Genomic DNA, 325,120 nt, shown 5'->3' on the forward strand with positions numbered 1-325,120 from the left:
GAAGACCTCTTTCCCGGTGTGATGGCCTATCTCGGCCTCAACCCGGATTCGAAGAAGACGGAGGATCTGAACAAGGCGGGCGATGCTCTTTTCAAGGTGCGCGGCAACATTCAGAAGTACCACTCCTCCGAATACATCAACGCGCTCGCCAACGGCGATATCTGCGTGGCGGTAGGCTATTCGGGCGACATGATCCAGGCGAAGAAGCGCGCGGAAGAAGCCAAGAACGGCGTCGAAGTGGCCTACATCATCCCGCGCGAAGGCGCGCTGATGTGGTTCGACAGCTTCGCCATTCCGGCTGATGCCAAGAATGCTGCCGAGGCCCATGAATTCATCAATTTCATGATGCGCCCCGAAATTGCCGCGATGAACACGAATTTTGTCTCCTATGCCTCCGGCAATCTCGCCGCGAAGCAATTCGTGAAGCCGGAAATCCTCAACGATCCCGGCATCTATCCGGATGAGGCGACCTTCAAGCGTCTCTTTACCAACACGGCCTATGATGACCGCGCCCAGCGCACGGTCACCCGGTTGTGGACCAAGGTGAAAACCGGACGATAAGCTTCCTGCTCCCATTGGAGCTGCTTTCGGGCATGGCTGCATGAAGCGGCCATGCCCTTTTTTGTAAACCGCATGGCCGGACAAGCCGGCTCGTGCCTCAACGGATGGAACACACATGCGCATGGCCATGGCGGCAACGCTCGCCGCACTGACCCTCACCTCTCCCGCCCTCACTTCTCCCGCTCTCAGCCAGAACGACCGGACGCCTCCGGCGACCATCAGCGTCATGGGCTCGGGCGAGGCGGAGCTGAAGCCGAACTTCGCCCGATTGAATGTCGCCGTCTCCACCCAGGCCGACACGGTCGCGCAAGCCGCCGAGGCGAATCGGGCGGCCTCCGAGAAGGTGCTCGCTCGCCTGCAGGCGATCGGGGTGAAGAAAGACGACATCCGCACCCTGAATTTCCAGGTTTTCCAATCCTCTCCGCGAATCGGTCCGGATGGGAAGGAAATCAAGACGCCCAAATTCTCGGCGAATCATGAGTTGCGAATCACGACCCGCGACCTCGAGGGCGTCGGTAAGCTGGCGGGCGAAATTCTTGCCAGCGGCGACATGCTCTTCGAATCGGTCTCGTTCGGCCTCGACCGGCAGGAAGAGGGTGAGGATCAGGCTCGCCAGGCCGCCGTGCGCGACGCGAGGCGGCAGGCCGAGGTCTTCGCCACCGCTGCAGGCGTCGGGATCGGCCGGTTGTTGGAAATCAGAGATGGTTCGGCGCAGCCCTATGGCGGCCCTCAGGCCGATATGCGCATGAGTCTCTCGGCTGGGAAGGCCGGCTCGGAAGCAATCCCCATCGTTCCGCCGGCGACCCTTCGTTACAACGCGAATGTCCAGCTGGTCTGGGAAATCGCGCCGAAGTCGTAAGGTATACGGTCATCCCGGGGCCGCGAAAGCGGAACCCGGGATCGCCTGACGAGAGTAGGGTTTTAATCCGGCTTGCGATCCCGGATCGCCTGGGCATCCGGGATGACGTTTCTTGCCTACGCGGCGCGTGGGGCGGAAATTTCGGTGAGAACCGAATAGAGGGCTTCCCGGTCGCGGGTGGCGCGCACGCGCTCGACGACGCCTGGCTCGCGCAGGACGCGGGCAACACGGGCGAGCGCTTTCAGATGGTCGGCACCAGCACCTTCCGGTGCCAGGAGCAAGAACAGGATATCCACCGGCTGGCCATCCAAAGCCTCGAAATCGATGGGCTTTTCCAGCCGTGCGGCCAAGCCGAAAATGCGGGTGAGGCCCGCCAGCTTGCCGTGAGGAATAGCGATTCCCTCGCCGATTCCGGTCGAGCCAAGGCGCTCCCGCTGCAGAAGCGCCTCGAAAATAACGCCTTCATCCAGGCCCGAGAGCCGCGCCGCGTGGGCGGAGAGCTCCTGCAAAGCCTGTTTCTTACCGGTTGCCCTCAAGGCGGGAAGAACCGCCTGGGGATCTAGAAAGTCGAGCAAAGGCATCGATAAAGCCGCATTGGTGGTGAAGCCGTTTCGGCCCCGCGCTTTGTTCAAGCAAATCTCGGGCCAAAGTCGAGGTCTCGTCCATGAGCTCTCAACCCTGTCCCGGCGGTGGATCGACCCAACCGATCGCCCCATCACCCCGGCGGTATACGACGTTCACGCGGCCGGTGCCAGCGTGGATAAAGACAAGGGCCACAGCCCCCGTCATATCGAGTTCGAGAACGGCGTCACTGACCGAGAACCGGTGCAGGGTCTTCGTCGTTTCGGCAATGATCGCAGGATGATAGGCCTCCGCTTCGGCCGATTCGTCCGTCGGTGCCTCAAAGACGGAATAGGCGATCTCGGCGCTTTGAGTCCGGTTATTGGTCGGGGGTCGCTCCTTGAGGCGCCGCTTGTAGCGCCGCAGGCGCTTCTCGATGCGCTCCGCCGTCTGATCGAAGCTTGCATAAGCCCCTTGAGCCGCGCCGGAGGCTTCGATTGTAGCCCCAGACGCGAGATGGAGAACGCAATCGGTGCGAAAACCGATGCCGTCCTTGGTGACGGTCACATGCCCCGAATAACTTCCATCGAAATATTTCTGGAGGGCGCCGGCCAATCGCTCTGAAATCTGACTCCGAAGGGCTTCACCGATATCGAGATTCTTCCCGGATACCCTCAACGCCATCACGTCCTCCCCGGCCACCGACGCACGCCGCCGACTTGTGACTCTTGCTAGATGATGCGTCTTCCGCAGTTCAAAACAAGTCTTGACGCGACAATTTAGACGAAAGAGCGGGGAGCACCATCAACCCTGGACGGACCTTCGCTGTGGGCTTCTACCCTTGCGGATCACAGTCAGGACAACTTCACTTCTGAAATCATTCTTTCGCCACCGCGCCAGTGCGAGGTCGGTTACGGCGGAAAAGTGTCAGCTCTTTTTCAGGCGCCGTCGGTCGGCGGAGGATGGGATCCGCAGCGATTCTCTGTATTTCGCAACAGTGCGGCGCGCGATATCGATGCCGTCGCCCTTCAATTTTTGGGCAATTGCATCATCGGAAAGCACATCGTTCGCAGCCTCAGCCTCGATCATCTGTCGGATGTGATGGCGAACGGCTTCCGCCGAATGCGCCTCGGCCCCCGGCGCCCCGCCGATCGCCGCCGTAAAAAAGTATTTCATGTCGAACAGGCCGCGGCCGGTGCCGATGGCCTTGTTGGCGGTGACCCGCGAGATAGTGGATTCGTGCATGCCGATCTCGTCCGCGATGACTTTGAGCGTCAAAGGCCGCAGATGAGTGACTCCATGGCGAAAGAAACCCTCCTGTTGGCGTACGATCTCGGTCGCCACGCGCAAAATGGTCTTGGCCCGCTGGTCGAGGCTGCGCTTGAGCCAGTTGGCGCTTTGCAGGCATTCGTTGAGAAAGGTCTTCTCTTTGTCGTTGCGCGCGGCTCGCGATACAAGGGCGTGGTAGGTTTGATCGACTAGCACCCGGGGCAGCGTGTCCGGGTTCAACTCGATGAGCCAGGCACCGTCCGGCCCCTCCTTGACGAGCACATCGGGTACGCTGAATTCCGACAGGGACGGTGCAAAAGCGTGACCGGGCTTGGGCTCCAGGAGCCGGATCTCGGCCAGCATTTCGGCCAGATCCTCGTCATCGACGCCGCACAGCCGTTTCAACGCCGAAAAATCGCGCTTCGCCACCAGATCGAGGCGCGTGAGCAGAGCCTCCATGGCCGGATCGTGGCGATTGAGTTCCTTGAGTTGAAGCGCCAGACACTCGCTGAGATCCCGCGCGCCGACACCCGGCGGATCGAAGGTCTGGATCAGGGCGATCAGCGCCTCCACCTGATCGCGGGGTGCGCCGAGCCGCACCGCAATGACCGCGGCACTGTCCCTGAGATACCCGGCCTCGTCGAGGGAATGGATCAGATAATGGCCGATGGCGCGCTCGTGCAGATCGCTCGTAGCGAGTTCGAACTGGCGTTCGAGGTGATCGGCAAGTGTCGTCTGGGCTGCAAGCGTCGCCGCGAAATCCAGGCCATTCTCGCCCGCTTGCGAACGTTCGCTCCTCGAACGCGATATTGGCGCACTCTCATGCGTGGGAAATGAGGCCTTGAGCGCTTCCGACACCTCGGCGGCCCTGTCCGATCCGAATGCAGCCTCTTCCGAAACGGGTTCACCCTGCGCTTCCGACGCATCGCCTTCGGCGTCCTGATTGAGCAAGGGATTTCGCTCGAGTTCAGCCTCGACGTAAGCCTGCAGTTCCTGGTGCGAGAGCTGAAGTAGCTTTATCGCCTGCAGAAGCTGCGGCGTCATGACCAGGCTTTGCGCCTGGCGAAGCTCCAATCTTTGCATCGTGGCCATTACGGCGTCCCGCCAGCCAACCGGCATGCTTTTTGCATCAACCCGATCTTACATGGGCTGTGGTCGTCGTCAAAACGGGCGAGGAGCGACTCAAGGTCGTCATCGTCCATTGCGTCATCCCGGACGCCAAAGGCGATCCGGGATCGTATGACGAGAAGGGAGCCTCGTCCGAAAGACGATCCCGGGCTCCGCTGACGTGGCCCCGGGATAACGATGCCTTGAAGAGGATGCCCGTTACAGGCGGAAATCTTCGCCGAGATAGAGCCGGCGCACTTCCTCGTTCGCCACGATGGCGTCGGGATGGCCCTCGGTCAGGACGCGACCCGAATGGATGATGTACGCGCGGTCGATGAGGCCAAGGGTCTCGCGCACGTTGTGATCGGTGATCAAGACGCCGATACCGCGCCGGGTCAGGTGGCGCACCAGATTCTGAATGTCGCCGACCGCAATTGGATCGATGCCCGCGAAGGGCTCGTCGAGGAGCATGAAGGTCGGCTCGCCTGCGAGCGCGCGAGCGATTTCACAGCGCCGACGCTCGCCACCGGACAAGGCGATGGAGGGAGCCTTGCGCAGGCGCGTGATGTTGAACTCATCGAGCAGCGCGTCGAGCTTGCGGTCGCGCTCCTTGCGGCTCGGCTCCACCACTTCGAGCACCGCGCGGATATTGTCTTCCACGTTGAGACCCCGAAAGATCGAGGCCTCTTGCGGCAGGTAGCCGATGCCCAGACGCGCACGCCGGTACATGGGCAGCGTCGTGACCTCGTGGCCATCGAGGCTGATCACCCCGCGATCCGCCGAGACGAGGCCGGTAATCATGTAGAAGATGGTGGTCTTGCCCGCGCCGTTGGGGCCGAGGAGGCCGACCGCCTCGCCTGCACGCACGTTCAGCGCCGCCTCATGCACGACCGTGCGGCCGCGATAGCTTTTCTGCAATCCCTTGACTGCGAGAATGCCGGGGCCCCCGAAGGTCGCCCGCTCACCGCCCGAGCGCAAGGATGTCTGCCGGGCCAGCGCATCGGCGGCGCTTTCCAGTGCGGAGGTCTTGGGCACGGCCACGGCCGGAGCAGCGACTTGGGAATTGCGGTTGAAGAACGGTTTCACGAGGAGATCCTGAAAGCGGGAAGCGGCTTCGCCTCAGCGGGCGGCCGGCTTCGCCTTGTCCTTGGCGTCCTTGCCCTTATCGGCTTCCGAATTGCTGCCGGGCACGAACAGGGCTTTCACGCGACCGCCCGGTTTCGTCTCCACATTGGCGACGCCGCTGTTGAGATCGTACACGACCCGCTCGCCGCGGGTGATGTTCGGGCCGTCGCTCAGGGCGGCGTTGCCGACGAGATAGATCTTGTTGTTCTCGCGGTCGAAGATCGCATCGTTGCCGGTCGCGACCTGAGTCTTGGAGACGATGGTCACGGGGCCCTTGCAATCGATCTTCTTGATCGAGCTGTCATCGCCGCCGCTGCTCGGCAGAGCCTGCTTCTTGCCGGCTTCGTCCTTCTTCTGCTCGTAGAGGACCGTCATGAGGGAGCAGTTCATGGTGCTGTCGCCCTGAACGGCAACGACATTTCCGGAGAAGACCGCGCGGCCTTCCTTGTCGTAGACGTCGAGCTTGTCCGCGTCGATCTTGATCGGCTCCTTGCTGGAACCGAAATTGCCGAAACCGGCGGCGCGCTCCTTCTGGGCGGCCGGCGCCTGGGCGAGAGCCGGAAGGGCGAGAAGAAGGGCACCTGCGATGAGGCTTGCCTGTTTGAACATGATCATGGACGCGCTTTAGAGGGTTGAGGCGAAGGAGTGGCGCCGGCGGCCGACGCACCGGAATCCGGTTTCGCCGTGTTCGGGTTCTCGAAGACGGAACGAACCCGACCCGTGAACTGGATGACCTTGCCGTTATCGGTCACGTTGATGCCTTCTGCCTCGATGGTGCCGTTGCCGAGAGAAACCTTTACCGGCTCGTTGGATACCACGCTGCCGGCCTTGAAGTCGATAAAAGCCGAACGCAGTTGCATCTCCTGTCCCGCATCGGTGCGGACGCGGACATCGGTGTTGAGCTGCATCTGCTCTTTTTGGGTGTCGAGCATGCCCGTCGTGGCTTCGAGCCGGGCGGTGTTGCCCTTGTCGTCCGTGGCGAGGCGGGCGCGCATGTTTTTCAACTCGACGAGATGCGGCTTGCGGACATCCTGCGTCGCGGCGGTCGCCGTGACCTCGTAGGGGCGCGTATCGTTCCGATAACCCGTGAGGCGCGGGCTTTCCATCGTCACCTGCGTCCCTGAAACCGAGACCGCGTCCAGGGTGAGACCCTTGATGTTGCGGAACGGATCGTAGATCACGATGAGAATCACCACCGACAGGCCGAACAGAGCCCCGAATGGAATCGCCCATTTGGCGAGACGGACCCACCGCGAGTGGCGGCGCGCTTTCAAGAAGGCGCGCGAGCGCGAGGCCGGGATCGACACCCGACCGCTCTCAACCGCCATGTCTTGCAAGCCTGTCACCGAGACAACATCCTTCTTCACGCGCAGGGGCCATGGCGGGTCGCCGTGGCGAAGTTGTGACCGCTATAGCGTTTACGTTGAAAAGCTTAAGACAACTTATCAGCTATGGGAAAAAATATCCGTCTCCGGCCACCCCATCAGGTCGAGCTGTGCGCGGGTCGGGAGAAAATCGAAACAATGCTGCGCGATTCCGGTGCGGTTCTCGCGCGCGAGGACGCGGTCGAGCTTCTCTCTCAAGGCGTGAAGATAGAGCACATCGGAAGCGGCGTAATCGAGTTGCGCCTGGGTCAGCGTCTCCGCGCCCCAGTCGGAGGATTGTTGCTGCTTGGAAATTTCGACCCCGAGCAATTCGCGCACCAGATCCTTGAGCCCGTGCCGGTCCGTGTAGGTGCGGGTGAGGCGCGAGGCGATCTTGGTGCAATAGACCGGGCGGGGCATCACGCCGAAGGCGTGAAACAGGGCTGCGAGATCGAACCGGGCGAAATGGAAGATCTTGAGCACGCCTTCGTCGCCCAGGACACGCACGAGATTGTGCGGGATCGGGCCGTCCTTCAGGATCTGCACCACATCCGCCGACCCGTCGCCCTTGGAAATCTGCACGACGCAGAGCCTATCCCGGTGCGGGTTGAGGCCGAGCGTCTCGGTATCGATCGCGATCGCCGGACCGGGTTGATAATCCGCAGGCAGATCGCCGCGATGGAAGCGCGTTGTCATGAAAAATCCAAGCTTTGCCGAACAGGGGCCTCTACCCTGTCCGCTCGCTAGCATCAACAGCTAGAGCGCAAGTGGCGAAAGTGGAAGGGTGTAAAGGTGTCGCTTCGTGCGCACTCACACACCGAATTTCCGAAGCGGCGTGTGAGCGGCTGGACCTCGCATGGGCGTTTTCTGGTTTAACGGCAAACGCGAACCCTGCGAAATACGACGTGGTGATGTGCGTTCACGACCCGCACGCGATGCCAGTAGCATCCGGCATAGGCGCCATAATACGGGTACCCGGCGGTGACCACTGTGTCCCCGTAGTAATCCGGATAGCCCCAGCCATAAGCAGGGTATCCCCACCCGTAAGGATAGCCCCAACCCCAGTCGAAGAATGGCCCGCCAACGAAGACGGGGAAGGTGTTGAAGTTATTGAAGCGCCTGAATCCAGGGTGAAAGCCCGGATGAAAGCCGGGGTGGAAACCGGGACGGAAGCCGAGGCTCCCTGTGGCAAACGGTGCGCGATTGAAGCCACCGCCGTGGAAACCACCGCCCCGGAAGCCGCCAAAGCCGCCGCCGTGAAAGCCACCGAAACCACCGCCATGGAAACCGCCGCCGTGGAAGCCTCCAAATCCACCACCACCATGGAACCCGCCGCCCATGCCACCCATGCGGAAAAAGCCGCGAGCTTCGGCCCCGCTCGTCGGCATCATCATGCCAGCCGCGAGCATCGCAAGACCAAGGGCCGGAATTCGAATCGAAAAGGCCATAACGTCCTCCTGGGACAGATCTTGGCCCTAAAACAAACAGAGAACATGCGAAGTTCCGCGCCACGCTTGCGCCGCTTCGACGCAACACGAAGACAGAGCGCGGTCACCCGCGACCGCGCATACGCTGCCTGGCCTTGCGCCCCCGCCTAAAAACCGGTTCCCGAGAGAAATTCGGATCGCGCGGTTTTGATGATGATTTTAATGTCGAGCGCCACCGACCAGCGCTCGACATAAATGAGATCCTCGCTGATGCGGGCGCGCGCAGCCACGGGATCTTCCGTGCTGCCGCGCAGACCGTTGACCTGGGCCAACCCGGTCACGCCGGGCAACACACGCAGACGCTCGAAATATTCAGGCACCAGCTCTTCATAGAGCATGCCGCCTGCCAGCATTCCTGGAACATGCGGGCGCGGCCCGACGAGAGACATGTCGCCCCGCAACACGTTGACGAGCTGAGGCAGCTCATCGAGGCTCGATTTGCGTAGGAAGCGACCAACCGGCGTGACCCGCATGTCGTCACGGCTCACCTGCTTCACTCCGCTCGGATCGCATGCGTGCACGCTCATCGTCCGGAACTTCAGGATCTCGAACCGCCTCCTGTCGAGACCATACCGCTGCTGTCGAAACAAGACCGGACCCGGTGACGTCAACTTGATCGCCGCTGCGATGAGCAGCAACCCGGGCGTCAGCAAAACCAGGAGGACGAGAGTGACCCCGATATCAAACCCGCGTTTCAACGCAAGCTCGAGACGCCGGTCGGTTCCGGAGCGGCTGGTGGAATAGTTCGGGGAACGGCTTGGCTCCGACACGTCGATGCCGGCGGGCAACCCGGATGAAAAACCGCGGCTCTCCGAATGCCGAGCCTTGAGAGGGATCGGCCGCAGCTTCAACGATACATCGGGGTAGACTGTTCGACGCGAAGCTCGTTCGGGTTCCATGGCGGTTCCTCGAGATTCATTGTGCAACTATGGAGCAATCCATCGCAAGAAAGCGCAACTAAGCTTGTGCCTAGCGAGAAATCGCGGGGTCACAGCAACAACCAATAGTGTAGGGGACTCGGTTCGTCGGCCCAGCCAACTATTTAGGATTAACTCCATGCTCTTAGACGGATATTTGCTGCGCACGATAGTGCAATCGCCGACCTAAGGTTCGGAGAAATCGAAGTTATTTTCGCTTGAGATTATTGTCTTGCGGGTCACCCCACGAGGGGTTACGCACGCCGTTTCGAAACCTCCGATACGCCACACCAAGCGGTGCGTCGATGGGCCTACCCAAGGCCGGATTATTCCGGCTGGACGAGTTTTCCCCCAGGCGATACTCCCTATCGAGGACCGCGCGTCACTCCATTTTTCCGGACCGAGATCCAGTCGAACGTTTGCGAAGGGAAAACAGGCGTCCCTACCGATGGAAAATTCAAAACAGGTCGCCGAAGTTTTTCGCGTCGGCTCACTTCTCTCGAAATCGTATTGGCGGCGCGGCAGGAATCCCCGCGCTATCGCCGATTTGTTCTCGCGAAGAGTTCTGCTGCTCGCCTTTGTTCTGTTCAACATTCTTGTTTGGACGCTCATCGTCATCGCTCTCAGCTGAACATTTTTCCGCTCAGCTTCGCGTGCCCTAACCTCCCTCAGATCCCATTGTTGCAAAGCCTATCGGATCCCGTCGATCGCGGCCGCGCATATAGCCTTGGCATTATCGAGGGTTGCATCGATAGAGGTACGTCGCAATTGCAAACAGAGCGCGATCCAATCTGAAGTAATGTCGCGGTTCGGTGTCAGTTCAAAGAGCATGGCATGGATCCGCACGACGCGTTGACAAATCGAGGCTCGCATTCGGCGTCCGTCGCCACGCGAGATATTCATCTCGACCGGTTGGATGCCTTGGAGGACGTCGCGGGAGAGCTGCGTGAGCAGACCGAGCGGCTGATCGCTCTCGCGAAGCGAGGGCTGCCGCAAATGTATGCCAGTGGCGGCTTCGTCCATACGGTCCGCCTCGCTCAAACCGGCACCGGTTCGTCCGTCCGACCGGAGGGCGAAAACTTGCGCTACGCAGCCATGGTGGCGCTGGGATCGGCTTTCGTCGACGATGCCGACCAGCGCAAAATTCTGGGCGGCCGGACCGCAGCGGAATTTGCGCGAAGCATCCTGAAGCGCGCCGACGAGAGCAGCGACACGGGAGCAATCGCGCTCACCGCTTGGGCTGCCGCGGAAGTTGCCGATTTTCATGCGGCCGATCTTTTCGAACGGCTTCATGTGTTGCTCGCAACGGACGGACCGATCTCCACCGTGGAATGCGCGTGGGTCGTGAGCGCAGCTCTTGCGGCCGCGCATCTCGCCGACACGGACGAACTGAGCGTGATGGCCGCGAACCGGCTGAGAAAAGCGCAAAGCAGCTCCGGGCTTTTCCCACACATGATTCCCGCGCAGGCGAGCGGCCTGTTTCGCGCTCATGTGGGTTGTTTTGCCGATCAGGTCTATCCGATACAGGCGCTCGCCCGCTTTTCGGTGGCATTCGACGATGCCGGTGCGTTGGCGGCAGCGGATGCGTGTGCCGCCCGGATCTGCGCGCTTCAAGGACCCGCGGGTCAGTGGTGGTGGCATTACGACACGCGCAACGGCGGTATCGTCGAAGGCTACCCCGTCTATAGCGTCCATCAGCATGCCATGGCGCCCATGGCGCTTCTCGATCTCAGGGAAGCGGGCGGAGGCGATTATCGAGATGCTATCGCTCAAGGTCTGCGCTGGCTCGTCGAACACCCCGAAGTCGCCGATGATCTCGTCTGCGAGGAACACAGCGTCGTCTGGCGCAAGGCGGCGCGCCGGGAACCGCCGAAGGCGGCGCGGTCGATCTCCGCCGTCACGACGAGCTTGAACCCAGGCCTGCATATGCCCGGTCTCGATGCGATCTTTCCGCCGAACCGGATCGACTATGAGTGCCGGCCCTACGAATTCGGGTGGCTTCTCTATGCCTGGCTCGCCGGTGGCGTGGTGGAAAAATTGCGCGAGAACCGGAGGGTGGCGACACCCGCAACCGAACCCCGTCCGGAAGCGCAAAAGCACCGGCAGTTGCTTTTCGGGCTCTACATCGATCCCTTGAGTATGGAGGACGTCGTCCAAAGCTGTCGCGATGCGCTCGCCAGACGCAAAACGCTTTTGCTCGGCGTTCTCAACGCGGCCAAGGTCGTCAAGCTGCGCAAGGATCCGGTGCTGTGCGCCTCGCTCCTCGAATGCGACATGCTTCTGGCCGATGGACAATCCGTCGTGTGGGCCAGCAAGCTCTTCCGCCGCCCCTTGCCCGAACGCGTGGCGGGCATCGATATCTTCGAACGGCTGCTCGGCCTCGCGCATCGGGAGGGATGGTCCGTCTACCTTCTCGGCGCCCGGCCGGATGTGCTCCGGGCGCTCGAAGAAAAATTGCACGATCGCTTTCCGGGACTGAAGATCGTCGGACGCAATGACGGTTATTTCGCCGACAGCGACAGCGCGAGGGTCGCCGCGGACATCCGCACTTCAGGCGCTGACATGCTGTTTCTCGGCATGACGTCCCCCAAGAAGGAGATCTTCCTGGGTTCGTTCAAGGACAGCCTGGATGTACCGATCATGCATGGTGTCGGCGGATCGTTCGACATTCTCGCCGGCATCACGAAACGGGCGCCTTTGGGCTGGCAGCGCATCGGCATGGAATGGGCGTTCCGCCTGGTGCAGGAGCCGCGCCGGATGGCGTGGCGTTATCTCACGACGAATACACAATTCCTGATGCTGACCGTTCGCGAATTGTTCGACCCGTCACCTCCGCTTCGACCGAACAACGGTGTGATGCATCTCCACCACCGCGATGAGCGGGCTGTCGGAAAAAATATTATCACCGAATAACAGGGAGTCGCTGCAATGACCGATCTTTTCTCTGGCCGGCTGGCTATTCTCGGCCTGGGTTATATCGGCCTGCCCACCGCGGCGGCGTTGGCAACGCGCGGCATCGAGGTCATCGGCGTCGACATCAACCCCGACATCGTCGCGGCCGTCTCTCAGGGTAAGGTTCCTTTCATCGAGCCGGACCTCGCGGTCGCCGTCAGCGGCGCGGTGGCGATGGGAAGGCTGAGCGCGTCGTCCGAAACCCCGGAAGCGGATGCCTACATCATCGCCGTGCCGACACCGTTCAATGGCGATCACACCGCAAATTTGTCGTATGTGCAGGCAGCGGCCGAGCAACTCGCCCCACGCCTGAAACCCGGCTCCATCGTCATCCTCGAATCGACATCGCCTCCCGGCACCACGGAACAGGTGAGCCGGTGGATCGGAGCGTTGCGCCCCGACCTGAAGATGCCGCACGATACGGACGGAATCGCCGAAATCTATGTCGCCCACTGCCCCGAGCGCGTGCTTCCGGGCCGCATCATGATCGAGATCATCACCAACGACCGCGTCGTCGGAGGCGTCACGCCCCGATGCGCACAGCGTGCCGCATCGATCTACCGGGTGTTCGCACAAGGCGAGATTCTTCTCACCGACGCCGCCAGCGCCGAGATGGCGAAGCTGGTGGAAAACGCCTATCGTGACGTGAACATCGCATTCGCCAATGAATTGTCGATGATCAGCGAGTCGCTTCATCTCGATGTGTGGGAGGTCATTCGGCTGGCGAACCGGCATCCTCGGGTGGAGATCCTGAAACCCGGCCCCGGTGTCGGCGGGCATTGCATCCCGGTGGATCCGTGGTTCATCATTGCGGCCGCGCCCACTCAATCGCGGTTGCTCCGCATCGCGCGCGAGGTCAATGACGACAAGCCGCATCACGTCGCAAAGCAGGTGATCGCAAAAGCCAGCCGGTTCCATTCCCCGACGGTTGCCTGTCTCGGCCTGACCTTCAAAGCCAATGTGGACGATATCAGGGAGAGCCCCGCGATCGAGGTCGTCGAACTGATCGCCAAGGGCCTGCCTGACACCGAAATCCTTGTGGTCGATCCCTACGCGGACCGCGTACCGCAAGCGTTGGCAGCCTATTCGAATCTGCGCATGGAGAGAACGGTCGAAGCCGTCGAGCGCGCGGATATCGTCGTTCTGTTGGTCGAGCACGATCAGTTCAAGGCCCTGGGGCGGACCCGGCTCGGCGGCAAGGTGGTCTACGACACCCGCGGAGCGTGGAACTGACTAACTTTCGAGCGGGCACGCTGCCCTGCCAGGGGATCGAATTCGGCGGGGCGCTCCGCAAGGCCGAAGAAATGCTCGATGGCATTCTTGCATCGATCCGCTGCGTGGCCATCGCCGTAGGGATTGACCGCATGCGCCATCGCTTGATGAGCACTCATATCGGTCAACAAGGTCGAGACTTCGTCGACGATCACGTCCTCACTCGTGCCGACCAGTTTGACGGTCCCGGCGGCGACAGCCTCAGGTCTTTCCGTCGTCTCCCGCATTACCAAAACCGGCTTGCCGAGGCTCGGGGCTTCTTCCTGCACGCCGCCGCTGTCGGTGAGCACGATGGTCGCCTCGTTCATCGCCCGCGCGAAATCGCAATAAGCAAGCGGCGACGTGACCACTACGTTGTCGAGACCCTGAAGCGGCGGAAGAAGCACCTCCCGAACCACCGGATTGAGGTGAGCCGGCAGGAGAAAGACGACCTCGGGAAAGGCCTTGGCGATGCGAACGATGGCCCGTGCAGTCCGCGCCATCGGGTCGCCCCATGACTCGCGCCGGTGAGCGGTGATCAGAACGGTACGCCGCCCTTTGATCTTCGTCAGATCGAGGTTCTCGATGGGCAGATTCCGCGACACCACATCGAGCAGCGCATCGATGACGGTGTTGCCGGTGACGAAGATCCTGTCCTCGGGCACGCCATCCGTCAAAAGGTTCTCTCGTGATGTCGGCGTCGGCGCGAGATGCACCGTCGTCAGTTGCGTCGTGAGACAGCGGTTGGTTTCCTCCGGAAACGGATTGCTGGCATCACGCGTGCGCAATCCGGCCTCGAGATGGATGACCGGAACTCTTTGATAGAATGCGGCAAGGGCGGCCGCGAGGCAAGTCGTCGTGTCGCCCTGAACGAGAACCGCGTCAGGCTTCTCGACGGCGATCACGTCCGAGACGCCGTTGAGCGCGCGTGTCGTGATGTCCTGCAATCGCTGTCGTTCGGTGATGATGTCGAGATCGTGGAGCGGCTTGATGCCGAACAGATCATTGACCTGATCGAGCATGGCCCTGTGCTGACCGGTGACGGCAACGACCGGTTTGATGTGCGCTGATCGTCCCAGCGCCTGGACGAGCGGGGCGACTTTGATGGCTTCCGGACGAGTGCCGTACACAAAAAGGATCTTGCGCATTTCGCGAGAAGAACTCCCCGATGCTGACACGTCTGGCATCTAGGTTGGGCCTGACCCCGATCAATCGTCCACACGGCCGCCTTGTCGGTGCAAGAGAGGTACACCATCGGAGATCACTGGCCTTCTGCCTGGGTGAAGACAGATAATCGGTGACGCGATAGGACCGGCGATGCCGCAAGAGAGGGTGGGCCTCACCGCACGACAGGACACTGCAGCTCCTCCGACTGCGGTGGGTATTCTGTCGCGAATCGCGGCCGAGGAGGCTATGCGAGCGGGCCTCAGAATTTCACCCTTACTCAGAAAAGCTGGTTTGCCTCCGACCCTCGTGAAAGACGAACGCGTTCGCGTCGACGTTCGTGAACAAATCGTTTTCCTCAATCTCGTCGCGCATGCATTGGACGACCCGTTGCTCGGGTTTCACCTGGCGCGGGATGCGGATCTGCGTGAACTCGGACCGCTCTATTACGTGATGGCCTCATCCCAGAAGCTTGGCGACGCGTTCGACATCGCAGCGCGATACAGCGCAGTCGTGAACGAAGGTATCCGGACCATCACGAGCCGTAGAGCGAATGCATTTTCGGTTGAGTTCGATTATGTCGGCGTGGAACGACATCTCGATCGGCACCAGATGATGTTCTGGATCACTTATACTCTAAAGGCGGCACGGTTCTTGACCAAGCGCGAGCTTACACCGCTCGATGTGAGTTTCGTTCATCAGAACGATGCCGATCCTGCCGAAATGGAGCGCTATTTCGAATGCGTCATCAGGTTCGGTGCTCCGAGAGATCGGATCTCCTTTGATGCGCGAGCGGTCGACTTGCCCCTTGTGACGGAGGACGAATATCTCAACAGATTCATGGTGAGATATTGCCAAGAGGCGGCGGGGCGATTGGCGTGGTCGGAGAACCCGCTGCGAACCCGCGTCGAGAACGCAATCGTCCCGCGTCTCCAGGACGGAAGCGCGAGCTTGGGCACGATTGCAAACGATCTCGGCTTAAGCCCCCGAACCTTATCCCGTAAGCTCGCCACGGACGACCTGAGCTTCAGCACGATCCTCGATGAACTCCGTTCGGACCTCTCATATCGATATTTGCAGAATTATGATCTTTCGATATCCCAGATAGCCTGGCTTCTCGGATACACTGAGGTCAGCTCTTTCGTACATGCTTTCCAGCGATGGGCCGGAAGATCGCCGACTGACGCACGACGCGCGATCAAGGGAGTCATGGATCGCTCGGCAAGTGGCACTTCCTAATCTTCACGGTACCGAAAGCGCATTCGCCTGATGTATTTTCCTACCCTGCCCTCAATACTATCCCGGATGCTCCACAACGTACTCCCTTTGAGTGTCTTGAAGACACCGGTTCGAAGCGCAAAATGAAACAGCACGACAAGACTCGTCTACGAACCTTGAACTTAAGCTTCTCCCATGTTGGAGGCTCGGCATGTTCACTTCGACAAAGATTCTTTTCGCAGCACTCGCGTTTTCAGCCTTGACGGCTGCCGCGACCGTCGCGGGACATTCATCTAGCGGCGGCTTCTCCTCCTGGTGGGGGAATTGGGGACGAGGCGGTTGGGGACACGGCGGCCCCAATGGCGGAGGACAAGGAGGCGGCAACCACCATGGCGGTGGGACGGGCGGTGGGACGGGCGGAGGTTCCGTCGGCGCACCGGGTCCCGTAGCGGGGGCAGGACTTCCCTTCATCCTGCTCGCTGGCGGATATGTTCTGGTTCGCCGTTATCGCAACCGTCAGAAGATCGAAAAACTCGACTGAGATGCAGGCCGATCATCGACTGTCCCATTCTTCCGTCTCGGGGGCTGCTGTCGCCCGAGACGTGGGTAGGGATGCGTGTGCCGCCATAACGGGGGTACCGCGCAACGAACTCTTTGCCGGTCTCGTCGTGATCGGATTCATCAACGGAATCCTCGAGCGCATCATGGTGAGCGTTTCGGGCGATGGTATCGTGGGCGCGCTTCTCAACACATTCGATATCAGTGTCATCGTCTGGAGTGCGTGCCTCATCGGACTGTCATTTTTGCTACGTGAACCGGCGCAGCCCACTGGGCGCTCCGACTGGGTCGTAGCGACCGTCGTTCTTGCCGCTTTTCTCGTGCCTGTGGCGCCGCTGAGCTGGTTGGCCATCTCTGGGCTTGCGATCCACATCCTGAGAACATCACCGCGCGGCAGTTTCCTCAATCGTGGAGGCTGGATTCTGCTTGCGATGACGGTGCCGATGTTCTGGGGGCGCCTTCTCTTTGCAGTGTTCAGCGATGCCATATTGCAGGGCGATGCCACGCTCGTCGGCTGGCTGGTGGGAACGCATCGCCTCGGCAATGCGATCGAGTTCGCCGACGGGTCAGGCTATGTCTGGATCGCGCCAGCCTGTTCCTCGCTGGCGAATGTCTCCCTGGCGATCCTGTGCTGGGTGACGATGACTGAAGTTTTGAAACGCCCGCGCGCGTGGCGAGATGGGGGATGGGTCTTGCTCGCATGCATCGCGGTGATTGCCATCAACGTCACCCGCATCAGCCTGATCGGTCTCTATCGTGACCATTTCGATCTGATCCATGGCCCCATTGGCGCGGCCGTCGCGAGCTGGCTCATTTTGGGAGTCACGGTCGGGATTTGCCTGCTGGGAGTCCGACGTGACCTTCCGGCTCGGACTTAGCGCGGTTTTCGGACTGGCGCTGGCAGCGAGCGTTGCTCTCAAGGTGCCGGGCGTCGCGGACATTGCCGCGGTGACGGAAAGCACGATCCCGGACAAAATCGCGACCGTTCTCCGGCAGGATGGTTTTCAGGTGCGGCAGGACGTTCCCGACTACGATCTGAGCTGGGTCTCAGGTGTTTCAGGCTCCTGCAACGTTCTCGTCGCCCCGGTCGCGCCGCAAGGTTGGCATCGATCCTTGATCACGCAAGTCGCCAAGGGCAACCCGATCCTTTACATCGTCAATGGACAAACCTATGCCGAGCAGCCGATCCTGAGAACGCGGGCCCAATATTATTGGAGCAAACTGAATCGCTATCTCGGTCTGAGCGCTCCGGGCCGCCCTGTCATCGCCGTCATCGCTCCAACGGCCTGTGAGCGCTTGCCTCTCGACGGGCTTGCAGCATTGTCGATGCAATGAGCGGACGAGCGGCGAGGATCCCATTTCAAGTGTCCGACATGACCGTCAGAGTGTTTTTTCGCTGGGTCGCGTGGCTGCTCGTCGCGGCTGTCGCGGCCTTCACGCTTTTGCCGATCGGATTTAGGCCCGTCACTGCGGCTCCTGCCGATCTGGAGCGGTTCGTAGCCTTCGCGGCAATCGGCGGGGCATTCTACTTCGGCTATCCCAACCACCATGTCGGCTACGCCCTGCTGGTTCTCGGAATAGCCGGTCTGTTCGAACTTATGCAGGACATCATTCCAGGCCGCCACGGCCAAGTCCACGATTATGCCGTAAAGGCCGCAGGCGCGGTGGTAGGCACATTGCTGGCAAGATTGGTGGAACGGATCGTCGCCCTGCGGGCAATCCCAAAATGAAACGGCCCCGACTCGCGCCGGGGCCGCTCCTGTTCACGAATCGACGTTAGACGATGAAGAAATCGGCCTTCGTGAGCTTCGCGAGATTGCTGATGGTGGCGAACTGCACCGCAGCGCCGGAACCATTGCCGTCGGCATCGTAATAAACCGCGCCGGTCTTATTGTTGTAGATGATGTGATCATCGGCATCGAGCGCCTTGTCGCCGATCCTGAACTCGCTCGAAGCAAGCGTACCTGCCTTGAGATTCGTGAAGATCGCCTTCGAAAGCTGGATCGTGTCGTACGTCGGGTTGAAGTCCGTGATCTTGTCGACGTTCGTGCTCTTGTTCAGCTTCGTATCGAAGATGAACGTATCTTTGCCAACGCCACCGGAAAGGATGTCGTTGCCACCCTTGCCGTTCAGCTTGTCGTTGCCGTTATAGCCGAAGATCTTGTCGACCGTCGAGCTGCTACCCGTCAGGACGTCGTTGCCCCAACCACCCTTAATGACCTTCTCGGTCGAAGTCGGAGGGGTCGTGGGATCCGTCGGCGCCGGGTCGGGAGTGGGGGTGGGTGTCGGCGTCGGGTTCGGGGACCCGCCGGGGGGCACGTCGCCGGGCATACCTTCGGTGTTACCCGACATGTAAGGGGTGTTCTTGTTGAACGAGGCGTAGCCCCACTGACCCTTGCCGAGGAAGTTGTTGGTGAACGACACACCGGTGATCGCGCCGCCGGAGAACTGGCCATCCGAATAGATCGTATAGCCACCGCCGGCGAGGTAGTTGTTGTCGACCGCAATGTTCGAAATCGGCCCGAAATAGTTGTCGATCATCACCGCCGAGGTGTTGGTGTGGTCGTTGATGATCGTGTTGTGGGTGATCTTGACATTCGAGACGTTACCGTCGATCGCGACGCCATCGTAGTGCGGGCCGGACCAGTTGGACTGCAAGTCGTGAATGTAGTTGTCCTGGATGATCGTTCCCGAGCCGGTTACGTAGATACCGTCCTCGACATTGTGGATGTTGTTGCCGATGAAGGTACCGGCGCCGCTGATGCCGCGGACGCCCTCGGCGGCCTGACCGTCGATGTCACAATTCTTGATCGTCGCACCGCCAGCGCGGATGTCGATGACGGCCCAGCTGTTGGCCGAAATCTTGCAGTTCTCCAACGTCACGTTCGCGGCGTTGATGGTCACGGTACCCTTGATGTCGAGGTTACGGATGACCGTTCCTGGTGTGTTGATGACCAAACTTCCCGAGGAAGTCAGAGTCACGCCAGCCGGAACACCAGTATTCGACGCGTTTGGAAAGCCCGAAAGGGCAGCAGAAGACACAGTAGCCATAATAATCCCTTACCTTACGGTAGGTTACCGAAAATGGATTTGAGTCGAACGGGCTGTTATGACGTGGTGCCAACTGATAAGCGGCACCGGTCAATTATTTTTGTTCACCGATCGACCGATGAGTGCCCCCAAGAGACTAAATCTCTAAAGTGGTAATTCCGAATACACGTGACTGTGAAGATTGGTCTTGTGATTATTAGACAGTTCTTTGTTATTTGCGGCCAGCTTGGCCGGAACGAGCGATAATTTGAAGCGCGGCTATAATAATGGCGATATCATGACAAATATTCATCATTTCATTGACGGCATTCCCTAGATGTTCGTGTAGGATGGGAATGGATTACTGCTGGAAACGGAAGTTACATTGAATAATGACCGTCTGAGATGGCTCCGGTCCCCCACGTCACGCCACTCCGTTATGGGAAAAAACGGGGATCGAACGGCTACCTCTTTCGAGAGGCTTGCCGGTGCTTCCGCCAGCCACAGTTCCTTGAACTGAGAATTTCCAAATTCCTCGAGGCTTGTTCGCGCACGCGGCTGGTGACGTGGCCTTGGGTGAACCGACCCAACGAGTGGATTGCATGACAGATCATCGGGTTTCACTACGTTTCGTAGAACAGGCGCAAGGCGGAGAGATGCCTGAAAAGAAGCTGCCTTATGACAACAAGAGGTCCATTCCCTCGATCATGCGGAGACGGCGGTTCCGCGTGGTCAATCGGTTGATCGAGGATATCATCGAGAAAAGGGGTTCATGCCGTATTCTCGATCTCGGCGGAACGCACTTCTACTGGGCCTTGAATGAGGAATATCTCAAAACGCGGCGGCGCCAGATAACGATCATCGTCGCGAATGTCGACGCGCTGCCCGAGCAGCAGAACGACGATCTATACGAGTACGTCATCGGCGACGCGACCGCCCCGGACCTCTACGCCGCGCACGACTACGATCTGATTCATTCGAATTCGGTCATCGAGCATGTGGGTGGATGGCCCAAAGTCAAAGCGATGGCAGACCACATTCGGGCCTCGCAGCGCAATTACTACATTCAGACACCGAATTACTGGTTCCCGATCGAACCTCATTTCCGCTCTGTGGGCTTTCAATGGCTGCCGGAATCGACACGTGCGGAAATGCTCATGAAGCGCCGACGCGGCTTTCGCGGTCCCGCCAAGGATTGGGAAGCGGCGATGGAGCTGGTCGAGACAGTAAAACTCCTGACAGCCTCCCAGCTCCGTGGGCTCTTTCCGGACGCCGAACTGTTGCGGGAACGGATCGGCCCTCTTACAAAGTCTTTCATGGTGGTTCGCGGTTGACCGCGCCGCCGTCCGTGCAACGCGCTTAGCGCAAAAAAAAAGGCGTACGGCTGCGCCCTGCGGGCTTAGACCCCCTGTCGCGCGACAGTAGCACCTTGCAGAGCGCTGGAGAGAAATCAGTAGCCGTATTTCTCGGGTCCATACTCACATTTGTTCAGCACGACCCCGAGAACATTGGTCTCCTGCGATAGGGTGCGCTCGCAAACATCGACTTCGCTGAGCGTGCTCGCTTCGGCCGCCACCACGAGGATCACGCAGTCGACATTGGGCAGAAAGGCCAGGACATCGTCGTTGACGAGCATGGGCGGCAAGTCGAAAAGCAGGATGTTCGGCTGCAGCTTGTCTTTCAGCCCCGTGAGGATCGACGGCGTCTTCGGACTTTGCAGCAATTCAGCGGTGTAGGAAACGGGATAGGAATTTGCGCCGACGGCGATGTTCTCGCCGCAGCGCACGAACGTATCCTCCAAGGCGCTTTCCCCTTTCAGGAAGCGCTCCATGGAATAGACTTTCTCCAATCCAAGAACGCTGCCCACCCGGGGACGCCGAAGGTCGAGATCGACGAGAACCGTCCGGCAATCTTTCAGATTGGCCAGGCTGAAAGCCAGATTGAGGCTGACGACGGTCTTGCCGCAACCCGGCGTCGGAGAGGTGATGGCGACGGAAGTCCAGTTGTTCTGGCGCATCGTCTTCAGAATTTTCGTGCGCAGAATGTCGAAGGTGAAATTGGCCTTGTCCGTCCGGTCGATGGTGACGACGCGCCCATGGGCCACCCGTTTGCGATCCAGATTCACATGAGACAGCTTCGTCCAGGACGCGTCGTTCGCGGGTGGCGGTGGGCCGACTTCTGGAAATGCGACCAGGGCGATTTCCTTTTCCGTTTTCTCGATTGCGGCTTGAATGCGATCCATGGTGTACGCCTAGATCCCCAATGTACGACGGAATGTCGCCGGAATATGCACGAGTCGTCTCTGCTGCATTTCCCCTCTCGTGGGAATGTAGGGAATGATCGCGAGAGGCTCGATTTCCAGCATGTCGATGAGTTCGCTCGGTCGCCGGATGCTCTTGTTCAGAAGTTCCAGGAGGACGATGAATCCGAGCCCTAGCATCAATCCTCCGATCAAGCTGCCGCCGGCGATCGCAAAACGCTTGGGACCGATGGGCCGCTGCGGCGGGGTCGCCAAATCCAGAACCGTCAACCGCTCGCCTTTGGAACGCTGCTCGATCCGCTCGCCGATCGAAGCATCCGCCAGCCGTGCATTGGCCACGTTGTATTGGGCCAGAACATTCTGATGCTGCCGTTCGAGCGCATTCAACGCCGTTTCATTACCGGGTGTCGCCATAATTGACTGGGCCAGCTCCGGAAGGCTCTTTCCGATGGTGACCTTCTCCTCGGAGATTGTCGTCAATCGGCGATCGATATCGGCCAATTGTATGTCCAACTCCGACGGCTCGCTCTTGATGGCCGAGGCATCGGATCCGCTCGCTCGCTCCGACTGCACGGCTTTCTCGAGCGCCGCGATCTGGGACTGAAGGGCGACGATGCCGGGGCTCGTATCCGAAAAGATCGTTCGTTGTTCGATCAGCGTGCGACGCAATTGCGCGAGCGTCTGTTGCTCCGGCGTCATCGCGGCATTGGTCACGCGGCCTGTGCTGGTGAACAGCTGCACGAGCCTGGAGCGTCCATCGCGCAGAGAGGCTTCCTCTCGGGCGAGCTGCATCAGTCTTTCCTGCTGGCTGATCTGCTGGCTGCGCCGGAAACTCAAGCTCTCCGGCAAGGAATCCTTGTTGCGGTTCTTGAAGTCCAGGATCTCGCCTTCGAGCTGCTTGAGCCTCCCGCCCAGACGTTCCGTCTCCTGCTGGAAGAACTGCAGGGTGTCACCGGCCTGCTCGGTGCGCAGGCGAACATTCTTTTGCAGAATGAGATTGACGAACTCATTGACGACATCGGCGGCAAGGACAGGATCCTGCGCCTTGAACGAGACAGAAAAAGCTGTCGCCGCATCGCTGGCGCGCGGCGTGTCGAATCGGAGCTGATCGACGGCGGTTCGCGAGCGCATATCGTCCACGATATCGTTCTCGGAAGCCCCTGGCCGGTCGCTATAAAGGCCGAAGCGATTGGCGAGCGCCAGTAGATTGGCGCGCGTCATCATCTGCAATTCGATAAGCTGAAGCTGCTTGACGATCTCGGCGGGAACAGTCGAACGCACGAGATCCGCCGAGATCATCGGAGACTCGACCATGATCCGCGCCTCCGCTCGATAAACGGGAGGCAGAGAATAGGCGAAGGCTAATCCGAGCGTTGAAACGACGGCCGCGATGGCTGCAAAATAGGGAAACCGCCGAATGAAGATCGAACGGTAGAAGCGAATGTCGATATTGCCCATTGCACGTTCACTCGCCCACGTGAAAATCAAGTCACTCGAAAACCAAGTCACCCGTTCATAACTTGCAGATACTTTTCCCGTTCCCCGGTCACGCTGCCGCGAGCCGCGTGAGATGAAGCGCCATCGGATTCACTCTGCGAGGCCACGATGTCTTCGGCCGCCCTTAGCTTTGACGAATAAAGTTATACCCGCGAAGATCTGCAAGTCTAGCTAAGCAATTGGCGCGAAAGTATTACGTCTTCCTTTCGAAATCGACGCCCTTGGTGCAGTTGCCAAAAGAATCTCTCGACCGATAATGCATCTGCGAACCTAGTATTGGCAGATGACGATCGATATGTCGAAAGCACATGGAACGAGGTGGAAGCACGCGAGTGCGTTGCTGTCGGCGTGCGCTGCCTTTACGCTTGCTCTAGCACTCCCGGTCACCGCCCACGCCGACCGTTATCCACTCGCGCCGCAGACCAAGCTGCGCGTGACCGTGGTGCAATGGATTCCATCGAAGGGCGAATACCAGCGATGGGACGCGGTCGGCGGCGAATTCACCGTTTCCGCCACAGGCACAATCGCGCTTCCGCTGGTCGGATCGATGGCCGTTGCGGATCTGGACGGCACCGAACTTGCCGCCAAGATCGCCGAGCAACTGAAGAATAAAACCGGCCTGATCAATATTCCCGACGCAACGGTGGAAATTCTGGAGTACCCACCAATCTACGTTGTAGGAAGCGTGGCCTCGCCCGGCGAACACAAGTTTCGCCCGGGATTGACGGTGCTTCAGGCTGTGGCGCTGAGCGGTGGCAGATACCGTCCGAACATTGAAAACGGCACGAAAGGCCAGCTCGGCATGCTCGGCGAGTGGCAGAGCCTGCGCGAGGATATCCTGCGGGCCACAGGCCGGATCGCACGCTTGCAAGCCGAAATCGCAGGCAAGAAGGAGATCAGCTTTCCCACCGAGTTGACCGGGGGTCCGAACAAGAAAACCGGAGCGGAGATCATCTCTCAGGAGCGCGTCATTTTTGAAGCGCGTACCAACGCCCTGCAACGCCAACTCGATAATCTCACCGAACTGCGCAATCTGTTCACGGCGGAAATCGATGTGCTCGGAAAGAAGACCGAGGCGCTCGACAACCGCATCAAGGTGGTGGGCGATGAACTGACCGGCGTCAAATCCCTCGTCGAGCGCGGCATCGCGACGGTCTCGCGAAGGTCGGAACTGGAATTTGCCGTCGCCAATCTTCAATCGAACCGCCTCGATGAAGTAACCGCCGTCATGAGGGCGCGCCAGAACCTGAGCGAGGCAACGCGAAGTGCTCTATCCCTTCGGGACAAGCATCAGACGGATGTCTCCACCGAGTTGCAGGACGCGCAGGCCAATCTCGAACGGGCGCGGATCAAGGAAGACGTGCTCAAGAAGACCCTGATTCTGAGCGACGCTTCTCCCGCTTCCAATGAGCGCCGGAACGAGAATTCACCAGACCCGGACCTTTCATTTTCAATCGTCAGACAGACGCCGGAAAAAGCCGAGGAAATCGCCGCATCGGAATCGACGGTTCTCTTGCCGGGAGATGTGGTGAAGGTTGCCATCAGCGAGCCGACGAGGCGGCAGGCGGCAGGCGCTTCGACAGAGGCCGTGCAATGATCGCGTGGGATCTTCCATTCGTGAATTCGGCGCGCTCTGATGGCTGAGGGTCCAATGCCGCCTTATCCCCGCGTGAGCGTCATCATCCCCCATCTCAACGAACCCGATGAATTGCGCCGATGCCTCGACGCGTTGAACGCGCAGAAGGTCGACGGGATTCCCTTCGAGATCATCGTGGTCGACAACGGCTCTCGCCACCTGCCCAAGGCGGTCTGCACCGATGTCACGTTGGAGCTGGAGCCGACGCCTGGCCCCGGTCCCGCACGGAGCCACGGAGCCCGTGTCGCGCGAGGCGCGATTCTGGCTTTCGTCGATGCCGATTGCGTGGCGGATGACGGCTGGATCCGCGGCATCGTCGAGTTTCTGGATCGAAATCCGGACGTGGATTGCCTTGCCGGCGATGTCCGCATCGCCCACGCCGATCCTGCTCGCCCAACCGCTATCGAAGCCTTCGAGAGCATATTCAGTTATCGTGTGAAGCTCTACGTGGAACGCGATCACTACGCGGCAACCGGCAACATGGCGGTCCGCAGGGATACGTTTCATGCCGTGGGCCCTTTTGGCGGTATCGCCACCATGGAAGACCGGGATTGGGGGCAGCGGGCGACGGCACAGGGGGTCCGCATCGCCTACGTGCCCGAGGTCCGTGTGTTTACACCATCCTGCAAGAGTTTTCCGGAACTCACGCGACGCTGGGATCGGCACATCGCTCATGAATTCGACGAGGTCGGCGATCATCCGCTCGACATCGCCAAGTGGATTGCGCGCAGTGCAGTGATGGCCGCGTCGCCCCTGGCTGAAACCATCACGATCATACGCTCGGACAAGGTCTCCAACCTGCGGGAACGCTGGCTTGCTTTCACATGCGTCAGCCGCGTTCGTCTCTACCGCGCCCGAAAGATGCTGGGGCTGTGTTTGAGACGAGATGCGACTCGCATGGTCGGGAGTTGGAATCGGGATTAGAGCCGGAACACAACACCGCTGAGGCACGCCGATCACGAGACAGGCGCTAGCCCGGAATGGTTCTGGACTTCTAAGACCGCCCATTGATACGATTTTTCTACTGTCCCATCGGCTTTGGCAAAAGGGGGGTCGTCGTGTCGACGAAGCGTCAGGCCTTTTCGTCGCCTCGGGAGCCACGTGAACGCTCCCCGGTTTCGGTTGTCATCGTCACCTACAACAGCGATTCCGTCCTTCCAGGGCTTCTGGATTCATTGTCGGCGGGGCTCGAAGGCATCGGCGATTTCGAGATCGTCGTGGTGGACAACGATTCCCGCGACCAATGCGTGGCCATTGCGAACGCTCATCCTATCCGCCCAAGGGTCATCGAGACGGGCCGCAATGCCGGTTATGCGGCCGGGATCAACGCCGCCACGGATACCATCGATCCGGATCGCACCGTGCTGATCCTGAACCCGGATATCCGCCTTCGGCCCGGAGCGGTGCGCGTGCTGGTCGACGAGCTTGCCGGTCCGACGATGGGCATCGCCGTGCCGCGCATCGTGAACGAGGACGGCACCATTGCTCTCTCGCTGCGGCGGGAACCCTCGATCATGACGGGCTGGTCCGAGGCTCTTCTGGGAAAGCTCGCGATCCGCATGGGCCTCAGCGAGGTCATCGACGATCCTCCGCTCTATCGGCGGGGCGGGAAAGTCGAATGGGCCACAGGCGCGGCCCTGGCGGTTTCAGCGCGGGCACGCCGCCTTGCCGGCGATTGGGACGAATCGTTCTTCCTCTATAGCGAGGAGGTCGATTATCTTCGCAGAGTGCGCGAAAACGGGCTCTCCGTCGTCTGCGTTCCCCAGGCCGAGATGGTCCATATCGGTGGCGATTATCTGGAGAATCCTCGGCTCTCCGCTCTGCTGGCGCGCAATCGGATCCGCTATTTTCGCCGTCATCACGGGCCCATCGCGACGGCCCTGTTTCAGCTCAGCATCGTGGTGGGCGCCGCCATGCGCTCGATGCTGGGACCGAGCCACCGCGCCGTGTTGCACGCGGCCTTGACGCCGTCGCGACCGCCCATCGAGATTGCGTCCAACACCGGAGGGGCGCCGGTTTGAGGGTTCGCGACATCGAAAAGGCGATACGCTCCTCGACGCCCCCGGAAGGCGGAGTTTCCGGTCGGCAGACTTACGTCCAGATCCTGAAATCGACAGCACAGATCGGCGGATCGTCCGTCGTGAACATCGCCTTCGGCATCATTCGGAACAAAGCCATCGCGGTGTTGCTCGGTCCGGCCGGGGTCGGCCTGATGAGTCTCTACAGCTCCATCGCCGACCTCACGCAAAACCTGAGCGGTTTGGGAATTCAGAGCAGCGGCGTGCGGCAGATCGCGGTGGCGGCGGGTTCCGGCGATGAAAATAAAATCGCCTTGACCGTCACAGTGCTTCGGCGAATGTCGATCCTCCTCGGCCTTCTCGGCGCCCTCCTTCTCGCCGGATTGGCCGGGCCGATTTCTGAATTCACATTCGGGAACCGTCAGCAGAGTGCCGGTGTGGCGCTCCTCGCCATCGCGGTCTTCTTCAGGTCGGTCTCGGCTGGCCAGGCGGCACTGATTCAAGGGATGCGCCGCATTTCGGATCTCGCCCGCATGGGCATGCTGGCGGCTTTCTTCAGCACCGTGATCAGCATTCCGCTGGTCTATCTGTTTCAGGAACGGGGCATCGTGCCCTCCCTCGTCGCGATGGCCGTCGCCTCTGTTCTCACCTCGTGGTGGTACAGCCGGAAAGTTCAGATCAGCGCCTCGCCGATGACGGTCGCACAGATGTGGCCGGAAACGGCGATGCTGTTGAAGTTGGGCGTCGCCTTCATGGCGAGCGGCTTCCTGACCGTAGGTGCAACCTATGCGGTCCGTATCATCGTGATGCGGCAGGCCGGCATGGAAGCGGCGGGCATGTATCAGGCGGCCTGGGCGCTGGCGGGTCTTTATACGGGCGTGATCCTGCAGGCGCTGGGCGCGGATTTTTACCCGCGCCTGACGGCGGTGGCCCAGGACAACCCGGAATGCAACCGGCTCGTCAACGAGCAGGCCGAGATCAGCATGTTGCTGGCCGGCCCCGGCGTGATCGCCACGCTCACCCTCGCACCGCTCGTCATGACGATTTTCTACTCGGCGGAATTCAACGCCGCTGCGAACCTTTTACGCTGGCTGTGTCTGGGCATGATGCTCCGCGTCGTGGCTTGGCCGATGGGTTTCGTCGTTCTCGCAAAAGGCGCTCAGCAGATTTTCTTCTGGACGGAGGTCGCTGCCGCTATCGTCCATGTGGGCCTTGCGTGGCTTCTCGTTCCCGTGCTTGGGCTCAACGGTTCCGGAGCCGCCTTTTTCGTCCTGTACGTCTGGCACAGCGTCCTCACTTACGTGATCGTCCGGCGCATCAGCGGTTTTCGGTGGTCGGCGACGAATCTCAGGCTCGGCATTGTGTTCCTGCCAATGGTGGGAGCCGTGTTCTGCGCCTTTTCGTTCCTTTCATTCTGGCCGGCGACGAGCATCGGCTTGGCGGCCGTCGTCCTCAGTGGCCTCTATTCTCTCAGGAGTCTTCTCAAGTTCTGTCCGCCGCATCTTTTGCCCGCTCCGATTCGGCGGTGGGTCGCATGATGGATTTGCGGAACGCGATGTCGCGAGCGCTGACTACCCCTAATTTTCTGGAACGTCCGGATGGGCGCGGGTCGACGTCAACCTATTTATGGCGAATGAAATCGGCACCTTTCCTCGCGAGTTCATGAGATCGACCATGGTTCGGACGGCCACTGAACGTTTTACCCGCGCCCTTTCGGCGGCAGCGTTGCTGGCGCAGCGCAATGGCTACCGTATTCCTCCGTTTCTTCGCGGCGGCGCAAAGCATCTTCAGTTCCTGGTCCACGAACGGGTTCCCGTCGATGACTGGAGCAAGACGCTTATCGGGAACGTCTCGCTGGGCTCGCCCCCCGCCGCCGACGAGCAAGCCGTAACCGTCGAGAGCCCGCACCATGTGGCGCAGCCGCAAAGCGGGCCGAGATTGAAATGCCTCGTCGCGACGGGCGTCCTCGACGTCGGAGGAAGTGACGAGGTCGTTGCGTTTTTGGGCAGGCGTCTTCCCGAACACGGCATCGACACGATCGTCGTCCATACGGGAAGCGTCATCTCGAAAGAACACGCCGGCGGTCGCCTTCCAACCATGCTTCGGCGCGAGGGCGTCCAGGTGGAGGAGGTCACGGAGAGATCGGCGAATGATTTGATCGCTCGCTATCGACCCGACATCATCAGCGCCCACGGCGCGCCGGATTGGTGGCTGCGCCTCGCTGCCGCGCATAAAGTACCTTATGTGGAAACCCTCCACGGCATGCACTCGTTCTTCGATACCGACTGGGCGAAAGAGGCTGAGCGCAGCTCTTCGGCGACAGCGATCATTGCCGTCAGCGAGTTGGTGCGGCGGCAATATATCAACGGAAACCGGGTCATCGATCCGCAACGGGTCATCACCGTACCCAACAGCGTCGATCCCGGCCGCCTGCCGCGGATCGATCGCGACAAGGCCCGCGAATGGTTGAACCTCGGCAACGAATTCTTGTTCCTGTCCCTCGCTCGGCATTCCTTTCAGAAAAACAATTATGGGCTTCTGACAGCATTCGAGGTCGTTGCGGAAATTCATCCGGAAGCGCATCTGCTCATCGCGGGCCGCCCCGACAATCACCTCTACGCCCAACAGCTGCTGCGGCTGCGGGATCGCATGTCGTGCCGCGATCGCGTTCATCTTCGCGACCATGCTCCCTGGCCGTCAGCGCTGTTGGCGGCGGCGGACGGTTTTGTTCAGAACTCCTATTTCGAGGGGTGGTCGCTTGCTTCCATGGAAGCCCTCTATGCCGGATTGCCCGTCATCCTGAGCGATGTGGGCGGCGCCCGGGAGCAGGTCGGCGCAACCGGCCAACGCGGCTATCTCGTCGACAATCCCATCGGAGATGCTCTCGCGGTGAACTGGGACACCATCCGCAATTCGCTTTATTCGCCTCAACTGAACCGCGACACGCTCGTGAGCGCAATGTCCCGCATGATCGAGGAGCGGGATCTTTGGACTGAGCGGCGAAGCGTCTTGCAGACAGAATCCGCCGAGCGGTTCCACCCGGACCATGCCTTGAGCGGACACGCCAACGTGTTGCGTGCGGCCGCCGCAAAGTACGCCCGGTCCGGGAAGACGTGCCCATGATCAATCGCGCTGCCTCGCAAATCGGACGCCGTCTGCGGCAAGTCCGGCGTGTGTGGCTCGCCGAAGGCCCGGAGGGCATCAGTCGTCGAGCGCGCACGGTTCTCGCCGAACAGATCAGGCCCAAGACGGCCCTATCGCCCGTTCTCCCTGCCGATGTCATCGCCGCGGATCTGACGCGTCCGTTCCAACCGCCGATGCCGAGCGCAAAGCAAGGGGAACCCATCGCCGTCAATTGGGTGATGCTTCCACCCAGTCCCGGATCGGGGGGGCATACCACCATCTTCCGTATCATCAACTACCTGCAAAGCCACGGATACAGGAATCGCGTCTACTTCTATGATCCTTATCTCGGCGATCATCAGTATTATGAATCCGTCCTCCGCACCTATTACGGCTTCGCCGGCCCGGTCGGTAATGTCGGCGAGACAATGGCGGACGGCAACGCTGTGGTCGCCACCAGTTGGCCGACGGCTTATCCGGTTTTCAATGCACGATGCGCAGGCAAGCGCTTTTATTTCGTTCAGGATTTCGAGCCGTACTTCCATCCGGTGAGCACGGCCAGCATTCTCGCGGAAAATACATATCGAATGGGTTTTCACGCCATCACCGCCGGCCGATGGCTGTCGGAAAAGCTTCGCGCCGAATTCGGAATGGACGCCGACCCTTTCGACTTCGGCTGCGACACATCCCGCTATGAGCGCCGCTCGGGATTCGAACGGGGCGGGATCGCGTATTACGCGCGCCCCGGTGCCGCACGCCGGGGTTTCGAGCTCGGCGTCATGGCGCTCGAAATCTTTGCCCGAAGACAACCCGACATCGACATTCACATTTACGGCGACAAAATCGGCACGCTCCCGTTCAAAACCGTGGAACATGGGGTCGTGAACCCGGATCGGCTCAACGAAATATACAACAAATGCTTTGCCGGATTGAGCCTTTCGCTCACGAATGTCTCCCTCGTGCCCCACGAAATGCTCGCCGCTGGATGCATTCCGGTCGTCAACGACGCGGAGCACAACCGCATCGTTCTCGACAATCCGTTTGTCCGGTATGCACAACCGACTCCTGAGGCCCTGGCGGCGGAACTGGACGCGTTGGTGAGTGAACCTGCGTTCGATTCTTTATCGCGTGCCGCGGCGGCAAGCGTAAATTCCGCGACATGGGATGATGCCGGGGCCCGTGTGGATGAAGTTTTTAGGCGAGTCACACGGACCTAGAGAGCCGAATCCGATCTTCGTCAAAGAGGCGCGCCGATACCAACATCTTGGCTTTCCAGTAACACCTTAGAGTTAACTGCTTCGCTGGACCGCCGGGACTTTGCCGATATAAACTTATCAACTGCGCAATAGGCCGATCACGAATGATTACCGCTCATGTCGAATAATCGGAGTCTTCCGTAACGACGTTGAAAGCTCGAATGCCGCGTCCTCGATACATGTCGTCCTTTGAAGGGAGCGTCCGTGCGATGAGTTCTGTCGATGTGATCATTCCTTGCTACAATTACGGACATTTCCTGCAAGAGTGCGTCCAAAGCGTTCTGTCCCAAGCGTCGGTAGAGGTTCGCGTTCTGATTCTTGATGATGCTTCCAAAGACGACACCGCTGAAGTCGCGGCCGACCTCGCGCGCGCGAACGGGAATGTCACATTCGTGCGCCACGCCACGAACAAGGGGCATATAGCGACCTTCAACGAAGGGATCGAATGGACAAGCGCAGACTACTCGCTTTTGCTTTCGGCGGACGATTATCTCCTACCCGACGCTTTAGGGAGTTCTGCGAGGCTGATGGACCGGCACCCGGAGATTGGATTGACCTTCGGCAAGGTCATCCAACTGCAGGAAGACAACTCTTCCGCTGAAATCGATCCTTTCAAGAAAGGGCCGCCGCAGGCCGGTGACCGCGTCATGAGCGGCGTGGAATTCATCGAATATAGCGGCGGGTCGAACATCGTTCCGGCACCGACGGCGATCGTTCGGACGGAGCTGCAAAAGCGTCTGGGCGGCTACCGACCGGACATGCCTCATACCGGAGACATGGAGATGTGGTTGCGCTTGGCAGCACATGCCTCGGTCGGGTTTGTCGACGCGTGTCAGGCGGTCTACAGGCGTCACGACGAGAATATGTCCCTCATGTACAGCGTGGATGGCATGTTGCCGGACATTCAGCAACGAAAGGCCACTTTCGATTACTTTTTCCAAACGAGCGGCGCGAATTTACCAAATGCGGATCGACTGAAGCGTAAAATCTACAGGGCGCTTGGATCCATCGCCGTGGGCAAGGCGAGTTTTGCGTTCAACGAAGGCAATCTGGAACTCTCGGAGAAGCTTTCTCAGTTTTCGCTTGCCGTCTGTCCCGACATAAAGCGCTCGGTGCCCTGGGCAAAGTTCGCTTGCAAACGCATGCTGGGCTTCGAGAGATGGCAAGCCGTGCGTTCCGCGCGCGATGCTGTGGTCAAGCTTCGATAACGATCGTCTTGAAAGCGATTCGGTAAGAGGCATCTCGAACGCGCGGCGTCACGCGATTTCTAAAACCAGTGTTAATAGCAGACGCTCGCCTTACTACCTAAGGGTGAGATTTCCAGGGCGTCATCGCCCCCAAAGTGAGTAAGCCGCATGAATGCTTTCTCCGGCGCGTCGGCGAACTAGCTTTAACCGCAGCAAGATGTCCTGGGGTGAACCGAATGCCCGTAGTCAACGTCACGCTCAGCGATGGTGTCGTCATCACACACCCGGATCTCGTCAATCTCTACGGTTGCTCCATCGGTTCCGAAACGCGAATCGGTCCGTTCGTCGAAATCCAGAAGAACAGCAGCATCGGCAAGAGCTGCAAAATCTCGTCTCATTCCTTCATCTGCGAGGGTGTGACCATCGAGGACGAGGTCATGATAGCGCATGGGGTCATGTTCACGAACGACCTCTACCCACGCGCCGCGAGCGAATCCGGTGCGATGCTGACGGACCAGGACTGGGAATTGGTGCCGACCATCGTACGGCGCCGCGCTTCCATCGGCTCGAACGCCACGATCCTCTGCGGCGTGGTGATCGGTGAAGGAGCGATCATCGGATGCGGAGCCGTCGTTACACGCGACGTTCCCGACCACGCCATCGTGGCCGGGGTTCCCGCTCGCGTCATCGGCGACGCTCGTGACCGGGCCAAGCCGCATACGGACAATTCGCGCGCAAGCGCTGTCGGAAACGGCTGAGGGAGTGGCGGGAATGATCGGTGTGGGGATTATCGGTTACGGATACTGGGGCCCGAACCTTGCCCGCTGCGCGGCGGAGGCGGATGGCTGTCACCTCGCCTCGGTCGCGGACCTCTCTCCGGCGGCCCGCCGGCGCGCTTCGCAGCGCTACCCTTCGGCGGACATCGAAGAGGATTGGCGCAGTCTCATCGCCAATCCGAAGGTCGATGCGGTCATCGTCGCGACCCCGACCCGCTGGCATTTCGAGCTCGCTCTCGCGGCACTTCACGCGGGTAAGCATGTGCTCGTCGAGAAACCCATAGCCTCCTCCTCGCGAGAAGCCCGCATCCTGATCGAAGAGGCGGAGAGGCGCGGCCTTGTCCTGATGGTTGACCACACCTTCGTCTACACAGGCGCCGTGCAAAAAATTCGGGACCTCATCACGAGCGGCGCCGTCGGCGATATCTATTACTACGATTCCACACGCATCAATCTCGGTCTCTTCCAAGCCGATGTGAATGTCGTCTGGGATCTCGCCGTGCACGATCTCGCCATTCTCGATTTCGTCATGGATGCCAGCCCGCTCGCCGTTTCAGCCACTGGAGCAGGGCATATCACGGGCAGCCCGGAGAACATGGCTCATCTCACCTTCTACCTGGAAGGCGGGGCGACAGCACATCTCAATGTGAACTGGCTCGCGCCGGTCAAGGTCCGCCGAACTCTCATCGGTGGAAGTCGTCGCATGATCGTCTACGACGACGTCGAGCCGAGCGAAAAGGTGAAGGTCTATGATCGTGGCGTCTCCGTCGACGGAGAGGCGGACCTTCCGCGAGCCGAGGAGGAACTCAACCGGCTGCGGCTCAATTATCGCATGGGCGACATCTGGACTCCGCAGCTCTCCGTGAAGGAAGCGCTGCTCACCGAGATGGAGCACTTCGCGCAATGCATCGAGAACGGCACAAAACCGATGACGGGCGGTTCGAGCGGACTGCGCGTCGTGACGCTTCTTGAAGGGGCAACGCAATCCCTTGGAAGGCGTGGCCAACCCGTGGAACTTGCTGGCATGAGGGCCGCATCATGATCCCATTCCTCGATCTCAAGGCCCAATATCGCGCCATTCAGGATCCGCTTGAGCGAGCCGTGCTCGACGCCTTGCGGAGTTGCGATTACGTGCTCGGCGATCCCGTGAGACAATTCGAGGCGGCCTTCGCCACGTTCTGCGGTGCCCAGGAAGCGATAGCGCTCAACAGCGGAACGTCAGCCCTCCACCTTGCGCTTCTGGCAGCTGGGATCGGCCCCGGCGACGAGGTCGTAACCGTGCCGATGACGTTCGTCGCGACCGTCGCCGCTATCCTCTATGCGGGTGCGACGCCTGTCCTCGTCGATGTCGACCCCGATACTTTCACCATGGATCCGAAGGCCTTCGAGGCTGCCATCACGCCGCGCACCCGCGCCGTGATGCCCGTTCACCTCCATGGGCGCCTCGCAGACATGAAGACTATCTGCGAGATCGCGCGCAGGCACGACATTCTCGTCATCGAGGATGCGGCGCAGGCTCATGGCGCCGAGTTGGACGGACGGAAAGCGGGCACCTTCGGGGCGATGGGCTGCTTCAGTTTCTACCCCGGCAAGAATCTGGGTGCGTGCGGTGAGGGCGGCGCCATCGTGACCGACGATCCGGACCTCGCCGCGACGCTCCGTTGTCTGCGTGATTGGGGACAGGAGGGAAAATACAACCACGTGCGCCACGGGTTCAATTACCGGATGGATACGCTGCAGGCGGCGGCGCTCGACGTGAAGCTCCGGTTTCTTCCTGCATGGACCGAGGCCCGGCAACGGGTCGCGACGCTCTATGACGGTCTTTTGGCGCAAACAACGGTGCGCGCGCCGCAACCCGCTGGTCTTGATCACGTCTATCACGTCTATGCGGTGTGTGTTGAACGGCGGGACCAGGTGCGGGCCGAGCTCGCGGAAGCCGGCATCGCGACAGGCATTCACTACCCGCGCCCGGTCCATTTGCAGCCGGCCTATTCGGCGCTCGTCTCCGGTCCGCCCCGGTTTCCGGTTTCCGAATGGCTTGCCGAGCATTTCGTGTCGCTTCCGATTTTCCCCGAGATGACAGAGCGGCAGGCCGACTTCGTGGTCGACGGGCTGATTCGTGCGGTCGAGGAGCGTCGTGTGGAGACGGTCTGACACGAGCGTTTGAATTCAACTGCTTTGCTGCTCTCACCGGAGGTCGTCATGACGTCGTTTCACACTTCGCTGACCGGAAAGCGCGCTCTCGTGACAGGCGGAGCGGGATTCGTCGGATCGCATATCGTCGATCTTCTGGTCGAGGCCGGGTGCAGCGAAATCGTCGTGATCGACAACATGATCCGAGGCCGGCCGGAAAATCTGGAGGATTCGCTCGCAAGCGGCCGCGTGAAGCTCATCGTCGGTGATATTCGTGACAAGGACCTGGTGCGCAACGCCGTCAAAGGCATCGACACGGTTTTCCACCAGGCGGCTTTGCGCATCACCCATTGCGCGACAGAACCTCGCACCGCCATGGAAGTCATGGTCGACGCCACGTTCGATCTCTTCGAGCTTTGCGTGGAAGAGAGTGTGCGCAAGGTCGTCATGGCCTCTTCGGCTTCCGTCTACGGAATGGCCACGGAGTTCCCCACGACGGAACGTCAGAACCCTTATGGCAACCGCACGCTGTACGGAGCGGCCAAAACCTTCGGGGAGGGTCTTCTTCGTTCGTTCAACGACATGTATGGCCTCAACTATGTGGCGCTGCGCTACTTCAATGTGTTCGGCCCGCGCATGGATATCCACGGCCGATATACGGAAGTGATGATCCGCTGGATGGAGCGGCTCAATGCGGGCCTGCCGCCCGTCATCTTCGGTGACGGCTTGCAGACCATGGACCTCGTGCATGTGCGGGACGTGGCGCGGGCCAACATTCTTGCCGCCACATCGCCCGCGACGGATGTGACCCTCAATATCGGAAGCGGAACGGAGACGTCCCTTCTGGATCTCGCGCGCAGTCTCGCGAAAGCGATGGACTGTCCGGGTCTCGCGCCGATCCACGAGGCGGAGCGCGCCGTGAACCCGGTTCCCCGCCGTCTTTGCGATCCCGACGCCGCCGAGCGCCTGATCGGCTTCAAGACGGGTCTCGATGCCGATGCGGGCCTCACTGAGCTCGTCGAATGGTGGCGCAGCCGCTCGGTTCAACAGGAAGAGAGGGGGGTCGCGTGATGATCCCGATCATCGCTCCCTTCATCGGTGAGAGCGAAGCCGAGGCGGCTTCCGCCGTCGTGCTCTCCGGCTGGCTCTCTCAAGGCCCCGAAGTCGCCGCTTTCGAAAAGGAATTCGCGGAGGCGGTCGGCGCCGATTACGCTTGCGCTGTCTCGAATTGCACGGTCGCCCTGCATCTGGCCCTCCTCGCGGTCGGCGTCGGGCCGGGTGACGAAGTCGTTCTGGCGAGCCACACCTTCATCGCCTGCGCGAACGCGGTGCGTCAGTGCGGAGCGGTTCCGGTTTTCGTCGACATCGACCCCACGACTTTCAATATGGATCCGGAGCTGGTCGAGGCAGCGATCACCGAGCGCACCAAGGCGCTCATGTGTATCCACCAGATGGGCATGCCCTGCAACATGGAGGCTCTGCTGCCGTTGGCGCGCGCCCACGGGCTCGCCGTCGTCGAGGATGCGGCCTGCGCCGTCGGCTCCGAGATCTTCATTGGAGGCGAATGGCAACCGATCGGATCGCCGCTCGGGGATGTCGCCTGTTTCTCGTTGCACCCGCGTAAGCTCCTCACGGTGGGCGACGGTGGCATGCTGACCACCGCGAACGCCGAATTCGATCAGCGTTTCCGTTTGTGGCGGCAGCACGGCATGAGCGTGCCGGACACGGTCCGCCACAAAAGCCAGACCGTGATCGTCGAGGAATATCCGGTACCGGGCTTCAATTACCGTCTCACCGACGTGCAGGGCGCCATCGGGCGCGCGCAACTCAAGCGGCTCGACGACATCGTCTCTCGCAGGCGCGAACTTGCAGGCGCATACCGGGAGATGCTGAACGCCATCCCCGGCGTATCGGCTCCCGACGAACCGGAATGGGCCAAAACCAATTGGCAAAGTTATTGCGTCCGTCTGCCCGAGGGCGCACCTCAGATCGAGATCATGCAGAAGATGCTGGACCGGGGCGTCGCTACCCGGCGCGGCATCATGTGCGTGCATCTCGAACCAGCCTACGCGGATACGAAACCGCGCTTCCCTCTGCCTGAATCCGAGCGCGCGCAGAAGGGCAGCCTTCTCCTGCCCCTCTTCCACCAAATGACGGAGGACATGCAGAACCAGGTCGTCTCCGCGCTCAAGGACGCCCTGGCATAATGCGAACTCGGATCGAACGGAGAGGCAAAGGCTCCCCGCTGATCCGTAATCCACCGGAGCAGGCGCCGAAGACGAGCCGTCGCATCGGCGCTTCGAGAAACGACAACGTCCCCGCCGATCCCCGACTTGAGCGATCCCGCCGAAAGAGATTGCCCTGGCCGGTGGCGTTGTTTCTGCTTGCGCTGGTCATCCCCTGGATCATCCAGATCGGCCCGACACGCATGTCCGTCTACCGCATCGTGTTGCTCGCCACTCTCCTGCCGACGTTGTTCATGTGGGCGAGCGGGAAGGCGGGGAAGATCAGGACTGCCGACATCGCCCTCCTGCTGTATTCCCTCTGGGGGGCGCTCAGTCTTGCGGTGAACCACGGCTTCAGTCTCGCGCTTCAGCCCAGCGGCATTCTGTTCATCGAGACGGCCGGGCCTTATTTTCTCGCGCGATGCTATGTTCGCGACGCGGACGATTATTACAATGTCATTTCCCTGCTTTTCAAAATCGTCGTCGTGACCCTGCCGTTCGCGATCGTCGAATCCATCTCGAACCGCAACGTCCTGCTGGAGCTGTTCAGCCAGGTTCTCCCGACTCCGCGCGACACCAACTACGATCCCCGTTGGGGCCTGCGGCGCGTGCAGGGCTATTTCGAACATCCGATCCTTTTCGGTGTCGTCATGTCCAGCATTCTCGCCCCCGTGTATCTGGTTCTCGGCTACCGGCAATCTCTCCTGAAAAGGTCGGTGAAGACGGGAATTGTGGCAGCCGCCACTTTTCTTTCCATGTCGGCGGGCCCCGTGACATCGATCACCGCACAGGCGCTCCTCCTCACCTGGAATCGCGTTCTCGGAAACTACAAGGAACGCTGGAAACTCCTTTGGGGCATGGTGCTGGCGCTCTACGTGTTCGTCGAACTCGCATCGAACCAATCGGTCCCGGAATTCTTCATGACGCATTTCTCGTTCGACGAGGGATCCGCGTATTATCGCGTGCTGATCTGGCGCTATGGCTCGACGACCGTCGTCAACCATCCGCTTTTCGGCGTCGGGATGAACGAATGGGAGCGTCCCGATTGGATGCCGGCGAGCATCGACATGTATTGGCTGATCCATGCCATCATGTACGGCCTGCCAGCCGGGCTCATGATGATGCTCGCATTCTCGTCGATTTTCACGAGCGTCAGTTTCAAGAAGGGCCTGAACGCGAAGCTCGTCGACTACAGATACGCGTTTCTCTTTTCCATGACCGGATTCTTCCTCGTGGGCTGGACGGTTCATTTCTGGAACGCCACTTATGTGCTGTTCCTGTTTCTTCTGGGGAGCGGAGTCTGGCTCCTGGATGCAAAGCCCGAGGGTGACGCCGCAGAGCAGAATCGTCCGCGACATCGCCGAGCGGCCACACGCGGCCACGCGATGGTTGTCGAGGAGGCGTCGGCCTGACGTTCGATCGTTCTTTTGGTGAGGTGCGAATACATGCCGTCCATTACCGCCCAACGACGGTTCGAGGAAACAGCGGGCCGCCTGCAATCGGCGGCGCACAAATTGCGCTGGGGCATGCGCGCCGTCGGCGTCGCGGAGACGATCCGGGGCGCGGCCCGGTTGATGACGCTTCGTCTGCGGCGGCCGCCGCGCAGCATGGTCGCGCTGCGCTCAGGTCCCGTCCTGGAATTCGACTATCCGAGCCAGTTCCCGCCGGTGCTGGTGATGTTCGGCGATCTGATTGATCCCGAATATGCGTTTCTACGCGAAGTCTCCCGGCCCGACTGGGTGATTGCCGATGTGGGTGCGGCCATCGGTCAATTCACGGTCTTTGCGGCAAGATTACCCGCGGCAACCGTACATGCCTTCGAGCCGAGCGGCGCCAATGTGGCGACGCTGCAGCGCAACCTCGCGCGCAATGGCGTTCTCGAGCGCGTGACGATCCATCAACTGGCTTTGTCGAATGCGGACGGCCAGTCGATCTTCGAGACGACCGGACACACATGGATGAGCCGTCTGAGCGACGCACCGGCGGAAAACGGCGAGGTCGTCACCGTCCGTACGCTCCCTGATCAGCTTCAACGATCCGGCATCGCCCATCTCTCGGTGCTCAAGGTCAACGTCGCCGGATTCGAGCCACAGGTGCTGGAGGGAGCGGAACCTTTCCTGGCGGAGGGCAAGGCCGACATCCTGATCCTCCTCCTGGGGCTGCCGTCGCTTCCCTGGTACGAAAAGATCTCCCGGCATGGCTACCGGTTTTTCTATTACCATCCGCTGGAAAGATCGCTCTACGAGGTGAAAGCGTTCGACGAGAGATCCGTTCTCGACCACAGGCCATGGCCTGCCCGCCACATCATCGCGATCCACGATTCGGCTATCGCCAGAACGCTGTCGTCGGTCAAGATCCGCACGCAATGAAGTCGTCAGCGCTTTGAGGGAGCGCCCTCGACGTTGCCTGCCATGTGGGGCGTATTCTTGTTGATCGAGAAAGATCCCCAGCGACCCTTGCCGACGTAGTTGTTGGTGAAGGAGACGCCGGTGACCGCGCCACCGGTGAACTGCCCGTCGGAATAGATCGTGTAGCCACCGCCTGAGAGATAGTTGTTGTCGACCGTGATATTCGTGATCGGTCCGAAATAATTATCGATCATGATCGCGGACGTATTGTCGTGATCGTTGATGACCGTGTTGTGCCGGATCGTGACGTTCGAAACATTGCCGTCGATCTGGATGCCGTCATAGTGCGGGCCCGACCAGTCGGACTTCAGGTCGTGGATGTAGTTGTCCTGGATCAACGTTTGCGATCCCGCAACGTAGATGCCATCCTCGACATTGTGGATGTTGTTTCGCAGGAAGGTTCCCGCGCCGCTGATGCCGCGCACGCCCTCGGCAGCCAGACCGTCGATCTCGCAGTTCTGGATCGTCGCGCCCGAGCCTCGGATATCGATCACGGTCCAGTTGGCGGCCGCAATCCTGCTGTTCTGCAACGTGACGTTCGAAGCATTAATGGTCACGACACCCTTGATGTCGAGCCCATCGATGACCGCTCCCGGCGTGCTGATGGTCAACGCTCCGGACGGCGTCAGTTTGGTTCCGGCGGGAACGCCGGTATTTGTCGCATCGGGAAAGCCCGAAGGGGGAGAAGGAGAGCCGCTCTGCGCAGCCGTCTGCGCGAAAGCAGGCCCCACGATGAGAATACCGACGGCCAAGGCCAACCCATTCTTTTGCAGGAGTGAAAATCGGCCAGATCGACGGCGGAACTGCCAAAGCCAGATTTCGAGCATGCCGTACATCCTCATAACCGTCGGTGAGTTTCTTCAGCGCGTGCAACGGAAACTCATCGTATTTGCAGAGGGTTCCGAAATTTGCGGCAAGACGACGAGGGCGCACCGGCAGTGCGCGAGAGCTACGGCTCTTCGGGTTCCACATCGCCCATGACGCGCGCGGGGCATCCCCAAACCTTTTTGCCTGCCGGTACATCGCTGTTCACGAAGGACATGGCGCCGATGACGGCGGAATCGCCGATGGAGACCCCCCTCGCGATAACCGTATTGGGGCCGATATAGACGCCGTTGCCGATCACGGTCGGTGAACGCGCGATGGGCTCCCGACCAAGAGTGACATTGCGCCGAACGGTATCGTGGGAATAGATCTGAACACCCGATGAGATCGCGCAGTGATCGCCGATCCGGAGCCCGCCCATGCCATCGAGAACCACATTCGGACCGATCCAGGTGTTTTGCCCCACCGCGACGTCTCCCAGGATCAGGACGTTGTCGTAACAGGACGATCCCTTTCCGAAGCCGTATTCACGCGCATTCTCCCAACGGTCGGTGAGCAGATCCCCAAAGGACACGCGTCGTTGGAATTTTCCGAGTTTTTCCAACTGGAGCAGGCGCTGCAGACGCTTCAGTCTTTCAAACATCCTCCGACTCCGCAAAGCACCAGAGTTTGATGCCGCATGATCCGGGCGAACAACCGGATTCCACTTGTTCTGATCATGCTCTAGGGAAAGATTCTATATCTGTTTTTCGCTGAGCCAAGACCGTGTGAGATAGCATTAAGTGGCTAAGTTCACGACTGCGTTTGCGCCACCCCGCGTCCGGAACTACAAAGCAAGATGAGACTTACTGTGAAACCTCGTTTTCAGCCTCGGTAACGCGGCGGCTCGGGTAATAGAGATGATAGCCTGAAAATGGTGGACACCAATCGGCGAGCACATGGATGAGACGGCCGTCGGCAATATCATCCCCGCGCCTCATCAGCCGCGCGGCGCCTCAAATTCCGATCCGAAGGAGAAGAACGATGGAGATCAAGCGAAGCGGTTCTCAGGCCTCCGGCAAGGGGCCGGCGGATTGGTTTACCGGGACCGTGCGCATCGATCCGCTGTTCCAGGCAACCGCTCCGGCGCGCGCAGCCGGCAACGCGGTCACGTTCGAGCCCGGCGCTCGCACCGCATGGCATACCCACCCTCTCGGCCAAATCCTGATCGTCACGGCAGGCTGCGGCCGGGCTCAGCGCGAGGGCGGACCGGTCGAGGACATTCGACCGGGTGACGTAGTATGGTTCGCGCCTGGCGAGAAGCATTGGCACGGCGCGGCGCCGACCACGGCGATGACGCACATTGCCATTCAGGAGGCATTGGACGGCAAAGCCGTCGACTGGATGGAGCATGTCACCGACCAGCAATACGAAGTTGGTTCAAAGACCGGGTGACGGTTGGCCGCGCCCCACGCCGCATCACTTTCCCAACACATGTCCGTGCTCGTCGCTACCCAGAAAAACTGGAGCAGTTGACCGGTCTCTGAGCGAATGGCCTATTTTCTTTCGACATGCCGATCCAATGAACGGAACAAACAATATGGCGAGCTTTCGCTACAAAACTTTTGGTTACGCAGCTCCGACGACCGACATATCGAGCGGCGGCTGCCGCTCTTGAGCGGGCTCCACAGCATCGAGACGGCGTTGTCGTAAATACATTCGCCACGACACGCCTGGCGACGCCCGGGAGTGCGCGCGCCACGCACTCCCGGTAGGGGATTTCGGTTACTGACCTTCGCGGGACTGGACCATCTCTTTGACCTTCTCTTTCACCGCATCGAGATTGAACGAGGCGGGTTTCTGCATCGGCGGATACTCGATTGCCGTCTGCGCCAGTTGCTCGACGTATTGCTGCACCATGACGAAGCGCCAGAACTCCCGAGCGAAGAAATCGTTCATGTAGCCGGGCGCGCCAGTGTTCGTCGACTGACCGCGATTTTGGGGCGTGCGCTCGAAAGGATCCCAGCGAAGATTGACGAGCGTTGGCATGTCGGTCGTGACTTTTTCCCCCGGCCATCCCCAAGGCTGCTCGAAGAATGTGAACTTCATGTCATCGAGACGAACCGCACCGAGGGCCGGGCCTCCGAAGTAGAACAACTCGTGGCGCTTAGATGGGCCCTTGCCGGTGAGCAGATCCATCTGGTTGTAACCATCGAGATGGTTCTTGTAAGTCCGGTCGCCGAGCTTGACGCCCTTCAGCAGTTTATCGGCAATGGTGGGATCGCCTGCCGCCGCTACCAGCGTGGGGAACCAATCGAGGCCGGAGAATATTCCGTTCTCAATGGTGCCCGGCTTGATCTGGCCTGGCCAGCGGATGATGCTAGGCACCCGGAAACCACCCTCGCCGACGGTCCCCTTGGTGCTCTTGAAGGGTGTCATGCCACCGTCCGGCCACGTGAAGACCTCCGCACCGTTGTCCGTGGTGAAGATGACGATGGTGTTATTGGCTTCGCCAATGTCATCGAGATGCTTGAGCAACGCGCCGACGCTGTCATCGAGCTGCGCCATGCCGGCTTCCTCGAGACCGTAACCCGTCTGGCTATTCTGCTGCGACGCGTACTTCTTCGACAGGAACGTCCAGACGTGCATACGCGTCGTGTTGTGCCAGATGAAGAACGGCTTGCTGTCCCTCTTGGCTTTGTCCATGAAGTCGCTGGAGGCCTTGACCAACACCTCGTCGAAGGTCGTCATGTCGTACTTCGCCTTCAGGAACGGCAAGTCGTGCATGTTCGGCACGTTCGACATGTCCGGAAACGGCGGCAGCGGGCCTTCGTCGACGATCCTCTGCTTGCCGATCTTGCCCCAGCGCGGCATCTCCGTGGAATCATCCGTGTCTGTCGCGTAGCTGTGGATCAGGCTGCGCGGCCCGTATTTGTTGTAGAAGTCCTGGTCGGATGGAAACGAGAACCAGTACGGATCGGACATGGCGTCGAGGTGGTACAGATATCCGAAAAACTCGTCGAAGCCGTGTACGGTCGGGAGATACTTGTTCAGGTCGCCAAGGTGGTTCTTGCCGAACTGCCCGGTGGCATAGCCTTGTTCCTTCAAGGCGGTTGCTATCGTTACGGCCTGATCCGGGATGCCGACGTCGGCCCCAGCCTGCCCCACGGTGGTCAATCCAGTGCGGATCGGCAGCTCGCCGGTGATGAAGTTGGCGCGGCCCGCGGTGCAACTTGCTTCCGCGTAATAATCGGTGAACCGCATACCTTCGGACGCCAGCTTGTCGAGGTTTGGCGTCTTTCCTGCCATGATACCTTGATGATAGGCACCGATGTTGAACCAGCCGACATCGTCGCCCATGATCACAACAATGTTGGGCTTCTTCGGTTGCTGCGCTATCGCTTGCGGGCTCGCCGCCATCAACGCAACGGACAGTGCGAGTACGCTGAACGCGATACTTCTTGCAATACACATGATCCGTATCCTCCGAGTTTGGCACGCGAAAGCTTGCAATGCCGGCGCTTGTCGGAAATCACCGCGTGCGCGAACGCATCCGTGCGTCTTCCGGCTGTTGCTCTTTCAGCTTAAGTGAAAGTCGCTCGAACGATTTTTGTTCGGTAGAATGCTCCAGATCATAGGATTGATCGGAATCGAGCCGACCCAGCCATCCCGCGCGGCGGGCGAAGGCCCGGGCTTGCCAAGCGAGCGGTGTGACGGCAATCTTAAGCTCAGCAAAACGTTCAGCGGGTGTATGCCGGAGTATTTTCTCGTCGGGCAATAGGACATGGGAAACCGCCAAATCATGATCATGGACCGTGAGAATGCCAATACTGGAGGGACAGACGAGGCCGCTTTGCTAGGGCTTCGGTCTGGGCTTCTCACCCGCCGGTCGTTTCTGGTCGGCTCGGCTGTCGGTATCGGCGCGCTGGGGCTGGCCGGCTGCGCATCTGACGGCATGAGCCTTGCCGAAGCGGCGAGGGTCTACGGGCCGGTGCCCGAGGAAAAATTCCCGATCCCGGCGGTCGATGTCAGCAAGGTCGATCCGAAATATTATCGCCGGACCGTTCGCTACGACACCAAAGAGGCGCCCGGTACGATTATCGTCGATCCCGGCAATTACTACGTTTACCGCATCGAGGACGACGGCACCGCCACCCGCTATGGCGCCAATGTCGGCCGCGACGGGTTCCGGTGGAACGGTGAGGCTTATATCGGGCGCAAGGCCGAATGGGCGACCTGGACCCCGCCCAAGGAGATGATCAAACGCCAGCCCGAGGCGGCCAAATACGCCGGCGGCATGCCGGGTGGCCTCGACAATCCGCTCGGCGCCCGCACGCTTTATCTCTATCAGAACGGCGCTTACACGCTCTACACGATCTACGCCAGCAGCGACGCCGAATCGATCGGCACAGGCATCACAAGCGGCTGCGTCGGTCTGCTTAGTCAGGACATGATGCATCTGTACGAACGGACGCCGGTCAAGACGAAGGTGATCGTGTTGCCGGCATAGCAATAGCGCAGCCCCGGTCGGACGCTGCCGGTGCGGGCAGAAAACGCCTCACCTGCCAGGCCCATCCACGTGGCCCGCCGACCATCCCTGCAAAGACGTTCAATCGAGCGGGTTACGGGGGGAGGTCTTGAGGCTGAGTTTGATCTCGCGCTTGCCGATGATGGATCGGAGGTCGTCCGGGACGCCTTTGCGAAGCAATAAATTCCGGTCTTGGGATGCTTCCAGGGACGCGACATCGAAAGGGCCATGTGTACTACCCGTGTGTACCACTCGGGCAGCTCGAAGCCTTTGATTTACCTGGATTATTTTGCGGATCAACACCTTAGGGTGTTGTTGGTGCCCAGGAGAGGACTCGAACCTCCACGGTGTTACCCGCTGCTACCTGAAAGCAGTGCGTCTACCAATTCCGCCACCTGGGCATGCCTTACGGCGGGATCCGTTTACGGTGCGCCGGGCTTTCCGTCAATCGTTGAAAATGGACCTTCTTGCATTCAGGACCGCTTGACCTCTTCACAGGGCTCGAACGTTTGACTAGAGACGTTCAAAATTCGGTGTTTGTCCGAAACTCGACATTTGAGCAGGCCCAGGAGGCTTTTCATGATCGGCGCTATCCGCACGCCCGCCCAGCAACTGGTCACGGTTTTCGGCGGCTCGGGCTTTCTCGGCCGCCACGTGGTGCAGGCGCTTGCCAAGCGCGGCTATCGCATCAGAGTGGCGGTGCGCCGGCCGGATCTCGCCAATTTCCTCCAGCCTTTGGGCACGGTCGGCCAGATTCAGGCCGTCCAGGCGAATTTGCGCGATCCGGCTTCCGTCGCCGCCGCCGTGAAGAATGCTGATGTGGTGATCAACCTCGTCGGGATCTTGCAGGAGAGCGGTCGTCAGGCTTTCGACGCTCTGCAAGCGCAGGGCCCCGCGCGGATCGCCCAGGCGGCCGCGCCGACGACGCGAATCATCCACATTTCAGCCATCGGCGCCGACGCGCAGTCCGAATCGGCTTATGCCCGCTCGAAGGCCGAAGGCGAAAAGGGCCTGCACGCCTTGCGGCCCGACGCGATCATCGTGCGGCCCTCGCTCATGTTCGGGCCGGGCGACAGCTTTTTCAACCGCTTCGCGTCGTTGGCGCGAATGCTGCCGGTTTTGCCCCTCGCGGGAGCCGATACCCGGTTGCAGCCGGTCTATGTGGGCGATGTGGCCGAGGCTATCGCGAAGGCCGTGGACGGCACCGTGCCGGGCGGAAAGATTTACGAATTCGGCGGCCCCGAGAAGCGGACGTTCCGCCAGCTCGTGCAATATGTTCTCGACGTGACCGAGCGCACCCGCCTGATCCTGCCTCTGCCGAACGCCGTTGCGCGGCTTCAGGGCAGTGTCCTGGGCTTCCTCGACAAGCTCACCATCGGCCTTCTGCCGGACGAACTCGTGATGACCCGCGACCAGGCGATTTTGCTGGAACGCGACAACGCGGTCTCCGAGGCGGCGATCCGCGAAGGGCGCACGCTCGAAGGCCTCGGCATCACGCCGACGGCCATCGAGGCCATCGTCCCCGCCTATCTGATACGCTTCCGCAAGACCGGCCAGTTCGACCTCAAGCGCAACACGGCGGCCTGAGGGTTTTCATCCGAGATGACGTGGATGGCCGAGAACGGTTAGCCGTTCCCGGCTTCGATCCGCGAAGCGGCCGGGCGCACGTTCAGGCGCGCCTGCGCCGCCAGGCGCTTGTGCACGTGAACCATCATGGCGACGCCGAAAAGCGGCGTCAGCAGGTTCAAGATCGGCACCATCACGAGACCCGCAATCAGCGCGCCCGCCGGGAAAACCGTGCCGCGATTCTCAACGCGCATCCGCGCGGCCTCGGGAAGCGAATGGAAGCGGCCCGCCGCGAGTTCGAAATATTCCCGACCGAGCAGATAGGCGTTGACGATGAAGAACACCGCGATGTTCACGCCGGGGATGAAGAACAGAAGAAGCGCTGCGAGATTCACCAGAAGCGAGAGCCCGGCAAAACGCAGGCCGTAGAGAAGCGCCCGGCCGAGCGGCAGGGCCTGCCCCGGCGGATCGGCCGGAAAATCGCTACCTTCGACCACCTCCGCCACATCGTCGAGGAAATAGCCCGCGACAATGGCCGAGACCGAGGGGAGCAGATAAGCGAGCGCAATAAAAAGCCCGGCCCCGGCGAGGAAGAACGCGAGGCCGTCGAGGATCGGATAGGTGGCGCTCAGGGAATGCTGGTCGAGAAACACGCTGAACAGGCGCGTGAGGCCAAACCACACCAGCGCCAGGAGCGCTGCGGTCAGTGCCAGCGATTTCCACAAGATGCGCCGCAAGCCGGGCGACAACACCTGTCGCCACGCCGCATAGGCCGCCTGAATCAGCAATCGCTCCTCCATCCTCAAAACGAAAGGCCGTGGCGGAATGCGCGGCCACGGCCTTTTTGAGATCACGCAGACTTTACATATGAACGGTTCCCCCGCAAGGCGAGGGGGAGGTTTCGCCATGCTGCCAGTTTTCGCACCTACCCTTACGCCCCTGCCGAACGACCCGGACGTGGTGATCGTCGGCGCGGGCACCGCCGGCATCGCCGCCGCGCGCCACCTGATCGCACAAGGCGCGCGGGTCGCGGTGCTGGAGGCGCGCTCCCGCGTCGGCGGGCGAGCGGTAACGAGCGCGATCAAGGGCCATCCCCTCGATCTCGGCGCGCATTGGCTCCATAACGGACCGATCAATCCACTGGTGCGGCTTGCCCGGGAGAGGCGCGAACGCCTGCGCCTCGCGCCGCAGGAGCGAAACCTGTTCATCGACGGGCGACCGGGAGGCAGCCTGCCCGGCGCCCTGATCGGCCGTGCCTTCGCCATCGCCGACAGAGCCCTGAGGAACGCGGCGCGCCAAGGCCCCGATCTGCCCGCCGCCAAGGCGCTTCCGTCCCTGGGGCTTTATGGCCGGCAGGTCACCAAGATCCACGGCCTCATCTCCGGCCGTCCCTTCGATCAGGTGAGTCTGCATGACGTGCCCGACATGGATTACGGGGACAATTTCTTCATCGCGGGCGGGCTCGGCGCCTACATCGCCCGCCTCGCGAGCGGATTGCCGGTCGCGCTGAACACCCCGGTCGAAGACATTGCCTGGTCGAAAGAGGGCGTGCGCATCACAACCTCCGCCGGAACGCTGAAAGCCAGGGCGGTTGTCGTGACCACGCCGATGGCTGTGCTGCAACAGGGTGTCATTCGCTTTTCGACCCGTCTGCCCGAAGCGCTCCAGAACGCGATTCATTGCTTCACGCAGGGCGTCTATGAGCACGTGGTGCTGCACTGGCCAGGCTCCCCCTTTCAAGGCGCGGATCGGCTGAGCCAGTTGATCGGCGGCCACACCGAGCCGCCGGGATTATTGAGCCGCATCGACGGCACGCCCTTCCATTTCTTCGAGCTCGACCAGCCGCACGCGGCCCATCTCGACGGCCGCGACGCAGATGCCCCAGCGCGGTTCGTTCGCAGGGTCTTGAGCGACCACTTCGGCCACCGGGCCATCCGGGATCTCAGTGTCTGCGCCGCCACCACATGGCGGCACGATCCATGGTCACGCGCCTCCTGGGCCGTCGTGCCGCCGGGTCTCGTCAGCATTCGCGATGCGCTGAAGGCTCCCGTCGATGACAGGCTCTGGTTTGCGAGCGAGGCCCTCTCCCGCGCCCAATGGGGCACGGTCGGCGGCGCGTGGGAGGAAGGGACGCGGGTGGCCGGGGAGGTTGCGGAGCGGCTTAAGATCGACGCCTGACCTCTTGATCCGGTTTCTGCTCGCAGAAAATCTCGCCGCGGCACGCACCATGGATGAAAGCCGGTGCACGCCGGAACCGGGCGTCGCTTGGGTCGTTGCATCGAGCAAGCATGAAAAATCCGTCGCGGGGAGCTTCACCATCGGCTTGGGAGGAGCGAATCATGAACGACATGAGCCTCACGAATCTGCAATCGGGAAAAACCACGATCGACGCCATGGCCATCACGGCGCTGGCGAAACAACAGCGTGGCAGCGTGCTGGATGCGAGCCATGCGTCCTACGACGAAGTGCGCGTCATCTGGAACGCGATGATCGACCGCAAGCCGGCACTGATCATGCGATGCGCGGAGGCCGCAGATGTCGTCAATGCGGTGCGATTTGCCCGCGACAACGCGCTGCTCGTCGCGGTGCGTGGCGGAGGCCACAACATTGCCGGCAACGCGGTCTGCGATGGCGGTCTCATGATCGACCTGTCGCCCATGAAATCGGTGCGAGTGGACGCGAAGGCGAAACGGGCATGGGTCGAGCCGGGGGCGACGCTCGCCGATGTCGATAGGGAGACGCAAACTTTCGGGCTTGCACTGCCGACGGGCATCAACTCCACGACCGGCATTGCCGGGCTCACGCTCGGCGGCGGGTTTGGCTGGATCACGCGCAAGTTCGGCCTGACCATCGACAGCCTTCTTTCCGCGGACATCGTGACGGCGAATGGCGAACTGGTGCGCGCAAGCCTGACGGAAAACCCCGACCTGTTCTGGGCGCTGCGTGGCGGCGGTGGGAACTTCGGCATCGTCACGTCTTTCGAGTTCGAGCTTCACGAACTTGGCCCAGAAGTTCTCTCGGGACTGGTGGTGCATCCCTTCGCCGATGCCCCGATGGTTCTCGAGCAATATCGACAGGCCCTCGAGACGGCACCGGACGAGCTGACCTGCTGGACGGTGATGCGACAGGCCCCGCCGCTGCCGTTCATCCCGCAGGAATGGCATGGCAAGCCGGTGCTGATTCTCGCCATGTGCTATAGCGGTGATATGGCGGCCGGCGAGAAGGCGACAGCCAAGCTGCGCTCGATCGGCAAGCCCATCGTCGACGTTGTCGGCCCCCATCCTTTCGCCGGCTGGCAGCAGGCCTTCGATCCTCTGCTCACCCCCGGCGCCCGCAACTATTGGAAGAGCCTCGATTTCACGGATCTTTCCGACGCGGCGATCGGAATCCTGATCGATGCGGTTCGCCAATTGCCCGGACCCGAATGCGAGATATTCCTCGCTCATGTCGGCGGCGCCGCCGGCCGTATCGCGACGGACGCAACCGCGTTCCCGCAGCGAAATTCGCATTTCGTCATGAACGTTCATGCGCGCTGGCGCGAACCGGCGATGGACAAGGCGTGCATCGGCTGGGCACGCAAAATCTTCGAAGCCGCCAAGCCCTATGCCGCCGGCACCGCCTACATCAACTTCATGCCGGAAGACGAGCCCGACCGCGTCGAGGCCGCCTATGGCGACAACTACCGGCGGCTCGTCGAGATCAAGCGACGCTACGATCCGCAGAACCTCTTCCGCATGAACCAGAACGTGAGGCCGGATGGAGCTGGGGGCTGACTCAAATGACTTCTTTCCCGTCGAGCAAAATGGATCGATGGGAAAGAATCAGCCTCACAACATGCTCGGCAGCACCCGGTCCGGTGTTTTGTGGCCGTCGATGAAGGCCTTGATGTTCACGATGACCTTTTCGCCCATATCGATACGGCCCTCGTAAGTGGCCGAGCCCATATGGGGCAGCAGGACCACTTTGTTCTGCTTGGCGAGTTTCACGAGGCGCGGATTGACGGCGGGCTCTTCCTCGAACACGTCGAGGCCCGCGCCAGCGATGGCTCCGCTCTCCAGGAGACGCGTCAGCGCGGCCTCGTCGATGATCTCGCCGCGCGCGGTGTTCACGATGATCGCGGTCGGTTTCATGAGCTTGAGGCGGCGGGCCGAGAGCAGGTGATAGGTTGCGGGCGTGTGCGGGCAGTTCACGGACACGATATCCATGCGCGCCAGCATCTGGTCGAGGGATTCCCAATAGGTCGCTTCCAGTTCCGCCTCGATCCTGGGCGGCACGTGGCGGCGGTTGTGGTAGTGGATCTGGAGCCCGAAGGCCTTGGCGCGGCGGGCCAGCGCCTGACCGATGCGGCCCATGCCGACGATGCCGAGGCGTTTTCCGGTGATGCGGCGGCCGAGCATCCAGGTCGGCGACCAGCCGGCCCATTCGCCCGCCGGAATCACCTGCGCGCCTTCAGGAATACGGCGGGCGACCGCCATGATGAGGGCCATGGTCATATCCGCCGTGTCCTCTGTGAGGACGCCGGGCGTGTTGGTGACGGTGATGCCCCGGGCGTGGGCGGTCGCCACGTCCACGTGGTCGATGCCGTTGCCGAAATTGGCGATGAGCTTCAGGTTCGGACCGGCTTCGGCGATGATGCCGGCATCGATCTCGTCGGTGACGGTCGGTACCAGCACATCGGCCGTCTTCACCGCTTCCACCAGCGCTTCCCGCGTGAGGGCCTTGTCTTCGAGGTTGAGCCGGGTGTCGAACAATTCGCGCAGACGCGTCTCGATGGCGTCCGGCAAGCGACGGGTGACGACGACGACAGGTCTTTTCTTCATCACAAGGCCCCCGATGTCGAAAAGCCGAGAGAGGTTTGCGCATCTTCACGCGCCTTTAACCACAATTCGGCAACTAGGACCCGATCGCGCTTCTCTCAAGAGCTTGGCCGGATCCTGGAATGTTGATTCTGCATGATCGCTCCGGAAAACCGGATTTCCTTTTTCCGGATCATGCCCAGGCGGCGAGCCGTCGCCTAGCGCGGCCCGTCAAGCTTCTCTACCAGAGGCGCGACGTTAGACAAACCCGGTGCAAGAGCCCAATGCGCAAGACCGCCTTTACAATTTTCCTCCCCATTCTGCTTCTCGCGTTCATGAGCGTCGCGCCCGTGACGGCACAGGAAGCGCCGGGCGGTCGAAAGGGCACGGGGCTACCGGTTCCGCGTTACGTCAGCCTCAAGACGGACCGGGTGAACCTGCGCGAGGGCCCCTCCAAGGACCACCGCACGGCCTGGGTGTTCCAGCGCGCGGGCCTGCCCGTCGAAATCATCGCCGAATACGAAACCTGGCGGCGCATCCGCGATTCGGAAGGCACGGAGGGCTGGGTGCTGCACTCGCTTCTTTCCGGACGCCGCACCGGGCTCGTCATGCCCTGGGCCAAGGACCGCACCCCGATTCCGCTGTTGAGCAAGCCCGACGACAAGGGCGATGTCGTCGCTCAGCTCCAGCCCGGCGTGATTGCCAACATCAAGGATTGCAACGGTACCTGGTGCCGTATCCTGATTGCTCTGGAACGCTCCCGCGACGTGGACGGCTATCTCCGCCAGGACAAACTCTGGGGCGTTTATCCGAACGAGAAGGTGGAATAGCGGACCCGCAACGCTCTTCTCTCATTGCCTTTTTCCAACGAAAGACCGACTGAAATGACGCTTTCCTTGAGTTTCACAAAGCTTCTGCCAATCCTGGCCCTGATCCTCGGCATCGGCTCGCTCATCGCGCCGCGCTTTCTCAACATCTTCGTGGCGATCTTCCTGATTGTCTACGCGCTCGTGGGCTTCGGCCTACTGCGCTGACGGCAGGAATCTCTCGGCCCGCATCCGCGCGTCACGCGCTCGTACAGGCACGACAGGCTTGAACGGCCCGATGGCCCCGATGGCTTCCTGGTGAATGCGGTTCAGGCGGGCTGCAAACGCCGCAGAATACGCAGACCGAAGACGTTGAGCAAAAGCCCCAGCACGATGATCGCACCGCCGACAGCCTCGATGGGTTGCAGGGCCTCGCCCAGAATCAGGGTGGAACCTAAAATCCCCGCCACAGGCACGAGCAGGGCAAAGGGCGTTACGGTCGCCGCCGGGTGACGAGAGAGCAAATAGGCCCAGATTCCGAAGGCGAAGACCGTGCTCGGATAGGCGAGATAAGCCACCGCGGCCATGGCGCCACCGTCCATCTCCGCCAAGGCAGTAGCGACCCGGGCCGGGCCGTCGAGCCAAAGCGAGAGCCCCAGAAGGGGAAGCGGCGCGACAAGGCTCGCCCAGATGATGAAGCCCAACATATCTACGCGGCCCGCGCGCTTGGATATGATGTTCGCCACCCCCCAGGACGCAGCGGCCGCGACCGTCATGAGGAAGGGAATGGCGCCTCCGCCGGTCAGGCGCGGCCAGGCTATCAAAGCGAGCCCGAAGCAGGCGATGAGACCTCCCACCGCTTGGTGGAGTCCAGGTCTCTCACCCATGATCATCATGGCGAAGAGGATCGTGAAGAAGACCTGCGCCTGCATGACCACGGAGGCAAGGCTCGCCGGCATTCCGAGCGCAAGGGCGGCAAACAGCAACCCGAACTGGGCAACGCCGAGGAAAAAGCCGTATCCAACAACGTTGCGCCAATCGGTCTTTGGACGTGGGATGAAGAAAACCGCTGGTAGTGCTGCGAAGACGAATCGGAGCGCCGCTAACAGGAGTGGCGGCGTACTGCCTACACCGAGCTTGATGACGACGAAGCTCAGGCCCCAGATCATCGTGACGACGATGGCGAAGAGGCTGTGGCCGAGCGGCATGAAGGAGCCAGTCAGTGATTATGTGGACTTGCGGCGCAGCCGGACGATCACCTCGACGCCCGCGACCTCCATGCCTTCAGGCGCCGCCGGAAGGTCGGCGACCGTGATGCCGGTGGAGGGCATGTCCACCAGTTCCCCCTCTTCTTCGAGGAAGAAGTGATGGTGCTCGGTCGGGTTGGTATCGAAATAGGCCTTGGTGCCGTCCACGGCGAGCTGCCGCAGGAGGCCGACCTCGGTGAACTGGTGCAGTGTGTTGTAGACCGTGGCCAAGGACACAGGAACGCGGGCCTTCGAGGCCTCATCGAACAAGACCTCGGCCGTGATGTGCCGGTCACCCTTGCCGAACAGCAGCCAGCCGAGGGAAACACGCTGCCTCGTCGGGCGCAAACCCACGCGGCGCAGTTTGTCGCGCAGCTCCGAAAGGGGGCAGCCGCGACGATAATGCGGGGCGGACTTGAGGTCGATGAGGGAAGACAGGGTGTCGGTCATCTCGGGCACTGAAGGATGAAACGCGGCTTTTATCACCATAATCATAGGAAGGCGAGAGGGTTGCCGCAAGGCGGCCTTGCGCCGGGCCTTGCACTTTGGCGAAAATTGGGCTTCGGATGCGCCTCTTTGAGGGATGGCGCGCCTGTGCTACGAGGGCGCACCCAGGAGCCTTGGCGGTGACGCCGCGGCGCTCCCGCCCTATGGACGTATATGATTGAAAGGATCGGCATCCGGCATGGCCCGCAAGTCGAGCTATAATTACGAAGAACTTCTCGCCTGTGGGCGCGGAGAGCTGTTCGGATCCGGCAATGCGCAGTTGCCTCTTCCCCCCATGCTGATGTTCGACCGCATCAGTTCCATTGGCGAGGATGGCGGTGCATACGGCAAGGGCCACGTGGTCGCCGAACTCGATGTGCGGCCGGATCTCTGGTTTTTCCCCTGCCATTTCAAAGGCGATCCGGTGATGCCGGGCTGCCTGGGGCTCGATGCGCTCTGGCAGATGGTGGGCTTCCATCTCGGCTGGCTCGGGTCGGCAGGCCGCGGCCGCGCGCTCGGCGTCGGGGAGGTGAAATTCTCCGATCAAGTGCTGCCGAATGTCAAAAAGGTGGTCTACGGCGTCGACCTGAAGCGGGTTTTCCGCTCCAAGCTGGTGCTCGGCATCGCCGATGGCTGGCTGGAGGCCGATGGCCGCCGCATCTATGAAGCGAAGGACCTGCGGGTCGGTTTGTTCCAGGCGGAAACACCGGCTGGCGGCTAAACACGCCGCCGAAGGTTGAGAATACGGGATGCCGATCTTACGTCAGGGGTCGGCATCGAAGTCCTATGAAGAGGTAGGTTATGAGGCGCGTCGTCGTCACCGGGATGGGTATCGTCTCGTCCATCGGCAACAACACGCAGGAGGTTCTGGCCTCTTTGCGGGAAGCCAAGTCGGGCATCGTCCAGGCGACGGATTACGAGAAACTCGGGTTCCGCTGCCAGGTTCATGGCGCGCCGAACATCAATGTCGAAGAGATGGTCGACCGCCGCGCCATGCGCTTCCATGGCGGCGGCACCGCCTGGAACCACGTGGCCATGGATCAGGCGATCCGCGACGCAGGTCTCGAGGAAGGCGACGTTTCCAACGAGCGCACGGGCATCATCATGGGCTCGGGCGGCCCCTCGACCCGCGCGATCGTCGAATCGGCGGATATCACTCGGACCAAGGGTCCCAAGCGCGTCGGCCCCTTCGCGGTGCCCAAGGCCATGTGCTCGACCGCCTCGGCGACGCTTGCGACCTGGTTCAAGATCAAGGGCGTGAATTATTCGATCTCGTCGGCCTGCGCGACCTCGAACCATTGCATCGGCAATGCCTATGAGATGATCCAGTACGGCAAGCAGGACGTAATGTTCGCGGGCGGTTGCGAAGATCTCGACTGGACGCTCTCCGTCCTCTTCGACGCCATGGGCGCCATGTCCTCGAAATACAACGAGAACCCGGCCGTCGCCTCCCGCGCCTATGACGTGAACCGCGACGGCTTCGTGATCGCCGGCGGCGCGGGCGTGCTGGTTCTCGAGGAGCTGGAACACGCCAAGGCGCGCGGCGCGCGCATCTACGGCGAAATCGTCGGCTACGGCATGAGCTCGGACGGCTACGACATGGTCGCGCCGTCGGGCGAGGGCGCGGTGCGCTGCATGCGCATGGCATTGCAGAACGTCAATGCGCCGATCGACTACATCAATCCGCACGCCACTTCGACGCCGGTCGGCGATCAGAAGGAAATCGAGGCGATCCGTGAAGTGTTCGGCGCGGGCGAAAAGTGCCCGCCGATTTCGGCCACGAAATCGCTCACCGGTCACTCGCTCGGCGCGACCGGCGTGCAGGAGGCGATCTATTCGCTTCTGATGATGAACAACCGCTTCATCTGCGAGAGCGCGCATATCGACGAAATCGATCCCGAATTCGCCGACATGAACATCGTGCGCAAACGTATCGACGACGCCAAGATCGACACGGTTCTCTCGAATTCGTTCGGTTTCGGCGGCACCAACGCTACGCTCGTCTTCAGCCGTTACGCGGCATAAAAACATGATCCGGAAAGGTGGATACCGGCTTTCCGATAAGATCATGCGTGTAACGGAACCATCGAGGACTTTTTTCGATCTTTGGATTGGAAAAGTCCTCGATAAACGAACGTCACATCACTGAACATCTTCATGCGAACCCCAAGCCAATCTTGGGGACCTTCACATGGACATGCTTACCGACATTGCCAAAACGGCACCACACGCCGCGAACTGCCACGCGAATGAGCAGTGGCGAAACGAGCCGGCGCACAGGGGGACTCGAGTGAACGGTCTGATGCAAGGAAAGCGCGGCCTCATCATGGGCGTCGCGAACGATCATTCCATCGCGTGGGGCATCGCCAAGGCCCTGGCGGAACATGGCGCGGAGCTGGCCTTCACCTATCAGGGCGACGCGCTCGGCAAGCGCGTGACGCCGCTCGCGCAATCGCTCGGCTCCAGCCTCGTCGTGCCCTGCGACGTGGAAGACATCGCTTCCGTCGATGCCGCGTTTGAGGCGCTCGACAAGCATTGGAATTCCATCGATTTCGTGGTGCATGCCATCGGCTTCTCCGACAAGTCGCAGCTCAAGGGTTCCTATGTGGACGTCACCACCCGCGAGAATTTCTCGCGCACCATGGTGATCTCGTGCTTCTCCTTCACGGAAATCGCGCAGCGCGCGGCCAAGCGCATGAAGGACGGCGGCTCGCTGCTCACCCTGACCTATGGCGGCTCGGTACGCGTGATGCCGAACTACAACGTGATGGGCGTGGCGAAGGCCGCCTTGGAAGCGAGCATGCGCTACATCGCTTCCGATCTCGGACCGAAGGGCATCCGCTGCAACGCGATTTCCGCAGGCCCCGTGCGCACGCTCGCCGGCGCGGGCATCTCGGATGCGCGCGTAATGTTCAACTATCAGAAAGAGCATGCTCCTCTGCGCCGTTCGATCACCATCGAGGACGTCGGCGGCTCCGCGCTTTATCTGCTCTCCGATCTGTCGCGAGGCGTGACCGGTGAAATCCACTACGTGGATTCCGGCTACAACATCATTTCCATGCCGCGCCCCGACGTGTTGAAGGCGCAGGATGCGGCGGGCGTGACGGGCGACGAGGGTTGAGCCCCGACGCCTTCACGAGGGCGTGAAAGCGCAGGTTCCGCACTTGAAAAGGTCTCGGTCGAGGCGCAGCAATAAAGCCTCGATTCGAAAGCTTGTCATGATCCTCTCCCGCCGCACGTTCCTCGCCGGTTGCGCCGCTTCGCAACTCACCGTGCCAGCCTTCGCGCAAAACGCACCGGAGCCGCAAAAAGTACCGGTCGAGCTTGTCGAGGACACGCTCAATCTGGCGTCCATCGTGAAACTCGGTCACGCCCATGGGGACGTGATCATGGTCGAATATTTCGATTACAACTGCCCCTGGTGCAAGCGCTCGGCGCAGGACCTGCCCGAGCTCCTGACAGCGGAGCCCGATCTTTCCTACATGCTCGTGAATTTCGCGGTGCTCGGCGCACCGTCTGTCGAGACGACGCGGGTGGCGCTCGGCTTCCTGCAGCTTTACGGGCCGGAAAAGTATCTACCGCTGCATCTCGTCCTGTTCGGCCTGCGTGGCCCGGTCACCGGTCAGCGCGCGCTGGCGGAAGCCGAACGGCTCGGAGCCAATCCGAAAAAACTCATCGAAATCGCCGATGCGCCGAAAACGACCGAATGGATGAAGAAGGCCTTTCGCCTCGGCAACTCTCTCGGTCTGATCGCAACACCGTCCTTCCTGGTCGGCACGGAATCCTATGTCGGAGGCATGACGCTCGCGCAAAAACGCGAGGCGATTGCGCGGGCGAGGGGGTGAGACCGAGTACGAGCCGGAAAAGCTTTCCCGTGTCATCCCCGGCGAGCCAAAGGCGAGGGAAGGGGATCCACGGCCGGGCACAGCGCTATGGATTCCCTTCCCCTCCGCTTCGCTCCGGCCGGGAATGACACTCGGGGGGTATCGTTCCGTCCTCGCGGGAAACGCGGCCGCTTAGACAAAACCCTCCGCCCCCGCTAAAGCTGCCACATCGTTTCTCGAACGCGGCTGTCCGAATAGTTCGCCATGTCGCTTGTCCGCTCATCCCTTCTCGTCGGCCTCGGCGCGAGTGCGTCACGCATCCTGGGCTTCGCGCGGGATATTCTGTTCGCGCAGGCGCTCGGCGCGGGGCCGGTGGCGGATGCTTTTTTGGCCGCCTTCCGGCTGCCGAACCTGGTCCGCCGCGTGGTCGGCGAGGGCGGTCTCAATCCCGCGCTGATTCCCGCCCTCGGGCGAATGGATCCCAAAGAAGCCGCACCCTTCGCGGGCGATGTGATGAGCGTTTTCGCGCTGGCGATCACGGCGTTGACGGGGCTTGTCCTGCTCGGAGCCGGACTCTTCGCTCTCGTCCTCGCACCCGGTCTCGAGAATCAGGATACGCTCGATCTCGTGGCGCTCTACACACGCCTCAGCTTTCCCTCGGTCATCGGCGTGACACTCGCCTCCATCGGCGCGGCTTTGCTCAATTGGCAGCGCCGTTTCACCGCCGCGACCATGGCGCCGCTTGTGGTGAACGGAGCGCTGATCGCGGTGCTTCTCGCACTGTCGCTGACCAACGATATGCCGTTGCAAACAAAGGCCGCATGGCTCGCCCTTGCCGCCAGCATCGTCGGGTTCGTGCAACTCGCCATCGTCGCGCTTGCCCTATGCCGAGGCGATCCGCGCCCGATCCGGTTTCGCAAACCGCGCTGGACGCCCGTCCTGAAGGGTATTCTGCTCGCGGTCTTTCCGGCGCTGATCGCCAGTGGCGCGGTGCAGCTTTTCATTCTCGCGGCGACGCAGATCGCTTCCTTCTGGCCGTCGGGCGTGTCCTGGCTCTATTACGCCGAGCGCGTCATGCAATTGCCCCTCGGCCTCATGGGCGCGCTTGGTGCCTCCGTGCTGTTGCCGGAACTCGCCTTGCGCCACCGCGCGGGAGAAACCCCTGCCATCGTCGCCGCGCAAAACAAGGCGATGGAACTCGCCCTGCTTCTGGCGCTGCCCGCCGCCGTGGCGCTCGCCATCCTCGCCCATCCCATCGCCACCGTCCTGTTTGAACGCGGCGCATTCGGCCCGCAGGACGCGGCAGGCACCGGAGAGGTTCTCGCGAGCCTGAGCGCCGGACTTCCCTTCGCGGCTCTGGGCAAGGTACTCTCGCAAACGCTTTTCGCGAGCGGTTCGCTCCGGAGCACCCTCATCGCCACGCTGGTCGGCCTTGCCGCGACCTTTCTTGCCGGATGGGGACTCGGCGAAGTCTTCGGCGTCGCCGGAATCGCCCTCGGGGTCGCCGTCGGATGTGCGGCGCATGTGACGGCGCTCGCTACGCTCTTGAGGCTGGCGGGGTTGTGGAGCTTTGATCGGGCCTTCGGTCTCAGTGTCCTGAGGATCGCTGTCGCAAGCCTGATCATGGCCCTTGGCCTTTGGGTCGTCGCACAAGCGATTCCCGCGCCGGGAATTCCAGCCCTTGCCCTCTTCTGCGTGGGCGGACTTAGCCTCTACAGCTTGGCAGCCTGGATGTGTGGCGCGGTGACGCGGGCTGAGATCGCGCAGCTGATCCGCAAATCTTGAGACTTTCACCGGCTGAAGGCTTGCATCGCCGCGCCGCCCTGTCATAACGCGGCCCGGTAAAGCTTTGGAGTTCAACAGATCATGGCGCAGTTCAAGGAGCTCATATTCTCGGGGATGCAACCCACCGGGAATCTGCATCTCGGCAACTATCTCGGCGCGATGATCCGATGGATTGAACTCCAGAAGACCAAGGATTGCATCTATTGCGTCGTGGATCTCCACGCCATCACCGTAGCGCAGGAGCCGGCCCTGCTGAAGAAGGCCATCCGCGAGGTCACGGCCGCCTATATCGCCGCCGGTCTCGATCCGAAAAAGAGCATCATCTTCAACCAGAGCCAGGTTTCCGGCCACGCTGAACTCGCCTGGGTCGTGAACTGCGTCGCCCGTCTCGGCTGGCTCAACCGCATGACCCAGTTCAAGGAGAAGGCCGGCAAGGACCGGGAGAACGCCTCGGTCGGCCTCTACGCCTATCCGGATCTGATGGCCGCCGACATTCTCCTCTACCGCGCCACACATGTGCCGGTGGGTGAGGATCAGAAGCAGCACCTGGAACTGACCCGCGACGTCGCCCAGAAGTTCAACAACGACTTTGCCGCCTCGATTGCCGAGAACGGCTTCGGAGACGCGTTCTTCCCGCTGCCGGAACCGCTGATCCAGGGGCCGGCGACCCGCGTCATGTCGCTGCGTGACGGCTCGAAGAAGATGTCGAAATCGGACCCGTCCGATTACTCGCGCATCAATCTGACCGACGACGCCGACACCATCGCCCAGAAAGTCCGCAAGGCGAAGACCGATCCCGAGCCGCTGCCGAGCGAGGTCGAGGGCCTAAAGACCCGTCCCGAGGCCGAAAATCTGGTGGCGATCTATGCGGCGCTGACCGACGCGACGGCCGAGAACGTGCTGCGCGACCATGGCGGCTCGCAGTTCTCGGGCTTCAAGACGGCGCTCGTGGACGTGGCGGTGGCAAAGCTTGCGCCGATTGCGGACGAGATGCGCCGTCTGATGGCCGATCCGGCCCATATCGACGCCGTTCTCGCGGACGGTTCTGCCCGTGCCCGGGTTCTCGCCCAACCGACCATCGACGCCGTGAAGGACATCGTCGGCTTCGTCCGTTCGTAATCCGGGAAGGTCTTTGGATCCGCTTGTGCCTCAGCGGCATGAGCGGGTGCGCCAAGCGACCGGCTTGCGAAATACGCACGACCGGGTCAGCATCCAAGGCTCGCGCGGAGGTAAAACGCGGAGGTAAAAGCCTTGAGCGGAAAGCGTCGATCCTACGAGGCCGGGCATCGGCCGAAATTCATGGTGGTGGTCGACGAGACCTCCGAATGTGCTCGCGCGATCCATTTCGCCTCGCGCCGCACCGCCCGTACCGGAGCGAGCATGATCATGCTCGCTATCGTGGATCCGCCTGCCAATTTCGAATGGATCGGGGTCGGCGAGGCCATGATCGAGGACGCCCAGCACGACGCCGAGAAACGCCTCGATGAAGCCGCCCGCGAGGCTCGCACCTCGGCAGGCGTCGAGCCCGAGCGGGTGATTCGGATCGGCGACAAGGCGGACGCCATCATCGAATTGATCGACGAGGACGAAGACATTTCCTTCCTCGTTCTGGCCGCCGGAACAGGCAAGGACGGCCCGGGACCTCTCGTCTCGAGCCTCGCCGGCAAGGTCGCCTCCACCTTCCCCATACCCATCGTGGTGGTGCCCGGCACCTTGAGCGACGAGGAAATCGACGCCCTCGCGGGGTGATTCTCGTATCCCCCCAACCGTCATTCCGGGGCGAGCGCAGCGAGAGCCGGAACCCATAAACGCTGGTTTATCCGCATAAGAAACGGCGGCCATCGTTGCGCCCTCTCCACTACCCTCGGAGGCTCTAGGTTCCGGGCTCCGCTGTGCGGCCCCGGAATGACGGGGGGGAGAGTCCCGGAATGACGGGAGAGGTGTTGGCGTGCCATTGACCCTTTCCCCCCTTCACGTGTTATCTCGTAGCCGGAGCCGGCCGCAGCCGGTTTTGGGGCTTGATAACCCCTCCCATAGCGGCCGGCATCGGCCGCTAACGATGCCTCCCTCGCCTTATGGCCGGGAGGTGTTGGCGCATGTCCAGGGCGAAAGCCTAAAGGTCAATGCGGCCGTCTATGGGCGGTTTATCAACTCCCGGCCGCCAGCCCATCGCTGGTGGCCTTCACCGCCAAGGGGGAGTTTTTATGAGCAGATCGTCCGACCGCGCCAGAGCGCCAAGCGCCGTCCAACCAAACGCCGCCAAATCGCCCAACGCTGCCGACCAGCGTATCGGTCAGCGCGTCCGCTTGAGGCGTCTTGCCATCGGATTGAGCCAGGAAAAACTGGCCCAGGCGCTCGGGATCACCTTCCAACAGGTCCAGAAATATGAGCGGGGCACCAACCGCATCGGCGCGAGCCGCCTGCAGGAGATCGCGCGGGTCCTGAGCGTTCCGGTCGCGTCTTTCTACGACGCGGACGATCAGGCCGATGGGTCGCTGACGACCATGTTGGACACGCCGGAAAGCCTCCCCCTGCTCCAGGCCTTCACGGCCATCGCCCCCGACCTGCGGCGCCAGGCGCTGGAGCTGGTGCGGGCCATTGCCAAAGTGAAGATGTGATCGCCACCTCCGTCATTCCGGGGCGCGCCATCGGCGCGAACCCGGAACCTATAAACGCTTGGATAGCCGCATAAGAAACGACGGCCATCGTTGTGCTCTCTCCATCATCCTCGGCGGCTATAGGTCCGGGCTCCGCTGTGCGGCCCCGGTATGACGGCTAAGGCGAGAACAGGTCGCACTCTTGGATTCCACTCAAACCCGTTCCACATCTGATACGGAACCTGTTAGAACCATTCCATCGACCACTCGGCCGGCCTTGAACCGGCGCTGAGGACAAAAAAGATGTTCATTCAAACTGAAGCGACTCCCAATCCCGCCACTCTCAAGTTTTTGCCCGGCCGCATCGTCATGCCGGAAGGCACCTTTGAGGCCCGCGATGCGCAGAGCGCCACGGCCTCACCTTTGGCCGAGCGGCTCTTTACCGTGCCCGGCGTCACGAGCGTCTTCTTCGGCTACGATTTCATTTCCGTCACCAAGAACGACGGCGAATGGCAGCACCTGAAGCCCGCGATTCTCGGCGGCATCATGGAGCATTTCATGGCGGGCGCGCCGGTTCTGAATACCGGCACCGCCTCTTCCGACGAGGACGGTGAGGAATTCTTCGACGATGCGGATGCCGCCACCGTCGAGACCATCAAGGAGCTGCTCGAAACCCGCATCCGTCCCGCTGTCGCGGGCGATGGCGGCGACATCACTTTCCGTGGCTTCAAGGATGGTGTCGTCTACCTCGTCATGAAGGGCGCCTGCTCGGGCTGTCCGTCCTCCACAGCCACCTTGCGTCACGGCATTCAGAACCTCCTGCGCCACTTCCTGCCGGATGTGCGCGAGGTGCAGGCTGTTTAAGCTTGACGAGAAAGCTCTAGAATCAGGCGCGGTTCTCGAACTTTCGAGCGCCGCGCTTTTTCTTTTCAGGAGTCATCCTTGGACAAGCTCGACGACGCCTCCCTCGATCAACTCTTTCGCAACGCGCGCACCTTGCGCCACTGGCAGGACAAGCCTATCGGCGCGGATCTCCTACGCGACATCGCGGAGATGGCGAAGCTCGGCCCGACGAGCGGTAATTGCTGCCCGGCCCGTTTCGTCTTCGTGGTCTCGCCGGAGGCCAAGGAGCGCCTGAAGCCCCATCTCGACGAGGGCAATGTGCGCCAGACCATGAGCGCGCCCGCCACCGTCATCGTCGGCTACGACATGGAATTCTACGAAAAGTTTCCCGTTCTCTCCCCCCGGACGAATGTGGATTTCTGGCGCAATGCCCCGCGCGAACTCGTGGAGGAAACAGCCCTTCGCAACTCGTCCCTGCAAGGGGCTTATCTGATGCTTGCCGCCCGCGCCCACGGGCTCGATTGCGGGCCGATGTCCGGCTTCGACAATGCGGGCGCCGCAAAAGCCTTTTTTCCGAGCGGTACGATCAAGGCGAATTTTTTGATCAATCTCGGCTATGGCGACCGGGAAGGGTTGCGCCCGCGCGCGGCGCGTCTGGCATTCGAGGAATTTTGCCAGATCGCTTGAAAATAAGCGCCGTCCCGTCACCCTGGGGCCGCGAAGCGGAACCCGGGATCGCGCGCCGCGAAAAGCGCCAATCTCGTCATGCAATCCTGGATCGCCTTGGGCGTCCGGGATGACGGTGCTCGAAAACCGGTTCCCTCTTGTCCGGATCATGCTCTAAAGAGAGCGCAAGAGTGATGGAGATCTAACGTTGCGCGTTCTTGCCATCGATACGGCGCTCGGCGCCTGCTCGGCTTGCGTTCTCGATATCGACAAGGTCGAGCCGCTCGTTCGCGAGATGATTCCGATGGATCGCGGCCATGCGGAGGCGCTGCTGCCGTTGATCGACCGGCTGATCTCCCATGTGGAGGGCGGCTTCAAGAGCCTCGACCGGGTCGCCGTCACCGTCGGACCGGGCAGCTACACGGGTTTGCGCGTCGGTATCGCCGCCGCGCGCGCCATCGGGCTCGCGGCTGGAATTCCGGTGGTCGGCGTCGCGACCCTCTCGGCCTTTCTCGCCCCGATGCTGGCCGGCGAGGCGCGTGGCCTTTTCACCGCCGCCGTCGATGCGAAACACGGCCACGTCTATATTCAAGCCATCGCGGCGGGCGGGCGCACCATCATTCCCTCGAGCCTGATGGGCTTACGCGACGCATTGCGTCTGCTCGGCTCCGGCCCGCTTCTGCTCACCGGCTCGGCCGCGCCGATCCTCGCAGCGGAAGCCTGGGCGCAGGGCATCGACGCCACCATCACGGAAACACCGCTCGCACCCGAAATCACCTGGGTCGCTCGGCTCGGGGCTCTCGCCGATCCCGCCCAGGCCCTGCCGAAGCCGCTTTACTTACGCGGACCGGATGCCAAGCCGCAGGACGGGGCGCGAATCGCCAGACGGTGAGCCTTGGCGATGAGCTTTCTCGATCGCTTTCGCACACCGCCTTCCGCACGCTTCGACGCAGTGGGCATGGGCCACTCCCCGCGTCTCGCGGCTCTCCATGCAAGTGCCTTCGCGCGGCCCTGGGACGTGCATGAATTCGAACGGCTGCTCGGCGAGCAGAACACCTCGGCCAACGGGCTCTTTCTCGGCACGGCCCATGCACCGTCCGGCTTCGTGCTCTCGCGAATCGTCCTCGACGAAGCGGAGATCCTGACCGTGGCCATGGGGCCGGAGGCGCGCGGCAAGGGCTATGGACGCCCGCTTCTCGCTCACCATTTCGAGGATCTGGAGCGCCGGGGCGTGCGGACGGTCCATCTGGAGGTCGAGGACGGCAATCTCGCCGCCCTTGCGCTCTACCGGCGTCTCGGCTTTCAGGAGATCGGACGGCGCGAGGGCTATTATCGTAAATCGGATGGCGGCCGCGCCACGGCTCTGACCATGAGCCTCGCCTTGTAACCATGCGAGGTCTTGTTTCGACGAAACAGGATCGTGCTCTATAAGCAGGGTTAAGGAGACGATCTTGGCAGTACGGTCCAGAACGAGCACCACCCAAAAGCGGTCCGACGCCATCGAGCGCGCCTGCCGCGAGAAAGGCCTGCGCATGACGGGGCAGCGCCGTGTCATCGCGCGGATTCTCGATGCGGCGGACGACCATCCGGACGTGGTGGAACTGCATCGCCGTGCGGTGGTGGTGGATGACCGGATTTCGCTCTCGACCGTCTACCGGACGGTGAAACTGCTGGAGATCCAGGGAATCATCGAACGGCTCGATTTCCGCGACGGACGCTCCCGCTACGAGCAGGCCGCGCGCGAGCATCACGACCATCTCATCAATCTCGAAACCGGCGACGTGATCGAATTCCGTTCGGAGGAAATCGAAAAGCTGCAAACCGAGATCGCCAGAAAGCTCGGCTACCGGCTCGTGTATCATCGCCTCGAACTCTACGCGGTGCCTATCGATAAGGACGAGACGTGACCCGGATCCTGCTCGCGGCGAGGCTTGCGCTCCTGGCGCTTTTCGCCGCTATCGCCATTCCGTTGCAGATGCTGGCCTTGCGCTTCGGGTGGCGCCTCATGCATCACGCGCCGACGATGTTTCATCGGGTTTTCCTGAGCCTCTTCGGCATCCGCGTGATCGAACACGGCTCACCACCCGACAAACGGAAGGCGACGCTCGTTCTCGCGAATCACGTCTCCTGGCTCGACATCTCGGTGATCGGCTCGCTGCGCCCGCTCTCCTTTATCGCCAAGTCGGAAGTGGCGACCTGGCCGGTGGTCGGTCTGTTCGCGAGGCTTCAGCGCTCCGTGTTTCTCGACCGCCAGCGCCGCAAGGCAACAGTGGAGGTGAACGGCGCGGTGGCGCAACGCCTCGCCAAGGGCGACGTGATGGTCCTGTTTCCGGAAGGCACCACCGGCGACGGCACAAGACTTCTGCCCTTCCGCTCCTCCATCGTCGGTGCAGCGCAAGCGGCGTTGAGCGATCCGAACGTCGACACCCTCGACCTGCAACCGCTCGCCATCGCCTATACGCGCCGCAACGGCCTGCCCATCACCCGGCGCGACCGGCCTTTCATCGCCTGGTACGGCGACATGGAACTCGCCCCGCACCTCGTGGAAATCTTGACCGGCGGCCCGCTCGACGTGGTGGTGACATGGGGCCCCTCCATCGCCATCGACGGCCACCGCAAGCAAGCCACCACCGCCGCGGAGATCGCGGTGAGGCGCGCGATTCATCGCGCGGGGTGAGATTGCTTGCGATCAAGCGCAACGGAGCCCTCCTCCCCCTTATGGGGAGGAGTTGGAGGTGGCGGTGTTGGCGCGACGGTTTCAAAGGTTGGCGCTCACACCCCCACCCTAACCCTCCCCACAAGGGGGAGGGGAAGAGCGTGCATCGACAAAGCCGATGACTCGGTGGGGTCCCGAACAAGACGCAAGCCCGCCTCTTCCTCAGGGAGAGGGAGCGCGCCGCGCAAGCTGCAATAGCGTTCGCAATAAATTTTTTCACCCATGCTATAAGACGACATGGATTACTTCAGCATTCCTATATCACTTGTATCGCTGACGGTTTCACTCGGTACATTCTGGCTGGCGTTCGTGGATCGCGGACGGTTGCGTATGACAAAGCCGACCATAGTGTTCTTCGGATTCGATACGGTCCCCAAACCCACGCCCAAAGTGTTTTTGCGGACCTTGTTGTACAGCACGGCGACACGCGGACAGATCATTGAGGGTATGTACGCAACGGTTCGCCATTGCGGCCGGGAACGGGTGTTCCGCTTTTGGGGCTACGGCGAGAACAACAAGCTCTCTCCCGGCAGCGGATTGCAGATCAGCCGAACAGGGTTGGCAGCCAATCATCACTTCGTGTTGTCCGTCCATGAAGATGCGTACGTTTTCGAGCCCGGTGCCTATGAGATCGGCGTGAACTCCGATGTCGTGGGCCGTCGCAAACCGATGAAACTCGGGACAATCAAACTCGTATTGTCCGACGAGCATGCTGCGGCGTTAGCGCGGCAAGAAGGCGTATTGTTCGAGCGTAAAATCGACGGCGAATACGAAGGACATTCAAGAGGAAAGAATGACGCTCAACACCGTAATTCCGGGGCGCCGCAGGCGAACCCGGAACCCATAAACACTGATGATACCGGAAGAAGTACAGCGGCCTCGGCCGGGCTCCGCTGTCGGACCCCGGAATGACGCTGGAGCTTCGCCCCAGCGCCTCCCTCCTCCCCCTTGTGGGGAGGAGTTGGAGGTGGGGGTGTGAGCGCGACACTGATTCAACCCAGCGCCAACACCCCCGCCCTAACCCTCCCCACAAGGGGGAGGGGATGAGCGCGGTGCATTGGGATGAAACTCAGCCCATCACAGGCAGCGCATAAGACGCGCTCGTCACGGCCAGGCATGCCGCTGCGGCTTCGCGCCCCTTCACGTCGAAATGCGCCGTGAAGAAATCGCGATGCACATCGTGCTCGTGAAAATGCTGCGGCGTCAGCACCGCTGAGAGAACCGGAACGTCCGTTTCGAGCTGCACCTGCATGAGACCGGAAATCACCGCGTCGGCCACGAATTCGTGCCGATAGATTCCACCATCGACCACGAGGCCCGATGCGACGATGGCGCAATAGCGGCCGCTCTTCGCGAGCCTTTTGGCGAGGAGCGGAATCTCGAAGGCTCCCGGAACTTCATAGAGGTCGATGCTCACGCGGTTCACACCGCTCTCTCCCATCGCGGCGACAAAAGCATCGCGACAACGGTCGACGATCTCCTTGTGCCAGGACGATTGAATGAAGGCGATTTTCTGCTGTTGATTTGTAAACTGATCCACGTTGGCTTCCTTTAAATTGGCCAGACCATGAATCAGGGCATGCGGAAGCAGCGACACGCGCGCAAAAATGCGCGGCATCGCGACAACCGATCTCTTTCATCCGGACTGTAACCGTCGGCTTCGGAATCACACCGAATCTGCTGACCCCTCCATCGGAGAGCGCTCGCGGGCTTGAGGGCCGAGACCCTTTCACCGCCGGTGGGGACTTTCACCCCGCCCTGAGATCATCACTCACCCGACGGGTGAGCCTTCCTAATTAAGGTCGCAGCGGAAGCTTTGGCAATGACGTAGGCTCGACCGAGCACTCCTCTCCACGAATCGCGGGCCTGCCCGAGTTTCGCTTCAATAAGCGCAACGGAACCCTCCTTCCCCTTGTGGGGAGGAGTTGGAGAGGGGTGCGGCGCGACACTGATTCAGTTAGCGCCAAACCCCCCACCCTAACCCTCCCCACAAGGGGGGGAGGGGACCGGTAGCGCGTCGTTGATCCGCAGTACTATTCTCTTGCGGCCTCAAAAGGCTTAAAAGGACGTTTAATCGCCCCTCCAAACCACCGAACAGGCCCGCCCTCGTGAAAAAAGTCTTCGTCAAATCCTACGGCTGCCAGATGAATGTCTACGATGCCGAGCGCATGGCGGACGTGCTGGCGACCGAAGGCTATAGCGAAACCAAGGCCATGGAGGAGGCGGATCTTGTCATCCTCAACACCTGCCACATCCGCGAGAAGGCCGCCGACAAGGTCTATTCCGAACTCGGCCGCGTGCGCGAATTGAAAGAAGAGCGAGAGGCGCAAGGGTACGAGACCAAGATCGTGGTGGCGGGCTGCGTCGCGCAGGCCGAAGGTAAGGAGATTTTGCGCCGCCAATCCGCTGTCGACGTGGTTGTCGGCCCGCAGAACTATCATCGCCTGCCGGATCTTCTGAAGCGCGCGCGCTTAGCGCCCCTCGTCGACACGGAATTCCCCATCGAGGACAAGTTCGACCACCTGCCCATACCCTCGAAGGCCAAGATCCTGAGCCGGGGCGTGTCGGCGTTTCTCACCATTCAGGAAGGCTGCGACAAGTTCTGCACCTTCTGCGTCGTGCCCTATACGCGCGGCGCGGAAGTGTCGCGCACCGTCAGCCGCATCGTGGACGAAGCCCTGCGCCTTGCCGATGCGGGCGTGCGCGAACTGACCCTGATCGGCCAGAACGTGAACGCCTATCATGGGGAAGGTCCGGACGGCTCCGTCTGGTCCCTGGGACGGCTGCTGCACCGGTTAGCCGAAATTCCTGGCATCGTACGCCTGCGCTATTCCACCAGTCATCCGCGCGACATGGACGAGGAGTTGATCGCGGCCCATCGCGACCTACCGGCCCTGATGCCTTATCTTCACCTGCCGGTGCAGTCCGGGTCCGACCGTATTCTCGACCTCATGAACCGCAAGCACACGGGCGACGAGTACCGTCGCATTATCGAGCGCATGCGCCAGGCGCGACCCGATATCGCGCTGTCCTCCGACTTCATCGTGGGCTTCCCCGGCGAGACGGACCGGGATTTCGAGGACACCATGCGGCTTATCGCCGATATCGGCTTCGTCAGCGCGTTTTCCTTCAAATACAGCCCCCGCCCCGGCACGCCCGCGGCGGATCATGAGGAGCAGGTGCCCGAGCCTGTGAAGGCCGAGCGTCTCGCCCGGCTGCAAAACCTGTTGGAAACCCAACGACAGGCTTTCAATCTCGGAACCGTTGGCCAGACTCTGGACGTTCTTCTGGAGAAACCGGGCCGCCATCCGGGTCAGATCAACGGCAAAACTCCCTATCTGCAACCGGTGCAGATCGAGAGCGATGCCGCGGGGATCGGCGAGGTGGTGACGGTCCGAATCACCGGGAAGAGCACGAATAGCCTGTTTGGAGAATTGACCGGGACCCGCGGCCGCGAAGCCGCCTGAAAGGGAGACGTCATTTGAGGCCAGCGGACAGCGTGACCGCACGAGCGCAAAAGGGTCGGAACACCACGAGCTTCCACCCCGGCGTAGACGAAGAGGCCGAAATCATCCTGACCTTCGAAGACAACCGCCTTGCGGGGCTTGTTTTCGGCCAATACGACCAGAACCTCGCCCATCTCGAACGCCGTCTCGGGGTCGTGGCGGTCGCCACCGGCAACCGGGTCGGCCTGAAAGGATCGCCCGAATCGACCGAACAGGCGCGGCGGGTTTTGGAAAGCCTTTATGAACGGGCGCGCCAGAGCGCCATGTTGTCTCCCGGCGACGTGGACGGGGCCATTCAGGAGAGCACGCTCCAGGGCAATCTCTTCCCGACCGACGAGCCCAATATTCCCGGTCTCACCACTTTCGACCACATCGCCACCCGCAAGCGCGGGCCGGTGCGCGCCCGCAACGCCGCGCAGAACACCTATATCAAGGCGCTCAAGCAGCATGAGCTGGTCTTCGCCGAAGGCCCGGCGGGGACAGGCAAGACGTGGCTCGCGGTCGGCTACGCCGTCTCGCTTCTCGAACAGGGCAAGGCCGAGCGGCTGATTCTCTCCCGCCCCGCCGTCGAGGCGGGCGAACGGCTCGGCTTCCTGCCCGGCGATATGCGCGAGAAGGTCGATCCTTACTTACGCCCGATCTACGACGCCCTCTACGACTTCATGGAAGCGCGCTTCGTCGACCGGGGCCTGCAGACCGGCATGATCGAAATCGCTCCGCTCGCCTTCATGCGCGGGCGCACGCTCACCAACGCGGTCGTCTTGCTCGACGAGGCACAGAACACCACTTCCATGCAGATGAAGATGTTTCTGACCCGCCTCGGCGAAGGCTCGCGCATGATCATCAACGGCGACCCGACCCAGATCGATCTTCCGCCCGGCCAGAAATCGGGCCTGATCGAGGCCGTCCGCATTCTGGACGGCGTCGAGGGAATCGGCCGGGTCACGTTCAAGGAGCAGGATGTGGTGCGCCACGATCTGGTGCGCCGCATCGTGACGGCTTATGACGCAGCGCAACGCACAAACCAGGACGTTCAGGACCGCAGGCGTGATTGAGTTCGACATCATGACGGAAGGGGGGGAATGGTCCCGCCTTCCCGACGCGGAGGCCTTGGCGGCCCGGGCCGGTGAGGCCGCGGCCGCCGTGGCCGACGAGGAGGCTGAGGATTTCGAGATCAGCCTTCTTCTGACGGATGATGCGCGAATCCAGGAGCTGAACCGCGATTTTCGCGGCAAGGACAAGCCCACCAACGTTCTGTCGTTTCCCGCTCCTGAGCCGCCTCAGCATTTTGGCCCTCGCCATCTCGGCGATATTGCCTTAGCTTATGAAACGTTGGTGCGGGAGGCCGAGGCGGAAGCCAAACCTCTTGCCCATCATTATGCCCATTTGATCGTCCATGGTGTCCTGCATCTTCTCGGCTATGACCATGAGGTCGAGGAGGACGCGGAGATTATGGAAGCCCTGGAGGTAAAGGCGTTGGCCACACTCGGCATCGACGATCCTTACCGTGATATGGCAGCTTGAACGCGAACCGTTCGGCTGAAATTCAAACACAATGAATGACGATCGAAGTCGCAACGAACGCCCCCTCCGGTCCACGCCGGAGACGGAGGGTGTTCGCGACCATTGGTATGACCGTTTCCTCACCCTGCTCGGCCTGAAACAACGCGAATCCATCCGGCACGATCTGGAAGACGTGCTGTCGGAGGTGGTCGAGGACACGGATTTCTCGCCCCAGGAACGGGCGATGCTCAAAAACGTGCTCGGCTTCCACCGCCTGCGCGTCGACGACGTGATGGTGCCGCGCGCGGACATCGTGGCCGTGGCTGCCGAGACGAATCTCGGCGAGTTGCTCAACCTGTTCCGCACGGCGGGCCATTCCCGCCTGCCGGTCTATGGGGAAACCCTCGACGACCCCAGGGGCATGATCCACATTCGGGATTTTCTGGATTATCTCGCCGCGCGCTCCGATGCCCGGCCGAGCCGCCGTCGCCCTAAGACCGGCGACGAAAATGTGGCCGCGGCCCCGAGCCTGATCCGGGTCGATCTGTCCATGACGCTCTCGGCGGCGCAGATCCTGCGCCCGGTCCTGTTCGTGCCGCGCTCCATGCCGGCCCTCGACCTTCTGGTGCGGATGCAGGCGACGCGCACGCACATGGCGCTCGTGATCGACGAATATGGCGGCACCGACGGCCTGGTTTCCATCGAGGATCTCGTGGAGATGGTGGTCGGCGATATCGAGGACGAGCACGACGACGCCACGACGCTCACCATCATGGCGAGTGCGGACGGCACCTTCATCGCCGATGCCCGCGCGAGCCTCGACGAAGTCAAGGAAGCGCTCGGCATCGATCTGACCGACGAAGAAGATGCCGAGGATATCGACACCATCGGCGGCTTCATTGCGACCCTGGCGGGACGCGTGCCCTTGCGCGGCGAATTGATCGCGGGTCCGGGCCACCTCGAATTCGAGGTGCTGGACGCCGATCCGCGCCGCCTGAAGCGGGTGCGAATCCATCGCCGGGACGCGGAAACGCCCAACGGCAACGGGAATGACACGCCCCCTCTTCTGCCGCCTCCGGCGAATGGGTCTCCTCCGGAAAGCAAAGCGGCCGAATGACGAACCTTGTCGACCACGTCGTCCGTTTGAACGGATGGCGTCGATGGCTCTCGGCCTTCGCTGCGGGCGCCATCGGCGCCCTCGCCATGCCGCCCTTCGGGTTTTTGCCCGCCCTTTTTCTTTCTCTGACCCCAGCCATCTGGTTGCTCGACGGCTGCGGGGACGTCAAAACAGCCTTTGATCGGAAGGCCCTCCGGGCGGCCGCCGTAACCGGCTGGTTCTGGGGATTCGGCTATTTCGTGGCTGGGCTCTGGTGGCTCGGGGCCGCCTTTCTGGTTGAAGCGGACCAATTCGCCTGGGCCATGCCCTTCGGTGTGCTCGGCTTGCCTGCCCTTCTCGCTTTCTTCACCGCCTTCGGTTTTGCTCTCGCGCGCCTGATCTGGACCAAGGACGGCACCCGTATCCTCGCTTTCGCCTTCGGGCTGACAGTGTGCGAATGGCTGCGCGGCCATCTCTTCACGGGCTTTCCCTGGAACAACCTCGGCATGGCGCTCGGCCAGAATCTCTGGCTCATGCAAAGCGCCTCCCTCGTCGGATTGTATGGTCTGACGATCCTCGCAACGCTCATCGGCGCAGCTCCCGCGACCCTCTGGACCGGCCGGACGCCGCGCGCCCGCTGGCTTTCCCCGATCCTGGCAGCAATCGTTCTTGGGACCATGGCCGTTTTCGGAGCGCTACGGGTTCCCGCCGCCCCCCTGCCGACGGTCCCGAACGTCAATCTCCGCATCATGCAGCCGAATCTGCCTCAGGATGCGAAGTTCAACCCGCGCAATCGCGAGGCGATCATGCGGCGTTATCTCGCCTTTAGCGCCGGGCGGGGAAGCGATGGACAGAGCCTGGCGGACGCGACCCATCTGATCTGGCCCGAATCGGCGTTCCCTTTCCTGCTCCATCGGGATCCCGAATCGCTGATGCAAATTGCCGCACTCCTGAGGCCGGGCTCCGTCCTCATCACAGGCGCGGCGCGGATGGACGATCCTTTGCCGGGGGAAGCCGTTGGGAAGTTTTTCAACAGCATTCAGGTGATCGGGAGTCAGGGCACGATCCTTGGCGTTTACGACAAAGTACACCTTGTTCCGTTCGGAGAATATGTTCCTCAATTTCTGGACCGACTGATCCAGATGGTGGGTCTCCGGCAATTCGTTCACGTCCCGGGCGGCTTCGAATCGAGCACGCAACGAGGCGTTTTAAACGTTCCGGGCCTTCCTGCCGTCGCGGCCACGATTTGTTACGAAGCAATCTTTCCTGGCGAGATTCTGCCCGACGGGCCGCGTCCGGATGTGATTTTGAACGTCACTAATGACGCGTGGTTCGGCATAACGCCAGGTCCTCATCAGCATTTCGCGCAGGCACGGCTACGTGCCGTAGAGGAAGGTATTCCTCTTGTTCGTGCAGCGAACACTGGGATCTCAGCCGTAGTAGATCCTTATGGTCGGGTCGTAAAAAGTTTACCTTTGGGCGCTGAAGGGATACTTGACGCGCAATTGCCTCTTGCAATTACCCCACCTGTTTATAGAGGGTACAACCTGCTGATTTTAACTGCTACGCTTGTGATCTGCTGCATCGTTCCGGTCTTACGGCGTCGGCGGCGGAATTTCTGACAACTTTCGGGTATCAACCCGGACACCGAATGGTGCCGGGTCTGGGGGAGAAGCTTAGACCATGAAGAAATCGACCAGCACGATCGACAAGGAAATCGGCAGCCGCGTTCGCATGCGCCGTATGTCAATCGGCATGAGCCAGGAAAAGCTCGGCGAAATGTTGGGTTTAACGTTTCAGCAGGTCCAAAAATACGAAAAAGGCACCAATCGGATCAGCGTCGGTCGCCTCGTCGACATCGCCATGATCCTCGGGGTGGAAATTCCCTTTTTCTTTGACGGCGTGCGCAGTGGCCGCGGCAATCCCGGTTTCGCGGAGGACGCCTCCCCGTCCTACGCCTCCGAGGTCATGTCGACCCCTGAAGGTCTGCATCTGATCCGGACCTTCGCCTCCATCAAGAACGCCAAGGTTCGCAAGAGCATCGTACAACTCGTCACGGTGCTGGCCGATTCCCCCGAGGCGTCGGAAGCCTAAAGAGCGTTCGGCATAACGAACGCGTTCGTCGATTTCCTTGACCTTTTCCGGTATCTGCGGCATGAGCGAAGCTCCCGTTGCGCCCAGAGGCGTGCCCTTATTCCATTCAAGGACTTTCATCGTGCGTCGTTCGAGCTATCTTTTCACGAGCGAATCCGTCTCCGAGGGACACCCGGATAAGGTTTGCGACCGTATTTCCGATACCGTCGTCGACGCTTATCTGGCGGCGCTTCCCGAGGCCCGCGTGGCCTGCGAAACCCTGGCGACCACGAATCGCGTGGTCATCGCGGGCGAGGTTCGCGGCCCTTCCTCGATCACACACGACAAGATCGTCGAACTGACCCGCGAAGCCATCAAGGACATCGGCTACGAGCAGGACGGCTTCCACTGGAAGACCGCCGACGTGGCGGTGCACCTGCATGCGCAATCCGCCGACATCGCCCAGGGCGTTGATGCGGCCGGCAACAAGGACGAAGGCGCCGGCGACCAGGGCATCATGTTCGGCTATGCCTGCAACGAGACGCCGGAGCTGATGCCCGCGCCGATCTATTACGCCCACAAGATCCTCCAGAACCTCACCACCGCCCGCAAGGCCAAGGAAAACGGCGCCGCCCTTCTGGGCCCGGACGCCAAGAGCCAGGTCACGGTGCGCTACGAGAACGGCAAGCCCGTCGCGGCAACCCAGATCGTGCTCTCGACGCAGCACCTCGACGAGAACCTCTCGTCCGAGGACGTGCGCACCATCGTCGAACCCTATATTCGCAAGACGCTTCCCGCCGGCTGGGTCACCGGCGAGACGGTCTGGCACGTGAATCCGACCGGCAAGTTCGTGATCGGCGGCCCCGATGGCGATTGCGGCCTCACCGGCCGTAAGATCATCGTGGACACCTACGGCGGCGCGGCTCCGCACGGCGGCGGCGCGTTCTCCGGCAAGGACCCGACCAAGGTCGACCGTTCGGCCGCTTACGCCGCCCGTTATCTTGCCAAGAACGTGGTCGCGGCCGGTCTCGCCGACCGTTGCACCCTGCAGCTTTCCTACGCCATCGGCGTGGCAAAGCCCTTGTCGATCTATGCCGATCTGCACGGCACCGGCAATGTCGACGAGGGCAAGCTCGAAGCGTTTCTCAGGGATGCGATGGACTTGTCGCCGCGCGGCATTCGCACGCATCTGTCGCTCAACAAGCCGATTTACGCCCGCACCTCGGCTTATGGCCATTTCGGCCGCGCCCCCGAGGCCGATGGCGGCTTCTCGTGGGAGCGTACCGACCTCGTCGACACCTTGAAGTCGGCTCTGGCCTAAATCGCAATGAACGCAGCCTCCGAACAGACCGGCGCCTTCTTCGGGCGCCGGAAGGGCAAGAAGCTGCGCTCCGGTCAGGACGACCTGATCCAGAACCTGCTTCCGGCGTTACGCGTGACACCGGAAGCACCTCTCTCCAGCCTGTTTCCCGATTCGAAACGCGAAACCTGGCTCGAGATCGGCTTCGGCGGCGGAGAGCACCTCGCCGCACAGGCGCACGCGCATCCCGACGTCAACATCATCGGCTGCGAGCCTTTCGTGAACGGCATGGCGAAGCTTCTCGCCACCGTCGAGCGGGAAGGCCTGAAGAATGTCCGCGTCTGGGACGACGACGTGACCGATCTTCTGCCGCACTTCCCCGATGCCTCGTTCGACCGGGTCTACATTCTCTATCCCGATCCGTGGCCGAAACGCCGACAACGCAAGCGCCGTCTCGTCTCGGATGAGACCCTGACCATGCTGGCGCGCGTCATGAAAAAAGGCGCCGAACTGCGCTTTGCCAGTGATATCGATGATTATATCGGCTGGGTTCTCGCCCGGGCGATGCGGTCCCCCGATTTCCGCTGGACCGCCGAACGCGCCGACGACTGGCGCACGCCCTATCCGGGCTGGCCCGGCACCCGCTACGAGGCCAAGGCCAAGCGCGAAGGGCGTATTCCTTCCTATTTAACTCTTTTGCGTCTCTGACTTTCTGTGAACCTTACGTAAGGTAATCGCGTTGATGCAAGCTCCACGCAATCCGCCCCGGGTAGGGTCGTGCGTGGATGCCTGTGATCGAGGACGCATGGCAATTGCCACCACGAGTAAACTGTCGGGAAACCTGAGCATCGACGCGCTCCTTTCCGGCTACACGTGGAGCGGCACGGTCAGTTTCGGTTTTTCGACAAGCGCTGCCGCCTACGGGCCGAATTACGGTTCGGAGCCCGCCAACAATTTCAGTCCCGTCTCGTTCGCCATGCAGCAGGCGTTTCGATCGATCATTCTCGGCTCCAGCCCCTATGCCGGCGGCGCGAAGATGACGCTCACGCCGCTCGTGGGCTTCACGAAACTCTCTTTTGTCGAAACCTCCATGACCAATGGAGTCTGGGCCGACATCGCCATCGGCTCGACCTCGGAGGCCGGCACTGCCCAGGCTTACTATCCCGTCCCGAATGCAGGCACGATCGCCGGCGATGTCTGGTTCGGCAAGAGCCCGAGCTTCAACGCCGCCGCGGTCGGCACCTGGGGTTTCCAGACCGCGATTCATGAGCTCGGCCACGCACTCGGCCTCAAGCACCCGCACGAATCCGGCGCGGACGGTGACCTCGCGACGCTCCCGGTCTGGCAGGACAGTCTCGAATACAGCGTGATGAGCTACCATTCCTACGTGGGAAGCACCGATTTCGGCTATACCAACGAGCAATACGGTCTGCCGCAGACCTACATGATCGGCGATATCGCCTCCCTGCAATATCTGTACGGCGCGAATTTCGACTTCCGTCGGTCCAATACCACCTACCAGTGGAATCCGCTCACGGGCGAAGCTTTCGTGGACGGGCAGGGCCAAGGCCATCCGGGCAACCCCGCGACCGTCGGCGAACAGGCCGACCGCATTTTCGAGACGATCTGGGACGGCGGCGGTATCGATATCTACGATCTGTCCAATTATCGGTCCAATCTGCGCATCGACCTGAAACCCGGCGCGTCCTCGACCTTCAGCTTCGACCAGCTGGCGCGGCTCGACTACAACGTGAGTGCCAAAGGCAACGTCTATAACGCCCTGCAATATCAGGCTGATTCCCGCTCCCTGATCGAGAACGCCAAGGGCGGCTCGGGCAATGACGTATTGTCGGGAAACGCGGCCGCCAATCATCTCTACGGCAACGCCGGAAACGACACGCTTTTCGGGGGAGCTGGCGCCGATACCCTCGAAGGCGGCTCGGGCAGCGACACCTATATCGTGGACGACACGCTCGATACGATCGTCGACCTGTCCGGCATCGACCGGGTCATCACGTCGGTGAACTGCACCCTCGGCAGGGGGCTGGAGAAACTGATCGGCTCGGGCACGACCGGATTGGTCCTGAAAGGCAACAGCGGGGCCAACACCATCAAGGGCACGCTGGGCAGCGACACTCTGACCGGCGGCAAGGGTCGGGATATCTTTTATTTCGCCACGAAGATCGACAAGACCCGCGCCAATGTCGATTTCATCACCGATTTCAACGCCAAGGACGACGCGATCAAGCTCGCCCAATCGGTCTTCAAAGCATTGCCGACAGGCGCGCTGTCGTTGGACGCCTTCTGGACCGGATCGAAAGCGCACGACCCTTCGGACCGTGTGATCTACAATCAGAAGAGCGGCGCGCTCTATTACGATCCCGACGGCTCCGGCAAAGGTGCCGCGATTCTGTTCGCCATGCTCACCAACAAGGCCAAGGTGACGGAAAAAGACTTCCACATCGTCTGACCTTCCGCTCACGCCAACAGGTGATAATTCAGTTTGGTCCGCGCTCTTCCCTCCCCCTTGCGGGGAGGGGTAGGGGTGGGGGTTGAAAAGTCAGAGCGTTGCCTGTGATCCGATAAGCAGGAAGGCTACTACAGCGCCAGACGTCTGAAAGTTTCACCCGGTCGGACCACCCTCACCCTTCATCCCTCCCAGCAAGGGGAAGGAATGCCTGTACCTCTATCCTCATCAAACTGAGTGACGACCCGCCAGCAGCAATGCTTGCATTTCGCGGGCCGTGCCGCTATCTTGTGTCTGTCAGTTCTGGTTGCAGCGTCATGCTGCTGGTCAGAGTGGGCCCCGCCGGGTCCGCTCTTTTTTATTGCCCGAACGCCAAGTGAATACCTAGTGGTGAATACCGAGTGATGGCCCGAAACGGGCGCGTGGAGAGCGATGTCGAACGAGCATGAAAAGCGATTGATCGTCGAATCCGGCGTGGCGGCGCGGGTCGCAGCCATTATCGAGCCGGTGATCGAGGACCTCGGCTTTCGGCTTGTGCGCATCAAGATCTCGTCGACCAACGGCTGCACGGTCCAGATCATGGCCGAGCGCTCGGATGGCACCATGTCGGTGGACGATTGCGAAACGGTCAGCAAGGCCGTCTCCCCGATCCTCGACCTGGAAGATCCTATCTCCCAAGCCTATTATCTTGAAGTCTCCTCGCCGGGGATCGACCGCCCGCTCGTGCGCGCCGGCGATTTCGTGCGGTGGAGCGGCCACGATGCGAAGATCGAGATGGCCGTACCGCTGGAAGGCCGTAAGCGCTTTCGTGGCTTCATCCGCGGCGTCGAAGACGAAAACGCCATCGTCGAATTGCCGGATGTCAAAGAGGGTCTGGAGCGCATAGTGCGCATTCCCCTCTCGGGCATCGGTGAAGCCCGGCTCGTTCTGACGGATGAGCTGGTGCGTGAATCGCTTCGTCGCGGCACCGCGCCTGTCGCGGCCGATGACGACACCGAAAGTGAAGCGGAGCCGGCGCAAAAGCCGCGCGGCCCGCAGAACACGAAACTTAAAGAGGAGTAACGTCGATGGCTATCAGCGCCAACAGGCTTGAACTCTTGCAGATCGCCGACGCGGTCGCGCGTGAGAAGGTGATCGACAAGCAGATCGTGCTCGACGCCATGTCGGATGCAATCGCAAAGGCGGCACGCTCGCGCTACGGCACGGAAACGGACATCCATGCCGAGATCAACCCGAAGACCGGTGAGCTGCGTCTCTCGCGCCACCTGCTCGTGGTCGAGGATGCCGCGTTCGAGAACGACTCGCGCGAAATCACCATCTCGGAAGCGCGCAAGCGCAATCCCGCAGCGCAGGTCGGCGACGCCATCTCCGAAACCCTGCCGCCGTTCGATTTCGGCCGCATCGCCGCGCAATCGGCCAAGCAGGTGATCGTGCAGAAGGTGCGCGATGCCGAGCGCGACCGTCAGTACCAGGAATACAAGGACCGCATCGGCGAGGTCGTGAACGGCACCGTGAAGCGCGTCGAATACGGCAACGTGATCGCCGATCTCGGCCGTGGCGAAGCGATCATCCGCCGCGACGAACTGATCCCGCGCGAAACCTTCCGCCCCGGCGATCGCATCCGCGCCTATCTCTTCGACGTGCGTCGGGAGACGCGCGGCCCGCAGATTTTCCTGTCCCGCACGCATCCGCAATTCATGGCGAAGCTGTTCGCGCAGGAAGTGCCGGAAATCTATGACGGCATCGTCTCGATCCAGGCTGTCGCCCGCGATCCGGGCTCGCGCGCCAAGATCGCCGTGACCTCGCGCGATTCGTCCATCGATCCGGTCGGCGCCTGCGTCGGTATGCGCGGTTCGCGCGTCCAGGCGGTCGTCGGCGAATTGCAGGGCGAGAAGATCGACATCATTCCGTGGTCCCCCGATCAGGCGACCTTCATCGTCAACGCACTCCAGCCCGCCGAAGTGGTGAAGGTGGTGCTCGATGAGGAAGCCGACCGCATCGAAGTGGTGGTGCCGGACGATCAACTCTCGCTCGCCATCGGCCGTCGCGGTCAGAACGTGCGCCTCGCCTCGCAGCTCACCGGCTGGGATATCGACATCCTGACCGAGGCCGAGGAATCTGAGCGCCGTCAGAAGGAATTCGCTGAACGTTCCGAACTCTTCATGAACGCGCTGGACGTGGACGAGGTGGTGGGCCAGCTCCTCGCGGCGGAAGGTTTCCGCTCAGTCGAGGAAATCGCCTATGTGGACCTGCCCGAATTGTCCTCCATCGAAGGCTTCGACGAAGACACCGCGAACGAGATCCAGAGCCGCGCTCAGGAATATCTCGCCCGCATCGAGGCGGAGCACGAGGCGCGCCGCGCCGAACTCGGCGTCTCCGACGAATTGAAGGAGATCGACGGCGTCACCTCCGCGATGCTCGTCGCCTTCGGCGAGAACGACATCAAGACCATCGAGGATCTGGCCGGCTGCGCCACCGACGATCTCGTCGGCTGGACGGAAGGTCGCGGCGCCGAGGCGGTCCGCTACAAGGGCGCGCTCGACGGCTTCGACATCTCCCGCGCCGAAGCGGAGGCCATGATCATGGACGCCCGCGTGAAGGCGGGCTGGATAGAGGCGCCGGTAGAAACCGAGGAATCGGCTGAGGAAGCCGAGACCGAGGCGCAGCCCTCGTAACGCGAAACGGAACCGGTCCAACGATCATGACCATACATGCAACCAGCTCTGGAACGGGTGTGCCGGCAATCGCCGGCAACGCTCCGCTCTGACGGCGATGACGAGGCGAGGATATCACCCGTGCCGCGGCATGAACCGGAGCGCACCTGCATCGTTACCCGCGAGGTCCGGCATTCGTCGGACCTGATCCGGTTCGTCCTCGGACCGGAGGGCCAGGTCGTGGCCGATCTGCGGCATAAACTGCCGGGACGCGGCGTCTGGGTGAGCGCGCACGCCGAACAGGTGCAGGAGGCGGTCAAGCGCCGCCTTTTCGCGCGCGCCTTCAAAACCGAGGCCACGACTTCGCCGACGCTCGCCGAAGATATCGATCAAGTGTTGCGGCAGGATTTGCGTCAGAGCTTGTCGTTGGCCAATAAGGCCGGTAATGTGATCACCGGCTTCACGAAGATCGAATCAGCTATCGTCGAAAAGCCGCTCGTTGCCCTTATTCATGCCGCAGAAGCGGCGGAAGACGGGCGGCGCAAGCTGGCAAACCAGTTGCGAAAGCGCCTCGGCGAGGCAATATCAAGCTTTCCGGTCGTCCAAGAGCTGTCTAATGATGAATTGGATTTGGCATTAGGCCGGTCAGGTGTGATACATGCTGCCCTCGTCGCGGGTGCTGGGAGCGACGGCTTTCTGAACCGCTGGCTTCGTTACCGCTCTTATCGCGGCACCGAAGCTACTCAAGCCGACCCCTCCGAGGGGCCCGGCGCACACACGATATTGGAAGCCTCAGGATCTGAGCTGAATGAGTGATACGAAGAATCCAGGCGACAAGACGCTGCACGTGGCGCCCAAAACGCTGTCGTTGAAGCGACCTGTCGAACAGGGCACGGTGCGACAGAGCTTCTCTCATGGCCGCTCGAAGGCGGTGGTGGTCGAGACTGTGAAGCGCCGCCCTGTGACTGCGGGAGCGCCGGTGCGGGACGAGAAGCCTGCACCTCAGGCGCAGCAACCTGCTGCGTCGGCCCCCAGTCCGAAGCCTGCGCCGCAAGGTCAACGCCCGCAACGGTCCGGTTCGTCCTCGAACGCGCCTCGCTCGGGTGTGGTTCTGCGGACTCTGTCCGATCAGGAACGGGATGCCCGCGCCCTCGCGCTGGCGGATGCCCGTCGTCGCGAAGAGGAAGACCGTCATCGTCAGGCGGACGAGGCTCAGCGTCGTGTCGAACGGGAAGCTTCGGAAGCCCGCGAACGCGAGGCCGCCGAGACCCGCAAGCGCGAGGAAGACGATCGCCGCCGCCACGAAGAAGAACACAAGCGCCGCGCCGAAGATGAAGCCCGCCGCCGTCTCGGCGAACAGGCCGCTCCACAGGCCGCGCGCCCCGCAAGCGATGCCGCCCCGGCTCCCCGCCAGGGCGAGCGCGAGCGTCCTCATGGAGACCGTCCTCATGGGGATCGCTCTCATGGCGACCGTCCGCGCGGCGAGCGTTCCTTCGGGGATCGTCCGCAAGGCGAACGCTCTTACGGCGACCGTCCCCGTGGTCCGCGTCCCGCCGGCGCCGCTGGACCGGGCCAAGGCCCGCGCAGCAGCAGCGGCAGCGGTTTCGGTGGCCCGCGCCCGACGACCGATGGCCGTCGTCCGCCGAGCCTGAACCATATGGCGCGTCCGGCTCCGATTCCGGCCGCTCCTGATCCGACCACAGCCAAGCCCAACACCCGCACTGCACCGCCCGTCGCCACACGCTCCGTCGTGATCGATGACGAGGACGGTCCGCGCACAATTCGCCGTCCCGGCTCTCCCGCGAAGCCCGTCATTCCGGCGAAGACCCCCAAGGCGGCTCCCGGCGAAGAGAAGCGTCGCGGTCGCCTGACATTGTCCACGGCAACCTCCGGCGAAGACGAGCGCACGCGCTCCGTGGCTTCGTTCCGCCGCCGCATGCAGCGTCTCACCGGCCACCGCCAGGTGGAGCAGAAGGAAAAGATCGCCCGCGAGGTGATCATTCCGGAGACGATCACGATCCAGGAACTTGCCAACCGCATGTCGGAACGCGGCGTGGACGTGATCAAGCTGCTCATGAAGCAGGGCCAGATGCACAAGATCACCGACGTGATCGATGCGGATACCGCCCAGCTGATCGCGGAAGAACTCGGCCACACCGTCAAGCGCGTCGCGGAATCCGACGTCGAAGAGGGTCTGTTCGACACTCCCGACGTGGATGAGAACCTCACATCCCGCCCGCCCGTCGTGACTATCATGGGTCACGTCGACCACGGCAAGACCTCGCTGCTCGACGCCATTCGCAAGACCAACGTGGTCTCCGGCGAAGCAGGCGGCATCACACAGCATATCGGCGCCTATCAGGTGACTTCGCCGCTCGGCGGCAAAATCACCTTCATCGACACGCCGGGCCACGCGGCCTTCACCGCCATGCGCGCCCGCGGTGCCAAGGTGACGGATATCGTCGTGCTGGTCGTGGCCGCCGATGACGGCGTCATGCCGCAGACGATCGAGGCGATCACCCACGCTCAGGCGGCCGGTGTTCCCCTGATCGTCGCGATCAACAAGGTCGACAAGCCCGACGCCAACCCGCAGCGCGTACGCACCGAATTGCTGCAGCACTCCATCGTCGTGGAGTCGCTGGGCGGCGAAACCCTCGAATTCGAGGTGTCGGCCAAGACCGGCCAGGGTCTCGACATCCTGCTCGAAGGCCTCACGCTGCAATCGGAAATTCTTGATCTCAAGGTCAATCCGGAGCGTTCAGCCGAAGGTACTGTCATCGAGGCGAAGCTCGATCGCGGTCGCGGTCCGGTGGCCACGGTTCTCGTTCAGCGCGGCACGCTCCACACGGGCGACATTGTCGTCGCCGGTGCCGAATGGGGCCGCGTGCGTGCGCTCATCAACGATCTCGGCGGCAACGTGAAGGAGGCTGGTCCCTCCGTCCCGGTCGAGGTTCTGGGCTTCAACGGCACACCGGAGGCGGGCGACCGCGTCGCGGTGGTGGAATCGGAAGCCCGCGCCCGCGAGGTCACCGAGTACCGCACCCGCCAGAAGCGCGAACGTCAGGCGGCTCGCATGGGCTCGGCCGGACGTACGCTCGCCGACATGATGCGCGATCTCAAGGCCGGAGCCGGCCGCAAGGAATTCCCGCTCGTGGTTCGTGCGGACGTGCAAGGCTCGGCGGAAGCCATCGTCGGCGCGCTCGAGAAGGTCGGTAACGACGAAGTCGCGGCCCGTATCATCCAGGCCGGTGTCGGCGGTATCTCCGAATCCGACATCACGTTGGCTGAGGCTTCAGGCGCGATCGTCCTCGGCTTCAACGTGCGCGCCCACAAGGAAGCGCGCGAAGCAGCCGAACGGGCCGGCATCGAGATCCGCTACTACAACATCATCTACGATCTCGTGGATGACGTGAAAGCAGCCATGTCGGGCCTTCTCGCTCCGACGCTCCGCGAGGAGCGGCTCGGCGAGGCGCAGATCCTCGAAGTGTTCAACGTGTCCAAGGTCGGCAAGATCGCCGGTTGCCGCGTCCTCGACGGCGTCGTGCAGCGTGGCGCTCATGTCCGCCTCATCCGCGACAACGTGGTCATCCACGAAGGCAAGCTGTCTCAGCTCAAGCGCTTCAAGGACGATGCACGCGAAGTCACGGCGGGTCAGGAATGCGGTATGTCCTTCGAGAACTACCAGGACATGCGCGTCGGCGACCTCATCGAGTGCTATCGCGTGGAAGAGGTGAAGCGGACGCTCTAAGCCCCGCTTCCCAGACGCGAACCAAGATCATCGTGAAGAGGCTTCATGCCCGGGCTCAGGCTCGGGCATGAAGTCGTTTTTCCCCGGTCCAATCCCGGAGGCTGAAAAATGGCTAAACGTTTCGAACAAAATACCGGCCCCTCGCAGCGCCAGCAGCGCGTGGCCGAGCTTGTGCGTCACGCACTCGCCGAAATTCTCGCACGCGGGGATTTGCAGGATGAGGTGCTGGGCAAACACGTCATCACGATTCCGGAAGTGCGCATGTCGCCGGATCTCAAGCTCGCGACAGCCTACGTCATGCCGCTCGGCGGCAAGGACGAGGCGGCGGTGGTCAAGGCGCTCGAGCAGAACAAGAAGCTTCTGCGCCAGGAAGTCGCGCGCCGGGTGAATCTGAAGTTCGCCCCCGAACTGCGTTTCCGTCGTGACGAGACGTTTGACGAGGCCTCGCGCATCGATGCGCTGCTACGCACGGAAAAGGTCGTGCGCGATACGGCGAAGCCCGCCGCCTCCGACGACGATAACGACGAGTAAGATCCATGAGCGAAGACAAGCCGCAGCGGCGTCAGCAGAGCGACCGCCCGAAGAAGCGCGACATCAACGGCTGGATCGTTCTCGACAAGGGCGTCGGTATGACCTCGACCCACGCGGTCGCGGCGGTCAAGCGCGCGCTCTGCGCCAAGAAGGCGGGCCATGCGGGCACGCTCGATCCGCTGGCATCAGGCATTCTGCCCATCGCGCTCGGCGAGGCGACGAAGACCGTGCCCTTCATCATGGACGGGCGTAAATCCTACGTGTTTACCGTTGCCTGGGGGGCGGAGACCAACACCGACGATTCTGAAGGCGAGATTGTCGAACGCACGGATAAGCTGCCGGAGGCCTCGGACGTCGAGGCCCTGCTGCCGCGCTTCATCGGTTCCATCCAGCAAGTCCCGCCACGCTTTTCCGCCATCAAGATCCAGGGCGAGCGCGCCTATGATCTCGCCCGTGACGGCGAGGTCGTGGAATTGCAGGCGCGCACCGTCGAAATCGACCGCCTCGCTCTCATTCACCACGACGGCAACCGCAGCATTCTCGAAGCCGATTGCGGCAAGGGCACCTATGTGCGCGCCATCGCGCGCGATCTCGGCCGCGCCATCGGTTGCCTCGGCCACATCGCCGCTCTCCGGCGCACCCGCGTCGGGCCGTTCACGGAAGAGGATGCTTTTCTCGTCGACGAGGTCGCCACCGAACCGGCGGCGCTTCGCCCCGTCGAGACCGCTCTCAGCGACCTGCCCTCCGTCGCGGTGAGCCGCGACATGGCCGCCCGTCTCATGCGCGGCCAGTCGATCATTTTGCGCGGCCGCGACGCACCGATTTCCGGCAAGATCTACGCCACATGCAACGGCATCCTCGTCGCCGTGGGCGACGTGGAGCAGGGCGAACTGGTGCCGCACCGGGTGTTCAACCTCGGGGCGTGAGGTCAGGCACGACCTCTTTTCCGTCCCCCTTGTGGGGAGGAGAGCAGGGTGGGGCCAACTGGCTCACCTGCGCATCCTCCTGCTTTGCTTCGGAAAAACGAATTCTCTAGCGCTCGCAGTGTTTTCGTGTATGGTGCGCGCACTTTCGGCGGGCTTTTGCCTGCCGGATGCGTCATGAGACCCGACCGCGCTGGACGACATCCCGGCCCGGCCGCCTCTGACGGCAACGGCCCGAACCTTGAAAAGCGGGTCATCTCTTAAAATATCAACCTGAAAGGACATGCGATGTCGATTACGGCTGAGCGCAAGACCGCGCTTGTGAAGGAATTTGCTCAGAAGGCTGGCGACACCGGTTCTCCGGAAGTCCAGATCGCCATTCTGACCGAGCGGATCAACAACCTGACCGGCCACTTCAAGACCCACACGAAGGACAACCATTCCCGTCGCGGTCTTCTGAAGCTCGTCTCGCAGCGCCGCTCGCTCCTCGACTACGTGAAGAGGAAAGAAGAGAGCCGCTACAAGACCATCATCGAGAAGCTCGGCATCCGCCGCTAACTTCTGGATAAAGACTTCCGTCCGGAGCACGCCTCCGGACGGCTTCTAGAGTTTGATCGTTTCAGATTGAAAAAATCAAACTCTCGATTCTTTTGATGCCGCATGATCCGGGCGAACAACCGGATTCCACTTGTTCTGATCATGCCCTAGAGCATGATGAGACAAAGCGGATGCTGTCGTCGAAGGATCATGCGACGCATCGGGCCTGAGCCGGTATCACGGTCATGCCTGAAACAAAGGATGGAGCGAGTGCGAGGACACGGTCCGATCGTTTTCGCTCCGACGCCGAAGAGACGAAGTCCCGGCGTTTCAATGGAGGCGGACGACGCGATGACCATGGCAGGATCGCAAGCAGCTTCAAGGGTCGGGGTTCTTCGCCCCACCCAGGAGCTGCTTGCCGTCTTGCTCATGGCATCGAGGCCCCGCCCTGTCATGAAAGACAAAACCACATGTTCGATATTCAACGTGAAGAACTGATCTGGGGTGGGCGCAAGCTCACGCTCGAGACGGGCAAGATGGCCCGTCAGGCCGACGGCGCCGTCGTCGCTACCTACGGTGAGACCACCGTTCTCGCCACCGTCGTTTCGGCCAAGGAGCCGAAGGCCGGCATCGATTTCTTCCCGCTCACGGTGAACTACCAGGAGCGCACCTACGCCGCCGGACGCATTCCGGGTGGCTATTTCAAGCGCGAAGGTCGCCCGACCGAGAAGGAGACCTTGGTCTCCCGCCTCATCGACCGCCCGATCCGCCCGCTCTTCCTCGAAGGCTATAAGAACGACACCCAGGTCGTCGTGACCGTGCTCTCGCACGATCTCGAAAACGATCCGGACATCGTCGGCATGGTCGCGGCCTCTGCTGCGCTCACGATCTCCGGCGTGCCCTTCATGGGCCCCGTGGGCGCCGCCCGCGTCGCCTATATCGGCGGTCAGTACAAGCTGAACCCGCCGCTCCAGGAGATGGAAGAAACGTCGCTGGATCTCGTCGTCGCCGGCACGGCCGACGCGGTTCTGATGGTCGAGTCGGAAGCCAAGGAACTCGGCGAAGACGTGATGCTCGGCGCCGTGATGTTCGGCCACAAGCACTTCCAGCCGGTCATCGAGGCCATCATTCGGCTTGCCGAAAAGGCCGCCAAGGAGCCGCGCGACTACCAGCCGGCCGATGTCTCCGACGTGGAGAAGGCCGTTCTCGCCATCGCCGAGAAGCCCTTACGCGAAGCCTACAAGCTCACCAAGAAGCAGGACCGCTACATCGCCATCGACGCCGTCAAGGCGAAGGTGTTCGAAGCGCTCTGCCCGGCTGAAGGGGAAGCCAAGTTCGAGCCGGAGAAGGTCAAGGCTGTTTTCAAGGACGCTCAGGCCAAGGTCGTGCGCTGGAACATTCTGGACACCGGCTCCCGCATCGACGGCCGCGATCTCAAGACCGTGCGCTCGATCGTCTCGGAAGTCGGCGTTCTGCCCCGCACTCACGGTTCGGCCGTGTTCACCCGCGGTGAGACGCAGGCTCTCGTGGTTGCGACGCTCGGCACCGGCGAAGACGAGCAGTTCATCGACCAGCTCGAAGGCACCCGCAAGGAAACCTTCCTGCTGCACTACAACTTCCCGCCCTACTCGGTGGGTGAGACGGGCCGCATGGGTTCGCCCGGCCGCCGCGAAATCGGCCACGGCAAGCTCGCCTGGCGCGCCATCCACCCGATGCTGCCCCCGAGCCACGAGTTCCCCTACACGATCCGCGTCGTGTCGGAGATCACCGAGTCGAACGGCTCGTCCTCCATGGCTTCCGTCTGCGGCGGCTCGCTGGCGCTGATGGATGCGGGTGTTCCGCTCCGTCGTCCGGTGGCGGGCATCGCCATGGGCCTCATCCTCGAAGGTGAGCGCTTCGCGGTTCTCTCCGACATTCTCGGCGACGAGGATCACCTCGGCGACATGGACTTCAAGGTGGCCGGCACGGACCAGGGCATCACCTCGCTCCAGATGGACATCAAGATCGCCGGCATCACCGAGGAGATCATGAAGGTCGCTCTCGATCAGGCCAAGGACGGCCGCGCGCACATCTTGAACGAGATGAACAAGGCGCTCACCGCTCCGCGCGCCGAACTCGGCGAGCATGCTCCGCGCATCGAGACCATGCAGATCCCGGTCGACAAGATCCGCGAAGTCATCGGTTCGGGCGGCAAGGTCATCCGCGAGATCGTAGAGAAGACCGGCGCGAAGATCGACATCAACGACGACGGCCTCATCAAGATCGCATCCGCCGATGGCAAGTCGATCAAGGCGGCCTATAACTGGATCCGCTCCATCGTCGCCGAGCCCGAGATCAACACGATCTACGAGGGCACGGTCGTGAAGGTGATGGAATTCGGCGCGTTCGTGAACTTCTTCGGTTCGCGCGACGGCCTCGTCCACATCTCCGAGCTCGCCAAGAACCGCGTCAACAAGGTCACCGACGTGGTCAAGGAAGGCGAGAAGGTGAAGGTCAAGTTCCTCGGCATGGACGAGCGCGGCAAGGTCCGCCTCTCCATGAAGGTCGTCGACCAGGAAACCGGCGAAGACATCACCGAGAAGCTGAAGGCCGAACGCGAGGCCGAAAAGGCCAAGCAGGCCGCCGGCGAGTAAGGCGCGAGTCTCTACTCTTCACATCCATGAGAAGGCGCGGCGCGAGCCGCGCCTTTTTCGTATGAAAGCTCTGGCGGCAGTTTGGGACCCCGTTCCCCCATTTCTGAGGCGCGCCATCATAGCGGCATTCTATGGTGATCGAGCGGACGTGGATGGCCGCGCCGGTCGCGGCCATGACGGCGAAGACGCACGCGTTCAGATCACCAGGAAGTCACCGGCGTCGAAACCCTTGAGATTCTTCTTGAGAGTGGCGATGAGGATGGGCGCTTTTGCGCCGTTACCATCGGCATCGTAGAAGAGTTTGCCGGCTTTGCTGTCGTAGATCACGTAGTCGTTCTTGTCCTTCGCCGAGCCCTGTCCGTCGGTGCTGATGGTGAAGAACCCCTTGTTCAGCTTGCCCACCTTGCCAAGCTTCTTGAACACGGTGTGGTCCAGGGCAATCTTGTCGTTGCGGGGATCGAAATCCAAGATCTGGTCCACGTTGGTCTTCGCGTTGGGTTTCGTGTCGAAGACGAACACATCCTTGCCCGCCTCGCCCTTGAGGACATCTTTGCCGAGGCCTCCATTGAGCGTGTCGTCGCCGGCGCCGCCGTAAAGCTTGTCGTTGCCGCCGTTGCCGAACAGGTGGTCATCGCCACCGTTGCCCCACAGGACGTCGTTACCGAGCTTTCCGATCAGGACCTCGTCCGCCACGTCGCCGATGAGGGTGTCCGGTCCATCGGTCCCATCGTCCAACGGATCGTTGGCGACGTTGATCGTGATGGCACGCGACGCGCCGACACCGTCCTCGGAGTCTGTCGCCTTGATATGGACGGTGACAAATTTCTGCCCGGGGGCGAGCGCCTCGTAGTCGAGGCTGCGCCCCGGTGCGAGCTTGAGCCGGTTGCCTTCGATCACGAACAACCCGCCCGCGTTCCCGCCACCTGCAGCCGACGCGTCGAAGGAGAAGGTCAGGCTCGAAGCGGGCGTCAAGTCGTCGGTCGCGGATAAAAGACTGGAGAAGGCGGTCTTCTCCATGACAGTGAGGCTTGCCGCAGAATCCAGTGTCACCGGACCCGGCGCCTCGTTGTTGCTCCTGATCACGGTCACGTTCGAGGCGGACTCGCGACCGCCGGGATCCGACACCGTGATTTTGACCTGCAATGTCTCATCCAATCTCTCGAACAAATTGTAGTAGGTCAGCCCCCGGAGAAGGGTCTGCACCAGCTCCGGCGTGGCGGCGGTGTTCAGAGAGATGTACAATTGACCATTGCCTGCTGCTGCGTCGAGGCTTCCGATCTTCGTCCCGTCGATGGAGATCAGGCTTCCGGCCCACAGGTCGTTGGAAAGGGTGATGGAACCGCCCGAGGTGTCGATGCCGATCGCATCACCGAAGACTTGCCGGCTTGTGACCTTAACGATGATCCGCGTTAAGCGCGTATCGTCGTCGGTCAGCCTCGCGGCTGCGCCGGTGTCGAGCCGAACAAAGATGGCCCCTAAGGGATAAATGACCCGGTCCCCGTCGAGATTGGCGACGACCGGCTCTGTGTTTGTTGTCGTCACTCCTCCGGCCGTGATCGTGTCGACGCCCCTGGCGTGGATCTGTGCGCGCTGCGTATCGGTCAGGCTTCCCCCGACCAGGATCAGGTGGTCCCCGCGGGAGTTAGAACCGTCCACCGCAAGTGCGGTATTCACATTATCGACGGTGATGGTCGCTCCATTGGTTAGGAGAGAGATTCTGCTGAAGCCCGAGACGGTCTTGCCGGCCAGGTTGATAGCCGTCCCGTAGATGAGGAGATCTTCATACACTCCCCCGTTGCCGTCGATGACCCGAACATTCTGAAGCTGGCTCGCATCGATGCTGATATAATCGAAAGCTGAGGATCCCTTAATGGTTTGGATCCCATTGAGCGTGACGTCCCTCAGATTGAAGTTTCCCCCGCCATTCAGTTGCAGGGTATCGTTCCCTTCGCCGCCGGTGAGGATGTCGCCCAGGTTCAAATCCGCTTCGGTGGCGGTGAAAATGTCGTCTCCCGCCGTTCCTGTGAGGACGTCGTCGCCCGCGGTCAGAGTCAGTGTGCTCGTTACGCCGACATTTTGCGGCAGGACGTTCGTCACGATGGGTCTGGTCATGTAAGGCCTTCGGGAAAACGGGAATCACTCAACGGGAATTTTCAAAAGATTATTATGTTATATTGATTCATCAAGTGAAAGCTACGCTTCGAATCCTTCCACCCCAATCGATTGATCGCACCATCGAACTAGTGTGAAATGCGCCGCCATGCATACGATCTCCACATTCTCCGATCTCGAAGCGCTCTACGGCGAGGTGGGCGAAGCCTCGATTGCCAAGGAAACCGACCGGGTCGTGCCGGTCTATCGCGCCTTCATCGAGGCTTCGCCTTTCGCAGCGCTCGCAACGCGCGGGCCGGAGGGACTGGATTGTTCGCCGCGGGGCGATGGGCCGGGCTTCATTCGCGTGCAAGACGAGAAGACGCTGCTTTTGCCCGACCGACGCGGCAACAACCGCATCGATTCATTGCGCAACATCGTGCGCGATCCGCAGGTCGGATTGCTGTTTCTCATTCCCGGTATCGGCGAGACGTTGCGTGTCAACGGACGGGCCGTGATTTCCGTCGAGCCAAGCCTGCTCGCGAGCTTTGCCATCGACGACAAGCCGCCCAAAACGATTCTCGTAATCACGGTTGATTCCGTGTTCTTCCAATGCTCGCGCGCCATCGTGCGCTCCGATTTGTGGAATCCGGACAAGCATGTGTCCCGCAACGCTGTGCCGAGCGCCGGGCAGATGCTGGCGGCGTTGAGCGAAAACCGGGTCGGCGGCGAGGCCTACGACAAGGCGTTGCCAGAGCGGGTGAAAACAACCCTCTACTGACGCCTTGACCTGAGACGAAAGCGAACCGACAAAGCAGGCCTCGTTTCTTAGTGAAGGATATTCCCATGACGATCCAGCGCATCAAGCCCGGCCCCCGCATGAGCGGCGCGGTCGTTCACGGCGACACGGTCTATCTCGCCGGCCAGGTTGCGGCCGACACCGCCGGCAAGAGCGTCGGCGAGCAGACGAAAGAGATCCTCTCGATCATCGACGGCCTTCTCGCCCAAGCCGGCACGGACAAGACCAAGATCCTGATGACCAACATCTGGCTGACCGATATGGCGACGTTCCAGGAGATGAATGCGGTGTGGGATGCTTGGGTCCCGCAAGGCCACACGCCTGCCCGCGCCACCGTCGAGGCGAAGCTCGCCGCGCCGCAGTTCAAGGTGGAAATCGCCGTCATCGCGGCAAAGTAAGACTCCCGAGAATTCCAAGATTCCCGAGAATTCCTGCGAGTCGCCGGGGTCGTTTGGCCTCGGCCCTCTCATAACGGGTCGATGCCGCAGAACACCCCATGTGCCGGTCACCTACCGAAGAAAGGGGCGCTGCGCATCGCATTTGGCTCGTTCGGCAAGCTTGCTGTAGCGCAAAGGCTCGATTCATGCATAACTACGCCTAGATAATGTAACGATATATACTATCCAAATATGGAGGTTTGCGATGGGTGGGCTTAACAACGGGAGCATGACCTCGCGGTTGATACCGCTTTCGAACGACCCATCGATCGACGGCCTTCTCTCAGGCGTGGCTTGGGGCGGGAACACCTTGATCTTCAGCTTCCCGACCAGCGCAAGCGTCTATGATTCCGATGGCAATATCGCCAACGGGATCACCTATGGAAACGAAACAAATAGCTTCCAAGAAGCCAATATCGATCAGAAAAATACCTTGAGCTACGCTCTCGGGCTCATTGAGACCTATACGAATCTTAGCTTCTTGGCTCCGAACGAAACCACCACGTTCAGCGGGGCGATCCGATTCGCCCTCACGACCTCCTGGAGTACGGCCGCAGGATATTATCCAGAGGGATTTTTTGCCAGCGGCGACATCTGGATGAATTCGGGTCAGATCAACCCCACTTACCAGACCCCGGCTCCGGGGAACTGGGGGTTCGCGACCATCCTGCACGAGGTCGGGCATACAATGGGGCTGAAGCATGGGCACGACCAGCGTGCCTACGGCAGTTCTCCTCTCAACCCAGGACCTCTCCCCGCCGGGCAGAACAACTGGAACTACTCCCTCATGACGTACAGCAGCTATGAGGGGGCGGCAACAAATCCGGTCCAGGGCAATACGGGAAGCGACAACCCACAGACCTACATGCAGGACGATATCGCGGCTCTGCAACATATGTACGGCGCCAATTTCGATTACATGAACGGTCCCACGCTCTACCAATGGGACACGGACGGGAATGTCTTCGTCAACGGGAACCAGTGGCTTATCACGGGCGTGAACGCCAAAGTCTTCATGACGCTTTGGGACGGCGGCGGAGAGGACACCATCGACCTGTTCAACTTCCAGACAGACGTGACCCTCGATCTCAGGCCAGGAGCATTCTCGACCTTCAACACGGCTCAGCGGGCCGATCTCGACAAGTCTGTGACCAGCAATATCCCCGCGTTGGGCAATTTCGCGCTCGCGCGCCTCTACCAAAACGATCCCCGGTCGCTGATCGAAAACGGCTACGGTGGCAAAGGAAACGACAAGATAACGGGCAACGCCGCGGCCAACATCCTGGTCGGCTACACCGGCAACGACACCCTGGAGGGTGGCGCCAACAATGATCTTCTCGACGGCATGGAGGGAACAGACATAGCGGTCTTCTCGGGCGCCTTCGGGAACTACCGCATTGTCACGAACGCGGACGGCACCGTCACGGTGACGGATGGGCGACAGAACGCCGATGGCCAGGATATCCTGAAGGACATCCAGCTTCTGCAATTCAGCGACCGAACCGTGAGCCTGCCGCTCACGACAACTCCGACGACACCCACGACACCGGTACCGACCTCTCCCATTCTGCGAGGGACGGCCGGTGCCGACAGCTTTTCCGGAACCGACATCGACGAGCAGATATTCGGCTACAACGGCAAGGACACGCTGTCGGGCGGCCTCGGCAACGACTCTCTCTTCGGCGGTGCCGGTAATGACCTGCTGACCGGTGGAGGGGGGCGCGATGGCTTTATCTTCGATACGCGGCTTGCAAAAACGAATGTCGACAGGATTGTCGATTTCAAGGCCAAGGAAGATCGCATCCTGATCGATGACAAATTCTTCAAGGGAGTGGGCAAGGGATCGCTGTCGAAACCGGTCAAGCTCTCCAAGGATAAATTCTATGTCGGTTCGGAGGCCAAGGATGCAAACGATCGCATCGTCTACAACAAGGCCAAAGGCTTCCTGTCCTACGATCCCGACGGAAATGGCGACCAGGCCGCTATCAAGTTCGCCGTCGTGAAAGCCAAGATGTCACTGAGCGCCGCGGACATCTGGATCATTTAAGCAATGAGGCGGTAGTGGCGTCCATAACAAACTTACGCATGGGGAAACTCCTCCAATTGGAGGGCGTGAGTCCTTCCGGAGTGTATGGGCGACGAGCGTAGCCGAAAGACAAGACGGGCTTTTTAAGCCCGTCTCACCCTCCTGAAGAAAAAGATTGTCACGGGCAGGGATGCTGCCGGCCGTCATAACCGGTATAGGTTCCGGTCGCGGGATTGTAGGATCTGAAGCGCTGCGCGCAGTAATTCGAGCCTGCGGGCACCACGCTTCCGGTCACGACGGGTTGCGACGCGATCGCGCCCGCGGCAAGGCCCGCCGCCGCCGCTCCGCCATAGCCGTAGTACCCCCCGTAACGAGGATAGTACCCCCCATAGTATCTACCGTAAGGCCGGTAATAGGCGCCGCGATAATAGGGGCGGCCATAGGCATAGCGTCCGCCATAGACACCCCGGCGATAGGCGACGTGGCGATAGCCTCCGCCATAGCCAACCCTGCGATAGGCGTGGCGATAACCACCATAACCACCCCGTACGCCGCCCACCCGCCTATAGGCGGTGTAGCGCGTGACCAGTTGATCCTGCTGGATGAGTTGCTGAAGGTTCGTCGATGGAGCCGCCCCAAGAGGGGTGGTTTGAGCCGAAGCTGGACTGGCGACGAGCCAGGCCGTTGCGAGCACGGCGGTGGCCAGAACAGCGAAAATGCGTTTACGCATGGGACCGATCCTTCCTGATGTCGCTTCATGGCGAACGGCCCGCCGGAACGAGCGTTCCCGTAGAGCATGATCAGAACAACTGGAAACCGGTTGTTCGCCCCGATCATGCGGCAATAAGAAATCGAGAGCGTGGTCGTTTCAAAGAGACACGATCACGCTCTCGCCTAGAAAGGCCGATGGGCCCCGAAGGGCCCATCGCTCATGTGGTCTTGGTCAGAAGCAGAGATGTTGCTGACCGTCCGGACCCCAGAAGGTGTCCGAGGTTGAATCGTAGGTGGGGAACCTGCGCGAGCAATAGGAAATCCAGGTCTGGCCCGACCATTGCGGGAAGCCGCCACCGCCGCCGCTAAAGAAGCCCGGCGAGAGCCCGATGCTGCCCGTCGACGTGGGCTCGATCCCGGTGTTCAGATAGCCCAAACCCCGAGGATATCCGTATTCATAGCCGACCTGGTTCATCGGGCTGTAGTATTGCCTCCAGCTCTGCTGCGCTGGCCCGCGGACGATGCTGCCCGTCGACGTCACGTCATACCCGGGGGACCGATACCGCGACGCATAATAGGCTGGATACCGGTAGCGCCAGGAGCTCGCGCCGGCGACCCGCCGGATGGGCGCTACGGCGTAATATCTCCGCGTGCTCACCACGTAGGTTCGCCCGTGGCGCATCGCCACGCGCCTGTGAGTGACCACGTGAGTCGGACGCATCGCGACGCGATGCACGGTGCGATGGGTGCGTACGTGCCGAACCGTGTATTGCGTGTAGGTGGCGTTTTTCGCGTTTTGCAGGATCGCCGTCAGATCATCCGACGACAAAGGTTTCGCCTCAAGTGAGGCAGATGCAGCTAGTAAAGATACGCTACCGATCGCCGCTGCCGCCAAGGTTGTAAGGATGGCTTTGCGCATGAGAATTCTCCTAGACTGTACGGGAGAGGTAATTCTCCTAGGCTGTACTCGATAGGTAATGTCTCCACGGGAGCGCAGTTCCGTTTAATGACTTTGCCAATTATCATATCTTCGTCATCGAGCGCGCAATTTGACCGACGAGAACCGTAGCATTAAGTCATATCTGTCCCAGAATCTTCAATGCTTTCATTTTTGTGCTGTTATTCTCAGACGAAGACTGAGTTCTTACAACGCACTGCGTCCTTATGACCTGAAGATTAGCTTAGAGAATAAATCGGCTAAGGTCTGTATTCTTAGCTAAGCTTTCCACTTGGTCGCGCACATAAGCCGCATCGATCGTCACGCTGTCGCCCGAGCGGTCGGGTGCGGTGAAGGAGATATCGTCGAGCACGCGCTCGAGCACCGTCTGCAGGCGGCGCGCGCCGATATTCTCGACGGAATCGTTCACCTCGACGGCGACCTTCGCCAAAGCGTCGATGGAATCGTCGGTGAAAACCAGTTCGACGCCTTCCGTGCGCATGAGCGCGACAGATTGCTTGACGAGGCTCGCCTCGGTCTCGGTGAGGATGCGTTTGAAGTCCTCGACCGTGAGCGGCGACAGTTCCACGCGGATCGGCAGCCGGCCCTGCAATTCGGGCAGGAGATCCGACGGCTTCGAGACGTGAAACGCGCCCGAGGCGATGAACAGAATGTGATCGGTCTTCACCGAACCATGCTTGGTGGAAACGGTCGTGCCCTCGATGAGGGGTAGAAGATCGCGCTGCACGCCTTCGCGAGAGACATCCGCACCGGAACGGCCCTCGCGGGCGCAAATCTTGTCGATTTCGTCGAGGAAAACGATGCCGTTGTTCTCCACCTGCCGGATCGCCTCCTGCACGATGGCGTCCTGATCCAGGAGCTTGTCGGATTCCTCCGTCACGAGCGGCTCGTAGGCTTCCTTCACGGTCGTGCGCCGCGCCTTCGCGCGCCCGCCGAAGGCCTTGCCGAACATGTCGTTCAGGTTGATCGCACCGACGGATGCGCCCGGCATGCCGGGGATCTCGAACATCGGCATCCCTTGCGGGCCGCTCGACTGCACCTCGATCTCGATTTCCTTGTCGTCGAGTTCGTTGTCGCGCAGCTTGCGGCGGAAGCTTTCACGCGTCGGAGCACTCGCGGTGGTGCCGACCAGCGCATCGAGCACGCGCTCTTCCGCCGCGAGATGCGCCTTCGCCTGCACCTGTTTACGACGCTCGTCGCGTACGAGGCCGATGCCGATCTCCACGAGATCGCGCACGATCTGCTCCACGTCGCGGCCGACGTAACCCACTTCCGTGAACTTCGTCGCTTCGATCTTGATGAAGGGCGCATTGGCGAGCCGCGCGAGACGGCGCGAAATCTCCGTCTTGCCGCAACCCGTCGGCCCGATCATCAGGATGTTCTTCGGCGCCACTTCCTCCCGCAACGATCCATCGAGCTGCTGGCGCCGCCAGCGATTGCGCAAGGCAATCGCGACGGCCCGCTTCGCATCGTGCTGACCGACGATGTAGCGGTCGAGTTCGGAGACGATTTCGCGGGGGGAGAATGTGGTCATGAGCTCGTCAGAGGATGAGGAAGATTGCGGGCGATTTGAGGCGGAAGGAGCTTGAGAAACGCTGCGCGCACAGGACGCCACCCGGCCGAGAGCAGGAGTACGAAGGTGCCGAGGACGAGAAGGGTCAGCGGTATCGTCGAGCCCTCCGATCCGACATTCCTGATGAGCGTGGAGAACGCGAAGCCAGCGTAAAAAAGTCCCGACACCAGAATCGCGCGGCGATCGATGACAACGGCGGCGACGCCGATCAGAATGAAGAGCGTGAGGATCGCAACGGCGCTCACGATCGACGAATGACCACTTGCCGCGATGCCGCCGATCAGCGCGTGAACGATGAGCGGAGCCGCCAGCATATGAAGCCAGAAGGCGATGTCCGTGCGTCGGGTTTCCCGCTGCGGATCGGAAAGATCAAACCGCATTGCCAGAGCGAAGGTGACGAGTCCCAGTCCGCCGATGACGATCCTCAGATAGATCGCGGGAATTTCCGGAAACAGCGTGAAGACAAGACCGACCAGGGCCGCCACCAACGCCGCCGTACCGGCGGCAATCGTAATCGGGACCCGGAATCGCAGATAGTGAAGCCCGACCATCGCCACGGTGATCGCGAAGGCGAGCGTCACAAGACCCGATGAATGGGAGGCGACACCGAAAAGGTCGAGGAAGCCCGCCCTCTGAGGCTCGCTCTCCGTCAAAGCGAGAAGGCGATCCGCCGTCCTGAACACCGCGAAAGCATAGGTGCATAGGAGCACGATGCTGGGGAGCGCCATGCGGCGGCGGCGCGTGAAGAATTCAGCGAGCAGCCACGCCGCAATCGCGACCACGGCCCACATTCCCGCCGGACCGGCTGTTTGGCTCGCCAGATAGCTGAGCGCGCCCAGAAAAAGGCCGAGCCCGAGCGTCACGAAAATATCGCTGAAGCCGGTGATGAACCGCAGCTTTTCGTCATCCTCCGATTCCGGAATGACCGTCGCGGCGATCTCCCGCGCCAGGGCCCGCAGATCTCCGGCCTGCTGGTCTGAGAGGATTCCCCTGGAGATTCCTGCTTCCAGGACGTCTTCGCTAATCATGTGTCGAGGCTTTCTATAACAATATTGCTATTGGTATAGACGCAGATCTCGGCCGCGATGGAAAGGGAGCGACGCACGATGGCTTCCGCATCCTTGTCGCTGTCGGCGAGAGCGCGGGCGGCGGCGAGTGCGTAGTTGCCGCCCGAGCCGATGGCCATGATGCCACCTTCGGGCTCAAGCACGTCGCCCGAACCTGAGAGAAGCAGGCCGACCTCCTTGTCGGCGACGAGCATCATCGCTTCGAGCCGGCGTAAATAGCGATCCGTGCGCCAATCCTTCGTCAGCTCCACGCAGGCGCGGGTGAGCTGACCGGGATATTGTTCGAGCTTCGCCTCGAGCCGTTCGAACAAGGTGAACGCATCCGCCGTCGCGCCGGCAAAGCCGCCGATCACACCGCCCTTGGCGAGGCGGCGCACTTTGCGCGCATTGCCCTTCACGATGGTCTGGCCGAGGCTCACCTGCCCGTCGCCGCCGATGACGACCCGGTCACCTTTTCGCACCATCAGGATCGTCGTCGCGTGCATGAGGGGCGATGCATTGTCTGACACGGGGGAGCTCCGGCGGAGGGGGGAGGGCAAGGGAAAGGGATGGCGGGGAGATTCGAGCCTCTTTAACCCCGTCACTTAATCATCGGCCGCTCAAAAGCAACGCGGGTAGCGTTTCTTCGCGCGCCGTTATAGAACGCCCTCGTCTCACCCCGCTACGCAAGGATGAAAGTATGCGCGCCGCGAGCGTCAGCCGTCGCACCGCCGAGACCGATGTCGCCGTGTCGATTGCCCTTGATGGCACCGGCAAGGCCGAGATCGCGACCGGGGTCGGTTTCCTGGACCACATGCTCGAATTGTTCGCGAGACATGGTCTGTTCGACCTGACCGTGAAGGTGACGGGCGATTTGCACGTGGACCAGCACCATACGACGGAAGACGCCGGCATTGCGCTCGGACAGGCGATCCTGAAGGCGCTTGGCGATAAAAAAGGCATTCTGCGCTACGCCGACATCCACATGCCCATGGACGAGACCCTGACCCGGATCGCCGTCGACATCTCGGGCCGCCCGTTCCTCGTGTTCCGTACGACCTTCCCGACGGAGAAGATCGGCATGTTCGACACGGAGCTGGTGCGCGAGTTCTTCCAGGCCTTCGCCATGAATTCCGGCCTCACGCTCCATGTGGAAACCCTCTACGGCGACAACAGCCATCATATCGCGGAGAGCTGTTTCAAGGGTCTGGCACGGGCCTTGCGTCAGGCCGTGTCGGTGGACCCAAGAGAGGGGGGACGCGTTCCCTCCACGAAGGGCACGCTCTAGATTCCCGATTCCGGTTCTTTCAATGCCGGACCAGGATCTTGAGTTCTTGTCATGGTGCGTGATCTTCCGGCGAACCGGTAATCGCCAGGATCATGCTTCTGGGAGCGGGACGACCATGAAAACCTACACCTTGCACCTGCCGCGCGATGCGCGGCCAGGTGATGCAACCGATTTGGACAAAGCCCAGGTCGTGAAAGACGGCTTCTCCTGGGCAGCCTTCTTCTTCATGTTCCTCTGGTTTTTCTATCATCGGCTCTGGCTCGCGGGCATCGGCGTGTTTCTCGCCGTCGGCGCGCTCGACCTCGCCATGAATGCGCTGAACGTCCATCCGGTTTCCGTGACCCTCACGCACGTTCTTGTCGCCACCCTGATCGGGTTGGAGGCGAACAGCCTGAGACGCTGGACGCTCGCGCGGCGCGGCCTGCCCGTCGTCGACGTCGTGAGCGCCGGCAATCGGGACGAGGCGGAGACCAAGTTTTTCGTGCGTTGGCTGCAACGGACGGCGACGGACCAGCGGCCAGCACCTGCCGTTCCCCCGACGACAACGCCGAACCGCAGGATCGACCCTGTGATCGGCCTTTTTCCTGATGCGGAGCGTCCCCTGTGAGCGTCGCCATCGTCGATTACGGTTCCGGAAATCTGCACTCCGCCGCGAAAGCCTTTGAACGCGCGGCGCGGGAGGCGGGACTTTCCGACACCATCACCGTGACCTCGGACCCGGACGTGGTCGCCAAGGCCGACCGCATCGTGCTGCCGGGCGTCGGCGCGTTCGCCGATTGCCGTCGCGGCCTCCATGCGGTTCCCGGCATGGTCGACGCGCTCAATCGCACCGTGCGCGAACGGGGTCACCCGTTCCTCGGCATCTGCGTCGGCATGCAGCTCATGGCGACGCGAGGCCTCGAGCACGTGACTTCTCAAGGTCTCGACTGGATTCCGGGCGACGTCAAAGCCATCGTGCCGGATGATTCCGCGTTGAAGATTCCGCATATGGGCTGGAACACCCTCGAGGTGCGCCACGCGCATCCTCTGCTCGACGGTATCGAGACCGGCCCTACCGGTCTGCATGCCTATTTCGTGCATTCCTATGCCCTGCAGGCCACCGACTCGCGCGATATCGTCGCCACCACGTCCTATGGCGGAGCGGTGACGGCGATGGTCGGGCGCGACAACATCGTCGGCACGCAATTTCACCCCGAAAAAAGCCAGACCCTCGGTCTCAAGCTCATTGCCAATTTCCTGAGGTGGCGTCCGTGATTCTCTTTCCCGCCATCGATCTCAAAGAGGGCCGTTGCGTCCGCCTGATTCAGGGCGACATGGATCAGGCCACGATCTTCAACGACGATCCGTCGGCGCAAGCCGCCGCGTTCGAGGCACAAGGCTTCGAATGGCTGCATGTGGTCGATCTCGACGGCGCTTTCGCGGGCAAGCCCATGAACGCCGCCGCCGTCGAAGGCATTTTGAAACGCATCAAGATCCCGGTGCAGCTCGGGGGCGGCATCCGCGACATGAAGACCGTGGAAGGATGGCTCGCCAAGGGTGTCGCGCGCGTCATCATCGGCACGGCCGCCGTGCGCGATCCCGCCTTCGTGCGGGAGGCTGCGCGGCTCCATCCCGGCAAGATTGCGGTGGGCATCGACGCCAAGGACGGGCTTGTCGCCGTCGAAGGCTGGGCGCAGACCTCGACCCTGACGGCGGAAGAACTCGGCCGCCGTTTCGAGGATGCGGGCGTTGCCGCGATCATCTACACCGACATCGCCCGCGACGGCATTCTCAAGGGCCTCAACATCCCAATGACTCTGGCGCTGGCGAATTCGGTCTCGATTCCCGTGATCGCCTCGGGCGGCTTGGGCTCCATGGCCGACATCGAACGTCTCACGCAACCCGATTGCGCCATTCTCGGCGGCGCGATCTCGGGGCGCGCGCTCTATGACGGCCGCATCGATCCCGATCAGGCGTTGGCGCTGCTGAAAACCGTGCGGCGGGAGGCGGTCTGATGCTGAAAGTCCGTCTCATCCCCTGCCTCGACGTGAAGGACGGGCGCGTCGTCAAAGGCGTGCAATTCGTCGATCTCGTCGATGCGGGCGATCCGGTCGAAGCCGCGAAAGCCTATGATGCCGCAGGCGCGGACGAACTCTGCTTCCTCGACATCACCGCAAGCCATGAAGCGCGCGGCATCCTGCTCGATGCGGTGCGTCGCACGGCGGAAGCCTGCTTCATGCCGCTCACCGTCGGCGGAGGCGTGCGCACGGTCGAGGACATCCGCAAGCTTCTGCTCGCAGGCGCGGACAAAGTGTCGATCAATACCGCCGCCGTGAACAACCCCGATTTCGTACGCGAAGCCTCCGAAAAGTTCGGCGCGCAATGCATCGTCGTCGCCATCGACGCGAAGAAGGTGTCCAGCGAGGGTGAACAACCGCGCTGGGAAATTTTTATCCATGGCGGACGCACATCCACCGGCATCGATGCCATTGAATTTGCAAAGAAGGTGGCGGATCTCGGCGCGGGCGAATTGTTGGTCACGTCCATGGATCGCGACGGCACCAAGGGCGGCTATGATCTCGCGCTCGTGCGCGCCATCGCGGACGCGGTTTCAGTCCCCGTCATCGCTTCCGGCGGCGTCGGCAATCTCGACCATCTGGTCGAAGGCATCCGCGACGGCCACGCCAGCGCCGTGCTTGCCGCCTCGATCTTCCACTTCGGCACGTACACGATTGCCGAGGCGAAGGATTACATGGCGAAGGCGGGCTTGAAGATGCGGTTGGATAGCCCGCAACCTTAAGCCACGGTGTCGTTCCGGGCGAAACCGAGAGACAGAGCCTCACCCTGAGGAGGCCGTAGGCCGTCTCGAAGGGCGAGGCGTTTCCAGTGCGCACTGGAGCCTCCTTCGAGACGCGGCTTCGCCGCTCCTCAGGATGAGGGTGAGTGAATGGCCCTCTTTCGGAAAAGCTGGCTTTTCAAAGCTAAATTGCGCTATTGAGCCCCCAAACAAAGACAGAGCCATGACCTCTTTCACCCTTGCCGACCTCGCTGCCATCGTCGCCGAGCGCGCGAAAGCGCCCGTGACGGAATCCTACACGGCGAAACTTCTCGCGGATGGGCCTGCCAAGGCCGCGAAAAAGCTTGGCGAGGAGGCGGTGGAGGCCGTCATTGCGGCGGTGGCGCAGGATCGCGCCAATCTCACCGCCGAGGCGGCGGACGTGCTCTATCATCTCTTGGTCGTGTTGCAGGGCGCAAAAATTCCCTTAAGTGATGTGATGGCCGAACTGGAGCGCCGCACAGCGCAATCCGGATTGGCCGAAAAGGCCGCTCGCGGTCATTGAACGACGAGCGTCGCCAAGAGACGACGCAAAAGAGGAAACGCCAGAGCGAGACAGCGTCCCACCCTTCGGGAAGTCCTCGTTCGAACCAGAACAAGAAAGGCGTCTTCGATGGATCAGCGCGTCATGCCGCTATCGTCGTCCGATGAGGATAACCTCTCGCCCTATCGCATCTTCTCGCGAGACGAATGGGCGCAATTGCGCGCCGATGCACCGCTGACCCTCACTGCGGAAGAGGTGTTGCGCCTGCAATCCCTCAACGATCCGATCTCGCTCGACGAGGTCGCCGCGATCTACCTGCCGCTCTCGCGCCTCCTGTCGCTTTATGTCGCGGCAACGCAGGGGCTGTTCAAGGCAACGCAGCGCTTCCTCATGGCCGAGAACGACGTGAAAGTGCCCTACATCATCGGCGTCGCGGGTTCGGTGGCTGTCGGAAAATCCACCACCGCGCGCGTCCTGCAGGCGCTTCTCACCCGCTGGCCCAACACGCCGAAGGTCGATCTCGTCACCACCGACGGCTTTCTCCTGCCGAACGCGGAATTGTCCCGCCTCGGTTTGATGGAGCGCAAGGGCTTCCCCGAGAGCTACGATACCGGCGCGCTGCTGCGGTTTCTGGCGGACATCAAGGCGGGCAAGCGCAACGTGCGCGCGCCACTCTACTCGCATCTCGTCTACGACGTGGTGCCGGGCGAGGAAGTCGTCGTCGACCGTCCCGACATTCTCATCGTCGAAGGCCTCAACGTGCTCCAGCCCGCGCGCATGCCGCGCGACGGAACTGCGATCCCGTTCGTATCCGATTTCTTCGATTTTTCGGTCTATATCGACGCGGAGGAAGCCGATCTTCACCGCTGGTATGTGAACCGCTTCCTGCGCCTGCGCCACACGGCCTTCCGCAACCCACTCTCCTATTTCCGTCGCTATGCGGAAATCTCTGAGGATGAGGCGATCACCATCGCCGAGGGCCTGTGGAACCGGATCAACCTGTTGAACCTGCGCGAAAACATTATTCCCACACGCCAGCGCGCCAGCCTGATTTTGAAGAAGGGCGCGAGCCACCGAATCGAGACTGTGGCGTTGCGACGGCTTTGAAGCACGCGACGCTCACCTCTTCCAGGGCGAATACCGCCACCTCATCCTGAGGAGCGGCGAAGCCGCGTCTCGAAGGAGAGTCCAGTGCATGCTGGAGACGCCTCGCCCTTCGAGACGGGCCTTACGGCCCTCCTCAGGGTGAGGCTGTGTCGAGGCGATTATGTCAGCAGCCCTTCCTGACGCGCCAGATCGCGCAGGCTCGTCTGCGGGCGCGCGCCGAGGTGGCTGATGACTTCGGCGGCGGCGAGACCGCCGAGGCGGGCACAATCCACGAGATCGAGATTCTGCGTCAGGCCCGCGAGGAAGCCGGAAGCGAAGAGATCACCCGCGCCGGTCGTGTCGACCACCTGCTCCACCGGGAACGCCTTGACAGCGCGGGTCTCCCCACGGCTCACCACGAGCGCGCCATCCGCGGAGCGTGTGACGACGCCGAGCAGGTTTTCTTCGCGCAAGGCGGCAAGCGCGCTCTCGGGGTCGGAGGTGCCGTAGAGGCTCTGCAATTCGTGAATATTGGCGAAAAGGATGTCGAGGCTACCGTCGCGCATGAGGCCGAAGAACTCTTCGCGGTAACGATCGACGCAGAAAGCGTCGGACAAGGTGAGCGCCACCTGGTTGCCGGCCGCGTGCGCGATCTTCACCGCCTTGCGGAACGCTTCCTTCGCCGCCGGCGGGTCCCAGAGATAGCCTTCCAGGTAAACGATGGCGGCGGAGCGGACGGTCTCTTCCTTGACGTCGTCCGGCGTGAGGTTCTGGCATGCGCCGAGATAGGTGTTCATGGTGCGCTCGCCGTCGGGCGTCACCAGAATGAAGCTGCGCGCGGTCGCCGGGCCGTCCTTCGCGAAGGCCACGTCGTAATGCACGTCGCTGGCCTTGAGATCGTGCGCGAAGAGAGCGCCCGTCTCGTCGTTCTTCACCTTGCCGATGAAGCCCGCCTTGACGCCGAGCGAGGCTGCACCCACCGCCGTGTTCGCGCCCGAGCCGCCAGAAATGATCGTCGCCGGTCCCATCACCGAATAGAGGTGCTCGGCACGCGCCTCGTCGATGAGCTGCATGGCGCCCTTGTGGACGTTCTGGGCCACGAGAAAGGCTTCGTCCGTATGGGCGAGCACGTCAACGATGGCATTGCCGAGGGTGAGAACGTCGATGCGATGGGAAGACATGGATAACCGGAATGAAAATGAAATGTCGGCGCGCTTTCGCATTCAAGGGCGAAGCGGTCAAGTTTCTTAAGCCAGCTCCCGGTCGGGTCCCGAAGAAATCGCGCGGCCCTTGCTCGTGCCGGCCGCTTTCGCTTTTCGTTTTCCAGCCGCATCGAGGATCGTCAGAATCCGCCGGATCTCTTCAGGCGACAGGGTGCCGATTTCGCGGGCAAGGCGATTGGCGAGCAGCGTCGCCTCAGGCAGCGTGGCGGCGGTGTCGATCTTGATCTTGGGATCGGACAGGTCGGCGAGGCGCGCCAGTTCATCGGCCTCGTCCCAGATGATATTGAAATATTGCAGCGTGCCCTGAACCAGCGCCCAGGTCGGCTTGCCGCGCTCTCCGCGCTCCAATGCCGAGAGATACGCGCTGGAGACGCCCAGATGGGCAGCCATGTCCTTCAGGAGCAGACCCCGTTCGCGGCGAAGCCGCCGTACTTTTTCGCCAAAGGGAGTCATGCGCTCATCCTACTCCGCGTCTGCGACGAAGCCGGACATAGAGTGCCCCGGACCCGCCGTGATGGGGAGTGGCCTCATCGAAGCCGATCACGAGCGAGCGCAATTCCGGCAGGCCCAGCCAGTGCGGCACCATGCGCCTCAAGATGCCGCGCTCCTCGAACAGAGCGGCGGAGGGGCCACCCTTGCCGGTGATGACCAGAACGAGACCGTGGTCGCGATCCTGCGCGCGTCTCAGAAACCCCATCAGCGCCATATGCGCCTCGGCCTGGCGCATGCCATGCAGATCGATGGTCGCGTCCACCGAGCGGGTTCCTCGGCGCAGAGCCTGCAAGGTCTTGCGTTCCACCGGAGCAAGCGGAGGCGGTGCGGGCTTCGGCGAAGGCGGCCGTGAGGCGAGGGGCAAGGGCTTGGGGGCGAGCGGGGCCGGAAGTGGCTTTGCCTCCTCAGACGGCTCCGGTTCCACCGACAATTCCTTGCCCGCCATGGGCTTCACGCCACGCGTGACATGGACCCAGAGGCGTCGTTCGTCAGGATTGAGGGGTCGGCGACGGCGGGTCATGGCACCGGATGGGGCCGCAGGACGACGAATCGTGTCGTGTGGCGCAGGAGCCCGGCCCGCGTGCCTGCCTCATGACCGCTGCCGAAAAAGAAATCGCCCCGCGCCGGGCCAAGGATGGCAGAGCCCGTATCCTGCGCGATCATCAGCCGTGCCAGCGGCTCGGCCTGGTCGAGCGAGAACGGCAATTGGCCCTCGAGCCAGAAGGGCAGGCCATAGCTCCAGAGATTGCGGTCCACCGCCAGGCTTCGCCCCGGCGTGAGCGGAATGCCCGCTCCACCGATGGGACCCTGTTCCGGCGCAAGCTCGGCCGCTTCTCTGAAGAAAATATAGGATTGGTTCCGGCGCATGAGAGCACGCGCCTCGGTCGGATGATCGCGCAGCCACCCCATGAGCTTTTCCAGCGTCATTTCCTCAAGCGTCATCTCGCCGCGCCGGACGAGAAGCTTGCCGATGGATGTATAGGGCCTGCCATTGCGCCCCGCATAGGCGACGCGGATTATGGTACCATCCTCAAGGCGGATACGGGCCGAGCCCTGGACATGGATGATAAAAGCCTCACCCGGCTCGCGCACATAGACGACGGGCTTCGCTTTTTTGCCCAGTGCGCCTTCCTCGATGGCGGCCCGGTCGGGATAGGGTTCATAACCCTTCGCGGTTTTGCGGGCGGCCTGCAGCTCGGGATCGAGACCGGGCAGGGTTTCGCCCTTGGCCAGCGTGACGAGATCGTCAGGCCGGTCGAGGAGGGGAATCTTGTATTGCGCGCTCGGCTCGCGGGAACCCTTGAATTCCGGCTCGTAGTAGCCGGTCAGAAAACCCTCGCCGGTTTTGGGGATGATTTCAAAGGGCCGGAAATGCGTCTCGAAAAAACGCCGCGCCTTTGCCCCTGACAAGGCGGACTCCGCCAAAGCTTTGCGGCAGATAGCGATGAGATTGCCCGACAGCGATTGCGCGGGCCGCAATTCCGGCTGTTTGGCGAGAAGCGCCTCGCATGAGCGGCGAAAAGCTTGGAACGCGGCGCCGTGATCGTCCGCGGCCCAGTCGGCGAGATCGTGGAAGGCGAGGGGCTTGAGGTGAGCCTTCTCGGCGAGCGCAGGCGACAGACCGGCCGTACTCACGGCGATCGTCATCGCGAACGCTCCCGCAAGAGAGCGTCGAACAGCCCGCCCGCCATGGATCATTGCCCCGCTTCGGTCGCAACGAGCTGCCAGTTGGGGTCGCGGCTGCCTAACGTCCGCGCAAAGGTCCAGGCATCGGTCACATCGACCACCGTGTCAGGGCTGCCATCGATGACGGCGCCGCTGGCGTCGCGGGTCGCGGTAATCAGCTTGGAGAGGAAATGCACCACAATCTGGGCATTGTTTCCCTGGACCTCGACGTTTTTGATCTCGGCCTTGTCGATGGAAACGAAGGTGGTTTCGACCTTCTCACCCTTGCGATCGCGTTCAGTGATGGCCTTGTCGAAGCCCTCATAGACGTCCTTCGAGAGCAAATCCGTCAGGGATTTGCGATCGCCTCGGGCAAAGGACAACACGATCATCTCATAAGCGGCGCTGGCGCCCTCAAGAAAGACCCTGGCGTCGAAGGAGGGCTCGCTCCGCGCGATCTGGTCCAACCCGAGCGCGATGGGCGTTCCGGGCTCGGCGATGCCCTTCCAGCGCTCGGTGGGCGGCACCACGGCGGCGGCGGTCTTCTCGTCGGCCGTGTTGGGTAAGCGCACCACGTTGTCGCGGTCGGCCGCCGCGGTCTCGGGCTGCCCGCGCCGCGCCAGCGGATCGAAAGGGGGTGTCTCGCTGCCGGTTTTCTGCCCGAGCACCGATCTCAGGCGCCAAGCCACGAAAATCGCGAGAACGATGAATATGAGGGTCGTGATGTCGAAGGAGTCTTGCATCGTCGATCCGGTCTAGCCTATCCGCCCAAATCCCTCGATCGGCGACGATCAAGGCGAAGATTGATCCTTCGCATATGGGGCCTTTGGCTCGTAACATCCACCTTTCACTGCGACAAGCGAAGGACGGGCGCGTTAAGTCTAAGAATAGGCCGAAACTTGTTCGTTGAAAGGAAGCGTGGTAGGCGCGGAACCATAGTCCGTTGCCGATATGGCGTTTCATTCGGGCTCGACCGATCACCCTCCTCGGAGAAACAATCATGGCCGATACGACGGCAAACAATGGTGGAGCGCAGGAGAACGCCGTTCCCGCGCTGAACGCACTTGCTCAGTACTGCAAGGATTTCTCGTTCGAAAACCCGAATGCACCGCGCTCCTTGCAGCCGCAGAACGCAGGCCCGCAGATCAGCCTGCAGGTCAACGTGAACGCCAAGCAGCTCGACGAAGCCGATTTCGAGGTCGACCTGACCCTCGAAGGCAACGCCACGATCGGCGAAAAGGAAGTGCTCTTCGCTTTCGAACTCACCTATTCCGGCGTTTTCCGCGTTCAGAACGTGCCGCAGGAGCAACTGCACCCGATCGTCATGATCGAGTGCCCGCGCCTGCTCTTCCCGTTCGCCCGTCAGATCGTGGCCGATGCGGTTCGCAACGGCGGCTTCCCGCCTCTCTATATCGATCCCATCGATTTCGTGGCGCTCTATCGCCAGCGCGCCACCGAGATGGCTCAGCAGCAAGCCGCCGGTCAGACGCTTTCCTAGAGTTTGATCCTGTTTCAGATTGAAACAGAATCAAACTCCAGATCCTTTTGATGCCGCATGATCCGGGCGAACAACCGGTTTCCACTTGTTCTGATCATGCTAAGAAGGCGTCTTTTCCTCGCCGAGATAGGTGAGCCACAAGGCGTTCGGGCCGAGGCCTTGGACGAACGCCTGATGGGCCTCCCGCTCGGCATCCGTGAGACGCGACAACATCGGACGCGTCCGCACCTCCCGAGGTGCGGACGCTCCCGTTTTGACGGTAATGGAGCTTTTCGCGAAGCTTTGGACGGACAGATCGAGGCCCGTCTGCTTGCCGCCGATCAGCTCGATATAAACTTCAGCCAGAATTTCCGAATCGAGTAGCGCCCCGTGCTTGGTGCGCCGCGAATTGTCGATCCCATAACGCGTGCACAACGCATCGAGGCTGTTCGACGCGCCGGGATGCTTTCGCCTCGCGAGCGCGAGCGTATCGACCACATCGTTCAGGACAATCGGCTGATGCCCGGTGCGTGCGAATTCGGCATTGAGAAAATTCACGTCGAAGGCTGCATTGTGAATGACAAGCCGCGCATCCGCGATGAATTCGAGAAACCTCGCCGCGACATCGGCGAAGACCGGCTTGTCGGCCAGAAATTCGTTGCTCAGGCCGTGGACGGCGAAAGCACCCGGATGCACCGGATATTCCGGATTGACATAAGCGTGATAAGTTTTGCCGGTCGGAATATGATTCAGCAATTCCACGCAGCCGATTTCGATGATCCGGTCGCCCTTGAGATGCTCGGTGCCGGTGGTTTCGGTGTCGAGAACGATTTCGCGCATCGGCCCGTGGATCTTCCCCTTGCGAGCACAATCACGCCAAGGCGCTATCGTCCTCTAAGTCCTTGTTATATCGCTTGATCTTTCGGAGAACCGATGGCCGTCTCGCCTGATCATGCGTTGTAGCACCCGCCCCGGCCTCGCGGCGAGACAAGTGAGGATGGAGCGCACCTGGGCTTCGGCGGAAGCGAAACCGTTTCCGGTATCGACTCGGAAATGAGCGCGCCTTCTCTTTTCCGCATCCGGCATCTGCTTCGCAAGGAGGGATTGAAACTTTTTTTCCGTCATCCCGGGACGCAAGAGAACGCGCTCGCGCTGAATTTCCGGGGATGTGGTGACGACCAGCACCGCATCGCAACGCTCTTCGCCGCCGGTTTCGAACAGGAGCGGAATGTCGAGTACCGCAAGCGGTTCACGGTCGGAATAAAGGTCGGCGAGAAATTTTTTTTCCGCGGCGCGCACCAGAGGATGCACGATGGCTTCCAACGCGCGAAGCTTGTCGGGATCCTCGAGAACCAATTGACCGAGAGCCGCCCGGTCGACGACGCCATCCTTGACAACTGAGGGGAAGGCTTGCGCAATCAAGGGCGCCGCTTCGCCGCGATAGAGCTCATGCACCGTGGCGTCGGCATCGTGGATGGGCACTCCACATTTGCGGAAGATCGACGCGGTTGCCGATTTTCCCATGCCGACCGAGCCCGTCAGCCCGAGAACGAAGGTCATTATGTCCCCTCGATATCCGCCACGATGAGATCCCGCAATTCGGCCGTCACCTGCGGCGTCACCCCGAACCAATGGGCAAAACCCGGCACAGCCTGATGCAGCAGCATGCCAAGTCCGTCGACAGTTCGCAAACCACGTTTTTCGGCTTGTGCGAGCAGCGGCGTTTTCAGCGGAACATAGACGATATCGGCCACCGCCGCGTTTTTCGGAGCAAGGGAGAGATCAAGGGTCAACGGCGGTTGCCCGATCATGCCCAGCGACGTGGTGTTGACGATCAGTCCGGCTTTGGGGAGCGCTGTTTCAAGTTCTCCCCAAGGCAGGGCCTGAAGAACCGGGCCAGTTCCGGTTTGAAGATCGTGAACCAGCTCCTCGGCTTTTTCGAAAGTGCGATTAGCGATGAGGATGCGCGCAAACGCCCGATCCTGAAGCCCGGCGACGATGGCGCGAGCCGCACCTCCTGCACCGATGATCAACACTGTTTCCACATCTTGTTCCCAGCCTTGTCCCAGGCTTTGGTCGAGATGCGCCATGAAGCCGAGGATGTCGGTGTTGTCGCCCCACAGAACACCGTCTTCGACCCAGAGCGTGTTCACCGCTTTGGAACGCTCGGCGTTCGCGGTGCGTCTCTCGACCCCGGCAAAGGCTGCTTCCTTGTGCGGGATCGTGACATTTCCACCGGCAAAGCCTTGGCCTGCGAAGGATTTCAGGAACGCGGCAAAATCGGTGGGCGCGACATCGATGCGCTCATAGGATCCGTCTAGCCCGTGCTGCTTGAGCCAGTAACCGTGAATCAACGGCGAGCGGGAATGCTTGATCGGGTGACCGACGACGAAGGCTTTGGGCATCGAGAATCCTCAGAAAGAAAGACAGCCGAGCCGTCGCAGTGCAGCAAGCAGAGGTAGAAGCGGCAAGCCGAGAATGGTCGAGTGATCGCCCTCAACAGCTTCGAAGAGATGAATGCCGATGTTCTCGACCTGATAGATCCCGACGCTTTGCAGCACATCGGGAGAAATGCAATCGAGATACGTTTCGATGGCGTGTTCGTTCAGGACGCGCATGGTCATGTAAGCGGTCGCATCGAACCGGTCGACGATTTCGCCACCGCGCGCCAGGACGCCGGCGGAATGGAGGAAATGAACCCGTCCGCTCAAACGTTCGAGTTGGCGGCGAGCGTCTGCCCGATTCTGAGCCTTGTGAAAAACCTCGCCCTCGCAGGCCAGAATCTGATCGCCGCCGAGGATGAGCCTGGCCGGCTCGCGACGGCTGACGGCCAGCGCCTTTTCTTCCGCCAGCCGATGAGCCAGGGCGAGGGGGGAAATTTCATCCGCGCAGGCCTTTTCTTCAACGGCCCGTTCATGGACCCCCGACCCTTGCGTCTCGAAAGGAATTGCCGCGCTTTCGAGAAGCATGCGTCTCGTCACGCTGTTCGAGGCGAGAAGCAGCGGCTGTCGTTCGATCCAGAGATTGGCCGTGCTCATTCCGCGATGAACCTGAGACGATGGTCGCGGTAATAATCGAGGATCGCGGCAGCGGTCTCTTCGATGGAGCGGCGAGTCACGTCGATCACCGGCCAATTGTTGCGCGCGAAAAGACGGCGGGACGCCGCGATTTCTTCCGCCACCGCGTCACGATCCACATAGGCCGTGTCGTCATCGGCGTTCAGGCTGAGCAATCGGTTTTGCCGGATCTGCACGATGCGGTCCGGCGTCGCCACAAGCCCGACGATCAAGGCCTTTCGCGCCGTCTGCAAAACGGTTGGCGGCGGAACGCCGGGAACGAGCGGAATATTGGCGGTCTTCACGCCGCGATTGGCGAGATAGATCGCCGTCGGCGTTTTCGATGTGCGGCTGACGCCCACAAGCACCACATCGGCATCCTCCAGATCGTGCGGCAGGTGGCCGTCGTCATGAAGGAGGGTGAAATTCATCGCGTCGATGCGCTTGAAATATTCCGCGTTCAGCATGTGCTGCGCGCCCGGCCGCGCGGTCGAGGCCGTGCCGAGATAGGATTGCAGCAGGCCGTGAACCGGTTCCAGGACGGAGAGCGACGGAGATCCGGTATCGCGGCACACGCCTTCCAGCCGCTCCGACAGATCCTTCTCCACGAGAGTGTAGAGCACGATCCCCGGCGCGGCTTCGATTTCGGAAACGACACGTTCGAGCTGCGTCTGCGAGCGCACGAGGGGATAGACATGCTCGATGGCCGCGATCCCCTCATATTGCGCAACCGCGGCGCGGGCCACGGTGATCAGCGTTTCACCCGTCGAGTCGGAAACGAGATGGAGGTGAAAGTAACTTCGTCCCACGCGGGGCCTCCGGGGAAAGGAGTCGATAAATGTGGATAGTTCGCTTCCGCGATCCGGTCCAGCACGGAGGCCTGTGAACTGTCGGCCGATCCATCAACAGCACTGACCGATGTGCGAATCCAAATCGAGCGTCTTGGGAAAATTAGGCACAAATCGAAAAACGGAAATCAGCGGTGTCATCCGAATCGTCGTTAATGATTTGTTAAGCTTTAAGAATTCGGAAACCATTCGGGCAGCGCGCCACACCTCTTAACGAAAGGTTAATTTCCCAGCTCCATGTGGAGCTGCTGTGGATGGGCTTGCGGCTTTGTGATTCACGGCCCAAGAGAAACAACAGATTCTCGATTCTAAGATTTATAGATTGATGGGAGAGGCTGTGGGCAATCACCCGACCAAGAAAATCCTCCGAGTTCTCAACGGCGAACCCGTGTGGCCTCTTCCCATCTGGGTCATGCGGCAAGCGGGCCGTTACCTGCCGGAGTACAAGGAAACGCGCGCTCAAGCCGGATCGTTCCTCGATCTTTGCTACAATCCGCGTCTGGCGACCGAGGTTACCCTTCAACCGATCCGGCGCTTTGGCTTCGACGCCTCGATCCTCTTTTCCGATATTCTGGTCATTCCCCATGCGCTCGGTCAGGATGTCCGTTTCGTCGAGAACGAAGGCCCGAAGCTCGAACCGATCTCATCAGAGGCGGATCTGAGCCGCCTCGCCAACGAATTGCCGCTTGAAAGGCTCGAATCGGTTTTCGAAACCCTCGATCGCCTGAAGACAGCGCTTCCGGGTGAGACGACGCTTCTCGGCTTTTGCGGAGCGCCCTGGACGGTGGCGAGCTATATGATCGCGGGGAAGGGGACGCCGGATCAGGCGCCGGCCCGTCTCAAGGCCTATCGCGATCCGGCTTTCATGGAAGTGCTCATCGATAAGCTCGTGCGCGCTTCGACCGCCTATCTCATCCGACAGATCGATGCCGGAGCGGAGGCCGTGCAGATTTTCGAAAGCTTCGGCTCGGCCCTGCCGCCGGCTCTGTTCGAACGTCTGTCCCTCGATCCGATCCGCCAGATCGTCGCCGGACTGAAGGAAGCGCGTCCTCAGGCCCGCACCATCGTTTTCGTGCGCGGTGGCGGCGTTCATCTTCATCGTTTAGCGGAAGAGGGAATCGGCGATGCGCTGGCCCTCGACTGGACCCTCGATCCCAAGACGGTTCTCGCCGATCTCCCGGCCCATGTGGCAACTCAGGGCAATCTCGATCCGCTGGCGCTGGTCGCCGGAGGCAAGCCCTTGAGCGCGGGCATCGACCGGATCCTCAGCGCGGTGCGCGGGCGTCCGCATATTTTCAATCTCGGCCACGGCATCGTACCCGAGACCCCGGTGGAACACGTGCAGGACATGATCGACCGGGTTCGCGGAGCGGGAGCTTAAAATGGGTTATCTCTGGATCAAGGCGTTTCACGTCATTGCGGTCATCAGCTGGATGGCCGGAATGCTCTATCTGCCGCGCCTCTTCGTCTATCACTGTGAATCGCAAACCGGCTCGATCCAGTCGGAAACCTTCAAAATCATGGAACGTCGTCTTCTCAAGGCGATCATGAATCCGGCCATGATTCTGTCCTGGGTGCTCGGCATCATCCTGATCTGGCAGGGCGGCTGGATCTCATCCGGCTGGCTGCATGCCAAGCTTGCCTTCGTGCTGGCGCTCTCCGGCGTTCACGGTTTTCTCGCCCGCTGCGTGAAGGATTTCGCCGCCGACCGGAATGTGCGTCCGGCGAAGTTTTACCGCATGCTGAACGAGATCCCGACGGTGCTGATGATCGGCATCGTGATCTTCGTGATCGTCAAGCCGTTCTGATCGTCGCGAATCAGCGGGGCAGTGCTCCGGCCGGGGTGATCAAAAATCCTCCGGCGAGGAGGATGGGGCCGCTCGCGCTTTTGCCCGATTCTTTCCTCTGTCTCCCTGCCCGAGCGAGACGATTTTTCGGGTCGTGACCCAGTTTGATGAGGATAGGGCACAGGCTTTCCCTCCCCCTTGCGGGGAGGAACGAAGGGTCGTTTGACCGGGTGAAACTTTCATACGTCTGGCGCTGTAGCAGCCTTCTTGCTCATCGGATCAGGCAACACTCTGACTTTTCAACCCCCACCCCTACCCACAAGGGGGAGGGAAGAGCGCGGATCAAACTGAGTCACCACCATCTTTCGCTGAAGGCCTCTTGAGATCGGCGCCGAAGAAGAGTACATAAAAGACCTCTTCCAAAAAGACAGGTTGCGCTGCAGCGGGCTTAAAGGCCCTCCCAAATCACACTCTGTGACCGGGCGGCCCTGTCGAATCTCCTTTTCTTTCCTCTCGCGTCCAGACCTTCTGCCGCGATCAATTCCTACCCCGCAATTCCTACCCCGAGAGTGTTCCCCGATGAGGGAAATCAAACTTCAAGACCTGAAATCCAAGACCCCGACCGAGCTCATCACTTTCGCGGAGGAGCTCGAAGTCGAGAACGCGAGCACGATGCGCAAGCAGGAGCTCATGTTCGCCATCCTCAAGCAGCTTGCCGCCCGGGAGGTCGAGATCATCGGCGCGGGTGTAGTCGAAGTGCTGCAGGACGGGTTCGGCTTCCTGCGTTCGGCCGATTCCAACTATCTGCCGGGTCCGGACGACATCTACGTCTCGCCCTCGCAGATCCGGAAATTCGGTCTGCGCACCGGCGACACGGTGGACGGCCCGATCCGTGGCCCCAAGGAAGGCGAGCGCTATTTCGCCCTGCTCAAGGTCAACACGATCAATTTCGAGGATCCCGAGAAGATCCGGCACAAGGTCCATTTCGACAACCTGACGCCGCTGTTCCCGGCCGAGCGCTTCAAGCTCGAAATCGACGACCCGACCCGCAAGGACTTTTCGGCTCGCGTCATCGACATCGTGTCGCCCATCGGCAAGGGCCAGCGTGCGCTGATCGTCGCGCCGCCGCGCACGGGTAAGACCGTTCTCATGCAGAACGTCGCCCAGTCGATCACCACCAATCACCCGGAATGCTACCTCATCGTGCTACTCATCGATGAGCGCCCGGAAGAAGTGACCGACATGCAGCGCTCCGTGAAGGGCGAGGTCGTGGCTTCCACCTTCGACGAGCCGGCCTCGCGCCACGTGCAGGTCGCCGAGATGGTGATCGAGAAGGCCAAGCGTCTCGTGGAGCATGGCCGTGACGTGGTCATCCTGCTCGATTCGATCACCCGTCTCGGCCGCGCCTACAACACGGTGGTGCCGTCATCCGGCAAAGTGCTCACAGGTGGTGTGGACGCCAACGCGCTCCAGCGCCCGAAGCGCTTCTTCGGTGCGGCGCGTAATATCGAAGAGGGTGGCTCGCTCACCATCATCGCGACCGCGCTCATCGATACCGGCTCGCGTATGGACGAGGTGATCTTCGAAGAGTTCAAGGGCACCGGTAACTCGGAAATCATCCTTGACCGTAAGGTCGCGGACAAGCGCACCTTCCCAGCCATCGACATCACTCGCTCCGGCACCCGCAAGGAGGAGCTGCTGGTTGCGTCGGACACGCTCAAGAAGATGTACGTGCTGCGCCGTATCCTCAACCCGATGGGCACGGTCGATGCCATCGAGTTCCTGCTCGACAAGCTGCGTCAGACGAAGTCGAACGGCGAGTTCTTCGATTCGATGAACACCTGACGATCCCAATATCGGGTTTCGATATCACCCCATCCTCGGCATCGAGGGTGGGGTTTTTGTTGGGGCTTGACCGTCAACCCAGTCGCCGTAGGCGATTCGGGACCGCAGGGTAAGCGAAGCGCACGTTTGTCCGGCCATTACGACGCAGCCTCACCCTGAGGGATGCGAAGCATCGTCTCGAAGGGCGGCGTCTCCAGTGTTCTCTGGACCTTCCTTCGAGATGGCCTACGGCCTCCTCAGGATAAGGTCGCGTGGCGAAACTTCATATTACCGCGTCGTCAGCATCTGGACCGCTTGCGCCCGAAGTTCTTCCGCTGTCCGCACCGGCAACGAGCAGCGCATTCCGGCGCAGATCAGCGCCTGGGGTTCGCCATCCGCGATCTGTCCTTTCGCCGGGTGGCTCGCGGCGAGGGTATCCTCGTCACGTGAGACGCAGACGCTACGATCGAGATAGGGCAGGGCGAGTGCAGCCTCCTGCAAGGCTTCCGATGAAGGCCCGGTCACGACCACGATCAACCCGCGCAAATGCAGATCGAGCGCATTGAGGATGGAGGTGTGGGCAAGCGGCGCGGAGCGGGCAAAGCCGGTGAGGCGGGTCAGTGCCTCGATGGCCAGACGCTCGTCCTCCTCCGCTCCGGTGATTTGGGCGAGCCGCACCAGCGCTTCCGCGAAGACTCCGTTGGCGTTCGGTATGGCGTCATCATGGGTCGGCTGAGGGCGTACCACGAGCGGGTCGGCGTCCTTTGCCGTCATCGCGAGAAGGCCGGACGGTTCCCGATATCGGCTCACCAGTATGTCCCCCCACCGGCGCGCGTCGGCGAGATAGATCTGATCTCCGGTCGCTTCGAACAGGGTGAGTGCTGCCCGCATCATCGCGGCGTGATCGAGAGCAAAGCCGGGGAAGATGAGCGATCCGCCGCGCCAGGAATGACCGAGACGCCCATCATCCCGGGTCATCGATTCGCAAATGAAACGGTACGCTCGACGAGCGAGGTCGAGCCATTCGGGTTTCGCCAGGAGGAGGGAGGCGCGCACCAGAGCGGCGATCATCAGTCCGTTCCAGTCTGCCAAGATCTTGTCGTCGACGCCGGGGCGCGGGCGTTCGTCGCGACGGGCGAGAAGGCGGGCGCGCATGTCCGCCAGACGCACCTCGTCCTCCGGTGAGACCTCGCCGGACAGGAGAAGGTTTGGAATATTGGAGCCCTCCCAATTCCCGTCCGCTCTGATGTCGTAGGCCTTCGCGAAGATGTCCGCGTCGGGTCCGAGCACGTCGCGGATCTCGTCCAGCGACCAGACATAGAACCGGCCTTCCTCGCCTTCCGAATCCGCATCGAGGCTCGCGGCGAACGCACCGTCCGCCGTCACCATCTCCCGTTCGAGCCAGGAGACGATGCCTTCGGCGGCTTTGTGGAAGAGAGGGCGTCCGGTCTCTGCGGCGGCGAGCGCATAGAGTTCGAGGAGCTGCGCATTGTCGTAGAGCATCTTTTCGAAATGCGGCACGAGCCATCTTTCATCGACCGCGTAGCGGGCAAAGCCTCCGCCGAGATGATCGTGAATGCCCCCGAGCGCCATCTGTTCGAGGCTCAGGAGAAAGCGCTCGCGGGCCGTGGCGTCGCCATGCCGCCGCGCATAGCGGAGCAGGAATTCGAGGATCGGCGGGTTGGGAAATTTCGGCGCACCCTTCAACCCGCCATGGACCGGATCCATGATCCCGGTGACGCTGTCTCCGATCCGGTCGAGTTCGGCGAGCGAGAGCGTCGCCCCGGCCTCCGGTGTCAGGCTCTTCCCGAGAGCGTTCGTAATGGCGATCCGGTTCTGGTCAATCCGGCCGGGCTCTGCGTGATAGAGCCGGGCGATCTCCTCGAGCACCTGCACAAAGCCCGGTCGGCCGAAGCGGGGCTCCTTCGGAAAATACGTGCCGCCCCAGAAGGGCTCGCCCTGCGGCGTCAGGAACATGGTGAGCGGCCAGCCGCCCTGCTCGCCGAGAACCTGGAGGGCGGTCATGTAGATCTGATCAACGTCCGGCCGCTCCTCCCGGTCGACCTTGATGCTGATGAAATGCGTGTTCATGACGGCGGCGACGCCCGCATCCTCGAAGCTCTCATGAGCCATCACATGGCACCAGTGACAGGCCGCATAGCCGATAGAGAGCAGGACGGGACGGTTCAGCCGCTTCGCCTCGGCGAAGGCGTCGGGCCCCCATTCCCACCACGCGACCGGGTTGTCCCGGTGCTGGAGGAGATAAGGGGAGCTGGCGGCACCCAATCGGTTCATCATGCAGCTCCTCCTAGAGGTTCGACCTGACCAAATTGAAATCGGCCTCTCGGCGAATCCGCGCAAGTCCGGTCAGATCGAGATTAGCCGATGGCAATGACGCTCTCTATGGAACTCTCAGCAACAACGCCGGTGCGATTTCGGCCTGACAGGCGACTATCCTATTTCGGGGTTCTGGGCAGGGCCTTTTCCGACGGCCTCTCCTGGTCTCCAAGGATGTCCTCCGGGTCCAATAAGGACACCGTAAAGGACAGCGTGGTCCACGTGGGCGGAAACGACGTCCTCATCGGGGACCTAGGCAAGGACATTCTGACGGGCGGCAAGAGTATATCTTCCGTTTCAAGATTAGCGCCGAGGCAGGCCTGTGCAAGAAGCAGGTCATCATCGCCGATTTCAAAATGGCATCGATCACATCGATCTGAGCAAGACCGACGCGAATACGGCGGGTTGCCGGCATGACAAGTTCAAAGTCTTGCTCGACGGCAATGCCGCCTTCGCGAAGGCCGGTCAGCTCCGCTACGATGTGAAGACAGGCTTTTTCTCTTGCAACACGGAGGGGGTAGGCGGCGGCGGAATTCATCATCTTTTTGAAGAACAAGCCGGCTCTTCTGAGCTTGAGTGATTTCATCCGGCTGACTCGGAAAAGAAACTTTGCGTTTCCTTTTTCATGAGAGGAAGAGGGGTTCCCGCATCGACGGGGCCCTTTTTCATTTGACCTAGTTCGCCTCCGAGCGCTTTCTCTGCGCCCCTCGATTGTCAGGAATCACGGGTGAGCCGACCAGGCGGTACATCCAAGCCGGAGGGATCTCCGACAGATCGATTCGGATCAGAACCGATCGTAGCGCCGCAAGGCTTAGGCAGGGTTCACGTTCATGCGCTCGGACGACACCATCTTCGCAACCGCCTCCGGCTATGGCCGCGCCGCCATCTGCGTGGTCCGGGTCAGCGGAGATAAAAGTCGATTCATTCTCGAAACGATTGCCGGTGGCGCGCCTGCGCCCCGGCACCTGAGCCTGCGCCTCCTTCGCGATCCCCATACCGCCGAGCCTCTCGACCAGGCTCTTGTCGCCTGGATGCCGGGGCCGAACAGTTTCACGGGAGAGGATCAGGTCGAGCTTCACATCCATGGGGGACTTGCGACCCGCAGCGCCGTTCTCCGCGCCATCGGCTCCCTGGAGGGATGTCGGCCCGCGGAGGCGGGCGAGTTCACGAAGCGGGCTTTCCTGAGCGGGCAGATGGACCTGACCCGCGTCGAGGGGCTGGCCGATCTCATCGATGCCGAGACGGAGGCGCAGCGCCGGCAGGCTCTGTTCCAGCTTGAGGGCCGGCTCGGTAACGCGGCGGAGACCTGGCGGGAGGATGTGCTTCAGGCCCTGGCGCTTCTCGAGGCGGCGCTCGATTTCGCAGATGAGGGCGACGTGCCGGAGACGCTGGAAGCCGACGCGGCGGCGCGACTGGCGAAGCTTCACAATCAGATCGGCCTCTCCCTCACGCAGCCGTCAGGCGAGCGGCTGAGAGAAGGGTTGATCGTGGTGCTCGCCGGGCCGCCCAATGCGGGGAAATCGACCCTGCTGAATGCTCTGGCCCAGCGGGATGTGGCCATCGTGTCTCCCATCGCGGGGACGACACGGGACGTGATCGAGGTGAAATGCGATCTCGGAGGTCTACCGGTTCTCATCGTCGACACCGCCGGTTTGCGCGAGAGCGTCGACATGATCGAGCAGGAAGGCGTGGCGCGAGCACTCGCCCGGGCCGGGGAGGCGGACGTGGTGCTCTGGCTCGTCCCGCCGGAAGGCTCGTCCATGCCGTCACCTCCGGGGCGTCGGATTCTCCGCGTCGGCACCAAGTGCGATTTGAATCGGAACCGAGACGATCTTGATCTTCTGATCTCCGCGACGAGCGGGGAGGGAATGGCCGAGCTTTTGACCACCTTGCGCCAGGAAGCCGAGTCCGCTCTTGGGCTGGGCGATGCAGTGATTACCCGTGACCGTCATCGCCGGGCGCTGGAACGGGCTTTTCAGGCGCTTTCTCGAGCCCTGCATCTCCTTCAAACTGGCGAGTCCTCGGAACTGGCAACGGAGGATGTACGCCTCGCGGCCCACGCGCTTGGGGAAATCACGGGTCGGGTTGACGTTGAGGATGTTCTAGATCGTTTGTTCTCAAGCTTTTGTATCGGAAAATGAGTCTCGAAACTTTGAGATCTTGTCGGTTGGAAAGGCTGTTTATAGAGAGTCGACAGTGAGTTTATAAGGAGTCGATAGGCTGTGGACATCGTGTTGATAGAGTCATGCTGGTTGCGATGTTTCACGTGAAACATTTCGGCCTTTGACCTTTCCCAAGGACGGATCTACAGACCTTCACTTGGAGAGAGAATCATGCACTTGTCGTTCGATGTCGTAGTGATCGGCGGAGGCCACGCTGGCGCGGAAGCGGCAGCTGCGTCCTCGCGTCTAGGCGCGCGAACGGCCTTGCTGACGCACAAGGCTTCGACCATCGGCGCCATGTCCTGCAACCCGGCTATCGGCGGTCTGGGCAAAGGGCATCTCGTTCGTGAGATTGATGCGCTCGATGGCGTCATGGGACGCATTGCAGACCAATCCGGCATCCAGTTCCGCCTTCTCAATCGCCGGAAAGGTCCCGCAGTTCGCGGCCCCCGGGCACAGGCAGATCGCAAGCTTTATGCCCGCGCAATGCAGGTAGAGCTGGCAGCGACTCCTAATCTCAGTATTGTCGAAGGTGAGGCACACGATCTTCGAATCGACGATTTTGGTCGAGTGAATGCCGTTATTCTAGCCGATGGTCGTGCGATTTCGTCTGGCGCGGTAGTTCTAACCACGGGCACCTTCCTGAGCGGCCTCATCCATATCGGCGAGCGCAAGTTTCCTGCCGGGCGCATGGGGGAAAAGCCCTCGATCGGTCTCTCCAAAACCTTGGCGCGCTTTGGCTTTACCCTCGGAAGGCTGAAAACCGGCACTCCGCCACGGCTTGACGGGCGGACTATCGATTGGGCGGGCGTGGAGAAACAAGCGGCGGATGAGGAGCCAGTGCCGTTCTCGTTTTTGACAGAGAAAATTACGGTTCCGCAAATCGAATGTGGGATTACGCGCACCACCTTGGCAGGGCATGACCTGATCCGCGCCAACCTTCACCGCGCGCCCATGTATTCCGGCGATATTCTGAGCCGGGGCCCCCGTTATTGCCCCTCCATCGAAGATAAGGTGGTCCGGTTTGGAGACCGTGATAGTCACCAGATCTTTCTAGAGCCAGAGGGTCTCGACGATATCACCGTCTACCCGAATGGAATCTCGACCTCACTTCCCGAGGATGTGCAAAAGGGCCTGTTGGGCGCCATTCCAGGGCTGGAACGAGTCACCATGCTTCAGCCCGGATATGCCATCGAGTACGATTTCGTCGATCCACGCAACCTATCCACGACGCTTGAGACCAAGGCGATCAAGGGATTGTTCCTGGCAGGCCAGATCAACGGCACGACCGGCTATGAGGAAGCTGCGGCGCAGGGGCTCGTGGCTGGCTTGAATGCTGCTCGGCGCGCCGGCGATCAAGATGGCGTGATTTTTGATCGGGCCGAGTCCTATATCGGTGTCCTGATCGATGATCTCGTAACACGTGGTGTCAGCGAACCGTACCGTATGTTCACTTCCCGGTCGGAGTATCGCTTGAGCCTGCGCGTCGACAATGCCGATGATCGTCTGACGGGGAGGGGGATTGCTATCGGTTGCGTGGGATCGGCGAGGGCAATACGTTTCGAAAGTTCCAAAGCCGAGCTTGAGGCTGGCCGGGTTCAGCTCCAGAGTTTGGAAATCACCCCGAAAGAAGCAACGAAATTCGACATTGCTCTGAATCAGGACGGGATTCGTCGTAGCGCTTATCAGCTTCTGTCTTATCCCGATCTTGGGTGGGACTCTCTTCTCAAGATCTGGCCTTCGCTCGGTGTTCTCACCACGCGAGCGCGTGAAAAGCTTGAGACTGACGCGACTTATGCAGTCTATCTGGAACGTCAGCAGTCGGATATTGCCGCCTATCGTCGCGATGAGAATATTGTTCTGGAGGAAACTTTGGATTTTGGCGCTTTGCCGGGATTATCCAATGAAATCAAGGGTAAGCTTCAGCTTGTGAAGCCCCGCACGCTCGGGCAGGCAGCACGTATCGAGGGCATTACCCCGGCTGCTCTGACATTGCTGGCGGCCTATGTGAAGCGTGGACGCATAGATTCGTCGGCGAAATTGTCATGACGCTTTCTCTTGAGGATGCGCAAAAAGCGCTCGGGGATTTCGATGTTTCACGTGAAACAACCGAAAAATTCATGCTCCTCGCATCCGAATTGGAACGCTGGCAGCGAATCAAGAATTTGGTCGGACCCAAGACGCTGGACGACGTGTGGGCCCGCCATATCGTCGATTCGCTCCAATTATACGCGCTTGCGCCTGATGCAAAAGCTTGGCTCGATCTCGGCTCCGGGGCGGGGTTTCCGGGGCTTGTCGTGGCGATTGCGGGCACCGAGCGGGGGCTTCATATGCACCTCGTCGAAAGCAATGCCAGGAAATGCGCCTTTTTACGCCAAATAGCGCGGCTGACAGAAGCCCAGGTTACGGTTCATCAGAGCCGCCTTGAAGACGTCATTCCAGATTTTATCGGTAAGGTTAATGTTGTTTCGGCGCGTGCATTAGCGGCGCTTCCAACACTTTTGGCGTGGACCGAGCCCCTGTTGAAAAGGGGGACAACGGGGACAATCGGTCTTTTTCCAAAGGGACGGGATGTTCTTAGCGAATTGACCGAGGCTAGAAAGTCTTGGACAGTGGACGCGGATATTTTGCCGAGTCGGACCGATTCCGAGGCGAGAATTCTACGTATAACCTCCATCGAGAGTCTTTGATGACAACCCACCAGAGCGGCCTTATTCCAGGAACGCGCCAGGGTAAGCCGCGCGTTCTCGTGCTTGCGAACCAAAAAGGCGGCGTCGGAAAGACGACGACGGCGATCAATCTCGGGACAGCGCTCGCCGCGATTGGCGAGAAAGTGCTGATTCTCGATCTCGATCCCCAGGGCAACGCTTCCACGGGTCTCGGAATCGATCGCAAGAACCGCCGCGTTTCGACCTATCATGTCCTCAACGGCGAAGCGTCGTTGGTCGAGGCTGTTGTCGAGACGATCGTTCCGCGCCTTTTCGTGGCGCCGTCGACCCTCGATCTGCTTGGAATCGAGCTTGAAATCGCCAATGAGCGCAATCGCGCCCATCGGCTGCGCACAGCCATCGACCAACTCATGGCAGAGCCGGACGAAGATCCCTTCACCTATGTGCTGATCGATTGTCCGCCTTCGCTCAATCTGTTGACGATCAATGCTTTGACGGCCGCGGATTCGGTTCTGGTGCCGTTGCAATGCGAGTTTTTTGCGCTCGAGGGTCTCAGCCAGTTGTTGAAAACGGTGGAGCAGGTGCGCTCGACCTTGAATACCAAGCTGGCGATCCAGGGTGTGGTCCTGACCATGTTCGATCCGCGCAACAATCTTTCGGGTCAAGTCGTTGCGGACGTTAGACAATTTATGGGCAGCAAGGTCTACGAGACCATGATTCCGCGCAATGTGCGCGTCTCGGAAGCGCCTTCCCACGGCAAGCCTGTGTTACTTTACGACCTTAAATGCGCCGGATCGCAGGCTTATCTCAAACTCGCATCCGAAATTATTCAACGTGAGCGCGCTCTTCGGGCCGCTTAATGCATGATCAGGTGACATCGGTTTCACGCCGAAATCATGTGAAATCAAAGATGAGCGAGTGTGATCCTGCCAACGACGCATGATCATTCTCCAGAGTGTTTTCCGCAGCTACCGCTGCTAAAGGTCTGAAAAGACGCGGAAAATTGCTCCAAAGATAAAAAGGAAAAGGGCCAATGGCAGAAGAAACCTCGAAGCCGCGTTTGGGACGTGGTCTTGCCGCTTTGATCGGTGAAGTCGGCGATGAGATCGGCGTAGTGGAGCGCGGCCGAGGCCAGCGCAAGGTTCCTGTCGAGTTTCTGCGTCCGAACCCGCGCAATCCCCGCAAGTACTTCGAGGATAGCGAACTGCAGGAGCTGGCCCAGTCGATCCAGGATCGCGGCATCATTCAGCCGATCGTGGTTCGTCCGATGCCGAATCTGCCCGATGCCTATGAAATCGTGGCCGGCGAGCGCCGTTGGCGCGCCTCGCAACTAGTTGGACTTCACGAAGTTCCTGTCGTCATCGTTGAAATCGACGACAAAACCTCGCTTGAATTCGCAATTCTCGAAAACGTTCAGCGAACAGACCTCAATCCCGTGGAAGAAGCCCAGGGCTATTCGCGGCTGATGGAGGAATTCAGCTACACGCAGGACAATCTGTCGAAAATTATCGGCAAAAGCCGCAGCCATATCGCGAATATGATGCGCCTCATGGATCTCCCTGATTCCATTAAGGAATTGCTGGTTTCGCGGCAGTTGACGGCGGGCCACGGGCGCGCGCTTTTGGCCGTAAAGGATCCGCACCGTGTCGCCAAACGGATTCTCGACGAGAAGCTGAGCGTTCGCGAAGTCGAAGAGATCGCCCAACTGGACAACACAGACCCCGCCGAGGCCGATCCGAAGACGGTCGCGCGTCGTAAAAAGGAAAAAGATCCTGACACGCGGGCTCTGGAACAAGCGCTTAAGGACGTTCTCGGCCTGACCGTATCCATCGAGCACAAAGGTCATGGGGGCGAATTGCGCGTTCGCTACAAGACATTGGAGCAACTCGATGGCCTGTGCCGGCGGTTGAACGGGGCGGCGGCCTAAATAACAATAATATCAATGGCTTATGGAAGTCTTCGCGGGAAGGTTTTTGATTTTATTTAGGATTAAAAGCATATTCCGATATGAAGGATGGTAGGGAATTTTTCCGACGAGAGGCTTGTTGCCTTGCCGGGGAAGAACTGAGCGATGAAATACGACGATGCCTAGTACTACAATGGCGACTTTCCGGGGTATCTTCCGCATTTCCGACCTTGGCAGCCTTCAGAAAATGAGGGTTTTCCCGTGGTTCGGAAGCTTTCAAGCAATCCCTGAACGCGGTGGTGACTTGGTTTCGTCTGCGCTCTTTCCTCCCCCTTGCGGGGAGGGGAGGGGTGGGGGTTGAAAAGTCAGAGTGCTGCCTGTGATCCGATAAGCAGGAAGGCCGCTACAGCGCCACGTAGAAAGTTTCACCCGGTCAGACGACCCACACCCTTCGTCCCTCCCCGTAAGGGGGAGGGAAAGCCTGCGCCTATCCTCATCAAACTGAGTCACGACCCTGAACGCGGGTTGTCACCCTGAAGCCGTGGTTTCTGGAAACTGCGATGGGAAAGTTGACGGATGAGGGTTTGAACGAAGAGGGCAATCGATTCGCCGCCCAAATTCGATAGCCAATTCGGGCCTCTGGACTATTCCCGTGCCTTTCCTGATGGGATTTTCCTTGCCAGTCACTTGGACGACCTTCGACCTTCGACGTGCGCACGCCGATCCTTGACCATCGCCTTCCGACTTGGCGAAGAGTACTCACCTGCGTGACACCCGTGGCGAGTAAATCTCTTGAGGTGCTTCTATCTTATTGAAAATAAATATTAATTTGGAATGGACGACAGTTACCGCCGCGCCATCCGCGCGATGTCGAGCAACGTCTTGGCGGCGATGACGTCATCGAGGGCGGAGAGGCGGCGTGTCTCGAGGAGGCTCGCTTGTAATGCGGCAATGGCGCGTTTCAGCGTTTCGGATGTCCAGCGCTGCAAATGGCGCTCGATCAGGGGTTTGCGGCGAAAATGCAGGCCCCGCATGCCCTCAAGCACGGTGCTGGCGCTGCGGCCTTCCTCCATGGAGAGTCGGGCCGATAGGAGCATGAGGGCATGCCGGAGCGCAGCACCGAGCAGAACGGAGGCGTGAACGCCCTCCGCCGCGAGCCGCCGCGAGCCGATTTCGAGATCCGCGCCGGCTCCCGCAAAAGCCGCGTCCACCACCGCATCCATGGCAAGGCTCGAGACATCGCTGAGGATCGCGTCGATATCCTCCAGGCCGATCTCGTGCTTGCCATGGGCGTAAAGCATGAGCTTTGAAAGCTCGCCCCGCGTGGCCAGCCGGTCGCCACCGAGACTCGCCATAAGGGCCGTCCGTGCGTCGCGGGAAATCGAAAATCCGGCTTCCTTCAGCATTTCGTCGACGACGCTTTGCAGATCGCGGCCGGAATCGGCGTAGCAGGGCAGGGCGAGCGCCATCTGGGAACGCTCAACGAGCACGCGCAAAGGCGCATTCTTGGCAAGATCGCCGCCCTCCAGAACCACGATTGTGTCCTGCAGGGGCGTCTGAAGAACGGTCTCTACGGCAGGCGCGATGTTGCGGGAGGTTCCCTTGACCCAGATCGTCCGTTTGCCACCGAAAAGCGCGATGGTTCCGGCCTCGTCAGCCAACCGTGCCGGATCGGAGGCGACCAAATCGCCTTCGAGCCTGATCAGTTGAAACGGATCGTTCGGATCCGTGATCGATTTTTCCGCGAGGGACCGGGCTCTTTCACTCACCAGTCCCGTATCGGGCCCGTAGAAGAGAAACACCCCGATCTGAGGATTGGGGCGTCGCAACACCCCATCCACGTCTCCCGCTTTAACGGCAACCATTAGAGCCCGATCTCGCCTCGTTGAAACCTGATCACGCTCTAAGCTCCTGATTTTTTCGCGATTTTTGGGAAGTCGGGCCCGGCTTTCCCTCGGATCGCTTTCTAGAATTTCGCGTCGTCGTCTGAAATCGCGACCGCGAGACGGGTCTTGATCTCCTCCGAGATCATCTTGGCGATGCGGATCTGCGCGTCCCGAGCGGCCCGAACGCTGGCGAAGCGTTGCTGGAAGCGGTCATAGGACGCGGACCCCCTGGCCGTTCCGCTGGCAAGGATCTTCGAGCCGTCCAGATTGGTGAGGCTATAATTCACGGCGGCTGAAATCGTCGCCGCCTGTGCCGTTCCGGAGACCGCGTCCACGATCGGCGTGCTGAGGGTCTGGTTGTAGACGACATTCAGCATATAGCGCTTCGGTGCGGGGACACCGGAGCCGTTGAGGTCGTAAACCAGCTCGCTGCGCAGATAGTGACCCACCTGCGCCTGCGTATCGGGCAGGTTGATTTCCTGCACTTCGATGGACGCCAACACGGATTGCAGCGATTCGCCGGATGCGGTGGGGCCGTAGAGCGGGCGAAAGCAGGCGGAGAGGGCCAAAGTCAGCCCGGCGAACGCTGTCAGGCGGGCGAGGCTCTTGAGATTAAGCGACAACATTCACAATCCTCTGCGGCACCACGATGATCTTGCGCGGCGGCTTCCCTTCCATGGCCTTTTGCACGGCTTCGAGCGAGAGCACAGCCGCTTCGATGGTCGCCTGGTCGGCGTCCCTGGCGACGGTGACATCGGCGCGCTTTTTGCCGTTGACCTGAACCGGCAACGTAATCGCGTTCTCGACAAGAAGCGAGCGGTCAAGCTCGGGCCAATCAGTTTCCGCGGCGAGCCCCGGCTGACCGAGCACGATCCAGCATTCTTCGGCCAGATGCGGCATCATCGGGGCCAGCAGCTGCACGAAGATGCGCCCAGCCTCGCGGAAAGCGGCGGCGAGGTTCGGCTCATCGGATGATTTGGCGGCGGCGAGTTGCTCATAGAGCGCGTTCGCCAGCTCGTAGATATGGGCGATACAGCGGTTGAAGCGCAGGCGCTCCACATCGTCCTCGACGGCAGCGAGCGCCTTGTGGGCGGCCTTGCGAACAGCTGTCCCGATGGGGCCGAACGAATCGGCGCGGTCGCCGGCGGTTTCCGCTCGGTCGGCCAGTTCGCCGACGAGACGCCAGACCCGCTGAACAAAACGGGCTGCGCCTTGCACGCCTTCCTCGGTCCAGATCACGTCGCGCTCGGGCGGCGAATCGGAGAGCATGAACCAGCGGGCGGTATCCGCGCCGTAGGAGGCGATGATGTCGTCCGGATCGACCGTGTTCTTCTTCGACTTCGACATCTTCTCGATCGAGCCGATCTCGATCGGAGCGCCCGTCGTCACATGGAAGCCCTTGCGGATGCTGCCGTCGGTCTCGATGCGCACGTCGCTCGGCTGAACCCAGGAGCCGTCGGCGGCCCGGTAGGTCTCGTGCACCACCATGCCTTGCGTGAACAGACCCGCGAAGGGCTCGTCCAAGCCCGCATGGCCGGTTTGCTTCATGGCGCGCGTGAAGAAGCGCGAATAGAGCAGGTGCAGAATCGCGTGCTCGATGCCGCCGATATATTGGTCCACCGGCAACCAGTGATCGACCGTGTTCTTGTCCGTCGGCTTGTCGGTGAGGGTCGGGTCGGTGAAGCGCGCGAAGTACCAGGACGAATCCACGAAGGTGTCCATGGTGTCGGTCTCGCGGTGCGCCGCCTTGCCGCATTGCGGGCAATTCACGTGCTTCCAGGTGGGGTGCCGGTCCAGCGGATTGCCGGGCACGTCGAAGGACACGTCTTCCGGCAAAACCACCGGAAGCTGGTCCTTCGGCACGGGCAGCACGCCGCAATCGTCGCAATGGATGATCGGGATCGGGCAGCCCCAATAGCGTTGGCGGGAAATGCCCCAGTCGCGCAGGCGGAAATTCACCTTCCGCTCACCAACCGGACGATTGTTGCGCTTGTCCTGCTCCAGGCGACGGGCAACCTCTTCCTTGGCCTCAGCGATGGTCATGCCGTCGAGAAAGCGAGAATTGATCATCCGGCCTTCGCCGTCATAGGCGGTGTCGGTGATGACGAAGGTGGCTGGGTCCACATCGGGCGGGCACACGACGGGGGTGTTGCCGAGGCCGTATTTGTTGACGAAATCCAGGTCGCGCTGGTCGTGCGCCGGGCAGCCGAAAATGGCGCCGGTGCCGTAATCCATGAGCACGAAATTGGCCACGTAGACCGGCAGCGTCCAGGACGGATCGAACGGGTGCACCACGCGCAGGCCCGTGTCGAAGCCCATCTTCTCGGCTTTCTCGATGGCCTCCAGAGCCGTGCCGGTGCGCTTACACTCTTCGATGAAGGTCGCGAGCGCTGCGTTTTTCTCGGCAACGGCCTTCGCCAGTGGATGATCCGGCGCAAGCGCGACGAATTTCGCGCCGAAAAGCGTATCGGGCCGTGTGGTGTAGACCTCGACCTCGTTCTCGCCGTTGGGAGCGGCCGATTCGAGAGCGAAACGAACCAGCAGACCCTCGGAACGGCCGATCCAGTTGCGCTGCATCAGGCGCACTTTTTCAGGCCAGCGGTCGAGAGTGTCCAGCTTAATCAACAGGTCTTCGGCGAAATCGGTGATCTTGAAGAACCACTGGGTCAATTCGCGCTGCTCGACCAGGGCGCCCGAGCGCCAGCCGCGCCCGTCGATCACCTGCTCGTTGGCGAGCACGGTTTGATCCACCGGGTCCCAATTCACCTTGGCGGTCTTGCGGTCCACGATTCCCGATTTCAGGAAATCGATGAACATGGATTGCTGATGCTTGTAATAGCTCGGATCGCAGGTCGCGATCTCGCGGCTCCAGTCCAGCGACAGGCCCATGGATTGGAGTTGGCCGCGCATGGTTGCGATATTGGCGTAGGTCCATTCCTTGGGGTGGACCTTGTTCTGCATGGCGGCGTTTTCCGCCGGCATGCCGAAGGCGTCCCAGCCCATGGGGTGGAGAACGTTGAAACCCTTGGCGCGCTTGTAGCGCGCGACCACGTCGCCCATGGTGTAGTTGCGAACGTGGCCCATGTGGATGCGGCCCGACGGATAGGGGAACATCTCGAGCACGTAATATTTCGGACGTGGATCGTCGTTCCTCGTTCGGAACAGATCACGGTCGTTCCATTTCTGCCGCCATTTCTGCTCGGCTTCCTTGGCGTTGTAGCGCTCGGGCCTCATCGTTCGTTATTCATCCGTCAAGACAAGAGATTATTAAAGCGACTTGCGTCGCCGGGTTGGCGCGGACTAGGACACAGCTCACTTGCGCGGTCAACGGCTTCGCGCGCGAGGGTGCCCCGTTTGTCATTCCGGGGCGCCGCAGGCGAGCCCGGAACCCATAAACGCGGACGGTTCAGGATCGGACGCGGCGTGGTCGTCGCGGGTGATTCTGCGAACTTACCGTTTATGGGTTCCGGGCTCCGCTGAAGCGGCCCCGGAATGACGGAGGCATGTGTTATGAGCGCGAGGGTGACTAAGAATCCTATGAACGACACCGATTCCATCGAACGCTTGAAAGAGGTCCAGGCCAGCGTCAAACGCTCGGCCGCCGATTACGAGCGCAATCCCGGCTCCGTCACCCTGATCGCGGTGTCCAAGACATTTCCGGCTGAGGAAATCGAGCCCGTTCTGGCGGCTGGTCAGCGGGTTTTCGGCGAAAACTACGTTCAGGAGACGAAGGCCAAGTGGCTGTCCCTTCGCGAACGCTATCCGGATGTGGAACTCCATCTCATCGGCCCGCTGCAATCGAACAAGGCGAAGGAAGCCGTCGAACTCTTTGACGTGATTCAGTCGCTCGACAGGCCCTCGCTCGCGGAAGCGCTCGCCAAGGAAATTGCCAAGCAGGGCAAAACGCCGCGCCTGTTCGTGCAGGTGAATACCGGCGACGAGCCGCAGAAGGGCGGCGTCTCGCCTGCCGAGGTCGATGCCTTTCTGGAAGCCTGCCGCACGAAATACGGCCTGACCATCGAAGGCCTGATGTGCATTCCTCCGGCGGAAGACCCGCCGTCGCCGCACTTCGCCCTGCTCGCCACCATCGCCAAGCGCAACGGCCTCAAAAACCTCTCGATGGGGATGAGCGCCGATTTCGACGCCGCGATCCAGCTCGGCGCGACTTACGTGCGGGTGGGAAGCGCTATTTTCGGGACGCGGCCGAAGACGGATTAGGTGTTCGTCTCCGCCACTTCCTCCAGAAGCCATTGTCGAAAAGCCTCGACGACCGGCATGTCGCGGCGCGACGCTCGGTGGACGAAGAAATAGGTCGCGCCGGTGACGATGTTGTCGGGGAAGGGCGTGACGAGGCGGCCGAGGCGCAGATCGTCCGCCACCATGGCGAGATCCGCGATGGCAAGGCCGCGTCCGGCTTCCGCCGCGCGTTGCGCCAGATCGAGCGTGCCGAAAACCTCGCCCCGGTCGACAGGAAAATCCTCGCCGCTCCAGCCCTTCGCCCATTGCCGCCAATCCGTGCGGTGGCTGGTGCAGTGAAGCAGCGGCACCGTGGAAAGCGCCTCGCTGGTTCCCGCACCGACCCAGTTTTGCAGGAATTGCGGCGAGCAGACGGGGGTCAGTTGCTCGATCATAAGTTCGGTCAGGCACGCGGCAGGCCATCGCCCCGGCTCGCAGCGCACGCCCACGTCGAAATCGAGTGTGTCCGGTTCCAGCTCGTCCCAGGTGATGTTGACCTCGATCTTGGTGTCCGGGTGACGCGTTTCGAAACGCGGCAGGCGCGGCATCAGCCAGCGGATGCCGAAAGTGGGTGGCACGCGTAAGCGCAGCGTCTCGGGTCGTTTGCGCAGCCGCGCGATCCGTTCGCCGATTCGCTCGAAGGCCTCGCTCAAGGTCTCGGCGAGCGCTTCTCCCTGCGGCGTCAGGACGAGGCCGCGGTGGACGCGCCGGAAGAGGGCACAGCCCAGATCCTGTTCCAGCGTCCGGATATGGCGGCTCACCGCGCTCTGCGTCACGAACAGCGCTTCCGCCGCCCGCAGCATGCTGCCGGTGCGCGCGGTCATCTCGAAAGCGCGAAGGGCGTTGAGGGAAGGGATCTGTCCAATCATGGTTTCACTTGAGTTTAACGCAAGCGAAGCGCGCGTTAAAAGCGGTTGAGCCTTTGTTCGATCTGCTAAAAATAGACAGCCTCTGATGAAAAGTGGAGGTGTGAAATGAGAATTATGAAAGCTTTGAAGGGCGTCTTGCCGGCCCTGTCGGAGGATGCCGCAATGAAAGAGCAGGATCGCGTGCTGCAGAACGAGTTGAAACGCCTCGCTGCGCTGGGCGACCATCTCCTGTGCGATATCGGCCAGGAACCGGCGAAGGTCCGCCGCCTCATCGAGGAGGAGTGCCGCGAGTCTCGAGACGGATGAGGGAGTTGCGCCTTTCGCCCGACGTGCTTAAGCTTCGTCCCGATCCACAACGCCAACCGAGGGAGGGCTGCATGTGTGAGGCACAGCATTTACGCATGTTCGGCCCCTGGAATGCCCTGCAGCAGCTTGTTGCAGGGCCGGCCATCGAACGGATCTGACGTTTCAGAGAGTTTCACGGTTGTCGCGTCAGGCGGCAAATTGGTTGAAGACCTCTTACGTCCTCGTCTCATTCTGGTCAGCTCTGAACGGCTCACCGCGCAGAAGGCTCAAGAAGCCAAGCGCGTCAGACGAACGTTCAAGATTTTTTCGCGCGATGTCCTCGATGCGGCCGCGCGATACCAAATGAGATGAAAAATGGGCTCGATCAGCCTTCGCAACGCGACCTTCCTCGCGCAAACCACCCTGTTCCAGGATCTTACCCTCGTCGTGGGTGAGCGTGACCGTATCGGTCTCGTGGCCGGAAACGGTGCGGGAAAATCCACCCTGTTGAAATGCCTCGCGGGTCTTCTCGAACCGACGCACGGTGAGATCGTGCGCTCGCGCGGCATGCGCGTCGCCTTTATCGAACAGGACATGCCGGAGGCCCTGCTCGATCTCTCGCTGCATGATGCGGTCTCAAGCGCGTTTCCACCCGCCGAACGCGATCATCAGGAATGGCGCGTTCATGTGGTGCTGGACGAGTTTGAGACGCCGCCCGATCTGCGCGAACGGCCGGTGCGCTTGTTGAGCGGCGGCTGGCAACGTCTGGCGTTGATTGCACGCGCCTGGGTCACGGAACCGGATGCGCTGCTTCTCGACGAACCCACCAATCACCTCGATCTCGAAAAGCTTCTGCTGCTGGAGCGTTGGATCGCCAACGCGGCGGGGTCGATTCCGATGGTGATCGCCAGTCACGACCGGGATTTTCTCGACGCCTGCACGACCAAAACGCTCTTTCTGCGTCCCGATGCGTCGGTGATGTTTTCGCATCCCTATCGCCGCGCGCGCGATCTCCTGGCCGATCACGATGCGACGCTCGCGAGCAAGAACGAGAAAGACCTGCGCGAGATCAAAAAACTGCGGCAGAATGCGGGCGAATTGCGCAATGTCGGCATCAACAGCGGCAGCGATCTTTTGCTCTCCAAGGCGAAGCAACTGACCAAGCGCGCCGCGGCGTTGGAGGAGGGGTTGCAGGCGCTTCACAAGGAGCGCCCCGGCGAGATCCGTCTCGTCAATCGCGGCACACACGCCAAGGTTCTGGTCACGCTGGAAAACGTCGCCGTCCAAAAGCCCGACGGTGGACGGCTCTTCGAAATCCCCAAGCTTGAAATCGCCCAGGGTGAGAGGATCGTTCTGCTCGGTCGGAACGGAGTCGGTAAATCCCAACTCATCCGGCTTCTGCATCGTACGATGACGGGCGGGAGCGAGATCCCGGGCATCAGGATCAGCCCTTCCGTCGTGTTAGGCTACACCGATCAGGACATGGCGCAGTTGCCGGTGAAGCAGACGGCGCACGATTTCATCCTTTCCGCTTTTCGCCTCGGCGACCAGCGTAGCCGCGCGCTTCTCGCCGGAGCGGGGTTTCCAATCGAAAAACAAACGATGCCCATCGCGAAATTCTCGCCGGGCCAGAAGGCGCGCCTTGGCCTCCTGGCGCTGCGGCTCGCCGAGCCGAATTTCTATCTCATGGACGAGCCCACGAACCACGTGGACATTCCTGGGCGTGAAATGTTGGAGAACGAAATTCTCGCGTCCGAGGCCACAAGCATCCTCGTCTCTCATGACCGCAGTTTCGTGAAGACCGTCGGCACGCGGTTTCTCGTGATCGAGGGACGGCGGATCAAGGAGGTCGACACGCCGGAAGTCTTTTATCGTACGATGGGAACCGGCGCCCTGCCGGGATAGGCCCGTCATCCATGAAACGGAGGGCGCTGCGGCGTCCTTCCGTCGACTTTCGGAGCAAGGGACGAGGCTCAACGTCATCTATGAGGGGCGGCGCTCTTTAACCGATGATCTCGATCCGAGTCTGTGGACCGAGTCGCTCCAGCAGGCGGCGGATCATGCGCTTTTCGACCGCGACGCAGCCTTGCGTCGGCGTGAAGCCGGGACGGGCGAGGTGGAGAAAGATCGCGCTGCCGCGTCCCTTCGCGATGGGGCCGCGATTCCAGCCGATATCCACAACCACGTCATAGACATCGTCGGCGCGCCACATTTCCTCGTGGCTCGTCGGGCAGGGCAGGGAAACGAGGCGGTTGTAGCGTCGGTCGCGCGGATCGTCCGACCAGCCGTCGGTCTTGCGAATCGGGTGCAGCGGCAGGCCCGTGCGCGGGCGGGGTCCGCGATCCGGCCGGTAGAACGCTTGCAACAGCGCGAACGATCCGACGGGGGAGCCGCCATCGCCCTCTTTCTTGTGATGGGTCGTGCCGGAACGGCCGAGCGCACAGGGCAGAACCAGATTCCCGGCGACGAGCCGCCCGCGCCGGTGATCGAGGGAAGACCGGTAGACCCGGATAAGATCGACGCTGTTCCGCTTCATGACGCTTGAAAGGGCTGGATCGGAGGCTTCTTGTCAAGGTATGAGGGCTGATGCGTGTTCGGGCGCACCGAAAGCATCGGTGCCGTCAAGAAGATGCGGAAAACCAAAGATTTGGAGTATGATCGACGTGCACGGCCGCGTGGATCATGGTCTAGTCCCGGTTACGGAATTTGAGCGTCCCACCGCGTTTCGAAGGGTTTGAGATGTCAAACGCCAGTCGTCTTCTCGTCGTCGATGACGATCAGGATTTGCGCGATACCCTGGCCGAACAGCTGGGCTTCTACGACGAATTCGAGATCGAGACGGCGAAGGATGCTATCGAGGCGATTGAGGCGGCGAAGCGTGGCCGCATCGATCTCGCCATCATGGATGTGGGCCTGCCCGACATGGACGGTCGTGAAGCCGTCAAGATCATGCGCCGCGACGGATTTCGTAGCCCGATCATCATGCTCACCGCACAGGGCTCCGACACGGATACGGTGATGGGCCTGGAGGCGGGCGCCAACGACTATGTGGTGAAGCCGTTCAAATTCGCGGTTCTTCTGGCGCGCATCCGCTCGCAACTGCGCCAATACGAGGCGAGCGAGGACGCGGTCTTCCAGATCGGCCACTACACGTTCCGCCCCGGCTCGAAGCTTCTCACCACCGAGAAGGGCTCGAAGCTGAAGCTCACGGAAAAGGAAACTGCGATCCTGCGCTACCTCTACCGCGCGGGCCGCGAGGTTGTGGGCCGCGAGACGCTTCTCGCCGAAGTCTGGGGCTATAATTCCAACGTGACGACGCATACGTTGGAGACGCATATCTACCGGCTGCGGCAGAAGATCGAGCCCGACCCGTCCAACGCACGGATTCTGGTGACCGAGGCCGGCGGTTATAAGCTGATCCCGTAGCATCATGGCCCTTGAAGACGATATCGCGATCCTGTCTCAGGCACCCCTGTTCAATCTTTTGGACAGGGACGCATTGCGGCTTGTCGCCTTCGCATCGGAAAGCCGCGCGTTGCGCGCGGGCGATGTGCTTTTTCGCAAGGGCGATCGGTCCGATGGCGGCTTTGTCGTCAGCAAAGGCGCGATTGCGCTCGACGCCAATGACGACGGGTCACCCGCGACCTTCATCGCCAAGCCGGGCACGCTGATCGGTCAGTCATCGTTGTTCACCCGCATCGTACGTCCGGCCACCGCCACGGCCCGCGAGCCCTCCTCGGTCATCCGAGTCAGCCCAAGCCTGATGCGTCGCGTGCTCGAAGAATTTCCCAACGCCGCTGCCGCCATGCAGGACGCCATGGCGGATGAGTTGGCGCGCCTCGCCAAGGGTCTGGAAAGAGTCCGCCAGCAATTGATCGCCATCGATGGAGAAGAGATCCCGGCCGTGATGCCCGATTGAACGCTGAGAGCAGCATCCGTCATTCCTGGGCCGCGCAATGGAGTCTGGAATCCAGAGCCACTGATCATCACGAAGAGATCTTCGACCGCCTCTGCCTGGAAAAGCGCCGCGTTTATGGGTTCGAGCTCGTGCTACGCACGCCCCGCAATGACTCAAAACAGCTCCAGACCTTCTGGTCGCGCGCTAAACTCCGGCTCCAACCTCGACCGGTGCATCGGGTCGAGCGCCCCATTCCGACCAGGACCCGTCGTAGATGGACACGGCCTTTGCTCCGATGGTCTCAAGCCCCAGCGCCAGGACCGCCGCCGTCACGCCCGATCCGCAGCTTGCGATGATGGGCTGATCGAGATCGACGTTCTTATCGGCGAACACCTTGCGTAGATCGTCGGATGACTTCAGCCGGCCATTTTCGAGGAGCGCGGTGAAGGGAACATTGACGCTCCCCGGCATATGACCCGCCCTTAGACCGGGCCGGGGTTCTGGCGCCTGGCCGCTGAAGCGCTCGGTGGACCGGGCGTCGAGGACCTGGGCCGAGCGGTTCTTCAAGGCGTCGAAAATCTGCCCGAAGTTTTTGACGGCATCGGCATGGAAGTCGGCTGAAAACGTGAGGGGCGAGCGAATGACTTCGCCCGTCTCGGTCGGATATCCGTCGGCCTTCCAGCCCTTCAGACCGCCGTCCAGAATGCTGACATTGCTGACGCCGAAGATTCTGAATGTCCACCAGACGCGCGGCGCGGAAAAAAGGCTGTCGCCGTCATAAACGACGATGTGTTTTTTCTCGTCGATCCCAAGCCCCGCCATCGCTTCCGCGAAGGCCTGCGCATTCGGCAGCATGTGAGGCAGGTCCGTGGAATGGTCGGAGATCGCGTCGATGTCGAAAAAGACGGCTCCCGGAATGTGCTCCGCCGCATAAAACGATCTGGGATCCAGTTTCGGTGTCGCTCCGGCGGGAGGAAGACGCGCGTCGATGATGACGAGATTCGCGTCGTTCAAGTGCTGGCTGAGCCAATCCGCGGATACGAGAAAGGGAGATTTGTTCGTCATAAGAAAGCTCTCGAAAAAGAAGCCTCAAAGCTCCAGCACGGCCGTCACCGGCACGTGGTCGGACGGGCGTTCCCAGCCGCGCGTTTCCTTGGTGATGTCGATGGAGCGAAGGGTGCCGGTCAGGTCCTTCGAGACCCAGACATGGTCAAGGCGGCGGCCCTTGTTGGCGGCGGCCCAATCGGGGGAGCGGTAGCTCCACCAGGAGAAGAGCTTCTCCGGCTCAGGCCGCAGATGGCGCATGGCATCGGTCCAGCCGGTCGCCTGGCGCAGCTCTTCCAGCGTCGCTGTCTCGATGGGGGTATGGCTCACGACATCGAGAAGCTGCTTGTGGCTCCACACATCGTGTTCGAGCGGTGCGACGTTGAGATCGCCGACGAGGATCGCGGGCGCGCCGGTGGGCTTCGCCTTGTCGCCCCAGCCGCGCAACTCATCGAGGAATTGCAGCTTGTGGCGGAATTTCTCGTTCAGATTCACATCTGGAATATCGCCGCCCGCCGGGACGTAGAAATTATGGATCGTGATTCCGGCGGCCTTCTTGGCCTCGGGCGCAAGCGTCACGGTAATGTGGCGCGCATCCGCCCGCTCGCACATCTCCATCACGCTCGTCTGCGAGAACGGATAACGCGACAGGATCGCGACCCCGTTATAGCCCTTCTGTCCCACATGGACGATGAAGGGATAGCCGTAGGATTGCAGATCTTTCAGCGGAAACCTGTCGTTCGGGCACTTCGTCTCCTGCAGACACAGGATGTCGGGCCGGCGTTCTTCGAGAAAGCGGCGCACCTGATCGATGCGCAGGCGAACCGAGTTGATATTCCAGGTCGAGACGGTGAGATTCACGAATGCATTCCTTGTCCGGAGCACCGGGTACGACGGAATCGGCCGGGAGGGAAGTGTGAAGAGCGCGCACCTCCATCGGGCCGGCCCGTGTCATTCCTCGCCGAAGAGGCGCCCGGCATCAATCGCCGCTCAGAACCGGGGTCGAGAGATTGAAGCGATAGAACACCTTGTCCATCCGCGACGCGCCGAGGCGCTCGTAGAACGCTTGAGCGCCACGATTGCCGCCATCCGTCGTGAGATCGATCCGGGTGATGCCGCGCTCGCGGGCATACGCCGCAAGCCACTTCATCAGCTCTGCACCGACTGCCTGCCCGCGCGCGCGCTCATCCACGAAAAGCTCCTTCACGAACATGAGCCCCGAGAGTTTGAAGCCTGGCCGCAGCAGGGCGAAACAGGCAAGGCCGACCGCGCGATCCTCCAGAAAAGCGAGAGCGTAGCGCGTGCCTTCCCCGTCATGCATCGATTGCTCGACCATGGCTTGCGTCGGTTCGATGGGCTGGGCCACTTCAGGCCCAACATAATGGAGATCGACAGCGCGGATCAGGGCCGCGACGACGGCTGCGTCCGACTTTTCGGCAAGACGAATCTGGAGCTCGGACATGCGGGGATTGGCTCGGCGGTAACGTTTGATTCACGTTGCTTACCAGAACCCTTCGATCCCGCGCCAGTGCTACGGTAGAACAGTCCCCGATAAGACACGCGGGAGAAATCGACCGGCATGCCGAAGGCCTTGACCGATTGGGATGACGACGCGCTCGACCTCTTGGAGGACGAGCGGCCTGTCGCGCGCCCGCGCCGGGAATGGCCCTGGCTGCGCATGCTGATCCTCTCGAGCGTGATCGTGGCCGGACTCGTTCATCTCGCTCAGCAAGACGACAAGGTGACCCCGGACGAGCCGCAAGGCCCGCGAGAGATCCCGGTGGCGACGCTGACAGCCCCCGCCCCGGCCTGGACCGCCATCGACCGGCCGAATGCGCTTTTCACCATTGAGAAGAGCACGCCGAGCATCTTCGAAGCGCGACGTCATTCATCCGGCGGGCGGGCCGATACGCTGACTTTCGGCAACCCCGGCGAGCCGGGCTTCGCGCGGCTCACCTTCACCGTGAATTTGCAGGAAGCCCGTCGAACACTCTACGTCGATCTCGTCCGTCGCGCCGCCGAAGCCAGTCTGTCGGTGGTGCGCAATGCGCAAAGCGAAATCATCGCCACGAAATTCGGGCCGATCGAGACGGCTTCCATCACGCTCGCGGACCGACGCGAGCAAAGCTGTCGCGCTTTCCGCCTCAATGACGACGAGAACGGCTTTAGCTTTCTCGGTTGGCGATGCGGGTCGGATATGCAGCCGCCCGATGATGCACAGCTCGCCTGCTTCATCGATGCCATCACGTTGACTGATGCCAGCGACGCCACTCTGAAAAGTGTCTTTGCCCAGGCGGAGCGCCGCCGCCTTGGCTTCTGCCCGCCAGGATCACGCACAGCCGCCATCGGCGGAGCGAAAACAATAGCGCGGCCTTGATCGTTTTAGAGCATGATCAGAACAAGTGGAAACCGGTTGTTCGCCCGGATCATGCGGCATCAAAAGAATCGAGAGTTCGATCTTGTTTCAATCTGAAACGATCAAACTCTAGCGGAACCTTGTCAGGGGGACGAAGCTTGATCTGACACGACAACGATTGCGGAGGGCCTGATGGCTCAAGCCCCCCGATTGGAGGTCATCATGCGTCGTCTGTTTCTTGTCGGCGTCGCGTCACTTCTCGCCCTCGCCGCCCTGATTACCGCCGCCGAAGCCCAGAACCGTAATCGACAGGGGCGTCCCCTCTATCTGAGAGTCCAGCCCCGCAGTTTCCTGGATCCCGGCACGGCCGTTCCCGTCGGAACATTGAACCGCTACGCCACGCAGGGTGAGATATCCTATCTCAACCTGCCACCATGGATCGCCCAGAAGGAGCGCTTCGGTGTCGGCCTGCTGCCCGATCCCATCGGCGGTCTCTTCGTCGGCGCACGCAATCCCTTCCCGCCGCTTCCGCCGCTCATTCCCATCGAGAGCACGGGATCGATACGGTAGATCGTCGAGAAGCGCGCTTAGAGTTTGATCGTATCTCTTTGAAGCACGATCAAACTCTCTTTTCCTTATCGCCGCATGATCCGGGCGAACAACCGGTTTCCACTTGTTCTGATCGTGCGCTTAAGACAGCGCGTTCAGTTCCTTGACGATGGCATCGCCCATGTCGGTCGTGCTGGCGGCGTTCATGCCGGCCGTCGCGATATCCTTGGTGCGCGTGCCGGAGGCAAGGACGTTCGTGACGGCCTTGTCCAAGAGATCCGCTTCTTCGATCAGACCGAAGGAGTAACGAAGCGCCATGCCGAACGAACCGATCATGGCGAGCGGATTGGCAAGTCCCTTGCCCGTGATGTCGGGGGCCGAACCGTGGACGGGCTCGTACATGGCCTTGCGCTTAGCCGTCACCGGATCTTCCGCACCAAGAGCGGCGGAGGGCAACATGCCGAGCGAGCCCGTGAGCATGGCGGCGATGTCGGAGAGAATGTCGCCGAACAGGTTGTCGGTGACGAGCACGTCGAACTGCTTCGGGTTCTTCACGAGTTGCATGGCCGCATTGTCGGCGAGCACGTGCTCGAGCTGCACATCCGCGAACTCAGCCTTGTGAATGCGCGAGACGACCTGACGCCACAAAACGCCGGTCTTCATGACGTTGCTCTTCTCGGCCGAGGAGACCTTGTTGCGGCGCTTCTTCGCGAGATCGAAGGCGACGCGCGTGATGCGCTCGATCTCGCCCGTGGTGTAGAGCTGCGTATCGACCGCGCGCTGCGAGCCGTCTTCCAACGTCACGAGTTCTTTCGGCTCGCCGAAATAGACGCCGCCGGTCAGTTCGCGCACGATGAGAATGTCGAGACCTTCGACCACTTCGCGCTTGAGGGTCGAAGCGTCGGCGAGCGCCGGATAGCAGATCGCCGGGCGAAGATTCGCGAAGAGACCAAGGTCCTTGCGCAGACGCAGCAGTCCCGCTTCAGGACGGGCCGCATAAGGCACGCCATCCCATTTCGGACCGCCGACAGCGCCGAACAGAACCGCATCCGCTGCTTGCGCCAGTTTCATGGCGTCTTCCGAGATCGCCACCTTGTGCGCGTCGTAAGCCGCGCCACCGACGAGATCCGTCTCGGTCTCGAAGCCGATGCCGCGCTTGGCGAACCAACCGATGAGCTTCTCGACCTCTTTCATCACCTCCGGACCGATGCCGTCGCCGGGAAGAAGGAGAAGCTTATGCGTTGCCATGATGCGGGTTCCTCGCTCGAAATTGGTTTGTCAGGCCTGGGGTGCGTCCGGATCTCCATGCCGTTGTCGCGCACGGCTGAGTCAACACATGGATGGCCGTCCCGGCCATGACGAGGGAGGGTTTAGGCGCGAGGCCTAAGCTTGGCAAGCGCTTGTCGCTGCTGGCATGTCGTCAGTGAGGTGAATGATGTTACCCGCGATCCGTCACGCATCACGCCGGTCGGCGGATGAAGGCCAAGGCGCCGAGACGCCGCCCGAGGAGCGCGTAGAGCACGACGGCGATGACTTCGAGCACTAGGAACGTCGCATCCATCACGGGAGAAAGGTGTTCCAGGACATGCCGCGTTCGTCCGTCTTAACCCCTCAGCGCTTCAAGCACCTTCCCACCCGGACGACCGCGTTGTTCGAGGCCGATGCGGCGTTCCACGTCCTTGATGGCATCGCGGGTCTTCTGGCCGATCTTGCCGTCCGGCTCGCCCACATCGTAGCCGCGCGCCGTGAGCAGGCGCTGCAATTCGCGGCGCTGCGCGCGTGACAACGGCGGATCGTCCGTCGGCCACGCGGTGCGGATGCCCGGCAGGCCTTTCATGCGGTCACCGAGAAGGGCGATGGCGAGGCCGTAGGATTCGGCGGCGTTGTAGGAGTAGACCGCGTCGAAATTCTTGGTGACGATGAAAGCGGGGCCTTCTATGCCCGCCGGGGCGATGATGCCGGCGAGATAATCGCCCGAGAGCGGTCGCCCGTCGATGCGCGTCACGCCCATGGCGGCCCAGGAGGAGAGCGGCCGCTTGTTCTTTCGCCCGGTAAGGTTCGCATTGAAGCTCGCGGGCAGGCGCACCTCGTAGCCCCAGGGCAGCCCGTCGACCCAGCCCGCTTTTTTGAGGAAATTGGCGGTCGAGGCGACCGCGTCAGGCACGGAGGTCATGATGTCCCGATGCCCGTCTCCATCGCCATCGACGGCGAGGCGCTGGAAAGTCGAGGGCATGAACTGGGTATGGCCGAAGGCTCCCGCCCAGGAACCGCGAAGGTTCGCCGGATCGATATCGCCGTCCTGCACGATCTTGAGCGTCGCCATCAGCTCGCCGGTAAAATAGTCGCGGCGGCGCGGCGCGTAGCAGGCGAGCGTGGAAAGCGACTGCACCAACGGGCGTCCGCCGATATCCTTGCCGAAATTGGATTCGACGCCCCACACACCCGCGATTACGTAACGGTCGACACCGAAGCGCGCTTCCGCCGCCGCGAGGGCGCGAGCCCATTGGCCCATGGCAGCCTTGCCGTCCTGCACGCGCTCATCGTCCACGAGGGCCGCGAGATAGTCCCAGATCGGGGTCTTGAACTCTGGCTGATTGTCCATGAGTTCGAGGATCTTGAGATCGGGCTCGATGCTGCGCGTGGCAAGATCGAAAGCCTGACCGGAGATGCCCTTCGCGGCCGCCTGACCGCGCAGGTTCGACAGACAGGAGCGGAAATCGGCCTGCGCCGAGGCCGGGTTTGCGACGACAAACGTCGCAGCAGCGAGCGCGAGGGGAGCAAGAATACGAATCATGCCCCCGAATGTGCGGGGAATTTGGTTAATATAAGGAAAAACCGTTACGCGGCTGAAACGTGCGCGCCCTTGCCCGTCATTCCGGGGCCGCGAAAGCGGAACCCGGATCCGAAAACATCGGCGTTTATGGGTTCCGGGCTCGCGCCGAAGGCGCGCCCCGGAATGACGCCAAAGAAGTCCGTTCAAGCCCAGGCGCGTTCCCCGAGCTTCTTCTCGAAACTGTCGATGGACGGGGCCTTTTGCATGGTCAGACCGATATCGTCGAGGCCGTTCAAGAGGCAGTGCTTCCGGAAGGGGTCGAGATCGAAATGGATCTTGCCGCCGTCCGGCCCGCGGATTTCCTGCGCCTCGAGATTGACGGTGAGCGTCGCGTTCGCGCCGCGATCCGCATCGTCGAACAGCTTTTCGAGATCTTCCGGGCTTACCGTGATCGGCAGAATGCCGTTCTTGAAGCAGTTGTTGTAGAAGATGTCGGCAAAGCTCGTGGAGATCACGCAGCGGATACCGAAATCGAGCAACGCCCACGGCGCGTGCTCACGCGACGAACCGCAGCCGAAATTGTCGCCCGCCACGAGAATCTTGGCGTTCTTGTAAGCCGGCTGGTTGAGCACGAAATCCGGGTTCGGCGAACCGTCGTCCAGGTAGCGCATTTCGGAAAAGAGGCCCGTGCCCAAGCCTGTGCGCTTGATCGTCTTCAGGTACTGCTTCGGAATGATCATATCGGTATCGATATTGATGATCCGCAGCGGCGCCGCGACGCTCTCCAACACAGTGAACTTGTCCATGACCCTCGATCCCTCTCGCGGGAAGTTGCCGTCTTCGGGAACCTCTTAGCAAAGCCCGGGCGCAGCGCCTAGACATATGATCGTCGCGGGAGCGCCGGAGCCATGCACCGGACGTGGGACAGAACGAACCGCATACACGAACGTGTCTTACTTTCACCAGAAAAGTTGCGGCTCTCGCCATAACCAGCCGAGAGCCGCACCCACGCGCAGCACGCCGCTATTCAAGATCGCGATTAACGGCCACCATAAATTTCGCGATAGTAGTGGAGATTGGGATAGCCCGCGGCCGTGCAGGTCGGCGGTCCGGCGTAGCATGCCGGCCACAGGTCGGGCCCCGGGCCGAGGGCGCCGGTTACGCCGACTTCATACGGATAATACGGATAGGGAACGGGCCGCGATAGACCCTGCCATGCAGGCGCTGGCGCGTATGGGTTGGCGGGAGCGTAATACCGATGTCGCGCAGTTTGCGCCTGCGCCGGCAAGGCCGCGCCGGCGAGGAGTGATGCCGCTCCGATGGTCGCGGCAACCAACGTGGTCAAGATGGTGGTACGCATGGGAGAGAGTCCTCTTAAGTTCACGAGGATTCAACGCCACCCAGCGAACTGCCGTTCCGCGTTTTCAGGCGAGATGGCAAGGCTTCACCACCATGTGAACGAAGCTCGTCCGATTGAGGTGACGACCTACCCGGCAGCCGCCTCAATCGCTTCCATGTCATCGTCCGAGAGACCGAAATGGTGGCCGATCTCATGCACGAGCACGTGAGTGACGAGATCGCCGAGATTCTCTTCATGCTCCGCCCAGTAATCGAGGAGCGGACGGCGATAGAGCCAGATCATGTTAGGGAATTGCCCGGTTTGCATCACTGCCGGACCCTGCGCCAAGCCGATGCCGCGAAACAGCCCCAAAAGATCGAACGGACTCTCGAAGCCCATTTCCTGCAGCGTCTCGTCTTCGGGAAAATCCTCGACACGGATGACGACGCCTTCGCAGAGGCGGCGAAACTCTTCCGGCAGTCGCCGGAAAGCGGTTTCGGCGAGCGCTTCCATCTCGTCGAGGGACGGAGCCTGACGCTTCGACCAATCGTTCATGCGATCACAGGAAGCCCAATTGATGCGCGAGCCAGAGGCTCAACAGCACGACACCGACGAGAGAGAGCGAGCGCCCAATGCGGCGGCCCCACAATTCGATGGGATCCGTTCCGCCATGCTCCGCATCGCCGATGGCGTCTTTCGCGGAGAAGTGATCCCGCATCCGCTCACCCATGCGGGAGAGCGACGATGAGCCGAGGGTCTCGGAATCCCGTGCGACGCGCTCAAGCGCTTCACGAGATTCCCGTTCGCGATCCTTCGGCTCTTCCTTCACATCAGGCCCACTGGCGAATATCCACGAACCGGCCTGCAATCGCCGCCGCCGCCGCCATGGCGGGGGAGACGAGATGCGTGCGACCCTTGAAGCCCTGACGGCCCTCGAAGTTGCGGTTCGAGGTGGAGGCGCAGCGCTCCTGCGGCGACAGGCGGTCGGCGTTCATGGCAAGACACATGGAGCAGCCGGGCTCGCGCCAATCGAAGCCGGCGGCCTTGAAGATCTTGTCGAGACCTTCGGCCTCGGCCTGCATCTTCACGATGCCGGAGCCGGGCACGATCATGGCGTTGACCGCCTGATGAACCTGACGGCCTTCGACGACCTTCGCAACGGCGCGCAGATCTTCGATGCGACCGTTGGTGCACGAACCGATGAACACGCGATCGAGCGTGATGTCGGTGATCTTCGTGCCGGGCTTGAGGCCCATATATTCGAGCGCGCGCCATTTCGAGACACGCTTGTTCTCGTCCCGGATATCGTCAGGATTCGGCACGAGACCCGCGACCGAGATCACATCCTCAGGCGAAGTGCCCCAGGTGACGATGGGCGGGAGCTTTGCCGCGTCGAGCTTGATCTCGGTGTCGAAGAACGCGCCCTCATCCGTGCGCAGGCCGTCCCAATAGCGCACAGCCGCATCCCAGGCGTCGCCCTTCGGCGATTTGGGGCGATCCTTCAGATAGGCGTAGGTCTTCTCGTCGGGCGCGATCATGCCTGCGCGCGCGCCGCCTTCGATCGCCATGTTGCAGACCGTCATGCGGCCTTCCATGGACAGCGAACGGATCGCCTCGCCGGCATATTCCATCACGTGGCCGGTGCCGCCGGCGGTGCCGGTCTCGCCGATGATGGAGAGAATGATGTCCTTTGCAGTCACGCCTTCGGGCAGCTTGCCGTCGACGGTCACGCGGAAGTTCTTGGCCTTCTTCTGGATCAGCGTCTGGGTCGCGAGCACGTGCTCCACTTCCGAGGTGCCGATGCCGTGCGCCAGCGAGCCGAAAGCGCCGTGGGTCGAGGTGTGGCTGTCGCCGCACACGATGGTCATGCCCGGTAGCGTAAAGCCCTGCTCGGGGCCGACCACGTGGACGATGCCCTGACGCTTGTCGAGCTCGTTATAATACTCGACGCCGAAATCCTTGGCGTTCTGGGCGAGCGTCGCGACCTGGGTCGCGGATTCGGGATCCTCGATGCCCTTGGAGCGGTCCGTCGTCGGCACGTTGTGATCGACCACCGCTAGCGTCTTGCCCGGCTGGCGCACTTTGCGGCCCGATACGCGTAAGCCCTCGAAGGCCTGCGGGCTCGTCACCTCATGGACAAGGTGGCGGTCGATATAAAGAAGGCACGTCCCGTCATCCTGCTGATCGACGACGTGATCGTCCCAGATCTTGTCATAGAGGGTACGGGCTTTGGCCATCTTTGATCCGTCCAACGGTTTTAGAAACAAACTCTCGGGCTCGTGTTTAGCGAGTCTAAACAGCGACGAAAAGGTGTCTTGTCGGCGCATCGCATTGAAAGTTTCGCATGGCTGATACCCCACTCAACGCAAGATCCTTACGCGTAAGGGGGCCATCGAGACGGCGCGGCGGACAAACAAAAAGCGCGGCCGAGACCGCGCTTTGTCACATCCTGCGATGCGGGTCGACTTACTTGGCGGCGCCGGGCTTGTCCGCGCGCTCGGCAATACGGGCCGACTTACCGCGACGGTCACGTAGGTAATAAAGCTTGGCGCGGCGCACGGCGCCACGGCGAACGACCTTGATGGAATCGATCATCGGCGAGAAGACCGGGAACACACGCTCCACGCCCTCACCGTAGGAAATCTTGCGAACCGTGAAGCTCTCCTGGATGCCGCCGCCGGAACGGGCGATGCAGACGCCTTCATAGGCCTGCACGCGGCTACGGTCGCCTTCCTTGACCTTCACGTTGACGATGACGGTATCGCCGGGCTGAAACTCGGGGATCGTCTTGCCGAGCTTTTCAATCTGCTCTTTTTCGAGCTGCTGAATGATGTTCATTTTAAACTCCTGCCGTTGCGAGCCTTGAAGACCCGCTGGATTTCGGCGTCCTGTTTTAAGTTGAGGCGGCGGCTATACAAGGTTTTTGGGGGGTTGTCGAGGGAGGTGGCCGTCAGCCCTGCTCGGCCTGGGCTAGCCCGATATCGGCAATCAGATACCGCTCGAACCCGTCTGAAAGCGCCTTCCAGGGCGCTCTTCAGAGAAGAGTTGTCCGCCCTATGCCTTCTATCTCGGCTGGGGTCGATGGACTAGGAATAGTCAAGTGACGGGTGAGCGACAACAACCGAAAATGAAAGCGACAGCAACCATGAAGAGCAGCGCGAAGGAAGGACACGGAGGGGACTCTCCCGCCCAGCTGATCGACGCGAGAATCGAGGAGCTGGGTGATTGGCGGGGCGAGATGCTCGCCCGGATCCGAACTCTCATCAAACAGGCCGACCCGGACGTGGTCGAGGAGTGGAAGTGGAGAGGAGTTCCGGTGTGGTCTCATGCCGGAATCATCTGCACCGGCGAGACGTACAAGAACGCCGTGAAGATGACTTTCGCCAAGGGCGCCTCCCTGGATGATCCCTCACGCCTCTTCAACGCGAGCCTGGACGGCAACACCAGACGCGCCATCGATTTTCATGAAGGCGATAAGATCGATGAAGAAGCGCTGAAGGCACTCATTCGCGCCGCCGCGGCCCTGAACACGTCCTCGGCCGCGAAGCGCCCGAAAAGCGCGGTGGCGCGTTCCGGCGCTTGAAGGCATGATGGGAGTTCGGATTACGGACCTGACAGGCCGGTTCTTCCGTCGGTAAGTACGGCGAACGAAATTTTGAGAAAACATTCGTGAACGCGCCGCTACGCACCCGCGAAAACTACGTTTTTGCTTAGGATCGACAGACAGAAAGCCGAGGCGTTTAACGCAGCAGATCCGGCCGTCTTTCCTGCGTAATCCGTTCCGCTTCTTCCCGCCGCCACTTGTCGATGAGGGCGTGGTTGCCGGAGAGCAGGACATCGGGAAGGGACCGCCCCTCCCATTCGCGCGGACGCGTGTATTGCGGATATTCCAAAAGGTTCGACTCGAAACTCTCGTCGTGGCCGGAGGCTTCCTTGCCCATCACGCCGGGAATGACACGCACGCAGGCATCGAGCACGACCATTGCCGCCATCTCTCCGCCGGAGAGCACGTAATCGCCGATGGACACTTCTTCGAGATTGCGACCCTCGATCACGCGCTCGTCGACGCCCTCGAAGCGGCCGCAGACGATGACGACGCCCGGTCCCGCAGCAAGCTCACGCACGCGGGCCTGCGTCAGCGGCTTTCCGCGCGGCGTCATGAGAAGTTTTGGGCGCAGATCGTCAGGCGGCACGGCAGCATCGATGGCGGATGCCAACACATCGCAGCGCAACACCATGCCGACACCACCGCCTGCGGGCGTGTCATCCACGTTCTTATGTCGCCCGATACCATGATCACGAATGTTCTTCGTCTCGAGACTCCACAGGCCGCGTTCCAGCGCATCGCCGGAGAGCGAAATGCCGAGCGGTCCCGGAAACATTTCGGGATAGAGGGTGAGAATGGTGGCGTTGAAACTCACGCCTCGTCCTCGGGTTGAGGTTTGGCGGGCTCGAACAGATCGTCGGGAGCGACCACAACGACGCGCTTCTGGCTAAGATCGATCATCGGCACAAAGGCTTTGGCGAAAGGCAACAGAGCGGTCGGGCCTTTTTGGAGAGGCGCGATTTCGAGAAGATCGCCGCCGCCGTAATTCGGCACGGCGACGATGGCGCCGAGCGGTTCGCCTGCCTCGTTCTCGACCTTGAGGCCGATGAGATCGGCCAGCAGAAATTCGTCTTCCTCGGTCGCGGGGAGTTTATTGCGGTCGAGATAAAGCCGCACCCGATTGAGCGCTTCCGCCGCTTCACGCGACGTGACGCCTTCGACCTGCCCGATCAGCATATCGACAGCGGGCCCCGGTGCGCGGCGACAATTTTTGAGAAGGATGGTCCGGCCGCTCTCTGTGAGAAGCGGGCCGTAATTGCCGATCGCTTCCGGATCGGCAGTATAGGATTTCAGCCGCGCCTCGCCTTTGAGGCCATGGGCGCGACCGAACTCGCCGACGAGGACGAGGTTGCTTCTACCGGAAGAACCCTCCCCTTGAGGGGGAGGGTCGGATCGTAGATCCGGGGTGGGGTGGGAGCGCGAGCTTGCAGAATGTGGCGTTTCCACCCCACCCCGCCGCTGCTTGCGCAGCGTCGACCCTCCCCCTCCAGGGGAGGATGTGCGCGCGCCCTTGCCCATACCGGCTTACGCAGCCTCGCCTTCGGACGGGGCAGCAGCCGCCGCAGCCTTGGCGTCGGCACGCTCCTGGGCCTTCTTGCCCGGAACGGCCTTCTCAGGGTTGTTGCGGGCTTCGCGCTTCAGGAGGCCGGCGGCATCGAGGAAGCGGAGAACGCGGTCGGTCGGCTGCGCGCCCTTGGCGAGCCAGGCCTTGATCTTCTCGACGTCGAGGGAGACGCGCGCAGCATCATCCTTCGGCTTCATCGGATCATAGGTGCCGACCTTCTCGATGAAGCGGCCATCGCGCGGGGAGCGCGAGTCGGCGATGACGATGCGGTAGTAAGGACGCTTCTTGGCGCCACCACGGGTCAGGCGGATTTTGAGGGACATGGGAAACTCCTTTTAGTGTCCTTCGATCAACTCTTCCGTCATTCCCGCGAAGGCGGGAACCCAGAACCTCCGACGGCTCGAGATCGAGACCCTTCGGCGGCTCTGGATCCCGGGCTCCGCGCGCGCGGCCCCGGGATGACGGCTAACTTCAAATTCTCACTTCTTCTTGCCTCCGAACGGGAAGCCACCAAGGCCCGGAAGCCCCGGGATCTTCGGCCCGCCGAGACCGGGTAAGCCCGGCGCTCCGCCAAGCCCTTTGGGCATCGGCGGAAGACCGCCGGCGCCGCCGGGGAAATCCGGAAGCTTGCCGCCCATCTGCTTCTGCATGGCTTCGATCTGTTCCGGCGTCGGCTGGGGCATGCCGCCGCCGAGCCCAAACATCTTGCCGAGCGTGCCGGCCATACCCTTGCCTTTGCCGCCGCCCATCATCTTCATGACGTCGGCCATCTGGCGGTGCATTTTCAGAAGCTTGTTGACGTCTTCGACCTTGGTGCCGGAACCCGCCGCGATACGTTTCTTGCGCGAGGCTTTGAGCACATCGGGATTGCGGCGCTCAGTGCGTGTCATGGAATCGATGATGGCGCGCTGACGCTTGATGACCTTGTCGTCGAGATTGGCGTTTTCCAATTGCGACTTCATCTTGGCGATGCCGGGCAACATGCCGAGCATGCCGCCGATACCGCCGATCTTTTCCATCTGGGTGAGCTGATCGCGCAGATCGTCCAGATCGAACTTGCCCTTGCGCATCTTCTCGGCGATGCGAAGCGCCTTTTCCTGATCGATATTCTCCGCCGCCTTTTCGACGAGCGAGACGATATCGCCCATGCCGAGAATGCGGTTGGCGACGCGAGAGGGGTGGAACTCCTCGAGCGCATCGACCTTTTCGCCCGTACCGATGAGCTTGATCGGCTTGCCGGTGACGGCGCGCATGGACAGAGCAGCGCCACCGCGCGCATCGCCGTCCATACGGGTCAGCACGATGCCGGTGACGCCGAGGCGTTCGTCGAAAGCGCGAGCGGTGTTGACCGCATCCTGACCGGTGAGCGCATCGGCGACGAGAAGCACTTCATGCGGATCGGTCGCGGCCTTCACTTCGGCCGCTTCCAGCATCAAACCTTCATCGACGGTGACGCGGCCCGCCGTATCGAGCATGACCACGTCGAAACCGCCGAGACGCGCCGCTTCCATGGCGCGCCGCGCAATCTGCACCGCCGATTGACCGGTGACGATGGGTAGCGTCTCCACGCCGACCTGTTTACCGAGAACGGCCAACTGCTCCATGGCGGCGGGACGGCGCGTATCGAGAGAAGCGAGAAGGACTTTGCGCTTCTCGCGATCAGTCAAACGCTTGGCGATCTTGGCCGTGGTCGTGGTCTTACCGGAACCCTGCAGGCCGACCATCAGGATCGCGACGGGAGGAGCCGCGTTGAGATCGATGATTTCCGCATTCGCGCCCAACATCTCCACGAGCTGGTCGTGAACGATCTTGACCACCTGCTGGCCGGGCGAGACCGATTTGACGACCTCCGCGCCGATGGCACGCGCCCGCACCTTGTCCGTGAACGAGCGCACGACTTCGAGGGCCACGTCCGCTTCGAGCAACGCACGCCGCACTTCGCGAAGGGCGGCGTTCACATCCTCTTCCGTCAGTGCGCCACGGCGCGTGAGGCTGTTGAGGATTGTCGAAAGTTTATCGGAAAGGCCGTCGAACATGGATCACTCGCTGTTCTGGGCAGATTCTGCCCGGCGCACCTGAAGCGCATCCTCGAAATGGCGGATCGCCGCTTCGAACTTGTCGCGACAACCCGGATTGCAGAAGCCGACCACCGCGCCGCGATAAAGGGTGAGCGAATCCGCCGCGATGGGTTTCCCCGACCACGGGCAGGTCTCGTTGACCGCATCCTCAATTCGCAACGTGTCGTCCGACATCGCTTCGTTTCCGTTACATTTCATTTGCCGTCATGCCCGGCCTTGTGCCGGGTATCCACGTCTTGAAGCCGCCGAGCAACAAAGGCGTGGATGGCCGGTCTGATCCCCGGATCAAGTCCGGGGACGGCCATGACGTAGAGCAAAAGCCCAAAGCCAAAGAGCGCCCGAGGGCGCATCGCGCTGTCGGACGTTGACCTCCAGCCTCACAGGACTGGTCGGCGGCTCAAGGGCTCGCTCTACAGATTTGACGTGGTGGATTAAGGGCAAAAGGTTACAGAGTCAATGAAAGGGGGTCTTTCGATAATGACTCAGTTTGGTCCGCGCTCTTCCCTCCCCCTTGCGGGGAGGGGTAGGGGGTGGGGGTTGAAAAGTCAGAGCGTTGCCTGTGATCCGGCAAGCAGGAAGGCTGCTACAGCGCCAGACGTCTGAAAGTTTCACCCGGTCAGACCACTCCCACCCTTCGTCCCTCCCCACAAGAGGGAGGGAAAGCCTGTGCCTTATCCTCATCAAACTGAGTCACGACCGGTCTTTCGATCACAGGCGACAAACGCGGCGGCTTGACCGGACCCGCAAGAGCGTTTCACTTGCGCCCCTCTCGAAACCAGCTTCGCGGATCATGGCTCTCAAGCGCAACCCCTATTATCAAGGCCCCGTTTCGGACCATTTCGACGGCCTGCGCTTTTTCGCGCCCGGCCGTCCCGGCGACAAGACGTTGAAGGATCTGTTGCGCTGGCGGCGGGAAGGTGGCCGCAAGGTCTGGCCCACATCCTTTCCAAGCCCGTTTCAGGACAAGCCGCCCGTCTCCGTCGCCGGTCTGCGCGTGACGCTGATCGGCCACGCCTCGTTTCTGATCCAGGTTGCAGGACTCAATCTTTTGACCGATCCGGTCTTCTCGGAGCGCGCAAGCCCCCTTCCCTTCATGGGTCCCAAGCGGGTCAATCCACCCGGCATCGCCTTCGACGATCTGCCGCCGATCCATGCGGTTCTGATCACGCACAATCATTACGATCATCTCGATCTCGCGGCGGTTGGACGCCTATGGCGGCGTGACCGGCCGCGCTTCATCGCGCCGCTCGGGAACGACGCGATCATCCGCGCGAAATATCCCAAGATCGCCGTCGAAACCGGCGATTGGGGCGCATCCATCGAACTCGGGAACGGTGTGACGGCTCATTTCGAGCCGAGCAATCACTGGTCGGCGCGGGGAGTGCGCGACCGGCGCATGGCCCTGTGGTGCGCCTATGTCCTGACGACACCACGCGGGACCCTGTATCACGTGGGCGATACTGGTTTCAGTGACGGTGCGATCTTCGCCCGCATCCGTGAGCGTTTCGGCCCGCCCCGGCTCGCGCATCTGCCCATCGGCGCCTATGAGCCGCGCTGGTTCATGCAGCCGCAGCACATGAGTCCCGAAGAGGCCGTCCGTGCCTTCCAGCTTCTCGGCGTGGAGCAGGCTTTGGGCCACCACTGGGGCACTTTCCAGCTCACCAATGAGGCGATCGAGGAACCCCCGCAAGCACTCGCCGCCGCGCTCGAGGCCGCAGGCATTCCACAGGAGCACTTCAGGCCCCTGCGGCCGGGCGAGGTTTGGGAAGGCTGATCGCGCCGCCTATTTCGGCTGCACGTAGACGTTCACTTCGAGAGTGGCGTCGGACGAGGACGTCAGGTCGGTCACGTATTCCTCGATGAAAGCGTCCTGCGCCACGATGTCCTTGGCGTCGAGATAAGCCGCGATCGTCTCGTAGGTGCCCTCGATCTCGTCATAGGCGTCCTTGTGGACGAAACGGAAGGCCTTGCCCTCCGGGGTCTTGCCGAATTTGATCTCGGGCGTCAGCTCCGTCTTGCCTTCCGGCGCTTGGGCGATGGGCACCATGGCGTCGAACTTGAAACCCGCATCGTCCGTATGCACGAAGATGGTCAGCGGACGGCCCGTCGGTGCGATACCCGCCTTTTTCAACTCGTCCTCGATCTTCTGGAAGGTTTTCTTCAAGGTCGTGAAGCCATCATCCCAGGTGGTCGTGCCGGACAAAACCGCCACAGGCTTTGCGGGAAGCAGGACCTCCTGCACATCCATCGGATCGCCCGGGCCGGGAACCAGGGTCGAGCGCGCGGTGCTCGTGGGTGCCGACAGCGAGGCCGGCGGGGGAGTTGTTTGAGCGGGCTGCGTCGGCGCAGCCGGGGCAGCCGGGGGTGTCGCGACAGGCGCTGCGGGTTGTGGAGCCGGTGGCGTCTCGGGGGGCGTTGCGATGGGAGCAGCGGGTTGAGGAGCTGGTGTCGCCTGGGGGGGCGCGGCCTGAGCGCCAGGCACGGGGGTTTGCTGTGCGGTGGACGGGCTTGGTTCCGTCGCCACGGGCGCGGGCACCGGGGAACTCACCACGGGTGGCGGCGTCTGAGCGAAGCTCGCCGCCGGGGCCAGCGCAAGCGCCACACTGAGAAAGCAAGGAATAAGCCGCATGGTTGGTCTACTTGCGCGAATCAATTCGGGTTTCAGGCGATCATCATAGAAGGTCTCTCGCAGGGTCGCGAGATCTCCTATGGTCGTCTCGTTGAGCGCACCGGAAATGCTCCGCGCGATTTTGACGCAACATCATTGCTGAAAAATTGGGCAGCGATGCTGTCCTTTTGTGCTTGCCCTGAAAATGAGCGCTCTCTATTTTGTGCAGTGCGACACGGTGATTGGCGTCACCTGTCGTATGCCCTTCTTGGGCGTTTCCTCCCTAAACTCCGGGCCGCTGGAAACAGCGGCCTTTTTTCTTTTTCAAGCATGATCAGAACAAGTGGGCACCGGTTGTTCGCCCGGATCATGCGGCATCGATAAAGCACGGATTTCCGGCCAAGACCCGACTCGCGCTTTTCGCGGCTTTGCGCCATATACGGGCCATGAGCCGCCTCGCAAATCACCGCTTTCTCAAGATGAACGGTCTCGGCAACGAGATCACCGTGCTGGATCTGCGCGGCACGTCCTTGCGCGTCAGCCCGGCGGAAGCGCGGGCCATTGCCGCCGATCCGCGCTCGCATTTCGATCAGCTGATGGTGCTGCACGATCCGCAGACGCCGGGCGCGGACGCCTTCATGCGGATCTACAACACGGACGGCTCGGAATCGGGGTCTTGCGGCAACGGCACGCGCTGCGTGGCCTGGGCCATGCTCGCCGATCCGACCATGTGCAAGAGCAACGGCGACACCCTCACGCTTGAAACCAAAGCCGGGCTCCTACCGGTGGAGCGCGTCTCCGATGTGGTGTTCACCGTCGATATGGGCGCGCCGCGTCTGGCGTGGAACGAAATCCCCCTGCGGGACCCCTTCCCCCACACTACGGCCATCGATTTCCGCTTCGACGTGCCAGGTTTGCCGACGCTTGCCAATCCGGCAGCGGTCAGCATGGGTAATCCGCACATCCTGTTCTGGGTAAGCGATGCTTACGCCTACGATCTTCCGAAGATCGGCCCGCAGATTGAGACCGATCCGCAATTTCCCGAGCGTGCGAACATCTCCCTCGCGCAAGTCGTCGACCGCGAACACATCGTCTTACGCGTCTGGGAGCGCGGCGCGGGCCTCACTCGCGCCTGCGGCTCGGCGGCCTGCGCTTCTTTGGTTGCAGCCGTTCGCAACGACCTGACCGGGCGCAAGGCAACCGTTTCGCTCCCCGGAGGCGATCTCGTCATCGCATGGCGCGAAAGCGATGGCCACGTGCTCATGACCGGGCCGACCGAACTCGAACATGAAGGCATCTTCGAACCGTCGTTATTCGCTGGAGCCGCGTGATGACCGTCGAGGTCGTCACCTTCGGCTGCCGGCTCAACATCGTCGAGTCCGAGACCATGCAGCGCCACGCGGAAGAGGCGGGCCTCAACGACGTCATCATCGTCAACACCTGCGCGGTGACGGCGGAGGCGACCCGTCAGGCACGGCAATCGATCCGCCGCATCGCGCGTGAAAAACCCGATGCGCGCATCATCGTCACCGGCTGCGCCGCGCAGGTGGAACCGCAAACGTTCGCCGCCATGCCGGAAGTGGCGCAAGTCATCGGCAATCATGAGAAGATGAAGGCCGAGAGCTGGACATCGTTCAACGACTTCGACGTCGAGACATCGGAGAAGATCCTCGTCAACGACATCATGGCGGTGAAGGAAACCGCCATGCATCTCATCGACGGATTGCGCGGACATACGCGCTCTTTCGTGCAGGTGCAGAACGGCTGCGACCATCGCTGCACGTTCTGCATCATTCCGTTCGGGCGTGGAAATTCCCGCTCGGTGCCTATGGGCGCGGTGGTCGATCAGGTGCGCAATCTCGTCGCGCATGGCTCGCGCGAAGTGGTTCTCACCGGCGTCGACATCACCAGCTACGGCGCGGACTTGCCGGGAGAGCCGAAGCTCGGTGCGCTCGTCAAAAATCTTTTGCGTCACGTGCCCGAGCTCGAGCGCCTGCGCATCTCATCCATCGATTCCGTCGAGGCCGATGACGACCTGCTCGACGCCATCGCCACCGATCATCGCCTGATGCCGCATCTGCATCTCTCGTTGCAGGCGGGCGACGACATGATCTTGAAGCGCATGAAACGCCGCCATTCGCGCGACGATGCGATCCGCTTCTGCGAGGACGTGCGCAAACTTCGCCCGGACATGGTTTTCGGCGCCGACATCATCACCGGCTTTCCGACCGAGACGGAGGAGATGTTCGCCCGTTCCCTCGACATCGTCGATGAGTGCGGCCTGACGCATCTCCACGTCTTCCCCTTCTCGCCCCGCCCCGGCACCCCCGCCGCGCGCATGCCGCCGGTCGCCCGCGACGTGGTGAAGGAGCGCGCCAAGCGTCTGCGCGCGAAAGGCGAAGCTGCGCTGCTACAGCATCTCGACAGAGAAGTCGGCGCACGTCGCCGTGTCCTCACCGAGCGCGGCAATGTGGGCCGGACGGAAGGCTTCACGCTGGTCCGCTTCGCTGAGCCGATTCCGGCGGGTGAAATTTGCGAAATCGCTATCACCGGACACGATGGGCAGGATCTGCTGGCGGCCTAGCTCCATCCGTCATTCCGGGCCGCGCCAGCGGAACCCGGAATCGCTTACAGAACGAAGCGCTATCCTTCCGACGATCCCGGATCGGCTTTGCCGTCCGGGATGACAGTATTGTCCAGAGTCATACCGCAGGCGCGGATACGCTCCTTCATATGCTCCGGCACCGGCGCTTCAACCGTGATCGGCGGCTTTTTCGGGTAGAGCGGCACGGTGATCGCGCGGGCATGGAGATGCAGTCCCGGCCCACCGAAGCGCGGCGCGGTGCCGTAGATCGTATCGCCGATAATCGGCCAACCGGAGGCTGAACAGTGGACCCGCAATTGATGGGTGCGGCCAGTGATCGGGCGCAGTTCGAGGAGGGTGAGGTGCTTCCCCTCTCCTAGAGAGGCCAACAAGCCAGCGCGGGGTGGCGTCACGGTATCCCCTCCCCCCTTGTGGGGGAGGGTTAGGGAGGGGGGTATGGCGCCAACCGGTCGATCATCATACCCCGTCGGACCGTTGACACCCCCCTCTCCAACTCTCCCCCACAAGGGGGGAGAGGGATTGTCGGTGCTTCGTCCCAACACCCGCCATTTCGTCAACGACGGCTGGCCTTTCGGATCGACCTTCATCCACCAGCCGCGATCCGGAGATTTCGGCGCCAGCGGAAGATCGATCTCGCCCTCGTCGGCCTCAGGGCCACCCTCGACCACGGCCCAATAAACCTTGTCGATCTCGTTGCGTTTGAAGAGATCGCCCAGCCGGGCCAATGCCTTGGCGTGACGACCGAGCACGATGCAGCCGGACGTATCCTTGTCGAGCCGGTGCGCCACTTCCGGGCGGCGCGGCAAACCGAAGCGCAGGGCGTCCAGATGATGAAACAAGGTCTCCCCGCCCTTCGGTCCCGGATGCACGGGCAGACCGGCAGGTTTGTCGATCACGAGCACCAGGGCATCGCGATACAGGAGACGGGATACTATCTCTTCCGCATTCATGATGCCTCGGCTATCGAGGCTCAGCGAGCAAAGCAAGAGGCGTGTAGAGGACATCATGGCCGAGACGAAACCCGACAAGCCCGGATTCCTGTCCCGCCTCTTCGGACGCCACGAAGCGCAACCGGAAGTGCCAGTGGCGCCGGAGGCTTCTCCTGAAACGGAGCACCCCTCCGACCCGCCCGTCACGGGCTTCGACGAATTGCCCTCGGTCGAGGATCTGCCGCCGGAACTGGCGGGCGCGGATCTTCAACCCATCGCGCCGGGTGAGACGGGTGAAGCCGCGCTTCGCGAGTTCGTCGTGGAGCCCGAGCGCTTGAGCTGGTGGCAGCGTCTGCGCCAGGGCATGCGCCTCACTTCGTCCTCCCTGTCCGACAGCGTCACGAGCCTGTTTACCAAGCGCAAGCTCGATGCCGGAACGCTGGAGGAGCTCGAAGACGCCCTCGTCCAGGCGGATCTGGGCGTCGATACGGCGCTTCGCATCACGCAGGCCGTCGCGAAAGGGCGCTACGACAAGGAAATCGCGCCCGACGAGGTACGGGCCATTCTCGCAAGCGAGGTGGAGAAGACGCTTGCCCCGGTGGCGAAGCCCCTCGTGATCGACCGGACGCAAAAGCCTTTCGTCATCCTGATGGTCGGCGTGAACGGCGCGGGCAAGACAACGACTATCGGCAAACTCTCTCAGAAATTCCGCGATTCCGGCCTGAAGGTCATGCTCGCCGCAGGAGACACCTTCCGCGCGGCGGCCATCGAACAGCTGAAGATCTGGGGCGAGCGTGTCGGCGCGCCGGTTCTGGCGCGCGAACAGGGCGCGGATGCGGCGGGCCTCGCCTATGACGCCTTGCAGGAGGCAAGGGCCAGCGGCACCGACGTGCTCATGATCGACACCGCCGGACGCTTGCAGAACAAGGCCGGTCTCATGGCCGAGCTTGAAAAGATCATCCGCGTCATCAAGAAATTCGACGACACCGCTCCCCACGCGACGCTCCTCGTGCTTGACGCCACCGTCGGCCAGAACGCGCTCAGCCAGGTCGAGATCTTTCAGAAGGCGGCAGGTGTCTCGGGCCTCATCATGACGAAGCTCGACGGTACGGCGCGGGGCGGAATTCTCGTGGCTCTTGCCGCGAAATTCGGCCTGCCCGTGCATTTCATCGGCGTCGGCGAAGGCGTGGCCGATCTCGAACCCTTCGAGGCCGGGGATTTCGCCCGCGCCATCGCCGGGCTAGAAGAGTGAACCGCGAAAAGAGCGTTCACCGCCTTTTGGACACGATCATGCTTGAACAGAGAGCGACATGACCGAACAGAAGCGTCTCAATCCCCTGCTCAAGCTTGTCCTCGAACTCGGACCGCTGGTGCTGTTCTTCTTCGCCAATGCCTATGCGGACCGTTTCGGCTTCGCGGAAGGCCGGCGGATCTATGCGGCGACCGCACTCTTCATCGTCGCCACCATCGTGGCACTCGCGATCAATTACGCGCTCGTGCGCAAATTGCCGATCATGCCTCTGATCTCCGGCGTCGTGGTGGTGGTGTTCGGCGGGCTGACGCTGTTCTTGCAGAACGACGTGTTCATCAAGCTTAAACCCACCATCGTGAACACGATGTTCGGCGTGATTCTGCTCGGCGGTCTCTATTTCCGCAAACCGCTTCTCCAGATCGTCCTCGACAGCGTATTCGAACTGACGGAAGAAGGCTGGCGCAAACTCACGCTTCGCTGGGCCCTGTTCTTCCTCTTCCTCGCCGTGCTGAACGAGGTGGTGTGGCGCACGCAGACGACGGATTTCTGGGTCAGCTTCAAGGTCTTCGGCATCATGCCGCTGACCCTGGCCTTCGCTCTCTCGCAAACGCCACTGCTGATGCGACACGATGCGAGCAAGAAGGCGGAAGAGGTTTAGAGCCTGATCAGAACAAGTGGAAACCGGTTTCGCCCGGATCGTGCGCCAATAAAGCTCTAGGCGGGCGCGAACAACCGCAACAGGCGCGTCACGCCCGGCAGCGGCGGACACTCCTTTTCGGCCCAACCTTCCGCTTCACCCGAAGCCGTCAGCGTCTCCTGCGAGACGAGAAGTGAACAGCCGGCGAATTTGGTCGCCTGTTCGATGCGCGATGCGATGTTGACCGCCTCACCGAGCACGGTGAATTCAAGACGGTCCTCATCCCCGACAACGCCGCAGAAGACTTCGCCGGTATGAATGCCGATGCCGATCCGCACCGGGGGATCGAAGCCGCGCTTTTCATTCCAATGTGTGATCAACTGAAGCAGGATGCGCGCGCAATCGATGGCCCGCGCCGCGTCAGTCTGTTTGTCAGTCGGAACACCGAAAAGAATGAGCGCGCCGTCGCCGATGAACTTGTCGATCACACCACCCGTTTGCGTGGCCGCGCGTGTCACCCGCCGGCGAAAGGCGGACATGAAGACGGCGAGCCGCGTTGGGTCCATGGTCTCGCCGAGATGAGAAGAATCGCGGATATCGACGAAGAGCATCGTGACGGGAATGCGCCGGCCTTCGCGCAAGCCCGCAAATTCCCGCTCCGTCAGAACGGGTGCGAGCTCGCTCGGCAGATAGCGCGTGAGGTTCAGCCGCAAGGTGGTTTCGCGCACCGCCCGTTCGAGCAGAACCCGCCCCTGCCGCGCAACGAGAACCAGGATCAACGCTCCGGCGAACATCATGACGATGCGCACCATGTTGGCCTGGTTCGAGAACTGGCCGGCAAGCTCGTCGAGATCCTCCAGCCGCTCCTGCGGGGTCAGATAGGCACCGGAAAAGGCGAGCAGGGAGAACCCGACCAGATAGATCGTCGCCACATAGATCTGAAGTCTCGGATGATAGTGGATCGCCGTCGCAGCCATGGCGATGGGCACGACCCACACGAGGGGAAAACTTGGGAAAAGCGCACCCGGAATCCCGAGAGTCCAATGGCTATAGGCAAGATTTCCGAGGATGAGGCATGCATCGACGGTGGCCGAGATCATGGGAAGCCACGGTACCGCAATGCGGCGCGCCGCGAGCCGGGCCGCAATGAGGCCGAAGACGCCGAAGAGCACCAGTGTCGCCTCAGCGATATGAATCTGCCGAAGCGCGACCTTGTTCGTGAAGTTGACGCTGGCGACGGCGCCGACGACCGAGGCCAGCAAGAGACAGGCGACCACGACACGGGCGAAACCCGCCCTGCGCACCGCCGCGATATCCGCCTCACGGATCAGCCGCTCCATCGCATCCTCCCGCGTGCGCTTCGTCTCGGAAGGCCGGACGGGCCTGGTTGACGGCGGACTGCGAAAGCGAGAAAGCACAACGTATCCTCTGGGCGAAAGGGGATAGTGGGTAGCGCGGCTGCCCAAATCAAGCGCAACAGCCCGATCCGTTACGAGATTGACTGCGGACCATTCATGACCGAGACCAGCACCCTTCCGATTGAAATCTATGTCGATGCGGATGCCTGTCCCGTCAAAGCCGAGATCTATCGCGTGGCGGAGCGTTACCGGCTCAAGGTCTATGTGGTCGCCAACAGCTTCATCACCGTGCCGCGTGACCCATTCATCGAGCGTGTGGTGGTAAGTGATGGTTTCGACGCGGCGGACAACTGGATCGCGGAGCGGGCGCGCCGGGGCAGCATCGTCATCACCGCCGACATACCGCTTGCCGACCGGAGCCTGAAAGCGGGAGCTGACGCCATCGGCCCGACCGGGCGACCGTTTACACAAGACTCCATCGGCATGGCGCTCGCCACTCGTGCTCTCATGGAAGACCTGCGTGCCATGGGCGAAATGGGCGGCGGCCCGAAACCCTTCTCGGCCAGGGACCGCTCGGCCTTCCTGTCAGCGCTCGATCTCGCCATCGTCCGGCTCAAGCGCGCGGGATTTGCCTGAGCTTTTCCTTGAACCCCGGCAGCGCCTCGGGCGTCAGCGGGCCGATATGCTTGTGGCGGATCATGCCGTCCGGGCCGACGATGAAGGTTTCCGGCACGCCGTAGACGCCCCATTCGATGGCGGCGCGGCCATTGGGATCGACGCCGACGGCGGCATAGGGATTGTCGAGCGCGCCGAGGAAGCGGCGGGCGTTCTCGGTATTGTCCTTCATGTTGATGCCGACCATGCGGATCGAGGGATCTTTCGCAAGCTCCACGAGAAGCGGATGCTCCTGGCGGCATGGCCCGCACCAGGATGCGAAGATGTTCACCACCGTGACTTTGCCCTTCAAATCCTCACTCGCCAAACCGGGTACCGGCTGGCCGTTATTCACGAGGCCTTCGAGCGGCGCGAGGTTGAAGATCGGGGCAGGCTTGTCGATGAGAGCGGACGGCACCTGCGCGGGATCGACACCTCTGCCGAGCTGAAACAGGAACAGGCCCGCAAGGCCCGCGAAGATCAGGATGGGCAGGAGAAAGAGAAAGCGAAAGCGCGGGCGCGCAGAAGTCTCAGCCACGGCGAGCTCTCCGTCCCGCCCCACGCGCTTCCAATTCCGCAAGCGCACGCTTCTGCGCGCGATAATCGAGAACGGCACGCGCGATCAGACCCAAGACAATGACAGTCGTGACGGCGTAAGCGGCGGTGATGAAGAAGGCGTGCGTTCCCATTGTCACGCCGCCTGTGCATCGAGGCGTTCGGCCTCGAGAATCGTCAATGTCCGCACCCGCCGACGCAAAATCTCGGTACGCATGCCGGCAAGATGCAGGCACACGCCGATGACGGTGAAAGCGAGCGCCATTACGAGAAGCGGAATCAGCATCGAAATATGGATCGTCGAACCGCTCATGCGGAAGACGGAAGCGGGCTGATGCAGCGTGTTCCACCAATCGACGGAAAACTTCACGATGGGGATGTTGATCGCACCGACAAGCGTCAGGATCGATACGGCGCGCGCGGCCCGATTGGGTTCCTCGATAGCGTTCCACAGTGCGAGAATGCCCGCATACATGAGAAACAGCACGAGCACGGATGTGAGCCGCGCATCCCAGACCCAATAAGTGCCCCACATGGGCTTGCCCCAGAGCGACCCGGTGACGAGGCAGATCACCGTAAAAGCCGCCCCGATGGGCGCGGCGGCCTTCTGGGAGACATCCGCCAGCGGATGCCGCCACACCAGCGTGCCGAGCGCCGAGACCGCCATCATCGTGTAGAAGAACAGGCCGAGCCAGGCGGCGGGCACATGCAGAAACATGATCCGCACCGTCTCGCCCTGTTGATAATCCGCAGGCGCCACGAACCAGGTCATGTAAAGGCCGATACCGGTCAAAAGCACGGCAAGACCGGCCAGCCAGGGCAGAAGCCTGCCGCTATAGGACATGAAACGGGTGGGATTGGCGAGATCGCGCAGCATGGCCCCGGTGTAACCGGGGAGCGCGCCGCCTGCAACGAGAGGATTGCCGCAAGTGACAAGGTTGTGAAGCGGGGAAGCCCTCCACCTCGTCATCCCGGACGCCAAAGGCGATCCGGGATCGCATGACAAGAAGGAGCCAGATCCGGAAGGGCGATCCCGGGTTCCGCTGTCGCAGCACCGGGATGACGGAACCACTGCCCTTCATCCGCCTCAAACGGTGCGCTATACCCTTCGCATCATTGTTGCGGAGTTCTCATGCGCGCGCTCACCCCAAGCTTTGCCGCCGTCTTTGCCGTCGCTCTTGCCGGCACGGCCGGGGCGCAGGATCTGACGCTCCGCCTGCCCATCGCCTGCGAGGTCGGCAAGACCTGTTTCGTCCAGCATTATGTGGATGCGGACCCCTCTCCCGCCACGAAGGATTATCGCTGCGGGACGCTGACTTACGATGGGCATAACGGCACCGATATTCGCTTGCCGACCATGGCGGCGCAGAAGGCCGGCGTCGATGTGCTGGCGGCGGCGGACGGCACGGTTCTCGTTGCCCGCGACGCCATCCCCGACATCTCGGTGGCCGATCAGGGCCGCGACAAGGTAAAAAATCTCGAATGCGGCAACGGCGCGGTCGTCGATCATGGCAACGGCTGGCAAACGCAATATTGCCATCTGGCGAAAGACAGCGTCGTCGTGCGCACCGGCGACAGGATCAAGGCGGGCGACCGAATCGGGCGGGTCGGGCTTTCCGGCTTGACCGAGTTTCCGCATGTTCATTTCACCGTGCGTAAGGACAGCAAGATCGTCGATCCCTTCGCCTACGGTGCCGCGCAGGGCTCCTGCGGCGGCGGAAAATCCCTTTGGGATGACGTGAGCCGCGTAGCTCTCGCTTACGAGGCAGGCAGCGTTCTGAACAAGGGTTTCGCCAGCGGCCCCGTCGCCATGGAGGCCATCGAATCCGGCACGGCGGGACAGGATGTGCCCACAACCAAAGCCCCCGCCCTCGTCGCCTTCGTGCGCGCCATCGGCCTGAAAGGCGGCGACGAGCAGGTGCTGACCCTGTTCGATCCGGACGGCAAAGCCCTCGCCCAGAATAAAGCCCCAGCCCTGGACAGGGACAAGGCGCAGGTGATGCTCTTCTCGGGCGTCAAACAACCGGACGGCGGCTTCCGCCCCGGCCTGTACCGCGCCGTCTACCGCGTGATGCGCGACGGCAAGCCGGCCATCGAGCAGGCTTTTGGGATGGCGTTGCGGCCGTGAGATTCACCGTCATTCCGGGGCGAGCGTGAGCGAGAGCCCGGAATCCAGAGCCGTTGGCATCGCAGGAAAGGGCTCATCCCCCGGGACGCTTTCTCGAATAATGCCGTGGTTATAGGTTCCGGGCTCCGCTGCGCGGCCCCGGAATGACGAGGCTCACTCCCCCGACCGCAACGCCGCCGCCGCGCCGAATGTGCCGATAACGGCAGCAATCAGCGAGAGCGCGATCAAAATCAGGAACGGCGTCATGAACGGCACCGTCCCGCCGAGCGCGGCATTGGCCGCCGATACGCCGAAGATCAGCGTCGGGATCATGAAGGGCAGCACCAGAATCGACAGGATCAACCCGCCCCGGCGCAAGGTCGCGGTCAGCGCCGCGCCCACGGCTCCGATGAAGGTCAACGCGGGTGTACCGACAAGCAACGTTGCCGTCACAGAGGCCATGGCATCCGGCGAGAGCGCCACCAGCAACCCGAAAAACGGTGTCGCGATGGCAAGCGGCAAGCCTGTGGTCAGCCAATAGGCCAGTACTTTCGCCAGCACGACCAGTTCGAGCGGAAGGGGCGCGGAGCGCAGAAGATCGAGCGAGCCGTCCTCCTCATCCGCCTGAAACAGGCGGTCGAGGCCGATGAGGCTCGCCAGTAAAGCCGCGATCCAGAGGATAGCCGGGCCGATGCGGGCGAGGAGATTGAGATCGGGCCCCAGCGCGAAGGGGATGAGGGTCACGATCATCAGAAAGAAGATCAGTCCCATACCGCCCGACCCGCCGATCCGGGCCGCGAGCTTGAGATCGCGCAGCAGCAACGCTCTGAACGCATCCATCACAGCACCTCCGGAGCAAGGGCCGGAACGGCGCGCTCGATATGAATCGTCTTCGCCCCCGCCCAACCGAGCGGCGCATGGGTCGTGGCGATGACGAGGCCGCCTTTGGCGCGGTGCTCGGCGACAAGTTGCAACAGGATATCCTGCGAGGCGGTATCGAGCGCCGCCGTCGGCTCATCGAGAAGCCACAAGGGGCGCTCGGCGACGAGCAGCCTTGCGAGCGCGACGCGACGGCGCTGACCGGCGGAGAGATAGGCGACCGGCATGCGCGCCACGTGGCCGAGGCCGACGAGGGTCAAAGCCTCTTCGGGGGATACGATGGGCGAGCCGAGGAAGTCGCGGGCGAAGGCCAGGTTCTCACCCGCCGTCAGCGCGGTCTTCAAGGCATCTCGGTGGCCGACCATGTGCAAGCACTCGGGCAGCGTCCGCTCGCCCGCATCCTCGATTCGCAAGCGACCGGCGGCCGGGTTCAACCGACCGGCGAGAATCGCGAGGAGGGACGACTTGCCCGCGCCGTTGCGTCCGGTCACCAGGAGGGCATCACCGGGGCCGAGCGTGAAGGACAAGTTTTCGAAAACCCGCCTTTCGCCGCGATCGCAGGCCAAATTTTCAACAATCAGACGCAACCCGGAACCCCTGTCCTCAATTTACCCCAGAACGGTTCTAATCCGTGTAGCGGGACCGTAGAAAATGATCTATATCACCCTCGGCTGCGCCGCGCGCCAAGGCGTCCAATCCGTCTCGCGCGCTTCTCCCCTGTCCGGGCGCCCCCGGAGCGGCGCGCGCATTTCGCGCTTTCGGCCGAACACAACGTTCGTAACCCAAATGCACGCGAGGATTCGCCGTGACGCTTCCTAACAGCTTCAATGCCCGCCAGACCCTCAAGGTTGGCGACAAGTCTTACACCTATTACTCCCTTCCCGAGGCCGAGAAGAACGGCCTGAAGGATGTCTCCAAGCTGCCCTTCTCCATGAAGGTGCTGCTCGAAAACCTTCTGCGCTTCGAGGACGGCCGCACCGTTACCAAGACGGATATCGAGGCCATCGCCGCCTGGCTCGTGAACAAGGGCAAGGACGAGAAGGAAATCGCCTATCGCCCCGCCCGCGTGCTGATGCAGGACTTCACCGGCGTTCCGGCCGTGGTCGATCTCGCGGCCCTTCGCGACGCCATGAAGAACCTCGGCGGCGATCCTCAGAAGATCAACCCGCTCGTTCCCGTCGATCTCGTCATCGATCACTCGGTGATCGTCGACGAGTTCGGCACCCCGAAGGCCTTCGACCGCAACGTCGAGCTGGAATACGAGCGCAACGGCGAGCGCTACACCTTCCTGAAATGGGGCCAGTCGGCCTTCGAGAATTTCTCCGTCGTGCCTCCGGGCACCGGCATCTGCCACCAGGTCAACCTCGAATTCCTGTCGCAGACCGTCTGGACCCGCAAGGAGAAGGACGGCACGGAAGTCGCCTACCCCGACACGCTGGTGGGCACCGATTCGCACACCACCATGGTCAACGGCCTCGCCGTTCTCGGCTGGGGCGTGGGCGGCATCGAGGCGGAAGCCGCCATGCTCGGCCAGCCGGTTTCCATGCTGATCCCCGAAGTCATCGGCTTCAAGCTGACGGGTAAGCTGAAAGAAGGCGTGACCGCCACCGATCTCGTGCTCACCGTCACGCAGATGCTGCGCAAGAAGGGCGTGGTCGGCAAGTTCGTCGAATTCTTCGGCCCCGGCCTCACCGACATGACGGTCGCCGACCGCGCCACCATCGGCAACATGGCTCCCGAATACGGCGCGACCTGCGGCTTCTTCCCGGTCGATGTCCGCACCATGGACTACCTCAAGACCACGAGCCGCGCCGCCGACCGCGTCGCCCTCGTCGAGGCTTACGCCAAGGCGCAAGGCATGTGGCGCACCGCCGAGACGCCCGATCCGGTCTTCACCGATACGCTCGAACTCGACCTCGGCGATGTGGTGCCCTCGCTTGCCGGCCCCAAGCGTCCGCAGGACCGCGTGACCCTCGACGCCTCCAAGACCGAGTTCCTCGGTGCGATGGAAAAGGAATTCCGCAAGGCCGGCGACATTTCCAAGCGCGTGAAGGTCGAGAACGCCAATTTCGATCTCGGCCATGGCGATGTCGTGATCGCTGCGATCACCTCCTGCACCAACACCTCGAACCCGAGCGTGATGATCGGCGCAGGCCTTCTTGCCCGCAACGCGGTGGCGAGGGGCCTGAAGTCCAAGCCGTGGGTGAAGACTTCGCTCGCGCCCGGATCGCAGATCGTCGAGGAGTATTTCGCCAAGGCGGGCCTGCAGGGCGATCTTGATGCGCTCGGCTTCAACCTCGTCGGCTTCGGCTGCACCACCTGCATCGGCAATTCCGGCCCGCTGCCGGAGAACGTGTCGAAGGCGATCAACGACAACGACCTCGTGGCCGTGTCCGTGCTCTCGGGCAATCGCAACTTCGAAGGCCGCGTGAACCCCGACGTGCGCGCGAACTATCTCGCTTCGCCGCCGCTGGTCGTCGCTTACGCGCTCGCAGGCTCCATGCTGGTCGACCTTACCACCGAGCCGCTCGGCATCGGTTCGGACGGCAAGCCGGTGTACCTCAAGGACATCTGGCCATCCTCCGCTGAAGTGCAGGAGTTCATCGACCGCACGATCACGAGCGAGCTGTTCAAGACCCGTTATGCGGACGTGTTCTCGGGCGATGCCAACTGGAAGAAGGTGGCGGTCACGCCGAGCGAGACCTTCGCCTGGAATCCCGGTTCCACTTATGTTCAGAACCCGCCTTATTTCGAGGGCATGACCAAGGAGCCGAAGCCGGTGAAGGACATCGAGAACGCGCGCGTTCTCGGCCTCTTCCTCGACTCGATCACCACCGACCACATCTCGCCCGCGGGCAACATCCGCGCAGCGTCTCCGGCCGGTGAATATCTCCAGTCGCATCAGGTGCGCGTCGCCGACTTCAACCAGTACGGCACCCGTCGCGGCAACCACGAGGTCATGATGCGCGGCACCTTCGCCAACATCCGCATCAAGAACCAGATGGTGAAGGACGACGCTGGTCAAGTGGTTGAGGGCGGCTATACCATCCACCAGCCGTCCGGCGAGCGGATGTTCATCTACGACGCCGCCATGCGCTACCAGAAGGAAGACGTGCCGCTGGTGATCCTCGCCGGCAAGGAATACGGCACCGGCTCGTCGCGCGACTGGGCGGCGAAGGGCACGAACCTTCTCGGCGTGCGCGCGGTCATCGCGGAGAGCTTCGAGCGCATCCACCGCTCGAACCTCGTCGGCATGGGCGTCGCGCCCTTCGTGTTCGAGGGCGACACCTCTTGGGCCTCGCTCGGCCTGAAAGGCAACGAGACGATCAACATCAAGGGTCTCGCCCACGACCTGAAGCCGCGTCAGCGCCTGGAGATGGAAATCACCTCCGCCGACGGCTCGGTGAAGAAGGTCCCGATCGTCTGCCGCATCGATACGCTCGACGAACTGGAATACTTCCGCAACGGCGGCATTCTCCAGTACGTGCTGCGCCAGCTCGCGGCGTAAGACTTTAAAAACAAAACGCCCGCTCTTCGGCGACGAGGAACGGGCGCGATCAAAGAAACGGAGTGATCTTGAAAAGGATCGCTCCGTTTTTTCTTTGTTTAAGGGAAAACATAGAAGTCGAGGGCGGACAGAGAGAGAGAGCTTATTGGACCAGGTCGCAATCTCGACCGTTCCCGATCCGCAGCGCCATCCTCCGTTTGCGTCATTTTGCCGGGTGCGCGTGTCCTCCGGTTCTGTTTGAATGGTCTGGCTTCGCCAAAGGCGGTCTTCGCGGGTCGGGTTCTGGCGTAGGCGTCTTTTACGTCCTCCCGGAACCTCGAACCTTGCCATGAGCGACCTTCTCGTCAGTATCCGCCACGCCAAAGCCGACGATGCCGGCGCCCTGTCGAAGGTGTTCGATGCCGCTTGGCGTGAGGCCTATCAGGGTGTCATTCCGGGGGTCGCGCTCGAAAAGATGCTGCAGCGGCGCTCGCCGCGCTGGTGGCGCTCGGCCCTTTCGCGGGGCCGGCCGCTGGTGGTGCTCGATATCGGCCAGGGCGTCGCGGGCTATGTGTCCTACGGCCGCTGCCGCGACAGGGCCTTGCCGGCCGAAGGCGAGATCGACGAGTTCTACCTGCTCCCGGAATATCAGGGAATCGGCCTCGGCCGCCGCCTCTTCAACGCCGTGCGCAACGATTTGCGGGACCGCGCCATGGACCGCGTGATCGTCTGGGCGCTGGCTGACAACGAGCGGGCCTGCGCCTTCTATCGCCGCCTCGGCGGGCGACGGATCGCGGAGATCGAGGAGCGCATCGGCGGCGTGTCGTTGGCGAAAATTGCTTATCTCTTCAGCTAGAGCCCTTTCGGTTCTTGTTGTGCGGCTTCTCTCCGGTTAGTGAGACGTCCAGCTTTCAACCCCGGAGAAAATCCTGATGCGCCTTGACGCGATTCCGATTGGAAAAAATGCGCCGGACGACGTGAACGTCATTGTCGAAGTGCCGCTCGGCGGCGAGCCCATCAAGTATGAGATGGACAAGGATTCCGGCGCGCTTTTCGTCGACCGCTTCCTCTATACGTCCATGCGTTATCCCGGGAATTACGGCTTCATTCCCCACACCCTCTCGGGCGACGGCGACCCTTGCGACGTGCTCATCGCCAACACCCGCGCCATCATTCCCGGCGCGGTGATGAATGTGCGTCCGGTCGGCGTTCTCGTCATGGAGGACAATGCGGGCGAGGACGAGAAGATCATCGCCGTGCCCTCGGGCGGCCTCACTCAGCGCTACGATCGCGTGGAGACCTATACGGATCTGCCCGACATCACCCTGAAGCAGATCGAGCACTTCTTCGAGCACTACAAGGATCTGGAACCCGGCAAGTGGGTGAAGATCATCCGCTGGGGCGATGCGGAAGACGCTAAGCGCCTGATCCGCGAAGGCATCGAGCGCGCCAAGAAGAAGGCCTAACGGCTCTTCGTTTTCCATATACGAGAGATTGGAAATGGCCGGGCTTTGCTCCGGCCATTTTCATCTGCACGGGTGTTGCGAGCCTGCTGGATTCATGATGAGCCGGGCGGCACGAAGAAGCAGATGATGGCGCGGGTCATCGCTTCCTCGCAAAGATGAAACTTCTTGTCCGGCGATACCTTCGCCGAGTCGCGGGCGGCGACCCGCCCGTCCCACAGATGCCAGCCGTCGGCAGCCTCCCGAACGGTCTCGCCCGCTTCCTCCGAGAGAGCGCGGCAATCCTTGTCGTCGCAGCACCATGGGGGATACCAATCGTGAGCAGCAAGGGCGGAGATCCCCGAGAGCCACGCTCCTGCGGCAAGCCCGACAAGAACCGCGCGGGCCCGACTTTTCCAGGAACGCGGATCACTCAAATGACCGCCTCCCGACGAGCCCGATCCGCCCAAGGACCGGTACGGCGTGACTCCAGGGTGTCTTGTCCGACGCGATGCACATCGCATGACTAGCCATGGGTCTTTCTCCCCGGCCCAGAACCGCCATCAGGTCCCGGACCCGATGGATAAAGATACATCGCTGGGTTGGAAGGTCCAGGTCTGCCCCGTCAAAGAAGGACCTAAAGCGCTTCGCCGCGCAGCAAGCGTGGTCCCTCGCGCCCGGTGAGGCCCGCCGCTTCGCGAATGAAGAAGCGCTTCAGGACCGGCATGCGGTCGACGAGGCCGAGGCCGAGGTCGCGCATCAGGCGCACCGGCAGAAGATCGTTGGAAAAGAGCCGGTTGAGGCCATCGGTCATGACGCCCATGGCGGTGATCTCCGTGCGGCGCGCGCGCTCGTAACCGTCCAGCACATCGGCGCTGCCGGGATCGAGCCCCAGTCGCATGGCGTCCGCAATGGTTTCCGCCAGGGCCGCCACATCGTGCAGGCCGAGATTGAGGCCCTGTCCAGCGATCGGGTGGATCACGTGTGCCGCATCGCCCAGAAGCGCGAGACGATCCGCCACAAAGGAGCGCGCCACACCGAAAGAGAGCGGGAAGGCCTGCGGTTTCGTCTCGAAGGCGATGCGCCCGAGTTGCAGACCGAAGCGCCGCTCCAGTTCGAGCAACTGGTCCTCCCCGTCCATGGCGAGAAGATCCGGGACCGCATCGCTGCGCTCGGTCCAGACGATGGAGGAGCGATAGGGCAAGGCCTCGCCGGATTTCGCCTGGTGCTTCAGCGGCAGAATCGCAAAGGGGCCGGAGGGCAGAAAATGCTCGATGGCGCGCCCTTCGTGATCGCGCTCATGGGCGATGGTGGCGACGATGCCGGATTGCTTATAAGGCCAGGAGATCCAGCCGATCCCGGCCTGCTCGCGCAAGCGAGAGCGGGCGCCGTCCGCGGCGACGAGCAACGCCGCTTCGAGCGGTTGGCCACTCGCGGTGGCAATCGAAATACCGGATGCCTCCGATGCAAAACCTGTGACTCCCTCAGATCGCAGCGTGACGCCTGCGCTCTTGCAGGCCTCCATCAGGGCGGAGGTCAGTTCGCCGGCGGCGACCATGTGGGCAAAAGGCTCGCCCTCGGCCACATCGCCCGCGAAGGTGAGGAAGACCGGGCGCACGGCATCCTGCAAGCGGCTGTCGGTGATGATCATGTCGAGGATGGGTTGCGCCTTCGGCTCGACCGCTTTCCAGACATCGAGCGCCTGCAACATACGACGGGCGGCGGCGGCGATGGCATAAGCGCGCCTGTCCCCATGCGGATCACGCGCCAAGACCGGATCGCAGACCGCGACCTCGATTCCGTCCGAGAGGGCGCGCTTGAGGGCAAGCGCTAGGCTCAAGCCTGCGAGCCCGCCTCCGGCGATGACGATCCGTGGCACAGTTGCTGTCATGGCTCACTCCCCTGATCACGTACGTCATTGCAGTTTCAACGATGCTCTGCCGCACAAACCGTAAGGTCGGCTCCGGTGTTCCCCACCTGCACGGCAGCGTCAAGCTTGACCTTCGCGCAAGGCTCCGAAATGGATGGGACATCTTTTGAAGGACATGCCCATGTCGTACGCCGTCGCCGAACTTCTCGACACCCTCGACCTCGAACAACTGGAGCGCAACCTGTTTCGCGGACGCTCTCCGCAGGTCGGCTGGCAGCGGGTCTTCGGCGGGCAGGTGATCGGACAGGCGCTCGTCGCCGCGTGCCGCACGGTGGAGGACCGCAATCCCCATTCGCTGCACGGCTATTTCATGCTGCCGGGCGATCCGAAGGTGCCGATCATCTATGAAGTCGATCGCATCCGCGACGGGCGCAGCTTCACCACGCGTCGCGTGGTCGCCATCCAGCACGGGCAGGCGATCTTCTCCATGTCTGCCAGTTTTCAGGTGGAGGAGGAAGGCTTCTCCCATCAGATGCCGATGCCCGATGTCCCGATGCCGGAAGATCTGCCGAGCGAGGAGGAGATCAAGGCTGATGTGATGCCCCTGATGCCGGAGCCCATGCGCACCTATTATCAGCGCGAGCGTCCCATCGAGATGCGCCCGGTCGAGATCGGCCGCTACACGTCGAACGACCCCATGGCCCCGAAATTCCACGTGTGGATCCGTGCAACGGGAAAGCTGCCGGACGATCTGGCGATCCATCAATCGGTTCTGGCCTACGCCTCCGACATGACGCTCCTCGACACCTCGCTCGTGCCGCATGGCCGCACGGTGTTCGATCCCACGATCCAGGCTGCCAGCCTCGATCACGCGCTCTGGTTCCATCGCCCGTTCCGCGCCGACGATTGGCTGCTCTATGCACAAGACACCCCGAACGCTTCCAGCGCCCGTGGCTTCTCGCGCGGCCTGATTTTCAAGCGCGACGGCACCCTCGTCGCCTCGGTGGCCCAGGAAGGCCTGATCCGCGACCGGGGCGAATGATTATTATTGCCTAATTTTTAAGCAATTGCCGAAAAGTAAGGTTTTAAAGGCTGCCTTCCGAAGAGGCAGGGACTTTTCCCTCCCCCTTGCGGGGAGGGTCGCAAAGTCAAAGTGTTCTTCCCATGATCGGGCACAAGATTGATACAGCGCTTGGCTCCGCATCCTCCCCACCCTGTGTCCCATCTCCACCCTCGATCCCTCCCCGCAAGGGGGGAAGTGTCGTGAATGACTGCCGAACCACATTTCCAGTCGGGGTTTGGCACGGTTCTTGAATAGTCCCTCGCGACACCCGCGACCGTCCTGGTTCGGGTTCAGGAGCGAAACCGTCGCCCGGCTTTTCGAGCCCGGCGGCCTCAAAGGGGGGCTAACCCATGAAAATCGTGATGGCGGTCATCAAGCCGTTCAAGCTCGAGGAGGTGCGCGACGCGCTCACCGCCCTGGGCGTGCACGGCCTCACCGTGACCGAGGTAAAGGGCTATGGCCGGCAAAAAGGCCATACGGAAATCTATCGCGGCGCCGAATATGCCGTGAGCTTCCTGCCGAAGCTCAAGATCGAGGTGGCCGTCGCGTCGGACTTGGTGCCGCAAGTGGTGGAAGCGATCACCGCCACCGCCCGCACCGGCCAGATCGGCGACGGCAAGATTTTCGTCACCTCTCTCGAAAAAGTGGTCCGCATCCGCACGGGCGAGACCGACGCCGATGCCCTTTGATTGTGATCAGACAAGATTGCGGAGTTTTAACCCGATGAACTTTCGTTCCACTCGTTTCAGCGGTCTTACGACCGCTCTCGGCGCGGCTGGCCTCAGCCTGATCGCCACCCACCCGGCGTTGGCGCAGGAGGCTGCGGCCCCCACCGTCAACAAGGGCGACACCACCTGGATGCTGGTCTCGACCATCCTCGTGATTCTCATGACCATTCCCGGCCTCGCCCTGTTCTACGGCGGTCTGGTGCGCACCAAGAACATGCTGTCCGTTCTCATGCAGGTGTTCTCGATCTTCTGCCTGGTGGCGATCATCTGGGTCTTCTACGGCTATTCGCTCGCCTTCACCGCCGGCCCCGGCAGCCTCGCTCCCTTCATCGGCGGCTTCTCGAAAGCCTTCCTCGCGGGCGTGAACACCGAATCCCTGTCGGACACCTTCACCAAGGGCGTGGCCATTCCGGAATTCACGTTCCTGGCCTTCCAACTGACCTTCGCGGCGATCACGCCCGCGCTGATCGTCGGCGCCTATGCCGAGCGCATCAAGTTCAGCGCCGTCCTGCTGTTCACGGCGTTGTGGGTGACCTTCGTCTACTTCCCCATCGCGCATATGGTGTGGTTCTCGGAGGGCTATCTCTTCGGCCTCGGCGCGCTCGACTTCGCGGGCGGCACGGTCGTTCACATCAACTCAGGCGTCGCGGGCCTGATCGGCGCGCTCATCATCGGCAAACGCATCGGCTACGGCAAGGATCTGCTCGCTCCGCACTCCCTGACGCTCACCTTCGTCGGCGCCTGCCTTCTGTGGGTCGGCTGGTTCGGCTTCAATGCCGGTTCGAACCTGGAAGCGAACGGCGGCGCGGCTCTTGCGCTCGTCAACACCATCCTCGCGCCCGCCGCTGCCGGTCTCGCCTGGATGATCGCGGAAGCGCTCGGCAAGGGTAAGGCCTCGCTTCTCGGCGCGGCGTCCGGCGTCGTTGCCGGTCTCGTGGCGATCACCCCCGCCGCCGGTCTTGCCGGGCCCATGGGCTCGATCGTGCTCGGCCTCGTGGCGGGCGTGGTCTGCTACATCGCCGTGACGGGCGTGAAGAACGCGCTGGGCTATGACGACGCCCTCGACGTGTTCGGCATCCATGGCATCGGCGGTATCGTCGGAGCCATCGGCACCGGCGTCGTTGCAGCACCGTCCCTCGGCGGCTACGGCGTCGGCGAATATTCGATCAGCGGTCAGGTCTGGACGCAGATCATCGCCGTGGTCGTCACCCTGGTGTGGACGGGCGTCGGTTCGGCGATCCTCTTCAAGATCGTCGACGTAATCGTCGGTCTGCGTGTCACGCAGGAAGCCGAGCGCGAAGGTCTCGACCTCGCCGACCACGGCGAACGCGCCTATAATTACTAAAATCGGCATGATCTTTTCGGAAAACCGGTATCCACTTTTCCGGATCATGCCCTGAGCTTAAAACGAAGCCTTCCAGAGGGCTCGAACAGAAAAGCCCCGATCGCGAGACCGGGGCTTTTTTGATGGGTGGGGGATCGTTCGAACGCTCCGCCTGCTATCCTTAACCGCTCACCCTTCCTTGATGAGCCGCTTCAACTTGCCGAGGCGCGTTTCCGCCGGTTCCTGGAAATTCGATCCGCCGGAGAATTGGCCCTTGCGATCCATCAGGAAAATCGTGGCCGTGTGATCCATGGTGTAGCCGGAATCGGTTGGAACCTTGCGATAGAAGACGCGATATGCCTTGGCGACAGCCGCGATCTCGTCCTCCGTGCCGGTGAGCCCGATGATTCGCGGATCGAAGGATGAGAGATAATCCTTCATCAGCGCCGGGTCGTCGCGGGTGGGATCGACCGTCACGAAGATGACGTTGAGCTTGTCCGCATCCGGGCCCAAAGCCGTCATGTCCTGGGTCAGGTCGTAGAGGGTGGTCGGGCAGACATCGGGGCAATGAGTGAACCCGAAAAAGATCGCGAAAGGCTTGCCTTTCAAGGCATCGCTCGAGAACGGCTTACCCTCCTGATTGGTCAGACGAAACGGCCCGCCGATGGCAGCGACGGAAGCCTGCTTCTCATCCGGCCACAGGAACAGCAACGTGCCGAGGAGAGTGAGCAACGCGACGAGAAACACGCTGAGCGGCAGAAGAAGAGACCGTTTGAGGATCATTCCACACTCCAAGATCGCCGCTCCGGGCAACGAAAACGGGCGGACACTGGCCATGACGAACCCATCCGTCAACGGTCAAAGTCGTCGCCGCGCACAAGCCAACCGTCACTTGGTCAGGGTTTTTCCGTAATTCGTTATTTCCGCGCCGCTTCCTGCAATCGACAGGAACGAAGGGTCGCACAGCCCCGTTTCGCCATGACCGGAGCTTGAGAATAACCATGATCCAAAGATATGGGAGGAAACGGTGCTGACGAGAATCCTCACCCCCTTTGCTCTTGTCCTGGTGACGACAACGGCAATCGCCCAGGTCGGACCTCCGACGTCGCAGCGCCCGTGTTCCGCCAATCGCCAGCTTGTCATGAAGGATGGCGCGGTCGTCCTCGATACGGGGCCGAACACTTTTGCGCGCTTCGTCAAGAGCGGCGCGGAATGCCAGGTCGATCAATTCCCCGAACCGGCCTGGGTTCCCAGTTCGAACAATCCGCAATGCTTTATCGGCTATCGGTGCCGGGACAGCGGTGACGAATTCTAGAGCATGATCAGAACAAGTGGAAACCGGTTGTTCGCCCCGATCATGCGGCAATAAGAAACCTAGAGTTTGATCGTGTTTCAATCTGAAACGATCAAACTCTAGGGGCGACATCGACGGGCCTTCTAAGGTTAAACGAACCTTAACCGACGCGCTTTACGGTCGACGGCGATATTCCTTTTTGTCTTTTCGTTTTGTCGAGTGGTTTGATGCGCACGGCCCGCCGTTCAAGCTCCCATTATGATGGTCTTTTCAGTGCCTTGCGGGCCTTTTTGGCGCGCCGGGCGCAGGAATTGATAGGCCTCAGCCTCATCATCCTCACCGGTCTTGCCGCCATGGCTCTCGCCACCTGGTCGGTTGACGATCCGAGCCTCAACAACGCCACGGATCTGCCGGTGCACAACCTGCTTCGCTGGCCCGGCGCCATCATCGCCGATCTGTCCATGCAGCTTCTGGGGTTGGGTTCCATCGCGGCGCTGATTCCCCTTGCGATCTGGGGCTGGCGGCTCATGCGCTCCGGCCATATGGGCCGCACGCAACTACGTCTTGCGCTCTGGATCGTCGGGACCGCGGCGGGGACTGCTGTCGCGAGCGCCCTCCCCGCGACCGAAAGCTGGCCCCTGCCCACAGGGCTCGGCGGTGTGGTCGGCGATGCGGTTCTCGGCGGCGCAAAAGCTGTGACGGGACTCGCCAGCGGGACGGCCGTGGGCATTCTGGGCTCCGCCTTCGCAGCCATCGCGATCCTGAGCCTGAGCGCCGCCTGCGGCCTGAGCGCGCCCGACGACGAGCCGATGCGTTCACTCTCCGACGAAGACGATTTGCCGCCCGCCAAGCCCAAGCGCAAACAGGCGGCGGATTGGGACGAGGCCGACGATCTTGGTCCCGACGAGCCGGGTTGGGGGATTGTCTCGCTCGGCGCGCTCGCTCATGGCTTCATGAGCCTGCGCGGCGCGTTGCGCCGCCGTAGCGAGGCAAGACGCAGCCGCGATGACGATATGGACGGCGTTCTGGCCCGGCCCCCGAAGCGCTATGCGCCGGAGACCGGCTGGTCGCGCCGGGAGCCGACCCTCGACGAAATGTCGCCCCGGGCCCACGCGGCCCCTGCCGCCGCACCCATGCACGACGAGGACGAGGAAGATTGGGACGCCGAGAGCGACGCTCCGGCACCTCCGACCCGATCCAGCCCCCGCGTCGCCATGCCGGAACAGCCGCCCGCTCGCGTCGCGCCAGTTCCCACCGCGCCCAAGCCGGGCAAGCGGATCACCCGCGAGGCGCAACCCTCCTTCCTCGACGAAGGCGAATATCAGCTTCCCGCGCTCGGTCTTCTCGCCGAACCGAAAAAACCGGCGGGTCCCATCGTCTCGGCGGACGCGCTGGAACAGAACGCCAATCTTCTCGAAGGCACGCTCGAAGATTTCGGCGTGAAGGGCGAGATCATCAATGTGCGCCCCGGCCCCGTGGTCACGCTCTACGAATTGGAGCCCGCGCCCGGCACCAAGTCGTCCCGTGTGATTTCGCTCGCGGACGATATCGCCCGCTCCATGAGCGCGGTCTCGGCCCGCGTCGCCGTCGTCTCCGGCCGCAACGCCATCGGCATCGAATTGCCGAATCACAAGCGCGAAACCGTGTTCCTGCGCGAACTCTTGGCGAGCCAGGATTTCGAATCGACCAAGCAGAAGCTCGCGCTCTGCCTCGGCAAGACCATCGGCGGCGAGCCTGTCATCGCGGATCTCGCGCGCATGCCGCACCTGCTCGTCGCGGGCACCACCGGCTCCGGTAAATCGGTGGCCATCAACACGATGATTCTCTCGCTGGTCTACCGCCTCAAGCCTGAGGAATGCCGGTTGATCATGGTCGATCCCAAGATGCTGGAATTGTCCGTCTATGACGGCATTCCGCACCTGCTCACGCCCGTCGTGACCGACCCGAAGAAGGCGGTGGTCGCGCTCAAATGGGCCGTGCGCGAAATGGAAGACCGCTACAAGAAGATGTCGAAGCTCGGCGTGCGCAATATCGACGGCTTCAACTCCCGTGTTTCCGAGGCGAAGGCGCGCGGCGAGGTCATTACGCGCACGGTGCAGACCGGGTTTGAGAAAGAAACCGGACAGGCCATCTATGAGGACGAGATCATGGATCTCGAGCCTCTGCCGTACATCGTCGTCATCGTCGACGAGATGGCCGATTTGATGATGGTCGCGGGCAAGGAAATCGAAGGCGCGATCCAGCGCCTCGCGCAGATGGCCCGCGCCGCCGGCATCCACGTGGTTCTCGCGACCCAGCGTCCCTCGGTCGACGTCATCACCGGCACGATCAAGGCGAACTTCCCGACCCGCATCTCCTTCCAGGTCACGTCGAAGATCGACAGCCGCACCATTCTCGGCGAAATGGGCGCGGAGCAGCTGCTCGGCCAGGGCGACATGCTCTACATGGCGGGTGGCGGACGCATCACGCGCGTCCATGGCCCGTTCTGCTCCGACGAGGAAGTCGAGAAGGTTGTGGCGCATCTCAAGCGTCAGGCCCGGCCGCAATATCTCGAAGCCGTCACGGCGGATGAGGACGAGGGCGGCGGCGGCGATACCGCCGTGTTCGATCAGGGCGAATTCGGCTCGGGCTCGGGCGATCTCTACGATCAGGCCATCGCCATCGTGCTGCGCGACAAGAAGGCCTCGACCTCCTACATTCAGCGCCGCTTGCAGATCGGCTACAACCGCGCCGCCTCCATCATGGAGCGCATGGAGAAGGAAGGCATCGTGGGCGCCGCCAACCATGCGGGTAAACGTGAAATTCTGATGGAATCCGCCGGGATGGACGATGAATGACACCTTGGCAGGGAACTTCGCCGCCCGATTCGCGTCATCGATTAGCCACAGGGTTTTTCTAGAGCTCGGCCATGTCTCGTTGGAACATGATCAAACTCTCGATTCTTTGGCGTCGCATGATCCAGGCGAACAACCGGATTCCACCTGTTCTGATGATGCTCTAGGTCCGCCGTCGAAATCCACCGCATGGGAGCTTTTTGAAGCGTGAACGTGATGCGCCACCTGCGTTTCGCCGGTCTGTTGACGAGCCTCGCCGTCTTCGGCGCGGGCGTGCTCCCAGCTGCGGCTCAAACGTTGCCGGTGGACATGATCCTGCCGCCGACCCGACCGCATGCCCCCGTCACTGCGGCCTCCATGCAGCAAGGCTTCAACCTGTCCGCCGCGCCCTTGCCGACGAACACCTTCCAGCCACGACGTCTCGTACCGCCCTCCACCCCCGATGCGGTGACGGCGGCGACGCAGGCCGTCGCCGAGAAGGCGGCCGCGGCGACCGCTGAGAAAATCTCGCCAAAAGCAGTTCCATTACCGCCTGCCGCCCCGCGCAATGCAACGGACAAGGCGACTCTCGCGAAATTGGCCACCGACGAAACACCCGTAATCATCGCACCCAAACCCCTCGCGACGGCGGCGGCGGGCAATCGCGCCATTTCGCGCGTGGAGCAGCTTTCCAACACTGAGATCGTGGAGCGGGCGAATGCCTTTTTCTCGAACATCTCCACGATGGTCGCCGGTTTCACGCAAGTGGGCGGTGACGGCCGTCGGATCGGCGGTACGCTTTATCTCCAGCGCCCCGGCAAGCTGCGGTTCGAGTACGATCCTCCCGCGACCCTCGAAGTCGTCGCCGACGGAACCTCGATCTCGGTGCGCGACAAGAAGCTGCTGACGCAGGACATGTATTTCATTCAGCAGACGCCGCTGAAATTCCTGCTGCGCGAGCATGTCAATCTCGGACAGGACATTCCCGTGACCGGCATCGCGACGGAGACCGACTCCGTGCGGGTGAGTCTGGAGGACCGTTCCACGCTCGGCGGCACCTCGCGCATCATGCTCTATTTCGATCCTGAAGTGAAAAACCTCACGCAGTGGCGGATTGTCGATCCGCAGGGTTTTCAGACCATCGTGATGCTCAACAAGATCGATCGCGGCAGAAGCATCGACCAGAGTCTCTTCCGCATCCAGAACGCGCCGACCTTCGGAAACAGTCGCTAGAGCATGATCAGAACAAGTGGAAACCGGTTGTTCGCTCGGATCATGCGGAATCAAAGATCCTAGAGCTTGATCGTGTTTCAAAGAGACATGATCAAGCTCTAGGATCCGCGCGACCGCCCTCTCTAAACAATGTTTTCGAAGCGATCACCCGGAATAAACACACCCTCCCCGTCATTCCGGGGCGCGCAACGCGCGAACCCGGAACCCATAACCGCTAACGACAGCGAATATGGTGCAGCGACAATCGCTGCGTTTTTTCGGAATTATCAGCGGTTATGGGTTTCCCCGCTTTGCGTGACCCTTCGGGTCGGGCTCCGCTTTCGCGGCCCCGGAATGACGGGTGAGGAGACGATCACGCCTTCACCTTGGCGAGGACTCGCACAATCTCCAACGCCTGACGGCGCAGGTCGGGGCGGGCGATGGTGGTGAAGGCTTGCAGTAGAGGCAGGCTCTCCGGCGTGTCGAGGACGGCTGTCAGCGATCCCTCGGCCTGAGCCTCCGCGTCGTAGAAGGACGCGACCGGCACGTTCAGCGTCCGCGCGATCTCCTGCAGACGGCTCGCGCCGATACGATTGGTGCCTCGCTCATATTTCTGCACTTGCTGAAACGTGATCCCGAGCGCCTGGGCCAGTTTTTCCTGGCTCAACCCGATGGCGGTGCGCCTCAAGCGGACGCGCTGACCGATGCGCCGGTCGGCGGCGCTGGGCGATTTGGCGGCATTTGGTTGGGCGCTTGGCGCTCTGGCGCGGTTGGACGACGTGCTCATAAAACTCCCCAGTGGCGGTGGTGACCACCAGCGGCGCTGGTGGTCGGGGAGTTCAGAAGCCGTCAGGGACGACCGCGCTGCCCTTTAGGCTTTCGCCCTGGACATACGACAGCGCCTCCCCGGCCATAAGGCTGGGAAGGCATCGTTACGGCGGATGCTTGCGCCGCCCTGAAGGGGTTCTGACGCCCCAGAACCGGCTGCGGCCGGCTCCGGCTACGAGATAACACGTGAAGGGGGCAAAGGGTCAATGGCTCGCCGCCCCTCTCACGTCATTCCGGGGCTGCGCAGCGGAACCCGGAACCCAGACCCGTCAAGGGTGACCGAGAGGACGTAACGATGGCCGTCGTTCCCTATCCGGAAACGTCAGCGCGTATGGGTTCCGGGTTCGCCTGCGGCGCCCCGGAATGACGGTGGAGGGTGTGTTGATTCCGAGCCCCTCACCCCAACCCTCTCCCGCAGGGAGAGGGAGTTCGGTCGTGCGTGATAGCTCGTCCACTTTCCCGTCTTTCGGGATCCGCTCGGTCGGGAATGACAGGAGTCGGATCACCGCTACACCAAGAGATCTCTTGACGCCGCTTTCCCTTTGGTGTGTTGCTGAACGAACCGGGTTCGAAAGATCGAACGCGGATTGGACGATGGCAATGACGATGCTCACGCACACGACGAGCAAAACGAAAACCGTCACGACGGCCGTGAAAACGGCCGAGTAGCCTCGTCGTCCCCGGTCCTCTCTCCCGTCGGGGCGAGAGGGGCACCCTGATCAAGGGTTTTGAAATTTCCGGGGAGAGCGCGAACAGGAGAAGTCACATGGGTTACAAGGTCGCCGTCGTCGGCGCGACAGGCAATGTAGGCCGCGAGATGCTCGACATTCTGGCCGAGCGGGCCTTCCCGGTGGATGAAGTGGTGGCGCTCGCGTCCCGCCGCAGCCAGGGCTCGGAAGTTTCTTTCGGCGACAAGACGCTCACGGCCAAGACCCTCGACACTTACGACTTCTCCGATGTCGATCTCTGCCTCATGTCGGCGGGCGGCGAAATCTCCAAGGAATGGTCGCCCAAGATCGCGGCTCAGGGCGTCGTCGTCATCGATAACTCCTCTGCCTGGCGTTACGATTCCGATGTGCCGCTCGTGGTGCCGGAAGTGAACGCCGACGCCGTGCGGCAGATGAAAAAGGGCATCATCGCCAACCCCAACTGCTCCACGGCGCAGCTTGTCGTGGCGCTCAAGCCTCTGCACGATCACGCCACCATCAAGCGCGTCGTCGTCTCGACCTATCAATCGGTTTCCGGCGCCGGCAAGGACGGCATGGACGAACTGGATCGCCAGACCAAGGCGCTCTATTCGCTCCAGGACGTGGTCGAGAAGAAGTTCCCGAAGCGCATCGCTTTCAACGTGATTCCTCACATCGACGTGTTCATGGAGGACGGGTTCACGAAGGAAGAGTGGAAGATGATGGCGGAGACCAAGAAGATTCTTGATCCCAAGATCAAGCTTACCGCCACCTGCGTGCGCGTGCCGGTGTTCATCGGCCACTCGGAAGCCGTCAACGTGGAATTCGAGAAGCCGATTTCGGCGGATGAGGCCCGCGACATCCTGCGCTCCGCACCCGGCGTCGTCGTCATCGATAAGCACGAGCCCGGCGGCTACATGACTCCGCATGAGGCGGCAGGCGAGGATGCCACCTACATCTCGCGCATCCGCGAGGACATCACCGTCGAAAACGGCCTCGCTTTCTGGTGCGTCTCCGACAATCTGCGCAAGGGCGCGGCGCTCAACGCCATTCAGATCGCGGAAGCCATGGTCAATCGCGGCCTGCTGCCGTCGAAGAAGAAGGCGGCGTAGATTTTTCCGTCAGCGAATTGAAAGGGTCGCCCTCGGGTGGCCCTTTTTATTTTGGAGATTGTTCGACGGATCGCAATCGGGGCGGCATGTGAAGGACAAGGTCGAACTTTTGAGAGCGGCCATTCTTGCGCGAAAGCAAGTTCTCGCCACCTGCAAAAATCTTCCGAGAGAGTTCTGCGCTCATATTTTGGGGCGAAAAGGAAACGACTGGAACGTCTTCACCTGGCAATTCGCTGGCGACTCGGAAAGAGGACTTCCCCTCGGCGGTGCCTGGCGTTGCTTCCGGGTGCGAGACCTCGAGAATCTCAGCTTGCGTGATGGCGAATGGTATCGAGGCTGGGAAAAATGGCATGAAGGCCAAACCTGTGTCGACGACATCGACCAGATGGTGGATGCGGAATATGGCCCGGAAATACGCTGAGCCGCTGAGAGCAAGCTTGGAAAATCGGTCGAGCAATATTTTTGCGCGTCATGCCCGCGCTTGTCGCGGGGTATCCACGTCTTGGGGAACCGCGGTGGTTCAAAGGCGTGGATACCCGGCACAAGGCCGGGCATGACGTGGAATTGGTATCGCCATCCTCTCAGATGGAATTTCCAAACGGGCTCTTAGAGCATGATCAGAACAAGTGGAAACCGGTTGTTCGCCCGGATCATGCGGCATCAAAAGAATCTAGAATTTGATCACGTTTCAATCTGAAACCATCAAACTCTAGTGAAAGCGCCTTTGTGCCTAAGGTTCGACAGCCCGGGCCCTGAACTGCGAAATGTGCTCCGGCATATCCTCGACCGCAGGTGAAAATTCACCCGTTTCGGAGTTGCGCACCATCAGCACGCCGGTCGCGACGCCGAAATAAGCGCCATGCAATTGCAGCTTGCCGCGCTCCGCCAGAATGCGCACACAAGGGAACGTCATCAGATTCCTGATACTGTTCTCGATGGCGGCCAATTCCAGGCGGCGTTGATATTCCACGAAATCGGTGCCGCGCGGACCGATGCGCTCGGCGGCCGGGGCGATCAGGTTCATCCAGCGGCCGATGAAATCGCCGGGAGAGAGCGGGGCGGTATCGTCCGCGAAGGCCCGGATGCCGCCGCAGCGGGCATGACCCAGCACGACGATGTGCTTGACGCGCAAAGCCTGCACGGCGAATTCCAGCGCCGCCGAGGTGCCATGATAATCGCCGCCGGTCTCGTAAGGCGGCACGAGATTGGCCACGTTGCGAACCACGAACAATTCGCCGGGGCTCGCATCGAAGATCACCTCGGGCGAGACGCGGCTGTCGCAGCAGCCGATCACCATGATTTCCGGCGATTGCCCTTGCTCGGCCAGCACTTCGTAGCGCCCCTTTTCGCGCGCGAAACGTTCGGCGAGAAAAGCGCGGTAGCCTTCGGTCAAGCGGGTGGGAAACATGGGCCGCCTCCTTGTGATTTATCTATAGAGCGGTGGCTATTTATAGAACGGTGTCTTGGCTAAGCTTGGCGAGTTCGACATTCGCGCCGCAAATGAGCACGCCGACCCGTTCGCCTGCTTTGGGCTTATAGGCTCCCGAGGCGAGCGCGGCCAGCGCGGTTGCACCGCCGGGTTCGATCGCCATGCGCCAATCGCTCCAGAGAAGCCGCTGCGCCTGTCGGATCGCCTCGTCGGTGACGAGCGCTACATGATCGACTTTCTCGCGGCAGATGGAAAAGACCAGGTCGCCTGTATTTCGTGCGCCGAGCGAATCCGCGGCCACCGAATTCACATCCACATCGACAGGGTGCCCGGCCTCCAAGCTCGCATGAAGCGCCCGCGATCCTTCCGGCTCGACGCCGACCACCTTCACGCGACCCGCCCAGAAACTCGCGACGCCGCTGATCAGACCGCCGCCGCCGACCGCAACCAGTACCGTATCGAGGGGAGTGTCGTCCCGCTCCCATTCGAGCGCGACGGTGCCTTGACCCGCAATGGTTTCCTCCGCGGCGAAGGGATGGACACGCAAAGCCCCGGTTTCCGCGACGAAGCGATCGCAGGCTTCCTGCGCGTCTGCATAGCGTGCGCCACCGATGACGACCTCCGCGCCGTGGGAGCGGATGACGGCGATCTTCGCGGGGCTCGAAATCTCCGGCACGAAAATCCGCGCCCTGATGCCAAGCTGCCGCGCCGCATAGGCTACCGCCGCTCCGTGATTGCCGCCCGAGGCCGCCGCGACCCCCGCATTCGGCACTGACTTCGACAGGAGCGTGTTGAACGCGCCACGCGCCTTGAAGGAGCCGGAATGCTGCAGGTACTCGAGCTTCAGACTTACCGGTCCCTCATAGCCGAAGCCCCGCGGCAGGCTCCAGACGGGGGTGCGCCGGATATGGGGAGCAATCCGGGCATGGGCGGTTTCGATGTCGGCGCGGGAAATCGTCATCGTATCGGCGGCTCCGAAAAGAAGAATGCGACCTCTAACCATGTCGAGCCCGACGGCAAGCCCTTTTGAGAGCCGCTATCGACCCACTGTAGAGGTTGGCGCGAAGTATCCTTGGGGTATTATTGGCGGTAACTCAGAGCATCGATGCGACCTATTTCTCCCGCAAACACGAAAAATCGCTCCAGCGAGGAACCAGAATGGCTGAAATCCGTCCCCGCCGCAGCGTCCTTTACATGCCTGGTTCCAATGCCCGCGTGCTTGAAAAGGCGCGGACGCTGCCCGCCGATACGTTGATCTTCGATCTCGAAGACGCGGTGGCGCCCGATGCCAAGGAGGCCGCGCGCGCACAGGTCGTCGCGGCGGTGGCGCGGCGTGATTTTGGTCTCCGCGAGCTTGTCGTGCGCATCAACGCGCTCGACACCCCTTGGGGAGAAGCCGATCTCTTGGCTGTGGCGCAGGCCACGCCCGATGCGATTCTCGTACCCAAGGTGTCGTCGCCGGAAGCGCTTGTCGCGGTCGGCCTGCGCTTGCGGCGGCTCGGTCTCTCCGAGACGACGAAGCTCTGGGTCATGATCGAGACCCCGCTCGCCGTTCTGCAGGCGAAGGAGATTGCGAGCACCGCGCTCGATGTGGATACGCGGCTCGAATGCTTCGTGCTCGGCACCAACGATCTGGCGAAGGAAACCCGCGCGCGCTTCGTTCCCGGTCGCGCGCCGATGCTGCCCTGGCTGATGAACACGCTTGCCGCCGCGCGCGCCTACGGTCTCGACGTGATCGACGGCGTCTACAACAATCTGTCGGATGAAAGCGGATTCAGGGCCGAATGCGAGCAGGGCCGGGATCTCGGCTTCGACGGCAAGACACTGATTCACCCGAACCAAGTCGTGGCTGCGAACGAGATCTTCGCGCCAACCTTAGAGGAAATCGAGCGCGCGGAGATTATCGCAAGCGCCTTCGAGCGTCCGGAAAATGCCGGCAAGGGCGCCATCGCCATCGACGGAGGCATGGTCGAGCGGCTCCATGCGGACATGGCGCGTCGGACGCTCGCACTTGCAGAGGCGATTGCGATCCGAAGTTAGAGCATGATCAGAACAAGTGGACGGTTGTTCGCCCGAATCATGCGGCATCAAAGAATCGAGAGCTTAATCATATTTCAAAGAGACACGCTCAAGCTCTAGTCGAGCGGTCGCGCTTCTTCCGGCAGCATGATCGGAATGCCGTCGCGGATCGGGTAGGCGAGCTTGGCCTGACGGCTGATCAGCTCCTGGCGCTCGGCATCGTAATCGAGCGATGCTTTGGTCAGTGGACACACCAGAAGTTCGAGGAGCTTCGGATCGACTCGCGTGGCTTCGACCGGGAGTTGGGTTTCGTCTTTCATCGCTCGTCCTTATTGCAGCGTCGTGTCCGAACCGCTGCCGCTGCGCGCGAGCTCGATCTCGGTCAGGGCGATCAGGACTTCCGCCCGTGTCTTCAGATCGACGGCTTCGAGCAAAGCTTGCTTCTCACGGGTGCCGAAGGGACTCATCATGCACAGTGCGTTTACCAATGCTTCGTTCGGCGCTTCCTCGATACCCTTCCAATCCACGCGCACCTCCGCCGCTTCGACGAAATCGCGCAGGGCTTTCACGACGCCCGCGCGATCGACTTCTGTCTCGCCGGCGCGCGCGATGAAATCCTCTGCAAATCCTTCGAAATCGACCTGGCACTGACGGAACGGTGTCGTGGTCAGCAGCTCCTCTTCGATCCGAAAACGTGCGACGCCGACGAGCGTGATGAGGTAGCGCCCATCGCTGCTCTCGGCGAACTGCGTGATCCGTCCGGCGCAGCCCACGTTGCAAAGCTTGGGCGCCGTAGCCGTACCACCGCCGTCGGGATCCGGCTGTACCAGACCGATCAGCCGATCGCTCCGCAACGCTTCATCCACCATGGCGAGATAACGCGGTTCGAAGATGTTGAGCGGCATTTGGCCGCGAGGCAGAAGAAGGGCGCCGGAGAGGGGGAAAACGGGGATGGTCGCCGGGCAATCCTTCGGACAACGATAAACCACGCTCGAACCCATCCCGCGCGCTCCTGACTGGACAATCGGCATCAGGCAAACAGGATAGAGGACAACCGGCGTCGTCCTACAACCGTCATCTCGTCCGTGGGGCCCCAGGCCTCGAAGAATTGGACGAGCTGCTTGCGCGCACCGTCTTCGTTCCAATTGCGGTCGCGCCGCACGATTTCAAGAAGCTGGTCGACAGCTTCTTCCTGCCGTCCGCGCGCGTTGAGCGCGAGCGCCATATCGAACCGAGCCTGATGATCGAGCGGGTTCGCCTCTACGCGGCGCTGTAATTCCGCGACATCGCCCAGAGATTCCGCCTGTTCCGCAAGCTCGATGGCTGCGCTTGCGCCGACGAGTGCAGGATCGTTCGCCTTGGCCTCCGGCGCCATGGCGAGAAAGCGCTTCGCACCTTCGAGATCGTTCAGAGAAACGTGCAGTTTCACCATGGCTGCCAGAGCAGGGACGTTGTCGGGCTCTTGCGCGAGTACTGCTGCGTAAAGCTCGGCGGCACCGGCCGCATCGCCTTCAGTGACGGCACTCTCGGCTTCCTGCAGGAGTTCGTCGATGACGCTCGGGCCTATGGGGCCGACGAGGCGCTCGATGAAACCCTTGATCTGTCCTTCGGGCAGCGCCCCCATGAAACCATCGACGGGCTGGCCACGCTGGAAGGCGAAGACGGCGGGGATCGATTGAACGCCGAGCTGCCCGGCGATCTGCGGATGCTCATCGATGTTCATCTTCACGAGCTTCACCTTGCCCCCGGCGGCGAGGACGGCTTTCTCGAGAACAGGGGTGAGCTGCTTGCAGGGCCCGCACCAGGGCGCCCAGAAATCGACCAGAACCGGCTGTTTCATCGATTCGGTGAGGACGTCCTCGCGAAACGTGGCCGTCGAGGTGTCCTTGATGAGATCGTCCGCGGGCTTACCGTTCGGGAGCGTTCCGGGTGAAGTGTCGGCTAGCATGTCGTCCTCGAAAGGTCGGAGAAATCGGTCATCCCTCAGATGGGATTTTACGGCGTGATTTTAAGGCGTAATCGACAATTCTTCCGCCGGTTCGGGCAGGTGGAGAATGATCGGGTCGTGGCCCGTCGAGCGTAGGAATTTCACCAGATCCTCGCGGGAGATGCCTGTCGTCATGGAATTCACGAGCGGATGAAAGTTCACCCGCTCATGCTCCATGAGCTTGGCGTCGAGAATCATGGTGACCCGGCCTTGCGTATCGTTGGCGACGGCAAAGGGTGTCACCGAACCCGGTTCGACCCCCAAAACCTCGCGCAGCTGATCGGCCGAGCCGAAAGACAATCGTCCCGAGGCGCCCAGCACCTCATGGGTCCGCTTCAGGTCGATGGCGGTCTCGTGCTTGGCCGTGATCAGGAAAAGGCGGCCCTTCTTGTCTTTCACGAACAGGTTCTTCGAATGGGCGCCAGGAATGCACGCCTTGATATGGCGCGATTCGGCGACCGTGAAGACGGGTTCGTGCTCCACCGTTTCAGTCGAAATCCCGAGCCCCGCAAGGCGGTCCAACAATTGGGTCGGTGTCAGGTGCGGCAAGACGATGAGCTCCCGTTCGTCCTCGGTTTCTAGAGCTTGATCATGTCTCTTTGAAACACCGAGCTCTCGATTCTTTGATTTCGCATGATCCGGGCTAACAACCGGTTTCCACTTATTCTGATCATGCTCTAAAGATCTCGTTTCCCGGTCTCAAGCAATCAGTTCGCAAATTTCGCTTAGGACCCTCTTGCAATATGAATCTTTTTGGGGCAAATGAGCGGCCTCGCAACGGCGCAACGCGCCGCGGAGCGCGGGTGTAGCTCAGGGGTAGAGCACAACCTTGCCAAGGTTGGGGTCGAGGGTTCGAATCCCTTCGCCCGCTCCAATTTTCTCAAGAATTGTTGGGAAGATAGCATGAACCGCCGGAAGGCGGTTTTTTGCTGTTTGAGGCCGACGCTCAAGTGCCGGCGTGAGTGTCGTCCCCGGCCAAACCGACAGCTTTCGCCGGTCTCTTGAAGGCTACCAGCAGGGTACAAAGGAGTGCCGCTGCAGCACCCGTCAGATAAATAGGGCCGAAAACGCCTTGCGCTCCATCTGGTAGCAGGGGTCGTATGGAGGCTAAAAAGACAGCAGTCGAAATAGCTCCGGCAAGCGGCGACAGAATCAAAAGATCTCTTCGGAGCGTGACGCGGAGAGCTACTTGCCTGAGCAAAATGGCTGTCAACGCTGCTGGAGCCGCTCCCAAGCCGTAGGAAATGGCAAGTACCATCGGATTAGCCGTAAGAAAGACCGGCAAAAGCAAGTCAGTTCCCTGAAGGGGGCGATCATAGAAAGCCCCGAACAGCGCCAGACCAAGGAGAAAGAGGAAGCAACCAATGGGAGGTCCTGCCAGAATGTAGAGCAGGAAGAATCTGACATCTTCTTTTTTGAGGCGGAGCTTGATTGGTCTATCCTCCGATATAGGCGGTCAACGCTATAGTATTTCGCTCAGGCCCGCAATTTGGCTTCGCCTACGTTCTACGGCTCGGCATAGCGAAGTTGAAAGCTCACAGCTAGCTCACGCCACCACGCGCAGCACCGTCGTGATCGGCGTGCCGCGTTTCAGGGTCTTCGTCACGGGAGTCTTCTCGGCGATTTCGAGCAGGCGGGCTTGCCGCTCGGGGTCGAGTGCTTGGTCCAAGGTCACATCCCGCGAAATGCTCTCGTTGCCGTCCGCATCGCGTCCGAAATGGGTATCGACATTGATGCGGCCCAGATCCCACCCTTTTCGGTCCGCGTACATGCGCAGCGTGATGGCGGTGCAGGCGGCGAGTGCCGAGAGCAGCAATTCGTAAGGCGAGGGGCCGGTATCGGTGCCACCGAGCGACGGCGGCTCGTCGGCGGTGAGGTTGTGCGAGCGGGCGCGGATCTCGGTTGCGAAGCCCGATGCGCTGACGAGATGAACGGAGGCCATGCAATACCCTTGGTGATTGTCCGGTTGGGAGAAGTCGCGATCAAGTCTCGGGGAGCGGGATGAACTCGGTCTCGTCGGGCACATGACTGAAGCGGCCGGTCTTCCAGTCTTCCTTCGCCTGTTCGATGCGCTCCTTGCTGGAGGAGACGAAATTCCACCAGATGTGGCGCGGGCCTTCCAAGGCCGTCCCGCCCAGGAACATCATGCGCGTCGGTTTCGTGGCGAGCACGGTGATGCGATCACCCGGACGGAAGATCAGGAGGCGTGGTCCCTCGAATCGTTCGTTCGCGATCTCCACTTCGCCCTCGACGACATAGATCGCCCGCTCCTCGTAGTCGGGATCGAGGGGCGCGGTCATGCCCGCATCGAGCGCGACTTCCACATAGAACCAGTCCGACACCATCTCGACAGGCGCCGAGGCGCCGAAGGCGGAGCCTGCGATCACGCGGGCCTTCAGGCCCTTGTCTTCGATGGTGGGTAGGCGGGCCGCGTCATAATGCTGGAAGGACGGAGCGATTTCTTCCTTGCCGGCGGGCAGTGCGATCCAGCTTTGCAGGCCGAGCATGCGACCGCCGTGGCGCTCCGCCTCCGGCGAACGTTCGGAATGGGCGATACCTCGCCCCGCGGTCATCAGGTTCATGGCGCCCGGCGCGATGTCCTGAATGTTGCCGTTGCTGTCGCGATGGGTGATGCGGCCATCGAAGAGATAAGTGACGGTGGCGAGCCCGATATGCGGATGAGGTCGCACATCCATGCCGTGCCCGGCAATGAACTGAACCGGCCCGAAATGATCGAAGAAAATGAACGGCCCAACCATCTGGCGTTTGCCGTGCGGAAGCGCGCGGCGCACGGAAAAGCCGTCGCCGAGATCGCGTACGCGCGGCACGACGACGAGTTCGAGCGCATCGCAGGATTTCCGGTCGCCCAGAATCGGATCTTCCGTCGGAAGCCAGCTCATCGCGGATCTCCTGTGCTCGCGCGCTTTGTGAGAGAATAAGGTTTGTGGTGCACATGCAAAGCGCAATAGCGAAAGCGCGCTTTGCGTTGATCGACTATTGATCCCAAACCAGCATGAGAAGGCGGTTTGCGAGCGACAGCCTCAGATTGCGGCTTCAAGCTGGGGTTGTTGCGCTGCGATCATGGTAAAGCACCCCACCGTAAAGAGGGACTTCGCGTCGCCGCCGGAGTGTACGCGGTCAGCACAGATGCTTTCGTGTGTCGTGCAGTTTAGCCGTAAGTAACGCCCGGCTTACTTTGTCCAACTTCTATAATATAACCATCAGGATCGCGAATGTAGCAGCGCGTCTCGCCGTACTTGTCCTTTGGCTCTGTGATAAATTCGGCCCCTCGACTTCGCCATAGCTCATAGCAAGCTTGAATATCTGCAACGCGAATATTCATAAAGCTGCTGACCAAATCGGGATCGGCGGGGGCGCTAAGCGTTACCGATGGTTTGTCGGGTGTCGGACCGCCCCCGACGTTGACAATGAGCCACGTGTTCGCGATCTGGATGTACCCCGGCGCGCCGCTGCTGTCGCCTTTGCTCAGAATGCGGCCTCCGAAGACCGTTTCGTAAAATCGAGCCGATCGTTCGATGTCGGCGACGGTGAGAAAGTGTGCGACGGTAAATCCATCCCGCGGCGGCATCTGATAGCTTTTCTGCTCGACTTGTACTTGGTTCATCGACGCCTCCGATATACAACAGCAAGAAGCCTCCCATCATGCTGAGATTTTGTAAAAGCCATCCGTGCTGGCCCATCGATCCGCATTCGTTATTGTCCAATAACGATGCCCAATAAAACGTAGTTCCCAGCGTGTAAAAAACATAAGTAAAGCCGAAGGACGCGCGAACGCGCCACCAGCGACCGCGAACGTCGTGCGTAACTTAAGCGAACGGTTCTTTATCCGTGTCGCGACCTGATACGACAAACTCGCGGCCTGGCATTCGCCGAGCTGGCTTCAATCCGCATTTGGTTGCGTGTTAATGATCCGCGCCCTGGCGTCGTTTCGTTCTGTGGTGGGGGCCTCGCATGTGCTAGACGCCACACGATTGGCCGCATCGGCCATTTTGGAGAGCATGACAGCATGGAATTGCCACCGCTCCTGCGCCAGGGCGTCGATGCCGCGCTTGCGGGCATCCCGCTTGCGGATCTGAGCCGCGCGGCGGGCGTCTTGTCGGCTCGCTATCGGGCGGAGATTCGCGACGGGCGGTTTCATCTCTCGGACGATCTGGCCGCGCGGGCCTATCTCGCGACGCGTTTGCCAGCGACCTATGCGGCCATCCGTGCTGCCATGAATGCGATGGCTGAGGAGCGGCCTGACTTCGCACCCGCATCGCTGCTCGATGTCGGCTCCGGTCCCGGTTCTGCCCTCTGGGCGGCCTCCGAATGCTGGGCCGGTCTTCGGGAAGCCCTTCTGGTCGAAGGAAGCGGAGCTATCCAGGCGTGGGGCGAACGGCTTTCCGCACAACTGCCCTTCTCCGTCGAATGGCGCACGGGAGATGCGGCGGGTTCTCTGCCGGATCTCGCACCCCGCGATCTCGTGACCCTGGCCTATGTGCTCGACGAGCTGGACCCGCAGGCGCGCGGACCCCTCATCGAACGCTTGTGGAGCCTGACCGGAGATACGCTTCTCATCGTCGAGCCGGGCACCCCGGCGGGGTGGGAGCGCATTCTGGCCGCGCGCGCCCGCCTGATCGCGTTAGGCGCGCATATCCTTGCGCCGTGCCCGCATGCGAAAGCCTGTCCCCTCGTTCAGCCCGATTGGTGCCATTTCTCCCGCCGGGTGGCGCGCTCGCGCCTGCACCGGCAGGCGAAGGGAGCGGAAGTGCCGTGGGAAGACGAGAAGTTCATCTATATCGCCGCCTCGCGGCATTCGGGCGCGGCCGTTCAAGCCCGCGTCATCGCGCCGTCCCGGCTTGGGAGCGGGCAGGCCAAGCTGAAGCTGTGCAGCGAGAACGGCACGGTCGAGGAACGCCTTTTCACCAAGCGCGACGGGGCGGCCTTCAAGGCGGCGCGGCGAGCCAATTGGGGCGATGTGCTCTAACACCTCTATCCCTGCTCCTCTTCTCGTCATTCCGGGACGTGCGCAGCACGGGCCCGGAACCCATAACCGCTGCAGGTTCAGAAACTCGCGCCACCCTGGCGATCTATCCTTCCCATGCAGTGGCTGTGGGTTCGGGCTCCGCTCACGCGGCCCCGGAATGACGAAGCTCCTCTCCGAAGTTTGCGGCAGGCCCCTTAGCCGTGCTAACGCCACGGTGTTCATGCGAGAATTTTGATAACGATGGCCGGCAAGAAACCTCTTTTTCGCGGCGATACGCTTCCGCTTCTGAGCCGCCTCTGGCGCGATTGGATGCGCCCGCACGCGAAAACTCTTCTTCTGGTGTTGATCCTTGTCGGCTTCGTCGCGGCGGCGACCGGGCTCTATCCCGTTCTGATCAAGATGGCGTTCGACGCGTTTACCGCGAAGGATGAGACGGCGATCCGACTCGCACCGATTTTCGTCATCGTCGTGACCTCGGTGAAGGGCTTTTCGCTCCTTGCGCTGACCATCCTCACGAACAAGGTCGTGACGCAGATCGAGGCGGATATGCAGACCGCCCTTTACGGCCATCTGATCGATGCCGATCTGGCGCAGATCTCCCGGGAAAGCCCGGCGGCTCTCACGCAGCGCTTCACCACCGATTTCGCCTTCATCAAGGAAGCGCTGACGCGCCTCTCGACGGTTTTTCTGCGCGAGGTCACGACCATCATCGCGCTCATCGGCGCGATGCTCTGGATCGATCCGGTGCTCACGCTCGTCGCCGCCGTGACTGTGCCCTTCATCGCGCAGCCCATCGGCAAGATCGGCAAGAAATTGCGCCGCGTCGCGATCTCGACGCAGGAGCAGACCGGCCAGATGGCGAGCCACATCTCGGAAAGCCTCACCGGTACGCGCGTCGCCAAGACCTATTCGCTGGAAGACTATCTCAAGAACAAGGCGGCCCGGGCCTTCGACGAAATCCGCAAGCTCAAGATGAAGGCCGCGAATGCCAGAGGCCGTCTTGACCCGTTGTTGGAGGCGGGCGGCGGATTTGCGGTCGCGGCCGTTCTCATCATCATCGGCTGGCGTATTACGTCCGGCGAAAGCACGGTTGGTGATTTCACGGGTTTCGTCTCGGCGCTCATTCTCGCGGCTCAGCCGATCCGTGCGCTCGGCAATCTGAACGCCATCGTGCAGGAGGCGGCGGCCTCCCTTCAGCGCACCTTCAACGTGATGGATGAGGCGCCTCGCATCAACGACAAGCCGGGAGCGAAACCGCTTGTGGTGAGGGGCGGCGAAGTCCGTTTCACGAATGTCTTCTTCCACTATCGTGAAGACGCGACCGCGCTCAAAGGCGTCGATCTCGTGGCTCATGCAGGTGCGACCACCGCACTCGTTGGTCGCTCCGGTTCGGGCAAGTCCACGCTGTTGTCCCTTGTGTCACGTCTCTACGATGTGACCGAGGGTGCGGTTCTCATCGATGGCCAGGATGTGCGCGACGTGACGCTCAAGTCGCTGCGCGCTTCGATTGCCGTCGTCAGCCAGGACGTGGTGTTGTTCGACGATACGATCCGCGCCAACATCGCCTTCGGCCGCTCCGCTGCGTCGGATGAGGATATTGTCGCCGCCGCTAAGGCCGCCGCAGCGCATGATTTCATCATGAAACTGCCGGAAGGCTACGACACGGTGGTCGGCACCGGCGGTGGACGGCTCTCAGGCGGCGAGCGCCAGCGCGTTTCGCTGGCTCGCGCCTTCTTGAAAAATGCGCCGATTCTCCTGCTCGACGAGGCGACGAGCGCGCTCGATTCGGAATCCGAGCGTCTGGTGCAGGAGGCGATCCGGGAGTTGATGCGCGGGCGCACGACCCTCGTGATCGCGCATCGTCTGTCGACCGTTCGTGATGCGGAGCGCATCGTCGTCATGGAAGAGGGACGGATCGCCGAAATCGGCTCGCATGTGGATCTCATGGCCGAGACGGGGATCTATGCGCGGCTGCATCGCTTGCAGCTCTCGCACGATATCGAGACTAGAGTTTGATCGTTTCAGATTGAAATAGGATCAAACTCTCGATGCTTTTGATGTCGCATGATCCGGGCGAACAACCGATGCCCACTTGTTCTGATCATGCTCTATGAGTGCGTGACCCGGCTTATTCCCGGCGCATGAGTTGATCGACCAGAATGTTCGACCAGAAGCCCGGCTTGAATTCCCGTTCCAGCGCTTCCGGATCGTAGATCGTCTCGACCCAGGTAAGGAACGGAATGCCCTTGGCCTCGCCGTCGAGCCGATAACGCTCGAAAAACACGTCGAGAATGCCGGTCTTCGAAAAACGGAAATGTCCATAGCGCGGCGACAATTGTCGCAACGCTTCCTCGACCGATTTGTTTTCGTGGACGATGAGATAGAGCGCCGCGACGAAGCCGGCGCGATCCGCGCCGGACTTGCAGTGCAGGATCGCGGGGTAGGCGATCGAGTCGAAGAAGTCCTTGGCCGTCAGCAGCGTCTCGCGGTCCGGTGCGCCGCGCGAGCGTACGATGAACTCGGTCAGTTGAATTCCGAGCCGGTCGCAGGTGTCCTTCTGCAATTGCCAGGAGCCGTGTTCGCGCCCGCCGCGCAGGTTCACGATGGTGCGGACACCCGCCTCTTTGAGACGCGAGATCTGGTAGGGCGCGGGTTGCGCAGAGCGCCAGAGCTTGTCCGAAACGCGATGCTTGTTGAGGTACATCAGCCGAAACACGCCGTGATCGACGAGCAGCATGTTCGCCCAGGCGCGCAGGCGTCCGCCGCCGCTCTCGATGGGGCGGTCCCATCGGGCGATACGGGCCATGCGGCGGGCATAGCGGATTTCGGGTTTCAGAAAGCGGGTGATCAAAAGGGGCTCTGAGATCGATGAAGACAAGGCGGGCCTTAGCAGGCGACGTGGCCGAGGGCAATGTGGGCGAGATATCGGGTTCCCCGTCAAGGTTTTCGAGCCTCACATAAATAACGCGGCCCAGCAGAGCTGGACCGCGCTGAAAGAAAGAGCAGGCCTAACGGTCTGCGATGAAAAGCTTCACTATGCGTAGATAAGAAAACTTTCGTGAGTCAAAAGCAGGAATTTCGAAAGTACGGCGAACTTGATGGCGTGCGCCGATCCCGTACCGTCGGGGTCGTAATAAAGGGCTCCAGTAATATCATTGTAGATGATCCGGTCGTCGGCATCGTGCGCCCCCGCACCGATGAAGAACGCATTCTCATTCAGGACGCCGCTCTCGATCTTCTTGAAGATCGACTTCGCCAGATGGATCGCGTCTTCTCCGACCGTGAAATCGACGATCCTGTCGCAATTCGTCTTGGCGCCGAGTTTTTTATTGAAAACAAACGAGTCCATTCCAGGACCGCCGATGAGCTTGTCGTTGCCGAGGCCGCCGACAAGCACGTCGTTGCCGGCACCGCCGTTGAGGGTGTCGTTTCCGCCATTGCCCAGGAGGGCATTGTCCTGCGCGTTTCCGATGAAGCTGTCACGTCCTTCATCGCCGACGAGGTTTTCAATCGATACGAATTTATCGATTCCAAGACCAGTATTCTGGCCACCGGTCTTATTCAGGTTGACCTTGATGTTGATGCTTCCCCGAAAATAGACCGTATCGGTGCCCGTTCCGCCGCCGAAGAGGTCATTGCCCGTCCCGCCATGGAGCGAATCGTTGCCCGATCCGCCGTAAAGGCGGTCGTTTCCCTGTTCGCCGAAGAGCACGTCATCGCCGTCGAGCCCGCGCAGGGTGTCGTTGCCCAGACCGCCGTAGCAGGCATCTTTGCCGGCGGTGCCGTTCAGAATGTCTGCTTTTTCGGTTCCGAACTGAAGAGTGAAACCCGACTTCGACGGTGTGCCGTTCGCACTCGGCATCACCGGACGCAAAGGCAAAATCTGCGGCACCATCGGCGGCGGCGCGATGACCGCCGACGTGATGTCGGCGGCCTCGGCACCGGTTAAAAAATACGGGCTGACGCTCGCTTCACCGAAAAAGGTGAAAAAAGTCTCGTCTGCCCCGCCAATATTGCTCATGACGCTCATCGCACCAGCGTTGTTCAATGAAGCTGCCGCCACCGATTGTTTTGAAAGTCCGGCGACGACTTGGACTTGCTACTACATTACGTTGCGAAACGCAATCTTGTTCCGCAAGGAAAGTAGGCTGATCCGAATTTGCCGGATCGGCGGAATTTTCGCGCCCTCCAAACGTGGAGGGGTGGTCGGAAATCAGGAACTTCGCTCGGGTCGGTTGCCGCCTTGCGGCCTGTCGTGTAAGGGGTGCGTTTCGATAAAACCCTTCTCGACGGAGACAGGGCGCGCAATCTCTCGCCGCCTCGCCACTCCGTTCCCAACCAATAACATCAGGAGAGCGACATTATGTCGTCAACCTTCGAGACCGTCGCCGGCATCATTTCCGAGACCGCCGACATTCCGCGTGACCAGATCACGCAGGAGAGCCACGCGATCGACGATCTCGGCATCGACTCGCTCGCCTTCCTCGATATCGCGTTTGCGATCGACAAGGCTTTCGGCATCAAGCTGCCGCTCGAGCAGTGGACGCAGGAAGTGAACGAGGGCAAGGCTCCGGCCGAGGAATACTTCGTCCTGAAGAACCTCGTTGCCCGCATCGACGCCCTGATCGCCGCGAAGAGCGCGTAAAACCGTTATGCGCCTCGAATATTTCGAGATGATCGACCGCGTCGTGGTTCTGGATCGCGAGGCGAAACGGATCGAGGCGCAATCCACGGTGCCGATGGAAAGCCCCGTCTTCGAGGGGCATTTCCCCGGCCACCCGCTGGTTCCCGGCGTGCTGTTGACGGAAACCATGGCGCAGGCCTCGGGCTATCTTATCCTGGGGCTGATGGATTTCACTCACATGCCGTTCCTGATGGCGGTCGACAAGGCGCGGTTTCGCACCTTCGTCGGGCCCGGAACGGTTCTGACGATCACGGCGAGCCTCGAACACGAAGGTTCGGGCTATGCGGTGACGAAGGCGAAAATCGCGGTCGAGGGCAAGTCGATCTGCGATGCGGAACTGCGCTTCCGCATCATGCCCTTCCCAGCGGATCTCGACGGGCAGATGCGCGCCCAGGCGCGGCGGATAGGCTTATTGGCGGAGGCTTGAGGCATGCGTGAAGTCGTCGTGACGGGCATAGGTCTCGTCTCCTCGGTCGGGGAAGGGGTCGAGGCCCACATGGCCGCTCTCACCAGCGGCGCGACGCCCCGCACCGATCTCGAAAGCTTCGCGCCCTATCCGGTGCATTCTATCGCAGGCCTGAACTACGACACGCAGATCGCCAAGAAATCCGACCAGCGGCAGATGGAGCCCTGGCAGAAGCTCGGCTGCTACTCCGCCGGTCTCGCCCTCGAAGCGGCGCAGGCGAAAGAGGATGCGGCGCTCAAAAGCGCCATGCATCTCGTCGTGGCGGCGGGCGGCGGCGAGCGTGATTATGCGGTCGATGGGCAGATCCTCACCGGTTTGCGCAATGCGGAGAATTCGGGCGTTTATCTCAACGAGCGCCTGATGAGCGACCTGCGCCCGACTTTGTTTCTGGCGCAATTGTCGAACCTGCTCGCGGGCAACATCTCCATCGTCCATGGCGTCACGGGTGCGTCTCGCACTTTCATGGGCGAGGAATCGAGCGGCGTCGATGCGATCCGCGTGGCGCAGGCCCGCATCGCCTCCGGTCAGAACGACATTTTCCTCGTCGGCGGCTCCTACAACGCGGAACGCCCCGACGCGCTTCTCATCTACGAAATGGGCGGTTTCCTCTGGAAGAAGCCCTTCACCTCTGTCTGGGACCGTCCCGCGCAAGGCGGCGGCATGATTTTGGGCTCCGGCGGCTGCTTCCTCGTGCTCGAATCCCGCGAGCACGCGGATAAGCGCGGCGTGAAGCCGCTTGCGGCGATCACCGGCATATCCTCCGAGCGCAGCCGCCGCGAACCCGGCAGCGTCGCAAAGGCGCTGCGTGAGGCTGCAGTCCAACTCGGCGCCAAGCCGGATGTGATCATCTCCGGCGCCACCGGCGTGAAGGGTACCACCGACGAAGAGCAGAGCGCTTTGCGCGACATCGCGTCGGGTGCAAAAGTTCACGCGACGGCCGATTTGCTCGGCCACACAGTCGAGGCGCAGGCTCCCTCCAGCGTGGCGCTCGCCGCAGCGCTCATCGCCAAGGGCGATGCGGGTGAGGCGCTCGTCACCTCCGTCGGTCATTGGCGCGGTGAAGGCGCCATCCGCCTGACCAAAGCTTCTTGAGGAGAACGGCATGGCGCTTCGCGACAAAAAGGGCCGCCCTCTCGTTGCCGTCACCGGCATGGGCGTGGTCACCTCCATCGGCCAGGGCAAGGACGATACCTGGAGCGCGCTGACGGCAGGGCGCTCGGGCATTCACCGCATCACGCGCTTTCCGACGGAAGGTCTGCGCACGACGATTGCCGGCACCATCGACACGGTGCCCGTCGATCCCTTCTGCGCGCCGATGCTCTCCGAGCGTCTCGCCATGCTCGCGGCTGAAGAGGCGGTCGGACAATCGGGTCTCGCGCGCAGCGATTTTCCGGGACCGCTCTTCATCGCCGTCCCTCCCGTCGAGATGGAATGGCCGCAGCGCCAGGCGCTCGCGGAAGCCTCCGGTCCGAGCGGCGACGTGACTTACACGGATCTCTTGAAGGCTGCCTCGGCCGGCAAGTTCAAGGCATGGCACGATCTTTTCATTTTCGGCACGGTCGCTGATCGCGTGGCGGATAGTTTCGGCACCAAGTCTTCGCCGATTTCGCTCTCCACCGCCTGCTCGTCGGGCGCAACCGCGATTCAGCTCGGCGTCGAGGCGATCCGGCGCGGCGAGACGGATGCGGCTTTGTGCATCGGCACGGACGGCTCGGTTAATCCGGAATCGCTGGTGCGCTTCTCGCTTCTCTCCGCGCTCTCGACGCAGAACGATGTGCCGGAAGGCGCATCAAAGCCCTTCTCCAAGAATCGCGATGGCTTCGTCATGGGCGAGGGCGGCGCGGCTCTCGTTCTGGAAAACGCCGAAGCCGCCATCGCACGCGGCGCGACAATTCTCGGTTATGTTCTCGGCTGCGGCGAGCACGGCGATGGATTCCACCGCACGCGGTCGAGTCCGGACGGCGCGCCCGGCATCGCGGCAATCCGCGATGCGCTCGACGACGCAGGCGTTTCGCCGGACCAGATCGATTACATCAACGCGCACGGCACCTCGACGCCGGAGAACGACAAGATGGAAGCCATGAGCTGCACCGCCGTGTTCGGCGAGCGCATGGCGAATCTTCCGATCTCCTCGAACAAGTCGATGATCGGCCACACGCTCACCGCCGCCGGTGCGGTGGAGGCGGTCATGTCACTTCTCACCATCATCAACGGCCGCATTCCGCCGACGATCAACTACAACGTCCCCGATCCCGCGATCCCGCTCGACGTGGTGCCGAACGTGGCGCGCGATGCAAAGGTCGATTTCGTTCTCTCGAACTCCTTCGGCTTCGGCGGACAGAACACTTGCCTCGTTCTCGGGGCGGAGCCGAGATAGCGGCGTCGACGGTTCGCTTTTAAAACGCGCCATCCTGCCCTCTCCCCCTTGTGGGGGAGAGCTGGAGAGGGGGGTATTGGTGCGACCTTGTTCACGTTGGCGGTGGCACCCCCACCCCTAACCCCTCCCCACAAGGGCGAGGGGAATCGCGGGAGCGAAACGATGACCCGTATTCTCGTCACAGGCGGCGGCAAGGGCGTCGGAGCGGCCATCGTGCGCGCGCTGGTCGCGGCCGGCCACGATGTGGACTTCACCTATCGCTCGTCAGGCGATTCAGCGGCGGCACTGGCCGCCGATCTCATGACCGCCTATCCCGGTCGCAAGGTCGCGGGCCATTCGCTCGATCTGTCCGACAAGGCGGCGCTCGACGCCTTCTGCGAAAGCATCGAGGGCGAGGCCTTCTTCGGCTTCGTCCATAATGCGGGCCAGCCCTATGACGCGCTCGCCGCCATGATGCAGCAGGACAAGGCCGAAGCCGCCATGCAGGTGAACTTCTGGTCCCTGACGCGGATCGCCAAATCGCTTATGCGCGGCATGATCCGCGCCAAGGCCGGACGCATCGTCGCCATCGGCTCGGTCGCGGCGCTCCAGGGCAATCCCGGCAACGCGGCCTATGCGGCCTCCAAGGGCGCGCTGATCTCCTATTGCCGCACGCTTGCCATCGAGACGGCGAAGCGCGGCGTGACGGTGAACGTCATTGCACCGGGCTTCATCGACACGGACATGATGGCCCCTTACGCCGCCTATCGCGACAATATGGAAAAGCAGATTCCGGCCGGCCGCTTCGCCAAGCCGGAAGAAATCGCGGGCCTCGCCGCCTTCCTCATGTCCGAGCCCGCCGCCTACATGACCGGCACGGTGCTGCCGATGGATGGCGGGCTGACCTCGATGATCGGCGTGCATCGGTAAGACGATAGTCCGAGTGAGCCGGTTTTGCGAACAATGTTATAAGGGGGCGTGATCAACTACGAAGACGTAACGACTCATCGAAGGCGCTCTGTCCTTCCCCCCGACCTCCAACGGTCCATCGCTCGGTTGGGCGAAAGACTTCGGGCGGGACGGGTGGACGAAAAGGCGCTTACAGCGTTTGTCCTCGGCTTCCATCAGCTTCCTGTCGAGGTTCATCCGCAAGCCGCGATGGAAATCCGCGAGATCAGCGGGTTGTATCGTCTCTACAAAGCCAAATCGACTTACCTCAGTCTGATTTGGCCAACGAGAACGGAAAGCGATCTGCTACGGCAGCATTCGCCACTGAAGTTTCTCTATATTTTTCACGGTAGCGGATATTTACGCGAGGCGGCTCTGGAGGCTTTCGACGGGCCGCTGGAAAGCCCCTTCCTGTTTGCGTGTATAGCCTATCGCTTGAACGATTGGGTGAAAGAGATCCGACAAGCGGCGCTCGCATGCGCGGAGAGGACGTTTCGGCAAACCGCGCCCGATATCATCGCAAAGGCCGCCTTCATTCTGCTCCCGCGCGTCCGCGACTGGCATCGGTGGAGCGAAGAGGCTGCGATCCTAGAGAAAACCTTCTCTCGCCCCGATGTCGTAGAACGCCTGGCATTGCTTATCGCAACCGAGGTCACTGGACCGGCGGGCAAAGCGCTTACATTTGCGATGCGTCACGCAGAAATGGACCGTCATCTCATGCGCATCTCCCAGGTCGCGGTGCAGCCGCCTGTGCGCGCATTGACCCTCAGAATTCTCATTGAGGGCCGGATCTTGTGGCCGGAAGGTATTAGGAAAGAGTGGATCGACAAGTCGATGGGGCGCTACAAACTCGCTGTGACCTACGCGGAGCGCGTGATTGAGCGGCCTGTCTCTCTCGATTCGCTGATCGCCCAGGGGGCGGCAGACAAGGCAGCCATGGTGCGTCGGGTCGCGGCGGACGGGCTTGTCCGCCACCGAGCCTCTTTGAATGAGGTCGACCAGCTGACGGCGAAATTCGCCGCAGATCGGAGCGCCGCCGTCCGGGAGCGCGCAATCTTCATCCTTAAAGAACGGGACGAGGAGGGGAGACGATAAGGGCGAGGGCAGTGCGCAGAGCTTGTCATCCGCCTCAATGAGACGGCCCGGGAAGGTGCGACGGCTGCCGCGCGCCTTGTCCGTCACGCACGGCGGTTATGGGTTCAGGGCTCCGCTGCGCAGCCCCGGAATGACGGGTGAGATCGGCCCCCGAACGACATCACGCCTTCACTTCGGCAATGGCCCGCACGAGCGCCAGCACCTGACGTCGCAGGCTGGGATGGGCGATGGCGGCGAAGGCCTGGAGCAGGGGTAGGCTCTGCGGTGTGTCCAGAACGAGGATCGGTGATCCGTCGGCCTGATCATCCGCGTCGTAGAAGGACGCGACCGGAACGCTCAGGACCCGCGCGATCTCCTGCAAGCGGCTTGCGCCGATGCGGTTCGTGCCCCGCTCATATTTCTGGACCTGTTGGAAGGTGACCCCGAGCGCCTGGGCCAGTTTTTCCTGACTCAACCCCATGGCGGTGCGCCTCACGCGAACGCGCTGACCGATGCGCTGGTCGGCGGCGCTGGGCGCTTTGGCGGCGTTTGGTTGGGCGCTTGGCGCTCTGGCGCGGTCGGACGACGTGCTCATGAAAACTCCCCCGTGGCGGTGAACGACCACCAGCACAACCGCTGGTGGTCGGGGAGTTAGAAAACCGCCCAAGGACGGCCGCGATGACCTTTAGGCTTTCGCCCTGGACATGCGCCATCGCCTCCCCGGCCATAGCTGGGAAGGCATCGTTGACGGCCGATACCGACCGCCTTGGGAAGAGGTTTCTACGCCCCAGAACCGGCTGCGGCCGGCTCCGGCTACGAGATAACACGCAGGAGGGGGAAAGGGTCAATGGCACGCCAAGCCTCCCTCCCGTCATTCCGGGGCTCTCCCCCGTCATTCCGGGCCGCGCAGCGGAGCCCGGAACCCAGAGCCGCCGAGGGTGGTGGAGAGGGCGCAACGATGGCCGTCGTTTCTTATGCGGATAAGCCAGCGTTTATGGGTTCCGGGCTCTCGTCTAACGCTCGCCCCGGAATGACGGGTAGGGAGGTGGCGGCTTGTCATCTGGCGCTTCGCCCTTTAATCCCGCCGTTATCAGTTTTCTTTCGTCATGGCCGTCCCCGGACTGGATCCGGGGATCAGCCCGGCCATCCACGTCTTGCTCCCGCGAAAAGACGTGGATTCCCGGAACGGGTCCGGGGATGACGCCGAATAGGAATGTTTCATGCGTGCCCTTCAGCTTTTCGGCGACCGCGATCTGCGCCTGACGGAAATGGACGCTCCGCCGCCCCCGGCTGACGGCGAGGTGCAGATCCGCGTCAAGGCGCTGGCACTGAACTATCTCGATGTCTGGGGCTTTCGCGGCATGGCTTTCGCCAAGCGCAAGATGCCGCAGGCGGTGGGCGTGGAGGCGTCGGGCGAGATCGCGGCTGTCGGCGCGGGCGTCACCAAGTTCAAGGTCGGCGACAAGGTCACCATGTACGGCGCGGAGACCTGCGGCCATTGCAAGGCCTGCCGCGAGGGGCGCGATAATCTCTGCGAGAACGTCGCCGGCATCATGGGCTTCCATATCGACGGCTTCGCCCGCGAGCTGATCAACCGGCCGGAACGCCTCGTCATTCCGGTGCCCTCGAATGTTTCTTTCGAGGATGCGGCCTGCGCACCCATCGGCTTCGGCACGGTGCAGCACATGCTGTTCGACAATGCGAAGCTGGAGCCGGGTGAATCGATCCTCGTCCATGCGGGCGGGTCCGGGATCGGCACGGCGGCAATTAAAATGGCGAAGGCCATCGGCTGCGAGGTCTTCACCACCGTCGGCGATGACGAGAAGGGCGAGAAGGCCAAGGCGCTCGGCGCGGATCACGTGGTCAACTACCGCACCGAGCGTTTCGAGGGCGAGGTTCGTCGCCTCACCAAGCGCAAGGGCGTCGACGTGGTGTTCGAACATGTGGGCGTCGATACCTGGAACGGCTCGCTGCTCTGCCTCAGGCGCGGCGGCCGGCTCGTCACCTGCGGCTCGACCTCGGGCGTCTCGACGACCATGAACCTGATGCAGCTCTTCCAGCAGCAATACCGCATCTTCGGCTCGTTCGGCTGCAACATGCGCAACATTTCCGAGTCCCTCGAGAAGATGGCGGGTGGGATGAACCCCGTGATCGATTCCATCTTCAAGCTCGACGATTTCCAAAAAGGCCTGGAGCGGTTGGAAAGCCGCAAGGCCTTCGGCAAGATCGTCGTGGCGTTCTAAGAGTTTCGCTCGTGCATCATCACGCCAAGCGCTCGCGGAGTCTTCTGTCGCGCCTCGCCGAAACGGTGATGGTGGGCCTCGTGCGCGGCGTCTTCGGCTTCGCGCGATTGATCGGACCGGAGCGGTCGGCCGCCCTGGGCGCGGGGCTGGCGCGGACCATCGGACCGTTTCTCCCCGCCCATCGCACGGCGCTTGCCAATATCCGCGCGGCCTATCCGGACATGTCGGAAAAGGATGTGCGCGCTTTGGCCCTGGCGGCCTGGGGCAATCTCGGCCGCACAGGCGCGGAATATCCGCATCTCGGCGAATTGTTCGATTTCGATCCCGATGCCATGACGCCCGGCCGGGTCGAAGTGGATGGAATCGACCAATTCGTCGCGCTTCGTGATGACGGAAAGCCCGGCATCTTCTTTTCGGCCCACCTCGCCAATTGGGAATTGCCCGCCATCTGCGCGGCCCGCTTCGGGCTTGATGCGACGGCGGTGTTTCGCGCGCCGAACGATCCGGCGGTAGCCCGCGTGCTGCACGAGATCCGCTCGGGCACCATGGGTGGGTTGGAGGCCGCGCGGCAGGGGGCCGCCTTCGCCATGCAGGGCGCCTTGGAGAAGGGCAGCCATCTCGGCATGCTCATCGACCAGCATTTTACCCGTGGCGTCGAGGTGGATTTCATGGGCCGTCCGGCCATGGTGAACCCAATCCTCGGCAAGTTCGCACGCCGGTTCGATTGCCCCGTGCACGGGGTGCGTGTGATCCGTTTGCCGAACCACCGCTTCCGCCTGCAACTGACGCCGCCGCTCGATCTTCCACGCGATCCGGATGGGCAGATCAACGTCGCAGGGGCGATGCAGGCCATGACCTCCGTGGTCGAAGGCTGGGTGCGGGAAAATCCCGAGCAATGGCTCTGGATGCACAGACGTTGGCGCGTCCCGGCTCCGCGCTCAAGGTAACGTGAGTTTTCTTTCAACGAATTTCGTGTTCCATGGAAGCATGGGTTCACGTTTGAAATTTCTGCTGGCTTTCGGCCTTGCGGCGCTCAGCCTGCCGGCGGTGGCCGAGACCCCGCGTGCGGTGGTGGAATTGTTCACGAGCCAGGGCTGCTCCTCATGCCCACCGGCTGATGCGGTGCTGGCCGATCTCGCGCGCCGTCCGGATATGATCGCCCTGACCTTCCCGGTCGATTACTGGGATTATCTCGGCTGGAAAGACACCCTCGCGCAGCCCGCCTTTACCTTGCGCCAGAAGGCCTATGCCCTGGCCCGCAGCGACCGGCAGGTCTTCACGCCGCAGATCGTCGTGAACGGCGTCAAATCCTGTGTCGGTTCCGACCGCGCGCAGATCGAGCGCTCCATCCAGAGCACGGGTCGGCACGGTAATAATCTCGCGGTCGAGGTCACCGCCCACGAGAGGAACGGCATCGTCACCATCGATGTCGGCAACGCGATGTCGGACGCGAGCATGCGCTACGCGGAGGTTTGGATTCTCCCGGTCACGCGGTTGCAGACCGTGCAGATCGGCCGTGGCGAAAACCGGGGTCGTGCCATGACCTACGCCAACGTTGTGCGCGACATTCGCCATGTCGGTGCGTGGAGTGGCGCGAAAATGCAGTTCGAAGTGCCCGCTGCCCATGCCCGCGAGGGCGGCGACGGCTATGTGGTGTTGCTGCAAGCCGTCGACGATGCGCGACCGAGCATCATTCTCGGCGCGGCGAAGAGCGAAGGCCTCTGATCCGCAAGAGTTTGATGCTGCATGATCCGGGCGAACAACCGGTTTCCACTTGTTCTGATCATGCTCTAGGCGGATCGTTCAAGCGGATCTTCTCAGATCATGATCACCCGGTTCGGCAATTCGTTCGTCTCGTCGATACGCGGCGGCGCGTGTTCGGCGAGGATCGAGCCGGTGCGTTGCACGGCGCGGTCCAGCCCTTCGGCGACACGCCCCTCGCCGATAGCGGTGACGAGGTCATGCACGATGTCGTTCCAGACATTCTGATCGACGCGAGCGGCGATGCCGATATCGGCGATGATTTCCGCATAGTGTTCGGCGGCCGCCACATAGATCAGAACGCCGGTGCGCTCGCGGGTTTGGATCAGGCCGCGGCTTTTGAACTCCCGATGCGCGGCTTCATGTGCGCGGGCATGTTTCACGACGCGCGGCACCAGCGCGAAGCGGTTGTTCACGAGCGAGAGAAGAAAGCTCAGCACGATGGCGACACCGAGCTGGATCAGAAAGATGCGGGACGCGCTGAGCGCCGTCAGCCAGATCAGCGGCCAGGGCGTGACAAGGGCGGCGAGCAGCGCCCAGATCAACGGGATCGAGCGGTAGCCGCCCGCCTGATTGGCGACGACGATGACGATCTCACCCGCCGTATTCGCCTCGAGATCATGGACGATCTGCGTGAGGCGATCCTGCTCCTCGATGGTGATCATGCTACCAGCTCCCCGACGCGCCGCCGCCACCGGAGGAGCCGCCCCCTCCCGAGAATCCGCCGCCTCCGCCTCCGCCACCTCCCCAGCCTCCGCCGCCCCATCCGCCCATGCCCGTCGGAATGATCCAGGGGCCCGCGCGCCCGCGCCGCACGCCGCGTCCGCCGCCTGGATTGAGGGCGCGGAAGATGATGAAGACGAGGATCATGAAGACGATGAAGGGAATAATCGATTCGGCGCCGCCGCTCTCGTCCTCACGCACCTGCGCCCGGCGCTGCCATTCCTCAGCATCGCCGGAGAGGATCGAGAGAATGGCATCCGTTCCCGCACCGATGCCTCCGGCAAAATCGCCCTTCTGGAATTGCGGCGCAATCGCCGTCGAGATGATGACCTTGGAGAGCGCGTCGGTAAGCGCGCCTTCGAGGCCGTAGCCGACCTCGATGCGCACCTTACGTTCCTTGGGCGCAACGATCAGCAGCGCGCCGTTGTTCTTGGCCTTCTGGCCGATCTGCCAGGTGCGGAACAGGCGGTTCGCGTAATCCTCGATCTCGTAGCCCTCCAGCGACGGCACGGTCGCGACCACGAGCTGGTCGCTCGTCTTGTCCTCATAGGCCTTCAACTTGGCTTCGAGGGCGGCGCGCTGATCGGGCTTCAGGAGATTTGCGGCATCGACCACCCGCCCCGTGAGCGCGGGGAAGGTTTGGGCGAAAACCGGAGCGTGGAGAAATATCCCGAGGCAGAGAAGAAGCACGACGAACATCCTCCTCCTGAGGGAGAAGGACGGCAGGGAGACATGAACACGCGTGGCGGAGCGAAACACGTCTAGAATTTCACCTGCGGCGGCCGTTCGGCGCCGGACGTGGCGGCGAAGGTCTCCATGGGCTTCGCGCTGGGATAGAGAATTGCGGCGATCCAGCGACCGGGGATCGTGCGCAGCTCGGTGTTATAGGCGCGAACCGACTCGATATAGTCGCGCCGCGCCACGGCAATGCGGTTTTCCGTGCCCTCCAGCTGCGATTGCAGGGCCAGGAAATTGGCGTTCGATTTCAGTTCCGGATAGCGCTCGACGGTGGCGAGCAGCCGCCCCAGCGCGCCGGATAATTGCGCCTGTGCTTCCTGGAACTGGCGGAATTTTTCCGGATCGGTGACGGTGGAGGCGTCGACCTGGATCTGACTCGCCTTGGCGCGGGCTTCGGTGACCTGCGTCAGAACCTCGCGCTCCTGCTGCGCGAAGCCCTTCACCGTTTCCACGAGATTGGGCACGAGATCGGCCCGGCGCTGATACTGGTTCTGGACTTCGCTCCAGGCCGATTTGGCATGTTCCTCCAAGGTCGGCACATTGTTGATGCCGCAGGCCGACAGACCGAAAGCGAGGACCAGCCCGAGAAGGGCGGTCGGTAACCGAAGGGGAAAGAACCCTGGCATCCTCGTAGTCCTTTTCAGCTTGGCCGGACTCGTGGTCCGCTCAAGACATGGGGCAACGTCGCGTTTCGCCAAGCGTTCTTCTAAGCGGTTTTTGGAGGTATACAATCGCGACTTGAGGTAAGGCTGGGCCCTTGCCCCGACACAGGTGAAACATGACTTTTCTGCCCGATCTGAGCACGCTCCTGACCTATTCGCTCGCTTGCACGGTGCTGTTCATCACGCCGGGGCCGGACATGAGCCTGTTTCTTGCAAAGACCATGGCTGGCGGACGCAAGGCCGGCATGGCCTCCATGCTCGGCGCCATGGTCGGATGCTGTGTGCACACGCTTCTGGCAGCCCTCGGCCTCTCGGCCCTGCTGGCGGCCTCCGTCACGGCGTTCACGGTGCTCAAAATCGTCGGCGCCTTGTATCTCCTGTGGCTCGCCGTGGATGCGGTCCGGCACGGCTCGGCGCTCAACCTGAAACAGGATGAGAAGGCCGAAGTGTCGATCTGGAAAACCTTCATGGTCGGCGTCGGCATCAATCTCACCAATCCCAAGGTGGTTCTGTTCTTCGTGACCTTCCTGCCGCAATTCGTGCAGGCGGGTGATCCGAATGCCGCCGAGAAACTCGTTTTTCTCGGGCTCTATTTCATCGCGCTGACCGCGCCCATGGCGGCCATCATGATCCTGGGAGCGGATAAGGTGATCGCGCTCCTGCGCCGCCGCCCGAAGGTGATGCGCGCCATCGACTATTCCTTCGCCGGATTGTTCTCAGCCTTCGCGGTGAAGATTCTGGCGACGGCGTCGCGGTAGGATCCTGCAAAACCCCGTCATTCCGAGCTCGCCTGCGGGCCCCGGAATGACAAGGGTATCGTCGTGGATGGATAGTCGGGACGGGTAGCGACGCTTGGCGGATCATGCTCTAAGCATTCCATTACAAGTCGTATGAGATACGGGGGCGATGCGCAGCGATCTCGACCCATTGCCGGCCAGAGTGCGCCTGGATCTGCGCCGGGTGCTCGAGGTGCTGTTTGCCGAATTCGACGAGGCCCTGAAAGGCAAGCTCGCCCCCGAGCGCAAGAAAGGCCGCATCCTCAAGGTGATCCTCTACGGCTCCTTTGCCCGTGGCGAGGGAGTGATCGACCGGGTCAGCGGCTATGTCTCCGATTACGACCTGCTGGTGGTGGTGAATAACGATGAATTCGCCGATTTCGAATATTGGCAAGGCGCCGAGGACCGGTTCGTCCAGCGCGCGCTGAGCGCGCCTTTGCGGCCGGTGCCGAGCCTGATCGTGCACAGCCTGCACGACGTCAACGAGAAGCTGGCGCATGGCCGTTATTTCTTCATGGACATCTTGCGCGAGGGCATCGCGCTCTACGAGAAGTCCGGTCATCCCTTCGTCAAGCCGCAGCCGCTGACGCCGGAGGCGGCGCGGGAAGAGGCGAAGGGATACTTCGACTATTGGTTTCCGCTTGCTTCCCAGCGGTTCGAATTGGCTCAAGAAGCGATATCGCGCGGATATCTCAGAGATGCGGCATTCGATCTGCACCAATCGGTCGAGCGGTTGTATCACTGCGTACTCTTGGTGATGACGCTCCATACGCCCGCAAGCCACAACATCAAACATCTGCGTGGATTGTGCGAGGATCTCGATAGGCGTCTGATTGCGGCCTGGCCGCGAGACACGCGTTTGGCGCAGCGCCATTTCGAGAAGCTCAAGCGCGCCTATGTCGATGCGCGTCACTCACCCCATTACGAAATCACGCTGGAAGAGCTGGCCTGGCTCGGCGAGCGCATCGCAGTGCTGCAGAACATCGTGCGCGAGATCTGCGAAGAGCGGCTGAAATCATAACCCTCTCCGTCATTCCGGGGCTTGCGCCCATGGCGGCCATCATGATCTTGGGGGCGGACAAGGTGATCGCGCTCCTGCCCGCCGCCCGAAGGTGATGCGCGCCATCGACTATTCGTTTGCGGGACTGTTCTCGGCGTTTGCGTTGAAGATTTTGGCGACGGAGGCGCGATAGGGCTTCTCTCTCCTCCTTGCGGGGAGGGGGTCGCAAAGTCGAAGCCCAGCGATCTTTCGCCTTTGCGCTGCTAATACAGCCCTCGAACCTTTGTACGTTCACCCGGTCGAACCACCCCCACCCTAACCCTCCCCGCAAGGGGGAGGGAATTAGCGTGGCGCCTGACGCTCGCCGCCCGAATCCCGTCCCGCAATCAGCCAATAAATCAATCCGGCCACGGCACCGGTCAGGCCGAGCACCGCGCTCACATGCAATTCGGCGGGGGTCGCGACGCGGATCGAGCCGCGTAAGATCCACGGCACCGCTGCGGTCAGAATGGCGGTCGCACACACATGCCAGACGAGGCTCTTGGCTTTCACGACCTCGCTGACGATGGCGACGAGGAGCGGTGGGAAAACCAGGAGCGTGAAGACCAGCCGCCCCATGACCTCGAAGGCCTGTCGGATGATCGGCTCAGGATCGTCGGACGAAAAGATGTCATCCATCAGGGACCAGAAGCCGGCGAAGACCGTGTCGCCGGTGAGCGTCGCCATGGTCGGATCGACGATGCAGGCGAGGAAAAGGAAGAACCCGCTCGCGCCGATGGCAACGAGAAGCGCGAAGGGGATGAGAAGAAGCCAGCGGAGCATTTGCCAGTTATGTCACAGGCGCTTTGGATGAGCTACGCTTCTGACGAATCCCAGCTAGATTTCGACGCCGAATATCTCGCAACGCGAGCGTATGAAATCGACCCCGCCGTTCGTCGTTGTCGGTCAGACCTACTCCCCGTCCCCCAGCGCATACACACCTTCCGCCCCGATGCCTTGTTCGGCCATCAGGCGGGCGCGGGCGCGCAGCTTTTCCGTTTCGCTCTTGAGCTGGCCGCAGGCGGCGAGGATGTCGCGGCCGCGGGGGGTGCGGACGGGGGAGGCGTAGCCGGCGCGGTAGACGATTTCGGAGAAGCGCTCGATGCGCTCCCAATCCGAGCATTCGTATTTCGAGCCGGGCCAGGGATTGAACGGGATCAGGTTGATCTTTGCCGGAATGCCCTTGAGCAGGCGCACCAGTTCGCGCGCATCCGCGTCCGAATCGTTGACGCCCTTGAGCATCACGTATTCGAAAGTGATGCGGCGTGCGTTCGACAGGCCGGGATAGGCGCGGCAGGCGTCGAGCAATTGCTTGATGTCGTATTTGCGGTTGATCGGCACGAGGTCGTCGCGCAGCTCGTCGCGGACCGCATGCAGCGAGATCGCCAGCATGGTGTTGGCTTCGTTGCCTAGGCGCTCCATCTGCGGCACCACGCCGGAGGTGGACACGGTGATGCGGCGGCGCGAGAGTGTGAGGCCCTCGTTGTCGGACATCACGTCGATGGCGGCGACCACGTTGTCGATGTTGTACAGCGGCTCGCCCATGCCCATGAACACGATGTTCGAGACGAAGCGGTTGCCGTCGCTCGGCACGAACGCGCCCTCGGGCGGGCTCGCATCCGGCCAGTCGCCGATGCAATCGCGCGCGACGACAAGTTGGGCTACGATTTCGGCGGAAGTCAGGTTGCGCACGAGGCGCTGAGTGCCGGTGTGGCAGAAGGAGCAGGTGAGGGTGCAGCCGACCTGGCTCGACACGCAGAGCGTGCCCCGGTCGACTTCCGGAATGTAGACGCACTCGATTTCCGCGCCCTTGTCGAGGGGGCCGGTGGAGGCCATGCGAATCAGCCACTTGCGGGTGCCGTCCTTCGACACCTGCTCGGAGACCACTTGCGGTCGCGCCAGTGTATAAGCCTCGGCCAGCGCCGTGCGCAGGCCCTTGCCCACATTGGTCATCTCGTCGAATTGCTTCGCGCCCCGGAAATAGATCCAGTGCCAGAGCTGCGCGACACGCATCTTGTGCTCGCGCTCCGGCACGCCGATCTGGGCGAGCTTGTCCTTCAGCTCGTCGCGGGTGAGGCCGACGAGAGACGTCTGGCCCGAGGCGGACACGGTGATCTCAGCCTTTTTCTCGATGGCAAGCGTTTCCCGCCCGGCCGCGCGCGCGGCTTCGGTCACCGCGACAGGGGCCGCGTTGGGGTTATGCTTGGCGATGTCGAGCGCCGTCGCCATGGGAAATCTCAGCCTTCGTTAAAGGCATGATTCAGAAAAGTGGAACCCGGTTTTCTGATAAAATCATGCGACATCACAAACTTAGTGTCCGTCCCGGACACCAAGGGAATGCAGGCCCTATAACACGATTACGACGGAAAAGAGAGCCCTTTACGGGCACTCTTTCCGGGCGCGATCGAGAGCCTGGCCGAAGCCGGAAAGGGAATAGCGGTCGGTGAGCTGGTTGCCCCGTCCCGATTGCGCCTTCACCAGAACGCTCTGCCCCTTGGACATGGTCGCAATGGCCTGGCCTTCCTCGGCGGGGTTCTTCAGCCACGCATTGGCGCCTTGGGTCAGAAGGGCATAGCTGGTGGTGCCGATGGCGGCTTCCGCCTTCGCGTTTTCCTTGGCGCCGAAGCCGAACACGAAGGCGACTTCGTTCTTCACGTTCTCCGCTGGACGCAGCGAGACGAACATATAGGCCGGATCGCGGCTGAGATTTTTCGGCAGGCGCTCCTTCGGCTGGCTGAGCGCGTAGCAGATCTTCGTTTTGCCGGTGGAGGCGATATAGACGCCCCAATCGCCGAAGGAGGCGAGAAGCGTTGCGCCGCCGGGGCCGGCCGCTGGGGCCGCCGAAGTGGCGGGCTTTGCCGCCGGCTTCGCGGCGGGCGCGGCCTTCGTCGGCGTCGCCTTGGCGGGTGCGGCCTTAGCGGGTGCGGCCTTGGCGGGTGCGGTTTTCCCCTTCGTCGTGGTGGCCGGCTGAGCCAGAACTTCAGCCCCAGAACCGATGACGAAAGCAGCGGAGATGATGCTCGCGGCGAGGCCGCGCTGAAGAGATGTGAGAATCATGAGGCGAAGCCTATACCGGGATGGTTAAGAACTCTTCACCACCTTCGCCGTGCTTCGCGAAGAGGAAAAACGGCCCCGGTTCTGCGACGAATTTTCGCGCTCCGACAAGCGTGATCGACTGCCCCTCGTCATAAGAAGGTTGGGTCAGACCACGAAAAGATCCTTGTTCGTCAGGAGGAGGCCGGGCTTCAGCTTGGCAAAGAGAACGGCTGCCGCCTGTCCGGTGCCGTCGGGATCGTAATACAGGGCGCCGGTGTCGCTGTTGTAGATGACACGGTCGCTCGCATCGTGGGCCGCAGGTCCGATATGGAAGGCATCCGGCTTGAGCACGCCCTTCTTTCCCAGCTTGGTGAAGTAGGTCTTGTCGAGAAGCATCGAATCGTCGCGCACGGAGAAATCCGTGATCGTGTCGACGTTTTTCCTGCCCGGTTTTGCCTCGGAGAATGAAAAGTAGTCCTTTCCCTTGCCGCCGGTGAGCGTGTCGTTGCCCGCCCCGCCCTGGAGGATGTCGTTTCCGCCATCGCCGTAAATCCGGTCGTTACCGGCCTCACCGAGGATCAGGTCGTGGCCGCCGCCGCCATAGATCGTGTCCTTGCCGCCGCCGCCATAGAAGAGATTGGACCCGGAATTCCCTTTGAGACGATCATTCCCCTGATCGGCGAGGACGCCTTCGACGGATGAGATCTGATACGTTCCAAAGCCCGTGAATTGAGGTCCGGTCTTGTTGAGGTCGACGCTCACGTTCTGGGTCCCGGAAAAAACCAGGGTGTCGTTTCCGGCGTCACCGAAGACCGTGTAATCCCCCCAGGCCGCTTCCAGAAGATCGTTCTCGGCAGTGCCGGTCAGAAGTAAGGTTTTAGGATCGGCGGGGATGGTAGCCATGGGAACCTCTTCACGGGACAGAGCGCGATCTAGGAAGGATCATGCCCTTACGGAAGATGCTAAGTAGCTCGGGCTTTTTGCCCGACAATCCCTATGAAGTGTCAGGCCGAACCTGCTCCTTTTGGCTAAGAAATAGCCCTTTCGCTCCTGAGGTCGTCGCGATTCAGCTCTGAGCGCCCAGCGCCTCTCGCGCCAGTTTGCGGTGCGTGTCCTTGATGGAGCCCGCGACCTGCGTGATGGCGGTGGCGAGAACGGCGGCATCGTCCGCAAAGCCGATGATGGGCAGGAAATCCGCAATCGCGTCGGTCGGGAAGATGAAGTACGCGATGGCGCCGAGCAGGATGAACTTTACCCGGCGTGGCGTTGCCGGATCGACGGCGCAGAAATAGGCAGCCAGCAGGTCTTCCGCGAAGGGGATGCGAAGGCCCACTTGTCTGAGCTTTTTCCAGAAGCGGCGCTTCACCCCGTCCTCGTCGCGGGAGGCGAGACGCATGGCCTCGATCTCGGCCTTCGTGAAAGGCTTTGTGATCGATTCGTTCATTTTAACCTCAACTCCTGGCCAACATCGTATCCGCCCTGCGCGCGATACCTTACAAATGTCGCATCAGGGAGAAAACGCATGAAGATCGACGAAACTGTGGCGGCCATCGTGACGGGCGGCGCATCGGGCCTGGGCGAGGCGACGGCACGGATGCTGGTCAATGAAGGAGCGAAGGTCGCGATCTTCGACCGGGACGCCGAGCGTGGCGGCCGGGTTGCCGGGGAAATCGGCGCGATCTTCTGTGAGGCGGATGTGACGGACGAAGCCTCCCTCGACAGCGCCCTTGCAAAAGCGCGCGCGGTCAATGGCGTCGAGCGTGTGCTGGTCAATTGCGCGGGAATCGCGCCGGGTAAACGCACCGTGACGAAGAAGCGCGAGACCGGCGAGCTCGTCGCCCACGATCTGCCGAGCTTCCGGCGGGCCATCGAGATCAATCTCATCGGCACCTTCGCGATGGTCTCGAAATCTGCGGCCGCCATGGCGGGGCTCGACCCCGTGACCGCGGATGGGGGGCGTGGCGTCATCGTCAACACTTCTTCCGTCGCAGCACAGGACGGGCAGATCGGGCAGGCAGCCTATGCGGCCTCGAAGGGCGGCGTCGCCGCTTTGAGCCTGCCTCTCGCTCGCGATCTTGCGGGGTTCGGCATCCGCGTCATGGCGATCATGCCAGGACTGTTTCACACGCCGCTGTTCGAGGGCATCGCGGAGGAATACCGCAAGGCTCTGGAAGCCAACGTGCCGTTCCCTTCACGTCTCGGCAGGCCGGCCGAATATGCGCAGCTTGTGCGCAGCATCATCGAGAACGACATGCTCAACGGTGAAGCGATCCGCCTCGACGGCGCACTGCGCATGCAGCCGAAATAGGCGCGCTATTCCTGCTCCACGGTCAGCCCCGCCGCGAACTCGTTCATGTAATGGGCGAGTTCCATGTCGCGGCGGGTCAGGCCTCTCGCATCGTGAGTGGTCAAGGTCACATTCACGTTGCAATAGATGTTCGACCATTCCGGATGGTGGTTGAGTTTCTCGGCGACCATGGCGACACGGGTCATCCAGCCGAAGGCGGCGTTGAAGTCGTCGAATACGAATCGTTTGTGAATCGCATCGCGATCCGGCAACAGCGCCCATCCCTCCAGGGCCGACAGGAGTTCGGCGCGCTCGGCTTTGTTCAGGGGCGACATAAGGGGTTCTCCGGGACGTATCGTGTCCATAGTGATGACGCCATACGGCGGCTTTTCAAGGGGTCAGGCGATCCTGAGCAGCCGAATGAGACCCACGCTGATGACGATCAGGACAATGAGCGACAGCGTTACGCTGAGCGTCACACGCCCGCCCACGCGCCCGAGCACGCGCAAATCCACGCCGAGACCGAGAGCCGCCATGGAGACGACCGTCAGCATTGTTGCGGTCGGCGTGACGAAGCGCAGAACCGGTTCCGGTATGGCGCCCCACGAGCGCAACGCCGCGAGACACAAGAAACCCAGGATGAACCACGGCACCAGACGATTGAAGGAAAAGCTCGCGGAGCCGGTCGCGCCGCGACGCCCGGCGATAACGGAAAGAGCGATCACCACGGGGCCGAGCATCAGGACGCGCACAAGCTTCACGAGCGTGCCGAGTTGCGTGCTCACGAGCGAGACCGGCACGGTTGCGGCCAGAACCTGCGGCACCGCATAAACGGTCAGTCCCGCTAGCACGCCATATTGCGTCGCCGACAGATCGAGCACCGGCACGAGAAGCGGCAGGCCGAGCACCACGATGACGCCGAGAATGGCGGTGAAGGCAATGGAGGAGGCGACATCGTCGGCCTTGGCACCAATCACCGGAGCGACCGCCGCGATGGCGGAGTTGCCGCAGATGGAATTGCCGCAAGCCACAAGGACCGCCATCTTGCGTGGCAGTTTCAGCAACCGGCAGAGCGTATAGCTCGCGACGATGGCGACAGCCACGACGACGGCGATGCCGATCACGAGGCTCCATCCCGCCTGCATTACCGCCTGAAAACTGATCGAGGCGCCGAGCATCACGACGGCGATTTCAAGCAATGTCTTGGCGCTGAAGCCGATGCCGGGAACGAAACGCTGACCCGGCGTCCAGAAGGTCCGCACAGCCGTGCCGATGAGAATGGCGATGACGAGCGCTTCCAGATAGGGCCGCCCGGTCCAGTGTTCTTCCAGAAACTGCAACCCGACGGCGAGGGCCGCGATGGCAACGCAAAGGGCAATGCCCGGTATGAAATGCGCAATCCGCGAGCCGTTCATCGCATTTTTGTCCCGATCACGGCGCGAAGGCCAAATCATAGGGTTGCGCTAACGCTCCCACGGGCGGGACGCAAGCCCATCTTCAGAGGGTTTGTCTCAAGCCAGAACATTGTCCTCGATGGTGTGCCAGCCGCTGCGGATCGCCAAAGGATCGCGGTCGAGGATGAGATAGCAGCCGCCACCGGGATGGGTCGGGCGGCTTTCCGTGCCGATGGCCACTCGCTGCAGATGCGCGGTGAGAAGGCATCCGACGGCCCCGTGCGACACGACGATGATGTCGCCGGTGCCGTGTTCGTTGCGCAGGACCCGGGTTATCGCATGTACGATCCGCGTCTGCGCGTCGATGGCGCGCTCCCAGCCGCGGATGCTTCTTGTCGGATGGCCGAAGAACTCGCGCACCACGTCCCAGAATTCGGGCGGGGCGATATAGCCGGTCGCGGATCGGTCGTTCTCACCGAGATCGGGATCGGTCTTGATCGCGTGGCCAAACTTTTCCGCGACGATGAGAGCGCCGTCGATCGCCTTTTGCTCGGTGCTGGCATAGACGGCGTCGATGGTCCCGCTGGCGATGCTCTCTGCGAAGCGTTCCATCCGCAGACGCCCTGTCTCGGACAATGGCCACTCCGGCACAGGTTGGTTCGGGTTGATGACGACTTCGGGATGGGTGATGAAGATCAGGCGCGACATGAAGCAATCTTAAAGCATGATCACGCCCCATTGAAATATGATCATGTCCAAGTCATCGGTGGAAAACTTTGCAGCCGACACTATCCCAGCGGATAGGCGGCTTCGACGATATAGGGGCCGCCGCCCACGGAATCGCGCGAGGAGAACAACACGAAACGCTTCGCGGTGAAGGACAGTTTCGGAAAATGTCCGCGCGTCGCGAAATAATCGGCCACATCGATGGGCGAGGCGTCGCGTAACCGTGCGAGTGTCACGTGCGGCGTGAATTTCCGCTTCTCTGGCGGCAGGCCGACACGGCGCACGAGCCGCTCCTGCTCCGATTGCAGCTCATTGATCTCGTTGTTCGCCGACGCCTTGGCGAAGACGACGCGGGGGCGTCCGCCTCCGAAAGTGTCGAGGCTGTCGATCGTCACCGTCACCGGGCCGCGCCGACGGGTTTCTCCCAGGACCGAATAGAGATCATGGGCGGTCCGGTCGTCGATGTCGCCGATGAAGCGCAGCGTGATGTGGTAATTGTCGGGATCGATCCAGCGTGCCCCTGGCAGGCCGCCGCGATAGGTCGAGAGCCGAAGACCGATATCGGCCGGGATCTCGATGCCGGTGAACAGGCGTGGCATGGGCACCCCCTGAGGACTGGCGAACTCTTCTGCGATCATGCGGGCAGAGGGCCGCCCTCCACAATCGGCTAGAACGGACGATCAACAGCCTTCTTCGTTCCAAAACGATGGCAAGGACCGGGCTTTTTGGTGGGTGCGGCTATTTGCGCAGGCTTAGCCGTGACCTATGCGCCCGCCAGCCTCGCCCGCGGGTCTCGATCCTTCGATTTTTACATCGCCTTTTCGGAGAGGAATCGGATTTCGCTCGGCCGGATCCTGTTCTAGGATCGGGTTCTTCAGAGGAGGCTGCGATGTCCTTGAAGCAATTGTTCACCGAACATCCCGAATCGGTCGGGGAATCCTATTGGGAGCACATGGGCGTCGCCTTGAGCTTCGCCGGTCCGCTGGCGTTGGCAGCGTTCGCCGCCTTGATCCACGCGTTTCTGCCGTTTCTGTGCGTGACGACGGCCAGTGCCACCGTGAAGCGCCTTTACGCGCGCATGACGAATCGCACGCCGAAATCCTCTCAAATCATGACGAGTGACGGTATGCTCGCTTGGGATCCGGTAATCTAAAGGGTTAGAAGCGGAACGCTTAGCGCTCCTGCCGCGTCATCCTCCTACGAAGCTTTGGCGGGAGGGTTGCGAAATGATCAACCGCGCATCGTTCGTTGCATTGGCGGCTGCTGCCGTTTTCATGAGTGGCGTATCTCAATTGTCCGCTCGCGAAGTCGTCCCTTTCACCACAGGCATCGCGCCGGGAACCATTGTGATCCGTACCGCCGAACGGCGGCTTTATTTCGTGCGTGGCGACGGCAGTGCCGTGCGCTATCCCGTAGCGGTCGGGCGACGGGGCAAACAATGGACGGGTGAAGCGCGTATCGAAGGAAAATTCGTCAAACCCGCCTGGTCGCCTCCGCTTGAAGTGCGGCGCGACAATCCGAAACTCCCCGACGTGATTCCGGGCGGCGCGAGCAACAATCCCATGGGCCTGCGGGCGTTGACGCTGGATCGGGACGAATACGCGATCCACGGCACCAACCGTCCCGATTCCATCGGCACCTTTGCATCCTACGGCTGCATCCGGATGTTCAATGACGACATCGTGGATCTGTTCGAGCGCGTGAGTGTGGGAACGCGTGTGGTGGTGGACAGGTGAGGGGGAATGATACCCTCATCTTGAAACGCAGTCCTGTGGAGTGTTCGTCAGGTAGTGACTCAGCTTGGTCCGTGCTCTTCCCTCCCCCTTGCGGGGAGGGCAGGGGTGGGGGTTGAAAAGTCAGGGCGTTGCCTGTGATCCGATAAGCAGGAAGGCTGCTACAGCGCCAGACGTCTGAAAGTTTCCCGGTCAGACCACCCCCACCCTTCATCCCTCCCCGCAAGGGGGAGGAAAAGCCTGTGCCTTATCCTTATCAAACTGAGTCACGGCCGTTCCTCAGGATGAAGTTATGCGCTTGGCTTAGCTATGACCGATACAGATCCGCCCGCGAGGGCGGCAGGCCCGATGGACCGCGTGTGCGTTTGGAAACAAGCGTCTGGTTGACGCCCACGGCGCTGCGCTCGAAGGCAAGCGAACAGCCTGCGAGATAGAGCAGCCACATGCGCGTCTTCTGCGGGCCGACCTCCGCTTCGGCTTCCGCGCGGCGGGCGTTGAGGCGCTCCCACCACAGGCGTGTGGTGCGTTGGTAATGTTCGCGCCAACCCTCGACGTCATGCACTTCAAATCCGTAACGTTCGAGATTGGCGATCGACATGCCCAAGTGATCGAGCTCGCCGCCGGGAAAGATGTAGCGCGTCAACGCTTTGTATTCGGGCTTCAGCTTCTGGAACGCCTTGTCCGACCGTTTCGCGCGGCGCGCGATAGTGTGGTGCAGGTAGAGGCCGCGCGGCCGCAAGAGGCGATGGACGGCGCGGAAATAATCCGGGTGATTGCGAATGCCCACATGCTCGAACATGCCGATGGAAGAGATCTTGTCGAACTCGCCCTCCATCTTGGTGAAATCCTTCACCACGACTTTCACGCGATCCTGCAAACCGAGCCGCGCGATCTTCTCTCTCGCGATTTTCGCCTGTTCTTCCGCGAGCGTGACGCCTGTCGCCTTCACGCCGTAATGCTGCGCCGCATGGCAGATGAGCGCGCCCCAGCCGCAGCCGATATCGAGAAAGCGCTCGCCCGGTTGCAGGCGTAATTTGCGGCAGATCATGTCGAGCTTGTCGATCTGCGCCTTCGCGAGATCGTCATGCCATTCCGTGAAATAGGCGCACGTGTACACCATCTCCGGATCGAGGAAGAGCCGGTAGAAATCATTCGATACGTCGTAATGGTAAGCGACGTTCTGTTTGTTGGTTTCCGATTTTCCGTCACGGGCGTGGGGATTTTCCTTCACCCGATCGAGAGGGCGCGGCATGGTCGCCGGCACCTTTAGGAATTGCAATGCCGTCTTGAGAGCCTTGATCTTGCCGACGTTTCGCAATTGACGGCCGATCTTGCCGCGCGGGCGCTGCGCCGCGAGATCGAAGATGGTGCCGTTCTTGAGATCGAGCAGGCCCGCCACGTGGGCATTGACCGCAGTGTCGAGGGTCGGACGCCGCAACAGGCTGGCAATCACGCTTTCCCGCGCGATGACGAGGCGCATGGCATGTGGCGCAAGATCCTGCGGCACGGTGGAACCGTCCCACAATTCGAAGCCGAATGTCAGATCGAGCGCCCGATGAGCCTCGGCCAGGAGGTCCTTGAACATCCCCAGCCGCGCCGTTGCCCCACTCATACCACGTCCCCCCATTTACAGCACCGTAGCGGCAGGGGGATGAGGGAACAACGTTTGTATGAAGGGTAAGAAGACGCTGTACCCTAGAAATCGCTGGCGAGGCCTTTGACTTCCCAATCCTCGTAGCGCACCGGCTCCAGGCCGCCACGGCCCTGAAGCTCCTTGTAGCGAGCCAATTCGGCCGCGCGCCGATCGATTTCCTTACGGCGCTCAGCTGCCTCATCGAGGGCCCGCTGGGCCTGCGGGGAAAGCGTCTTGCCGGGAGACGAGCCGGGCTGGGCGTCGCCGGCAGGGCTTGTCTGAAGGGTCTCGTTCGTGCTCATGGCTTTATCATACCCGTTCTTACGCGATCTTGGGAGAGCGTCGAACCGTTCCCACATAAAGCTCGGTCGCACGTCAATTGAAGGCGACCGCGCTCTATGCCTTTGTTAAACCGGATTTCATTCCTGCCGGATCATGCCCAGGAGCGCGACGAAATTGTCCCCTTTGGAGCTGAGGTGGAAGGCCCGATGAACACCGTCAAGACTGGAATGCTGCTCGCGGCCATGACCGCGCTGTTCGGCGTCGTCGGTTATTTTCTCGGCGGCTCCACCGGCATGACGATCGCGCTGGGCATCGCGGTCGTCACGAACCTTTTCGCCTATTGGAATTCCGACCGGCTGGCGCTTGCCGCCCATCACGCGGTGGAGGTCGACGCGCGCTCGGCGCCGGAACTCGTGTCCCTCGTTCGCGACCTCGCGACCCGCGCCGGGCTGCCGATGCCGAAGGTCTATCTCATCGACAATCCGCAGCCAAACGCATTCGCCACCGGACGAAACCCGGAAAATGCCGCGGTCGCGGCAACTACCGGCATTCTTCACATGCTCTCGCGGGAGGAGCTGGCGGGCGTCATGGCCCACGAGCTGGCGCACATCAAGAACCGCGACACCCTCACCATGACGGTGAGCGCGACCATTGCGGGCGCGATTTCCTCCATCGCCCAGTTCGGCCTGTTCTTCGGTGGGCGCGGCAATGACCGTCCGAACGCCATGGTGGGGCTTCTCACTGCGATCATCGCGCCGCTCGCGGCCATGGTCATCCAGATGGCGATCAGCCGCTCGCGCGAATACGAGGCGGACCGGATCGGCGCGGCGATTTGCGGCCAGCCTTTGGCGCTCGCCTCGGCGCTCAACAAGATCGCGAGCGGCGTCGCGCAGATTCCGAACGAGGATGCGGAACAGCATCCCGCCACCGCGCCGCTCTTCATCATCAATCCGCTTTCCGGCCAGGGCATGGACAACTGGTTCTCGACCCATCCGGCGACGGAGAACCGCATCGCCGCGCTGCAGGCGCTGGCCCAGCAAATGGGTTCCTCTTTCACAAATCCGGCTGGGGCTCCTTCGGAGTCTCCCTGGGGATCTTCCCCGCGCCGTGGACGTTGGGGCTAAATTTCGTGGATCGTATCGATAATCAGACGGGGCTCGGCCCCCGCCGCCTCGCTTTCGCCGCCGTGACTGAAACGTTGAAGCGGCGCGTACCGCTCGACGACGTCCTCCTGCTCGATGAGATCGCGCAGGGCGAACCCCTGTCAGGGCGCGACGAGTCACTTGCCCGCGCCATCGCCATCGTGGTGTTCCGTCGCTTCGGCACGATCCGGCAGGCGCTGTTGGAGCGGATCGAGAAGGCCCCGAAGGACGAGCGCCTTCTCCATCTGCTCGCTGTCGGCGCGGCGCAAATCCTGTTTCTCGACGTGCCCGATCACGCTGCCGTCGATACCGCCGTGCGGCTGGCGCAGGAGGATCCGCGCCTCCGGCATGCGAGCGGCCTGATCAACGCCGTCCTGCGCCGCCTAGCGCGGGAGCGCGATGCGATTCTGACGAATGCCGATCCCTGGATCGATACGCCCGATTGGCTGAAGAACCGGTGGATCGCCCATTACGGTGAGACGGGCGCTGCCGCGATTGCCGAGGCGCACCGCGCGCCGGCCTCCGTCGACCTGACCGTGAAGGACAATGCCACCTCATGGGCTGAGCGTCTGAACGGAACGCTTCTGCCGACAGGCAGCATCCGGCTCTCGGAGCGAACCGCGATCCCCGATCTGCCAGGCTATGAGGAAGGCGCTTGGTGGGTGCAGGATGCCGCGGCCGCCTTGCCCGCGCGCCTTCTGAGCGCGCAAGCTGGCGAGCGCATCGCCGATCTCTGTGCCGCGCCGGGTGGAAAGACGGCCCAGCTCGCAGCCGCCGGGGCGGATGTTCTGGCCGTCGACCGTTCGGCCAAGCGGCTGGCTCGGCTCCAGGAAAACCTGACGCGCCTTCACCTGACCGCCGAGACCCGCGCTATCGACGCCGAAAAGCTCGATGAGCCGCTCTTCGACGCGATCCTGCTCGATGCTCCCTGTTCCGCCACCGGCACCCTGCGCCGCCACCCCGACGTGGCCTGGACCAAGAGCGACGCCGATGTCGCAAAACTCGCCGCGCTGCAATCGCGGCTTCTCGACAAGGCGGCAAGCCTCGTCAAACCCGGCGGACGGCTCGTTTATTGCACTTGTTCGCTGGAGATCGAGGAGGGTGAAGCGCAGGCGGAAGCCTTTCTCGCCCGTCATTCCGATTTCACACGCGCGCCGATTGTAGTGGACGAGGTGGGGGATTTGAGCGAGCTCATCACACAGCAGGGCGATTTGCGGACGCTTCCGAGCCATCTGAGGGGGTACGGCGGTCTCGACGGGTTCTTCGCGGCGCGATTTCTGCGTACAGCGTCATGAGAAGCGGCCATTGGTTACGCAATGTTAACCAAACTCTCACCACTGCTCTGTTAGGCCGTGTTAATTCGGCTTGAACGAGAGGAGCGCCACGGGTGAGTTGGGGACCGCATCGCTGGCGGCTTTACAAGCTTGCGCTTCGCGAGTCCGGACGCGCCGTGGGCGGGGTTTTGTCACGCGGGGTCTCCTATCTGCGATTCGGCTCGGCGACGCCGACTCGCCTCCTGTTCGCGCCGCAGGATTTGCGCACCGCCGATCCGACCATTGCCAGCGACATTTATTCCGGGTTCTTCGCGTTTGCCGGCCGTGGCGTCGCCATGAGCGGCCGCTCGCCCTTCGAAGTCGAGCCGCCGACTCATGCCTGGGCCGAGGCCCTCTATGGTTTCGGCTGGCTACGCCATCTGCGCGCCGCAGGTACGGCGCTCGCTCAGGCCAATGCGCGCTCCCTCGTCGATGATTTCGTGACGGCCCGCATCGCCGACCGGAAAACCGCCTGCGAGACGCAGGTGATGGCTCGCCGCCTGATCGCCTTCATCAGCCAGTCGCCTCTCATTCTCGAAGGGGCGGATCACGGGTTTTACCAACGTTTCCTGCGCGTGCTCGGGCGCGCCGTGCGCGACATCGAGCGCGATGTCCGGTCCGGTGCATTGCCGGAACGGCGTCTCATGGCGGCGATCGCGCTCTGCTACGCGGGCTTGTGCTGTGAGGGGCTGGAAGGCTCCTTGCGCCGGGCTTCACGCCTGCTGACCCGCGAACTCGAACGGCAGATTCTGGTCGATGGCGGTCATGCCAGCCGTAATCCGCAGATCGTTGTCGATCTTCTGTTCGATCTTCTGCCCCTGCGCCAGATGTTCGCCAGCCGCGAAGTCGATACGCCGGAGGCGCTGCTTCACGCCATCGACCGCATGCTGCCGATGGTGCGCCTGTTCCGGCACGGGGACGGCACGCTCTCCCACTTCAACGGCATGGGTGTGACAGCGGCCGACCATCTGGCGACGCTCCTCACCTATGACGACATGCGCAGCCAGCCGATCCACCATGCGCCGCATTCCGGCTACGAGCGGCTGGAAGCGGGGCGCTCGCTCGTTGTCGCCGATGTGGGCGGCGCGCCTCCGACATTGCTGTCGGCCGCGGCTTGCGCGGGCTGCCTGTCTTTCGAGTTTTCAAGCGGCACGCAGCGCATCGTCGTCAATTGCGGCACGCCTCGCATCGCGAGTGACGCCCTTTTGCAGGCCTCGCGCTCCACGCCCGCCCATTCGACTGCGGCGATCAACGAAATCTCTTCTTGTCAGTTCGTCGGAGTCAAAGGGCTCTGGCTCGACCGCGTCATCGGCGAATGGCTGTTGCGACGCATCGGTCCGGTGGTCTTGAGCGCTCCTGAGAACGTGGTGGCCGAGCGCACAGAACGGGACCGTGTTCAGGGCCTCAACGCCAGTCACGACGGCTATCTGCAATCCTTCGGCATCCGTCACGAGCGGCGGTGGCAGCTCTCGCCCGACGGCAACATGCTCGAAGGTGAGGATATCTTCTGGGGCGAGGGCGAAGTTCCGCACGATTCGGAAGCCGTGATCCGCTTTCACCTGGCGCCTGGGGTCAAGGCGAGCCGCGCCCAAGGCGGCCGCGTCGTGATGCTGCTTCTGCCCAATCGGGAAGCGTGGCAATTCGAAGTTACGCCCGGCGAAGCTTTTGTCGAGGACAGCATGTTCCTCGCGGCGAACGACGGCATGCGTCGCACGGAGCAGATCGTACTTGCAGTGCGCCCGAGCGAAGTGCCGAACCTGCGCTGGCGGTTCGAGCGCCTCGCCCGCATGGAATCTCCGCGCCCGGCCGAGCCTGGTCCGGAACTTCTCTAGAGTTTGATCAGAACAAGTGGAAACCGGTTGTTCGCCCGGATCATGCGGCAATAAGGAATCGAGAGCTTGATCGTGTTTCAAAGAGACACGATCAAGCTCTAGATCATCTCCGATAACCGCCCAAGATCGTGCTGCCTGTGCATCATGGGCGAAACCGATTGCTCGGGCGTTGGTGTGCGTGTAGGCGATTCCGTTAGGTAATCTTCAAGGAAAAATAATCGTGATTCATCATCACAAAAGACAGGTTCAACCGCTGCAGCGCCCGCACGTTCAGCGCCTTGCGGGACTTGTCGTCGCGGTGATGGTGCTGGCGCTGATCGTCTACGGCTATCAGTTCTGGTGGACCGAGTAGATCGACGCGGCCGCCGTCAAATCACGAAGAAATCGGCTGCCGTCATTTTCAGGTTTTTCGACACGATTGCGAATTGAACCTGCTGAAGCGGTCCCGTGCCGTCGGGGTCGAAATAGAGCGCGCCTTCCTTCTTGTTGTAGATGATCCGGTCCGAGGCGTCGTGCGCCGCAGGGCCGATCCAGAAGGCGGAAGCCTTCAGGACGCCTTTCTTGCCCACCGCCTTGAAGACTGCGCGGGAGAGGTGAATCGTGTCCTGCACCACGTTGAAATCCGTGATGCGGTCGATATCGAAGATGGAAGAGACGGGCTGATCGAACACGAACACGTCCTTGCCCGCACCGCCGCTGAGGACGTCCCGGCCCTGTCCGCCGATCAGCTTGTCGTTGCCGGCGCCGCCGAAGAGAGAGTCGTCGTCCAGGCTGCCATCGAGCGTATCGTTCCCGGTTCCCCCGTAGAGCGTGTCATAGCCGCTGCCGCCGTCGAGCTTGTCGTTGCCGCCCGAGCCGTAGAGCAGATCCGAGCCTGCCTGGCCCTTGATGACGTCGTTGCCGGCAAAGCCATCGATCCGGTCCGCCGCGCGACTGCCGGAGATGACGTCGTTGCCCGACAGAATCGTCGCAACCGCCGTGTCGGAATCGTTATAATAGACCCAGTTGTAGAATTGCTCCGCCGAGATCGCGAAGTTGGAAATGGTGAGCTCCGGCAGATCCCATTCGTCATAAAGCGAGATCTTGGTCAGGACACCGTCGATCAGATGGCCGGTGTAGCGGTCGTAACCGAAATCGTAGCCAACGAAATCAGCGTAGCCGTACTGGTAGTCGATCTGCATCCAGGTCGACGTGTCTGCTGTCATCTCGCCTTCGTACCAGTCGCCAATGGCGAAGTTCGAGGTGTCGAGGGCGGCGTCCAGGCCGGCGGAAACGTAAGCCATTGCATGTTTTCCAAGATTTCAGCTCGTCGAAGCGAACAGCCAAGTTCTAGCGCGATGACTTGAACAGCTCCTTAACGGCTCCGGTGGCGCCCCACGGTTTCCATTCCGGCGCCATCGTGCTATCGCGCGCGCATCCCCCACCTCAATGGAGCGGCCTTGCCATGCCGACCGATCTGAAGCGCGTTACCCGCGCCCTGTTGTCCGTGTCCGACAAGACGGGACTCGTGGATTTTGCGAAGGCGCTCAGCGCGAAAGGCGTCGAGCTCGTCTCGACCGGCGGCACGAAGAAGGCGCTCCAGGAGGCGGGGCTCACCGTCAAGGACGTGAGCGATCTCACCGGCTTTCCTGAAATGATGGACGGGCGCGTGAAGACGTTGCATCCGGGCGTTCATGGCGGGTTGCTCGGCATTCGCGCCAATCCCGAACATCAGGCGGCCATGCTGGCCCACGGCATCGTCCCCATCGATCTTCTGGTGGTGAACCTCTATCCCTTCGAGGCGACCATCGCCGCGAACCGGCCTTATGAGGATTGCATCGAGAATATCGATATCGGCGGCCCGGCCATGATCCGCGCGGCGGCTAAAAACCATGATGACGTGGCCGTTGTGGTCGACGGCGCGGATTATGCGATGATCGTGGACGAGCTGGCTTCTCAGGATGGCGCTCTTTCGCAAGAATTGCGCCGCCGCCTTGCGCAGAAGGCTTATGCCCGCACCGCCGCTTATGACGCGGCGATTTCCAATTGGCTCGCGACCGAACTCGGCGAGGAGACGCCGCCCTATCGCGCCATCGGCGGCACATTGGCCGAGGTGATGCGCTATGGCGAGAACCCGCATCAATCGGCTGCTTTCTACAAGACGCCTGAAAAACGTCCGGGCGTCGCGACGGCCCGTCAGGTGCAGGGCAAGCAGCTCTCCTACAACAATATCAACGACACCGACGCGGCCTATGAATGCGTGTCGGAATTCCTGCCCGAGCGCTCCGCCGCCATCGTGATCGTGAAGCACGCCAATCCGTGCGGCGTCGCTGAAGGCACGACCTTGCGCGAGGCCTACGAGAAGGCTTTGCGCTGCGATCCCGTGTCGGTCTTCGGCGGCATTGTCGCCATGAACCGCCCACTCGATGCGGAGGCCGCGCGCGCCATCACCGAGATTTTCACCGAGGTCATCATCGCGCCTGACGCGAGCGAAGAGGCCATCGCCATCGTCGCCGCGAAGAAGAACCTGCGTCTGTTGCTGGCAGGCGGTCTGCCTGATCCGCGCCAGGAAGGGCTCGTGATCCGCACGGTCGCCGGTGGTTTCCTCGCCCAGGCGCGCGACAACGCCGTCGTCGATGCCATGGATCTCAAGGTCGTGACCAAGCGCGCGCCGTCGGATCGCGAATTGGCTGACTTACGCTTTGCTTTCCGTGTCGCCAAGCATGCGAAGTCGAACGCCATCGTCTACGCCAAGGACGGCGCCACGGTCGGCGTCGGCGCGGGCCAGATGAGCCGGGTCGATTCCTCCCGCATCGCGGCCTGGAAGGCCGCCGAGGCCGCGAAGGCGGCGGGCCTGCCGGAAACCCTCGCCAAGGGTTCGGTCGTGGCGTCAGACGCCTTCTTCCCCTTCGCCGACGGTTTGCTCGCGGCGGCGGAAGCGGGCGCGACGGCGGTGATCCAGCCGGGCGGCTCGATGCGCGACGACGAGGTGATCAAGGCGGCGGACGAGGCTGGCCTCGCGATGGTGTTTACCGGGTATCGGCACTTCCGGCACTGACAAGCGTCATTCCGGACGCCGAAGGCGATCCGGAAGCGCATGACGAGATGGGCGCCGTACTCGTTTGACGATCCCGGGTTCCGCTTCGCGGCCCCGGGATGACGGCGCTATCATTCACACCCGCTTCACGCCGCCCAACAGCCACCCACCGACCGCAAAGAACGCGATCAAGACGCCAGGTGCCGCGGCTTGCGTTCCGGACAGGCTCGTCGCGATGGCAACAGCGAGCGGAGCGAGGAAAGATGTGACTTTTCCCGACAGGGCGAGCAGACCGAAATAACGGCCCGCCTCATGCGCCGGAACGAGGCGCGCGAGCAGGCTGCGCGAAGAGGCCTGCAAAGGTCCGGCAACCGCACCGATGATGAGGCCGAGGGCGACGAACACCTTTTCCGGCGTGGACGGATAAAGCCCCGCGCCGCCCATCTCCGACGGCGCGGTCGGCACGATGAAGAAGATGTGGCCGGGGCCAAGCGACAGCACGCCGAGGCAGACCGTGATCAGCACGATGATCGCGCCCATGATCACGGGTTTTGCACCGAAACGGTCGTCGAGCCGCCCGCCAATCAATGCGCCGATGGTGCCGGTGATGGTGAGCAGAATGCCGAAGACGCCGAGCTCCGTCGCGCGCCAGCCGAACACGCCCGCGCCGTAGATGCCGCCGAAGGCGAAGAGCGCGACGAGCGCATCCTGATAGACCATGTTCGCCAGAAGAAAACGGCCCACACTCTCATGCCGGCGCGCATCCGCGATGGTGCTCCTCACCTGCGAGATCCCTTTGCGCACGGCCTCCCGCATCGGAAGACTGGAGCGCGCAATGTCCGGCGTGAAGACGAAGAGCGGCATGATGAAAGCCAGAAACCACAGGGCCGAGAAGGGTCCTGTGATGCGGTCGCCCTCGCGCGCGGCGGGGTCGAGGCCGAACAGAGGCTTGAAGCCCAGCAGCGTTCGGCCCGTCTCCTGGTCGGCGGCGAGGAAGCCGAGCACGATCACGAGCGAAATCAGACCACCCATATAGCCGATGGCCCAGCCAGTACCGGAGAGCCGCCCGAAGCGTTCCGGCGGCACGAGATGCGGGATCATCGAATTGTTGAACACGGCCGCGACCTCGACGGCGACCGTGCCGAAGGCGAAGGCCAGAAGCGCAATCGCGATTCCATGAGCCGCGCCGGGTGCGGCGAACCACATGACGCTGCAGGCGAGAAAGAGAACGAGCCCACATCCGGCGATCCAGGGCTTCTTCGGACCCGTCGCATCGGCAATCGAACCGAGAACGGGAGAGAGAAAGGCCAGCGTCAGCCCGGCCAAAGCCGTCGCGTAACCCCACAAGCTCTGGCCGATGACCGGATCCGGCGCGAGGGCCGAGGCGAAATAGGGCGCGAAGACGAAAGTGGTGACGAGAGTGAAGAAGGGCTGGCACGCCCAGTCGAAGAACAGCCAGCCGAAGATGGCTGCGCGGGATGCCGAGGGTTTGATTGCGATGGCGTCACCACCGGAAAGAGGCGACGACGCCATCGTCATGTTTATCCCTTGACCAGGTCGCCCAGAAGGCTCGCCGCGACGGTCACCTTCGAGAGAGTGAGGCCCGAGGTGACGATGTTGTCGATGGCACTTCTGATCCGCGCGAGATCCGCGCCGCGTCGTTCGCTCCATGCGGCCACGCCTTCCTCGCCCGCCGGTCCCTGCGAGACGATTTCGGCAGTGAGGTTGCGGTGAGCCAGGGCGATGCCGTCGATGGCGCGGTCGAGCGCGAGACGATCGAAATAATCGCTGACGTTGATTTCGCGCGCCTCGTGGGTCAGCGCGCCGAGACGGAACGCCGCTTCGAGAGCGAAATGCGTGCGAGCGATGTCGAGCACGGGACGGCCCGTCTTTTGCGCCGTCAGGACGATATCGGGGGCGGCGACGAGATCGGTGAGGGCGGCGAGGCGGCTCGCCAGATCTTCGGGAACGCCTTGCGCGACAAGGTTCTTCGTCCGCTCCTCCAGCAGGACAAGCGCTCCCGGTGCGAGCGTTGTGCGCAGCGAGCGTCCCACATCCGCGACACCCGCGCCATAAATGCCGACGATGGCATCGAGGGGCGTGTGGAGGAAGTCCACGTTGCGGATGAACCACACGATGCGGTTCATGAGCAGATCCTGCAGATCGCCATAGAGGCTCAATTGCAGGGCGCCCGGCACCTTGCCGTCGAGGGCGTCGATGGCGAAGTTGAGGTCCGTGAGACCGAAAGCATCGCGCGTCGCGGCGTAAGCTGCGGCAATGGTCGGCGCATCCGTCCCGGTCTGATCGACGAGGCGGGCGACCACGGTCGGGCCGCAGCGATTGATGATCGCGTTGGCAAGCTGTGTCGCGATGATTTCGCGGCGCAGGCGATGGGTCGCGATGGCATCGGGGAAACGCTCGCGCATTTCGTCCGGGAAATACCGGTCCAGCTCCTTGCCGAGATAAGGATCGTCCGGCACCGCGCTTTCCAAAAGCGCATCGTGCAGGGTGAGCTTGGCGTAGGCCAGCAGCACCGCGATTTCGGGCCGTGTCAGCGCCTCGCCGCGACGGGCGCGTTCGGTCAGCGTCGCGTCGTCGGGGAGATATTCCACATTGCGGTCCAGGCGACCTTGAGCCTCGAGCATGTGCATGAGACGCCGTGCGAAACCGAGATCGGAAACGCCGTGCCGTTCGGCCAGCGAAAGCGCCAGCGTCTGGAGGTAGTTGTTGCGCAGGACGAGACGTGCCACCTCGTCGGTCATGTGGGCGAGAAGCGCGTTGCGCGTCTCATAGGACAACCGTCCGTCGCGTTCTGGCGTCGTGAGCGCGATCTTGATGTTCACTTCCACGTCGGAGGTGTTCACGCCCGCCGAATTGTCGATGGCGTCGGTGTTGAGGCGAATGCCGGCGCACGCGGCTTCGATGCGCCCGCGTTGGGTCATGCCGAGATTGGCGCCTTCGCCGATCACCTTGGCGCGGACATCCCCGCCGGTGATGCGGATGGCGTCGTTGGCGCGGTCGCCGACCTGCTCGTCGGTCTCCGTTGCTGCGCGGATATAAGTACCGATGCCGCCGAACCAGAGCAGGCCGACCTGCGCTTTCAGGATCGCGGTCATCACCTCGCTCGGTGCGGCCTCGGTTTTGTCGAGGTCGAGGAGCGCACGGACTTCCGGCGAGAGCGGAATCGACTTCGCACTACGCGGGAAAATGCCGCCGCCCTTCGAAATCAGGCTCTTGTCGTAATCCTGCCAGCTCGAACGCGGTAGCCCGAAAAGGCGCTCGCGCTCCTTGAACGTGGTTTCCGGATCGGGATTGGGATCGAGGAAGATGTCGCGATGGTCGAAGGCCGCGACGAGCTTGAGCGCACGCGACAACAGCATGCCGTTGCCGAACACGTCGCCGGACATGTCGCCCACGCCCGCCACCGTCACCGGTTGCGTCTGGATGTCGATATCCATTTCGCGGAAGTGACGCTTCACGGCCTCCCACGCACCGCGCGCGGTGATGCCCATCTTCTTGTGGTCGTAGCCTTGGCTGCCGCCGGAGGCGAAGGCGTCGCCGAGCCAGTGATGCTTTTCGGCGGAGAGCGCATTCGCCGTGTCGGAGAACGTCGCCGTGCCCTTGTCGGCGGCGACCACGAGATACGGATCGTCCCCGTCATGGCGCACCGTGTCGGCGGGCGGCGCCACATGGTCGCCCTCGATATTGTCGGTGAGCTGAAGCAGGGTACGCACGAAAATGCGGTAGCTTTCCGTACCCTCATGGAGCCAGGCCTGGCGGTCGCTCGGCGGCGGCAGGTGCTTGGGCACAAACCCGCCCTTTGCGCCCACCGGCACGATGACCGCGTTCTTGACCTGCTGCGCCTTCACGAGGCCGAGCACTTCCGTGCGGAAATCCTGCGGGCGGTCCGACCAGCGAAGGCCGCCGCGCGCCACCTTGCCGAAGCGCAGATGCACGCCTTCGACGCGGGGCGAATAGACGAAGATTTCGTAGAGGGGCCTTGGCAGGGGCAGGCCATCCACCTTCGCGCATTCGAATTTGAACGAGATCGTCTGGCGCGGCAAACCGTTCGCTTCCAGCTGGAAGAAATTGGTGCGGGTCGCGGCCTCGATGAGATTGATGAAGCGCCGCAGAATGCGGTCGTCATCGAGGCTGGTGACGTCCTTCAACAGCTCTTCGATGCTGGCGCGGATTTCGGCTTCCTTTGCCGTGCGCGTCTCTATCGTCTCGATACGCGGATCGAAGCGGGCGTAGAAATACGCGACCAGTTCTTCCGCGATGACGCTGTGGCGGGCGAGCGTTTCAGCCAGGTAATCCTGCGCGTAGGCGATGCGGATCTGGCGGAGATACCGGCCGAAAGCGCGCACCATGGCGACATCGCGCCAGCCGAGCCCGGCTTCGAGAACGAGGCGATTGAAGGCGTCCGATTCGGCAAGGCCTCGGAACAGGGCGAGCAAGGCGGCTTCGATCAGATCCTGAATCGCTGCGATGTCGATGGCGCCGCCGGAAGCACGCTCCAGGGTCATGTCGTGCAGCCAGACGCGATCCGCGCCCGAGGCTCCGGTGGAGACGACGCGGTAGGTCCGCTCGTTCACCACGCGGAAGCCGAGATTTTCGAGAAGCGGCACACGCTCGGAGAGCGGCAGCGCCATGCCTCGCGAAAATACTTTCAGGTGAACCCGCGTGTCGTCGTCGCCCTCGCGGCGATAGAGATCGACGGCACGGGGACGTGCTTCGGAGAGCTGTTCGAGAATGCCCACATCGACGATGGCTTCCTCGACGCTGAACGCTTCACGATAGCCCGCGCTGAAGGCAAGGGCATAGCGAGCGGCGAGAGCCCGCGCCCGCGGGCCGCCGACAGTCTCGGCAAGGCGGTCGCTCAAGGCGTCGCCCCAGGTGCGTACGATGCCGGCGATGCCCTTTTCGAGCAGCTCTCGCGGCACCTTCGGCGTTTCGCCCTCATCGCGGCCGATGATGTAGTGAGTGCGGGCCAGAGGCCCTTCGGGATAGGCGGGATAGATCGCGGAAATGCGTCCCTCGTAGACGCTTGCGAGGAATTCCGCGATGCGGCGGCTGGCATCGGTGTTGTAATGATCCTTCGGAACATAGACGAGCACCGAGACGAACCGGTCGAACTCGTCCGGCCGCGCCAGCGCGCGAACGCGCGGACGCTCGGACAGATTCATGATGTCGATGGCGAACTCATAGAGAGTGTCTTCGTCGATCTGGAAAAGATCATCACGAGGGTAGCTTTCCAGCACGTTCAAAAGCGAACGGCCGGAATAGCTCGCCGGATCGAACCCGGCGCGCGCCACGACCCGCGCCACTTTCAGGCGCAGATAGGGCACTTCCGCCGTCGTGTTGTTGTAAGCGCTCGATGTGAAGAGGCCGACGATGCGCAGCTCGCCCTGCAATTTCCCGCCGCGATCGAACAGCTTCACGCCGACATAATCGAGATGGGCGCGGCGATGAACGCGCGACTTCACATTCGCTTTGGTGATGATGAGCGCCTTGGGCTTTGCCAGGAAGGCACGGATTTCCGGCGTCATCGCCACGAGCTCACGGCCGCGGCGCAAGACACGCACGGACGGATCGCGCAACAGGCCGAGGCCTGTTCCCTCGACAGGATCGGCGACCACGTCGTTCACCGGCAGGCGATATTCGCGCAGGCCGAGGAAGGTGAAGTTGTTCTCGGCAATCCATTCGAGGAAGGCAATGGCTTCCTTCGCTTCATCCTCCGGCAACGGCGGCGGATTGGTCTTGTAGTCGCGGATGATCTCGCTGATGCGCCCGCGCATGGCGACCCAGTCGCGCACGGCGACGGCGACATCCACATAAACCTGCTTCAGGTCGGTGATCAGCTTTTCACGCGCCTGCGGCTCGTCGATCCGCGGCAGGTGAATATGAATGAAGCTTTCGCGCTCGACGCTCTCCGGCGCGGGCGCAGAAGCTTCGCCCACGAGGCGCACCAGATTGCCATGCGCATCGCGCTCGACGGCGAGAATCGGATGCGCCACGAGAAGCGGCTCGTATCCTTCGCTGACGATCTCGGCCAAGGTCGAATCGAGCAGGAACGGCATGTTGTCGTTGACGACCTCAACGACCGTTACGTCCTTGCGACGACCCGCATGCTCGACTTCGAGGTCGATGAGACGGATATCGGCCCCGCCGGTGCGCTGCACCGCAAGATGCGCGTAGGCCGCTCTTGCGAGATCAGCGAGCGTCTGCGGCGCATAGGCGCTGAGATCCTCGGGCGGCACGCGGCCGAAGAGATCGCTGACAAATGTGGCGGGAAGGGTTGCGCGCTCGGCTTCGAGCAGCGCGACGGCAGCGGCAGTCAAGTCGCTTCCGCTGGTTGGCGTTTCCAGCTTCATGCGCTCATCCTCACTGGTGATCGTTGCGGGACCCCTCGCACGAACCTCGTACGGAAGCAACCACAGCCTGTCATTCTCGTCTTGGAAGTAACGACTTTGAAATTTTAAGCCGCTTCAGCTCGCTTTCCGGTTACTAAATTTTCATCTCCCCAGATTTTCAGCGCCATGATCACCGGCTCAAGGCTGTGTCCACGTGGAGAGAGGCTGTATTCGACGCGCGGGGGAACCTCCGGATAAACCTTGCGGATCAAAAGGCCATCGGCCTCCAGTTCGCGCAACTGGTTGGTCAGCATGCGCTGCGTGACCGTGGGAATCAGGCGACGGATTTCGCTGAACCGCAGGATCCCGTTCACGAGCAATTTGTAGAGAATGACGACCTTCCACTTGCCATCGATGAGGTTGAGTGTGGCTTCAACCGAGCAGGAGGTGCAGGCGGGCGTTCCAGAAGCCTTGCGGGGCATATTGGTATCCTTTTCGACACTATGTGCGTTCAAAGTGCGTTCTTGCAAGAAGAATTAGTATCGCCGACTTTGCCCCTATAACGAGGAGAAAAAGTCCATGCGCGCCGTGGCATTCAAGCAATCCCTGCCGATCGCCTCCGAATCATCGCTGATCGATATCGAGTTGCCCCGTCCCGAGCCGACGGGCCGGGATCTTCTGGTCGAGATCAAGGCGATCTCGGTCAATCCGGTCGACACGAAAGTGCGCGCCAGGGCGTTGTCGGAGGCGGGCGAGGCCCGGATTTTGGGCTTCGATGCGGCGGGCATCGTTGCCGCCGTCGGACCAAACGCGACCCTGTTCAAGCCGGGCGATGCGGTTTTCTACGCCGGCACGATCAATCGCCCTGGCACGAATGCGGAATATCATCTCGTCGATGAGCGGCTCGTCGGCAGAAAACCCTCCTCGCTCGATTTCCCGGCCGCCGCCGCCATGCCGCTAACGACTTTGACCGCGTGGGAAACCCTGTTCGACCGGCTCGATATCAAGCGTCCGGTCGTGGGCGCGGCCAATGCCATTCTCATCGTCGGCGGGGCAGGGGGCGTCGGTTCGATGGCGATTCAATTGGCCCGCAAGCTGACGGATTTGACCGTGATCACCACGGCCTCGCGGCCGGAAACGAAGGATTGGGTGCGCGAACTCGGCGCGCATCATGTGATCGATCATGGTAAGCCATTGGCCGCCCAGGTGGCAGAACTCGGCTTGGGCGCGCCCGCCTTCGTGTTTTCGATCACCCGCACGGACACTCATTTCAAGGAGATCGCGACGCTGATTTCGCCGCAGGGACGCTTCGCCCTGATCGACGATCCCGGCCCGCTCGATGTCAACCTGCTCAAGGGCAAGAGCGTTTCACTGCATTGGGAATCGATGTTCACCCGCTCGACCTTCCAGACCGCCGATATGGAACGCCAGCACGACATTCTCAACGAGGTCTCCCGTCTCGTGGATGGCGGCACGATTCGCACCACCCTGGCCGAGACGTTCGGCGCCATCAACGCAGCGAATCTCAAGCGGGCTCACGCTTTCATCGAAAGCGGACGCGCGCGGGGCAAGGTTATTCTGGCTGGTTTCTGAAGCTACGTTGAAAAGGAAAAGGCCGCCCCGGAAGGCGGCCTTTCGTCTCGACGATAAAAGGGCCCGGCCCCCTGAACGTCCCAGGGGGGCTGGGGGGCTGACGTGTCCGGGGAGGTCAAGGAACCGGGCCGTCGAGGCAACATCGTTGGTATCGAGGTGTACTGGGGCTGGTTCGCGGCACGATTGCGGCAAGAATAAGATTTGCCCCACGAAGTCGTGAGCCGACGAAAGGGGATGGGGTTGAACCTGCGTCCGGCAAGGCTCATCATGGATGAACGCATGATCCGGCAAAGTGGAAACCGGCTTGTCGAAAGATCGTGCGGCGTAACAAAGAGATGGCATTCGCTGGAGGCATCATGAGCGAAGGTGACATCGCAGAGCCGTTGCGCGGCGGCTCGGCACCGGGTTCTTCAAGAACATCAGCCCAGGTCTTGCCGTTTCCCGCCGCGCCGAACCGCATTTCCTTCGACCGGGGTGAGTTGCAGACCATCCTCAACCTTTACGGCCGTATGGTCGCCGGCGGCGAGTGGCGGGACTATGCCATCGACTTCACGCCGGACAAGGCTGTTTTCTCGATCTACCGACGCACCTCCGAGGTACCGCTCTATCGAATCGAGAAAGATCCGAAACTCGCCCGCAAGCAGGGCGCATATTCCGTGGTCGTTGCGAGCGGCCTCATTCTCAAGCGCGGCCACGACCTCGACCGTGTGATCCGCGTGCTCGATAAGCCGCTGCAGGTGGTTTCGAACTGAGTTTGCTTCTTGCTTTCGTCATGCCCGGCCTTGAGCCGGGCATCCACGCCTTTGCTTACGGCGTAATGTAAGACGTGGATGGCCGGGACGAGCCCGGCCGTGACGGTTGGAGCGATGACTTCAAGCCGCGACGGAGGCTGCTCCCTTCAGGTGAAGCATGTGCCGCACCTCGTCGGGCGTAGCCACCCGATGGCCGAGTTCTTCCACGATGGTGCGGATTTTGTCGACTTGCTCGGCATTGTTTTCGGCGAGCCGACCGCGCTCGATCATGAGATTGTCTTCGAGCCCGACACGGACGTTGCCGCCGAGAATTACGCCCATTGTTCCTAGCGGAAACTGGTGACGTCCCGCCGCGAGAACGGAGAAGTGATAATCGTCGCCGAGCAGGCGATCGGCCGTCGCCTTCATATGCATGAGCTGCTCCGGCGCCGGATCGATTCCGCCGAGAACGCCGAGGACGAATTGAAGGAAGATCGGGCCTTTGAGCAAGCCGCGCTTCCGGTAGAACGCCACGGTCTGGATATGGCCGACATCGTAACATTCGAGCTCGAAACGCACGCCCTGCCGGTCGCCGAGATCGGCGAGGATCGCTTCGATATCGCCAAAAGTGTTCTGGAAGACGATGTTGCGCGTGGCTTCCAGAAATGTCGGCTCCCAGTCGTGCCGCCATTCCGTGTAGCGCTCGGCCATGGGAAACAGCCCGAAATTCATCGAACCCATGTTGAGCGAGCACATTTCGGGCTTCAACAAACGCGCCGCCGCAAGCCGCTGGTCGAGTGTCATGCGCGAGCTGCCGCCGGTCGAGATGTTGAGAACGGCGTCGGTTTCCTGTCGGATCGTGGACAGGATCTGCCGGAACAGTTCCGGATCGGCGGAAGGAATCCCGGTTTGCGGATCGCGTGCGTGGAGGTGGATGATCGCCGCGCCCGCTTTCGCCGCGTCGATCGCCTGCCGCGCGATCTCCTGTGGCGTGACCGGCAGGTGCGGGCTCATCGACGGGGTGTGAATGGAGCCCGTGATGGCGCAGGTGACGATGACGGGCTTGCTCATGCGGCGGCTCCGTAATTAAGACCCGCTTCCTTCGCGAAGACGTCGAGGCTGTCGGTGAGAATCCCGATTATCTCGTCGATCTGATCGTCGGTGGTGATGAGGGGTGGGCAGACGAGGAAGTGATCACCGATGCGGCCGCCGCGCGTGCGGCGGGAATAGATGATCAGGCCGCGATCATAGGCGATATCCACCAGGCGGTTATGCGCGTTGAGCTCCACCGGCAAAGGCTCCATCGTGTCGCGGTTGGCGACGAGCTCGAAGGCGAGCAACAGCCCCTTGCCGCGCACATCGCCGATGAAGCCGTAACGCTGCATCAGGGCCTGAAGGCGGGCTTTCAACTTGTCGCCCTGGATCCGCGCGGCGTCGATGAGGCCGAGGCGGTCGATCTCGTCCATGACCGCGAGACCCGCCGCACAGGCGAGCGGATTGCCCGCATAGGTAAAGCCGTGAATGAAGCCGCCGTTGTCGATCACCGCATCGGCGATGCGCCGGTCGGCCACCATTGCGCCGAGCGGCACATAGCCCGCACCGAAGCCCTTGGAGAACGCGATCAGATCCGGCCGCAGGCCCCAGTGATCGGTGGCGAGGTACTTGCCCGTGCGCCCAGCACCGCTCATCACTTCGTCGGAGATCAGGAGAATGCCGAACTCGTCGCAGATCTTACGGATCTCGGCATAGTAGCTGTCGGGTGCGACGAGCGCGCCCGTCGAGGCGCCGCCCACGGGTTCCATGATGAAGGCGAGAACCGTTTCCGGGCCCTGGCGGAGAATTTCATCGCGCAGGTAGCGCGCGTATTTCAGGCCCCGCTCGGCGTCGCTGAGATTGTCGCGGTCGAGATAGCAGGTCGGCGCGGGGATCTTGGGCATCTCGCGCATCATGGGCGAGAACGGCGCGCTCATGAGCGACATGCCGGTGACGCTGAGCGCGCCAAGGCTTGAGCCGTGATAGGACGGAAAGCGGGAAATCACCTTCCAACGCGAAGCCTCGCCGATCGCCACCGCATATTGCCGCGCGAGTTTCAGGCAGCTCTCCACGGCCTCCGATCCACCTGAGACGAAGAACACCCGGTCGAGGCCCGGCGGCATTCGCTCGGCGATCCGGCGCGCGAATTCCTCGGCCGGTTCGTTTTCGAAGTGCAGGCGATAGCCGAAGGTGGATTTTTCCATCTGCCGGCGCATGGCCTCTAGCACGACGGGGTTGGAATGGCCGATATTCGACACCATCGCGCCGCTGGAGCCGTCGAGATAGCGCTTGCCGCTGGTATCCCACAGGTAGACGCCTTCGGCGCGGTCCAGGAGAGGGCGACGTAGCCGCGTCTGGTAAAACAGGTTCGACATCTCGCTCGATCCTTTTTCAGTCCCCTTCACGGGCGTCATAGCCGACTTTCAGTCATCCACGTCTTCCAGGCCGCCACGCAGCCAAGGCGTGGATGCCCGGCACGAGGCCGGGCATGACGGGGAGGAGGTCGCGCCAGCAAACATGGCTCGACATCAATGCGCAAATAAATAGGATGAACGCTTGGCATTCTAAAAAGGAATGGTCTGGCGTAATGGGACGACGGGCGCACCGGTTCGTATGGGATATCGACTGGAACCTGCTGCGGACCTTCATGGTCATCGTGCAGGAGAAAGGCATCACGTCGGCCGGGGAAAAATTGCGGCTGAAGCAGCCGACCATCAGCAACGCGCTCCGGCGTCTGGAAGGGCATTTCGACTGTCGCCTGATCGAGCGTCGCCCCGGCGTTTTCGAGGTCACGCCCGCCGGGCAGCGCCTCTATGCGGAATGCGTCGGCTTGTTCGACTCCGTGTCCGGTCTGCACACCCTCGTCCACGATCAGCCGGACGAGGTCACGGGGCGGATCGACATGGCTTTCGCAAGCCATGTAGTGTGTCCGCTGCTCGACGACATTCTTGCGGCGTTCCATCGCGATCATCCCCGCGTGACCTTTGCGACCTCGGTGTCATCGAGCCAGGAAGTAATCACCGCCGTTGCGCGAAAAGATGCGGCGTTCGGCGTCTGCCTGATGCACGAGCGCCATCCGAAGCTCGAATTTCAGCCGCTCTATCGTGAGAGTTTTGGTTATTTCTGCGGGCGCGCGCATCGTCTTTTCGGCAAGGCCGACTTGAGCATCGAGGACTTGCGGAACGAAGCTTATGTTTCGTTCAAGACGGATCAGATGGCGGACGCGCTGTGGCCGGTCGCAATGCTCCGGCAGCAGGAAAAATTCACGAGTCCCATCATCGGCACGTCGTCCCATCTCGAAGAGGTCAAGCGCCTGATCATCGCCGGTTTCGGCTTCGGTCCTCTGCCCATTCACGTGGTCGAGGACGATGTGCGCAAAGGCCTGCTGTGGCGGCTTCCACCATACGAAAGGCCACCCGAGGTCGATGTGCATCTGACCTTCGATCCCGTCGCCCGGCACACGCGGGCCGAGGCACTGCTTCTCGAGAGGCTCTTGACGCGGATCGAGGAAACGCCTTTGTCCGAGCGGACTTATCCGATCCCGGATGAATGAGCCGGAACCGAACTCTGCCGACCTCACCCTGAGGAGCAGCCAAAGGTGCGTCTCGAAGGAGATTCCAGCGGGCACTGGATCCTCCTTCGAGACGGTGCTTCGCACCTCAGGCAGCGAGCAGTTTACTCGCGAGGAGCGGAAAGTCGGAAGAGTTTTTGAGGGATGATGAAAGCGATCGAAACGCCCTGGATTTCAGTCCGTGAAACCGTTCGCGACGAATGGATCGACTTCAACGGCCACATGACGAATGCCGCCTATGTGACCGCGTTCGACATCGCCTCGGTCGCGCTTCTGCACCGCATCGGAATCGATCCCGCATACCGCGAACGGGAACGGTGCTCGACCTTCGCACTCGAACTGCACACGGTGTTTCATTGTGAATTACCGGCGCGTGCGCCTTATCTGATCGAGACGCGTGTTCTCGATTTCGATGCCAAGCGCATCCACCTCTTCCATCAAATCAAGCACGCGGAAGAAAATTTTTTGGCGGCAAGTCTGGAAGTGGTGACGATCCATGTGGATCTCGACAAGCGGCGCTCGACACCGTTTCCGGAAAGCGTGGTTGAGCGGCTCGTCGCTTATCGCGCCGCCTCCGACAATCTCGGCTGGCCGGAGGTCGCCAGCCGCAGGGTTGGGCTTAAACCCGCCTGACGACTTCAACAGCCCATCAGGCCCGTTCGAGACCGCACCACTCAGAGGCGAAGAGCGCGAGAACTTCGCCGACGCTGAGAATGCTGTCGATGGAAACCCATTCGTCGATGCCGTGATAGCTGCCGCCGATGGGGCCATAACAGGTCGCGGGCGTGTTTCCGTAAAGCTCGAAGAACCGGACGTCGGTCGTGGCCGTGGAGGCTAAGGTGACCGGCTCCGCCTTCACGACCTGCCGATGAGCATCCGCGAGGAGCTTCATGAAGGGGGCTTCGCGATCGACGACGCAGCCTTCGGCCTGGAAGCCGCAATACCTCACGTCGATGCCGATATTCGCAAGCGCCGGATGCCTTGCCTTCGTTGCGGCGATGTTGGCCTCGATGGCAGTCTTCACGCTCTTCGGGGTGGTGCCCGGATAGAATCCGACGCGCACCACCATGGTGGCGGAGCAGGGGACGGTCGAACCCCAATCGCCGCCTGCGATGCGTCCGAGATTGAAATTCACCGGATGAGGGTTCGAGCTGAATTCCGGGTGCCGATTCTCTGGCAGGTTCCAGTCGGTCTCAAGTTCCTGCAAGCCTTGGAAAATCGTGTAGGCGGCGGCAATCGCATTCGTCCCGACGGACGCTTCGAGCACGTGAGCCGGTTTGCCCATGATGCGGATCGTGATCCACATGACGCCCAGTTGCGATGTCATGATCGATTGCTGGAACGGTTCGGGAATGATGGCCGCGTCGGCACGATAGCCGCGCGCGACACAGGCCAGCGCGCCGTTGCCGGTGCATTCCTCTTCGATGACCGATTGAAACATGACGGCGGCGGCAGGCACGAAACCCAGATCGCGCAAAGCCTCGTAGGCGAGGCAATAGGCGACAAGGCCGGACTTCATGTCGCCCGCGCCACGCCCATAAAGACGCCCGTCGCGCTCCGTCGGTTCAAAAGCAGGCGTCGTCCAGAGACACGCCTCGCCGGGAGGCACCACATCGATATGGCCGTTGAAGATGAGTGAGCGCCCGCCCGCACCGCCCTTCGGTGTGTGGCGGCCGACCACATTCGGGCGGTTCGTGTAGTTCGGATGGACCGGCGGCGAGAAACCGGGAAGGTCCCGGATCGCGGCTGGATCGACGTCGAAGGTTTCGACCGCGAGGCCCATCTCGGCGAAAATTTCGGCCATGATTTCTTGCCCGGCAAGCTCCCTGCCGAGGGTCGTGTCCACACGGACCAGGCTGCAAAGCCGCTCGATCGCCTGGTTTCGCCTTGCCGCGACGGCGGAACGCAATTCGCTTCGGAATGTCTCGTCAACGCGCATCATGACCCTCTGCAAATGGCAGCAATCCTCTCGATGAAAGCACCGCCCCACGCCGAACAGTCAAATAGAAACAACAAATGCAGCGCATTCTCCAAACCGATTAAACTTATTTCGAATATCTATTTGCGAAATGCTCTCGCGACCGATCTTCTCCGGAGCCTGTTCGGGGAATCCGGTGTCTTTACCCGAAAGCGTGTGACGACGAGGAACGGTGTGATGACAGGTCAGAGCTTTCCCGATTTCGGCCTTACCCCCGAGGAGCGGCGGCGTGCAGTTCACGGGCACTATTACGAGCAGCCCGGCATGGACGGCGCGCGTGGGGAAATCTGGTGCTACACGGACCGCTATGCCTACCGCGCCGGGGATACCGTCACCCTGTTCGTCAGTTCGACGGCCGAGCGCTATCGGCTCGACATCGTGCGCGACGGCGGCGTCGAGACGCCGGTCCTGACCCTGGAAGGGTTGAGCGCCCGCTGGCAGGATACGCCAGACCAGTGCTCCGTTCTGGGCTGCGGCTGGAAGGCGTCGCACGCCATTCAAATTCCGGCAGCGTGGAGTTCAGGGGCCTACCGCATCACGTTGACGGCGGAGGGTCGCGATGGGCGGCTGATCCATTACCATCATCTTTTCATCCTCCGACCGACGGCTGGGGCCAAACCCGGCCGCATCCTGCAGGTCGCGGCAACCGGCACATGGACCGCTTATAATACCTGGGGTGGGTCCAATCATTATCAGGGGATTACCGGCCCTAACCGCAACCAATATGCGCCCGTGGTGAGTATCGAGCGCCCGTTCTGCCGCGGCTTCGTCGTCCTGCCGCCGGGAGCGCCACGTGTGCCTCTGGAGGTTCCCGTGCCGCCCGCGATGCCGCCGCGCTATCCGCACATGGAATGGGCTTACGCGAACGGCTACAGCAAGAAATACACGTCCTCCGGCTGGGCGAGCTATGACAGCCACTTCTTTCGCTGGGCCGAGCGGGCGGGCTACGCCATCGATCTGGCGAGCCAGCATGAACTCCACGTCGAGCCGGAGATTCTGAACGGGTACGATTGCGTCGTCTTCGTCGGGCATGACGAATACTGGACCTGGGAGATGCGCGACGCCGTCGAAACTTATGTGAAACGCGGCGGCAAAGCCGCGCGCTTCGCGGGCAACTTCATGTGGCAGACGCGGTTGGAGGACGAGGGCCGCCGTCAGGTCTGCTACAAATACCGCGTGGAGGAAGATCCGATCCTGCAAGGAGGCGATCTCACGCGCCTGAGCACGTCCTGGGAAGATCCCCGCGTCGGGCGGCCCGGTTCCGAAACCTTCGGTCTTATCGCCACGCGGGGGCTTTATGTGGGCTGGGGCGGTTGCGCCCCGCGCGGCGCGAGGGGCTTTCCGATCTACCGCCCGGAACACTGGGCTTTTGCGGGAACGGGCATTTATTACGGCGATATTTTGGGCGCGGATTCACACGTCTTCGGGTACGAGGTCGACGGCCTCGACTACATCATTGAAGGCGGCTTGCCGCGCCCGGCGGAAGGCAGCGGTGCGCCGGAAGGCTTACAGATCATCGGGCTTGGCATGTCCTCTCTCAAGGAGGAGAGCGCGGACATTCCGGCGGACGATCAATTCCTTTCCGATGAGGACGCGCTTTTCGTCGCCAAGACGCTGATCGGCAACGAGAGCGCGGCGGCGGTGGATAAGATCAAGCGCGGCGCGGGCATGATGGTCAATTTCCCGATGGGGAAGGGCGAGGTGTTCCATGCGGGAAGCTGTGAATGGGTCGCTGGGCTCTTGAGAAAAGATCCGATGGTGGAAATGGTGACCGCGAACATCATGAACCGCTATCTCAGCGGTCGTTGAACGGAAGCGCCATGGCCGAAATCGACGGCATCGTCATTCGCGAGGCATCGATACCGGATTTCGAGACGGTGGCGGCGATGCTGCGAAAGCTCGGGGCCCATGTGGGCGCGAGCCCGAAGGTCACCGCCGCTGATCTCGCGGCGTTCGGCCCCGGTGGTCGCGGCCACACGGAAATCCTGGTAGCGGAGGAGGGCGGCGCGATTGTCGGCATTGCCCTCTATTCCATCGTCTTCTCCGCGTGGCGGGGGCGTCCGGGAATCTACGTGTCTGACCTGTTCGTGGAAGACAGCGCGCGCGGTACGGGGCTCGGCACGCGCTTGTTGCGCGCCGCTGTTGCACGGGAGATCTCGCGCGGCTGCGCCTATCTCAAACTCGATGTGGACAAAAGCAACGCTGCGGGCCTCTCGTTCTATGAGAAGCGCGGTTTCAAACTCAGCGACCACGATCACACGATGGTGCTGGAGCAGGACGGCATGGCGCGCCTGTAAACGGTCGGGCTCCGCGAGGGAGCCCGAGCCGAAGACGTTACGCCGCGAGGGCGCTGGCCTCGAGCGCGATCGCCGCCGAGGCGATGATGGCCGCAAAACGCACGGCGGTCTGGATCACGTCCGTCGAAACGCCGGCCTGACGGAGCGTTTCTTCGTGCGCATCGATGCACATGCCGCAGCCGTTGATGGCGGAGACGGCAAGCGACCAGAGTTCGAAATCGAGCTTGTCGACACCGGGATTGCCGATCACGTTCATGCGCAACTTCGCAGGCATCGAACGATAGTCCTTGTTCGCCGCCAGATGCACGAAACGGTAATAGACGTTGTTCATGCCCATGATGGCGGCTGCCGACTTCGCCGCGTTGAGCGCCGTCGGCGAGAGCTTGCTGGACGCTTCGGCGATGAGGGCATTGCGCACGTCTTCATTGCGCGAGGCGATTCCGCAGGCGACGAAGAGGCCGTATTTCTGCTGATCGTTCAGCACCTCGTCGCTTCCCATGGACGAGAGGTTCAGACGAACGTCCTTGGCAAAATCGGGAATCGCCTGCTTCAACGTATCGATCGACATCGATCATCCTTCGCGTGTCTCGCCGTGTCGGCGACTAATGCTTGATCCTGTCTCTTTGAACACGATCAAGCACTCGTTTCTTTAGATTCCCGCACGATCCGGGCGAACAACCGGTTTCCACTTGTTCTGATCATGCTCTAAGGGGCGCGGGTCGCAAAAAAACCTGCGACCCGTCTCGCGTTTTGAAAAAATCAAGCCGCCTTGAGCGTCTCACCGCCGACCTGGCGGTTGCACGGGCACAGCTCGTCGGTCTGCAGCGCATCCAGAACGCGCAGCGTATCTTTCGGCGCGCGTCCGACATTCAGGTTCGTCGCATAGACGTGCTGGATCGTGTTGTCGGGATCGACCACAAAAGTATAGCGATAGGGAACGCCATCAGCGGAGCGGACGCCGAGACCGTCGATGAGCTCGCCCTTGGTGTCGGCGAACGACCAGATCGGCAGCTTGTTGAGATCCGCATGATCGCGGCGCCATGCCAGCTTCACGAATTCATTGTCGGCCGAGCCACCCAGAACGACCGCGTCGCGATCCGCGAATTCGGAGTTGAGGCGCGCGAACTCGGCAATCTCGGTGGGGCAAACGAACGTGAAGTCCTTGGGGTAGAAGAAGATCACCTTCCACTTTCCGGGGAAGCTCTCGGCGGTGATCGTCTCGAAGGCGGAGACGCCGTTTTCTTCATGATTGTTGAAACCGGGCTTGACGCCGGTCACGGAGAAATTGGGCAACTTGTCGCCGATGCCGAGCATGATGGTCTCCATTCGAGGGATCAGGTTTTCTGAGGATACAGTGGGCCTAGGCACGGGCCTGCATGTTCCTCTGTCGATTTATTGCGTCGCACAAAGAATTGGTTCGGTCAAATCGATTAAATTTGTCATTTTCATCGATTTTTCCAATAAGGGGATAATTCCATGCGAGGCATCCCTGATGGCGAACATTTCGATCCGGCAATTGCGGTACTTTCTGGCTCTCGTGGACACATCGTCCTTCTCGAAAGCGGCGAAACGGGTCGGTATCACGCAGTCGACCTTGAGCGCCGCGATCCAGGAGATGGAGAACGCACTCGGGGTTTGCCTCGTGGAGCGCAGCGGACGGCATTTCGCGTTGATGGCAACGGGTGAGCTTCTGGCGCGAGAGGCGCGGGACATTGTTGCCCGGGTCGACGATCTTCCCACCAGTCTTTCCCGGGAGGCGCGCCCGCTCACGACGCGACTCAGGCTCGGCGTTGTTCCCTCGATCGCGCCCTTTCTTCTCCCCAAAGCCCTGCCGCACATCCGTGGGGCGTTTCCCGAATTGCACGTGGCGGTTCGCGAAGGTTTAAGCCGCTCGCTCATCGCCGATATCAGATCCGGCAATCTGGACGCGGCGATCATCGCGCTCCCTTTCACAACGACCGGCTTCCAGGTCGAGCCTCTGTGCGAGGACGAATTTCTCGTGGCCGTTTCCGAGCGCCATCGTCTGGCCAACAGCAGAGCCGTCTCAGCGGAGGATTTGCAGGACGAGCCGATCCTGCTTCTGGAATCGGGGCATTGCCTGCGCGATCAGGTTTTGTCCTTTACCGGCCTTCGGCCTCCGAACGAGGCTGACGACATCAGGGCCATGAGTCTTCTGACGCTCGTGCAGCTGGCCGAGAACGATCTCGGAATCACCTTCCTGCCCAGGATCGCGATTGCAGCGGGCATTGCGCAAGGGACGAGCCTGCGTCTGATTCCGTATCGAAACGAACGCTCGTCACGCACCCTCGCGCTCATCTGGCGGGCGGGGGCAAGTCGTACGCCGGATTATCTTATTCTGGCGGAAACGCTTCGCGATCTTTGCCGACAGTTTCTCGACGTCTACAATCCCGAAGAGACGTGAGACGGCTGGCGGTTGCTTTTCCCGGTTACAGGGGGAGCGGGCGGGATGGCGGCTCATCGAGCCCACGCCCCAAGGTCTTTTGCATCAGCACTGTCGAGAGCCAGCGTCCGTGTTTGTAGCCGACGCCTTTCAGCACACCCGCATCCTCAAACCCGAGCGCCCGGTGAACCCCGATGGAGCCCTGGGATTGCTCATCGCCGATGACGGCGACCATAAGGCGAAAATCGCGCTCCTCGCTCTCCGAAATTAAAGCTGTCAGCAGTAACTTTCCGATGCCGCGCCGTTGCGCTTGCGGTGCGATGTAAATCGAATCCTCCACCGTCGAGCGATAAGCCGGACGTGGCCGATAGGGACCGGCATAGGCGTAGCCGAGAACCGCTCCATCATCTTCCGCGACGAGATAGGGAAAGTCTCCTTCCATTAGAACCGCACGGCGGCGCGCCATTTCCGCCTTCTCCGGCGGATCGAGTTCGAAGGAGGCGGTGCCATGGATGACCGCGTGGGCGTAGATTGCCGCGATGGCCGAAATGTCGGATTCTCGAGAGGCGCGGATGAGAAGGCTCATGTCTTCGTCCTATCGCCCGGGCGTGGTCCCGCGCAACAAAAAAGCCCCGACGAGGCCGGGGCTTTCGGATCGTTTTATCCGGGTCGCTTAGTTGTTGCGGTTGCCCACGAGCGCCAGCAGGAACTGGAACATGTTGATGAAGTCGAGATAGAGCTGCAGGGCGCCGAAGACCGAAACCTTGGCGGCGGCTTCGCCGTCGAAGTTCCCGTACAGATACATCTCCTTCAGCTTCTGCGTGTCGTAGGCGGTGAGGCCCGCGAAGATCAGAACGCCGATCACGGAAATGCCCATCTGGAGCATGGTCGAACCGAGGAAGATGTTCACCAGCGAGGCCAGGATCAGACCGACGACGCCCATGATCAGGAACGAGCCGATGCCCGAGAGGCTACGGTTCGTGGTGTAGCCCCAGAGCGACAGCGAGCCGAAGGCGGCTGCCGTGATGAAGAACACCTGCACGACGCTCGCGCCCGTATAACGGATCAGAATCGTCGAGAGCGAAGCGCCCATCACCGCCGCGAAGGCGAAGAAGGTGCCGCGCGCCGAAGCCGCCGACATCTTATCCATGCGGAATGAGAACAGGAAAATGAAGGCGAGCGGCGCCAGAGCCACGACCCACATCAGAGGCGTGGTATACAGAACACGGCCGAATTCAGTCAGATAAACACCGCCAAGCCGCATGGCGGCATCCGCCTCGCTGCCGGCCACGGCGAGCTTGTTCACGCCCAGAGCCACGAGAGCCGAAATGGCCAGGCCCAGGATCATGTTGTTGTAGACGCCGAGCATGAAAGCGCGCAGGCCCTGGTCGACCTCTGCGGCCGTCCGGGTGACGCCGGCGCCGGCATATTGGTTCTGCTGATACGGTTGCATCGGAGTCCTCTCGCGGTGTCCCGTTGAAAATGTTCCCTCGAAAGGCCGGAATCGGCCTTCGGTCGCCGGTTTTCGGCAACATTGGGAAATATGAGTGGTCGCTTTCGGTTTCGCAAGAGGTAAGGTCAAGCTTCGCGGGTTCGTGAAAGAAAAGGCGAAGATGAAATTTTCACTTCGCCCCTAAGAGGCCGCTCCCCGTTTCATTGTCACAGGCGTGAGGGTCAAAGGTTTCTCAAGTATTGCGCGGGCTTTTGATTCAAGATTCTCCAGGTCCCGGCCAAGCCTAGTCCCACCGTCACGAGAACGGCGAGCGTCGAGGCAAGAAGCGCGCCGGATAGATCTAAAGCAAAGCTCAAATTCATCACGCGGGTGATGATGAGATAAGCGGCGAGGGTGCCCGCCAACAGGCCGAAAATCGCGGTGGCGAGGCCGAGCAGGCCGTATTCCAGCCCATAGGCCGAAAGCAGCCGCGCCCGCGTCGCGCCGAGCGTCTTGAGCACCACCGCATCGTAGAGCCGCGCCCGATGCCCGGCGGCAAGCGCACCGGCGAGTACCAGAAGGCTCGCGATGAGAGCGATGGCGCTCGCTCCCCGGATCGCCATGACGAGCTGGGACACGACGTCGTCCACGGCCTCCAGCGCATCTTTCACGCGCACGCTCGTCACCATCGGATAGGCCAGAGCGGCGCTCCGCAGGATTTGTCCGTCGGTTTTCGCGTCGGATCCATTGGGGAAGGTGACGGTGGCCAGATGCGTGTGCGGTGCGCCCGCAAAGGTGTTGGGTGAGAACACCATCACGAAATTGATGCCGAGCGAGCGCCATTCCACGTGCCGCAGATTGGCGATGGTGGCGGTGATGTTCCGCCCCAGAACATTGACGGTGATCTCGTCGCCGACTTTAAGCCCCAACCCCTCGGCGATCTTGTCGTCGAAGGAGACGAGCGGCTTGCTGCGATAATCGCTTCCCCACCATTCGCCCTGCACCAGTTCGGCACCGGTCGGCGGTGTCTTGGCATAGGTGATGCCGCGATCCCCGTCGAGCACCCAGGAGACGTCTTCGTTCGCTTTGATTTGCGCGACGGGCACGCCTTTCAGGCTCACCAACCGCCCGCGCATCATCGGCACCCGGTCGACCTGCGCGCTCTGAGCCTGGCCTTTCAGAAAATCTTCGAAAGCATCGGCCTGAGCGTTCGGAATGTCGAGAAAGAAGAAGCTCGGCGCATGTTCCGGCAGGGTTTGCCGGAGTTGGCGGGTGAGGTTCGAATCGACCAGAGCCAGGGTCACGAGAAGGGTGATGCCGAGCCCGAGCGACAGGACGAGGGAGGGCGTCAGCGCGCCGGGGCGATGGATATTGGCGAGCGCCAGACGTGGTGCCGTGCGTTTCGGGCGCGGCAAGCGGCGTGCGAGCGCCATGATGCCGAGCCCGATCACGCGCAGCAGAGCGAACGCGGCTGTGGCGGCACCCACGAACATCAGCGCAATGCGGCGGTCGTAAGCCGCAAAGACGGCAAGGCCGACGAGGGCCACCAGCACGACGATGAGCGTCATCAGATAACGCTTGCGCGGCCAGCTGCGCCCCGGCTCGATCTGGTCGCGGAAAAGACCGGAGACGGGCACATCATGCGCGCGGCCAAGCGGCGCGAGTGCGAAAGCGAGCGCCGTCAGGATGCCGTAGAGAAGAGCGATGCCGAGTTCGCTCCAGGCCAGAGTAGGCTGGATCGGAATCGGCAGAAATCGACCGAAAAGTCCGTTGACGGCGAAGGGCAGGGTACCGCCGACTACGAGACCGATGCCGACGCCGATGAGCGCGATGATCATGACCTGCGTGAGGTAGAGCAGGACGACCTGCCCGCCCGGTGCGCCGAGGCTCTTCAAGGTAGCAATGGAGGCGCGCTTGCGGTCGACGAAACTGCGCACGGCATTGGCGACGCCGACCCCGCCGACAAGTAGGGCGGTGAGGCCGACGAGGGTCAGAAACTGGGTGAAACGCTCGATATTGCGCGCAAAGCGCGGATCGGCGTTCACGCGCGTGCGGACATCCCATCCTGCTTCCGGCAGGGTGCTTTTCGCGTCGGCTTCGACCTGGTCCAGCACCGCCTCGTCCGATTGGGGAAGAACGAGCCGGTAGGTCCAGCGCACGAGGCTGCCGGGCTGGATGAGTCCCGTCGCGCGCAAAGCCTCCTGCGAGACGAGGAGGCGCGGGCCGAAGCCGATGCCGCTTGCGATCTTGTCGGGTTCGGATGTGAGCGCGGCGCGCAATTCGATCTGCGCACCGCCGATGCGGATCCGATCGCCGGCCTTGAGATCGAGCCGCGCCAAAAGGGCGGGATCGGCGGCGGCGCCGAAGACGCCGTTTCGAGCGGAGAGAAGATCGCCCGCCGAGATTTGCGGGTCGGTCTCCAAAGTCCCGATGGTGGGATAGGTCGGCCCCGCCGCTTTCAATTCAACAAGGGCCGAACCCTTGTCGCCTGCGATCGCCATGGCGCGCATGGTGGCGATGGAGGCAACTTCGCCTCTCGCTGTCAGGAAGGCCAACTCGGCTGGGTTTGCCTCCCGCTGCATCAGGGAAAACGCCATATCACCGCCCAGAATGCGGCGGCCTTCCTTGGTAATTCCTTCCGTGAGCGAACGCGAAAGCGACGAGACGCCCGCAATCGCCGCGACGCCGAGTGCGATGCAGGCGAGAAAGATGCCGAAACCTGACAATCCGCCGCGCAACTCGCGCATGGCGAGACGCAGGATCAGCGCGAGGGATGCGAAAAGCGGGAGCCGTTTTTGCGGTGGCGCGGGAATGGAGCCATGCATGATGCCGCCCTCACGCCGATGCTTTGGCGAGATCGGCCTCGATCCGGCCTGATCGCAGGCGCACCGTCCGGTCGCAGAGATGGGCGAGGTTGAGATCGTGGGTCACGAGAATGAGCGTCGAGCCCCTGTCGCGCTTGAGCGCGAAGAGAAGATCGATGATCGAACCGCCGGTCTTCTCATCGAGATTGCCGGTCGGCTCGTCCGCCACCAGAATCGCCGGGTTCGGCACGATGGCGCGGGCAATCGCCACGCGCTGCTGCTCGCCGCCGGACAATTGCGCCGGGTAATGATGGAGGCGGGCGCCCAAACCCACCGATTGAAGCTCGGCCTCCGCGCGCTCGAAGGCCTCCGCCTCGCCCGCGAGTTCAAGAGGAAGCGCCACGTTTTCCAGCGCCGTCATGGTCGGGACGAGATGGAAGGATTGGAAGACGATGCCGATGCGCCGCCCGCGAAAGCGGGCCAATGCGTCCTCGTCGAGCCCCGAAAGGTCGGTCCCCTCGACGATCACCTTGCCGGAATCGGGACGCTCCAGGCCGGCCATGGTCATGAGCAAGGTCGATTTGCCCGAGCCCGAAGGGCCGACAAGGCCGACCGCCTCACCCCGGCCGATAGCCAGGGAGACGCCTTTGAGGATATGAACCCGCGCGGCCCCGCGTCCGAGGCTCAAATCCACATCCTGCAGTGCGATGGCCTTGTCCTGCATGCGTCGTCACCCGATCTTTGAAAGCTGTGCCGGGAACCCGGCTCGTCGAACCCATATGGGAAACATATTGATGAAGCGCCAATCCGGCCTGTTCATGGCGATCATTTTTGCGTGTGCGGCCACGCTTATGGGTTTAATCGCCGCCCCCGGTTCCAGTTTCGCCCAGAATCAGCCGATCCGTCTGGTCGCGTTGGGCGACAGCCTGAGCGCAGGCTACCAGCTGCCGGGGGAGGCGGCCTTTCCCGTCGCTCTGGAGCGCGCCCTGAGGACCAAGGGCTACAATGTGGAGATCACAAATGCCGGCGTTTCGGGCGATACCGCGTCGGGCGGTCTCGATCGGCTCGACTGGTCGGTGCCGGATGGAACCGACGGGGTGATCGTGGAGCTGGGGGCCAACGACATGCTGCGCGGCCTCGATCCCGCCATTCCCCGGCAATCCATCGAGACCATCGTGGAGCGCCTGAAGGCCCGCAACATCGCGGTTATGCTGGCGGGCATGATGGCCACTCGCAATCTCGGGCCCGATTACGCGCAAAAATTCGATACGCTCTATCCGGACATTGCGAAGAAGCACGGCCTTGTGCTCTATCCCTTCTTCCTGGACGGAATCGCCGGCGACCGTGCGCTCAACCTTCCCGATGGCCTTCATCCGACGGCCAAAGGAGTCGAGGTCATCGTCGAGCGCATCCTGCCGAGCGTCGAGAGTTTTCTCGCCACCATTCCCAAGCGCTGACACCAGTCAGCGTATCACTTGCCAAAGCGCTGACACCAGTCTGCGTATCACCTGCCAAGCGCTGACCGCTGTCAACGCCCATTCCTTCGCCTGAACGCGGCGACTTTTTTCGTCGCGAGGAGCCTTGCCATGCACTATCGCCGTCTCGGCCGCACGGATTTGAACGTCAGCCTGATTTGTCTGGGCACCATGACCTGGGGCCAGCAAAACACCGAGGCCGAGGGCCACGCACAGATGGATTATGCCCTCGATCAGGGCATCAATTTCTTCGATACGGCCGAACTCTATTCGATTCCGCCGACGGCGGAGACGCAAGGTTCCACCGAGCGGATCATCGGTTCCTGGTTCAAGGCACGCGGCACCCGGGACAAGGTGATCTTGGCCACCAAGGTCACGGGACGCTCGGAGACGACCTGGTTTCGGAAGGACAGCTCTCCGGCGGAACTCTCCCGCAAACAGATCGAGGAAGCGGTCGACAGCAGCCTCAAGCGTCTTCAGACCGACTACATCGATCTCTACCAGCTTCACTGGCCGGACCGGCCCATGCCCTGGGGCTCGAACCCGACGATCTTCCATTGGGACAAGCAGAAGGGCCAATCCATCGCCATCGCGGAGACGCTCGGCGTCCTCGACGATCTCGTGAAGGCCGGCAAGATCCGCCATGTGGGCCTCTCCAACGAGAGCGGCTGGGGCACGATGAAATTCGTCGCGGCGTCGGAGGCCAAGGGGCTGACGCCCGTGCAGTCGATCCAGAACGCCTACAACCTTCTGAACCGCACCTACGAGGTTGCCCTCGCCGAAGTCACCATGCGCGAAGAAATCGGGCTTCTGGCCTATTCGCCTCTCGCGCAGGGTTATCTCACCGGCAAGTATCTCGACGGCGCACGTCCAGCCGGTGCGCGCACGACGCTCTTCAATCGCGGCCAGCGCTATCAGACGCCGGGTGCGGAGGATGCGATCCGCAAATACATCGCACTCGCTCGCGAGTTCGGTCTCGATCCGGCGCAGATGGCGCTGGCCTTCGTCAATTCACGCCCCTTCGTGCATTCCAACATCATCGGCGCGACGTCGATGGAACAATTGAAGACGGATATCGGATCGATCAACGTGACGATCACACCGGAGCTCGAGGAGCGCATCAACGGGATTCATCTGGTGCACCAGAATCCGTGTCCGTGAGTAGCGCTGCCTTACGGGTTTCCATCTATTTTCCCGCTTGCAAGAAAGGCGTACGATTGAAGCGCTTTCTCGTGAGCGGGAGCTGAGCATGGACATCGAGCGTCAGGTCGCAAGACATTACACGCGTGGTGCGCTTGAAAGCGCCATCCTCGATGCGTTGAAGGCGAGTGGGAAGGAAATCGACCGTCTCACGCCTTCGGATCTCTCCGGTGCCGATGAATTTCATCTCGGCTGGCGTTCCGCGACCGTGGAGCTTGGAAAGGACCTTGAGCTTGGTCCTGACACGCGTGTGCTCGACATCGGCTCAGGCATTGGCGGACCTGCGCGGTATTTCGCGGAAGCCTATGGAAGTCACGTCACTGGCGTCGATCTCACCGCGGAGTTCGTCGAAGTCGCCAACGCCCTCACGCAGCGCTGCGGCCTCGCCGATCGGGTCGCGTTCCGGGAAGCGAGCGGTCTGGCTCTACCGTTCGACGACGGTTCTTTCGATCGCGCGACTCTCATTCACGTGGGAATGAACATCCAGGACAAGGCCAAGCTGTTTGCGGAAGTGAGACGCGTCCTGCGGCGAGGTGGAATGTTCGGTGTCTACGACATCATGCGACTGAACGATGATCCGCTCCCCTTTCCGATGCCATGGGCCAACAGCGAGGAAACAAGCTTTGTTGAGACGAGCGATACCTACAAAGGGCTTCTCGAAAGGGCCGGCTTCGTTGTCGTGAAGGAGACCGACAGGCGGGACATGTCGCTCAAACTTGGCCGTGAAATGCGCGAGAATGCGGCACGCAATGGCGCGCCGCCGCTCGGTCTTCACATTCTCATGGGACCCGCGACGCCGGAACGACTGGGCAACGTGATGAAGACGCTTGAGCACGGCTCCATCGCGCCTGTCGAAATCATCGCAAAAGCGGTTTGATCAACGCGCATAGCGTTCGGCGACGAATTAGCTCTCCCTCATCCTGAGGAGCGGCCGTCCGGCCGCGTCTCGAAGGAGGGTCCAGCGGACTCTAGAGACGCCTCGCCCTTCGAGACGGACCTTACGGTCCTCCTGAGGGTGAGGCTCCTCTTCTCGAACGTCTCCCTCCTCGGGTGCGGGAGGGGAAAGCAGCCTTTAAGCCGCCTCGGTGCGCTTGTTCTGCCGGTTCTCGACGAGATCGTCGACCACGGCCGGATCGGCGAGGGTCGAGGTGTCGCCGAGATTGCCGAACTCGTCCTCGGCGATCTTGCGCAGGATGCGGCGCATGATCTTGCCGGAGCGGGTTTTCGGCAGGCCGGGCGCGAACTGGATGAGATCCGGGGATGCGATGGGGCCGATTTCCTTGCGGACCCAGGCCACCAGTTCCTTGCGCAGATCCTCCGAGGGCTCCACGCCCGTCATCAGGGTGACATAGGCGTAGATGCCCTGGCCCTTGATGTCGTGCGGATAGCCGACGACGGCGGCTTCCGAGACCTTGGCGTGAGCAACGAGCGCCGATTCCACTTCCGCCGTGCCCATGCGGTGGCCGGAGACATTGAGCACGTCGTCCACGCGACCGGTGATCCAGTAGTAACCGTCCGCGTCACGGCGGCAGCCGTCGCCCGTGAAGTACTTGCCCGGATAAGTGGAGAAGTAGGTCTGGATGAAGCGCTCGTGGTCGCCGTAGACCGTACGCATCTGGCCGGGCCAGGAATCGGCGATGACGAGATTGCCTTCCGCAGCACCCTCCAGAACCTTGCCGTCCGCATCCACCACCTGCGGCTGAATGCCGAAGAAGGGGGTCGTCGCCGAGCCGGGTTTCAGCTTCGTCGCGCCGGGCAGCGGCGAGATCAGAATTCCGCCGGTCTCCGTCTGCCACCAGGTATCGACGATGGGGCAGCGGTTGTCGCCGACCACGCGATAATACCATTCCCACGCTTCCGGATTGATCGGCTCGCCGACGCTGCCGAGAAGACGCAGCGACTTGCGCGATGTCTTCTTCACCGGCTCCTCGCCCGCCTGCATGAGCGAGCGGATCGCAGTCGGCGCGGTGTAGAAGATGTTGACGTTGTGCTTGTCGATCACTTCCCAGAAACGGGAGATCGACGGATAGGTCGGCACGCCTTCGAACATCAGCGTCGTGGCGCCGTTCGCGAGCGGGCCGTAGACGATATACGAATGGCCCGTGACCCAACCCACATCGGCCGTGCACCAGTAGATGTCGCCCTCGTGATAATCGAAGACGTATTGATGCGTCATCGCCGCGTAGACGAGGTATCCGCCGGTGGTGTGAAGAACGCCCTTGGGCTTTCCCGTGGAGCCTGACGTGTAAAGGATGAACAGCGGATCTTCCGCATTCACTTCTTCGCAGGGGCATTCGTTCGTCACCTGCGCGGCTGCCTCGTCGTAATACACGTCGCGGCCGGGCACCATGTTCACGGACGAGCCCGTGCGGCGCACGACGAGAACGTGATCGACGCCGCCGACGCGCTCAAGAGCGGCATCGACATTCGCCTTCAACGGTACTTTGCGTCCGCCGCGCAAGCCCTCATCCGCCGTCACGACGAAAGCCGATTTCGCATCCTCGATGCGGCCCGCGAGCGAATCCGGCGAGAAACCGCCGAACACGACTGAGTGGGTCGCGCCGAGGCGCGCGCAAGCGAGCATGGCGTAGGCCGCTTCCGGGATCATCGGCATGTAGATCGTTACGCGGTCACCCTTGGCGACGCCGCGATTGCGCATGACATTCGCCATACGGCAAACCTCGTCGTGCAATTCGCGATAGGTGATCTTCTTGGACTCGGACGGGTCGTCGCCTTCCCAGATGATCGCGACCTGATCGCCGCGCGTCTCGAGATGCCGGTCGATGCAATTATAGGCGACGTTCGTGGTGCCGTCCTCGAACCAGCGGATCGAGACGTCGCCAGGGCCGAAATTCGTATTCTTGACCTTGGTGAAGGGTTCGAACCAATCGATACGCTTGGCTTCTTCGCCCCAGAAACCTTCCGGATCCTTGATGGAAGCCTCGTACTTCGCGCGATAGCCGGCATTGTCCAGATAAGCGCGGCGACTCCATTCAGGCGTCACGTCGTAGATCTTCTCTTGCATGGCGTCTCTCCCAGACTCTTCGTACCTAGTTGTCTCTAGCTTTACGGAAAGAGTGAGGGCCTGAGCAAGCGGGACCGTGATCGGACTTTGGTCTTTTAGTCGTTAGTGGATATCACGGGCTGAGAGCGCCGATGATCGCTCCCTGGATGAGCAAAACGCCGAGCCAGTGCCCCGCATCGATGACGGTCAGCATCGGCCGCGCGCCGCTAAAGCCGTGATTGACGGCCATAGTGGTGAGAACGAAGCCGAACCAGGCGAGAAAGCCCGCGATCACGCCGTTCGCAAGCGTTACCGGACCCGCGTGCCAGATGAGGCCGGAGAGCACCAGCGCCATGACGATCTCGGCCAGAAACGACACGATCAAGGGAACGGGCGAGGGCTTGCCCGAAGACCCCATCAGCTCGGCCTTGGTTTTTCCGAGAGCGCTCATCCAGGGCTTGGCGAGAACCATGTACCAAAGCGAGCCGAAGAGCCACGCCGCGACGGCGGCGGCAAGAACGGCCCAGAGATTGATTGTTGCGAACATGATGGAAGCCCCCCGCTTCTCGTTCTATGGGCGAATTACAACCCGCCCATCTTGCAGACGAGCGCCCACTCCGCGTCGGTGACGGGCTGCACCGAAAGGCGTGAATTGTTGACGAGGATCATGTCCTTGAGCTTCGGCTCGGCCTTGATTTCCTCAAGCGTGACGGCGCGCTTCAAAGGTTTCACCGCCTTGATGTCCACCATGCCGAACTTGCCTGTCTGGTCGGTGTGATCGGGGTAATATTCCTTGATCACCTCGACGATGCCGACAATCGCCTTGCCCTCGTTCGAATGGTAGAAAAAGCCTTTCTCGCCCTTCTTCATGGCCATGAGATTCTGCTTCGCGACGTGGTTGCGCACGCCGCTCCAGAAGGTGCCTTTATCTCCTGCGGCCACCTGGTCGTCCCACGACCACACGGACGGTTCGGATTTATAGAGCCAGTGCGCCACGTCCTTATCCCCATTGCTCTGATTTGATCGGTCGCGTCATCAACGCTTCGATGGCCTGATCGAGGCTGCAGGTTCCCGCCAGCACCTGACCGATGGCTTCCGCGATCGGCACATCGACACTCTCGGCTTTTGCCAGGGCAACGAGCGCGCTTGCCGTCGCCGCACCTTCCACGAGCTTGCCGCCGGAAGCGGCTTCCGGCGAAAGACCCTGGCCGAGCCTGAGGCCGAAGGCGAAGTTTCGGGATTGGGCGGTGGAACAGCTCAGCACCAGATCGCCGAGGCCGGACAGGCCCATCAACGTCTCGGCTTCCCCGCCATAAGCGCGAGCGAACCGCAGCAATTCGGCGAAACCGCGTGCGATCAGGGCGGCCTTGGCGCTTTCTCCCAAGCCTCGTCCGGCGACGGCGCCGCAGGCGATGGCGAGCACGTTCTTCGCCGCGCCGCCAATCTCCACGCCGCGCACATCGGTGCGGTGATAGACGCGGAACGTCGGGCCTGAGAGGGCATTCGCCAATTCTCCGGCAAGAATCGCATCCCGGCACGCCAGGGTCACGGCGGTGGGCAGGCCGCGTGCCACATCGTGGGCAAAGCTCGGGCCGGACAGAACCGCCACCGGAGCGCCGGGGCGGATTTCGGTCACGATATCGCTCAAAAAGGAATTGGAGCCGCGCTCGATGCCCTTGGCGCAAAGGACGAGAGGAACGTCGTTCGGCAGGATCGGCATCAAGGCCGCTGTCATGGACCGCGTGGTCTGCGCCGGGGTGACGAGAAGAACCGTCCGCGCCTCCGCAAGATCGCTGAGGTCGGAGGTCGGGCGGATGTTTTCGTGCAGCCTCACGCCGGGAAGAAAACGCTCGTTCATCCGCGTCGCGGCGAGCGTCGTCGCCTGATCGGGATCGCGCATCCATAAGACGACATCGTTGCCAGCGGCGGCGGCCGCATTGGCCAGCGCCGTTCCCCAGGCTCCGGCTCCTGCGACGCCGATCACGCTCATGGCAGACGCTCCCCGGATCGCGCCGTCTCGGCGGCAAGGAAAGTGTTTCGCGACAGACGATAGAGCACATGGCGGCGAAGGGGATGGCCCTCGGGCATGGCCGGATGATCGAAGTCTTCCGCTTCGCTGGTCGTCATCCCGAGTCGTTGCATCAATCGTTTGGAGGGATCGTTCAGATGCGCGGTATAAGAAACGACCGCCTGAAAATCCGTGCGCGTGAAGAAGTCTCGAAGCGCTGCGCGAGCAGCTTCCAACGCGAAGCCACGGCCCCAGAACGACGGGCTGAAATGCCACCCGACTTCGAGACGGGGCTCAAACGGCATTTCGCGCCCGATCCGCCGCACGCCGGCAATTCCGATGAACGGCGTGTCATCCGGGATCTCGATCACCCAAAGACCGAAGCCGTTATGCTCGAAGCTCTCTTCGTGGCTTTTCGCGTCGACCTCGCTTTCCTCAGCCGTCAGGGCCTTCAGAAAGAAGCGCCTCACGTGCGCGTTCGACTGAAGGGCGGCATAGGATGCGGTATCGCGCGGGTCCCAGCGCCGGAGAAGCAGACGCTCGGTCCGGATTTCGTCCGGGCAAGGACGCATCACGCTTTGGCTCCCACCTCGTCGCGGCTGGTGTCGAGGGGCCAGCGGGCGCGGGCCGGGGTCGAGATATCGTCGATGAGACCGAGGCGCAGACGCTCCAGGCCTGCCCAGGCGATCATGGCTCCGTTGTCGCCGCACAGATTCACGGGCGGTGCGACAAGTTTCAGGCCGGTTTCGACCGCGAGACGCTGCAGGGTGGCGCGCAGCGTCTGGTTCGCGGCGACGCCGCCCGCAACCACGAGAGCGGTCGGATGGCCGGCGACATCACGGAAGGCGCGAAGAGCGGTGCGGGTGCGGTCCACCACCACATCGGCAACCGCCGCCTGAAAGCTGGCGCAGAGATCCGCCACGTCGCTTTGGGTCAACGGCGCGATGCGCTCGGCTTCGAGGCGCACGGCGGTTTTCAGGCCGGACAGGGAGAAATTCGGTTCTGCACGCCCCAGCATCGGGCGCGGCAGGTTGAAACGTTCGGGATTGCCCTTCGTCGCTTCCTTTTCCACGTGCGGGCCGCCGGGATAGGGCAGACCCAGAAGCTTTGCCACCTTGTCGAAAGCCTCGCCGATGGCGTCGTCGATGGTGGTGCCGATGCGGACATAGTCGCCGACACCCTTCACTGCCACGAGCTGTGTGTGTCCGCCCGAGGCGAGCAGAAGCAGGTAGGGGAAGGGGATGGCGTCCGTCATGCGCGCTGTCAGCGCATGGGCTTCGAGATGGTTCACGCACATAAGGGGCTTGCGCGTGACGAGCGCCAGGGCCTTGGCGGTAGTGAGGCCCACGAGCACGCCCCCGATCAGGCCGGGGCCTGCGGCGACCGCGATGCCGTCGATGTCATTGATCGTGGTCCCGGCGTTTTTCAAGGCGCGCGCCACGAGCCGGTCGATGACGTCCAGATGGGCGCGGGCCGCGATCTCCGGTACGACGCCGCCATAGGCGGCATGCTGCGCGATCTGGCTCAAGACCTCGTTGGACAAGATCTCGCCGCGCCCATCGAAGCCGACGCCGACAACGGCGGCAGCGGTTTCATCGCAGGTCGTTTCGATACCGAGAATGCGCATTCGACGTCCCAAAGCGTGGTTTTCGAAACCTAGTGTCCGATCATGCTCGTTGAAACAGGGTCGAACACTAAATTTATGACTTCGCACGATCTTTTCGGAAAACAGGTTTCCCGAGACCTTGCTCAAAAACTTCGGGCTTCACGGCCCGCATATCATCCCCCTATAGTCCGCCGCGCCGCACAAGATCAAACGCGGATCGTGCAGATCAGGAGAACGAGACGAGAATGGCAGACCTATCCACCCTGACGATCGGCACGCGGGGCAGTCCCCTCGCGCTGGCGCAGGCACGTGAAACGCAGACCCGACTGGCGGATTCCCTCGGCTGGACCTTGGAGCAGTTGCCCCTGAAGCTGATCAAGACGACAGGGGATACCATCCAGGACCGGGCGCTGTCGGAAGCGGGTGGCAAGGGTCTCTTCACCAAGGAGCTGGATACCGAGCTCCTGGATGGCCGCATCGATCTCGCCGTGCATTCCTCCAAGGATCTGCCGACCGTTCTGCCCGACGGCATCGTGATCGCGGGCTATTTCCCGCGCGAAGACGTGCGGGACGCCTTCATCAGTCGCCGTGCCAAGACATTGCGCGATCTGCCTCAAGGCGCGGTGGTCGGCACCGCGTCCCTGCGGCGGCAGGCGCAAGTGTTGCGCCTGCGGCCCGATCTCAAGGTCACGCTGCTCCGCGGCAATGTGGAGACGCGTCTCGCCAAGCTCGACCGGGGCGAGGTCGATGCCACCCTTCTTGCCATGGCGGGCCTGCGGCGGCTCGGCCTCACCGATCACGTGACGGCCATTCTCGACACCGACGACTTCCTGCCCGCCGTCGGCCAGGGCGCCATCGCTGTTGCCGTGCGCGACAAGGATGAGCGGGTGAAGGCGGCCTTGCGGCCCGTTCTCGATCCGAAGACCGGCTATGCGCTTGCAGCGGAGCGGGCGTTTCTGTCCGTTCTCGACGGCTCCTGCCGTACACCCATCGCGGGCCACGCGCGGCTCGAAGGGGCGGAGCTGGTCTTGCACGGTCTCGTCCTGCGTCCTGACGGCTCGGACAGTCTTGTCGTGACAAGACGGGGCGCGCCGTCGGACGCCGAGGCTCTCGGTCGCGAGGCCGGGCTCGACCTCAAGGCCCGCATGCCGGCCGGTTTCCTGAACGTCTGATGCGGATTCTGGTCACACGGGCGAAGCCCGATGCGGAGCGTACCGCACAGCGTCTCGAAGCACTCGGCCATGAGGTCGTGATCGCGCCGACGCTGGAGATCGTCCCGACGAACGTGACCCGGCCCGCCGGCCCATGGGAGGCGCTCGTCGTGACAAGCGCCCATGCGGTTCCAGCTCTTGCCCTCATCGAGGACAAGGATCATCTCGTTTTCGCCGTGGGAGGCCGAACCGCCGAAGCGGTGGCGGAAGCGGGCTTCACCTCGATCCTGACGGCGGAGGGCGATGCGGTCTCGCTTGCCGCCCTGATCCGGCGCAGCCTCGCGCCGGAAGCTCCGCTGCTTCACATTACGGGCCGTCATCATAAGACCGAGCCGGACGCCTCGCTCATCGCTGCCGGGTTCAAGGTCGAGGTCTGGGAGTCTTACGAAGCGCGCGCGCTCAAAGACTTTCCGGACGCCGCCGCCTCGGCCCTGCGGGCTGGCCAGATCGACGCCGTGCTCCATTATTCTCGAAGGAGCGTCGAAATCGCGCTTCGGCTGGTGGAGGCGGCGGGACTTTCACCCGCCTTCCAGACTTTGCGGCATGTCTGCTTGTCAGCCGATGTGGCCGCGCCGCTCGAAGATTTTGCCGTAACGCCGCCGGCGATCGCCGCCCGACCGGATGAGGACGCCCTCTTGCAACTCTTGCAGACCATTCAGACTTTCGGAAGACTGCCTCATCGGCCCGTTTAAGGCCCGTGGGATCTGCTGAAAGCTTTGCCCATTCCTCGCTCAAGGATGCCCTGTGACTGATTCGACCGATCCCTCCTCGCCATCTTCTCCCCGCAAAAAGCCTGCGCGAGAGCCCGCGACGATCGATTTACAGGCGACCGTGATCGATGCGGGCGCGCCGACGCATGCCGCTGGAGAGGAAAGTCCGCCCGCCGATGAGACGGCTTCGGTCGATTCCGGGGCGGGCGTGGATGCACTCGCTGAAGAACCGGTCAACGCCGGTGGAGCAGAGCCTCCCTCGCCGTCTCGGCGCGACCGTTTCGGACCGCTCGTCGGTGCGGGCGTTGTCGGCGGTCTTATCGGCGCGGGCATCGTGCTGGGAGTTCAAGCTCTGGCTCCCCTGGAAAACCCACGTCTCGCCGGGGTGGAGAAGCGGATTGCCGAAATCGCGCAGAAAACGAGCGTCGGTATCGTTGACGCGCGCCTTGCCCAACTCGAGGAAGCGCGAAGAAATCTGAATGAGAGGCTGCGGCGCAATCAGGATCTTGCCAAGCGTGCCGATCAGCGCGCCACTGAGGCCCTGTCCCGTCCCGTGGCCGCGCCTTCCGCCCCGCAGGACAACACGGCTCTGGACGCGCTCTCCCAAAGGATTGCCGCCCTGGAGGCGCAGGTCCAAGGCGGAACACAATCGGCAACCGATGCCGTGCAGGGGTTGAAGCAGCGGCTCGGCGAGCAGGAACAGCAGATCACGGCATTGTCGGGCCAGGTTGCCGGCAGCGTGTCCAACGCCGCAGAAGCGAGCGTGAAGCTCGCCCTTGCCGAGCGCCTCACCACGGCGCTCCGGCAAGGAGCGCCTTACACGGATGTTCTCGATGCCTTGCAGAAGGTGGAAGGCGACAAGATGCGGCTTGCCGCACTCGCGCCTTTTGCGCGGGACGGTGCGCCGACGGCGGCGAGCCTCGCCCGCAGCTTCAGGCCGCTCGCGACGACGATCCTGCAGGACACGCGCGGCGCTTCCGGCACGTGGGGTGACCGGGCGTTGCGGCTTCTCGACCGGGTTGTGACCATCCGGGCGGTCGATACGCCGGATGCCACCGGCGTTCCTAGTCTCGTCACCCGGATCGAAGAGGCGCTGGCGCAAGGCGATGTCCGCAAGGCGGTCGCCGCGTGGGAGGCTATGCCGGAACCCGCGCGCCGCCTGTCCGAGGATTGGGGACGTCTCGCCAAGCAACGGGTCGCAGCCGACGCTGCCGCGCAGGCGGTTGCGGGGGACGCTCTCGCCGGCCTCAACCGACCGGCGCAATAACAAGGATCGAACGACACATGTGGCGCGTTCTCGTCTTCATCGGTCTCCTGTGCATCGCGGCTTTCGGGGCGGTCTGGCTTGCCGATCGCCCCGGCACGGTTCTGGTGACTTTCTCCGGTTATGAAATGCGGACCTCGGTGGCCGTCGCCGCCATCGGCGTGATCGGCATCGCGGTTTTGCTTGCTCTTTTATGGGCGGCGGTGACGGGGATCCTGCGGCTGCCCTCGCGCCTTACATTCGCGTCTCGTGCCCGTCGCCGGGCGCGCGGCTATCAGGCCGTTTCTCGCGGCATGGTGGCTGTCGGTGCTGGCGATCCGGTCTCGGCCAGGCGCTACGCCAACGAGGCGGAACGTCTGCTCGGATCCGAAGCGCTGACGCTGCTTCTTCGGGCGCAGGCCGCGCAGATTTCAGGCAACCGAGCGGCGGCGGAAGCCGCGTTCAAGCAGATGATGGATGAGAGCGAGACCCGTGTGCTCGGCCTGCGCGGTCTCTTCGTTGAGGCCCGTCGCCGGGGCGATGGGCTGGCGGCGCGCGAATACGCTCTTGAAGCGACCCGTCTTGCACCTGCTGCCGCCTGGGCGAGCGACGCGGTGCTCGAAGCGCAATGCGCCGAGCGGGATTGGCGCGGGGCGCTCGGCGCCATCGAGCGGCGGGCGTCGCTCGGTCTTCTCGACAAGTCGACCGCCAAGCGCAATCGCGCGGTGTTGCTGACCGCCGATGCCCTCGACCGCGCCGAGCGCGATAGCGAAGGCGCGCTTTCCAGCGCGCAGGATGCGATGAAGCTCGCGCCCGATCTCGCGCCTGCGGCCGCACTTGCCGGAAAGCTCCTGTCCCACAAGGGCGAGCTTCGCCGGGCGGCCAAGGTGGTCGAGGCGGGCTGGCGGTTACAGCCTCATCCGGACCTTGCGGATGTCTATCTCAATCTGCGCCCCGGCGATTCGGGGCTTGACCGGCTCAAGCGGGCAGAAACCCTGCTCAAGCTTTCGAACGGAGCAGCGGAAGGGCGGCTCGCGGTCGCCCGGGCGGCGCTGGAGGCTCGTGAGTTCCGCCGTGCCCGCGAGGTCCTCGATCCGCTCGTCGCGGATCGCCCGACCATGCGCGTGTGCCTCCTCATGTCCGACCTGGAACAAGCCGAGCACGGCTCGACAGGCAAGGGCCGCGAATGGCTCGCGCGGGCGAGCCGGGCACCGCGCGATCCGGCCTGGATCGCTGACGGCGTCGTGTCCGACACGTGGGCGCCGATCTCGCCCGTCACCGGGCGGCTCGACGCCTTCGTCTGGCAGGCTCCGCCGGATGTGCTCGTGGCGCCCGAAATCGCCTTCAGCGACGATGTGACGGCCGATTTGGACGAGGAGCCGAAGGCCCTTCCGATCCCGCCGCGTGAAGAAGCGCTGCCGGAGCCTGTTTCGGCCTTCGCCCCAAAGCCCGATGTGGCGGCGCTCGCGAACGAAGGACCGCCGAAGCCTGCGCCCAAGACCCGCCCGGAACCGGTCGTGTTTCCCTTGAATCAACCGCCCGACGATCCCGGTACGCCTGAGCAGCCGCCCATGGCCAGGACGCTGTTCTTTTAGGTTCTCGCGTTTTAGAGGCGGCAGACACCTTGCCAACCGGCAGGGTAGCCGCTATGAGGTCGCGCTCTCCGATCATTTGATCGTGACGCCGCAATAGCTCAGCTGGTAGAGCACCTCATTCGTAATGAGGGGGTCGGGGGTTCGAATCCCTCTTGCGGCACCATTCTCCTAAGGGAGTTGCCGGTCTCTGCCATCACAGACCAGTGCACCCAATCTCAAAGGGGCTATGCCCCTAGTGACGTCGAGCGTTCGCTCTCAGGCAGTTCCAATAGTTGGGCGGGGCGCACATTCAAAGCGAGCGACGCGTGCCAAAGGGTGACGATGGTCGGATTACGTTGGCTCAATTCAAGGCCGCCGCTTCATTGCTCGTGGGGAGCTTCTATCCGAGTTCGTAGAGATCGAGAGCGGAAAGCGTAACGACCGCCCTCAACTTGCTGCGGCCCTAGCCGCGTGCCGCATTCACGAGGCTACTCTCATCATTGCGAAGCTCGACCGCTTTAGCCGGGGCGCGTTTCGTTGCAGCCGATATGCCCGAAGCCAACTAACTCGTTGTCGGTATCATGGCTGTGGTCGCTCAAGCAGAACGGAAGCTTATCTCAGACCGAAAGCTCAGGGGCGAAGGTGACAGTCCATAGACAGTCTTGAAAATGCAAGAGCCCTGCTTTGCCCGCTACCATGGGTGATTGAGCATCGGCCATCTGAATCTGATCCTGCAACCGTCGGCATCGCAGTACAGTGCACGCCTCTACTTATTTCGATCCAAACAGATTGACAGTTCAACGTGTAATCGAAGTTAGATGCTTATGAACGCTAAGGCCATGCTGGAAGGTTGAAGTTTTCGGCGCTATTGAAACTCAAAGTGCCGCCACAGTTTGCACCGGGCGGCACTTTAGAGAATCTATTTCGGGTTCACTAGATCACGAAGAAGTCGTGGTAGTAGAGCTTCGTCTTGTTGGTGAGAGTGGCAAACTTCACCTGAGCCGACTTCCCGGTTCCGTCGGCATCGTAGTACAGGTTGCCGGTCTTCTTGTCGTAGATGATCCGATCATCATTGTCGTGAGCCTTATCGCCCTCATAAAACATGCCCGACTTGAGCTTCTCCGGCTTGGTCGGTGTTCCCTTGCCCAACTTCTTGAAGATAGCATTGTCAAGCCAGATACTGTCGTCCCTAGACTTGAAATCGTAGATCTTGTCTACATTCTTGCTCTTGTGCAAGCGTGTATCGAAGATGAATGTGTCCTTGCCCGACCCGCCATAAAGTTTGTCATTGCCTTCCAGACCATAGAGCTTGTCGTTTCCGCCCATGCCTTTCAGGATATTAGCGGCAGCATTTCCTCTGAGGACGTTGGAGCCGTTCGTTCCCGTCAGCGTCATGTTGACACCATCGGCAATGGTAGCGTTGACGGAGGAAGGCAACATGGACAGATCGTAAGCTGTCTTCAGCAGAACAGTGTTGTTGCCCTCGTTGTCGATGATCACATCGCCAGCATTGTCGATGACATAGAAATCATCGCCTGCGCCGCCAATCATCGTATCCGCGCCAATGCCGCCATCAATCCAGTTTCCGGCAGCATTGCCGGTAATAGTGTTGTTCAGTTCATTACCCGTGAGGGCGAGCGCGCCACCACCGATACCAGTCAGCGACTCGATATTCGCACTGAGGGTATAGTTGATATCCGCGAAGATTGTGTCGGTGCCTTCACCAGCGTTTTCGACAACGACATCACCGAAGCTGATGTAATAGCTGTCGTCGCCGTTCCCGCCGATCAGGACATTCGCAGCGCCGTTCCCGAACAGAACGTCATTAAACTGAGATCCAACGACGTTCTCGATCTCCGAATAGGTGTCACCTTGAGCATTGCCTCCGGCACCTTGTCCGGTGGCAAGGTTGACCGTCACGGCTGCTTCGGAATTGGAGTAATTTACCGTGTCAATGCCGCCTCCGCCATTCAGCGCATTAGCGTTCGCATCAGCGATGAACGTGTCGTTATAGCTGGAACCGATGGCGTTCTCGATGCTGTCATACGTATCGCCCTGAGCATCCCCGCCTGAGCCCACTTTGGCGGCAAGGTTCACCACGACACCAGCATTGGACCTTACGTAGGAGACAGTATCGCGTCCTCCATTGCCTCGCAGGATATCGCTTCCTGCCCCACCTTCAAGGGTATTGGCGTTGTCATCACCGATGAGCGTGTCATTGTGGGCGCTGCCGATCAGGCCCTCGATGCTTGTTGGTGTGTCTGGGCGACTGTAGTAATCGCCAGCCGCATCGTTCGTGTTCTGAGTACGGTCTGCCAGCGAAGCCGTCACACCTTTGGTGGCATTCTCGTAGGACGCGAAGTCAATGCCGGCACCACCAACCATGGTGTCACCATCAGCGCCTCCAAGAAGAATGTCGTCCCCATTACCGCCTTCCAAGAAGTCGTTGGCCGTCCCGCCAATCAGCGTATCATTGCCGTCGTGACCCCAGAACTCGTTGTATGTGTTGGCGCCGATAAAGGTGTCGGCATATTGAGTCCCGCCATACGCATCGACCTTGATATAGACATCGCCCTTCGCTTCGCCGGTGCTCCTGTTAGCCGCGCCTGCATTAAGCAGATCGAGCGTGATGCCTACGCCGGCTCTGGAGTATTCATAAGTCGCGATATCCCATTGATCACCGCCTTCAAGTGTATCAGCTGCTACACCCGCACCACCATAGAGCCGGTTGTCGCCGCCGCCACCGTAGATGTGGTTCGCGCCCGCATCGCCGCCCAGAATATCATTGCCGGCACCGCCGGTTAGATTCTCGATCGACACATAAATGTCGCCCAACGCATCTCCCGTGTTGGCGAAGTCACCACCCAGGCTCGCCTGCAGAGCTGAACTGCCAGCGTAATCGGCCATATCTCCGTCGCCTGCGCCGCCGTCAAGAAGATCCGCGCCTGCACCACCGTTGAGAATATCGCTCCCGCCACCACCGTAAAGCTTGTCGTTTCCATCACGCCCGAACAGAATGTCTAGGTCAAACGCGGTGCCGTAATAAATATCGGCGCGGGCTGTCCCCTCGACCGTGACCTGCTTCACACGCGGATCGACGATCATCATATCGATGCCGGTATAGCCTTCTGTCCCATCAGCCCAGCTAATGGCAAGGCGGCCATCTTCCATCTCCATGACTCTCGGGTGAGAGCGATCTTTTGGAGATAGATCCATGCTTTCAACGGCCCCGGCGGTGTCGACAACGCTCAGAACGGCCTTTGCATTCTGATCAGGGAGAGCATTACGGTAAGTGAGGGCAATGCGCTCACCTCTCAGGGCGGTCAGTTCCAGAGAGGTGTTGGTACCATCCGAGCTTGCATAGTTTTGCGTAATTAATGTCGAGGCACCGTTATTTAGTGGGCTGCCATCCGCGTTATAAAATGTCGCAAAAAGGTTTTTGCTGTTGTGCTGGTGCCTGACGATGGCGAATTTGCCCGTCAGATTGCCATTGTCATCTTTCAGACCGACAACTTGGTCTACTCGAGCTGTATCATCCTTGAAAACGGAAAACTCAGAAGAAATGGTTGGCTGAACGCTGGAGGTGTCTACGATTTTGTACTTTACATTTATGCCGTTATAATAAGTCACGACATATTTATTATCCCCGATACGAGCGACATCGGGCTCTTGGGCATTTGCATTATTTACAACAGTAGTAATCGCGGCACGTTCGCCGCTCGAATTGTGCACTTCAAAGGCGATACCTGTTCCGTTCTCATAAGTGCGGACATATCCGCCATCACGAGCCTCATCCATATTGGCGATGGAGAAGCCATGCAGGAAGGCATTGCCGACGGTTTGTATATCCCCAGCGGCGAATCCGCCTTTGTCATCCGCCGTAAAGACCCGGGTCTTGAGATCAAAACCGAAGGGAGCTGTGGCGTTCCAACTGATCGCAAAACTTCCATCGTTGCCGATGGCCTGAATACGAAGATTGTTCTGGCTAACTCCGATGCCGGCTTGATCTACGAAATAGACCTGTCCATTGCTCTCCCCGGAACCGTTAAAAACTTTGAACTTGAGGACGCTCTTCTCACTCCACCCGATGACATAGCCTCCGTTCGGCAGAGTCGTGACCGCGGGATAGCCCATCGAAGTTTTGAATTCATTGCCAGAACGCACACTCTGCTCCGGCGTCCAAACCGTAATTGTCATAACTTGGTCCTTCCTGCGGCCAGGGCGCTTCGGCCCATCATTGTCGAATCGAAAAATCGACATTGGACGAAGGTGATGACACACATGACGTAGCGTCTCACTGGCTGAACGACTAGGTAAAGTGCAGAGCGACCATCTCGCGTAAAGCCGATGTGTGCTGTCGCACTCGTCCGGATTTTTGCTCTACCCAGAACTGCTTTTCCGCGTCGAAGCCCTGTTGTCTGCCACTGCTGTCGGAACAGGTGGTCATGACCAATCGCAGCCGCGATCCTCTGGTCGGGATGCGATCACACGTCGAGCGTCGCTCCGTGAACAAAGAGGCGGCTCGTTCCGAAATCCTGGTTGTTTGAACAGGGAAGACGAAACGTAATCATGGCATTTACGGATCAATTGCAACGGCATATCGATTTCCGGGAAAGACAAACATGGCAACGCCCGCCCTTTGGGGTTCTTCCTTTACGCTTAACTCCACCACGACCAGCATACAGCACAATTCGAAAGTGGCGGCTCTCAGGGATGGCGGCTTCGTGGCCGTCTGGGAAGATTTGAGCGTCTCCGGCGGCGATACCAGCGGCCGCGCCATTCGCGGGCAGTTGTTCAATGCCGATGGGACAAACCGCGGCAATGAATTTCTCGTCAACAGCACAACGCTAGGCGATCAGGTTACGCCAACGGTGGCGGTCTTCCCGGATGGTCGGTTTGTGGTCGCGTGGACGGAGAAGCCTTCCATTAATGCAATGTCCAATGCGCGCGCTTCAATCTTCAACTCAAACGGAACGCCGACAGCCCCCGATTTTTTGGTCCTTGACGTACCACCCGGGCAGATACGCTATGACCGCGGAACTGCCATTTCCGTCATCGACAATGAAAGCTTTTCTGTCGGTTTCGAAACTGGTCCGGGTGGTCCAATGAATGTTCGTTTTACTATTAAGAATTCGGCTCTTGAGAAAAACTACCAAAAGGGCGTTGGAGATCTAGGCGCCTTGGGTGGTACAGCTGTTGTTGCCCTCGATAATGGAAATATTGTTCAGTTTAATTCGGCTTGGGAAGGTGAGCCTGGCTACAATCCCAAGAACATCGCTTTCTCGATCTTGACGAAAGAGGGTGTAGTCGTACGGGACAATGTCGTTGCCCACACGACTTCGACGGGAAACCAAACCAGTCCTTCGGTGGCGAAACTCTCCGACGGCCGTATGGTTGTCACTTATGTCCATGGGGACGCGGCCAGCGGCGATGGCTCCGGCCAGTCGATCCGGGCACAAATCATCAATGCCGACGGTTCGCTGGTCGGAACCGATTTCCAGGTCAATACTGCGACCGTGGGCGACCAGATCCAACCGTCGGTGACAGCCCTGATCGATGGCGGCTTTGCCGTGCTCTACAACGATCGCAAATTGGGGACGGTCGACGACAAGGACATGGCCCGCATCCGGATATTCTCCAAGACCGGCGTGGCCTTGGATCGAGATTACCACATCGCGATCCCGCAAGGGCCTGACGGCTACGAGGCCCAGACCGGCCCGGCACTCACGACTCTTGCCGATGGCCGCATCATGGTATCGTGGACCAATATCATCGGGTCGGGCACCGACAAGATCGACATCAAGGGTCAGATCATCGATCCACGCACGGCGGCTGTCACGGTCGATGGAACGTCAGCCGATGATCATTATTACGGCACGGCTTTTAACGACACTTTCAAAGGATATGGTGGCAACGATATTCTCGAGGGCGGTGGCGGTTTGCATGACATGGCGGTTTATACCGACGCTTATGCAAAATACACGGTGACGAACAACAGCAACGGAACCGTCACGGTTGCGGGTCCCGACGGCACTGATACCCTGCGCGATATCGAGGTTCTTAGGTTTGCCGATCGGACCGTGTTGCTGGGCACCAACACCGCGCCCACGGCACCGGTCATTTCTACAAATCAGATCTCGGAAGACACCCTCGTCTCAAGCATCGTCGCGACATTCTCGGCAACCGATGCGGAGCATGACACGCTCACCTACACTCTGGATGCTTCGGACGGACCGTTTCGGATCGACGGCAATTTGCTCGTCTTGACCGGTCCTCTGGACTTCGAGACGAAGGCGCAACACAGCGTCACCGTGCGGGCGTCGGACCCGTTTGGGGGCACCTCGACCTCGGTCTTTACGATCAATGTGCTCGACGTGGTCGAGACGACGCCCTTCACCCTTTACGGTACGCCGGGCGTCGATTTCCTGCAGGGCGAGGCCGGCAACGATATGATCTACGGCTATGCCGGCAACGACACGTTGCGTGGCGAAGCGGGCAACGACAAGCTCTATGGCGGTGCCGGCAAGGACATTCTCTACGGCGGCGACGGACAAGACATCTTTGTCTTCGACACGAAGCCGAACAAGAAGACGAACGTCGACAAGATCGTGGATTTCTCCGTGAAGGACGACACGATCCATCTCGCCAAGTCGATCTTCAAGAAGATCACCAAAAAGGGCGTGTTGAAGTCGAGCGAATTTTATGCCGGCGCCGCAGCGCACGATGCGAATGACCGCATCATCTACGACAAGAAGACCGGCGCGCTCTACTATGACGCCGACGGTACCGGCTCCGCCGCGCAGGTCAAGATCGCCACGCTCCCAAAAAAGCTCAAGATGACGCACAAGGATTTCTACATCATCTGATGCTTCCTGCGTCACCTATCCCGCCCCTCTTCGGCTCTGGCTGAGAGGGGCTTTGCTTTTGCCGTCGCTCGAATCTCATTGCGTCATTGGATCGTCGCCTCGTCGAGACCCGCTCTTGCAAGATGTGTGTCGAACCAACGTGATGCCGCCGAGACGACCTTCGCGAGCGTCCCCGGCTCTTCGAAGAGATGCGATGCGCCGGGGACGATCGTTAAGCTCTTCCGGCAGCTCATTCGCTGTTCCGCCGCGCGGTTGAGTTCCAACACCTCTTGATCGTCGCCGCCAACGATCAGCAGAGTGGGTGCGCGAACGCCTTCCAAAAAGCGGTCTGCCAGATCCGGGCGACCGCCGCGCGAGACCACCGCCGCGACGAGATCGGGGGCCTTCGCCGCTGCGACGAGGGCGGCGGCTGCGCCGGTGCTCGCGCCGAAGATTCCGAGCCGAAGAACCTTCAGATCGGGCTGATCCGTCGCCCATGAAACCGCTTCGAGAACGCGACCTCCCAGAAGAGGGATGTCGAAGACGTTTCGTCTATCATTCGCTTCTTCTTCATTGAGAAGATCGAACAGAAGCGTGGCGAAGCCCTTACTGTTCAACTGCTCCGCCACGAAGGTATTTCGTGGACTGAGACGGCTCGAACCGCTTCCATGGGCGAAGACAACGAGGCCCCGACAATTTTCCGGCTCCGTCAATGTTCCGGGTAATCGTGACGAACCGACAAGGACGGTGCGCGTGCGCATTTGTTGCATAAGCGAACGTATCTCGCCCGTAACGTCGTTTCTTGACATTCGTCAATGCAACACAGGCGGATGAGCCCACGTTGCGGGCAGACGACTTTGCGCAACGATTGCGCTCGCTCGCCCGAAATCGGTCCTCTGTCGATTTTTCACGCGGGTGAAGAAGGATCGGGCATCATGCGGATAGAGGCTCAGATTGATTTCCAGGGCACCGAGCCCTCGGAGCACCTGCGGACCATCATCGAGGACGACATTGCGCGTCTCGAGGAACTCTATGACCGGATCACCGCATGCCGCGTCGTCGTTAAAGCACCGAGCCAGCGCCACCGCACCGGAGGGCTCTACGAGATCCACATCCATATTGTCTTGCCGGACGGCCGCGACGTGGTGGTCGAGCGGACGCCCTCAACGGACGAGCGCTTCTCCGATCCGCATTTTGCCGTCCGCGATGCTTTCCGACGTGCGCGCCGTCGCCTCCAGGACGCGGTGCGAGAGATGCGAGGTGAAGTCAAAGCCCATGAGACCTCGCCAGTGGGGATCGTACGGCGGGTCAATCCCGATGAGGGTTATGGTTTCATCGAGACCGCGGACGGCCGCGAGATCTATTTTCACAAGAACAGTGTCCTGAGCGACGCCTTTGCGAAGCTCGCCCCCGGTGTCCGCGTCACGTTCGCGGAGGAGGCAGGAGAGAAGGGGCCGCAGGCCAGCACGGTCAGCCTTCTTGGAAAGCGTGGCCCGTAACGGTTGGCGTCACTCGTCGTCCGTTTTTCCGGACAAGGTCTCCTGCACGAATTGCACGAACAACTGCGCCGCGTTTTCGCTCATGGAGCTTATGGCTGCTTCCTCGCAGCTCATGTGAAATTGCAGGCTGCCGAAGCAATCTGTTTTAGGGTCCCGCACCTGATAGGCCGCGATCCTGATGGAGCCGGCGCTTATCATGCGCTGCACCCGAACCTGATCGGCACTATCGTAAAGGTCTGTGACCATGCGCATCCCGCCTCTGGAAGAGACAACATGGCTAACCTCTATAGCGTGACGCTGTCGTGGCGCTTGCGGGCGGTGTTTCCACGACCTGTCGGCCTGTGAAAGAAATCGCCCGCAGTTCTTATACTTTCGTTGCAATCCATGCTTGCTAAACTGCAACCATGGATTCGTCATTGAAATGATCGCCAAGTAAAATTTTCGCAATTGCGAAGGGCGATTCTTGGTATTCGAGCCCGGTTATTTCATCATTCAAGATGAGAGTTGCGTCACAAGCTTGGCAATAAGCTTGTTGAGTAGCTGGTCACAAACTCTTGCGCTGTTTTTATTGCCAACCTAGGCTCCTCTCATAAACAGGTCGGGCTCGAACCCAGTGCCTGAGGGAGAAACGCTTGGTGGCTAGGCTCTGCACGACAGTGCTTGAGGTTGTGACCGCGCAGGCGGCAACCCGGCGATTCGCCGCGATGTGGATCGCCCGCCGATTGCCGTCGGAGTGTTCGCGATGACGCTCGTTCTCGATCATGTCGGCAGGAAGGTTGGCGCGGAGACCTTTATCGAGGGCGTCTCGCTCACCCTTGAGCGCGGCTCGCTGAACGTACTGCTCGGGGCAACGCTCGCAGGCAAGACCTCCCTCATGCGGCTGATGGCAGGCCTCGACGCGCCGACGAGCGGACGAGTTCTTGTCGATGGCAAGGATGTGACCGGTTGGCCGGTGCAGCGTCGCAGCGTGGCGATGGTCTATCAGCAATTCATCAACTACCCCTCGCTCAGCGTTTACGAGAACATTGCTTCGCCACTTCGCGTGGCGAGGCTTGCAGCCTCGGAAATCGAAGCGCGCGTGAGAGATGCGGCGAAGCTTCTCAAGCTCGAACCTTACCTCGACCGTAAACCCTTGAACCTGTCCGGCGGTCAGCAGCAGCGCACGGCGATCGCGCGGGCTTTGGTGAAACGGGCGGATCTCGTTTTGCTCGACGAGCCTTTGGCCAATTTGGATTACAAGCTGCGCGAGGAATTGCGCGAGGAATTGCCGCGCGTGTTCGCGGCCTCCGGCGCGATCTTCGTTTATGCGACGACAGAGCCGCAGGAGGCGCTGCTTCTCGGCGGAAACACGGCGACCCTTTTTCAGGGGCGCCTCATCCAGTTCGGCGTGACGCCACAGGTCTATCGTCAGCCGCAGGACCTGACGAGCGCGCGCGTGTTCTCGGATCCGCCATTGAATACGCTCATTGCGCGAAAGAAAGGTGCGGCCGTTTCTCTCAGCACCGGGGGCGGGACACGGGCGGCGGGAGTCTTCGCCGCCGTGCCCGACGGCGAATACACGGTCGGCTTTCGCGCACATCACTTGGGTTTCGAGCCCTTCGGCGGCGACGGTGTCGCGATTCCCGCAACCGTTTCGGTTGCCGAGATTACGGGGTCGGAGAGTTTCATCCATCTCGATTCCGGCGAGCGCCGTTTCGTGGCGCTGGTCCCCGGCGTGAAACGACTTGAGCCGGGATCCTCGGTGACGGCCTATCTCGATCCGCGCCATCTCTTCCTGTTCGACGGAGCGGGCGGCCTCGTGGCTTCCGCTTTGCTGAAAGTCGCGTGAGGAGAGAACGATGGCGCGCATCACTCTCGATCATCTCGCCCACGCCTACCGGCCCGATCCGCAAGGTCCGCAGGATTATGCGCTGAAAGAAATCAATCACGTGTGGGACCAGGGAGGGGCCTATGCGCTGCTCGGCCCTTCCGGTTGCGGCAAGACCACGCTTCTCAACATCATCTCCGGCCTGGTGCGCCCCACGCGCGGGCGCATTCTCTTCGACGACCGCGATGTGACGGATCTGCCGACAGAGGCTCGCAACATCGCGCAGGTGTTCCAGTTCCCGGTGGTCTACGACACCATGAGCGTGCGTGAAAATCTCGCCTTTCCGCTCAAGAACCGCCGCGTGCCACGAGATAAGACGGCGGTCCGCGTCGAGGAGATCGCGCATCTCCTCGATCTCACTCGCGTGCTCGACCGGAAGGCGAACAATCTCACCGCCGACATGAAACAGAAGATCTCGCTCGGGCGCGGCCTTGTGCGGCCCGATGTGGCGGCGATTTTGTTCGACGAACCGCTTACCGTGATCGATCCGCATCTGAAATGGCAACTGCGCTCGACATTGAAGGAGATCCACCGCGCGCTCGACATCACCATGATCTACGTGACGCACGATCAGACGGAAGCGCTGACTTTCGCGGACAAGGTCGTGGTGATGCATGACGGGGCGGTGGTGCAGACGGGGGCGCCGGAAGAGCTTTTCGAGCGCCCGGCGCATACCTTCGTCGGCCATTTCATCGGCTCTCCCGGCATGAATGTGTTGCCGTGCCGTGTCGAGGGCGCCACCGCCTTCGTTGAGGACAATACTATCGCGTTGCGACAAGCCTATTCGAGCTTGCGGCAAAACCAGCGCATCGAGCTCGGAATTCGTCCAGAGTTCCTGCAATTGCAGCCGAAAGGAGCAGGGCTTCCCGTGCACGTGAAGCGCATCGACGATATCGGCCGCGCTCGTATCGCCCGGGTCGAGATGGCAGGGCGCTCTCTCGCCGCAAGCGTTCCTGAAAATCTGACGATTGATGGCGGTGAGGCTTCCATCACGTTCGATCCGCGCCATGTTCACATCTACGCCGATGGACACCTCGTAACCGGTGATGCGCGATGACGAAGATCGTCAACAACAAAGCCTGGTTCCTGGTTCTTCCGGTCTTCGTCGTGGTCGCCTTCTCGGTGGTTCTGCCGATCATGACCGTCGTGAACTATTCGGTTCAGGACAGTTTTGGAAACAATCAGTTCTTCTGGAATGGGGTCGGCTGGTTTCAGGAGCTACTTGATCCCTCGAAGGAACTCGGCGGGCGTTTCTTCGACTCGCTTTGGCGAAACCTCCTGTTCTCCGGAATCATCCTGGCGATTGAAATCCCTCTCGGCATTGCGATCGCGCTCGCCATGCCGCGCGAGGGTTGGGGTGTTGCCTTCTCCCTTGTGCTGATGGCGTTGCCGCTTCTCATCCCGTGGAATGTGGTCGGCACCATCTGGCAGATCTTCGCCCGCAGCGATATCGGCCTTCTCGGCTGGACCGTGAACAATCTCGGCATCGACTACAACTATACCGGCCATTCGTTGGATGCGTGGATCACGCTCATCGTCATGGATGTGTGGCACTGGACGAGCCTTGTAGCACTCCTGTGTTACGCGGGCCTGAAATCGATCCCCGATGCCTATTATCAGGCCGCGCGCATCGATGGCGCGTCACGCTGGGCGGTGTTTCGCACCATTCAATTGCCGAAGATGCGGCGCGTTCTGCTCATCGCCGTGCTCCTGCGTTTCATGGATTCGTTCATGATCTACACGGAACCCTTCGTGCTCACGGGCGGTGGGCCGGGCAACGCAACCACCTTCCTGTCGATCGATCTCGTCAAGCTCGCGCTCGGTCAGTTCGACCTCGGCAAGGCGGCAGCCATGTCGCTTGTCTACAACCTCATCATCCTCGCCGTCTGTTGGGTGTTCTACACCGTGATGACGAGCGCGGACGCGAAAGCCGAGAGGGTCGAGGCATGAGCGACGCCGTCGTCATCAGGTCCGCCCGGACGGGCGATGTGAGCGGAGCGGGGCAGGGTGCGGTCAATCGGGCATTGGCGACCTCTCGGATCAACGCTCGTGTGATCGTGATGGCCCTCTATCTCCTGTTCCTCATGTTGCCCATCTATTGGCTCATCAACATGAGCCTGAAGACGAACACGGAAATCTCGACCACCATGACCCTGTGGCCGCGCGAGGTCACCTTCGAGCATTACAGGAAGATCTTTACCGATCCGAGTTGGTACGGCGGCTATATCAACTCGCTGTCTTACGTCGTCATCAACACGCTGCTCTCGATTTCGCTCGCGTTGCCGGCGGCCTATGCCTTCTCGCGCTACCGGTTCCTCGGCGACAAGCACCTGTTCTTCTGGCTGCTGTCGAACCGCATGGCGCCTGCGGCGGTGTTTGCGTTGCCTTTCTTCAATCTCTACTCGGCCATCGGCCTGTTCGACACCCCTTGGGCGGTGGCCCTGGCGCATTGTCTGTTCAACGTGCCGCTCGCCGTGTGGATTCTCGAAGGCTTCATGTCGGGCGTCCCGCGTGAGATCGATGAGACCGCTGCCATCGACGGTTATTCCTTTCCGCGTTTCTTCATCAAGATCTTCATGCCGCTGATCGCGTCGGGCATCGGTGTCGCGGCCTTCTTCTGCTTCATGTTCTCATGGGTCGAGCTTCTGCTCGCGCGGACTCTCACCTCCGTCAACGCCAAACCCATCGCGGCGACGATGACGCGCACGGTCTCGGCCGCCGGTATGGATTGGGGTTTGCTGGCGGCGGCGGGCGTACTCACCATCCTGCCCGGCGCGCTCGTGATCTGGTTCGTCCGCAACTACATCGCCAAGGGCTTTGCCCTTGGGCGGGTTTGAGGAGAGAGCCATGCCCGATTTCGCCTGGATGGCCTGGACGTGGCAGACGGCGATCTTCTTCGCCGTCATCGCATCGCTTCTTCTTCTGATGATCGTGCTCGCCATCCTTTATCCGGAAACGGAACGGGTCGGCGTGCTGCGCATTCCGACCACGCGCGGCGACCGTCTGTTCATTTCGCTTCTCGGCTCCGCTTTCATCAACATCGCATGGCTCGGGCTCATGGGGCCCGATCTGTTGTGGTGGGCGCTTGGTCTTTCTCTTCTCTACGCAGCGGCGGTGTTCCGCTTCGTGTGAAGAGAAAGACCCAAAGGACTCTCCGGCTGAAAGAGGCCGAAGGGAAATGGCCGGCTCCAGAGGCCGGTTTTATGAAACCTGGGAGGAAGTCATGATAAAACCTCAAGGACACTTGAGGCTGCTCGTTTCCGCGAGTGCGCTTGCGCTCGTGCTCGGTACCGGTGGGGCTCTTGCCGGCATGGACGAGGCGAAGAAATGGGTCGACGGCGAGTTCCAGCCTTCGACGCTCAGCAAAGATCAACAGCTGAAGGAGATGGAATGGTTCGTGAATGCCGCGAAGCCTTTCGCCGGCATGGAGATCAACGTCGTCTCCGAAACCATCACGACCCATGAATACGAAGCCAAAACGCTGGCGAAGGCCTTCTCGGAAATCACCGGCATCAAGCTCACCCACGACCTCATTCAAGAAGGCGACGTGGTGGAGAAGATCCAGACCCAGATGCAGTCCGGCAAGAATATCTACGACGGCTGGGTCAACGATTCCGATCTGATCGGCACCCACTTCCGCTACAAGCAGGCCATCGCGCTCGATGACTTCATGGCGGGCGAGGGCAAGGATGTGACCCTGCCGACGCTGGATGTCGCGGACTTCATCGGCAAATCCTTCACCACAGCGCCCGACGGCAAGATGTATCAGCTGCCGGACCAGCAATTCGCGAACCTCTACTGGTTTCGCTACGACTGGTTCCAGAGGCCGGACCTGAAGGAAAAGTTCAAGGCCAAATACGGCTACGATCTCGGCGTGCCGGTGAACTGGTCGGCCTATGAGGATATTGCCGAATTCTTCACCAACGACGTGAAGGACATCGACGGCGTCAAGGTCTATGGCCATATGGATTACGGCAAGAAAGACCCGTCGCTCGGCTGGCGCTTCACCGATGCCTGGCTCTCCATGGCCGGAAACGGCGACAAGGGCATTCCGAACGGCCTCCCCGTGGATGAGTGGGGCGTGCGCATGGAAGGCTGCCGTCCGGTGGGCTCCTCCATCGATCGCGGCGGCGACACCAACGGCCCGGCGGCGGTCTATTCCATCGCCAAATATCTGGACTGGCTGAAGAAATATGCTCCGCCACAGGCGGCCGGAATGACCTTCTCCGAATCCGGGCCCGTGCCAGCGCAGGGCAACATCGCCCAGCAGATGTTCTGGTACACGGCCTTCACCGCCGACATGGTGAAGCCTGGCCTGCCGGTCATGAACAGCGACGGCAAGCCGAAATGGCGGATGGCGCCCTCACCGAAGGGCTCCTATTGGAAGGACGGCATGAAGCTCGGTTACCAGGATGCCGGTTCCTGGACCCTGCTGAAGTCGACCCCCGTCGAGCGCCGCAAGGCGGCCTGGCTCTATGCCCAGTTCGTCACCTCGAAGAGCGTGTCCCTGAAGAAGAGCCATGTGGGCCTCACCTTCATTCGCGAAAGCGATATCTGGGACAAGAGCTTCACGGATCGCGCACCGCAGCTCGGCGGCCTCGTCGAGTTCTACCGCTCGCCCGCGCGCGTGCAGTGGACCCCGACGGGCAACAACATCCCGGACTATCCGAAGATGGCTCAGCTCTGGTGGCAGAACATCGGCGATGCCTCGTCCGGTGCGAAGACGCCGCAACAGGCCATGGACGCCCTTGCAGCCGCGCAGGATGAAGTGCTCGGCCGTCTCGAGCGCGCCAACGTGCAGGGCGAGTGCGGTCCGAAGCTGAACCCGAAGACCTCGGCCGAGGAATGGTTCAAGAAGGCCGAAGCCTCCGGCACGATCGCTCCGCAGCGCAAGCTGGCGAACGAAAAGCCGAAGGGCGAGACCATCGATTACGACACGCTCATCAAGAGCTGGCCCGCTTCGCCGCCGAAGCGCAGCTGATCGTCGGATCGGATTTGAAGGGAGAGGGGCGAAAGCCCCTCTTTCTTTGCGCGAAGAGCCCCGCGGCTATTCTTAAAGAACGTGGGCAGGCCTGTTCCGCTCAATCGGTGATGCGCTCGCCAACGAGCAGAAGGTTGCTTGTCCAACCGAGTAACGAAGCCGTTTCAAGACGCACGCGGTAGCCTTTGAGACGCGCGGCGATCTCGCGCAATTCCCCGGCTGTCATCAGATTCAGGTTTTCTTCCCTGGCGAAAAAGGGATGTCCGAGCTTTGTCAGTACGGCACGATGCCAATGCTTGGGCAGCCAGTGCAGGAGGGGAAACTGCGTGTGATAATCGATGGGGAACCAGCGGTTCGGCGTCGTGAGGAAGAAGCCGCTTTTGGCCACGCGTGCGCATTCGAAAATGAAACGCGCTTGATTGTCGGCGGAGCCGACATGCTCGAGAACGGCGGAAGAGTGTACGAAGTCGAAAGACCGGTCCGCGAACGGCATGTTCAGCCCATCCGCGTGGACGAACTTCACGCCGGGATAAGCGATCTCCAGATGCGACGCGTCGTCGACCCCGCATGCCGTTATCTTGTCCTTATGGGGGTAGAGCGCTTCCAGATAGTTGGAAGATTCGTACGACGTGTCCGACGTCGCGCCGACATCGAGGAGCGTTGCATCGGCCCTCGGGCGAAGGGACTCCATGAAGGTCAGAAACATGCGGCGTCGGACGCGGGCCGCAACCCGAACGGAAAGACTTCCGGCAGAAGCGAGGTTGTATTGCGCGTTTGCGAATCTGCTCATTGCGGTCTGAAAGCCCAACGACTCAAGAAGACATAGTTTGCGCCGACAACCATTGCCCCTGAGACGGCGAAGACCACGAATGCGGGTAGGTCGGGAATCCGGGAGAACACAGCGGACAGCGCTGAAGAGACAATCGTGTTGGTGATCTGCACACCGCAATAGCGCGGAAACGCGAAGGAGTGCGGCCGGTCGGATTTGAACGCCAGCTTTTTCTGCCCGAGATAGGCGAACGGGATGCACGTCACATACGCGACGGCGCTCGAAACCCACAGATCGAGGCTGAAGAACGATCCCAGCACCGTTGCAATGACGACGTAAGCGGCGGCGGCTGAAGCGCCGATCATCGTGTAGCGGGAAAATTGCCATTTCCCGAGGAGGGTCATCGCGCGCAGATTCATGACAGCGATTTACGACGGAAGGGAATCTCGATGACACCCAGAAGGAACGCCGCAAAGGCCGTTTGAACCCCGATGAGGACGGTGCAGAGGGAAATCAAAAGAATCCGCGGAACGATATACGACGGCAGCTGGCCGAAACCGACATCCGACCATTGCTTGACGGCCCACAAGGTTCCACTGAGGCCCGCCAGGAACAAGATGATTGCGATTTGAACCAACCGGTCGGTGGAAAGCCATCCCAGGAGCCGCTTCGCCCGCGAGGTTTGGGGCAGAAACCCGGCTCTGCTGGCGAACATGCGCGCAATGGCGCCAAGGACGATCAACTGAACGCCCAGGACCACGAGGAAGCAAGCGGCGATGAAGGTGTTTACGTCGAGCGCGATATTCGCGCCGAACCGAACGGGACCTTGAACGAGAATCCCGACAAGCGGCAATCCCGCACCGACAAGAACGGCCCCAGGAACGAGGAACAGCCAGCGAGGGCTGTACATCAGCAGAAACTTGAGGTGCCGCCACCCATCGCGCCAAGTCTTCAGATGCGGTGCGCGCGAGCGCCCGTCGACGCTGAGTGTCGTCGGCACCTCGGCAATCGCGAGCGAGCTGAGAGCGCTTCTGACCACCATCTCGCTGGCAAATTCCATGCCGGTTGTCTGAAGTCCGAGATTCCGGATCGCGTCCGTTCTGAAGCCGCGCAGGCCGCAATGGAAATCGTTCACGGGAATATTGAAGAACAGACGCCCAATGAAACTCAGGACTGGATTTCCAAGATAGCGATGCAGAACGGGCATGGCTCCCGGCGCGATCCCTCCCTTGAAGCGATTGCCCATTACAAGATCGGCGCCGTCGCGCAGCTTTTCGACGAAGGGCAGCAGATTCGAGAAGTCATAGCTATCGTCAGCGTCGCCCATGATGATGTAGGTGCCGCGCGCGGCCTCGATCCCACCCATCAGGGCCGCCCCATAGCCGCGCTCGGAAATCGGCACCACACGAGCACCAAGTTCCGAGGCAAGAAGCTGCGAGCCATCGGTGCTGCCGTTATCCGCGATCAGAACCTCACCGGCGATCTTGTGCCGAGAGAGAAAATCGTTGGCCTTGCGAATGCATTGCGCGATGGTTTCCGCCTCGTTCAGGCAAGGCATGAGGATCGTCAATTCGACGCTGCTCCTGGCCGCCGTGCCAGTGCCTGGAGTCTGGACGCCCTTTGCCTCGGCATCAAACATGGTCGGTCCTTAATTGAAGAGCAGCGATCACGAGGATGAAGTTCGGCCTTAGATCGTCTGATTATACGCGCCGACTTCCGGGTTCTCGCGCAAGATCGCATCCACACCCTTGAACATGGCACGCAGACGCTCTTCCGAGGCCGGGCTCTCGACGACGACAACGAGCTCCGGCTTGTTGGACGAGGCGCGGATCAGGCCCCAGGTTCCATCCGCGGTGTGCACCCGGATGCCGTTGACCGTGTTCACCTCGACAATCGCATGGCCTGCGATCTGTTCGCCTGCCTCAGCCATGGCCTTGAACCGTTTCGTCACGCGCTCCACCACATCGTATTTCACCTCGTCCGCGCAATGGGGCGACATGGTCGGCGAGCCCCAGGTCTTGGGTAGGTCCGCATACAGATCGGCGGTGGTTTTCGTCGGGTTGCGATCGAGCATGTCGAGAACCGCGATGGCTGTGACGAGCCCGTCGTCATAGCCGCGGCCCACGGGGGCGTTGAAGAAGAAATGACCCGATTTTTCGAACCCGGCGAGAGCATTCAATTCCCGCACGCGGCGTTTGATGTAGGAATGGCCGGTCTTGTAATAATCGGTCTTCGCGCCTTGCGCGATCAGAACCGGATCCGATGAGAACAGGCCGGTCGATTTCACATCGACCACGAATTGCGCGTTCGCATGGATGCTGGACAGATCGCGCGCCAGCATGACGCCGATCTTGTCGGCGAAAATCTCGTCGCCGTTATTGTCGACCACGCCGCAACGGTCCCCATCACCATCGAATCCAAGGCCTATATCGGCCTTGTGCTCCTTCACCGCCGCAGCCATGGCATGAAGCATTTCCATGTCTTCGGGGTTTGGATTGTAATTCGGGAAGGTGTGATCGAGATCGACGTTCAGAGGAACTACCTCGACGCCGAGCGCTTCCAGGATCTGCGGCGCGAAAGCACCTGCCGTGCCGTTGCCGCAGGCGACGATGGCCTTGATCTTGCGCTTGAAGCGCGGGCGGTCGGTCAGGTCAGCGGTGTAGGTCGCCGCGAAATCCTTCACGAAATGGTAGCTGCCGCCCTCGCGCATCTCGAAAGTGCCGGAAAGGACAATTTCCTTGAGGCGTCCCATTTCCTCGGGGCCGAAAGTGACGGGGCGTTGCGCGCCCATCTTCACCCCGGTCCAGCCATTGTCGTTGTGGGATGCGGTCACCATGGCGACGGCCGGAACATCGAGGGCGAACTGGGCGAAATAAGCCATGGGCGAGAGCGCCAGCCCGATATCGTGCACCTTGCACCCCGCCGCCATGAGCCCCTGCGTCAGCGCAATCTTGATCGCCATGGAATAGCCCCGGAAATCGTGGCCGACGACGATTTCGCGCTTCACGCCGAGTTGGCCGAGCAGCGTGCCGAGGCCCATGCCGAGGGCCTGGACGCCCATGAGGTTAAGCTCAGGCGCGACGTCCGAGCTCGGATGCCCGAACCACCACCGGGCGTCATATTCGCGAAACCCGGTCGGCTTCACCAGCGGCGTGTTCTCGAAGGCGAGCGTATTCACGCGGACGTCCGGCAAGGGCTTAACGAACATGAGGAATTCCCGATTGAAAAGTGGCATAGGCCTATAATAGGCGGAAAAGTCTTTCAAGCATCGGCTATTTGGGGTGTCACGCAACTCCATGAAAACTTGCAAAAAGTCGAAATGAGGCAGTTAGGAGCTGCCTGATCGGCGATTTATGCTTTAAAAGGCCCTGCGCATGGGTGTCCGTCTGCCCGGGCTTTATTCGTGGCGGGCATGGCGTGCGCGTCTTGGTTGAAAAATTATTGTTAGAAATCAATAGAATGTCTGAACGAAACAGGTCTCGCCTGTCATTCGGTGAAATCGTTGATCGAATCACCAAAAAGAAATGGTCGCCCGAAGATGTCGCCAACATGGTTGGCGCGGATGCCCGCGCGGCGTGGCTGACCTATGCGAGCGATCCCTCGATCCGGGCGGAAGCCGCTTCCGGCGGAACGACCTCGGCATTGCTGATTCACGCCCTGGAAACCGGGGCCATCGACGGAGCCATCGTCTGCAAGACGGTGATCGAGGATGGCGCGGTTCGCGCTCAATTCGTTCTTGCGCGAACTCGTGAGGAGGTGCTGGCGGCTCGCGGCAGCAAATACGTCGAGACCAAATTCCTGCGCGATGTCCTCCCGATTTTGCGGGAGAACGAGGGCCGCTTTGCGGTCTGCGGCCTGCCCTGCGACATTTCGAATTTGAAGCGATGGGAAGAAAAAGAGCCTCTCCTTGCCGAGAGAGTAGCGTTGCGCGTGGCTTTCTTGTGCGGGCACAATTCCCGCTGCGAGCTGATCGACGGTGTGGTGCGCAAACTCAACAAGGAGGCCGGACGCTCGGATCTCGTCGGATTCAAATTCCGCACGGGCAATTGGCGCGGCCATTTGTCAGCGATCTACGCGGATGGCTCGGTGTTGCGAAAGCCCTTCAAGTATTTCAGCGATTACCGGAATTTGAGCTTCTATTCCGAGCGAAAATGCCTCGCCTGCATCGACCATTTCGGTTACGCCAGCGACATCTCCATCGGCGATGTCTGGCTCTACCGGCTCCGCGATCATCCCATCAAGCATAGCGGCGTGCTGGTGCGCTCCGAGCGGGCGGAGGCTCTTGTGAAATCCGCCATCGGGGCCTCGACGGTTGTTGCCGAAGATGTCCCCGTTTCGATGATTCTCGACGGTCAGACGCGCATCGGCCCGACGCATTACAATATCTCGGCGCGCGCCAAGGCGGGCCGTTTTATCGGCGTGAAGATCCCGGACACGCTCGGCATCAAGGCATCGCCTCTGTCGACCTTTTCGTCCTTCCTGGGTCTTATCAACATGCGGATCAGCGAAGGTCCGCACGCCGGCAAGATCTTTCGTGTGCCGCGTCCTCTCATCAGGGCTTATCTGTATTTCAAAAAAGGACTGGAGTCGCTCTGATGGGCCAAATCGTCGGTCTGACCGCGGCCACACTCACCGGAAACCATGGTGCGGAAGCCATGCTCTCGACGGTGATCGGTCGCTTGCGCGAGCGCAATCCCGATCTGAAGTTCGTGATCTTCAGCTATTATCCTGGGGCTGACAGGCGCATCCTGAGCGCGCCCGGCGTGGAGATCGTGAGCTCTACACCCGCTCGCCTCGTTATCGCCCACCTGCCGAGCGCGCTTCTGGGCGCGCTGCTGCCACGCGCATGGCGGCGCCGGTTTCCGCTCATGAGCGCGGATATGCGCCGCTTGAGCGAATGCTCGGTCCTTGTCGATCTCGCCGGGGTTTCGTTCATCGATGGGCGCGAGAAATTCCTGCCGTTCAACGTTCTCACGATCTTGCCCGCGATGATGCTGAATGTGGCGGTCGTGAAGGTGTCGCAGGCATCGGGGCCGTTCAAGAACTGGCTCAACCGTCTTGCTGCGCGCCTCATTCTACCGCGTTGTGCCGCCATCCATGCGCGTGGCGCACGGACGCACGCCCATCTCATGTCCCTCGGCCTCGAGAATGTCACACCCGCCGCCGACGCGGCGTTTCTTCTCGCCGATCAGGATCGGCTCGTGACGCCGGACGCACAGAGGCTCGCGGAGACGCTTGCCAAGATCGAGCGCATGAAGAGCGCTGGCCGCACCATCGTCGGCATCTGCCCCAGCTCCGTTGTCTATGCCAAGGCGGGACAACCCTATATCGATGCCCTCGCCGCTCTGATCGAGAAGATCGAAGCCGCCGGCCATGGTGTGGTCTTCGTGCCGAACGCGACCCGGGCCGACGATCCGGAGCGCTTGCGCAACAACGATATCCCTGTCATCCGACGCCTCGTCGAGGAGCTTGTGGCGCGTGGTTCGAAAGGTGAGCGCGTTGTCATCGAAAACGATATCGACGCGGTTTCCATCAAGCATGTCATCGATGCTTGCGATGTGATGATCGTCTCCCGCTTTCACGCCATGGTGGGCGCTTTGGCTCTCGCGAAGCCGACGGTCGTTTTCGGCTGGAGCCATAAATATGCGGAAGTCATGCATGATTTCGGCATGGGGGAATGGGTCTTCGACTACACGCGCCTCGATGCCGACGCCGCCTTTCCGCGCATCGCGGATCTGATCGCCAACCGCTCCGGGATTTCGCGCAAGATTGCCGACAGCCTTCCCCATGTCAAAGCGAAGTCCGCCATTCAGATCGATGCGATTCACGCGGTCTTGAGTTCATCAGCCCGATGAAAGCACCGTTTCGAAAGCGCGCGATGAAGGTGTTGCGTGTCGCGTGGGTTCTGCTCGCCGTCGGCTTCGTCGTCCATTTCGTCGGTACGCGGTGGGCAACCGTTCTCGAGTTGGCGCAGGCGCTGAAGCTCTGGCAACCCATTGCCGCTCTTCTACTCATCGTTGCCGGCAAGACCGTCTATGCCGAAATCGTCCGCCTGACTCTGACGGCGGTCGGCGCCAGCATTGGCTTTCGGGACGCGCTTTACGCCTACAATGTCTCGCAGCTTGGGAAATATATCCCGGGGTCCATCTGGCAGTTTGTGGGCCGGTACGAAATCTACCGCCGCCACGGCGTCGATTCGGCCCGGATCGTCCAGGTGATGATTCTGGAAAACGGCCTGATGCTTGGAACCGCATTTCTGGTCGGTCTCGGGGCGGTGCCTTCCTTTGCCGATCTCGCGCTGGAATTTCTGACCCGCAACGGGGTCGTCATCGTCGGTGCTATTTCAATTCTTGCGGCTGCCGGCGTGGCGGTCGTGTTGAAGTGGCGTCGCCGTGTCGGGCAGCTCTTGGAAACATTCTGGAAGAACCGCGCGCTGGTCTGGAAAGTCGCGGCGCTTTTCGTCCTGATGTGGTGCCTTCTCGGGCTTTCCGTGGTGGCGCTTTTCGCGGGCTACGCCGATATCTCGCCGGCTTTTACCATCTCGCTGTTCAGTCTGAGCTACATGGTCGGCTTCGTGGCTATTTTCGCGCCGGCAGGGATTGGCGTGCGAGACGTGATGTTCACCATCGGCCTGACGGGCCTCGTCGAGCCGCAGGTCGCGCTTCTCATCACCATCGGTCACCGCTTGATCTATATCGTGGCCGATCTCGCGTGCGGCTTCTACGCGTGGGCGACATCTTCGCAAGGGAGCGCCTTACCTCGAGCCCAGGCCGACTAAAATCGGTTCGCGCCTCGATGAAACGCGGGTCAGATTTTAGGCTTCTGACTCCGCATATTCCTTGCGCGGAACCGGTTTCCTCTTCTCCCGATCATGCTTCGGAGCCGGCTCACTGGAGCCGGGCGTCCGTTTGAGGGTGAAGCGGATATCCTCCAGAAGCTTCCTGTTGGCGGCCAGAAGATCGGCCAGGAACGCGACGAGAATGGTCTGAAAACCCATGCCCAACAGGATCGAGGCGAGGATCAGGGATTGGATGTGTCCGTCGCCGCGATCGAAAAGGTAGTAATAGACAAAGCGCAGCCCGAGCAGGACGCCCAGAGCGAACATGACGCTGCCCAGGGTGCCGAAGAAGCGGAACGGCCGATAGATCACGAAGATCCGGATCATCGTCATGATCGACCGTTGAATATAGGACGGAATGCTCTTGAGCAGCCGCGACGGACGCAGATCTTCGTTGACGCGAACAGGAACCGAGACGATGGCCATGTTCTTCTGTCCGGCCTGAATGATGGTCTCAAGTGTATAGGTATAATCGCTGAACACGATCAGACGTTGCGCGGTCGCGCGGCTCATGGCGCGGAAACCGCTCGGCGCGTCCGGGATTTCGGTGCGGCTGACGAGACGGACGACCCAGCTTCCGAGCTTTTGGAGAAGTTTTTTGGCCGGCGAGAAGTGCTCGATGGTGTCGATAGGGCGCGCGCCGACGACGATATCAGCGCGCCGTTCGAGGATCGGCGCGACGAGGGCAGGAATGTCGGCGGCGTTGTACTGGTTGTCGGCATCCGTATTGACGATGACGTCGGCGCCCCGCTCGAGGCAGGCCTCGAGGCCGGTCATGAACCCGCGCGCAAGACCCTGGTTGCGAGTGTGGCGGACGACGTGGTCGACGCCGTTTTCCTTCGCGATCCGGACCGTGTCGTCCACGCTGCCGTCATCGATCACGAGCCATTCGACCACATCGAAGCCCGGCACGTGCCGGGGCAACGCCGCCAGGGCGATGGCAAGAGTTCCGGCTTCGTTGTAGCAGGGAATTTGTATGATCAGTTTCACGATCTGGGCCCCGACAGCAATTTATTGAATAAGGAAAAGGCAAAAGGTGTCGCTGGTTGAGCGACCGTAATTATCGGAACGCGGGCATCGCCGCCGAAGAACTCGCTGGTTCATCGGCCTGCGGCCCAATGTTCCATTGTTAACAGTCGCGTAATCCCAGAAGCCCTACGGGTCAACCCTTTCCGCCGGTACGCCGCCCCGTGCGGGTGGTGGGAGAGAGTCGAAGGCGCCGGATTTTCTTGCAACGCTTAGGACCTACCGTTATACCAAAGCCCACCGATATCGCTTAGCCAACAACGACTTTTTTGCCAATAACGCGGCGATTTTTTTGATATTGATGCGGTGGGGCAATGCAAGAGCGAATCGTCAGTTCGACTATTTCTAAAAATCCAGTCCGTTTTTACGTACTCGTATTTTTGGCGAATATTTTCGCCATAGCCTTTTCACTTAATACGACTTTCAATTTCACTCAATTCGATCAACATGATCCCTCGTCGTACATCTCTCATGCTTTTACTATCGGGATCGATTTCGATCTCGATTACTCGAATGAGCTTTCGTTCCTGATCGGAGGCGACATCAACGCGGCGCGGACGTCACCGACGCAGCCTGTCGGCCCCGGCATCGTCGCCAGCCCCTTCGTCGCCGCCTTTTCGATCATCGACCGGATTCAGGGGCATCCGGTCCTGCAGGACCGCACGCAATATCTCGGGTCCTGGTCGTATTTCGGCATCGAATTCGCCGCGCTGTTCTACTTTCTTCTCGGGATCGCCCTGTATCAGCGGGCGCTTCGGGCTTGGCTCCACCCCGCCCTCGTCGCGCTGATCTGCTTTTCCGTCGGCCTTTTACCGTACGTGGCGAATTTCTTCACGATGGGGCATGCGTTCGAGTTCTTCACGCTTGCCTTGTTCGTCTACGCCGTCAGTCGCCTCTACGATCCGGTCAGCTCTTATCGACGCATCATCCTGCTGCTTCTCGTCGTGATGTCCGCGACCCTGATCATCATGATCCGGTGGGTGAACTGGGGTTATCTGTCTCTGCCCTTGCTGATCCAGTTGAGCCGCTATCTGACGGGCGATGGCCGAATGTTCAACAAGGCGGCGCTTAGAACGACACTATCGATCTATCTCGCCATCGGTGTGTCGCTTCTTCTCGTCTCGCTGTTCTATGCCGTCAATTTCGGCATGTGGTGGCCGAAGATCGAATATTTTTACTCCAATGCCCGCCACCGCGATGTGTCCACGACGGATTTGTTACTGCGCATGCCGCAACTCCTCAAGAACATTCCGAGCCTTTTGCTATCGAGCGAATTCGGCCTTCTTTATTCCTATCCGATCTTCCCCATCGCCGGCATCGCGGCTTTGTTTCTCTGGTTCCGCAATGTCCGGCAGAGGCCGCTTCCGTGGACCGGTTGGTTCCTGAGCTTCTGCTGGTGCATTGCGCTTCCTCTCGCGATCGTTCTGATGTGGCAGACCACGGCCAGCGGCTATGGGTATCGTTACCTCCTTCCTGCTCTCCCCGCGCTGCTCGTGGCGTTCGCCGTTTTCGCGAACACGGAGAAGATCGAGATCCTTCAGGGGCGTGATGGGACCTGGGCGCGGGGTGCGGTTGCGATGACGATGGGTTTTTTCATCGCTCTCGCCGTCATCTCGATTTTCGCGCAGTCGAGCTTCAACAAGATTCCCGGAACCTTTCTGAAGCCTCAGATCAATGTTTTCGGCGTCGAGCACGGAAGCAGCGGGCGGGGTTATATGGATGCGGTGTTCGGCGCCATCTTCAGCCCTGCCGCCTGGCTCGACCTCTTGCGGCAATCGCTTTTCCACGCCGTCGCGCGCACCACCACCGCGACGCGAGCCAATCCGCAGCTTCTGACGCAGCTGAAGATCATTCTCCTCGTTCTTCCGACCCTCGGGGCGATTTTCAGCCTCGCGGCCTGCCTCGACGACAAGCGGAAGGTTTGGCGCATATCGTTGGTGGCGTTGATTGCGCTACTCCCGCTTTATGCGCTCGTCACCGCTCTCCAGACCCATCGCCGAACCTTCACGCGGTTCGAATTCGGCATTCCCGCGGCGGCATATTTCGTCGGAAAGGGTTTCAGTCTGGAGCAACCCGGCGTGCCCCTCTCATGGGTTCTCGCCAATCCGGCCGAGCTTCATGGATTGATGCCAAGAAGCGGATCCGTCGAGATCAAGGGCCGGCTCTACAATCCGCATCCGGGGCAGATGATCGAGATTGCCGTCAACGGTCGCGTGGTCGGGGCTTGGAAACTCGAGGTCGGCTATTCAGAGCCTTCGCTCACGGTCGCCCTGCAACCGGACGAGAGCGGCAACGACGCCGTCGTGCAGTTCCGCGTCGGTACCATTGCCGCAGTCGCGGGCAGCGGAGACGACACGAAGCGCGGAATCATGTTCGAATGGCTCGCTATCGAGCCGGCGCAGGCCGCGCGGTCATAGGAGCGGGGGATATGACCAACGGCGGGCGGCGGGTGCGCAAATGATGACGGTTTATTCGATTCTTGGTGCATTGCTCGTCTGGCTGCTTGTCGATTGCATTCTTCAATCGACCTTTAGCCCGGAGCGGAAATTCAACCTGCGGGATTTTGCCCTGTTGCTCGCAGGTTATGCGATTGTTTTCGCATTGGTGCTGCTGTTCAAGATCGGCGCGGCCGGAACGATCGGGCTCGTCTCCTTCCTGTATTTACTGTGGTTGGTTCTGCTTTTGGTGAGAGCCGATGGATCGACGCGGCTTCTCTACGTCGCTTGTCTTGCGGGTGCGGCATTCACGATCCTCGGAATCCATGTCTTCCAGTCGGAAACGGAAATAGCACTGCGCAACACGCCCTGGGCGGCGCTTGTATGGTCCGGGTCGGATCAGCTGTTCTACGCCATGGAAAGCGTGAACCTCCTGGAGGGTACGACGAAGGGCATCCAGTATGCGCCGGGCTACTCGTTCTTCCTACTGCCGAATGCGGGGCTTTTGCGTGTGAGCGCGCCCGATCTCGGTGTCGCCTTCGCCAATCATCTGAACTTGAGCCTTCTCGGCTTTCATCTCGTCATCTTGTTGCCGGCGTCGTTCATGCTCGCGTCCCGCGCGGTGCTGACCTTGCTAGAGCATGATCAGCACAAGTGGAAACCGGTTGTTCGCCCGGATCATGCGGAATCAAACAACCTAGAGCCTGATCATGTTTCAAAGAGACATGATCAGGCTCTAGGAACGACGAGTCGAGCACGATGGTTCGGCTATCTCGGCGTTCCTCTTGTCCTCGCGCTTTTGTTTGTTCTCTACGTCGTCCAGACGCCGGGCTGGATGGCGGACCGGAATGCGATCCTCGGTTCGCGACGGTTGGTCGGGCTCGTTTTTGGGCCGGAAATTCTGTCTCTTCTGATTTTCACATTCTTCACGGCCATTGCGGTGCAAGGCGCCGCCTTGACGAAACACCGCGCGATCCTGTTGGGAGCACTGGCCGGTTTCGCCATCATCGTGAGCGAGAGAAACGTCGCCTTCGCCGGTCCGATTTTTCTCGTGGCGATGTTGAACACGCGTCCGCGAAACCTGAAGAACATCGTCGCGACAATGGCCTGTTTCGGTGCGTCGGCGGCGGTGCTGCTCAGCGCCTATCCGCTCTACACCAAACTGGTGTTCGGCCAATTCTTCATGTCGACGCGAAATCTTTATTGGGAAGGCGCCAAGCGCGGAGATTTCTGGCTGAAAATGCTGCCCGATTTGTATCCCTCCCTGAAGCTCGACACGGCACCCCGCATGTCGCTCCACTATCTGCCGGATAACTTTGCACGCCTGATGGAGGGATATGGCCCGGCGATGATCGTCTTCGCTCTGGCGCTTCTCGTGCCGTGGTTTCGCTGGCCGTGGAATTCTCCCTCACGAGAGGGCCGCATCGGTCTCGCGGTCCTTCTGTCGGGAACGGCTTTCATCACGCTCCTGATCGGCGTGACCTACGTCAATCCCATGGTGACTTTCCGCTACTACGGAATTCTGATTCCTGCTTTCGTGATCGCCGTCTTTGCGGCATTGACGGATCTGAAGCGGGAAACCGCGATGGGCTAGGTTTTCCACCAGGAGCGCAGATGAAGGCGCGTTCTCGGAACCAGCGCAAAGGATCGCAGCAGTTCTGCGATCATGCCCAGCGGCTTGCCGTCGTTTCGCAAGGCGACCGCACGCTCCACATGGAGCCAGGCGCGTAAGCGACGCAAGAGTCGCGGCGTAACGCCTGGGTTCGAGTTCGCCGCGAATTTCTGTTCGATGATCGCGGCGGATTGAAACACGTTGCGCGGATTCGCCCGTCGACCGATGCCGATGATGCAGCCGATCAGAGGCGCGGTACGGAGCTTGCCGCCGGCGAGCGCGAAGCGCAAAAACCAGTCGAGATCTTCAAGCCGGCGGAGGGCCGGATCGAACGGCCCGACGATATCGAAAGCGCGCTTTGGAATAAGCACCGTCGCGCCCGGGCTGAACCAGCACCCGCTGGCAAAATCGCTCGGGTCGGCACTCTCCATGGGAACACGCGTATAGCTTTTCCCGGTGCTCTCGTCGTTTGCCTGCCATCCGCAGCTCACCGCCGTCAGATCGTCGTTCTCCGGCAGAAGAACCTGCTGCGCCGCGAGTTTTCCGGGCAGGAAGACGTCATCGGAATCGAGAAAGGCGATGAGGGTCGAACGCGCTTCCTCCACGCCGACCATGCGCGCCCCTGCTGCGCCCCGGTTTTTGTCGAGGCGAACGATGCGAATGCGGGGATCGTCGATACAAAGCGCTTCATGTGTCACCGGCAGGGCGGAAGCATCGTCGACGATGACGATTTCATCCGGCGGCCGCGTCTGGTCCAAGGCGGATCGAACCGCCTTGCGCAAAGCATCGGGGCGATTGTGGACGGGGATGACGACGCTGATCGTCGGCCGGGCCATGATCAGTCGCGGAAGTCGGCCTGATGGGCCAGAAACCACTCGTAATAGCCCTTGAGACCCTCTCGCAATTCGATCTTCGGGCGCCACCCGAGCGCATTGATGCGGCCTGTGTCGAGAAGTTTGCGGGGAGTACCGTCGGGCTTCGTTGTGTCGAACACGAGATCGCCCTTGAAGCCGACCGTGTCCTTGATCAGGCGAGCCACGTCACCGATGGCGATATCCTCGCCCCAGCCCACATTGAGCGGAACCTCGCCGCTGTAGTGGCGCAAGAGATAGACGCAGGCATCGGCCATGTCGTCCACATGCAGGAATTCCCGCAAGGGCGTGCCGGTGCCCCACACGGTCATGCTCGGCGCGTTCGCAGTCTTGGCCTCATGCGCCTTGCGCAAGAGCGCCGGCAGCACATGCGACGTGGAGAGATTGAAATTGTCGTTGGGCCCGTAAAGATTGGTGGGCTGGCAGGAAATGTAGTCCCGCCCATGCTGCTTTCGGTAGGCTTGGCACAACTTGATGCCGGAGATCTTCGCCAGCGCATACCATTCGTTCGTGGGTTCGAGCGGGCCGGTGAGGAGCGAATCCTCGTTGATGGGTTGCGGCGCGAGGCGCGGATAGATGCAGGACGAGCCGAGGAAGAGAAGTTTCTCTACATCCATACGATGAGAAGCCTCGATGAGGTTCGAAGCGATCATCAGGTTTTCATAGATGAAATCGGCCGGCTGCGTGTTGTTGGCATGAATGCCGCCGACCTTGGCGGCAGCGATGATCACCACGTCCGGGCGCTCGCGCTCCATGAAGGCGCGCACGCTCGCCTGATCGCGCAGATCCACATCTTTGCGGCCGGCGGTGAGGGACGGGATGTTATCCTGCGCAAGGCGCCGGACGATAGCCGAGCCGACCATGCCGTTGTGACCCGTCACGAAGATTTTCTTGCCATCGAGATTGAGGGTCATCACCGTCGTCCATCGTTGAAAGCAAACATTCAGAAACCAGAAAGCGGCCTCGTCACCGAGGCGCGTGCTCTCTTATCTCAATGCCGTGACAAGCTCCAAGCCTGCTTTTCGTTGTCGAACTCGCAGAAGGGCGCGGGGCTCAGAAGTCGCAGGCGACGTGCCAGAGGCCGCAGGCCGCGGGGCAGGGATCGGCGCAAGCCGACGGAGAAGGTCTGGGCGTAGGCGCCGCGCGGCCGGGACCCGTAATGATCGAGGGCCTGGGATGCCTCGCTCAGGTACTTGTTCCAATGGACGCGGCTCAATTGATTGGCGTGGCGGCGGAAGGCCCCGATCGGCGCGGAGATGGACCAGAGTTCGGCATGCTGGAAAAACCGCGCCCACAACTCGAAATCGGCCGCCAAACGATAGGAAAGGTCGAGGCCGCCTCCGGCCTTGTCCCAGAGAGAGCGCCGCCAGAACGTCGATTCCTGTTGCACCATGCTCAAGGAGCGGCCCTTCGAGAACCCGGGCAAATGCTCGCCCATCAGGAAGCTCTTTCGGGAAATGCCCCAGTGAATATTCTGCTCGACGAGGCGTCCACGTTCGTCGAGGAAACTGATGACACGGCTCGTGATCCACTCGATTTGCGGATGAGCCGAAAAAATCTCATCGATCACTTTGAGGCTGTCGGGCATCAACGTGTCGCCCGCATTGATCCAGCCCATGATCTCGCCCGTGCTGAGCGCAAAACCCTTGTTCAGGGCGTCGTAGAGACCGTTATCCGGCTCGCTGATCGCGCCGCTCAACCGATTGCGCCGCGCCGCGATGGCGTCTTGCGACCCATCCGAAGACCCGCCGTCGACAACGATGTAATCCAGATCGCCGTGGTCGGCGGCGAGAACCGAATCCATGGTCTGCGCGAGAAAATCGCGGCAGTTCAGGTTGGGCGTGATAACCGAAATACGCATCAAACGATCTAAGGCTCGCTCTGACTCGGAAGGTCAGCGGAAAAGACAACAAACGGCGTCCCGTGTCGGAAGCTGACGGAACCATAGCCCGTTTCCCACGTCCTGCAAGAGAGTTGCGTACCGGTCACATGATTCGTTATGTCAGATGAAACGCTGGCGCAGGAATGATTTGAAGCCTCGATACCAGTCCCCGCAAGTCATCGCGTCGCCAATGGCCGGCCCCGATTTCGCTAGAGTGTAACGAAAAAGCCCCATGCCGCAGTACCAGGGGGACGGTGCGTTAAAGACGACCCAGAGTGCCTTGAAATAAATCCACCGCACCAGAAGATGCTTCTGATCGCCGAAGAAGGGCGAATGAAACTTGGTGTAGAGGTGATCGCTGACGGCCTGGACGTAATAAGGCGATACTTTACCGAAGAACCGCTTCTGCGTCGCCAAAACCTCGGCATAGAGATCGAGGGTTTGGGCCGCCGTCTTGGTGGTCTCATACCAGCGATTGCCGGAAATATCGGCGTCGACCCGGGCGAAGGCCGCGTCCGACAGGGCAAAGCGGGTCCACAATTCGTAGTCCATGCAGAAATTCAGCGAACGGTTCAGGCCGCCGACGCGCTCATAGAGGGCACGCGTATAGAAGATGGAAGGCTGCGCCACGTAACCCTTCTCGAACATCTCTCTCTTCACGTCGATTCCGGGGCCCACGTCGATCGTCGGGTAGGGGCGCTCGTTGGAGCCGTCCGCATCCATATAATGCGCGCCGCCGATGACGACCTCCGCATTCGGATTGGCCGCGATGGCCTCATTCACGCGCCAGAGCGCGCGGTTCGACTGCACGTCGTCCGAGTTGAGCCAGGTAATCCAGGGCTTGGACGTGCGGGCGAAGCCCTTCACGATGGCATCCGACTGCCCTTCGTCCTTCTCGCTGATCCAGCGGATCTTGTCGCCATAGGTTTTTAATCGCTCGATGGTGTCGTCCGTCGAACCGCCGTCCATGACGAGGATTTCGAGGTTCGGATAATTCTGGTCGAGCAGGCTGCGGATCGTCTCGTCGATGAAGCGGCCTTGATTGAACGAGGGAACGACGACGCTGATGCCGATCACGGTCGTGGGCGATATCTCGGACATGGACGCGTCGTCCTCCTGAAGGGCTCTGTTCGAGGTTAAACCTCTCTCGCGACTTGCGAGCGAGGTCACACCTCTTCTTCCGAAAAGCAATTGGTAAACTTGACGTGGAACGAAAGGCGCCGGCCCTGCGCCTTGTCAGGCGTGTAGGAACTGAAAGTGAATTCCATCGCCTCCGCCGAGCCCGGAATTTCCAATCGCTCGATCGTGTCGGCTTCGAGCTTGTATTCCGCGACAACCCTTTTCCCCGCCTTGACCTTGAGAATCGTGTCGCGCGGCGCGCGACCCTCCAGGATGAGCAGCTGGTTGCGAAGCGGCGAGGGGCTCAGTCGCACCCGGTTCGTCAACCAATTATCGTCATAGACGCCGGTGACGCCGGTGGTCAGCGGGCCGAAGGCCGGCACAAAGCGGGACAATCGTTTGACGTGCCGCCGCACCTTCCACTTCACACGGCTTCCAGCCTTGCGAATGACGTGCTTGACCGCCTTCGCACGAGGAAAGGCCGGATCGCCGAGGCGGGCCGAATCGTACTCCACGAAAGTCTTTTCGAGATGGGGAATGCCACGCGCGATTCTGGCGAAAGCGTCGTGGCGCTCCCAAAGCCGGTGGTTCCAATAGCCTTGAACGTAGCTCTTGCTGACGCGGCCCGCATGCTTCTGGGAGATCATGAAGATCTCGCGATAGATCAGGCCACGGGCGGACATGGTCTTGGTCTCGGGATAAAGTCGCGAGCTCGCCAGGACAACCGGCAAGTGGCGGATAGTGCCGCCGCCGCGCCCCACACGCAGCCAGTAATCGTAGTCCATGGTGTAATCGAGCGTATCGTCGAACAGGCCGAACTTTTCGACGACGGACGAACGCCAGAACGTGGCCGGCTGGCAGACGCAGCAATCCTGCACCAGGCGATCGAAGGAATAGGCCGCCGTGAGATAGCGGCCGGTCACATTGTCATCGACATCGATGTAGTGCGCATCGCCATAGACGAGATCCACATCAGGGTTCTCGGTGAAATAACGCACAATGGTCTCGACCGCGTCGAGTTCGAGCGTGTCGTCGGAATTGAGATAGGCGAGAATCCGGCCCGTGGCGCGTTTCAATCCCTTGTTGATCGCGTCCGTCTGGCCTTTGTCCTTCTCGGACACCCATTGGAACCGGTCGCCGTAGGATTTCAGGATCTCGACCGACTCGTCCTTCGAGCCGCCGTCCATGACGATCAGCTCGATGTTGGGATAGGTCTGGTTGAGAACGCTCTCGATGGTCCGCTTGAGAAAGCGCCCCTGATTATAGGAGGGCGTTACGATCGATACCTTGATCGAGGTATCGAGAGGCTTTCGCGCGACAGCCGTTGACCCGGCCTTGTCGTCGGCTTGGCGCACGGCCACCCGCTCGAAGGCCTGCTTCAGATTCTGCGCGGCGCGTTCCCACGTGTAGAGACCGATCCGTTTGCGGCCCTTCTCGATCAGTTCCTGAGCACGAGCCGGATTGGACGCGATCTTCGACATTCGCGCGGCGATTTCGGCCGTGCTGGTCGGGTCGCACAGAAGCGCGGCGTCACCGACCACTTCCGGGAGGCTCGTGGTATTGCTGCAGATCACCGGGCAATCGTTCCCGAAGGCTTCGAGCACGGGCATGCCGAAGCCTTCGAACAGGCTCATGAAGGTCAGCGCCTTCGCATGCCTGTAGAGATGTGCCAACTCCGCACGCGATACGAAGCCGAGGTGATGAACGCCCTCGGAGGCATGGGCCGCCGCCAGCTCCTGCCAGCCCTTCGGGTGGCCCGTCAGGAGGAGGGAATAATCTTTGGCCCGTGCGTCGTTCGCTTTGAACAGGCGGAACGCATCGAGGAGAACCGCGTGGTTCTTGTGCTGCCAGATATTGGCCGGAAAGAAAAAGAACGGCTCGAAGGCCGCGATCCTGGCCGCGAAAGCCGGCGAAACCTCGGACTCGTCACCCATCTTTGCGACCTGCGAGGCAGGCTGCATCAGAAAGATGTCGTCATAGGCGTTGCGATAGCGCGCCCGAATGGTCGACGCCGCATGGTCGGAATTCGTGGCGACGGCACCGCAGCCGGTGATGAGGCGGTTGAAATGCGTCCGTCGCAAACCCAGCGTTTCCGCGTCGAAGAATTCTGGGAAGAATTCGTGCTGCAGATCGGGGATGAAGATGATCTGTCGCGCCAGCGGGAAGGTCAGCTCGTCACCGTTGGGAAAAGGGCGATAGAGAACATCGATGTTCTCCGCGTCGAGAAGGCCCTGAAGCGATGGATAATAGGTGTCGAGCGGCAGCGTGTAGTGGGTGACGTTGGCTGACGATACCGGGATGAGATCCTGGTTGAACATCGTCCCGAAAATGTGGAACTGCCAGTCCGGGCACGAGGCGATCAGCGCCCGGAAAGTCTCCGTGATCTGGGGCGCGACGCCGCCGGAGGCGCCGCGCGTGATGTGGCGGAGATCGACGCCGACTTTCAGAGGATTTCCATTGGCTGTGGCGGAGCGGGACATCTCTTGGTTCCGGGCCATGCATCGCAGGCGAGAAGGGGCGGCTTACCCACCTTCGGGAGGAGGAACTCCCGATTGCGGTTTCACAAGCGGCCCCGAGAATCGCGTTTGCGTCCCCGGGGTGTCTTGAAAGGAAGGGGTAAGAAAACGGGTCAGCCCGTTTGTCAGCCGGTCATGCGGTTGCGAATGGAATCGGCTTCACTGTTACCGCGATTGGTGCCGTTTTGGCGGAAGAGATCGAGGTCTGCCTGAACCATCTCGCTGACCAGTTCCGGGAAGGTCGTCTTGTGCGTCCACCCGAGCTTGGCCTTGGCTTTCGCCGGATTGCCGAGGAGCAACTCGACTTCGGTCGGGCGGAAATAGCGCGGATCGACCTCGACCAGCACATTGCCGGCCTTGGCATCGACCCCGACCTCAGCGACACCCTCGCCACGCCATGCGATGGTCTTGCCCACATGGGCGAAGGCGCGCTCGATGAATTCGCGCACGGTGTGGGTCTCGCCGGTGGCCAGAACGTAATCGTCCGGCGTGTCCTGCTGGAGAATGCGCCACATGCCCTCGACATATTCGCGGGCATGGCCCCAGTCGCGCTTGGCGTCGAGATTTCCGATATAGAGCTTGTCCTGCAGGCCGAGCTCGATGGAGGCAACCGCACGGCTGATCTTGCGCGTCACGAAGGTTTCGCCGCGGGTCGGGCCTTCGTGGTTGAACAGGATGCCGTTCGAGGCATGCATGCCATAGGCTTCGCGGTAATTCACCGTGATCCAATAGGCGTAGAGCTTGGCGGCGGCATAGGGGCTGCGCGGATAGAACGGCGTATTCTCGTCCTGCGGCACGGCCTGGACCTTGCCATACAGCTCCGAAGTCGAAGCCTGATAGAAACGGGTCTTCTTTTCGAGGCCGAGGATGCGGATTGCCTCCAGCATGCGCAGGGTGCCGAGCCCGTCGCCGTTGGCGGTGTATTCGGGGGTCTCGAAGCTCACCTGCACGTGGCTTTGTGCCGCGAGATTGTAGATTTCGGTCGGCTGAACCTCGGCCATGATGCGGATGAGGTTCGTGGAATCGGTCATGTCGCCGTAATGGAGACGGAACCGCACGTCGCGCTCGTGGACGTCCTGATAGAGGTGGTCCACGCGGCCTGTGTTGAAGGAGGACGACCGGCGTTTCACGCCATGGACAACGTAGCCCTTGCTGAGAAGCAATTCCGACAGATAGCCACCGTCCTGGCCTGTGACACCTGTAATCAGCGCAACCTTGTCAGACATTGTTCCTCTTCACCCCTCGATCAGCAAGCGGAAGACCGTTTTCGGCAATCAAGTCTTGCGATCTAATATGCGCGGCTCTCGGGCATCGTCTCGCGGTTTCGTCATAAACTCCGCAGCAACGCCCAGGCCGGAATCGTGGATATAAGCCGCCGCACTTAGCCCAAAGGGGCGCCCTTGTCGAGCCGAATACTCGAATTCTGTGACAATCTAGCAGGTTCTGAACTATGCGGTAACTTGCCCGGATCTGAGGCGCTCACCCGCTGGCCCTTGCCTTCAAAACGGGGCTGTGGCAGCAGAGATCCACTGCGGATAAGGGGGAATTCATGAGCGTATCGAGGCCTTTGGTGCCCCTGATCATCTGCGGCGGGGCCGGAACGCGTCTGTGGCCCGCCTCGCGCAAATCCGCTCCCAAGCAATTCATCAACCTGATGGGCGCGCAGTCGAGCTTTCAGGAGACGGTGCTGCGCGTGACGGAGCCGGGGCTCTTTGCCGAGCCCGTGGTCATCACCAACGAGGAATATCGCCACGTGGCGGCCGACCAGCTCGAGGCGCTCGGGGTGAAAGCCGCCATCCTGCTCGAACCGATGCGCCGGGACTCGGGCCCCGCCATCGCCGCGGGAGCAAGCTTTATCGCCGCGCGCCATCCCGATGCCATCGTGCTTGTGCTTGCGGCCGATCACGTGGTCCGCGATGTGGAGGCCTTCCACACCGCTGTCCGGAAGGCGGCTCAAGCCGCCGATGCGGGCTCCATCGTGACCTTCGGCATCAACCCTGACCAACCGGCGACCGGCTACGGCTATATCCGGCCGGGAGCGGCGATCGGCATTCCAGGCGTCTCGAAGGTCGAGGCCTTCGTGGAGAAGCCGAACGAGGAGACGGCGCGCCGCTACATCGCCGACGGCTACCTGTGGAATTCCGGCAACTTCATGTTCCGGGCCGATGTGCTCCTCGGGGAATACAGCCGCTTCGACGCCAAGACGGTGGAAGTCGTTCACACGGCCGTTCAAAAGGGCCGGCAGGATCTCGGCTGGACGATTCTCGATCCGGAGGCTTTCGGGTCGGCGGCTGCCGTCTCCATCGATTTCGCTGTCATGGAGAAGACCGACAAGGTTGCCGTCATCCCCGTCTCCATGGGCTGGTCGGATGTGGGCTCCTGGCATGCGGTCTGGGAGTTGACCGAGAAGGACGAGAACGGCAATGCCGCCATCGGCGACGCGGTCTTCCTCGATGCCTCCAACAACTTCGTTTCGAGCAAGAATCTCGTCTGCGTCGCGGGCCTCGACAATGTGGCCGTGATCGCGACGGGTGACGCCACCCTCGTCTTCGACCGCGCCAACCTGGAGACCATGCGACCTCTGGTGAAGAAGCTGGAGGAGCAGGGGCGCAAGCAGATCGACGAACATCTGGAAGTGTTCCGCCCCTGGGGGTCATACCAGTCGCTCGATGTGGGATCCCGCTTTCAGGTCAAGCGCATCGTCGTGAAGCCGGGCGGCCGCCTCTCTCTACAGAAGCACTTCCATCGGGCCGAGCATTGGATCGTCGTGCGCGGCACGGCGCTCGTCACCATCGGCGAGAACGAGAAGATCCTGCGCGAGAATGAATCGACGTACATTCCGCTGGGTTCGGTCCACAGGCTGGAAAATCCGGGTAAGATCCCGTTGGAGCTGATCGAGGTTCAGTCCGGGTCCTATCTCGGCGAGGACGACATCGTACGCCTCGACGATGTTTACAATCGCGTCTGAGAAAGCTGGATCCGCTTTCAGCGTCCCCGAAATTTATCGACCATGGCCGCCACGATTGTGGCGAGCGGCGCAGTCGAGGGGCGCTCGCCGATCCGCGTCAAAAGGTTAAGCGCCTCGACAGGATGGCCGGCGAGAAGCCGCGCGCGCGCCAGCGTCATCAGACAGCGGCCCTGCAAGGTGCGCGCCTTGTACTTCAACGATTCCGGCGCGTCCGGCCGCACGGCGATTTCCCGGGCGAGCTTCAACAACTCGGTCCGTAAGACCTCGCCCTCGGTCACGCCTTCCGCGAAGGTCAGCGAGCCGCCATGCTGGCGATAGCAATAAACGAGAGCGTCGAGCGGAACGGTCCTGATTCCCGCGATCAGGGTCCGCGCCAGGAAATGCCTGTCGGCGATGTGCGGGTAATCGAGGGAAAACAGGCCGACACGGTCGAAGATTTCGCGGCGGAAAAACCGCGCATTGGGGATGCAGGCCCCGATCAAGGCGGAATGAGGATCGAGGGCGAGATCGCGCGGGTCGTCGTAGCGGGCGAGAATGCCGGTTTCATCGAAGAGTTCGGCCCCGCCGCAAACCGCATCGGCATTCGGCGCTGCCGCAAGTCCCCGCTCGACTGCGGCGAAGGCCCCGGCGGCATAGAGGTCGTCGGAATTGAGAAGGCCGAGCACATCTCCGGAGGCATGATCGATGCCGAGATTGATGGCGTCGTAAAGCCCCAACCCCCGGTCGCGCAGGACGGTGATCTCGGGACGCCCCGTCAACATTTCCAGCGTCCCATCGGTCGAACCACCGTCCACGACGATATGCTCCACATCGACGTGCCCTTGGACGCGCACGCTGTCGAGCGCCTGCTGAAGCAGGGCGCAGCGGTTCAGGGTTGGCGTGACGATGGTAAAACGCAACCGTGTCGGTCCTTCAGGGCTTTGGGGCGCCCTGCCCATATCATGACGGACCGCCCGAGATATAGATATCGCTCGGCCCGATTCCTGCCGCTTCCTGGTCGTGATTCAGTTTGATGAGGATAAGGCGCAGGCTTTCAAACCCCCACCCCTGCCCCTCCCCGCAAGGGGGAGGGAAGAGCGTGGACCAACTTGAGTCATCATCCGCTTCCTCGATCGATTGCCGAAAAGTCCTTACAGCACCACGATCCCGGCGTGCTTCGCCTTGTCGTCGGGCTCCACGTGGATCGTCACTTGCGCGTGCTTGTCCTCGTCCTTGAGGGCGCGCTCCAACCGATCGCAGATGTCGTGCGCGTCGGTGACGCTCATGGCGCCTGGAACGACGAGGTGGAACTCGATGAAGGTCATGCGGCCAGCATGGCGCGTGCGCAGATCGTGCGCCTCGATGGCGCCGTCCGCGTTGGCGGAGATCAGGTCCCTGACTCGGTCCAGGGCATCCTTCGGCATGGCCTCGTCCATGAGCCCGCCGACACTCTCCTTCATCAGCCCCCAACCGGACCAGAGAATATGAAGCGCCACGAGACCGGCAAGGGCAGGATCGAGGACGTGCCAGCCTGTGAGAATCGCAAGACCCAGTCCGAGCAGAACGCCGGCCGATGTGACGACGTCCGCGAGAAGATGCCGCCCGTCGGCAAGGAGAGCGGGCGAGCGCATCTTGCGGCCCGACCGGATGAGGATCCACGACCAGATCGCGTTGATGACGCCTGCAAAACCGTTGATGAGCACGCCTTGAAGCGGCGCATCCAGCGGCTTGGGCTCCAGAAAGCCGAAATAAGCCTGACGCATAATCGAGAGCGCGGCGAGAATGACGAGAACGCCCTCGATCACCGCTGCGAAATATTCGGCCTTGTGATGGCCGTAAGGATGGTTCGAATCGGCCGGTGTCGCGCTGACGCGAATCGCGATCAAGGCGGCGATGGCCGTGATCACGTTGATGATGCTTTCAAGCGCATCCGAATACAACGCCACGCTGCCCGTGATCCGGAACGCGACATATTTGAGACCGAGGACAACGATCCCGACGAAAATGCTGCCGATGGCAAGTTTCTGTAGCTTGTCCATAGGATGACCAGAGATGTTGTTGAACGGCGCGGAATTGAGGATCGCGGAAGCGACGGCGAAGCGGCGTTATAAGGCCCACGCCCCGTTTCGCAAGTCTTTGTTTTTACTTGCAATTGGCTCGCAAAAGCGAGGCGCGCGCGCCGTCTAGAGCTTGATCGTGTCTCTTCGAAACACGATCAAGCTCCAATTCCTTATTGCTGCATGATCCGGGCGAACAACCGGTTTCCACTTGTTCTGATCATGCTTCTAAAGATCGCCGGAAAGTTTCGCTTTGAGCTTGTCGTAATAATTTGCGAGCGCGGGGCGCAAGGAGCGGCACTGGCCGATCAGCGCGAGCGCGTCGTCGATCCGCCCGTCCTTGATGCTCTCGACCAGGATGCCATGCGCCTCTTCGAATGCGGCGATGGCCGGGTCGGCACGCTCTGCGGCGGGGGCGACGACGGTGAAGATGGCCGATTGCGTCGAGCGGCCACGCACGGCGATGCGGTCGAGTTCGATCAGCACGTAGTGTTCGCGCACCGCTTCCGCCGTCGCGGGCCCCAGAATGATCGAGACACCGTATTCCTTCGACAGGCTTTCCAGGCGCGAGGCGAGATTTACCGTGTCGCCGAGAACGGAATAATCGTAGCGCCAGCGCGAACCCACATTGCCGACGACGCAATCGCCTGTGTTGATGCCGACGCCGACCGCGAATGTCGGCGCGTTCTCACCCTCCTCCTTTTTCAAGATCTCATTGAGGTGGACGACGGCCTCCATCATGCGAAGCGAGGCGCTCACAGCGCGTAGAGGGTGATCCGGCGTCGGCAGTGGAGCGTTCCAGAACGCCATGACGCAATCGCCCATGTATTTGTCGATGGTGCCGCCTTCCTTCAGAACGGCTTCTGACAGCGGATCGAGCAGGCGGTTGATGAGGGCCGTCAGACGTTCGGGTGCGTCCTTCAACCGCTCCGAGAGCGTGGTGAAGCCGCGGACGTCGCAAAAGAGGATTGAAAGATTGCGCCGCTCGCCACCGAGTTTGAGCGCTTCCGGATTGCGCGCGAGCTGTGCCACGAGATCGGGCGACAGGTAGCGTGAGAAAGCCTCCGAGACCGTGCGGCGCAACTGCCGCTCTCGCGCGTAATCGAGACCGAACCGCGCACCGAACACGCCGAGCATCGCGACGGAGGGCAGGGCAGGCGATGCCCAGGTGCGTCCGAACCGCAGCAGCAACCACGATCCGGCAAACAGTGCGACGACGCCCAAAACAGCGATGACGCCGGTGCGCCAGGTAACGCCGCGCCGACATAGAACGACGGCGAGAAGAGCCGCGATGCCGATCAGCGCGGCAATTGCGAACGGCGCGATCTGCGTGACGAAAAGCTTATGGCGGAGATTGTCGAGGATCGTTGCCTGAATCTCGACGCCCGCCGTCACGTGACCCGTCGAGAGCGTATAAGCGGTCGGGAACGTATCGGTCGCGCCGCTATCGGTCGTCGCAGCCGCCTTGAGGCTCAGGCCGACGAAGACGATCCGATCTTTGAATGTGCCGGGCGGCAGAAACGCGTCCGGATCGAGCGCCTGGTAATAGGAAAATGTCGGATAGCTGCGAGCGGGGCCGAAATACTGAATCAGCGCGCCGGGAGGCGGCGTTTCGACAGATTCTCCGGCAAGGTTGAGAGCCGTCGCGGCGAAACTATCCGGCATTTGCGGCATCCGGCGCAGATAGGCGTCTCCGTCGAGATCGACCGAGGTGAAGCCGGGGGTCGCGCCGGCATCGAGGAGGGGCTGTATCGGCTCGACGCGGGTCGTCTGCGTCGCCTGATGCATCTCCGTCGTGACCTCGTCCGCCGCGAGCACAGTATCGGGTCCGACCGCGTCGGCGAGCGCCGTGTCGGCGGCATTCGTGGAAGGTTCCGCGAAAATGATGTCGAACCCGATGACCTTTGCACCCGCCGCGCGCAACCTTTCGATCAGGCGCGCGTGAAGTTCGCGAGACCATGGCCAACGCTGCGCGATTTCGGAGAAGGAGGGTTCGTCGATGGCGACGATGGTGACGCCGGGCTGGGAGGGTCGCGGCGGCGCGATGGTGGACAACACATCGAAGAGTCTTGCTTCGACAAGTTGGAACGCAGGCAGAAAGGGAAGGGGAATGAGCAGGAGTGCGACCAGCCCCGCAATGCCGACGCCATGGCCGAAGAACAACGTCGAGGGATCACCGTTCCGAGCGGTAGTCGGTCGCGGGAAGGTGCTGCGGATCCACGACAACATGGAGCGAAGCCGCCCGGACGGCACGTTGGCTTCTTCCGCGTCCTTATACTGCATCATCCCTTAGAGCTCGATCATGTCTCGTTAAAATATGATCGAGCTCCCTTTCCTCATGTTACGCATGATCTCTAGAACCGTGCCTTGATGGTTGCCGCCACCGTTCGTCCCACGCCCGGAACGTCCGGGGCGAGTTCGTATTTCTCGTCGAAGATATTGAGGAAAGTCAGGCTCATGAAGAGGCGACGATCAGCGGTTTCCCAACTGACGGCCGCGTCGGTCGTCCAGTAATCCTTGAGATCGAGCCCCGCAAAGTTACCCTTCCGGTCGCCCACGAACGTTTCCGACAAGGTGAAACGGACCCGCGTCGGGTGAACGAAAGTGACGCCGGCGCGGGCGAATTTGCCCGGGATGAACGGCACATCGTGACCGAGCGCCTCATCGGAACGGATTTCCGAATTGGTGACACCGACGGTGCCGAAAACGCCGATGCCGTAGCCGAGCCATAGATTGGCGGTTGCCGCGAGACGCTCGATGCGAGCCTTCTCGATGGCAAGGCTTTGCAGCGTGTCTGAGATCGGCAGATCGAGATTGCGCGCGTCCTGGCGTTGGTATTCGACCGCTGTGAAGATGTGCGGCGACCATTCCGCATCCCACCGCACAGTCGCGGTTTCTGTGCGTCCGCCGAGTGAAATCGGCAACGCATTGGGCGTGAGGCCGACGGTCGTGAGCGGTGCGAGCGTGAAGATCAGCGGCAGATTCCCATCACGCTGATAGGACGCACGCAACCATTGTCCCTCGAACGGCGAGAAGCCGAAGCCGACGCGTGGCGCGACCGTGACGTCGCTCGGGGAGGCCTTCGCGTCGAAAACGGTTCGTTGAATGCCCGCCTGCATCTCGAAACGGTCTGAAGGACGCCAGAACCCATCCGCATAAAGGCGGCTCGCCTGGAAGTCCGTGGAATCGCGCTTGTCCGATTGGACGTTCTCGGTGAACCCGGTATCGAAATTGCCCACGATCCCACGGGTGAAGGTGGCCGAGGAACTCTTGCCCGATTGCGCTTCCGCGCCGTAGCGCAACGTGAAGTCGCCGAAACCGATCGCATGGTTCAGGGCCGCGACTGCGCCTTCGACTTTGCCGAATTCACGCGTCTTTCCGACGATGAAAAGAGGGAAGAGTTCCAGATTGGAATCCGTCTGCAGGCGCTTGTCCAGGCCGCGATAAGCATAGACTGCGCCGGTCAGGACGTTGCGGTCGCTGAAGCTGTGACTCCAGCCTCCGCCGATCTGCATGGTTGTCGAGTCCTGGCGCCCCTCGAAAAAGTGTAGCGGCTTGTTGATCGTGGCGACGCCGGGGCTGATTTCGGAGGCCGAACCGAAAACCAGAAAACGATCTGCAGCGGATGGAGCCGAACCGACGAAGAATGCGGCGCTGTCCGCGCTCTGCTGGTTGACGGAGGCTTTGCCGTCGAGTTGCGTCTTGCCGGCTGAAAATGAGAACGATGTGGGCAAGGGCTCGTTGGTGAAGCCCTGCACGGTGCCATTTGCCTCCCAGCCGACGCGGCCGTCGCGAATGATGGCGCTGCCGCTGGCCTCGCTGTCGAGGAAGGGGCGGCGAACCAGATCGATACGCCCGATGCGCCCCGAGACCGCAAGCGGGTCGAAGAACAGGCCCTGCATTGTGAGCGTGAAGGTCGTGAGATCGGCGCCGTTGCCTTGTACGGTGTCGACGGTCGGCCGCGTCGTAAAGACGTTCGGGCGACGTGCGGCCGCCTGGTCGAAATAGCTCGAACCGGTGAAAGGATCGAAGACGCGGTCGCCGTAATAGCGGCCCCACTCGCTCAGATCGAGAAAGCGATAGGCTTCCGCCGGATACGAGCCGCCGTCCTTGTTGACGGCGATGCCGGCGAAATCCCCACCCCGTAGGCGATAGCGCTGCAATGTCTCACGCGCGGCCGTGATCGCTTCGTCTGCGCGGTATTGATCGATGGCGATGGCAGTCCGGACGGTCGAGACTGAAGGATCGTTCGGGTCGAGCCGGTCCGCATTGTCGAGCGCTTGCTGGGCAAGTATTTCGTCGCCATTCTGATAATAGGCGACGGCGGCCATCAACAGGCCTTGCGAATAGGCCGGATTGGCGGCTGAGCCTGCCAGGATCGCCTCGATTCCCTTCGCGGTTTCGCCCTTCTGCACGAGGTATCGCCCTTTTGCGATGTATCCGGTGCTGAAAGACGGATCGAGCGAGAGCGCCTTGTCGATCAGCACGCCTGCTTCCTCGACGCGGCTCTGGTCGAGCAGGACGATGGCGAGATTGGCATAAGCGACCGGACTTTCCGGATCGGCCGCGATGGCGCGCCGCAGCGCCTCTTCGGCTGCGATGGGCGCACTGAGCGTACTTTCGAAAAGGCCGATGGCATTCCAGATCCCGGACTGGCCCGGTGCGGTTTCCGCAGCCTTGCGCAATTCGGTAATGGCCGCCCGCACCTCACCGTCGATGTCGCCGCGCGCGGCGCTGCTGGCGAGACGGACGTTCGGATCTTCGGGGTCGATGCGGCGGGCGTCGTCGACGGCGCCGCGCAAATCCTCGCGGCGATTGAGCGCCATGGCCAGTTGGGCCGCAGCGACTGCGATTTCCGAATCATTGGGAAAGCGCTTGCGGGCGGCCTTTATGACGTCTGCGGCGGCCGACAAATCCTGCTTGAAGGCGACGATATAGGCATGTGCGAGAGCACTGAGCGGGTCGTTCGAACCCACCTTCGGCTCCGGATAGATCCGATGCGGGTTCGCGAGCGAAAGCGAGATATAGCGTCCGTAAGCGGCGGCGATGCGTTGTCTGCCCTTAACACCCTGTTCCGCGCGCCCAAAAAGGGTTGCGGCCTCGGTCCAGCGGCGCTCCGCTCCGGCGATCATGGCTTCCACCAGATCGGCGCGGGCCCGTTGCCCGGCGTCGAGGGGCTTCCGGCGCGCCTGCGCCAGCGCATCGATGGCGATGGGGCGGCCATCGTATGACAGGGCTATCTCGGCAAGGGAAAGCCAATCCCCGGCGCGCCGCGCGTCCGGCGCGATGGCCTCGATCCGCGCGCGCTCCGCGCGCAGTGCCGGGCCCTTCAGGGAGGAAGTCGGCATCCCGGTAAATGCATCGCGCAGCGTCATATAGAACAGCATCTGTTCACGGTCGCTGGAATTCACGAGGATGAATTTCGTCGGCGCGCTGCCGATGGAGGCGACCGCGCCCTCGCCCTGGCGCACGGTCACAGAGCCTTGCGCGTTGCGCAACTCAACCACACCCTCGAGCACGACGAGAGAGGTCTTGGATCCGTCGACGGTGAGGGACCAGTCGGTGCCGCGGATAGCGGCGACCGCCGATGGCGTCTTAATGTCGACACCCGCTCCGCCGCGTGCCGCACGGGCCCAGACCGTGCCCGACTGGAGATCCAGTTGCGTGGTGCCGCTGTCGTTCGAGGCTACGTCCCGCACAGTGAGGGTGGAATTTCGTCCCACACGAATTTGCGTCTGGTCGGCAAAAAGAATGGCGAGGTTGCCGATGGTGTTCGTGCGCAGGGTATCGCCGTCGACCAGATCCTGGCGGACCTCCGCCGGCTGCCAGGCGTTCTCGCGGACGAAGCGCAGTTCCTCACCGCCCTTCGCAGCGACGATTGAACCCGCAGCCGGACCGGAGCGCGGTTTCACCGATTGAGCGAGCGCGCCGTCGATCGAAAGGGCGAGAGCGCTGGTCGCAGCAAGGAGTTGCAGAAGACGAAAGGACATCGATCAACCGTGAAAGACTACAACATGACACAAGGTGTGGCACCTTACTGTCGGTCAGATCTAGAGCAAAGAGGAATTAGCCCCGTGCCGGCGTGTTTTGAAGCACAGCGTAAACTGAGGAACCCTCGTCGAACATAGGGGGAGTGAAACATACGATCAGATCTGTGATCGTATAGCCTTGGCGAGCATGAGTTTCTGTTTGAGATCATGCTGCGCGAAAGGCTTTTGCAGCACCGGGCGATTGCGAAACGCATCCTTGATGCCTGCGCTGCCGTACCCCGTCGAGAAGACGAATGGAATCGATCGCTCGACCAATGCCTCGGCGACCGGATAGATGGGCTCGCCGGCGACATTCACGTCGAGAATGGCAATATCTACGGCTTCGCGGGCGACAGCTTCGAGCGCCGCCGACAACCGCGCGGCCGGTCCGATGACCTCGCACCCGAAATCGATCAGCATGTCTTCGAGAAGAAGGGAAATGGCCGCTTCGTCCTCAACGACCAGAACGCGCATCCCCTTGAGTTCGTCCCCACTCAGACTTCCGGTCACAGGGTCTTCTTTCTTTAAGGTTGGGGTTGAAGGTCGCGAACTACTCTAGGATGTTGCGAGCCTTGCGCCAAGGGGTGAGGAGAACAGGGTAGCCATTCCGATTCTCCCGGTTGTAGCACTTCCCAACGGCAAGACAAAAACCATCCGGAAAATTCGTTAGAGCCTTGACGATGCAGGTGTTTCGATACCTGAATGCATGCCAAACCGCAATAGATCGCAACCCTATCTCACTGGTTTCATACTAAAGCATGTCCCTCATCAATAATTTGCGCGATCTCTTCAACGAAACGCTCGGCTCTGAACAGCGGAATGCGGATCATGACGCGAGGGTCACCGTCGCTGCGCTTTTGATCCTCGTGACTCAGGCCGACGGGCGTGTGCTCAGCGTCGAGGAGCGAGGCCTCATCGTGCTTGTGCAATCTTATTTCGGTCTCTCGGACGCAGATGCATCGCGCATCCTCGCGCGTGCCGCCGAAATTGGCGGCGAACTCGACCCCGCCACGTCGCTGGCGGATCGTATCCTTCACGATATTCCTTATGAGGAGCGCCCGAATCTTCTGATCCTGGCCTATCGGGTCGCTGCCATCGATGGGCATGTTCATGAATTCGAGGACGATTTGATTTGGCGTATCGGGCGTCTGCTCGGACTCACTGATCAGGACATCGTCGCGCTCAAGATCGAGGCTCTGAAGAATCTCTTGCCGGACGAGGCTCATGGCTAGGCCTGTCGGAAAAGCGCCGATCCTCATCGTTCTCCATCAGGAACAATCGACACCCGGCCGCGTGGGGCGGTTGCTTCAGGAGAGAGGTTACACTCTCGACATCCGGCGTCCGCGTTTCAGTGAAGCCTTGCCGAAGACGTTGAACGAGCATGCCGGCGCGATCATTTTCGGCGGCCCGATGAGCGCCAACGATCCGGATGATTTCATCAAGGCGGAGATCGACTGGATCAACGTGCCCTTGAAGGAGAACAAACCCTATCTCGGCCTATGCCTCGGCGCGCAGATGCTCGCGAAGCATTTGGGTGCGAAGGTCTGGGAACATCCGGACGGGCGGGCCGAGATCGGCTATTATCCGCTCGTGCCGACCTCCGCCGGTGAAAGGCTCAGCGCGCGGTGGGGCGTGACATGGCCGACCCACGTCTATCACTGGCACCGCGAAGGCTTCGATTGTCCCGCAGGCGCCGAGACCCTCGCCACTGGAGACGATTTCCCGACGCAGGCCATCGGCGTCGGATCATCGGCCTACGGCCTGCAGTTCCATCCGGAAGTCACTCACGCCATGATCTGCCGATGGACGGTGACAGCGGCGGAACGTCTGGCGACGCCCGGTGCGCAAGATCGCATCCGCCAGATCGAGGGACGATATCTCTACGATCCGCACGTGTCGCGCTGGCTCGATTCCTTCCTCGACCATTGGCTCGGCGAGAAAGCGGGGTAGCCGCGCATCACGTTGCGTCGAATGCGAACGGGGAGATGCCGCGCGTCATCTCGTCGACGATGAGCGTGTGCATCAGCGGCGGCGCGGCGCGCTGCGGGCAGGCGACCCGCTCGCACAGACGGCAATTGATGCCGATGGGCGTCGGATCCGGCGCGCTCAAATCGAGGCCGCGCGCATAGACGAGACGATGCGCGTATTTCAGTTCGCAGCCGAGGCCGACCGCGAATTGCCTGTCGGGCAGACCCCACGGCGTCGAGGCGCGGCTGACGGCGCGAGCCACCGAGAACCAGCGCGAGCCCTCCGGCAATTCGACGATCTGAGTAACGGTCTGTTCCGGCGTCTTGAATGTGGCGTGCACGTTCCAGAGCGGGCATGTGCCGCCGTATTGTGAGAACGGAAACCGCCCGGACGAAAACCGCTTCGAGACATTGCCTGCCGAATCCACGCGGATGAGGAAGAAGGGAATGCCTCGCGCGCCGGGGCGCGCAAGCGTGGTAAGGCGGTGGGCCACCTGTTCGAAACTCGCGCCGAAGCGCGCGGCCAACACTTCCACATCGTAACCGAGTGCTTCGGCGGCGGTGTGAAACTTGCCGTAGGGCATCATCAGTGCGCCCGCGAAGTAATTGGCGAACGAGACGCGCAGGAGTTTTCGCGCCGGACCCTCCGTCGGCTCGAACCGCGCCGCCAAATTGTCGATGACCTCTCGCATTTCGGCAAAGGCCAGTTGATAGGCCGCCTGAAACGTCCGGCCCGATTGATCGACGAGTTCCGAGATCAGCAATTGCTTCCGGTGATGATCGTAACGGCGAAGCGAGTCCGACATCACGTCGATTGGCATGACGCGCACGCGGATGCCGTGCTTGGCACGCAAGCGGTCCGCGATGGCGAAAAATGGCTCATGCCCGGTCAGTTGCAGATCGGACGCGAGGGTCTCGGCGGCCTCGTCGAGTTCGGGAAAATGGTTCTTGGCCTCCTGGATGAGATCGCGAACCCGGTCGATGGGGTTTACCTGCGGCGCGTCCTCCGCCCGGTCACGGTCGCTCAAGGAGGGTGTTGTCATCTCGCTCGCGCTGCGCATGCCCACATAGGCTCGGTAGAGCCTGTTGATGGCGTCGATGACGGTCGGTGCGCTTTCCGCCAGCTCCCGGATTTCGAGGCGCGCGACCGGTGCGTTGCGAAACAGAGGATCGGCGAAGATTTCCTCGATCTCGGAGACGGAGCGCTCGTGGTCATCGGTGGCGAACTCACGTGGATCGAGGGAATAGGCATGGGCGAGACGGATCAGTACCTGCGCCGTGATAGGCCGCTGGTTGCGCTCCATGAGATTGAGATAGCTCGGCGATAGGCCAAGCTCCTCGGCCATTCCCGCCTGGCTCAAGTTTCGCTCACGCCGCAGGCGCTTGAGGCGCGGGCCGACGAAAAGTTTTTTGCTTTCGTCCGTCATGTAAATTTCTTTACAGATTTACACATCATCGTTTGTCATTGTGTGACAGGGTGACTTTTGTTCCGATTTCGCAGCATTGCAACAATTTCTTCCGTAGTCATAACTAACGACAACGGCACTGCACACTCGATCACCTTGTGGAGTTGCAAGGCGCTTGTCAAGAAATGTAAACGGAAGGAAGCTTCAATGCCGACGCAAGCCACCCCCACTTCGTTCGAAGAACTCGTTCCCGGCGCTTTGAAGGGCCGCTTCGATGGCCTGCGCCGGCCCTATTCCGTCGAGGATGTTCTTCGCCTGCGCGGTTCCTTCCCGATCTCGCATACGCTCGCCGAGCGCGGCGCGCAGCGCCTGTGGGAGCTTTTACACGAGCGTCCCTATGTTCATTCGCTCGGTGCGATGACCGGCAATCAGGCCATGCAGATGGCCCGTGCCGGGCTCGAAGCGATTTATCTTTCCGGCTGGCAGGTGGCGGCGGATTCGAACGTGGCCGGCGCCATGTATCCCGATCAGTCGCTCTATCCGGCGAATTCCGGTCCCGAGCTTTGCCGCCGCATCAACCGCACTCTTCAGCGCGCCGATCAGATCGAGCATTCCGAAGGCGGCGCCAAGCGCGACTGGTTCCTGCCTATCGTTGCAGACGCGGAAGCGGGCTTCGGCGGACCGCTCAACACCTTCGAGATCATGAAGGCCTATATCGAAGCGGGCGCGGCAGCGGTTCACTTCGAGGATCAGCTCGCTTCGGAAAAGAAGTGCGGCCATCTCGGCGGCAAGGTGTTGATCCCCACGTCAGCCCATGAGCGCAACCTCGTCGCCGCGCGCCTTGCCGCCGACGTGATGGGCACGCCCACTCTTGTCGTTGCCCGCACGGACGCGGAATCCGCCAAGCTCATCACCTCCGATGTGGACGAGCGCGATCGGCCCTTCATCGAGCCCGACAGCCGCACGCCGGAAGGCTTCTTCCGCCTCAAGGACGGTACGGGCCTCGACCATTGCATCGCTCGCGGTCTTGCTTACGCGGAAGTCGCTGATCTGCTGTGGTGGGAGACCTCGCATCCCGACCTCGACGATGCGCGCAAGTTCGCGGAAGCCATTCACAAGCGTCATCCGGGCAAGCTTCTGGCCTATAACTGCTCGCCCTCGTTCAACTGGAAGAAGAAGCTCGATGATGCCACGATTCAGCGCTTCCAGCGCGAACTCGGGGCCATGGGCTACAAGTTCCAGTTCGTGACGCTCGCCGGCTTCCACCAACTCAACTACGGCATGTTCGATCTGGCGAGCCAGTATCGCGACCGTGGCATGGGCGCTTATTCCGAATTGCAGGCGGAAGAGTTCGATGCCGAGCCGCGCGGCTATACCGCGACGCGCCACCAGCGTGAAGTCGGCACCGGTTACTTCGATCAGGTCTCGCTCGCCATCACCGGCGGCGCGTCCTCAACCACGGCCATGGGCGAATCCACCGAGACCGCTCAGTTCCAGACCAAGCTTCGCGCGGCCGAATAGGCGGCCCGCAAACCTCACTAGGCACATAGGAGATCAGCCATGAACAAGATCCGTTATTGGGTGGTCGGCGGCGAATATACCTCCACCGATTTCGAGTCCCTGATCGAAGGGACGGAGCGTGTCGTCGGGCCTTTCGAGACCCGTGGAGACGCCGAGCGCACCTGGCGCTTCATGTCCGAGGATCACAGGCCGCAAGCGCAGGTCCGCTTCACTATCGCTCAGGAATCTTCCGGCGCTCACGTCTGATCGATCTTCCAACCCGCCGGTCATCCATGTTGGCTGGCCTCCTGCACCGCGCCCCCTGCGCGGTGCTTTTTTATTTGCCGGTTGCTTGAAGCTATGCAATTCGGGGTCGTACGGCATGCAGGCGAAAAGACAGTGCTGCCGCCTGATTAAGGGACTTGAGGGGGAAGCGCATGGCCGATTTCGTTCTGGCGATCGATCAGGGCACCACGTCGTCGCGGGCGATCGTGTTCGATGGGGAATATCGCATTCGCGGCGTTGGGCAGCAGGAGTTTCCTCAGCATTTCCCGAAATCCGGCTGGGTCGAGCACGATCCGGAGGATCTCTGGCGCACCGTGGTACAGACCATGCGCCGGGCGCTTGCCGATTCCAACCTCGCCGCCAGCGACATTGCCGCCATCGGCATCACCAACCAGCGCGAGACCGTGGTGGTGTGGGATCGCGCTACGGGCAAGGCGATCCACAACGCCATCGTCTGGCAGGACCGCCGCACGGCCGAGATCTGCGCCAAGCTCAAGGCGGATGGCGCGGAACCTCTGATCACGGCGCGTACGGGACTGATTGCCGATTCCTACTTCTCGGCCACCAAGGCCGCCTGGATCCTCGACCATGTGGAGGGCGCGCGGGCGCGGGCCGAGCGCGGCGAACTCGCCTTCGGCACCGTGGATACGTGGCTGTTGTGGCGTCTCACCGGCGGCAAGGTTCACGCGACGGACGCCACAAACGCGTCGCGCACCATGCTGTGCAACATCGACACCATGGAATGGGATGAGGAGCTCCTGAAGCTCCTGCGCGTGCCGCGCGCCATGCTGCCCGAGATCAAGGATTGCATCGACGATTACGGCGTAACGGAGCGCAGCCTCTTCGGCGTGTCCGTGCCGATCCGCGGCATTGCGGGCGACCAACAAGCGGCGACCGTTGGGCAGGCTTGCTTCGCGCCGGGTATGTTGAAATCCACTTATGGTACAGGCTGCTTCGCGTTGCTCAACACCGGCACCGAGCGCGTGGCGTCTACGAACCGCCTGCTGACGACTGTCGCCTATCGTTTGAAGGGACGCACGAACTACGCGCTCGAAGGTTCGATCTTCATCGCGGGCGCTGCCGTGCAATGGCTGCGCGATGGACTGCATCTGATCGAACGCTCGGAGCAATCCGGCGCTTTCGCGGAGCAGGCTGACCCGGAGCAGGAGGTCTATCTCGTCCCCGCTTTCACGGGCCTCGGCGCACCTTGGTGGCGGCCGGAGGTGCGTGGCGCGCTCTACGGCCTCACACGCAATACCGGCCCGCGCGAAATCGCGCGCGCGGCGCTGGAAGCCGTATGCTTCCAGACGCGTGATCTGTTGGAGGCCATGCGTCAGGATTGGGCGACGCAAGATGGTGCGGTCAGTGCTGACACGGTGCTGCGCGTCGATGGCGGCATGGTAGCAAGCGATTGGACGCTGCAACGACTTGCGGACATTCTGAACAGCCCCGTCGACCGCCCGGTCGTGCTTGAGACGACTGCCCTCGGCGCGGCCTGGCTCGCAGGCCATGGCGCAGGCGTGTGGCCCGACCAGGGAGGCTTTTCCAAGAGCTGGCGTCTCAATCGTCGTTTCCAGCCGAACATGGCCGAGGACAAGCGTCAAAAAGCCATCAAAGGCTGGAACCTCGCCGTGCAGCGCACGATCTGGACTCCGGAATAATCCTTTCTATCGCAGCATCTGCGCTGCGAAGCCGAGGGCGGCGCACAAAGCCAGGGTGCCGACCATGCCGAGGTTCAGGCGCAACAGCGCCAGCACGGCCAAGAGCGCCAGCACCAACGCGAGCGGATCGACGCTCGACCACACCGGCCACGCAGGCGCGACAGGCCCGAAATCAAGTTCCGTCACATCGCGAAACAGCACGTGCAAGCCGAACCACAAGGCGAGATTCAGAATCACGCCGACGACAGCCGCGGTGACGGCGGCGAGAGCGCCCGAGAGGGCGACGTTGCTGCGCAGGCGCTCCACATAAGGCGCGCCGAGAAAGATCCACAGAAAGCACGGCACGAACGTCACCCACGTGGTCAATGTCGCGCCGATGATGCCGCCTGTGAGGGCCGAAACGCCGCCTGGATCGCGGAAGGCGGCGAGAAAGCCCACATAGGTCAGAACGAGAATGAGAGGGCCGGGCGTGGTTTCGGCCAAAGCGAGCCCGTCGAGCATTTCGCTGGGCTTGAGCCAGCCATAGGTTTCGACCGCTTCCTGCGCGACATAAGCCAGCACTGCGTAGGCTCCGCCGAAGGTCACCACCGCCATCTTGGAGAAGAAAACCGCGACGGTTGGATAAACGCTGCTCCAGCCGAACAGAACACCGAGAATCAGGATCGGCGCAACCCATAGGCCGCAGCAGGTCGCGAGAACCTTGACGGAGCGCAGCAAGGTTGGTTCTGCACGACGAAATCCGCTGTTCAGGAGCGCATCGACCGCCGTCTCGGCATCCTCATTTCCGGTGGTTCTTGTCAGGAAGAGGTCAGGCCGTATTCGCGAGCCGACATAGCCGATCACAGCGGCCGTGAGAACGATGAGCGGGAAGGGGATGTGAAACGCATAGATCGCGATGAACGCAGCGGCCGCAAGCGCCACCATCAATCGACCCTTCAAGGCCCTTCGGCCGAGGCGGACCACAGCCTCGATGACGATGGCGAGCACGGCCGCCTTCAATCCGAAGAACAGGTTGCCAAGCCACGACGTGTTCTGAAACGAGGCGTAGAGGGTCGAGAGCGTCAGGATGACGAAGAAACCGGGAAGCACGAAAAGCGTGCCGGCGATGATGCCGCCGCGCGTGCCATGGAGAAGCCAGCCCACATAAGTCGCCAATTGTTGTGCCTCGGGGCCGGGAAGCAGCATGCAATAATTGAGCGCGTGCAGAAACCGCGCCTCGCCGATCCAGCGCTTTTCTTCCACCAGCACCTTGTGCATCAAGGCGATCTGCCCTGCCGGTCCCCCGAAACTGAGCAGACCGATCTTCGCCCAGACCCTGGTCGCCTCGGAGAGGGTCGGGTGCTGTGCTGTCTTGCGATGCGGGGCCGTGCCGCGCTCATCGGCGGCGTTCACGGCTGAACCTGCGGTCGGGCCAATCGCTCATCTCCTGGGCTCCATCCTCATCTGCACGGTTAAGCGTGCCGGAGGGTTTCTTCGAGCAATATCGCCTTGTGTGAAAGATACAAAGTGCGTTGTGCCGAATGGGCTGGGTCTCACTAGTTCGGAGCCATTGCCGATGCGGCGCGTTATCCCAGGAGCCTCACCGCGCTTCAAAGCTTAACCTGCGTATTGGACGTTGCAGCATGGGCGACACCCAGACTCTCTTGGCAATCTTGCGTCAATCGGCCGATCCCGAGGTGGCCGAGGCGGTCGGGCGTCTGATTGCCGCCGCGCCAGATCGCGAGCTTCACCGGGTCAATGTGCTGAGTTTCTCCGCAAAGAACGGCCTCGATGAGGAAAAAGTGATCGCGGCCTTTCTGCATGCGGCCCGGCTTGGTCTTTTTGAAATGTCCTGGAACGTGTTGTGCCCCGGCTGCGGTGGCGTGCTCGATGCGGGAACGACTTTGCAGGTCGTCAATCGCACCGAATATTCCTGCACTCTTTGTGCTGCCGGCTATGAGCCGACGCTCGATGAAATGGTCGAGGTGACATTCACGGTGAGCCAGCGCGTGCGCAAGATCGCGGCGCACGAGCCGGACAAGCTGTCCATGTGGGAATACGACAGGCAGATGTTCTGGAGCACGGGTGTCGACCTGCCGGACGATCTCGAGCACGAGATCGAAGACATCGTTCTCGATTCCGTCGAGTTGCCATCGGGCGAGCGCGCAATCCTGTCACTGCAATTGCCTGAAGCCTTCATCATCGTCTTCGACCCCGTGACGCATTCCGCTCAATTCCTGGATGTCAAAGGCGCGCCGACCAAGGAGCGACAGACGCTCTCGCTTGTCCTCAATGAAACCCATCCGCAGCACGAGACTCTCGCACTTCACCCCGGGCCGCTACGGCTCGCTCTCGAGAACCGCGCTAATAAACGCGTGCTGCCGGCGGTGTTCATCGGTGGAGACAAGCTGCATGACCTTATCGGCCATCGAAAGCCGTTTCTGACCGCAAAACGCTTGCTCACCAACCAGACATTCCGCGACATCTACCGCACGCAAACGCTCGATATCGACCAGCGCCTGAAGATCACGAGCCTGACTTTTCTCTTCACGGATCTCAAAGGTTCGACGGAGCTTTATGAGCGCGTCGGCGATCTCGTGGCCTATGATCTTGTGCGCGCGCATTTCACGGTGCTGCATGACATCGTGGCCTCCGAGGCCGGTGCCATCGTGAAAACCATCGGCGATGCGGTGATGGCGACTTTCCCCACGCCCGAGCGGGCTCTTGCCGGAGCGCTACGCATGCGCGAAGCCATGCGAAAGCTCAACGAGGAGCGCGGCAGCGAAGATCTCCTGCTCAAGATCGGCATTCATGAAGGGCCGTGCCTCGCCGTCATGCTCAACGAGCGGCAGGATTATTTCGGCCAGACCGTCAACATCGCGTCCCGCGTCCAGAGCCTCGCCACGTCGCGCGCGATCTTCGCCACCGAGGCGGTGGTGGAGGACCGGGAAACATCGCTGCTCATCGAAAGACAAGGTCTACATCCCATGGCGCAGCGGGCGGCACTGCGTGGCATCAACGATGAGTTCTCTGTCTATGAGATTCCCTGAGGTGGGTGAGGTTCCGGCATTCGGTTGAGCGGCTTGTCATGGAGGTCTCGATGAAAACCCCTGATCACAATGGTCCATTGTCGGAAGATGATGACGGCATCAGCCGGCGCGGCTTTCTGGAATGCATGACCTGGGCGGGTACAGGCGTTCTATGGATGCTGAACGACGGTCTCCCTCGTTCCATGGGGCTGTCGAGCGCGCAGGCAGCGACCGCGCTTGAAACGGGCCCGCTGACGTTCTTGCAGATCAGCGACAGCCATATCGGCTTCGACAAGCCCGCCAATCCGGATGCCCTCGCGACCCTTCGAGAGGCTGTGGCGAAAATCAAGGCGCTTCCTGGAAAGCCCTCCTTCATGATCCATACCGGCGATATCAGTCATCTCTCCCGCGAGAAGGAATTCGATGACGCCGATCAGCTCATCAAGGAAGTCGGCCTGCCGGTCTTCTACGTGCCCGGCGAGCACGATGTCCTCGATGAAGAGAGCGGCAAGCTTTACCGGGAGCGTTACGGCAAAGGCTCGAAGGGCGCCGGTTGGTATAGTTTCGATCAGGCCGGCGTTCACTTCATCGGATTGGTGAACGTAGTGGACCTCAAAGCGGGTGGCCTTGGAAATCTCGGTGAAGACCAGCTCAAATGGCTCGAAAGCGATGTGAGGGGGCTTTCTGCAAGTACCCCTGTCGTCGTCTTCGCGCATATCCCGCTCTGGAGCGTCTATCCGCAATGGGGCTGGGGCACTGACGACGGCGCGCGCGCACTGTCCCTTCTGAAACGGTTCGGCTCGGTGACGGTGCTGAACGGGCACATTCACCAGATCATGCAGAAGATCGAAGGCAATATCGCCTTCCACACCGCGCTCTCGACCGCCTTTCCGCAGCCGGCGCCGGGCACGGCGCCCGGACCCGGACCGATGCAGGTTCCCGCCGGTGAATTACGCAAATTGCTTGGCGTCGCGACGGTCAATTTCGTTCCCGGCACGAAGCGCCTCGCCATCATCGATACGCCGCTTGTCGGATAGGGCGCTGCTTCTACGAGGGGAGGAGATCATGACGAATGGGTTGATGGAACGGGTATCGTCGAGAAGCGTAAGGCCTGTTGCCTGCCTCCTCGCCCTCTTTCTCGTCGGAGCGGCCCCCGCCTCTACCTCACCGTCAGCCAAACCGGCGGTGAGCGAGGTGAAGATCGAGAATTTCACCTTCACGCCCGCAACCATTACGATCGCCGCCGGAACCACGGTCACCTGGACCAACGTGGATGACATCCCGCACACCGTCACCGCCGAGGATCATTCCTTCCGGTCGAAAGCACTGGATACCAACGACCGTTTCACCTTCACCTTCACGAAGCCGGGTGAGTACAGCTATTTTTGCTCACTGCACCCACGCATGGTGGGGAAGGTCGTTGTGAAGTGAGCCCGCGAGAGTGAGAGGCGTTGAGCCTCCCACAAGGGTATTGTTCTCTCAGCGATAGGTGAAGCGGTTGCGGCGCGACCAACTCCGGCGGCATGCAGAAAAACGCCGCGTAGGTCGCGTACGATCTTCCCGTCGATGACAGTCAGAAATTGCCGCGCTTGGCGCTGGGCCATGGTGAGTTGCGACCGTTGGCAACAAAAAGCCCCCTCCTGGTGTGACCAGGGAAGGGCTCGTCGCCTTGGATTTCGCTGGCTGCTGAACTTACAAGATGAAGTGATCCTGGGTCAGCGCCAGGTTGGCACCGATCACGGCAAACTTCACCTGTGCACGAAGCCCCGTGCCATCTACATCGTAGAACAATTCGCCCGTCGAGCTCTTGTACACGATCTGAGGCCCTGCGGCGTTCGCCTTGTCGCCGATCGCCAGCGATACATTGGCTCCAAATTTGCCAAAGATGGCGCGGCTCAGCTCGATCCGGTCCTCGGCGACATTGAAATCGATGATCTGGTCGACATTGCTCACGGCATTCAGCGCGGTGTCGAACACGAAGGTATCGCGGCCGTGCTCGCCGTAGAGCGTGTCATTGCCAAGCCCGCCTGCGAGACGATCGTCGTCCGTGCCGCCATACAGCGTGTCGGCGCCAGTCCCACCCACCAGGTAATCGTTGCCGTCCTGGCCGACGAGGAAGTCGTTGCCGTCCTCGCCGTAGAGGACGTCGTTGCCATTGCCGGCCCAGATGTTGTCGTCACCGGCGCCGCCATACAGGGTGTCCTGCCCGTCCATGCCCGCGAGGA

General features: G+C 61.6%; 309 protein-coding genes, 3 tRNA genes, 1 pseudogene and 1 riboswitch (1 of these 314 cut by a window edge). Of the genes and pseudogenes, 171 read left to right on the forward strand and 142 right to left on the reverse strand.

The features are described from left to right. Both AB4072_RS11845 and AB4072_RS11850 read left to right on the forward strand, forming a co-directional pair. Positions 1 to 561: the 3' portion of a polyamine ABC transporter substrate-binding protein gene (locus tag AB4072_RS11845; protein WP_441968144.1), read on the forward strand. It extends 528 nt beyond the left edge of the window; the window shows 561 of its 1,089 coding nt (coding positions 529-1,089); its start codon lies off the left edge, out of view; the stop codon is at positions 559 to 561. A 115-nt stretch (positions 562 to 676) separates the two neighbouring features. Then, positions 677 to 1,420 (forward strand): SIMPL domain-containing protein, encoded by a 744-nt coding sequence (locus tag AB4072_RS11850; RefSeq protein WP_441968145.1) that lies wholly within the window; start codon positions 677 to 679, stop codon positions 1,418 to 1,420. 116 nt (positions 1,421 to 1,536) lie between these two features. Here the strand turns inward: AB4072_RS11850 and ptsN are convergent, their stop codons facing one another. The 9 genes from ptsN to AB4072_RS11895 all read right to left on the reverse strand — a co-directional run bounded on the left by ptsN (position 1,537) and on the right by AB4072_RS11895 (position 9,232). Continuing rightward, a complete protein-coding gene (gene ptsN / locus AB4072_RS11855; protein WP_441968553.1) occupies positions 1,537 to 2,001 on the reverse strand; it encodes a PTS IIA-like nitrogen regulatory protein PtsN in 465 nt (154 codons plus the stop codon). 91 nt (positions 2,002 to 2,092) lie between these two features. Further along, positions 2,093 to 2,665 (reverse strand): ribosome hibernation-promoting factor, HPF/YfiA family, encoded by a 573-nt coding sequence (hpf, locus tag AB4072_RS11860; RefSeq protein WP_441968146.1) that lies wholly within the window; start codon positions 2,663 to 2,665, stop codon positions 2,093 to 2,095. Positions 2,666 to 2,908: 243 nt separating this feature from the next. Further along, positions 2,909 to 4,342 carry an RNA polymerase factor sigma-54 gene (gene rpoN / locus AB4072_RS11865; RefSeq protein WP_441968147.1) on the reverse strand — a complete coding sequence of 478 codons (1,434 nt, stop codon included), beginning with the start codon at positions 4,340 to 4,342 and terminating at the stop codon, positions 2,909 to 2,911. A 234-nt stretch (positions 4,343 to 4,576) separates the two neighbouring features. Then, complete coding sequence (lptB, locus tag AB4072_RS11870; protein ID WP_441968555.1) at positions 4,577 to 5,374, reverse strand: LPS export ABC transporter ATP-binding protein; 798 nt, start codon at positions 5,372 to 5,374, stop codon at positions 4,577 to 4,579. A gap of 102 nt (positions 5,375 to 5,476) precedes the next feature. Further along, positions 5,477 to 6,097 carry an LptA/OstA family protein gene (locus tag AB4072_RS11875; RefSeq protein WP_441968148.1) on the reverse strand — a complete coding sequence of 207 codons (621 nt, stop codon included), beginning with the start codon at positions 6,095 to 6,097 and terminating at the stop codon, positions 5,477 to 5,479. Next, complete coding sequence (lptC, locus tag AB4072_RS11880) at positions 6,094 to 6,828, reverse strand: LPS export ABC transporter periplasmic protein LptC (RefSeq protein ID WP_441968149.1); 735 nt, start codon at positions 6,826 to 6,828, stop codon at positions 6,094 to 6,096. The genes AB4072_RS11875 and lptC overlap by 4 nt, the downstream gene beginning before the upstream one ends. A 99-nt stretch (positions 6,829 to 6,927) precedes the next feature. Continuing rightward, positions 6,928 to 7,542 (reverse strand): ribonuclease D, encoded by a 615-nt coding sequence (locus AB4072_RS11885; RefSeq protein ID WP_441968150.1) that lies wholly within the window; start codon positions 7,540 to 7,542, stop codon positions 6,928 to 6,930. 176 nt (positions 7,543 to 7,718) lie between these two features. Next, on the reverse strand, positions 7,719 to 8,294 hold the full coding sequence (locus AB4072_RS11890) for a hypothetical protein (RefSeq protein WP_441968151.1): 576 nt from the start codon (positions 8,292 to 8,294) through the stop codon (positions 7,719 to 7,721). Between the two features lie 146 nt (positions 8,295 to 8,440). Beyond that, on the reverse strand, positions 8,441 to 9,232 hold the full coding sequence (locus AB4072_RS11895) for a sugar transferase (protein ID WP_441968152.1): 792 nt from the start codon (positions 9,230 to 9,232) through the stop codon (positions 8,441 to 8,443). Between the two features lie 466 nt (positions 9,233 to 9,698). Here AB4072_RS11895 and AB4072_RS11900 point away from each other — a divergent pair, with 466 nt between their 5' ends. The 3 genes from AB4072_RS11900 to wecC all read left to right on the forward strand — a co-directional run bounded on the left by AB4072_RS11900 (position 9,699) and on the right by wecC (position 13,435). Beyond that, positions 9,699 to 9,881, forward strand: coding sequence for a hypothetical protein (locus AB4072_RS11900; protein WP_441968153.1), 183 nt, complete (start codon positions 9,699 to 9,701; stop codon positions 9,879 to 9,881). Between the two features lie 203 nt (positions 9,882 to 10,084). Then, on the forward strand, positions 10,085 to 12,163 hold the full coding sequence (locus AB4072_RS11905; protein WP_441968154.1) for a WecB/TagA/CpsF family glycosyltransferase: 2,079 nt from the start codon (positions 10,085 to 10,087) through the stop codon (positions 12,161 to 12,163). A 15-nt stretch (positions 12,164 to 12,178) separates the two neighbouring features. Continuing rightward, positions 12,179 to 13,435, forward strand: a complete 1,257-nt coding sequence (gene wecC / locus AB4072_RS11910; protein ID WP_441968155.1) for a UDP-N-acetyl-D-mannosamine dehydrogenase — start codon at positions 12,179 to 12,181, stop codon at positions 13,433 to 13,435. On the opposite strand, the gene wecB is transcribed toward wecC, so the two are convergent. After that, positions 13,408 to 14,601 (reverse strand): non-hydrolyzing UDP-N-acetylglucosamine 2-epimerase, encoded by a 1,194-nt coding sequence (gene wecB, locus AB4072_RS11915; protein WP_441968156.1) that lies wholly within the window; start codon positions 14,599 to 14,601, stop codon positions 13,408 to 13,410. The two genes, wecC and wecB, sit on opposite strands and share 28 nt — an antisense overlap. 265 nt (positions 14,602 to 14,866) lie before the next feature. On the opposite strand from wecB, the gene AB4072_RS11920 reads away from it, so the two are divergent. From AB4072_RS11920 to AB4072_RS11940, 5 genes are all read left to right on the forward strand, one after another. Next, entirely contained in the window at positions 14,867 to 15,856 is a 990-nt protein-coding gene (locus tag AB4072_RS11920; protein ID WP_441968557.1) for an AraC family transcriptional regulator, read from the forward strand. 190 nt (positions 15,857 to 16,046) lie between these two features. After that, the gene (locus tag AB4072_RS11925; RefSeq protein WP_441968157.1) at positions 16,047 to 16,376 is read left to right on the forward strand and encodes a hypothetical protein; all 330 of its coding nucleotides are present in this window, start codon (positions 16,047 to 16,049) and stop codon (positions 16,374 to 16,376) included. A gap of 61 nt (positions 16,377 to 16,437) precedes the next feature. Continuing rightward, the gene (locus AB4072_RS11930; RefSeq protein ID WP_441968158.1) at positions 16,438 to 17,271 is read left to right on the forward strand and encodes a hypothetical protein; all 834 of its coding nucleotides are present in this window, start codon (positions 16,438 to 16,440) and stop codon (positions 17,269 to 17,271) included. Next, positions 17,249 to 17,728, forward strand: coding sequence for a hypothetical protein (locus AB4072_RS11935; RefSeq protein ID WP_441968159.1), 480 nt, complete (start codon positions 17,249 to 17,251; stop codon positions 17,726 to 17,728). The genes AB4072_RS11930 and AB4072_RS11935 overlap by 23 nt, the downstream gene beginning before the upstream one ends. Before the next feature lie 38 nt (positions 17,729 to 17,766). After that, complete coding sequence (locus tag AB4072_RS11940; RefSeq protein ID WP_441968160.1) at positions 17,767 to 18,123, forward strand: VanZ family protein; 357 nt, start codon at positions 17,767 to 17,769, stop codon at positions 18,121 to 18,123. A 46-nt stretch (positions 18,124 to 18,169) separates the two neighbouring features. Here the strand turns inward: AB4072_RS11940 and AB4072_RS11945 are convergent, their stop codons facing one another. After that, the gene (locus AB4072_RS11945) at positions 18,170 to 19,444 is read right to left on the reverse strand and encodes a hypothetical protein (protein WP_441968161.1); all 1,275 of its coding nucleotides are present in this window, start codon (positions 19,442 to 19,444) and stop codon (positions 18,170 to 18,172) included. Between the two features lie 581 nt (positions 19,445 to 20,025). Here AB4072_RS11945 and AB4072_RS11950 point away from each other — a divergent pair. Then, complete coding sequence (locus tag AB4072_RS11950) at positions 20,026 to 20,757, forward strand: methyltransferase domain-containing protein (RefSeq protein ID WP_441968162.1); 732 nt, start codon at positions 20,026 to 20,028, stop codon at positions 20,755 to 20,757. A 116-nt stretch (positions 20,758 to 20,873) separates the two neighbouring features. Here AB4072_RS11950 and AB4072_RS11955 read toward each other — a convergent pair whose 3' ends face one another. Next, positions 20,874 to 21,665, reverse strand: a complete 792-nt coding sequence (locus AB4072_RS11955) for a CpsD/CapB family tyrosine-protein kinase (RefSeq protein WP_441968163.1) — start codon at positions 21,663 to 21,665, stop codon at positions 20,874 to 20,876. Positions 21,666 to 21,674: 9 nt separating this feature from the next. After that, positions 21,675 to 23,141, reverse strand: a complete 1,467-nt coding sequence (locus AB4072_RS11960; RefSeq protein ID WP_441968164.1) for a GumC family protein — start codon at positions 23,139 to 23,141, stop codon at positions 21,675 to 21,677. 334 nt (positions 23,142 to 23,475) lie between these two features. Between AB4072_RS11960 and AB4072_RS11965 the strand changes: the two genes are divergently transcribed. From AB4072_RS11965 to AB4072_RS12030, 14 genes are all read left to right on the forward strand, one after another. Then, complete coding sequence (locus AB4072_RS11965) at positions 23,476 to 24,777, forward strand: polysaccharide biosynthesis/export family protein (protein WP_441968165.1); 1,302 nt, start codon at positions 23,476 to 23,478, stop codon at positions 24,775 to 24,777. Between the two features lie 39 nt (positions 24,778 to 24,816). Beyond that, positions 24,817 to 25,740, forward strand: a complete 924-nt coding sequence (locus AB4072_RS11970; protein ID WP_441968166.1) for a glycosyltransferase — start codon at positions 24,817 to 24,819, stop codon at positions 25,738 to 25,740. 134 nt (positions 25,741 to 25,874) lie between these two features. Next, complete coding sequence (locus AB4072_RS11975; RefSeq protein WP_441968167.1) at positions 25,875 to 26,837, forward strand: glycosyltransferase family 2 protein; 963 nt, start codon at positions 25,875 to 25,877, stop codon at positions 26,835 to 26,837. 23 nt (positions 26,838 to 26,860) lie between these two features. Next, positions 26,861 to 28,372, forward strand: a complete 1,512-nt coding sequence (locus tag AB4072_RS11980) for an O-antigen translocase (protein WP_441968559.1) — start codon at positions 26,861 to 26,863, stop codon at positions 28,370 to 28,372. A 136-nt stretch (positions 28,373 to 28,508) separates the two neighbouring features. Then, positions 28,509 to 29,957 carry a glycosyltransferase gene (locus tag AB4072_RS11985; RefSeq protein WP_441968168.1) on the forward strand — a complete coding sequence of 483 codons (1,449 nt, stop codon included), beginning with the start codon at positions 28,509 to 28,511 and terminating at the stop codon, positions 29,955 to 29,957. Continuing rightward, positions 29,954 to 31,174: a rhamnosyltransferase WsaF family glycosyltransferase gene (locus AB4072_RS11990; RefSeq protein WP_441968169.1), complete on the forward strand. Its 1,221-nt coding sequence runs from the start codon at positions 29,954 to 29,956 to the stop codon at positions 31,172 to 31,174. The genes AB4072_RS11985 and AB4072_RS11990 overlap by 4 nt, the downstream gene beginning before the upstream one ends. Before the next feature lie 248 nt (positions 31,175 to 31,422). After that, the gene (locus AB4072_RS11995) at positions 31,423 to 32,421 is read left to right on the forward strand and encodes a glycosyltransferase family 2 protein (RefSeq protein WP_441968170.1); all 999 of its coding nucleotides are present in this window, start codon (positions 31,423 to 31,425) and stop codon (positions 32,419 to 32,421) included. Between the two features lie 215 nt (positions 32,422 to 32,636). Then, complete coding sequence (locus AB4072_RS12000; RefSeq protein ID WP_441968171.1) at positions 32,637 to 33,158, forward strand: acyltransferase; 522 nt, start codon at positions 32,637 to 32,639, stop codon at positions 33,156 to 33,158. A 13-nt stretch (positions 33,159 to 33,171) separates the two neighbouring features. Beyond that, the gene (locus AB4072_RS12005) at positions 33,172 to 34,218 is read left to right on the forward strand and encodes a Gfo/Idh/MocA family protein (protein WP_441968172.1); all 1,047 of its coding nucleotides are present in this window, start codon (positions 33,172 to 33,174) and stop codon (positions 34,216 to 34,218) included. Continuing rightward, positions 34,215 to 35,330, forward strand: coding sequence for a DegT/DnrJ/EryC1/StrS family aminotransferase (locus tag AB4072_RS12010; RefSeq protein ID WP_441968173.1), 1,116 nt, complete (start codon positions 34,215 to 34,217; stop codon positions 35,328 to 35,330). The genes AB4072_RS12005 and AB4072_RS12010 overlap by 4 nt, the downstream gene beginning before the upstream one ends. 69 nt (positions 35,331 to 35,399) lie before the next feature. Next, positions 35,400 to 36,380, forward strand: coding sequence for an SDR family NAD(P)-dependent oxidoreductase (locus AB4072_RS12015; RefSeq protein WP_441968561.1), 981 nt, complete (start codon positions 35,400 to 35,402; stop codon positions 36,378 to 36,380). Next, the gene (locus AB4072_RS12020) at positions 36,380 to 37,516 is read left to right on the forward strand and encodes a DegT/DnrJ/EryC1/StrS family aminotransferase (RefSeq protein ID WP_441968563.1); all 1,137 of its coding nucleotides are present in this window, start codon (positions 36,380 to 36,382) and stop codon (positions 37,514 to 37,516) included. The genes AB4072_RS12015 and AB4072_RS12020 overlap by 1 nt, the downstream gene beginning before the upstream one ends. Before the next feature lie 161 nt (positions 37,517 to 37,677). After that, positions 37,678 to 38,946 (forward strand): O-antigen ligase family protein, encoded by a 1,269-nt coding sequence (locus tag AB4072_RS12025; protein ID WP_441968174.1) that lies wholly within the window; start codon positions 37,678 to 37,680, stop codon positions 38,944 to 38,946. Positions 38,947 to 38,979: 33 nt separating this feature from the next. Continuing rightward, positions 38,980 to 39,903 carry an FkbM family methyltransferase gene (locus tag AB4072_RS12030; RefSeq protein WP_441968175.1) on the forward strand — a complete coding sequence of 308 codons (924 nt, stop codon included), beginning with the start codon at positions 38,980 to 38,982 and terminating at the stop codon, positions 39,901 to 39,903. A gap of 5 nt (positions 39,904 to 39,908) precedes the next feature. On the opposite strand, the gene AB4072_RS12035 is transcribed toward AB4072_RS12030, so the two are convergent. The 3 genes from AB4072_RS12035 to AB4072_RS12045 all read right to left on the reverse strand — a co-directional run bounded on the left by AB4072_RS12035 (position 39,909) and on the right by AB4072_RS12045 (position 41,747). Continuing rightward, positions 39,909 to 40,769: a right-handed parallel beta-helix repeat-containing protein gene (locus tag AB4072_RS12035; RefSeq protein ID WP_441968176.1), complete on the reverse strand. Its 861-nt coding sequence runs from the start codon at positions 40,767 to 40,769 to the stop codon at positions 39,909 to 39,911. A gap of 122 nt (positions 40,770 to 40,891) precedes the next feature. Then, complete coding sequence (locus AB4072_RS12040) at positions 40,892 to 41,410, reverse strand: acyltransferase (protein ID WP_441968177.1); 519 nt, start codon at positions 41,408 to 41,410, stop codon at positions 40,892 to 40,894. A 202-nt stretch (positions 41,411 to 41,612) separates the two neighbouring features. Next, positions 41,613 to 41,747: a hypothetical protein gene (locus AB4072_RS12045; RefSeq protein ID WP_441968595.1), complete on the reverse strand. Its 135-nt coding sequence runs from the start codon at positions 41,745 to 41,747 to the stop codon at positions 41,613 to 41,615. Positions 41,748 to 41,790: 43 nt separating this feature from the next. Here AB4072_RS12045 and AB4072_RS12050 point away from each other — a divergent pair, with 43 nt between their 5' ends. After that, positions 41,791 to 42,201, forward strand: coding sequence for a (R)-mandelonitrile lyase (locus tag AB4072_RS12050; protein ID WP_441968178.1), 411 nt, complete (start codon positions 41,791 to 41,793; stop codon positions 42,199 to 42,201). 330 nt (positions 42,202 to 42,531) lie between these two features. Here AB4072_RS12050 and AB4072_RS12055 read toward each other — a convergent pair whose 3' ends face one another. Together AB4072_RS12055 and AB4072_RS12060 are read right to left on the reverse strand one after the other, a co-directional pair. Beyond that, positions 42,532 to 44,166 carry an arylsulfatase gene (locus AB4072_RS12055; protein WP_441968565.1) on the reverse strand — a complete coding sequence of 545 codons (1,635 nt, stop codon included), beginning with the start codon at positions 44,164 to 44,166 and terminating at the stop codon, positions 42,532 to 42,534. Between the two features lie 112 nt (positions 44,167 to 44,278). Then, on the reverse strand, positions 44,279 to 44,545 hold the full coding sequence (locus AB4072_RS12060) for a hypothetical protein (protein WP_441968179.1): 267 nt from the start codon (positions 44,543 to 44,545) through the stop codon (positions 44,279 to 44,281). 3 nt (positions 44,546 to 44,548) lie between these two features. Here AB4072_RS12060 and AB4072_RS12065 point away from each other — a divergent pair, with 3 nt between their 5' ends. Further along, positions 44,549 to 45,256, forward strand: a complete 708-nt coding sequence (locus AB4072_RS12065) for a L,D-transpeptidase family protein (protein ID WP_441968180.1) — start codon at positions 44,549 to 44,551, stop codon at positions 45,254 to 45,256. 99 nt (positions 45,257 to 45,355) lie between these two features. On the opposite strand, the gene AB4072_RS12070 is transcribed toward AB4072_RS12065, so the two are convergent. Together AB4072_RS12070 and AB4072_RS12075 are read right to left on the reverse strand one after the other, a co-directional pair. Next, entirely contained in the window at positions 45,356 to 45,577 is a 222-nt protein-coding gene (locus AB4072_RS12070; RefSeq protein WP_441968181.1) for a DUF6538 domain-containing protein, read from the reverse strand. 13 nt (positions 45,578 to 45,590) lie between these two features. After that, positions 45,591 to 45,675: transfer RNA gene (locus AB4072_RS12075), tRNA-Leu, on the reverse strand. Between the two features lie 178 nt (positions 45,676 to 45,853). Between AB4072_RS12075 and AB4072_RS12080 the strand changes: the two genes are divergently transcribed. After that, the gene (locus tag AB4072_RS12080; protein WP_441968182.1) at positions 45,854 to 46,861 is read left to right on the forward strand and encodes a complex I NDUFA9 subunit family protein; all 1,008 of its coding nucleotides are present in this window, start codon (positions 45,854 to 45,856) and stop codon (positions 46,859 to 46,861) included. A 38-nt stretch (positions 46,862 to 46,899) separates the two neighbouring features. Here the strand turns inward: AB4072_RS12080 and AB4072_RS12085 are convergent, their stop codons facing one another. Next, positions 46,900 to 47,628, reverse strand: a complete 729-nt coding sequence (locus tag AB4072_RS12085; protein WP_441968183.1) for a sulfate transporter family protein — start codon at positions 47,626 to 47,628, stop codon at positions 46,900 to 46,902. 118 nt (positions 47,629 to 47,746) lie between these two features. On the opposite strand from AB4072_RS12085, the gene AB4072_RS12090 reads away from it, so the two are divergent. After that, the gene (locus tag AB4072_RS12090) at positions 47,747 to 49,018 is read left to right on the forward strand and encodes a flavin monoamine oxidase family protein (protein ID WP_441968184.1); all 1,272 of its coding nucleotides are present in this window, start codon (positions 47,747 to 47,749) and stop codon (positions 49,016 to 49,018) included. A 161-nt stretch (positions 49,019 to 49,179) separates the two neighbouring features. Beyond that, positions 49,180 to 50,613: an FAD-binding oxidoreductase gene (locus AB4072_RS12095; protein WP_441968185.1), complete on the forward strand. Its 1,434-nt coding sequence runs from the start codon at positions 49,180 to 49,182 to the stop codon at positions 50,611 to 50,613. Positions 50,614 to 50,667: 54 nt separating this feature from the next. Here the strand turns inward: AB4072_RS12095 and AB4072_RS12100 are convergent, their stop codons facing one another. Beyond that, positions 50,668 to 51,660, reverse strand: a complete 993-nt coding sequence (locus AB4072_RS12100) for a 2-hydroxyacid dehydrogenase (protein WP_441968186.1) — start codon at positions 51,658 to 51,660, stop codon at positions 50,668 to 50,670. 260 nt (positions 51,661 to 51,920) lie between these two features. Between AB4072_RS12100 and AB4072_RS12105 the strand changes: the two genes are divergently transcribed. Together AB4072_RS12105 and AB4072_RS12110 are read left to right on the forward strand one after the other, a co-directional pair. Further along, the gene (locus AB4072_RS12105) at positions 51,921 to 52,466 is read left to right on the forward strand and encodes an SH3 domain-containing protein (protein WP_441968187.1); all 546 of its coding nucleotides are present in this window, start codon (positions 51,921 to 51,923) and stop codon (positions 52,464 to 52,466) included. A gap of 54 nt (positions 52,467 to 52,520) precedes the next feature. Next, positions 52,521 to 52,670: a DUF3096 domain-containing protein gene (locus tag AB4072_RS12110; RefSeq protein WP_112662008.1), complete on the forward strand. Its 150-nt coding sequence runs from the start codon at positions 52,521 to 52,523 to the stop codon at positions 52,668 to 52,670. A 101-nt stretch (positions 52,671 to 52,771) separates the two neighbouring features. Here the strand turns inward: AB4072_RS12110 and AB4072_RS12115 are convergent, their stop codons facing one another. Then, complete coding sequence (locus AB4072_RS12115; protein ID WP_441968188.1) at positions 52,772 to 53,650, reverse strand: EamA family transporter; 879 nt, start codon at positions 53,648 to 53,650, stop codon at positions 52,772 to 52,774. Between the two features lie 18 nt (positions 53,651 to 53,668). Then, complete coding sequence (gene irr, locus AB4072_RS12120; RefSeq protein ID WP_441968189.1) at positions 53,669 to 54,139, reverse strand: Fur family transcriptional regulator Irr; 471 nt, start codon at positions 54,137 to 54,139, stop codon at positions 53,669 to 53,671. 235 nt (positions 54,140 to 54,374) lie between these two features. Here irr and fabA point away from each other — a divergent pair, with 235 nt between their 5' ends. From fabA to AB4072_RS12195, 15 genes are all read left to right on the forward strand, one after another. Further along, on the forward strand, positions 54,375 to 54,896 hold the full coding sequence (gene fabA / locus AB4072_RS12125; RefSeq protein WP_441968190.1) for a 3-hydroxyacyl-[acyl-carrier-protein] dehydratase FabA: 522 nt from the start codon (positions 54,375 to 54,377) through the stop codon (positions 54,894 to 54,896). An 80-nt stretch (positions 54,897 to 54,976) separates the two neighbouring features. After that, positions 54,977 to 56,200 carry a beta-ketoacyl-ACP synthase I gene (gene fabB / locus AB4072_RS12130; RefSeq protein WP_441968191.1) on the forward strand — a complete coding sequence of 408 codons (1,224 nt, stop codon included), beginning with the start codon at positions 54,977 to 54,979 and terminating at the stop codon, positions 56,198 to 56,200. 265 nt (positions 56,201 to 56,465) lie between these two features. After that, a complete protein-coding gene (gene fabI / locus AB4072_RS12135) occupies positions 56,466 to 57,296 on the forward strand; it encodes an enoyl-ACP reductase FabI (protein ID WP_441968192.1) in 831 nt (276 codons plus the stop codon). 97 nt (positions 57,297 to 57,393) lie between these two features. Then, positions 57,394 to 58,020, forward strand: coding sequence for a DsbA family protein (locus AB4072_RS12140; RefSeq protein WP_441968193.1), 627 nt, complete (start codon positions 57,394 to 57,396; stop codon positions 58,018 to 58,020). A 243-nt stretch (positions 58,021 to 58,263) separates the two neighbouring features. Beyond that, on the forward strand, positions 58,264 to 59,784 hold the full coding sequence (gene murJ, locus AB4072_RS12145; protein WP_441968194.1) for a murein biosynthesis integral membrane protein MurJ: 1,521 nt from the start codon (positions 58,264 to 58,266) through the stop codon (positions 59,782 to 59,784). Between the two features lie 81 nt (positions 59,785 to 59,865). After that, complete coding sequence (gene trpS / locus AB4072_RS12150; RefSeq protein ID WP_441968195.1) at positions 59,866 to 60,903, forward strand: tryptophan--tRNA ligase; 1,038 nt, start codon at positions 59,866 to 59,868, stop codon at positions 60,901 to 60,903. A gap of 132 nt (positions 60,904 to 61,035) precedes the next feature. Next, positions 61,036 to 61,533, forward strand: a complete 498-nt coding sequence (locus AB4072_RS12155) for a universal stress protein (RefSeq protein WP_441968196.1) — start codon at positions 61,036 to 61,038, stop codon at positions 61,531 to 61,533. A 455-nt stretch (positions 61,534 to 61,988) separates the two neighbouring features. Then, positions 61,989 to 62,402 (forward strand): helix-turn-helix domain-containing protein, encoded by a 414-nt coding sequence (locus AB4072_RS12160; RefSeq protein WP_441968197.1) that lies wholly within the window; start codon positions 61,989 to 61,991, stop codon positions 62,400 to 62,402. A gap of 282 nt (positions 62,403 to 62,684) precedes the next feature. Beyond that, positions 62,685 to 63,245, forward strand: a complete 561-nt coding sequence (locus AB4072_RS12165; protein ID WP_441968198.1) for a NifU family protein — start codon at positions 62,685 to 62,687, stop codon at positions 63,243 to 63,245. A 78-nt stretch (positions 63,246 to 63,323) separates the two neighbouring features. Further along, complete coding sequence (locus AB4072_RS12170; RefSeq protein WP_441968199.1) at positions 63,324 to 63,911, forward strand: malonic semialdehyde reductase; 588 nt, start codon at positions 63,324 to 63,326, stop codon at positions 63,909 to 63,911. 187 nt (positions 63,912 to 64,098) lie between these two features. Beyond that, positions 64,099 to 64,782: a tRNA (adenosine(37)-N6)-threonylcarbamoyltransferase complex dimerization subunit type 1 TsaB gene (tsaB, locus tag AB4072_RS12175; RefSeq protein WP_441968200.1), complete on the forward strand. Its 684-nt coding sequence runs from the start codon at positions 64,099 to 64,101 to the stop codon at positions 64,780 to 64,782. Between the two features lie 9 nt (positions 64,783 to 64,791). Next, the gene (rimI, locus tag AB4072_RS12180) at positions 64,792 to 65,277 is read left to right on the forward strand and encodes a ribosomal protein S18-alanine N-acetyltransferase (protein WP_441968201.1); all 486 of its coding nucleotides are present in this window, start codon (positions 64,792 to 64,794) and stop codon (positions 65,275 to 65,277) included. 112 nt (positions 65,278 to 65,389) lie between these two features. Further along, a complete protein-coding gene (locus AB4072_RS12185) occupies positions 65,390 to 65,797 on the forward strand; it encodes a Fur family transcriptional regulator (protein WP_441968567.1) in 408 nt (135 codons plus the stop codon). Next, the gene (locus AB4072_RS12190; protein WP_441968202.1) at positions 65,794 to 66,567 is read left to right on the forward strand and encodes a lysophospholipid acyltransferase family protein; all 774 of its coding nucleotides are present in this window, start codon (positions 65,794 to 65,796) and stop codon (positions 66,565 to 66,567) included. Before AB4072_RS12185 ends, AB4072_RS12190 begins: the two co-directional genes overlap by 4 nt. A 276-nt stretch (positions 66,568 to 66,843) precedes the next feature. After that, entirely contained in the window at positions 66,844 to 67,518 is a 675-nt protein-coding gene (locus tag AB4072_RS12195; RefSeq protein WP_441968203.1) for a hypothetical protein, read from the forward strand. A gap of 157 nt (positions 67,519 to 67,675) precedes the next feature. On the opposite strand, the gene AB4072_RS12200 is transcribed toward AB4072_RS12195, so the two are convergent. Further along, entirely contained in the window at positions 67,676 to 68,224 is a 549-nt protein-coding gene (locus AB4072_RS12200; RefSeq protein WP_441968204.1) for a 6,7-dimethyl-8-ribityllumazine synthase, read from the reverse strand. Positions 68,225 to 68,230: 6 nt separating this feature from the next. Beyond that, positions 68,231 to 68,376, reverse strand: a riboswitch (FMN riboswitch). A gap of 338 nt (positions 68,377 to 68,714) precedes the next feature. Between AB4072_RS12200 and miaB the strand changes: the two genes are divergently transcribed. From miaB to pnp, 17 genes are all read left to right on the forward strand, one after another. Further along, positions 68,715 to 70,073, forward strand: a complete 1,359-nt coding sequence (gene miaB, locus AB4072_RS12205) for a tRNA (N6-isopentenyl adenosine(37)-C2)-methylthiotransferase MiaB (RefSeq protein ID WP_441968205.1) — start codon at positions 68,715 to 68,717, stop codon at positions 70,071 to 70,073. Positions 70,074 to 70,087: 14 nt separating this feature from the next. Then, positions 70,088 to 71,167: a PhoH family protein gene (locus tag AB4072_RS12210; protein WP_441968206.1), complete on the forward strand. Its 1,080-nt coding sequence runs from the start codon at positions 70,088 to 70,090 to the stop codon at positions 71,165 to 71,167. 10 nt (positions 71,168 to 71,177) lie between these two features. Next, positions 71,178 to 71,636, forward strand: a complete 459-nt coding sequence (gene ybeY / locus AB4072_RS12215) for an rRNA maturation RNase YbeY (RefSeq protein WP_441968569.1) — start codon at positions 71,178 to 71,180, stop codon at positions 71,634 to 71,636. A gap of 31 nt (positions 71,637 to 71,667) precedes the next feature. Then, positions 71,668 to 72,732 carry a hemolysin family protein gene (locus tag AB4072_RS12220; RefSeq protein WP_441968207.1) on the forward strand — a complete coding sequence of 355 codons (1,065 nt, stop codon included), beginning with the start codon at positions 71,668 to 71,670 and terminating at the stop codon, positions 72,730 to 72,732. Next, positions 72,729 to 74,333: an apolipoprotein N-acyltransferase gene (gene lnt, locus AB4072_RS12225; protein WP_441968208.1), complete on the forward strand. Its 1,605-nt coding sequence runs from the start codon at positions 72,729 to 72,731 to the stop codon at positions 74,331 to 74,333. The genes AB4072_RS12220 and lnt overlap by 4 nt, the downstream gene beginning before the upstream one ends. A 61-nt stretch (positions 74,334 to 74,394) precedes the next feature. Beyond that, a complete protein-coding gene (locus tag AB4072_RS12230) occupies positions 74,395 to 74,805 on the forward strand; it encodes a helix-turn-helix domain-containing protein (RefSeq protein WP_441968209.1) in 411 nt (136 codons plus the stop codon). A 121-nt stretch (positions 74,806 to 74,926) separates the two neighbouring features. After that, positions 74,927 to 76,105, forward strand: a complete 1,179-nt coding sequence (metK, locus tag AB4072_RS12235) for a methionine adenosyltransferase (protein WP_441968210.1) — start codon at positions 74,927 to 74,929, stop codon at positions 76,103 to 76,105. A gap of 6 nt (positions 76,106 to 76,111) precedes the next feature. After that, positions 76,112 to 76,792, forward strand: a complete 681-nt coding sequence (gene trmB, locus AB4072_RS12240; RefSeq protein ID WP_441968211.1) for a tRNA (guanosine(46)-N7)-methyltransferase TrmB — start codon at positions 76,112 to 76,114, stop codon at positions 76,790 to 76,792. Positions 76,793 to 76,889: 97 nt separating this feature from the next. After that, positions 76,890 to 78,554 (forward strand): M10 family metallopeptidase, encoded by a 1,665-nt coding sequence (locus tag AB4072_RS12245; RefSeq protein ID WP_441968212.1) that lies wholly within the window; start codon positions 76,890 to 76,892, stop codon positions 78,552 to 78,554. A gap of 429 nt (positions 78,555 to 78,983) precedes the next feature. Further along, complete coding sequence (rimP, locus tag AB4072_RS12250) at positions 78,984 to 79,613, forward strand: ribosome maturation factor RimP (protein WP_441968213.1); 630 nt, start codon at positions 78,984 to 78,986, stop codon at positions 79,611 to 79,613. 5 nt (positions 79,614 to 79,618) lie between these two features. After that, positions 79,619 to 81,226, forward strand: a complete 1,608-nt coding sequence (nusA, locus tag AB4072_RS12255) for a transcription termination factor NusA (RefSeq protein ID WP_441968214.1) — start codon at positions 79,619 to 79,621, stop codon at positions 81,224 to 81,226. Positions 81,227 to 81,262: 36 nt separating this feature from the next. Further along, positions 81,263 to 82,021, forward strand: coding sequence for an RNA-binding protein (locus AB4072_RS12260; protein ID WP_441968215.1), 759 nt, complete (start codon positions 81,263 to 81,265; stop codon positions 82,019 to 82,021). Then, positions 82,014 to 84,953, forward strand: a complete 2,940-nt coding sequence (gene infB / locus AB4072_RS12265) for a translation initiation factor IF-2 (protein ID WP_441968216.1) — start codon at positions 82,014 to 82,016, stop codon at positions 84,951 to 84,953. The genes AB4072_RS12260 and infB overlap by 8 nt, the downstream gene beginning before the upstream one ends. 108 nt (positions 84,954 to 85,061) lie before the next feature. Then, a complete protein-coding gene (gene rbfA, locus AB4072_RS12270; RefSeq protein ID WP_441968217.1) occupies positions 85,062 to 85,484 on the forward strand; it encodes a 30S ribosome-binding factor RbfA in 423 nt (140 codons plus the stop codon). 5 nt (positions 85,485 to 85,489) lie between these two features. Beyond that, the gene (gene truB, locus AB4072_RS12275; protein ID WP_441968218.1) at positions 85,490 to 86,410 is read left to right on the forward strand and encodes a tRNA pseudouridine(55) synthase TruB; all 921 of its coding nucleotides are present in this window, start codon (positions 85,490 to 85,492) and stop codon (positions 86,408 to 86,410) included. A gap of 285 nt (positions 86,411 to 86,695) precedes the next feature. Beyond that, on the forward strand, positions 86,696 to 86,965 hold the full coding sequence (gene rpsO / locus AB4072_RS12280) for a 30S ribosomal protein S15 (RefSeq protein WP_441968219.1): 270 nt from the start codon (positions 86,696 to 86,698) through the stop codon (positions 86,963 to 86,965). Between the two features lie 449 nt (positions 86,966 to 87,414). Continuing rightward, positions 87,415 to 89,577: a polyribonucleotide nucleotidyltransferase gene (pnp, locus tag AB4072_RS12285; RefSeq protein WP_441968220.1), complete on the forward strand. Its 2,163-nt coding sequence runs from the start codon at positions 87,415 to 87,417 to the stop codon at positions 89,575 to 89,577. A gap of 195 nt (positions 89,578 to 89,772) precedes the next feature. On the opposite strand, the gene AB4072_RS12290 is transcribed toward pnp, so the two are convergent. Next, positions 89,773 to 91,689: a hypothetical protein gene (locus AB4072_RS12290; protein WP_441968221.1), complete on the reverse strand. Its 1,917-nt coding sequence runs from the start codon at positions 91,687 to 91,689 to the stop codon at positions 89,773 to 89,775. A 148-nt stretch (positions 91,690 to 91,837) separates the two neighbouring features. Here AB4072_RS12290 and AB4072_RS12295 point away from each other — a divergent pair, with 148 nt between their 5' ends. From AB4072_RS12295 to AB4072_RS12305, 3 genes are all read left to right on the forward strand, one after another. Next, positions 91,838 to 92,449: a pyridoxamine 5'-phosphate oxidase family protein gene (locus AB4072_RS12295; RefSeq protein WP_441968222.1), complete on the forward strand. Its 612-nt coding sequence runs from the start codon at positions 91,838 to 91,840 to the stop codon at positions 92,447 to 92,449. 65 nt (positions 92,450 to 92,514) lie between these two features. Then, the gene (locus AB4072_RS12300; protein ID WP_441968223.1) at positions 92,515 to 92,865 is read left to right on the forward strand and encodes a RidA family protein; all 351 of its coding nucleotides are present in this window, start codon (positions 92,515 to 92,517) and stop codon (positions 92,863 to 92,865) included. Positions 92,866 to 93,133: 268 nt separating this feature from the next. Further along, the gene (locus AB4072_RS12305) at positions 93,134 to 94,951 is read left to right on the forward strand and encodes a M10 family metallopeptidase (RefSeq protein ID WP_441968224.1); all 1,818 of its coding nucleotides are present in this window, start codon (positions 93,134 to 93,136) and stop codon (positions 94,949 to 94,951) included. A 157-nt stretch (positions 94,952 to 95,108) separates the two neighbouring features. Here AB4072_RS12305 and AB4072_RS12310 read toward each other — a convergent pair whose 3' ends face one another. The 5 genes from AB4072_RS12310 to hslV all read right to left on the reverse strand — a co-directional run bounded on the left by AB4072_RS12310 (position 95,109) and on the right by hslV (position 99,724). After that, positions 95,109 to 95,660, reverse strand: a complete 552-nt coding sequence (locus AB4072_RS12310; RefSeq protein WP_441968225.1) for a BA14K family protein — start codon at positions 95,658 to 95,660, stop codon at positions 95,109 to 95,111. Positions 95,661 to 95,873: 213 nt separating this feature from the next. After that, positions 95,874 to 96,470: a BA14K family protein gene (locus tag AB4072_RS12315; RefSeq protein ID WP_441968226.1), complete on the reverse strand. Its 597-nt coding sequence runs from the start codon at positions 96,468 to 96,470 to the stop codon at positions 95,874 to 95,876. Between the two features lie 352 nt (positions 96,471 to 96,822). Next, the gene (hslU, locus tag AB4072_RS12320) at positions 96,823 to 98,133 is read right to left on the reverse strand and encodes an ATP-dependent protease ATPase subunit HslU (RefSeq protein ID WP_441968227.1); all 1,311 of its coding nucleotides are present in this window, start codon (positions 98,131 to 98,133) and stop codon (positions 96,823 to 96,825) included. Continuing rightward, positions 98,130 to 99,200: a hypothetical protein gene (locus AB4072_RS12325; RefSeq protein WP_441968228.1), complete on the reverse strand. Its 1,071-nt coding sequence runs from the start codon at positions 99,198 to 99,200 to the stop codon at positions 98,130 to 98,132. Before AB4072_RS12325 ends, hslU begins: the two co-directional genes overlap by 4 nt. After that, positions 99,197 to 99,724, reverse strand: coding sequence for an ATP-dependent protease subunit HslV (gene hslV / locus AB4072_RS12330; RefSeq protein ID WP_441968571.1), 528 nt, complete (start codon positions 99,722 to 99,724; stop codon positions 99,197 to 99,199). Before hslV ends, AB4072_RS12325 begins: the two co-directional genes overlap by 4 nt. A gap of 194 nt (positions 99,725 to 99,918) precedes the next feature. Here hslV and hisB point away from each other — a divergent pair, with 194 nt between their 5' ends. From hisB to coaA, 7 genes are all read left to right on the forward strand, one after another. Then, positions 99,919 to 100,506, forward strand: a complete 588-nt coding sequence (hisB, locus tag AB4072_RS12335) for an imidazoleglycerol-phosphate dehydratase HisB (protein WP_441968229.1) — start codon at positions 99,919 to 99,921, stop codon at positions 100,504 to 100,506. Between the two features lie 115 nt (positions 100,507 to 100,621). Beyond that, a complete protein-coding gene (locus AB4072_RS12340; RefSeq protein WP_441968230.1) occupies positions 100,622 to 101,113 on the forward strand; it encodes a DUF2628 domain-containing protein in 492 nt (163 codons plus the stop codon). Next, a complete protein-coding gene (gene hisH / locus AB4072_RS12345; protein WP_441968231.1) occupies positions 101,110 to 101,760 on the forward strand; it encodes an imidazole glycerol phosphate synthase subunit HisH in 651 nt (216 codons plus the stop codon). Before AB4072_RS12340 ends, hisH begins: the two co-directional genes overlap by 4 nt. Continuing rightward, positions 101,748 to 102,500, forward strand: coding sequence for a 1-(5-phosphoribosyl)-5-[(5-phosphoribosylamino)methylideneamino]imidazole-4-carboxamide isomerase (gene hisA, locus AB4072_RS12350; RefSeq protein WP_441968232.1), 753 nt, complete (start codon positions 101,748 to 101,750; stop codon positions 102,498 to 102,500). The genes hisH and hisA overlap by 13 nt, the downstream gene beginning before the upstream one ends. Continuing rightward, positions 102,500 to 103,285, forward strand: a complete 786-nt coding sequence (gene hisF, locus AB4072_RS12355; protein WP_441968233.1) for an imidazole glycerol phosphate synthase subunit HisF — start codon at positions 102,500 to 102,502, stop codon at positions 103,283 to 103,285. Before hisA ends, hisF begins: the two co-directional genes overlap by 1 nt. A gap of 220 nt (positions 103,286 to 103,505) precedes the next feature. Next, positions 103,506 to 103,826, forward strand: coding sequence for a phosphoribosyl-ATP diphosphatase (locus tag AB4072_RS12360; RefSeq protein ID WP_441968234.1), 321 nt, complete (start codon positions 103,506 to 103,508; stop codon positions 103,824 to 103,826). Between the two features lie 108 nt (positions 103,827 to 103,934). Then, positions 103,935 to 104,912: a type I pantothenate kinase gene (gene coaA / locus AB4072_RS12365; protein WP_441968235.1), complete on the forward strand. Its 978-nt coding sequence runs from the start codon at positions 103,935 to 103,937 to the stop codon at positions 104,910 to 104,912. Between the two features lie 158 nt (positions 104,913 to 105,070). Here coaA and AB4072_RS12370 read toward each other — a convergent pair whose 3' ends face one another. From AB4072_RS12370 to AB4072_RS12390, 5 genes are all read right to left on the reverse strand, one after another. Then, positions 105,071 to 106,072: an adenosine kinase gene (locus AB4072_RS12370; RefSeq protein WP_441968236.1), complete on the reverse strand. Its 1,002-nt coding sequence runs from the start codon at positions 106,070 to 106,072 to the stop codon at positions 105,071 to 105,073. A 66-nt stretch (positions 106,073 to 106,138) separates the two neighbouring features. Continuing rightward, a complete protein-coding gene (locus AB4072_RS12375; protein WP_441968237.1) occupies positions 106,139 to 106,567 on the reverse strand; it encodes a helix-turn-helix domain-containing protein in 429 nt (142 codons plus the stop codon). Positions 106,568 to 106,571: 4 nt separating this feature from the next. Then, positions 106,572 to 107,126, reverse strand: coding sequence for a Smr/MutS family protein (locus AB4072_RS12380; protein ID WP_441968238.1), 555 nt, complete (start codon positions 107,124 to 107,126; stop codon positions 106,572 to 106,574). Beyond that, entirely contained in the window at positions 107,123 to 108,253 is a 1,131-nt protein-coding gene (gene mltA, locus AB4072_RS12385) for a murein transglycosylase A (RefSeq protein WP_441968239.1), read from the reverse strand. Before mltA ends, AB4072_RS12380 begins: the two co-directional genes overlap by 4 nt. 47 nt (positions 108,254 to 108,300) lie before the next feature. After that, positions 108,301 to 109,014, reverse strand: a complete 714-nt coding sequence (locus tag AB4072_RS12390) for a Tim44/TimA family putative adaptor protein (protein WP_441968240.1) — start codon at positions 109,012 to 109,014, stop codon at positions 108,301 to 108,303. Positions 109,015 to 109,271: 257 nt separating this feature from the next. Here AB4072_RS12390 and secB point away from each other — a divergent pair, with 257 nt between their 5' ends. Further along, the gene (gene secB / locus AB4072_RS12395; protein ID WP_441968241.1) at positions 109,272 to 109,769 is read left to right on the forward strand and encodes a protein-export chaperone SecB; all 498 of its coding nucleotides are present in this window, start codon (positions 109,272 to 109,274) and stop codon (positions 109,767 to 109,769) included. A 99-nt stretch (positions 109,770 to 109,868) separates the two neighbouring features. On the opposite strand, the gene dnaQ is transcribed toward secB, so the two are convergent. From dnaQ to AB4072_RS12420, 5 genes are read right to left on the reverse strand one after another with little or no spacing between them, the layout of a single operon-like run. Continuing rightward, complete coding sequence (dnaQ, locus tag AB4072_RS12400; RefSeq protein ID WP_441968242.1) at positions 109,869 to 110,588, reverse strand: DNA polymerase III subunit epsilon; 720 nt, start codon at positions 110,586 to 110,588, stop codon at positions 109,869 to 109,871. Between the two features lie 54 nt (positions 110,589 to 110,642). Continuing rightward, positions 110,643 to 111,308, reverse strand: a complete 666-nt coding sequence (gene coaE / locus AB4072_RS12405; protein WP_441968243.1) for a dephospho-CoA kinase — start codon at positions 111,306 to 111,308, stop codon at positions 110,643 to 110,645. Continuing rightward, complete coding sequence (locus AB4072_RS12410) at positions 111,308 to 112,153, reverse strand: shikimate dehydrogenase (protein ID WP_441968244.1); 846 nt, start codon at positions 112,151 to 112,153, stop codon at positions 111,308 to 111,310. Before AB4072_RS12410 ends, coaE begins: the two co-directional genes overlap by 1 nt. 9 nt (positions 112,154 to 112,162) lie before the next feature. Further along, positions 112,163 to 112,786, reverse strand: coding sequence for a Maf family protein (locus tag AB4072_RS12415; RefSeq protein WP_441968245.1), 624 nt, complete (start codon positions 112,784 to 112,786; stop codon positions 112,163 to 112,165). After that, entirely contained in the window at positions 112,783 to 113,613 is an 831-nt protein-coding gene (locus AB4072_RS12420) for a pyruvate, water dikinase regulatory protein (RefSeq protein WP_441968246.1), read from the reverse strand. Before AB4072_RS12420 ends, AB4072_RS12415 begins: the two co-directional genes overlap by 4 nt. Before the next feature lie 364 nt (positions 113,614 to 113,977). Here AB4072_RS12420 and hemE point away from each other — a divergent pair, with 364 nt between their 5' ends. The 3 genes from hemE to rho all read left to right on the forward strand — a co-directional run bounded on the left by hemE (position 113,978) and on the right by rho (position 117,284). Continuing rightward, entirely contained in the window at positions 113,978 to 115,033 is a 1,056-nt protein-coding gene (gene hemE / locus AB4072_RS12425) for a uroporphyrinogen decarboxylase (protein WP_441968247.1), read from the forward strand. A 1-nt stretch (position 115,034) separates the two neighbouring features. Next, the gene (gene hemJ / locus AB4072_RS12430) at positions 115,035 to 115,460 is read left to right on the forward strand and encodes a protoporphyrinogen oxidase HemJ (RefSeq protein ID WP_441968248.1); all 426 of its coding nucleotides are present in this window, start codon (positions 115,035 to 115,037) and stop codon (positions 115,458 to 115,460) included. Positions 115,461 to 116,018: 558 nt separating this feature from the next. Next, entirely contained in the window at positions 116,019 to 117,284 is a 1,266-nt protein-coding gene (gene rho / locus AB4072_RS12435; RefSeq protein ID WP_441968249.1) for a transcription termination factor Rho, read from the forward strand. 267 nt (positions 117,285 to 117,551) lie between these two features. On the opposite strand, the gene AB4072_RS12440 is transcribed toward rho, so the two are convergent. Beyond that, a complete protein-coding gene (locus AB4072_RS12440; protein ID WP_441968250.1) occupies positions 117,552 to 119,561 on the reverse strand; it encodes a thioredoxin domain-containing protein in 2,010 nt (669 codons plus the stop codon). Between the two features lie 361 nt (positions 119,562 to 119,922). Here AB4072_RS12440 and AB4072_RS12445 point away from each other — a divergent pair, with 361 nt between their 5' ends. From AB4072_RS12445 to AB4072_RS12470, 6 genes are all read left to right on the forward strand, one after another. Beyond that, positions 119,923 to 120,180 (forward strand): hypothetical protein, encoded by a 258-nt coding sequence (locus AB4072_RS12445; RefSeq protein ID WP_441968251.1) that lies wholly within the window; start codon positions 119,923 to 119,925, stop codon positions 120,178 to 120,180. 250 nt (positions 120,181 to 120,430) lie between these two features. Next, entirely contained in the window at positions 120,431 to 121,741 is a 1,311-nt protein-coding gene (mnmE, locus tag AB4072_RS12450; protein ID WP_441968252.1) for a tRNA uridine-5-carboxymethylaminomethyl(34) synthesis GTPase MnmE, read from the forward strand. 192 nt (positions 121,742 to 121,933) lie between these two features. Continuing rightward, a complete protein-coding gene (mnmG, locus tag AB4072_RS12455; RefSeq protein ID WP_441968253.1) occupies positions 121,934 to 123,811 on the forward strand; it encodes a tRNA uridine-5-carboxymethylaminomethyl(34) synthesis enzyme MnmG in 1,878 nt (625 codons plus the stop codon). After that, positions 123,808 to 124,452, forward strand: coding sequence for a 16S rRNA (guanine(527)-N(7))-methyltransferase RsmG (gene rsmG / locus AB4072_RS12460; RefSeq protein ID WP_441968254.1), 645 nt, complete (start codon positions 123,808 to 123,810; stop codon positions 124,450 to 124,452). Before mnmG ends, rsmG begins: the two co-directional genes overlap by 4 nt. Further along, complete coding sequence (locus tag AB4072_RS12465; protein ID WP_441968255.1) at positions 124,452 to 125,291, forward strand: ParA family protein; 840 nt, start codon at positions 124,452 to 124,454, stop codon at positions 125,289 to 125,291. The genes rsmG and AB4072_RS12465 overlap by 1 nt, the downstream gene beginning before the upstream one ends. 173 nt (positions 125,292 to 125,464) lie before the next feature. After that, on the forward strand, positions 125,465 to 126,358 hold the full coding sequence (locus AB4072_RS12470) for a ParB/RepB/Spo0J family partition protein (RefSeq protein ID WP_441968256.1): 894 nt from the start codon (positions 125,465 to 125,467) through the stop codon (positions 126,356 to 126,358). 824 nt (positions 126,359 to 127,182) lie between these two features. On the opposite strand, the gene holA is transcribed toward AB4072_RS12470, so the two are convergent. The 3 genes from holA to leuS all read right to left on the reverse strand — a co-directional run bounded on the left by holA (position 127,183) and on the right by leuS (position 131,457). After that, entirely contained in the window at positions 127,183 to 128,202 is a 1,020-nt protein-coding gene (gene holA, locus AB4072_RS12475; protein ID WP_441968257.1) for a DNA polymerase III subunit delta, read from the reverse strand. A gap of 101 nt (positions 128,203 to 128,303) precedes the next feature. After that, a complete protein-coding gene (gene lptE, locus AB4072_RS12480; RefSeq protein WP_441968258.1) occupies positions 128,304 to 128,849 on the reverse strand; it encodes an LPS assembly lipoprotein LptE in 546 nt (181 codons plus the stop codon). After that, positions 128,836 to 131,457, reverse strand: coding sequence for a leucine--tRNA ligase (gene leuS, locus AB4072_RS12485; protein WP_441968259.1), 2,622 nt, complete (start codon positions 131,455 to 131,457; stop codon positions 128,836 to 128,838). Before leuS ends, lptE begins: the two co-directional genes overlap by 14 nt. Before the next feature lie 303 nt (positions 131,458 to 131,760). Here leuS and AB4072_RS12490 point away from each other — a divergent pair, with 303 nt between their 5' ends. Continuing rightward, positions 131,761 to 132,441, forward strand: a complete 681-nt coding sequence (locus AB4072_RS12490) for a YggS family pyridoxal phosphate-dependent enzyme (protein ID WP_441968573.1) — start codon at positions 131,761 to 131,763, stop codon at positions 132,439 to 132,441. Here AB4072_RS12490 and AB4072_RS12495 read toward each other — a convergent pair. Continuing rightward, the gene (locus AB4072_RS12495; protein WP_441968260.1) at positions 132,438 to 133,328 is read right to left on the reverse strand and encodes a LysR substrate-binding domain-containing protein; all 891 of its coding nucleotides are present in this window, start codon (positions 133,326 to 133,328) and stop codon (positions 132,438 to 132,440) included. The two genes, AB4072_RS12490 and AB4072_RS12495, sit on opposite strands and share 4 nt — an antisense overlap. Before the next feature lie 105 nt (positions 133,329 to 133,433). Between AB4072_RS12495 and AB4072_RS12500 the strand changes: the two genes are divergently transcribed. After that, positions 133,434 to 133,634, forward strand: a complete 201-nt coding sequence (locus tag AB4072_RS12500) for a hypothetical protein (RefSeq protein ID WP_441968261.1) — start codon at positions 133,434 to 133,436, stop codon at positions 133,632 to 133,634. Positions 133,635 to 133,988: 354 nt separating this feature from the next. Further along, positions 133,989 to 135,518: an ATP-binding cassette domain-containing protein gene (locus AB4072_RS12505; protein ID WP_441968262.1), complete on the forward strand. Its 1,530-nt coding sequence runs from the start codon at positions 133,989 to 133,991 to the stop codon at positions 135,516 to 135,518. A 97-nt stretch (positions 135,519 to 135,615) separates the two neighbouring features. On the opposite strand, the gene AB4072_RS12510 is transcribed toward AB4072_RS12505, so the two are convergent. Then, complete coding sequence (locus tag AB4072_RS12510; RefSeq protein WP_441968263.1) at positions 135,616 to 136,149, reverse strand: L,D-transpeptidase family protein; 534 nt, start codon at positions 136,147 to 136,149, stop codon at positions 135,616 to 135,618. 203 nt (positions 136,150 to 136,352) lie between these two features. Between AB4072_RS12510 and AB4072_RS12515 the strand changes: the two genes are divergently transcribed. Together AB4072_RS12515 and AB4072_RS12520 are read left to right on the forward strand one after the other, a co-directional pair. Then, positions 136,353 to 137,039 (forward strand): response regulator transcription factor, encoded by a 687-nt coding sequence (locus tag AB4072_RS12515; protein ID WP_441968264.1) that lies wholly within the window; start codon positions 136,353 to 136,355, stop codon positions 137,037 to 137,039. 4 nt (positions 137,040 to 137,043) lie between these two features. Continuing rightward, entirely contained in the window at positions 137,044 to 137,532 is a 489-nt protein-coding gene (locus AB4072_RS12520) for a cyclic nucleotide-binding domain-containing protein (RefSeq protein ID WP_441968265.1), read from the forward strand. Between the two features lie 183 nt (positions 137,533 to 137,715). Here the strand turns inward: AB4072_RS12520 and sseA are convergent, their stop codons facing one another. From sseA to AB4072_RS12535, 3 genes are all read right to left on the reverse strand, one after another. Next, on the reverse strand, positions 137,716 to 138,576 hold the full coding sequence (sseA, locus tag AB4072_RS12525; protein WP_441968266.1) for a 3-mercaptopyruvate sulfurtransferase: 861 nt from the start codon (positions 138,574 to 138,576) through the stop codon (positions 137,716 to 137,718). Positions 138,577 to 138,600: 24 nt separating this feature from the next. Then, on the reverse strand, positions 138,601 to 139,416 hold the full coding sequence (xth, locus tag AB4072_RS12530; RefSeq protein ID WP_441968267.1) for an exodeoxyribonuclease III: 816 nt from the start codon (positions 139,414 to 139,416) through the stop codon (positions 138,601 to 138,603). 118 nt (positions 139,417 to 139,534) lie between these two features. Continuing rightward, positions 139,535 to 140,047 (reverse strand): GNAT family N-acetyltransferase, encoded by a 513-nt coding sequence (locus tag AB4072_RS12535; RefSeq protein WP_441968575.1) that lies wholly within the window; start codon positions 140,045 to 140,047, stop codon positions 139,535 to 139,537. An 87-nt stretch (positions 140,048 to 140,134) separates the two neighbouring features. On the opposite strand from AB4072_RS12535, the gene AB4072_RS12540 reads away from it, so the two are divergent. Together AB4072_RS12540 and AB4072_RS12545 are read left to right on the forward strand one after the other, a co-directional pair. After that, on the forward strand, positions 140,135 to 140,932 hold the full coding sequence (locus AB4072_RS12540; protein ID WP_441968268.1) for a hypothetical protein: 798 nt from the start codon (positions 140,135 to 140,137) through the stop codon (positions 140,930 to 140,932). Positions 140,933 to 141,103: 171 nt separating this feature from the next. Further along, a complete protein-coding gene (locus tag AB4072_RS12545) occupies positions 141,104 to 141,481 on the forward strand; it encodes a hypothetical protein (protein WP_441968269.1) in 378 nt (125 codons plus the stop codon). Positions 141,482 to 141,601: 120 nt separating this feature from the next. Here the strand turns inward: AB4072_RS12545 and leuB are convergent, their stop codons facing one another. From leuB to rplS, 8 genes are all read right to left on the reverse strand, one after another. Beyond that, a complete protein-coding gene (gene leuB, locus AB4072_RS12550; protein ID WP_441968270.1) occupies positions 141,602 to 142,708 on the reverse strand; it encodes a 3-isopropylmalate dehydrogenase in 1,107 nt (368 codons plus the stop codon). A 355-nt stretch (positions 142,709 to 143,063) separates the two neighbouring features. Further along, positions 143,064 to 144,254 carry a lytic murein transglycosylase gene (locus tag AB4072_RS12555; RefSeq protein WP_441968271.1) on the reverse strand — a complete coding sequence of 397 codons (1,191 nt, stop codon included), beginning with the start codon at positions 144,252 to 144,254 and terminating at the stop codon, positions 143,064 to 143,066. Positions 144,255 to 144,436: 182 nt separating this feature from the next. After that, entirely contained in the window at positions 144,437 to 145,039 is a 603-nt protein-coding gene (gene leuD, locus AB4072_RS12560; protein ID WP_441968272.1) for a 3-isopropylmalate dehydratase small subunit, read from the reverse strand. 233 nt (positions 145,040 to 145,272) lie between these two features. Further along, a complete protein-coding gene (locus AB4072_RS12565; RefSeq protein WP_441968273.1) occupies positions 145,273 to 145,593 on the reverse strand; it encodes a hypothetical protein in 321 nt (106 codons plus the stop codon). Positions 145,594 to 145,719: 126 nt separating this feature from the next. Next, positions 145,720 to 146,127, reverse strand: a complete 408-nt coding sequence (locus AB4072_RS12570) for a metallopeptidase family protein (RefSeq protein ID WP_441968274.1) — start codon at positions 146,125 to 146,127, stop codon at positions 145,720 to 145,722. Positions 146,128 to 146,131: 4 nt separating this feature from the next. Then, positions 146,132 to 146,401, reverse strand: coding sequence for a hypothetical protein (locus AB4072_RS12575; protein WP_441968275.1), 270 nt, complete (start codon positions 146,399 to 146,401; stop codon positions 146,132 to 146,134). 1 nt (position 146,402) lies between these two features. Next, positions 146,403 to 147,809, reverse strand: a complete 1,407-nt coding sequence (leuC, locus tag AB4072_RS12580) for a 3-isopropylmalate dehydratase large subunit (protein WP_441968276.1) — start codon at positions 147,807 to 147,809, stop codon at positions 146,403 to 146,405. 229 nt (positions 147,810 to 148,038) lie between these two features. Continuing rightward, on the reverse strand, positions 148,039 to 148,410 hold the full coding sequence (gene rplS, locus AB4072_RS12585) for a 50S ribosomal protein L19 (RefSeq protein ID WP_441968277.1): 372 nt from the start codon (positions 148,408 to 148,410) through the stop codon (positions 148,039 to 148,041). A 289-nt stretch (positions 148,411 to 148,699) separates the two neighbouring features. Here rplS and AB4072_RS12590 point away from each other — a divergent pair, with 289 nt between their 5' ends. Next, positions 148,700 to 149,155, forward strand: coding sequence for a DUF1801 domain-containing protein (locus tag AB4072_RS12590; RefSeq protein ID WP_441968278.1), 456 nt, complete (start codon positions 148,700 to 148,702; stop codon positions 149,153 to 149,155). A gap of 157 nt (positions 149,156 to 149,312) precedes the next feature. Here AB4072_RS12590 and trmD read toward each other — a convergent pair whose 3' ends face one another. From trmD to AB4072_RS12615, 5 genes are all read right to left on the reverse strand, one after another. Beyond that, positions 149,313 to 149,993, reverse strand: coding sequence for a tRNA (guanosine(37)-N1)-methyltransferase TrmD (gene trmD, locus AB4072_RS12595; RefSeq protein ID WP_441968279.1), 681 nt, complete (start codon positions 149,991 to 149,993; stop codon positions 149,313 to 149,315). Further along, positions 149,990 to 150,625: a ribosome maturation factor RimM gene (rimM, locus tag AB4072_RS12600; RefSeq protein ID WP_441968280.1), complete on the reverse strand. Its 636-nt coding sequence runs from the start codon at positions 150,623 to 150,625 to the stop codon at positions 149,990 to 149,992. Before rimM ends, trmD begins: the two co-directional genes overlap by 4 nt. Before the next feature lie 78 nt (positions 150,626 to 150,703). Continuing rightward, positions 150,704 to 151,066 carry a 30S ribosomal protein S16 gene (gene rpsP / locus AB4072_RS12605; protein WP_441968281.1) on the reverse strand — a complete coding sequence of 121 codons (363 nt, stop codon included), beginning with the start codon at positions 151,064 to 151,066 and terminating at the stop codon, positions 150,704 to 150,706. A gap of 156 nt (positions 151,067 to 151,222) precedes the next feature. Then, positions 151,223 to 152,779, reverse strand: coding sequence for a signal recognition particle protein (ffh, locus tag AB4072_RS12610; RefSeq protein WP_441968282.1), 1,557 nt, complete (start codon positions 152,777 to 152,779; stop codon positions 151,223 to 151,225). 3 nt (positions 152,780 to 152,782) lie between these two features. Beyond that, positions 152,783 to 152,995, reverse strand: coding sequence for a glutathione S-transferase (locus AB4072_RS12615; RefSeq protein ID WP_441968283.1), 213 nt, complete (start codon positions 152,993 to 152,995; stop codon positions 152,783 to 152,785). 616 nt (positions 152,996 to 153,611) lie between these two features. Here AB4072_RS12615 and AB4072_RS12620 point away from each other — a divergent pair. Continuing rightward, complete coding sequence (locus AB4072_RS12620) at positions 153,612 to 154,595, forward strand: MBL fold metallo-hydrolase (RefSeq protein WP_441968284.1); 984 nt, start codon at positions 153,612 to 153,614, stop codon at positions 154,593 to 154,595. Positions 154,596 to 154,604: 9 nt separating this feature from the next. On the opposite strand, the gene AB4072_RS12625 is transcribed toward AB4072_RS12620, so the two are convergent. After that, positions 154,605 to 155,450 (reverse strand): GyrI-like domain-containing protein, encoded by an 846-nt coding sequence (locus AB4072_RS12625; RefSeq protein ID WP_441968285.1) that lies wholly within the window; start codon positions 155,448 to 155,450, stop codon positions 154,605 to 154,607. A 425-nt stretch (positions 155,451 to 155,875) separates the two neighbouring features. Between AB4072_RS12625 and dapF the strand changes: the two genes are divergently transcribed. Both dapF and mtaB read left to right on the forward strand, forming a co-directional pair. After that, positions 155,876 to 156,760 carry a diaminopimelate epimerase gene (dapF, locus tag AB4072_RS12630; RefSeq protein WP_441968286.1) on the forward strand — a complete coding sequence of 295 codons (885 nt, stop codon included), beginning with the start codon at positions 155,876 to 155,878 and terminating at the stop codon, positions 156,758 to 156,760. After that, positions 156,760 to 158,013, forward strand: coding sequence for a tRNA (N(6)-L-threonylcarbamoyladenosine(37)-C(2))-methylthiotransferase MtaB (gene mtaB / locus AB4072_RS12635; protein WP_441968287.1), 1,254 nt, complete (start codon positions 156,760 to 156,762; stop codon positions 158,011 to 158,013). The genes dapF and mtaB overlap by 1 nt, the downstream gene beginning before the upstream one ends. 59 nt (positions 158,014 to 158,072) lie before the next feature. Here the strand turns inward: mtaB and AB4072_RS12640 are convergent, their stop codons facing one another. After that, positions 158,073 to 159,062 carry an RluA family pseudouridine synthase gene (locus AB4072_RS12640; RefSeq protein ID WP_441968288.1) on the reverse strand — a complete coding sequence of 330 codons (990 nt, stop codon included), beginning with the start codon at positions 159,060 to 159,062 and terminating at the stop codon, positions 158,073 to 158,075. Here AB4072_RS12640 and ftsY point away from each other — a divergent pair. Continuing rightward, the gene (gene ftsY, locus AB4072_RS12645; RefSeq protein WP_441968289.1) at positions 159,040 to 160,215 is read left to right on the forward strand and encodes a signal recognition particle-docking protein FtsY; all 1,176 of its coding nucleotides are present in this window, start codon (positions 159,040 to 159,042) and stop codon (positions 160,213 to 160,215) included. The two genes, AB4072_RS12640 and ftsY, sit on opposite strands and share 23 nt — an antisense overlap. A gap of 58 nt (positions 160,216 to 160,273) precedes the next feature. Next, the gene (locus AB4072_RS12650; RefSeq protein ID WP_441968290.1) at positions 160,274 to 160,873 is read left to right on the forward strand and encodes a septation protein A; all 600 of its coding nucleotides are present in this window, start codon (positions 160,274 to 160,276) and stop codon (positions 160,871 to 160,873) included. A gap of 56 nt (positions 160,874 to 160,929) precedes the next feature. On the opposite strand, the gene AB4072_RS12655 is transcribed toward AB4072_RS12650, so the two are convergent. Next, entirely contained in the window at positions 160,930 to 162,192 is a 1,263-nt protein-coding gene (locus tag AB4072_RS12655) for an adenylate/guanylate cyclase domain-containing protein (RefSeq protein WP_441968292.1), read from the reverse strand. Positions 162,193 to 162,366: 174 nt separating this feature from the next. Here AB4072_RS12655 and AB4072_RS12660 point away from each other — a divergent pair, with 174 nt between their 5' ends. Beyond that, the gene (locus AB4072_RS12660) at positions 162,367 to 162,846 is read left to right on the forward strand and encodes a YaiI/YqxD family protein (RefSeq protein ID WP_441968293.1); all 480 of its coding nucleotides are present in this window, start codon (positions 162,367 to 162,369) and stop codon (positions 162,844 to 162,846) included. Here AB4072_RS12660 and AB4072_RS12665 read toward each other — a convergent pair. The 3 genes from AB4072_RS12665 to AB4072_RS12675 are packed head-to-tail and all read right to left on the reverse strand — an operon-like array spanning position 162,824 to position 164,296. Then, positions 162,824 to 163,402 carry a DsbE family thiol:disulfide interchange protein gene (locus AB4072_RS12665; RefSeq protein ID WP_441968295.1) on the reverse strand — a complete coding sequence of 193 codons (579 nt, stop codon included), beginning with the start codon at positions 163,400 to 163,402 and terminating at the stop codon, positions 162,824 to 162,826. The two genes, AB4072_RS12660 and AB4072_RS12665, sit on opposite strands and share 23 nt — an antisense overlap. Next, positions 163,395 to 163,553, reverse strand: coding sequence for a heme exporter protein CcmD (gene ccmD / locus AB4072_RS12670; RefSeq protein ID WP_441968297.1), 159 nt, complete (start codon positions 163,551 to 163,553; stop codon positions 163,395 to 163,397). Before ccmD ends, AB4072_RS12665 begins: the two co-directional genes overlap by 8 nt. A gap of 2 nt (positions 163,554 to 163,555) precedes the next feature. Then, the gene (locus tag AB4072_RS12675; RefSeq protein WP_441968577.1) at positions 163,556 to 164,296 is read right to left on the reverse strand and encodes a heme ABC transporter permease; all 741 of its coding nucleotides are present in this window, start codon (positions 164,294 to 164,296) and stop codon (positions 163,556 to 163,558) included. Between the two features lie 255 nt (positions 164,297 to 164,551). Here AB4072_RS12675 and AB4072_RS12680 point away from each other — a divergent pair, with 255 nt between their 5' ends. After that, positions 164,552 to 165,547 carry a M23 family metallopeptidase gene (locus AB4072_RS12680; RefSeq protein WP_441968299.1) on the forward strand — a complete coding sequence of 332 codons (996 nt, stop codon included), beginning with the start codon at positions 164,552 to 164,554 and terminating at the stop codon, positions 165,545 to 165,547. 153 nt (positions 165,548 to 165,700) lie between these two features. Here AB4072_RS12680 and ccmB read toward each other — a convergent pair whose 3' ends face one another. Next, positions 165,701 to 166,366: a heme exporter protein CcmB gene (gene ccmB / locus AB4072_RS12685; protein ID WP_441968301.1), complete on the reverse strand. Its 666-nt coding sequence runs from the start codon at positions 166,364 to 166,366 to the stop codon at positions 165,701 to 165,703. After that, positions 166,366 to 166,992, reverse strand: coding sequence for a heme ABC exporter ATP-binding protein CcmA (ccmA, locus tag AB4072_RS12690; RefSeq protein ID WP_441968303.1), 627 nt, complete (start codon positions 166,990 to 166,992; stop codon positions 166,366 to 166,368). Before ccmA ends, ccmB begins: the two co-directional genes overlap by 1 nt. A gap of 218 nt (positions 166,993 to 167,210) precedes the next feature. Here ccmA and acnA point away from each other — a divergent pair, with 218 nt between their 5' ends. From acnA to ppa, 3 genes are all read left to right on the forward strand, one after another. Continuing rightward, complete coding sequence (gene acnA / locus AB4072_RS12695; protein ID WP_441968305.1) at positions 167,211 to 169,913, forward strand: aconitate hydratase AcnA; 2,703 nt, start codon at positions 167,211 to 167,213, stop codon at positions 169,911 to 169,913. Positions 169,914 to 170,241: 328 nt separating this feature from the next. Beyond that, the gene (locus tag AB4072_RS12700) at positions 170,242 to 170,748 is read left to right on the forward strand and encodes a GNAT family N-acetyltransferase (RefSeq protein WP_441968307.1); all 507 of its coding nucleotides are present in this window, start codon (positions 170,242 to 170,244) and stop codon (positions 170,746 to 170,748) included. Between the two features lie 76 nt (positions 170,749 to 170,824). Beyond that, positions 170,825 to 171,358 carry an inorganic diphosphatase gene (ppa, locus tag AB4072_RS12705; protein ID WP_441968309.1) on the forward strand — a complete coding sequence of 178 codons (534 nt, stop codon included), beginning with the start codon at positions 170,825 to 170,827 and terminating at the stop codon, positions 171,356 to 171,358. Between the two features lie 92 nt (positions 171,359 to 171,450). On the opposite strand, the gene AB4072_RS12710 is transcribed toward ppa, so the two are convergent. Both AB4072_RS12710 and AB4072_RS12715 read right to left on the reverse strand, forming a co-directional pair. After that, a complete protein-coding gene (locus AB4072_RS12710; protein WP_441968311.1) occupies positions 171,451 to 171,771 on the reverse strand; it encodes a hypothetical protein in 321 nt (106 codons plus the stop codon). A gap of 200 nt (positions 171,772 to 171,971) precedes the next feature. Continuing rightward, positions 171,972 to 173,225: a ubiquinone biosynthesis hydroxylase gene (locus tag AB4072_RS12715; protein ID WP_441968313.1), complete on the reverse strand. Its 1,254-nt coding sequence runs from the start codon at positions 173,223 to 173,225 to the stop codon at positions 171,972 to 171,974. Positions 173,226 to 173,385: 160 nt separating this feature from the next. Here AB4072_RS12715 and tesB point away from each other — a divergent pair, with 160 nt between their 5' ends. The 3 genes from tesB (at position 173,386) to AB4072_RS12730 (ending at position 176,340) form a co-directional block, all read left to right on the forward strand. Continuing rightward, complete coding sequence (tesB, locus tag AB4072_RS12720) at positions 173,386 to 174,246, forward strand: acyl-CoA thioesterase II (protein WP_441968314.1); 861 nt, start codon at positions 173,386 to 173,388, stop codon at positions 174,244 to 174,246. A 371-nt stretch (positions 174,247 to 174,617) separates the two neighbouring features. Then, the gene (locus AB4072_RS12725; RefSeq protein WP_441968316.1) at positions 174,618 to 174,956 is read left to right on the forward strand and encodes a P-II family nitrogen regulator; all 339 of its coding nucleotides are present in this window, start codon (positions 174,618 to 174,620) and stop codon (positions 174,954 to 174,956) included. A gap of 34 nt (positions 174,957 to 174,990) precedes the next feature. Continuing rightward, entirely contained in the window at positions 174,991 to 176,340 is a 1,350-nt protein-coding gene (locus AB4072_RS12730) for an ammonium transporter (RefSeq protein ID WP_441968317.1), read from the forward strand. Positions 176,341 to 176,508: 168 nt separating this feature from the next. Here AB4072_RS12730 and AB4072_RS12735 read toward each other — a convergent pair whose 3' ends face one another. Next, positions 176,509 to 177,102 carry an SCO family protein gene (locus AB4072_RS12735; protein WP_441968319.1) on the reverse strand — a complete coding sequence of 198 codons (594 nt, stop codon included), beginning with the start codon at positions 177,100 to 177,102 and terminating at the stop codon, positions 176,509 to 176,511. 244 nt (positions 177,103 to 177,346) lie between these two features. Here AB4072_RS12735 and AB4072_RS12740 point away from each other — a divergent pair, with 244 nt between their 5' ends. The 3 genes from AB4072_RS12740 (at position 177,347) to AB4072_RS12750 (ending at position 181,659) form a co-directional block, all read left to right on the forward strand. After that, positions 177,347 to 177,634, forward strand: coding sequence for a hypothetical protein (locus AB4072_RS12740; RefSeq protein ID WP_441968321.1), 288 nt, complete (start codon positions 177,347 to 177,349; stop codon positions 177,632 to 177,634). 206 nt (positions 177,635 to 177,840) lie between these two features. Further along, positions 177,841 to 180,450 carry a DNA translocase FtsK 4TM domain-containing protein gene (locus tag AB4072_RS12745; RefSeq protein WP_441968323.1) on the forward strand — a complete coding sequence of 870 codons (2,610 nt, stop codon included), beginning with the start codon at positions 177,841 to 177,843 and terminating at the stop codon, positions 180,448 to 180,450. A gap of 213 nt (positions 180,451 to 180,663) precedes the next feature. Further along, a complete protein-coding gene (locus tag AB4072_RS12750) occupies positions 180,664 to 181,659 on the forward strand; it encodes a LolA family protein (protein WP_441968579.1) in 996 nt (331 codons plus the stop codon). Positions 181,660 to 182,011: 352 nt separating this feature from the next. Here AB4072_RS12750 and AB4072_RS12755 read toward each other — a convergent pair whose 3' ends face one another. Beyond that, positions 182,012 to 182,425 carry a helix-turn-helix domain-containing protein gene (locus tag AB4072_RS12755; protein ID WP_441968325.1) on the reverse strand — a complete coding sequence of 138 codons (414 nt, stop codon included), beginning with the start codon at positions 182,423 to 182,425 and terminating at the stop codon, positions 182,012 to 182,014. An 807-nt stretch (positions 182,426 to 183,232) separates the two neighbouring features. On the opposite strand from AB4072_RS12755, the gene AB4072_RS12760 reads away from it, so the two are divergent. Continuing rightward, the gene (locus tag AB4072_RS12760; protein ID WP_441968327.1) at positions 183,233 to 184,264 is read left to right on the forward strand and encodes an aspartate-semialdehyde dehydrogenase; all 1,032 of its coding nucleotides are present in this window, start codon (positions 183,233 to 183,235) and stop codon (positions 184,262 to 184,264) included. A gap of 58 nt (positions 184,265 to 184,322) precedes the next feature. Next, entirely contained in the window at positions 184,323 to 184,685 is a 363-nt protein-coding gene (locus tag AB4072_RS12765; RefSeq protein WP_441968329.1) for a hypothetical protein, read from the forward strand. A gap of 309 nt (positions 184,686 to 184,994) precedes the next feature. Here AB4072_RS12765 and AB4072_RS12770 read toward each other — a convergent pair whose 3' ends face one another. Further along, positions 184,995 to 185,672, reverse strand: a complete 678-nt coding sequence (locus tag AB4072_RS12770) for a carbonic anhydrase (RefSeq protein WP_441968331.1) — start codon at positions 185,670 to 185,672, stop codon at positions 184,995 to 184,997. Between the two features lie 40 nt (positions 185,673 to 185,712). Further along, positions 185,713 to 186,654 carry a threonine/serine dehydratase gene (locus tag AB4072_RS12775; protein WP_441968333.1) on the reverse strand — a complete coding sequence of 314 codons (942 nt, stop codon included), beginning with the start codon at positions 186,652 to 186,654 and terminating at the stop codon, positions 185,713 to 185,715. 197 nt (positions 186,655 to 186,851) lie between these two features. Here AB4072_RS12775 and AB4072_RS12780 point away from each other — a divergent pair, with 197 nt between their 5' ends. Then, positions 186,852 to 187,733, forward strand: a complete 882-nt coding sequence (locus AB4072_RS12780; RefSeq protein WP_441968335.1) for an HpcH/HpaI aldolase/citrate lyase family protein — start codon at positions 186,852 to 186,854, stop codon at positions 187,731 to 187,733. 95 nt (positions 187,734 to 187,828) lie between these two features. Here AB4072_RS12780 and AB4072_RS12785 read toward each other — a convergent pair whose 3' ends face one another. Genes AB4072_RS12785 through AB4072_RS12800 form a run of 4 tightly spaced genes read right to left on the reverse strand, consistent with a single transcriptional unit; the run spans position 187,829 to position 190,248 of the window. Continuing rightward, on the reverse strand, positions 187,829 to 188,032 hold the full coding sequence (locus AB4072_RS12785; RefSeq protein ID WP_441968337.1) for a Trm112 family protein: 204 nt from the start codon (positions 188,030 to 188,032) through the stop codon (positions 187,829 to 187,831). A gap of 9 nt (positions 188,033 to 188,041) precedes the next feature. Beyond that, positions 188,042 to 188,713 carry an LON peptidase substrate-binding domain-containing protein gene (locus tag AB4072_RS12790; RefSeq protein WP_441968339.1) on the reverse strand — a complete coding sequence of 224 codons (672 nt, stop codon included), beginning with the start codon at positions 188,711 to 188,713 and terminating at the stop codon, positions 188,042 to 188,044. 29 nt (positions 188,714 to 188,742) lie between these two features. Further along, positions 188,743 to 189,660 carry a thioredoxin gene (gene trxA / locus AB4072_RS12795; RefSeq protein ID WP_441968341.1) on the reverse strand — a complete coding sequence of 306 codons (918 nt, stop codon included), beginning with the start codon at positions 189,658 to 189,660 and terminating at the stop codon, positions 188,743 to 188,745. A gap of 60 nt (positions 189,661 to 189,720) precedes the next feature. Beyond that, a complete protein-coding gene (locus AB4072_RS12800) occupies positions 189,721 to 190,248 on the reverse strand; it encodes a prolyl-tRNA synthetase associated domain-containing protein (RefSeq protein WP_441968343.1) in 528 nt (175 codons plus the stop codon). 250 nt (positions 190,249 to 190,498) lie between these two features. Between AB4072_RS12800 and AB4072_RS12805 the strand changes: the two genes are divergently transcribed. Beyond that, a tRNA-Gly gene (locus AB4072_RS12805) sits at positions 190,499 to 190,573 on the forward strand. 672 nt (positions 190,574 to 191,245) lie between these two features. Here AB4072_RS12805 and AB4072_RS12810 read toward each other — a convergent pair. The 3 genes from AB4072_RS12810 to AB4072_RS12820 form a co-directional block, all read right to left on the reverse strand. Beyond that, positions 191,246 to 191,641, reverse strand: coding sequence for an OsmC family protein (locus AB4072_RS12810; protein WP_441968344.1), 396 nt, complete (start codon positions 191,639 to 191,641; stop codon positions 191,246 to 191,248). Between the two features lie 40 nt (positions 191,642 to 191,681). Continuing rightward, entirely contained in the window at positions 191,682 to 192,599 is a 918-nt protein-coding gene (locus AB4072_RS12815) for a pirin family protein (RefSeq protein WP_441968346.1), read from the reverse strand. Positions 192,600 to 192,868: 269 nt separating this feature from the next. Continuing rightward, positions 192,869 to 193,324: a VOC family protein gene (locus AB4072_RS12820; RefSeq protein WP_441968348.1), complete on the reverse strand. Its 456-nt coding sequence runs from the start codon at positions 193,322 to 193,324 to the stop codon at positions 192,869 to 192,871. Between the two features lie 402 nt (positions 193,325 to 193,726). Between AB4072_RS12820 and AB4072_RS12825 the strand changes: the two genes are divergently transcribed. Both AB4072_RS12825 and AB4072_RS12830 read left to right on the forward strand, forming a co-directional pair. Then, positions 193,727 to 194,686, forward strand: coding sequence for a small ribosomal subunit Rsm22 family protein (locus AB4072_RS12825; protein WP_441968350.1), 960 nt, complete (start codon positions 193,727 to 193,729; stop codon positions 194,684 to 194,686). Between the two features lie 240 nt (positions 194,687 to 194,926). Next, positions 194,927 to 196,702, forward strand: coding sequence for an ABC transporter ATP-binding protein (locus tag AB4072_RS12830; RefSeq protein ID WP_441968352.1), 1,776 nt, complete (start codon positions 194,927 to 194,929; stop codon positions 196,700 to 196,702). A 112-nt stretch (positions 196,703 to 196,814) separates the two neighbouring features. Here AB4072_RS12830 and AB4072_RS12835 read toward each other — a convergent pair whose 3' ends face one another. Together AB4072_RS12835 and AB4072_RS12840 are read right to left on the reverse strand one after the other, a co-directional pair. Continuing rightward, entirely contained in the window at positions 196,815 to 197,537 is a 723-nt protein-coding gene (locus AB4072_RS12835) for a fused DSP-PTPase phosphatase/NAD kinase-like protein (RefSeq protein ID WP_441968354.1), read from the reverse strand. A gap of 183 nt (positions 197,538 to 197,720) precedes the next feature. Next, positions 197,721 to 198,707, reverse strand: coding sequence for a M10 family metallopeptidase C-terminal domain-containing protein (locus tag AB4072_RS12840; RefSeq protein ID WP_441968356.1), 987 nt, complete (start codon positions 198,705 to 198,707; stop codon positions 197,721 to 197,723). Between the two features lie 342 nt (positions 198,708 to 199,049). Between AB4072_RS12840 and AB4072_RS12845 the strand changes: the two genes are divergently transcribed. From AB4072_RS12845 to AB4072_RS12870, 6 genes are all read left to right on the forward strand, one after another. Continuing rightward, on the forward strand, positions 199,050 to 199,331 hold the full coding sequence (locus AB4072_RS12845) for an acyl carrier protein (protein ID WP_441968358.1): 282 nt from the start codon (positions 199,050 to 199,052) through the stop codon (positions 199,329 to 199,331). Between the two features lie 7 nt (positions 199,332 to 199,338). Beyond that, a complete protein-coding gene (locus AB4072_RS12850) occupies positions 199,339 to 199,797 on the forward strand; it encodes a 3-hydroxyacyl-ACP dehydratase FabZ family protein (RefSeq protein ID WP_441968360.1) in 459 nt (152 codons plus the stop codon). A gap of 3 nt (positions 199,798 to 199,800) precedes the next feature. Continuing rightward, the gene (locus tag AB4072_RS12855; protein ID WP_441968362.1) at positions 199,801 to 200,928 is read left to right on the forward strand and encodes a beta-ketoacyl-ACP synthase; all 1,128 of its coding nucleotides are present in this window, start codon (positions 199,801 to 199,803) and stop codon (positions 200,926 to 200,928) included. A 10-nt stretch (positions 200,929 to 200,938) separates the two neighbouring features. After that, complete coding sequence (locus AB4072_RS12860) at positions 200,939 to 202,213, forward strand: beta-ketoacyl-ACP synthase (RefSeq protein ID WP_441968364.1); 1,275 nt, start codon at positions 200,939 to 200,941, stop codon at positions 202,211 to 202,213. 162 nt (positions 202,214 to 202,375) lie between these two features. Then, on the forward strand, positions 202,376 to 203,122 hold the full coding sequence (locus AB4072_RS12865) for an SDR family oxidoreductase (protein ID WP_441968366.1): 747 nt from the start codon (positions 202,376 to 202,378) through the stop codon (positions 203,120 to 203,122). 153 nt (positions 203,123 to 203,275) lie between these two features. Beyond that, a complete protein-coding gene (locus AB4072_RS12870; protein WP_441968368.1) occupies positions 203,276 to 204,235 on the forward strand; it encodes a hypothetical protein in 960 nt (319 codons plus the stop codon). A 160-nt stretch (positions 204,236 to 204,395) separates the two neighbouring features. On the opposite strand, the gene AB4072_RS12875 is transcribed toward AB4072_RS12870, so the two are convergent. Then, positions 204,396 to 204,809 (reverse strand): helix-turn-helix domain-containing protein, encoded by a 414-nt coding sequence (locus tag AB4072_RS12875; RefSeq protein ID WP_441968370.1) that lies wholly within the window; start codon positions 204,807 to 204,809, stop codon positions 204,396 to 204,398. A 625-nt stretch (positions 204,810 to 205,434) separates the two neighbouring features. Here AB4072_RS12875 and AB4072_RS12880 point away from each other — a divergent pair. The 3 genes from AB4072_RS12880 to AB4072_RS12890 are packed head-to-tail and all read left to right on the forward strand — an operon-like array spanning position 205,435 to position 208,182. Continuing rightward, positions 205,435 to 206,457, forward strand: coding sequence for a zinc-binding dehydrogenase (locus AB4072_RS12880; RefSeq protein WP_441968372.1), 1,023 nt, complete (start codon positions 205,435 to 205,437; stop codon positions 206,455 to 206,457). Positions 206,458 to 206,468: 11 nt separating this feature from the next. Further along, positions 206,469 to 207,404, forward strand: coding sequence for a lipid A biosynthesis lauroyl acyltransferase (locus tag AB4072_RS12885; protein ID WP_441968374.1), 936 nt, complete (start codon positions 206,469 to 206,471; stop codon positions 207,402 to 207,404). Between the two features lie 40 nt (positions 207,405 to 207,444). Then, a complete protein-coding gene (locus AB4072_RS12890; protein ID WP_441968376.1) occupies positions 207,445 to 208,182 on the forward strand; it encodes a DUF1223 domain-containing protein in 738 nt (245 codons plus the stop codon). Positions 208,183 to 208,274: 92 nt separating this feature from the next. On the opposite strand, the gene AB4072_RS12895 is transcribed toward AB4072_RS12890, so the two are convergent. From AB4072_RS12895 to AB4072_RS12905, 3 genes are all read right to left on the reverse strand, one after another. Further along, positions 208,275 to 208,883, reverse strand: coding sequence for a TPM domain-containing protein (locus AB4072_RS12895; RefSeq protein ID WP_441968378.1), 609 nt, complete (start codon positions 208,881 to 208,883; stop codon positions 208,275 to 208,277). 1 nt (position 208,884) lies between these two features. Beyond that, entirely contained in the window at positions 208,885 to 209,640 is a 756-nt protein-coding gene (locus AB4072_RS12900; protein WP_441968380.1) for a TPM domain-containing protein, read from the reverse strand. A gap of 62 nt (positions 209,641 to 209,702) precedes the next feature. Continuing rightward, complete coding sequence (locus tag AB4072_RS12905) at positions 209,703 to 210,305, reverse strand: LemA family protein (protein ID WP_441968382.1); 603 nt, start codon at positions 210,303 to 210,305, stop codon at positions 209,703 to 209,705. A 152-nt stretch (positions 210,306 to 210,457) separates the two neighbouring features. Here AB4072_RS12905 and AB4072_RS12910 point away from each other — a divergent pair, with 152 nt between their 5' ends. Continuing rightward, positions 210,458 to 211,099 (forward strand): LysE family translocator, encoded by a 642-nt coding sequence (locus AB4072_RS12910; RefSeq protein ID WP_441968384.1) that lies wholly within the window; start codon positions 210,458 to 210,460, stop codon positions 211,097 to 211,099. A 148-nt stretch (positions 211,100 to 211,247) separates the two neighbouring features. Then, the gene (locus AB4072_RS12915) at positions 211,248 to 212,138 is read left to right on the forward strand and encodes a HEPN domain-containing protein (RefSeq protein ID WP_441968386.1); all 891 of its coding nucleotides are present in this window, start codon (positions 211,248 to 211,250) and stop codon (positions 212,136 to 212,138) included. Between the two features lie 321 nt (positions 212,139 to 212,459). Here AB4072_RS12915 and AB4072_RS12920 read toward each other — a convergent pair whose 3' ends face one another. From AB4072_RS12920 to AB4072_RS12940, 5 genes are all read right to left on the reverse strand, one after another. Beyond that, positions 212,460 to 212,939: a hypothetical protein gene (locus AB4072_RS12920; protein ID WP_441968388.1), complete on the reverse strand. Its 480-nt coding sequence runs from the start codon at positions 212,937 to 212,939 to the stop codon at positions 212,460 to 212,462. 129 nt (positions 212,940 to 213,068) lie between these two features. Next, positions 213,069 to 214,385: a 23S rRNA (adenine(2503)-C(2))-methyltransferase RlmN gene (gene rlmN, locus AB4072_RS12925; protein ID WP_441968390.1), complete on the reverse strand. Its 1,317-nt coding sequence runs from the start codon at positions 214,383 to 214,385 to the stop codon at positions 213,069 to 213,071. A 150-nt stretch (positions 214,386 to 214,535) separates the two neighbouring features. Further along, complete coding sequence (locus AB4072_RS12930) at positions 214,536 to 215,213, reverse strand: invasion associated locus B family protein (protein ID WP_441968391.1); 678 nt, start codon at positions 215,211 to 215,213, stop codon at positions 214,536 to 214,538. Positions 215,214 to 215,357: 144 nt separating this feature from the next. Continuing rightward, the gene (locus AB4072_RS12935; protein ID WP_441968393.1) at positions 215,358 to 216,095 is read right to left on the reverse strand and encodes a hypothetical protein; all 738 of its coding nucleotides are present in this window, start codon (positions 216,093 to 216,095) and stop codon (positions 215,358 to 215,360) included. 163 nt (positions 216,096 to 216,258) lie between these two features. Continuing rightward, complete coding sequence (locus AB4072_RS12940; RefSeq protein WP_441968394.1) at positions 216,259 to 216,636, reverse strand: YkvA family protein; 378 nt, start codon at positions 216,634 to 216,636, stop codon at positions 216,259 to 216,261. Positions 216,637 to 216,714: 78 nt separating this feature from the next. On the opposite strand from AB4072_RS12940, the gene AB4072_RS12945 reads away from it, so the two are divergent. Further along, entirely contained in the window at positions 216,715 to 217,500 is a 786-nt protein-coding gene (locus tag AB4072_RS12945) for an SDR family NAD(P)-dependent oxidoreductase (RefSeq protein ID WP_441968396.1), read from the forward strand. Positions 217,501 to 217,505: 5 nt separating this feature from the next. Here the strand turns inward: AB4072_RS12945 and AB4072_RS12950 are convergent, their stop codons facing one another. From AB4072_RS12950 to thpR, 4 genes are all read right to left on the reverse strand, one after another. Beyond that, positions 217,506 to 217,814 carry a 4a-hydroxytetrahydrobiopterin dehydratase gene (locus tag AB4072_RS12950; RefSeq protein WP_441968398.1) on the reverse strand — a complete coding sequence of 103 codons (309 nt, stop codon included), beginning with the start codon at positions 217,812 to 217,814 and terminating at the stop codon, positions 217,506 to 217,508. Between the two features lie 63 nt (positions 217,815 to 217,877). After that, on the reverse strand, positions 217,878 to 218,894 hold the full coding sequence (locus AB4072_RS12955; protein WP_441968399.1) for a YeiH family protein: 1,017 nt from the start codon (positions 218,892 to 218,894) through the stop codon (positions 217,878 to 217,880). A 96-nt stretch (positions 218,895 to 218,990) separates the two neighbouring features. Continuing rightward, positions 218,991 to 219,581, reverse strand: coding sequence for a histidine phosphatase family protein (locus AB4072_RS12960; RefSeq protein WP_441968401.1), 591 nt, complete (start codon positions 219,579 to 219,581; stop codon positions 218,991 to 218,993). A gap of 80 nt (positions 219,582 to 219,661) precedes the next feature. After that, complete coding sequence (thpR, locus tag AB4072_RS12965) at positions 219,662 to 220,198, reverse strand: RNA 2',3'-cyclic phosphodiesterase (RefSeq protein WP_441968403.1); 537 nt, start codon at positions 220,196 to 220,198, stop codon at positions 219,662 to 219,664. Between the two features lie 290 nt (positions 220,199 to 220,488). Here thpR and AB4072_RS12970 point away from each other — a divergent pair, with 290 nt between their 5' ends. Together AB4072_RS12970 and AB4072_RS12975 are read left to right on the forward strand one after the other, a co-directional pair. Further along, positions 220,489 to 220,752 (forward strand): DUF6356 family protein, encoded by a 264-nt coding sequence (locus tag AB4072_RS12970; protein ID WP_441968404.1) that lies wholly within the window; start codon positions 220,489 to 220,491, stop codon positions 220,750 to 220,752. 121 nt (positions 220,753 to 220,873) lie between these two features. After that, the gene (locus AB4072_RS12975) at positions 220,874 to 221,335 is read left to right on the forward strand and encodes a L,D-transpeptidase (protein WP_441968581.1); all 462 of its coding nucleotides are present in this window, start codon (positions 220,874 to 220,876) and stop codon (positions 221,333 to 221,335) included. A 304-nt stretch (positions 221,336 to 221,639) separates the two neighbouring features. Here AB4072_RS12975 and AB4072_RS12980 read toward each other — a convergent pair whose 3' ends face one another. Both AB4072_RS12980 and AB4072_RS12985 read right to left on the reverse strand, forming a co-directional pair. Then, positions 221,640 to 222,944, reverse strand: coding sequence for a class I SAM-dependent methyltransferase (locus tag AB4072_RS12980; RefSeq protein ID WP_441968405.1), 1,305 nt, complete (start codon positions 222,942 to 222,944; stop codon positions 221,640 to 221,642). A gap of 83 nt (positions 222,945 to 223,027) precedes the next feature. Then, the gene (locus AB4072_RS12985; RefSeq protein ID WP_441968407.1) at positions 223,028 to 223,267 is read right to left on the reverse strand and encodes a DUF1674 domain-containing protein; all 240 of its coding nucleotides are present in this window, start codon (positions 223,265 to 223,267) and stop codon (positions 223,028 to 223,030) included. A 186-nt stretch (positions 223,268 to 223,453) separates the two neighbouring features. Here AB4072_RS12985 and htpX point away from each other — a divergent pair, with 186 nt between their 5' ends. The 4 genes from htpX (at position 223,454) to AB4072_RS13005 (ending at position 227,886) form a co-directional block, all read left to right on the forward strand. Beyond that, entirely contained in the window at positions 223,454 to 224,371 is a 918-nt protein-coding gene (gene htpX, locus AB4072_RS12990) for a zinc metalloprotease HtpX (protein ID WP_441968409.1), read from the forward strand. A 14-nt stretch (positions 224,372 to 224,385) separates the two neighbouring features. Continuing rightward, on the forward strand, positions 224,386 to 225,684 hold the full coding sequence (gene rsmB, locus AB4072_RS12995) for a 16S rRNA (cytosine(967)-C(5))-methyltransferase RsmB (protein WP_441968583.1): 1,299 nt from the start codon (positions 224,386 to 224,388) through the stop codon (positions 225,682 to 225,684). Between the two features lie 92 nt (positions 225,685 to 225,776). Next, positions 225,777 to 227,534 (forward strand): heparinase II/III family protein, encoded by a 1,758-nt coding sequence (locus tag AB4072_RS13000; RefSeq protein WP_441968411.1) that lies wholly within the window; start codon positions 225,777 to 225,779, stop codon positions 227,532 to 227,534. A 220-nt stretch (positions 227,535 to 227,754) separates the two neighbouring features. Beyond that, positions 227,755 to 227,886 (forward strand): hypothetical protein, encoded by a 132-nt coding sequence (locus tag AB4072_RS13005; RefSeq protein WP_441968413.1) that lies wholly within the window; start codon positions 227,755 to 227,757, stop codon positions 227,884 to 227,886. Between the two features lie 16 nt (positions 227,887 to 227,902). Here the strand turns inward: AB4072_RS13005 and AB4072_RS13010 are convergent, their stop codons facing one another. Beyond that, positions 227,903 to 228,817 (reverse strand): calcium-binding protein, encoded by a 915-nt coding sequence (locus AB4072_RS13010; RefSeq protein WP_441968415.1) that lies wholly within the window; start codon positions 228,815 to 228,817, stop codon positions 227,903 to 227,905. A gap of 161 nt (positions 228,818 to 228,978) precedes the next feature. Between AB4072_RS13010 and purH the strand changes: the two genes are divergently transcribed. Then, a complete protein-coding gene (purH, locus tag AB4072_RS13015; protein WP_441968417.1) occupies positions 228,979 to 230,571 on the forward strand; it encodes a bifunctional phosphoribosylaminoimidazolecarboxamide formyltransferase/IMP cyclohydrolase in 1,593 nt (530 codons plus the stop codon). Between the two features lie 114 nt (positions 230,572 to 230,685). On the opposite strand, the gene AB4072_RS13020 is transcribed toward purH, so the two are convergent. The 3 genes from AB4072_RS13020 to AB4072_RS13030 form a co-directional block, all read right to left on the reverse strand. Further along, a complete protein-coding gene (locus AB4072_RS13020; RefSeq protein ID WP_441968584.1) occupies positions 230,686 to 232,083 on the reverse strand; it encodes an MFS transporter in 1,398 nt (465 codons plus the stop codon). An 8-nt stretch (positions 232,084 to 232,091) separates the two neighbouring features. Next, positions 232,092 to 236,924, reverse strand: coding sequence for an NAD-glutamate dehydrogenase (locus AB4072_RS13025; RefSeq protein WP_441968419.1), 4,833 nt, complete (start codon positions 236,922 to 236,924; stop codon positions 232,092 to 232,094). A 104-nt stretch (positions 236,925 to 237,028) separates the two neighbouring features. After that, entirely contained in the window at positions 237,029 to 237,385 is a 357-nt protein-coding gene (locus tag AB4072_RS13030; protein ID WP_441968421.1) for a winged helix-turn-helix transcriptional regulator, read from the reverse strand. 97 nt (positions 237,386 to 237,482) lie between these two features. Between AB4072_RS13030 and AB4072_RS13035 the strand changes: the two genes are divergently transcribed. Continuing rightward, positions 237,483 to 238,496 (forward strand): zinc-binding alcohol dehydrogenase family protein, encoded by a 1,014-nt coding sequence (locus AB4072_RS13035; protein WP_441968423.1) that lies wholly within the window; start codon positions 237,483 to 237,485, stop codon positions 238,494 to 238,496. A gap of 356 nt (positions 238,497 to 238,852) precedes the next feature. After that, positions 238,853 to 239,248 carry a DUF2794 domain-containing protein gene (locus AB4072_RS13040; RefSeq protein WP_441968425.1) on the forward strand — a complete coding sequence of 132 codons (396 nt, stop codon included), beginning with the start codon at positions 238,853 to 238,855 and terminating at the stop codon, positions 239,246 to 239,248. 120 nt (positions 239,249 to 239,368) lie between these two features. Here AB4072_RS13040 and AB4072_RS13045 read toward each other — a convergent pair whose 3' ends face one another. Then, positions 239,369 to 240,298, reverse strand: a complete 930-nt coding sequence (locus tag AB4072_RS13045; RefSeq protein WP_441968427.1) for a 3-keto-5-aminohexanoate cleavage protein — start codon at positions 240,296 to 240,298, stop codon at positions 239,369 to 239,371. Beyond that, positions 240,295 to 241,635 (reverse strand): aminotransferase family protein, encoded by a 1,341-nt coding sequence (locus tag AB4072_RS13050; protein WP_441968429.1) that lies wholly within the window; start codon positions 241,633 to 241,635, stop codon positions 240,295 to 240,297. The genes AB4072_RS13045 and AB4072_RS13050 overlap by 4 nt, the downstream gene beginning before the upstream one ends. A gap of 212 nt (positions 241,636 to 241,847) precedes the next feature. On the opposite strand from AB4072_RS13050, the gene AB4072_RS13055 reads away from it, so the two are divergent. Both AB4072_RS13055 and AB4072_RS13060 read left to right on the forward strand, forming a co-directional pair. Beyond that, complete coding sequence (locus tag AB4072_RS13055) at positions 241,848 to 242,813, forward strand: LysR family transcriptional regulator (RefSeq protein ID WP_441968431.1); 966 nt, start codon at positions 241,848 to 241,850, stop codon at positions 242,811 to 242,813. Between the two features lie 162 nt (positions 242,814 to 242,975). Further along, entirely contained in the window at positions 242,976 to 243,464 is a 489-nt protein-coding gene (locus tag AB4072_RS13060) for a thioesterase family protein (protein WP_441968433.1), read from the forward strand. Between the two features lie 16 nt (positions 243,465 to 243,480). Here AB4072_RS13060 and AB4072_RS13065 read toward each other — a convergent pair whose 3' ends face one another. Further along, on the reverse strand, positions 243,481 to 244,773 hold the full coding sequence (locus AB4072_RS13065; protein WP_441968435.1) for an ArgE/DapE family deacylase: 1,293 nt from the start codon (positions 244,771 to 244,773) through the stop codon (positions 243,481 to 243,483). Positions 244,774 to 244,986: 213 nt separating this feature from the next. On the opposite strand from AB4072_RS13065, the gene AB4072_RS13070 reads away from it, so the two are divergent. Both AB4072_RS13070 and AB4072_RS13075 read left to right on the forward strand, forming a co-directional pair. Further along, on the forward strand, positions 244,987 to 246,618 hold the full coding sequence (locus tag AB4072_RS13070; RefSeq protein ID WP_441968437.1) for a N,N-dimethylformamidase beta subunit family domain-containing protein: 1,632 nt from the start codon (positions 244,987 to 244,989) through the stop codon (positions 246,616 to 246,618). 11 nt (positions 246,619 to 246,629) lie between these two features. Further along, complete coding sequence (locus AB4072_RS13075) at positions 246,630 to 247,106, forward strand: GNAT family N-acetyltransferase (RefSeq protein WP_441968439.1); 477 nt, start codon at positions 246,630 to 246,632, stop codon at positions 247,104 to 247,106. Between the two features lie 37 nt (positions 247,107 to 247,143). Here the strand turns inward: AB4072_RS13075 and AB4072_RS13080 are convergent, their stop codons facing one another. Next, the gene (locus AB4072_RS13080) at positions 247,144 to 247,674 is read right to left on the reverse strand and encodes a carboxymuconolactone decarboxylase family protein (protein WP_441968441.1); all 531 of its coding nucleotides are present in this window, start codon (positions 247,672 to 247,674) and stop codon (positions 247,144 to 247,146) included. Positions 247,675 to 247,865: 191 nt separating this feature from the next. Then, positions 247,866 to 248,420: a peroxiredoxin gene (locus AB4072_RS13085; protein ID WP_441968586.1), complete on the reverse strand. Its 555-nt coding sequence runs from the start codon at positions 248,418 to 248,420 to the stop codon at positions 247,866 to 247,868. Between the two features lie 178 nt (positions 248,421 to 248,598). Here AB4072_RS13085 and AB4072_RS13090 point away from each other — a divergent pair, with 178 nt between their 5' ends. Next, positions 248,599 to 249,528, forward strand: a complete 930-nt coding sequence (locus AB4072_RS13090) for a hydrogen peroxide-inducible genes activator (RefSeq protein ID WP_441968442.1) — start codon at positions 248,599 to 248,601, stop codon at positions 249,526 to 249,528. Positions 249,529 to 249,553: 25 nt separating this feature from the next. Here the strand turns inward: AB4072_RS13090 and AB4072_RS13095 are convergent, their stop codons facing one another. The 4 genes from AB4072_RS13095 to AB4072_RS13110 all read right to left on the reverse strand — a co-directional run bounded on the left by AB4072_RS13095 (position 249,554) and on the right by AB4072_RS13110 (position 254,467). Then, positions 249,554 to 250,093: a GNAT family N-acetyltransferase gene (locus AB4072_RS13095; RefSeq protein WP_441968444.1), complete on the reverse strand. Its 540-nt coding sequence runs from the start codon at positions 250,091 to 250,093 to the stop codon at positions 249,554 to 249,556. Positions 250,094 to 250,180: 87 nt separating this feature from the next. Further along, positions 250,181 to 250,960 (reverse strand): Bax inhibitor-1/YccA family protein, encoded by a 780-nt coding sequence (locus AB4072_RS13100; protein ID WP_441968446.1) that lies wholly within the window; start codon positions 250,958 to 250,960, stop codon positions 250,181 to 250,183. 221 nt (positions 250,961 to 251,181) lie between these two features. Next, positions 251,182 to 253,764: an ABC transporter permease gene (locus AB4072_RS13105; RefSeq protein WP_441968448.1), complete on the reverse strand. Its 2,583-nt coding sequence runs from the start codon at positions 253,762 to 253,764 to the stop codon at positions 251,182 to 251,184. Positions 253,765 to 253,774: 10 nt separating this feature from the next. Then, on the reverse strand, positions 253,775 to 254,467 hold the full coding sequence (locus AB4072_RS13110; RefSeq protein ID WP_441968450.1) for an ABC transporter ATP-binding protein: 693 nt from the start codon (positions 254,465 to 254,467) through the stop codon (positions 253,775 to 253,777). Positions 254,468 to 254,537: 70 nt separating this feature from the next. On the opposite strand from AB4072_RS13110, the gene AB4072_RS13115 reads away from it, so the two are divergent. The 3 genes from AB4072_RS13115 (at position 254,538) to AB4072_RS13125 (ending at position 257,295) form a co-directional block, all read left to right on the forward strand. After that, positions 254,538 to 255,200: an arylesterase gene (locus tag AB4072_RS13115; protein ID WP_441968452.1), complete on the forward strand. Its 663-nt coding sequence runs from the start codon at positions 254,538 to 254,540 to the stop codon at positions 255,198 to 255,200. Between the two features lie 129 nt (positions 255,201 to 255,329). Next, positions 255,330 to 256,379 (forward strand): aldo/keto reductase, encoded by a 1,050-nt coding sequence (locus AB4072_RS13120; RefSeq protein WP_441968454.1) that lies wholly within the window; start codon positions 255,330 to 255,332, stop codon positions 256,377 to 256,379. Between the two features lie 88 nt (positions 256,380 to 256,467). Next, positions 256,468 to 257,295, forward strand: a complete 828-nt coding sequence (locus AB4072_RS13125; RefSeq protein ID WP_441968456.1) for a class I SAM-dependent methyltransferase — start codon at positions 256,468 to 256,470, stop codon at positions 257,293 to 257,295. Positions 257,296 to 257,490: 195 nt separating this feature from the next. Here the strand turns inward: AB4072_RS13125 and acs are convergent, their stop codons facing one another. From acs to tsaD, 6 genes are all read right to left on the reverse strand, one after another. After that, positions 257,491 to 259,443, reverse strand: a complete 1,953-nt coding sequence (acs, locus tag AB4072_RS13130; RefSeq protein ID WP_441968458.1) for an acetate--CoA ligase — start codon at positions 259,441 to 259,443, stop codon at positions 257,491 to 257,493. Positions 259,444 to 259,555: 112 nt separating this feature from the next. Further along, the gene (locus tag AB4072_RS13135) at positions 259,556 to 259,969 is read right to left on the reverse strand and encodes a DUF1761 domain-containing protein (protein WP_441968459.1); all 414 of its coding nucleotides are present in this window, start codon (positions 259,967 to 259,969) and stop codon (positions 259,556 to 259,558) included. A 35-nt stretch (positions 259,970 to 260,004) separates the two neighbouring features. Further along, positions 260,005 to 260,418 (reverse strand): EVE domain-containing protein, encoded by a 414-nt coding sequence (locus tag AB4072_RS13140; RefSeq protein ID WP_441968461.1) that lies wholly within the window; start codon positions 260,416 to 260,418, stop codon positions 260,005 to 260,007. A gap of 4 nt (positions 260,419 to 260,422) precedes the next feature. Beyond that, positions 260,423 to 261,412, reverse strand: a complete 990-nt coding sequence (locus tag AB4072_RS13145) for an NAD(P)H-dependent glycerol-3-phosphate dehydrogenase (protein ID WP_441968463.1) — start codon at positions 261,410 to 261,412, stop codon at positions 260,423 to 260,425. After that, on the reverse strand, positions 261,409 to 262,002 hold the full coding sequence (locus AB4072_RS13150) for a GNAT family N-acetyltransferase (RefSeq protein ID WP_441968588.1): 594 nt from the start codon (positions 262,000 to 262,002) through the stop codon (positions 261,409 to 261,411). Before AB4072_RS13150 ends, AB4072_RS13145 begins: the two co-directional genes overlap by 4 nt. Beyond that, the gene (tsaD, locus tag AB4072_RS13155; RefSeq protein ID WP_441968465.1) at positions 262,002 to 263,057 is read right to left on the reverse strand and encodes a tRNA (adenosine(37)-N6)-threonylcarbamoyltransferase complex transferase subunit TsaD; all 1,056 of its coding nucleotides are present in this window, start codon (positions 263,055 to 263,057) and stop codon (positions 262,002 to 262,004) included. The genes AB4072_RS13150 and tsaD overlap by 1 nt, the downstream gene beginning before the upstream one ends. 224 nt (positions 263,058 to 263,281) lie before the next feature. Here tsaD and hemC point away from each other — a divergent pair, with 224 nt between their 5' ends. From hemC to AB4072_RS13185, 6 genes and pseudogenes are all read left to right on the forward strand, one after another. After that, positions 263,282 to 264,208, forward strand: coding sequence for a hydroxymethylbilane synthase (hemC, locus tag AB4072_RS13160; protein ID WP_441968467.1), 927 nt, complete (start codon positions 263,282 to 263,284; stop codon positions 264,206 to 264,208). Beyond that, positions 264,208 to 264,939, forward strand: a complete 732-nt coding sequence (locus AB4072_RS13165; RefSeq protein ID WP_441968469.1) for a uroporphyrinogen-III synthase — start codon at positions 264,208 to 264,210, stop codon at positions 264,937 to 264,939. Before hemC ends, AB4072_RS13165 begins: the two co-directional genes overlap by 1 nt. A gap of 52 nt (positions 264,940 to 264,991) precedes the next feature. After that, positions 264,992 to 266,224 (forward strand): COG4223 family protein, encoded by a 1,233-nt coding sequence (locus AB4072_RS13170; protein WP_441968471.1) that lies wholly within the window; start codon positions 264,992 to 264,994, stop codon positions 266,222 to 266,224. A gap of 17 nt (positions 266,225 to 266,241) precedes the next feature. Further along, a complete protein-coding gene (locus AB4072_RS13175; RefSeq protein ID WP_441968472.1) occupies positions 266,242 to 267,795 on the forward strand; it encodes a heme biosynthesis HemY N-terminal domain-containing protein in 1,554 nt (517 codons plus the stop codon). 87 nt (positions 267,796 to 267,882) lie between these two features. Next, a tRNA-Thr gene (locus AB4072_RS13180) sits at positions 267,883 to 267,958 on the forward strand. A gap of 210 nt (positions 267,959 to 268,168) precedes the next feature. Continuing rightward, a pseudogene (locus AB4072_RS13185) lies at positions 268,169 to 268,400 on the forward strand (recombinase family protein); the annotation flags it as partial. A 307-nt stretch (positions 268,401 to 268,707) separates the two neighbouring features. Here AB4072_RS13185 and AB4072_RS13190 read toward each other — a convergent pair. Continuing rightward, positions 268,708 to 271,971 carry a hypothetical protein gene (locus tag AB4072_RS13190; protein ID WP_441968474.1) on the reverse strand — a complete coding sequence of 1,088 codons (3,264 nt, stop codon included), beginning with the start codon at positions 271,969 to 271,971 and terminating at the stop codon, positions 268,708 to 268,710. Positions 271,972 to 272,396: 425 nt separating this feature from the next. Here AB4072_RS13190 and AB4072_RS13195 point away from each other — a divergent pair, with 425 nt between their 5' ends. Beyond that, positions 272,397 to 274,640, forward strand: coding sequence for a cadherin domain-containing protein (locus tag AB4072_RS13195; protein ID WP_441968476.1), 2,244 nt, complete (start codon positions 272,397 to 272,399; stop codon positions 274,638 to 274,640). Positions 274,641 to 274,723: 83 nt separating this feature from the next. On the opposite strand, the gene AB4072_RS13200 is transcribed toward AB4072_RS13195, so the two are convergent. Continuing rightward, positions 274,724 to 275,389, reverse strand: coding sequence for a dienelactone hydrolase family protein (locus tag AB4072_RS13200; RefSeq protein ID WP_441968478.1), 666 nt, complete (start codon positions 275,387 to 275,389; stop codon positions 274,724 to 274,726). A 165-nt stretch (positions 275,390 to 275,554) separates the two neighbouring features. Between AB4072_RS13200 and AB4072_RS13205 the strand changes: the two genes are divergently transcribed. Continuing rightward, positions 275,555 to 276,118 (forward strand): cold shock domain-containing protein, encoded by a 564-nt coding sequence (locus tag AB4072_RS13205; RefSeq protein ID WP_441968480.1) that lies wholly within the window; start codon positions 275,555 to 275,557, stop codon positions 276,116 to 276,118. Positions 276,119 to 276,127: 9 nt separating this feature from the next. Here AB4072_RS13205 and AB4072_RS13210 read toward each other — a convergent pair whose 3' ends face one another. Continuing rightward, the gene (locus tag AB4072_RS13210) at positions 276,128 to 276,364 is read right to left on the reverse strand and encodes a hypothetical protein (protein WP_441968482.1); all 237 of its coding nucleotides are present in this window, start codon (positions 276,362 to 276,364) and stop codon (positions 276,128 to 276,130) included. Between the two features lie 496 nt (positions 276,365 to 276,860). Here AB4072_RS13210 and AB4072_RS13215 point away from each other — a divergent pair, with 496 nt between their 5' ends. The 6 genes from AB4072_RS13215 to AB4072_RS13240 all read left to right on the forward strand — a co-directional run bounded on the left by AB4072_RS13215 (position 276,861) and on the right by AB4072_RS13240 (position 282,966). Continuing rightward, on the forward strand, positions 276,861 to 277,946 hold the full coding sequence (locus tag AB4072_RS13215) for an ABC transporter ATP-binding protein (RefSeq protein WP_441968484.1): 1,086 nt from the start codon (positions 276,861 to 276,863) through the stop codon (positions 277,944 to 277,946). Between the two features lie 10 nt (positions 277,947 to 277,956). Then, positions 277,957 to 279,042 carry an ABC transporter ATP-binding protein gene (locus AB4072_RS13220; protein ID WP_441968485.1) on the forward strand — a complete coding sequence of 362 codons (1,086 nt, stop codon included), beginning with the start codon at positions 277,957 to 277,959 and terminating at the stop codon, positions 279,040 to 279,042. Beyond that, entirely contained in the window at positions 279,039 to 279,935 is an 897-nt protein-coding gene (locus AB4072_RS13225) for a carbohydrate ABC transporter permease (protein ID WP_441968487.1), read from the forward strand. Before AB4072_RS13220 ends, AB4072_RS13225 begins: the two co-directional genes overlap by 4 nt. A 110-nt stretch (positions 279,936 to 280,045) precedes the next feature. Continuing rightward, the gene (locus AB4072_RS13230; RefSeq protein WP_441968590.1) at positions 280,046 to 280,822 is read left to right on the forward strand and encodes a carbohydrate ABC transporter permease; all 777 of its coding nucleotides are present in this window, start codon (positions 280,046 to 280,048) and stop codon (positions 280,820 to 280,822) included. Between the two features lie 10 nt (positions 280,823 to 280,832). Continuing rightward, positions 280,833 to 281,117, forward strand: a complete 285-nt coding sequence (locus tag AB4072_RS13235) for a DUF2160 domain-containing protein (protein WP_441968489.1) — start codon at positions 280,833 to 280,835, stop codon at positions 281,115 to 281,117. 91 nt (positions 281,118 to 281,208) lie between these two features. Further along, positions 281,209 to 282,966 carry an ABC transporter substrate-binding protein gene (locus tag AB4072_RS13240; protein WP_441968490.1) on the forward strand — a complete coding sequence of 586 codons (1,758 nt, stop codon included), beginning with the start codon at positions 281,209 to 281,211 and terminating at the stop codon, positions 282,964 to 282,966. A 100-nt stretch (positions 282,967 to 283,066) separates the two neighbouring features. Here the strand turns inward: AB4072_RS13240 and AB4072_RS13245 are convergent, their stop codons facing one another. From AB4072_RS13245 to AB4072_RS13260, 4 genes are read right to left on the reverse strand one after another with little or no spacing between them, the layout of a single operon-like run. Further along, positions 283,067 to 283,756: a methyltransferase domain-containing protein gene (locus tag AB4072_RS13245; protein WP_441968492.1), complete on the reverse strand. Its 690-nt coding sequence runs from the start codon at positions 283,754 to 283,756 to the stop codon at positions 283,067 to 283,069. After that, positions 283,753 to 284,154 carry a GtrA family protein gene (locus AB4072_RS13250; RefSeq protein WP_441968493.1) on the reverse strand — a complete coding sequence of 134 codons (402 nt, stop codon included), beginning with the start codon at positions 284,152 to 284,154 and terminating at the stop codon, positions 283,753 to 283,755. Before AB4072_RS13250 ends, AB4072_RS13245 begins: the two co-directional genes overlap by 4 nt. After that, positions 284,151 to 285,374, reverse strand: a complete 1,224-nt coding sequence (locus AB4072_RS13255) for a glycosyltransferase family 2 protein (RefSeq protein ID WP_441968494.1) — start codon at positions 285,372 to 285,374, stop codon at positions 284,151 to 284,153. Before AB4072_RS13255 ends, AB4072_RS13250 begins: the two co-directional genes overlap by 4 nt. Positions 285,375 to 285,422: 48 nt before the next feature. Then, positions 285,423 to 286,943, reverse strand: a complete 1,521-nt coding sequence (locus AB4072_RS13260) for a phosphomannomutase/phosphoglucomutase (RefSeq protein ID WP_441968496.1) — start codon at positions 286,941 to 286,943, stop codon at positions 285,423 to 285,425. 251 nt (positions 286,944 to 287,194) lie between these two features. On the opposite strand from AB4072_RS13260, the gene AB4072_RS13265 reads away from it, so the two are divergent. Genes AB4072_RS13265 through AB4072_RS13275 form a run of 3 tightly spaced genes read left to right on the forward strand, consistent with a single transcriptional unit; the run spans position 287,195 to position 290,513 of the window. After that, positions 287,195 to 288,331: a Coenzyme F420 hydrogenase/dehydrogenase, beta subunit C-terminal domain gene (locus tag AB4072_RS13265; RefSeq protein WP_441968498.1), complete on the forward strand. Its 1,137-nt coding sequence runs from the start codon at positions 287,195 to 287,197 to the stop codon at positions 288,329 to 288,331. After that, on the forward strand, positions 288,331 to 289,590 hold the full coding sequence (locus AB4072_RS13270) for a polysaccharide pyruvyl transferase family protein (RefSeq protein ID WP_441968500.1): 1,260 nt from the start codon (positions 288,331 to 288,333) through the stop codon (positions 289,588 to 289,590). Before AB4072_RS13265 ends, AB4072_RS13270 begins: the two co-directional genes overlap by 1 nt. Positions 289,591 to 289,613: 23 nt before the next feature. After that, entirely contained in the window at positions 289,614 to 290,513 is a 900-nt protein-coding gene (locus AB4072_RS13275; RefSeq protein WP_441968502.1) for a lysylphosphatidylglycerol synthase domain-containing protein, read from the forward strand. Positions 290,514 to 290,549: 36 nt separating this feature from the next. On the opposite strand, the gene AB4072_RS13280 is transcribed toward AB4072_RS13275, so the two are convergent. After that, the gene (locus AB4072_RS13280) at positions 290,550 to 291,563 is read right to left on the reverse strand and encodes a DPM/DPG synthase family glycosyltransferase (RefSeq protein ID WP_441968504.1); all 1,014 of its coding nucleotides are present in this window, start codon (positions 291,561 to 291,563) and stop codon (positions 290,550 to 290,552) included. Positions 291,564 to 291,979: 416 nt separating this feature from the next. Here AB4072_RS13280 and AB4072_RS13285 point away from each other — a divergent pair, with 416 nt between their 5' ends. Then, the gene (locus AB4072_RS13285; protein ID WP_441968506.1) at positions 291,980 to 294,016 is read left to right on the forward strand and encodes a hypothetical protein; all 2,037 of its coding nucleotides are present in this window, start codon (positions 291,980 to 291,982) and stop codon (positions 294,014 to 294,016) included. Between the two features lie 40 nt (positions 294,017 to 294,056). Next, entirely contained in the window at positions 294,057 to 295,628 is a 1,572-nt protein-coding gene (locus tag AB4072_RS13290; RefSeq protein WP_441968508.1) for a hypothetical protein, read from the forward strand. Here AB4072_RS13290 and AB4072_RS13295 read toward each other — a convergent pair. The 6 genes from AB4072_RS13295 to gmd form a co-directional block, all read right to left on the reverse strand. After that, positions 295,625 to 296,482 (reverse strand): glycosyltransferase family 2 protein, encoded by an 858-nt coding sequence (locus AB4072_RS13295; protein ID WP_441968510.1) that lies wholly within the window; start codon positions 296,480 to 296,482, stop codon positions 295,625 to 295,627. The two genes, AB4072_RS13290 and AB4072_RS13295, sit on opposite strands and share 4 nt — an antisense overlap. 2 nt (positions 296,483 to 296,484) lie before the next feature. Then, positions 296,485 to 297,432 carry a GDP-L-fucose synthase gene (fcl, locus tag AB4072_RS13300; protein ID WP_441968512.1) on the reverse strand — a complete coding sequence of 316 codons (948 nt, stop codon included), beginning with the start codon at positions 297,430 to 297,432 and terminating at the stop codon, positions 296,485 to 296,487. Positions 297,433 to 297,509: 77 nt separating this feature from the next. Continuing rightward, positions 297,510 to 298,379, reverse strand: a complete 870-nt coding sequence (locus tag AB4072_RS13305) for a glycosyltransferase family 2 protein (RefSeq protein ID WP_441968514.1) — start codon at positions 298,377 to 298,379, stop codon at positions 297,510 to 297,512. A 141-nt stretch (positions 298,380 to 298,520) separates the two neighbouring features. After that, positions 298,521 to 299,501, reverse strand: a complete 981-nt coding sequence (locus AB4072_RS13310; RefSeq protein WP_441968515.1) for a glycosyltransferase family 2 protein — start codon at positions 299,499 to 299,501, stop codon at positions 298,521 to 298,523. A gap of 65 nt (positions 299,502 to 299,566) precedes the next feature. Further along, a complete protein-coding gene (locus AB4072_RS13315; RefSeq protein ID WP_441968517.1) occupies positions 299,567 to 301,999 on the reverse strand; it encodes a glycosyltransferase in 2,433 nt (810 codons plus the stop codon). A gap of 161 nt (positions 302,000 to 302,160) precedes the next feature. Further along, entirely contained in the window at positions 302,161 to 303,261 is a 1,101-nt protein-coding gene (gene gmd / locus AB4072_RS13320) for a GDP-mannose 4,6-dehydratase (RefSeq protein ID WP_441968518.1), read from the reverse strand. A gap of 323 nt (positions 303,262 to 303,584) precedes the next feature. On the opposite strand from gmd, the gene AB4072_RS13325 reads away from it, so the two are divergent. Continuing rightward, the gene (locus AB4072_RS13325) at positions 303,585 to 305,003 is read left to right on the forward strand and encodes a mannose-1-phosphate guanylyltransferase/mannose-6-phosphate isomerase (protein WP_441968520.1); all 1,419 of its coding nucleotides are present in this window, start codon (positions 303,585 to 303,587) and stop codon (positions 305,001 to 305,003) included. A 17-nt stretch (positions 305,004 to 305,020) separates the two neighbouring features. On the opposite strand, the gene AB4072_RS13330 is transcribed toward AB4072_RS13325, so the two are convergent. From AB4072_RS13330 to AB4072_RS13350, 5 genes are all read right to left on the reverse strand, one after another. Then, positions 305,021 to 305,902, reverse strand: coding sequence for a glycosyltransferase family 2 protein (locus AB4072_RS13330; RefSeq protein ID WP_441968522.1), 882 nt, complete (start codon positions 305,900 to 305,902; stop codon positions 305,021 to 305,023). Between the two features lie 231 nt (positions 305,903 to 306,133). After that, positions 306,134 to 307,021: a cation diffusion facilitator family transporter gene (locus AB4072_RS13335; RefSeq protein WP_441968523.1), complete on the reverse strand. Its 888-nt coding sequence runs from the start codon at positions 307,019 to 307,021 to the stop codon at positions 306,134 to 306,136. A 246-nt stretch (positions 307,022 to 307,267) separates the two neighbouring features. Beyond that, positions 307,268 to 309,325 carry a CHASE2 domain-containing protein gene (locus AB4072_RS13340; protein ID WP_441968525.1) on the reverse strand — a complete coding sequence of 686 codons (2,058 nt, stop codon included), beginning with the start codon at positions 309,323 to 309,325 and terminating at the stop codon, positions 307,268 to 307,270. A gap of 68 nt (positions 309,326 to 309,393) precedes the next feature. After that, on the reverse strand, positions 309,394 to 313,029 hold the full coding sequence (locus AB4072_RS13345) for a FecR domain-containing protein (protein ID WP_441968527.1): 3,636 nt from the start codon (positions 313,027 to 313,029) through the stop codon (positions 309,394 to 309,396). Positions 313,030 to 313,185: 156 nt separating this feature from the next. Beyond that, positions 313,186 to 313,542 carry a response regulator gene (locus AB4072_RS13350; RefSeq protein ID WP_441968592.1) on the reverse strand — a complete coding sequence of 119 codons (357 nt, stop codon included), beginning with the start codon at positions 313,540 to 313,542 and terminating at the stop codon, positions 313,186 to 313,188. A gap of 284 nt (positions 313,543 to 313,826) precedes the next feature. Between AB4072_RS13350 and AB4072_RS13355 the strand changes: the two genes are divergently transcribed. Together AB4072_RS13355 and AB4072_RS13360 are read left to right on the forward strand one after the other, a co-directional pair. Continuing rightward, a complete protein-coding gene (locus tag AB4072_RS13355) occupies positions 313,827 to 314,300 on the forward strand; it encodes a TerB family tellurite resistance protein (RefSeq protein ID WP_441968529.1) in 474 nt (157 codons plus the stop codon). Further along, positions 314,293 to 315,018: a glutamine amidotransferase gene (locus AB4072_RS13360; RefSeq protein WP_441968531.1), complete on the forward strand. Its 726-nt coding sequence runs from the start codon at positions 314,293 to 314,295 to the stop codon at positions 315,016 to 315,018. Before AB4072_RS13355 ends, AB4072_RS13360 begins: the two co-directional genes overlap by 8 nt. Before the next feature lie 7 nt (positions 315,019 to 315,025). Here AB4072_RS13360 and AB4072_RS13365 read toward each other — a convergent pair whose 3' ends face one another. Beyond that, entirely contained in the window at positions 315,026 to 316,462 is a 1,437-nt protein-coding gene (locus AB4072_RS13365) for a helix-turn-helix domain-containing protein (protein ID WP_441968533.1), read from the reverse strand. Positions 316,463 to 316,648: 186 nt separating this feature from the next. On the opposite strand from AB4072_RS13365, the gene aceA reads away from it, so the two are divergent. The 3 genes from aceA (at position 316,649) to glpK (ending at position 319,887) form a co-directional block, all read left to right on the forward strand. Next, on the forward strand, positions 316,649 to 317,962 hold the full coding sequence (gene aceA, locus AB4072_RS13370) for an isocitrate lyase (protein WP_441968535.1): 1,314 nt from the start codon (positions 316,649 to 316,651) through the stop codon (positions 317,960 to 317,962). Between the two features lie 39 nt (positions 317,963 to 318,001). After that, the gene (locus tag AB4072_RS13375) at positions 318,002 to 318,208 is read left to right on the forward strand and encodes a DUF4170 domain-containing protein (RefSeq protein WP_441968537.1); all 207 of its coding nucleotides are present in this window, start codon (positions 318,002 to 318,004) and stop codon (positions 318,206 to 318,208) included. 170 nt (positions 318,209 to 318,378) lie between these two features. Next, the gene (glpK, locus tag AB4072_RS13380) at positions 318,379 to 319,887 is read left to right on the forward strand and encodes a glycerol kinase GlpK (RefSeq protein WP_441968539.1); all 1,509 of its coding nucleotides are present in this window, start codon (positions 318,379 to 318,381) and stop codon (positions 319,885 to 319,887) included. A gap of 6 nt (positions 319,888 to 319,893) precedes the next feature. Here the strand turns inward: glpK and chrA are convergent, their stop codons facing one another. Beyond that, positions 319,894 to 321,279 carry a chromate efflux transporter gene (gene chrA, locus AB4072_RS13385; protein ID WP_441968541.1) on the reverse strand — a complete coding sequence of 462 codons (1,386 nt, stop codon included), beginning with the start codon at positions 321,277 to 321,279 and terminating at the stop codon, positions 319,894 to 319,896. Between the two features lie 230 nt (positions 321,280 to 321,509). On the opposite strand from chrA, the gene AB4072_RS13390 reads away from it, so the two are divergent. Genes AB4072_RS13390 through AB4072_RS13400 form a run of 3 tightly spaced genes read left to right on the forward strand, consistent with a single transcriptional unit; the run spans position 321,510 to position 324,326 of the window. After that, positions 321,510 to 322,916 (forward strand): adenylate/guanylate cyclase domain-containing protein, encoded by a 1,407-nt coding sequence (locus tag AB4072_RS13390; RefSeq protein ID WP_441968543.1) that lies wholly within the window; start codon positions 321,510 to 321,512, stop codon positions 322,914 to 322,916. Between the two features lie 50 nt (positions 322,917 to 322,966). Beyond that, a complete protein-coding gene (locus AB4072_RS13395; RefSeq protein WP_441968545.1) occupies positions 322,967 to 323,932 on the forward strand; it encodes a metallophosphoesterase family protein in 966 nt (321 codons plus the stop codon). Between the two features lie 43 nt (positions 323,933 to 323,975). Continuing rightward, positions 323,976 to 324,326 (forward strand): cupredoxin domain-containing protein, encoded by a 351-nt coding sequence (locus tag AB4072_RS13400; protein ID WP_441968594.1) that lies wholly within the window; start codon positions 323,976 to 323,978, stop codon positions 324,324 to 324,326. A gap of 261 nt (positions 324,327 to 324,587) precedes the next feature. Here the strand turns inward: AB4072_RS13400 and AB4072_RS13405 are convergent. Next, positions 324,588 to 325,120, reverse strand: a 533-nt coding sequence (locus AB4072_RS13405; protein WP_441968547.1) for a calcium-binding protein, incomplete at its 5' end; no start/stop codon positions are given.

Origin of the sequence: Microvirga sp. 2MCAF38 (assembly GCF_052115485.1) — a bacterium.
GTDB lineage: Bacteria > Pseudomonadota > Alphaproteobacteria > Rhizobiales > Beijerinckiaceae > Microvirga.

Coding starts and splice junctions, on each gene's coding strand:
- AB4072_RS11850 (WP_441968145.1), top strand. CDS start 677: ATGCGCATGGCCATGGCGGCAACGCTCGCCGCACTGACCCTCACCTCT.
- ptsN (WP_441968553.1), bottom strand. CDS start 2,001: ATGCCTTTGCTCGACTTTCTAGATCCCCAGGCGGTTCTTCCCGCCTTG.
- hpf (WP_441968146.1), bottom strand. CDS start 2,665: ATGGCGTTGAGGGTATCCGGGAAGAATCTCGATATCGGTGAAGCCCTT.
- rpoN (WP_441968147.1), bottom strand. CDS start 4,342: ATGGCCACGATGCAAAGATTGGAGCTTCGCCAGGCGCAAAGCCTGGTC.
- AB4072_RS11875 (WP_441968148.1), bottom strand. CDS start 6,097: ATGATCATGTTCAAACAGGCAAGCCTCATCGCAGGTGCCCTTCTTCTC.
- AB4072_RS11885 (WP_441968150.1), bottom strand. CDS start 7,542: ATGACAACGCGCTTCCATCGCGGCGATCTGCCTGCGGATTATCAACCC.
- AB4072_RS11890 (WP_441968151.1), bottom strand. CDS start 8,294: ATGGCCTTTTCGATTCGAATTCCGGCCCTTGGTCTTGCGATGCTCGCG.
- AB4072_RS11895 (WP_441968152.1), bottom strand. CDS start 9,232: ATGGAACCCGAACGAGCTTCGCGTCGAACAGTCTACCCCGATGTATCG.
- AB4072_RS11900 (WP_441968153.1), top strand. CDS start 9,699: ATGGAAAATTCAAAACAGGTCGCCGAAGTTTTTCGCGTCGGCTCACTT.
- AB4072_RS11905 (WP_441968154.1), top strand. CDS start 10,085: ATGGATCCGCACGACGCGTTGACAAATCGAGGCTCGCATTCGGCGTCC.
- wecC (WP_441968155.1), top strand. CDS start 12,179: ATGACCGATCTTTTCTCTGGCCGGCTGGCTATTCTCGGCCTGGGTTAT.
- wecB (WP_441968156.1), bottom strand. CDS start 14,601: ATGCGCAAGATCCTTTTTGTGTACGGCACTCGTCCGGAAGCCATCAAA.
- AB4072_RS11920 (WP_441968557.1), top strand. CDS start 14,867: ATGCGAGCGGGCCTCAGAATTTCACCCTTACTCAGAAAAGCTGGTTTG.
- AB4072_RS11925 (WP_441968157.1), top strand. CDS start 16,047: ATGTTCACTTCGACAAAGATTCTTTTCGCAGCACTCGCGTTTTCAGCC.
- AB4072_RS11940 (WP_441968160.1), top strand. CDS start 17,767: ATGACCGTCAGAGTGTTTTTTCGCTGGGTCGCGTGGCTGCTCGTCGCG.
- AB4072_RS11945 (WP_441968161.1), bottom strand. CDS start 19,444: ATGGCTACTGTGTCTTCTGCTGCCCTTTCGGGCTTTCCAAACGCGTCG.
- AB4072_RS11950 (WP_441968162.1), top strand. CDS start 20,026: ATGACAGATCATCGGGTTTCACTACGTTTCGTAGAACAGGCGCAAGGC.
- AB4072_RS11955 (WP_441968163.1), bottom strand. CDS start 21,665: ATGGATCGCATTCAAGCCGCAATCGAGAAAACGGAAAAGGAAATCGCC.
- AB4072_RS11960 (WP_441968164.1), bottom strand. CDS start 23,141: ATGGGCAATATCGACATTCGCTTCTACCGTTCGATCTTCATTCGGCGG.
- AB4072_RS11965 (WP_441968165.1), top strand. CDS start 23,476: ATGTCGAAAGCACATGGAACGAGGTGGAAGCACGCGAGTGCGTTGCTG.
- AB4072_RS11970 (WP_441968166.1), top strand. CDS start 24,817: ATGGCTGAGGGTCCAATGCCGCCTTATCCCCGCGTGAGCGTCATCATC.
- AB4072_RS11985 (WP_441968168.1), top strand. CDS start 28,509: ATGGTTCGGACGGCCACTGAACGTTTTACCCGCGCCCTTTCGGCGGCA.
- AB4072_RS11990 (WP_441968169.1), top strand. CDS start 29,954: ATGATCAATCGCGCTGCCTCGCAAATCGGACGCCGTCTGCGGCAAGTC.
- AB4072_RS11995 (WP_441968170.1), top strand. CDS start 31,423: ATGAGTTCTGTCGATGTGATCATTCCTTGCTACAATTACGGACATTTC.
- AB4072_RS12000 (WP_441968171.1), top strand. CDS start 32,637: ATGCCCGTAGTCAACGTCACGCTCAGCGATGGTGTCGTCATCACACAC.
- AB4072_RS12005 (WP_441968172.1), top strand. CDS start 33,172: ATGATCGGTGTGGGGATTATCGGTTACGGATACTGGGGCCCGAACCTT.
- AB4072_RS12010 (WP_441968173.1), top strand. CDS start 34,215: ATGATCCCATTCCTCGATCTCAAGGCCCAATATCGCGCCATTCAGGAT.
- AB4072_RS12020 (WP_441968563.1), top strand. CDS start 36,380: ATGATCCCGATCATCGCTCCCTTCATCGGTGAGAGCGAAGCCGAGGCG.
- AB4072_RS12030 (WP_441968175.1), top strand. CDS start 38,980: ATGCCGTCCATTACCGCCCAACGACGGTTCGAGGAAACAGCGGGCCGC.
- AB4072_RS12035 (WP_441968176.1), bottom strand. CDS start 40,769: ATGCTCGAAATCTGGCTTTGGCAGTTCCGCCGTCGATCTGGCCGATTT.
- AB4072_RS12040 (WP_441968177.1), bottom strand. CDS start 41,410: ATGTTTGAAAGACTGAAGCGTCTGCAGCGCCTGCTCCAGTTGGAAAAA.
- AB4072_RS12045 (WP_441968595.1), bottom strand. CDS start 41,747: ATGAGGCGCGGGGATGATATTGCCGACGGCCGTCTCATCCATGTGCTC.
- AB4072_RS12050 (WP_441968178.1), top strand. CDS start 41,791: ATGGAGATCAAGCGAAGCGGTTCTCAGGCCTCCGGCAAGGGGCCGGCG.
- AB4072_RS12055 (WP_441968565.1), bottom strand. CDS start 44,166: ATGGCGGCGAGCCCGCAAGCGATAGCGCAGCAACCGAAGAAGCCCAAC.
- AB4072_RS12065 (WP_441968180.1), top strand. CDS start 44,549: ATGATCATGGACCGTGAGAATGCCAATACTGGAGGGACAGACGAGGCC.
- AB4072_RS12080 (WP_441968182.1), top strand. CDS start 45,854: ATGATCGGCGCTATCCGCACGCCCGCCCAGCAACTGGTCACGGTTTTC.
- AB4072_RS12090 (WP_441968184.1), top strand. CDS start 47,747: ATGCTGCCAGTTTTCGCACCTACCCTTACGCCCCTGCCGAACGACCCG.
- AB4072_RS12095 (WP_441968185.1), top strand. CDS start 49,180: ATGAACGACATGAGCCTCACGAATCTGCAATCGGGAAAAACCACGATC.
- AB4072_RS12100 (WP_441968186.1), bottom strand. CDS start 51,660: ATGAAGAAAAGACCTGTCGTCGTCGTCACCCGTCGCTTGCCGGACGCC.
- AB4072_RS12105 (WP_441968187.1), top strand. CDS start 51,921: ATGCGCAAGACCGCCTTTACAATTTTCCTCCCCATTCTGCTTCTCGCG.
- AB4072_RS12110 (WP_112662008.1), top strand. CDS start 52,521: ATGACGCTTTCCTTGAGTTTCACAAAGCTTCTGCCAATCCTGGCCCTG.
- AB4072_RS12115 (WP_441968188.1), bottom strand. CDS start 53,650: ATGCCGCTCGGCCACAGCCTCTTCGCCATCGTCGTCACGATGATCTGG.
- irr (WP_441968189.1), bottom strand. CDS start 54,139: ATGACCGACACCCTGTCTTCCCTCATCGACCTCAAGTCCGCCCCGCAT.
- fabA (WP_441968190.1), top strand. CDS start 54,375: ATGGCCCGCAAGTCGAGCTATAATTACGAAGAACTTCTCGCCTGTGGG.
- fabB (WP_441968191.1), top strand. CDS start 54,977: ATGAGGCGCGTCGTCGTCACCGGGATGGGTATCGTCTCGTCCATCGGC.
- AB4072_RS12140 (WP_441968193.1), top strand. CDS start 57,394: ATGATCCTCTCCCGCCGCACGTTCCTCGCCGGTTGCGCCGCTTCGCAA.
- murJ (WP_441968194.1), top strand. CDS start 58,264: ATGTCGCTTGTCCGCTCATCCCTTCTCGTCGGCCTCGGCGCGAGTGCG.
- trpS (WP_441968195.1), top strand. CDS start 59,866: ATGGCGCAGTTCAAGGAGCTCATATTCTCGGGGATGCAACCCACCGGG.
- AB4072_RS12160 (WP_441968197.1), top strand. CDS start 61,989: ATGAGCAGATCGTCCGACCGCGCCAGAGCGCCAAGCGCCGTCCAACCA.
- AB4072_RS12165 (WP_441968198.1), top strand. CDS start 62,685: ATGTTCATTCAAACTGAAGCGACTCCCAATCCCGCCACTCTCAAGTTT.
- rimI (WP_441968201.1), top strand. CDS start 64,792: ATGAGCTTTCTCGATCGCTTTCGCACACCGCCTTCCGCACGCTTCGAC.
- AB4072_RS12195 (WP_441968203.1), top strand. CDS start 66,844: ATGGATTACTTCAGCATTCCTATATCACTTGTATCGCTGACGGTTTCA.
- AB4072_RS12200 (WP_441968204.1), bottom strand. CDS start 68,224: ATGCCGCGCATTTTTGCGCGCGTGTCGCTGCTTCCGCATGCCCTGATT.
- ybeY (WP_441968569.1), top strand. CDS start 71,178: ATGACGGAAGGGGGGGAATGGTCCCGCCTTCCCGACGCGGAGGCCTTG.
- AB4072_RS12220 (WP_441968207.1), top strand. CDS start 71,668: ATGAATGACGATCGAAGTCGCAACGAACGCCCCCTCCGGTCCACGCCG.
- lnt (WP_441968208.1), top strand. CDS start 72,729: ATGACGAACCTTGTCGACCACGTCGTCCGTTTGAACGGATGGCGTCGA.
- AB4072_RS12230 (WP_441968209.1), top strand. CDS start 74,395: ATGAAGAAATCGACCAGCACGATCGACAAGGAAATCGGCAGCCGCGTT.
- trmB (WP_441968211.1), top strand. CDS start 76,112: ATGAACGCAGCCTCCGAACAGACCGGCGCCTTCTTCGGGCGCCGGAAG.
- AB4072_RS12245 (WP_441968212.1), top strand. CDS start 76,890: ATGGCAATTGCCACCACGAGTAAACTGTCGGGAAACCTGAGCATCGAC.
- rimP (WP_441968213.1), top strand. CDS start 78,984: ATGTCGAACGAGCATGAAAAGCGATTGATCGTCGAATCCGGCGTGGCG.
- nusA (WP_441968214.1), top strand. CDS start 79,619: ATGGCTATCAGCGCCAACAGGCTTGAACTCTTGCAGATCGCCGACGCG.
- AB4072_RS12260 (WP_441968215.1), top strand. CDS start 81,263: ATGCAACCAGCTCTGGAACGGGTGTGCCGGCAATCGCCGGCAACGCTC.
- infB (WP_441968216.1), top strand. CDS start 82,014: ATGAGTGATACGAAGAATCCAGGCGACAAGACGCTGCACGTGGCGCCC.
- rbfA (WP_441968217.1), top strand. CDS start 85,062: ATGGCTAAACGTTTCGAACAAAATACCGGCCCCTCGCAGCGCCAGCAG.
- truB (WP_441968218.1), top strand. CDS start 85,490: ATGAGCGAAGACAAGCCGCAGCGGCGTCAGCAGAGCGACCGCCCGAAG.
- rpsO (WP_441968219.1), top strand. CDS start 86,696: ATGTCGATTACGGCTGAGCGCAAGACCGCGCTTGTGAAGGAATTTGCT.
- pnp (WP_441968220.1), top strand. CDS start 87,415: ATGTTCGATATTCAACGTGAAGAACTGATCTGGGGTGGGCGCAAGCTC.
- AB4072_RS12290 (WP_441968221.1), bottom strand. CDS start 91,689: ATGACCAGACCCATCGTGACGAACGTCCTGCCGCAAAATGTCGGCGTA.
- AB4072_RS12295 (WP_441968222.1), top strand. CDS start 91,838: ATGCATACGATCTCCACATTCTCCGATCTCGAAGCGCTCTACGGCGAG.
- AB4072_RS12300 (WP_441968223.1), top strand. CDS start 92,515: ATGACGATCCAGCGCATCAAGCCCGGCCCCCGCATGAGCGGCGCGGTC.
- AB4072_RS12305 (WP_441968224.1), top strand. CDS start 93,134: ATGACCTCGCGGTTGATACCGCTTTCGAACGACCCATCGATCGACGGC.
- AB4072_RS12310 (WP_441968225.1), bottom strand. CDS start 95,660: ATGCGTAAACGCATTTTCGCTGTTCTGGCCACCGCCGTGCTCGCAACG.
- hslU (WP_441968227.1), bottom strand. CDS start 98,133: ATGACCACATTCTCCCCCCGCGAAATCGTCTCCGAACTCGACCGCTAC.
- AB4072_RS12325 (WP_441968228.1), bottom strand. CDS start 99,200: ATGATTAGCGAAGACGTCCTGGAAGCAGGAATCTCCAGGGGAATCCTC.
- hslV (WP_441968571.1), bottom strand. CDS start 99,724: ATGCACGCGACGACGATCCTGATGGTGCGAAAAGGTGACCGGGTCGTC.
- hisB (WP_441968229.1), top strand. CDS start 99,919: ATGCGCGCCGCGAGCGTCAGCCGTCGCACCGCCGAGACCGATGTCGCC.
- AB4072_RS12340 (WP_441968230.1), top strand. CDS start 100,622: ATGAAAACCTACACCTTGCACCTGCCGCGCGATGCGCGGCCAGGTGAT.
- hisF (WP_441968233.1), top strand. CDS start 102,500: ATGCTGAAAGTCCGTCTCATCCCCTGCCTCGACGTGAAGGACGGGCGC.
- AB4072_RS12360 (WP_441968234.1), top strand. CDS start 103,506: ATGACCTCTTTCACCCTTGCCGACCTCGCTGCCATCGTCGCCGAGCGC.
- coaA (WP_441968235.1), top strand. CDS start 103,935: ATGGATCAGCGCGTCATGCCGCTATCGTCGTCCGATGAGGATAACCTC.
- AB4072_RS12370 (WP_441968236.1), bottom strand. CDS start 106,072: ATGTCTTCCCATCGCATCGACGTTCTCACCCTCGGCAATGCCATCGTT.
- AB4072_RS12375 (WP_441968237.1), bottom strand. CDS start 106,567: ATGACTCCCTTTGGCGAAAAAGTACGGCGGCTTCGCCGCGAACGGGGT.
- AB4072_RS12380 (WP_441968238.1), bottom strand. CDS start 107,126: ATGACCCGCCGTCGCCGACCCCTCAATCCTGACGAACGACGCCTCTGG.
- mltA (WP_441968239.1), bottom strand. CDS start 108,253: ATGACGATCGCCGTGAGTACGGCCGGTCTGTCGCCTGCGCTCGCCGAG.
- AB4072_RS12390 (WP_441968240.1), bottom strand. CDS start 109,014: ATGCAAGACTCCTTCGACATCACGACCCTCATATTCATCGTTCTCGCG.
- secB (WP_441968241.1), top strand. CDS start 109,272: ATGGCCGATACGACGGCAAACAATGGTGGAGCGCAGGAGAACGCCGTT.
- dnaQ (WP_441968242.1), bottom strand. CDS start 110,588: ATGCGCGAAATCGTTCTCGACACCGAAACCACCGGCACCGAGCATCTC.
- coaE (WP_441968243.1), bottom strand. CDS start 111,308: ATGACCTTCGTTCTCGGGCTGACGGGCTCGGTCGGCATGGGAAAATCG.
- AB4072_RS12410 (WP_441968244.1), bottom strand. CDS start 112,153: ATGCCCAAAGCCTTCGTCGTCGGTCACCCGATCAAGCATTCCCGCTCG.
- AB4072_RS12415 (WP_441968245.1), bottom strand. CDS start 112,786: ATGAGCACGGCCAATCTCTGGATCGAACGACAGCCGCTGCTTCTCGCC.
- hemE (WP_441968247.1), top strand. CDS start 113,978: ATGGGAGAGGCTGTGGGCAATCACCCGACCAAGAAAATCCTCCGAGTT.
- hemJ (WP_441968248.1), top strand. CDS start 115,035: ATGGGTTATCTCTGGATCAAGGCGTTTCACGTCATTGCGGTCATCAGC.
- rho (WP_441968249.1), top strand. CDS start 116,019: ATGAGGGAAATCAAACTTCAAGACCTGAAATCCAAGACCCCGACCGAG.
- AB4072_RS12440 (WP_441968250.1), bottom strand. CDS start 119,561: ATGATGAACCGATTGGGTGCCGCCAGCTCCCCTTATCTCCTCCAGCAC.
- mnmE (WP_441968252.1), top strand. CDS start 120,431: ATGCGCTCGGACGACACCATCTTCGCAACCGCCTCCGGCTATGGCCGC.
- mnmG (WP_441968253.1), top strand. CDS start 121,934: ATGCACTTGTCGTTCGATGTCGTAGTGATCGGCGGAGGCCACGCTGGC.
- rsmG (WP_441968254.1), top strand. CDS start 123,808: ATGACGCTTTCTCTTGAGGATGCGCAAAAAGCGCTCGGGGATTTCGAT.
- AB4072_RS12465 (WP_441968255.1), top strand. CDS start 124,452: ATGACAACCCACCAGAGCGGCCTTATTCCAGGAACGCGCCAGGGTAAG.
- AB4072_RS12470 (WP_441968256.1), top strand. CDS start 125,465: ATGGCAGAAGAAACCTCGAAGCCGCGTTTGGGACGTGGTCTTGCCGCT.
- holA (WP_441968257.1), bottom strand. CDS start 128,202: ATGGTTGCCGTTAAAGCGGGAGACGTGGATGGGGTGTTGCGACGCCCC.
- lptE (WP_441968258.1), bottom strand. CDS start 128,849: ATGTTGTCGCTTAATCTCAAGAGCCTCGCCCGCCTGACAGCGTTCGCC.
- leuS (WP_441968259.1), bottom strand. CDS start 131,457: ATGAGGCCCGAGCGCTACAACGCCAAGGAAGCCGAGCAGAAATGGCGG.
- AB4072_RS12490 (WP_441968573.1), top strand. CDS start 131,761: ATGAACGACACCGATTCCATCGAACGCTTGAAAGAGGTCCAGGCCAGC.
- AB4072_RS12495 (WP_441968260.1), bottom strand. CDS start 133,328: ATGATTGGACAGATCCCTTCCCTCAACGCCCTTCGCGCTTTCGAGATG.
- AB4072_RS12500 (WP_441968261.1), top strand. CDS start 133,434: ATGAGAATTATGAAAGCTTTGAAGGGCGTCTTGCCGGCCCTGTCGGAG.
- AB4072_RS12505 (WP_441968262.1), top strand. CDS start 133,989: ATGGGCTCGATCAGCCTTCGCAACGCGACCTTCCTCGCGCAAACCACC.
- AB4072_RS12510 (WP_441968263.1), bottom strand. CDS start 136,149: ATGAAGCGGAACAGCGTCGATCTTATCCGGGTCTACCGGTCTTCCCTC.
- AB4072_RS12515 (WP_441968264.1), top strand. CDS start 136,353: ATGTCAAACGCCAGTCGTCTTCTCGTCGTCGATGACGATCAGGATTTG.
- AB4072_RS12520 (WP_441968265.1), top strand. CDS start 137,044: ATGGCCCTTGAAGACGATATCGCGATCCTGTCTCAGGCACCCCTGTTC.
- sseA (WP_441968266.1), bottom strand. CDS start 138,576: ATGACGAACAAATCTCCCTTTCTCGTATCCGCGGATTGGCTCAGCCAG.
- AB4072_RS12540 (WP_441968268.1), top strand. CDS start 140,135: ATGCCGAAGGCCTTGACCGATTGGGATGACGACGCGCTCGACCTCTTG.
- AB4072_RS12545 (WP_441968269.1), top strand. CDS start 141,104: ATGGCTCAAGCCCCCCGATTGGAGGTCATCATGCGTCGTCTGTTTCTT.
- leuB (WP_441968270.1), bottom strand. CDS start 142,708: ATGGCAACGCATAAGCTTCTCCTTCTTCCCGGCGACGGCATCGGTCCG.
- AB4072_RS12555 (WP_441968271.1), bottom strand. CDS start 144,254: ATGATTCGTATTCTTGCTCCCCTCGCGCTCGCTGCTGCGACGTTTGTC.
- leuD (WP_441968272.1), bottom strand. CDS start 145,039: ATGGACAAGTTCACTGTGTTGGAGAGCGTCGCGGCGCCGCTGCGGATC.
- AB4072_RS12565 (WP_441968273.1), bottom strand. CDS start 145,593: ATGCGTACCACCATCTTGACCACGTTGGTTGCCGCGACCATCGGAGCG.
- AB4072_RS12570 (WP_441968274.1), bottom strand. CDS start 146,127: ATGAACGATTGGTCGAAGCGTCAGGCTCCGTCCCTCGACGAGATGGAA.
- leuC (WP_441968276.1), bottom strand. CDS start 147,809: ATGGCCAAAGCCCGTACCCTCTATGACAAGATCTGGGACGATCACGTC.
- rplS (WP_441968277.1), bottom strand. CDS start 148,410: ATGAACATCATTCAGCAGCTCGAAAAAGAGCAGATTGAAAAGCTCGGC.
- AB4072_RS12590 (WP_441968278.1), top strand. CDS start 148,700: ATGAAAGCGACAGCAACCATGAAGAGCAGCGCGAAGGAAGGACACGGA.
- rpsP (WP_441968281.1), bottom strand. CDS start 151,066: ATGTCCCTCAAAATCCGCCTGACCCGTGGTGGCGCCAAGAAGCGTCCT.
- ffh (WP_441968282.1), bottom strand. CDS start 152,779: ATGTTCGACGGCCTTTCCGATAAACTTTCGACAATCCTCAACAGCCTC.
- AB4072_RS12615 (WP_441968283.1), bottom strand. CDS start 152,995: ATGTCGGACGACACGTTGCGAATTGAGGATGCGGTCAACGAGACCTGC.
- AB4072_RS12620 (WP_441968284.1), top strand. CDS start 153,612: ATGGCTCTCAAGCGCAACCCCTATTATCAAGGCCCCGTTTCGGACCAT.
- AB4072_RS12625 (WP_441968285.1), bottom strand. CDS start 155,450: ATGCGGCTTATTCCTTGCTTTCTCAGTGTGGCGCTTGCGCTGGCCCCG.
- dapF (WP_441968286.1), top strand. CDS start 155,876: ATGAGCCGCCTCGCAAATCACCGCTTTCTCAAGATGAACGGTCTCGGC.
- mtaB (WP_441968287.1), top strand. CDS start 156,760: ATGACCGTCGAGGTCGTCACCTTCGGCTGCCGGCTCAACATCGTCGAG.
- ftsY (WP_441968289.1), top strand. CDS start 159,040: ATGGCCGAGACGAAACCCGACAAGCCCGGATTCCTGTCCCGCCTCTTC.
- AB4072_RS12650 (WP_441968290.1), top strand. CDS start 160,274: ATGACCGAACAGAAGCGTCTCAATCCCCTGCTCAAGCTTGTCCTCGAA.
- AB4072_RS12655 (WP_441968292.1), bottom strand. CDS start 162,192: ATGGAGCGGCTGATCCGTGAGGCGGATATCGCGGCGGTGCGCAGGGCG.
- AB4072_RS12660 (WP_441968293.1), top strand. CDS start 162,367: ATGACCGAGACCAGCACCCTTCCGATTGAAATCTATGTCGATGCGGAT.
- ccmD (WP_441968297.1), bottom strand. CDS start 163,553: ATGGGAACGCACGCCTTCTTCATCACCGCCGCTTACGCCGTCACGACT.
- AB4072_RS12675 (WP_441968577.1), bottom strand. CDS start 164,296: ATGCTGCGCGATCTCGCCAATCCCACCCGTTTCATGTCCTATAGCGGC.
- AB4072_RS12680 (WP_441968299.1), top strand. CDS start 164,552: ATGCGCGCGCTCACCCCAAGCTTTGCCGCCGTCTTTGCCGTCGCTCTT.
- ccmB (WP_441968301.1), bottom strand. CDS start 166,366: ATGGATGCGTTCAGAGCGTTGCTGCTGCGCGATCTCAAGCTCGCGGCC.
- AB4072_RS12700 (WP_441968307.1), top strand. CDS start 170,242: ATGAGCGACCTTCTCGTCAGTATCCGCCACGCCAAAGCCGACGATGCC.
- ppa (WP_441968309.1), top strand. CDS start 170,825: ATGCGCCTTGACGCGATTCCGATTGGAAAAAATGCGCCGGACGACGTG.
- AB4072_RS12715 (WP_441968313.1), bottom strand. CDS start 173,225: ATGACAGCAACTGTGCCACGGATCGTCATCGCCGGAGGCGGGCTCGCA.
- tesB (WP_441968314.1), top strand. CDS start 173,386: ATGTCGTACGCCGTCGCCGAACTTCTCGACACCCTCGACCTCGAACAA.
- AB4072_RS12725 (WP_441968316.1), top strand. CDS start 174,618: ATGAAAATCGTGATGGCGGTCATCAAGCCGTTCAAGCTCGAGGAGGTG.
- AB4072_RS12730 (WP_441968317.1), top strand. CDS start 174,991: ATGAACTTTCGTTCCACTCGTTTCAGCGGTCTTACGACCGCTCTCGGC.
- AB4072_RS12735 (WP_441968319.1), bottom strand. CDS start 177,102: ATGATCCTCAAACGGTCTCTTCTTCTGCCGCTCAGCGTGTTTCTCGTC.
- AB4072_RS12745 (WP_441968323.1), top strand. CDS start 177,841: ATGCGCACGGCCCGCCGTTCAAGCTCCCATTATGATGGTCTTTTCAGT.
- AB4072_RS12750 (WP_441968579.1), top strand. CDS start 180,664: ATGCGCCACCTGCGTTTCGCCGGTCTGTTGACGAGCCTCGCCGTCTTC.
- AB4072_RS12755 (WP_441968325.1), bottom strand. CDS start 182,425: ATGAGCACGTCGTCCAACCGCGCCAGAGCGCCAAGCGCCCAACCAAAT.
- AB4072_RS12760 (WP_441968327.1), top strand. CDS start 183,233: ATGGGTTACAAGGTCGCCGTCGTCGGCGCGACAGGCAATGTAGGCCGC.
- AB4072_RS12770 (WP_441968331.1), bottom strand. CDS start 185,672: ATGTTTCCCACCCGCTTGACCGAAGGCTACCGCGCTTTTCTCGCCGAA.
- AB4072_RS12775 (WP_441968333.1), bottom strand. CDS start 186,654: ATGACGATTTCCCGCGCCGACATCGAAACCGCCCATGCCCGGATTGCT.
- AB4072_RS12780 (WP_441968335.1), top strand. CDS start 186,852: ATGGCTGAAATCCGTCCCCGCCGCAGCGTCCTTTACATGCCTGGTTCC.
- AB4072_RS12785 (WP_441968337.1), bottom strand. CDS start 188,032: ATGAAAGACGAAACCCAACTCCCGGTCGAAGCCACGCGAGTCGATCCG.
- AB4072_RS12790 (WP_441968339.1), bottom strand. CDS start 188,713: ATGGGTTCGAGCGTGGTTTATCGTTGTCCGAAGGATTGCCCGGCGACC.
- trxA (WP_441968341.1), bottom strand. CDS start 189,660: ATGCTAGCCGACACTTCACCCGGAACGCTCCCGAACGGTAAGCCCGCG.
- AB4072_RS12810 (WP_441968344.1), bottom strand. CDS start 191,641: ATGGCCTCCGTTCATCTCGTCAGCGCATCGGGCTTCGCAACCGAGATC.
- AB4072_RS12815 (WP_441968346.1), bottom strand. CDS start 192,599: ATGAGCTGGCTTCCGACGGAAGATCCGATTCTGGGCGACCGGAAATCC.
- AB4072_RS12820 (WP_441968348.1), bottom strand. CDS start 193,324: ATGAACCAAGTACAAGTCGAGCAGAAAAGCTATCAGATGCCGCCGCGG.
- AB4072_RS12825 (WP_441968350.1), top strand. CDS start 193,727: ATGGAATTGCCACCGCTCCTGCGCCAGGGCGTCGATGCCGCGCTTGCG.
- AB4072_RS12830 (WP_441968352.1), top strand. CDS start 194,927: ATGGCCGGCAAGAAACCTCTTTTTCGCGGCGATACGCTTCCGCTTCTG.
- AB4072_RS12840 (WP_441968356.1), bottom strand. CDS start 198,707: ATGAGCAATATTGGCGGGGCAGACGAGACTTTTTTCACCTTTTTCGGT.
- AB4072_RS12845 (WP_441968358.1), top strand. CDS start 199,050: ATGTCGTCAACCTTCGAGACCGTCGCCGGCATCATTTCCGAGACCGCC.
- AB4072_RS12850 (WP_441968360.1), top strand. CDS start 199,339: ATGCGCCTCGAATATTTCGAGATGATCGACCGCGTCGTGGTTCTGGAT.
- AB4072_RS12855 (WP_441968362.1), top strand. CDS start 199,801: ATGCGTGAAGTCGTCGTGACGGGCATAGGTCTCGTCTCCTCGGTCGGG.
- AB4072_RS12860 (WP_441968364.1), top strand. CDS start 200,939: ATGGCGCTTCGCGACAAAAAGGGCCGCCCTCTCGTTGCCGTCACCGGC.
- AB4072_RS12865 (WP_441968366.1), top strand. CDS start 202,376: ATGACCCGTATTCTCGTCACAGGCGGCGGCAAGGGCGTCGGAGCGGCC.
- AB4072_RS12875 (WP_441968370.1), bottom strand. CDS start 204,809: ATGAGCACGTCGTCCGACCGCGCCAGAGCGCCAAGCGCCCAACCAAAC.
- AB4072_RS12880 (WP_441968372.1), top strand. CDS start 205,435: ATGCGTGCCCTTCAGCTTTTCGGCGACCGCGATCTGCGCCTGACGGAA.
- AB4072_RS12890 (WP_441968376.1), top strand. CDS start 207,445: ATGGGTTCACGTTTGAAATTTCTGCTGGCTTTCGGCCTTGCGGCGCTC.
- AB4072_RS12895 (WP_441968378.1), bottom strand. CDS start 208,883: ATGATCACCATCGAGGAGCAGGATCGCCTCACGCAGATCGTCCATGAT.
- AB4072_RS12900 (WP_441968380.1), bottom strand. CDS start 209,640: ATGTTCGTCGTGCTTCTTCTCTGCCTCGGGATATTTCTCCACGCTCCG.
- AB4072_RS12905 (WP_441968382.1), bottom strand. CDS start 210,305: ATGCCAGGGTTCTTTCCCCTTCGGTTACCGACCGCCCTTCTCGGGCTG.
- AB4072_RS12910 (WP_441968384.1), top strand. CDS start 210,458: ATGACTTTTCTGCCCGATCTGAGCACGCTCCTGACCTATTCGCTCGCT.
- AB4072_RS12915 (WP_441968386.1), top strand. CDS start 211,248: ATGCGCAGCGATCTCGACCCATTGCCGGCCAGAGTGCGCCTGGATCTG.
- AB4072_RS12920 (WP_441968388.1), bottom strand. CDS start 212,939: ATGCTCCGCTGGCTTCTTCTCATCCCCTTCGCGCTTCTCGTTGCCATC.
- rlmN (WP_441968390.1), bottom strand. CDS start 214,385: ATGGCGACGGCGCTCGACATCGCCAAGCATAACCCCAACGCGGCCCCT.
- AB4072_RS12930 (WP_441968391.1), bottom strand. CDS start 215,213: ATGATTCTCACATCTCTTCAGCGCGGCCTCGCCGCGAGCATCATCTCC.
- AB4072_RS12935 (WP_441968393.1), bottom strand. CDS start 216,095: ATGGCTACCATCCCCGCCGATCCTAAAACCTTACTTCTGACCGGCACT.
- AB4072_RS12940 (WP_441968394.1), bottom strand. CDS start 216,636: ATGAACGAATCGATCACAAAGCCTTTCACGAAGGCCGAGATCGAGGCC.
- AB4072_RS12945 (WP_441968396.1), top strand. CDS start 216,715: ATGAAGATCGACGAAACTGTGGCGGCCATCGTGACGGGCGGCGCATCG.
- AB4072_RS12950 (WP_441968398.1), bottom strand. CDS start 217,814: ATGTCGCCCCTGAACAAAGCCGAGCGCGCCGAACTCCTGTCGGCCCTG.
- AB4072_RS12955 (WP_441968399.1), bottom strand. CDS start 218,894: ATGAACGGCTCGCGGATTGCGCATTTCATACCGGGCATTGCCCTTTGC.
- AB4072_RS12960 (WP_441968401.1), bottom strand. CDS start 219,581: ATGTCGCGCCTGATCTTCATCACCCATCCCGAAGTCGTCATCAACCCG.
- thpR (WP_441968403.1), bottom strand. CDS start 220,198: ATGCCACGCCTGTTCACCGGCATCGAGATCCCGGCCGATATCGGTCTT.
- AB4072_RS12970 (WP_441968404.1), top strand. CDS start 220,489: ATGTCCTTGAAGCAATTGTTCACCGAACATCCCGAATCGGTCGGGGAA.
- AB4072_RS12975 (WP_441968581.1), top strand. CDS start 220,874: ATGAGTGGCGTATCTCAATTGTCCGCTCGCGAAGTCGTCCCTTTCACC.
- AB4072_RS12980 (WP_441968405.1), bottom strand. CDS start 222,944: ATGAGTGGGGCAACGGCGCGGCTGGGGATGTTCAAGGACCTCCTGGCC.
- AB4072_RS12985 (WP_441968407.1), bottom strand. CDS start 223,267: ATGAGCACGAACGAGACCCTTCAGACAAGCCCTGCCGGCGACGCCCAG.
- htpX (WP_441968409.1), top strand. CDS start 223,454: ATGAACACCGTCAAGACTGGAATGCTGCTCGCGGCCATGACCGCGCTG.
- AB4072_RS13010 (WP_441968415.1), bottom strand. CDS start 228,817: ATGGCTTACGTTTCCGCCGGCCTGGACGCCGCCCTCGACACCTCGAAC.
- purH (WP_441968417.1), top strand. CDS start 228,979: ATGCCGACCGATCTGAAGCGCGTTACCCGCGCCCTGTTGTCCGTGTCC.
- AB4072_RS13020 (WP_441968584.1), bottom strand. CDS start 232,083: ATGGCGTCGTCGCCTCTTTCCGGTGGTGACGCCATCGCAATCAAACCC.
- AB4072_RS13025 (WP_441968419.1), bottom strand. CDS start 236,924: ATGAAGCTGGAAACGCCAACCAGCGGAAGCGACTTGACTGCCGCTGCC.
- AB4072_RS13030 (WP_441968421.1), bottom strand. CDS start 237,385: ATGCCCCGCAAGGCTTCTGGAACGCCCGCCTGCACCTCCTGCTCGGTT.
- AB4072_RS13035 (WP_441968423.1), top strand. CDS start 237,483: ATGCGCGCCGTGGCATTCAAGCAATCCCTGCCGATCGCCTCCGAATCA.
- AB4072_RS13040 (WP_441968425.1), top strand. CDS start 238,853: ATGAGCGAAGGTGACATCGCAGAGCCGTTGCGCGGCGGCTCGGCACCG.
- AB4072_RS13045 (WP_441968427.1), bottom strand. CDS start 240,298: ATGAGCAAGCCCGTCATCGTCACCTGCGCCATCACGGGCTCCATTCAC.
- AB4072_RS13050 (WP_441968429.1), bottom strand. CDS start 241,635: ATGTCGAACCTGTTTTACCAGACGCGGCTACGTCGCCCTCTCCTGGAC.
- AB4072_RS13055 (WP_441968431.1), top strand. CDS start 241,848: ATGGGACGACGGGCGCACCGGTTCGTATGGGATATCGACTGGAACCTG.
- AB4072_RS13060 (WP_441968433.1), top strand. CDS start 242,976: ATGATGAAAGCGATCGAAACGCCCTGGATTTCAGTCCGTGAAACCGTT.
- AB4072_RS13065 (WP_441968435.1), bottom strand. CDS start 244,773: ATGATGCGCGTTGACGAGACATTCCGAAGCGAATTGCGTTCCGCCGTC.
- AB4072_RS13070 (WP_441968437.1), top strand. CDS start 244,987: ATGACAGGTCAGAGCTTTCCCGATTTCGGCCTTACCCCCGAGGAGCGG.
- AB4072_RS13075 (WP_441968439.1), top strand. CDS start 246,630: ATGGCCGAAATCGACGGCATCGTCATTCGCGAGGCATCGATACCGGAT.
- AB4072_RS13080 (WP_441968441.1), bottom strand. CDS start 247,674: ATGTCGATCGATACGTTGAAGCAGGCGATTCCCGATTTTGCCAAGGAC.
- AB4072_RS13085 (WP_441968586.1), bottom strand. CDS start 248,420: ATGCTCGGCATCGGCGACAAGTTGCCCAATTTCTCCGTGACCGGCGTC.
- AB4072_RS13090 (WP_441968442.1), top strand. CDS start 248,599: ATGGCGAACATTTCGATCCGGCAATTGCGGTACTTTCTGGCTCTCGTG.
- AB4072_RS13095 (WP_441968444.1), bottom strand. CDS start 250,093: ATGAGCCTTCTCATCCGCGCCTCTCGAGAATCCGACATTTCGGCCATC.
- AB4072_RS13100 (WP_441968446.1), bottom strand. CDS start 250,960: ATGCAACCGTATCAGCAGAACCAATATGCCGGCGCCGGCGTCACCCGG.
- AB4072_RS13105 (WP_441968448.1), bottom strand. CDS start 253,764: ATGCATGGCTCCATTCCCGCGCCACCGCAAAAACGGCTCCCGCTTTTC.
- AB4072_RS13110 (WP_441968450.1), bottom strand. CDS start 254,467: ATGCAGGACAAGGCCATCGCACTGCAGGATGTGGATTTGAGCCTCGGA.
- AB4072_RS13115 (WP_441968452.1), top strand. CDS start 254,538: ATGAAGCGCCAATCCGGCCTGTTCATGGCGATCATTTTTGCGTGTGCG.
- AB4072_RS13120 (WP_441968454.1), top strand. CDS start 255,330: ATGCACTATCGCCGTCTCGGCCGCACGGATTTGAACGTCAGCCTGATT.
- AB4072_RS13125 (WP_441968456.1), top strand. CDS start 256,468: ATGGACATCGAGCGTCAGGTCGCAAGACATTACACGCGTGGTGCGCTT.
- acs (WP_441968458.1), bottom strand. CDS start 259,443: ATGCAAGAGAAGATCTACGACGTGACGCCTGAATGGAGTCGCCGCGCT.
- AB4072_RS13135 (WP_441968459.1), bottom strand. CDS start 259,969: ATGTTCGCAACAATCAATCTCTGGGCCGTTCTTGCCGCCGCCGTCGCG.
- AB4072_RS13145 (WP_441968463.1), bottom strand. CDS start 261,412: ATGAGCGTGATCGGCGTCGCAGGAGCCGGAGCCTGGGGAACGGCGCTG.
- AB4072_RS13150 (WP_441968588.1), bottom strand. CDS start 262,002: ATGCGTCCTTGCCCGGACGAAATCCGGACCGAGCGTCTGCTTCTCCGG.
- tsaD (WP_441968465.1), bottom strand. CDS start 263,057: ATGCGCATTCTCGGTATCGAAACGACCTGCGATGAAACCGCTGCCGCC.
- hemC (WP_441968467.1), top strand. CDS start 263,282: ATGGCAGACCTATCCACCCTGACGATCGGCACGCGGGGCAGTCCCCTC.
- AB4072_RS13165 (WP_441968469.1), top strand. CDS start 264,208: ATGCGGATTCTGGTCACACGGGCGAAGCCCGATGCGGAGCGTACCGCA.
- AB4072_RS13175 (WP_441968472.1), top strand. CDS start 266,242: ATGTGGCGCGTTCTCGTCTTCATCGGTCTCCTGTGCATCGCGGCTTTC.
- AB4072_RS13190 (WP_441968474.1), bottom strand. CDS start 271,971: ATGACAATTACGGTTTGGACGCCGGAGCAGAGTGTGCGTTCTGGCAAT.
- AB4072_RS13195 (WP_441968476.1), top strand. CDS start 272,397: ATGGCAACGCCCGCCCTTTGGGGTTCTTCCTTTACGCTTAACTCCACC.
- AB4072_RS13200 (WP_441968478.1), bottom strand. CDS start 275,389: ATGCAACAAATGCGCACGCGCACCGTCCTTGTCGGTTCGTCACGATTA.
- AB4072_RS13205 (WP_441968480.1), top strand. CDS start 275,555: ATGCGGATAGAGGCTCAGATTGATTTCCAGGGCACCGAGCCCTCGGAG.
- AB4072_RS13210 (WP_441968482.1), bottom strand. CDS start 276,364: ATGGTCACAGACCTTTACGATAGTGCCGATCAGGTTCGGGTGCAGCGC.
- AB4072_RS13215 (WP_441968484.1), top strand. CDS start 276,861: ATGACGCTCGTTCTCGATCATGTCGGCAGGAAGGTTGGCGCGGAGACC.
- AB4072_RS13220 (WP_441968485.1), top strand. CDS start 277,957: ATGGCGCGCATCACTCTCGATCATCTCGCCCACGCCTACCGGCCCGAT.
- AB4072_RS13225 (WP_441968487.1), top strand. CDS start 279,039: ATGACGAAGATCGTCAACAACAAAGCCTGGTTCCTGGTTCTTCCGGTC.
- AB4072_RS13230 (WP_441968590.1), top strand. CDS start 280,046: ATGGCCCTCTATCTCCTGTTCCTCATGTTGCCCATCTATTGGCTCATC.
- AB4072_RS13235 (WP_441968489.1), top strand. CDS start 280,833: ATGCCCGATTTCGCCTGGATGGCCTGGACGTGGCAGACGGCGATCTTC.
- AB4072_RS13240 (WP_441968490.1), top strand. CDS start 281,209: ATGATAAAACCTCAAGGACACTTGAGGCTGCTCGTTTCCGCGAGTGCG.
- AB4072_RS13245 (WP_441968492.1), bottom strand. CDS start 283,756: ATGAGCAGATTCGCAAACGCGCAATACAACCTCGCTTCTGCCGGAAGT.
- AB4072_RS13250 (WP_441968493.1), bottom strand. CDS start 284,154: ATGAATCTGCGCGCGATGACCCTCCTCGGGAAATGGCAATTTTCCCGC.
- AB4072_RS13255 (WP_441968494.1), bottom strand. CDS start 285,374: ATGTTTGATGCCGAGGCAAAGGGCGTCCAGACTCCAGGCACTGGCACG.
- AB4072_RS13260 (WP_441968496.1), bottom strand. CDS start 286,943: ATGTTCGTTAAGCCCTTGCCGGACGTCCGCGTGAATACGCTCGCCTTC.
- AB4072_RS13265 (WP_441968498.1), top strand. CDS start 287,195: ATGTCTGAACGAAACAGGTCTCGCCTGTCATTCGGTGAAATCGTTGAT.
- AB4072_RS13270 (WP_441968500.1), top strand. CDS start 288,331: ATGGGCCAAATCGTCGGTCTGACCGCGGCCACACTCACCGGAAACCAT.
- AB4072_RS13275 (WP_441968502.1), top strand. CDS start 289,614: ATGAAGGTGTTGCGTGTCGCGTGGGTTCTGCTCGCCGTCGGCTTCGTC.
- AB4072_RS13290 (WP_441968508.1), top strand. CDS start 294,057: ATGATGACGGTTTATTCGATTCTTGGTGCATTGCTCGTCTGGCTGCTT.
- AB4072_RS13295 (WP_441968510.1), bottom strand. CDS start 296,482: ATGGCCCGGCCGACGATCAGCGTCGTCATCCCCGTCCACAATCGCCCC.
- fcl (WP_441968512.1), bottom strand. CDS start 297,432: ATGACCCTCAATCTCGATGGCAAGAAAATCTTCGTGACGGGTCACAAC.
- AB4072_RS13305 (WP_441968514.1), bottom strand. CDS start 298,379: ATGCGTATTTCGGTTATCACGCCCAACCTGAACTGCCGCGATTTTCTC.
- AB4072_RS13310 (WP_441968515.1), bottom strand. CDS start 299,501: ATGTCCGAGATATCGCCCACGACCGTGATCGGCATCAGCGTCGTCGTT.
- AB4072_RS13315 (WP_441968517.1), bottom strand. CDS start 301,999: ATGTCCCGCTCCGCCACAGCCAATGGAAATCCTCTGAAAGTCGGCGTC.
- gmd (WP_441968518.1), bottom strand. CDS start 303,261: ATGTCTGACAAGGTTGCGCTGATTACAGGTGTCACAGGCCAGGACGGT.
- AB4072_RS13325 (WP_441968520.1), top strand. CDS start 303,585: ATGAGCGTATCGAGGCCTTTGGTGCCCCTGATCATCTGCGGCGGGGCC.
- AB4072_RS13335 (WP_441968523.1), bottom strand. CDS start 307,021: ATGGACAAGCTACAGAAACTTGCCATCGGCAGCATTTTCGTCGGGATC.
- AB4072_RS13340 (WP_441968525.1), bottom strand. CDS start 309,325: ATGATGCAGTATAAGGACGCGGAAGAAGCCAACGTGCCGTCCGGGCGG.
- AB4072_RS13345 (WP_441968527.1), bottom strand. CDS start 313,029: ATGTCCTTTCGTCTTCTGCAACTCCTTGCTGCGACCAGCGCTCTCGCC.
- AB4072_RS13350 (WP_441968592.1), bottom strand. CDS start 313,542: ATGCGCGTTCTGGTCGTTGAGGACGAAGCGGCCATTTCCCTTCTTCTC.
- AB4072_RS13355 (WP_441968529.1), top strand. CDS start 313,827: ATGTCCCTCATCAATAATTTGCGCGATCTCTTCAACGAAACGCTCGGC.
- AB4072_RS13360 (WP_441968531.1), top strand. CDS start 314,293: ATGGCTAGGCCTGTCGGAAAAGCGCCGATCCTCATCGTTCTCCATCAG.
- AB4072_RS13365 (WP_441968533.1), bottom strand. CDS start 316,462: ATGACGGACGAAAGCAAAAAACTTTTCGTCGGCCCGCGCCTCAAGCGC.
- aceA (WP_441968535.1), top strand. CDS start 316,649: ATGCCGACGCAAGCCACCCCCACTTCGTTCGAAGAACTCGTTCCCGGC.
- AB4072_RS13375 (WP_441968537.1), top strand. CDS start 318,002: ATGAACAAGATCCGTTATTGGGTGGTCGGCGGCGAATATACCTCCACC.
- glpK (WP_441968539.1), top strand. CDS start 318,379: ATGGCCGATTTCGTTCTGGCGATCGATCAGGGCACCACGTCGTCGCGG.
- AB4072_RS13390 (WP_441968543.1), top strand. CDS start 321,510: ATGGGCGACACCCAGACTCTCTTGGCAATCTTGCGTCAATCGGCCGAT.
- AB4072_RS13395 (WP_441968545.1), top strand. CDS start 322,967: ATGAAAACCCCTGATCACAATGGTCCATTGTCGGAAGATGATGACGGC.
- AB4072_RS13400 (WP_441968594.1), top strand. CDS start 323,976: ATGGAACGGGTATCGTCGAGAAGCGTAAGGCCTGTTGCCTGCCTCCTC.